This window comes from Gilliamella sp. LMG 34360 (genome assembly GCF_984568995.1).
Window position 1 is genome coordinate 1 of sequence record NZ_OZ474900.1, and the last position, 461,373, is coordinate 461,373.

At 34.5% G+C, this 461,373-nt stretch carries 401 protein-coding genes, 7 tRNA genes, 3 rRNA genes, 1 other RNA gene and 7 pseudogenes (1 of these 419 only partly in view); 179 read left to right on the plus strand and 240 right to left on the minus strand.

Annotated elements, in window-relative coordinates; translation table 11 throughout:
- From dnaA to gyrB, 4 genes are read left to right on the plus strand one after another with little or no spacing between them, the layout of a single operon-like run.
- On the plus strand, positions 1-1,359 hold the full coding sequence (dnaA, locus tag AC5LW9_RS00005) for a chromosomal replication initiator protein DnaA (protein WP_198227548.1): 1,359 nt from the start codon (positions 1-3) through the stop codon (positions 1,357-1,359).
- 16 nt (positions 1,360-1,375) lie between these two features.
- Positions 1,376-2,479 carry a DNA polymerase III subunit beta gene (gene dnaN / locus AC5LW9_RS00010; RefSeq protein WP_493456087.1) on the plus strand — a complete coding sequence of 368 codons (1,104 nt, stop codon included), beginning with the start codon at positions 1,376-1,378 and terminating at the stop codon, positions 2,477-2,479.
- A gap of 49 nt (positions 2,480-2,528) precedes the next feature.
- The gene (gene recF, locus AC5LW9_RS00015; protein ID WP_039125979.1) at positions 2,529-3,602 is read left to right on the plus strand and encodes a DNA replication/repair protein RecF; all 1,074 of its coding nucleotides are present in this window, start codon (positions 2,529-2,531) and stop codon (positions 3,600-3,602) included.
- Positions 3,603-3,644: 42 nt separating this feature from the next.
- Complete coding sequence (gene gyrB, locus AC5LW9_RS00020) at positions 3,645-6,056, plus strand: DNA topoisomerase (ATP-hydrolyzing) subunit B (protein WP_493456088.1); 2,412 nt, start codon at positions 3,645-3,647, stop codon at positions 6,054-6,056.
- A gap of 117 nt (positions 6,057-6,173) precedes the next feature.
- Here gyrB and AC5LW9_RS00025 read toward each other — a convergent pair whose 3' ends face one another.
- The 13 genes from AC5LW9_RS00025 to gss all read right to left on the minus strand — a co-directional run bounded on the left by AC5LW9_RS00025 (position 6,174) and on the right by gss (position 26,403).
- Positions 6,174-7,652 carry a vWA domain-containing protein gene (locus AC5LW9_RS00025; protein WP_493456089.1) on the minus strand — a complete coding sequence of 493 codons (1,479 nt, stop codon included), beginning with the start codon at positions 7,650-7,652 and terminating at the stop codon, positions 6,174-6,176.
- A gap of 118 nt (positions 7,653-7,770) precedes the next feature.
- Positions 7,771-9,105, minus strand: coding sequence for a vWA domain-containing protein (locus tag AC5LW9_RS00030; protein ID WP_493456090.1), 1,335 nt, complete (start codon positions 9,103-9,105; stop codon positions 7,771-7,773).
- A 59-nt stretch (positions 9,106-9,164) separates the two neighbouring features.
- Positions 9,165-9,647 (minus strand): hypothetical protein, encoded by a 483-nt coding sequence (locus tag AC5LW9_RS00035; RefSeq protein ID WP_198227556.1) that lies wholly within the window; start codon positions 9,645-9,647, stop codon positions 9,165-9,167.
- 2 nt (positions 9,648-9,649) lie between these two features.
- A complete protein-coding gene (locus AC5LW9_RS00040) occupies positions 9,650-10,342 on the minus strand; it encodes a hypothetical protein (RefSeq protein WP_493456091.1) in 693 nt (230 codons plus the stop codon).
- Entirely contained in the window at positions 10,342-11,964 is a 1,623-nt protein-coding gene (locus AC5LW9_RS00045; RefSeq protein ID WP_198227558.1) for an SUMF1/EgtB/PvdO family nonheme iron enzyme, read from the minus strand. The genes AC5LW9_RS00040 and AC5LW9_RS00045 overlap by 1 nt, the downstream gene beginning before the upstream one ends.
- Positions 11,921-13,144 (minus strand): ABC transporter permease, encoded by a 1,224-nt coding sequence (locus AC5LW9_RS00050; RefSeq protein WP_493456092.1) that lies wholly within the window; start codon positions 13,142-13,144, stop codon positions 11,921-11,923. The genes AC5LW9_RS00045 and AC5LW9_RS00050 overlap by 44 nt, the downstream gene beginning before the upstream one ends.
- Before the next feature lie 3 nt (positions 13,145-13,147).
- Positions 13,148-13,864: an ABC transporter ATP-binding protein gene (locus tag AC5LW9_RS00055; RefSeq protein WP_198227560.1), complete on the minus strand. Its 717-nt coding sequence runs from the start codon at positions 13,862-13,864 to the stop codon at positions 13,148-13,150.
- A 5-nt stretch (positions 13,865-13,869) separates the two neighbouring features.
- A complete protein-coding gene (locus AC5LW9_RS00060) occupies positions 13,870-15,834 on the minus strand; it encodes a vWA domain-containing protein (protein WP_493456093.1) in 1,965 nt (654 codons plus the stop codon).
- A 12-nt stretch (positions 15,835-15,846) separates the two neighbouring features.
- Complete coding sequence (locus AC5LW9_RS00065; protein WP_493456094.1) at positions 15,847-16,893, minus strand: hypothetical protein; 1,047 nt, start codon at positions 16,891-16,893, stop codon at positions 15,847-15,849.
- Positions 16,894-17,024: 131 nt separating this feature from the next.
- Positions 17,025-19,700: a putative virulence factor gene (locus AC5LW9_RS00070; protein WP_493456095.1), complete on the minus strand. Its 2,676-nt coding sequence runs from the start codon at positions 19,698-19,700 to the stop codon at positions 17,025-17,027.
- Positions 19,697-22,723, minus strand: coding sequence for a virulence factor SrfB (locus AC5LW9_RS00075; protein WP_198227568.1), 3,027 nt, complete (start codon positions 22,721-22,723; stop codon positions 19,697-19,699). Before AC5LW9_RS00075 ends, AC5LW9_RS00070 begins: the two co-directional genes overlap by 4 nt.
- Positions 22,724-22,731: 8 nt before the next feature.
- On the minus strand, positions 22,732-24,243 hold the full coding sequence (locus AC5LW9_RS00080) for an SrfA family protein (protein WP_493456096.1): 1,512 nt from the start codon (positions 24,241-24,243) through the stop codon (positions 22,732-22,734).
- Positions 24,244-24,519: 276 nt separating this feature from the next.
- A complete protein-coding gene (gss, locus tag AC5LW9_RS00085; RefSeq protein WP_493456097.1) occupies positions 24,520-26,403 on the minus strand; it encodes a bifunctional glutathionylspermidine amidase/synthase in 1,884 nt (627 codons plus the stop codon).
- A 208-nt stretch (positions 26,404-26,611) separates the two neighbouring features.
- Between gss and ybeD the strand changes: the two genes are divergently transcribed.
- Together ybeD and AC5LW9_RS00095 are read left to right on the plus strand one after the other, a co-directional pair.
- Positions 26,612-26,878, plus strand: coding sequence for a DUF493 family protein YbeD (gene ybeD, locus AC5LW9_RS00090; protein ID WP_025314454.1), 267 nt, complete (start codon positions 26,612-26,614; stop codon positions 26,876-26,878).
- A 65-nt stretch (positions 26,879-26,943) separates the two neighbouring features.
- A complete protein-coding gene (locus AC5LW9_RS00095) occupies positions 26,944-28,224 on the plus strand; it encodes a bifunctional O-acetylhomoserine aminocarboxypropyltransferase/cysteine synthase (RefSeq protein ID WP_493456098.1) in 1,281 nt (426 codons plus the stop codon).
- A 62-nt stretch (positions 28,225-28,286) separates the two neighbouring features.
- Here the strand turns inward: AC5LW9_RS00095 and adk are convergent, their stop codons facing one another.
- The 11 genes from adk to putP form a co-directional block, all read right to left on the minus strand.
- Positions 28,287-28,931 carry an adenylate kinase gene (gene adk, locus AC5LW9_RS00100; protein WP_039128367.1) on the minus strand — a complete coding sequence of 215 codons (645 nt, stop codon included), beginning with the start codon at positions 28,929-28,931 and terminating at the stop codon, positions 28,287-28,289.
- A 38-nt stretch (positions 28,932-28,969) separates the two neighbouring features.
- Positions 28,970-29,221, minus strand: a complete 252-nt coding sequence (locus AC5LW9_RS00105) for a YfgJ family double zinc ribbon protein (RefSeq protein ID WP_065603304.1) — start codon at positions 29,219-29,221, stop codon at positions 28,970-28,972.
- Positions 29,222-29,224: 3 nt separating this feature from the next.
- Entirely contained in the window at positions 29,225-30,697 is a 1,473-nt protein-coding gene (der, locus tag AC5LW9_RS00110; RefSeq protein ID WP_065603302.1) for a ribosome biogenesis GTPase Der, read from the minus strand.
- An 18-nt stretch (positions 30,698-30,715) separates the two neighbouring features.
- Complete coding sequence (bamB, locus tag AC5LW9_RS00115) at positions 30,716-31,888, minus strand: outer membrane protein assembly factor BamB (protein WP_493456099.1); 1,173 nt, start codon at positions 31,886-31,888, stop codon at positions 30,716-30,718.
- Positions 31,889-31,915: 27 nt separating this feature from the next.
- Positions 31,916-32,629, minus strand: a complete 714-nt coding sequence (locus AC5LW9_RS00120) for a YfgM family protein (protein ID WP_198227575.1) — start codon at positions 32,627-32,629, stop codon at positions 31,916-31,918.
- Between the two features lie 19 nt (positions 32,630-32,648).
- Positions 32,649-33,926 carry a histidine--tRNA ligase gene (gene hisS, locus AC5LW9_RS00125; protein ID WP_334322843.1) on the minus strand — a complete coding sequence of 426 codons (1,278 nt, stop codon included), beginning with the start codon at positions 33,924-33,926 and terminating at the stop codon, positions 32,649-32,651.
- A 23-nt stretch (positions 33,927-33,949) separates the two neighbouring features.
- Positions 33,950-35,059, minus strand: coding sequence for a flavodoxin-dependent (E)-4-hydroxy-3-methylbut-2-enyl-diphosphate synthase (gene ispG / locus AC5LW9_RS00130; RefSeq protein ID WP_065738298.1), 1,110 nt, complete (start codon positions 35,057-35,059; stop codon positions 33,950-33,952).
- Between the two features lie 86 nt (positions 35,060-35,145).
- Positions 35,146-35,580 carry a helix-turn-helix domain-containing protein gene (locus tag AC5LW9_RS00135; RefSeq protein ID WP_334320577.1) on the minus strand — a complete coding sequence of 145 codons (435 nt, stop codon included), beginning with the start codon at positions 35,578-35,580 and terminating at the stop codon, positions 35,146-35,148.
- A gap of 58 nt (positions 35,581-35,638) precedes the next feature.
- A complete protein-coding gene (gene pdxY, locus AC5LW9_RS00140) occupies positions 35,639-36,505 on the minus strand; it encodes a pyridoxal kinase PdxY (protein WP_493456100.1) in 867 nt (288 codons plus the stop codon).
- A 4-nt stretch (positions 36,506-36,509) separates the two neighbouring features.
- A complete protein-coding gene (tyrS, locus tag AC5LW9_RS00145; RefSeq protein WP_216354583.1) occupies positions 36,510-37,781 on the minus strand; it encodes a tyrosine--tRNA ligase in 1,272 nt (423 codons plus the stop codon).
- A gap of 54 nt (positions 37,782-37,835) precedes the next feature.
- Entirely contained in the window at positions 37,836-39,329 is a 1,494-nt protein-coding gene (putP, locus tag AC5LW9_RS00150) for a sodium/proline symporter PutP (protein ID WP_493456632.1), read from the minus strand.
- A gap of 262 nt (positions 39,330-39,591) precedes the next feature.
- Here putP and nth point away from each other — a divergent pair, with 262 nt between their 5' ends.
- Both nth and smrB read left to right on the plus strand, forming a co-directional pair.
- Positions 39,592-40,230 (plus strand): endonuclease III, encoded by a 639-nt coding sequence (gene nth / locus AC5LW9_RS00155; protein WP_065738293.1) that lies wholly within the window; start codon positions 39,592-39,594, stop codon positions 40,228-40,230.
- Positions 40,231-40,237: 7 nt separating this feature from the next.
- Positions 40,238-40,780: an endonuclease SmrB gene (gene smrB, locus AC5LW9_RS00160; RefSeq protein WP_493456101.1), complete on the plus strand. Its 543-nt coding sequence runs from the start codon at positions 40,238-40,240 to the stop codon at positions 40,778-40,780.
- Between the two features lie 615 nt (positions 40,781-41,395).
- Here smrB and cgtA read toward each other — a convergent pair.
- From cgtA to rplU, 4 genes are all read right to left on the minus strand, one after another.
- Entirely contained in the window at positions 41,396-42,559 is a 1,164-nt protein-coding gene (cgtA, locus tag AC5LW9_RS00165) for an Obg family GTPase CgtA (RefSeq protein ID WP_086325933.1), read from the minus strand.
- The gene (locus tag AC5LW9_RS00170; RefSeq protein ID WP_065738290.1) at positions 42,559-43,524 is read right to left on the minus strand and encodes a DMT family transporter; all 966 of its coding nucleotides are present in this window, start codon (positions 43,522-43,524) and stop codon (positions 42,559-42,561) included. The genes cgtA and AC5LW9_RS00170 overlap by 1 nt, the downstream gene beginning before the upstream one ends.
- Positions 43,525-43,610: 86 nt before the next feature.
- The gene (gene rpmA, locus AC5LW9_RS00175; RefSeq protein WP_025314437.1) at positions 43,611-43,871 is read right to left on the minus strand and encodes a 50S ribosomal protein L27; all 261 of its coding nucleotides are present in this window, start codon (positions 43,869-43,871) and stop codon (positions 43,611-43,613) included.
- A 15-nt stretch (positions 43,872-43,886) separates the two neighbouring features.
- Positions 43,887-44,195: a 50S ribosomal protein L21 gene (rplU, locus tag AC5LW9_RS00180; RefSeq protein ID WP_025314436.1), complete on the minus strand. Its 309-nt coding sequence runs from the start codon at positions 44,193-44,195 to the stop codon at positions 43,887-43,889.
- 227 nt (positions 44,196-44,422) lie between these two features.
- On the opposite strand from rplU, the gene narX reads away from it, so the two are divergent.
- Together narX and narL are read left to right on the plus strand one after the other, a co-directional pair.
- Complete coding sequence (gene narX, locus AC5LW9_RS00185; RefSeq protein ID WP_493456102.1) at positions 44,423-46,231, plus strand: nitrate/nitrite two-component system sensor histidine kinase NarX; 1,809 nt, start codon at positions 44,423-44,425, stop codon at positions 46,229-46,231.
- 3 nt (positions 46,232-46,234) lie between these two features.
- Entirely contained in the window at positions 46,235-46,888 is a 654-nt protein-coding gene (narL, locus tag AC5LW9_RS00190; protein WP_144092009.1) for a two-component system response regulator NarL, read from the plus strand.
- Between the two features lie 150 nt (positions 46,889-47,038).
- Here narL and cysG read toward each other — a convergent pair whose 3' ends face one another.
- The 4 genes from cysG to nirB are packed head-to-tail and all read right to left on the minus strand — an operon-like array spanning position 47,039 to position 52,101.
- Positions 47,039-48,412, minus strand: a complete 1,374-nt coding sequence (gene cysG, locus AC5LW9_RS00195; protein WP_144092010.1) for a siroheme synthase CysG — start codon at positions 48,410-48,412, stop codon at positions 47,039-47,041.
- 38 nt (positions 48,413-48,450) lie between these two features.
- The gene (nirC, locus tag AC5LW9_RS00200; RefSeq protein WP_086325929.1) at positions 48,451-49,218 is read right to left on the minus strand and encodes a nitrite transporter NirC; all 768 of its coding nucleotides are present in this window, start codon (positions 49,216-49,218) and stop codon (positions 48,451-48,453) included.
- Between the two features lie 23 nt (positions 49,219-49,241).
- Positions 49,242-49,574, minus strand: a complete 333-nt coding sequence (nirD, locus tag AC5LW9_RS00205) for a nitrite reductase small subunit NirD (RefSeq protein WP_493456103.1) — start codon at positions 49,572-49,574, stop codon at positions 49,242-49,244.
- 1 nt (position 49,575) lies between these two features.
- Complete coding sequence (gene nirB, locus AC5LW9_RS00210) at positions 49,576-52,101, minus strand: nitrite reductase large subunit NirB (RefSeq protein WP_334321798.1); 2,526 nt, start codon at positions 52,099-52,101, stop codon at positions 49,576-49,578.
- A gap of 302 nt (positions 52,102-52,403) precedes the next feature.
- Here nirB and AC5LW9_RS00215 point away from each other — a divergent pair, with 302 nt between their 5' ends.
- The 12 genes from AC5LW9_RS00215 (at position 52,404) to agp (ending at position 63,638) form a co-directional block, all read left to right on the plus strand.
- The gene (locus AC5LW9_RS00215; protein WP_039128907.1) at positions 52,404-52,904 is read left to right on the plus strand and encodes a MarR family winged helix-turn-helix transcriptional regulator; all 501 of its coding nucleotides are present in this window, start codon (positions 52,404-52,406) and stop codon (positions 52,902-52,904) included.
- 73 nt (positions 52,905-52,977) lie between these two features.
- On the plus strand, positions 52,978-54,090 hold the full coding sequence (locus tag AC5LW9_RS00220; protein WP_493456104.1) for an HlyD family secretion protein: 1,113 nt from the start codon (positions 52,978-52,980) through the stop codon (positions 54,088-54,090).
- A complete protein-coding gene (locus tag AC5LW9_RS00225) occupies positions 54,090-55,256 on the plus strand; it encodes an ABC transporter permease (RefSeq protein WP_039128915.1) in 1,167 nt (388 codons plus the stop codon). The genes AC5LW9_RS00220 and AC5LW9_RS00225 overlap by 1 nt, the downstream gene beginning before the upstream one ends.
- A gap of 394 nt (positions 55,257-55,650) precedes the next feature.
- Positions 55,651-56,433, plus strand: coding sequence for a transcriptional repressor AgaR (gene agaR, locus AC5LW9_RS00230; RefSeq protein ID WP_086326018.1), 783 nt, complete (start codon positions 55,651-55,653; stop codon positions 56,431-56,433).
- Positions 56,434-56,482: 49 nt separating this feature from the next.
- Complete coding sequence (locus AC5LW9_RS00235) at positions 56,483-57,646, plus strand: SIS domain-containing protein (RefSeq protein WP_493456105.1); 1,164 nt, start codon at positions 56,483-56,485, stop codon at positions 57,644-57,646.
- A gap of 43 nt (positions 57,647-57,689) precedes the next feature.
- Positions 57,690-58,178, plus strand: a complete 489-nt coding sequence (gene agaV, locus AC5LW9_RS00240) for a PTS N-acetylgalactosamine transporter subunit IIB (RefSeq protein ID WP_039129101.1) — start codon at positions 57,690-57,692, stop codon at positions 58,176-58,178.
- A gap of 14 nt (positions 58,179-58,192) precedes the next feature.
- A complete protein-coding gene (gene agaW, locus AC5LW9_RS00245; protein WP_144092013.1) occupies positions 58,193-58,975 on the plus strand; it encodes a PTS N-acetylgalactosamine transporter subunit IIC in 783 nt (260 codons plus the stop codon).
- Positions 58,965-59,861, plus strand: coding sequence for a PTS system mannose/fructose/sorbose family transporter subunit IID (locus tag AC5LW9_RS00250; protein WP_493456106.1), 897 nt, complete (start codon positions 58,965-58,967; stop codon positions 59,859-59,861). The genes agaW and AC5LW9_RS00250 overlap by 11 nt, the downstream gene beginning before the upstream one ends.
- A 9-nt stretch (positions 59,862-59,870) precedes the next feature.
- Positions 59,871-60,308, plus strand: a complete 438-nt coding sequence (gene agaF, locus AC5LW9_RS00255) for a PTS galactosamine/N-acetylgalactosamine transporter subunit IIA (RefSeq protein ID WP_493456107.1) — start codon at positions 59,871-59,873, stop codon at positions 60,306-60,308.
- The gene (gene nagA / locus AC5LW9_RS00260) at positions 60,298-61,458 is read left to right on the plus strand and encodes an N-acetylglucosamine-6-phosphate deacetylase (protein ID WP_493456108.1); all 1,161 of its coding nucleotides are present in this window, start codon (positions 60,298-60,300) and stop codon (positions 61,456-61,458) included. The genes agaF and nagA (AC5LW9_RS00260) overlap by 11 nt, the downstream gene beginning before the upstream one ends.
- Positions 61,459-61,518: 60 nt before the next feature.
- The gene (locus AC5LW9_RS00265) at positions 61,519-62,349 is read left to right on the plus strand and encodes an endonuclease/exonuclease/phosphatase family protein (RefSeq protein WP_086326021.1); all 831 of its coding nucleotides are present in this window, start codon (positions 61,519-61,521) and stop codon (positions 62,347-62,349) included.
- A 38-nt stretch (positions 62,350-62,387) separates the two neighbouring features.
- Entirely contained in the window at positions 62,388-63,638 is a 1,251-nt protein-coding gene (gene agp, locus AC5LW9_RS00270; protein WP_493456109.1) for a bifunctional glucose-1-phosphatase/inositol phosphatase, read from the plus strand.
- Positions 63,639-63,769: 131 nt separating this feature from the next.
- Here agp and AC5LW9_RS00275 read toward each other — a convergent pair whose 3' ends face one another.
- From AC5LW9_RS00275 to gatA, 8 genes are all read right to left on the minus strand, one after another.
- Entirely contained in the window at positions 63,770-64,426 is a 657-nt protein-coding gene (locus AC5LW9_RS00275; RefSeq protein WP_493456110.1) for an HAD-IA family hydrolase, read from the minus strand.
- Between the two features lies 1 nt (position 64,427).
- Positions 64,428-65,282, minus strand: coding sequence for a tagatose bisphosphate family class II aldolase (locus AC5LW9_RS00280; RefSeq protein WP_086307892.1), 855 nt, complete (start codon positions 65,280-65,282; stop codon positions 64,428-64,430).
- Between the two features lie 19 nt (positions 65,283-65,301).
- Positions 65,302-66,246 carry a hexose kinase gene (locus AC5LW9_RS00285; RefSeq protein ID WP_493456111.1) on the minus strand — a complete coding sequence of 315 codons (945 nt, stop codon included), beginning with the start codon at positions 66,244-66,246 and terminating at the stop codon, positions 65,302-65,304.
- Positions 66,247-66,433: 187 nt separating this feature from the next.
- Positions 66,434-67,207, minus strand: a complete 774-nt coding sequence (locus tag AC5LW9_RS00290; protein WP_065738271.1) for a DeoR/GlpR family DNA-binding transcription regulator — start codon at positions 67,205-67,207, stop codon at positions 66,434-66,436.
- A 93-nt stretch (positions 67,208-67,300) separates the two neighbouring features.
- Positions 67,301-68,344, minus strand: a complete 1,044-nt coding sequence (locus AC5LW9_RS00295; RefSeq protein WP_144092020.1) for an alcohol dehydrogenase catalytic domain-containing protein — start codon at positions 68,342-68,344, stop codon at positions 67,301-67,303.
- A gap of 100 nt (positions 68,345-68,444) precedes the next feature.
- Complete coding sequence (locus AC5LW9_RS00300) at positions 68,445-69,827, minus strand: PTS galactitol transporter subunit IIC (protein WP_198236419.1); 1,383 nt, start codon at positions 69,825-69,827, stop codon at positions 68,445-68,447.
- Positions 69,828-69,831: 4 nt separating this feature from the next.
- A complete protein-coding gene (gatB, locus tag AC5LW9_RS00305) occupies positions 69,832-70,116 on the minus strand; it encodes a PTS galactitol transporter subunit IIB (RefSeq protein ID WP_065603261.1) in 285 nt (94 codons plus the stop codon).
- 20 nt (positions 70,117-70,136) lie between these two features.
- Positions 70,137-70,586, minus strand: a complete 450-nt coding sequence (gatA, locus tag AC5LW9_RS00310) for a PTS galactitol transporter subunit IIA (RefSeq protein ID WP_493456112.1) — start codon at positions 70,584-70,586, stop codon at positions 70,137-70,139.
- A 318-nt stretch (positions 70,587-70,904) separates the two neighbouring features.
- Between gatA and AC5LW9_RS00315 the strand changes: the two genes are divergently transcribed.
- Both AC5LW9_RS00315 and edd read left to right on the plus strand, forming a co-directional pair.
- Complete coding sequence (locus tag AC5LW9_RS00315) at positions 70,905-71,405, plus strand: gluconokinase, GntK/IdnK-type (RefSeq protein WP_065739123.1); 501 nt, start codon at positions 70,905-70,907, stop codon at positions 71,403-71,405.
- 32 nt (positions 71,406-71,437) lie between these two features.
- Entirely contained in the window at positions 71,438-73,243 is a 1,806-nt protein-coding gene (edd, locus tag AC5LW9_RS00320) for a phosphogluconate dehydratase (protein WP_493456113.1), read from the plus strand.
- Positions 73,244-73,349: 106 nt separating this feature from the next.
- Here edd and AC5LW9_RS00325 read toward each other — a convergent pair whose 3' ends face one another.
- Entirely contained in the window at positions 73,350-75,071 is a 1,722-nt protein-coding gene (locus AC5LW9_RS00325; RefSeq protein WP_493456114.1) for a thiamine pyrophosphate-dependent enzyme, read from the minus strand.
- Between the two features lie 250 nt (positions 75,072-75,321).
- On the opposite strand from AC5LW9_RS00325, the gene AC5LW9_RS00330 reads away from it, so the two are divergent.
- The 3 genes from AC5LW9_RS00330 to fmt all read left to right on the plus strand — a co-directional run bounded on the left by AC5LW9_RS00330 (position 75,322) and on the right by fmt (position 78,721).
- Complete coding sequence (locus AC5LW9_RS00330; protein ID WP_493456633.1) at positions 75,322-77,199, plus strand: SLC13 family permease; 1,878 nt, start codon at positions 75,322-75,324, stop codon at positions 77,197-77,199.
- Between the two features lie 113 nt (positions 77,200-77,312).
- Complete coding sequence (locus AC5LW9_RS00335; RefSeq protein ID WP_065738263.1) at positions 77,313-77,615, plus strand: hypothetical protein; 303 nt, start codon at positions 77,313-77,315, stop codon at positions 77,613-77,615.
- A 140-nt stretch (positions 77,616-77,755) separates the two neighbouring features.
- Positions 77,756-78,721: a methionyl-tRNA formyltransferase gene (gene fmt, locus AC5LW9_RS00340; protein ID WP_198227605.1), complete on the plus strand. Its 966-nt coding sequence runs from the start codon at positions 77,756-77,758 to the stop codon at positions 78,719-78,721.
- Positions 78,722-78,764: 43 nt separating this feature from the next.
- Here the strand turns inward: fmt and tehB are convergent, their stop codons facing one another.
- Positions 78,765-79,625, minus strand: a complete 861-nt coding sequence (gene tehB, locus AC5LW9_RS00345) for an SAM-dependent methyltransferase TehB (protein ID WP_493456115.1) — start codon at positions 79,623-79,625, stop codon at positions 78,765-78,767.
- A 193-nt stretch (positions 79,626-79,818) separates the two neighbouring features.
- Here tehB and fabI point away from each other — a divergent pair, with 193 nt between their 5' ends.
- A complete protein-coding gene (gene fabI / locus AC5LW9_RS00350; RefSeq protein ID WP_065738260.1) occupies positions 79,819-80,607 on the plus strand; it encodes an enoyl-ACP reductase FabI in 789 nt (262 codons plus the stop codon).
- A gap of 148 nt (positions 80,608-80,755) precedes the next feature.
- Here fabI and ppnP read toward each other — a convergent pair whose 3' ends face one another.
- The gene (ppnP, locus tag AC5LW9_RS00355; protein WP_039131519.1) at positions 80,756-81,049 is read right to left on the minus strand and encodes a pyrimidine/purine nucleoside phosphorylase; all 294 of its coding nucleotides are present in this window, start codon (positions 81,047-81,049) and stop codon (positions 80,756-80,758) included.
- A 337-nt stretch (positions 81,050-81,386) separates the two neighbouring features.
- Between ppnP and slyD the strand changes: the two genes are divergently transcribed.
- The 3 genes from slyD (at position 81,387) to AC5LW9_RS00370 (ending at position 83,049) form a co-directional block, all read left to right on the plus strand.
- Entirely contained in the window at positions 81,387-81,956 is a 570-nt protein-coding gene (gene slyD / locus AC5LW9_RS00360) for a peptidylprolyl isomerase (protein WP_493456116.1), read from the plus strand.
- 166 nt (positions 81,957-82,122) lie between these two features.
- Positions 82,123-82,794, plus strand: a complete 672-nt coding sequence (gene radC / locus AC5LW9_RS00365) for a RadC family protein (protein WP_065738257.1) — start codon at positions 82,123-82,125, stop codon at positions 82,792-82,794.
- A 51-nt stretch (positions 82,795-82,845) separates the two neighbouring features.
- Positions 82,846-83,049 carry a SlyX family protein gene (locus tag AC5LW9_RS00370; RefSeq protein WP_025314409.1) on the plus strand — a complete coding sequence of 68 codons (204 nt, stop codon included), beginning with the start codon at positions 82,846-82,848 and terminating at the stop codon, positions 83,047-83,049.
- A gap of 168 nt (positions 83,050-83,217) precedes the next feature.
- On the opposite strand, the gene rplQ is transcribed toward AC5LW9_RS00370, so the two are convergent.
- From rplQ to iscR, 35 genes are all read right to left on the minus strand, one after another.
- The gene (gene rplQ / locus AC5LW9_RS00375) at positions 83,218-83,607 is read right to left on the minus strand and encodes a 50S ribosomal protein L17 (protein ID WP_025314408.1); all 390 of its coding nucleotides are present in this window, start codon (positions 83,605-83,607) and stop codon (positions 83,218-83,220) included.
- A gap of 27 nt (positions 83,608-83,634) precedes the next feature.
- Positions 83,635-84,624 carry a DNA-directed RNA polymerase subunit alpha gene (locus AC5LW9_RS00380; RefSeq protein ID WP_065738256.1) on the minus strand — a complete coding sequence of 330 codons (990 nt, stop codon included), beginning with the start codon at positions 84,622-84,624 and terminating at the stop codon, positions 83,635-83,637.
- Between the two features lie 25 nt (positions 84,625-84,649).
- Positions 84,650-85,270, minus strand: a complete 621-nt coding sequence (rpsD, locus tag AC5LW9_RS00385; protein ID WP_025314406.1) for a 30S ribosomal protein S4 — start codon at positions 85,268-85,270, stop codon at positions 84,650-84,652.
- A gap of 42 nt (positions 85,271-85,312) precedes the next feature.
- Positions 85,313-85,702, minus strand: coding sequence for a 30S ribosomal protein S11 (gene rpsK, locus AC5LW9_RS00390; protein WP_025314405.1), 390 nt, complete (start codon positions 85,700-85,702; stop codon positions 85,313-85,315).
- A 15-nt stretch (positions 85,703-85,717) separates the two neighbouring features.
- Positions 85,718-86,074, minus strand: coding sequence for a 30S ribosomal protein S13 (gene rpsM, locus AC5LW9_RS00395; protein WP_025314404.1), 357 nt, complete (start codon positions 86,072-86,074; stop codon positions 85,718-85,720).
- Between the two features lie 169 nt (positions 86,075-86,243).
- Positions 86,244-86,357: a 50S ribosomal protein L36 gene (rpmJ, locus tag AC5LW9_RS00400; RefSeq protein ID WP_025314403.1), complete on the minus strand. Its 114-nt coding sequence runs from the start codon at positions 86,355-86,357 to the stop codon at positions 86,244-86,246.
- 26 nt (positions 86,358-86,383) lie between these two features.
- A complete protein-coding gene (gene secY / locus AC5LW9_RS00405) occupies positions 86,384-87,724 on the minus strand; it encodes a preprotein translocase subunit SecY (RefSeq protein WP_065738255.1) in 1,341 nt (446 codons plus the stop codon).
- An 8-nt stretch (positions 87,725-87,732) separates the two neighbouring features.
- The gene (gene rplO, locus AC5LW9_RS00410; protein ID WP_039127711.1) at positions 87,733-88,167 is read right to left on the minus strand and encodes a 50S ribosomal protein L15; all 435 of its coding nucleotides are present in this window, start codon (positions 88,165-88,167) and stop codon (positions 87,733-87,735) included.
- Positions 88,168-88,172: 5 nt separating this feature from the next.
- On the minus strand, positions 88,173-88,352 hold the full coding sequence (gene rpmD / locus AC5LW9_RS00415) for a 50S ribosomal protein L30 (protein ID WP_025314400.1): 180 nt from the start codon (positions 88,350-88,352) through the stop codon (positions 88,173-88,175).
- 6 nt (positions 88,353-88,358) lie between these two features.
- Positions 88,359-88,859, minus strand: coding sequence for a 30S ribosomal protein S5 (gene rpsE / locus AC5LW9_RS00420; RefSeq protein WP_025314399.1), 501 nt, complete (start codon positions 88,857-88,859; stop codon positions 88,359-88,361).
- A 14-nt stretch (positions 88,860-88,873) separates the two neighbouring features.
- Positions 88,874-89,227, minus strand: coding sequence for a 50S ribosomal protein L18 (rplR, locus tag AC5LW9_RS00425; RefSeq protein WP_025314398.1), 354 nt, complete (start codon positions 89,225-89,227; stop codon positions 88,874-88,876).
- Between the two features lie 9 nt (positions 89,228-89,236).
- Entirely contained in the window at positions 89,237-89,770 is a 534-nt protein-coding gene (rplF, locus tag AC5LW9_RS00430; protein WP_065738254.1) for a 50S ribosomal protein L6, read from the minus strand.
- An 11-nt stretch (positions 89,771-89,781) separates the two neighbouring features.
- Complete coding sequence (gene rpsH, locus AC5LW9_RS00435; protein WP_039129274.1) at positions 89,782-90,174, minus strand: 30S ribosomal protein S8; 393 nt, start codon at positions 90,172-90,174, stop codon at positions 89,782-89,784.
- Positions 90,175-90,191: 17 nt separating this feature from the next.
- The gene (gene rpsN, locus AC5LW9_RS00440; protein WP_025314395.1) at positions 90,192-90,497 is read right to left on the minus strand and encodes a 30S ribosomal protein S14; all 306 of its coding nucleotides are present in this window, start codon (positions 90,495-90,497) and stop codon (positions 90,192-90,194) included.
- Between the two features lie 11 nt (positions 90,498-90,508).
- Positions 90,509-91,048, minus strand: coding sequence for a 50S ribosomal protein L5 (gene rplE, locus AC5LW9_RS00445; RefSeq protein ID WP_025314394.1), 540 nt, complete (start codon positions 91,046-91,048; stop codon positions 90,509-90,511).
- Between the two features lie 17 nt (positions 91,049-91,065).
- Positions 91,066-91,380 (minus strand): 50S ribosomal protein L24, encoded by a 315-nt coding sequence (gene rplX / locus AC5LW9_RS00450; RefSeq protein ID WP_065738253.1) that lies wholly within the window; start codon positions 91,378-91,380, stop codon positions 91,066-91,068.
- Between the two features lie 10 nt (positions 91,381-91,390).
- Positions 91,391-91,762: a 50S ribosomal protein L14 gene (rplN, locus tag AC5LW9_RS00455; RefSeq protein ID WP_025314392.1), complete on the minus strand. Its 372-nt coding sequence runs from the start codon at positions 91,760-91,762 to the stop codon at positions 91,391-91,393.
- 194 nt (positions 91,763-91,956) lie between these two features.
- A complete protein-coding gene (rpsQ, locus tag AC5LW9_RS00460; protein ID WP_025314391.1) occupies positions 91,957-92,217 on the minus strand; it encodes a 30S ribosomal protein S17 in 261 nt (86 codons plus the stop codon).
- Between the two features lies 1 nt (position 92,218).
- The gene (gene rpmC / locus AC5LW9_RS00465; protein WP_025314390.1) at positions 92,219-92,410 is read right to left on the minus strand and encodes a 50S ribosomal protein L29; all 192 of its coding nucleotides are present in this window, start codon (positions 92,408-92,410) and stop codon (positions 92,219-92,221) included.
- Positions 92,411-92,821, minus strand: a complete 411-nt coding sequence (gene rplP, locus AC5LW9_RS00470) for a 50S ribosomal protein L16 (RefSeq protein WP_025314389.1) — start codon at positions 92,819-92,821, stop codon at positions 92,411-92,413.
- Positions 92,822-92,833: 12 nt separating this feature from the next.
- The gene (gene rpsC / locus AC5LW9_RS00475; RefSeq protein ID WP_025314388.1) at positions 92,834-93,571 is read right to left on the minus strand and encodes a 30S ribosomal protein S3; all 738 of its coding nucleotides are present in this window, start codon (positions 93,569-93,571) and stop codon (positions 92,834-92,836) included.
- Between the two features lie 14 nt (positions 93,572-93,585).
- Positions 93,586-93,918, minus strand: a complete 333-nt coding sequence (rplV, locus tag AC5LW9_RS00480; protein WP_025314387.1) for a 50S ribosomal protein L22 — start codon at positions 93,916-93,918, stop codon at positions 93,586-93,588.
- A 13-nt stretch (positions 93,919-93,931) separates the two neighbouring features.
- Entirely contained in the window at positions 93,932-94,210 is a 279-nt protein-coding gene (gene rpsS / locus AC5LW9_RS00485) for a 30S ribosomal protein S19 (protein WP_024496505.1), read from the minus strand.
- Positions 94,211-94,229: 19 nt separating this feature from the next.
- The gene (rplB, locus tag AC5LW9_RS00490) at positions 94,230-95,054 is read right to left on the minus strand and encodes a 50S ribosomal protein L2 (RefSeq protein ID WP_086307902.1); all 825 of its coding nucleotides are present in this window, start codon (positions 95,052-95,054) and stop codon (positions 94,230-94,232) included.
- Between the two features lie 18 nt (positions 95,055-95,072).
- Positions 95,073-95,375 carry a 50S ribosomal protein L23 gene (rplW, locus tag AC5LW9_RS00495; RefSeq protein WP_025314385.1) on the minus strand — a complete coding sequence of 101 codons (303 nt, stop codon included), beginning with the start codon at positions 95,373-95,375 and terminating at the stop codon, positions 95,073-95,075.
- Complete coding sequence (gene rplD, locus AC5LW9_RS00500) at positions 95,372-95,974, minus strand: 50S ribosomal protein L4 (RefSeq protein WP_025314384.1); 603 nt, start codon at positions 95,972-95,974, stop codon at positions 95,372-95,374. Before rplD ends, rplW begins: the two co-directional genes overlap by 4 nt.
- Positions 95,975-95,990: 16 nt before the next feature.
- Positions 95,991-96,617: a 50S ribosomal protein L3 gene (rplC, locus tag AC5LW9_RS00505; protein WP_025314383.1), complete on the minus strand. Its 627-nt coding sequence runs from the start codon at positions 96,615-96,617 to the stop codon at positions 95,991-95,993.
- Between the two features lie 31 nt (positions 96,618-96,648).
- Positions 96,649-96,960 carry a 30S ribosomal protein S10 gene (rpsJ, locus tag AC5LW9_RS00510; protein ID WP_006120582.1) on the minus strand — a complete coding sequence of 104 codons (312 nt, stop codon included), beginning with the start codon at positions 96,958-96,960 and terminating at the stop codon, positions 96,649-96,651.
- A 441-nt stretch (positions 96,961-97,401) separates the two neighbouring features.
- Positions 97,402-97,740, minus strand: a complete 339-nt coding sequence (gene fdx / locus AC5LW9_RS00515; RefSeq protein WP_065562946.1) for an ISC system 2Fe-2S type ferredoxin — start codon at positions 97,738-97,740, stop codon at positions 97,402-97,404.
- A 14-nt stretch (positions 97,741-97,754) separates the two neighbouring features.
- Entirely contained in the window at positions 97,755-99,614 is a 1,860-nt protein-coding gene (hscA, locus tag AC5LW9_RS00520) for a Fe-S protein assembly chaperone HscA (protein WP_493456117.1), read from the minus strand.
- A 36-nt stretch (positions 99,615-99,650) separates the two neighbouring features.
- Entirely contained in the window at positions 99,651-100,169 is a 519-nt protein-coding gene (gene hscB, locus AC5LW9_RS00525; RefSeq protein WP_493456118.1) for a Fe-S protein assembly co-chaperone HscB, read from the minus strand.
- A gap of 14 nt (positions 100,170-100,183) precedes the next feature.
- The gene (gene iscA, locus AC5LW9_RS00530) at positions 100,184-100,507 is read right to left on the minus strand and encodes an iron-sulfur cluster assembly protein IscA (protein WP_025314377.1); all 324 of its coding nucleotides are present in this window, start codon (positions 100,505-100,507) and stop codon (positions 100,184-100,186) included.
- Complete coding sequence (iscU, locus tag AC5LW9_RS00535; RefSeq protein ID WP_025314376.1) at positions 100,507-100,893, minus strand: Fe-S cluster assembly scaffold IscU; 387 nt, start codon at positions 100,891-100,893, stop codon at positions 100,507-100,509. The genes iscA and iscU overlap by 1 nt, the downstream gene beginning before the upstream one ends.
- 15 nt (positions 100,894-100,908) lie before the next feature.
- The gene (locus tag AC5LW9_RS00540; protein ID WP_039127722.1) at positions 100,909-102,123 is read right to left on the minus strand and encodes an IscS subfamily cysteine desulfurase; all 1,215 of its coding nucleotides are present in this window, start codon (positions 102,121-102,123) and stop codon (positions 100,909-100,911) included.
- 36 nt (positions 102,124-102,159) lie between these two features.
- Positions 102,160-102,615 carry a Fe-S cluster assembly transcriptional regulator IscR gene (gene iscR / locus AC5LW9_RS00545; RefSeq protein ID WP_039127725.1) on the minus strand — a complete coding sequence of 152 codons (456 nt, stop codon included), beginning with the start codon at positions 102,613-102,615 and terminating at the stop codon, positions 102,160-102,162.
- Positions 102,616-102,781: 166 nt separating this feature from the next.
- Between iscR and sltY the strand changes: the two genes are divergently transcribed.
- Together sltY and trpR are read left to right on the plus strand one after the other, a co-directional pair.
- The gene (gene sltY, locus AC5LW9_RS00550) at positions 102,782-104,722 is read left to right on the plus strand and encodes a murein transglycosylase (protein WP_493456119.1); all 1,941 of its coding nucleotides are present in this window, start codon (positions 102,782-102,784) and stop codon (positions 104,720-104,722) included.
- A gap of 11 nt (positions 104,723-104,733) precedes the next feature.
- On the plus strand, positions 104,734-105,024 hold the full coding sequence (gene trpR / locus AC5LW9_RS00555; protein ID WP_216355862.1) for a trp operon repressor: 291 nt from the start codon (positions 104,734-104,736) through the stop codon (positions 105,022-105,024).
- Positions 105,025-105,067: 43 nt separating this feature from the next.
- Here the strand turns inward: trpR and robA are convergent, their stop codons facing one another.
- The 3 genes from robA to AC5LW9_RS00570 form a co-directional block, all read right to left on the minus strand.
- The gene (gene robA / locus AC5LW9_RS00560) at positions 105,068-105,985 is read right to left on the minus strand and encodes an MDR efflux pump AcrAB transcriptional activator RobA (protein ID WP_039127734.1); all 918 of its coding nucleotides are present in this window, start codon (positions 105,983-105,985) and stop codon (positions 105,068-105,070) included.
- 96 nt (positions 105,986-106,081) lie between these two features.
- Positions 106,082-106,663 (minus strand): Fe-S biogenesis protein NfuA, encoded by a 582-nt coding sequence (gene nfuA, locus AC5LW9_RS00565; protein WP_172398455.1) that lies wholly within the window; start codon positions 106,661-106,663, stop codon positions 106,082-106,084.
- 71 nt (positions 106,664-106,734) lie between these two features.
- Entirely contained in the window at positions 106,735-107,406 is a 672-nt protein-coding gene (locus AC5LW9_RS00570; RefSeq protein ID WP_039127738.1) for a phosphoribosyltransferase family protein, read from the minus strand.
- Positions 107,407-107,696: 290 nt separating this feature from the next.
- On the opposite strand from AC5LW9_RS00570, the gene AC5LW9_RS00575 reads away from it, so the two are divergent.
- Positions 107,697-108,263, plus strand: coding sequence for a peptidylprolyl isomerase (locus AC5LW9_RS00575; protein WP_144092131.1), 567 nt, complete (start codon positions 107,697-107,699; stop codon positions 108,261-108,263).
- A 72-nt stretch (positions 108,264-108,335) separates the two neighbouring features.
- Here AC5LW9_RS00575 and AC5LW9_RS00580 read toward each other — a convergent pair whose 3' ends face one another.
- Both AC5LW9_RS00580 and pepB read right to left on the minus strand, forming a co-directional pair.
- The gene (locus AC5LW9_RS00580) at positions 108,336-109,385 is read right to left on the minus strand and encodes an SEL1-like repeat protein (protein ID WP_198227616.1); all 1,050 of its coding nucleotides are present in this window, start codon (positions 109,383-109,385) and stop codon (positions 108,336-108,338) included.
- Positions 109,386-109,451: 66 nt separating this feature from the next.
- Positions 109,452-110,732: an aminopeptidase PepB gene (gene pepB, locus AC5LW9_RS00585; protein WP_232352962.1), complete on the minus strand. Its 1,281-nt coding sequence runs from the start codon at positions 110,730-110,732 to the stop codon at positions 109,452-109,454.
- A gap of 101 nt (positions 110,733-110,833) precedes the next feature.
- Here pepB and AC5LW9_RS00590 point away from each other — a divergent pair, with 101 nt between their 5' ends.
- Positions 110,834-111,598 (plus strand): tyrosine-protein phosphatase, encoded by a 765-nt coding sequence (locus tag AC5LW9_RS00590; RefSeq protein WP_198227618.1) that lies wholly within the window; start codon positions 110,834-110,836, stop codon positions 111,596-111,598.
- A 144-nt stretch (positions 111,599-111,742) separates the two neighbouring features.
- Here the strand turns inward: AC5LW9_RS00590 and AC5LW9_RS00595 are convergent, their stop codons facing one another.
- Positions 111,743-112,360, minus strand: a complete 618-nt coding sequence (locus AC5LW9_RS00595) for a 4'-phosphopantetheinyl transferase family protein (protein ID WP_198236404.1) — start codon at positions 112,358-112,360, stop codon at positions 111,743-111,745.
- Positions 112,361-112,458: 98 nt separating this feature from the next.
- Here AC5LW9_RS00595 and metC point away from each other — a divergent pair, with 98 nt between their 5' ends.
- Together metC and tilS are read left to right on the plus strand one after the other, a co-directional pair.
- Positions 112,459-113,676: a cystathionine beta-lyase gene (gene metC, locus AC5LW9_RS00600; protein WP_198236403.1), complete on the plus strand. Its 1,218-nt coding sequence runs from the start codon at positions 112,459-112,461 to the stop codon at positions 113,674-113,676.
- Positions 113,677-113,687: 11 nt separating this feature from the next.
- Positions 113,688-115,001 (plus strand): tRNA lysidine(34) synthetase TilS, encoded by a 1,314-nt coding sequence (tilS, locus tag AC5LW9_RS00605; protein WP_198236402.1) that lies wholly within the window; start codon positions 113,688-113,690, stop codon positions 114,999-115,001.
- Positions 115,002-115,055: 54 nt separating this feature from the next.
- On the opposite strand, the gene AC5LW9_RS00610 is transcribed toward tilS, so the two are convergent.
- On the minus strand, positions 115,056-117,257 hold the full coding sequence (locus AC5LW9_RS00610; protein ID WP_493456120.1) for a heavy metal translocating P-type ATPase: 2,202 nt from the start codon (positions 117,255-117,257) through the stop codon (positions 115,056-115,058).
- Positions 117,244-117,504: a heavy-metal-associated domain-containing protein gene (locus AC5LW9_RS00615; protein WP_301178489.1), complete on the minus strand. Its 261-nt coding sequence runs from the start codon at positions 117,502-117,504 to the stop codon at positions 117,244-117,246. Before AC5LW9_RS00615 ends, AC5LW9_RS00610 begins: the two co-directional genes overlap by 14 nt.
- 356 nt (positions 117,505-117,860) lie before the next feature.
- Here AC5LW9_RS00615 and AC5LW9_RS00620 point away from each other — a divergent pair, with 356 nt between their 5' ends.
- The gene (locus tag AC5LW9_RS00620; protein ID WP_065738234.1) at positions 117,861-118,247 is read left to right on the plus strand and encodes a winged helix-turn-helix transcriptional regulator; all 387 of its coding nucleotides are present in this window, start codon (positions 117,861-117,863) and stop codon (positions 118,245-118,247) included.
- Positions 118,248-118,340: 93 nt separating this feature from the next.
- On the opposite strand, the gene suhB is transcribed toward AC5LW9_RS00620, so the two are convergent.
- On the minus strand, positions 118,341-119,144 hold the full coding sequence (gene suhB / locus AC5LW9_RS00625) for an inositol-1-monophosphatase (protein WP_086325961.1): 804 nt from the start codon (positions 119,142-119,144) through the stop codon (positions 118,341-118,343).
- 385 nt (positions 119,145-119,529) lie between these two features.
- Between suhB and ubiU the strand changes: the two genes are divergently transcribed.
- The 4 genes from ubiU to csdE all read left to right on the plus strand — a co-directional run bounded on the left by ubiU (position 119,530) and on the right by csdE (position 123,203).
- Positions 119,530-120,525: a ubiquinone anaerobic biosynthesis protein UbiU gene (gene ubiU, locus AC5LW9_RS00630; protein ID WP_065603214.1), complete on the plus strand. Its 996-nt coding sequence runs from the start codon at positions 119,530-119,532 to the stop codon at positions 120,523-120,525.
- Between the two features lie 154 nt (positions 120,526-120,679).
- Positions 120,680-121,558 (plus strand): U32 family peptidase, encoded by an 879-nt coding sequence (locus AC5LW9_RS00635; RefSeq protein WP_086325962.1) that lies wholly within the window; start codon positions 120,680-120,682, stop codon positions 121,556-121,558.
- Positions 121,515-122,738: a cysteine desulfurase CsdA gene (csdA, locus tag AC5LW9_RS00640; protein WP_493456121.1), complete on the plus strand. Its 1,224-nt coding sequence runs from the start codon at positions 121,515-121,517 to the stop codon at positions 122,736-122,738. The genes AC5LW9_RS00635 and csdA overlap by 44 nt, the downstream gene beginning before the upstream one ends.
- Positions 122,739-122,807: 69 nt before the next feature.
- Positions 122,808-123,203, plus strand: a complete 396-nt coding sequence (csdE, locus tag AC5LW9_RS00645; RefSeq protein WP_493456122.1) for a cysteine desulfurase sulfur acceptor subunit CsdE — start codon at positions 122,808-122,810, stop codon at positions 123,201-123,203.
- Between the two features lie 61 nt (positions 123,204-123,264).
- Here the strand turns inward: csdE and dolP are convergent, their stop codons facing one another.
- Entirely contained in the window at positions 123,265-123,846 is a 582-nt protein-coding gene (gene dolP / locus AC5LW9_RS00650) for a division/outer membrane stress-associated lipid-binding lipoprotein (protein ID WP_065738229.1), read from the minus strand.
- Between the two features lie 238 nt (positions 123,847-124,084).
- Here dolP and AC5LW9_RS00655 point away from each other — a divergent pair, with 238 nt between their 5' ends.
- A complete protein-coding gene (locus AC5LW9_RS00655; RefSeq protein ID WP_334320530.1) occupies positions 124,085-124,783 on the plus strand; it encodes a DUF1266 domain-containing protein in 699 nt (232 codons plus the stop codon).
- Positions 124,780-127,458 carry a hypothetical protein gene (locus tag AC5LW9_RS00660; RefSeq protein ID WP_493456123.1) on the plus strand — a complete coding sequence of 893 codons (2,679 nt, stop codon included), beginning with the start codon at positions 124,780-124,782 and terminating at the stop codon, positions 127,456-127,458. The genes AC5LW9_RS00655 and AC5LW9_RS00660 overlap by 4 nt, the downstream gene beginning before the upstream one ends.
- A 70-nt stretch (positions 127,459-127,528) precedes the next feature.
- Here the strand turns inward: AC5LW9_RS00660 and AC5LW9_RS00665 are convergent, their stop codons facing one another.
- From AC5LW9_RS00665 to xthA, 3 genes are all read right to left on the minus strand, one after another.
- Positions 127,529-129,199, minus strand: coding sequence for an Hsp70 family protein (locus AC5LW9_RS00665; protein WP_493456124.1), 1,671 nt, complete (start codon positions 129,197-129,199; stop codon positions 127,529-127,531).
- 221 nt (positions 129,200-129,420) lie between these two features.
- A complete protein-coding gene (gene xseA / locus AC5LW9_RS00670) occupies positions 129,421-130,770 on the minus strand; it encodes an exodeoxyribonuclease VII large subunit (protein ID WP_493456125.1) in 1,350 nt (449 codons plus the stop codon).
- 31 nt (positions 130,771-130,801) lie between these two features.
- The gene (gene xthA / locus AC5LW9_RS00675) at positions 130,802-131,608 is read right to left on the minus strand and encodes an exodeoxyribonuclease III (protein WP_144092100.1); all 807 of its coding nucleotides are present in this window, start codon (positions 131,606-131,608) and stop codon (positions 130,802-130,804) included.
- Positions 131,609-131,724: 116 nt separating this feature from the next.
- Here xthA and tyrA point away from each other — a divergent pair, with 116 nt between their 5' ends.
- The 18 genes from tyrA to AC5LW9_RS00765 all read left to right on the plus strand — a co-directional run bounded on the left by tyrA (position 131,725) and on the right by AC5LW9_RS00765 (position 149,897).
- Complete coding sequence (gene tyrA / locus AC5LW9_RS00680) at positions 131,725-132,846, plus strand: bifunctional chorismate mutase/prephenate dehydrogenase (RefSeq protein ID WP_493456126.1); 1,122 nt, start codon at positions 131,725-131,727, stop codon at positions 132,844-132,846.
- Between the two features lie 141 nt (positions 132,847-132,987).
- The gene (gene glmM / locus AC5LW9_RS00685; protein ID WP_493456127.1) at positions 132,988-134,325 is read left to right on the plus strand and encodes a phosphoglucosamine mutase; all 1,338 of its coding nucleotides are present in this window, start codon (positions 132,988-132,990) and stop codon (positions 134,323-134,325) included.
- Between the two features lie 254 nt (positions 134,326-134,579).
- Entirely contained in the window at positions 134,580-135,362 is a 783-nt protein-coding gene (gene atpB, locus AC5LW9_RS00690; protein WP_025314347.1) for a F0F1 ATP synthase subunit A, read from the plus strand.
- 36 nt (positions 135,363-135,398) lie between these two features.
- Positions 135,399-135,629, plus strand: a complete 231-nt coding sequence (gene atpE / locus AC5LW9_RS00695) for a F0F1 ATP synthase subunit C (RefSeq protein WP_034901511.1) — start codon at positions 135,399-135,401, stop codon at positions 135,627-135,629.
- A gap of 24 nt (positions 135,630-135,653) precedes the next feature.
- Positions 135,654-136,124 (plus strand): F0F1 ATP synthase subunit B, encoded by a 471-nt coding sequence (gene atpF / locus AC5LW9_RS00700; protein ID WP_065603189.1) that lies wholly within the window; start codon positions 135,654-135,656, stop codon positions 136,122-136,124.
- A 13-nt stretch (positions 136,125-136,137) separates the two neighbouring features.
- The gene (gene atpH / locus AC5LW9_RS00705; RefSeq protein ID WP_025314344.1) at positions 136,138-136,671 is read left to right on the plus strand and encodes a F0F1 ATP synthase subunit delta; all 534 of its coding nucleotides are present in this window, start codon (positions 136,138-136,140) and stop codon (positions 136,669-136,671) included.
- 11 nt (positions 136,672-136,682) lie between these two features.
- Positions 136,683-138,224: a F0F1 ATP synthase subunit alpha gene (atpA, locus tag AC5LW9_RS00710; protein WP_086325972.1), complete on the plus strand. Its 1,542-nt coding sequence runs from the start codon at positions 136,683-136,685 to the stop codon at positions 138,222-138,224.
- A 14-nt stretch (positions 138,225-138,238) separates the two neighbouring features.
- On the plus strand, positions 138,239-139,108 hold the full coding sequence (gene atpG / locus AC5LW9_RS00715) for a F0F1 ATP synthase subunit gamma (protein ID WP_025314342.1): 870 nt from the start codon (positions 138,239-138,241) through the stop codon (positions 139,106-139,108).
- A gap of 47 nt (positions 139,109-139,155) precedes the next feature.
- Positions 139,156-140,538, plus strand: coding sequence for a F0F1 ATP synthase subunit beta (atpD, locus tag AC5LW9_RS00720; RefSeq protein WP_025314341.1), 1,383 nt, complete (start codon positions 139,156-139,158; stop codon positions 140,536-140,538).
- Positions 140,539-140,564: 26 nt separating this feature from the next.
- Positions 140,565-140,990, plus strand: a complete 426-nt coding sequence (locus AC5LW9_RS00725; protein WP_039128292.1) for a F0F1 ATP synthase subunit epsilon — start codon at positions 140,565-140,567, stop codon at positions 140,988-140,990.
- A gap of 280 nt (positions 140,991-141,270) precedes the next feature.
- Complete coding sequence (recC, locus tag AC5LW9_RS00730; protein ID WP_493456128.1) at positions 141,271-144,471, plus strand: exodeoxyribonuclease V subunit gamma; 3,201 nt, start codon at positions 141,271-141,273, stop codon at positions 144,469-144,471.
- 8 nt (positions 144,472-144,479) lie between these two features.
- Complete coding sequence (locus tag AC5LW9_RS00735) at positions 144,480-145,277, plus strand: TatD family hydrolase (protein WP_411577946.1); 798 nt, start codon at positions 144,480-144,482, stop codon at positions 145,275-145,277.
- Positions 145,278-145,321: 44 nt separating this feature from the next.
- Positions 145,322-146,287 (plus strand): ketopantoate/pantoate/pantothenate transporter PanS, encoded by a 966-nt coding sequence (panS, locus tag AC5LW9_RS00740; RefSeq protein WP_086326245.1) that lies wholly within the window; start codon positions 145,322-145,324, stop codon positions 146,285-146,287.
- A gap of 126 nt (positions 146,288-146,413) precedes the next feature.
- Positions 146,414-147,802 carry an MFS transporter gene (locus AC5LW9_RS00745; protein ID WP_493456129.1) on the plus strand — a complete coding sequence of 463 codons (1,389 nt, stop codon included), beginning with the start codon at positions 146,414-146,416 and terminating at the stop codon, positions 147,800-147,802.
- Between the two features lie 20 nt (positions 147,803-147,822).
- On the plus strand, positions 147,823-148,455 hold the full coding sequence (locus AC5LW9_RS00750; RefSeq protein ID WP_411577943.1) for an MBL fold metallo-hydrolase: 633 nt from the start codon (positions 147,823-147,825) through the stop codon (positions 148,453-148,455).
- A gap of 109 nt (positions 148,456-148,564) precedes the next feature.
- Positions 148,565-149,155 carry a biotin transporter BioY gene (locus tag AC5LW9_RS00755; RefSeq protein WP_086326248.1) on the plus strand — a complete coding sequence of 197 codons (591 nt, stop codon included), beginning with the start codon at positions 148,565-148,567 and terminating at the stop codon, positions 149,153-149,155.
- A complete protein-coding gene (locus tag AC5LW9_RS00760) occupies positions 149,125-149,715 on the plus strand; it encodes a YiiX/YebB-like N1pC/P60 family cysteine hydrolase (protein ID WP_334320518.1) in 591 nt (196 codons plus the stop codon). Before AC5LW9_RS00755 ends, AC5LW9_RS00760 begins: the two co-directional genes overlap by 31 nt.
- 106 nt (positions 149,716-149,821) lie before the next feature.
- A tRNA-Asn gene (locus AC5LW9_RS00765) sits at positions 149,822-149,897 on the plus strand.
- A 368-nt stretch (positions 149,898-150,265) separates the two neighbouring features.
- Here AC5LW9_RS00765 and AC5LW9_RS00770 read toward each other — a convergent pair.
- The 12 genes from AC5LW9_RS00770 to AC5LW9_RS00825 all read right to left on the minus strand — a co-directional run bounded on the left by AC5LW9_RS00770 (position 150,266) and on the right by AC5LW9_RS00825 (position 162,847).
- The gene (locus AC5LW9_RS00770) at positions 150,266-150,400 is read right to left on the minus strand and encodes a hypothetical protein (protein ID WP_276327396.1); all 135 of its coding nucleotides are present in this window, start codon (positions 150,398-150,400) and stop codon (positions 150,266-150,268) included.
- A 52-nt stretch (positions 150,401-150,452) separates the two neighbouring features.
- Entirely contained in the window at positions 150,453-151,265 is an 813-nt protein-coding gene (locus AC5LW9_RS00775) for a DUF6708 domain-containing protein (RefSeq protein WP_493456130.1), read from the minus strand.
- A 76-nt stretch (positions 151,266-151,341) separates the two neighbouring features.
- Positions 151,342-152,154, minus strand: a complete 813-nt coding sequence (locus AC5LW9_RS00780) for a DUF6708 domain-containing protein (RefSeq protein ID WP_493456131.1) — start codon at positions 152,152-152,154, stop codon at positions 151,342-151,344.
- Between the two features lie 52 nt (positions 152,155-152,206).
- Complete coding sequence (locus tag AC5LW9_RS00785; protein WP_493456132.1) at positions 152,207-153,031, minus strand: DUF6708 domain-containing protein; 825 nt, start codon at positions 153,029-153,031, stop codon at positions 152,207-152,209.
- Between the two features lie 52 nt (positions 153,032-153,083).
- The gene (locus AC5LW9_RS00790; RefSeq protein WP_493456133.1) at positions 153,084-153,905 is read right to left on the minus strand and encodes a DUF6708 domain-containing protein; all 822 of its coding nucleotides are present in this window, start codon (positions 153,903-153,905) and stop codon (positions 153,084-153,086) included.
- A 52-nt stretch (positions 153,906-153,957) separates the two neighbouring features.
- Positions 153,958-154,779 (minus strand): DUF6708 domain-containing protein, encoded by an 822-nt coding sequence (locus AC5LW9_RS00795; protein ID WP_493456134.1) that lies wholly within the window; start codon positions 154,777-154,779, stop codon positions 153,958-153,960.
- Between the two features lie 58 nt (positions 154,780-154,837).
- Positions 154,838-155,665 carry a DUF6708 domain-containing protein gene (locus AC5LW9_RS00800; RefSeq protein WP_493456135.1) on the minus strand — a complete coding sequence of 276 codons (828 nt, stop codon included), beginning with the start codon at positions 155,663-155,665 and terminating at the stop codon, positions 154,838-154,840.
- Between the two features lie 70 nt (positions 155,666-155,735).
- Positions 155,736-156,560 carry a DUF6708 domain-containing protein gene (locus AC5LW9_RS00805; protein ID WP_411627072.1) on the minus strand — a complete coding sequence of 275 codons (825 nt, stop codon included), beginning with the start codon at positions 156,558-156,560 and terminating at the stop codon, positions 155,736-155,738.
- A gap of 53 nt (positions 156,561-156,613) precedes the next feature.
- Positions 156,614-157,450, minus strand: a complete 837-nt coding sequence (locus AC5LW9_RS00810; RefSeq protein ID WP_493456136.1) for a DUF6708 domain-containing protein — start codon at positions 157,448-157,450, stop codon at positions 156,614-156,616.
- Positions 157,451-157,465: 15 nt separating this feature from the next.
- Complete coding sequence (locus AC5LW9_RS00815) at positions 157,466-161,494, minus strand: toxin VasX (protein WP_493456137.1); 4,029 nt, start codon at positions 161,492-161,494, stop codon at positions 157,466-157,468.
- A 49-nt stretch (positions 161,495-161,543) separates the two neighbouring features.
- On the minus strand, positions 161,544-162,464 hold the full coding sequence (locus AC5LW9_RS00820) for a hypothetical protein (protein ID WP_493456138.1): 921 nt from the start codon (positions 162,462-162,464) through the stop codon (positions 161,544-161,546).
- A 155-nt stretch (positions 162,465-162,619) separates the two neighbouring features.
- The gene (locus tag AC5LW9_RS00825) at positions 162,620-162,847 is read right to left on the minus strand and encodes a hypothetical protein (protein WP_493456139.1); all 228 of its coding nucleotides are present in this window, start codon (positions 162,845-162,847) and stop codon (positions 162,620-162,622) included.
- A gap of 498 nt (positions 162,848-163,345) precedes the next feature.
- Between AC5LW9_RS00825 and AC5LW9_RS00830 the strand changes: the two genes are divergently transcribed.
- The 5 genes from AC5LW9_RS00830 (at position 163,346) to lysS (ending at position 168,628) form a co-directional block, all read left to right on the plus strand.
- On the plus strand, positions 163,346-164,074 hold the full coding sequence (locus AC5LW9_RS00830) for a type 1 glutamine amidotransferase (protein ID WP_039128322.1): 729 nt from the start codon (positions 163,346-163,348) through the stop codon (positions 164,072-164,074).
- Between the two features lie 27 nt (positions 164,075-164,101).
- On the plus strand, positions 164,102-164,926 hold the full coding sequence (locus AC5LW9_RS00835) for a VanW family protein (protein WP_039128321.1): 825 nt from the start codon (positions 164,102-164,104) through the stop codon (positions 164,924-164,926).
- Between the two features lie 134 nt (positions 164,927-165,060).
- Positions 165,061-165,687 (plus strand): Fe-Mn family superoxide dismutase, encoded by a 627-nt coding sequence (locus AC5LW9_RS00840; RefSeq protein WP_334323441.1) that lies wholly within the window; start codon positions 165,061-165,063, stop codon positions 165,685-165,687.
- A 296-nt stretch (positions 165,688-165,983) separates the two neighbouring features.
- Positions 165,984-167,082 (plus strand): peptide chain release factor 2 gene (prfB, locus tag AC5LW9_RS00845; RefSeq protein WP_143422390.1). Its coding sequence is split into 2 segments (ribosomal slippage): positions 165,984-166,058 and positions 166,060-167,082, totalling 1,098 coding nucleotides; the frame shifts between segments, so codons are not numbered across the junction.
- 31 nt (positions 167,083-167,113) lie between these two features.
- Positions 167,114-168,628 carry a lysine--tRNA ligase gene (gene lysS / locus AC5LW9_RS00850; RefSeq protein WP_493456140.1) on the plus strand — a complete coding sequence of 505 codons (1,515 nt, stop codon included), beginning with the start codon at positions 167,114-167,116 and terminating at the stop codon, positions 168,626-168,628.
- Between the two features lie 556 nt (positions 168,629-169,184).
- On the opposite strand, the gene AC5LW9_RS00855 is transcribed toward lysS, so the two are convergent.
- Positions 169,185-170,369: a uracil-xanthine permease family protein gene (locus tag AC5LW9_RS00855; protein ID WP_493456634.1), complete on the minus strand. Its 1,185-nt coding sequence runs from the start codon at positions 170,367-170,369 to the stop codon at positions 169,185-169,187.
- A gap of 186 nt (positions 170,370-170,555) precedes the next feature.
- Positions 170,556-171,182, minus strand: coding sequence for a uracil phosphoribosyltransferase (gene upp / locus AC5LW9_RS00860; RefSeq protein ID WP_025314320.1), 627 nt, complete (start codon positions 171,180-171,182; stop codon positions 170,556-170,558).
- Between the two features lie 250 nt (positions 171,183-171,432).
- Between upp and AC5LW9_RS00865 the strand changes: the two genes are divergently transcribed.
- Both AC5LW9_RS00865 and AC5LW9_RS00870 read left to right on the plus strand, forming a co-directional pair.
- A complete protein-coding gene (locus AC5LW9_RS00865) occupies positions 171,433-171,780 on the plus strand; it encodes a DUF805 domain-containing protein (protein ID WP_198236385.1) in 348 nt (115 codons plus the stop codon).
- A 620-nt stretch (positions 171,781-172,400) separates the two neighbouring features.
- Positions 172,401-172,748, plus strand: coding sequence for a DUF805 domain-containing protein (locus AC5LW9_RS00870; protein WP_198227666.1), 348 nt, complete (start codon positions 172,401-172,403; stop codon positions 172,746-172,748).
- Between the two features lie 66 nt (positions 172,749-172,814).
- Here AC5LW9_RS00870 and gntR read toward each other — a convergent pair whose 3' ends face one another.
- The 4 genes from gntR to AC5LW9_RS00890 all read right to left on the minus strand — a co-directional run bounded on the left by gntR (position 172,815) and on the right by AC5LW9_RS00890 (position 177,332).
- The gene (gntR, locus tag AC5LW9_RS00875) at positions 172,815-173,810 is read right to left on the minus strand and encodes a gluconate operon transcriptional repressor GntR (RefSeq protein ID WP_334324114.1); all 996 of its coding nucleotides are present in this window, start codon (positions 173,808-173,810) and stop codon (positions 172,815-172,817) included.
- A 19-nt stretch (positions 173,811-173,829) separates the two neighbouring features.
- A complete protein-coding gene (gene ung, locus AC5LW9_RS00880) occupies positions 173,830-174,522 on the minus strand; it encodes a uracil-DNA glycosylase (protein ID WP_493454744.1) in 693 nt (230 codons plus the stop codon).
- A gap of 101 nt (positions 174,523-174,623) precedes the next feature.
- A complete protein-coding gene (gene bglB / locus AC5LW9_RS00885) occupies positions 174,624-175,763 on the minus strand; it encodes a beta-galactosidase BglB (protein ID WP_086326276.1) in 1,140 nt (379 codons plus the stop codon).
- A 48-nt stretch (positions 175,764-175,811) separates the two neighbouring features.
- Complete coding sequence (locus tag AC5LW9_RS00890) at positions 175,812-177,332, minus strand: MFS transporter (RefSeq protein WP_198227670.1); 1,521 nt, start codon at positions 177,330-177,332, stop codon at positions 175,812-175,814.
- Positions 177,333-177,586: 254 nt separating this feature from the next.
- Here AC5LW9_RS00890 and AC5LW9_RS00895 point away from each other — a divergent pair, with 254 nt between their 5' ends.
- Together AC5LW9_RS00895 and grcA are read left to right on the plus strand one after the other, a co-directional pair.
- Positions 177,587-178,150 (plus strand): DJ-1/PfpI family protein, encoded by a 564-nt coding sequence (locus AC5LW9_RS00895; protein ID WP_198236380.1) that lies wholly within the window; start codon positions 177,587-177,589, stop codon positions 178,148-178,150.
- A gap of 251 nt (positions 178,151-178,401) precedes the next feature.
- Positions 178,402-178,785, plus strand: a complete 384-nt coding sequence (gene grcA, locus AC5LW9_RS00900) for an autonomous glycyl radical cofactor GrcA (protein ID WP_493456141.1) — start codon at positions 178,402-178,404, stop codon at positions 178,783-178,785.
- Between the two features lie 226 nt (positions 178,786-179,011).
- On the opposite strand, the gene AC5LW9_RS00905 is transcribed toward grcA, so the two are convergent.
- The 4 genes from AC5LW9_RS00905 to dnaK form a co-directional block, all read right to left on the minus strand.
- Positions 179,012-179,653 (minus strand): peroxiredoxin-like family protein, encoded by a 642-nt coding sequence (locus AC5LW9_RS00905; protein WP_493456142.1) that lies wholly within the window; start codon positions 179,651-179,653, stop codon positions 179,012-179,014.
- Positions 179,653-180,147 carry a MarR family winged helix-turn-helix transcriptional regulator gene (locus tag AC5LW9_RS00910; RefSeq protein WP_493456143.1) on the minus strand — a complete coding sequence of 165 codons (495 nt, stop codon included), beginning with the start codon at positions 180,145-180,147 and terminating at the stop codon, positions 179,653-179,655. The genes AC5LW9_RS00905 and AC5LW9_RS00910 overlap by 1 nt, the downstream gene beginning before the upstream one ends.
- A gap of 187 nt (positions 180,148-180,334) precedes the next feature.
- The gene (gene dnaJ / locus AC5LW9_RS00915) at positions 180,335-181,465 is read right to left on the minus strand and encodes a molecular chaperone DnaJ (protein ID WP_065738194.1); all 1,131 of its coding nucleotides are present in this window, start codon (positions 181,463-181,465) and stop codon (positions 180,335-180,337) included.
- A 128-nt stretch (positions 181,466-181,593) separates the two neighbouring features.
- Positions 181,594-183,513, minus strand: a complete 1,920-nt coding sequence (gene dnaK, locus AC5LW9_RS00920; RefSeq protein ID WP_493456144.1) for a molecular chaperone DnaK — start codon at positions 183,511-183,513, stop codon at positions 181,594-181,596.
- A gap of 233 nt (positions 183,514-183,746) precedes the next feature.
- Here dnaK and satP point away from each other — a divergent pair, with 233 nt between their 5' ends.
- Positions 183,747-184,325 carry an acetate uptake transporter gene (gene satP, locus AC5LW9_RS00925; protein ID WP_334325281.1) on the plus strand — a complete coding sequence of 193 codons (579 nt, stop codon included), beginning with the start codon at positions 183,747-183,749 and terminating at the stop codon, positions 184,323-184,325.
- A gap of 98 nt (positions 184,326-184,423) precedes the next feature.
- Here satP and asnB read toward each other — a convergent pair whose 3' ends face one another.
- From asnB to polA, 6 genes are all read right to left on the minus strand, one after another.
- Entirely contained in the window at positions 184,424-186,097 is a 1,674-nt protein-coding gene (asnB, locus tag AC5LW9_RS00930) for an asparagine synthase B (protein ID WP_493456145.1), read from the minus strand.
- A 221-nt stretch (positions 186,098-186,318) separates the two neighbouring features.
- Complete coding sequence (locus tag AC5LW9_RS00935; RefSeq protein WP_493456146.1) at positions 186,319-186,663, minus strand: YdbL family probable chaperone protein; 345 nt, start codon at positions 186,661-186,663, stop codon at positions 186,319-186,321.
- 134 nt (positions 186,664-186,797) lie between these two features.
- Positions 186,798-186,983: a YnbE family lipoprotein gene (locus AC5LW9_RS00940; protein ID WP_065738189.1), complete on the minus strand. Its 186-nt coding sequence runs from the start codon at positions 186,981-186,983 to the stop codon at positions 186,798-186,800.
- An 11-nt stretch (positions 186,984-186,994) separates the two neighbouring features.
- The gene (locus AC5LW9_RS00945; protein WP_493456147.1) at positions 186,995-188,608 is read right to left on the minus strand and encodes an intermembrane phospholipid transport protein YdbH family protein; all 1,614 of its coding nucleotides are present in this window, start codon (positions 188,606-188,608) and stop codon (positions 186,995-186,997) included.
- A 57-nt stretch (positions 188,609-188,665) separates the two neighbouring features.
- The gene (gltX, locus tag AC5LW9_RS00950) at positions 188,666-190,096 is read right to left on the minus strand and encodes a glutamate--tRNA ligase (RefSeq protein ID WP_493456148.1); all 1,431 of its coding nucleotides are present in this window, start codon (positions 190,094-190,096) and stop codon (positions 188,666-188,668) included.
- A 258-nt stretch (positions 190,097-190,354) separates the two neighbouring features.
- Positions 190,355-193,129, minus strand: coding sequence for a DNA polymerase I (gene polA, locus AC5LW9_RS00955; RefSeq protein ID WP_493456149.1), 2,775 nt, complete (start codon positions 193,127-193,129; stop codon positions 190,355-190,357).
- A gap of 201 nt (positions 193,130-193,330) precedes the next feature.
- Between polA and folE the strand changes: the two genes are divergently transcribed.
- From folE to ispH, 5 genes are all read left to right on the plus strand, one after another.
- Complete coding sequence (gene folE, locus AC5LW9_RS00960; RefSeq protein WP_086326009.1) at positions 193,331-193,990, plus strand: GTP cyclohydrolase I FolE; 660 nt, start codon at positions 193,331-193,333, stop codon at positions 193,988-193,990.
- Positions 193,991-194,289: 299 nt separating this feature from the next.
- The gene (gene ribF, locus AC5LW9_RS00965) at positions 194,290-195,228 is read left to right on the plus strand and encodes a bifunctional riboflavin kinase/FAD synthetase (RefSeq protein WP_065738185.1); all 939 of its coding nucleotides are present in this window, start codon (positions 194,290-194,292) and stop codon (positions 195,226-195,228) included.
- 37 nt (positions 195,229-195,265) lie between these two features.
- On the plus strand, positions 195,266-198,073 hold the full coding sequence (ileS, locus tag AC5LW9_RS00970; RefSeq protein ID WP_493456150.1) for an isoleucine--tRNA ligase: 2,808 nt from the start codon (positions 195,266-195,268) through the stop codon (positions 198,071-198,073).
- Positions 198,074-198,180: 107 nt separating this feature from the next.
- Entirely contained in the window at positions 198,181-198,654 is a 474-nt protein-coding gene (gene lspA, locus AC5LW9_RS00975) for a signal peptidase II (RefSeq protein ID WP_198227692.1), read from the plus strand.
- Position 198,655: 1 nt separating this feature from the next.
- The gene (ispH, locus tag AC5LW9_RS00980; protein WP_198227694.1) at positions 198,656-199,603 is read left to right on the plus strand and encodes a 4-hydroxy-3-methylbut-2-enyl diphosphate reductase; all 948 of its coding nucleotides are present in this window, start codon (positions 198,656-198,658) and stop codon (positions 199,601-199,603) included.
- Between the two features lies 1 nt (position 199,604).
- Here the strand turns inward: ispH and AC5LW9_RS00985 are convergent, their stop codons facing one another.
- The 3 genes from AC5LW9_RS00985 to kdgT all read right to left on the minus strand — a co-directional run bounded on the left by AC5LW9_RS00985 (position 199,605) and on the right by kdgT (position 201,655).
- Complete coding sequence (locus tag AC5LW9_RS00985) at positions 199,605-199,859, minus strand: YfhL family 4Fe-4S dicluster ferredoxin (protein WP_065603157.1); 255 nt, start codon at positions 199,857-199,859, stop codon at positions 199,605-199,607.
- Positions 199,860-200,176: 317 nt separating this feature from the next.
- A complete protein-coding gene (locus AC5LW9_RS00990; protein WP_198227698.1) occupies positions 200,177-200,614 on the minus strand; it encodes a nuclear transport factor 2 family protein in 438 nt (145 codons plus the stop codon).
- Positions 200,615-200,680: 66 nt separating this feature from the next.
- A complete protein-coding gene (gene kdgT, locus AC5LW9_RS00995; RefSeq protein WP_493456151.1) occupies positions 200,681-201,655 on the minus strand; it encodes a 2-keto-3-deoxygluconate transporter in 975 nt (324 codons plus the stop codon).
- Between the two features lie 466 nt (positions 201,656-202,121).
- On the opposite strand from kdgT, the gene AC5LW9_RS01000 reads away from it, so the two are divergent.
- From AC5LW9_RS01000 to kdgK, 5 genes are all read left to right on the plus strand, one after another.
- Positions 202,122-203,066 carry a C-terminal binding protein gene (locus AC5LW9_RS01000; protein WP_198227702.1) on the plus strand — a complete coding sequence of 315 codons (945 nt, stop codon included), beginning with the start codon at positions 202,122-202,124 and terminating at the stop codon, positions 203,064-203,066.
- 22 nt (positions 203,067-203,088) lie between these two features.
- Positions 203,089-204,093: a zinc-dependent alcohol dehydrogenase gene (locus AC5LW9_RS01005; protein WP_334320488.1), complete on the plus strand. Its 1,005-nt coding sequence runs from the start codon at positions 203,089-203,091 to the stop codon at positions 204,091-204,093.
- 29 nt (positions 204,094-204,122) lie between these two features.
- Positions 204,123-204,884 (plus strand): 2-dehydro-3-deoxy-D-gluconate 5-dehydrogenase KduD, encoded by a 762-nt coding sequence (gene kduD / locus AC5LW9_RS01010; protein ID WP_493456152.1) that lies wholly within the window; start codon positions 204,123-204,125, stop codon positions 204,882-204,884.
- An 81-nt stretch (positions 204,885-204,965) separates the two neighbouring features.
- Positions 204,966-205,430, plus strand: coding sequence for a NanQ anomerase/TabA/YiaL family protein (locus AC5LW9_RS01015; RefSeq protein ID WP_065738175.1), 465 nt, complete (start codon positions 204,966-204,968; stop codon positions 205,428-205,430).
- An 83-nt stretch (positions 205,431-205,513) separates the two neighbouring features.
- Positions 205,514-206,452 (plus strand): 2-dehydro-3-deoxygluconokinase, encoded by a 939-nt coding sequence (kdgK, locus tag AC5LW9_RS01020; RefSeq protein WP_334320485.1) that lies wholly within the window; start codon positions 205,514-205,516, stop codon positions 206,450-206,452.
- A 31-nt stretch (positions 206,453-206,483) separates the two neighbouring features.
- Here the strand turns inward: kdgK and AC5LW9_RS01025 are convergent, their stop codons facing one another.
- Both AC5LW9_RS01025 and AC5LW9_RS01030 read right to left on the minus strand, forming a co-directional pair.
- Positions 206,484-207,248 (minus strand): IclR family transcriptional regulator, encoded by a 765-nt coding sequence (locus AC5LW9_RS01025; RefSeq protein ID WP_493456153.1) that lies wholly within the window; start codon positions 207,246-207,248, stop codon positions 206,484-206,486.
- A gap of 51 nt (positions 207,249-207,299) precedes the next feature.
- Positions 207,300-208,061: an IclR family transcriptional regulator gene (locus AC5LW9_RS01030; protein ID WP_086327064.1), complete on the minus strand. Its 762-nt coding sequence runs from the start codon at positions 208,059-208,061 to the stop codon at positions 207,300-207,302.
- A 362-nt stretch (positions 208,062-208,423) separates the two neighbouring features.
- Here AC5LW9_RS01030 and AC5LW9_RS01035 point away from each other — a divergent pair, with 362 nt between their 5' ends.
- Positions 208,424-209,623 carry an efflux RND transporter periplasmic adaptor subunit gene (locus tag AC5LW9_RS01035; protein ID WP_493456154.1) on the plus strand — a complete coding sequence of 400 codons (1,200 nt, stop codon included), beginning with the start codon at positions 208,424-208,426 and terminating at the stop codon, positions 209,621-209,623.
- Between the two features lie 2 nt (positions 209,624-209,625).
- The gene (locus AC5LW9_RS01040; protein ID WP_493456155.1) at positions 209,626-211,596 is read left to right on the plus strand and encodes a MacB family efflux pump subunit; all 1,971 of its coding nucleotides are present in this window, start codon (positions 209,626-209,628) and stop codon (positions 211,594-211,596) included.
- 124 nt (positions 211,597-211,720) lie between these two features.
- On the opposite strand, the gene AC5LW9_RS01045 is transcribed toward AC5LW9_RS01040, so the two are convergent.
- Positions 211,721-212,434, minus strand: a complete 714-nt coding sequence (locus AC5LW9_RS01045; RefSeq protein ID WP_198236366.1) for a DsbA family protein — start codon at positions 212,432-212,434, stop codon at positions 211,721-211,723.
- 14 nt (positions 212,435-212,448) lie between these two features.
- On the minus strand, positions 212,449-212,718 hold the full coding sequence (locus tag AC5LW9_RS01050; protein WP_198227718.1) for a YihD family protein: 270 nt from the start codon (positions 212,716-212,718) through the stop codon (positions 212,449-212,451).
- A gap of 238 nt (positions 212,719-212,956) precedes the next feature.
- Between AC5LW9_RS01050 and mobA the strand changes: the two genes are divergently transcribed.
- Positions 212,957-213,541, plus strand: a complete 585-nt coding sequence (gene mobA, locus AC5LW9_RS01055) for a molybdenum cofactor guanylyltransferase MobA (RefSeq protein WP_198227720.1) — start codon at positions 212,957-212,959, stop codon at positions 213,539-213,541.
- A gap of 190 nt (positions 213,542-213,731) precedes the next feature.
- Here the strand turns inward: mobA and AC5LW9_RS01060 are convergent, their stop codons facing one another.
- Positions 213,732-214,763, minus strand: a complete 1,032-nt coding sequence (locus AC5LW9_RS01060) for a threonine aldolase family protein (RefSeq protein WP_493456156.1) — start codon at positions 214,761-214,763, stop codon at positions 213,732-213,734.
- Positions 214,764-214,835: 72 nt separating this feature from the next.
- On the opposite strand from AC5LW9_RS01060, the gene mobB reads away from it, so the two are divergent.
- Positions 214,836-215,336, plus strand: coding sequence for a molybdopterin-guanine dinucleotide biosynthesis protein B (gene mobB, locus AC5LW9_RS01065; protein WP_198227724.1), 501 nt, complete (start codon positions 214,836-214,838; stop codon positions 215,334-215,336).
- Between the two features lie 1,046 nt (positions 215,337-216,382).
- Complete coding sequence (gene mtgA, locus AC5LW9_RS01070) at positions 216,383-217,075, plus strand: monofunctional biosynthetic peptidoglycan transglycosylase (RefSeq protein WP_198236365.1); 693 nt, start codon at positions 216,383-216,385, stop codon at positions 217,073-217,075.
- Positions 217,076-217,084: 9 nt separating this feature from the next.
- On the opposite strand, the gene cobB is transcribed toward mtgA, so the two are convergent.
- A complete protein-coding gene (gene cobB, locus AC5LW9_RS01075; RefSeq protein WP_144092031.1) occupies positions 217,085-217,771 on the minus strand; it encodes a Sir2 family NAD+-dependent deacetylase in 687 nt (228 codons plus the stop codon).
- A 49-nt stretch (positions 217,772-217,820) separates the two neighbouring features.
- Positions 217,821-218,636 carry a hypothetical protein gene (locus tag AC5LW9_RS01080; RefSeq protein WP_493456157.1) on the minus strand — a complete coding sequence of 272 codons (816 nt, stop codon included), beginning with the start codon at positions 218,634-218,636 and terminating at the stop codon, positions 217,821-217,823.
- A 154-nt stretch (positions 218,637-218,790) separates the two neighbouring features.
- Between AC5LW9_RS01080 and AC5LW9_RS01085 the strand changes: the two genes are divergently transcribed.
- Complete coding sequence (locus tag AC5LW9_RS01085; protein ID WP_493456158.1) at positions 218,791-219,483, plus strand: aspartate/glutamate racemase family protein; 693 nt, start codon at positions 218,791-218,793, stop codon at positions 219,481-219,483.
- Here the strand turns inward: AC5LW9_RS01085 and AC5LW9_RS01090 are convergent.
- The 22 genes and pseudogenes from AC5LW9_RS01090 to tsaE all read right to left on the minus strand — a co-directional run bounded on the left by AC5LW9_RS01090 (position 219,473) and on the right by tsaE (position 241,137).
- Positions 219,473-219,691: a helix-turn-helix domain-containing protein gene (locus AC5LW9_RS01090; RefSeq protein ID WP_065738161.1), complete on the minus strand. Its 219-nt coding sequence runs from the start codon at positions 219,689-219,691 to the stop codon at positions 219,473-219,475. The two genes, AC5LW9_RS01085 and AC5LW9_RS01090, sit on opposite strands and share 11 nt — an antisense overlap.
- A 13-nt stretch (positions 219,692-219,704) precedes the next feature.
- Positions 219,705-220,292 (minus strand): DUF2975 domain-containing protein, encoded by a 588-nt coding sequence (locus tag AC5LW9_RS01095; RefSeq protein WP_493456159.1) that lies wholly within the window; start codon positions 220,290-220,292, stop codon positions 219,705-219,707.
- A gap of 213 nt (positions 220,293-220,505) precedes the next feature.
- On the minus strand, positions 220,506-221,366 hold the full coding sequence (rpoH, locus tag AC5LW9_RS01100) for an RNA polymerase sigma factor RpoH (protein ID WP_065738159.1): 861 nt from the start codon (positions 221,364-221,366) through the stop codon (positions 220,506-220,508).
- A gap of 136 nt (positions 221,367-221,502) precedes the next feature.
- Entirely contained in the window at positions 221,503-222,471 is a 969-nt protein-coding gene (ftsX, locus tag AC5LW9_RS01105; RefSeq protein ID WP_493456160.1) for a permease-like cell division protein FtsX, read from the minus strand.
- A gap of 2 nt (positions 222,472-222,473) precedes the next feature.
- Positions 222,474-223,133, minus strand: coding sequence for a cell division ATP-binding protein FtsE (gene ftsE, locus AC5LW9_RS01110; RefSeq protein WP_065738158.1), 660 nt, complete (start codon positions 223,131-223,133; stop codon positions 222,474-222,476).
- Positions 223,134-223,139: 6 nt separating this feature from the next.
- Positions 223,140-224,063, minus strand: a pseudogene (ftsY, locus tag AC5LW9_RS01115) (signal recognition particle-docking protein FtsY); the annotation flags it as partial.
- A 180-nt stretch (positions 224,064-224,243) separates the two neighbouring features.
- On the minus strand, positions 224,244-224,804 hold the full coding sequence (locus tag AC5LW9_RS01120; RefSeq protein WP_493456161.1) for a pseudouridine synthase: 561 nt from the start codon (positions 224,802-224,804) through the stop codon (positions 224,244-224,246).
- Between the two features lie 163 nt (positions 224,805-224,967).
- Positions 224,968-225,083 (minus strand): 5S ribosomal RNA (gene rrf, locus AC5LW9_RS01125).
- 128 nt (positions 225,084-225,211) lie between these two features.
- Positions 225,212-228,110 (minus strand): 23S ribosomal RNA (locus AC5LW9_RS01130).
- A gap of 215 nt (positions 228,111-228,325) precedes the next feature.
- Positions 228,326-228,401: transfer RNA gene (locus AC5LW9_RS01135), tRNA-Ala, on the minus strand.
- 57 nt (positions 228,402-228,458) lie between these two features.
- A tRNA-Ile gene (locus tag AC5LW9_RS01140) sits at positions 228,459-228,535 on the minus strand.
- Between the two features lie 56 nt (positions 228,536-228,591).
- A 16S ribosomal RNA gene (locus AC5LW9_RS01145) occupies positions 228,592-230,129 on the minus strand.
- Together the 16S, 23S and 5S rRNA genes with 2 tRNA genes alongside form the textbook arrangement of a ribosomal RNA operon.
- 301 nt (positions 230,130-230,430) lie before the next feature.
- On the minus strand, positions 230,431-231,612 hold the full coding sequence (gene purT, locus AC5LW9_RS01150; RefSeq protein ID WP_493456162.1) for a formate-dependent phosphoribosylglycinamide formyltransferase: 1,182 nt from the start codon (positions 231,610-231,612) through the stop codon (positions 230,431-230,433).
- A 91-nt stretch (positions 231,613-231,703) separates the two neighbouring features.
- A complete protein-coding gene (locus tag AC5LW9_RS01155; protein ID WP_065602006.1) occupies positions 231,704-233,002 on the minus strand; it encodes an adenylosuccinate synthase in 1,299 nt (432 codons plus the stop codon).
- A 19-nt stretch (positions 233,003-233,021) separates the two neighbouring features.
- Positions 233,022-233,984: a protease modulator HflC gene (gene hflC / locus AC5LW9_RS01160; RefSeq protein WP_144092665.1), complete on the minus strand. Its 963-nt coding sequence runs from the start codon at positions 233,982-233,984 to the stop codon at positions 233,022-233,024.
- Positions 233,985-234,001: 17 nt separating this feature from the next.
- Entirely contained in the window at positions 234,002-235,219 is a 1,218-nt protein-coding gene (hflK, locus tag AC5LW9_RS01165; RefSeq protein WP_086326191.1) for an FtsH protease activity modulator HflK, read from the minus strand.
- 23 nt (positions 235,220-235,242) lie between these two features.
- Positions 235,243-236,538, minus strand: a complete 1,296-nt coding sequence (hflX, locus tag AC5LW9_RS01170) for a ribosome rescue GTPase HflX (RefSeq protein WP_144092580.1) — start codon at positions 236,536-236,538, stop codon at positions 235,243-235,245.
- Between the two features lie 21 nt (positions 236,539-236,559).
- Complete coding sequence (gene hfq / locus AC5LW9_RS01175) at positions 236,560-236,805, minus strand: RNA chaperone Hfq (RefSeq protein ID WP_065738153.1); 246 nt, start codon at positions 236,803-236,805, stop codon at positions 236,560-236,562.
- Positions 236,806-237,109: 304 nt separating this feature from the next.
- A complete protein-coding gene (miaA, locus tag AC5LW9_RS01180) occupies positions 237,110-238,021 on the minus strand; it encodes a tRNA (adenosine(37)-N6)-dimethylallyltransferase MiaA (protein WP_493456163.1) in 912 nt (303 codons plus the stop codon).
- Positions 238,018-239,877, minus strand: a complete 1,860-nt coding sequence (gene mutL, locus AC5LW9_RS01185) for a DNA mismatch repair endonuclease MutL (protein ID WP_493456164.1) — start codon at positions 239,875-239,877, stop codon at positions 238,018-238,020. Before mutL ends, miaA begins: the two co-directional genes overlap by 4 nt.
- Before the next feature lie 20 nt (positions 239,878-239,897).
- A pseudogene (locus AC5LW9_RS01190) lies at positions 239,898-240,602 on the minus strand (N-acetylmuramoyl-L-alanine amidase); the annotation flags it as partial.
- Between the two features lie 67 nt (positions 240,603-240,669).
- Positions 240,670-241,137 (minus strand): tRNA (adenosine(37)-N6)-threonylcarbamoyltransferase complex ATPase subunit type 1 TsaE, encoded by a 468-nt coding sequence (gene tsaE, locus AC5LW9_RS01195; protein WP_065738149.1) that lies wholly within the window; start codon positions 241,135-241,137, stop codon positions 240,670-240,672.
- A gap of 134 nt (positions 241,138-241,271) precedes the next feature.
- Between tsaE and tusB the strand changes: the two genes are divergently transcribed.
- From tusB to AC5LW9_RS01210, 3 genes are all read left to right on the plus strand, one after another.
- Positions 241,272-241,553 carry a sulfurtransferase complex subunit TusB gene (tusB, locus tag AC5LW9_RS01200; protein WP_493456165.1) on the plus strand — a complete coding sequence of 94 codons (282 nt, stop codon included), beginning with the start codon at positions 241,272-241,274 and terminating at the stop codon, positions 241,551-241,553.
- A 165-nt stretch (positions 241,554-241,718) separates the two neighbouring features.
- A complete protein-coding gene (tsaC, locus tag AC5LW9_RS01205; protein WP_144092584.1) occupies positions 241,719-242,282 on the plus strand; it encodes an L-threonylcarbamoyladenylate synthase type 1 TsaC in 564 nt (187 codons plus the stop codon).
- A 4-nt stretch (positions 242,283-242,286) separates the two neighbouring features.
- On the plus strand, positions 242,287-243,393 hold the full coding sequence (locus AC5LW9_RS01210; protein ID WP_493456166.1) for an anhydro-N-acetylmuramic acid kinase: 1,107 nt from the start codon (positions 242,287-242,289) through the stop codon (positions 243,391-243,393).
- Between the two features lie 6 nt (positions 243,394-243,399).
- On the opposite strand, the gene kdgR is transcribed toward AC5LW9_RS01210, so the two are convergent.
- The 4 genes from kdgR to AC5LW9_RS01230 all read right to left on the minus strand — a co-directional run bounded on the left by kdgR (position 243,400) and on the right by AC5LW9_RS01230 (position 246,745).
- Positions 243,400-244,194 carry a DNA-binding transcriptional regulator KdgR gene (kdgR, locus tag AC5LW9_RS01215; protein WP_086309374.1) on the minus strand — a complete coding sequence of 265 codons (795 nt, stop codon included), beginning with the start codon at positions 244,192-244,194 and terminating at the stop codon, positions 243,400-243,402.
- A gap of 117 nt (positions 244,195-244,311) precedes the next feature.
- The gene (locus tag AC5LW9_RS01220) at positions 244,312-244,632 is read right to left on the minus strand and encodes a cupin domain-containing protein (protein ID WP_065601995.1); all 321 of its coding nucleotides are present in this window, start codon (positions 244,630-244,632) and stop codon (positions 244,312-244,314) included.
- A 96-nt stretch (positions 244,633-244,728) separates the two neighbouring features.
- A complete protein-coding gene (locus tag AC5LW9_RS01225; RefSeq protein ID WP_065739115.1) occupies positions 244,729-245,523 on the minus strand; it encodes a gluconate 5-dehydrogenase in 795 nt (264 codons plus the stop codon).
- Between the two features lie 49 nt (positions 245,524-245,572).
- Positions 245,573-246,745 carry an oligogalacturonate lyase family protein gene (locus tag AC5LW9_RS01230; RefSeq protein WP_065738145.1) on the minus strand — a complete coding sequence of 391 codons (1,173 nt, stop codon included), beginning with the start codon at positions 246,743-246,745 and terminating at the stop codon, positions 245,573-245,575.
- Positions 246,746-246,995: 250 nt separating this feature from the next.
- Here AC5LW9_RS01230 and AC5LW9_RS01235 point away from each other — a divergent pair, with 250 nt between their 5' ends.
- Positions 246,996-247,631 carry an RpiB/LacA/LacB family sugar-phosphate isomerase gene (locus tag AC5LW9_RS01235; RefSeq protein WP_493456167.1) on the plus strand — a complete coding sequence of 212 codons (636 nt, stop codon included), beginning with the start codon at positions 246,996-246,998 and terminating at the stop codon, positions 247,629-247,631.
- A gap of 292 nt (positions 247,632-247,923) precedes the next feature.
- Here AC5LW9_RS01235 and AC5LW9_RS01240 read toward each other — a convergent pair whose 3' ends face one another.
- The 4 genes from AC5LW9_RS01240 to AC5LW9_RS01255 are packed head-to-tail and all read right to left on the minus strand — an operon-like array spanning position 247,924 to position 254,568.
- Positions 247,924-250,167: a right-handed parallel beta-helix repeat-containing protein gene (locus AC5LW9_RS01240; protein ID WP_493456168.1), complete on the minus strand. Its 2,244-nt coding sequence runs from the start codon at positions 250,165-250,167 to the stop codon at positions 247,924-247,926.
- A gap of 30 nt (positions 250,168-250,197) precedes the next feature.
- Positions 250,198-251,364 carry a pectate lyase family protein gene (locus tag AC5LW9_RS01245; protein WP_493456169.1) on the minus strand — a complete coding sequence of 389 codons (1,167 nt, stop codon included), beginning with the start codon at positions 251,362-251,364 and terminating at the stop codon, positions 250,198-250,200.
- Positions 251,365-251,384: 20 nt separating this feature from the next.
- A complete protein-coding gene (locus AC5LW9_RS01250; RefSeq protein WP_086327439.1) occupies positions 251,385-252,950 on the minus strand; it encodes an SGNH/GDSL hydrolase family protein in 1,566 nt (521 codons plus the stop codon).
- A gap of 49 nt (positions 252,951-252,999) precedes the next feature.
- Positions 253,000-254,568 (minus strand): oligogalacturonate-specific porin KdgM family protein, encoded by a 1,569-nt coding sequence (locus AC5LW9_RS01255; protein WP_198227445.1) that lies wholly within the window; start codon positions 254,566-254,568, stop codon positions 253,000-253,002.
- Between the two features lie 287 nt (positions 254,569-254,855).
- On the opposite strand from AC5LW9_RS01255, the gene AC5LW9_RS01260 reads away from it, so the two are divergent.
- Positions 254,856-256,358 carry an MFS transporter gene (locus AC5LW9_RS01260; RefSeq protein WP_198227443.1) on the plus strand — a complete coding sequence of 501 codons (1,503 nt, stop codon included), beginning with the start codon at positions 254,856-254,858 and terminating at the stop codon, positions 256,356-256,358.
- A 73-nt stretch (positions 256,359-256,431) separates the two neighbouring features.
- Here AC5LW9_RS01260 and AC5LW9_RS01265 read toward each other — a convergent pair whose 3' ends face one another.
- On the minus strand, positions 256,432-257,211 hold the full coding sequence (locus AC5LW9_RS01265) for a Cof-type HAD-IIB family hydrolase (RefSeq protein WP_198227441.1): 780 nt from the start codon (positions 257,209-257,211) through the stop codon (positions 256,432-256,434).
- A 1-nt stretch (position 257,212) separates the two neighbouring features.
- A complete protein-coding gene (gene hda, locus AC5LW9_RS01270) occupies positions 257,213-257,896 on the minus strand; it encodes a DnaA inactivator Hda (protein ID WP_065738138.1) in 684 nt (227 codons plus the stop codon).
- 950 nt (positions 257,897-258,846) lie between these two features.
- Between hda and mnmG the strand changes: the two genes are divergently transcribed.
- Together mnmG and rsmG are read left to right on the plus strand one after the other, a co-directional pair.
- Positions 258,847-260,739 (plus strand): tRNA uridine-5-carboxymethylaminomethyl(34) synthesis enzyme MnmG, encoded by a 1,893-nt coding sequence (mnmG, locus tag AC5LW9_RS01275; RefSeq protein WP_086326516.1) that lies wholly within the window; start codon positions 258,847-258,849, stop codon positions 260,737-260,739.
- Positions 260,717-261,316 (plus strand): 16S rRNA (guanine(527)-N(7))-methyltransferase RsmG, encoded by a 600-nt coding sequence (gene rsmG, locus AC5LW9_RS01280; RefSeq protein WP_198227439.1) that lies wholly within the window; start codon positions 260,717-260,719, stop codon positions 261,314-261,316. The genes mnmG and rsmG overlap by 23 nt, the downstream gene beginning before the upstream one ends.
- Before the next feature lie 45 nt (positions 261,317-261,361).
- Here the strand turns inward: rsmG and AC5LW9_RS01285 are convergent, their stop codons facing one another.
- On the minus strand, positions 261,362-262,627 hold the full coding sequence (locus tag AC5LW9_RS01285; protein WP_198227437.1) for an N-acetylmuramoyl-L-alanine amidase: 1,266 nt from the start codon (positions 262,625-262,627) through the stop codon (positions 261,362-261,364).
- 559 nt (positions 262,628-263,186) lie between these two features.
- Here AC5LW9_RS01285 and miaB point away from each other — a divergent pair.
- The 12 genes from miaB to ispC all read left to right on the plus strand — a co-directional run bounded on the left by miaB (position 263,187) and on the right by ispC (position 277,306).
- On the plus strand, positions 263,187-264,614 hold the full coding sequence (gene miaB, locus AC5LW9_RS01290; RefSeq protein ID WP_065738134.1) for a tRNA (N6-isopentenyl adenosine(37)-C2)-methylthiotransferase MiaB: 1,428 nt from the start codon (positions 263,187-263,189) through the stop codon (positions 264,612-264,614).
- Positions 264,615-265,177: 563 nt separating this feature from the next.
- Positions 265,178-266,197 (plus strand): PhoH family protein, encoded by a 1,020-nt coding sequence (locus tag AC5LW9_RS01295; protein WP_493456170.1) that lies wholly within the window; start codon positions 265,178-265,180, stop codon positions 266,195-266,197.
- Positions 266,198-266,215: 18 nt separating this feature from the next.
- Positions 266,216-268,153 (plus strand): penicillin-binding protein 2, encoded by a 1,938-nt coding sequence (gene mrdA, locus AC5LW9_RS01300; RefSeq protein ID WP_198227480.1) that lies wholly within the window; start codon positions 266,216-266,218, stop codon positions 268,151-268,153.
- A 2-nt stretch (positions 268,154-268,155) separates the two neighbouring features.
- Entirely contained in the window at positions 268,156-269,262 is a 1,107-nt protein-coding gene (gene mrdB, locus AC5LW9_RS01305) for a peptidoglycan glycosyltransferase MrdB (RefSeq protein ID WP_198227435.1), read from the plus strand.
- A 13-nt stretch (positions 269,263-269,275) separates the two neighbouring features.
- On the plus strand, positions 269,276-270,457 hold the full coding sequence (locus AC5LW9_RS01310; protein WP_198227433.1) for a serine hydrolase: 1,182 nt from the start codon (positions 269,276-269,278) through the stop codon (positions 270,455-270,457).
- A gap of 813 nt (positions 270,458-271,270) precedes the next feature.
- Positions 271,271-272,008: a 30S ribosomal protein S2 gene (gene rpsB, locus AC5LW9_RS01315; protein ID WP_065738129.1), complete on the plus strand. Its 738-nt coding sequence runs from the start codon at positions 271,271-271,273 to the stop codon at positions 272,006-272,008.
- Between the two features lie 85 nt (positions 272,009-272,093).
- On the plus strand, positions 272,094-272,954 hold the full coding sequence (tsf, locus tag AC5LW9_RS01320; protein ID WP_144092608.1) for a translation elongation factor Ts: 861 nt from the start codon (positions 272,094-272,096) through the stop codon (positions 272,952-272,954).
- 122 nt (positions 272,955-273,076) lie between these two features.
- Positions 273,077-273,811, plus strand: a complete 735-nt coding sequence (gene pyrH, locus AC5LW9_RS01325) for a UMP kinase (RefSeq protein ID WP_025316834.1) — start codon at positions 273,077-273,079, stop codon at positions 273,809-273,811.
- Between the two features lie 30 nt (positions 273,812-273,841).
- Positions 273,842-274,399: a ribosome recycling factor gene (frr, locus tag AC5LW9_RS01330; protein ID WP_086308174.1), complete on the plus strand. Its 558-nt coding sequence runs from the start codon at positions 273,842-273,844 to the stop codon at positions 274,397-274,399.
- Between the two features lie 245 nt (positions 274,400-274,644).
- Positions 274,645-275,310, plus strand: a complete 666-nt coding sequence (deoC, locus tag AC5LW9_RS01335) for a deoxyribose-phosphate aldolase (RefSeq protein WP_065738126.1) — start codon at positions 274,645-274,647, stop codon at positions 275,308-275,310.
- Between the two features lie 53 nt (positions 275,311-275,363).
- Positions 275,364-276,125 carry a DNA-binding transcriptional repressor DeoR gene (deoR, locus tag AC5LW9_RS01340; protein ID WP_198227431.1) on the plus strand — a complete coding sequence of 254 codons (762 nt, stop codon included), beginning with the start codon at positions 275,364-275,366 and terminating at the stop codon, positions 276,123-276,125.
- Between the two features lie 2 nt (positions 276,126-276,127).
- Positions 276,128-277,306 (plus strand): 1-deoxy-D-xylulose-5-phosphate reductoisomerase, encoded by a 1,179-nt coding sequence (gene ispC, locus AC5LW9_RS01345; protein WP_198227429.1) that lies wholly within the window; start codon positions 276,128-276,130, stop codon positions 277,304-277,306.
- 22 nt (positions 277,307-277,328) lie between these two features.
- Here the strand turns inward: ispC and AC5LW9_RS01350 are convergent, their stop codons facing one another.
- Positions 277,329-277,889, minus strand: a complete 561-nt coding sequence (locus AC5LW9_RS01350) for a sugar O-acetyltransferase (RefSeq protein ID WP_198236313.1) — start codon at positions 277,887-277,889, stop codon at positions 277,329-277,331.
- 4 nt (positions 277,890-277,893) lie between these two features.
- The gene (locus AC5LW9_RS01355) at positions 277,894-278,853 is read right to left on the minus strand and encodes a PfkB family carbohydrate kinase (protein ID WP_493456171.1); all 960 of its coding nucleotides are present in this window, start codon (positions 278,851-278,853) and stop codon (positions 277,894-277,896) included.
- A gap of 320 nt (positions 278,854-279,173) precedes the next feature.
- Between AC5LW9_RS01355 and AC5LW9_RS01360 the strand changes: the two genes are divergently transcribed.
- Together AC5LW9_RS01360 and AC5LW9_RS01365 are read left to right on the plus strand one after the other, a co-directional pair.
- Positions 279,174-280,643 (plus strand): glycoside hydrolase family 32 protein, encoded by a 1,470-nt coding sequence (locus AC5LW9_RS01360; RefSeq protein ID WP_493456172.1) that lies wholly within the window; start codon positions 279,174-279,176, stop codon positions 280,641-280,643.
- A gap of 41 nt (positions 280,644-280,684) precedes the next feature.
- Positions 280,685-280,831: a GH32 C-terminal domain-containing protein gene (locus tag AC5LW9_RS01365; protein WP_493456173.1), complete on the plus strand. Its 147-nt coding sequence runs from the start codon at positions 280,685-280,687 to the stop codon at positions 280,829-280,831.
- A 48-nt stretch (positions 280,832-280,879) separates the two neighbouring features.
- On the opposite strand, the gene AC5LW9_RS01370 is transcribed toward AC5LW9_RS01365, so the two are convergent.
- Positions 280,880-281,884 (minus strand): LacI family DNA-binding transcriptional regulator, encoded by a 1,005-nt coding sequence (locus AC5LW9_RS01370; protein WP_493456174.1) that lies wholly within the window; start codon positions 281,882-281,884, stop codon positions 280,880-280,882.
- A gap of 200 nt (positions 281,885-282,084) precedes the next feature.
- On the opposite strand from AC5LW9_RS01370, the gene AC5LW9_RS01375 reads away from it, so the two are divergent.
- Both AC5LW9_RS01375 and cysE read left to right on the plus strand, forming a co-directional pair.
- Positions 282,085-283,320, plus strand: coding sequence for an oligosaccharide MFS transporter (locus AC5LW9_RS01375; protein ID WP_294913438.1), 1,236 nt, complete (start codon positions 282,085-282,087; stop codon positions 283,318-283,320).
- A 171-nt stretch (positions 283,321-283,491) separates the two neighbouring features.
- Positions 283,492-284,271, plus strand: a complete 780-nt coding sequence (gene cysE, locus AC5LW9_RS01380; RefSeq protein ID WP_198227479.1) for a serine O-acetyltransferase — start codon at positions 283,492-283,494, stop codon at positions 284,269-284,271.
- Positions 284,272-284,329: 58 nt separating this feature from the next.
- Here cysE and AC5LW9_RS01385 read toward each other — a convergent pair whose 3' ends face one another.
- The 6 genes from AC5LW9_RS01385 to AC5LW9_RS01410 all read right to left on the minus strand — a co-directional run bounded on the left by AC5LW9_RS01385 (position 284,330) and on the right by AC5LW9_RS01410 (position 290,823).
- Entirely contained in the window at positions 284,330-285,166 is an 837-nt protein-coding gene (locus AC5LW9_RS01385; protein ID WP_198227417.1) for a mechanosensitive ion channel domain-containing protein, read from the minus strand.
- A gap of 60 nt (positions 285,167-285,226) precedes the next feature.
- On the minus strand, positions 285,227-285,760 hold the full coding sequence (slmA, locus tag AC5LW9_RS01390) for a nucleoid occlusion factor SlmA (RefSeq protein ID WP_493456581.1): 534 nt from the start codon (positions 285,758-285,760) through the stop codon (positions 285,227-285,229).
- Between the two features lie 56 nt (positions 285,761-285,816).
- Positions 285,817-286,275, minus strand: a complete 459-nt coding sequence (gene dut, locus AC5LW9_RS01395; RefSeq protein ID WP_025316822.1) for a dUTP diphosphatase — start codon at positions 286,273-286,275, stop codon at positions 285,817-285,819.
- Positions 286,259-287,485: a bifunctional phosphopantothenoylcysteine decarboxylase/phosphopantothenate--cysteine ligase CoaBC gene (coaBC, locus tag AC5LW9_RS01400; RefSeq protein WP_493456175.1), complete on the minus strand. Its 1,227-nt coding sequence runs from the start codon at positions 287,483-287,485 to the stop codon at positions 286,259-286,261. The genes dut and coaBC overlap by 17 nt, the downstream gene beginning before the upstream one ends.
- A 53-nt stretch (positions 287,486-287,538) precedes the next feature.
- A complete protein-coding gene (gene recN, locus AC5LW9_RS01405) occupies positions 287,539-289,200 on the minus strand; it encodes a DNA repair protein RecN (RefSeq protein ID WP_493456176.1) in 1,662 nt (553 codons plus the stop codon).
- 270 nt (positions 289,201-289,470) lie between these two features.
- Positions 289,471-290,823, minus strand: a complete 1,353-nt coding sequence (locus tag AC5LW9_RS01410) for an Nramp family divalent metal transporter (protein ID WP_086325864.1) — start codon at positions 290,821-290,823, stop codon at positions 289,471-289,473.
- Positions 290,824-291,190: 367 nt separating this feature from the next.
- On the opposite strand from AC5LW9_RS01410, the gene AC5LW9_RS01415 reads away from it, so the two are divergent.
- The gene (locus AC5LW9_RS01415) at positions 291,191-291,742 is read left to right on the plus strand and encodes a YagU family protein (RefSeq protein WP_334323303.1); all 552 of its coding nucleotides are present in this window, start codon (positions 291,191-291,193) and stop codon (positions 291,740-291,742) included.
- A gap of 172 nt (positions 291,743-291,914) precedes the next feature.
- On the opposite strand, the gene AC5LW9_RS01420 is transcribed toward AC5LW9_RS01415, so the two are convergent.
- Positions 291,915-292,175, minus strand: a complete 261-nt coding sequence (locus tag AC5LW9_RS01420) for a hypothetical protein (RefSeq protein ID WP_493456177.1) — start codon at positions 292,173-292,175, stop codon at positions 291,915-291,917.
- A gap of 200 nt (positions 292,176-292,375) precedes the next feature.
- On the opposite strand from AC5LW9_RS01420, the gene metE reads away from it, so the two are divergent.
- Together metE and metF are read left to right on the plus strand one after the other, a co-directional pair.
- Positions 292,376-294,649: a 5-methyltetrahydropteroyltriglutamate--homocysteine S-methyltransferase gene (gene metE / locus AC5LW9_RS01425; RefSeq protein ID WP_493456178.1), complete on the plus strand. Its 2,274-nt coding sequence runs from the start codon at positions 292,376-292,378 to the stop codon at positions 294,647-294,649.
- Between the two features lie 112 nt (positions 294,650-294,761).
- Positions 294,762-295,637, plus strand: a complete 876-nt coding sequence (metF, locus tag AC5LW9_RS01430) for a methylenetetrahydrofolate reductase [NAD(P)H] (protein ID WP_086308181.1) — start codon at positions 294,762-294,764, stop codon at positions 295,635-295,637.
- Positions 295,638-295,677: 40 nt separating this feature from the next.
- On the opposite strand, the gene AC5LW9_RS01435 is transcribed toward metF, so the two are convergent.
- Positions 295,678-295,754, minus strand: a tRNA-Met gene (locus AC5LW9_RS01435).
- A gap of 1,123 nt (positions 295,755-296,877) precedes the next feature.
- Here AC5LW9_RS01435 and AC5LW9_RS01440 point away from each other — a divergent pair.
- Complete coding sequence (locus tag AC5LW9_RS01440; RefSeq protein WP_334321753.1) at positions 296,878-297,297, plus strand: GFA family protein; 420 nt, start codon at positions 296,878-296,880, stop codon at positions 297,295-297,297.
- A gap of 59 nt (positions 297,298-297,356) precedes the next feature.
- Here AC5LW9_RS01440 and carB read toward each other — a convergent pair whose 3' ends face one another.
- Together carB and carA are read right to left on the minus strand one after the other, a co-directional pair.
- Positions 297,357-300,572: a carbamoyl-phosphate synthase large subunit gene (gene carB, locus AC5LW9_RS01445; protein WP_493456179.1), complete on the minus strand. Its 3,216-nt coding sequence runs from the start codon at positions 300,570-300,572 to the stop codon at positions 297,357-297,359.
- Position 300,573: 1 nt separating this feature from the next.
- A complete protein-coding gene (gene carA / locus AC5LW9_RS01450; RefSeq protein ID WP_493456180.1) occupies positions 300,574-301,734 on the minus strand; it encodes a glutamine-hydrolyzing carbamoyl-phosphate synthase small subunit in 1,161 nt (386 codons plus the stop codon).
- A gap of 268 nt (positions 301,735-302,002) precedes the next feature.
- On the opposite strand from carA, the gene argF reads away from it, so the two are divergent.
- Together argF and AC5LW9_RS01460 are read left to right on the plus strand one after the other, a co-directional pair.
- Positions 302,003-303,013: an ornithine carbamoyltransferase gene (argF, locus tag AC5LW9_RS01455; RefSeq protein WP_493456181.1), complete on the plus strand. Its 1,011-nt coding sequence runs from the start codon at positions 302,003-302,005 to the stop codon at positions 303,011-303,013.
- A 92-nt stretch (positions 303,014-303,105) separates the two neighbouring features.
- Entirely contained in the window at positions 303,106-303,606 is a 501-nt protein-coding gene (locus tag AC5LW9_RS01460) for a phosphatidylglycerophosphatase A family protein (protein WP_198227393.1), read from the plus strand.
- 99 nt (positions 303,607-303,705) lie between these two features.
- Here AC5LW9_RS01460 and nadK read toward each other — a convergent pair whose 3' ends face one another.
- A complete protein-coding gene (gene nadK / locus AC5LW9_RS01465) occupies positions 303,706-304,581 on the minus strand; it encodes an NAD(+) kinase (RefSeq protein WP_493456182.1) in 876 nt (291 codons plus the stop codon).
- 158 nt (positions 304,582-304,739) lie between these two features.
- On the opposite strand from nadK, the gene grpE reads away from it, so the two are divergent.
- Positions 304,740-305,324, plus strand: a complete 585-nt coding sequence (gene grpE, locus AC5LW9_RS01470) for a nucleotide exchange factor GrpE (RefSeq protein ID WP_065738101.1) — start codon at positions 304,740-304,742, stop codon at positions 305,322-305,324.
- A 56-nt stretch (positions 305,325-305,380) separates the two neighbouring features.
- Here the strand turns inward: grpE and def are convergent, their stop codons facing one another.
- On the minus strand, positions 305,381-305,893 hold the full coding sequence (def, locus tag AC5LW9_RS01475; RefSeq protein WP_086308187.1) for a peptide deformylase: 513 nt from the start codon (positions 305,891-305,893) through the stop codon (positions 305,381-305,383).
- A gap of 155 nt (positions 305,894-306,048) precedes the next feature.
- On the opposite strand from def, the gene dprA reads away from it, so the two are divergent.
- A complete protein-coding gene (dprA, locus tag AC5LW9_RS01480; protein WP_198227387.1) occupies positions 306,049-307,155 on the plus strand; it encodes a DNA-processing protein DprA in 1,107 nt (368 codons plus the stop codon).
- A gap of 86 nt (positions 307,156-307,241) precedes the next feature.
- Here the strand turns inward: dprA and rraA are convergent, their stop codons facing one another.
- The 5 genes from rraA to AC5LW9_RS01505 form a co-directional block, all read right to left on the minus strand.
- Positions 307,242-307,730: a ribonuclease E activity regulator RraA gene (gene rraA, locus AC5LW9_RS01485; protein WP_086308241.1), complete on the minus strand. Its 489-nt coding sequence runs from the start codon at positions 307,728-307,730 to the stop codon at positions 307,242-307,244.
- Between the two features lie 90 nt (positions 307,731-307,820).
- On the minus strand, positions 307,821-308,723 hold the full coding sequence (locus AC5LW9_RS01490) for a 1,4-dihydroxy-2-naphthoate polyprenyltransferase (protein ID WP_493456183.1): 903 nt from the start codon (positions 308,721-308,723) through the stop codon (positions 307,821-307,823).
- A gap of 72 nt (positions 308,724-308,795) precedes the next feature.
- The gene (locus tag AC5LW9_RS01495) at positions 308,796-309,983 is read right to left on the minus strand and encodes an ABC transporter permease (RefSeq protein WP_086325875.1); all 1,188 of its coding nucleotides are present in this window, start codon (positions 309,981-309,983) and stop codon (positions 308,796-308,798) included.
- A gap of 14 nt (positions 309,984-309,997) precedes the next feature.
- Positions 309,998-311,137: an ABC transporter permease gene (locus tag AC5LW9_RS01500; RefSeq protein ID WP_065738095.1), complete on the minus strand. Its 1,140-nt coding sequence runs from the start codon at positions 311,135-311,137 to the stop codon at positions 309,998-310,000.
- Complete coding sequence (locus AC5LW9_RS01505) at positions 311,119-312,090, minus strand: HlyD family secretion protein (RefSeq protein ID WP_144092639.1); 972 nt, start codon at positions 312,088-312,090, stop codon at positions 311,119-311,121. The genes AC5LW9_RS01500 and AC5LW9_RS01505 overlap by 19 nt, the downstream gene beginning before the upstream one ends.
- Before the next feature lie 335 nt (positions 312,091-312,425).
- On the opposite strand from AC5LW9_RS01505, the gene AC5LW9_RS01510 reads away from it, so the two are divergent.
- Together AC5LW9_RS01510 and AC5LW9_RS01515 are read left to right on the plus strand one after the other, a co-directional pair.
- Positions 312,426-313,715: an NAD(P)/FAD-dependent oxidoreductase gene (locus AC5LW9_RS01510; RefSeq protein WP_198227383.1), complete on the plus strand. Its 1,290-nt coding sequence runs from the start codon at positions 312,426-312,428 to the stop codon at positions 313,713-313,715.
- A 92-nt stretch (positions 313,716-313,807) separates the two neighbouring features.
- Positions 313,808-314,407, plus strand: a complete 600-nt coding sequence (locus tag AC5LW9_RS01515; protein ID WP_198227381.1) for a YiiX family permuted papain-like enzyme — start codon at positions 313,808-313,810, stop codon at positions 314,405-314,407.
- A 6-nt stretch (positions 314,408-314,413) separates the two neighbouring features.
- Here the strand turns inward: AC5LW9_RS01515 and rnhB are convergent, their stop codons facing one another.
- Genes rnhB through fabZ form a run of 4 tightly spaced genes read right to left on the minus strand, consistent with a single transcriptional unit; the run spans position 314,414 to position 317,448 of the window.
- Positions 314,414-315,004 (minus strand): ribonuclease HII, encoded by a 591-nt coding sequence (gene rnhB / locus AC5LW9_RS01520; protein WP_198227379.1) that lies wholly within the window; start codon positions 315,002-315,004, stop codon positions 314,414-314,416.
- Positions 315,005-315,039: 35 nt separating this feature from the next.
- Positions 315,040-316,182: a lipid-A-disaccharide synthase gene (gene lpxB, locus AC5LW9_RS01525; RefSeq protein WP_493456184.1), complete on the minus strand. Its 1,143-nt coding sequence runs from the start codon at positions 316,180-316,182 to the stop codon at positions 315,040-315,042.
- Positions 316,179-316,961, minus strand: a complete 783-nt coding sequence (gene lpxA / locus AC5LW9_RS01530; RefSeq protein WP_493456185.1) for an acyl-ACP--UDP-N-acetylglucosamine O-acyltransferase — start codon at positions 316,959-316,961, stop codon at positions 316,179-316,181. The genes lpxB and lpxA overlap by 4 nt, the downstream gene beginning before the upstream one ends.
- A 40-nt stretch (positions 316,962-317,001) precedes the next feature.
- A complete protein-coding gene (gene fabZ / locus AC5LW9_RS01535) occupies positions 317,002-317,448 on the minus strand; it encodes a 3-hydroxyacyl-ACP dehydratase FabZ (RefSeq protein ID WP_086325882.1) in 447 nt (148 codons plus the stop codon).
- Positions 317,449-317,684: 236 nt separating this feature from the next.
- On the opposite strand from fabZ, the gene fkpA reads away from it, so the two are divergent.
- Genes fkpA through tusC form a run of 3 tightly spaced genes read left to right on the plus strand, consistent with a single transcriptional unit; the run spans position 317,685 to position 319,272 of the window.
- On the plus strand, positions 317,685-318,503 hold the full coding sequence (gene fkpA / locus AC5LW9_RS01540; protein WP_198227371.1) for an FKBP-type peptidyl-prolyl cis-trans isomerase: 819 nt from the start codon (positions 317,685-317,687) through the stop codon (positions 318,501-318,503).
- A 50-nt stretch (positions 318,504-318,553) separates the two neighbouring features.
- Positions 318,554-318,889 carry a sulfurtransferase complex subunit TusD gene (gene tusD, locus AC5LW9_RS01545; RefSeq protein WP_493456582.1) on the plus strand — a complete coding sequence of 112 codons (336 nt, stop codon included), beginning with the start codon at positions 318,554-318,556 and terminating at the stop codon, positions 318,887-318,889.
- 29 nt (positions 318,890-318,918) lie between these two features.
- Positions 318,919-319,272 carry a sulfurtransferase complex subunit TusC gene (gene tusC, locus AC5LW9_RS01550; protein WP_198227369.1) on the plus strand — a complete coding sequence of 118 codons (354 nt, stop codon included), beginning with the start codon at positions 318,919-318,921 and terminating at the stop codon, positions 319,270-319,272.
- 191 nt (positions 319,273-319,463) lie between these two features.
- On the opposite strand, the gene nagE is transcribed toward tusC, so the two are convergent.
- Complete coding sequence (nagE, locus tag AC5LW9_RS01555; RefSeq protein ID WP_493456186.1) at positions 319,464-320,957, minus strand: N-acetylglucosamine-specific PTS transporter subunit IIBC; 1,494 nt, start codon at positions 320,955-320,957, stop codon at positions 319,464-319,466.
- Positions 320,958-321,203: 246 nt separating this feature from the next.
- On the opposite strand from nagE, the gene nagB reads away from it, so the two are divergent.
- Genes nagB through AC5LW9_RS01570 form a run of 3 tightly spaced genes read left to right on the plus strand, consistent with a single transcriptional unit; the run spans position 321,204 to position 324,432 of the window.
- Positions 321,204-322,010 carry a glucosamine-6-phosphate deaminase gene (nagB, locus tag AC5LW9_RS01560; protein WP_198227365.1) on the plus strand — a complete coding sequence of 269 codons (807 nt, stop codon included), beginning with the start codon at positions 321,204-321,206 and terminating at the stop codon, positions 322,008-322,010.
- Positions 322,011-322,021: 11 nt separating this feature from the next.
- Positions 322,022-323,164 (plus strand): N-acetylglucosamine-6-phosphate deacetylase, encoded by a 1,143-nt coding sequence (gene nagA, locus AC5LW9_RS01565; protein WP_493456187.1) that lies wholly within the window; start codon positions 322,022-322,024, stop codon positions 323,162-323,164.
- 35 nt (positions 323,165-323,199) lie between these two features.
- Positions 323,200-324,432, plus strand: a complete 1,233-nt coding sequence (locus AC5LW9_RS01570; protein ID WP_493456188.1) for an ROK family protein — start codon at positions 323,200-323,202, stop codon at positions 324,430-324,432.
- 46 nt (positions 324,433-324,478) lie between these two features.
- Here the strand turns inward: AC5LW9_RS01570 and asd are convergent, their stop codons facing one another.
- From asd to AC5LW9_RS01625, 11 genes and pseudogenes are all read right to left on the minus strand, one after another.
- Positions 324,479-325,582 carry an aspartate-semialdehyde dehydrogenase gene (asd, locus tag AC5LW9_RS01575; RefSeq protein WP_025316790.1) on the minus strand — a complete coding sequence of 368 codons (1,104 nt, stop codon included), beginning with the start codon at positions 325,580-325,582 and terminating at the stop codon, positions 324,479-324,481.
- 176 nt (positions 325,583-325,758) lie between these two features.
- Positions 325,759-326,658 (minus strand): prolyl oligopeptidase family serine peptidase, encoded by a 900-nt coding sequence (locus AC5LW9_RS01580; protein WP_493456583.1) that lies wholly within the window; start codon positions 326,656-326,658, stop codon positions 325,759-325,761.
- A pseudogene (locus AC5LW9_RS01585) lies at positions 326,653-327,828 on the minus strand (prolyl oligopeptidase family protein); the annotation flags it as partial. The pseudogene AC5LW9_RS01585 and the gene AC5LW9_RS01580, both read right to left, overlap by 6 nt.
- A 215-nt stretch (positions 327,829-328,043) precedes the next feature.
- Positions 328,044-328,475: a PTS sugar transporter subunit IIA gene (locus AC5LW9_RS01590; RefSeq protein ID WP_065738080.1), complete on the minus strand. Its 432-nt coding sequence runs from the start codon at positions 328,473-328,475 to the stop codon at positions 328,044-328,046.
- Between the two features lie 17 nt (positions 328,476-328,492).
- Positions 328,493-329,491: an SIS domain-containing protein gene (locus tag AC5LW9_RS01595; protein ID WP_065738079.1), complete on the minus strand. Its 999-nt coding sequence runs from the start codon at positions 329,489-329,491 to the stop codon at positions 328,493-328,495.
- A 2-nt stretch (positions 329,492-329,493) separates the two neighbouring features.
- The gene (locus AC5LW9_RS01600) at positions 329,494-330,573 is read right to left on the minus strand and encodes an SIS domain-containing protein (protein ID WP_493456189.1); all 1,080 of its coding nucleotides are present in this window, start codon (positions 330,571-330,573) and stop codon (positions 329,494-329,496) included.
- Positions 330,574-330,585: 12 nt separating this feature from the next.
- Entirely contained in the window at positions 330,586-331,407 is an 822-nt protein-coding gene (locus AC5LW9_RS01605) for a PTS system mannose/fructose/sorbose family transporter subunit IID (protein ID WP_493456190.1), read from the minus strand.
- Positions 331,388-332,221 (minus strand): PTS mannose/fructose/sorbose/N-acetylgalactosamine transporter subunit IIC, encoded by an 834-nt coding sequence (locus AC5LW9_RS01610; RefSeq protein ID WP_086325894.1) that lies wholly within the window; start codon positions 332,219-332,221, stop codon positions 331,388-331,390. Before AC5LW9_RS01610 ends, AC5LW9_RS01605 begins: the two co-directional genes overlap by 20 nt.
- A gap of 17 nt (positions 332,222-332,238) precedes the next feature.
- Complete coding sequence (locus tag AC5LW9_RS01615; protein WP_086308201.1) at positions 332,239-332,706, minus strand: PTS sugar transporter subunit IIB; 468 nt, start codon at positions 332,704-332,706, stop codon at positions 332,239-332,241.
- Between the two features lie 11 nt (positions 332,707-332,717).
- On the minus strand, positions 332,718-333,401 hold the full coding sequence (locus tag AC5LW9_RS01620; protein WP_493456191.1) for a GntR family transcriptional regulator: 684 nt from the start codon (positions 333,399-333,401) through the stop codon (positions 332,718-332,720).
- Complete coding sequence (locus AC5LW9_RS01625) at positions 333,398-334,120, minus strand: GntR family transcriptional regulator (protein WP_198236336.1); 723 nt, start codon at positions 334,118-334,120, stop codon at positions 333,398-333,400. Before AC5LW9_RS01625 ends, AC5LW9_RS01620 begins: the two co-directional genes overlap by 4 nt.
- Before the next feature lie 916 nt (positions 334,121-335,036).
- Between AC5LW9_RS01625 and AC5LW9_RS01630 the strand changes: the two genes are divergently transcribed.
- Positions 335,037-336,257, plus strand: coding sequence for an MFS transporter (locus AC5LW9_RS01630; protein WP_493456192.1), 1,221 nt, complete (start codon positions 335,037-335,039; stop codon positions 336,255-336,257).
- An 8-nt stretch (positions 336,258-336,265) separates the two neighbouring features.
- Here the strand turns inward: AC5LW9_RS01630 and AC5LW9_RS01635 are convergent, their stop codons facing one another.
- Positions 336,266-337,198 carry an AraC family transcriptional regulator gene (locus tag AC5LW9_RS01635; protein ID WP_493456193.1) on the minus strand — a complete coding sequence of 311 codons (933 nt, stop codon included), beginning with the start codon at positions 337,196-337,198 and terminating at the stop codon, positions 336,266-336,268.
- A gap of 147 nt (positions 337,199-337,345) precedes the next feature.
- Here AC5LW9_RS01635 and AC5LW9_RS01640 point away from each other — a divergent pair, with 147 nt between their 5' ends.
- From AC5LW9_RS01640 to AC5LW9_RS01670, 7 genes are read left to right on the plus strand one after another with little or no spacing between them, the layout of a single operon-like run.
- Positions 337,346-339,346, plus strand: coding sequence for a TonB-dependent receptor (locus tag AC5LW9_RS01640; protein WP_493456194.1), 2,001 nt, complete (start codon positions 337,346-337,348; stop codon positions 339,344-339,346).
- A 29-nt stretch (positions 339,347-339,375) separates the two neighbouring features.
- Positions 339,376-341,130, plus strand: a complete 1,755-nt coding sequence (locus tag AC5LW9_RS01645) for an ABC transporter ATP-binding protein (RefSeq protein WP_493456195.1) — start codon at positions 339,376-339,378, stop codon at positions 341,128-341,130.
- Entirely contained in the window at positions 341,120-342,886 is a 1,767-nt protein-coding gene (locus tag AC5LW9_RS01650) for an ABC transporter ATP-binding protein (RefSeq protein WP_493456196.1), read from the plus strand. The genes AC5LW9_RS01645 and AC5LW9_RS01650 overlap by 11 nt, the downstream gene beginning before the upstream one ends.
- A gap of 7 nt (positions 342,887-342,893) precedes the next feature.
- Positions 342,894-349,034, plus strand: coding sequence for an amino acid adenylation domain-containing protein (locus AC5LW9_RS01655; RefSeq protein WP_493456197.1), 6,141 nt, complete (start codon positions 342,894-342,896; stop codon positions 349,032-349,034).
- A 10-nt stretch (positions 349,035-349,044) separates the two neighbouring features.
- Positions 349,045-358,452 (plus strand): beta-ketoacyl synthase N-terminal-like domain-containing protein, encoded by a 9,408-nt coding sequence (locus tag AC5LW9_RS01660; protein ID WP_493456198.1) that lies wholly within the window; start codon positions 349,045-349,047, stop codon positions 358,450-358,452.
- Positions 358,449-359,513: a Gfo/Idh/MocA family oxidoreductase gene (locus AC5LW9_RS01665; RefSeq protein ID WP_493456199.1), complete on the plus strand. Its 1,065-nt coding sequence runs from the start codon at positions 358,449-358,451 to the stop codon at positions 359,511-359,513. The genes AC5LW9_RS01660 and AC5LW9_RS01665 overlap by 4 nt, the downstream gene beginning before the upstream one ends.
- Complete coding sequence (locus AC5LW9_RS01670) at positions 359,510-360,271, plus strand: thioesterase II family protein (protein ID WP_493456200.1); 762 nt, start codon at positions 359,510-359,512, stop codon at positions 360,269-360,271. The genes AC5LW9_RS01665 and AC5LW9_RS01670 overlap by 4 nt, the downstream gene beginning before the upstream one ends.
- A gap of 344 nt (positions 360,272-360,615) precedes the next feature.
- Here the strand turns inward: AC5LW9_RS01670 and AC5LW9_RS01675 are convergent, their stop codons facing one another.
- Positions 360,616-361,020 carry a class I SAM-dependent methyltransferase gene (locus AC5LW9_RS01675; protein WP_493456201.1) on the minus strand — a complete coding sequence of 135 codons (405 nt, stop codon included), beginning with the start codon at positions 361,018-361,020 and terminating at the stop codon, positions 360,616-360,618.
- A gap of 214 nt (positions 361,021-361,234) precedes the next feature.
- On the opposite strand from AC5LW9_RS01675, the gene AC5LW9_RS01680 reads away from it, so the two are divergent.
- On the plus strand, positions 361,235-362,842 hold the full coding sequence (locus AC5LW9_RS01680; protein WP_493456202.1) for a (2,3-dihydroxybenzoyl)adenylate synthase: 1,608 nt from the start codon (positions 361,235-361,237) through the stop codon (positions 362,840-362,842).
- 238 nt (positions 362,843-363,080) lie between these two features.
- Here AC5LW9_RS01680 and AC5LW9_RS01685 read toward each other — a convergent pair.
- The 4 genes from AC5LW9_RS01685 to AC5LW9_RS01700 all read right to left on the minus strand — a co-directional run bounded on the left by AC5LW9_RS01685 (position 363,081) and on the right by AC5LW9_RS01700 (position 364,839).
- Positions 363,081-363,206: non-coding RNA, RtT sRNA (locus tag AC5LW9_RS01685), on the minus strand.
- 39 nt (positions 363,207-363,245) lie between these two features.
- Positions 363,246-363,322 (minus strand) — tRNA-Pro (locus AC5LW9_RS01690).
- 21 nt (positions 363,323-363,343) lie between these two features.
- Positions 363,344-363,419: transfer RNA gene (locus AC5LW9_RS01695), tRNA-His, on the minus strand.
- Between the two features lie 124 nt (positions 363,420-363,543).
- Positions 363,544-364,839: an L-cysteine desulfidase family protein gene (locus tag AC5LW9_RS01700; RefSeq protein WP_198227324.1), complete on the minus strand. Its 1,296-nt coding sequence runs from the start codon at positions 364,837-364,839 to the stop codon at positions 363,544-363,546.
- 284 nt (positions 364,840-365,123) lie between these two features.
- Between AC5LW9_RS01700 and AC5LW9_RS01705 the strand changes: the two genes are divergently transcribed.
- Together AC5LW9_RS01705 and AC5LW9_RS01710 are read left to right on the plus strand one after the other, a co-directional pair.
- Entirely contained in the window at positions 365,124-365,804 is a 681-nt protein-coding gene (locus AC5LW9_RS01705) for a response regulator transcription factor (protein ID WP_370528573.1), read from the plus strand.
- Positions 365,805-365,820: 16 nt separating this feature from the next.
- Positions 365,821-367,152: an ATP-binding protein gene (locus AC5LW9_RS01710; RefSeq protein ID WP_198227320.1), complete on the plus strand. Its 1,332-nt coding sequence runs from the start codon at positions 365,821-365,823 to the stop codon at positions 367,150-367,152.
- Here AC5LW9_RS01710 and AC5LW9_RS01715 read toward each other — a convergent pair.
- Entirely contained in the window at positions 367,133-367,885 is a 753-nt protein-coding gene (locus AC5LW9_RS01715; RefSeq protein WP_493456203.1) for a M15 family metallopeptidase, read from the minus strand. The two genes, AC5LW9_RS01710 and AC5LW9_RS01715, sit on opposite strands and share 20 nt — an antisense overlap.
- A gap of 100 nt (positions 367,886-367,985) precedes the next feature.
- Between AC5LW9_RS01715 and rlmN the strand changes: the two genes are divergently transcribed.
- The 3 genes from rlmN to AC5LW9_RS01730 are packed head-to-tail and all read left to right on the plus strand — an operon-like array spanning position 367,986 to position 370,429.
- Entirely contained in the window at positions 367,986-369,167 is a 1,182-nt protein-coding gene (gene rlmN, locus AC5LW9_RS01720; protein ID WP_039129178.1) for a dual-specificity RNA methyltransferase RlmN, read from the plus strand.
- Positions 369,168-369,193: 26 nt separating this feature from the next.
- The gene (locus AC5LW9_RS01725; protein ID WP_198227316.1) at positions 369,194-369,808 is read left to right on the plus strand and encodes a tetratricopeptide repeat protein; all 615 of its coding nucleotides are present in this window, start codon (positions 369,194-369,196) and stop codon (positions 369,806-369,808) included.
- 45 nt (positions 369,809-369,853) lie between these two features.
- Entirely contained in the window at positions 369,854-370,429 is a 576-nt protein-coding gene (locus tag AC5LW9_RS01730) for a manganese efflux pump MntP (protein ID WP_493456204.1), read from the plus strand.
- A gap of 87 nt (positions 370,430-370,516) precedes the next feature.
- On the opposite strand, the gene groL is transcribed toward AC5LW9_RS01730, so the two are convergent.
- From groL to AC5LW9_RS01745, 3 genes are all read right to left on the minus strand, one after another.
- The gene (gene groL, locus AC5LW9_RS01735) at positions 370,517-372,163 is read right to left on the minus strand and encodes a chaperonin GroEL (protein ID WP_039129166.1); all 1,647 of its coding nucleotides are present in this window, start codon (positions 372,161-372,163) and stop codon (positions 370,517-370,519) included.
- A gap of 47 nt (positions 372,164-372,210) precedes the next feature.
- Positions 372,211-372,504, minus strand: a complete 294-nt coding sequence (locus AC5LW9_RS01740) for a co-chaperone GroES (RefSeq protein ID WP_034884480.1) — start codon at positions 372,502-372,504, stop codon at positions 372,211-372,213.
- 145 nt (positions 372,505-372,649) lie between these two features.
- Complete coding sequence (locus AC5LW9_RS01745; RefSeq protein ID WP_334322987.1) at positions 372,650-373,087, minus strand: FxsA family protein; 438 nt, start codon at positions 373,085-373,087, stop codon at positions 372,650-372,652.
- Positions 373,088-373,246: 159 nt separating this feature from the next.
- Between AC5LW9_RS01745 and AC5LW9_RS01750 the strand changes: the two genes are divergently transcribed.
- A tRNA-Phe gene (locus AC5LW9_RS01750) sits at positions 373,247-373,322 on the plus strand.
- 499 nt (positions 373,323-373,821) lie between these two features.
- Here the strand turns inward: AC5LW9_RS01750 and AC5LW9_RS01755 are convergent.
- Complete coding sequence (locus tag AC5LW9_RS01755) at positions 373,822-375,750, minus strand: BglG family transcription antiterminator (protein ID WP_334321326.1); 1,929 nt, start codon at positions 375,748-375,750, stop codon at positions 373,822-373,824.
- 170 nt (positions 375,751-375,920) lie between these two features.
- Between AC5LW9_RS01755 and AC5LW9_RS01760 the strand changes: the two genes are divergently transcribed.
- The 7 genes from AC5LW9_RS01760 to AC5LW9_RS01790 all read left to right on the plus strand — a co-directional run bounded on the left by AC5LW9_RS01760 (position 375,921) and on the right by AC5LW9_RS01790 (position 382,192).
- Complete coding sequence (locus AC5LW9_RS01760; protein WP_493456205.1) at positions 375,921-376,382, plus strand: PTS sugar transporter subunit IIA; 462 nt, start codon at positions 375,921-375,923, stop codon at positions 376,380-376,382.
- Entirely contained in the window at positions 376,379-376,696 is a 318-nt protein-coding gene (locus AC5LW9_RS01765) for a PTS fructose transporter subunit IIB (RefSeq protein WP_025316764.1), read from the plus strand. Before AC5LW9_RS01760 ends, AC5LW9_RS01765 begins: the two co-directional genes overlap by 4 nt.
- 19 nt (positions 376,697-376,715) lie before the next feature.
- Complete coding sequence (locus AC5LW9_RS01770) at positions 376,716-377,813, plus strand: PTS fructose transporter subunit IIC (protein WP_086288543.1); 1,098 nt, start codon at positions 376,716-376,718, stop codon at positions 377,811-377,813.
- Positions 377,814-377,834: 21 nt separating this feature from the next.
- The gene (mngB, locus tag AC5LW9_RS01775; protein WP_493456584.1) at positions 377,835-380,531 is read left to right on the plus strand and encodes a mannosylglycerate hydrolase; all 2,697 of its coding nucleotides are present in this window, start codon (positions 377,835-377,837) and stop codon (positions 380,529-380,531) included.
- Between the two features lie 127 nt (positions 380,532-380,658).
- Positions 380,659-381,519, plus strand: coding sequence for a fructokinase ScrK (gene scrK / locus AC5LW9_RS01780; RefSeq protein WP_086351327.1), 861 nt, complete (start codon positions 380,659-380,661; stop codon positions 381,517-381,519).
- Positions 381,520-381,713: 194 nt separating this feature from the next.
- Positions 381,714-381,878 carry a carbohydrate porin gene (locus AC5LW9_RS01785; protein WP_493456206.1) on the plus strand — a complete coding sequence of 55 codons (165 nt, stop codon included), beginning with the start codon at positions 381,714-381,716 and terminating at the stop codon, positions 381,876-381,878.
- The gene (locus tag AC5LW9_RS01790; RefSeq protein WP_493456207.1) at positions 381,875-382,192 is read left to right on the plus strand and encodes a carbohydrate porin; all 318 of its coding nucleotides are present in this window, start codon (positions 381,875-381,877) and stop codon (positions 382,190-382,192) included. The genes AC5LW9_RS01785 and AC5LW9_RS01790 overlap by 4 nt, the downstream gene beginning before the upstream one ends.
- 745 nt (positions 382,193-382,937) lie before the next feature.
- Here the strand turns inward: AC5LW9_RS01790 and AC5LW9_RS01795 are convergent.
- Positions 382,938-383,105, minus strand: coding sequence for a hypothetical protein (locus AC5LW9_RS01795; protein ID WP_198227292.1), 168 nt, complete (start codon positions 383,103-383,105; stop codon positions 382,938-382,940).
- 975 nt (positions 383,106-384,080) lie between these two features.
- On the opposite strand from AC5LW9_RS01795, the gene AC5LW9_RS01800 reads away from it, so the two are divergent.
- On the plus strand, positions 384,081-386,009 hold the full coding sequence (locus AC5LW9_RS01800; protein ID WP_198227290.1) for a DUF262 domain-containing protein: 1,929 nt from the start codon (positions 384,081-384,083) through the stop codon (positions 386,007-386,009).
- A 29-nt stretch (positions 386,010-386,038) separates the two neighbouring features.
- A complete protein-coding gene (locus AC5LW9_RS01805) occupies positions 386,039-387,877 on the plus strand; it encodes a DUF262 domain-containing protein (protein WP_198227288.1) in 1,839 nt (612 codons plus the stop codon).
- Positions 387,878-388,941: 1,064 nt separating this feature from the next.
- On the opposite strand, the gene dndE is transcribed toward AC5LW9_RS01805, so the two are convergent.
- The 4 genes from dndE to dndB are packed head-to-tail and all read right to left on the minus strand — an operon-like array spanning position 388,942 to position 393,992.
- The gene (dndE, locus tag AC5LW9_RS01810; RefSeq protein ID WP_198227286.1) at positions 388,942-389,289 is read right to left on the minus strand and encodes a DNA sulfur modification protein DndE; all 348 of its coding nucleotides are present in this window, start codon (positions 389,287-389,289) and stop codon (positions 388,942-388,944) included.
- Positions 389,289-391,280, minus strand: a complete 1,992-nt coding sequence (dndD, locus tag AC5LW9_RS01815) for a DNA sulfur modification protein DndD (protein WP_493456208.1) — start codon at positions 391,278-391,280, stop codon at positions 389,289-389,291. Before dndD ends, dndE begins: the two co-directional genes overlap by 1 nt.
- A gap of 1 nt (position 391,281) precedes the next feature.
- Positions 391,282-392,907, minus strand: coding sequence for a DNA phosphorothioation system sulfurtransferase DndC (dndC, locus tag AC5LW9_RS01820; protein ID WP_493456209.1), 1,626 nt, complete (start codon positions 392,905-392,907; stop codon positions 391,282-391,284).
- A 2-nt stretch (positions 392,908-392,909) separates the two neighbouring features.
- Entirely contained in the window at positions 392,910-393,992 is a 1,083-nt protein-coding gene (gene dndB / locus AC5LW9_RS01825) for a DNA sulfur modification protein DndB (protein WP_493456210.1), read from the minus strand.
- A 720-nt stretch (positions 393,993-394,712) separates the two neighbouring features.
- Here dndB and AC5LW9_RS01830 point away from each other — a divergent pair.
- From AC5LW9_RS01830 to AC5LW9_RS01870, 9 genes are all read left to right on the plus strand, one after another.
- Complete coding sequence (locus AC5LW9_RS01830) at positions 394,713-395,630, plus strand: hypothetical protein (RefSeq protein WP_493456211.1); 918 nt, start codon at positions 394,713-394,715, stop codon at positions 395,628-395,630.
- A gap of 35 nt (positions 395,631-395,665) precedes the next feature.
- Positions 395,666-399,307 (plus strand): toxin VasX, encoded by a 3,642-nt coding sequence (locus AC5LW9_RS01835; protein WP_493456212.1) that lies wholly within the window; start codon positions 395,666-395,668, stop codon positions 399,305-399,307.
- Between the two features lie 13 nt (positions 399,308-399,320).
- The gene (locus AC5LW9_RS01840) at positions 399,321-400,166 is read left to right on the plus strand and encodes a DUF6708 domain-containing protein (RefSeq protein ID WP_493456213.1); all 846 of its coding nucleotides are present in this window, start codon (positions 399,321-399,323) and stop codon (positions 400,164-400,166) included.
- A 34-nt stretch (positions 400,167-400,200) separates the two neighbouring features.
- The gene (locus AC5LW9_RS01845; RefSeq protein WP_493456214.1) at positions 400,201-401,043 is read left to right on the plus strand and encodes a DUF6708 domain-containing protein; all 843 of its coding nucleotides are present in this window, start codon (positions 400,201-400,203) and stop codon (positions 401,041-401,043) included.
- A 34-nt stretch (positions 401,044-401,077) separates the two neighbouring features.
- The gene (locus AC5LW9_RS01850) at positions 401,078-401,920 is read left to right on the plus strand and encodes a DUF6708 domain-containing protein (protein WP_493456215.1); all 843 of its coding nucleotides are present in this window, start codon (positions 401,078-401,080) and stop codon (positions 401,918-401,920) included.
- Positions 401,921-402,576: 656 nt separating this feature from the next.
- A complete protein-coding gene (locus AC5LW9_RS01855; RefSeq protein ID WP_493456216.1) occupies positions 402,577-403,614 on the plus strand; it encodes a sulfate ABC transporter substrate-binding protein in 1,038 nt (345 codons plus the stop codon).
- Positions 403,615-403,705: 91 nt separating this feature from the next.
- Positions 403,706-404,539, plus strand: a complete 834-nt coding sequence (gene cysT, locus AC5LW9_RS01860) for a sulfate ABC transporter permease subunit CysT (protein WP_493456217.1) — start codon at positions 403,706-403,708, stop codon at positions 404,537-404,539.
- Positions 404,540-404,553: 14 nt separating this feature from the next.
- Positions 404,554-405,411, plus strand: a complete 858-nt coding sequence (cysW, locus tag AC5LW9_RS01865) for a sulfate ABC transporter permease subunit CysW (protein WP_493456218.1) — start codon at positions 404,554-404,556, stop codon at positions 405,409-405,411.
- Positions 405,412-405,420: 9 nt separating this feature from the next.
- Positions 405,421-406,500 (plus strand): sulfate/molybdate ABC transporter ATP-binding protein, encoded by a 1,080-nt coding sequence (locus AC5LW9_RS01870; RefSeq protein ID WP_493456219.1) that lies wholly within the window; start codon positions 405,421-405,423, stop codon positions 406,498-406,500.
- Positions 406,501-406,524: 24 nt separating this feature from the next.
- On the opposite strand, the gene AC5LW9_RS01875 is transcribed toward AC5LW9_RS01870, so the two are convergent.
- The 5 genes from AC5LW9_RS01875 to sat form a co-directional block, all read right to left on the minus strand.
- Positions 406,525-407,478 carry a LysR substrate-binding domain-containing protein gene (locus tag AC5LW9_RS01875; RefSeq protein WP_025316708.1) on the minus strand — a complete coding sequence of 318 codons (954 nt, stop codon included), beginning with the start codon at positions 407,476-407,478 and terminating at the stop codon, positions 406,525-406,527.
- 364 nt (positions 407,479-407,842) lie between these two features.
- The gene (gene cysI, locus AC5LW9_RS01880; protein ID WP_493438747.1) at positions 407,843-409,609 is read right to left on the minus strand and encodes an assimilatory sulfite reductase (NADPH) hemoprotein subunit; all 1,767 of its coding nucleotides are present in this window, start codon (positions 409,607-409,609) and stop codon (positions 407,843-407,845) included.
- Between the two features lie 47 nt (positions 409,610-409,656).
- The gene (locus AC5LW9_RS01885) at positions 409,657-411,456 is read right to left on the minus strand and encodes an assimilatory sulfite reductase (NADPH) flavoprotein subunit (protein WP_493456220.1); all 1,800 of its coding nucleotides are present in this window, start codon (positions 411,454-411,456) and stop codon (positions 409,657-409,659) included.
- A gap of 139 nt (positions 411,457-411,595) precedes the next feature.
- Positions 411,596-412,231, minus strand: coding sequence for a phosphoadenosine phosphosulfate reductase domain-containing protein (locus AC5LW9_RS01890; RefSeq protein WP_493438749.1), 636 nt, complete (start codon positions 412,229-412,231; stop codon positions 411,596-411,598).
- Positions 412,232-412,280: 49 nt separating this feature from the next.
- Positions 412,281-413,441 carry a sulfate adenylyltransferase gene (sat, locus tag AC5LW9_RS01895; protein ID WP_493456221.1) on the minus strand — a complete coding sequence of 387 codons (1,161 nt, stop codon included), beginning with the start codon at positions 413,439-413,441 and terminating at the stop codon, positions 412,281-412,283.
- A gap of 267 nt (positions 413,442-413,708) precedes the next feature.
- Between sat and AC5LW9_RS01900 the strand changes: the two genes are divergently transcribed.
- From AC5LW9_RS01900 to AC5LW9_RS01930, 7 genes and pseudogenes are all read left to right on the plus strand, one after another.
- Complete coding sequence (locus AC5LW9_RS01900; RefSeq protein ID WP_493456222.1) at positions 413,709-414,581, plus strand: phosphorothioated DNA-binding restriction endonuclease; 873 nt, start codon at positions 413,709-413,711, stop codon at positions 414,579-414,581.
- Positions 414,582-414,657: 76 nt separating this feature from the next.
- Positions 414,658-414,798: pseudogene (locus AC5LW9_RS01905) on the plus strand (HNH endonuclease); the annotation flags it as partial.
- Positions 414,791-415,192, plus strand: a complete 402-nt coding sequence (locus tag AC5LW9_RS01910; protein WP_493456223.1) for a (deoxy)nucleoside triphosphate pyrophosphohydrolase — start codon at positions 414,791-414,793, stop codon at positions 415,190-415,192. The pseudogene AC5LW9_RS01905 and the gene AC5LW9_RS01910, both read left to right, overlap by 8 nt.
- 107 nt (positions 415,193-415,299) lie before the next feature.
- Positions 415,300-416,289 (plus strand): hypothetical protein, encoded by a 990-nt coding sequence (locus tag AC5LW9_RS01915; protein WP_493456224.1) that lies wholly within the window; start codon positions 415,300-415,302, stop codon positions 416,287-416,289.
- 43 nt (positions 416,290-416,332) lie between these two features.
- Positions 416,333-416,638, plus strand: coding sequence for a hypothetical protein (locus tag AC5LW9_RS01920; protein ID WP_493456225.1), 306 nt, complete (start codon positions 416,333-416,335; stop codon positions 416,636-416,638).
- A gap of 583 nt (positions 416,639-417,221) precedes the next feature.
- A complete protein-coding gene (locus tag AC5LW9_RS01925; RefSeq protein WP_086326591.1) occupies positions 417,222-417,818 on the plus strand; it encodes a GntR family transcriptional regulator in 597 nt (198 codons plus the stop codon).
- A 5-nt stretch (positions 417,819-417,823) separates the two neighbouring features.
- Positions 417,824-418,465 (plus strand): GntR family transcriptional regulator, encoded by a 642-nt coding sequence (locus tag AC5LW9_RS01930; protein WP_086326590.1) that lies wholly within the window; start codon positions 417,824-417,826, stop codon positions 418,463-418,465.
- Positions 418,466-418,507: 42 nt separating this feature from the next.
- On the opposite strand, the gene AC5LW9_RS01935 is transcribed toward AC5LW9_RS01930, so the two are convergent.
- The 11 genes and pseudogenes from AC5LW9_RS01935 to AC5LW9_RS01985 all read right to left on the minus strand — a co-directional run bounded on the left by AC5LW9_RS01935 (position 418,508) and on the right by AC5LW9_RS01985 (position 430,219).
- Positions 418,508-419,350 carry a fumarylacetoacetate hydrolase family protein gene (locus AC5LW9_RS01935; protein WP_493456226.1) on the minus strand — a complete coding sequence of 281 codons (843 nt, stop codon included), beginning with the start codon at positions 419,348-419,350 and terminating at the stop codon, positions 418,508-418,510.
- Between the two features lie 77 nt (positions 419,351-419,427).
- The gene (locus AC5LW9_RS01940; protein ID WP_493456227.1) at positions 419,428-420,711 is read right to left on the minus strand and encodes an MFS transporter; all 1,284 of its coding nucleotides are present in this window, start codon (positions 420,709-420,711) and stop codon (positions 419,428-419,430) included.
- Positions 420,712-420,815: 104 nt separating this feature from the next.
- A complete protein-coding gene (gene ttdB, locus AC5LW9_RS01945) occupies positions 420,816-421,430 on the minus strand; it encodes a L(+)-tartrate dehydratase subunit beta (RefSeq protein ID WP_034884698.1) in 615 nt (204 codons plus the stop codon).
- Positions 421,427-422,329: a L(+)-tartrate dehydratase subunit alpha gene (gene ttdA, locus AC5LW9_RS01950; protein ID WP_086326586.1), complete on the minus strand. Its 903-nt coding sequence runs from the start codon at positions 422,327-422,329 to the stop codon at positions 421,427-421,429. Before ttdA ends, ttdB begins: the two co-directional genes overlap by 4 nt.
- A gap of 469 nt (positions 422,330-422,798) precedes the next feature.
- Positions 422,799-423,542, minus strand: a complete 744-nt coding sequence (dagF, locus tag AC5LW9_RS01955; protein WP_110424564.1) for a 2-dehydro-3-deoxy-phosphogluconate aldolase — start codon at positions 423,540-423,542, stop codon at positions 422,799-422,801.
- A gap of 21 nt (positions 423,543-423,563) precedes the next feature.
- Complete coding sequence (locus tag AC5LW9_RS01960; RefSeq protein ID WP_110434848.1) at positions 423,564-424,673, minus strand: DgaE family pyridoxal phosphate-dependent ammonia lyase; 1,110 nt, start codon at positions 424,671-424,673, stop codon at positions 423,564-423,566.
- 83 nt (positions 424,674-424,756) lie between these two features.
- On the minus strand, positions 424,757-425,629 hold the full coding sequence (locus AC5LW9_RS01965) for a PTS system mannose/fructose/sorbose family transporter subunit IID (protein WP_276895885.1): 873 nt from the start codon (positions 425,627-425,629) through the stop codon (positions 424,757-424,759).
- Position 425,630: 1 nt separating this feature from the next.
- Positions 425,631-426,378 (minus strand): annotated as a pseudogene (locus tag AC5LW9_RS01970) (PTS mannose/fructose/sorbose/N-acetylgalactosamine transporter subunit IIC).
- 25 nt (positions 426,379-426,403) lie between these two features.
- A complete protein-coding gene (locus AC5LW9_RS01975) occupies positions 426,404-426,889 on the minus strand; it encodes a PTS sugar transporter subunit IIB (protein ID WP_034884328.1) in 486 nt (161 codons plus the stop codon).
- Positions 426,890-426,893: 4 nt separating this feature from the next.
- The gene (locus AC5LW9_RS01980) at positions 426,894-427,313 is read right to left on the minus strand and encodes a PTS sugar transporter subunit IIA (RefSeq protein WP_493456228.1); all 420 of its coding nucleotides are present in this window, start codon (positions 427,311-427,313) and stop codon (positions 426,894-426,896) included.
- A gap of 105 nt (positions 427,314-427,418) precedes the next feature.
- A pseudogene (locus tag AC5LW9_RS01985) lies at positions 427,419-430,219 on the minus strand (sigma 54-interacting transcriptional regulator).
- A gap of 514 nt (positions 430,220-430,733) precedes the next feature.
- Here AC5LW9_RS01985 and AC5LW9_RS01990 point away from each other — a divergent pair.
- From AC5LW9_RS01990 to AC5LW9_RS02020, 7 genes and pseudogenes are all read left to right on the plus strand, one after another.
- A complete protein-coding gene (locus tag AC5LW9_RS01990) occupies positions 430,734-431,459 on the plus strand; it encodes a PA3715 family protein (RefSeq protein WP_493456229.1) in 726 nt (241 codons plus the stop codon).
- 226 nt (positions 431,460-431,685) lie between these two features.
- A complete protein-coding gene (locus AC5LW9_RS01995) occupies positions 431,686-432,075 on the plus strand; it encodes a PRD domain-containing protein (protein WP_493456230.1) in 390 nt (129 codons plus the stop codon).
- A gap of 368 nt (positions 432,076-432,443) precedes the next feature.
- Entirely contained in the window at positions 432,444-433,265 is an 822-nt protein-coding gene (locus AC5LW9_RS02000) for a hypothetical protein (RefSeq protein ID WP_198227231.1), read from the plus strand.
- A gap of 15 nt (positions 433,266-433,280) precedes the next feature.
- On the plus strand, positions 433,281-433,964 hold the full coding sequence (locus tag AC5LW9_RS02005; RefSeq protein WP_198227229.1) for a hypothetical protein: 684 nt from the start codon (positions 433,281-433,283) through the stop codon (positions 433,962-433,964).
- A gap of 307 nt (positions 433,965-434,271) precedes the next feature.
- Positions 434,272-435,552, plus strand: coding sequence for an MFS transporter (locus AC5LW9_RS02010; protein ID WP_493456231.1), 1,281 nt, complete (start codon positions 434,272-434,274; stop codon positions 435,550-435,552).
- Between the two features lie 13 nt (positions 435,553-435,565).
- Positions 435,566-436,426 (plus strand): pyridoxal kinase PdxY, encoded by an 861-nt coding sequence (gene pdxY / locus AC5LW9_RS02015; protein WP_493456232.1) that lies wholly within the window; start codon positions 435,566-435,568, stop codon positions 436,424-436,426.
- A 95-nt stretch (positions 436,427-436,521) separates the two neighbouring features.
- Positions 436,522-436,989: pseudogene (locus tag AC5LW9_RS02020) on the plus strand (STY0301 family protein).
- Between the two features lie 219 nt (positions 436,990-437,208).
- Here AC5LW9_RS02020 and AC5LW9_RS02025 read toward each other — a convergent pair.
- Positions 437,209-437,667, minus strand: coding sequence for a hypothetical protein (locus AC5LW9_RS02025; RefSeq protein WP_493456233.1), 459 nt, complete (start codon positions 437,665-437,667; stop codon positions 437,209-437,211).
- Positions 437,668-439,028: 1,361 nt separating this feature from the next.
- On the opposite strand from AC5LW9_RS02025, the gene AC5LW9_RS02030 reads away from it, so the two are divergent.
- Positions 439,029-439,805, plus strand: coding sequence for a putative endonuclease domain-containing protein (locus AC5LW9_RS02030; protein WP_493456234.1), 777 nt, complete (start codon positions 439,029-439,031; stop codon positions 439,803-439,805).
- 483 nt (positions 439,806-440,288) lie between these two features.
- The gene (locus AC5LW9_RS02035) at positions 440,289-441,101 is read left to right on the plus strand and encodes an AraC family transcriptional regulator (RefSeq protein ID WP_493456235.1); all 813 of its coding nucleotides are present in this window, start codon (positions 440,289-440,291) and stop codon (positions 441,099-441,101) included.
- A 383-nt stretch (positions 441,102-441,484) separates the two neighbouring features.
- On the opposite strand, the gene AC5LW9_RS02040 is transcribed toward AC5LW9_RS02035, so the two are convergent.
- The 4 genes from AC5LW9_RS02040 to AC5LW9_RS02055 all read right to left on the minus strand — a co-directional run bounded on the left by AC5LW9_RS02040 (position 441,485) and on the right by AC5LW9_RS02055 (position 449,200).
- Positions 441,485-445,429, minus strand: a complete 3,945-nt coding sequence (locus AC5LW9_RS02040; RefSeq protein WP_493456236.1) for a YobI family P-loop NTPase — start codon at positions 445,427-445,429, stop codon at positions 441,485-441,487.
- Between the two features lie 793 nt (positions 445,430-446,222).
- Positions 446,223-448,004 (minus strand): DUF2326 domain-containing protein, encoded by a 1,782-nt coding sequence (locus tag AC5LW9_RS02045; protein WP_493456237.1) that lies wholly within the window; start codon positions 448,002-448,004, stop codon positions 446,223-446,225.
- A complete protein-coding gene (locus tag AC5LW9_RS02050) occupies positions 447,991-448,239 on the minus strand; it encodes an ABC-three component system middle component 8 (protein ID WP_334326282.1) in 249 nt (82 codons plus the stop codon). Before AC5LW9_RS02050 ends, AC5LW9_RS02045 begins: the two co-directional genes overlap by 14 nt.
- A complete protein-coding gene (locus tag AC5LW9_RS02055; protein WP_493456238.1) occupies positions 448,223-449,200 on the minus strand; it encodes an ABC-three component system protein in 978 nt (325 codons plus the stop codon). Before AC5LW9_RS02055 ends, AC5LW9_RS02050 begins: the two co-directional genes overlap by 17 nt.
- Before the next feature lie 424 nt (positions 449,201-449,624).
- Here AC5LW9_RS02055 and ggt point away from each other — a divergent pair, with 424 nt between their 5' ends.
- Entirely contained in the window at positions 449,625-451,370 is a 1,746-nt protein-coding gene (gene ggt / locus AC5LW9_RS02060; protein ID WP_493456239.1) for a gamma-glutamyltransferase, read from the plus strand.
- 132 nt (positions 451,371-451,502) lie between these two features.
- Here ggt and AC5LW9_RS02065 read toward each other — a convergent pair whose 3' ends face one another.
- Positions 451,503-452,900 carry an RtcB family protein gene (locus tag AC5LW9_RS02065; protein WP_493456240.1) on the minus strand — a complete coding sequence of 466 codons (1,398 nt, stop codon included), beginning with the start codon at positions 452,898-452,900 and terminating at the stop codon, positions 451,503-451,505.
- 146 nt (positions 452,901-453,046) lie between these two features.
- Positions 453,047-454,666 carry an RNA repair transcriptional activator RtcR gene (gene rtcR / locus AC5LW9_RS02070; protein ID WP_493456241.1) on the minus strand — a complete coding sequence of 540 codons (1,620 nt, stop codon included), beginning with the start codon at positions 454,664-454,666 and terminating at the stop codon, positions 453,047-453,049.
- Between the two features lie 404 nt (positions 454,667-455,070).
- Between rtcR and AC5LW9_RS02075 the strand changes: the two genes are divergently transcribed.
- Entirely contained in the window at positions 455,071-456,297 is a 1,227-nt protein-coding gene (locus tag AC5LW9_RS02075; RefSeq protein WP_493456242.1) for an RtcB family protein, read from the plus strand.
- A gap of 998 nt (positions 456,298-457,295) precedes the next feature.
- Here AC5LW9_RS02075 and AC5LW9_RS02080 read toward each other — a convergent pair.
- The gene (locus AC5LW9_RS02080; RefSeq protein WP_039126535.1) at positions 457,296-457,721 is read right to left on the minus strand and encodes a hypothetical protein; all 426 of its coding nucleotides are present in this window, start codon (positions 457,719-457,721) and stop codon (positions 457,296-457,298) included.
- A 631-nt stretch (positions 457,722-458,352) separates the two neighbouring features.
- Here AC5LW9_RS02080 and AC5LW9_RS02085 point away from each other — a divergent pair.
- On the plus strand, positions 458,353-459,057 hold the full coding sequence (locus AC5LW9_RS02085; protein ID WP_039126532.1) for a hypothetical protein: 705 nt from the start codon (positions 458,353-458,355) through the stop codon (positions 459,055-459,057).
- 240 nt (positions 459,058-459,297) lie between these two features.
- Here AC5LW9_RS02085 and treC read toward each other — a convergent pair whose 3' ends face one another.
- The gene (treC, locus tag AC5LW9_RS02090; protein WP_493456243.1) at positions 459,298-460,968 is read right to left on the minus strand and encodes an alpha,alpha-phosphotrehalase; all 1,671 of its coding nucleotides are present in this window, start codon (positions 460,966-460,968) and stop codon (positions 459,298-459,300) included.
- Positions 460,969-461,043: 75 nt separating this feature from the next.
- On the minus strand, positions 461,044-461,373 hold the end of the coding sequence (gene treB / locus AC5LW9_RS02095; protein WP_493456244.1) for a PTS trehalose transporter subunit IIBC. It continues 1,098 nt past the right edge of the window; the window shows 330 of its 1,428 coding nt (coding positions 1,099-1,428); its start codon lies beyond the right edge, outside the window; the stop codon is at positions 461,044-461,046.

Here is a 461,373-nt window from a genome sequence, read left to right on the forward strand (position 1 = left end):
GTGCCTACCGCTATTTGGCAAGATTGTCTTTCTCAATTACAAGAAGAGCTTCCGACAACTGAATTTAATTTATGGATTCGACCATTGCAAGCGGAAATGATTGATAACAAACTCTATATTTATGCCCCTAATAGATTTGTTTTAGATTGGGTCAGGAATAAATATTTAACAACAATATCTCAATTACTAAATAAGCATTTTAATAACGATTCTTTGAAATTACATCTTGAAGTTGGCTCAACTCTTTCGATGGATAAAAAAGTCAAAAATGAACAACCAAAAGCAGAACTTGTTCCTGCTTGGAAAATGACTAAAGAAAGTAATAGTAACCACACTTATCATTCTGGTATTAATCATAAACACACATTTAATAGCTTTGTTGAAGGTAAGTCTAATCAACTTGCTGTTGCCGCTGCCAAACAAGTTGCTCAGAATCCAGGAAAAGCTTATAACCCATTATTTTTATATGGTTCAACTGGATTAGGTAAAACCCATTTATTGCATGCTGTTGGTAATCAAATAATTGAAGAAAAAGACAATGCAAAAGTTGTTTATATGCATTCAGAACGTTTTGTTCAAGATATGGTAAAAGCCTTGCAAAATAATGCGATTGAAGAGTTTAAAAACTATTATCGTTCTGTTGATGCATTACTTATTGATGATATACAATTTTTTGCTAATAAAGAACGTTCACAAGAAGAGTTCTTTCATACTTTTAATTCGTTACTAGAGGGTAATCAACAAATTATATTAACTTCTGATCGCTATCCAAAAGAGATAAATGGCGTAGAAGATCGCTTAAAATCACGTTTCGGCTGGGGATTAACAATAGCAATAGAGCCACCAGAACTTGAAACACGTGTGGCAATTTTAATGAAGAAAGCTGAAGAAAATAATATTAAGCTATTAGAAGAGGTTGCTTTTTTTATTGCTAAACGTCTACGTTCCAATGTACGTGAATTAGAAGGCGCGCTTAATCGCGTTATTGCTAATGCTAATTTTACTGGTAAATCTATTACTATTGATTTTGTAAAAGATGCTCTAAAAGATTTACTTGCTTTGCAAGAAAAACTTGTAACTATTGAAAATATACAAAAAACAGTTGCTGAATATTATAAGATCAAAGTATCTGATTTGTTATCAAAACGTCGTTCAAGATCCGTTGCAAGACCTCGTCAAGTTGCAATGGCATTAGCGAAAGAGTTAACAAACAAAAGTCTTCCTGAAATTGGTGATGGATTTGGAGGGAGAGATCATACAACAGTATTACATGCATGCCGTAAAATCGCAGAATTAAAAGAAGAAAACAATGATATTAAAGAAGATTATTCTAATTTAATTCGAACATTATCAACCTAAAAAAAGAATCAACATTATGAAATTTATTATTGATCGCGAAAAACTTATCAAACCATTGCAACTTGTTAGCGCACCACTCAGTAGTCGTCCGACGCTACCAATTTTAGGTAATTTATTATTACAAGTAAGTGATAATGTTTTATCAATGACAAGTACAGATCTCGAAATTGAAATGATTTCTCATTTACCTTTGATCGAGGCAAATGAGCCTGGTGCAACAACGGTTCCCGCGAAAAAATTTCTCGATATTTGTCGTAATTTGCCTAGTAATGCTCAAATTTCAATAACGGTTGACGATAATCGATTAATCATTCAATCTGGTCGAAGTAAATTTTCTTTAACGACATTACCTGCTAGTGATTTTCCTAATCTTGAAAATTGGCAAAGTGACATTGATCTTTCCATCCCACAAAAAACCATAAAACGACTTATTGATGCAGTTCAATTCTCAATGGCTAATCAAGATGTAAGATATTATTTAAATGGTATGTTATTTGAAATTGAGGATGGTTTATTAAAATCAGTTGCAACTGATGGTCACCGCTTAGCATTTTGTGCTCAACCTATTGGACAAAATATTTCTGCTGCTTGTTCGGTAATTCTTCCAAGAAAAGGGGTAATTGAACTTGCAAAACTTGTTGGTGATAATGAGGAACCGATTAATATACAAATTGGAAATAATAATTTACGTGTTAATCTTGGTGATTTCACTTTTACATCAAAATTGATTGATGGAAGATTTCCAGACTATAAACGAGTACTACCTCGTAATCCGGATAAACCACTAGAAGTATCATGTGATGAATTAAGAAATGCTTTATCTCGGGTAGCAATTTTATCTAATGAAAAATTCCGCGGAATAAGATTGTATGTACATAACAATCAAATAAAAATCACAGCAAATAATCCAGAACAAGAAGAAGCTGAAGAATTAATTGATGTAAAATATAAATCAGCAGAACTTGAAATTGGCTTTAATGTAACCTATTTATTAGATATATTAAACACATTAAAATGCGATAGCGTACAGCTTTTATTAACTGATGCAACATCAAGTGTCCAGATTGAAGATATTAATGATCAATCAGCCATTTATGTTGTTATGCCAATGCGTTTATAATCAAATCTCATCTAGCTTCTGGTAACGACCAGAAGCTTTATTCATTAATATGACAATTTCACAAATCAAAATTCATCATTTCCGTAATATTGATTATGCTGAGTTATCATTATCTCATCATTTCAACTACATTATAGGTGATAACGGTAGTGGCAAAACCAGTCTACTTGAAGCCATTTATATGCTTGGACATGGTCGTGCATTTAGACACATTCAATCCAATCGAATTATACAACATGAACAACCAGAATTAGTTTTATTCAGCCAAATTAAATCAATCAATCAGCAAACCCGAACAATTGGTCTTGCAAAAAATCGTAATAATGATAATAAAATAAAAATTGATGGTGATGATGGTTTCCGATTAACTGATTTAGCAAAACTTTTACCGATCCAATTAATCACACCTGAAGGTTTTGATTTACTGACTGGAGGTCCAAAATATCGACGTTCGTTTATTGATTGGGGCTGCTTTCATCATTATCCCGAATTTGTTCATCTTTGGAACAATTTAAAACGTTTATTAAAACAACGTAATGCTTTACTAAAACAATGTGATAACTATAATCAATTACTACCTTGGGATAAAGAACTTTCCCCTATCGCTGAAAAAATAAGCCAGATTAGAGCAGATTATTCTCAAAATATTTTCCCTGAGATTATTCATACTTGCCAAGATTTTCTACCTGAATATCAAATTAATTGTCAATATTATCAAGGTTGGGAACATGGTATTGAATATTCCGAAATATTACGTAAACAATATGAAAGAGACAAATTCATTAATTACACTTCGGTTGGTCCTCATAAAGCAGATATTCGATTACGTGTCGATAATATTCCTGTTGAAGATCTGTTATCTCGAGGTCAGCTAAAATTATTAATGTGTGCTTTACGTCTTTCTCAAGGTGAGTACTATTCAAAACAAAACTCACAACCTTGTGTTTATTTGATTGATGATTTCGCTTCAGAATTAGATAATACCAAACGAGAATTATTAGCAAAGCGTCTAAAATTAGCTAATTCACAAGTATTTATTACTGCAGTTAGTCAAGATCAGATTACCCATATGATCAATGAAAATGATAAGATTTTTCACATAAAATCTGGTATAATTTCTTAGATATACAGAACGAAATAAACAATCAAACAAGTCGAGAAATTCATGTCTAATTCTTACGATTCTTCTAGTATTAAAGTACTCAAAGGGCTTGATGCTGTCCGAAAACGTCCAGGAATGTATATTGGTGATACAGATGATGGAACAGGACTTCACCATATGGTTTTTGAAGTAGTCGATAATGCCATAGACGAAGCATTAGCTGGTTATTGTCACCATATTGAAGTAACTATTCATCCTGATAACTCTGTTTCTGTGCGAGATGATGGTCGAGGTATTCCAACTGGTATTCATGAAGAAGAAGGAATTTCAGCAGCTGAAGTTATCATGACCGTGTTGCATGCTGGTGGTAAATTTGATGATAATTCTTATAAAGTTTCTGGTGGTTTACATGGTGTAGGTGTTTCGGTTGTTAATGCCTTATCAGACAAATTAGAATTAATTATTTATCGCGATGGGAAGATTCATCGCCAAATTTATAACCTTGGTGTTCCGCAAGAACCACTTAAAGTCATTGGTGAAACAACGGAATCAGGTACTTATGTTCGTTTTTGGCCAAGTCCAGAAACCTTTACCAATATTGAATTTATCTACGAAATTTTAGCTAAACGCTTACGAGAACTCTCATTTTTAAATTCTGGCGTATCGATAAGACTACTTGATGAGCGCACAGGTAAAAGCGAACATTATCATTATGAAGGTGGGATTAAAGCGTTTGTTGAATACTTAAACAAAAATAAAAACCCTATTCATCCTAAAATTTTCTATTTTAGTACTGAAAAAGACGGTATTGGCGTTGAAATAGCATTACAGTGGAACGATGGATATCAGGAAAACATCTATTGTTTTACTAATAATATTCCACAGAGAGATGGTGGCACCCACTTAGCTGGTTTTCGTGGTGCCATGACTAGAACACTTAACAATTACATGGAAACGGAAGGGTACAGTAAAAAAGCGAAAATCAGCGCGACAGGCGATGATGCTCGTGAAGGTCTAATTGCAGTGGTATCTGTAAAAGTTCCAGACCCTAAATTTTCATCACAAACTAAAGATAAGTTGGTTTCATCAGAAGTTAAATCAGCAGTGGAATCTACTATGGGTGAAAAATTAGCTGAATACTTACTTGAAAACCCATCAGATGCCAAAATTGTTGTTGGTAAAATCATTGATGCAGCAAGAGCCCGTGAAGCTGCACGTAAAGCACGCGAAATGACACGTCGTAAAGGCGCCTTAGATTTAGGGGGATTACCTGGCAAACTAGCTGATTGCCAAGAAAAAGATCCTGCTCTTTCAGAACTCTACTTAGTGGAAGGGGATTCTGCTGGTGGCTCGGCTAAACAAGGTCGTAACCGTAAAAATCAAGCTATTTTACCGCTTAAAGGTAAAATTCTAAATGTTGAAAAAGCGCGTTTTGATAAAATGCTGTCCTCCCAAGAAGTAGCGACATTAATTACTGCTCTGGGTTGTGGAATTGGTCGTGACGAATATAATCCTGATAAAATGCGTTATCACAGTATCATTATTATGACCGATGCTGACGTCGATGGTTCACACATTCGTACGTTGCTATTAACGTTCTTTTATCGCCAAATGCCAGAAATTATTGAACGTGGTTATGTTTACATTGCTCAACCACCTTTATATAAAGTAAAAAAAGGCAAACAAGAACAATATATTAAAGATGATGAGGCGATGACTCAATTTCAAATTGCTTTAGCTCTTGAAGATGCATCATTACATGTAAATGATCATGCACCAGCATTAGCTGGGGAAGCATTGGAAAAGCTCATTGCTGAATATCAAAAAGTCGAGAAGTTAATTACTAAAATGGAACGACGATACCCTAAAGCGCTGCTTTCTGAAATGGTTTATCATGAAGTATTAGATGAAAATATACTAAAAGACCAACAGCAAGCGGAAAATTGGGCAAAAACCATTGTAGAAAAATTATCAAGTAAAGAACAACATGGCAGTAGCTATGGTTATTCAGCTCCTTTTAATGAAAAGACACAATTATATGTACCAATCATAAAAGTAAGAACACATGGCGTTGATACTAATTATGCATTAGACCAAGTCTTTATTCATAGTAATGAATATCGCAATATCTGCCACTTAGGAGCACAATTAAAAGATCTACTTGAAGAGAGTGCATTTATTCAACGAGGTGAGCGTAAACAGCCTGTTAATTCTTTTGAAGAAGCTGTTGATTGGCTAATTCGCGAATCTCGTCGAGGACTCACTATTCAGCGCTATAAAGGTCTAGGAGAAATGAATCCGGAACAACTATGGGAAACAACGATGGATCCAACTAGTCGCCGGATGTTACAAGTGACGATCAAAGATGCTATAGAGGCTGATCAACTGTTCACCACATTAATGGGTGATGAAGTTGAACCTCGCCGATTATTTATTGAAGAAAATGCGTTAAAAGCAGCTAATTTAGATTTTTAAAATTGTTTTTTCAATAAAAATAAACTAAAAAACCAGACAACTGTCTGGTTTTTTTAACAATTAATATCATTCTTTTACCACCTTATTCAATCTATTGAATCGATTAAATAAAAGAATTTATTGACACACAGGTCTATCTACTTTCAGATCTGAAACGGCTTTATTCATCTGCTTAATCATATCTTTTGGACTTTGAGCTATATAAACTTTTCCTCCTGTCATATTAGCAACACAATCAATTTTATGTTCGCCTGCAATATCTACAATATTAATTTTTAGCTTTGGTTTTTTTGTAGCAATATAATTTGCTAATGTACAGATATTATTCTTAGAACAGTTATCTTCACCATCACTAATAATTAAAATATAATCTTCACGTTTAACACCATCAAGCATATTACTTGCTTTCTCTAAACCACTATAAAGTGGCGTTCCTCCACCACCAACAGCCGATGGATTAAGTCTATTTATATTATTTTTTAAAATATTACGGCTGGAATAATCATAAAATTGTGTAGCATTTGCTGCTGGACAATGATTTAAAGTTACAAGCGAAATGTCGATATTAGGTTGTATTTTATCAATACTTGATAAAGCTACTTTTTTACTTGTCGACAAACGACTTGGTAAACGAGTCATCTTCTTATAATATTTAATTTTTTCTTGTTCTGACATATAATTTGGATAACCGTAACTTAAATATTGAAAGAACTGCTCTACTTCGGATGGTGATTCAGCTAGCGTTGCAATCATGGATAAAGAGTTATCAAACACAATAATCATTCTTGATGGGTTAGGATTATTCTTTATCTCTTCTTTAGTAATACAATTCGGAGGATTTTTGACTTTTGGCACTGGTTTAGGTGCATTTTCTATCTTGATATCTTTCTTTTTATCTTCAATTGGTAACTCTTTTGGCTCTAAATTTTCAACAAATTTAGGTTCTTCTTTAGAAGATTCAGCAATTGGTTCTGGCTCTGGCTCTGGTTTTTTTACCAATATAGGAGGAATAATGGTAATTTGAGGTATCGTTTCTGCTAGTTTATCCTTGTTAAATGGATAAAAGCAAAACAGCAAAGCACCTAATGCGGCTAATAATAATAAAGATAACAATAACACACGCCACCATCCCCAGAAAGTTTTTGGAGAAATGACTGTTTCTGTAATGGCTGGTTTAGGTAAAACAAGTTCATCAAGACTATAAATTATTACGGGGTCATCATTAATAACAAAAATTTCATTACTTAAACTTTTGATCCGAGGTAACCATAATGAAATTAATTTTTGCTGTTCTTCATCCAATACAATTGTTTTGATAGATGTTTCAACATCATTTATTCGAGTTTGTAACGTTTCTGTTATCTTTTGTTTTAATGACTCATCTGCAATACTATTAATTGGAATAGGTTGACCTTCAAGATTTGTGTTCCAAACTAAATATTGATTATTATCTATTAACTTCGGTACCGCAAAAATCGAAAAAGTACGTTCGGTCAAATAAGGTTTTAGTAACGATAATATTAAATTATATTGATCTAATAAAATGAGTTTTGATGGATTATTGTGATCGACTTTAACTCGAGTTATACGTTGCATTGTTAACCCACGTCCTTATTTCTAATTATTTTCAGACTATCATACAAATCTAGTGTGAAGCCTATTTATGTCATTATTTTTCAATTAATTTCTATATGAAATAATTTTTAGCTTAATATCATTCACAGATAGGTTTAGTAATATTCAAATCAGAAACAGCATTATTCATTTGATTAACAATTTCTGTCGGATTTTGTGCGATATAAACTTTACCACCTGTGCTTTTCGCTACACAGTCAATTTTATGTTGCCCAGCAATATCAACAATATTAATTTTTAAACGAGGCTGTTTAGCTGCAATTTTACTAGCTAATGTACAAATATTACTTTTAGTACAATTATCTTCACCATCACTAATTATTAAAATATAATCATCGCGATTTACACCATCAAGCATTTTACTCGCTTGCTGTACACCACTGTATAATGGCGTAGCACTATTATATTCTAATGGATTGAGTTTATTAATCTTATTTTTTAGTTTTTCGCGGCTGGCATGATCATAAAATGAAGTCGTTTGTGCAACAGGGCAACTGGTTAATGTAACGAGAGCAATATTAATATCTTGTTGTATTTTATCAATAGTCGACAATGCGACTTTTTTACTACTTGATAAACGATTAGGTAACCTTGTCATTCGCGCTTCATAAGCATCAGCTTCTTTTTCTGTCATCATACTGAAATCACTTGCTAAATACTGATTAATAGCTGATTTTGACTCCATTAACGTTAATGTCATTGAAGCCGAATTATCAAATATCATCACCATTTTCGATGCATTATTATTTTTTATCACATCTTCTTTAGGAATACAATTTCTAGCAACAGGAGCCGGTTCTGGTTCGGGTTTCTTAACCAATACTGGCGGTATAATAGTTAATTTAGGTATTTCGTCTACTATATTGGCCTTATTGAAAGGATACAAAAAGTATAACAAGGATCCTAATGCTGCAAATAAAAGAGCTAATATCAGAAAATGCCACCAACGCCAAAATTTTTTCATCGGTATAGTTGAAAGCGCAACAACAGGTGGTGGTAAGATAGGATCTTCAAACGTATTTATAATCACTGGTTCACCATTAACAATATAGATTTGGTTACCTAAACTTTTAATTCTTGGTAACCAAGATGAAACCAACGCTTGTTGATCCTCATTCAACTGCAAAGATTTAATGGTTAATTCAATGTCGCAAATTCGTGTTTGTAATTTTTCTGATATTTGCTTTTTTAATACTTCATCAGCAACACTATTTAGAAAAACAGGTTGACCCTGAAGATCTGTATACCACCCCAAATACTGATTGTCATCAATTAATTTGGGCGTAGCTAAAATTGAAAAGGTTCGTTCAGTTAAATGTGGTTTTAATAACGTTAACAAAGAATTATACTGATCCAATAAAGACATTTTTTGAAAATCATTATGATCAATCTTAATCCTTATTATTCTCTGCATTTGTTATTAATTCCTTACATTTAACTTTTTTATCAATATTTTATTAAGCACAAGTATATTTATATATTTAACGCTTTTTGTAATTTTTGAAGTTTTATATACAATTTGTCGAGTTCAACTTGTTTTTCAATTTCTGACTTATTTGATTGATTAACTTGTTTAAATTGTTGTTGAATGTCATTAACTTGTTTTTGTAAATCATCACGATCTTTAGCTTTTTCTTTAACTTCATTAGTCAATTTCATTAAGTCTTGTTTAAGTTTGTTTTGCTGAGCTTGTTTTTGCTTAAGACTTAAAGTTGTATCATTTTTTTGTTTTTCTATATTGGCATAAATTTCTTTAAACTGCTGGTTAGCTTTTTGCTCATCTTCAAGAATTTTCTTCTTCTGATCAATACGTGTCTGGTAATTGCCAGAATAGTTACAGCTTATTTTATCCATAATACCCAAATTAGTATTTCTTGGATCACATTGTTCAGGAGTTGTTGAACAACCTACGAGAGAAACTAAAGACAAAAGTGAAATAATAGATATTCTTTTCATAATTAACTGACCTTCACAGCTGAACGTTGTTGAGTAACTAGATTAATTTGTTTTTCAAGTGCAGCAATTTGTTTATGTAATTGACTAATTTCTTTATCTAATCTTGTTACATTTACACCTGATTGTTGTTCTTGTACAGAAAGATTAACCCAATCATTTTCAACTTTTTTAATTCTTTTTAATTTATCATTCAGATAAGCAATATTTGCATCAATTTGAGTCAAATCTTTCTGAACTTGCTTTTTATTCACATTATCATTTTTTATTTGTTCATTTAATGTATGAAGTGTGGCTAAATTTTTATCCAAAACATTCTTTGCATTTTGTGTGATTGATTGAACTTCTAGTGTGTTTTGTTGAAGATCTTGAATGTAAGCATCAATACGCATCTCAGCATCAGCAAACTCTTCGCGTTTAGTATCCAAGTAATAGTTTCCTCCCATCATTACACCACAACCAACAGCTGCTGAAGCAAGGCATGTGCGCGCTTTTTCACCTAACAACAAACAGCCAACTCCCATAATACCAACACCTATAGCACAAGCTTGCCAAGCGGATTTACTGAAAAATTGAGCTGTAGTATCTTTAGTTAAAGCAGGATCGGCATTTCTAGTACTTACACCACCTGATGAGGATTGGCAACCAGTTAAAATTATCGATATGCATAAAGCTAATGTTCCTATTACTTTGTTCATTATTTTTTTCCTTTTATCTCATCACAAGACTGTAACCAAGTTGTTCTATCAACCTTTCCTGACACAATGTATTGATTAATATGCTGTAAATAAAGTTTTAAGTAATCACTCATGTTGGCTTTACCACTGTTTTGCAAAATAAATTGTGTGGGTTGAGCTTGCTCATTAATGATATTTTTTTCATAATTTGATGCAGTAGTAACGATAGTATCGGCATAATATTTTAAAATAAAGTCTCTTGCATTTTTTGATTCATTGAGTACCTGTTTTAAATTATTGAGCCTAACTTTTGAACACATATTATCATCAGGCAATGTTTCTGTTTCATCTGGATCGCAAATTTCATTAGTCATTGTATTATACAAGTTATTATTGTATTCAAATTTACTGTTTAAATCTGAAACATTGGCGCACAAAAACGCACCTAATTGTAATGCTGACTGTATAGAACGATTTCGTTGTTCATCTCTAGCTTGATTTGCACTACGTAACAACGTATTGAGTTGATTCAATTCTTTTTTTGTTTTTTCATCATCAACTTGTTTAGTAATTTTCTCAAGTTCATTAACAATGTTACCATTTGCGGAACTTGTTGTTTCATTTCCAAGTTCACTCCATTGTTTATCTAAAACTTTAACAGCCTCACTTGAATTCATGACTGAAGTTGTATAAACCAAACGAAATCCAACATCCTGACTCTTGTAAGCACCTTTATCATCATAATAAGGTTTTTCAGTACGAAATGCTGTAGTTATTGACGACTCAGGAGTTAAATAACTGCCACCACGAACAATCATTCCTCCTTCTTGCCCATGATAACGATCTAACTTATTCATACGAAAAGAGTCAAACATCATTTCATTTGCATTACCCAAAATATCATAAATATCCAGCGGATTAGGCTGTAATCGACCAATAAGTTGTAGTTTACCATTAGCAGATTTTGCTCCAGAAAACCAAGCGTAATTTTCTAAGTTAGCTGTCATTGGAAAGTGGTTTTCACGAAATTCAGATTCAGTTACTTTTGTACCACCTCGTGCCGCATATTCCCATTCAGTATTATTAGGTAAGCGAAAATACCCTTGTGGAATCTTGTTTAATTTAGTTTTTGTCTGATTTTCAATTAACCATCGGTTATATTTATCAGTAAATGCAATAGCATCAAACCAACTAATATTTGTCACTGGAAATATAAGTAAAATTTTTGCTGAAGGACAAGTATCATTCATCACAGATTGATATTGCAATGCTGTTACTTCATACTTACCTATCAGATAATATCGTTCTTTACCGTTATCTGAAAAACTACCCGAAATATAATTTGGAGTTGCATATTCAGCAAAACCAAGCTCTTTTTGGTTGCTACCCAGAATAACTTTGATATCATCTAATGGTTTATTTGTAGGTGTATAGACTTTCTTCATCACCAAGCTACCATCACATGGCATTGGTAAAATAACATCATCGTTCGAGGGTTTAGGATTATAAAAACTAGTATCCCATGGCTCAGCATAGCTGATGAAAGGAAATAAACTCATGCCTATAAATATTAATACACAAAATATATTTTTTTTAGTATTAAACTTCTCGTAAACTTTCAGCTGGCTGGATTTTAATGGCACGTTGACCTCCTATAAACACTACGATACATGTAATAAACATGTTCAACATAAATGCAACAACCAGATGATAAAATTGTAATCGACTTACAATAGGTTGTGAAACTAAATTTTTCCCTAAAACATTGTTAAACGCATGATTTCCTAATAAAAATAGAATAAGAGATACAAAAAATGCCAAGCAACTCAACATTACAGCTTGGTTAATCAAATAAAGCATAATATTTTTTGATTGAAAACCAAGCAAACGCATAAAAGCAATATCTTTACGCTTACGTTCAATGTTAGATAAAAATGAACCAATAAATGATAAAATACAACCAAAACCTGCAGTAAAAGCAATTACACTAAATATAAAACTAAATACCCGATCAATTGCTTTTATATTCTCAATTGCATTAGATTGAGTACGCGTTTCAATCTGCTTTTCTCGTAACTTAAAAGATAGCGGCGCCACATTATCTAGCGAATTCGCATAAATACGTGCTCGTGCAAATGAAGTATGGTTTGGGGGATTAAGTTTACCTGTTTGAGTTGCAAAAAGGTCACTTTGATAACCATCATAAAAATTTTCCATAGCAATCAATAAATTTAATGAAACAAAAGCAGCTGTTCGGCTATAACGATTTTCTGGAATAATGCCAATAACTTCTAATTCAGTTAAACCTTTTTCGAATTTACCATCAAGTTGTCTTGTAATAATTAGTTTTATCCGGCTACCAACAGTAACTTGCATTTTTTCAGCAGATAAAGCACTTAGTAAAACTTTATTTTCATTATCAATTTTAGGAAAATCGTTTGTAAGTGGATCTCCACTAGCTGTTGGTATAATCTCAGTGTTACTCACAAAATGGCTTGAATCTTTCATTAAATCGGCCTGAGTATTAAGTGAACGAGTTAATGGGATGACAAAAGCGGTTTCTGGTTGCTTACTTATCCAATCAAACACTGCATCATCAAGATGTAAATTCCCTACAATTTTAACTTCCAAATTTTGAGGATCATTAAGTAGTTGCTCACGAAGCTGTGAAACAACCCCATACTTTAAACTAAATAATAATAATAACGGTGTAATAACAGATATAACCGATGCAATGATGCAAAATGAAACTTTTTTGTCATACCATAAATCAGCAAACGACAAACGAATAATGAGCAACCATTTAGATATTACTTTAGCCATTTTTTATTGCCTATCATGTAAAGGTAAAAATTCTGATGAATGTGAGGAGACTAACTTAGCGGATAAAGTGAATAAACCTTTCGTAGAAACACGTTGCCAATCATGAGTAACTATTATAGCTGCAATATTATCTTGTTTTGCCTGTTCAATAATTAAATCAAAAAGTAAATTTGCATTATAAGGATCGAGAGCAGAGGTTGGTTCATCTGCAAGCAATAATGCTGGTTTATGGATAATTGAACGAATAAAAGAAGCTCGTTGACGCTCACCAATCGATAATTGTTTAGGATATTTATTTAACAAATGAGAAATGCCTAGTTTATTTATCAAATATTCTAACCGTGAATTATCAACATTTTTTTGTAATAATTTAAGTGGCAATAAAAGATTATCATATATCTTCAAAAATGGCAGTAAACCACCTGTTTGCAGCATAAATCCTAAATATTGAGCACGTATATTGGCTAATTGATTTATATCATTGTTATTAATCAATTTAGCAATATCAAGATCGTTATTGTCTAAAAAAAGTTTAAAGTCATCTATATTATCTGGTTTGAGTATCATACCAATCATTTCAAGCAAAGTGCTTTTTCCCGATCCACTGTCTCCTTGAATCACAACAACATCCCCTGCTCTTAATCTCAATTCAGGTAAACAGACTCTAAAAGAAGAGTTACCCGTTAATCGAGAAATTTCAAGTTGTTTTATTACTAACATTTGCTTTACGGTAACATTTCTAATGGAATAGGATAAACATTATCTCGTGGATCACTTCCTTCAGCTAATGATATCCAACGATCAACATCGGCATTACATTTTTGGTAGTAACGAATTTTGCTATTTAAATTTCGAATAAATTTTTCTTGCTCTAACCCGCTCATACTTTTCCAAGTATCTTGATCAAGAGCTGTGACATCACTTTTGTATGGAATATTATCTAAATATTCACCTAATAAACCTAAATCGGCAATTTTAGTCACTGAATCTGATTTTAATTTATTTGGATCTTGTCCCATAGCTGCAGCAACAGAACGTAACTGGGAAAACATATCATCAGCAGAAATTAACCCATCATTAGCCGCATTAGCTATTTTACTGACAATATCACTTAAATCACTTAATTGAGATTTGGTCAACAAGATACGAGGTTCGGCTGTTGGTATCGTTGGGTTAACAAAATCTTTATCAGCAATCCATCCTTTGAAAACTGAAGGTGCTTTCGTACCATTCGTACCACCTAAATAAGCAAGTTGCATCGCCTTACTTAATAACAATGCATCTTTTAACATATTGGAGCTATCATCTTTAGCGTTAATTGCATTACCTACTGATGCTTCACCTTTATACGCTAGTTTAACTTGTTCTGACAGAGCTTTAGCTAACAAGTCTACTTTACTACCAAATTCATTTACATCACCGGCATTAACAGGATAATAAAGTGATTTATGGATATAATCATTATAAGTTAGATCTGAATACTGAGTTGCCGCAACTTGGTGATCTTTTTCACCACTTGGTGTTTTTAAATGTAATGCATAAATAGCAACACCCTTATGTTGAGCTTCAAGTCTTAACTGCGCAGCATCCATTCCAGTACTGGAAAGTTTATCATCGCCAGGAATAGCACTAGCATCAGTGATCAAAATCATATAACGTGCGCCAAAGCTATTCCAATTAATATCATTTAATGCTTTTGCAATACCAGCATAAGAATCTTCAGCAAAATAAGCAGTAGAAACAGTCGCCTGTTTGAGCGATGAACTTAACTGCATAAAATCTTCTCTATTTTGTACCTTGTTAGGATCAACAAAAATCTTTGTTAAAAACTCTAACTTATCCGATGTTTGTAAACTTGAACGGAATGAAACTAGACCAAATTTTACTTGTTGTTGTAAATTTTCCTTTTCTATATGTCGATATACTTGTTCAACCGCTTCTTTAGTTCTTGAAATATAAGGATCCATTGAAATAGTCGAATCTATAACAAATACTATCGCAGCTTTGAATGGCGCTACCTGATTGATGTCATTATCAGAACTTTGTACATTAGATTGAGCGTTATTATTTTTTACCAAATCATCTTGCTTACTCACTGAAGCAACTTCTAAAATACGCTCATAAAATCCTTTACCATTCATTACTTCTTCACCTTGTAAAATAGGTAATAAATAAAAATTTGATTTAAAATCAACATACTCTTTTGGCTCTTGAGCAATAATTTCAGGGACTGATTTATTGTTTTTAAGTGCCTCTCTAATCGGTTTTAACAAAGTTTCAGGTTGATTTGCATCAACAAAAGTCGTAAGTGAGGCTTTATCTTTAAAAAATAAGAGAGAATCACGATCAACAGGGTTAGTAAAGACTAATGTCATTTGCATATTCCAAGCGATAGCACATGCATTATTAATCCAACCTATGGTTTTTCCATAAGAATCTGGACCAACACTAAGCCATTGTTGATTATTATCCGTTTTACGCTCATAAACATAATAACGAGAAAAGGCAGGCACTGATTGACCAGTAGAATCCTTAATATCTTTTTTTAACTCACAAGTTGGAGTACTAAGAACTCGCTGGTAAAGTGTTGTTTTACCCTCTTGCTTTAATGGTTCTATAGCCGAACTAACCAAAGGTAAACAAGTAAAACTAAATCCGATAATTAATGTTGAAATTACTTTTCTTTTCATACTTGCACCTTATTATTTTTGCAATTCAGCTAGACGCTCTTTAGCCAACGAGTTATTAGGATCATTATTTAATGTAGTTTCATACCAATAAATCGCCGTTTCCTTATCTGTTTTAAAGCACGAGTTGTTATGATAAAATTTTTCATCATATTCTTTGGCATAAAGTAAGGCAATTTTAGCATTTAATAAGGATTGATTCGCATATAACCGCTGAGCAATATTACATTTATTCACTTGTTTTGCTTGATTGATTAACTCAATTAACACATCAGTATTCGGTTTTGACTGTAAACATTGTTGAATAAAGGTTAAATCATCACTTGTTACATTAGCGACATTACACTGACTATTGCCTTGTATTGAAGTATCTGAAGAACTTTTATCTTGAGAAAATAAGAAATACCATGCTAATGCACCAAGCCCACTTAAAATCAGTATTATTATAAAAATTAGGATAAATATCCTCAATTTACTTTTTGATTTAGTCGGTTCTGGAGTAGAGATAACTTCTTGTGTAGTTGCTGGTTCTGGTATGACTTCTATCTCAACCTCAGGCTCTGTTATTGCTTGATTTTCTTCTTTAACAGTTGGTAATTCAGATTGAGGATCTAAAGATTCGATAGTATCTGATTGAACCGAATTCGAATTAATCTCATTTATCTCAATCGTATTTTGTTCAATAACCTGTGGTTGTTCTGTTTGAATATTCAAAGCAGAGGATGGAAATACTGTTTCACCAATATTAACTACTCCACGATCTGTATAACTTTCATTTTGTTTATCACGAATTTGAATAAGAAATCTAACACTGTTTTCTTGAGATAATAAAGAGTCAACTAGCCATTCATCAACATATCCAATTAATTGCTCATTATCTACTGACATATTATTCAATGAATGCCAATTTTTTTCTGGTCCCCATTGATTAAGACCGGATAAATAATAATTATCTTGGTTACGTTGAATCAATATATCAATATCAGCACTGCCATTCCATTTTTGTGCCAAAAATCTAGCAATACCTGGTTTATACCCTTCTAATTCAATTCTTAGTGCCATGATATCCTCTATTTCACAACTAAGAGTTTATCAATATAGATTGATAAACTTTTCATAATCCAAGATAGCTTCATGCTACCTTATTTATTTAATGACGATAAAATGATTGTCACTTAATTTATTTAAAATAACTATTTTATTTGTGATTGTTTAAAGAACATTAAAATCTCACCGAGTCGAGAGTTTTGTTCTTGACTTATTTCACGCCCAGCATGATGCCCAACATTTTCTTGAGTAAGCATAGCAAATGCAATAAACCAATCAAATATAGCAAATTGAGAATAATTTTTAGTCTTATCATCAAGTACTGGTAGTGGATGTGATAATTGACTTGAAAATTGGCTCAATGGTGAAGAAAATATTGGTTTACCTTGATTGACTCGGCTCATTGGTATTTCAATAGATTGTCCTTGAACAAAACCGAGCCATGCAATGAAGTCTGCTAATAAAGTATGTATAGTGCTCACTTGTCTAGACTCTAAATCATCGCGTTTACTACCTGTATTTTCATTTTGCAATATTCGTTCAGTTAAACTTGCTTCAATTTTTAGACGATTTGCTGCAGTAATAAGCTCTTCGACAATAAAAGATAGTGATTTTTGCTCCAAACCAAAAAATTGTAAAATATGTTTATCTAAAACAATATTTCTTAAATACTCTAGCCATGTAGTAAATATTGTTTTAGCCAATTTACATTCAGTAGGTAAAATGGTTACTGGTTTTACATTAGATGAGAAATTATCATCGGAAAATAATTCAAAATCGGTATTCAATCCAAAATCGGTTGATATATCATTACCCATATCATCATGAGCTTCGTTTTTAGATGTATCAGTACTTGTTTCACTAGTATGATAAAGCGCACGAATGGTTTGTTCAGGTAGTTCTAATACTTTAAGTAGTTCACCCAGTAATAAGGCTTTTCCCTGTAGTTCTTTAACGACATCAGCGATAATCTGTTTTTTCTTACCAAGTTCTTCATCATTATCTGCCTGATACCAAGTATCAAAACGCATATTAATAATATAATCAATTTTTTCATTGAGTTGTTCAACAATGCGTTGTTGTTTCATTTCAGTGATAGCAACTTGCTCTAAATATTGGCTAATTCTTCCGATACCACCATCATTCAATTTTAACATGGCATCCCATGCCTGATCTGGATCGTTAACATACTCTTTGATATCAGGATCTTCAACAAATGTATTTTTTAAAATTTGCATTTTTTCCTGATAAGTATCGTTGTAAGATAATTCAAGTTTTGTCTCTGCATCAGTATTTAAAAATGGTACATCAAAACCTGGTTTTCGTACTAAAAAAACATTGTTGAATTTATGTTCATTAAACCAATTTGTTAACCAATCATAGTTACCAAAACGTTCTAAAATGGTTTGTTGTAGTAATCCACCTTTACCCCAACTATTTTTAAGATTATCTTCTGATAAAGTTAGTGAGTTGCTAATACGTTTATCGAACATAGTAATAGCCCATAATAGTCCAGCTTTTTTAGTCGCTCTTTTTTCTGCTGACTCTCCTTGGGTCTTATCTATCCAACGTTCAAGAACGGGACCAACATCGTTAACATCAGATTGTTTATCTGATGGAGTACAAACTACAAGAACATTCATTTCTTGATTATCAGTGTATTTTTCGAAAAGATAAGCAACTTTACCCCGTAATAAAAGTTGAGCAATAGGATTACCTTCTTTAACATCTGAAATAGAAGTTAAATTTAATCGTCCCCGATATCCTGGGAAATCAAGCAAATCAACTTTTTCAAACGTAGGCACACGCGTTTGATTTACTAATGGAAAAGTTAATTCAGCGGTTAAAAAAGCAAGTTGAGCCAGAGAAATCGAGGTTGGTACACCATTTTGAGGAGTAATAGTTACTGATGAGTCTCGGTCAGTATTTAATCGTTCAAGGATGTCGACATTCATAATACTGTCAATTTGCGACTTAGTACCATTATTATCTTTAACTAATACTGAAATTGGTGCATATACTGTACTAACATAATTTAAGCTAGCTAATGTTGTCGCTAATTGTATATAAACAGCCGTAATTTCACTGATACCGCCCCATAAAACTGAAAAAAGTGCACTACGTTCAGAAGTTTTAAGATACGGTAGCAAATACATCGCTTTTTCCCAATAACCACCTTTTAATCCTTCAAGCGAATTACCAAAATTTTCAGTTAGATAATCATATAGATCAACAATATCATCTTCAGTAATACCACCTGTATATTCATCTTGTTTTTTACTTTCAATATTTTGAATCAGCTGATTTAATGAGGAAAATTCGATTTTATTACTAATTCTTTGTTGATCAAAATCTTTAAAATAAGCATTAATTAAAATTTTAACAATTTCAATTTCTTGAAAGAGTTTTAGTTCTAAAGGATAATTTGCAATACCTCCTTTAGCTATTCGGCTAAAACGAGTCACTAGACCCGTTGCCTCTTTACCACTACCGACAGGATTAACATGATCGATAAAATCTAAAATTTCATTATCAACAACAGTTTCAAGTTTACCATTTTGACCTGCTGCCAATGCTGAAATTAGATAAGATTTTCCTGCCTGCGATAAACCAAAAAAACCAACTGCAACAGATTTATTTGATACATCACCTAACTTTTTTGCACTATTACGAAGACGACGAAGATCGAGAATTAAACTATCAGCTTCATTATTCAGACGTTTAGATGAGTTACGCGTTTGATCCACCCATTCAATGGCCTTTGCAGATGCTTGATAAACCTGTTCCCAGGATTTAGGTAGTTGTTCGTTTAAATTTTTCATCGCTTTATTATTCCACTATCAAGCCAATATTGTGTGCTAATTAAACCTGAATTTACCATTGTATTTAAATTTAGCTTTATATCCTTAGTTTTGTTGCAGGCACGTCCATCTGAAGCTTTAACATCTTTAATATAGAAATTCTCAACCGTTTTTTGTTGGTTTTTTATTCCTAATGTTACTTCTAAAACTACACCTTCCGCACTGAGCCTTTTGGCAACATCGCTATTTTCAATCGTTAAGATATAAATTGGTGATGCAGGCCAACGATCAATTTCTAATTGTTTAAAGCCGAGTCTGGTTGTCCCTCGGATCTCAAATGAGATATCAGGAAAATCATAATCAGGATCATCTAAATCAATATCTCGATAATAAATATTTTCATCTTTTATCATATTTAAATTATCAAGCAGACCAATGTATTTAACCGTTGAATATAAATCGATATTTGATGATCTAAAATAAAAATTAGATAGTCTTAAATTCTTACTTAAAAAACAGAGCATTGCCCCAACAGCTGCTGTGGTTTTTGGATCATCAATTCGTTCTTGTTTATGAAACGGATACCACCCTCCCGTATAATAGCCATGTAATGGTAAAACTCTTCCTGAAGGTATTGATAAGCGTGAACGAAAATAACTTTGAACGCCAGGTAGGCGTGATGGACGACCCGTTAGCAACAATACGTCACATTGATAACAACTGATAATTTCAGATAATGCATCAAATGTCTTACAGATATTATAATAATCACCACGAATGAATAAGTAATGAATACGTTTCAAATTAATCTCTATACTGAGATCAAGCACTGAAAATATTGGATTATTTAAAGCTCGTCTAATCGGTTCATTAATAAAATTCAAAACATGATCAGTCATAGATGTATGCTGTAGTAACTCACTGAAAGTTGTGTTATACACATGTTGATCTGCATGAAGTGGATCGTAAAGCTCATATTGCTTTAACACTTGTAATCCAATTGGCGTAAATAACTGTAAGTTGATCTGTTGGCGTAATACAGCGTCTTGAATAGAAAGTTGCTGTGAACCAATAATCGTTGATAAAATTGGATTTGGATCAGTTAAACCTGCTTTCTTTAAACCATTGGTTAATGAGGTCAATACAACATCTTGAATGATATCAAGTAAAATATCATCCCCTGCAACTTTAAATCCATCACGAAAACGTTGAATAGGAACAATATAAGTATTACTACCATTTGTTTGCTTACTGCTACCATAATCAAGCTCGTAGTCATTAATAACTAGGTCAGTTGTACCACCGCCAATATCAACTGTTGCGATTGTTAGTTTTTTCTTATTAACTTTATCAGGACGAACTATTGATGCAATAAATTCTTCACTGCGTCCATTATAATTATTTTGTGTTTCGTTAAACAGATAAACAATTTGACCGCAGGTTGCTTCATCCCATTGAATATAAACTTCAGGAATATTTGGCCAAATACTATTTAATTGATCACTGTTACTAAAATCAATATTACTATCTGAATTATCCCAACCAAGACTTTTCCAAACAAGTCCTATAGCTTGATAAACACAACTTTTAAAAATTGCCTGTTCAGGTTTAGGCATTGCTGGTGGAATAGTTAAAATGATAGAACGCAAATTACGGGGAGTTTTAGCATGTTCAAGTTTATTACGTTGAGCAACACTATTTATTTGCATTAAAGCATGCATTAAAACTTCACATAGCATGAATGTCATTAATGAACTACGCGAGTATTTTGGATGGAACACTGGCATTTTGCGGTCATATTCTTCTTCAATATCATTACTTAAAATGTGTAGTGCTTCACCATATTCATTAATTAAACTTGAAAAGGGTTCCGCTGTCGCAAACGGTTCATGATCACTTTTTACATAATGAGAATTAAAGCGCCAACCTTGTTCATATTTATCTTTATCCCATAAATAACGTTTTGGACTTGAAAGTCCTGTTGCTCCCTCATTACCTTCACGTCGGCTTGCAAGACGGCTAGCCTCTTTACCTACCCGTACGATACTTGGCCAGCGAAAAGTATCTCGCCTTCCACTTTGTAAAGAAAAATGTTCCTTACCAAAGAAAGTTTGAGCAAATTCAACTCGACTTTCAAAAGGTTCATTGTAAATATGTTCTGGTTGGGTAAGATCTCGAATTTCAAGTTCATAACGATGATTTAAACTATCTTTATCTTGAATATGATCCTCGATTAAGATCCCGCAAGTTCGACTGTTTCCAACATCAAGAATCATATCGACAGGAATTGATTTGACAACATCATTTTTATCGTTTGATACTATTTTGATTGTTGGTAGCTGTATTGAATCTGCAAGCAAATTAAGAATGTTCAGATAATGACCATAATAAGCTTTATTACTTATTTGTAATTCAATATCATCTTTGTGTATTTTTAGCCGTTCAGGCTGAGGAGCCAATTCTTGGAACAAGTCAATTAACCAACTTGTTATCCATTTTAGTTCTAGATACCAAGAAACCTGATCTGAACGATGTGCCAAACTGAATACGGAACCTGTTTTTACATCATTTTCAGTAGGTGCTAAGTAAACAACGTCTTGCATGTTTGCAAAGATTTTAGTATCAAATGCAAAAGTTATACGGTGTGTATTGCCATCAGGATCTTCTCCTTCTGGAATGCTAACAATCCTTACACGACTCCAGTTATGAGGTCCTTTATCAAATCTTTCAGGCGGTATTGATCTCAAAACAGGAACAGGCAACCAAATACCATCATACAATTTTAATGATTGGTCAACACTAATCTCTTGTGTAGGGGTTACAGCAAAAGAGAGATTATCTGGTACAAAAAATTTACCATTATTACTATCTTCAATTAATCTAACTAGCGCCCCACTTTCAGAAGGATCAATAAAACTACCATTAATTTTACTGCGCCATTGATTATCTTTCCAATCTATTTTTAGTGCAAAATCAAGAAATTGAATTCCACTATTCATTATCAGTGTAACTTCTTGACCATAGTTGCGTGTTTCTGGAAGCATATACAACCTTATTGTTTTTTCATCGTAATTGGGAACGAAGTTCCGTTATCATAAATTCCCTGGCAATCAGCTTGATTATTGTTGCCTGATTTACACTGAATCTTAGGTAATTGATATTTGCTATTATCACTACAGATAGCTTGGTTATTACCACCAATACTTAAATTAGCATTTTGAATACCACTATCAACTTGACCAACGCATTTAACACCATCACTACGAGTAATAGTAACTTGGCCATTTCCATCCTTAAGTTCATAGCTCAATTGTAATGGTTTACCGGTAGCCTTATCTTGAATTCCTCCACTAACAGACCATTGCCCATCCAAAAATTTAGTAGAGCCTTGCTTTATTTGATCTGGAGATAACGTTAAGTTATCTACCTTATCTGGATTCACATTAGTGTCAGAATTATTATCTTTATTTGATTCTTCAGGTATTTGACCTTTATTGTTTTCATCTTTTGTGCCATCCAAATTATCTTTTTTATCGGCTTCAACTAAATTAGGATCACCTACTTTGTCATCATTACTATTTAAAGCGTCTGGAATTTGATTAATATCACCATTATTTTCAACATTATTAGGTATTGCGTTTGGATCAACAGTATTAAGAGTATCTCCTTGAACTTCAGTGTTAATAGGCACACCATTAGCATCAACTAAATTTTTTGAACTGTTTTTGATGCCATTAATAACATTAATTTGTCTATCAATTACTTGATCTTTCGTTTTTACTTCTTTTACATCTTGTTTTTCATCTGCTGGTAAAAGTTGATTAATATTATTTTCCTTTGCTATTTCATGATTAATCGAAACATCCGAATTTTGTCGACAGCCTCGTAACAAAAATATTGCAAATAATAGCAATAATAAAAGCAACAAACCAAGCAACCACGCCCACCAACGTTTCCACCATGGTTTTTTAATTATCTCAGATTCAGTTACTGTTGATGCTAAAGGGATTGGTTGTTGTATAGATTTCAAACAATTAAATGGTGAATTATTTTGCGGCGTTTGTGGATAAACAAATCCCCAAAAGGTAATCACTGGTTTACCGTTAACAATATAAACAAATTGATTACTAGGAAAACGTATTGCCATCAAATTTGGTTCAGTGCTATCAATATTATTTTTTGGATCATAAATCAGACGGCTAAAAAGTAATTGATCACCCGCTAAATTTGGATTGCTTGCAAGTTGTTTACCCAAATTGATAACTTTGTTTTCGAATTCTTTGAGTAAAATCAATGCTTCTTCTTGCTCTGATTCACTGGCAGAGGTCCAAGGAACAATATCATACTGTCCATCAGATTGAGTTGAATCAAAAGGAATATACCAATCAATAATATTACCTTGATCATTGCGTTGTGGAATAGCTAAATAATCAGCATATTGTTTACCTAACTTTACTCTAAACATTTCACGAATTTGGGCAGCGACTAAATAAGCGGCTTTACCGTCGTGCCCTAGCATTTTGAAATCTTTTATATCACTACTTCGCAGTAAAGTATTTACCATATATTCCTTCTTATTAATTGTATTTATATTGTTATTATTTTTATATAATTGTATTAATTTTAACAAAAAAATTTATTATTGTAATTGTTAAACTCACCGATATTATGTCTTTTATATTTGAATGTTAATTAAAGCTTTATATATTTATTACAAAAAATAATACATTAATAAGTATTAATACAACAAAAATCATAATAACACCACTTAATAGAGTGATTCCCTTTCAATCTTATACTGAAACGTATGCATAACCTGAAACTTTTTTACAAAAGCTCTTTATTGTAATTGTTTTAAAAACTCCTCATCAGTTAAAACACGTAATGGTTGCATATCACTTTCACCTCTTATAACCAAAGAGGGATCAGAACGTAAACATGCCCCGCCATAATGTCCACCTACAGTAAAAGTACATAATTGTAGATAACGATCATCAACCTTTGGCAAACACCAGAGTTCTTGATAAATGTTTTCTTGCTTAGCAAACTGTCCTACTGTTTTATCAAGAATCTGTTCTTGACTGCTAACTAATTGAATATCACTTCCCCGACGACCTGCAACAGGTTTTATGGCATAACCTTTTTTAATTAAGCTGTCATTAAGTTCAAACGTTGATTCTAATAAATAACGGTGATTAGGGAATAAAGACCACAAAACGGGTAAAATAGCTTTATTACTTGGAATAACCGTCCATAAAGGTTCAAAAACTGAAACTTCAGGTCGTAAAAGCACATCAATTAATCTCACAGCATTTTCAGGATGCCAAGTGCGAATTGGTAAGCCGGCAATATGAGCTTCACTTTCTTCTCGTAGTTGCTCTAGAACGGTTTCCCATGCCCATGTTTTCCAAACACATGTGACTTGTCGATCTTCATCATCTACTAATCGACCTCGCTTATCCCATTTTAGCCCATTAAGTCCACGTAGAATCTTGCTACTAAATCCTGCTTGTGTAAGGGCTGTTTGCATAAACAATGCATGATAATTTTCTTCACTATCGTTATCTTGCATGATATGAACAAAAGCTTGTGCATCGCTATGTGTCCAACAATTAGCCAAAGAATTGAGTAAACCACTACTTGGATTGACACCCACATTTAATCCTGCTTGAATTGCCCATTTATCAAGAATGTGTCCGGCTTCAGTATGGCAAGAAGCTGAATCAGCGTTATATTCGTAAACTTTAAAACCTCGTTCATCCATGCAAAAATCTAATCGTCCTGTGATCATTTGATAGCGACGCTGTTGCCATGAGAGTCTAAGCCTTGGCCATAATATTTCTGGTATATTAAAATTAATTAATAAGTTATCATCTTTTAATACTTTATCTGTAGCATGTAAATACATTAAATGTAATTCATTGGTTGCACGAATTAACTCTTGTTCCGCGCTTTCTGAAATGGTGAAATAACGATATTGATCGTCATGGCTGATTGCATGCCCTGTGGCTGATACATAGGCATTTTCGAGCGTATCTAATTCATTTAGCCACTTTTTATCAAATTGGCTTTCATTTTCAATATGAGCACTGTGGATCGCTAACAACGGATTAGGTACATTAGGTTGTGGCAAACTATGTTCTGTATTATCTGTTTGAATCATCCAACCAAGAATCGTTGTATCATCAAACGTGTCATGTAACTGATAACCGCCATCTATCCTTGTCATAGTAAGCTCACGAGTCCATTGCTGACCAATAGGCAAACGTGTATGTCTTACGTTTTGCTCAGCGATCCGAATTTTATCTTCAAATACTTCGGTAATAATAGCGACATGACCGGTACGATCAAAAAATCCTCCATCATCCCAAACTAATAATGCACCTGCTTCAGGTGCACGTTTACTGCCATTGGCAAATGCTTGTAAAGGTAAAATCGCTTCATTAATAACATGCCTTAAAAATCGTAACGAGAATATCTCATGCGCCATACCTACATCGGTAAATACAATACCGTGATTTAAAAATAAAAATCGCCTAGCAAATTCGACACATTGCCATTTATATCCCATATATTCATGACCAGAATAACTGCGAAATGAGGCATCATTAGGGTAAAGGTTGGAATCTAATGTTTCATAATCAGATGAATAAATTGCAACGCCTCCTGGCGCATAACCTAATAATGTACCAAAAGATTCTTTGTTATTAGACAAAGATGACATGCTGTATTAACCTTATATTTATGAACAAAATGCAAGATAGATTTATCAAGCTGTGTTAGAATTTTCCTATCATAGATCAAATTATAAGCTTTAAAAAGCGATGTTTATATTTCATATTACTTGAAGAAGTATAAACTGCCTATATATATTCGTTATTCTTGGTAGTCATACCAATAAAATGAACTAATAAAATGAGAAGTATAAAATTATGCAACAAACAAAATTAAATGAACTATTAGAGTTCCCTTGTTCATTCACCTATAAAGTGATGGGAGAAGCAAAACCAGAGTTGGTTGACAAAGTTGTATCCGTAATTCAACGTCATGCACCTGGTGATTATACTCCATCTATCAAACCAAGTAGTAAAGGTAATTATCATTCTGTATCGATTACGATTAATGCAACACATATTGACCAAATTGAAAATCTTTATAAAGAATTAGGTGAAATTGATATTGTAAGAATGGTTTTATAATTGATTGCTTTTTTTAATATTATTTCGCAAAATAGAGTCTCATATTGCAATAATGAGGCTCTAATATGAAACCAGAAACCATTGCCATCCATACTGGCTATACACCCGAATTAACAACCCACGCTGTTGCTGTACCTATTTATCAAACCACTTCTTATTCTTTTGATGACACACAACATGGCGCAGATCTTTTTGATTTGAAAGTGCCTGGAAATATTTATACAAGAATTACAAATCCAACTAATGCAGTACTTGAAGCAAGAGTTGCGGCCCTTGAAGGCGGAGTTGGAGCCTTAGCTGTAGCATCAGGTATGGCTGCCATTACTTATGCAATTCAAGCAATTACTTTTACTGGTGAAAATATCGTTTCAGTTTCTAAGCTTTATGGTGGAACGTATAATTTATTTGCTCATACATTACCTAACTTTGGTATTACAACTAAGTTTGCTCCTCACGATGATCTTGTCGCTATTGAAAAACAGATAGATAACAAAACTAAAGCCATCTATTGTGAAAGTATAGGTAATCCCGCTGGCAATATTGTTGATATTGCGGCATTAGCGGATATTGCTCATCGTCATGGTATCGTTTTGATTGTCGATAATACTGTTGCGAGCCCTGCACTTTGCCGACCGTTTGAATTTGGAGCAGATATAGTCATTCATTCCCTCACTAAATATATTGGTGGACACGGCAATAGTTTAGGTGGAATGATTGTTGATTCAGGTAAATTTCCTTGGAAAGATCATGCGGATAAATATCCAATGTTAAATCAACCAGACCCATCTTATCATGGCGTTTCATATACTGAAACATTTGATACTGCTGCTTATATAGCTCGCTGTCGTGTTATCCCATTGCGTAATATGGGCGCAGCATTATCTCCATTTAATACTTTTTTACTATTACAAGGACTCGAAACATTATCTTTAAGAGTTGAATGTCACTGCCAAAATACCCTAAAAGTTGCCCAATATTTAGAAGCTCATCCCCAAGTTAGCTGGGTAAATTATGCTGGTTTATCAAATCATCCAGAACACCAATTAGCCATAAAACAGATGGATAATGGTTTACCAGCTGGTATTTTATCGTTTGGTATAAAAGGAGGTAAGCAAGCAGGAGCTAAATTTATTGACGCATTAAAACTGATAATTCGGTTAGTCAATATCGGCGATACTCGTTCACTAGCTTGCCATCCTGCCACCACAACACATAGACAACTTAATAATGAAGAGCTGCAAAAAGCAGGAGTCAGTCAAGAAATGATTCGCTTATCAATTGGTATTGAACATATTGATGATATTATTGCTGATCTAGAGCAAGCCCTTACAGCTGCTTCGAATTGACCTATTATGCTATAAAAAAAGTCAGATAGCTAAAAACTATCTGACTCTTTTACTAAAATCAATTAGCCTAAGATTTTAGCTAATTCTTTTGTAACATCAGCAACCGGCTGGGTTCCATCAATACGGAAATACTGTGTACGACCTTCTTTAGCTTCATGTTGATAATAACTAATCAAAGGTTTAGTTAAATCATGATATTCAACAAGACGCTTACGAACAATTTCTTCGCTATCATCTTTGCGAATAGTTAGCGATTCGCCAGTAACATCATCAATATTTTCAACTTTTGGTGGATTATGACGTATATGATAAACACGACCAGAAGCAGCATGGATTCGTCGTCCACTCATACGATCAATAATCACTTCATCAGGCACATCAAACTCAAGTACATAATCAACATTAATACCAGCAGCTTTCATTGCATCAGCTTGTGGCACTGTACGAGGAAAACCATCTAATAAAAAACCATTAGAGCAATCACTTTGTGCAATACGTTCTTTAACTAGTGCTATTACCAGCTCATCAGTAACAAGTTTTCCTGCATCCATAAGTGATTTTGCTTGTAAACCTAATGGACTACCTGCTTTTACTGCGGCACGTAACATATCCCCAGTTGAGATTTGTGGGATACCATACTTTTGCATAATAAATTGTGCTTGGGTTCCCTTTCCTGCCCCAGGTGCACCTAATAATATAATTCGCATTAAATAACCTCTTATAACTTTAATATAAATAGTTTTTTCTATTCTGGTAAATAATGAAATATCACTTTACTACTTGATATTAAACCATCTGTTTGACAAATATAATTGATCGAGCCGCAGCCTTTAATCATTTGCGCACTATGTTGGCAAATTGGACATATATATTGTTCAATGTAATGTTGTTGGCATTTAGAACAACTAAAATGTTGAGGAGAAACACTACTCATTTTTTCATTACAGTTCGGGCAAATGCCTTCTTGTCCATGATTAACTGCTATTTTTTTGGGCATAATTTATTTTCGACCTCGAACATGTTTCATCAACCGGCGACGTTTACGTTGCTGTGATGCTGTTAAGCTATTTTTTCGACCTTCAAATGGGTTAGCTCCTTCTTTGAATTGTATTCGAATTGGCGAACCCATAATTTTTAATGAACGTCTAAAATAGTTCATTAAATAACGCTTATAAGAGTCAGGTAAATCTTCAACTTGATTACCATGAATAACAACAATTGGTGGATTATAGCCACCAGCATGTGCATATTTTAATTTTACTCGACGACCACACACTAAAGGAGGTTGGTGATCATCTTGTGCCATTTGCATTATTTTTGTTAGTAGTGCCGTATTTACACGACGCGTTGCACAATCATAAGCTTCTTGAATGGAATCAAATAAATTACCAACTCCACTACCATGTAAAGCAGAAATAAAATGTACTCGAGCAAAATCAATAAAATCAAGCCGATCATCAAGAGTCGTCTTGACTTGTTCTTTGATGTCTTGTGATAAACCATCCCATTTATTAACAGCTATTACAAGTGAGCGACCACTATTTATAATAAAACCAAGTAATGATAAATCTTGATCTGACACTCCTTCTCTGGCATCAATAACTAAAATCACAACATTTGCATCTTCAATTGCTTGTAATGTTTTAATGACAGAAAATTTTTCAACGGTTTCGGTTACTTTACCTCTTTTACGAACACCTGCGGTATCAATTAAGACGTATTCACGTTCATCACGTGTCATTGGTATATAAATGCTATCTCGCGTTGTTCCCGGCATATCATATACAACAACACGCTCTTCACCTAATATACGATTAGTTAGTGTTGACTTACCAACATTTGGACGACCAACAATAGCAACCTTGATAGGTTGATTTATCAGTGATTGAGTATCATCATCAAGGACAAGATCATCATATGACTCGGGCAAATCGTTAGATGATTCATCGTTAACAAAATTATTTTGCTGTTCATCTTCGAATTGAAAAATAGGATCTAAAACAGTCTCAATTAATGAACTTACTCCTCGACCATGACTAGCAGCAATTGAATGAATCTCACCTAATCCTAGCCCATAAAAATCAGAAATAGCAATATCAACATCAATACCATCAATTTTATTAGCCACTAAAAATGTAGCTTTCTGCCGGGAACGCAAGTGTTTAGCGATAGCATGATCAGCAGGCATAGCACCTGCTCTAGCATCTACTAAGAAAAGAACAATATCTGCTTCTTCAATTGCTTGTAGGGATTGTTCTGCCATAAAGCTTTCAACCCCATCTTCAGTTCCATCAATACCGCCAGTATCAATGACGATATATTCATGTCCTTTAATTTCGGCTCGTCCATATTTGCGATCACGAGTTAATCCGGGAAAATCAGCAACTAATGCGTCTCTAGTTCGAGTTAACCGATTAAATAAAGTCGACTTTCCAACGTTTGGACGACCAACTAGTGCTATAACTGGTACCATGTATATTCTCTATTTACCTTAATTTTTTGTAAACGCATAAATATCACCATTTTTAGCTTGGACAATTATTTTATTGTCTACTATTAATGGTCGCGATATTAAACCACTACTACTTACTTGTGTTTTAGCAACGATTTCGCCGCTATCTTTATTTAGAAAATACAAATAACCTTCAAAGTCACCTACAATAATATAATCTTGGTAAACAACTGGATCGGTTAATTGACGATGTAAAAGGGCTGATTGAGTCCAATCCAGTGCGCCACCTTTTTTAGTGATAGCTTGAACATTATCATCCTGATCAACAACGAATATCTGTTGGGAATCGACAGCAAAACTGTGAGTTGAACCTAATTGCTTACGCCAAACAACTTGACCATTACTTAGATCCAATGCTGCAACATATCCATTATAACCAACAGAATAAACCAAATTTCCTTCAACAATAGGCGTAGAATCGACATCGTTCAATTTTGCTATTTCAGTTGAACCTGTCGGTTGAGAAATACGTTGTTGCCAAATGAGTTGTCCATCTTTGATATAGTAAGCATTTACTCGCCCATTATCGTCCCCCACAATTGCTGCACCATGAACGACAGTTGGTGTTGAATTGCCTCTTAACGACAAAGAAGGAGTATCAAGTGTTACATCCCATAGCTCTTCACCTGTATTACGGTTTAGTCCTTGTAATATGCCATTAGCAGTATGAATAATCAATTTATCCTGAGAAGATACAGGTCGAGCAAGTACTTCACCGTTTACTTTTTTTTCCCAAACAACTTTACCATTACTACGATCTAAGGCATAAACAACTGCCCGTTCACTTCCAATGTAAACATATTTGTCATCAACGCTTACTCCACCAGAAAACAAAGCTGTTTTGCTACTAAAAAATGTGCTTTGGGATAAATTTACATCCCATATAGTATTACCACTTAATAAATCAATCGCTTTAACCTGTCCACTGCGACTAGCAACATAAACAGTATTATCATAACTAGCTGGACCTAATAATGAGTAAATTTGCGTATTTCCCGATGTACTATTTCGCCATATTTGCTGAATAGGAAATTGGCTTTTCACTGTTGGTGAAGGTGAAATCTGTACAATCTCTTCTTCACCACCAAATAAGGAACATCCTGCAAGTGAGCAAATTAAAACACTGGTAAAAAAATATTTTGTTAACTTCATATTATATGACCCTTATAGCAGGATAAATTAATTTTTACTTTCTTCTGTTGCTGCTTTGTTCGCTTGTGACTCTTGTTCTGCCTTATCTTTTAATGCTTGTTCTTCCTGTTTAGCTTTTAAGTATTGTGCTTCATTTAATTTCATTTTTATATTTGTTTTTAACTCATTAGTTGAGGATGAAGTCAACGCAAGGTTATATGCATCAACAGCATCACTATAACGAGCCATTTTCACAAATATATCACCACGAATATCATTTACAATGGTCATCCAACTTTTTTCAGATACCTTACCTAATGAAGTTAAACTATCTTGATATTGCTCTTGTTGATATTGTAAACGAGCTATTCGAATGTATGCGATTGCTTTAATGGGTTCTGCATCCGTTTTCTTTAGAGAATCCGTTAGTAAAACTTGTGCGCCTGCATAATCTTTTAATACTTCAACATAAAATTTAGCTGCATTAAAACTAGCAAATACACTATAAATAGTGTCGTCCTTTTTAGCAAAGGCGACTAATTCATTGACAGAATCGGGGTTACTATTATCCAATTTCGCTATTAATTGTTCATATCGCTCTGATGACTCAATTGACTTATCTACTTTATAAGATTGCCAGTAACGCCATCCATAAAAAGCTAGTAAACCAATTATGATAACTGCAACCATTATTTTCCATGTTTTTGCAAAAAATTCTTTAATCTCCGAAAATTGTTCCTCAGGCGTTAATTGATGACTCACTTTTTTCTCCTATTATCCTTTATAGTATAGCCAAACAAGTTTGAATAATATTTGTTTGCGCTACTTCAACTTGTTCACCGTTTTGTAAATTTTTAATGGTTACTGTTTGGTTTGCTATTTCATTTTCACCAATAATAACCGCTATTTTAGCACCTAATTTATCAGCCTTGGCAAATTGTTTCTTAAAATTACTGGAACCATAATTGGTGACAATGCGTTTTTCAGGTAATCCATCTCGTAATTGTTCTGCTATGCATTGTGCTGCTGAGATTGTCTTTTCATCACCTGACGAAATCATATAAATATCAATTGAATTATCACAGTTCAATGACGGGTTGACTGCTTGAACTAATAAAACTAAACGCTCAACACCCATAGCAAAACCAACAGCTGGTGTAGGTTGTCCTCCTAGTTGGCTAACAAGACCATCATAACGACCACCACCACAAACGGTACCTTGCGCTCCTAAACTGCTTGTTACCCATTCAAAAACGGTGCGATTATAGTAATCTAATCCACGAACTAACCGTTGGTTAATATTGTATTTGATACCAGCATTATCTAATAAGCGACACAAACCATCAAAGTGCTCTTTAGATTCTTCATCCAAATAATCAAATAATTTTGGTGCTTTATCTAATAAATCTTGTATAACAGGATTTTTTGAGTCAAGAACTCTTAATGGATTAGTATACATTCTACGTAAACAGTCTTCATCCAATTTATCTTTGTGTTGTTCAAGGAAGCTTACTAAAGCATTACGATAATTTGCTCGAGCCTCAAGAGAACCAATTGAATTAAGTTCAAGAGAAGTATGCTGTTCAATACCCAGCGCTTTCCAAAAACGAGCTGTTAATAAAATAAGTTCTGCATCAATATTTGGTCCTTCAAGCCCAAAGACTTCAACACCAAATTGATGAAATTGACGATAACGCCCTTTTTGCGGTTTTTCGTAACGAAAAGCAGGTCCTAAATACCAAAGTCTTTGCTCTTGGTTATAAAAAAGACCATGTTCAATACCGGCACGAACACAACCTGCTGTAATTTCAGGACGCAGAGTAATGCTCTCATTATTACGATCATTGAATGTATACATCTCTTTCTCAACGATATCTGTAACTTCACCTACCGCTCTTTTAAAAAGTGCAGTATCTTCAACAATAGGTGTTCTAATTTCGTTATAACCATAGCTATTTAATACGCCTTTAACGATTTTTTCAATCTGTTGCCAACTTGCACTCTCTGTTGGAAGTAAATCGTTCATTCCACGTATTGATTGAATTTTTTTATCTGTCATTTTTTATTCACTTTCTTTTAAAATTATAATTCAGTTGTTGAAATTTTATTTTTCAATAATAATGCTTTAGCACGGATTTTAGCTTCTAATTCGTCAATCATTTGCTCATTATCAATACGACCTATTCGCACACCATCTTCATAAAAGCCACTTTTATTATGACCGCCGGCAACCCCCATAGTTGAAGCTAATGCTTCACCAGGGCCATTGACCACACAACCAATAATTGAGACATCCATAGGTGTAATAATATCTTCTAATCTTTGTTCCAATATATTTACCGTATTTATCACATCAAATTCTTGACGAGAGCATGTAGGACATGCAATAAAATTAATGCCTCGAGCCCGTATACGCAGTGATTTTAGAATATCAAATCCAACTTTCACTTCTTCTGTAGGGTCAGCAGCTAATGATACACGTAAGGTATCACCAATACCTTCTGATAATAATAATCCCAACCCTATAGCCGATTTAATAGCACCACTACGAACTCCACCAGCTTCAGTAATACCTAAATGCAATGGCTGCTTAATTTGCTTAGCCAACAATCGGTAAGCATCAACTGCTGTAAAAACATCAGAAGCTTTTACACTAACTTTAAACTGATCAAAATTAAGCCGGTCAAGTATATCAACATGACGCATAGCTGACTCTACAATTGCTTGCGGAGTTGGCTCCCCATATTTTTCTTGTATATCTTTTTCCAGTGAGCCTGAATTAACCCCAATGCGAATTGGAATATTTTTATCTTTAGCACAATCAACAACCGCACGTATTCTTGATTCGTTACCTATATTACCAGGATTTATCCTTAAACAGTCTACTCCATACTCAGCAACTTTCAGAGCAATACGATAATCAAAATGAATGTCAGCAATAAGTGGAACTTTTGCTTGCTGTTTAATAAATTTAAAAGCTTCTGCTGCATCCATTGTGGGAATAGAGACACGAACAATATCGACGCCAACACGTTCAAGAGCTTGAATTTGGGCTACGGTTTTTTCAACATCTGTTGTACGAGTATTTGTCATCGATTGAACAGCAATTGGAGCCCCACCACCAATAGGAACATTGCCGACGTAAATTTGGGTAGATTCTCGTCTAATAATAGGTGAATCTTGATGACTCATAACATGCCTAATTATATTACAAAATAACTAGCCAGCAATCTTAACAAGATTTAAAGCAAAAGTCTGTATGAGAATAAGAAAATTTGCTAACTATTAACATGTTTAGATAGTGATGGAGAAATATAGTGACTTACTTCCACAAGATTACTTTTATTTTCTTTATTAACATAATATAGGGTAACACCTAATGTGCATAAAAAAACTAAAAAAATCATAAAAAATATTTTTTTTCCATGTCTTTTTTTATATTTTTGTGAATAATTTTTCATTTCATAGGATTGGTAGTGGTGGGATAACTCATCAAGATAAGGTTGATATTCATCAGCGGGTAAACCTACAAGTTCAGCATAAGAACGGATATACCCTTTAACAAAAACAAAAGAAGTCCGAATCAATTGTTCTTTTTCAATGTCATCAATTATCGTTTTACGGACATGAATCTTATTGGCAATATCATCTTGAGTGAATCCCATTTGCTCTCTTAAATAGGCAAGCTTTCCTCCCAATGAAATGTTATCCATTATCCCCTCATGTATATAATAATCCAGAAAGATATCTCATTTTTACATATTTTGATAATTAATCAATTTTTTTCGCACTAAACCACTGAGTTGGTTTTGCTATTTCATCTTGTGCTGCAACCAATTGTAATTCATATTCATTTTGTTTTAAAGTTTCGAGCATAACAGCATACACCGCAGCAGTAGTATGTTCTAAAGCTTCTACCAATGATTTTCCAAGTAAAATATTAGCTAAAAATAATCCACTGGTCATATCACCAACACCAACCGGTTGTTTTACACCAAAATCAACTAACGGTCTACTTATGTGCCATGCTTCATTTTGAGTCACAAGTAACATTTCAAAACGATCATTATGATATCCTGCGCGGCTTAGATGTTTAACCAAAATAGCTTTTGGTCCTTTTTCACATATGGCTCTGCAAGCTAATACAGCCTCATCAACATTATTGATATGTTGTTTACCGTTAAGTTCTTCAAGCTCAAGTATATTGGGTGCCATTATATCTGCCATAGGTAATGCAGTATTACATAAAAATGCAGATACACCTGGTGCAACAAAGCAGCCTTTTTCAGGATGCCCCATCACTGGGTCACAAAGATAAATAGCATCTGGATTAACAGCTTTTACTTTTTTAACAATCTCAATAATGGCATCACCTTGTTCTGGTGATCCCATATAACCGCTTAGTACCGCATCGCAACGTCTTAATTCATCAATGGCATTAATTCCATCAACAATCTCAATCAGATGAGATGCAGGCATTACCGTTCCAGTCCACTTATGATATTGAGTATGATTAGAAAATTGTACTGTATTTAGAGGCCAAACATCTACGCCTATTCGACGCATAGGAAACACTGCTGCACTATTTCCTGCATGACCAAATACCACATGTGACTGAATCGATAAAATACTTTTCATGGAATTATCTCCAAATTAATAAGCAATAATATTTTTTACCACGACGAAGCAAGGTATAACGATTAAAAAGTTTATCATTATCTGAAAAACGATAATCAGTTGTTGTATTACGTTCACCATTAATTGAAATAGCATTCGATTCAATCATAGTTCTAGCTTGTCCTCGTGATGGCGCAAATTGAGCATTGACAATTGCTTGTTGTAAATCGACATCACTTTCAACATCAAGCGTTGGCATGCCATCTTGCGCAAGCTGTTCTAGATCGGCTTGCGATAAATCACTTAATCGCCCTGAAAATAGACTTTCAGTAATTCGTTTAGCTGCATTTAGTCCTTCTTCACCATGTACGAGACGAGTAACCTCCTCGGCAAGAACATATTGAGCACGGGGTGCAACACCACTATTTTTATCTTCTTCCTCTAATGCATCAATTTCATTTAATGGCATAAATGTAAAGAATTTCAAGAACCGATAAACATCAGCATCAGCAGTATTAATCCAGAATTGATAAAATTTATACGGACTTGTCTTTTTAGGATCAAGCCATACTGCACCACTTTCGGTTTTACCAAATTTAGTTCCATCTGATTTTGTGATCAACGGTACGGTCAAACCATAAACTTGTTTTTGATGTAAACGACGGGTTAAATCTATACCGCCTGTAATATTACCCCACTGGTCAGATCCACCAATTTGTAAAACAACATTATGAGATTTATTTAAGCACGCAAAATCATAGGACTGTAATAGACTATAAGAAAATTCTGTAAACGAGATCCCTACTTCATCGCGATCAATACGTTGCTTGACAGATTCTTTGTTAATCATGGCATTAACCGAGAAGTATTTACCAATATCCCGTAAAAATGTTAGGACGTTCATACTACCAAACCAATCGTAGTTATTGGCAACAATAGCCGATTGTTCACCACAATCAAAATCTAAGAATGGTGAAACTTGTTGTTTTATTTTTTCACTCCATTCAACAACTGTTTCTTGAGTATTAAGTTTGCGTTCAACGGCTTTAAAACTAGGATCACCAATTAATCCTGTCGCGCCACCAACTAAAGCAACAGGTTTATGGCCTGCTAATTGAAAGCGCTTTAAACAAAGTAACGGCACCAAATGCCCTAAATGTAGGCTATCGGCTGTTGGATCAAAACCACAATAAAGCGCAATAGAATTTTGTTCAATTAGTTCTATTAGTGCTTTTTCATCAGTAAGCTGAGCAATAAGTCCTCGCTCTTGCAGTTGTTTGATCACATTTTTTGTCATAATATTCTACCTATTAAATTTTTTTACGATTTATATTTTATCTTAAATAATAATCTATTGTGTCTTGTTATGATAACGTTTATACGCTTGTTTGAAATGATCTTCCACTATTTCATTAGGTTTTTTATCAAAAAGGCTAAAAATAATAATGCCAATAGAAGCAAATAAAAATCCAGGAATAAGCGAATAAAGATTAAACCAATTAAAATTAATCCAAAGTAATACAGTTACTGCACCAATTATCATACCGGCTAATGCTCCGTTACGTGTCATACGTGCCCAAAAAACAGAAAATACAATAATAGGACCAAATGCCGCACCAAAACCAGCCCATGCGTGGCTAACCAAATCAAGTACACTGTTATTTGGATTAATCGCTAATAATATTGCTACAATTGATACAATTAGTACCATTACACGCCCAACCCAAACAAGTTCTTTTTGTTTTGCTTTTGGTCTTAAAAATGCGCGATAAAAATCTTCTGTTAATGCACTTGAACAAACTAACAATTGGCAACTTAGAGTACTCATAACCGCAGCTAAAATAGCAGCCAATAAAACACCTGCAATCCAAGGATTGAAGAGTAATTTTGACAATTCAATAAAAATACGTTCATGTTTACCATCATTGATTAGATAGGCTAAACCAGGATTATGAGCAAAAAAAGCAATACCAAAAAAGCCAACAGTAATTGCGCCTCCTAAGCATAAAATCATCCATGTCATACTAATTCGACGAGCATTTTTCATTACATCATGCGAGTCTGCAGCCATAAATCTTGCTAAAATATGAGGTTGACCAAAATATCCAAGCCCCCATCCCAATAGTGAAATAATGGCAACAAAATCCATATGAGCAAATAAATTAACATAATCAGGATTAAGTGATTCAATATAATTCATTGCATCAGTAAATCCACCAGCGTTCACCATAACCATAATTGGGGTTAAAATAAGTGCAAACATCATCAAACTAGCTTGAATAGTGTCAGTCCAACTTACTGCTAGAAATCCACCGATAAATGTATAAGCTATCGTTGCTCCAGCCCCAGCTAACATTGCCCATCCATAACTCATACCAAATGTACTTTCAAATAACTTAGCTCCTGCAACTACACCTGAAGCGCAATAAATAGTAAAGAAAATAAGAATAATAATGGCTGAAATAATACGGAGTAATGAGCTTTTATCATCAAATCGGCGAGCAAAGTAATCGGGTAATGTTAATGAGTTATGGTTAATTTCAGTAAAAACACGCAGTCTTCCAGCAATCAGTAACCAATTTAGATATGCACCAATTATTAAACCAATTGCAATCCAGCTTTGCGAAATACCAAACAAAAAAACAGCGCCAGGAAGCCCCATTAACAACCAACCACTCATGTCAGAAGCTCCAGCAGAAAGTGCTGTCACAACGCTACCGATACGACGTCCACCTAATATATAATCACCAAAGTTTTGTGTTGCGCGAAACGCAAAAAAACCAATTGCAATCATTCCTAAAATGTACACAGTAAAGGTGACAATCATTGGTAACGACATTTTTATAATATACCCTGTAAAATGAAATTTAAAATAGTTGGCTAGCTTACCATAAAAAACTTATGCTAAAAAGCAGGCGATTTATAGATATCTATGAACAAAAAAACTAAAGATAACCTGATGCTAACATTAAGAATATTTAATTTATATTTTAATAGCGACCTATCTTCATAGGTATAAGCTATTTAAAAACTAAATTTAACCTACAGATAAACCCTAAATTAGGGTATATAATAAATGGCAAATCACTTTTTCATATAATCATTTTGTGAAACAATTAACTCGAATTCAGATTTTAGAAAGACTAAAAGAACATATTAAAGATCCTACAACTGAGCTTGTATACAAAACGCCTTTTGAATTACTCATTGCGGTTGTACTTTCAGCTCAAGCTACTGATATTAGCGTCAATAAAGCAACGAAACCATTGTTTGCTGTTGCCAATACTGCTGAACAAATTTTAGCCCTTGGCGTTGATAAATTAAAAGATTATATTCGCACAATCGGCCTTTATAATAGCAAAGCCGAAAACATTATAAAAACATGTAAAATATTAGTGGATAAGTATCAAGGACAAGTACCAGAAAATTTTGATTCACTTATTGCTTTGCCTGGTGTTGGTCGAAAAACAGCAAATGTGGTACTAAATACTGCTTTTGGTTGGCCAACAATTGCGGTTGATACCCATATCTTTCGCGTCAGTAATAGAACAGGTTTTGCTCCAGGTAAAACAGTCGAAGCTGTTGAAGAAAAATTACTAAAGGTTGTTCCAGAAAAATATAAAATTAATTGCCACCACTGGTTAATTTTACACGGTCGTTATACTTGTATTGCCAGAAAACCCAGATGTGGTTCATGCGTAATCGAAGATCTATGCGAATTTAAAGATAAAATTTACCCTGAGTGAAAAAATAATGCTAAATAAATTCAAATTAACCCACGATGATATCAACTTATTTAAAAATAGCCTTGGAGATACCAAAAAGATAAAACAAGACACAGTGCTCCACAAACCACAAAAGCGCTCACAAAAAGTCATAGAGACCCAAAAACAACAACATGAAAAAGTTAATACTGAGTTTTATTTTTCAGATGATTATCAACCATTATTACAAGAAGATCCCATTCGTTATAGTAGAGAAAATGCAGATCTTAACGAAGTCAAAAAATTACGACGCGGTTTTTATGAACCTGAATTTTTTTTAGATTTACATGGATTGACACAACGAGAAGCAAAAAAAGAGATAGCCGCGCTTATTGCTGCGTGTTTGCGAGAAAAAACACCATGTGCATGCATTATGTATGGACATGGAAAAAACATATTAAAAAAACAAACACCAATGTGGCTTGCTCAGCATCCACAAATTATTTGCTTTCATCAAGCACCGAAAGAATTTGGGGGCAATGCAGCATTACTCATTTTATTTGATATCAATGATCAATCAGCTAATAATTAATGATAACTAATTGAAACATATAAATGTAAATGTGATAGTCTCGCCAAATTTGTATAACTAATACAGGATTTGTAATAATTTGTAGCAGTATAAGTATATTACCAATGAGTAACGAAAATTGTATAGAGATTTAGCATCGATACCAAATGGAAGTTTTTACTATCATTTATTACTACCATTAATCACTTTCATATAATATATGAGTAACATAAAAATGATTAAAAAATAAGTTACTACTTGAATATAAACACTTATTGTCAATATGATTGAGGTTAAATTTTTACGTCTCAATACTCTAAATAGCATGAAAATAAAAAAGCCAGCCTAGGTAAACCAAGCTGGCAAACATTGGAAGCAATGTGAGCAATGTCATACTTCTTAGAAGTCTTTCGACGTTCTAACAAAGTACGAATTGATGATAATGATTCTCATTATTAAAAGCAAGCGTTTTTTTTGACTTTTTTAAAATAAATTTTTCATGAATTGTTTTACGAATTAGATCAATATCTAACCAAATAAAAAAACAAAAGAAACAAGTAGAGGCGGTAGCCTCTACTTGTAATAGATAATTTAATAAAGTAGTTAAGTTCAGTAGAATATAGAATAGAGACTTATTTATTTTTGATAGATGAACTCAACACCCTCTTCATCACTTTCGTCCCAATCATCAAAATCATCATCGTCAAAAGCTTCATCCATTGCTTGTTGGTGATAATCATCCCACATAAATTCTACTTTTTCAGGTGATGATTCTTCTTGTTCAGCTTCACGCGGATGAGCATTCATGTATTCCATCAAATCCCAACACAAAGCTTTTACACCCTCATGATTAACAGCTGAAATTAAATAATATTTGTCTTGCCAATCAAGTGCTTTGGCAATTTCTGCTGCACGCTTAGCGCTCTCTTCGGCACCCAACACATCCATTTTATTAAATACTAACCAACGTGGTTTATTAGCTAATTTTTCACTATACTGATGTAATTCTTGAATAATTACTTTTGCATTTTCAATAGGATCAGTTCCATCAATAGGCGCTATATCAACTAAATGAACTAATACACGACAACGTTCAAGATGTTTTAAAAAACGGATACCAAGACCTGCTCCATCTGATGCACCTTCAATTAAACCAGGAATGTCAGCAACAACAAAGCTTTGTTCATTATCCATTCTTACTACACCCAAACTTGGAACTAAAGTTGTAAATGGATAATCAGCAACTTTTGGTTTAGCAGCAGAAACAGAACGAATAAAGGTTGATTTACCTGCATTCGGTAGACCTAACATACCCACATCTGCAAGTAACAATAATTCTAAAAGCACATCACGCTTTTCACCTGGAGTACCATCGGTTTTTTGTCTTGGGGCACGGTTTACCGATGATTTAAAACGAGCATTACCCAAACCATGGAATCCGCCCTTGGCAACTAATACTTTTTGCTGGTGATGTGTTAAATCACCGATAATTTCGCCTGTGTATTTGTCGGTAATACGTGTTCCAACGGGTACTTTAACGGTAATATCTTTACCACGTTTACCTGTACAATCTGAACCTTGACCATTTTGTCCACGTTCTGCGCGATAATTTTTTTCAAATTGAAAATCAACTAATGTGTTTAAATTTTCATCAGCAATAAAAAATACATCACCACCATCGCCACCGTCTCCACCATCAGGTCCGCCTTTAGGTATATATTTTTCTCGACGAAAACCTACACAACCATTCCCACCATCGCCGGCTTCTACTCGGATTGAAGCTTCATCAACAAATTTCATTACTCTTCCCCTTTTTTCCGGTTAATTAGCCAACCTTTTCTTGGATGCCAAATATGGTGTCCAATAGTCGCAAACATAGCGCCTGCAACAACAGATACTGCACCAATATAACCTAAAATATTTAAATATTGCATAGCAAATTTTTCTGGCCAAATTAACGCAAACAAATCGGAAAATATTAGTGCAAATAAAGGCGTTAAAGTTGTTATAGCACTAACTTGTGCTGCTTGCCAGCGTTCCATAGCCATCACTAATGCACCATAAGCAATAATGGTATTTAAACCACAAAATATGATGGCAAACAATTGGGTACCATCCGCATTAGCTATCATGCTAGGTGATGCAAAAGGCCATAAAAATACAGCACAAATAAGGTAAATTAACCAAAGTAGCTGTTCCGCACGTAATTTTTGCAATAAAACTTTTTGAGCCAGCGCATAACATGCCCATGAAACCGAAGCAAGTAAAGCAAGCCATACACCAATGCCATATGTAGACATATTAGCAAAAAGATCAACAATATTTTTATTAAAAAATAGTCCTAATCCAATCAACAATATTGTTATACCAATGATTTGCGTTGACCTTAACCTTTCTTTAAAAATAAAAGCACTTGAAATCATAAATATTACAATACCCATTTGCCCAACAACTTGAGCTGTTGTGGCACTAAGATACTGTACTGCAGTAGCAAATAATGCAAAATTGCCTAATAATCCAAATCCTGCAACCATCAACAAAATAAAACGACGACGTTTTTTAAAAATTGCTAAATTTGGAAATTGTTTTTTATATGCAAGCCAAATGGTAATACCAATTGCGGAAATAGAAAGTCGCGACCATGCTAAAGTTAGCGGGTCAATAACCACTAACGCATATTTCATTGCAATCGGCACTACGCCCCACATCACCGCAGTTAACATGGCTAATGCAAAACCTAATTTTACATTTTGCTGCTTTATCATATTGCAATTAATTTATGTGAATTTCAAGAAATGAAAAAAGCCCCACAATAACTGTGAGGCTTCTATAACGTCCAAACCGTTTTTAATTAACTGTTAGCAATTACACTAACATAACGACGGTTTTTAGGTCCTTTAACTTCAAATTTTACTTGTCCATCAATTAAGGCAAATAGAGTATGATCACGACCACAACCTACGTTAGTGCCTGGGTGGAATTGAGTTCCACGTTGACGAACTAGAATATTACCTGCAAGAACTTCTTGAGAACCATAACGTTTAACACCTAAACGTTTACTCTGGGAATCACGACCATTACGTGATGAACCACCCGCCTTCTTATGTGCCATTGTTCGATACTCCTATTAAGCGATTGCAGTGATCTTCACATCAGTAAACCACTGACGGTGACCTTGTTGTTTACGATAGTGTTTACGACGACGGAATTTAACAATCTTCACTTTGTCACCACGACCGTGCTCAACAATTTCTGCTTTAATTGTTGCACCTTCAACAAACGGAGCACCAACTTTGATGTCTTCACCATTTGCTACCATTAAAACTTTATCGAAAACAACTTCTGCACCTGTTTCGACTTCAATTTTTTCCAAGCGAACGACTTGTCCTTCGCTAACTCGGTGTTGCTTGCCACCACTTTGGAAAACTGCGTACATACTTAACTCCGCAATAAAAAACAGACGATTACTTGATTGAACATATATGTCTGTATGATTAATCTTATAGGGCGTGAATTTTACGCAAAATTTATGCTTGTTGCAAGCGCTGTTTACTAAAAGATCGCAAAAAGTTACAAAAAAGATCAGAGATATACTGCTTTCACGCTACAATAGTTATAAATTATTATTTATTTAAAATATTTGTAATCCTATAGAGTTTCAATATGTCGGGAAGAAAAGTTCGCTACAATGCCTCTATTACTAGCCGTTTAACACTACTTATGTTCATTTTAGGAGGTATTGCATTAGTAGCATTATCATTATCAATTAGAATCGCCAATGATACCAAAGGCAGTGCTTATATGATTAATCAGTTAGGGTTACTCAGAATGAAAAGTTATCAACTTTTGACAATTATTCCACTATCCCAAAATGATTATAATCATCTTAATATTTTTAAAGAGTTATCATCTTCCAAACAATGTTTGCAATTATTTGAACATTACGGCTTAACCAATGAATTTAATCAATTGCAAAATGAGTGGATAAGCAATATAGCACCAAAAATACAACAAGCAAAAAAAAGTGATGAAGTAAAAAATGATATAGATAATTATGTTGATCTCACTAGTAACTTAGTACACAAAATTGATCAGAAAACAGAAAAACAGATCCATTATATTTTTCAGTTACAACTACTATTTATTGTCATTATCATACTTTCTTTGATTATCCAAATCTCCTATTTACGTCGCTATATTTTAGTTCCATGGCAAAAACTGATTGATATGGCAGAAGCGATCTCAAAGCATAACTTCAATAAACGTTTTAACATTCGGAAAAAAAAGAATGAATTTGATTTACTTGGGTTAGCTTTTAATAAAATGTCAGAACAAATAGAATCACAATATTTATTACTTGAACAACGCGTTGCCGAAAAAACATCTGAATTACAAAAGACCAATCAAATTATTTCTTTTCAATATTATGCAACTAAGCAACTACATACTTCAGAACCATTATGTGAGCGTTTTCTTAAAATATTACGAGAATTAGAAGAATTGGTGCCACTCTCGCAATTTCAAATTCGTTTTTATGAATCAGATAATCCAGAACATTATCAACAGATTGGTTATGATAACCAACAAAAATTACCCTATTGTCTTAATCCCAAATGTAATGCCTGTTTAACTCCCTCAAAAATTGATCAAAAAAATGGGGAGCAACGCCTTTGGTATCTTCAAGAAAATGGCGAAAAATATGGAATTTTATTTGCTATTCAACCCGCTAATGTCACACTCAGCATTGAACAAGAGAATCTAATTACTGGATTAATTGAACAAATGACCACAGCAATTATGCTTGATAGGCAAATTGAACACCAAAAACAATATTTATTAATGAAAGAGCGTTCGGCAATGGCGCGTGAATTACATGATTCGATAGCCCAATCACTATCTTGTTTAAAAATTTATCTCAGTTGCTTACAGATGCAGTCTGATTTGAATTCACCAACCAGCGTTGATTTACTCACTACTATGCGCAAAGAAGTCAATGTTACTTACTCGCAACTAAGAGAGTTAATCACTTCTTTTCGTTTACGCCTAAACCAAACAGGATTTTATGCAAGCTTAGTTGAATTAGTAGAAGAGTTTAATATCAAATTAAAATTCAATATTCAGCTTAAATATCAATTACCTTTAAATATTATCAATAGTAAATATGCCTTTCATTTATTGCAATTTATTCGTGAGGCACTAAATAACGTGTATAAACATGCAAAAGCCTCCAGTGTAATAATAAAATTAGAAATGGATAATAATCAAATTATTACATTGAATATAAAAGACAATGGAATAGGTTTTCAAAGTAAAATTAAACAAGATCACCATTATGGACTTATTATCATGCGAGATAGAATTGAGATATTAAATGGTAATCTAGTCATTGATAGTAAACCCAATAAAGGAACACAAATTGTGGTAACATTTAAAGCGATGGAATCTACTCCACTAAAAATAATAGAAGAGTAACCAATGGAACAAATTAAAAGTTCAATATTACTTATTGACGATCATCCTATGTTAAGAAATGGCGTAAAGCAATTAATTCATACTGTCAATCATTTTGAAATAGTGGGTGAAACAGGTTCAGGAATAGAAGGAATTAAACTAGCTGAAGAGCTCGATCCAGATATTATTTTACTTGATATTAATATACACGATGTCAATGGGTTAGATATTCTTCGAGCTTTACGTGAAAAAAATATCTCTAGTCGTATTATTATGTTTACCGTATCGAATGCAAAAGAAGATATTATTACGGCGCTTAAAATGGGGGCTGATGGTTATCTGTTAAAAGATATGGAACCAGAAGACTTTATCAAAGCATTGCAAGATATCTCAATTGGTAAGGTAATAATGGATGATGCAATTTCGCATATTATTCTCAATTATATGCGTCACGGTGATGAACCGACAACAAAACCGATCCATGATGTCAATCTTCTCACTCCTAGAGAACATGAAATATTTGATCTATTAGTGCAAGGGCTATCCAATAAATTAATAGCTAAAGATTTAGATATTGTTGAAAGTACGGTAAAAGTTCATATCAAAAGCATATTTAAAAAACTTAACTTCAAATCTCGAATGGAAATGACCGTGTGGTATTTACAAAGTAAAGAATAGATCTAGCAATGAAAGACAAATAGTTTTTATCTATTTTATAAAGAATAACAACTATTGAAAATGAATTCTTTAAAGTTTATAAAAACAAGATATGCTATAAATAACAGACAAGTATCTGACTAAAAATTGACATTTACTTGCCTGTTAATATTAATGATTAGAAAACCAATTTAATTTTTCACGCAGTGCAACCACTGGGCCAATAAGAACTAAGCTCGGACTATGCGCTTGCAAAGCCAGATTTGCTAAATTGTCCAACAAACCGGTAATGACTCTTTGCTTAGTACTTGTTCCCTCCTCGATAATAGCAATGGGTGTTTGAGCATTCATACCATGTTTAATCAATTGATTACTGATATTTTCCGCTTGAGAAAGCCCCATATAAAAAACTAACGTTTGTTTTTCTGCTGCTAAGCTTTGCCAATCCAAATGATTACCATTTTTTAAATGTCCTGTAACCAAACGTACACTATGAGCATAATCACGATGTGTTAATGGTATACCACTGTATGCAGAACAACCAGAAGCAGCTGTTATACCGGGCACTACTGAGAAAGGGATATTAGCGTTAAATAATGTTTCTAGTTCCTCTCCACCACGACCAAAAATAAAAGGATCGCCTCCTTTTAAGCGTACTACACGTAATCCTTTTTGAGCCTGTTCTAACAAGATTTGGTTAATTTTTTCTTGTGAAACACAATGATATCCTACTCGTTTACCAACAAAAATACGCTGAGCATCGCGACGAACAAGATTCATAATTTCATCTGATACTAATCGATCATAAACAATAATATCAGCTTGTTGAATTTGTTGTAGTCCTTTTAATGTGAGTAAACCCGCATCGCCTGGTCCAGCACCAACTAAAACAACTTCTCCGCGATCATCAAGTGACATATCAAATAACTCATTAGTCAATAATTCAACGCGTTCTGAATCATTATTTGCAATAGCTTGTGCTAATCTATCATGATTAAAGAGCTTTTCCCAAAATCGACGACGTTCTGTCAATGTTTTATAACTTAGTTTAACTTTATTACGTAAATAACCGGCATATCTCGCTAATTTACCTAAATGTTGCGGTAAAATAGCCTCTAATTTTTCACGTAATAATCGTGCTAAAACGGGAGCATGCCCCGCGGAGGAAACCGCTACCATAATTGGTGAACGGTCGATAATTGAAGGCATAATAAAACTAGCATCTTTTGGAGAATCAACTACATTACAAAAAATACGTCGCTTTTCAGCTTCAATACTTACTAGTTGGTTAGTTTTATCACTATCAGTCGCAGCAATAACAAGCCATTTATCATCTAGTAATTCCGCTTTAAATTCATCTTGGACTAACGTTAATTGTTTTTGATCTTGCCAAACCAAAAATTGTTGGCTAAAAGTGACGGCATTAACAGTGATACTAGCCCCAGCTTCAAGCAACAAACGAGCCTTACGTTCAGCAATTTCACCCCCCCCAACTAATAAACAATGGCGATTTTGTAGTTTACAAAATAGAGGAAAATAATCCATAACACTTTCATTCCTGCACTTTAACTATGTAATTGGCGCTAAGGGCGTTCTGATTTAGGCGTTGCATACCAATATCCTAACCCCATAAAAATAGCCCCAGAAACAATATTACCTAATGAAACCCATAATAAATTATGACCTATGCCAGCTAATGTATAATTATCACTATGGTTACCAAACCAAGACAAAGAAAAAAGTGTCATATTGGCAACCGAATGTTCATAACCACAGGCAATAAAAGCCAGTAAACACCACCAGATAGCAATAAATTTCGCTGAACCTTCAACACGATTAGCCATCCAAATAGCTAAACATACTAACCAGTTACATAATATACCACGAAAAAATAACGCACTAGCGGACGCTGATGTTTTAGCTAACGCAGCGCTATGCACTAAACTAGTATCAGTTGATAGTAACGGAGTTGCAGCATAAAAGTAAATTATTGCAACAAAAATCGAACCTAGCAAATTTCCTAACCAAGTTTGTGGTAATACAAACCACATTTGTTTATGAGTAATACTTTTACATTTCACACCAAAGGTTAAAAACATGGTATGTCCCGTAAATAACTCGGAACCGGCAATCACGACTAATGTTAAAGCAATCCCAAACGTTGCCCCCATTAATAATGGTCTTAAAGCAGGATCAATTAAATTACCAAGCGTAAAAATAAGAATAATACCAAGCCCAACATATGCACCAGCCATAGCTGAACTTAACCAAAATCCTAATGGATTAGATTTTGCAAATTGAACAATGCGTGCCGCATTAGTGGCACATTTATTGATAGTATCGGTATACATAACAAAGTTATCCTTTCAAATTTTTAATCCGCTTTTACTTGTACAGAGCCATCATCATTCACTTTTACTTCATAATGAGGGACAGAATTATTCTCATCATCGTAACAATAACCATCTTTTAAACGAAAACGCTGTTTTTTAAGTGGGCTAGCGACCCATAATTCATCATTATGCTGACCAATAATGCCACGAGACAACACACTAGCATCAGCAAAAGGATCAATGTTACTTATCGCGTAAAGTTCGTTGGAGTGGTAAGGACGAAAGATCGCTACATGTGCTTTCCCAACTAACGCACAAACACCTGTCTCTGGCATAATATCCTCTATTTTACAAACAGTTATCCAATCACTCATATTATTGCTCCTCTGATATTGCATAGCGTTCATGTAAACTTGCTGGGCGATGTTGATTACGCTCAGAAATAAACTGGACATTTTCATCGCGTTTATTACTATTGATGAAGTGAGCAAATCGATGTTGATTTTCAGGATGTTCAATTGTCTGCTTCCATTCACATACAAATAAACTTCGTAAGCGAGTCATTTCTGTTTCTAGTTCATCATTAATACCAAGTTTGTTATCAATAATCACACTGCGTAAGTAATCAATACCCCCTTCCATATTTTCAAGCCAAACAGACGTACGTTGTAATTTATCTGCGGTACGAATATAGAACATAATAAAACGATCGAGATATTGAATTAAGGTATCTTTATCTAAATCAGCTGCCAATAAATCAGCATGACGAGGCTTCATTCCGCCATTACCACAGACATATAAATTCCACCCTTTTTCGGTAGCAATTACCCCAATATCTTTACCTTGTGCCTCAGCACATTCGCGAGTGCAACCTGATACACCTAATTTAAATTTATGAGGTGCACGAATACCTTTATAACGGTTTTCTAACTCAACGCCAAAACCAACACTATCACCTACACCAAAACGACACCATGTGCTACCTACACAGGTTTTAGCCATTCGTAATGCTTTAGCATAAGCATGGCCACTTTCAAACCCTGCATCAATTAATTCTTTCCAAATAGCTGGTAAATCATCTTTTTGTGCACCAAAAAGACCAATACGCTGTGAACCAGTAATTTTAGAGTAAAGGTGATATTTTTGAGCTATTTTTCCTATGGCGATCAATCCTTCAGGGGTAATTTCACCACCAGCACTACGTGGAATAACCGAATAAGTACCATTTTTTTGAATATTGCCGAGGAAGATATCATTACTATCTTGCAGAGGGATTAGATCTTGTCGCAAAATATAATCATTCCAACATGAAGCTAATAACGAAGCAATTGTTGGTTTGCATATTTCACAACCATAACCAATACCATGTTTATCTATCACTTGCTTAAATGTTTTCAATCCTTCAACCCGAATCAGATGATATAATTCTTGGCGAGAATATTTAAAATGCTGGCAAAGGGCGTGACTGACTTCTATACCTTGTTTTGCTAGTTCTGTATTTAAAATTTGTGTAACCAGCGGTATACACCCCCCACAGCCTGTACCGGCTTTGGTTTGAGCTTTAATGGCAGCTACAGTATGGCAACCTGCATGAATGGCATTGATGATTTTTTCTTTAGTGACATCAAAACAGGAGCAGATTTGTGCAGAATCTGGCAATGCCTCCACACCCATTGTTGGCTTAGAACCGGCATGTTCAGGCAAAATCAATGTATCAGGGTGTTCTGGTAGATCCATATTATTGAGCATTAACTGTAATAAATTGCTGTAATCTTTAGTATCTCCTACTAATACCGCACCCAATAATTTTTTATTATCATTAGAAACAACTAATTTTTTGTAAACAGGTATATTTTCATCTAAATATATATAACTACGGCTACCGACCGTTTTGGCTTTGGCATCGCCAATACTACCTACATCAACGCCCATCAGTTTCAGCTTAGCACTCATATCAGCACCATCAAATGGAATATTGCCGCCAAGTAAATGCACAACAGCAATTTGCGCCATTTTATACCCTGGAGCGACTAAGCCAAAGACTTTACCTTGCCAACATGCACATTCGCCAATAGCATATATATCGGGATCAGACGTTTGACAATAATCATTGATGACAATGCCCCCTCGAGCACCAATGTCTAACTGACAATCACGCGCTAACTGATCATTAGCTCGAATGCCAGTGGAAAAAACAATAAAGTCGATTTCTAGTGATGTACCATCAACAAATTGCATTACTTTACCTTGTGGTGTATGCAAAATTTCTTGAGTGTTTTTGCTGGTATGGACACTAACGCCCATTTCTTCAATTTTATGGCGCAATTGTTCGCCACCTATCATGTCAAGCTGCTCAGCCATTAAAACGTTTGCAAACTCAACCACATGGGTTTGTATGCCTAAATTTTTAAGTGCTCCTGCAGCTTCAAGTCCGAGTAAACCACCTCCGACTACGGCACCCGTTTTACAATGGCTTGCACATTGTGCAATAGCGTCTAAATCTTCAATCGTGCGATAGACAAAACAATCAGCACCATCAGCACCTTTAATTGGGGGAACCCAAGCATAAGAACCTGTCGCTATAATTAACTTGTCGTATTCAACAATTCGCCCAGTCTGTGAATGCACCTGTTTAAGTTGACGATTGATCAATATCACACGTTCATTTAGTAAAATATTGATGTGATGTTCTTCATAAAATCCTTCTTGAACAAGCGATAATCCTTCAGCAGTAAAGTCTGAGAAGTAAGAGGAGAGATGAACCCGATCATAAGCGACCCGAGGTTCTTGACAAAAAATAGTAATATTGAACTGATCAGACTGCATTTTGTCGATAATTTCTTCGACAAAACGATGCCCAACCATCCCATTACCAATGATAACGAGATTGGTTTTACTCATACAAAAGCTCCAATTTATTCTAATTTAAATAATCAATTTTGAGACTATTCCCATTGTATGAAACTTTATACAGAATATAACTACTCTCAAGGGTTACTACTAAAGTAGTAATCTTAAACAATATTATTTAATATCATTATGTTATGGTAATTGAACATATAAGTAAAATTAAAAATGTTATAACCATCTTAAAAATGCGCTTATTAATTAATCGTTAACAGATATAAAAAACCAGTGAAAATGATTGCCAATTAATATTAAATTAGTATAATTAGCCGACTAATTAAATTGAGTAATGATAATTGAATTATAAGTCAAGAAAGCTTCCATCTCGTGAGACATTAGCACGAGCACAAAGATTTAATGATGATATCATTGACGTATCTGGTGTTGACCTAGTTTTAAGTTTGATAACAACAGCTGATTTGATCCGTTCAAATATTTATGCACAACTGACTAAAGATTATGATGTTTCTGAAGGTAAGTTTGCTTTGTTAATGTCATTATATTCAGAAGGTGAAACCAGTGCTGGCGATCTCGCACTCCGTATAGGAGTAACTCCGGCAACCGTATCAGTTATGGTTAAGCGGATGTTAACCGTATCAAATCCATTAATATCCATGACAAAAAACGATGAAGATGGTCGTTCACGTTTGATAACTTTGACAGAAGCAGGAATAACACTTATTCAAAATGCATTACCCGATCACCTTAAATCGATTCGTGCTTTTGCGCAGGTACTAAACCCGCAAGAACAAGAATCTTTAATACTTATGTTGCGTAAATTATTACGAAATAGCTGACTTCAATGAAAATTGAAGTCATTCTTTTTAATTAAATAATTAGCTGACTAAATAAATGGAAAATAAGCTGTATATGAAAAAAAATGTCAAAATTCCTGTTATCTTTTTACTTCTTCTATTTTTTGGATCATTTTTAATCTTTTTGGGCTCCCGCAATGATGCTGTAACAGTTGCGAAAAGCATTAAATCAGGAGTGTTAACTGCTGATGAAATTAATGTTGCCTTTCAAAATGTAGGAGGTAAAGTCATTAAGCGATTTGTGGAAGAATCACAAATGGTTAAAAAAGGGGATCCTTTAATGCAATTAGAGGACGTTGATACAAAATTGGCAATTGATCGCTTACAAGCATTAGTTGATAGCCAAAGAGCAGCCGTTAATCAAGAACAAGCTGCAATTGAAATCACTGAAAACGAAACCAATCTTTCTGAACTATCGACTTGGCGTAAAATTGAAGAAGTTAAAGCAAGTTTAGAAGCAGCGAAATCTGCTAGAAATTTGGCTAGTACTGAGTTTGATCGTCAGACACAATTACGTAAAACAGGTGGAAACTCACAATCACAACTTGATAATGCTCGTAATGCTTTTGTTGTAGCCAAAATGCAAGTAATCCAAATTGAAAGCCAATTATCAACATTAATGATTGGTGCTACACCAGAACAAGTCAGTCAATTTGAAAAAACGCAAAATGCTACTGGCATGTCACTACAATCGATTACAATTGCTAGACAAAAGCTTGAAAATCGCCAAAATCAATTAGCACAACTCAAGGCACAGTTAGCTCAAGGTGAAGCTGATTTAAAACAATTGCAAATCAATTACCAAAGACTCACATTAAAAGCACCTGAAGATGGTAAAGTTTTAAAACTGATGTTTGAAGATGGTGAATTGGCACCAACAGGCGCGCCCGCTGTACTGTTAGAAACCGATCGTAAATATATCGACATTTATGTAAATGAAAAAATGGTCAATAACTACCAACCAGGTACAACTGTTACAGCAAATGCGATTGCTTTGGATAAAGAAGTAAAAGGTAAGGTTCGTTTTGCAACAGCAGCACCATCTTTTGCTGATTTACGCATGACTCGAGAACGCGGTCAAGCTGATTTAACATCTTATCAAGTCAGAATATATATGGAATCAATTCCAAAACTATTAACCGGAATGACACTTGAGGTTAAACAATGATGCAAAACATCATTAAATCTATTCAAGAAGAGCTTGATGCAATGTTATCAGGCCACTTTATCCCGTATTACAAAGTTGCTATAGGGTTAGCCGCTATTGTTGCGCTTATTTTCTCTATTGTACTCAGTCATGGTTCGGTATTTGAAGGTAAAATTGCAGTTATAGACCTTGATGGTTCTAATTATTCGACTGAATTAATTAGTAAAATAAATACTTCTTCTTACATTGAAGTTTCTGAAGTCATCAGATCGCCTGTTAATCCTATAACTTTAGTTTCTCATGATCGTAATTTAGGTGTTTTATATATTCCTAAAGGGTTAGAAAAGAGCTTAAAAAGAGGAGACCAGACTGTTCGTTTAGGTTACTTTTCAGATGATACGAATGAAGCCCAAAATGCTAAAGTACTTCAAAATCTCAACGAATATATACCTGAATTAGGTGCAGAACTGAGTGTGGGTAAAGTTTCGTCATTGGGGTTGGGTCGAGAAGGCACTGAAGCCACTTTATCACCTATGCAGCTAAAATCCCGTAATCTATTTAATCCAGCAAGTTCATCAACAATTTCAACCATCATCTATTTTGTTTACTTTTTCTCATCTTTAACATATGGGTTAACATCATTGATGATTATAGGTCGTTTAAAAATTACTGGATTGTGGAATACCGTTTTAGAAAGAGGCTTTGTCGCTTTATTAGCAAGAACAATACCTTATGCATTATTTTATACTACCGGATTAACATTGATTACCGCAGTACTTGTTTTATTCGGACAATTACGTTTTGATGGTAACTACTTCGTGTTTGTACCGAGTATATTTATGACTGGACTCGCATTTGGTTGGTTAGGTTTTTTACTTTCTTGGAAAACCAATAATCCAGGTGAAGGTGCAAGTAAAATGATATTTTTAGTACCTCCAGGTTTTATTATGGGGGGATCAACAATGGCTGTAGGTATTATGCCAATCTGGGCTTATTATGTTAGCCATGCTTTCCCTTTAGTTTGGTTATTCCGTTTTTTCCGTGATATCGCTATGCGTGGTCGTTCACTCATTGATATGATGTCCACATATGGGATGTTTATTATTTATTTAACCGTTATTGCATTTGTTGTAATGATAGTTTTTAACCAAGTTAAAAAACCTGCTGCACAGCCAGAATTGAATTAAAAAATACAAGTTATTGAAACTATAATATGGTTTCAATAACTTCCCATCCTCGATTTTTTATTTAAATAATTTTTCACGTTAAATCTCGCCAAAATTATCATTATTTCAAATCTAATGATCAAATTTGTGATAGACATCACTTTATAAAATGAAATTATATACTTTCATTTCTTATTCAAATAATTTTTCATCTTTTCATTAACCATTTGAATAAAAATAATAATAGTTTTTTATCTAAAATATAATTTTATTTTTATTCTTTCATTTCGTTTCAAATGAAATGATTTTTAGGTTTTTCTATGCATAATCTGTTTTGTGACTTATTTATCATTTTCAATCCCTTACACGTGTTCAAATTTAATAACAAAATGAAAGATTAATAAGTTGTAACTTTATGACTAATGAAATTATGAACACTCTTGAACGTCGAGAAAAAATTATTCATTTACTGGGTAAAGAAAATACCGTGTCTGTGAATAAATTGAGCAAACTTTTTAAAGTCTCTACAGTCACAATTCGTAATGATCTTCGCCATTTAGAGCAAAAAGGCTGTGTATTACGCTCTTATGGAGGAGCAATGATAAATAAAACTTTTGCTTTTGATAGACCTTTATTTGATAAAAGCCGCATTAATTCAATTATAAAAAATAAGATTGCTAAAAAAGCAGCCGAAATGGTAAATGACGGCGATCGAATTATTCTCGATTCAGGTTCAACAACCGCTGCAATGGTGCCACATTTAGGTAAAAAACAGAATTTAGTCGTTTTTACAAATGCGATTAACATTGCTTATGAATTATCAATCAATACAAATATTGAGGTGATTATTGCTGGCGGCAATATTAGAAAAAAAGCTTACTCTATTTCAGGTTCTACTGTTGAGCAACAATTAAAAATGTACCATTTTAATAAATTATTTTTAGGTGTTGATGGATTTGATCTCAATGCAGGTATTACAACTCCAAATTTTGGTGAAGCTTCAGTTAATAGAGTAATGTGCCAAGTCTCTGAACAAATTATTGCAGTAACAGACTCAACAAAATTTGGTCGAAAAAGTTTCTGCACGATAGAAAAAATTAATCTTATTAACACTCTAATCACTGATTCAAAAATATCCAAAGACCATTTAATGCAATTACATTCACTAGGAATTAATGTGGAAATTGCAGATACATAAATGATCTTATTTTTAACCATATCATTATTCAAAAGGCAGGATCGAAATTATGCAACAGTATTTAAATTATTCATTAGATTGGCTAAAAAAACACGGCGCAGAACATACTGCTAAAGAAATCTGTCAACAACCTAAAATTTGGCGTGATTTATTACAATTAATTGAACAAAACAGAGCTCAATTACAAACATTTTTAGAACCTTTACTGGCGGATCCAAATTTAGAAATTATTTTGACTGGGGCTGGATCATCAGCTTTTGGGGGCGTTGCGCTTGCACCTTGGTTAAGAGAGCATACCCATCGAAATGTTCATGCCTATGGTACAACTGAAATTGTTGCTGACCCACTACAATATCTTTCACCAAATAAAAAAACATTAATGGTGTCATTTGCTCGTTCAGGCAATAGTCCTGAAAGTGTGGCAACAGTTAAATTAGCAGATCAATTAGTTTCTGATTGTCATCACTTATTTTTAATATGTAATCCAAACTGTGCTTTAACCGATTATGCGACTAATAACAATTCATCAAACCGTATTCTTCCACTGGTTATGCCAGAAGGTGCTCATGATTTAGGTTTTGCTATGACGTCAAGTATTAGTAGTATGATACTTGCAACATTACTCCTTTTGGGAAATATTGATCATGTAGAAGCACATGAGGCAGTAATGGAAATTGCTAATATTTGTGAACAAAAAATAGAAAGTTGGCAGAAAATAACTAAACAATTAGCACATAAAAATCATGAAAGAGTTATCTATGTCGGTAGTAGTTGTTTTACTGGTATCGCCCAAGAGTCTGCATTAAAAATTCTTGAATTAACAGCGGGTAAAATAGCTTCTCGATTTGATTCTATTTTAGGCTTACGCCATGGTCCTAAATTCATGATTAATTCACAAAGTTTAGTCATCTGTTTCTTCTCTAACGATCATTATATTAATCAATATGACACTGATTTATTAAATGAATTAGTTAATGACCATATCGCAATGGATGTACTTGCGTTAAGCGGAAAAAATAGTACCGATAAACAAAATATACTTGCAGTAAATAGTAATTTTGCGGATTGCTGGCTGATCTTCCCATATCTTGTTTTTGCCCAGATGCTCGCATTTGAGAAATCATTAAATCATGGATTAACGCCTGATAATCCTTGTCCAACAGGTGAAGTTAATCGAGTGGTAAAAGGCGTTACTATTTACCCATTTGACTAAATTTAAAGTATCCCATTATCACAAAACGAAGGATGTAAAACATATGAGCACTCCAAATATTCTTATGACACGCATTGATAATCGCTTAGTTCATGGTCAAGTTGGTGTAACTTGGGTCAATGCACTTGGGGCTAATTTATTATTAGTTGCTAATGATAATGCTGCACAAGATCCTGTTCAACAAAATCTTATGGATATGGTTATCGCAGAAGGAATACAAACCCGTTATTTTACTTTACAAAAAACCATCGACATTATTGGCAAAGCAGCAGAACGACAAAAAATATTTATTGTTTGTAAAACACCACAAGATGTTTTAACTCTCGTTAAAGGAGGCGTACCTATCAAATTTGTTAACGTAGGTAATATGCATTTTTCGGAAGGAAAAAAACAAATTCATAAAACAGTATCTGTTGATAAAGAAGATATCGTTGCTTTTAAAGAACTTGAACGATTAGGTGTAACGTGTGAGATTCGCCGTGTACCAGATGAGGCTGGTGAAAAAATAATAGATCTAATTGATCAATCCTAACCTAGGAGCAAACTATGTTAATCGATGCATTATTAATTGGATTACTAGCAGGTATCGCTGGTGTAGATTTATTCGATGGTCTAACTCATTTACATAGACCTATTGTAATTGGTCCTTTAGTGGGATTGATTTTAGGTGATATAAAAACAGGATTATATGTTGGTGGTTCATTAGAACTTGTTTGGATGGGAATGGTACCATTGGCTGGAGCACAACCACCTAATGTTGTTATTGGTGGCGTAATTGGTACAAGTTTTGCAATTTTAACTCATGCCGATCCTAAAGTTGCCATTGGTATTGCCGTTCCATTTGCTATAGCGGTACAAGGTTGCATCACTATTTTATTTACTATCTATTCACCAATGATGCACAAATGTGATCGCTATGTTGATCAACTTAATTTCAAAGGTATTGAGTGGGTCAATTACCTTGGCATGATTATCCTGTTTTGCTTTTATTTCATTGTCGCATTTTTACCAATTTACTTTGGTGCTGATGTAGCAACAGATTTAGTAAAAAAATCACCACAATGGTTACTTGATGGATTAAGCGTTGCCGGTGGAATGATGCCCGCAATCGGTTTTGCTATGTTAATGAAGATTATGATGAAAAAAACCTATATTGCCTATTTCATTTTAGGTTTCCTTGGCGTGACATACCTTAACTTACCAATATTAGCAATTGCATTAGGCGCTTTAGCAATTGCAATGATTGATTTCTTTAATTATAGCCGAGTTAACAACGACAATAACAAATCAGTACGGGCAAGTTCTGTGGAGGTAGAAGATGGGATTTAATGACGAAAATGATAGCATAATGGCTGCTAAAGCAGAAAAACGCATGGAACAAGCATTAGCAACAAGCAAAGTATCAACCGATACTTATATTGATCAAAGCCAAAATGTAGCATTAACTAAAGTTGACATTAATCGAATGGCATTTCGTTCCTTAGCTCTACAAGCTTCGTTCAATTATGAACGTATGCAAGCTGGTGGTTGGCTTTATACTATTTTACCTGCGCTAAGAAAAATTCATAAAAATTCAGATGACTTAAAAAACTCTATGCATATGCATATGGAGTTTATCAATGTCCATCCTTTCGATGTTACCTTTTTGTCTGGTTTAGTTTTAGCTATGGAAAAAGGCAAAGAAAATATTTCAACAATTCGTTCAGTTAAAGTTGCCTTAATGGGGCCTTTAGGTGGTATTGGTGATGCATTATTTTGGTTAACATTGTTGCCTATTTGTGCTGGAATTGGTGCTTCATTAGCACTAGAAAATAGTTTTTTTGGTCCAATAATTTTTTTATTAATGTTTAATTTAGTCCATTTTGGATTACGTTTTGGTCTTGCTCATTATGGTTATCATGCTGGTACTAGCGCATTACCCTTATTGAAAACCCATACCAAACGCATTTCACATGCAGCATCAATTGTCGGCATGACAGTTATTGGTGCACTTGTAGCCTCTTATGTACATTTATCCACACAATTAGAGATTAATGCAGGTAAGGCTCATATTGCTTTACAAACTGATGTTCTAGATAAACTTATGCCAAATTTATTACCATTAGGATTTACATTAATTGTCTATTATTTAATGAAACGTAATTTCTCACCTGTAAAATTAATTGGTTTAACCGTGGTAATTGGCATATTAGGTAAATTAGTTGGATGCTTATAGAGGTTAGTTATGTTGGGTATCATTTTAACAGGCCATGGTAGCTTTGCTACCGGCCTTTATGAAGCGGTAGTACAAATTATTGGAAAACAAGCACAATTTACTGCTATTAATTTCCCTGATGGGATGAGTAGTGAAGTGTTAGAGCAACAACTGACTGATGCGCTAAAAAAGTGCAATAAAGGTGATGGCGTAATATTTTTTACTGATATTTTAGGTGGTTCTCCATTTCGATTATCTGCAATGTTAAGCTATCAATTTAATAATGTTGAGATAATTAGTGGTACCAATTTACCTATTTTATTAGAAATGTTATTACAACGAGATGAATTAGATGCTGAAAGTTTCCGTCTGAGAGCATTAGATATTGCAAAATCTAGCATAACCAGTTTATGGGATGAAAACATCAAAAAATCAATTGATAAAAAGGAATATTCAGATGGAATTTGAAACAATACATGCTAAGCAAATTCTAACCCCCGTTGGTTGGTTAGAAAATGCAATGGTTACCATTAAAAATGGGAAGATTATAAAAATTGAACAAACAAATAAGATTTTTTCAAATAATATCAAGGTGTTACCTGCACTAATAGATACCCATATTCATGGCGTAATGGGCGCAGATACAATGGATGCAACCCATGAAGCTCTTAATACAATGAGCAGTTTCTTAGCACGACATGGTATTGGTGCTTTTTTAGCTACAACCGTTACAGAAAGTCATGAAAAAATTGAGTCAGCATTAATACAAGTAAAACATAGCATAAAGCAAGGAGTCGCTGGTGCAACTTTATTAGGTTCATATCTAGAAGGACCTTTTTTTAATGCTGTACATAAAGGAGCACATCCAGAAACGCTACTACATGCCCCAGATCGCAACCTTATAGAAAAATGGTTAGATCTTGCTGAGGGCACATTAAAGTGTATAGCTCTTGCTCCAGAGTATCCAAATGCATTAGAAATTATAGAATGGTTACGTTCAATAAATATCAGGGTAATGATTGGACATACCAATGCGGACTATCAAACAACAAAAGCGGCACTACTTGCTGGTGCAAGTGGTGTAGTACATTGTTATAACGGCATGTCAGGTTTGCATCATCGTAATCCTGGCGTAGTTGGTACAGCCCTAACAATAGATAATTGTCAAACTGAAATTATCATAGATGGTCATCATGTACATCCTGCAGCAGTTAATATTGCCCATAAATGTTGTGGGAAAAACTTATTATTAATTAGCGATGCAATGAGAGCAACAGGGATGTCTGATGGTGATTATCAATTGGGTAAATTAAAAGTACATGTACAAGATCATGTTGTACGTACAGAAGATGGGGGATTAGCGGGAAGTACTCTAACGATAAATCGTGCAGTTACCAATCTTGCCGATTATGCGAATATTTCATTTGAACAAGCGTGGTTACATGGTAGTTCTTATCCAGCAAAAGCATTAGGTATAGATCATTACTTGGGTGATATTGCTGTTGGAAAACAAGCTAATCTAGTTCTATTAAATGCGAATAATCAACTAATGGCAACTATTGTAAATGGTAATATTGTTTATCAAACATCAGCAGATCTTACCGATATTTTGATTTAAAAATCCATAAACTTTTTTATCAAAGTAAGAATCAACGGTGTTCCTTTCTTAGGAGTCCAAATGTTTATCAAATCTATTTTTGTAACTTTTATAGTATTATTAGAATGCATAAGTAACATTGCCAGTGCTGAGTTAATCAAAATTATGTCATTTAATATACATCATAGTGAACAACATGATGGAACAATTAGTACTGCAAGTATTGCCGATAAAATAATCACAGAAAGGGCAGATATTATTGTATTGCAAGAAGTCGATGATAAAACCAAAAGAACCAACAATGTTGATCAATTAGCTCAAATTGCCAAATTAGCCAATTTAAAGTATTACAAATTTGGAGCATTTTTCGATTATGATGGAGGGCAATATGGCATGGGAATTATTAGTCGTTACCCTATTATTGATTCATATAATATTCCTTTACCAGATGGTCCTGAACCAAGAACCTCATTAATGACAACAGTTAATATTAATGGCAAAAAACTAAATGTTATAGGAGTACATCTTTATAGATCACTTGAAGAAAGAATATTACAGGCACAAGCCATTGTTGACTATGTTAAGTCATCAACATTACCTCTAATAGTGACAGGTGATTTTAATACTACTCCAAGCAATAGTTCACCAACTAAATACGTTAATTCAACCATAGATCATGGTAAAGATAACACGCTAATGCAATATTTAACTTCACATTGGACTCGATTAGAAAAAATAGGAAATAAAGTCTCATTTCCTTCAGGCAATATGTGGGATGATGATGGAGAAGGACAAGTCGAAATCGATCACACCTTTATCAAAAATTTGGATATTAATAGTGTAAAAGCGCACTACTTAATTAAAGGAATTGTAAGTGATCACCGACCACTTATAACAGAAATATCATGGTGATATTATCTCTTTAAAAGTTAATTAAGAGGTTTTTATTTATGCGAAAATTAAAAATAATATTAGGTCTGTCTTTTGTTTTATCTTTTTCTGCACAAGCAATAGAGACATTAGACAATTATACTTTAGAACAAGTAGCCGTATTTAGTCGACATGGTTTAAGAGCTCCTCTTGCCAGTCCAACAAGCACGCTTGGTAAAATTACACCCAATCAATGGCCACAATGGGATACTCCTGCCAGTTATTTGACTACTCGCGGCGGGGTATTAGAAAGCTATTTTGGTCATTACTTTAGTGAATGGTTGGTTGATAATAAACTTTTAACCGAAAATACCTGCCCAAGTGAAAATGAAGTGTATATTTACACCAACAGTTTACAACGTACTATTGCAACGGGTCAGTACTTTACAGTTGGTGCTTTTCCTGGTTGTATTGTACCAATTATTCATAAGGAAAAATTAGGTACTATGGATCCCGTATTTTTTCCTGTGATTAGTGATGATAATCCTGAATTTAAACAAGCAGCAATCACTTCAATCAACCAAACTGCTCATGCGAAAGGTATTGAAGGGTTAAATCAAAAACTTAATAACACTTATCAAGATCTGTCTAATATCATAAATTATACCCAATCAACTAATTGTTTGGTCGATAAACAGTGTGATTTTACCGATTTACCAACCAAAATTATTATTGAAAAAGGCAAAGAACCCGGCATAACTGGTCCCCTTCGAACAGGGACATCAATCGCTGATGCTTTTATTTTACAATATTATGAAGGCGCTCCATTGCAAGATATTGCTTGGGGAAAAATAAAAAACAATAAACAATTTGAACAATTAGTTGCGATAAAAGAATATTACAATACTATTTTATTTGGTTCACCCGTTATTGCTAAACAGGTTGCCGCAAATTTAATTAACTATATTAATCAAACTTTCTCAGAAAAAAATCATACCAAATTTACTTTTTTAGTCGGTCATGATTCAAATGTAGCATCATTATTTTCAGCACTAAAAATTAAATCTTATACACTACCCGATCAATTTGAAACGACACCAATTGGTGGCAAAATAGTGTTTCAAAAATGGCGTGATAATCATAGTGGTGAAGCGTTGATGAAAATTGAATATTTTTATCAATCAACCGATCAAATCCGAAATTTAACCCAATTAAATCGTAACAATCCACCCCATAAAGTAACGTTAGCAATGGAAAATTGTCCAACTAATACAATGGGTTTTTGTTCATTTTCGACCTTTAAACAAATCATCGGCAATATAAATAAATAATGCATAACTCCATTGATAATATGTTCAAATCAGGCAAGTGTTGAACATATTATCAATAATTACACGGCAAAAATACTTTGGGATTAAACTATTACTTAATTAAAGCAATAAATAAGTTTATCAATTATGTTTTATATATTGCTTTTTAATATTTCAAAATCGTTCTCGTTTAATTTTTTTATTACTAGCTCGTCAAAAGAATCAATATGTATCATACAATTATTATCAAATGAATTAGGACAGTTGACACTAATAATTTGACATTGTGCATTAAATGCAGATTCAATACCTGCTTTAGAATCTTCAAAAACAATACACTGATCAGCAGGTAATCCAAGTAATTTTGCTGCTTGTAAATAACCATCAGGAGCGGGTTTAGTATTAATAACCATTTCACCAGTAATAAAAACTTTTGGTTTAGCTACATTGAGAATACTAAAGCGAGAATTAGCTACTTTTTTTGTACCAGAAGTTACAATTCCCCAAGGGATATTAAGTGAATATAATTGCCGTAAGAAATGACTGGCTCCAGATATTTCATCAATATCTTTTATATCTTGAGTCTCTAATTGTTCCATCCAACGATACTCTTGTTCGATAAAACTTTCTGGTTTATTAGGCAAAAATAGTTTTATATTATCGATAGCTTTACGACCATGAATGGTTTTTAATACATATGAATGATTAAGTTTATGACGATCAGCAAATACTAACCAGCAGCGCTCAACTGCGGGTAATGAATTGACTAATGTTCCATCTAAATCAAATAAAATACCCTTTGCTTGCATACTATAATTTCCCTGCACTACCACAAATACGAATCTTTTCTTCAACAATTTTTTTCATTGCTGATTTAGCTGGTTGCATATAATGCCTAGGATCATTAGCATCAGGATGAATTTTAAAATCTTGTTTTAAAGCATCAGAAAAAGCAATTTTTAATTCTGTTGCGACATTCACTTTACAAATACCCAATGAAATAGATTTTTTCACCATTGTTTCTGGAATACCCGATGCACCATGTAGTACCAAAGGAACTTCAACTTTGTCACGTATTTTCGCTAACCGTTCAAAATCAAGCTTAGGTTCCCCTTTATATAAGCCATGAGCAGATCCAATTGCCACAGCTAAAGAGTCAATTCCTGTACGTTCTACATACTCTTTGGCTGCATCAGGATCGGTAAATGCGCTTTCTTTATCATCAACAACCAAATCGTCTTCCTGTCCTCCTAAACGGCCAAGCTCAGCTTCAACACTTGCGTTATATTTATGGCTAAATGCCACCATTTTACTGACAATATCAATGTTTTCTTCAAATGGATAATGAGAAGCATCAATCATAATTGAACGAATACCTTCCTCGATTTTAGTTTTAATATCACTCAGGTTTTCATGATGATCTAAATGTAACGCAAATGGAAAATGATGGATTTGTGCCGCAGTTTTACAAATATTGATCAAATACTGTGTGCCGGCATAGTTATACGTTGCTGGTGTTGCTGCAAGTATGACAGGCGATTGCATATCTTTTGCTGTATCAATTACAACTTGAATTGTCTCAAGGTTGTGTATATTAAAAGCGGGAACGGCATAATGTTCTCGCTGAGCTTTTTTTAACATCTCTTGACTGGAAATAAGATACATAATTTACTCCTAATTAACCTTATGATTTATATATTTTTTTAACTTTAACTTGTTGATAGTATTGGTCATAGTTACTCATATTGACAAAACCTGTTTGTGATTCCATCGTATTTAACATACCCATCGTCATAGCACGTTTCAGCATACTGTCTACTGATTCTCGTTCGTGTAAACTTACCGCAAGCCCCGCTAATGTGACATCACCTGAACCAACTGGATTAACTACATTAATTTTAGGAATTGTGACTTGATAAAATTGGTCATGACAACGAGCAAACGCACCCTTTTTACCTAACGAAATAATAATGAAAGGAATATCATTTAACAGAGGATGATTAAGTGCTTTAATTAATGAATTGTTATCACTATCATCAATATCCATTTGAATGACTTGTTTTAATTCTTCTTTATTGGGTTTTATTAAATAAGGTTTATGTTCGGAAACGAGTGTTGCATGAAGCATTTTTTCAGAAGCGTCAAGCAAAACAGGGATTTGATGCCTATCGGCTTGTTCAATTAAACTTACATAAAAATCGATGGGAAAACCCTGAGGTAATGATCCGGAAATGGTCACAAGATCTGCTTTTTCAAGCAACGTTTGATAGTGTTTTAAAAAAAGATTAGCGTCCTGAAGCTCTAACACAGGACCTGATTCTAAAATTTCGGTTTGGTTTCCTTCATGTAAAATGGCAATACAGTTTCTTGATTCCTGCTTTGTTATATAAAAATCATAATCAATATTATCTTCATCTAATTGTTTTTGGATATAATTCCCAGTTGTTCCACCAATAATACCAGAGGCTAATACTGATATATTTGAAAATTTAATTCCTCTAGTAACATTAAGCCCTTTACCGCCAGCGGTCTTTTTTACATTAGATACCCGATTAATATCATTAATAATTAATTTACTTAATGGGTATGATATATCCACCGAAGGATTCATCGTAATTGTTAATATCATATTCTCACCTACAAATTAATATTGTTGGGAGAAACAACAATCTTAAATGATCACTTTTTAGATAGAATTCATTTTAAGCAAGTATGGAAACAATTCATAAATTATTAAACTGTAATTCGTTATCTTTTAAAAAACGCTAGATCAATTAAACCTACTTTAATCAGGTACCCTATTATCAATCGAAATATTAAACAGCGATTAAACTAACTCCCTGTTTTCCAAATTCCTGCTTACATTTACCATCAACATTGATATCTGTAATAATAGTATTAAGCTTATTTAGTGGTAAAACCACATTAATGCCATTTCGTCCAAACTTAGATGAATCTAGCACAGCAATTACTTTTTTTGCGGTATTAGCCATCACACTGCTAATTGTGTACCCTTCATTAAAGGTTGTTATTCCTCTTTTTGCATCTATACCATCTGCACCAACAAATAAAATATCAGCAGAGATACCATCTAACGATTGCTCAGCAATTTTTCCGTGAAAAGATCGGGTTTTATGCCTAAGTGTCCCACCACACATAAATAACATTATGTCGCTATTATCAGAGAGTATAAAAGCAGAGGTAAGACTATTTGTTATAACAGTAATGTTTTTTAATTTAACCAGCTCTTCGGCTATTAACATAGTAGTACTACCACTATCTAAAATAACAGTATCGCCTTGTTTAACATGTTTTACTGCTTCAATTGCAATTCGTTTTTTATCTTCAATAAATCGCTGATATCGTTCTTCTAACTGCAACTCTTTAAATGACTTTATATCATTATTATTGATGATTTTTGTTGCGCCACCATGAAATCGTGTTAGCTCACCTTGTTTCTCTAATAGTCGAAGATCTGTTCTGATAGTGACTTCTGAAACCTCATATTGTTCCGATAAATCACTGACTAATACTGTTCCTTTCATATTAAGAAATTCTATTATCTGTTGACGTCTTTCACTTGCATTCATATTATTTCCTTTTTCGAAAATTTTTAAGCAGTGTATAACAAACAAAATCAAAAGATAAGCTTTCATTTTTCATAGTTAATCTACAGCAAACTTTTAACTGCAATTTAATAAAATTTTGCCATTCATTGAATGCCCATTTAAATCGCTAACTTTATGAATAAATGTGTTAAAATCACCAATCACAGCGATTAATTCATTAAGATTTATTTTACCTTCTACAAAAAACTGACTTACCAATATCCATTCTTCACCGGGCCATGGCGCAGAATAGTTCATCCAACTTCCTAAAATTTGTAACTCTTTTCGTAAGATAAGACCGAACGTTTTTTCTGATAAGGTAAAATCATTATGGAGAGTACCAACCAAGCCCACTTTAGATCTAGGGCCAGCAATTTCAATGGCTAATCTGACAGTAATTGGCGAACCAGCTGTTTCTAATACAATTTGATCAAAACGATTGTAAGATAAAGCTTGATAAATTTCATCAGAACTAAGATTTTTAGAGTTATAAGTAGCATCAGCACCTAGTCGTTTTGCAAGATTTAGTCGTTCATCATTAATATCTAAAACGGTAATAGAACTCGCACCCATTGCCTTGGCACAAAGCATGGCAAGCAGACCGATTGTTCCACCGCCAACAATTACGACATGTTTATTTTGGCAGCCACCCGCTAATAATAGTGCGTGCATTCCAACTGTCATCGGCTCAAAAAAGGCGCCTTCAAGAGCACTTACCTGTTTTGGTAATTTAAATGCATTTTTTTTATTTAATACAATATATTCAGCAAAACCTCCTGTTATTCTTGAACCCACAAAAGTATAATTTTTACAAAGTGAATAGTAATGCTTTTGGCACTCATCACATTTAAAACATGGTAACAATGGTACACAAGAAATTAAATCACCAATGTCAAACTCAGTTACATCATCGCCTATTTCAATGACAGTGCCACTAAATTCATGTCCAAGCGTAATAGGGTAAAAATGTGCTCCATGATGGAAGATTCTAGGAATATCGGATCCACATAATCCACAATAAGCAACTTTTACTAAAATTTGATCTGGAGATGTAATTTTGGGTATGTCAATATCTTCTATAGATAGAGATCCCCCTTCATTGACAATAACCGCTTTCATTTTATTTTCCTTAATTAGTAATCAAATTATTTTGAGAGATGACTTTCACTGCTTATTCAGTGAAAGCCTTAAAACTACATTTATTTATACGATTTATGGGCTATTTTTTTATTTCATCTGATTGTGCTATTTGTTGTTCTTTTAAAAATAGCTCATTTCTTTTAGCTCGCTTCCATGTTAAAAATAGGCAGAAGAGGTAAAACAATCCAATAAAAGCAAAGCCAATAGGTTGTTTTAAGTTCACTAGCTGAACCATAATATAGGTAATTGGTGAGCCACCTTGATCCATTGCTCCTACACTAATACTACTACCATCAGTGACAGTACCGGCATTGATTGCTAGTTGAGTTGTCAAAGGAACCATTTGTGTAGCAATCCAAAGCGTGATAGCAATAATGATTGAACCTGAAATAATGATTCTGAACAAATTACCTTGATGAACAGCCACACCCATTGCGATAAAAAAGCCAATAGTAGCTAAATCACCAAATGGTAAAACTTCATTGCCTGGTAAAATAATGGCAATAAAAATACTTAGTGGAATGAAAATTAAACTAGCAGAAACAACTGTTGAATGTCCTAATAATAAGGCAGGATCTAAACCGATGAGAAAATCTTGTCCACCAAATTTTGATTGTAGATGTTTACGAGCTTGTTTAGATATTGGTGTTAAGCCATCCATAATCGGTTTAATTACACGTGGCATTAATAACATTACCGCAGCTGTCTGAATAGCGAGTTGTAATGTTTCTTTCACACCATATCCAGCTAAAAGTCCTAACATAATGCCCATAAATAAACCAACCGTTACTGGTTCACCAAACGCACCAAACCGTTTTTGCATATCTACAGCATTAAAATTAATCTTATTAATCCCTGGTATTTTTTCAATTACAGCATCGACAAACACAGCAATTGGGCCACAATAAGCTGATGTACCATGGGGAACAGCAATCCCTTCAAGTTCAAAAAACTCTTTAGTATCTTTAGAAAACCAATCACCTAATTTATACGCAATAATGGCATGGACAATAACACCTGCAATACCTAACCAGTAGGAACCAGTTGCAATATAAACAAGTGCCCCAGAGAATGTCATATGCCATATATTCCAAATATCGACATTAACGACTCGTGTTAATTTTGCTAATAACATGACAATATTCACTGCGATCGCAATAGGTATCGCAACCAAGGCTATTTGTGATGCCCAAGTCATCGGCGCAGCGCCTGGCCATCCAACATCAACCACATTCAAACTGATATCAAATCTTTCGGCCATAGCTTGAGCAGCTGGACCAACTGAACTTGTTAGTAAACCAACAACTAAACCAATACCAACAAATCCTATACCAATATGAATGCCCGCTTTTAAAGCATCACCCACTTTCATTCTTAATGCTAATGAAAATAGAATAATGACAATGGGTAACATTACTGATGGACCAAGATCCAAAATGTACTGCATAATTTCAGTAAACATAGATTTATCCTTTCAATATAGATAATATTTTATCTTTTAGCTGATCTATCCCAACACCTGAAACAAAAGGCATACCATGTACAATAGGAATGTCACCAAAAGTCTGATCCATTCTTGCTGTAGTACAAATTAAATCGACATCATCAATAAAGGTGTTAATTTCATTAATCCGACATTGAATAAGATCTAATTCGATATTATTTTCTTTACATAAATCTTTTATCTCTTCTGCAGCTAAAGTTGATGTTGCAACTGCACCACCACATGCAACAATAATCTTCTTTTTCATAATGCCTCCTAAATAACTTTTTAATTAAATATCACTTTACTAAAACGCTCTGTAATTTCATCTTGTGGCGCTTTTAATAAGAAGTGATAGAATTCTTTATTTTGTAAATTTGAAAAAAGTGCTTTCAACAAATCAAGTTGATCTTCAGGGGAAGTTACAACTAATGAAATAATGAGGGAAACATCAACAGTACAGTCATCATCAGCTCGATTAAAAGCGACTGGACTTTGAGTGCGAATAATAAAAATTGCGGGTGTATTAGCATGTTCAGCCTCACAATGTGGAATCGCTACAGCATAACCATCAAGGGCAATACCTGTTGGAAATAAAGCTTCTCTTTCAATTAAAGCTTTTAAGTGGCTATTTTTGACAATTTTTTTTTGCTGTAAATGCTCACTAATATAAGTTAATACTTCTTGCTGATTGTCAAATTTGAGCTTGTCTTCGAAAAGAAGCTGACACTTGTTCATATTTAATCTCCATTGTTGTACTTCTATTAAATTCTTTCATTTTACTTTCGAAAACAAAATATATAACGAAAGATTATTTACTTTCGAATTAAAAAGCAAACAGACTTTTATATTTTTGTGATCGAAATCTATTTTTTAAAATAAAGATCAAAACTTAATTTCGTGATTATTTATGTTTATGAGGAAAAATATGATCATGATCACAAAAAGGAGTTTTTTAAATTGAAAAAAAAACCTAATATGTAAAAATGTTACCCGTAACAACATTTCAATTAAGGAGCCACTGTGACGAAAAATAATAAACAAGTTTTTGTATTAATGGGGGTTTCTGGCAGTGGTAAATCCGCAGTTGCCAAACAAGTTTCATACAACCTTGATGCAGCATTTCTTGATGGTGATTTTTTACATCCTAAAGCGAATATCTTAAAAATGCGTAGTGGAACACCATTAAATGACGAAGATCGTTTTCCTTGGCTTAATTTGATTAGTAATGCCGCATTTGCAATGAGCAACGTTAATGATATTTCTATTATCATCTGCTCAGCTTTAAAGCGAAAATATAGAGATATCATCCGTGGCGAAAACGAAAATGTACACTTTATTTATTTAAAAGGTAGTTATGATGTAATCGCTGATCGTTTAGCAAAACGAAAGGGGCATTATCAAAAAACAGGGATGTTGCAATCGCAATTTGACACTCTTGAAGAACCAGCCGCTGATGAAAAAGATGTGTATATCGTCAATATAGAACAACCATTAGAAAGAGTTGTGCATGATACCCAACAAGTCATATGCACAATATGCCAGCGCGATAAATAGAATATAAAATAAAAATTATACAAGAGGTTAATGTGAATCCAACTGTCAAAAATGTAACACAGCGAATTATTGAACGTTCCAAAGCTACTCGCACAGCCTATCTGCAAAAAATAGAAGATGCAACACTTAATAAAGTCACCCGCTCTAAATTACCATGTAGCAATTTAGCACATGGTTTTGCAGCTTGCTGTATTGAAGATAAGAATGATTTAAAAAATATCTTAAAAAGTAATATCGGTATTATTAGTTCTTACAACGATATGCTTTCAGCGCATAAACCTTATGAGCTTTACCCAGAACAAATTCGTAAAGTATTACATGAAGTTGGTGCCGTTGGACAAATGGCAGGGGGAGTACCAGCAATGTGTGATGGAGTAACTCAAGGTGAACCTGGAATGGAGCTGTCATTAATAAGCCGAGATATCATTGCTATGTCAGTTGCTGTTGGTCTTTCACATAATATGTTTGATGGTGCTTTATATCTTGGCATATGCGATAAAATTGTACCGGGTTTATTAGTTGGGGCTCTAACCTATGGTCATCTGCCCGCAATTTTTGTACCCGCAGGACCAATGCCGTCTGGACTATCAAATAAAGAAAAAGTTCGTATTCGTCAACTCTACTCTGAGGGAAAAGCCTCGCGTGAAGATTTATTAGAGTCAGAAGCTGCATCTTATCATTCTAGTGGTACTTGTACTTTTTATGGAACAGCAAACAGTAACCAAATGGTGATTGAATTAATGGGATTACACTTGCCGGGATCTGCATTTGTCAATCCAGAAACAGCTTTACGTTTCGAATTAACCAATGCAGCAGCTAAACAGATTACTCGCCTGACTAAGCAATCAGGTAATTATATGCCTATTGGAAAAATGGTTGATGAAAGAGTCATCGTTAATGGCTTAATTGCATTACTTGCAACGGGTGGTTCAACTAACTTAACAATGCATATAGTGGCAATAGCTAAAGCTGCCGGCATTATTGTTAATTGGGACGATATTTCAGAACTTTCAACAGTCATACCACTTTTATGTCGAATTTATCCAAATGGGCCTGCTGATATTAACTATTTTCAAGCTGCAGGTGGGACTTCATTATTGGTTAGAGAATTACTTGAAGGTGGTTTATTACACGAAGATGTTGAAACGGTTGTGGGACGAGGATTGAGCCATTACATCAAAGAGCCAATTTTAGAAAATGGTAAACTTATTTTCCGAGAGGGTCCAAATCAATCATTAGATGAAAATGTTATTACATCAATAAAAAAACCTTTTAATTCACATGGTGGATTAAAAGTAATGTCAGGCAACATTGGTAGAGCAGTAATGAAAACTTCAGCTATTGCTCCAGAACATCAGATCATTGAAGCTCCTGCCGTTGTCTTTAATAGTCAATATGACTTAGATGATGACTATAAAGCCGGCAAGTTAGATAAAGATTGTGTAGTAGTAGTTCGTTATCAAGGCCCTAAAGCAATCGGTATGCCTGAACTGCATAAATTGATAACACCATTGGGAGTTTTGCAAGATCGAGGATATAAGGTTGCTTTGTTAACCGATGGTAGATTATCAGGGGCATCAGGTAAAGTACCGGCAGCAATACATGTAACACCTGAAGCCTATGATGGTGGCTTATTAAGTAAAATAAAAAATGGAGATATGATAAGAGTTAATGGACAGACTGGCGAAATAACGTTATTAGTAGACGAGACAGAGCTAGCTAAGCGCCAACCTCATCGCTTTGATTTATCAAATTCACATATTGGTTATGGACGAGAACTGTTTACTATTATTCGGGAAAATTTAACTTCTGCTGAAGAAGGTGCAGTAAGTTTCTAAATTAATAGTTCTGCCGCAATATGCGGCAGAAATCAGTAAAAATATACTGAAACGTACCCTTAACCTGAAACTTTTTGACAAAAATTATTAATAATAACTTTATAAATTATTTCTTGATAAAGTTATCAACCAATAAATTCATTACATCACCTATTTTCCCACTCAAAGAAGCTTTCATACTATAAAGTGCCATCCCCATGACTTGCGAAGCCTTTATCTCAGGTGGCATAACAAGTTCATCCGTACTGGTTTTAACGTCCAAAAGCGCTGGACCACTATGGGTTAAAAATGATTGCATTGCAGCTTCAAGTAAATCTGAATCATCAACTCTTATTGAAAATAATCCCATCGATTCCGCTACTTTGGCAAAATTTGGATTCTGTAAATCAGTATAGTGATTAACCAAACCCTCTACTTTTTGTTCTAATTCTACAAAGTTAAGTGAACTATTATTAAGTACAATTATTTTTATCGGTAATTTTTCTTGGATTGTCGTTAATAAATCGCCCAATAACATACTAATACCACCGTCACCTGATAAGGTGATCACTTGACGATTAGGAAACGCTTTTTGAACACCTAAAGCTTGTGGCATAGCATTGGCCATGGTGCCATGTTTTAAACTAATTACAGTTCGTCTTTTGCCATTAGTATTAAAGTGTCGACAAGCCCAAACCATAGCCGAACCAACATCGGCACAAAGCACAGCATCATCGGTTGCATATTTATCAATTAATTCAGTTAAATATTGGGGATGGATAGTAGATTTGGAGGGTAATGCTTTTTTATTCAACTTACTCATAGCACTACTATACAATGTTCGACATGTTTCTAAAAATTTAGTATCATGCTTTTCGTTAACTAAAGGCAACAAAGCAGCTAAAGTTGGTTTACAGCTACCAACAACACCAACATTTACTGAATGACGTCGTCCTAAGTGAGTTGCATCAATATCAATTTGAATAATTGTGGCATTATTTGGATAAAATTGAGGCCATGCAAAATCAGTACCAAGCAGAATAAGAACTTCACACTCTTTAATTGCCATCGTTCCTGATTTAACACCAAACATTCCAGTCATACCGACATTATATGGATTATCATATTCAACAAAATCTTTACCTCTAGAGGTATGTACAATAGGAGATTTTATTTTTTCGGCAAATGTAATAAGCTCATTATGAGCATCATATACACCTTGACCAGCAAAGATGGTCACTTTTTGATTTTTATTTATAATATCTGCAATTTCAGCCAACTCTTTATCTGATGGGCGTATTATTGGTTTAGGATGGTAAATCTTGTGACCACATTTATCTTCTATTTTCTCTAAACTAATATTATAAGGAATCACCAACACCGCAACACCGCGTTGATTAATAGCGGCTTGAATAGCCGCAGTAGTGATTTCTCTTACTTGCGTAGCATCACTAATTTCCCGACAAAATACAGAACAATTTTTATATACTGCTTCAAAATCAACTTCTTGTGGAAAATCGTTTCCTTGTTGCGAAGTAATTAACTGACTCGCTAATAAAATAACGGGTACTCTATTTCTTTGTGCTTCATAAATACCATTAATAAAATGTAGACTACCGGGTCCACAAGAACCAGCACAAGCGGTAATTTGATCGGTAAGATAAGCTTCTGCTCCAGCAGCAAAAGCACCAACTTCTTCATGGCGTACATGAACCCATTCAATATCACTTTTTTTAATAGCGGAGGTAATTTGATTTAATGTGTCGCCTACAATACCATAACAATGTTTAACACCTGCTTCACCTAAAATATCAACTATAATTTGTGCAACTGTTTTCTTTGATGACATATTCTCTCCTAAACAAGGGTTATCGGTTGAATAAGTTAATTTCAGTAAATTACACCTAAGTTTTGTTAAAGCGAATGAGTTATGAAAAAAATAGCAAAAAATGTTAAATAGGTAATAAATGATCAATTATTGTTAAATAAACAGCAATAGAAAATATTCCCTATTACAATAAATCAAGGTATTATGTATAAAATAAAACCTACTTCATTGAGTTATTTTTGTGAAAAACTTGTCATCTGAGCATGGCTTAATGTCATTTACTGCTGCTTTTTTGCCTGATTATTTAACCCAATATTATCCTCTCATCGTTGTTTGTATATTGCTTCTTATTGCCATTATCTTATTTTCACTTAGCAAATTAAGAATGGACATAATTGCACTACTTACCATTACGGCTATCACCATGACAGGTGTGTTAACGCCTGCTGAAGCTCTATCTGGATTTAGTGACCCCAATATTATCTTAATTGCACTACTTTTTGTTATTGGTGAAAGCCTAGTAAGAACGGGTATTTCATACAAGATGAGCGAATATATTCTGAAAATAGCTGGCCAAAATGATATTCGTATTATCACTTGTATCATGTTAGGCGTCGCTTTACTTGGCTCAGTGATGAGCTCAACAGGCGTTGTTGCTATTTTTATTCCTGTTGCTATTAGTATTGCTAATCATACAGGTATTCATGTAAAAAAACTAATGATGCCTCTTTGTATTGCAGCATTAATTAGTGGCATGATGACATTGGTTGCCACCGCCCCCAATCTAGTAGTAAATAGTGAACTAAGTCGTGCCGCACTTGAAGAGTTTGGATTTTTCTCAATTACGCCAATTGGTATTGGTGTTTTAATTGTTGGCGTTATTTATTGTATATTAACACGCAATTGGTTGCTTACTGCAGAACAGGTTACACCAACTAATATTCAACCACAAAGACGAAAAATAACTGATTTAATTCGAGACTATAAATTAATTGGTCGTGCTCACCGCGCACAAATACTGGCCGGTTCGCCTTTTGTAGGACGAACTATTGATGGTTTACACTTGCGTACTAAACATGGTGTTAATGTTATCGGTATTGAACGTTGGCGTAAATTTCATAAAGTATTAATACCAGTAAATGGTTCAACCGAATTTCGTGAAAATGATATCTTATTATTAGATATGTCGCATTCAGAAGCCGATTACCGAACATTTCTGACAACAAATAATCTGGAACCTAAAATTTTACGCGGTGAATATTTTTCTGAACAAGTTAAAGAAGTTGGCATGGCCGAAGTTGCACTACTACCAGAATCAACACTATGTGGTAAAACACTCAATGAAATAGATTTCAGAGGAAAATACTTTCTAACAGTAATTGGTATTTGGCGCAATCACGCTCCAGTTGAAACAAATAACTTATTCCAAGAACGTTTAGAAATGAGTGATACATTATTGGTCTGTGGAGATTGGGGATCAATTCAAAAACTGCAGACACGTACTAATGATTTTGTGGTCTTAGATTACCCTGCAGATATTGACGATATCGCTCCTGCAAGCTCACAAGCCCCCGCAGCTTTAATAAATTTGGCGATAATGATTCTATTGATGGTAACAGATATTGTACCAAATGTCGTTGCTGCACTTATTGCCTGTCTATTAATGGGAGCTACTCGTTGTATTGACATGGCCAATGCTTATAAATCCATTCATTGGCCAACATTGATTTTAATTATTGGGATGATGCCTTTTGCTGTAGCTTTAAATAAAACGGGAGGAATTTCGCTAATATCTGAATGGCTAGAAATTCATCTACGATCTTTTGGTCCATACATAGTATTAACCTTTATCTTTTTATTATGCTCAACAGTAGGGTTATTTATTTCTAATACTGCAACTGCAATTTTGATTGCTCCAATCGCAATTGATTTAGCAGTAAAATTTAATTATTCACCTTATCCTTTTGCCATGACTGTCGCCATTGCAACATCTGCGTCATTTATTACACCTGTTTCTTCGCCAGTTAAAACCATGGTTGTTGCGCCTGGTGGATACAGTTTTATTGATTTTGTTAAAGTTGGCGTACCATTAACATTTTTGGTGATGGTAGTAGACATTGCTCTAGTACCTATATTTTTTCCATTTTAAAAATTAATGATGTTTTGATTGCTTATAACAAACGTTTTGTTAAAATTTATTGGTTGAAAAATATATTATTAAAAATAATTAATTGAATTATAGGAAGATAAAGGTGTTAAAAAATGAGTGATATCATACAAACTATTATGGCTCTTATCGTTGTTGCCGCTATTTTTATCGGTTTAGCAACATTTGTTGGACTTATGAATAAGCTTTATTGCCAAAGAATTATAAAACTTGTTGAATCAGGAGAAATGAGCGATGAGGAATTAACAAAAAACTACAATATGTCCAAAAAAAATCAAGATAATACAATGTGGGCATTTTTTATATTTGGGATCTTTTATCAATATGGTTTAAAATTGCAACATAAAGTTTTCGATACCTATAAAGAAGCAATGATTAAACGTAACCTACCTTTATAATTTTGCTACTAATTTTATATAACACAACCCTATATGATAATAAGGTGCTTTCAGTAATAAATAATGGCACCTTTTTTGTTTAAAGATTCTCAACGAAATTTCAACTATAATCATTATTTTTTATTATGGATATAAAACTTATGCAACAGACAACTAAACCGTTAAATATTATTTTTGCCGGTACACCTGACTTTGCAGCCACTCATTTAAAAGCATTAATTGACTCTAATCATAATGTGATTGCAGTTTTTACACAACCTGACCGTCCTGCTGGCCGTGGCAACAAAGTAACAGCTAGTCCGGTTAAACAATTAGCGTTAGAAAATAATCTTCCGATTTATCAACCGGCAACGCTTAAATCATCAGAAGATCAAAAAATTATTAGTGATCTTAATGCTGATATTATGATTGTTGTAGCTTATGGATTGATTTTGCCACAATCAGTATTAGATACGCCAAAACTTGGCTGCTTAAATGTGCATGGTTCGTTATTACCAAGATGGCGTGGAGCAGCCCCAATTCAACGAGCTTGCTGGGCTGGTGATAAACAAACTGGTATAACCATTATGCAAATGGATGCAGGCCTTGATACTGGTGATATGTTATATAAACTAAACTGTAACATTGAACCAACTGATACAAGCGCTTCATTATACGATAAATTGGCTAAACTTGGTCCAAAGGCCTTACTCAAAACACTAGATTTAATCAGTGAAGGCAATATTCACCCTGAAAAACAAGATCCTTCGCAAGCAACTTATGCTAAAAAACTGTCAAAGCAAGAAGCCAAATTAGATTGGCATCTTTCTGCCCAGCAACTTGAGCGCTGTGTACGAGCCTTTAATCCTTGGCCTGTAAGTTATTTTGAAGTTAATAATGAATTGGTTAAAGTATGGCAAGCACAAGCTATTGCAATTAATCACAATAAACCTGTTGGTACCATTTTGCAGGCTGATAAAACTGGAATTTGTATTGCAACCAGTGAAGGAGCATTAAATATGACACTGCTACAACCTGCGGGTAAAAAACCTATGTCAGCACAAGATCTATTAAATTCTCGTAAAGCTTGGTTTGAGGTTGATAAAAGACTCAATGTAAACGAATAACAATTTAAACATATTAATATTACGGGATGCTATCCTGTAATATTTATCGTTTTTTAGCTAAAAGTGTAGCAAATCTTAATTTAATTCGATTACCATAAATATCCGTTTTGTGTAATTCACCAACATCTTCGTTATACTTTAAAATATCCCAATTTTGATAGTAATGAAGCAATTCTTTCTCTTTAAATGTGAATGAAAATCCAAGCTGACAAGGATAATCTTCAGTAGACATAGCACAAACAATTAAATTATATCCACCTGATTTAGTAACTAATTGCATATTATCAATAATGTCTGCAATTCGGTCTGATTGTAAAAACATCATAACTACAGTAGAAATAATGAAATCATATTCACCTTGTAAATTAGCTTGGTTAATATCATAAACATCAGCATTAATGCGAGGTAAATGCTCACTATTAATAATTTGCTCTAAATTATTTATACTTAATTCGGATTTATCAACTGCATCAACATCAAACCCTAACAGCTGTAAATATAGAGAATTACGTCCAGAACCACAACCAAGATCGAGTGCTTTTCCAACCGGTACAATATGGCAAGCAGATATTACTTCAGAATGTGTTTTTGTCATTTGATACTTTTTATGTGTATAGTCTTCGGGTTGACAATAAAAAGCTAATTGACATTGTAAATCATCAGAAACTCCAGCAATACGATGCCATTGCTGAGGTGCGATAAATGGAGGTTGGTGTTGTATATCGTAATGGTTCCGAGTTAAAACTTCACCTTGTTCAGTTAATAACTCAAAATCTAAATAACCAGCAATGATTGTCAATTTTGCCCATGTTCCAACTTGTGTATTGTGTTGTTCGCAAAAAATTTGTGGCAGTGTTTTAACATTCCAAACGGGTAACGTTTTATAACAAACTAAATTTTCCATAATAATTTCACCATCTACAAACGATAATAGTTTACTATTATAGTCAACTATTAATAAAATTAACAACGCTTGTTTTAAGCTATGGAACTGAAAACAACCACTCAAAAAATGAATTTTTGTGGCGAAGTTAGCTTTATCAACATATAATCATCACTATCCTAAACTATGTAGTAAAAATATTAGAGGAAAAATTATGGGATTTTTAGTAGGTAAGCGCATACTAGTTACTGGTGTTGCCAGTAATCGTTCTATTGCTTATGGTATTGCACAAGCTATGCATCGTGAAGGGGCTGAATTAGCTTTTACTTATCAAAATGATAAATTAAAAACACGCGTTGAAGAGTTTGCAGCGGATTTTGGTTCTAAAATCGTCTTACCATGTGATGTGTCACATGATGAAAGCATCACTGAACTTTTTACTGAATTAGCAAAAACATGGGACAAATTTGATGGATTTGTGCATGCAATCGCTTTTGCTCCTGGTGACCAATTAGATGGTGATTATGTTAATGCGGTTACGCGTCAAGGGTTTGCTATCGCACATGATATTAGTTCTTATAGCTTTGTTGCTATGGCAAAAGCATGTCGATCAATGTTAAATCCAAATTCAGCATTAGTAACACTTTCGTATCTTGGTGCTGAACGCGCAATTCCTAACTATAATGTAATGGGATTAGCTAAAGCTTCACTTGAAGCAAATGTTCGTTATATGGCAAACGCCATGGGACCAGAAGGAGTTCGTGTTAACGCAATTTCAGCAGGCCCAATTCGTACACTTGCCGCATCAGGCATTAAAGACTTCAAAAAGATGTTATCTCACTGCGAATCGGTTACTCCTATTCGTCGTACCGTAACAACTGAAGATGTTGGTAATTCAGCAGCCTTTTTATGTTCAGACCTTGCATCAGGAATTACTGGTGAAGTGGTACACGTCGATGGCGGATTTAGTATCGCAGCAATGAATGAGTTAGAACTTAAATAGTTCCCAATACCGTTATTCTCCCGTGAAATTACGGGAGAATATTTCATAGCAAAATAAAAATCAGCTAAAAAGCGGATAGTCGCTTATATCTATGCCTATCACTAACTAAAACTGATGAATTAAATATTGCAAAAATATTATGGGAAATTTAATATTTTGCTAAATATCGACACAAATAAGCAGTAGGTTCTACAACTACAACATCAAATTGGCTTTCTCCTGCGATATGGAAAACCTGCCCTACTTCAAAAATCTGCCAATCCTTTGCTGTAGGTAATAGTACTTTTAATGAACCAGTAATCACGGTCATTTCTTCTGGTTTGTCGGTGCTAAAAATATACTCACCAGGTAACATTACTCCAATAGAAGCTTGGCCAAGAGAGGCATTTTGAAAACCAATGGACTGCACTTTACCATTAAAATATTGATTTATATTTAACACAATCACTCCTTATCATTTTTAGTTAGTTTCAAATTTTTAATTAATTAAATAAGTTATCTATAAATTATTTAATTACAACAATGAATGATTAATTTCTAAAACAGAATAACTTTAATTTAGCAATGACAGATTTATACAAAACAATATAAAATATTAGTAGACATATTACAAATATTAACCAATTTAAGCATCGCTTTTTAAAAAAATCTTACTGAAGATTCAAAAGAAATCTTCTAATTTTCACCTCAAATTTTTTCAGAAGAAAATAGCATACAGATTAGATTTTTTCCGTTAAAATCTACCTTAATTTGCTCAATAAAAGTTTATTGGAGAAAAAATGAAAATAGCAAAAAATAAAGTTGTCAGTTTAGCTTTTCAAGTTCGAACTAAAGATGGTGTATTGGTTGATGAAGCAACTAAAGTCACACCTTGTGAATATTTGCATGGAGCAGAAAACTTATTACCAGATTTGGAAAAAGCATTAGAAGGTCGTCAAATCGGTGATAAATTTGATGTTGAGCTAATTAATGCTTATGGTGATTTTAATGATGCACTTGTACAAAATGTTCCACGAAATGTTTTTGTTGGTGTAGATGAATTAGAAGTTGGTATGCGCTTTTTTGCTGATACTCAGCATGGACCGCTACCAGTGGAAATAACAGCAATTGATGGAGATAATATCACTATCGATGGCAATCATATGTTAGCAGGTCAAGATTTGAAGTTTACCGGTGAAGTATTAGCTATCCGTGAAGCAACAGAAGAAGAAATTGCTCATGGACATATTCATGGTGAACATGGTCACGATCATGGAGATAGCGGTTGTGGCTGTGGTGGACACGATCACGAAGAAGATGATAATCAAGGTTGTTGTGGTGGTGGCCACGGTGGTTGCGGTTGTCATTGATTTTTTCGATAACGATTATAATATTCTAGAGCGCCATTAGGCGCTTTTTTTGTATGGTGCAAATTTTCTCATTTTTTTGTGAAATAACTCATAATATTTCTACTGATTATTTTATCTTATCTATTATTCCATTAATAATTCAGTTTTGAATAATAGGAATTGTATTATGTCTTCAATACCCACAACATTAATGCCCAGAGAAAAGCTTTTGAAATTTGGAGTAGAAACATTAAGTGATGCTGAATTACTAGCATTATTTTTACGTACTGGTACACGTAACTTACCTGTTTTACAGTTATCGCAAAAATTATTAAGTGAATTTGGTTCTTTGTATAATTTAATTAATGCAAGCCATAGTGAATTTTGTAAAAAAAATGGATTAGGGACAGTAAAATACACACAATTAAAAGCAGTCATTGAACTTTCACACCGATATCTTAAAGTTAAAATGGCAAACGAGAACTTTCTTTCTTCACCATCCTTAACTCATCATTACTTAGCTAGTCGACTAGCAAATAAAGATCGAGAGATTTTTATGGTAGTTTTTTTAAATAATCAAAATCAAGTAATTACATCTGAAGAAATGTTTATTGGTACTTATAATTGTGTCGAAGTACATCCACGAGAAGTTGCTAGACGAGCATTACAACATAACGCTGCAGGTTTAATTTTAGCGCATAATCATCCATCTGGGATGGCTGAACCAAGTCAAGCTGATCGTATATTAACTCAAAAAATAGAGCAAGTTTGTGAATTAATTGATATCCGAATTGTTGATCATCTTGTAATAGGTAAAGGGGAATACGTCTCTTTTGCCGAACGAGGATGGATTTCATAGGTCTTTTTGCTTACAATATGAAAAATTGAATAGAATCCACAAAAACACTTTATGAAACATCAATTAGAATTACTAGAAACAAAAGTTGCATTTCAAGAAATGACCATTGAAGAATTAAATCAAATGGTAGTTAATCTACAATCTGATATCAGTAAACTTAAAGAACAATTAACATTATTGTCGCAAAAACTTCAAGCAACACAAGTATCAAATATTGCTAGCTTGTCTGAAGAGACCCCTCCGCCACATTATTAATGTATGTTGCTGTATCTTATAGGGATTCCCTTTTAATTTACAACTCAAAACTCAATAATAAAATTAATAAGTCATTGCTTAAGAATTAAATCTCTTATAAAACGGAAAATTTATTTTACTAATAAAAAACCGGCATATAGCCGGTTTTTGTACACAATGATTTTATAATTACTCAGCTGCTGCTTCTGCTTCTTCTACCGCAGGGCGATCAACTAATTCAATATAAGCCATTGGAGCATTATCTCCATCACGGAAACCACATTTAAGAATGCGTACATAACCGCCTGGACGGGTAGCAAAACGTGGACCTAAATCTGAAAATAATTTTTTCACTGTATCTTTATCACGGATACGAGCAAATGCCAAACGGCGATTAGCTACGCTATCGCTTTTGGCTAGCGTAATTAACGGTTCAACAACACGACGCAACTCTTTTGCTTTAGGCAATGTAGTTTTGATGATTTCATGTTCAACAAGTGAACTAGTCATGTTACGAAACATTGCTTGACGATGGCTGCTATTTCGGTTCAGTTGACGACCACTTTTACGATGGCGCATAACTTTATCCTTCTTATAAATTTTATCTTAGTCTTCAACAATACTTGCCGGTGGCCAATTCTCAAGACGCATGCCTAAAGATAAACCACGAGATGCGAGCACATCCTTAATTTCAGTAAGTGATTTCTTACCAAGATTAGGAGTTTTAAGCAACTCAACTTCAGTACGTTGCACTAAATCACCAATATAATGAACTGCTTCTGCTTTTAAGCAATTAGCAGACCGAACGGTTAATTCCAAGTCATCTACTGGACGTAAAAGAATTGGATCGAACTCCGGTTTATCTTCTTTAACTTCAGGTTGACGTACATCACGTAGATCAACGAAAGCTTCAAGTTGTTCAGCCAAAATTGTTGATGCACGACGGATAGACTCTTCAGGATCGATAGTACCATTTGTTTCCATATCGATAACAAGTTTGTCTAAATCTGTACGCTGTTCCACACGAGCAGCATCGACAGAATAAGCGATACGCTCAACAGGACTATAACATGCGTCAACTAACAAACGACCAATTGGTCGATCTTCATCTTCTGACTTGACACGAGCAGAAGCAGGGACATAACCACGTCCTCGTTGTACACGAATACGCATACTAATTGAAGCATTGGCATCAGTAAGATGACAAATTACTAAATCAGGATTAACAATTTCAACATCACCATCGTGAGTGATATCAGATGCAGTTACAGCACCAATACCTGATTTATTTAAAGTCAGCATAACATCATCTTTATTATGCACTCGAACCGCTAATTTTTTTAAATTAAGCAAAATATCAAGCACATCTTCTTGAACGCCTTCTTTAGTACTGTACTCATGCAGAACACCGTCAATTTCAACTTCGGTTACTGCATGTCCCGGCATAGATGATAATAAAATGCGGCGTAGTGCATTACCTAAAGTATGACCAAAACCACGCTCAAGTGGCTCTAAAGTCACTTTAGCATGAGTTTGACTGTATTGAACAACATCAACTAGGTGAGGTTTTAAAAACTCTGTTACAGAACCCTGCATTATGTCCTCTCTTAAGTGCTAAACTTTACTTAGAGTAAAGTTCGACGATCAAATGTTCGTTGATGTCAGCAGATAAATCTGAACGTTCTGGTAAGCGTTTAAATACACCTTCCATTTTGCTAGCATCAACTTCTAACCATGTTGGTTTTTCACGTTGTTCAGCTAACTCTAAAGCGGCTTTAATACGTGCTTGTTTTTTTGATTTTTCGCGAACACTAATTACATCTTCTGGTGAAACCTGATAAGAAGCAATGTTCACTACCTGACCATTAACAAGAACAGCTTTATGACTAACTAATTGACGAGCTTCAGCACGAGTTGCACCAAATCCCATACGATAAACAACGTTATCTAAACGACGCTCTAAAAGACCAAGTAGGTTTTCCCCGGTATTGCCTTTAATACGCGCAGCATTTTTGTAATAATTACGGAATTGACGTTCTAAGATTCCATAAATACGTCTAACTTTTTGTTTCTCACGTAACTGAACACCATAATCTGATAAACGCGGTTTACGCGCACCATGTTGTCCAGGAGCTTGTTCTAATTTACATTTACTATCAACCGCTCGGACTCCAGATTTAAGGAATAAATCTGTACCTTCACGACGACTTAATTTGAGCTTTGGTCCCAAATATCTTGCCATTTTATTTCTCCAATAATCCTAAACATTCAATGTTTAACAAAATTAAACACGACGTTTCTTTGGTGGACGACAACCGTTATGAGGAATCGGAGTAACATCAGTAATATTAGTGATGCGATAACCCGCTGCATTTAATGCACGAATTGTTGACTCACGACCAGGACCAGGTCCTTTTACCATAACTTCCAGATTCTTGATTCCGTAATCTTTGACGGCTTCAGCACAACGTTCTGCTGCTACTTGAGCTGCAAAAGGTGTTGACTTACGAGAGCCACGGAAACCAGAACCACCAGCGGTTGCCCAACCCAACGCATTACCTTGACGATCGGTAATAGTTACGATTGTATTGTTAAATGATGCATGAATATGAGCTATACCATCAGAAACTTGCTTTTTAACACGTTTACGTGTACGAACAGGTGTCTTTGCCATTTAATTATACCTCAATTATTTCTTGATTGGCTTACGCGGTCCCTTACGGGTACGAGCGTTAGTCTTAGTGCGTTGACCACGAACCGGAAGTCCACGACGGTGACGCATGCCACGATAACAACCAAGGTCTAATAAACGCTTGATACTCATAGTTACTTCACGACGCAAATCACCTTCAACTGTGAATTTAGCGACTTGTTCACGTAACTTTTCAATCTGATCTTCAGATAGTTCTCTGATCTTAACATGTTCTGGAATACCAGCTTCAGCACAAATTGTCTTAGCGCGGGTATTTCCGATACCATAAATTGCTTGTAATGCAATTACAGCATGTTGCTGATCAGGAATGTTAATGCCTGCTATACGGGCCACTATGCACTCCTTTATTATTAATGTTTAGTAAAATCACTATACTGAAAAGCCCGTTTTCAGGATACTCAAACAGCGATTTTACAAATAAATTTAGGCTGGCTATTCTAGCCAGCTTTACTATACTTTGGCAAGTAAAATATGCAAAAGTTACAACTTCGCGACCAAATAATTAGCCTTGACGTTGTTTATGTTTACCTTCAACGCAAATAACACGAACAATGCCATTACGTTTAATGATTTTACAATTTCTGCATAATTTCTTGACTGAAGCACGAACTTTCATGTTTTTCTCCGTAACTTCTGGCTAACTTATCGGCCGTAGCCTTTAAGATTCGCTTTCTTTAACACTGACTCATAACGATTTGGCATCATTAAAGTCTGTACTTGTGCCATAAAATCCATGATTACAACAACCACAATTAATAAAGAAGTTCCACCAAATTGAACCGGAACTTTCATTGCACTTGTCATAAACATTGGAACCAAACATACAAAAGTAATGTAGATTGCGCCAACCAGCGTTAAACGAGTCATTACTTTGTCGATATATTTAGATGTTTGTTCACCTGGACGGATACCTGGAATAAATGCACCAGATTTTTTTAGCTGATCTGCTGTCTCTCTTGGGTTGAAAACCAACGCCGTATAAAAGAAACAAAAGAAGATAATCGCTGCTGCAAAAAAGATTATATATAATGGTTGATCATGAGAGAAGTATTGTCCGATAAGAACAATGATATATCTCCATCCTTCACCATCTCCTTGAAACCAAGAAGCCATCATTGATGGTAACATAACAATTGTTGAAGCAAATATTGCAGGGATAACGCCTGCCATATTGATTTTTAATGGTAAATGTGTGCTTTGTGCCGCATAAACTCTACGACCTTGTTGACGTTGAGCATAATTGACAACGATACGACGTTGACCACGTTCAACAAATACAACAAAATAAGTCACACCAACCACTAATGCTGCCACGACTAATAATAAAATCGGATGCAATGAACCAGAACGAGCTTGTTCAATCGTTTCATAGATTGCATGAGGAAGACCTGCAACGATACCAGCAAAGATAATGATTGAAATACCATTACCTACACCGCGTTCCGTGATCTGTTCACCCAACCACATAAGAAACATAGTGCCAGTAACTAAGCTAACCGATGCAATAAAATAGAAAGAAAATCCTGGATCAATGACCACTTGACCATAACCAGGAATATTAGGTAAACCAGTCGCAATACCAACAGCTTGTATCATCGCCAAAGCCAATGTGCCGTAACGAGTGTACTGACTAATTTTCTTACGACCTGACTCACCTTCTTTCTTCAATTCTGCAAGTTTAGGGCTAATGGCCGTTAATAATTGCACAATAATTGATGCAGAAATATAAGGCATTATCCCTAAAGCAAAAATCGAAGCACGGCTTAAAGCACCACCAGAGAACATATTGAACATACCTACAATACCATTAGATGATGCTTGTTCTAGTAAGTCCGATAACGCTTTAGTATCAATACCAGGAACCGGAACGTAAGAACCAAGACGGAAAACAATAAGCGCTAAAAGCACAAATAATAAACGTCTTTTAAGCTCGCCGCTACCGCCTCGTGTACTTTGAAAATCTAATCCTGGTTGCTTTGCCATCTTTCTAATTATTCCTCAATTTTTCCGCCAGCAGCTTCAATTGCAGCTTTAGCACCTTTAGTCACTCGAATACCGCGAACAGTTACAGGTTTAGTTACTTCACCAGATAACATAATTTTTGCGTACTCGATTTGTGAATTAATCACATTAGCGACTTTTAAGCTATTTAGGTCAACAATATCACCTTCAACTTTCATTAAATCTGAAAGACGAACTTGAGCTGTAACTTGAGCTTTACGTGAGGTAAAACCAAATTTTGGTAAACGACGATATAAAGGCATTTGACCACCTTCAAAGCCGCGACGTACGCCACCACCTGAACGAGATTTTTGACCTTTAATACCACGAGTACCAGTTTTACCTAATCCAGAACCAATGCCTCGACCTACACGTTTAGGTGCATGCTTTGAACCTTCAGCAGGAGATAAAGTATTTAAACGCATTACTATTACTCCTCAACTTTAACCATGTAATAAACTTGGTTTACCATACCGCGAATCGCAGGAGTATCCTCACGCTCAACAGTATGACCAATACGACGTAATCCTAGACCAACTAACGTTGCTTTATGCTTCGGTAGACGACCAATAGAACTACGAGTTTGTGTAATTTTAATTGTTTTTGCCATGGCTAATTACCCCAAAATTTCTTCGACGGTTTTACCACGTTTAGCAGCAACCATTTCTGGTGATTTCATATTTTCTAAGCCATCAATCGTCGCACGAACCACATTAATTGGGTTAGTTGAACCATATGCTTTAGCTAGAACGTTACGAACTCCTGCAACTTCTAAAACAGCGCGCATTGCACCACCAGCGATGATACCAGTACCTTCTGATGCTGGTTGCATATAAACACGAGACCCAGTATGAGCACCTTTAACTGGATGCTGTAAAGTATCGTTATTTAAAGCAACATTAATCATATTACGACGTGCTTTTTCCATTGCTTTTTGGATTGCTGCAGGCACTTCACGTGCTTTACCATATCCAAAACCTACGCGGCCATTACCGTCACCAACTACTGTTAGTGCAGAAAAACTAAAAATACGACCACCTTTTACGGTTTTAGAAACTCGGTTAACTGCGATTAATTTTTCCTGCAGTTCACCAGCTTGTTTTTCGATGTTTGACATCTTTAACTCCTACCTTAGAACTGTAGGCCAGCTTCGCGAGCAGCATCTGCTAGCGCCTGAACTCGACCATGATATTGGAAACCTGAACGATCAAATGAAACTTCTTTGATATCTTTCGCTAATGCACGTTCTGCAATTGCTTTACCAACTGCTGCCGCTGCATCTTTGTTTCCAGTGTATTTTAAACTTTCACTGATAGCTTTTTCTAACGTAGAAGCTGCTGCCAGTACTTCTGATCCGTTTGGTGCGATAATCTGCGCATAAATATGACGCGGAGTGCGGTGAACCACCAAGCGAGTTGCAAGTAGTTCATGCATCTTGCGACGCGCTTTAGTTGCACGACGGATACGAGCTGATTTCTTATCCATAGTGTTACCTTACTTTTTCTTAGCTTCTTTAGTACGCACAACTTCATCTGCGTAACGAACACCTTTACCTTTATAAGGCTCAGGACGACGATAAGCACGGATATCTGCTGCAACTTGTCCAATTAACTGTTTATCCGCACTTGTTAGTACGATTTCAGTTTGTGAAGGACATTCAGCTTTTACACCAGCTGGTAATTCATGTTCAATTGGATGAGAATATCCAAGAGATAAACCAATCGCATTACCTTTAACTTGTGCACGATAGCCGACACCAACTAACTGAAGTTTTTTAGTAAAACCTTCAGTAACACCAATAACCATTGCGTTAACCAATGCACGTGCAGTTCCAGCTTGAGCCCAAGCATCTGCAAAACCATCACGAGGACCAAATTTAATTTGACCTTCTTCTTGATTAATTACAACAGCATTATTTATTGTGCGAGATAACTCGCCATTTTTACCTTTAATCGTAATTACCTGACCATTGAGTTTTACCTCTACGCCAGCAGGAACAACGACAGGTGCTTTTGCAACACGAGACATTTTTTTCTCCCTTACGCTACGTAGCAGATAATTTCACCACCAAGACCTGCTTGGCGTGCTGCACGATCAGTCATAACACCTTTAGAAGTAGAAACAACTGCGATACCTAGTCCAGCCATAACTTTTGGCAATTCATCTTTACGTTTATAAATACGTAAACCTGGACGGCTAACACGTTTAATACTTTCTACAACAGCTTTACCTTGGAAATATTTTAAAGTAATTTCCAATTCTGGCTTAGTGTCACCAACAATTTTAAAGTCCCCGATATAACCTTCTTCTTTTAGCACATTGGCAATTGCCACTTTTAGCTTAGAGGAAGGCATGGTGACTGCAACTTTATTCGCAGCTTGACCGTTACGAATACGGGTCAACATATCTGCTATAGGATCTTGCATGCTCATCTATAACACTCCCCTGATTACCAACTTGCCTTTTTAAGACCAGGAATCTCACCACGCATGGCTGATTCACGAACCTTAATACGGCTTAAACCAAACTTACGAAGGACGCCATGAGGACGACCAGTTTGACGACAACGACGACGTTGACGTGATGGACTAGAATCACGAGGAAGCGTTTGCAATTTAAGCACTGCATTCCAACGATCTTCATCTGATGCATTAAGATCAGAGATAATCGCTTTTAATTCTTGACGCTTTGCAAAATATTTTTCTGCTAGCTTTACGCGTTTTTTGTCGCGTTCAATCATTGATTGTTTAGCCATTATGCCCTACCTTACTTACGAAATGGGAAGTTAAAGGCAGATAATAAAGCTCGGCCTTCTTCATCTGATTGTGCAGTAGTAGTGATAGTAATATCTAAACCACGAACACGATCAACTTTATCATAATCGATTTCAGGGAAAACGATTTGTTCACGAACACCCATGCTATAGTTACCACGACCATCGAAAGATTTCGCGCTTAAACCACGAAAATCTCGAGTACGAGGAAGAGCAATATAAACTAGACGTTCAAAAAATTCCCACATGCGTTCGCCACGTAAAGTGACTTTACAACCAATAGGATACCCTTGACGGATTTTAAAACCAGCAACTGATTTGCGTGCTTTAGTGACTAGTGGTTTTTGACCACTGATTGCAGCTAAATCTGCAACAGCATTATCTAATAATTTTTTATCAGTAATTGCTTCACCCACACCCATATTCAAGGTGATCTTTTCGATCCGAGGGACTTGCATGACAGATTTGTAGCCAAACTGTTCTTGCAGTTTATTTACTACCTGTGCTTTGTAGTAATCATGCAGTTTCGCCATCGTACACTCCAAATTACTTATTTGATTAATTCATTAGTAGACTTATAAAAACGGACTTTTTTACCGTCTTCAATACGAAAGCCTACGCGATCTGCTTTGCCTGTAGCTGGGTTGAAAATTGCTACGTTAGAAACATTAATAGCTGCTTCTTTCTCAACAATTCCACCATCTTGATTTAATGCAGGTACAGGTTTTTGGTGTTTTTTCACCAAATTAATACCTTCAACAATCACTTTGCCTGTAGACAAAACGCTTTTTACTTTACCGCGTTTACCTTTATCTTTACCAGTTAACACGATAACTTCATCTTCTCGACGGATTTTCGCTGCCATTACCCGCTCCTTACAGTACTTCTGGTGCTAATGAAATGATCTTCATAAACTTCTCAGAACGAAGTTCACGAGTGACCGGTCCAAAAATACGCGTACCAATCGGTTGCTCACTGTTATTATTTAAAATAACACAAGCATTACGATCGAAACGAATGACAGATCCATCAGGGCGACGAACACCTTTTCTAGTACGCACTACCACAGCTTTAAGTACATCACCTTTCTTAACTTTACCACGTGGAATTGCTTCTTTGATAGTAACTTTGATGATATCACCTACCGCTGCATAACGACGGTGCGATCCACCGAGAACCTTGATACACATTACGCTACGTGCGCCAGAGTTATCGGCAACATCTAGCCTAGTCTGTTCTTGGATCATTTTAATGCTCCGTATAAATTAATTATTGTCTAATCTACCTTCATCCACCTCAACTTCCATGGATAAGAATAGACAACCAAAAACCCACTTACGTGAGGGCGCATAGTATAACACCACTCAAATAAAATGGATAGCATAAAATAAACGGCCGTCGAGCCGTTTATTATATTATGTGCAGTTTTTAATCAAATAGATTAACTAACCGCTTTTTCAACGATTCGAACAAGAGTCCAAGATTTGGTTTTTGATAATGGACGACACTCTTTAATTTCTACAGTATCACCAATACCACACTCGTTGTTTTCATCATGTACATGCAATTTAGTCGTACGTTTAATGAACTTACCATATAACGGATGCTTCACTTTACGTTCAATAGCTACAGTAATAGATTTATCCATTTTGTCGCTAATAACACGACCTTGCTGAGTACGAATTTTTACTTCAGTAGTCATATTACGCACCCGCCTTCTCAGTTAATAACGTTTTAACTCGTGCAATATTACGACGCACTTGTTTTAACATATGAGTCTGTTTCAACTGACCCCCAGATAATTGCATACGTAAGTTAAATTGCTCACGTAATAAATTAAGAAGTTCAGTATTTAACTCTTCAACGCTTTTTTCGCGTAGCTCTTTTGCTTTCATTTACATCACCGTCTTAATCACAAAGGTGGTTTTAATTGGCAGTTTTGCAGCTGCCAACGCAAATGCTTCACGAGCAACTTCTTCCGGTACTCCGTCCATTTCATAAAGGACTTTACCGGGTTGAATCTGAGCAACCCAGTATTCAACGTTACCCTTACCTTTACCCATACGCACTTCAAGTGGTTTTTCAGTAATTGGTTTATCAGGGAAAACTCGAATCCAGATTTTACCTTGACGCTTAACTGCACGAGTCATTGCACGACGTGCCGCTTCGATCTGGCGCGCAGTCAAACGACCACGACCCACAGCCTTAAGACCGAATGTACCGAAACTAACGTCAGTACTTACAGCAAGACCACGATTGCGGCCCTTGTGCACTTTACGGAATTTTGTACGCTTTGGTTGTAACATCAGCGACGCTCCTTATTGTTTTCGGCCTTTGCGCTGCTTTTTCGGTTGAGCAGCAGGTTGTTTCTCTGCTTGTTCAACGGCAGCCATACCACCAAGGATCTCACCTTTGAAGATCCACACTTTAACACCAATAATACCATAGGTTGTTAATGCTTCAGACAAACCATAGTCGATGTCAGCACGTAATGTGTGCAAAGGTACTCGACCTTCACGATACCATTCACTACGAGCGATTTCAGCGCCGCCTAAACGACCACTTACTTCAACTTTGATACCTTTAGCACCCGCTTTCATTGCGTTTTGAACCGCACGTTTCATAGCTCGGCGGAACATAACACGGCGTTCTAACTGAGAAGTAATGCTGTCAGCAACTAATTTAGCATCAAGTTCAGGTTTACGAACTTCGGCAATATTAATTTGTACTGCAACATCACGTTTTTCTCTCTTGTCTTTATATTTATTGACAATAGAAGCTACGGCATTACGTAATTTTTCAACGTCCTCACCTTTTTTACCAATCACAATACCTGGACGAGCAGTGTGAATAGTAATGCGAACGTTAGTTTCTGCTGAACGATCGATTACAATCTTAGAGATTGATGCTTGTGCTAATTCTTTGTTCAAGAATTCACGCACTCTAAAATCACTTTCTAAATTATCAGCGAATGTCTTTGTACCCGAATACCATGTAGATGTCCAAGGCTTGACGATGCCTAGTCGGATACCATTTGGATTTACTTTTTGACCCATTGCTATTCTCCAGCCTAGCGATCTGAGACGATCACGGTGATGTGACTCGTACGCTTCAAAATTCGATCTGCACGACCTTTCGCACGAGGCATAATACGCTTCATGGTTGGGCCTTCATCTACGAAAATTTTCGCAACTTTTAGATCATCAATATCAGCACCATCGTTATGCTCTGCATTAGCAATAGCAGATTCTAATACTTTTTTAACAAGTACAGCCGCTTTTTTATTGGTGTACGTTAAAATATCAAGTGCCTGAGACACATTCTTACCGCGAATAAGATCTGCAACTAAGCGAACTTTTTGCGCAGAAGAACGAGCGTGGCGATACTTTGCAATTGTTTCCATCTCTTTCTCCTACTTATTTCTTCTTAGCTTTCTTATCAGCCGCGTGGCCGCGATAAGTACGAGTCGGCGCGAATTCACCCAATTTATGACCAACCATTTCGTCGGAAACATAAACTGGAACGTGCTGACGACCATTATGGACAGCGATGGTCAAACCGATCATATTAGGAAAGATCGTTGAACGACGGGACCAAGTACGAATTGGTTTCTTGTCCCCGCTTTCCACCGCTTTCTCTACCTTCTTCAGCAAGTGTAGGTCAATAAAAGGACCCTTCTTGAGAGAACGTGGCATAGCTAATCCTCTATATTAATTATTTCTTATTGCGACGGCGAACAATATACTTATCAGTACGTTTGTTGCTACGCGTTTTCAATCCTTTGGCTTTTTGACCCCATGGAGACACAGGATGTTTACCAAAGTTACGACCTTCACCACCACCATGTGGATGGTCTACCGGGTTCATTGCTGTACCACGAACAGTAGGACGAACACCACGCCAACGCGCTGCACCCGCTTTACCTAATACGCGAAGCATATGTTCTGAGTTACCAACTTCACCAATGGTGGCACGGCAATCAGATAACACTTTACGCATTTCACCTGAACGTAGACGTAATGTTACATAAGCACCATCACGCGCAACGATTTGAACATAACTACCAGCAGAGCGAGCAAGTTGTCCGCCTTTACCTGGTTTCATTTCAATATTATGCACGGTAGAACCGACTGGAATATTGCGCATCGGTAAACAGTTACCTGTTTTAATTGATGCATCAACACCAGATTGGATCTGATCACCTGCTTTTAAGCCTTTAGGCGCTAAAATATAACGACGTTCACCGTCTTTATATAAAACCAATGCAATATTTGCACTACGGTTTGGATCATATTCCAAACGTTCAACAATTGCTGGAATACCATCTTTATTACGCTTAAAGTCAACAATACGATAATGTTGTTTATGACCACCACCGATATGACGGGTAGTGATACGACCATTATTATTGCGACCACCAGTTTTGCTTTTTGAATCAAGCAACGGTGCATAAGGCTTACCTTTATGCAACTCTGGGTTAACCACTTTAACAACGTGGCGACGACCCGGAGATGTAGGTTTACACTTAACAACTGCCATTGTTCTTACTCCTCCGAATTACTCAGCGACGCCAGCAAGGTCTAAATTTTGACCTTCTGCTAAAGTAACGTAAGCTTTTTTCCAGTCGCTACGGCGACCGATTTGTTGACCACGACGTTTAACTTTGCCTTTAACAACAAGTGTATTAACGCCATCTACTTTAACTTCAAATAGTTGTTCAACTGCGGCTTTAATCTCTCTCTTAGTAGCATCTTTAGCAACTTTCAATACTAATGTATTTGTTTTTTCCATTGAAATAGATGCTTTTTCAGAAATATGTGGTGCTCGCAGGACTTTAAGCAGACGCTCTTCACGAATCATGCTAACATCTCCTCTACTTGTTTAACAGCATCAACAGTGATAACCACTTTGTCAAATGCAATCAAACTAACTGGATCAATACCTGCCACATCACGCACATCAACTTTATGTAAGTTACGTGCTGCTAAGAAAAGATTTTCATCAACATCAGAAGTAATAATAAGAACATCATTAAGGTTCATATCATTTAATTTCTGAGTTAATAATTTAGTCTTAGGTGCTTCAACAGTGAATGTTTCAACCACAACTAAACGTTCTTGACGCACTAATTCAGAGAAAATACTCTTTAATGCACCACGATACATTTTACGGTTAACTTTTTGGCTATGATCTTGTGGTTTTGCTGCAAATGTCACACCACCACTACGCCAGATTGGGCTCTTAATAGAACCTGAACGAGCACGACCTGTGCCTTTTTGACGCCATGGTTTTTTACCTGAACCAGCGATTTCTGCACGAGTTTTTTGTGCGCGAGAGCCTTGACGAGCAGCAGATGCATAAGCAACAACTACTTGGTGAACTAACGCTTCATTAAACTCACGTCCGAAGGTAGTTTCGGAAACAGAAAGCGCTTGCGCGTCTTTTACTACTAATTCCATCTCTATCTCCTCGACGTTAAGCCTTGATTGCCGGTTTAACAATTACGTCACTATTGATTGCGCCTGGAACAGCACCTTTAATTAATAAAAGGTTACGTTCTGCATCAACACGCACAATATCTAAGTTTTGAACAGTTACACGTTCATTACCTAAGTGACCTGCCATTTTACGACCTTTGAACACTTTACCTGGAGTTTGGTTTTGACCGATAGAGCCATGACCACGGTGTGCCAAAGAGTTACCATGAGTTGCATCTTGAGTACGGAAATTCCAGCGTTTAGTTACACCAGCATAACCTTTACCTTTAGATGTTCCAGTAACATCAACTTTTTTAACGTCAGTGAAAATATCAACGTTAATACTTTGACCTACAGTAAATTCGCCTTCTTCAAAACGGAATTCCCATAGACCACGACCAGCTTCAACGCCAGCCTTAGCGAAATGACCTGCTTCAGGTTTATTTACGCGGCTTGCTTTTTTGCTGCCAGTAGTAACCTGAATAGCTTGATAACCATCATTCTCAAGAGTTTTAACTTGAGTAACGCGGTTGCTTTGAACTTCTACTACGGTGACGGGAATAGAAACACCTTCTTCAGTGAAGATTCGTGTCATTCCCACTTTACGACCGATTAAACCAATCATTGTTTCGACCTCTCAATCATTCAGCTTAGGATTAACCTAAACTGATCTGCACATCAACACCGGCAGCAAGATCTAGACGCATTAAGGCATCAACTGTTTTTTCAGTTGGCTCAACAATATCAACTAGACGTTTGTGAGTGCGAATCTCATATTGATCTCGCGCATCTTTATTTACGTGCGGAGAAATCAATACAGTGAAACGCTCTTTGCGTGTCGGTAATGGAATAGGACCACGAACTTGCGCACCTGTGCGCTTCGCAGTTTCTACAATTTCAGCAGTTGATTGATCAATCAAACGATGATCAAACGCTTTTAACCGGATACGGATTCTTTGGTTCGACATGAGACCAGAGCTCCATTATTTAAAAGTTATAACAAAAGACTACTCCTCCTACCCTGTTTCGATTGACAGGAGAGTGTAATCCGTTCTTTTCGTAACCCCCAAATCGGGAGTATTGTTGATATAATTCAATATATTACATATTAACTATATCTTTATACGCATTTGCTGTTGAAAAATCAACAAACAAAGTGCGTCAATTATACGTAAATTATAAATGAATGCAAGGAGTAATTAATAAAGTATGTAGATAATTATTTAACTAACAAACATTTTTTAAATAATAGGTATAATTACGAGTTTTGACGCTTGAAGAGTGAATTTAATTACAATATATCATTCTTCAAACATCCTTTTTAAAATAGATTATTTAAGGAAAGAAAAGCGCTTTGCAGAAATTTAAATCAAATTGTGATAGATAAAACCGCCATTATGGCGGTCTTTTTAATGATCTTCTTTGGCATGATTTAAACTATATCTTGGAATTTCAACTTCAAGATCTTCATCAGTAACTCGAGCTTGGCAACTTAATCGACTATGAGGCTCTACTCCCCAAGCTTTATCAAGCATATCATCTTCTTGCTCATCACTTTCTTCTAGCGAATCAAAACCTTTACGAACAATACAGTGGCACGTTGAACATGCACAAGACATTTCACATGCATGTTCAATTTCAATATCATTACGAAGTGCAACTTCTAAAATAGATTCACCTTCTTCAGCTTCAACTGTTTTGCCTTCAGGACAAAGATCAGCATTAGGTAAAAATGTAATTTTGGGCATAATAATCTCGTTTGTTAAATATCATCAACTTTATGGCCAGTTAAGGCTTGACGAATTGATCTATCCATACGTTTAGCAGCAAACTCTTGTGTCATATTATCAACAATCTTAATATGCTTTTTGATAGCATCACTATCATCTAATTCACTTACTGCTTGTAACTGATGCTTAGCGATTAAAATCTGATTAAGTTGTTGCTCATTTAATAGATCAGCATCTTTATCTAAAGCACTTTGTAAGCTTTCTAGTACTCTAGCCGCTTCAACCTTTTGTTCGGCAAGCATTCTTACTTGTTTATCTTGCTGGGCATAATTGATTGAATCCTGAATCATGTTAGCAATTTCATTATCCGTTAGACCATAAGATGGCTTAACTTGAATCGCAGCTTCAACACCTGTTGATTTTTCCATTGCAGTAACATTTAATAAACCATCAGCATCAACTTGAAAAGTAACACGAATATGCGCTCCGCCAGCAGGCATAGGAGGGATACCTCTTAGCGTAAAACGAGCCAACGATCGGCAATCTGCAACACTTTCACGCTCGCCTTGTAACACATGAATCATCATAGCTGTTTGACCATCTTTAAATGTGGTAAATTCTTGAGCTCTGGCACATGGTATTGTGCTATTACGAGGGATGATTTTTTCCACTAATTCCCCCATTGTCTCTATTCCTAAAGATAAAGGAATGACATCAAGCAATAACATATCTGAATCGGGCTTATTACCAACCAGGATATCAGCTTGTATTGCCGCACCAATAGCAACAACTTTATCAGGATCAATGGAAGTTAAAGGCTCTTTTCTAAAAAAATCACCCACTAATTGTCTGACTAAAGGGACACGAGTTGAGCCACCGACCATGACAACTTCAACCACTTCATCAATATTGATTTCAGCATCTCTTAATGCTCGACGACAGACCGCCAAAGTTCGTTTAACTAAAGGTTCAATTAAGTCTTGAAATTGTTGACGCGTTATAGTTAAAGATTGCCCTTCTATGTTGGCTAAAGCTAAATCTTGCTGACTTAATGCTATTTTTATTTTAACTGTTTCATCGATAATTTTTTGGTTTATATAAGGATCAGTATTATTTTCTAAACCTAATTGATTTTTTAAATAATCAGCAAGCAATCGGTCAAAATCATCACCACCAAGTGCCGAATCACCACCGGTTGCTAAAACTTCAAACACACCTTTGTGTAGACGCAAAATAGAAATATCAAATGTACCGCCACCTAAATCATAAACTGCAATAACGCCTTCTTTGCCAGTATCTAAACCATAAGCGATAGCAGCAGCAGTTGGTTCATTTAATAATCTTAAAACATGCAGCCCAGCTAATTTAGCCGCATCTTTAGTTGCTTGCCGTTGCGCGTCATCAAAATAGGCTGGCACTGTGATTACAGCACCATCAATTTCACCACCTAAACTCTGTTTTGCACGTTGAGCTAAGGCGATCAAAATTTCCGAGGAGACTTGTATTGGGTTAACTTGATTATTAGGCAAATTCAATAATGGAACACCATTATCCGTTTGTGAAAAAGTATAAGGAAAATGTACAGCATCAATATCAGATAAGTTTCTACCCATTAACCGTTTAACAGAACTCACCGTGTTTTGAGGATCATTTACAGCATTAGATTTTGCATGCTTACCAACGGTAATAACAAGATTATCATCAACATCTAAGCCGTAATGAACTACTGAAGGTAATAGAAAATCATTATCCAAATCTGGTAGCACTTCGGTTTGTCCGCTACGCACAGTAGCAACTAGTGAATTAGTTGTCCCCAAATCAATTCCCACAGTTAAACGGCGCTGATGAGGTTCAGGAGTTTGTCCAGGTTCACTAATTTGTAATAATACCATTTGAATTGTCTCTAATTGATATATGCTTAACTAAAATTATAAAGCATATTGTTTTTCTTGTAACTTTTCGATTTGTTCTATCAATCTAGTTAAATAGCGGATTTTAAAGATTTGATTAAGGGCTACTTCCCAATCTTGTTTGTTAATAAATTCTAATAATTGTTTATAAACATCACGTTGACGCGCAAAAACTTCCGAATGAAAGTCATCTAATATAACAAAATCATCCTGACTTTCAATATCTTCTAATTTTTCACGTAAAACAAATTGTTCCATTAAAAAATCAGCATCATGAATAATATTTTGCTCAGTTGCCACATCAAAACCCTTTAGAGACAATAAATGTTCAGCCGCTTTAATGGGATTTTTCAGTGTATGATAACCGTCATTAATCATTGCTGATTTTTGTACCATCACCATTTTATCGTTATCATTAGCAGTGGCAAAATTATCTGGATGATATTGTCTTTGTAATTGTTGATAATTCGCTGTTAGTAACGAAACATCTACTGGTAGCTGAACAGGTAAATCAAATAGTTCAAAGTAGTTAGGCATGTTCATTACCCCAATTACACATTAAAGCTTTCACCGCAGCCACATTCATTCTGCGCATTGGGATTATTAAATTTAAAACCTTCGTTTAATCCTTCTTTAACAAAATCCAGTTCGGTACCATCGATATAAACCAAACTTTTTTTATCAACAATGACTTTAACATTTTTATCTTCAAACACACTATCATCATCGTTAATAATATCAGCAAACTCTAAAACATATGCCATACCAGAGCAACCGGATGTTTTAACGCCTAACCGCAATCCTACCCCTTTTCCACGATTAGCAAGAAAAGCCTGAACACGATTAGCGGCGCTATTTGTTAGTGTAATTGCCATTAACTTTGACCTTTTTTAGTTTTATAGTCATCAATTGCTGCTTTAATTGCGTCTTCCGCTAAAAGCGAACAGTGAATTTTAACAGGTGGTAACTCAAGTTCTTTAGCAATATCTGTATTTTTGATTGCTTGCGCTTCATCCAAAGATTTACCTTTAATCCACTCAGTAACTAAAGAACTTGATGCAATTGCACTACCACAACCATAAGTTTTAAATTTAGCATCTTCAATTATACCGTCATCATTTACTTTGATTTGTAAACGCATAACATCACCACATGCCGGTGCACCAACCATGCCACTACCAACATTAGGATCATTTTGATCAAAAGAACCAACATTACGAGGGTTTTCATAGTGATCAACTACTTTTTCACTGTATGCCATAATTTACTCCTAATTTTAATGGGCTGACCATTTGATTTTGCTTAGATCAACACCATCTTTAAACATTTCCCAAAGTGGAGATAATTCCCTTAATTTACCAATAGAATCTTTAATTAGTTTAATAACATAATCTACTTCTTCTTCAGTACTAAATCGACCAAATGAGAATCGAATTGAGCTATGTGCAAGTTCATCATTAAGACCAAGTGCTCTCAATACATAAGATGGTTCTAAACTTGCAGAAGTACATGCTGAACCGGATGATACGGCTAAATCTTTTAAAGCCATCATAAGTGACTCACCTTCAATATAAGCAAAGCTTACATTTAATATATTAGGGACACTATGTTCTAAAGAACCATTAAGATAAACTTCTTCGATATCTTTTAAGCCATTCCATAAGCGATTTTTTAACGCTAATAAACGTGGCATTTCAGTTGCCATTTCTTCTCTAGCTATACGATATGCTTCGCCCATACCAACGATTTGATGCACTGGCAACGTACCAGAACGCATACCGCGCTCATGACCACCACCATGCATTTGTGCTTCAATACGAACGCGAGGTTTACGTCTAACATAAAGTCCACCAATCCCTTTTGGCCCATAAATTTTATGTCCAGAAAATGACATAAGATCAACTTTTAATTTAGACAGATCAATGGGTAATTTACCGACGCTTTGGGTTGCGTCAACATGAAAAACAATACCTCTTTCACGACACATCTCACCAATTTTTTCGATATCTTGAATGACACCAGTCTCATTATTGACATGCATAATTGATACAACGGTTGTATCACTGCGCATGGCTGCTGCAAGTTTATCTAAATCCAGTATCCCATTAGACTCTGGAGCCAAATAAGTCACTTCATAACCTTCACGTTCAAGTTGACGACAAGTATCAAGTACCGCTTTATGTTCCGTTTTACAAGTAATAATATGTTTACCTTTAGCTTTATTAAAATGCGCTGCACCTTTAATAGCTAAGTTATCAGCTTCCGTTGCTCCTGAAGTAAATACAATTTCGCGGGAATCAGCACCAATAAGATCTGCAATTTGATTTCGAGCAATATCAACCGCTTCTTCGGCTTGCCAACCAAATTTATGAGAACGAGATGCAGGATTACCAAAAATACCATTTGGTGTTAAATACTGCATCATTTTTTCAGCAACTCTAGGATCAACGGGTGTTGTAGCTGCATAATCCATATAAATAGGTAATTTCATTAATTACTCCCAATAACAAATTCTGTATTTTATTTTTTAATTAATGCTGACGTGTCGTATATTACTTTGTCGATTAGCTACGGCTTTAACTTCATTATTATTGACTAATTCGCTAAGTGTAATGCTGGTTAAAAAGTCTTCAATTCGCTCACTTAAATCATTCCATAGTGTATGAGTTAGACATCTAACACCACCTTGACAGCCATCTTGGCCGTGACACTTAGTTGCATGTACCGTCTCATCAACGGCTTTTACAATTGAGCTAATCGCAATTTGATCCATTGACCGACTCAGCACATAACCCCCACCAGGGCCTCTAACGCTGGTTACTAAACCATTTTTTCGTAACCGCGCAAATAATTGTTCAAGATAAGAAAGTGAGATTTCTTGACGTTCTGAAATATCGGCAAGTGATACAGGTCCTGAATCAGAATGTAATGCTACATCCAACATTGCAGTTACCGCGTATCTTCCTTTTGATGTCAATTTCATTAATCATCCCCCTATGTGTTATAATATTTATTGTATATATCCTTTTATTTTAGTCAAGTATTTAGTTGACTATTTTAGTGGGAATTATCCTCTCTTAGTTCATCATCGACGAAACACAATGAAATATGCTAATCTAGTTAGATAAATTCATATGGGAGCTAAAAGGATGAAATTGGTATCACGTTACTTACTGATAATAAGTTTAATATTTACAAGTAACGCTTTCGCAAATAATTCTCAAAACATGTTACGAGAAAATTATCAAAAATGGATTAACTCTTATCAATCGTTAAATTTTCAAGAACAAAAAACATTACTTGCAACCATAAAAAATTATCCATTATATCCTTACGCTGCTGTGCAATTTTTTCAAAAAAATATAAAAGTTGTCTCCCCTGATGTAGTTAGCGATTTTGTAAAGAAAAATCAGGATTTTCCTTTAACAAACTCTTTAACACAATCCTACTTGAAAGAGTTAACAAATCGCCAAGATTGGAGTTCAATAATTTCATTCCCAAAAGATAATTCAATATCTTCTAATTGTCGCTACCAATATGCTTTACTCATGAAAAACGGAGATAAATCAGTTTTTAAAGATGTAGAAACACTTTGGATGACAGGAAAAGATCTTTCTTCTGCATGTGATCCATTACTTAATGCTTGGGCTAAAGCTGGTAAACTAACAAACAATTTAATATTATTACGTATTGAATTGGCAGTTGAAGCGAATAATTTAAAATTAGCTCGATATCTAGCAAATTTATTAGATGAGGATTACAAAACAACTAAAAGTAATTTACTAGCTTTATTTGATAATCCGAGAAAATTAGACGATTTTTCAAAAAATATTAAAGCGAGTTCTTTTACTAAAAAGATTATTTTAGCATCATTTTCTCGTTTAACTAAAGTTGATATAGAATTAGCTGAGACCTTATTACCACAATTCATCAAACAGCAAAAATTAAATGAAAATGAACAAAGTTTATTGCAAAAAAGTTTAGCAAACCGTTACTTTAATGATTCAGCCACTTATGAACAAATTAAATGGCGAGATAATTATATTGCTAAAAGCCATGATTCATCTTTGGTTGAAAAACGTATTCGTTTAGCTATTGATGAAAATAATTACAAGGATATTGCTTATTGGTTAGCACAACTATCACCAGAAGATCAATTAAAAGAAGATTGGCAATATTGGAAAGCACGAGTGTTATTAAAAAATAATCGAAAAAAAGAAGCTAATAGTATTTTACAAACACTCACAGCTAAACGTGGTTTTTATGGGATGATCAGTGCGCAAACGCTGAATCGACATTATTCTCTTAATAATCAATCAAAAAAAATTACTCATACCGAAATTTCAGCATTAAAGTCTAAGTTTGATGATAAACCATTTGTGAAAAGAATTAATGAATTACGTAGTTTAGGAATGTTGCCAGAATCAAGCAGAGAATGGCGATATATGTTAAACAATCAAGTGGATAGTAATGAATATCTAAAATTGGCTCAATATGCTTTACATAAAGGTTGGGGTGATCTAAGTATTCAAGCAACGATTGTAGGCAAATTATGGAATAACTGGAATGAACGCTTGCCCATCATGTACCAAGACTTATACCATGATACCCTAAAAGATAAAGCTATCCCTCTTTCTTATGCTTTAGCTATTTCTCGTCAAGAAAGTGCGCTTGATACCTCGGTACAATCTTCAGCTGGAGCCAGAGGATTAATGCAACTGATGCCTGCAACCGCTAAAGAAACAGCTAAAAAAATGGGCTTACTTACTTATACTTCATCAACACAACTGTTCGATCCTGAAATCAACATACAATTGGGTAGTTACTATTTAAATTCAGTTTATCTACAAAATGGTAATAATCGGATATTATCTTCAGCTGCTTATAATGCTGGACCTAATCGCGTTAAACGATGGTTAAAAGAGAGTGGTGGAAAACTTGATGCCGTTGCTTTTATTGATAGTATTCCATTTACTGAAACACGTAATTACGTGAAAAGTGTTTTAGTTTATGACTATATCTATCAAATAATCTTAGGTAAAAAAAATCCACATATTTTGACTCAGCATGAATTTAATAAACAATATTAATGGTGACTATAATGAAAACTAACGAATGGCAACAAACCGTTAAACTATTACACCAAGCATTTAATGATGGTTATTCAATTGATATATTAAAATTATTAATGACCGCCGATGAGCGTGATGCATTGATAACTCGAGTAAAAATCATACATTCATTACTTGACGGTTCAATCAACCAACGACAACTAAAAGATCAACTAAAAATAGGCATTGCTACAGTAACTCGAGGTTCTAATAGTCTAAAAGAGGCAACACCTGAATTTAAAAAATGGTTAGAGAATATTCTATTAAGCTCAGATAACTAAAACACTAGCTAATATCTATTCGTCACACTTGTAACAATCAGAGTTATAAATTTTGTTGGATATTAACCTCAGTTTCTGTAACAACTGGCACACAGTAATCACATTCCATAGTCTTAATATCTTTAACAGAGGCAACCGTATCATCATGAAGATTATGATGGATTTCGATTAAACAGCTAGAACTACGCAACCGAACTTTTAGAGCTGGCATTGCGGCTAAATGTACTTGAGAAATGAAATCTCTAAAGTTATCTGGTGAACCAATATATTTAAAGCAAAGATATAATCCACCTTCACTGACAACTTCTTCAATATGTTCAAGATTATTATTATGATCTAATGCAATCGTATAAAGTAATTCTTGTTCATTGGTATTATCTTTGCTTTTTAATATGCGACTAAAAGCATAGATTTTATCAGGCAAATCTTCGTTTTTATTTGTACAACGGGATAAATAATTATGAAAAAACTGTGTTCTAAGTCTATTTTCTTCGTCTAATAATTGCCCTAAATTACAATTATTTTTGAAAGAAATTCCCCAAAAAGTCTGTTTCGGCATATCAACAAATTTGGGTTCAGGTAGTGAAAGCTGATTTTTATTAAGCTCAATTGCTGGTGTTAATCCTGCTGGATCCCAAAATTCACCTCGACGATAACTTGCTGGAGTTTCATTGAACTGTTTTTTAAAAGATCGGGTAAATGTTTGTTGCGAATCAAAACGATATTGCATAGCAATGTCTAAAATGGGTTTACTGGTCATACGCAAAGAGAGCGCTGCATAAGTTAAGCGACGATGACGAATATAAGTTCCAAGAACTTGACCCGTCACTTCTTTAAACATACGTTGTAGATGCCACTTTGAATAACCAGACTTTTGCGATACATTATCAATAGACAATGGCTGTTCTAAATTTTTCTCAATCCAAACGATAAGATCTGAAATAATACTAACTTGATTCATAAAACCCCATCATAAAGTGAACAGACACATAACCCTTGATTATGACTTAATCCCAGCAATAAGCAAGTTCTAAATAAAAATTATTTTCCATGCATTTTAACAAAATGAATGTGTACCTGCTTGATGTTCAGTAATATCTTTCACTCCTGCAAGCTCAGGAAATTCGACCATTAATTGCTTTTCGATACCTTCTTTTAAAGTATAATCAACCATTGAACAACCATTACATCCGCCGCCAAATTGTAAGATGACATAGTTATCGTCGGTCAACTCAACTAAATTTACGCGCCCACCATGACTTGCTAACTGAGGGTTAATCTGCGCTTGAATCACATAGTTGACTCGCTCAATTAACGGAGCATCATCAGCAACTTTTTTCATTTTAGAGTTTGGTGCTTTTAATGTTAACTGTGCACCAAATTCATCTGTCACATAATCAATTACGGTTTCTTCCAAAAATGGGGCACTAAATTCATCGATATACACTGAAAAATCCGCATACTTTTCTTCTATATCATTATCTTCAACTGTATCGGCAGGACAATACGAAACTCCGCATTCTGCACTAGGCGTACCCGGATCCATAACAAATACTCTAATTTGTGTGCCTTCTGGTTGATTAGCAAGCAATTTTTTAAAGTGCTGTTGAGCTGATTCAGAAATAGTAATAATAGACATAACTCCTCACTTTAACACCATTTATAATAGTTGACTAACTTTCTTGGTTATTATAAGGACTGTTTAGGATTTTACAATACCGTTCGACATAAACAAATTATCTGAACACGGGTTGCTCCGCATTGTTTTAATTGTTGACTAATAGCATTTATAGTATTACCAGTAGTAACAATATCATCAATAAGCATCACTGATTTATTAGCAACATTTTGGTTACAAACAAAAAGTGTCTCAACATTGCTCATTCTTTGTTTAAGTGATAATTTCTTTTGATCTGTTGCATTTTTCTTTCTTGATAACAGATGAGGATAAAAATCACAATTTAACCATTTAGCAATAGGCTTTGCCAACAATTCGGCTTGATTATAGCCTCGTGACCAATATCGAAGATGATGCAAAGGCACACATGTAACCAAATCTGGTTTAGCTAAACCTTCTGTTTCTCGTCGTTGATACCATGCTAAAAACATTAATCTCGCTAATGCTAGGTTTAATTCAACTTTTTTATAAAATTTTAATTGATGAATTAAGTTTTTCAATGGATGAATATATTCACTAACAGCAATAAGTTCGTCCCAATAAGGTTTATGTTCTCGGCATCGATAGCATACATTCGTTGATAATGAATGGGGTAGACAACATTGGCAACAAATTTTATTGAATTTAGGTAGATTTTTAACACATTGACTGCAAATACCATGATGAGATAAAAATAAAGGCATATTACATAAAATACAACGCATATAGTTTACTTTTTTGTAAAAAAGTTTCAGGTTAACATAACGTTTCAATATAAAAATGGCTTATTCATTTCGCTCAATATCAAAATTAATATGGATACGAATTAAAACGTTATACCAATATCACAATCAAATAAGTTTATTTATATAAATGTTTTATAAAACTTATAATTAACAAAAAATAAAATTGCGATCTATGACACATAATTTCATCGGATTTTACATAAAAATTATTTAAAATAATCAAATATTAGGTATAATCAACCAACTATATCGGATTAAGGAAATAATAAATGAAAAAAATCAAATTATTATTTATATCATTGCTATTAACTCTTTTTACTAGTGTTGCTTTCGCTGACACTAAAGTTTTATTACAAACAAGTCAGGGTGATATTGAAATTGAATTAGATAGCGAACATGCGCCAATAACCACTAAAAACTTTCTTGATTATGTTAACAGTGGATTTTATGAAAATTTAACGTTCCATCGCGTTATACCTGGTTTTATGATTCAAGGTGGTGGTGCCGATGATCAATTAAAATTTAAAGATGGTAATGCTCCGATAAAAAATGAAGCAAATAATGGTTTAAAAAACAATCGAGGCACAATAGCCATGGCAAGAACGAGCGATGTGGATAGTGCAACTAGCCAATTCTTTATCAACACTGTAAACAACGAATTTCTTAATTACCAATCACCTGAAAATTACGGTTATGCCGTTTTTGGTAAAGTGATTAAAGGAATGGATATTGTTGATAAGATTGTAAATGTAGCAACTCACCGTGTAGGACCTCATCAAAATGTACCTGTTGAGCCGGTTTATATTAAAAAGGCAACTGTTATTGAAGAAAAATAATAAATTATTTAAAATGAGATGAAAACCTAAAAAAAACCATCTTAATCATTTAAGATGGTTTTCCTCAAAAATTTAATTATTTTTTAATTTATCACAAGCTTTGTCAAAACCCCGCTCACAGGACTGTTTAAAATACCTATTAGCTAATAATTTGTTTTGCTCAACCCCATCACCTTTATCATACATAATTCCTAACTTGTATTGTACTGATGATACATCTAGTACGGCTGCTTTAGTAAACCAAAATGCTGCTTTTTGTTTATTTTGTTCAACTCCATCACCTTCATCATACATAAGAGCTAAATTATATTGTGCGTTGAAGTTATTTTGTTCTGCAGCTTTTTCATACCAAAATACCGCTTTTTGTTTATCTTGTTCTATTCCATCACCTTTATCATACATAAGTCCTAACTTGTATTGTGCATTTGGTACATCTTGTTCGGCTGCTTTAGTATACCAAAATGCTGCTTTTTGTTTATTTTGTTCAACGCCATCACCTTCATCATACATAAGAGCTAAATTAAATTGTGAGTTGAAGTCATTTTGTTCTGCAGCTTTTTCATACCAAAATATCGCTTTTTGTTTATCTTGTTCTATTCTATCACCTTGATTATACATAACTCCTAACGCGTATTGTGCATCTATATAACCTTGTTCAGCTGATTTTATATACAAAGTTAAAGCTTTTTGTATATTTTGTTCAACGCCATGACCATATTCATACATAATAGCTAAATTATGTTGCGATGGGGGGTCATTTTGTTCTACAGCTTTCTCATACCAAAATAACGCTTTTTGGTAATCTTGTAATTCACTATCACTTTTATGATACAATTCGCCTAGAGCATATTGTGCATCTACATAACCTTGTTCGGCTGATTTTGTAAACCAATAAATAGCCTTTTGATATAGTGCCTCATCTTGCTCAACTCCTGTTGTAGCCTGAAAATATAAGTGACCTAAAAGATACTGCGCTTCTGAACTACCTTTTTCTGCTTCTTGTGTACATTCAATAAGTGCCTTTTCATAATTTTTATTTTCAAATTCTGTTGTACAATCCCCCGCATAAGCAGCAAAAGAAAATAAGATAGGCATAACTAATAGTAATTTTTTTATTTTCATGATATTCCTTATATATTTATATAATTCTTTAAAATTTTATTCAATTAATCATAAAGTTATTAAAAATCATTTTAATACATTTAACAAATTAGCAAGCGTTCTTATCCCAATGCCTGTTGCTCCAGTTGCCCATAAAGTGGTTGCGCTTTTGCGGAATGTAGCTGAACAGTCAATGTGTAGCCAATTTTGTTTATAATTTTTTATAAAATGGGACAGAAATGCGGCGGCAGTGCTTGCACCCGCGGTATTCGGTAATCCAGAATTTGCCATATCAGCAAACGAGGATGGAAATTGAGAACGGTGAAAATCAGCTAATGGTAATCGCCAAAATGCCTCATGTTCAGCTTGGCTACTTGCTAATAACTGATTAGCAAATTTGTCATCAAATGAGAGTAATGATTGATAATCGTTACCTACAGCAATTTTTGCGGCACCAGTAAGCGTTGCGCAATCAATGATATAATGAGGATTATCATTATCTGCACTAATTAATCCATCAGCTAAAACCAAGCGACCCTCGGCGTCGGTATTATCAACTTCAACTGTTTTACCATTACGATAACGAATAATATCACCTAGTTTGAATGCATTACCACTTACCAAATTATCAGCACAGCATAAATAAAGTTTGATGCGATGATTGACTCCGCGAGCAATAGCAAGAGCCAAAGCACCAGTCACCAATGCCGCGCCTCCCATATCCGATCGCATTGATTCCATAAAACTACTTGGTTTTAAACTATAACCTCCAGAATCGAAAGTAATCCCTTTCCCGACTAGGCAAGCAATAATTGGTGTTTTTGGATTTTTAGTCGGATTATAATCAAGCTCGAGTAAGGCTGCTGGTCTGTCAGAACCTTTACCAACTGTGTAGATGCCCATATAATCTTGTTCTTTAAGTGCTTCTCCTGAAATAATGTTATAGGAAATATCAGAGGAATAATTGCTAATTAATTTTGCACTTTGTGTTGCTAATTCTAAAGGACTTAATGTTTCTGCTTGTTGATTAACAATATCTCGACACCAATCAATGATGGCTAAGCGATTTTTTAGTTCTTGCTTATCTTTCTTATTTAATTTTGCCCAACTGACTTTATTATTGTTTTTAGCATTACGATAACCAATCCAAAAATGCCAACATGACTCTAAATCCCAATTGTCACCACTAAGTTTAACTGATTTAATACCTTGATTATCTAATTTTCGTGCAGCTCGCTGAATGGCACCATGTCGATGCTCGGGTTGATAATGAATGGTAACAGCATCTTCTGAAAAACTGAGTAATGCATCTTTACCCCACTTTGATGGAGCAGGTTTTTCCGAAAGTAATATAGATAAAGTCGACATAATAAATTCCTCAAACAATAATAATGCAAAAACGATGAATCAATTCTAATCAGAAACATGTTAATATAGCAAGCAAAGTTAAGCATAAATAAGGACCTATAATGACATCAGTTGTACAAATCAAAAATGGAATCAATTTTCGTGACTTAGGTGGCATTAAAACCAGTGATGGTCGTCAAATCCGCTCAGGAATGTTGTATCGTTCAGGTGAATTTTCACGCCTTAATGATAGTGAAAAAAACTTTTTATCTGATGAGCTTAATTTGCATTATGTATTAGATTATCGAGATCAACATGAAATTGATCGTAATCCCGATAATCTTTGGAATAACAGTCAATATATTAATGTGCCTGCAAACCCATTAAGTGATGAAATTACAGCAAGCCTAACCAGTGATGATATTTTCATTATGAAAAAATACTCACCTTTTGATTTTATGGTTAAACTTTATCAATTATTACCATTTAATAATGTAGCATATAAAAAGCTAATATCGCTGCTACTCAATGCCAACGGTAAACCGTTAGTGCAACACTGTGCAGTAGGTAAAGATAGAACAGGTGTAGGTGTTGCCTTAACCCTATTTGCATTGGGTGTGAGTGAAGAAGTGGTTATGCAAGATTATTTACTCACGGAACGCTATTTAAATGATTATCGTGAAGCCATACTTAGTCAAAATAAAAATAAATTATCACCAGAAGAATTTGAAAAACAAAAAACTATTTTCGCAGCTAAAGAAGAGTTTTTAAGTGCGGCTATTGATGAAATCAAAAAACGATATGACACAATCGACAATTGGTTAATTAAAGAATATCAATTAGATGATAAAAACAGGAAAATTCTTCAAGATATTTACCTAATTTAAATAAAATAAGGGGGTTTACTATCCCCTTATTAACAATCATTTTACCTTTATTATAAGTAAGTTGGGATTACTTATTACAAGTATAGAATAAACTCATTTCATTAATCCTATTACAGGATCAATATCGAACAGCGTATTTATTTACTAAGATTGTAAGATAAATTCGGTGATAGGTTTATTATGATTAACAGCAAGATGAACTGATGCAACTTGCTGATATTGATAATAAAAATGTTGACCAAATGGTGCGCTGATCAACTGCTTTTCAATATCTACTTTTACTGATTTTATTTGCCAGACGCCTTTAGCATATAATTTAAGTGCTGATTCTTTTAAAGTCCAAAGCTGCCAAAAGGCCGTTAAGGTATCCGCTTGTTGCATCATCCACTGATACTCAGCATCTGCAAAAAAGCTTTTGGCTACATCTAAGTAATTTTTACGTGGGCGAGCGACTTCTATATCAACTCCAACTCTACCATCTAACGATATTGCAACCGCTACCCAATCTTGACTATGACTGATATTAAAATCAGGAAGATTGCGATCTAAAAAACAAGGTCGATTATTATCACCTATGACCATAGTTGGCAAAATAGCAATTTGACAATACTGATTAAGCAAGCTAGCTAAGATTGAACGACAGACTAAAAACTGTTTTTTACGTCTGCCATTGAATAATTCAGCATCGTGAATGATCTGTTTTGATAATAGTGAATAGTTGACTTCCACCGTGTCTAAATGGGCAAGTTGGACAATTAACATTTTATATAAGCCATTTTAAACAAAAATTATTTTTTACTATTTTAACAGCATGCTATGCTAACTGTTATCGAAATTTATTAGATCAATAAGGATGCATCATGTCATTACAAACAGAATTAGTTCATGCTGGTCGAAAAAAACGTTATACCCAAGGTGCAGTCAATTCAGTTATTCAGCGAGCATCATCGCTGGTCTTTGACTCATTAGAAGCCAAAAAAGAGGCAATGGAAAATCGAGCTAAAGGAGCGCTATTTTATGGTCGTCGTGGCACACTAACTCATTTTGCCCTGCAAGATGCGATGGCCGAAATTGAAGGTGGCGCAGGCTGTTACCTTTATCCATGTGGTGCGGCAGCCATTGCTAATACCATCTTGGCTTTTGTAAAAAAAGGCGATCATATCCTTGTATCAGAAGCCAGTTACGAACCAACACAAGAATTTTGTGAACATATATTAAAAGATTTTGGGGTTGAAACGGATTATTTTTCACCTTTGATTGGACGGTATATTACCAATCATATTCAACCAAATACGAAAGTCGTGTTTCTTGAATCACCAAGTTCCATTACTATGGAAGTACACGATGTGCCAGCTATAGTTAAAGCGATTCGCAGTGTTAATCCAGAAATTGTTATTATGATGGATAATACATGGGGAGCAGGTGTTTTATTTAAAGCTTTAGAGCATGATGTTGATATTTCTATTCAATCTGGTACAAAATATTTAATTGGGCATTCCGATGCAATGCTAGGCACAGCCGTTGCCAATCAACGTTGTTGGGATACCTTACGTGAACGTTCTTATTTAATGGGACAAATGTGTGATGCAGATACCGCCTATATGGCAGCTCGTGGATTACGAACTCTAGCGGTTAGACTCAAGCAACATCACGAAAGCAGTTTAAAAGTGGCAAACTGGTTAGCCAATCATCCTAAAGTTGCAACCGTTAATCACCCTGCATTAGCAAGTTGTAAAGGGCATGAGTTTTTTAAACGCGATTTTAGCGGTGCTAGTGGCTTATTTTCATTTGTACTTAAAGATCATTTAAGTGATATTCAATTATCTGATTTTTTAGATAATATGACTCACTTTTCAATGGCTTATTCATGGGGTGGATTTGAATCATTAATTTTAGCCAATCAACCTGAAGATCTAGTCAAAATACGACCAGTATCCGGTGTTGATTTCACAGGTACACTAATCCGGTTACATATTGGTCTTGAAGATCCTGATGATTTAATTGCCGATCTTGCTGCTGGCTTAGATAGAATCAAATTACATAAAAACAAAGTTAATGCGTTACAAAGTTTAGTGTAAATGGATAGCGGATGAACCATCAAAACAAAGCTAAGACTAAAAGTATTATAGAACAAACCATTTTACAACACCTAAACGGTCGGCAATCGCTACTCGTTGCTTTTAGTGGTGGCGTTGATTCGACCGTATTAATGCATGCATTAGTCACCCTAAAGCAACAATTGCAAAATTTACAACTTAGAGCCATTTATATTCATCATGGTTTAAGCGAAAACGCTGATAGTTGGGCTGAACATTGCCAGCAACAATGTCATTCTTGGCAAGTTCCTTTGATTATTGAAAAAGTCAAACTTGATAGATCGGCGGGCAATATTGAGGAACAAGCTAGAGAAGCTCGATACCAAGCTATCTATCGACATTTAAAAAATAATGAGTTTTTATGTACAGCCCAGCACCTTGACGATCAATGTGAAACGTTCTTTTTAGCGTTAAAGCGTGGAAGTGGTCCAGCGGGCTTATCCGCTATGCCACTTGAAAATGGTCGGCATCTTAGACCATTACTAACGATATCTCGTCAAGAGATTGAACAGTACGCCAATCAGCACCAATTAAGTTGGATAGAAGATGAAAGTAATCAAGATGACCATTACGATCGCAACTTTTTACGTTTAAATGTTCTACCAACACTTAACCAACGTTGGCCTCATTTTTCACAAATGGTTGCTCGCAGTGCCGAATTATGTCAACAGCAAGAAATACTACTTAACGAGCTACTGTTAGCTGATTTTAAACTCATTACAACACCTGAAGGGCAGTTATGTTTAACACCGTTATATAACTATTCGGACTACAAACGTAATGCTATATTGCGCATGTGGTTTCGATCTAAACAGATTAATATGCCAAGCCAAAAACAGTTATCACTAATTTGGCAAACAGTGGCTTTAGCAAAAGAAGACGCTAATCCACAATTTATTTTGCATAATTGGCAAATTCGCCGATATCAAAACCGGCTCTATTTGTTGCCTTTATATCAAGATATCGAACAGCAAATCTTGCCTTGGGATCTAAGTACATCGCTAACCTTGCCGGATAATTTAGGCGTATTACAGCCCAATTATCAAACCGATTTAACTTGCCGTTTACCGCAAAAAGAGGAAACTGTTTCAGTTCGTTTTCATGCACAAGGTCAATTTCAAATTGTTCAGCGCAAAGGATCTCGATCGATAAAAAAATTGTGGCAAGAGCATCATATTCCACCTTGGATGCGTACCCGTATTCCTTTAATTTATTATAATGAACAATTAATTACTGCCGTTGGGGTATTTGTGACCGAACAAGGTAAGGGTTCACAAGTTGGGTTTAATCTGAGTAATACTCTATAATTTAAAAAATAAGGAGACAATACATCTCCTTAATTTAAATTATAAAATATCAAATTATTTTGACTCAGAACGAGCTTTCCATCGTTTTAACAATAAAGCATTAGTCACCACACTTACACTGCTAAGTGCCATAGCAGCGCCGGCTATCATTGGATTTAAGAAACCTAAGGCAGCCAGTGGAATGCCAATTAAGTTATAGAAAAATGCCCAAAATAAATTCTGTTTAATTTTATTATAGGTTCTTCGAGAGATATCAATAGCATCAGCAATTAAAAACAGATTGCCACGCATTAAAGTAATACTAGCCGCATGCATTGCCACATCGGTTCCCGTACCCATTGCAATACCAATATCAGCCGCAGCTAAAGCTGGCGCATCATTAATACCGTCACCCACCATCGCAACCTTATGATTGCTATCACTATTGTTAGTGTTTTGACTTTCTTTTTGTAATTGATAAATATAATTCGCTTTATCTTGCGGTAAAACCTCAGCAATAACCTTATCTAAATTTAATTGTTGTCCTACATAATTAGCAGCTTGTTGATTATCTCCGGTTAACATTACCGTTTTAACATTTAGCTGATGCAGTGCTGTAATCGCAGTTTTTGCTTCTTCTTTTATGACATCTGAAAAGCCAAATAGAGCTAATATCACAACGTTTGCTTCTAACTGTTGTTTTGCTAAAAATGAAATCGTATAACCTTTATTAGTTAGCTCATTGATTTTATCGTCCATATCCACAAAATGGGCGTTTAATGATTTCATCCAACGCAAACTACCTAAATAATATTCAGTGTTATCAATCGTTGCCATGACACCCGAACCTGTTACAGAAGTAATATTTTGAGCATAACTATGCTGTTTTGCTTTGTTTAGAATTGCTTTTGCTAGTGGGTGCTCACTACCTGCTTGTAACGATGCGGCAATCGCTAATATTTGCTCAGGGGTTTGTGTCCCTATCACATCCATTTCAACCAATTCAGGTTTACCAATGGTTAAAGTTCCTGTTTTATCGAACGCTACGGTATTAACGTTGTGTAATGTTTCAAGGGCTTCGGCATCTTTAATCAAAATACCATGACGAGCCGCAACGCCAGTACCCACCATAATTGCCGTTGGTGTTGCTAGTCCTAAAGCACATGGGCAAGCAATCACTAACACCGCGACAGCATGAAGTAAAGCTTGTTGCCAATCCTGAGAAATCACGCCCCATGCAAGTAATGTAATAAGCGCAATCAATAAAATCACAGGTACAAAAATCGCGCTAATTCGATCTACAATTCGCTGAATGGGTGCTTTTTTAGCTTGAGCAGACTCTACCATGTTAATAATCTTTGATAAGGTAGAATCAGCTTGAATTGCCGTTGTTTTTACCATTAACAATCCTTCACCATTGATAGTACCACCTGTGACAATATCATTGACTGCTTTGTTGACTGGAAAACTTTCACCAGTTAACATCGACTCATCACTACTTGATGCACCTTCAATCACGATACCGTCAACAGGAATACGTTCACCAGGCTTCACTATCACTACATCACCAACAACAACTTGGTTAATGGGCAAACTTATCTCTTGATCGCCCCGCCTAACTAAAGCAACATCAGGTCGTAAGGCAGACAGGGCTTCGATAGCTTGGGTTGTTTGATGTTTCGCTCTTGACTCTAACCATTTACCAATCAAGATTAAGGTAATAATAACAACTGATGACTCAAAATAAAGGTGATCATTATTACCGATCATCCACTGATACAGTGATAAGCCATAAGCAGCACTAGTACCAATAGCGACCAGTAAATCCATATTACCGGACAACGCTTTAGCGGCATTGAAACCGCTGCGATAAAATTTAGCACCTAACCCAAATTGCACAATCGACGCAATTATTAATTGTAACCAAGCGGGCATCATCAAATGTATCCCGAAGGGTTCAAGTAACATAGGCAGAACAAAAGGTATCGCTAATAAAACAGAGATAATAATCGGCCAAAGCGATGCTTGTTTCTCAGCATCCTTAATATGAGTTTGTTGATCGTTAATTTTAACTGCATGATAACCTGCTTTGTCTACTGCCGACATTAATGTTTCTAATTTAACATTGGCATTAGCGTTAACGGTTGCTTTTTCTGTAGCAAGATTAACACTGACGTCAATCACACCATCAATCTTCTTTAGTGCTTTCTCAACTCGACTAACGCATGATGCGCAGCTCATATCCTCAACAAAAAAATTGTATTCAACTGTTTTCATTTGATGCATCCCTTAACTGTCTTTGTTGATCGTTAATTTTAACTGCATGATAACCTGCTTTGTCTACTGCCGACATTAATGTTTCTAATTCAACATTGGCATTAGTGTTAACGGTTGCTTTTTTTGTAGCAAGATTAACACTGACGTCAATCACACCATCAATCTTCTTTAGTGCTTTCTCAACTCGACTAACGCATGATGCGCAGCTCATATCCTCAACAAAAAAATTGTATTCAACTGTTTTCATTTGATGCATCCCTTAACTGCCGATGTTATTTGGATTTAGTATTGGCTGAATATTAAGAAACTATTTTCCAACAAAGTATACTGTTGTTTTAACAAATAGAGACAGGTTACTTTTTGTCTTTATTAAAAAGGCTTGTTATATTAATTGATATCAAATAGCTTATAGGCATTTACAAAAAACTCTTTTTATACCTCATTAATAATAACCATAACTTCAAAGGTTATGCTTCTGTAAGAATAGCAACACAAACGCGACTACTAACCTATTTAATGACTATTCTAATGTTTATCATTCTTTTAGCAAGAATGCACTTTTTTGATATATACTTCCCAAAAAGGTACTATTGAGACATTAAAATGAAGAATAAATCAGATTCTAATGAAGATTATAAACCTACTATCCGCTGCCCTGTTGAGACAACAATAAATATCATTGGAGGAAAATATAAATCTTTAATTTTATGGAAATTGATGACAACAAAAACACTGAGATATTCTCAATTACGTAAAGAGATTCCAAGTGCCACACCTAAAATGCTCACCCAGCAACTACGCGAACTTGAAACAAGTGGCTTAATTCATCGCAGAGTATTTCCAGTTGTCCCACCAAAAGTCGAGTACTCATTAACCGATTTTGGTAAAAGTATTAAACCCGTATTAAAAGCAATGTATAAATGGGGTAACCACTGCTTGGATAGCCAAGGATTAGAGGTTAATTGTTCAATGGTTGAGCTAACAGATTAATTATGAAAATTTAACTCAATAAGTTAGATACATACTCAAAAACTATATGAAAAATAACAGGGTGTGAGTAACCCTGCTATTTTAATCTAAAAATTAGTTACGTAATTTTTCTGGCCAATCGTTTTGAGTTGAAACTAATAGATCTTTAACAATTCTAGGATTTCCAGCTACCACATTACCAGAAACCATATAATTATTATTACCAGCAAAATCGGTCATCACACCGCCAGCTTCACGCAAAATCAATTCACCACCAGCGATATCCCATGGTTTTAAACCAATCTCAAAAAAGCCATCTAATCGACCAGCTGCAACATAAGCCAAATCTAAAGCTGCCGAGCCGCTACGACGAAAATCGCCACATCGAGTAAATAACTTTTGTAAAACCGCAAAATAGCTATCACTATGTTGTTTAGCCTTGAATGGAAATGCCGTAGCGAGTACGCTACCATCTAAATCTTTAGCGTTACTAACACGAATACGATAACCATTAAGCTGAGCACCTTTACCACGCGCAGCAGTAAATAATTCATTACTCATTGGATTATAAACCACAGCAACTTCAGTTTTGCCCTTAACACGAGCAGCAATAGAAACAGCAAAATGCGGAATATTTTTAATAAAATTGGTCGTACCATCAATTGGATCGATTATCCACTGTGTTTCAGCATCATTACCTTTAGCCAAACCACTTTCTTCGGCAATAATCGTATGATCAGGATACGCTTTTTTGATTGTCTCAATAATCAAAGCTTCAGCAGCGCGATCAGCATTAGTAGCAAAATCGTTAGCGCCTTTAGTGTCAATTTCGATTGAACTAGGGTTTTCATAAGCCTTTATGGCCACATTACCTGCTTTACGAGCAGCGCGAATAGCAATATTAAGCATCGGATGCATAAATTTCTTCCAATTGATGATGTTAAAGAACGGATAGTTTTAGTAAAACTTACACAATTATACTAAAATTTACGGCATAGTATAAAGGTTTTACCACTGCATTGCCAGACTATGTTAGGATTAATGGCTAAAATAGCCATATTCTCGTAACGCTAGAATTATTGCTTACCTTATTACTAAATTTATTCCATCTATAATGTTGCATCTAAGTGAAAATTTTATTGGTAACGGTTCAGTTAATTACTGATCAATTAGGGTAAAAAAATGACTAAATCAATCTATCGTAACTTTTTTCATCGCATGATTGGCTTTCCATTCGCAATAAATTAAGAATTATTGCATAATACCTAGCGTATAAAATAGCGAACTTAAGTTAGGAATAATTATGGAACTTCTTTGTCCAGCGGGATCTTTACCATCACTTAAAGTAGCCATCGATAATGGCGCTGATGCTGTTTATATTGGTTTGAAAGATGATACTAATGCCCGTCATTTTGCTGGTTTGAATTTTAACGAGAAGCGCTTAATTGAAGCATCTGACTATGTGCATAAACGCGGTAAAAAACTACATATTGCAATTAATACTTTTGCGCATCCTGAAAACTTCCAGCGTTGGCAATATGCAGTTGATACAGCCGCCAATATTGGTGCTGATGCACTTATTATTGCGGACTTAGCAATGCTAGATTATGCTGCTGAAAAATATCCAAACCTAGAGCGTCATGTCTCAGTGCAAGCATCATCAACCAATGAAGAATCAATTAAGTTCTACTATAACAATTTTCATGTACATCGTATCGTGTTACCACGTGTACTCTCTATGCATCAAGTAAAGCAACTTTCGCAAGTTTCACCAGTTCCACTTGAAGTATTTGCTTTTGGTAGTTTATGTATTATGGCGGAAGGACGTTGTTATTTATCTTCCTATCTTACCGGCGAATCTCCTAATACCGTTGGTGCTTGTTCACCAGCAAAATTTGTTCGCTGGGAAGAAACTGAAAAAGGTCTTGAGTCTCGCTTAAATAACGTGTTAATTGATTGCCATAAAAAAGGTGAAAATGCTGGTTATCCAACCTTGTGTAAAGGTCGTTATTATGTAGGCGATGAGCTTTATCACCCTATTGAAGAACCAACCAGTTTAAACACAATTGAACTACTGCCTGAACTGTTTGCAGCCAATATTGCATCAGTCAAAATTGAAGGCCGTCAGCGTAGCCCTGCCTATGTTGAACAAGTAACTAAAGTATGGCGTCAAGCAATCGATCGCTATAAAGCAAATCCACAATCATTCCAGGCGGAAAAAAGCTGGATGGATACGCTGGGTTCTGTTTCAGAAGGAACACAAACCACGTTAGGTGCTTACCACCGCAAATGGCAATAACATAATACTAAGTCTACTGTTATATTAATTATCAAGAAATATTGATTATAAAAGATATCACATCTTGATTTTGTATGTATTGTACAACTTAGGTTATGCCATTTTTATTAAATGAAATCAAATTTAAGATAAATAAATTATAGTGAGCAAAACTATGAAATATTCATTAGGACCAGTGCTTTATTATTGGCCTAAAACTGAAACCGAAGCCTTTTATCACGCAGCAAAAGAGAGTGAAGCTGACATTATTTATATGGGTGAAACGGTTTGTACCAAACGCCGAGAAATGAAAGTTCCCAATTGGCTAGAATTAGCTAAGGAAATCGCTAAATCTGGCAAACAAGTGGTGCTTTCAACATTGGCTTTGCTTGAAGCTCCGTCAGAATTAAACGATTTACGACAACTAGTCAATAATGGTGACTTTTTAGTGGAAGCCAATGATTTAGCGGCCATCAATATTGCTCAAGAAAATAAATTACCATTCGTTGCTGGTCCTGCTATTAACTGCTATAACGCCTTGACTTTAAAATTATTACAAAAGCAAGGTATGGTACGTTGGTGTATGCCGGTTGAACTTTCACGTGATTGGCTAAATAATGTTCTTAAACAATTTGAGAGTTTAAATATTGAAAAAAACTTTGAAGTGGAAGTCTTTAGTTATGGTTATTTACCTTTAGCTTATTCCGCACGTTGTTTTACCGCTCGTTCAGAAGATAGACCAAAAGATAAATGTGAAACTTGCTGCATCAAATATCCTGTTGGTCGTGAAGTGTTTTCTCAAGAACAGCAAAAAGTTTTTGTACTAAACGGTATCCAAACACAAAGCGGCTATTGTTATAATTTAGGTAATAATTTAAAAGAGATGAAAGGATTAGTTGATATTGTGCGGATATCGCCGTTAGGACTTGAAACACTCGATATTGTAAAACAATTTAAAGCCAATGAAGATGGCTCTAATCCACTGCATATTGAACATAAACGCGACTGTAATGGTTACTGGAATGGTATTGCTGGACTCGAACTTAGCCAATAAATATTTTACACCAAAGCAATTTAGGGCTGATTTTCCAGCACTAAACAGTAATAGTGTATATCTTGATTCCGCGGCAACTGCTCTTAAACCTCAGGTAATGGTGGATGCCACAGTGGCCTATTATGCACACAACACTGCGACCGCCAAACGCAGTTTGCACCACGATGCGTTGCAAGTAACAGTGGCTATCGATAAAGCACGACAACATGTTGCTAATTTGCTTCATGCAAGCAATGACACTGAAATTATCTGGACTCGTGGTGCTACCGAATCAATTAATTTAATTGCCCAAAGTTATGCTCGCTGTGTATTACAACCTAATGATGAGATTATTGTCAGCGAATTAGAGCATCATAGTAATTTAATACCTTGGTTAATTGTGGCTAAACAAACTGGAGCAAAAGTCATTAAATGGTCTGCCAATATAGATGAGTTATCATCACTAATATCATCAAAAACTAAAATCGTAGCAATAACCCATATGTCAAATGTCACTGGATTTTGCCCAAATTTAGCTACAATTGGCCAAATAGTTCATCAATATAATGCTATTTTAGTAGTAGATGGCGCCCAAGGAATTGTCCATCATGATATTGATGTAACAACACTTGATATCGACTTTTATGCTTTTTCAGCTCATAAATTGTATGGTCCTACGGGACTGGGTGTTTTATATGGTAAACAAACCTTACTTGAGCAAATGTCAGTTTGGCATGGCGGTGGAAAAATGCTAAAAAGCACCTCATTTGATGATTTTATTCAAGAAGATACACCTTATAAATTTGAAGCAGGCACACCCAATATAGCTGGCATTGTTGGCTTTAATGCAACACTTGATTGGTTAAACAATTGGGATCTTAAGAAAGCAGAAAATTACACAGAACAATTGGCTCATTATACTAAATCACAGCTAAGCAAACTGTCGAATCTACAATTTTACAGTGTTGAAAACAGCCCAATCATCACATTTAATATTAATGATATTCATCATAATGATGTGGCGATTTTACTGAGCGAGCAAAATATTGCGATTCGTACTGGCGAACTGTGCGCTCAACCTTTAATGAATAAATTGGGTTGTCATGGGGTTATTCGTCTATCATTAATGCCATATAATAATGAGCAAGATATAGATGCTTTTATTTTGGCATTACAAAATGCAATTGAAATTCTAGCCTAATTTTATACTGAAACGTATAGTTAACCTGAAACTTTTTTACAAATAGTTAATTATTTATAGGTCAATATTATGCTATCACAGCAAGACTTAACAAAATTATTTTTACAGCAACATAATTGGCAAGATCGCTACCGACAGTTAATTGTATTAGCAAAACAATTGCCACCAATGCCTGAAGATTTAAAAACGGATGAAAACCAAGTCAATGGTTGTGAAAATCGCGTTTGGCTAACTTATCAAAAGCAAAACGATAATACCTTTATATTTCAAGGTGACAGTGAAGGACGAATTGTGAAAGGATTACTGGCAATTTTAATTATTATTGCTAACCACAAAACAGCAAAAGAAATTGCTGCAATCGATTTTCAATCTTTATTAAACCAGTTAAAAATTACGGATGAGCTAAGTCAATCGCGTTTACAAGGCTTGACTAAACTAATTGAGTGTATTCAATCCATTGTATAAAAAAGGGGGTGTTATCTCCCCCCTATTTACTAAGATTGTTGCTAACTGATAACGTTGTTGATTAATTTTCAATATAGGTAAAAAGTGTGATCACTTTTTTAACGCCATCGACTTTACTAGCAAGCTGTGCAGCAGCTTTACCATCTTCCGGTGTCACAATACCAATCAAAAATACTTCCCTATTTTCAGTTACGACTTTAATGTTGCGTGCTTTGGTTTTCGCATTCAATATTAGCTGAGATTTAACTTTCGTTGTGATCCATGTATCATTGGTGATTGTGCCTGCACTAACGGGTTGACCAACTCGAATTTGATTGTAGACTTTTTTTACACCTTCAACTTCATAAGCTAGGCTTTCGGCCTTTTCAATTTGCTCACGACTGGCTTGACCCGTTAAGATAATATCACCGCTATACGTACTGGAAACGATACGTGCTCCAATAAATTGAGGACCATTATTTTTAATTTTCATCCCCATACGAGAATTTAAGGTAGTATCGTCAACTTGTGTGCCCGCAGTACGAGGATCGGTAGCAACTTTTGCAGTAGCTGTAGCACCTGCGCCAATTACTGCGGCGGTAATACAGCCTTGTAACATTAATGCGCCTGTTATTAACATAGCTATTAAGGCAGCTCTCTTCATTATTACTCCTTACAATTTATAACATTGTAATCAAATACTAAAAATCGCTGTTATTATGCCTTTTTGATAATGATTTGCAAAACAATTTTGTGTTTTACACTATGATAAAAACCAATAACAATAATCGAACATAAATTATTTAAAAATTGTGTTATTTTATCACTAATAACGGTTACTTTTTTTGATACAATCTAATTCATCAATATGGTGGAATATATGGAATTATCGGAATTAAAATATGAATCAAGATAGTATTGATTGGCTATATGGATTGTCCGCGCCAATGGTTGCTTTAAACAAAGATAATGGTGCAAGTTATACTTCAGCATACTTTATTCCCGAACGGGATTTTGTAGATTTGAACGAAAGTTGGGGGATTAATTCTCGCGAAACTCTACTTAATTGTGTCTTTGATATGGTTGATGATGGACATGCAACACTATTATCTCGCTATTATTCAAGATACTGTCGATCTTCCGAAGCTGATTGGCGTAATTACTGCCAAGATCAAAACGATTATCAAAAAGTCCTAATGAAATTTGTTGAACAAACTTTTTGTGTATGCGGTATTGGTGGCATTCGTAGTTGGGATTATGCACGTATGGGATATATACTACGAAATGGCACAACCAACAAATATATTACCGAAGAGGAAGCGTTATGGATTTTTACAAGAATTGCTTCACGTTCTCAATATTTTTATAAATCTTGGCATAACTACTTTGCTGCTTGGTCAGTTGGATTTCAATTTTGGGAATCAATTAACAATAAAGAAGATCTTGAAGCTTTACGTTGTGAATTAACCAGAGCATCGCAAACGCGCACTATGAAAATATTAATTAACGACGAAGATTCACCTTGCAATCGCCTACCTTGGTACATTGATATTGAAGAACTCGAAAAACCGGAATCATTAAGGGAGTATGATTGGTCATGAGTACAAATTTTTGGGAATTATTAGGCATCGAACAAACAACAGATACCGCGCTTATTCGTCAAGCATATCGTGGAAAGCTACCCTCATATCATCCAGAAACGGATCCTGATGGATTTAAAGCATTGCGCGAAGCTTACGAATCAGCAATAAGTTATGCAAAATCGCCTGAAACAGCTGATGATACAACAACTCAACAATCGGAAAAAGAATCAGTACCACAACTAACAGAAGAACAAATTCAAGCAAATGAAATTTACAACGCTTACCAAGCTCTATTAGAAGATCCCCAACGCTGTTATAAAGTAGATGAATGGCAAAAATTTATTGGTTCATTTTATGATTACCCAATGTCGGTTATTGATTCAGTCAAGTGGCGATTACTAACCTTAAGCTATGAAACAACAAATATCTCAGAATCATGTGTCAAAATTCTAGCTGATAATTTACGTTGGCGTCAGCAATTAATGACACAGTTCACTGATGACTTTCAAATATATGATAGTTATTTAAATCATATCGATCATGGTGATTTATTTGATTACACGTGTTTGCCTACAACCAACAAAGCATTACAAAATGCTACCATTGATTATATTTATTCTATTAAATGGGTATATTGGGAACGTAGACCTGACGACGTTTATCTATTCCTATCACAAGATACTGTCTTTTATCTTCCTGATGATAAAAAACTTATGCTTGAATTTGCTTTTTGGCATAGTGAAGCAAATATGAAAAATCAATTTATCTTGGATTATGCTTTAAAATGCATTGCTGAAAATGATCAAGATGAACAAACTATTATCGATTGGAAATATATTGCTGCCATTCAATATACTTTGCTTGAAGACAAACATAATGCATTACAATTTTGGTTAGATCTATATTATTCTGGGCATTATCAAGAAAAAGCAGAAAGTTGGATAGCAGGTTGGTGCGTCTATTTTGAAAAAGATTACTTCCCTTTATTAATTATGGCGTTAAATAACAGCCACTGTATTGACACCGATAAAACAGAAATTTATCTGCACACCATTCCGCAATTAACCACAACCACAACAGCACGATTAGCAGGAATAGATGATATCGACAGCTATCCAAAAGAAATTGTTGATTTTGTCAATTGGAGTCTAAGCGTAAACTGGAGTTACCGACAAGTTCTACCGATATTATTACGCGATGACGGTTCACATCGATTATATCGATTATATCGGCATGCTGTGATGTTGCGCCATGGTAACGAAATTCTGTTACAAGAAATTTTAGATGAGCAAAGTAATGATCCATTTGAACAATTTATTTTGCATCATTTAAAACGCCAAGCACGACAACATCTTACATGGCTTAAACAACTCTCACCAATACAAGAGTTTAAAGCATGGCTATTTGATGATGATAAAAATTCCCTGTTACCAAAAAAATTCGATCCAGATGAAGAAGGTGAGCTGGTTTTATATGGTCGTTTATGGTTAGATAGATTTCAAGAGCTCCCTGAAGTTGCTAAATTACATTTATATCATAGTTTTCATTATTCAAATATGGAAATGTTTGATTGGGCTATGTATTTAGAATTCATGAAATATTACTTGTTACCCGAACCACCAAATGCATCAACAAAAATGAATAATAAAAATGCGTATTGGCAATGGTTTCATCATTGTTTATTAGTTTTAGCTACCGTTAACCAACCGATTAATGTCGCTATATATCTACAGCAAGAAAATAATAATTTTACTATTAAGGATGATGACAAACTTAAACCATTAATAGAAATATTTAAACATGGCAATTGGCAAAATGAAACTGAACTTTACAACCTAATTGATAATGACAGCAAGCTCATTAATTGTATTTTAAACAATTATCCAGATTCCATGGAATGGTTTATTGATGATCCTGACTACATCGATTTTAATGATTTCGAACAAAAAATAGAACAATTATGGACACCCAAATTAGCTAAAAAAAATCCAGTTTATGTGATATTGCTATACCTGATTGTATTAAACAAACCCGAACAAAAAGCCAAATTAGATCAAATGTTACAAAAACTGGTTGGTGATAATAAAGATCTGAAAAAGATAGTAAATGGTTTAAAAGATAATTGGAGTTTTCCTTTATCGGTTAACAAAAGTAGATACCACTATACCAAAAAAGTAGACGAAATCACCTCACTTGCTGAACGCTTATCTAATCAATACAGCGTATGCGATGATGATGAACTAAAAATGTTAGATGAATTTAAAAATGATAGCGATAACGATTTAGTATTACGACTCTGTGCGGCATTACTTTTGGCAAAAAATACTGAAAATCAAAAATGGCTTGAGTCACAATCTCTACCTCAAAATAAATGGTGGCAATTTTGGCGTTGGAATGGACGTACCAATATACAGGGCTTTATAGTACAGTTGATTTTATCAATTACGATGCTTATGTTTTTAGATAAAAATAATTTTGATAATATAACAAATTATGTCATTTTGACATTAGTAGCAATTAATACTCTTTTTGCTATCAAACGACGTATCAACGACACAGATAAAGGACAACCTTTATATTTTATTGCAACAATATTTTTGCTACCACTATTGTTATCACCATGTTGGCTTCCAGAATTAAAAAAAATCAATCGCTATGGACCACCAATAGAAAAAAAGACTAAGGAAAAGTAAACTACACAAAAATCCCCCTTTTGATTCGTATAAAAAGGGGGAAATGTGATCGAATAAAAATCTATAATGGTTAACGATTGAGTTCTTGTAGATTTGCTTCAATTTCACAGCGCATTTCATCAATTTCTTCTGAATTTTGCTGATCTAATACCTCAATAAAAGCTTCAATGTACGACCCAATTAATGCTCTTTCATCACCTAATGATTGTGCCCATGCTCGCTCTAATCTCGCTAATAAAGTCCGATTTGGCATCTCATCACGAGGATGAACTTTGAGTGATTTTAATCGTTCATGGCTCTCTTGTTTTTGTTTATCAGTTAAACCTATTGGACTATGATCAATGACTTTTCCATGTTTAATACCGGTTTCAAGAACAACTACATCAACTTCTAACAAACCATTCAAATCATAACTAAAACGAACATCAATACCTTGTGTTTTCTCCATCGGAGTTACAGGCACTTCAAACTGATCTATCAGCACATTATTTTCTACGCGTGGACTTTCGCCTTGATAAACCGAAATGCCAATAATCTTCTGTTGCGGATGCACCGTATAAAAAGTTTTTACTTTCGAGGTCGGGACAATGGTATTTCGCTCAATAATCGGTGCAAATAATCCACCAACATTACCTGAACTACTTTCAATACCTAACGTATAAGGACATACATCAGTTAAAATAATCTCTTCTATATCAGCATTACGTAACCGACAAGCAGCTTGAACAGCAGCGCCTTGTGCCACAATCGTGGTAGGATTAATATGACGATAAGGCAATTTGCCAAATAATTTCGTTACCAGCTCACGCACCACACCGAGTTGTGATGAGCCACCGACTAACACAATATGTTCAAGCTGGTTAGGCTTTAAGCGCGCATCATTTAAGGCTTGTTCAATAGGCGAACGTAAACGATTAAGAAGTGGTAACCATAGCGTTTTGGCTCGATTTTCATTTAAAGAAAACTCCCACTGCTTATCTTGCCAAAACCAAGTTAATTTGTGTAATTCATCACCGCTTAACTTACACTTTAATTGCTCCGCTAAATCTAATAAACGTGCATAGTCGTCAACGGGTATATCCTGTTGTTTAAGATTCCAATCACTTAAGCAGGCTTTAACCAGTTCATCGGTAAAATCTTCACCACCTAAATAGTTATCTCCGGCAGATGCATGTACTTCAATAATTGGCAAAGCATATTCCAGTACAGTCACATCAAAGGTACCGCCACCTAAGTCAAAAACTAAAGTATTACCTGATTGCTCTTCATGTAATCCATATGCCATAGCGGCTGCAGTTGGTTCATTAATTAAACGTACAGCATTTAAACCAGCTAATTCCGCAGCAAAACGTGTTTGTTTGCGTTGTTCATCATTAAAATAAGCAGGAACAGAAATCACTACATCGTGTATTTCTTGTTTTAAAAACGCTTCGGCATCGGCCTTAAGAGATTTTAACACCATGGCAGAAAGTTCGGTTGGCGTAAATTTCTTGTCACCTAATTCAAATACTTTATTAGAGCCAAGAAATCGTTTGAATGCAGCTGCACTTCGACTTGGATGCGTTGTTAAGCGAGACAATGCAGCACGCCCAACTAAAATAGAATCATCATCATCAACACTTACTACTGATGGAGTGACAACTTCGCCGATTGAGTTGGGGATAAGTATTGGCTTACCATCTTGCCAAACACAAATTAAACTATTAGTAGTACCTAAATCAATTCCTATGGGGTGATGCATAATTGGTTTGTTCTCTTCTTATTATTAAAGTTAATATCAACAATATTATATAGTTAATACTGCTCAAGGTACAATTTTATCAAACACTAAAATATTCAATTTACCTTAACTCATTATTTTATATATGTCTAAAAATTAGACCACCAAAAATTATAATTACTATTTGTATCGATTATTCTCAATAAATAACCATTAAACCAATCGTCATTTAAAAATTGACACTAATAATTATCTTTATTTTGCATATCAATAATTTGACTAATTAACTGACCGTTAGCTAATCTGGTTGTGATAAGCTCACCTACGTTTACTTGTTCAACACGACGTATCACCGTATTTTGTTGATTGGTTGTTACAGAATATCCTCTTTCTAATGTCGCAAGTGGACTAACACTATTAAGTTGCGAGGTTTGTAAAACAAATTGATGTCGTGACTGGGTTATTTTTTGCTGAATTAAATTAATAAGTTGCTGACGTTTCTGGCGAATCATCTGACTCAAGTAGGTAATATTATTTTGTGGAGATAGTCGTAACAGTTGTTTATCTAAAAAGTTATGGCGATTTGACTGTTTAAGTAAATATTGCTGCATATTTTCATATAAAGCATGCTGGTAAGATAGTAACCGATTTAATTTTTTTGCTAGTTTGGCTTGTGGATGTTGGGTTTGCAATTGGTGACGCCACTTATTGAGCATTTCACGACGTCGAGTCAAATAATAATCCATTGCCATAGATAAATGCTGTTCTTGAACTTGAATCCGTCTAATCTGATCTAAGCAATCGCGACTAACTAATTCCGCAGCCGCAGATGGAGTAGCTGCTCTGACATCAGCGACAAAATCGGCTATGGTAAAATCAATTTCATGCCCCACTGCACTGACAATTGGCAATTGGCTAGCAAAAATCGCTCTTGCGACTACTTCTTCATTAAATGACCATAAATCTTCGAGTGAACCACCACCTCGACCAACAATTAACACATCACATTCTTGACGAGCATTGGCAATTTGAATCATTTTAGCGATCTGCGCAGCAGCTTCTGTGCCTTGTACTTGCGTTGGATAGATAATTAAATGCAAACTTGGATCACGACGTTTTAAGATCTGACAAATATCATGTAATGCCGCCCCAGTTGAAGAAGTAATAATGCCAACAGTACGAATATTTTCAGGCAATGATTGTTTATAAGTAGATTCAAATAATCCCTCTTCAAATAATTTTTGCTTTAATTGTTCAAACTTTTGTTGCAACAATCCTGCACCAGCAGGTTGGATTTTATCAATAACAAGTTGATATTCACCCCGTGCTTCATAAAGCGTAACCGTTGCTCTAACCAATACTTGCTGGCCATTTTGTGGTGTAAAACCAGCGCGAAAATTACTATTGCGAAACATGGCACAACGAACTTGAGCTGTATCATCTTTTAAGGTGAAATACCAATGCCCAGAAGCGGGGCGAGAAAAATTAGAAATTTCGCCCATCAGCCAAATTTGACCAATAGCATCAGCAAGAATATCTTTTACCATTTGGTTAAGATCTTTAACCGATAGAATCGAACTATTGTGCTGCATACTATTCCTCTATTATTATACTGTTACCTATTTAAGCTAAATCAAATTGAGCCCAAATTGGCGCATGATCAGACGGTTTTTCCATAGCGCGGATATCATAATCAATGCCAGTTTGTTGGCAATGCGCCATCAACTTTTCACTTGCTAAAATCAAATCAATTCTTAATCCAGTATGGGTATCAAAGCCTTTAGAACGATAATCAAACCAGGAATATTCCTGTTTTGTTGGATGCTCATTACGATAAGTATCAACAAACCCAAGTGACATTAAATTGTTCATCCACTCTCGCTCTTCAGGTAAAAATGAACATTTACCAGTACGCAACCAACGTTTACGGCTGTCGTCCGAAATGCCGATATCTAAATCGGTTGGACTAATATTCATATCGCCCATAATCAAGCAAAGCTGATCACTTAATTGATGTTGCTTTAAATAATCAATCAAATCTTGATAAAATTTACGTTTTGCAGGGTATTTGATTTCATGATGCAAACTTTCACCCTGCGGAAAATAACCATTAATTATGGTTAACTCACCTTGGTTGGTTGGCAACTGAGCGATAATTAATCGGCATTGGGCATCATCACTATCAGTTGGAAAACCACATTGTACTGAAAGTGGCTTTTGCTTAGTTAACAGAGCCACACCATAATGCCCTTTTTGCCCATGATAATTTAAGTAATAACCAAACTGCTCAAGCTCCTCGACTGGAAACTGATCATTATGAACTTTGGTTTCTTGCAGACCTATCACATCTGGTTGGTGCTTATCGATAATGGCGGCTAATTGATGGATTCGAGCCCGAAGACTATTAATATTAAAAGAAATAACTTTCATGATGAATTTATTGTATTGGAATTAAGGTTGTAATAGTCCCATCCTACCAAAAATACGTTATACTGTTAAGCTATTACAGAAACAGTTATCATTTGTGAGAAAAGGAATAACCGAATATGTCTACGGAATTACTTGCCTTGCGCGATAAAATTGATGAAGTCGATAAATCAATTTTATCTTTAATTAATAAACGATTAGCTTTAGTCGCCGAAGTTGGCGATGTTAAAAGCAAACACGGTATTCCTATTTACGATCCTAAACGTGAAGCAGAAATGTTAGCCCAAAGACGAAAAGAGGCTGAAAATATTGGGGTATCATCTGCTTTAATTGAAGATATATTACGCCGTTTAATGCGTGAATCATACATAAGTGAAAATGACAAAGGTTTTAAAAAGGTCTATACCAGTTCAGGTTCTATCGTTATCGTTGGAGGTAATGGACAAATGGGTAGATTGTTTGCTCGTTTGTTCACCCTGTCTGGTTACCATGTTAAAACTTTAGGTTCTAAAACTATGCATCAAGCAGCCGAAATAGTCGCTGATGCAGCGGCTGTGATTGTGACCGTACCGATTAACAAAACTTGCGAAATCATCGATCAATTACCTCCATTGCCTAAGGATTGTATCTTAACCGATTTTACCTCAATAAAAGTCAAACCGCTTGAAGCTATGCTCAAAAAGCATCCTGGCCCTGTCGTTGGACTGCATCCAATGTTTGGTCCTGATGTGCCAAATTTAGCAAAACAGATTATTGTCTATTGTGAAGGGCGTGAGCCAGCTAAATATCAATGGTTAATTGAACAAATGCGTATTTGGGGAGCCAATTTATGTGCAATTGATGCCAAAGAGCATGATAAATGCATGTCATTTATTCAAGCTTTACGCCATTTTACCTCTTTTTCATATGGCGTAAATTTACAGCGAGAACAAGCCGATTTAGAACAACTGATTGCGTTATCATCCCCTATTTACCGACTAGAATTAATGATGGTAGGCAGATTGTTTGCACAAGATCCTGTACTTTATGCCGATATTATTATGGCATCTGATGATAATATTGAATTAATCAAACGTTATTATCAATGTTTTGGAGAAATGGTGAAATTAATTGAGCAACGCGACAAAGTAAAATTTATTGAGAATTTTAATAATGTCACCGAATGGTTTGGTAATTATGCTCAGCGCTTTATTAAAGAAAGTCAGGTTTTACTAAAATTTGCTAATGATAATCGGGAATGATTTTATACTCAAACGTATAGTTAACCTCAAACTTTTTTACAAAAAAGTTTATAAACAATACGTCTAGTTAAAATAATTTTTAAATTACGATTTTATACTTAAGAAGTAGACCAACAATGAAATTTAGTGTGAGGGAATAAAATGTCTAATCGAAAATATTTTGGCACTGATGGGATTCGAGGCAAAGTTGGAGAGTACCCTATCACACCAGATTTTGCGCTTAAGCTAGGGTGGGCAGCAGGTCGTATACTTGCTAAAGATGGGGTAAAAAAAGTATTAATTGGTAAAGATACCCGTATTTCTGGTTATATGCTTGAATCAGCACTTGAAGCGGGATTTGCTTCGGCTGGTGTTGCTACTGCATTTACTGGTCCCATGCCAACTCCAGCTATTGCATATTTAACACGAACATTTAGAGCTGATGCCGGCGTTGTTATTTCAGCATCACATAATCCATTTTATGATAATGGTATTAAATTTTTTTCGACCGAAGGCAAGAAACTCGATGATGCAATCGAATTAGAAATTGAAGCTCAGCTTGAAAAAGAGATCGACTGCGTTGAATCCATACAACTCGGACGTGCAAGCCGAATTACCGATGCGGCAGGTCGTTACATTGAATTCTGTAAAAGCACCTTTGATCATGATTTGAGTTTAGCCAGTTTAAAAATAGTCGTCGATTGTGCTAACGGCGCCACTTATCACATCGCTCCTAAAGTTTTACGTGAACTTGGTGCAGATGTGATAAAGATAGGCTGTGACCCCGATGGCGTTAACATCAATGATAATTGTGGTGCAACAGATATTAGAGCATTGGCCAAATGCGTTATTGATGAAAAAGCCGATTTAGGATTTGCCTTAGATGGCGATGGTGATCGCATTATCATGGTTGATCATAAAGGGCGTAAAATTGATGGTGATTTAATTATTTATATTATTGCTCGTGAAGCATTAAGACAAGGTCAATTAAAAGGTGGCGTTGTTGGCACATTAATGAGTAATATGGGACTTGAAATCGCACTTAAAAATTTGGGTATTCAATTTGTACGCGCTAAAGTTGGTGATCGTTATGTACTTGAAAAAATGCTTGAAAAAAATTGGCGCTTAGGTGCTGAAAACTCTGGTCACGTTTTATTATTAGATAAAACTACCACTGGTGATGGTATTATTGCGGGTTTACAAGTATTAGCCGCAATGGTACGCAATAACATGTCATTAGCTGATTTATGTAGTGGCATGGCCATGATGCCACAAGTATTAATCAATGTTCGATTTGCTGAAAAACACGATCCATTAACAAACCCCGATGTCAAATTAGCTATTGAACAAGCCGAAAAACAACTTGGTATTCATGGACGTGTTTTGATTCGTAAATCAGGAACAGAACCACTTATTCGCGTCATGGTTGAAGGTATTGATGCTGCTGAAGTACAAAAACTGGCAGAACAAATCGCTGAAGCAGTTAAAGCATCAAATTAGCTTATTTTATCCCTATTAATTTGGCGATTAATAGGGGATTATTTCTACTAAAGTGACATTATAAAGTTGCTATTCTTTACACAAATTTAGTAAAAAGTGTCTAAATTCTTAATTTTGTTAATCAAAGGTTGACTTATTATAGGCAATTAGGTTTAAAATAGTAGCTTCGAATTATTACAGCGATTGCTTATATCTTTATTGAAAAGGGATGTAAGCAGTATTTTTAAATTTTAGGAATAAGGTAAGAGGGTTTTATGTCAGTTTCCTCTCCAGCTTCACCACAAGCTTATATCAAGCATCATCTTGAGAACTTGCAAGTAGGTTCTGGTTTTTGGACCTTTAATCTGGACTCGTTGTTCTTTTCAATTGTACTTGGTGTTATCTTTTTATGGATATTTCATCGCGTAGCTAAAAAAGCTACCAGTGGTGTACCAAGTAAATTGCAATGTGCAGTAGAAATGCTCTTTGAATTTGTTAATAACACCGTTAAAGACATGTTCACTGGTCAAAATAAACTCATTGCACCGTTAGCCTTAACTGTGTTTACTTGGGTATTTTTGATGAACTTAATGGATCTCATTCCAGTAGACTTTTTACCTTACGCTGCACAATATTTAGGTCTTTCGCATCTAAGAGTCGTCCCTTCTGCAGATGTCAGTATCACAATGTCAATGTCATTAGGCGTATTTATTCTTATCATAATCTATTCAATTAAATACAAAGGTATTTCTGGATTTATTAAAGAATATACACTTCATCCTTTTAATCATTGGGCATTTGCGCCAATCAATTTAATCCTTGAACTTGTTAGCTTATTGGCTAAACCAGTTTCTTTAGGACTTCGACTTTTCGGTAATATGTATGCTGGTGAACTTATCTTTATCTTAATTGCTGCACTATTACCTTGGTGGTCACAATGGGTACTATCGTTACCTTGGGCCATATTCCATATTTTAATTATTACCTTACAAGCTTTTATTTTTATGGTGTTGACGATCGTCTATTTAGCAATGGCATCGGCAACGGAAGATCACTAATTTCAATATTTTTTTGATAATAAACTGGAGTATATAATGGATAGTATGTTATTTGTAGCCGCGGGCATAATGATGGGATTAGCTGCAATTGGTGGTGCAGTTGGTATTGGATTACTAGGTGGTAAATTCCTAGAAGGTGCCGCTCGTCAACCTGAATTAATGCCTATGTTACGTACCCAATTCTTTATCGTTATGGGCTTAGTTGATGCAATTCCAATGATCTGTGTGGGTATTGCACTTTATGTTATTTTTGCTGTTGCCGGTTAATAAACTTTTAAGAGGAATCGTCTCATGAATATGAACGCAACTCTCCTCGGCCAAGCAATTACATTTGTATTGTTTGTTTGGTTCTGCATGAAGTTTATTTGGCCACCTGTTATTAATGCGATTGAAAAACGCCAAAAAGAGATAGCAGACGGTCTTGCTTCAGCAGAAACAGCAAAAAAAGATTTGGAATTAGCCAAAGCAAATACATCTGACATAATGCAACAGGCTAAGGTAGAGGCTAATGCAATTATTGAGCAAGCAAACAAACGCAAAGCTATCATTCTTGAAGAAGCACAACAAGAAGCGATCCGCGAAAAAGAACGTATTGTTGCTCAAGGACTTGCCGAAGTAGAAGCTGAACGCAAACGCGCTAGAGAAGAGCTTAAACAACAAGTCGCTACACTCGCTATTGCCGGTGCAGAAAAAATTATTGAACGTTCTGTTAATGAAGCCGCAAATAGCGACATCATTGATAAACTCGTAGCTGAATTATAAGGAGAATAGAGCAATGGCTGACTTAATTACAATTGCTCGTCCTTATGCTAAAGCCGCTTTTGATTTTGCGGTAGAAAGAAACAGCATCGAATCATGGCATAAAATGTTGGTATTAACTTCTCAAGTAAGCAAAGATGCACAAGTAAGAAGTATTCTAACATCTGATATGAAAACTGATTCGGTGGCTAATTTACTCATCAACATCTGTAAAGATGTATTAGATGAGTTTAGCACTAATTTTATTAAAGTTATGGCTGAAAACAAACGATTATCACTTCTTCCTGAAGTTTTAACTTTGTTTGAACAATATTGTTTAGATAAAGATGCTCAAGCAGATGTTGATGTCATTTCGGCTAATGAGCTAACTAGCGAACAACTTAATAAAATTTCTATCGCTGTCGAAAAACGTTTATCACGAAAAGTAAAACTAAAATGTCATATAGATAAATCGCTCATTTCTGGTTTTATTATTCGTACGGGCGATATGGTTATTGATAGTAGTATCAGAGGGCGTTTAAATCGTTTAAATGACGCTCTACAGTCTTAAGGGGACTGATAATGCAGCTAAATTCAACTGAAATAAGTGAACTAATTAAAGAGCGGATAGCTCAGTTCAATATTGTGAGTGATGCTCACAATGAAGGAACCATCATCTCAGTAAGTGATGGTATTCTTCGAATTCACGGATTAACCGATGTAATGCAAGGCGAAATGATTGCATTACCTGGTAATCGATATGCAATGGCATTAAACCTAGAACGAGACTCAGTCGGTGCGGTGGTTATGGGACCATACGAAGACTTATCGGAAGGGATGAAAGTACAATGTACTGGCCGTATTTTACAGGTACCCGTTGGTGAAGGCTTATTAGGTCGTGTTATCAATACACTTGGTGAACCTATCGATGGCAAAGGCTCAATTCAACATGATGGATTTTCGCCAGTTGAAGTTGTCGCACCAGGTGTTATCGAGCGTCAATCAGTCGATCAAGCATTACAAACAGGTTATAAAGCCGTCGACTCAATGATTCCAATTGGTCGTGGTCAGCGTGAACTTATTATCGGTGACCGTCAAACAGGTAAAACAGCATTAGCAATCGATGCAATCATTAACCAACGTGATTCGGGTGTAAAATGTATCTATGTAGCAATTGGCCAAAAACAGTCAACTATTGCAAACGTAGTACGTAAACTTGAAGAACATGGTGCATTAAAAAATACTATCGTTGTTGTAGCTTCAGCATCTGAATCAGCTGCATTACAATATTTAGCACCTTACGCGGGTTGTGCCATGGGTGAATACTTCCGCGATCGTGGTCAAGATGCATTAATTGTTTATGATGATCTATCTAAACAAGCGGTTGCTTACCGTCAAATTTCGTTATTACTTCGTCGTCCACCTGGACGTGAAGCATATCCTGGTGATGTATTCTATCTTCATTCTCGTTTACTTGAACGTGCAGCTCGTGTTAACGAAGCTTATGTTGAAGAATTTACTAAAGGCGAAGTAAAAGGTAAAACAGGTTCATTAACGGCATTACCGATTATCGAAACACAAGCTGGTGACGTATCGGCATTCGTACCAACTAACGTAATTTCAATTACTGATGGTCAGATCTTCCTTGAAACTAGCCTATTTAACTCAGGTATTCGCCCTGCGGTTAACCCGGGTATTTCGGTTTCTCGTGTTGGTGGTGCGGCACAAACCAAAATAATGAAAAAATTATCAGGTGGTATTCGTACGGCACTTGCACAATATCGTGAATTAGCTGCGTTCTCACAATTTGCTTCTGACTTAGATGAAGCAACAAGAAACCAATTAAGTCATGGTGAAAAAGTAACTGAATTATTGAAACAAAAGCAATACTCTCCTATGACTGTTGCTGAGCAATCAATTGTACTTTACGCTGCTGAACGTGGTTATCTTGAAGATGTAGAACTCGCTAAAGTATTACCATTTGAAACGGCACTCCTTGCTTATGCCCATAGTCAATATGCTGATTTTGTCAAACAAATCGACGAAACGGGTAATTACAATGATGAGATTGAAAGTAAGTTAAAAGAATTACTTGAAAGCTTTAAATCAACTCAAACTTGGTAAGGGTGAGGTAAAAAATGGCTAATGCAAAAGAGATTAGAACAAAAATTGCCAGTATCCAAAGTACGCAAAAGATCACTAAAGCGATGGAAATGGTTGCCAATTCTAAAATGCGTAAAACGCAAGATAGAATGGCAGCAAGTCGTCCATATGCTGAAATGATTCGTGAAGTAATTGGACATTTAGCGTTAGCTCAGATAGGCGCCAAGCATCCTTATTTAGAAGAAAGAGATGTAAAGCGAGTTGGCTATCTTATCATTTCAACCGATCGTGGTTTATGCGGTGGTTTAAATATCAATCTTTTCAAAACTGTCATTGCTGATATGTCAGCATGGCAGGAAAAAAATGTTGAAGCTGATGTTGCTTTAATTGGTTCTCGGGGTGTTTCATTTTTCTCATCAGTAAAAACAAACATCTTAACACAAGTCACGAATTTAGGTGATGAACCAACTTTATCCGATTTAATTGGACCGGTAAAAACAATGCTTGAGGCATATGACAAAGGTAATATTGATAAATTATATATTGTTACTAATAAATTTATTAATACTATGTCGCAAAAACCAACAATACAGCAATTATTACCATTACCACCATCAGAAGATAAAGCACTTAAAGCTTCATCGTGGGATTATATTTATGAGCCAGATGCTAAATCACTATTAGATGTGATTTTACGTCGTTATATTGAATCACAAGTCTATCAAGCTGTGGTTGACAATCTAGCGAGTGAACAAGCGGCAAGAATGGTGGCCATGAAAGCAGCAACAGATAACGGTGCAAACCTAATTAATGAATTACAAATTGTGTATAACAAAGCACGTCAAGGTGCTATCACAAATGAATTGATTGATATTGTATCCGGTGCAGCCGCTGTTTCAGGTTAGTGCTAAATATTGGCTTATAGTTAAGAAAAAGACGTAGAGGATTAAAAATGGCTACTGGAAAGATTGTCCAGATCATCGGTGCGGTGGTTGATGTCGAATTCCCAGAAGATGCAGTACCGAAGGTATATGATGCATTAGAAGTGGAAACTGGCACTGAAAAATTAGTTCTGGAAGTTCAGCAACAATTAGGTGGTGGCGTTGTCTGTTGTATCGCAATGGGATCATCTGATGGTTTAAGACGTGGACTTAAAGTAGTAAACACAGGTCACGGTATTGAAGTACCCGTAGGTACTAAAACACTTGGTCGTATTATGAACGTACTAGGTGATCCTGTTGATAAAGCAGGTCCAATTGGTGAGGAAGAGCGTTGGGCAATTCATCGCGCAGCACCAACTTATGAAGAACTCGCTAACTCAACTGAGTTACTTGAAACAGGTATCAAAGTTATCGACTTAATTTGTCCATTTGCTAAAGGTGGTAAAGTTGGTCTATTCGGCGGTGCGGGTGTGGGTAAAACCGTTAATATGATGGAATTAATCCGTAACATCGCTATTGAACACTCTGGTTACTCAGTGTTTACTGGGGTGGGTGAACGTACCCGTGAAGGTAATGACTTCTATCATGAGATGAAAGAATCAAACGTACTTGATAAAGTATCGTTAGTATATGGTCAGATGAATGAGCCACCAGGAAACCGTCTACGCGTAGCGTTAACTGGTTTAACCATGGCTGAAAAATTCCGAGACGAAGGTAAAGACGTATTATTATTCATTGATAATATTTACCGTTATACCTTAGCAGGTACTGAAGTATCTGCATTATTAGGTCGTATGCCATCTGCGGTAGGTTACCAACCAACATTAGCAGAAGAGATGGGCTTATTACAAGAACGTATCACTTCAACTAAAACAGGTTCAATCACCTCAATTCAGGCGGTATATGTACCTGCCGATGACTTGACTGACCCATCGCCAGCAACCACCTTTGCTCACTTAGATGCAACAATCGTATTGAGTCGTCAAATCGCCTCATTAGGTATCTATCCTGCGGTGGATCCATTAGATTCAACCAGCCGTCAATTAGATCCACTTGTTGTTGGTCAAGAACACTATGATTGTGCTCGTGGCGTTCAGTCAATTTTACAACGCTATCAAGAATTAAAAGATATTATCGCAATTCTTGGTATGGATGAATTATCAGAAGATGATAAATTAACCGTTGCACGTGCACGTAAAATTCAACGATTCTTATCTCAACCATTCTTCGTTGCAGAAGTATTTACAGGATCTCCTGGTAAATATGTACCATTGAAAGATACCATCAGTGCTTTTAAAGGAATTATGAACGGTGACTATGACCACATTCCTGAACAAGCATTCTATATGGTTGGTTCAATCGACGAAGCAATTGAGAAAGCTAAATCTCTCTAAGAGATTCATTGAACGGAGATAGTATTATGGCACTAACTTCCTATCAATTAGAAGTTGTTAGTGCTGAATCTCACCTGTTTTCGGGTGATGTTCAGCGAATCAGAGTCACAGGTCAAGAAGGTGAACTTGGGATCTATCCAGGTCACACTCCTCTACTTACAATGATTAAACCGGGTATGGTAGGTATTGTAAAAGCGGATGGTGAAGAAGAGTTTATCTACCTTTCTGGTGGCGTCTTAGAAGTTCAACCCAACATCGTCACAATCTTAGCCGATACGGCAATTCGTGGTGAAGACTTAGACGAAGCCAGGGCACAAGAAGCAGTCAGACAAGCAAAAGAACATATTAATCACCCAAGTGATGATATGACATTTGCTCAAGCATCGGCTGAACTATCAAAAGCTTTGGCAAAAATTCGTGTTATTGAATTAACTCGTCGCATGGGTCAATAAAAAATACGTTAATTACTAGATAAACCCATAAAAGGTTACAACTTAATAAATTGTAACCTTTTTAATTTTTACTTAACTGTTTTTTTAACTACTTATTTGAAAAATAATTCTATCTAAAAATCACGATTTTTTATCTCAAAAATATTCTTTAACATTTTTTTAAAATCTATTTGGATTTTATAAAATTATTTAGCTATAAAAATGCACAACCTAATCGTAGCTAGATTTATTTATAACAATCAGCGATAATCTGACTAATTATATTAATATTAATGTAACTATGTTTACTATTTATCATTCAAATCAAGTCGATTTACTCAAGTCCCTAGTCAGTGAATTAATGCGCAGAGACCCCATAGAACAGGTTTTTACGCCCGATATGATAATTGTACAAAGCCAAGGTATGGCACAGTGGTTACAAATTGAATTGGCCAACGATCTTGGTATTCTTGCCAATGTCGATTTTCCTTTTCCCAGTCAATTTATTTGGCAAATATATCAAACCCTTTTACCGGATTCACCAACTGAAAATGACTATGACGTTGAATCAATGAGTTGGCGTTTATACTATTTATTGCCTAAGATCATTGAACGACCTGAATTTGAGACAATCAAACATTATCTAAATATTGATAAAGAAGAACGCAAAAACTATCAATTAGCAACGCGGATAGCACGATTATTTGACCAATATTTGGTATACCGTCCTGATTGGTTAGCAAAATGGGAAGCCAATCAAACCGTAAGTGAATTAAATCATCATCCTGATGAAATTTGGCAAGCAGAATTATGGCGGCAACTTATTTCAATCAGCCTACCCTATCACCGAGCCAATATTTATCAGCAAATATTAGATATTTTGTTAGATAAAGACTTTGATCGTTTACGGTTAAATTCTTTACCTAAACGAGTTTATATTTTTGGGATTACTTCTCTTCCACCTATTTATCTGTCATTACTCTCAGCACTTGGTCAACACATCGATGTGCATTTGATGTTTAACAATCCTTGTAAATGGTACTGGGGCGATATTGTTGAAAAACAACTATCCGATATTTTAAATACTCCCGATAAAATCCCTAATCCATTATTAACTTCGTGGGGAAAATTAGGCCGCGACAATTTATTTTTATTGCAAGAATTTAATAGTAAACAGGATATTGAGGCATTTGTTGATCAAGAACGGACATGTCTATTGCACGCAATTCAGCAAGATATTTTAGAGCTTTATCAAAATGATTTAAACGATAAACAAATTGATGATTCTGATAAATCTATCTCATTCCATGCTTGCCATAGTGAACAACGGGAAGTCGAAGTATTATACGATTATCTATTATCTGTTTTTGATGAAAACCCCGATCTTGAACTACGCGACTGTATTGTTATGGTTTCAGATATTGATCGCTATGTACCTTATATTCGTGCTGTCTTTGGCAATGCCAGTAATGAACGCTATTTACCTTTTACCATTTCTGATCAAAAAGCTCGCAATATTGATCCCATCGTACAAGGTTTTTTTGCTATTTTAAACTTCCCAAACAGTCGATTCACCGCAGAAGAGTTATTTAATTTACTGGAAATTCCAGCCGTAGCTGAAAAATTTTCCATAAATGAATCACAATTAATATTACTGCGAACTTGGATTATTGAGTCTGGTATCCGCTTTGGTCTTGAAAGTGCACACAGCTGGTTATTTGGCCTTGAACGGTTATTGCTGGGTTATACCATGAATAGTGAACAAGGTGGATGGTTACAAATTTTACCTTATGATGGTGCAACAGGATTAGATGCGGAACTTATTGGTCAATTAGCTGAGTTTATTAAAGTTGTCCGTAAATGGTTTACGATTTTAAATGAAGAAAAATCATTGTCTGATTGGCAAGGTTGTTGCCTTGAATTAATTAATGATTTTTTTATGCACAATCAGCAACGCGATGCTATTTTATTAATGATAGAAGATGAATGGCAACAATTAATTAATAGTGGTTTAACAGCTCAGTTTACCGACCTTATTTCAATCACTGTTTTACATGATGCAATGCAGGCACGTTTAGAACAAAATCATTTAGCACACCGTTTTTTAGTGGGTAAAATCAATTTTTGTACTATGATGCCTATGCGATCCATTCCATTTAAAGTAGTTTGTTTGCTAGGTATGAATGATGGTGACTACCCAAGAACGTCACTACCGCTGGATTTTGATTTAATCGCCAAATACCCAAGACGAGGCGATCGTAGCCGTCGAACCGATGATCGCTATCTATTTTTAGAAGCTATTTTATCCACACAATATCAGCTATACATCAGTTATGTCGGGCGGGATATAAAAGATAATAGCGAACGTTACCCATCAGTACTGGTTGATGAACTTTGGGAATATATTGTTCAATATTATGGTAAATCAACCAAAAGTTTAGAAAAAAATCTCAATTTTTTAAGAGTGTTGCATACCAGAACGCCATTTAATCCTCTAAATTTTTTACAAGAGCCGAAAAGTTATGCTGATGAGTGGTTACCGGCTGCATTGAAAAAAGGGGAAAGCCAAACATTTATTAGTCAAATACCCGCTATAAGTGTCGATTATATTAATCTTGATGAATTAAAACGATTCTTTCAGCACTCTATTCGGTTATTTTTACAAAAACGATTTAATTTTTATGTCAGTTACCTTGATGATACTTTACCTGATGCCGAAAACTTTAATCTTGATAGCTTAAAACGTTATCAACTTAATGTGCAAATTTTAAATCATTTAATTACTCAAACCGCCCAAGATTCAGAGGCTCTGTATCAACAATTAAGATTAACGGGTGAATTACCTGATGGCGCTTTTGGTGAGATCATTTATGATGAACAAACTGAAGCAATGCAATCTTTAGCAGATAAAATCCGTCAAGAACGGTTAGAGATGACCAGCGAGGAAGTCAATTTAACAATTGACACAAATAAGCAATATTACCCACTTCAGGGGTGGTTAACACATGTACAAGCCGATGGCATTTTAACTTGGCGCCCATCAAAGCTCTCAATTCGTGATGGTATCTCATTATGGATAGATCATTTGGTTTATTGTATTTTATACCCTGAGAAAGTTGATAACCAAAGCCGTATTTACGGTCGTGATGAACAAGAATGGCGATTTTCGCATTTAGAAGCCAACGAGGCATTAACTTACTTAACCTCATTAGTTGAAGGATTTTTGCAAGGTATCAATCAACCTTTATTAATGCCAATCCAAAGTGCATGGAGTTGGTTAACTTCGGCTTATAATAAAAAAACTGGTGAAATTGTTGCTAGTGATAGAGCTAAAAGTCAGCTTATAAATACTTGGCAAGGTGGAGCTTTTCAATCACCCGAGAGCGACAGTTACTATGAACGTTTGTATCCTGAATTAACCGATGAACTGATAGAACAGATCATCCATTTTGCTAAGCAATTTTTACTACCAATTTTATTACATCAAGTAACAGTAGAATAGGAGGCATTATGTTTATAGATACGCATTGCCATTTCAATTTCCCTGCTTTTGTTACAGATTTAAACAACTCAATAAGTCGTATTCAACAAGCTAAAATTGCCAGTTTAATTATACCTGCTGTATCAGTAGATCATTTCAGCCAAATTCTGAAACTAACTGAACAGTATGATGAACTTTATGCTGCGCTGGGCTTACACCCTATCTATCAACATTCCCATGCTGATCTTGAAAAATTATCGGATATCGTTAGTACTTCTCCTAACAAATTAGTTGCCATTGGCGAAATCGGCTTAGACCGTTATGACATTTCCGTTGATTGGCAACAGCAACTTACTTTTTTTCGAGCTCAACTGGCTTTAGCTAAACGTTATGAATTACCTGTTTTAATTCATTCTCGCAAAACTCATGATGTTATCTATCATGAATTACATCAAGCTAATTTACCTTGTCGTGGGGTGATCCATGGTTTTTCTGGTAGCTATCAACAAGCAATGCAATTTATTAATTTAGGCTATTATATTGGTGTAGGTGGCGTAATAAGTTACGCAAGAGCAAATAAAACTCGCCATACCATTGCAAAGTTACCTCTCGAAAGCCTAGTATTAGAAACCGATGCCCCCGATATGCCTTTAAGTGGTCGACAAGGGCAAATAAATCGACCAGAAAACATTGTCGATATTTTTAATATTCTTTGTCAATTACGTCCTGAAAATTCTAAACAAATCGCTAGAACGATCCTAACAAATACCTTGACGCTATTTAACAGAATTAATAAAATGAAAATCCAAAACCAAATACACTATTAACCATTTAATTATTAATAGTTTAATAAGCCACAAGGTGGTGCTTTATGTCTCAACGTCATAGTCAGCTTTTTGTGCAATCCATCATTTCACTTACTCGATTATTTCCGTTATGGGCAATTCTTTGTGCAATAATCGCCTATTTTTCACCAAATACATTCGTTCCAGTACAACCACATACATCACACTTATTGATGTTTGTAATGTTTACTATGGGGGTAACGTTAAGTATTAATGACTTTAAAAGAGTTGTGACTAAGCCTAAAGCAGTTATAATTTGTACCCTACTGCATTACATTGTTATGCCACTTACCGCTTTAATCTTATCTAAGTTATTTACTATGCGACCAGAGTTATTAGTAGGGATGGTTCTAGTTGGTAGCGTAGCGAGTGGAACTGCCTCCAACGTGATGATTTATCTAGCTAAAGGTGATGTAGCATTGTCAGTGACCATTTCGTCGGTTTCAACCCTTGTTGGTGTAGTGGTTACCCCGATTCTTACGCTTTTACTCGTTGGTACAACTGTTGAAGTTCCTGTTTGGAATATGTTAGTGCATATTATCCAAATTGTTCTAATTCCTATTATTCTAGGCTTGATTGTCCACCACTTCTTACATTCAATTGTAAAAAAATGCGAACGATTTTTACCATTGATGTCAATGATCTGTATTTTATTAATTATCTGTATTGTTGTCGCTGGTAGTCATGATCTAATTGGCCAAGTTGGTATAACAGTTATTTTTGCTGTGATTATTCATAATGGCATTGGTTTACTAGGTGGTTATTGGGGAGGAAAATTATTTGGCTTCGATGAATCAACTTGTCGAACTATGTCATTAGAGGTAGGCATGCAAAACTCCGCATTAGCCGCTACTCTAGGCACTACTTATTTTTCAGCCCTATCAGCACTACCTGCTGCCGTATTTTCTGTTTGGCACAATATTTCAGGTTCGATTTTGGCTGGTTATTGGCAAGGGAAACCCGTTAAAAATAAGAAAAAATCTAACAATTAATCGTGAATATTGTAAAATAGAATTCATTCACTCTCTTACGCATTAATCATGCGTAGGAGAGTATGACCTTAGGATTTACTATGATCCTTCTCTCCCCAGCATATCAATCAATTTTAGGCTGAAAAAATGAATAGCGAATTACAGTTACCGCCCTTTGTTTATCGAATATTACCTTGGATTGCCGCATTTGCATTTTTTATGCAATCACTTGATACCTCAATTTTAAATACTGCTCTGCCAACTATGGCTAAAGACCTTAATGAATCACCTTTGAACATGCAATCAGCAGTAATATGTTATGCGCTAACATTGGCATTATTTATTCCAGTAAGTGGTTTTTTATCGGATAAATTCGGCACACGAAATATTTTTGTGATGGCCGTATCACTTTTTACCTTAGGATCATTGCTTTGTGCTTTGTCCAATTCATTAGTTTTTTTAGATATATCAAGGGTGATTCAAGGTATTGGTGGTTCAATGATGGTACCTGTTTCACGCTTGGTTTTGATTAAAGCATTCAAACGTAATGAGTTCTTAGCAGCGTTAAACACAGCAACAATTCCGGGGTTAATCGGCCCAGTACTAGGGCCGGTTTTAGGTGGCTACCTTGTTGATATGGTTAGTTGGCACTGGATCTTTTTTATTAATTTACCCATTGGTATTATTGGGGTAATGATTAGCTTAAGATATATGCCGAACATAAAAGGCGAACATATACCTTTTGATTCATTTGGATTTATATTTATCGTTATTACTTTTATTAGTGCAACCCTTAGTGTTGAATGTTTAAATCAAGGTCAACAATATTATTTACCTCTGACTCTCGCTGTCATTAGCCTTGCTTTTTTATTTATTTATCGCAACTATGCAAAAAAGAAACAAGCCGCCTTATTTCCACTCTCTTTATTTGATATACGAACATTTAAAATAGGAATTATTGGTAATTTAGTTTGTCGATTAGGTATTTCTGGTGTGCCTTTTCTTATTCCTTTATTTCTACAAGTTGGATTCGGTTATTCGGCAATTTTTGCTGGTATGATGCTAATGCCAATGGCAATCGCATCAATCTGTACAAGGTTCTTTATTACTCGGATTCTTGGTCGTTTAGGCTATCGTTTCGTGCTAATAGCAAATACTATTTTGGCAGGAATTTTAATCCTTTTAATGTCGTTATTAAACTTAAGTACCCCACTTTTGATATTAGGGATTTTGCTATTTTGTATTGGTGGCGTCAATTCAATGCAATTTACTTCAATGAACAGTATAACGCTGGCAAATTTACAAGGAGAAAGCACAAGTAGTGGCAATAGTTTGATGGCCGTCAATCAACAGTTGGCGATCAGTTTTGGTACTGGTTTTGGTGCTTTATTGGTAAGATTATTTGGTTACACAACAACGACTATTCACGCTTTTCAATTAACCTTTGTTATACTGGGTATTGTGACCATGCTATCAAGCATGATTTTTGCTCAATTGAAAAAACAAGATGGTGAGAATTTAACGGCTCGGCATTAAGCGACAAGGAGATAACAATTATGTTTCAATATCAAATCATTCCAGTAACGGATTTTCAAGAAAACTGCAGTATTGTTTGGTGTGATGAAACAAATGAGGCTGCCTTTATTGATCCCGGTGGAGAGCCAGAATTACTCAAAAAAGCAGTTGAAAAACTCGGGGTTAATATCAAACAAATTTTATTAACACACGGGCATTTAGATCATGTTGGCGTAGCTGCTGAATTAGCTAAACACTATGATGTCAAAATCATTGGTCCTAGCCAAGAAGATGAGTTCTTATTTACGGCCTTACCACAACAATCTATGCAATTTGGTTTTCCTTATACCGAAAGTTTTTTACCTGATCGTTGGTTAAAAGAGAACGATAAAATTCAGATTGGCAATATCTCGCTTGATGTCCTGTTTTGCCCTGGTCACACTCCTGGACATATTGTATTTATCAATGTAAAAGATAAAATTGCTTTTGTTGGGGATGTTCTTTTCAAAAACAGTATTGGACGAACAGACTTTCCTCGCGGGAATCATGCCGATCTCATCTCATCAATTACCCATAAACTATTTCCTCTTGGCGATGACTTTATATTTGTTCCCGGTCATGGTCCAATGTCAAGTTTTGGAAATGAAAGAATGACCAATCCTTTCTTAGTTTAATTAAAAATGTTGAAAACAATAATGTAAACTTTTTCTAATCAAAATGGTTTACATTATAAATTTTTGTATTATTATGGCACTACTGTTTATTTTTTAATGGTAGAAAATAATGAAACAACAATTAACAACATATTACCCTACATTCATTAACACGCTGTTTAATTTATCATCTTGGCAACGCAAATTATGTACAACCACCAGTGCAGCACTATTGCTAGGCCTTGCGGCGAATATCAGCATTCCCACTTACCCAGTACCTTTTAGTTTACAATCTTTAGGTGTTTTACTGATTGGTGCTTGTCTAGGTCGTAAACTAGGTGCATTAGCGATTCTCCAATATCTGTTTTTAGGTGCGCTCGGTTTACCAATGTTTGCTAATGGTAGTGGTGGATTTATGGCGCTAGTATCGCCTTCTGCTGGTTACTTATATGGGTATGCATTCAGTGCTTATATCGCCGGATTTGCTGCTGAAAAAGGTTATGATCGTCGCTTTCTTTTAGGATTAATCGCCTTTGCTTGCGCTCATCAATTAATCTTTGTATTTGGTGTAACTTATTTAATGGGTTATTTTCATATTTCACTTACCGAAGCATTACAAGTGGGTTATTTACCTTTCGTTGGTGTTGATGCGCTCAAGTTTATCATTGCGACTTGTGTTATGTTTTCATTATGGCGTTATCACGCGAAAAAACATCAATAAAGATGCAAATTGGCGATATCATTTTTCAATCTCAGAATGAGGAAAGCGAATTTAATAAGGCAATTACTCATTCTGGTTCTCTGCCTAGTTCAAACGATATAATTAATCAAATAAGCCATGTCGGCTTATATATCGGCAATGATCTGGTGATTGAGGCGACCCAAAAGCATGGAGTAATCAAGCAACCACTTAAATCTTTTTTAGACTCCGCCCAATATAATGTGGTTGCAACAATTGGCGATAACCTTGTTATTAAAAATGCATTAATTCGTGTTCAAGACTGTTTAGGATTGCCCTATAACCACAGTTTTCGTTCGGATGCCAAAGGGTTTTACTGTAGTCAACTTATTACTTATGCTTTTAAGTATGAATCAGGTAAAGACTATTTTAAACTCTATCCTATGAATTTTAAGAATTTAACCACTGACCAGATTCTCCCCTATTGGATCAATTATTATCGAGAATTAAAACAACCGATCCCTCAAGGAGAGCTCGGCTCACATCCACAACAGCTATTAAGACAAAAAGAACTATTTAAGACAATCCTGACACTCAAATAATATTAAATAACAATAATAAGTTAAAAATTGAACAAAAAAGAAATTTTAGATAATTAACTATTGACATAACGCCATTAAATCTATAATATGCGCGCTACATTTCGGTTCCTCCATAGTTCAGTCGGTAGAACGGCGGACTGTTAATCCGTATGTCACAGGTTCAAGTCCTGTTGGAGGAGCCAACTTCTCACATCATTTTATCTGCCATAAAAACGCCAAATTTCAATTATCATTTAGTATTATTCTAATTTTACATTATTAATAAATTTCTTAAAAAATCATAAATAAAAATTACTTAACCCATACCATAATTACATTTATTCAATGTTATCTTAAATGAATACAGTGATTGGGAAAGAACGTGTCTTTCAACCTTCTTGAACAAAATACTCGTTAGCTTATAAAAATAACTTCTAATTTGACGTTAAAAAATAGATGGATCTCGATAATTTATGTTTTTATCAGTTTTGTGCTCAATATGGCAATCTTTTTATTTAATCTACCCCAAATACTTTTATTCAGATCACAGAGCAAATCTTAGATATAACCATTACATTTTACGAAGAAAAGCACAATAATTATCGTTGGCATACAGTAAACGATCATCGGCTCCTGAAAGGTAATTCGTACCTTTATCTAAATCATCTATCCAGCCTAATATTTGTGGGCGATATTGTGATGGCATTGTTATTCCTAATTATTCCTTTTGCTTTATTTTTATTTCTTGAGCAATCTAGTTATTGCACATGATATTTTTGCTTAATCTCACTCAGATGCTCGGGCGACAGGGCGTTAAACGCTTCCACCATCCATTCCGGCCAGCCTTGATCTTGGATGATATCCTTTTTAAAAGGCGTTTCTTGCTCCCATGTATATTTTCCGTCATTTAAACTGATTAGATCGTTAAAGCACATAAAATTATTGACCCATCCCCAGACCTGATAACTACCAATACCATTACGTTGTGGATCTAATAGCACATGGTCAATAGTTTTATGCGTGCCCGGCTCACACACCATTAAAATAGTAGTATTGAGTGAATAGGTGGAAAAGTTATGCACCACAACACCATGTAAATCGCCCCAATCATACTCTTTTATTCGTTTTTTATTAGGCTGTAAAAAATGAATCGGATTTTTAAATGAAGTAAAATTAAAGAAATAACTTTCATTAATATACACTTTATTGGTTTTACGATTAAAGATTATTGGACATCCCCGCCGTGTAAAAAGATTTTGGTATAATTCGGGAATCATTACATATAAAATCAGAATAGAACAAACTAAACCAGCTAATAATAAAAAGTAAATAGCCTTATTCTTACAACTTGGAAGTGAATAAGTTAATGATGGTATCAAAAAAAAACTCCCAATTATACAAATTAAGCTTATACATAAATAAAAAATCTGATCAGAAGATGTTTTGCGAAGGAAAGCGCAATAGTTATCGTTAGCATACAGTAAACGATCATCGGCTCCTGAAATATTTTTTGAGCCTTTATCTAAATCCCCTATCCAGCCTAATATTTGTGGACGATATTGTGATGGCATTGTTGCTCCTAATTATTCCTTTTTCTTTTTCTTTTTCTTTTTCTTTTTCTTTATTTTTATTTCTTGAGAAATCTAGTTATTGCACATGATATTTTTGCTTAATTTCAGTAAGGTGTTCGGGCGACAGAGCGTTAAATGCTTCCACCATCCATTCCGGCCAGCCTTGATCTTGGATGATATCCTTTTTAAAAGGTGTTTCTTGCTCCCACGTATATTTTCCGTCATTTAAACTGATTAGATCGTTAAAGCACATAAAATTATTGACCCATCCCCAGACTTGATAACTACCAATACCATAACGCAGTGGATCTAATAGCACATGGTCAATAGTTTTATGTGTGCCCGGCTCACACACCATTAAAATAGTGGTATTGAGTGAATAGGTGGAAAAGTTATGCACCACAATCCCATGTAAATCGGCCCAATCATACTCTTTTATTCGTTTTTTATTAGGCTGTAAAAAATGAATGGGATTTTTAAACGAAGTAAAATTAAAGAAATAACTTTCATTAATATACACTTTATTAGTTTTACGATTAAAGATTATTGGACATCCTCGACGTGTAAAAAAATTTTGATATAGTTCAGGAATCATTAGATATAAAACTAAAATAAAACAAAATAAAAATGTTAATAATAAAAAGTAAACTGTTTTACTATTACAACTTGAAAGCGCATAACTTAACGAGGGTATTAAAAAAATACTTGCAATTGTACAAATAAAACTTATACAAAAATAAAAAACCTGATCAGAAGATGTTTTGCGAAGAAAAGCACAATAATTATCGTTAGCATACAGTAAACGATCATCGGCTCCTGAAATATTTTTTGAACCTTTATCTAAATCCCCTATCCAGCCTAATATTTGTGGGCGATATTGTGATGGCATTGTTATTCCTAATTTTTCCTTTTGCTTTATTTTTATTTCTTGAGCAATCTAGTTATTGCACATGATATTTTTGCTTAATCTCAGTAAGGTGTTCGGGCGACAGGGCGTTAAACGCTTCAACCATCCATTCCGGCCAGCCTTGATCTTGGATGATATCCTTTTTAAAAAGTGTTTCTTGCTCCCATGTATATTTTCCGTCATTTAAACTGATTAGATCGTTAAAGCACATAAAATTATTGACCCATCCCCAGACTTGATAACTACCAATACCATAACGCAGTGGATCTAATAGCACATGGTCAATAGTTTTATGTGTGCCCGGCTCACACACCATTAAAATAGTGGTATTGAGTGAATAGGTGGAAAAGTTATGCACCACAACCCCATGTAAATCGGTCCAATCATACTCTTTTATTCGTTTTTTATTAGGCTGTAAAAAATGAATCGGATTTTTAAACGAAGTAAAATTAAAGAAATAACTTTCATTAATATATACTTTATTGGTTTTACGATTAAAGATTATTGGACATCCTCGTCGTGTAAAGAGGTTTTGATAGAATTCTGAAATAAACGTCAAATACATACCAATTGTATAAATTAGTAAACATGAAGTAATTACTAAAAAGATTTCAATATTTTCTTTTATAATTAGAACATCAAAAAAGTAAATATATATAGCAATAATTAAAAAATAAGAAATTATAACTATTGTAAATATAAATAAATAAAAAACCTGATCAGAAGATGTTTTGCGAAGAAGAGCACAATAGTTATCGTTGGCATACAGTAAGCGATCATCGGCACCTGAAAGGTAATTCGTACCTTTATCTAAATCATCTATCCAGCCTAATAATTGTGGGCGATATTGTGATGGCATTGTTATTCCTAATTATTCCTTTTGCTTTATTTTTATTTCTTGGGAAATCTAGTTATTGCACATGATATTTTTGCTTAATCTCACTCAGATGCTCGGGCGACAGGGCGTTAAACGCTTCAACCATCCATTCCGGCCAGCCTTGATCTTGAATGATATCCTTTTTAAAAGGTGTTTCTTGCTCCCATGTATATTTTCCGTCGTTTAAACTGATTAAATCGTTAAAACACATAAAATTATTGACCCATCCCCAAACCTGATAACTACCAATACCATAACGCAATGGATCTAATAGCACATGGTCAATAGTTTTATGCGTGCCCGGCTCACACACCATTAAAATAGTAGTATTGAGTGAATAGGTGGAAAAGTTATGCACCACAACACCGTGTAAATCAGCCCAATCATACTCTTTTATTCGTTTTTTATTAGGCTGTAAAAAATGAATCGGATTTTTAAACGAAGTAAAATTAAAGAAATAACTTTCATTAATATACACTTTATTGGTTTTACGATTAAAGATTATTGGGCATCCTCGACGTGTAAAAAGATTTTGATAAATTTCGGGTATGGATATATATATAGCAAGAAAGCAAGCAATTTGTGCGATAATAATAATAAGTGACATTAAACTTTCATTTTTATATAGTAAATCAGATAGTAATGAAAAAATTAAATAAATTGTCGGTATTAATCCAATAAAAACTATAGTAAAAATGCATAAATAAAATACCTGATCAGAAGATGTTTTGCGAAGGAAAGCGCAATAGTTATCGTTAGCATACAGTAAACGATCATCGGCTCCTGAAATATTTTTTGAGCCTTTATCTAAATCCCCTATCCAGCCTAATAATTGTGGGCGATATTGTGATGGCATTGTTATTCCTAATTTTTCCTTTTGCTTTGTTTTTATTTCTTGAGCAATCTAGTTATTGCACATGATATTTTTGCTTAATCTCAGTAAGGTGTTCGGGCGACAGGGCGTTAAACGCTTCCACCATCCATTCCGGCCAGCCTTGATCTTGAATGATATCCTTTTTAAAAGGTGTTTCTTGCTCCCATGTATATTTTCCGTCATTTAAACTGATTAGATCGTTAAAACACATAAAATTATTAACCCATCCCCAAACCTGATAACTACCAATACCATAACGCAGAGGATCTAATAGCACATGGTCAATAGTTTTATGCGTGCCCGGCTCACACACCATTAAAATAGTAGTATTGAGTGAATAGGTGGAAAAGTTATGCACCACAACCCCATGTAAATCGGCCCAATCATACTCTTTTATTCGTTTTTTGTTAGGCTGTAAAAAATGAATCGGATTTTTAAACGAAGTAAAATTAAAGAAATAACTTTCATTAATATACACTTTATTGGTTTTACGATTAAAGATTATTGGGCATCCTCGTCGTGTAAAAAGATTTTGATATAATTCAGGAATCATTAGATATATGGCCAGAAAGGAAAAAATTTGTCCAATAATAACAATAAGTAATATAAAATTTTCCTTTTTAGAAATTAAATCAAAAATTAACAAAAAGCATATGTAGATTGCTGGAATTAAACACACAATGATAATTGTAGAAATACATAAATAAAATACCTGATCAGAGGATGTTTTGCGAAGGAAAGCGCAATAGTTATCGTTAGCATACAGTAAACGATCATCGGCTCCTGAAAGATAATTCGTACCTTTATCTAAATCATCTATCCAGCCTAATAATTGTGGGCGATATTGTGATGGCATTATTATTCCTAATTATTCCTTTTTCTTTTTCTTTATTTTTATTTCTTGAGTAATCTAGTTATTGCACATGATATTTTTGCTTAATCTCAGTAAGGTGTTCGGGCGACAGGGCGTTAAACGCTTCTACCATCCATTCCGGCCAACCTTGATCTTGAATGATATCCTTTTTAAAAGGTGTTTCTTGCTCCCACGTATATTTTCCGTCATTTAAACTGATTAAATCGTTAAAGCACATAAAATTATTGACCCATCCCCAGACCTGATAACTACCAATACCATAACGCAGTGGATCTAATAGCACATGGTCAATAGTTTTATGTGTGCCCGGCTCACACACCATTAAAATAGTAGTATTGAGTGAATAGGTGGAAAAGTTATGCACCACAACCCCATGTAAATCGGTCCAATCATACTCTTTTATTCGTTTTTTATTAGGCTGTAAAAAATGAATCGGATTTTTAAACGAAGTAAAATTAAAGAAATAACTTTCATTAATATACACTTTATTGGTTTTACGATTAAAGATTATTGGACTACCTTTTCGTGTAAAAAGATTTTGGTAAATTTCAGGAATAGATAAATATAATCCAACAAAAGAAGCAATTAACATAACAATAAAAGTGATAAATATTAAAGTGTTTTCATCAGAATCTAAATCTAAATCTAAAATTATAGTTATAGATAAATAAATTAAAGGTATTGAAAGAATAAAAGCAATAGTAAAAATACATAAATAAAAAATCTGATCAGATGATGTTTTACGAAGAAAAGCACAATAATTATCGTTAGCATACAGTAAACGATCATCGGCTCCTGAAATATTTTTTGAGCCTTTATCTAAATCCCCTATCCAGCCTAATATTTGTGGACGATATTGTGATGGCATTGTTGCTCCTAATTATTCCTTTTTCTTTTTCTTTTTCTTTTTCTTTATTTTTATTTCTTGAGAAATCTAGTTATTGCACATGATATTTTTGCTTAATCTCAGTAAGGTGTTCGGGCGACAGGGCGTTAAACGCTTCCACCATCCATTCCGGCCAGCCTTGATCTTGGATGATATCCTTTTTAAAAGGTGTTTCTTGCTCCCACGTATATTTTCCGTCGTTTAAACTGATTAAATCGTTAAAGCACATAAAATTATTAACCCATCCCCAGACCTGATAACTACCAATACCATTACGCAGTGGATCTAATAGCACATGGTCAATAGTTTTATGTGTGCCCGGCTCACACACCATTAAAATAGTAGTATTGAGTGAATAGGTGGAAAAGTTATGCACCACAACCCCATGTAAATCGGCCCAATCATACTCTTTTATTCGTTTTTTATTAGGCTGTAAAAAATGAATCGGATTTTTAAACGAAGTAAAATTAAAGAAATAACTTTCATTAATATACACTTTATTGGTTTTACGATTAAAGATTATTGGACTACCTTTTCGTGTAAAAAGATTTTGGTATAATTCGGGAATCATTAAATATAGAGTAATAACAAACAAAATAATAATTAACGGAATCAAAAATATAGCTTTATGACTATTAGAATCTATTTTTATTAGTGTAAGTAAATATATTGATACTGGTATAATGAAAATCAATAAAAATGTAATAATACCACTAATACATAAATAAAAAATCTGATCAGAAGATGTTTTGCGAAGGAAAGCGCAATAGTTATCGTTAGCATACAGTAAACGATCATCGGCACCTGAAATATTTTTTGAGCCTTTATCTAAATCCCCTATCCAGCCTAATATTTGTGGACGATATTGTGATGGCATTGTTATTCCTAATTTTTTTCTTTTGCTTTGTTTTTATTTCTTGAGCAATCTAGTTATTGCACATGATATTTTTGCTTAATCTCAGTAAGGTGTTCGGGCGACAGGGCGTTAAACGCTTCCACCATCCATTCCGGCCAGCCTTGATCTTGGATGATATCCTTTTTAAAAGGTGTTTCTTGCTCCCACGTATATTTTCCGTCGTTTAAACTGATTAGATCGTTAAAGCACATAAAATTATTGACCCATCCCCAAACCTGATAACTACCAATACCATTACGTTGTGGATCTAATAGCACATGGTCAATAGTTTTATGCGTGCCCGGCTCACACACCATTAAAATAGTAGTATTGAGTGAATAGGTGGAAAAGTTATGCACCACAACACCATGTAAATCGACCCAATCATACTCTTTTATTCGTTTTTTATTAGGCTGTAAAAAATGAATCGGATTTTTAAATGAAGTAAAATTAAAGAAATAACTTTCATTAATATACACTTTATTGGTTTTACGATTAAAGATTATTGGGCATCCCCGCCGTGTAAAAAGATTTTGGTATAATTCGGGAATCATTAGATATATAGCAAACAAACTGACAATAACGCCAAATGATAATAAAATATCTATAATTTTTTCATCATTATCAATTGAGATTTCAAAACTAAAACTAAAATTAAATGAAAAATAAAAAATTATATAAAAAGTAAGGGATAATATTGATATTAAGGAAATAAATAAATAAAAAATCTGATCAGATGACGTTTTACGAAGAAAAGCACAGTAGTTATCGTTAGCATACAGTAAACGATCATCGGCACCTGAAATATTTTTTGAGCCTTTATCTAAATCCCCTATCCAGCCTAATATTTGTGGACGATATTGTGATGGCATTGTTGCTCCTTTTCGTTAATTAATTTTGTTAGACTTTTTGGTAATGACTAATGGAACTGCTTCACGGTTATTATACTCAATGATTATATGGTATTTTTTAATACTATTAGCACCAATTGTGCCTGCAATCCATTTATTAATAATTAACCCATCACTGTCAATACTATCACCTTGTTTAACCATAACATTTTTAATATCACTATATTTTGGTTTGCTTTCGATCACTTTTGTTCCATTCTCTAGAGTTTGCGTTAATTGAAATTCAGCTGGTTCATCGATATAACGCTCCCCAATTGAAGAAGGAAACTTGCTTATCAATGACGGCAGTTCATATTTATTGAAAAACATTTTTTTATCGGTGCAAATATATTTGTCGGTTACTGGATCACTTTTAATCTCTAAAACTTCAATACCGTTGGTTGTTACGCGGCATTTTAAATCGATATATTTATCGGTTACAACACTTGATTGGTTATCAAGATGTTCCCAGTTATAAAGATATAAACGAATGGAAGCCGTTAGCGCTTCGTTAGGATTGGCTTTGGCAAAATCGGGAATATCCACATAAAAATAGATGTGACGTTGAAAGATATTGGATGAATCAGGCATTGGTACTACAGGGGCACCATTATAAAGCGATTGCAAACGGATAAAGGTTTGAATGCCATAGATCATAACTGTATAGTCATTGAGCGCTAAACCAAAACCACTGTGTGAATAGCGATCTTCTTCATGATAAGCGTCATAACCTAAATATTCTAATTCTGCTTGATTGCCAAAATAGCAACGATTTAGCCAATGCTGAATAGGCGTGAATTTATCATATTTTTTACTGAATAAAATTAATAAACTACCAATAACCATTGCTACAATACCTATAACTATAGTTACAGGTGTACTAATTAATAATATTAGAGAACCAAATCCCAAAAAAATTGAACCTCCCAATCTAGCTGCAAAATATTTTTTATTTTCCATATCTAACATATCAAACGAACTTTTTAATTCACCAATGGCTTCAAGAACGGTGATTACTGTTGTTACTCTGGAAACTGTTTTATTAATTAGAGTATTTAATTTTAATTGACTACGAATGGCTTGCTTATTGGTATTAATAGCATTTTCTAATTGCTTATTGAGTTTAATATTTTGGTATTGACTGGTTAAATCAACACTCGTTAAAGCTAGTGATACCACATCTTTTATTAGTTGTACTTTTACTTTTTGTTCGCCACTGCCCTCTTTAGCAACTCCCCACTCTTTGAGAGTGTCTTTTATATTCATCAAAGTGACAACACATGATATTGCATCCACAGCCAGATTAATGGCAAAAGTTATTTTTCCAATTTTGATTTCGCTATTAACGCCTTCTAACTCAATTTTATTAATGACTGTTTCTAAATCAATTTTATTTTTGTTTGAAAGATCTCCTATCTTTTCTATTTTTTGGTTGATTTTTGTGGTTTTATTGCTAGTATTTTTGCTACTACCTTGATTTATTTTTTCATTGATTGACGTTTTATTTTTGGTTGCATTCTCAAGCTGTGCTTGAAGATTTTTTTGTTTATAAATTAGCTTAAAATAGTCTTTATACGCATTTTCAATAAATTTTTTTAATTCGTAGGGGTTTAATATCCCATTGGTTTTCTTAATAAACTCGACAAATAAACTTCTTGTTACTTTGTCTGGAAAACAGAGCGTAAATTTAGCTTTTCTGGTTTTAGTTGTACCTGTTTTAGTTACCTTTTCATCAATGTCAAAATTTTGCAAAAATTCCTGTTCGTGTGGATGATAAAGACCTCGATTAAAAAAACTTCGCTGCATTTGAGTAAATAAATTTTGGATTTTAGCGATATTCTCAGGTTTTATCTGTATATTAATTTCAACGGGCATTGCACCGATTCTGGCTAGTTGATCAAAAGCGTTAAGTCGCATCCACTGTGATTTTATAGGTATATGTAATTGGTCTTTAATTAGTACAGCCTGCTTTTTAAGAGCGGTATGATTTAATAAATCATTTCTATTAGCGCTCTGCCCTAAGTTTGACACATTTGGTTGAGCCATTTCTGACATTTGTTGATTAACCTTTTCAAGCTCTTTATTTAATGTTTGAATTTCAGCGTTGTACTTTCTTTTTACCTTTATCAATTCTTGAATTTCAGTTTGATTATGGACTGGAATACTCTTTTTTTTGCTTTCCAGTTGTTCTATTTTTTGCTGATTGATTTTAATTTCAGCTTCTAACTGTGCTTTATTCTGTTCTAATATATATTGTTTTCTTTTTAGTGCGTCTTTGTTTACTTCTTCAATTACTTTATTTACAACAGGTGCAAAACTCAAAACATTTGATATTATATCGCTAGGTTTGAGCAGTCGGTTATCCGTCAGTTCAACATACACTTCTTCATCACGATCAATACCTTTAGGATTATTATAGTCAATAATGTAATAGATACTTTCTGGATTGCTAAGCAGCTCATCCCACAAGGCGCTATCATTGGCAAATTTTATTTCTGAATGGGTTGAATCTAATAGTATTTGCGTAACTTCTGTTACATGCGCCATCAAGGCTGTTTCAACCGAAAAATCAAATTCACGTTGCCAAAAATGGACTAGGTTAAAGTTGCTTGGTTTTGATTCACCATAGTCCGATATAAACTCTTGCTTACCAAACAACCAGCGAACATAAGTATAATAATCTTGTGACCATTCTCGACAATAATTAACGACTTCGTTATAAGCTGACTCTAATTCGCTAGTAAAAATCTGAATTTTACCTTGATCAACACAATCATCAAAATCGTCTAATGCTTGCTTTTTGTCGGATGATAGATTGCCTATTATAGCTCGCATTCCTGCTGATACGGTAATACCGTTATAGACAAGATGATCATTACCAGAATTTACAACTTTTTCAATTTCTTCCTCTACTTTAGCAATTTCACGATCATAAAACGTTACAATTGACTGACGGTACTGAGTCATCAATTCAAATATCATCCGTTTTTTTAACATTCCAGCTTCATAATATTTAAAGCGTTGTTGCAAATCTGGATTGATTGTTTTGAGCATATTTTTGGCACGTTGTTCATAAATTTTGGTTTCTTTATCAATGTCATCCAAATTATCAATACTTTCTTCAGCAAGTTTTAATTCGTCATCGGTCAGCGGTTTTTCATTAAATATATGCAAATGCGAAAGCCGCTGAGAGTTTAGCTCTTCAGCAATACCAAAGGTATCTTCCACAACGACACCACATGAGGAATCTGATAATTGATTGACATGGTAGGCAAATAAACGTTTTTGATTATAAAGACTGACAAATGGATGTGCCGATTTGAAGTTTGTCAAAGGGTCTTTTTTTATTCTAAATTCAAGTACGTTACTGACACTTTCGGTATCATCCGCTTTACCAAAAATATCCGCAAAAGGTACTGCTCGATTGTTAGTTGCTTGATCGGGATCATCTTTCAATTTGGTTATATCAATATAGGTAAAACGAGACAGCGCCAGTTTGTCTTGTTCTTTAATATATTGATTAATTGTTTCGCTAGACCAAGGTTGTGATACATACGCTACCCATGCATTGGTATAGACTCGATCATCTAAATTAATAAATGAAGCTGGAATGGAGTGACAGGCATTGTAACACGCTTTTGATAATGGTCTTGGTTCTGTACCACTTAAACTATAAGCATCTTTTAAACGTAATGCACCATCAATACACTCATAAGCTTCAAGCATTCGTGTATTAATATCATCCCCTTTTTGTTGCATCACATAAACATAACCATTGCGCAGAGTACGCAAAATATAGCCATAATCTTTTAACTGTTCGTCAGGCATGCGATTTTTAAAGTTTATTTTTTGTGCATAATTAGCTAACGATTGATAATCAAGATCACTTTTTGCGCCTTCAAACGGAGCTAATTTAATTACCGCCTGACGCAGTAAAAACACCGGAATCCCTTTCCGCTCACATACAGGACATTTACCAGCCGCTTGTTTTTTATTTTGATTGGCGGTATTTATTTCTTTTTGCATGTTGGCTATTCCTTATTATTTTATTATTTTATTATTTTATTTATCTAATTTACTTAATGTTTGTACTTTCAATAATAATATTGGCATTATTAACTTGTGTTGATAGTGTTCCCGGTGTTTTTTTAGCAAGCTCAGTTAACATTAAAACTTTTGGATTTTGGGTAAAGGCTTGATGGTACCTTAAACCACAAATTCCCCAAAATAAGATATCACCAGCATCAACTAAACCTAATTGCTTGGCTTGCTCAACCAATTGTGTCGCCTCAGTGATAACATCTTTTGATAATGGTAAAGATTGTTGCTCTTCAAATTGTAATCGGTTATTTGCCCAAGCATTAACCAAAGTACGGATTATTCGAATATTTTTAATAGGCAGATTGTCATCAACATCCCAACTCGTTTCTGGTATAGTTTCTTTATTAGCAGTAAATTGAATAAATTTACCATTATGAATTGAAGGATAATAATAGTTGTAAATTTGAGAAAATTGCGCTTTTAACCACGCTTTACTTTGATTTGAGCCCACTTCATCTAAAAATTGCATCCGAAAAGGCTCAAAAAATGGGTAATACGATCCTTTTAAAGTTCGACCAATTGAATTACCAATATCGATTAATTGTTTTGCCAACGCTGACGGTTTTTGGTCACTAACCAGATAAGCACAGATATAACGTTGTGACCAAAAACGCTCTAATGTGGCTTGTCGGCTAATGTCATCAATAATGACATCATCGGTCAATATACTTGGCTCTGCCAATTGAATCAATGTCGGGCAAACACTCGGATCGTAATCTAGATCAGTACGTAATACTGTTGTTAGTTTTTTCTCACCAAAAGCTTTATTTTCGCCAAATTGTTGAGTTAGTTTTTCAAGTGATAACGGATTTGCCCAATGAAGTACAACCCTATTATCAATTAAAAGATAACGATATCGTCTAAAATTATCGTACCGATTTAGTTCATTGAACATTTTTAACCTTTTTTCGTACAGCGTTTATCATTAATTTCACTCATTTTTAGTAAAATAGTTCTTTTTGGTTAACACTCGTTTTTCATCGTATTACATTTTAAGTAGACATTATCGATGATTCTCAACTCAATGACGTTTTCGTTGATTTTAATAAATCAATCATTTAGATCTAACCTTGGGTTGACCGATAATTTTTTGTAGCTGAAAGTGGAAATAATTGAATAATCGCAAGATTGATTTAATTGTTCGTCTATTGCAACTAGAAAAATAGAAATTAATCTATTGGTTATAATATCAATTTCAAGCGAATCACGGTTTTTTAAAACCGTTTTAGAAAGTGCGTTAACACTGGCTGATGTTGTTTTTAAAAAAGATGTTTCCATTACTTCCTTACATATCCTAACAAGCTAAATTTTATTTATTATTTTTTAAAATGAAATATTTCCAATATTAACTTTAATATAAGTACATTTTGTATAAAGGATATAATTTATTTGTATGATTTTCAATCTGTTATTATATTTTTTTTAACTTAATTATGTGTGTTTTTTTATCAAGTTATAGTTAAATAACCATTATTAGCATGATTAAAATTACTCTGTTAGCAAGCTAAATAATGGATACAAAATGTCAATTAACTGTAACACTTATTCATTTAATTTTAATGCTAAAAATTAGCATTTATTTAAAATAATGTGATTAAAGATGACGATAATGGTATTAATTGAATTTATCATTGCAAATGATAATTATTGAAATACAAATATTTTGTTTTTATAACTGTTATTGCTTAATATATTGTTGAGTATTTTTGAGATAATTAATACTAAGTTTATTGTCAATTAATATAATAATTTTAATACATTAGGAATTAGGAACCCATGCATATACATTTTATAGTCCACGAAGAATTTGAAGCACCAGGTGCTTATGAGCAATGGGCGAAAATACATCAACATACTATTAGTTATTCGCGGGTTTATCTTGGTGAAGCGCTACCTGATAATATCAATCACATTGACTTTTTAATTATCATGGGCGGACCACAATCACCAGCAACAACAAAGCAAGAGTGTGCACATTTTGATTCATTAGCTGAACAAGCAGTAATTTTGTCAGCCATTGAAGCAGGGAAAGTCGTTATCGGTGTTTGCTTAGGTTCACAATTGATTGGTGAGGCATTAGGTGCGACTCATGAACACAGCCCAGAAAAAGAAATTGGCAAATTCCCAATTACATTAACCGAAGTTGGAAAACATCACTCTTTATTTACGCATTTTGGTGATGAATTAGCGGTAGGTCATTGGCACAATGATATGCCGGGATTAACAAAAGATGCACAAATAATTGCGTATAGTGAAGGCTGTCCGCGGCAAATTATTGCTTATGGTAAATTGGTTTATGGTTTTCAGTGTCATTTAGAATTAACACATGAAGTCATTGAAAAACTCATTTCTCATTCGTTAAACGATCTGAATCAAGCTGCAAATTATCGTTTTGTTGATACGCCCGATATGTTACGAAAACATGATTATAGCCAAATGAATTTAAAGCTTTTTGTTTTTCTTGATAAGTTAAGCATTAATTATTTATCACTTATAAAAAAATAATCAATTCAGTGGTTAGGATGGAGTTGTATGCAAAACACTGTTGTAGAAAAACCTAAAAAACGCAGTCAGTTAAGATTAAAATTAGGTAAAGAGTATTTTATCGTTAAGCGTAAATTAGATTGGTGGCGCAACCGCCACGCCTATTGCGTAATAGATAAGAATAATAATACTTGCTGCTATTCTCATAAAAAACATCAATCTGTATTGTTAAGACAACTAAAAGATGTTGATATGTATTTGCAATATAACAAAATCACTAATCTTCGCTTAGCGATTGAACAGATTAACGGTTCGATAATTAAGCCCAATCAACGATTTTCAATTTGGCAAAAAGTGGGGCGGCCGTCTAAAGAACGTGGTTTTTTAGAAGGTCTCTCACTACATAATGGTCAAATTGGTAAAGATATTGGTGGTGGTTTATGTCAACTTGGCAATTTAATTTACTGGATTGCACTACACTCTGATTTAACAATTATTGAACGGTGGCGACATAGTTTTGATGTTTTTCCTGATGTTAATCGCACTATTCCATTTGCTTGTGGTGCAACATTATCTTATAACTATATAGATTTACAATTGCTCAATAAAACAAATACAACCTACCGACTTAACCTTTGGTTAGATGATGAATACTTACATGGTGAACTGCTAGCCAATACACCGCTATCTTATCACTATGAAATATTCGAAACTGATCACGTCATTGAGCAACAATGGTGGGGCGGATACACGAGACACAATAAGATATGGCAACGTAAAACGCATTTGCTTGATAAACAGATAGAGGAAAATCTTATTAGTGAAAATCATGCAATTATGATGTATACACCTTATTTAACTCAGCAAAACTAAACGTAAAAATCGTACAGCAATTACATTAATTAGATAGTCATTAACTATCTAAATAATAGTTTGTGGACACTAGTAATAGCTCGTATACTTTTAACATAAAAAGTAAAAAACCAATAAATGAAAGGAGCAATTTCATGGCTTATACATTACCCCCTCTACCTTATGCTTATGATGCTTTAGAGCCTTATATTGATACTGAAACCATGCATCTTCATCATGATAAACATCATCAAACTTATGTAAATAACGCTAACGCATTATTAGAATCATTACCTGCTGAAGTTAAAGACTTTTGTCCTGAAACATTACTAAAAAATCTAGATAAAGTTCCATCAGACAAAGTTACTGGCGTTAAAAATAATGTTGGTGGTCATGTTAATCACACTCTTTTCTGGGAATTGTTAAAAATCGGGACTGAACTTAAAGGTGAGCTGAAAACAGCCATAGAAAAAGATTTTGGTTCGATTGATGCATTTAAAGAGAAATTTTCTGCTGCTGCTGCAACCCGTTTTGGTTCAGGTTGGGCATGGTTAGTGCTTAAAGATGGTAAGCTTGAAGTTGTTTCCACCGCTAACCAAGATTCACCAATTATGGGTGAAAAATTTGCTGGTGTATCTGGCACACCAATTTTGGCTCTTGACGTTTGGGAACATGCTTACTATTTGAAATATCAAAACCGTCGTGCTGACTACATTGGGGCATTTTGGAATGTTATTAATTGGGATAAAGTCGCCGAGTTATACGCAGAAGCTAAAAAATAATTTAAATAACTTTATCCAAACTATCTGATAATGGCGCCTTGTGCGTCATTATCGTTTTAGAGTAATTATTCTTTACCATTGTGGCTATATTACGTTTAATTTATTTTGTAAAATTTGAACCATTTTTTTATCAATGTTCACCTCTTTTTAATAATGTTACTTTATCCCTCACTTTGTTGGATAAAATTATTGAATCACAATGCACCAAGCCTAAATTGGTAATTGCTAAATTATACTTAAATCCGCTACAATGAATGCTTATTTAAAAATCATAAACTGAGCATCCAATTTAAAACATGTTTGAAATTAATCCGGTTAAATCAAAGATCGCAGAACTTACCGAACGCACTGCTGTGATTCGGGGGTATCTTTGACTATGATCTAAAAAAAGAACGACTAGAAGAAGTCAACGCCGAATTAGAGCAATCTGAAGTCTGGGCTGATCCTGAAAAAGCACAAGCTTTAGGTAAAGAACGAGTAGCACTTGAAGATATCATCAATACCATTAATTCATTAGAGCAAGGACTTGACGATGTCGAAGGTTTACTTGAGCTTGCTATTGAAGCCGAAGATCAAGATACCTTTAATGAAACCAATCTAGAACTTGAACAATTAGAAAAAAAATTAGCAGGCCTTGAGTTCCGCCGTATGTTTTCTGGCGATTACGATAGTGCTGACTGTTATTTAGATATTCAATCGGGTTCAGGCGGTACTGAAGCGCAAGATTGGGCAGAAATGCTACTCAGAATGTATTTGCGTTGGGCCGAATCAAAAGGTTTTACCACCGAAGTTATGGAAGTATCAGATGGTGATGTTGCTGGTATAAAATCAGCAACAATTAAAGTATCTGGCGACTATGCTTATGGTTGGTTGCGCACCGAAACAGGAGTTCATAGGTTAGTACGTAAAAGTCCATTTGATTCAGGTAACCGTCGTCATACATCATTTGCATCTGTCTTTGTCTACCCTGAAATTGATGATAATATTGATATCGATATTAACCCTGCCGATCTTCGTATTGATGTTTATCGTGCATCCGGTGCGGGTGGTCAGCATGTTAATAGAACTGAATCAGCGGTACGTATTACCCATATTCCAACAGGCATTGTAACGCAATGTCAAAATAACCGTTCTCAGCACAGTAATAAAGATCAAGCCATGAAGCAGTTGAAAGCTAAATTGTATGAGCTTGAAATGCAGAAAAAGAATGCCGAAAAACAGCAGATGGAAGACAATAAATCCGATATTGGTTGGGGCAGTCAAATTCGTTCGTATGTCCTTGATGACTCAAGGATTAAAGATTTACGTACTGGTGTAGAAACACGCAATACTCAAGCCGTTTTAGACGGTGATTTAGATCAATTTATTGAAGAAAGCTTAAAAGCAGGTTTATAACCCTGCTTGGTGATAAATAAAAGGTAAAATTATGTCAACACAGCAAGAGCAACAAAATCATATTGAAGAGTTAAATAACGAGCTTGCAATACGTCGTGAAAAGCTTGCACATATTCGCGAGCAAGGTATTGCGTTCCCTAATGACTTTCGCCGTGACGCAATTTCTAGCGATCTTCATAAATTATATGACGATAAAACTAACGAAGAGTTAATTCAAAATAAAATTACCGTTACTGTTGCTGGTCGAATGATGATGCGCCGTATTATGGGGAAAGCATCGTTTGTTTCATTACAAGATGTTGCTGGGCAAATCCAACTTTATGTTACTCGTGATGATCTACCTGAAAACTTTTATAATGAACAATTTAAAAAGTGGGATCTTGGGGATATCATTGGAGCTAAAGGGTATTTGTTTAAAACAAAAACTGGTGAACTATCAATTCACTGTGAAGAAATTCGTCTGTTAACTAAAGCGCTACGCCCATTACCTGACAAATTCCATGGTCTTGCTGATCAAGAAATGCGTTATCGTCAACGTTACCTGGATCTTATCACTAACCAAGAATCACGTAATACCTTTATTGCTCGTTCAAAAGTGGTAACAGAAATTCGTAACTTTATGCTTGAAAACCACTTTATGGAAGTTGAAACTCCAATGATGCAAGTGATCCCTGGTGGCGCTTCGGCTAAACCATTTATCACGCACCATAATGCGCTCGATCTTGATATGTATTTGCGTATTGCCCCTGAACTTTATTTAAAACGCTTGGTAGTGGGTGGTTTTGAACGTGTGTTTGAGATTAACCGAAACTTTCGTAATGAAGGGGTATCACCAAGACATAATCCAGAATTCACCATGATGGAAATGTATATGGCTTATGCGGATTATAAAGATCTGATTGTTTTAACTGAATCGTTATTCCGTCGTTTAGCCATTGAGGTAACAGGTAATCCTGTTGTGCAATATGGCGATCATACTTTTGATTTTGGAAAACCTTTCATCAAAATGACCATGCGCGAAGCTATTTGTCATTATCGACCAGAAACCAATAATGCCGATTTAGATGATTTTGATAAAGCGTGTGCTATTGCAAAAGCTGTTGGTATCAAAGTTGAAAAAGGTTGGGGTCTTGGTCGTGTTGTTACAGAAATCTTCGAAGAAGTTGCAGAAGCTAACTTAATTCAACCAACATTTATCACTGAATACCCAGCGGAAGTATCACCACTTGCTCGTCGTAACGATGAAAATCCATTTGTTACCGACCGTTTTGAGTTCTTTATTGGTGGACGAGAAATTGGTAACGGATTCTCAGAACTTAATGATGCTGAAGATCAAGCACAACGTTTTGCTGATCAAGTATCACAAAAAGATGCTGGAGATGATGAAGCGATGTTCTATGATGATGATTATATCACTGCACTTGAACATGGCTTACCGCCAACAGCAGGACTTGGTATTGGTATCGATCGCACGGTAATGTTATTTACTAACAGCCATACCATTCGTGACGTAATTTTATTCCCAACCATGCGTCCAATAAAATAAAATTTCTTACCATAATAAACCTCACTTATTATTAAATAAGTGAGGTTTTATACTCAAACGTATAGTTAACCTCAAACTTTTTTACAATACTTCTTTTATTATAATAAAAAACAATTGATATTAATTTTATTCAGATATTTCTATCTCATTAAAATATTTAAAATAAAATAATTAAGTAAAAATCCTTTATTCATTGCAATTAAATTAAAATACTATCATTCATACCAACTCTAAACTTCACAAAGAACACTTATAGGCTTTCTAAATATTACTCTAAAATCTGATTAGTTAATGGTTAGAGATATAATAATTAGATCGTAATTAATCGGTCTGTTGAGACAACAATAGTTAACTTCCCTAATCAATATTGATTAAGTTTTTTAATGATAATAAAAGAAAAAATTAAGCTAAAACCTTTAGTGAAAACTCAAACTATTGCAAAGAACGTCATCACTCACATCAAGTCACGATGGAATTAACAACATTTATAAAATAGTCAGTTATGAGAATAAGAAACCGTTAATGATATTCATCATTAACGGCTTATTAATTTAGATTAACTAATATTGGTCGGTTTAGTGTGATGAGGTAATATTAAATTTAATACAATAGCTAAAATGCCACACAAGCTAATTCCTTGTAGTGCATAAGAGCCAAAATCAAAAATCATTCCACCAATACCAAACACTAACACCAATGAAACAATACACATATTACGAGAAACGGATAGATCTACTTTATGTTTGACTAGAATATTGATGCCAACCGATGCAATTGACCCAAACAGTAGTACCATAATGCCGCCCATAACTACCGTTGGAATGGAGCTTAAAAAAGCGCCAATCTTTCCGACAAAAGACATTAAAATCGCCCAAATTGCAGCCCACGTCATCACTCTTGTTTTAAAATTACGCGTTAACGTTACTGCACCAATTACTTCAGCGTAAGTAATACAAGGTGGTCCCCCCAAAAGTCCAGCAGTTGAGGTCGCGAGCCCGTCACCTAACAAAGTACGTTGTAAACCAGGTTCACGAGTATAATCTTTACCTGTAACAGAACTAATTGCCATAATATCACCTACATGTTCAATGGTTGGTGCGATAACAATTGGAATCATATATAAAATAGCTTGCCATTGAAATGTTGGAAACGTGAAATCAGGAACTTTAAACCATGGAGCATCAATAACAGATTGAAAATTGACGATACCAAATAAACACGAAAGCGTATATCCTACGATGATCCCAGCAATGATGGGTACTAATTTAAAAAAACCTTTTGCCCAAATCGCCATAGCTAAAGTGGTAATGAGTGATGCCATTGAAATAATAATTAATTGATAGTTTTCAGCTGGTAAACCACTATCTTTACCCATTGCCATGCCGACTGCGACCGGCGCTAGGGATAAACCAATAACCATAATAATGGGCCCCGTCACTACGGGTGGTAAAATTCGGTTAATTATATTATTTCCATTAATTTTTACTAAAAAAGCAAAAAACATAAACACAAAACCTGCGGCAACTAAACCACCTAATGTTGCAGGTATTCCCCACTGCGCTACACCAAATGAAATTGGTGCAATAAAGGCAAAGGAAGAAGCTAAAAATACTGGCACTTTTCCTTTAGTAGTAAGTTGAAACAATAGCGTACCAACACCAGCTGTAAACAGTGCCACATTTGGGTTTAATCCAGTTAATAGAGGAACTAAAACTAATGCACCAAATGCGACAAATAACATTTGAGCTCCGGTAAAAATGTCCTGCCATGAGTGTTTAGACTGGGGGGCTTGATGCTTTACTTCATCTGTTGTGATTTTTGCCACGTTGACAATCTCCTTTTCAACTTAATATGTAGCTCATAAATAATTTGATAATTAATTAACAGGCATAAAAAAACCGGATAAACCGGTCTAAAATTTGAGATTTTATTTAGTGCCAAATATTTTATCGCCAGCATCACCAAGCCCTGGTAAGATGTAGCCTTTATCATTCAGCCTTTCATCAATTGAAGCGGTATAAAGTTCGACATCAGGATGCGCCTGCTCAAGTGTTTTAATGCCTTCTGGAGCTGCAACTAAAACTAATACTTTGATATTTTTACAACCCGCTTTCTTAAGCAGATCAATAGTTGCAACCATTGAACCACCTGTTGCAAGCATTGGATCAACAACCAAAGCCATTCGTTCTTCAATATCAGAAGTTAATTTTTGGAAATAAGGGACTGGTTCTAACGTTTCTTCATTACGATAAAAACCAACAACGCTAATTCTTGCGCTCGGTACATGTTCCAATACTCCATCCATCATACCTAAGCCTGCTCGCAAAATTGGCACTACAGTAATTTTTTTACCTTTAATACGTTCTACTTGAACAGGACCACACCAACCTTCAATGGTTACAGTTTCGGTTGGAAGATTCGCCGTTGCTTCATAAGTTAATAAGCTGCCTACTTCGCTGGCAAGGTCACGGAAATCTTTTGTGCTAATATCATGTTCACGCATTAAACCAATTTTGTGACGTACAAGAGGGTGTTTTACTTCAACAATTTTCATGGGGGGCCTCAGTGTTATTCTTTCAAGACATAATTAGTAGGTATAAATAACCACTGAGCGGTAATTCTAACATAAATCTCATTTTATGAAAACCTGAAATCAATACGAGAACTGTTAGCATAACTATTGAAAATAAAATAAATAAAACAGATTTTAATTCAAAAAATCAGTTTTATTTTGATTTTTTTTTATTAAAATACCTACCACAAAAGGGTATTTTTCTAATTAAATTAAAAAGGAATATTTAAGGATGGATTGGTTTATTGATTGTATTACAAAAAATTATGTAAACTTCAGCGGAAGAGCACGTCGTAAAGAGTATTGGATGTTTAATTTATTTAATATTATTGCTTGCGTTGTTGTAATGCTGCTTGATTCTTTTATGGAACTTAACAATGTATTGATTTTAATATATGTGCTGGCAATATTGATTCCTTCTTACGCTGTTACTGTACGACGCCTACATGATACAGGCAAATCAGGCTGGTGGTTATTGCTGATGTTTGTTCCATTTGGCAATATTATATTACTTATCTTTTGTTTAATAGATTCGACACCAGGACCTAATCAATACGGGGAAAATCCTAAAAGGTTTTAATGTGTGAATGACCTCATTACCAGATGTAATGAGGTTAACTAATTTTCAGTATTATCTAATATGTTATTAAATACTTTCGTCGCCTAAATAATCAACTAGAAAATCAATTTGTTGAAATACATCATTTATCATAATTAATCTTTCACGCAAAATTGGAAATATAGAAATTTTTCTTTCAATTCCGACTATTTACAGAATTACATCAACTTTTAATGATTACAATCTTAAACGAGAAATTTGCACTTGCTTCAGTAGGTAAATGGGTAATCAGCTTAATTAACAAATATCGAAATCTTTTTTGATAATATCATGTTTGCTCATTAAGCTATCTCTATGGTATTTAAAAGGATATTTTACTTAAATAGTTTTCATGGAAACCCTGTGCTATTTTTGAAGATATAATTAGTAGGTATAAATAGCCATTGATCGATAATACGAATATAAATATCGCGATAGAAAAACTCGAAATCAATAAGAGATCTGATAATATAGCCATTGAAAATAAAATAAAAAAATTAATTTTAATGATAAAAATCAGTTTTATTTTAATTTTTTTTTTATTAAAATACCTAGCCCCAAGAGGGTATTTTTCTAATTAAATTAAAAAGGAATATTTAAGGATGAATTGGTTTATTGATTGTATTACAAAAAATTATGTAAATTTCAACGGAAGAGCGCGTCGAAAAGAGTATTGGATGTATACTTTATTTAATGTTATTGCTTGCTTTGTTGTAATGCTGCTTGATTCTTTGTTGGGACTTGAATATGTATTGACTTTAATATATACGTTGGCAATATTACTCCCTTCTTTAGCTGTTACTGTACGACGCTTACATGATACAGGCAAATCAGGCTGGTGGATATTGCTACAATTTGTTCCTTTTGGCAGTATTATATTATTTGTCTTTTGTTTAATAGATTCGACACCTGGACCTAATCAATACGGTGAAAATCCTAAAGGGCTTTAATGTGTCAATGACCTCATTACTAGATGTAATGAGGTTAACTAAATTTTCGTGTTATCTACTAGGTTATTAAATACTTTCGCCGTCTAAAAACTCAACAGGCAAATCAATTACATTCTGATCAATCTGTTCACCATTAATACATTTCAATAACATGTCGGCTGATTTCTGACCGATTTCAATTCTCGGTGTCAAAATAGAAGCTAATTTCGGCGTGACGACTTGCCCAACATCATGTCCATGAAAACCAGCAATAGCTAGTTGTTCAGGTACTTTAATACCTAACCGTTGACATTCAAACAATACCCCAAGTGCTAAATCATCGTTAGTACTAAAAACACCATCAATTTGTGGATACTCTTTCAATGCTTGATGAAGTAAGTACTTACCTAATGAATAAGACGAAGATTCTTTTGTCGCAAAAGTTTTGGTAGACAGTCCTGCGTCTCGCATGGCTTGTTCATAACCTTGCTGGCGAATAATGCTTCTATCATCCTGACGCGCACTAAAATAAGCGATATGTTTATGACCTTTCTTAATCATGCGAATAACCATATTTTTAGTTACTTCATAATTATCAAAACCAACAGCCATATCAATACAAGGCGAAACACTATCCATAATTTCAACTACAGGTACACCTGATATTTCAATCATCTTTCGTGTTGCAGCGGTATGAGTTCGTTCAGTTAGTATCAATCCATCAATATTATAAGCAAGTAACGATCGCAAGCGCATTTCTTCTTTTTCAGGATTATATCCTGTGTGTGCAATCATGGTTTGATAACCATGTTTATCTGTTACAAGTTCGATGCCTTTCAATACATCAGCAAATACCTGATTGGTCAATGATGGTAATAAAACACCAATCGCATTACTTTTTGCATTAGACAGCATATCTGGTGCTTTATTAGGGATATAGCCAAGTTCATCTATTGCTGCTGATATTTGTAACTGAAGTGGTTTTGATACAAGATTAGGATCACGTAAAAAACGGCTTACTGTCATTTTACTAATACCAATAAAATCAGCTATTTCCTGCAAACCTGTGCGACGTTTTTTTATACTAACCATGTTTTTTATACTACTTATTAATATTTTCCAAAAGCACAGGTTGCCAATTTATTGGTATTTTTCCTTGTTGCCGAATAAGATCGTTCGCTTTTGAAAAATGCTTACAACCGAAAAAACCACGATGTGCAGACAATGGCGATGGATGAACAGAAGTTAATACATGATGTTTTTGACGATCAATAAACTGACCTTTTTTCTGCGCAGGCGATCCCCATAACAAAAAAACCACCCCTTCAAGGTATTTATCGATTGCAGCGATTACGTGATCGGTAAATGTTTCCCAACCTATTTTCGCATGTGAATGAGCCTGGCCGGCCTCAACAGTTAATACATTGTTCAACAATAATACGCCTTGTGTTGCCCAAGAGGCAAGGTAACCATGAGTAGGAATTTTAAATCCTTCAATATCAGTTGAGAGTTCTTTATAAATATTTAATAAAGAAGGTGGTGGTTTTATACCTGGTAACACTGAAAATGAAAGACCATGCGCTTGATTAGGGCCATGATAAGGATCTTGCCCTAAAATCACCACTTTAATTTCATTAAATGGAGTAAAACGAAAAGCATTAAAAACATCGTGCTGAGGAGGATAAATAATCTTCCCTTCAGCACGTTGCGATGCGACAAATTGCATTATCTGTTGAAAATAAGGTTTTTCTTTCTCAGATCCAATGACATCATGCCATGTTAATTGATTAGTCATACAATACCTATATTATTTATGGCTCAACAACATTATTTACTGGTTGCAATAATTATACCTAAAAATAATAATAAGCCTATTGCTAATCAATTTTATGCAATTTAAATAAAGACTCTTAAATATTCTGTTAAACATAAAATCGCCATAGATTGTCCGTATGGCATCGATGTTAGTGGAATATTTTTATAATACTCCAGATCGTTACCCATTGCCGTTCCAAATGAAACATTTAAGAGTGTACCTTTATCATTAATGTTTGCCATTACACCTTTAATTGCTTTTTCAGCAATAACTTTGTAATCATCAGATATATAACGTTTTCTTATTGATTTTAATATTCCATAGGCAAAACCTGCAGTTGCTGATGTTTCCAAATACGAGTTAGCATCATCAATAATGGTATGCCATAAACCACTTTCATCTTGATATTTGGCTAATGCTTCCACTTGAGCATTTAAAACTTCAATCAACATTTTACCAATAGGGTCATGTTCCTGAAGATCAAGTAGTTCAATAAATTCAGGAATCACTATGGTTAACCAGCTGTTTCCTCTGGCCCATCTTGCTTTAGCAAAATTATGATTACCTTCAAAAGTCCATCCATGGAACCAAAGACCTGTTTGACGATCCATTAAATATTGAATGTGAATTAATATTTGATAAATTGCTTCTTGAATGTATTGAGGTTTATTGAGTAATTTACCAATTTTGGCAATAGGTAATACGCTCATCATCAATGTATCATCCCAGAGTTGTTGATGATTTTCATTGTTATAAACGATATGTTGTAAACCTTTAAATTTAGTTCGAGGCATCTCATACATTACCCAATCTGCCCAGCGTTCTAAATATGGTAGAAAAACTGGATTTTTAGTTTCTTCATAACGGTAAGCTAATGTTAGAAATGGACATACAGTATTTACATTTTTAGTTGGTGTACCCTCAGATAAACGTCGCTTAAACCAATTATCAATAATGTCTAACGTAGTCTTATCGCCAGTCTGTTGATAAAATTGGTACATACCATAAAGACCAATGCCATGAGTCCATTCCCATCCATCCCAACCTTTAGTATCAATAATTCGTCCATCGTCCAAGCGCAATAAAAATTCACCTGTTTCATCCTTTATATTAATTAAATTATTTATAATGTTGTGAATTAATTCTTGCAACTCAGTTCTAGAAATTAAGTACTCAGGTTTACAGAGCAATTTACTATGTTTTACAGGAAATATTTGCATCTCTTCTCATCCTTTGATTAAATTTATATAAAAACAACTAACACTCATTTATTTAGCTTTATAACCAATATTATTATTGCCCCAAAGTTTGGCAACTGGCATTCCAGTCAACATTTCAACAATAGGTTTACCTTTATCACTAATTCTTTTTTCTGAATTTGTTCCAATTCCTTTTATATTATTAATTTCATCAATTAATATTTTGTGAGTTTTCAAATTAAGTTTAAATTTTAATGAAATCAAAAAACCCAAAGTTAAAACAAAGATAGTTCCAACGACTAATAAGATTAAAATAGTTTGTGATACCGCTGGTGGTTGCTCATTTTGCCCTTTGACAAACCCTGAGTATTGTAAACAAATACCAATTAACATTACCGCTCCTGCTTGAGAAGCTTTCCGTGTAAAAGTCATTACACCGGCAAAAATTCCTTCGCGACGTTTACCAGTAATAATTTCATCCACATCAGATATATAAGTATAGATATTCCAAGGGACATAGTTGATACCTCCGCGTCCCAATCCAGCTATCGCAGATACAGTAACTAATAGTGTATGAATATTACTTAAGTTGTAATACCAAATCACACCATAAGCTAAGCAACTAATACCAAAAATGGTGATAACACCGCGATATGCAGGTGCTGGTCCATATTTAATACATAACGGCATCATTCCTAATACCGCAACAAACTGTGTTATGGACATAGTACCAACTAGCATAGATGCAACTGTTGGTTCTTGTAATAACACAAAAATCACATAGTAAGTAAATACTGCATTAAAAACATCTTGTGCAATATATCCCCCTAAATACATACCTAAATGCTGTCTGAAAATTTTGATTTTAAATGTAGATAGGAGTTCAATAATTAAATGACGAATACTTTCTTTGAATGATAATGAAGCGGCTTCTTGTTCAGCTTGTAAAGCTTCTTTAGATTTAAGTTCTTTTGGTCTTTCCCAAGTAAATAAGTACACCATACAAAGAGCAAAAGAGCATAAAATGGAAAATACTAAACTGGCGTAAAAAAACGATATAGCATTATCTTTCCCAAAATAAGTAAGTAATACGCCTGGTAAAAAACCCGCCAAAATTGCAGACAATTGCGCCATAGATATACGCGCACCAGAAAATTTTGTCTTTTGCTTAAAATCATCGGTCATTTCTGGAACAAGCGTTTCGTAAGGAACAAGAACCATGGTGTAAACCATATCAAAGAAGAGATAAGTTAATAAGTAATAGATATAGCTCATACCTGGAGCCCACATTACGCTATAACTAAAAATGAGAGGGATCCCGAGTAGTATAAAAAATTTACGTCGACCAAAACGCTGACCTAAGCGAGTTCGACCAAAATTATCCGTTAAATATCCCATTAATGGACTAATTACGGCATCAAGTACTCTAGCTGCAGCAAAAATAAATGTTGCTTCAATAGGGGTTAAATCACAGAAATTGGTATAAAAATATAATAACCATACCGCAGTTAATGCAGTCGTTCCTGCACCTAAAAAATCACCGCCACCATAAGCTAAGTAATTTTTTAATCCTATTACTCTATTTTTCATATTTACCCCACACATTTTCCAACTTATCCCAAAAAAGAAGTATCACTTCTAGATTGATCCTAGTTGTAGTCTATGGTGAGAGAATTTCTTAAACTTTAACGTGAATGCCAACTTTTTATAAAAGTGGCAAAAATTTAAAAGTCGGCGTGATTTTTATCACAAATATCTTATTTTCTTCAAAATCTTTTTATTTTTAAAAAAAATTTATGAAACAATAATTTAAATTTTATTTTAATTAAGTTGTGGGTATTTATATGACTGTTCCAAAAGTTGCTATTCTATTAGCAGAGGGTTTTGAGGAAGCTGAAGCAATCATTATTTATAACGCGCTTTGTCGTCTCAAAATTGAAGTTCATTTATTAGCATGCCAAAATCAGATTATAGTCACTAGTTATCATAATATTGAGATGAAAGCACATGCGTTACTTATGGAAAAACAATCAACGCTGTATGATGCTATCATTTTGCCTGGTGGACCTGACGGAACGATCAATTTAGGTAAGAATCCCGATGTAATTCAATTTATTCAATCACACGATGCTGCTGGTAAATGGATCTGTCCAATCTGCTCTGCTGCCGTAAAAGTATTAAATAAAAACAATTTACTCAAAGGCAGAAAGTACGTATGCTCCGGTGATTTGTATAAAAATGCTCATGACGGTGTTTTTGTTGATCAAGATGTCGTTTTAGATAAAAATCTTTTTAGTGGTAAAGGTCTCGGTATGGCATTTAAATTTGCTTTTACACTTGGAGAATTGCTTAATATAGATAAAAAAGAGGTTAAATTTCAAGCTGAACATATTTATATCTCTTATTGATCATATTAATTTTTGGAGTTTTAATTGTTGCTGTATCTTTTAAATTTCCTCAAAAAAGCTCCATCTAAATTACACAATAAATTTTAAAAAATTTAAACAGTTGCTTGTAAGCATTGCAATTACAGCGAAAAAGCTAAACAAAGGTATTACTTATTGAATTGATAGTTCTTTTTGACTTTAATCAAATTTTGAAAGTGCTATATTAACCTATAATTAATAAGGGCAATAAGGCCCGTTAGGAGGATTTAAAAATGATTACAGGTATCCAAATTACTAAAGCTGACAATGCTGCACTACTTAACTCTTTTTGGTTATTAGATAATTCAACAAAAGAAGCTCGTTGTGTAGCTGCTAAATCTGTTTATAAAGAAGATCAAATTATTCCAACTGCTGAATTAGGTCAATTTGAATATCGCGAAGTACCTTTAGATGTAGCACCAACAATCAAAGTTGAAGGTGGTCAACATTTAAATGTGAACGTTCTTCGTCGTGAAACCTTGGAAGATGCAGTAAAACATCCAGAAAAATATCCACAATTAACTATTCGTGTTTCTGGTTATGCTGTACGTTTTAATTCTTTAACAGCAGAACAACAACGTGATGTTATTGCACGTACTTTTACTACAAAAATGTAATTAGTATTAATATTATTTGTGCCTAATAATAATTAACATAAAAAGGATAATGAAAATTATCCTTTTTTTTATTGAAATGATCATTTACTTATACAATTATTAAATAACTTAATAATCCCAGTTTTAAGTCAAAAATAAAAAATCCCCACTATCTGATCAAAGCAAATTGATAAGGTTAAACGCCAAAAATCAAAATTGTTAAAAAATCATTGTAATAAATTATATTTTAATCTAATGAATTAATTAATGCTGATATATCAGCTCGCTCCATATAATTAACATTTACATAAGCAAAATGAATTTTTTTATCCTGACCAATTAAGTAAGTTGCAGGTATAGGTAATTTATAACTATCATCACCATTAAAATCAGGTAAATAAGCCCCCAAACACTTGTATAGTTCTCTAACATTTTCTGGTAATGTAAAAACTAAACCAAATTTATTAGCTACCTGATTTTCAACATCATATAATATATTAATTGATAGCGATTTTTCTTTTTTTAATTGTGCACTAATTTCAGATTTTTGTGGTGAAATGGCAATAAAATGCATATTTTTTTCTTGTTGGATCAATTTTAAATTATTTTCGAAATGTTCTAATTCTTTGACACAAAATGGGCACCAACTACCACGGAAAAAACTAATTACGACTGGTTTATTTTCAAGTAATTTATATAAATTAATCGGCTGATTCTTTGTTGATAGTAATGAAAAATTTGGTGCAATATCTCCATATTGCAAAGCATGACTATCTAATTTTTTACTTAACATATCTGATAATGAACTTTCCATGATATTTAACATATCTTGAGGTAATTGTTCAATCATACCTTGTTTTAATAATTCTAATTCTTCAATTGTTTTCATTAAGTAAGATCCTTTGTTAATACATTTTCATAAATTTGACTCAATACTTTTTTAAATATAGCAACATCATTATCAGATAAATTATTCGTTATTTTTTCTATCCATAAACTGTGCTGTTTCAATGTTTCTGTTAATAAGACAGTACCTGCAGAAGTTAAAGAAACCAAAGTAATTCTTTTATCTTTTTGATCGTTTCTTTTTGATATTAGCTTCTTATTAACTAATGAACTAATGAGAGTAGTTGTAGAAGCTTTAGTTATTCCTAGATATTTTGCAATTTCTTGTAAAGATAATTCTTGATATTCTTGTAATAAAACTAAAATAATTAACCGACTCTCTGAAAGGTGAAATTGTTGCAGACGCTTAGAACATTCAATATCAATCAAACTAGACACTGATAACAAAGTAAAGCATGTCCGAATTTTTTCTAAATTAATAGTATTTTCTTTTTTCAAAATATTACAAAAAGATAAATATCGATTTTCTAGTTGCATATATAAATTTCACAAATTAGTTAGTGCCCTTACTATTTTTGTATGCTAAATAAAGTATGGTTTAATGTCAAACATTTGTTTTAAATATTGGATGTGCAGGAAAGGAAAGAAGATAAAAATTACAATATGAATAAGACAATAACAAAATCGAGCCTTAATGGCTCGATTGCATTATTATTGATTAATATTAACCAAAAAACTTTTTCACTTTATCAAAAAAGCTTTTTTCTTTCGGGCTATGTTTAGAGCTTTTGTCCGCTTTAAAACTTTCACCTAACTCTTTCAGTAGCTCTTTTTGTTTACTGGTTAAATTAACTGGTGTTTCAACTACGACATGACAGTAAAGATCACCAACCGAACTACCACGCAATGATTTAATACCTTTACCGCGTAATCGGAACATTCTGCCTGTTTGCGTTTCGGCTGGAATGGTTAAACTTACTTTTCCGTTAAGGGTTGGAACCTCAACTTCACCACCCAGTGATGCTAAAACAATGTTAATCGGTATTTCGCAATGTAAATTAGTGCCATCACGTTCAAAAATCGCATGCTGTTTGATCTGTACTTGAACATATAAATCACCTGCTGGAGCACCATTTAAACCAGCTTCACCTTCACCAGCAAGTCGAATTCGGTTTCCAGTATCAACACCCGCTGGAATAGTTACTGATAGTGTTTTATTTTTTTGTACACGACCTTCACCATGACACTTCTTACATGGATTTTTAACAACTTTACCACGACCATGACAGGTTGGACATTCTTGTTGTACAGCAAAAAATCCTTGGCGCATTTGTACAACACCAGAACCATGACAGGTATCACAAGTAACGACATCCGATGATTTTTCAGTACCTTGTCCATGACAAGTATCACATGTGACCCAAGTTGGTACTTTAATTTCTTTGCTGACACCGTTAGCCGCTTCTTCTAGCGTTAGCGTAATATTATATTGCAGATCAGCGCCTCGTGATGCCGTTTGACCACGTCCACGCCCTCCACCGAAGAAGTCACTGAATAGATCATCAAATGCACCCCCACCAAAACCACCGAAACCGCCAAAACCACCTGCTCCAGCGCCGCCACCTTGTTCAAATGCTGCATGGCCATATTGATCATAAGCAGCTTTCTTTTGGGCATCGGTCAAAATCTCATATGCTTCTTTGACTTCTTTAAATTTTGCTTCAGCTTCGGCTTTATTATCCTGATTTTTATCAGGATGATATTTCATGGCAAGGCGTTTATAGGCTTTTTTTATTTCACTTTCTGTGGCTGTTTTGCTTACGCCTAATATTTCATAATAGTCTTTCTTCGCCATAATTAACCTTTATTTTTATCATAACATAAACAACTAAACGGGCTTGAGTTACCTCGCGCCCGTTTAATGTGTTACATGTTTAAAACTCGTTGAAATAACTCATTAAAAAACATCTTTATCAATGCTTATTATTTTTTCTCGTCATCAACTTCTTTAAAATCAGCATCAACAACATCATCATCTTGCGCCGCAGAACCGCTGTTAGCTTGGTTTGCAGATTGACCTGCTTGAGCTTGTTGTTGTTCTAATTCAAGTAATTTTTTAGATGCTTCCATCAACGCATTGATTTTTGCTTCAATTTCAGCTTTATCTTCACCGCGAGCAGCAACTTCTAAAGCGCTTACGGCATCTTCAATCGCTTTTTTATCATCTGCTGATAGTTGATCACCAGCTTCTGTCACTTTTTTACGAGTTGAGTGAACAAGATGATCCGCTTGGTTACGCACTTGAGCTAACTCTTCAAACTTACGGTCAGCATCGGCATTTGCTTCAGCATCATTTACCATTTTTTGGATCTCTTCTTCACTTAAACCAGAAGAAGCCTTAATAGTAATGTTTTGTTCACGACCTGTATTTTTGTCTTTCGCTGATACATGTAAAATACCGTCAGCGTCGATATCAAAAGTTACTTCAATTTGTGGCATACCACGAGGTGCAGCTTGAATACCATCAAGGTTAAATTGACCTAATGATTTATTATCACCAGCACGTTTACGTTCACCTTGTAACACGTGGATAGTTACTGCTGATTGGTTATCTTCAGCTGTTGAGAATACTTGACTATGTTTAGTTGGGATAGTTGTATTTTTCTCAATTAAGGTAGTCATTACACCACCCATAGTTTCAATACCAAGTGATAATGGTGTTACGTCAAGTAATAATACATCTTTAACATCACCACCAAGCACACCACCTTGTACTGCTGCACCAACTGCTACTGCTTCATCAGGGTTTACATCTTTACGTGGCTCTTTACCAAAGAAGTCAGCAACCGCTTTTTGCACCATTGGCATACGAGTTTGACCACCGACTAAAATTACATCTTTAATATCAGATACAGAAAGACCAGCATCTTTTAAAGCAGTTTTAACTGGTTCCATTGAACGTTTAACTAAATCTTCTACTAAAGATTCAAGTTTTGCACGTGTTACTTTGATATTTAAATGTTTTGGTCCAGTTGCATCAGCAGTGATATATGGTAAGTTGATATCAGTTTGTTGTGCTGATGATAATTCAATTTTCGCTTTTTCAGCAGCTTCTTTTAAACGTTGCATTGCAAGTGGATCGTTTTTAAGATCGAAACCTTGTTCACGTTTAAATTCATCAACTAAGTAGTTAATTAAACGAGAGTCAAAGTCTTCACCGCCTAAGTGAGTATCACCATTTGTAGCTAATACTTCAAATGTTTTTTCACCATCAACATCATCAATTTCGATAATTGAAATATCAAATGTACCACCACCAAGGTCATATACTGCGATAGTGCGGTTACCCACATCTTTATCTAAACCATAAGCAAGTGCTGCTGCTGTTGGTTCGTTGATGATACGTTTAACATCTAAACCAGCAATACGACCAGCATCTTTTGTTGCTTGACGTTGAGCATCATTAAAATAAGCTGGAACAGTGATAACGGCTTCAGTAACTGGTTCACCAAGATAATCTTCTGCTGTTTTTTTCATTTTCTTTAATACTTCAGCAGAGATTTGTGGTGGAGCAATTTTTTGTCCTTTAACATCAACCCACGCATCGCCGTTATCAGCTTTTACAATTTTGTATGGCATAATACCCACATCACGTTGTACTTCAGCATCTTCAAAACGACGACCAATTAAACGTTTAATAGCAAATAATGTATTTTGTGGATTTGTTACTGCTTGGCGTTTTGCTGGTTGACCAACTAAAATTTCACCATCTTGTGTATAAGCAATAATGGAAGGGGTTGTGCGATCACCTTCTGCATTTTCTAATACTTTTGCTTGACCATTGTCCATCACTGCAACACATGAATTTGTTGTACCTAAATCGATACCAATAATTTTACCCATAATCTTTGTCTCCTCAAAACCTGTATTTTATTTCTTGTATATAAGTCTTAAATTTTAATTTTCAAGCTTTAAATTTATACAAAGTAATATTTTTTGTTTCCAAATAAATGGGAACAATATTGTTAATATCAAGGGGCAATATAAAAATTTTTTAATATATCTTGATTGCTGGGTTCTCTGCACTTATCATTGCCGCTCTTTTTTTATTGTAGAACTTAATTTATAGGATCTTTATGGAACAAACAAAACTTGCAAATCCCGGCCCTTTAGGTTTAATGGGATTTGGTATGACAACAATTTTATTAAATATTCATAATGCAGGATTCTTTCCTGTTATGACTGTAATTGTCTCAATGGGTATTTTTTATGGTGGTCTTGCACAAGTTATTGCTGGTATTTTAGAATTCCGCAAAGGCAATACGTTTGGAACAACAGCATTTACCTCTTATGGTTTCTTTTGGATCGCATTAGTTGGCATTTGGTATTTACCAACTTCACCAGCAACTGCACCATCTGATACAACCTTTGTGGGTATCTTCCTTGCTTTATGGGGAATTTTTACTGGTTTTATGTTTATTGGTACCTTGAAAGGCAATCGAGCATTACAATTTGTTTTTGCTAGCCTAACACTGTTATTTGCTCTATTGGCAATTGGTAATATTTCAGGTGATCATGGCATTATTCATATTGCTGGATTTGAAGGCATTATTTGTGGTGCAAGTGCAATTTATTTGGCTATGGCAGAAGTGATTAACGAACAATTTGGTCGTACTATTTTGCCTATTGGTGCACCTAAAGGCGCAGCGCATTAATAAAATTAAGCAGTCATACAATTGACTTTTTTAAGTGAGCAATGAAAACGGGGAAATATCCCCGTTTTTTTATGTCCAATAAGAGCGATTAAAGTCGATTATTTTTTATAAGCATCATTATGCACACCAACTGCCGCTCGGCCTGATGGATCATTTAAGTTTTTAAATGATTCATCCCATTCAATTGCTTTAGCCGTTGAACACGCAACCGTTGGACCGCCTGGTACACAATGGGCAGCACTTTCAACTGGGAATAATTCATCAAAAATTTCACGATACATGTATGCTTCTTTCGATGCAGGCGTATTGTAAGGGAAGCGGAATTTTGCATTTTCTAGCTGCTGATTAGTAATCTTGCTTTCAGCAATCTCTTTTAATGTATCAATCCAGCTATAACCAACGCCGTCAGAGAATTGTTCTTTTTGACGCCAAACTACCGATGCTGGTAAATAAGATTCAAATGCTTCACGAACAATGTGTTTTTCCATTTTACCGTTGCTGCCACACATTTTATCTTTTGGATTAATGCGCATCGCCACATCTAAGAATTTTTTATCTAAGAATGGTACCCGAGCCTCAACACCCCAAGCAGCCATAGCTTTATTTGCTCGCGCACAGTCGTACATATGTAACGCAGCTAATTTACGTACGGTTTCTTCATGGAACTCTTTTGCATTTGGGGCTTTATGGAAATACAAATAACCACCAAATACTTCATCCGCACCTTCACCAGATAGAACCATTTTTATACCCATTGCTTTGATCTTACGCGCCATTAAATACATTGGCGTTGAAGCACGAATGGTGGTTACATCATAAGTTTCGATGTAATAAATGACATCACGAATCGCATCAATACCTTCTTGAATAGTAAAGTTAATTTCGTGATGAACTGTACCTAAATGGTCAGCAACAGCCTGCGCAGCTTTCAAATCTGGCGCACCTTTTAAACCTACTGCAAATGAGTGTAACTGGGGCCACCAAGCTTCTGATTTTTCATGATCTTCAACACGGCGCGCTGAGAATTTTTTGGTAATTGCAGAGATAACTGAAGAGTCAAGACCGCCAGATAATAACACACCGTAAGGCACATCAGACATAAGATGGCTTTTAACAGACTCTTCTAAAGCAATACGTAACGCATTAATATCGGTCTTGTTATCTTTTACATTCTCGTAGTCCATCCAGTCACGTTGGTAATAAGTTTTAATTTCACCTTCAGTACTAGATAAATAACTTCCAGGAGGGAAAGCTTCAATGGTTTTACAAACGGGTACTAGTGCTTTCATTTCTGAAGCAACATAAAACGTACCATTTTCATCATATCCCATATACATAGGGATAATACCTATGTGATCACGACCAATGAAATAAGTACCTTTATTGATGTCATAAAGGATAAAAGCAAACATACCTTGTAATTCATCAAGACAATGGATACCTTTTTCTTGATAAAGAGCTAAGATTACTTCACAGTCAGAGCCTGTTTGAAATTCATAACGATCTTTGTACTGATTTCGGAGTTCTTGATGATTATAAATTTCGCCATTGACTGCTAAAACTAAAGTTTTATCTTTATTATAAAGTGGCTGAGATCCTGTATTAACATCTACAATTGATAAACGTTCATGAGCTAAAATAGCTTTATCAGAAGCAAAAATACCAGACCAATCAGGACCACGGTGACGTTGTAGACTTGATAGCTCTAATGCTTTTGTTCGTAGTTGTTCTGGATCTGATTTAATATCAAGAATACCTAAAATCGAACACATTGATTTTCTCCATTTAAAATCGCCTAGGCGATACAATTTACAAGTAAAAAACTAACTATCTGTATGAAAATATTCATATCATTTTGTTGTTATTGGTAATTATGCTCTTTTCAAATTAATGAATGTGAGCAAAATTCTAAATAAACAGCATACACATTATTGATACACAATTAAAGTACAATATCGTCATACTTTTCCTATCATTGCAAAAATGATCACAATTATTTTTTTTGCCATTGACCTTGTTGCTTTATATATTGACCTGCTGGCGTTTTGTCTTGTGCTTTACTACCAGCTCGATTTTCCACTTCATTTAATGGAACTTTACTTTCAGCAGAAACTTTTTGGTACTGTGCTTTGCGAGCTTGATTAATTAAATTTGCAATCTCACTGGCATTGCCTTCATTTTTTACTACACCTAAGTAGCCATCTGCTTGTTCTCCTACTAATCCTTGCGCTTTAGCTTGGCTTAGTGAATCGATGGCTTGTTCTAAAGTCAGTGCTGATACAGAAAAAGATAAAACAGCAGTAAATAAAGCTATTGTCACTTTTTTATAGATTCTCATAGCACACTCCTTAATCATACTTTTTATCATTAAATTTAAAAGTAGCAAAAGATTTTTCATGCATAATAATTTGTATTATCAACCATCTTTGCCATTTTCCTACCATAAATCACTCATTAATAAAATTTTACTTTTTAATATAGTCCAGATTTATTGATAATATTGTCTAATGCCTTATCGACTTTAATATTAATCTCATGATCGATTTTTACATTTAAATTAATATTAATAGGTTCGCTTGGCGTTTGCACTTTGACCGTTGGCGAACATCCCATTAACGCACTACCTAATATCATTATTGCAATAACTCGTCGTATCATAAAATGACCTCTTATTTTGCAGATTCCTTTTTTAAATGCGCTTCAATACGTTTACGAATTGGTTCACTAATTTGATCTGATAATTGTAAACTCATGAGCAGCTTGGCGATATTTTCTTCTAATGTTACATTTAAATTGACGGCTTTGCCATCTTCAACATCCAAATTATATCCTTGGATATGAAGCCCTAATTTAGCAACATCATCAGCATAATCAACCGTTCCATCTAGTTTAGTATAATGAAAATTTTTAATAATATCTGTGAGTATTTTCATATTAGGATTACTTTTAGCATAATTTTTTAGAGCTGAATTTTCAAACTGTAAATAGCCTTGATTGGTTGTGGTTAACTGTCCTTTTTTAATTATGGGCTTAAAAGTTACACCTTCTTTTTTATTCATAGATAATAACGTAATAGGTAATAATCCATCAATAGCACCCTCACCAGCCAGTCCTTCAGCAGGATATGCGGCGAAAATATCTTTCAATTGTATCTGCTTTAACCTTAAATTAAATTGTTGGGGTAATTTAGCTAAATTCAATTTACTGGCTTCAAGAAAGATAGAGCCTGAAAAAATAGCCGCTTGTGCCTTTTTCCAAATAATCGTACCTTTGCTTGGTGAATTAAACGATGCGGTATAACTACCAGACAATTTTACCTGTTGCAAAGCGATCCCCATATTTATCTCTTGTATATCGAGTGTTGGCACTGAAACAGTAAATTGCTTATTTTTGATATCAACATTGATATTACCCGCAGCAGATTTTATTTCACTGTTTTTGTAAATACCATTGAACTTATTAAGGGTTAATTTAGCTGTAGCTGATATTCGTTTAGGCTCAACCGGAATGGGAGATTGTACTTTAAAGGTTAATGCTCCATTTAATCGGCTAAATATAGTATCGTCAGATAAATTCGCTTTCTCTATAGTTACTGAAGCATTACCAGAATTAGTGAATTCAAATCGATTATTGGTAATCCAACCCGTGAATGGCAATAATATTTTCCCGTTTTCTATACCAAACTGATTTAAAGTAGTGGTTAAAACACCATTTTGGATATCAATACGCAAATCATTTTGATTGAATAATAATGTGGCCGAAAGATTGGCAACATATTGGTTATTTGCCGATACATCCAAATGAATAGCTTGTTGCTGTTTCGTTGCTGTAATTTTTACATCAAAAAGCTCTTTATTTTGTTCATAAACTCGCAAGGAGTCAATATCGATCGTCGATGGTAGCCAGTAAATAATGGTTGGTATGGATGAATAATCAAACCCCGATTGATTTTGCTTTTCAGATGCCGTTTCAATGATATTTTTGGTATTATCTGTGACGATTTGGCTATCACTTGATTGCCAATTAATATTAAGATTTTGCGCTGATAGTTTTGACAAGGAGATAAATACATCTTTAGCCGTAACCGTAAATTGCGCCTCTTTATTAACCGTTAATTGATCAAATGAAAGACCGGATAGGTTAATATGGGCACCCTGCCAGTTTATTGAGAATCCATACTTTTGTTTAAATTCTTGCCAATAACGCCAACCAAATAGACCAAGTACCGTGATAAATATTAAAATACTGAGTAAAATCCAATAGCGTTTTTTTAAACGAGCCATATTCGTTCTCGACTTAGCTAAAATTATTGCCGGAATCATCCAGCAATAATAGGATGATTATGCGGATGTTTGCTCTCGCTGGTTAATATATGCTAGTGCTTTATCGATTCTTGCTAGCGTGCGTTTTTTACCAACAGCAAATACCGTTGCATCAACAGATGGGGATTGACCAATACCTGTCACCGCAACACGAAGTGGCATACCTACTTTACCCATGCCTATTTCAAGCTCAGCAGCCGTTGCTTCAATAACCTCATGGATTTTATGAATTTCCCAATCAAAATCAGCAATAGCTTCAATTTTTGCTCGGATGTTTTCTAGTGGCTCTTTGGCAACTGGGCGTAGATGTTTTTTTGCAGCATCAGCATCAAAATCAGAAAAATCTTGATAACAATAAGCACATGATTGAGCCATCTCTTTTAGTGTTTTGCAACGTTCACCAAATAACTTAATAATTGTAATCAGATCTGGCCCTTGTGATAAATCATAGCCCTGTTGATTCATATGCCAAACTAAATGCTGAGCAACATAATCAGCATCTAAATGATTAATATAATGGTGATTTAACCAAAGTAATTTTTCAGTATTAAAGGCACTTGCAGACTTACTCACTGCATCTAGTGAGAAGAAATCAACCATTTCTGGCACTGAAAATATCTCTTGATCACCATGGGACCAACCAAGACGAACTAAATAGTTCAGTAATGCCTCTGGCAAATAACCATCATCACGATATTGCATCACGCTCACTGCACCATGACGTTTAGATAATTTTTGTCCATCATCACCTAAAATCATTGATACGTGCCCATATTCAGGCAGTGGTGCTCCCAATGCTTTTAAAATATTAATTTGGCGAGGCGTATTATTGATGTGATCTTCACCACGAATAACATGGGTGATTTCCATATCCCAGTCATCAACAACAACACAAAAGTTATAAGTTGGAGAACCATCAGTACGACGAATAATTAGATCATCAAGCTCTTTATTAGCAATTTCAATTGGACCACGGATCAAATCATTAAAAACAACTACGCCATCTACTGGATTAGCAAAACGGACAACATGCGGTTCAGTATGTGAGTGCTGTTTTTGTACTTCATCACAACGACAATGACCGTCATAGCGAGCTTTTTCACCTTTCGCCATTTGCTCTTCACGTAATTTTTCAAGACGTTCTTTCGAACAGTAACAACGATAAGCCGTACCTTTAGCTAACATTTCATCAATAACTTGATTGTAGCGATCAAAACGTTTAGTTTGATAGTAAGGGCCTTCATCCCATGACAATTTTAACCAATTCATACCTTCCATAATCGCTTCAATCGCTTCTGGTGTTGAACGCTCGAGATCAGTATCTTCAATGCGCAATACAAACGCACCTTTTGCATGACGAGTATAGAGCCAAGAGTAAAGCGCTGTACGTGCACCACCTACATGTAAATAGCCTGTTGGGCTAGGTGCAAAACGGGTTTTAATTTTCATGAAATAATCCTAATAATAACAGAAATGAGCGCCGATACTATAAGGTTATCATTTGCGCTCTTTTTATTTTGACAATATCAATTAATAGAATAACTTTTTGATATACATTCATTTTAGTTGCTTATTCTAACACGCTAAAAGGTTTCGGCAATAGTCATGTTAATGTTAGAAAATTAATAACTAACTTGTAAAAAAGTTTGAGGTTAAGCATACGTTTGAGTATAAAACATTGATACTTAACCTTTGTATTTTGAATAATTAATGCGCCTCATCCCAGTTATTGCCGATACCGACATCAACTTTTAAAGGTACAGATAACTGATAACAATTTTCCATAATCTTTTTAATTTCTGTACAATATTGCTCAACAAACGCATCTTTTACTTCAAATACTAATTCATCGTGTACTTGCATCACCATTTTAATATTATCTGTGGATTGATTTTTTATCCACTCACTCATTTTTATCATGGCGGTTTTGATAATATCGGCCGCGGTACCTTGCATTGGTGCATTAATTGCTGCTCGTTCTGCTCCACGCTTTTCAATACCGTTAGTTGATCTAATTTTAGGTAGATACAAACGGCGACCAGATAAGGTTTCAACATAACCTTGCTCAGCAGCAAGTTGGCGAGTTTGTTCCATATATTGCTGAACACCCGGATAGCGTTCAAAATAACGATCGATGTAAAACTGCGCTTCTTTACGAGGGATATTAATCTGTTTAGATAACCCAAAAGCACTCATACCATAAATTAAACCAAAATTAACCGCTTTAGCGCGTCTTCGTTCTTCATTGGTAACTTCCGATTCAGCTTTACCTAATATTTCACCAGCGGTTACTCGGTGAATATCTTTATCATGAGCAAAAGCATTAAGTAAACTTTTATCTTGCGACAAATGCGCCATGATACGTAACTCAATTTGTGAATAGTCAGCAGAAATGATTTTACAACCTTTCGGCGCAATAAATGCTTGTCGAATACGGCGACCTTCTTCATTACGTACCGGAATATTTTGTAAATTTGGATCGTTGGATGATAATCGACCCGTGATAGTACCGATTTGATTATAGTTAGTATGAATACGCTGATCGATTGGACTAATCATCAATGGTAATTTATCGGTATAAGTATTTTTCAATTTAGCTAATCCACGATAGAACAAAATCATTCGCGGTAATTCGTATTCGTTAGCCAGTTCACTTAATACTTCTTCGCTGGTTGATGGATCACCTTTTGGTGTCTTTTTTAAAACAGGTAAATTATGCTTATCAAATAAAATCGCTTGAATCTGTTTTGGTGAGGCTGGATTAAATTTTTCGCCAGCGAGTGATTGCAGTTGCGCTTCAATTTCAATTAACTGTTTAGCTAACTCAATGGAATAGTCATTTAATTGTTTAGCATCAACTAATACACCGGTTCTTTCCATTTCAGCTAATACAATAGCCAGTGGCATCTCAATATCTGTAAATAGTTTTGTTAATTTTTGGTCTTTTTCAAGTTCTGACCACAATTTTTCATGCAGTTGCAATGTAATATCGGCATCTTCAGCCGCATATTGAGTCGTTTTTTCTACTTCAATAGCATCAATGGTAACTTTCTTTTTATCTACTTTAGTTAGCTCATCATAAGTGATGGTTTTATGATTGAGATAACGATTTGCCATACTATCCATATCATGACGTTCAGTACTATTTAATACATAAGATTCAAGCATGGTATCAAAGGCAATACCACTCACCTTAATGCCATAATTAGCTAATATGCTGTAATCAAATTTAGCATTTTGCGCAATTTTTTTAATCTCTGGATTTTCAAGTACAGGTTTTAATTTGGCTAATACCTCGGTTAAAGGTAATTGCTCTGGTACCCCTAAATACTGATGAGCCAGTGGAATGTAGGCCGCTTGATAAGGTTCAACACTTAGCGATATACCCACTAATTTAGCATGTACATGATCAACATTATCGGTTTCAGTATCAAAAGCAAATTGCTTGCTATTGGTTAACTTGATAACCCAGTCATCAAGCTGTTCATGCGTTAATATACACTGATAATCGGTCTCTTTCTTTTGTGCAGTAACTGAATGTTGTTGATCTGCCAATAACGATAAACTTTCACCTGCGATGCCATTTTTTTGCTGTTTTAGAAACGTACCCGCAATTAACTCTTTTTGCCAACGATGAAAGCCATAATAAGCAAACAATTCAACCAATTTATTGACATCAATATCAGTAATGAGCAGTTGCTCATTAGTAAAATCTAATTTTACATCAGTTTTGATGGTAGCAAGCAAATAGGAAAGTTCAGCTTCATTTTGATTATCAATTAATTTTTGTTTTAAGGATTTTGCACCACGGATCGATAATTTTTCAATATCATCTAAGCGTGCATAAATATCTTTAACACTGGTAAATTCAGTCAATAAGCTTTGTGCCGTTTTTTCACCCACACCCGGCACACCCGGTATATTATCGGAGGAATCACCTCTTAACGCTAAATAATCAATAATTTTTTCGGGCGGAACACCAAATTTATCCATCACACCTTTTGGATCAAGCACAGCATTATTCATTGTATTAATTAGAGTGATTTTATCACTCACCAACTGCGCCATATCTTTATCGCCAGTACTAATTAGCACGTCCAGATTTTCACGTTCAGCTTGTCTGGCTAAGGTACCAATAACGTCATCAGCCTCAACACCTTCAATACATAGTAATGGTAACCCCATCGCTTTCAAAATAGTATGAATCGGTTCAATTTGGGGACGAAGATTTTCAGGCATCGCTTCACGCGTAGCTTTATATTCGCTATAGATCTCATTACGAAATGAGCCCCCTTTCGCATCAAAGACCACCGCAATATGGGTAGGGTTATATTGATTAATCAAACTGCGAATCATATTAATCACACCAAAAATAGCACCAGTTGGCTCACCTTTGGCATTAGTTAATGGAGGGCATGCAAAAAAAGCACGGTAAAGATATGAAGATCCATCAATTAAAATAATTGGTGTGTTATTTGGCATTTCTATTACCCAAATGTTATTCAAGTCAATGGCTGATAGTATAACCTAATTAGCCTTAATATTCTTATTCATAACCATAATATAATGTAAAAAAGTTTCAGGTTAACTATACGTTTCAGTATAAAAAACCAGTAAACAACTGTATATTGTTTAATAAGTGTTATATAATGCTGCTTTTGTTTTCGCCTGAGTATGTAATAGATGACAGAATTAAGTCTTGCTGCGCAAAAAGTCAAAGAAGCTCTCGCCGCTAAAAATCTTGAAACCCCATCAAGTCGTTTAGATATGGATAATAGTGAACGGAAAGCTAAAATTGAAGCACACTTTCGAGAAATTATGAAGCTTATGGAACTTGATTTGAGTGATGATAGCCTCGCTGAAACTCCGCACCGCGTTGCAAAGATGTATGTTGACGAAATCTTTTCTGGACTTAACTATCATAACTTTCCCAAAATCACCCTAATTGAAAATAAAATGCAGGTTGATGAAATGATAACCGTTCGGGATATTACTTTAACGAGTGTGTGTGAACACCATTTTGTCACTATCGATGGTAAAGCTACGGTTTCTTATATCCCAAAAGATAAAGTGATCGGCCTATCGAAAATTAATCGGATTGTTGAGTTTTTTTCACAACGTCCACAAGTACAAGAAAGATTAACCCAACAAATTTTGGTTGCACTGCAAACTCTGTTAGGAACGGTTAATGTTGCCGTTTCAATTGATGCCACACACTATTGCGTAAAAGCTCGCGGAATTAAAGATTCGAACAGTCTAACGACAACAACCGCCTTAGGTGGAGGATTTAAAACCAATCCAAGCACTCGGCAAGAATTTTTAAGGGCATTAAAACACTATTAATAAAATTATAGATATATACCAATACGATGAGTTATTTATCAGTAAAGTAATAAAAGTATAAATAACAAGCTAATGAGCTATTTTGTTGTGAAATTTTATCTAATAATCAATATTAATTTACGCAAACCCAAAATATGCGTTAAGACTTGATATCACAATCAAGTCTTATTTATTCAATAAGCATAATATTCCATATATAACCATAAAAAGCACAGTTGTTATTGCGTGCATCTTCAAGAAAGATTGGTATAATTGGCAACTATTTTAGTTAAAACATAACAATTAATTAACACGCTTTAATGAAGATAATCCGCGGTATTGGCAATTTAAACAATGAATTTACTCAATGTGTACTAACATTGGGCAATTTTGATGGTGTGCATTTAGGACACCAACAATTAATTAATCATTTAATAGAACAAGGTAAAAAATTAAATTTACCCACAGTGGTTATGTTATTTGAACCTCAACCATTAGAGTTTTTTTGCAAGCAACAAGCCCCAGCAAGATTAACTTCATTTAAAGAAAAAGTGATGTTAATTGAAAAGCTCGGTATCGACTATATTATTGCGGTTCCATTCACCCAAACCTTTGCCAATATGTCAGCCAATACTTTTATTCAAGATTGGTTAATTAACAAATTAAAAGCTAAATATATTGCTATTGGTGATGATTTTCGATTTGGTCATGAGCGCAAAGGCGATATTCATCTTTTACAAAATTATGCTCACAACCATCACTTTGTCGTTCAAAGTATGCCAACATTGGTTTGGAATAACTTAAGAATCAGTAGCACTGCGGTGCGAGAAGCGTTATTAAATAGCGACTTTAAATTAGCACATTCCCTTTTAGGGCGTGATTATACTATTGAAGGGCGTGTAATACATGGCAATGCTTTAGCTAGACAGTTAGGGTTTCCCACAGCCAATATTCATCTACATCGCAAAAAACCAGCGCTACAAGGTGTTTATCTGGTTAAAGTCAAAAACTGCTGTAGTAATCAAGATTATCAGGGTATTGCCAACATAGGAATAAGACCCACAATTCAAGGCAAAAAAGCAATATTAGAGGTGAATCTGTTTGACTTTTCAGGTGATATTTATGGACAATATTTAGACGTTACCTTTGTTTATAAATTACGTGATGAGAAAAAATTTGATTCATTGTCAGACTTAAAAGAACAAATAACACAAGATATTTGCACTGCGAAAGAGATCAGTGCAAAATTAACCAATTAAAAAGTAGTATCAACAAAATTAACTGGAATAAATCAGCATGACAGATTATAAAAATACATTGAATTTACCGGAAACTGGGTTTCCAATGCGAGGTGATCTTGCTAAACGTGAACCTGCGATGTTGCAAAATTGGTATGATAAAGAGCTTTATCGTAAAATCCGCCAAGTAAAAAAAGGTAAAAAAGCCTTTATTTTGCATGATGGCCCTCCTTATGCAAACGGTAAACTTCATATTGGTCATGCTGTCAATAAAATTATTAAAGACATTATCATCAAATCAAAAGGGTTAAGTGGTTATGACTCCCCGTATATTCCAGGATGGGATTGTCATGGTTTACCCATTGAGCAAAAGGTTGAAGAACAAGTCGGGAAACCAGGCGTAAAAGTAACACCTGCTGAATTTCGTCAAATTTGTCGTGATTATGCCGCTTCACAAGTTGAACTACAAAAAGCCGACTTTATCCGAATGGGCGTATTAGGTGACTGGCAAAATCCTTATCGCACAATGAATTACGATACTGAAGCGAATATTATTCGTGCATTAGGTAAAGTAATAAAAAATGGGCATTTAGTAAAAGGCGCTAAACCTGTTTATTGGTGTACTGACTGTATGTCTGCATTAGCGGAAGCTGAAGTAGAATATTACGATAAATCATCACCTGCAATTGATGTAAAATTTAAAGCAACCGACAATCAAGCGGTAGCGAATAAATTTGGTATTAATACTGATTTAACGATTAATGCCGTTATCTGGACAACAACACCTTGGACTCTTCCTGCTAGCCGAGGAATCGCACTTAATGAAACAGTAGAATATCAACTAGTACAGATCAATGATAAAGAATGCTTAATTTTGGCAGCAGAATTAGTTGAATCAGTAATGAAACGTGCCGATATCACTGATTGGACAATTTTAGGTTCTTGCCATGGTAAGGATCTTGAATTATTGCGTTTCAAACATCCTTTCCTTGATTTTGATGAACCAATTGTTCTTGGTGAACATGTTACGGTTGATGCGGGTACTGGTGCTGTACATACCGCACCTGGACACGGTGCTGAAGACTTTATTGTCGGTCAAAAATATGGTCTTGAAGTCGCTAATCCTGTTGGAGGAAATGGTTGTTACTTACCAGGAACTGGCGCTGGTTTAGATGGTTTATTTGTTTTTAAAGCCAATAAAGTAGTAGTTGAACTATTAAAAGAACGCAATGCGTTACTACACTTTGAAAATATTGAACATAGCTACCCATGCTGTTGGCGACATAAAACCCCGGTTATCTACCGTGCAACACCACAATGGTTTATCAGCATGGATAAACAAGGTTTACGTGCTCAATCATTAAAAGAGATTAAACAAGTCCGTTGGATCCCAGATTGGGGACAAGCACGCATTGAAACCATGGTAGCAAATCGCCCTGACTGGTGTATTTCTCGCCAACGTACATGGGGCGTACCGATGACGCTATTCGTACATAAAGAGACAGAAGAGCTACATCCAGATACTTTAGAACTTGTTGAAAAAGTAGCTAAATTAGTTGAACAAAATGGGATTCAAGCTTGGTGGGATGCCGATATTAAAGATCTACTTGGCCCTGATGCCGATGATTACCGTAAAGTACCCGACACATTAGATGTATGGTTTGATTCAGGATCAACTTTCTATTCAGTGGTTGGTGTTCGTCCTGAATTTGCAGGACACGAAGCCGATATGTATTTAGAGGGATCCGATCAGCATCGTGGTTGGTTTATGTCATCATTAATGTTATCGACAGCTATTGATAATAAAGCACCTTACAAACAAGTTTTAACTCACGGTTTTGTGGTTGATGGACAAGGTCGTAAGATGTCTAAATCACTCGGTAACATTGTGACTCCTCAAGAAGTTATGAATAAATTAGGTGCCGATATTTTACGTTTATGGATCGCCTCTACCGATTATTCAGGCGAAATGAGCTATTCAGATGAAATCATCAAGCGCGCTGCGGACAGCTATCGTCGTATCCGTAATACTGCACGTTTCTTACTGGCAAACTTAAATGGTTTCGATCCAGTCAAAGATATGATAAAACCTGAAGATATGGTTGTACTTGATCGTTGGGCAGTGAGTATGGCTAAAGAAGCCCAAGAGCAAATTATTCAGGCCTATGAAAACTATGATTTCCACAAAGTGGTACAACGTATTATGCAATTTTGCTCAATCGAAATGGGCTCTTTCTATTTAGATATCATCAAAGATCGTCAATATACGGCTAAAAGTGATAGTGTTGCTCGTCATAGTTGTCAAACTGCGCTATATCATATTGCACAAGCGATGGTACGTTGGATTGCCCCAATTTTATCTTTCACTGCAGATGAAATTTGGCAATATATACCAGCAGCAGAAAAACAGGAATTTGTTTTTGAAGATGAGTGGTATACAAAACTATTTACATTATCAGAAAGTGAAACATTAAATAGTGAATATTGGGCACAAATTTTAGCGATTCGTAGTGAAGTAAATAAAGTGCTTGAGCAAGGTCGTAATGATAAAGTGATAGGTGGGGCTCTTGAAGCTGCGGTAACCCTTTATGCTAATGAAGATATCATGGCAACTTTAGCTAAACTAGAAAACGAATTACGCTTTGTATTACTCACCTCACAAGCGAGTGTTAAGCCATTACAAGCGGCACCAGCAGATGCAGTACAAAGTGATATTGATGGATTAAAAATTGAACTAGCTAAAGCACAAGGCGATAAATGTCCTCGTTGCTGGCACTATACTATCGATAACGATCCAACCACGCATTTATGTAAACGCTGTGAAGAAAATATTAATGGTAAGGGTGAAGTTAGACATTTCGCCTAGTCATTCATAATTTGACATAAAAAAACCGCTATAGAATAAAATCTATAGCAATTCAATATTTTTACCGCCGACACCTGTCGGCGGAAATATAATAATGAGCATACTATATGAAAAAAGATAATGGACTTTACTGGTTACTCGTTACAATTGTGATTTTTGTAATTGATATCGCAAGTAAGTTTTTTATTATTGATAAATTTTCTCTGTTTGAATCAGTAAATCTTTTACCGTTCTTCTCTATTACTTATGTACGTAATATCGGCGCAGCGTTTAGTTTTTTCGAGGGACAACGTGAAATGCTAGTTGCTATTGCCTTGATTATCAGCGTTGTCATTATGCATATGCTCTATCGTAATTCACGCCAAAAAAAATTAGAAAATTTCTCATTATCACTAATTTTAGGTGGAGCATTAGGTAATTTATTCGATCGCCTTTACCATGGTTTTGTGGTTGATTTTTTAGATGTTAATTTTGGTAGTTGGCACTATCCAACTTTTAATATTGCAGATTGCGCTATCTGTATAGGCATTGGATTATTTATTTTTTGTAACTATAAAAAACCTAAACAGACTGCTGAGTAATATGCAAATAATTTTAGCTAATCCTCGTGGATTTTGTGCTGGTGTTGATCGCGCAATTACCATCGTTGAGCGAGCCATTGAACTTTTTGGTGCTCCTGTTTATGTCCGCCATGAAGTGGTGCATAATCGTTATGTAGTTAATCGTCTTAAGCAGTTAGGTGCAATATTCATTGAAGATATTAATGAAGTACCTGATAATACCATTCTTATTTTCTCAGCGCATGGCGTATCTAAAGCGGTTCGAGAAGAAGCCAAACAACGTAAATTGCGCATCTTTGATGCAACTTGTCCATTAGTAACCAAAGTGCATATGGAAGTAGCTCGATCAAGTTATCGAGGTGAAGAGGTCATTTTAATCGGTCATGCTGGTCATATTGAGGTCGATGGTACTATGGGCCAATATAATAATCCCCAAGGTGGTATCTATTTAATCGAATCGATTGAAGATGTAAATAAGTTAAAAATTAAAGATGAAAATCATCTCTGTTTTACCACTCAGACAACCTTATCTGTTGATGATACAGCCGAAATTATTGCCGCGTTAAAACAACGCTTTCCAAATATTCGTAGCCCTCGTAAAAATGATATTTGCTACGCCACAACCAATCGCCAACAAGCGGTTAAACAATTGTCATCTCGTGCAGATATTGTTTTAGTTGTTGGATCTAAAAACTCATCGAATTCAAATCGTTTAGCAGAGCTCGCACGACGAAGCAGCAAAAATGCTTATTTAATCGATTATGCGTCGGATATTCAACAAGAGTGGTTAGTCAACGCACGGACAATTGGAGTAACCGCGGGTGCATCAGCACCAGATATTTTAGTGCAGCAAGTTATCGAGCATTTAAAAGGTTTAGGTTGCACATCACTTATTGAAACCGATGGTATTTTAGAAAATATTACTTTTGAAATTCCTAAAGAACTACGAATAGAAGTTAAAGCTTTTTGATTTAAGATGAGTGCTTAAGTCGTTCAAATTTGGCTAATAGTTCTTCTTGTGTTTCAACATGCTCGGGATCTGCAATAATAGCATTTTGAATTGGGCAAACACGCTGGCATGTGGAGTGATCATAATAGCCAACACATTCTGTACATTTATTGGGATCAATTTCATAGGTATCAAAGCCCATTGAGATTGCCTCATTAGGGCATTCAGGCTCGCACATATCACAATTAATACATTTGTTGGTTATTTTTAACGCCATGCTCTTTACTATCTTTATTAACTGAAAAAAATTGGCGTCATTATAGCGCAATCACCAATAATTCCGAATAAAGATCACATTATCACTGATTAACAAGGTCAATTTTTGTCAAAAAGTTTCAGGTTAACTATATGTTTGAGTATATGTTTGAGTATAAAAACTTAACCAAATTAGTGAGAATAATGTTATAAATGGAATATAACTATTTGTTTAATTAAATAATTGATAATTTTAAGCGCTATTGACCCCCTAAATACTGATCAACAACGCTTCTATTATTTCTTATCGAAATCAAAACATTTTAATATTTTGAATAATTATTGCGGAAGTTGATAGGATTGACGGGCTAATAATTTCCAATCCTCGCCAATTTTTTTAAACACTAGCATCACACCAAGTTTAACTTTAATTTTTTTGCCGCTATTATTCATATCAGAAGAAAATACATGACGAACAATTGCTGTATCACCTTCGGTAATAATGGATTGATCTTGAAATTCAAGTGTAATAAATCCCCAACGACCACTGACAATAGCATCCACAAACTCAGCCTTATCTTCAATAACCGCGTTTGAATGACCATAAGTTAATGAAGGTAAAGCCACATTTTCTAATTGAGTTTTATCGGCATTAAGCATCGCTAAACGCATGGTTTCTACCGCTTGTTCTACAGTAGATTGATTATTTGATGTTGCTGCATAACAGCTGCCAATAGATAGCACCATTAGTAATACTAGACTTAATAGTTTATTCATTTTATTTCTCCTTTGTTAATAAATTAATTCAATTGTTTTATTCGAATTTTTGTTTTAAAAATCAACTTAGATTGTATCATTTTTAACAAAGTTAGGGCTGAATTTTTTTGCCCAGATTGATGTAATAATTGGCACAATAATTGATGTGACAATCACACTGGTTGCAACCATTGCTGTAGCTGCTGAGGCAACAGGCGCGAATTCGGGTACCATTTCAGCGATTAATAAAGGCGTTGCAACTGCTGCGCCTGCCGAGCTTGATGCTGCAACACCTGCCGTACCGTTACCTTTACCTAAGAATTTGTCAGCCAAAATAAGTGGAATACCAGTAATTACGATCACCAGTAAACCCAGTAAAATACCCGCTAATCCTGTTTCAAAAATGACTTGTAGTTTTATGCTGTTACCAAGTGCAAACGCAAAGAATGGAATTAATGTTTGTACGGCACTACCGAATAGTTTACGCAGATCAGAATCTAAATTTCCTAACATAAAACCAATTAAAAATGGTAATACTGCGCCGATAAATAGTCTTGGTTCAAACGAAGCTACACCAGAAGCACCAAGAATAACCATTGTCATAAGTGGTCCAGATTCTAAAGACATTAAAACAAACGCACCGGCCTCTTCTTTTGAGCCATATTGGTTCATTAAGGCGGCATATAATCCTCCATTAGTCATATCCATTGAAGCAACGAGTGCAATAATAGAAAATCCAGCAAATATGCCTCCTTCGACCATGTAACCTTTACTCCAAAAAGTGCCAGCAATTAGCGCAACAACCCAAGCTGTAGCAATTTTAGTTACAACTAATACACCTGATTTTCTTAACATCATGCCTGTTGCTTTTAATTCTATAGATGCACCTATACAAAAAAACCAAACAGCCAAAATAGGTATCGTGCCAGAAATCAAACCATTTGAAAAAGAGCCTAAATATTTACCTCCTCCTGGAAAAAATGTATTACATAATGCCCCCAAAAAAAGAGGGATTAACATTAGTCCTCCAGGTATTTGATCAATAAATTTTTTTATTTTCATTATCTATCCCTTAAAAATAACAACATGATTTAAATTAATTAATTTAGATTATCCAATTAACACAAAGCATAATTAAAATATTCGGAATAACATTCCTTTTTTGAATATATAAAATAATAAAATAAAATCAAATTTGCTTAATAGTTTTGTGATAGACATCACCAAATAAAAAATAATTAATTGAAAATTAATATTATTTTAATTTCTTTTTTTAATAAAAATAAATAAACAAAAAGCAACTAAATAATTTTTATATAGCAAAGAGGATAAAAAAACTTACAGTAAAGAACGACGGAAATAACATATAACTAATTAAAATAATTTAATTTATCTGTATATTGATATTTTTTAATATTAAAGTTTTATGTGATTACGATCACAATAACAATAAAATGGAATATTATTCTTTTAAATTCTTAATTAATATTATTTAGGAATGTTATTCCGATTTAATTAAGGAGAATAGATGAAGATTTATATTACAGATTGTGACCATGAATCCATGGAAATAGAAAAACAAACTTTTACAAAAAATGGTGTCGATTTTGCCATACTAAACATTACGCAACCAGCTGATATTATTAAATATTGTCATGATGCTGATGCTTTAGTTTTACAATATGCAACCATATCGGATGATGTTTTAAGTAATCTAAAAAATTTAAAGGGTGTTGTACGCTACGGCGTTGGTGTCAATACTATTGATATTGAATCTGCAACAAAAAATAATGTCGCAGTTTGCAATGTGCCTGATTATGGTACCAATGAAGTGGCAGATCATGCCTTATCACTCATCATGGCGCTAACAAGAAAATTGCCATTATTTGTTAATGATACAAAAAAGGGGATTTGGGCTTATGAGAAAGCAATTCCAATCTATCGTTTACAAGAACAAACAGCGGGTATTATCGGATTAGGTAGAATTGGCCTTTCATTAGCTAAAAAACTACATGGCATTGGACTTAAAGTCATTGGTTTTGATCCCCTAGCGAAGCAAGAAGATCTTCCCGATTTTATCGAGTGCGTTAACTTTGAAAAATTATTAACTGAGTCAGACATTATTTCACTTAATCTGCCGCTAATTAAACAAACACAAAATTTAATTAGTTATGAGCAATTTTCAGTAATGAAAAAAAATTGCTATTTAGTTAATACCGCAAGAGGAGGCATTGTAAATGAAGAGGCGCTTTATCATGCCTTATTAAATAAGACAATTGCAGGTGCAGCGCTTGATGTATTTATGCATGAACCCCCTACAGATAGAAAGTTATTCGAGTTGGATAATTTTATTGCAACCCCGCATGCAGCTTGGTATTCCGAACAATCCCAAAAAGATTTAAAACGTAAAGCTGCACAAGAAGCTATCCGATTAGCTAAAGGTGAAAAACCTTTATATTGCCTAAACAATTAAAAGTAAATCAAGGAAATAAATAATGAAAGCAATAATTTATAAAGGACCGAATAATGTAGTTTGTGAACAAACATCCAAGCCATCAGTTAATGAAAACGAAGTACTAATTAAAGTAAGTCATGCTGGAATTTGTGGTTCTGATCTCAATATTTATCTTGGTGTACATCCAAGAGCAAAAGCGCCTTTAGTATTAGGTCATGAATTTTCAGGGTATGTCGTCAATGGTGATGAACAATTACCAACAGGAACGAAAGTATGTGTTCGTCCGCTTATTTCCTGCGGTCAATGTTCAGCGTGTCAATCTGGTAATAGCCATGTTTGTAAAACGCTTAAACTGTATGGTATTGATACTGCAGGTGGTATGGCTGAATATGTAAAAGTAGATAAAAGCAAAATACATATACTACCTGATGATTTTCCAATGGATTTAGGTGCCTTTGTTGAACCATTAGCGGTAGGTATTCATGCTGTATCAAGAACGCCATTTAAGGTTGGTGATTCAGTGGTCGTTTTTGGTGCCGGTACCATTGGATTATGTGTTGCCAGTGTACTAAAGCTTGCTGGCGCAAAACAAGTTATTGTTATCGAAACCAATGATTTCCGTATTAATTTAGCCAAAGAACTTGGTTTTATCGTCATTAATCCTAAACAGGAAGATGTTTTAACTGCTGTTTTAAAATTAACCAATCATATAGGCGCTGATATTGTTTATGATTGTGCCGCACATCCATCCGTTGCTTTGCAATTAACTGATTTAGTTAAAGTTCAAGGAACAATCGAAATTGTAGGATCATATAAAAAACCAACAGAATTTAAATTACTCGACATTGAATTTAAAGAACTCACGATTATTGGTACTCGAGTATATGAAGCCAGAGATTTTGAAACTGCAATCAAATTTATACAACAAGATTTTCCATACAAGAAATTACTCACCATATTAACTCCAGAAGAGGCAAAACAAGGGTTTGCTAATGCATTAACGGGTGAGAATGTGATTAAAACATTGTTTAAATTTGCAGATTAATAAAAATATAAAAATTAAGGTATATCATTATGAAAAATAAAAATCCATTTGATTTAACAGGTAAAAATGCAATTGTTACAGGTGCATCACGGGGAATCGGTAAGTCTTTAGCAATCAGTTTAGCCAATGCAGGAGCTAACATCATCATTATTGATGTCACACGAGATGAGCAAACCGAACAAGAAATAAAAAAATATAATGTAACTTGTGAAACCATCACTTTTGATCTATCTCATTTTGAGCAGTATGCCGATCTTATTTCCAGTATTATCCAAAAATACCAGCACATTGATATTTTAATTAATAACGCTGGTATACAACGACGTTATCCCTCTGTGGATTTTCCTAAGCATGATTGGGATCTGGTTATTAATATTAATATGAATGCTGTATTTTTTATGTGCCAACAAGTAGGTAAACATATGCTTGAAAGAGGATACGGGAAAATTGTTAATATTGCTTCATTACTTGCTTTTCAAGGTGGATATACCATTCCCGCTTATACAGCAGCAAAATCAGCAGTGGCAGGGTTTTCAAAATCTTTATCCAATGAATGGGCATCAAAAGGTATCACAATCAACTGTATCGCCCCTGGTTATATCGCAACAGAAATGAATACTGCTTTAATGAATGATGAAATTCGTAATCGCCAGATCCTAGAACGGATCCCTGCCGGGCGTTGGGGTAACCCTGAAGACTTAGAGGGTGCAGCTGTATTTTTATCTTCCTCAGCATCCGATTATATTAATGGATTTACCATTGCGGTAGATGGCGGCTGGTTAGGCAGATAATTCAATATAAATTTACATGTATTTTGGCTTAATTATTGGCTAGCTGTTACAGCCAATAATTAACTTTTCAAGGAGATCACAATGATTATTGGCAATATTGAACATTTGGATTTAACCCCTTATTTACCTCAAAAATTAAAACATGCAATAGAATTAGTAAAACAACAGATAAATGACAATACCGAAAATGGTCGGTATTCAATTGATGGTGATAAAGTTTTTTACATGGTTTCAGAAACGTTATCCCGAACTCAAGAAGAAGGTAAATATGAATATCATGCTAAATACATTGATATTCAAATTGTATTATCCGGTCAAGAAGGCATGGCTGTATCAACTTTACCCCCTCATAGCGAAATAATTGAAGATAAGCTAATCAATGGGGATATTGCCTTTGTGAAAGCGCCAATAGAAGAAACCATGTTTGTATTACAACCAAAAGATTTTGTAATTTTTTACCCATATGAAGTACATAAACCTCTTTGTATTGTCGGTGGGAAAACTGAAAAAATTCGTAAAGTGGTCGTTAAAGTCAGCCTAGATTAGTTGACCATTTATGGTGGAAATAATGCCAAATGGGATCTAATTACTTAATTTCAATTACAAATAATATCTGATAAGGACAAGTAATGACCATAAATATAGCAGTAATTGGTGAGTGCATGATTGAACTCTCAATTAAAGATAAGATAACGACAAGAGGCTTTGGTGGAGATACGTTAAATACTTCAGTTTATTTGTCTCGGTTATTTACTGACAATCAAGCAGCAATTTACTATGTAACGGGTCTTGGCGTTGATCCATTTAGCCAAGAAATGTTGAATCAATGGCAAAAGGAAAACATTAAAACCAATCTTATTCAACAAATGGATAATAAAATGCCTGGATTATATGCCATTGTTACCGATAGCCATGGTGAACGATCTTTCTATTATTGGCGAAACGATGCTGCAGCAAAATTTTGGTTACAGACTGAACAAACACAGCAAATATGTGAAACAATAACTAAATTTGATTACATTTATTTAAGCGGTATTAGTATTGCTATTTTAGATGAATACAGTATAGATAAGCTCATTGAATTGTTAGAAACATTCAAAGCTAACGGTGGTAAAGTTATTTTTGATAATAATTATCGCCCACGATTATGGCGTAGTCAGGAGTACGCTCAAAACGTCTATTCTAAAATTCTATCCTATACCGATATCGCATTTTTAACCCAAGAAGATGAATATCTGCTATGGGGAAATGATAATTATGAAGATAGTATTGTTCGTAGTCGTAAATTGGGCGTAAATGAGATCATTATTAAAAGAGGAAGTGAAAGTTGTATTGTAGCGACAACAAATGATCGTGTAGAAGTTCCAGCAAATATTATTGCTAAGCAAAAAATTGTTGATACAACGGCTGCTGGAGACTCATTTAGTGCAGGGTATTTATCAATTAGGTTACTCGGTGGTTCAATTAAGGCGGCAATTAAGCAAGGACATGATTTAGCAGCAACAGTTATTCAATATCGTGGTGCAATCATACCTTGTGAAGCAATGAGTAATTTAATATCTATTTAATCAGAAATTAAAAATTATTTTAATCTAAATGTTATGTCGAAATATACCCTAGTCGTTTAGAAATCAAATTTGTCGTCTCTTTTAATAAAGAGGCGCATTTTTCAATTTGATTATGCATTCGATGGCTAGGACCAGCAATACTTAAAGCTGCTACAACCTCGTTACTATAATTAAATATGCCAGAAGCAACACAAACAAGACCTTCTTCAACTTCTTCCCAATCATAAGCGATATTTTCACGACGAACTTTAGCTAAAAGTTTATTGAGTTGCTGTGAATCGGTTATGGTTTTTTGTGTATATTGTGGTAATGATGATTGTAAAATGCGTTCAATCTCGTCTTGTGATTGATGAGCAAGTAATATTCTACCTAACCCTGTGCAATATGCCGGTCGCATATGACCTAAATTGGAACTAGTATGAATAGCATTGTTACCTTCACTCTTATATAGATAGACTACATTACCACTATTATAAACCCCTAAAAAACAGGTTTCATTGATTGTATTTGAAAGCGATTTAACATGCGGAATCGCTATATCGACAATATTAACATTGACAAGACTGGATATTCCAAGCTCTAACGATTTAAAACCTAGAGTATATTTACCTGATTTTTCATCTAAAAAAACATATTCACGATCAAGCAATGTGTTTAGAATCTTCTTTATTATAATTTTATTAAGTTTAGTGGCTTCAATTATTTCAGTAATTGTTACACCTGCTGCACAATTACTAATTACATCTAAAACAGCAATGGCTTTATCTATTGCTGAAGTTGTCTCTTTTTGGATCATGGTTTTAAACCTTTAAAAAATAGATAAAATGAATTCAACATTTAGATAAAGTTAATTCTTCTTTTTTAGTTCAACCGATATAGATGATGAGATACTTTTTAATTCACTAATGATAAGTTCTTTTTTCTGAATAATTCTAAAAGAAGATCCAGCAACACTTATTGCCCCTACTACTTTATTTTGCTTAATAAAGATTGGTACAGCAATACACGTTAAGCCTTCTTCAACTTCTTCATCATCCATAGAATAACCATCAATACACACCTTTGCTAAGCTATTATGGATGGCTTCTCGGTCAACAATGGTTTTACTTGTGAATTGAACTAGTGGACGACTTAAAACTTTATTAATTTCAACTAACGGTTGATAAGCTAATAATGATTTACCCAGTCCAGTACAATATACTGGCATTCGACTACCAATATGTGAGTTGGTTTTAACAGCAAGTTCACCTTCGGCTTTATACAAATAGATAACACTGCCATCATGATAGACCGCTAAAAAGCAGGTTTCATTAAGCTTTGCAGCAAGTTTTTTTAAAAAAGGAATTGATATACCCACTAAAGATATATTCATCAATCCTTTGACGCCTAACTCAAAAGCTTTTACATCTAAAAAATATTTTTCAGTGGAGGCATCATAGCAGAGATATTGTCTTTTTTTTAATATGTCTAAAATTCTAAATACTGTTGTTTTTGCCATCCGACTTAGTTTAACGATTTCTGCCAAAGATATTCCAGAAGAATAATGGCTAATTATTTCAAGCAAAGTTAAGGCATTATCTAACGTGGATTGTTGTTTTTGAAAAGACATTTATTGAGCTCCACACAAGGATACTTTTTAAATAGATTGCTATTAATTTATTAATAAAAAACAGTGCAATAGAAAATAAAATACGCATTTTCAAAAAGACTTATGTATACTGTTTTTATCTAATTACATGTATAAATTAGGATTAGTGGCTACATATTACTAGAATAATCTGTTTTTTTCTATAAATTCAATAACATCTTTCTATTATTAATTTTTTAAGAAAAAGATAAACTAGATTACTTTTTATTTTATAGCGTTTTATTTATTTTCATATTCATTACAGTTTATTAGGAATAATTATTAATATCGTTTAAATTATTGCGATAAAATATGTAATACTACAATAATAACAAATTTAAAGGATGAAAAGATTGTTAAAGTTCATTAAAATTAAATATATAGTAATAGCAATCATTATTTTCGTAATTTTCTTTATTGCGAAATTAATTATATTTCCAACAGAAACAACTGTTAATTATATTACTTCTCCCGTTACCAAAGGTAACATTGAAAAATCAGTTCTAGCAGACGGTACAATTAGCGCTTTTAAACAAGTAAGCGTTGGGGCTCAGGTTTCAGGACAAATCAAAAAGCTTTATGTTGAATTAGGCGACGAAGTTAAACAAGGTGATATGATTGCCGAGATTGACGATCTAAAACAAAATAATGATCTAAAGCAATCCGAAGCATCTCTTAATAGTTTTGAAGCGCAACGCAAATCTAAAAAAGCAAAATTGGTAAACTACCAGTTAACCTATGAGCGCCAATTAAAATTGGTTAATAAAGGCGTTGGTATTCAATCAGATTTAGATGCAGCAAAAGCTGATCTTGATGCAATTAAAGCCGATATTGCAGCCCTTGATGCAGATATTGTAAATGCTCAAGTCGCTGTAGATACCGCCAAAGTTAATTTAGGTTATACCAAAATTCGTTCGCCGATTGATGGTGTGATTGTGGCAATTCCCGTTGATCAAGGTCAAACCGTTAACTCAGTACAAAGTGCACCTACCATCGTAAAAGTTGCTCAACTTGATAAAATGACAATTGAAGCTCAAATTTCGGAAGCCGATGTCATTAATGTTAAAAAAGGTATGCCAGTCTATTTTACAATTTTAGGTCTACCCAATAAGCGTTTTGATGGTTTAACATTACGCGCAATTGAACCAGCTCCAGATTCAATTAATACCGAAACGACAACAAGTTCAAGTTCATCAACAACGAAAAGTGCTATCTACTATAATGGGTTATTTGATGTTGATAATCCAGATCGTATTTTACGTATATCCATGACAGCACAAGTCTATATTGTATTATCTTCAGCAAAAGATGTATTGACTATTCCATCTCAAGCTCTCCAAAAAAATCTAGGAGACAATAAAGCCATTGTTTATCTATTAAATAAAAGTAACGAGATTGAAGAACGGGAAGTTATAGTAGGCATTAATAATAATATAAATGTCGAAATAAAATCAGGTATTAAAGAAGGGGATACCGTTATAGTTAGTAGCACTAATGGTGCATCACTAAGTAGTAATGCAAAAGGGCCAAGGATGCGATTCTAATTATGGCAAACAAAAACACACCTCTAATTAAGCTTGAAAATATTGTTCGTGAATTCCCTGCAGGGGATTCAACCATACAAGTTCTTAAAAGTATAAATTTAACAATTAACGCTGGGGAAATGGTGGCAATTATTGGTGCATCGGGTTCCGGTAAATCTACCTTAATGAATATTTTAGGATGCTTAGACAAACCGACTACAGGTACTTATTCTATAAGTGGTCGAATTACCAGTAAATTGTCGCCTGATGAATTGGCTGAACTACGTCGTGAACATTTTGGTTTTATTTTTCAACGCTATCATCTGTTAAATGCATTAACTGCTCAAGGGAATGTTGAAATTCCAGCAATCTATGCTGGTGTCAATGATGAAGAGAGGCAAAAACGTGCTACCGAAATTTTAACTCGTTTAGGGCTAGCGGATAAAATTCACAATAAACCTAATCAGTTATCAGGTGGACAACAGCAACGTGTTAGTATTGGTCGTGCTCTAATTAATGGAGGACAAATCATCTTAGCCGATGAGCCAACTGGTGCACTTGATCGTAAAAGTGGCCTAGAAGTTATGGCGATATTACGCGAACTGCACAGTCAAGGTCATACAGTTATTATTGTCACTCATGATGCAAATATTGCCCAAAGCGCACAGCGAATCATTGAAATTAGTGATGGCAATATTATTTCAGACTCAATCAATCCTAATTATCAATCGGAAATTAACGACAATCGCCAAGTTAAACAAATTGAGCAAGCTAAAACTCAAGATAATTTTCGAGCAAAATATTATCGTTTTCGTGATGCTTTCAAAATGGCAATTTTATCAATGTTTTCGCAGCGATTACGTACCTTTTTAACGATGTTAGGTATTATTATCGGTATCGCTTCTGTAGTTTCAATGGTGGCATTAGGACAAGGAACAAAACAAAAAATCTTATCAAATATTAATTCTATGGGGACAAGTACATTAGAAATTTATGCTGGTAATGGTTTTGGTGATCGTAATGCAGATAAAATTACAACTTTACGCTCATCGGATGCTGATTTTTTAGCTCAGCAAAGTTTTGTCCATAGTACTACTCCTAACCTATCAACCAGTGTTTATTTCAGAATTAATAATCTAGCAGTAACAGGGACTGTTAACGGTGTCGGTGAGCAATTTTTTGCTGTTCGTGGTTATGATATTACACAAGGTGTCTCTTTTAATCAAACTAGCATTGATAATTCGGCACAAGATGCCGTAATCGATGAAAACACAGTAAAGCGATTATTTGCAAATGAAGATCCAATCGGAAAAATTTTAATGGTCGGTCAGCTACCAGTTAAAATTATTGGAGTTGCTACAAGGCAACAGCAAGGATTTGGTAGTAATGAGAGTCTAAATGTTTGGTTACCTTATACGACTGTTATCAATCGTATGGTTGGGCAAACTCCATTAAGAAGCATTACTGTGCGCATTAATGATAATATTGATTTGTCGATTGCAGAGCAAGCCGTTAATCGAATTATGTTACAAAGGCATGGCACTAAAGATTTTTTCATTTTTAATTCAGACAATGTGCGTGAAACAATAAATTCTTCAGCTTGGGTCTTGACGCTATTAGTGTCAACCATTGCATTAATTTCACTTATTGTTGGCGGTATTGGTGTAATGAATATCATGCTCGTTTCAGTCACCGAAAGAACACGAGAGATCGGTGTTCGTATGGCAGTTGGAGCACGCTCAAGTGACATTTTGCAACAGTTCTTAATTGAAGCAGTATTAGTATGTTTAACCGGTGGAATAATAGGCATTTTACTGTCATTTGTTGTTGGATTTATTTTTAATGTGTTAGTTACATCTTTTGCTATGAGTTTTTCATCCATAGCTATTGTTGCGGCATTTAGTTGCTCAAGTATCATTGGTATTATTTTTGGTTATTTTCCTGCCAAACGTGCTGCAAAGCTCGATCCAATTTATGCTTTAGAACGAGAGTAACTTTAATAGTTACAAAAAAGCCTTTACTGAATTTCTTCACGTAAAGGCTTTAAATACTTACTAAAACTTGAGTCTTTTAATAATCTTTTATTCTATATCGACTATTAACACTCATATCCTTTAATTATTTTTTCTTTTTTGCGTCAACTTTAACATTAGGATCTAAACTAGCTAAAAAATTTGCAACTCTAACATAATCAGCTATATAAGCATCATCGTTTGATGTATCTAAACCAGAAGAATTAATATAAAATTTACGATTAACAATAATAGAAGGAATAGATGACGGTTGCATTTCTTTAATAGCGTCAGCTTGTTGAGCCATAAATGCTTTTACTAAGAAACTATTTTTAGTTTTTTCATAAGTTTCCTCATCAACGCCTAATTTTGCAAATACTATCTTAATATCATCAGCCGTTTTTATTGTTCTATCTTTTTGTACTGCATTATAAAGTGCTTCCGATGCTTTATCTTCTATGCCAAGAACGTTAGCTATCGCCCATGCTTCAGATAATTCCATAGCCAGCGATCCAAAGTCCAATAAGTGATAACGTTTAACTTTCATCTCTTCTGGTAAAGCTTTAGCTATAAGGTTCGTACCATGATATTTTGTTTCGAATCGAAAACAACTAGGACAATTAAACGAGAAGAATTCAATGACTTCTTTTTCAGGTGATGGATAAGTTGGTAATACAATATATTGTTTACCCTCTTCAATTGGTGCTTGTGTTGTTGCAGTGATTTGGGATGTATTTGATATTGCATTTGTCGAAGAATCATCCGCAAAACAATTTACCGAAAATAACAATACACCCATAGCAATAAGCGTTTTTTTCATTTAATTCATTCTCCTTATTCTTTAATAATTCCGCGGGCTTTTAACAATGCGGTTTTAAAATCATCTTCATAATCTTTTTTTAACCCAGGTATTGCTTCATTTTTATCTGAGTTACGCATTTTTAAATGATAAATTAGCACTTCATCACTCAAATCTTTTAGGTCACCGTCAAAACCAGCTTCTTTACCCAATTTATCTAAAAGTTGCAATAAATTCAGATCTGAATCTGCTTCCCATGCTGGTTGTAATAACTCTATTAACTCATCTATACGATGACATTTCATAATAACTACCTTATTAAATATTCAACTAAGTTGAAAGTGATAATATAAACCTTTATGTTAATCTTTACTTTACTATCTATATATTAAAAGGTCTCTATTATATACTCGACTTTAAATTTAAATAGTGCATTTAGAAAGATATCATAAACTGCTGATATAGGTTATTTGCGACTAAAAAATAACTTTGCTATATAGTAATGCTATTTTGTTTTTTGGCAATGTAAAAGAGAAATAATTTATGCGAAAACTGTCAATTACTGCAATTATTTTAGCCGGTGGGCAAAGTAACCGTATGAATGGTAAGGATAAAGGTTTAATGTTGTTAGCAGGAAAACCGCTTTATCAACATGTCATTGATCGTATTAAACCTCAAGTCAATTTGGTTATGATTAATTGTAATCGACATGCAGATCTATATAGTTCATTAGGCTATTTTGTTTTTTGTGATGATTTAAAAGGATTTTTAGGACCTTTATCAGGGATTTATAGTGGCTTATTAAGAAGTACAACAGATTGGAATTTATTTGTGAGCTGTGATACGCCTTTTTTACCTGAAGATCTTATCGATCGTTTAGCAAAATTTACAGCAACCCATCAAGCGATTTACCCTTTCGATGGAGAAAATGATCACCCTACTATTTTATTGATCCATAAAAATATCATCCCCCAACTAAAAAAATATTTAGACAACGGAGATCGTAAGCTTATGCTGTTTCTTAAGCAAATTAATGCTATCGCTGTTGATTTTAGTGAAAATCCTTTAGGCTTTACTAATATTAATACTCTAGAAATGCTGGAAAGAGCTAACATTTCATTCAAGTAATTATTATTAAACCATATTTAGTTGGTTTATATAGTGCAAAATTAAACATAATCTTTTATAACTCAAACATAAATTAAAAATCTTAAAAGCTAGAGGTAATTTTCAAACATTAACCTTTTTTTCAGATCGGTTGGCGATATTTTCAATTTATATTATATAGCCGTGCAAATATATTTATAAAAATATATTATTATTTTCTAAGTAGCGCCTTTAACTGTTTAGCAAAATTCTCTATTTCTACTTCTTGTGTTGCCCATGAAGTACAAAAACGTAAGCCAATATGACTTGGATCAGTTTGGCCTAAATTATCTAGGGCATACAGTGAAATAATTTTTTTGGCAAGTTGATTAGGAAAATTAACAAACAGTTGATTGGATTGTGGTTTAGCTGCAAATGTTAATCCTTCATTCTCAAACAAATTTTTGAGTTTTTCAGCCATATCATTGCTATGCTTACCAAGCGAAATATAAAGATTATTTTCCATTAACGCTTTAAACTGTACAGCTATAATCCAACTCTTTGCTAGTATTGCTCCTTTTTGTTTCATATTGAAACGGAAATCATGATTAATTGAAAGATTATTAAATATCAATGCCTCACCCGCAAAGGCGCCAACTTTAGTACCGCCAATATAAAATGCGTCAGTGTATTTAGCCAAATCAGGAAAAGTAATATCGTTATCTTTTGCCGCCAAGGCCATTGCTAGACGAGCACCATCTAAATAAAGATAAAGATGATGTTTTTGACAAAATTGATACAGTTTTTTTAACTCTTGCTTCGTATATAGAGTACCTAATTCGGTAGTGTTTGAAATGTAGACAAGTTTAGGTTGCACCATATGTTCATCACAATGATAATCTAAAACAGGTTTAATTAATTCTGGTGTTAATTTTCCATCTTCAGTTTTGACTGTAACAACTTTGTGCCCTGTCGCTTCAATCGCACCTGTTTCATGAACATTGATATGACCAGTTTCAGCAGCAATAACTGCCTGATAAGGTTTTAAAATATGTGAAATCGTAGTCAAATTGGTAATGGTTCCACCTGCCATAAAATGGACATCGGCATTCGGTGATTTTAATATTTTCTTAATGCTATTTATTGCATCATTACAACATTCATCTAATCCATAACCGCTCAACTTTTTATTATTAATATCAACAAATTCTTTTAATAAATTTGGATGCACGGTTTGATTATAATCATTTAAAAAATCGTACATATCATTACCTTTAATCTTGTATAAAATGATGTAATATTTATCTTTAATATAACATGTTAGAGTTCATAGTCTATGAATGATAAAAAAATAATTGGAATCACAGGGTATAGCGGCAGTGGTAAAACAACACTGTTAACAAAAGTTATTGCACTGCTTGTTGAGCAAGGATTTAAAGTCGCCACGTTAAAACATGCCCATCACGATATTGAATTTGATATACCAGGGAAAGATAGTTATAAATTGCATAAAGCTGGATCATTACAAACTATCGTGGCATGTAATAATCGTTATGCGTTAATTCATGAAACACCTGATAAACCTGTTGATATACAGACATTAATTAATCACTTTTCAGATGTCGATATTATATTAGTTGAGGGATTTAAAGATGAAACTATTCCTAAAATTATGTGCCACCGAAGCGCAAATCAAAAACCTCTTTTTATAGATAATTTTACTGTCGCTATTGCCTGTGATAAACCAATAGAGACTAATTTACCAAAACTTAATATCAATGAACCGAGCCAGATAGCCGAATTTATAAAAAGTTATTTTGAATTAAAATCAAATTAAACAGCCAAGACATAAAGGTATCACCAATTTTGTGCATAATTTACGCAGACTAATGGCTTATACTCATATAAACAATAAACCCAAATGTACTATTTATTATCTATAACATTTGGGCTTTTACAAAACTCTGATTATTTATTTAGTTTTAAAAAATCTAAAAAAGTACATTTCGATTATCAGGCAATAAAATACGATCATTATTTTTTTCTTTATCAAGAATAGCTGGATTTATTTGATAATCTAATAGGTTAGATAACATATATTATTAATTAAGCTACTTAAATAACCATTTGATTCACGAAACAATTCTATAAATTGGCAATCAAATTGTTTATTAGCGGATAACTTGATCAATCCCATTTGCTTAACCGTGGCTAAAGTTAACAATTTCTATATTAAAAATTTTAATTAAAATAATTTTAAATTTCTGAAATTGTTACCCTCTAGAGCGATGCTATCAGTTAGAAAGTTAATCGAAAGTTCATACTATTGTATGAACAAAATTATGATTCTAATTTATAATTTGGGTACATCCTGTTCGAGGAAGTATATCAAGCATTTCATCAATAAAGAGGAAACTTACAACGATATAAAGAAAAATAACAATGCCTGGAACTTTTTTAGGACGTTTATCTCCAAATCCGCCTCTACGGAATGAAGACAAATAAACCAAGCATATACTGAGAAAAATTACATATAAATAATCCAAAATAGCCCCCCTCCTTTAGTTGTTATTTATACTATTTTAGTAGATTTTTTTAACAGTGCAATAATTTATAAGTTTTAATGAATTTTTTAGATGATTCAAACAAATTTTAACAATTTTAAAAAATTAACTATCTTTTTTAGGATCCAAACCCAAGGAAATTAAATCCGAAAAATTTTAATATTCCACACCATAAAATGCTATACCGTAATTATCTCAGCACTATCTTTTTATTTATTCTGCTATTTTCATTAAATAGTTGCGTTTAGAAAAATTTATTTATTTAAATAATAATATATCGTATCTTATTTCACTAATTTTTTATTTTATCTGAATAAGCATGAAATCTTTATTAAAAAGAGTTTTTAACATTACAAAAAAAATGATAATTGGATTTATACTGTTATCTTTTTTAATTGTTCTTTTATTAAGATGGGTTGCTCCTTTTGGTTCTATGTTAATGGTAGAGAGAAAACTCACTCATTGGAATATTACTCAACAACGGACATGGAAAGATTGGAATCAAATATCAGATCATATAAAAATAGCGGTTATCGCTGCTGAAGATCAAAAGTTTGCTAATCATTGGGGATTTGATTTTAAAGCAATTGATCTTGCTCTACAGCATAATCGAAATAATAAAAAAATTCGTGGTGCCAGTACTATTAGTCAACAAGTAGCAAAAAATATTTTTTTATGGCCTTCGCGTAGTTGGATTCGTAAAGGTTTTGAATCCTTGTTTACTCTTGAAATTGAGTTACTCTGGTCTAAACGACGAACGCTTGAAATTTATCTAAACAGTGTTGAGTGGGGAGAGGGAATCTTTGGTATAGAAGCAGCTTCGCAATACTATTTTCAAGTAAGTGCTAACAAGTTAACGCCTTATCAAGCAAGTCTACTCGCTGCTACATTACCTAACCCTAGAAAATGGAATCCAGCTAACCCTAATAATCATATACAAAAAAAAGCGCAATGGATTCGTAATCAAATGAATAACCTTGGCGGTAAAAATTATTTAAAACAGCTAAACTAATTTAATAGTTTATATAAATTTTTTAACAAACTCTGGTACAATTTTACTCGCTGGACCATAAATTTTTGTTTCAAATAAATTTTCCCCTAAACTTGGTTCTAAGTTAAGTTCAACAGTTTTGGCTCCCGCTTGATTAGCTATTTGAACAAATCCTGCAGCTGGATAAACATTACCTGATGTACCAATCGAAATAAAATAGTCTGTTTGTGAAAGTGCGTTATAAATTTCTTCCATTTGTAGTGGAATCTCACCAAACCAAACAATATGTGGGCGAATTAATTTATTTTCATGATAATTCACATCGTAATAGCAATCGATTATCTGTCCTGTTTTTTCATTGCGCACTTTTAATAATTCACCATGCATATGGATAATATTTTTAGAACCAGCTTGTTCATGCAAGTTATCCACATTTTGGGTAACAATTAATACATTATCCGAACCTAACTTTTGTTCTAATTGCGCTAAAGCAAAATGAGCCATATTAGGTTTTACTTCAGGATTTTGTAGTTTTCTACGCAACATATTATAAAAATCATGAACAGCGACCGGATTACGCATATATCCTTCATAAGTCGCGACATCATTAACATCATAACCTTCCCATAAACCATTTTGGGCACGAAATGTCGATAACCCTGATTCAGCAGAAATACCTGCACCGGTTAAGATGACAATTTTTGGTGTTTTCAACATATCTATTCACCTTTTTTATTAATAAATTAAATAAATTACTGAAAAAATATTATTGGCTATATTCTGTGGTAAATATGTGTAAGGCTGGTTTGCTTAACTTTTGATATTGGCTGTAAGCACTTGCTACTTTAAACCTTATTTCATCTTTCGATTCACCATTTAACCAGCTGTTAATCATTGCATGAACACTATAAGCTTCTGGCGCCATTCGATGCAAGGTTAAAATTAATGGTGTAATACCTAAACGGGATAATGGTGGAGTAAAATATTTCTGGCTTTTACAAGCAAATACCGCAGCGTAACGTAATTTTTGTTTTTCTTGCTCTGTTTTTGACAATGTATTCCAACGCCAACTATCAGGTAAATAATCACGCCATGATGATTCCATTAAATAATCATGACCAATATATATAACCAGATCGGCATTTCCGCCTGCCATTACTGTTTTATCATTAAGTCTAATTTGCTGTGTTTTTTTACCAGCCGAATAATCTAAAAAATCATTAACAGTACTATCAATATATTTTCCATTATATGCTTGAGCAATGAGATACACATCCTTATTTCGATGTTTATAAATTATCTCTTCTAATATTTTTCCAGATGTGGGTTTATTAATGTTAATTACTTGCCACTCTTTTTGTTTAGCGAAATAGGTTTTAAAACCATAAGCAGCCCCCCAATAAAGATTATTTTTGGGATCTTGACCATTACCAATTGCCTGTGGAACGGGTACTATTTTTTGATATTTGTTATCACATAAGGCGACTAATACATGAATAGTTTTTGTTTCTGCAAAAGCCTGAAAAGAAAAGATTGAAAAAACTATTGGCATAATACAGAGATAATTAATGATTTTCTTCATTAGCTTTATATTCCTAATCTATATAATAATTCACGAAAAATAATTTTAATAATAAACTATAAAATATATTAAATAATTTAAATTGAATAAAATCATTATAATGTACGATAATGATTTTAGTGGCAAGTAATCATAAAAATAAGGTATGAGTAATATGAAAACAATTGGATTAATTGGAGGGATGAGTTGGGAAAGCACAATAACTTATTATCAAGTCATCAATCAATTTATTAGCAAATCACTTGGTGGTTTACATTCAGCAAAAACACTTTTATACAGTGTTGATTTTCAAGAAATAGAAAGTTGCCAAGCAAATAATGAATGGGATAAAAGCGCGATTATTTTAACTGATGCGGCTAAAAGATTAGAACTAGCTGGCGCTAATTTTATTATTATCTGTACTAATACGATGCATAAGGTTGCTGATCAAATTCAAAAAAATATTACTATTCCGATCATTCATATCGCCGATGTGACCGCCAAATATTTAATCAAAGATAAAATAAAGTCTGTTGCGTTACTTGGTACCAAGTACACCATGGAGCAAAACTTTTATAAATCAAAATTAATCGAAAAAGGTTTAAATGTTTTAATTCCTGATGAACAAGATAGAATAATCATCAATAATATTATTTATGATGAACTTTGCCTTGGGAAAATTAAACCTGAATCTAAGCAAGTTTACCTCAATATTATTGATAAACTCGTTAAGCAAGGTGCTGAAGGGGTGATTTTAGGCTGTACTGAGATCGGTTTATTAATAAATCAACAAGATCACGCCATCCCTTTCTTTGATACAGCCCTATTACATGCTCAAGAAGCAGCATGTTTAGCGATTAATTCGTAACGTCTTCTTTTATATATTCCAATATATCACCAGGTTGGCAATCTAAATAGTTACAGATTGCCTCTAGTGTTGCTAGCCTAAATCCTTTTACTTTACCTTGTTTAAGTAAAGATAAATTTTGTTCAGTAATACCAATGGCAGCCGCTAAATCTTTAGATTTAACTTTACGTTTAGCCAGCATTACATCTAAATTTATTATAATTGGCACTTTTGGCTCCTTGCTAAATAAACTGCTTATTTTCTTCGGCTATTTGACATGCTTTTTTCAATATTTGACCAACTATCATAATACTTATTGACGGAAATAATAACATTAAATCTTCACTGGTGAATGATAGAGAAATGTAACGTTCCGAAAGATCATTATTAAAAGATAAGATTAATGATGATAACGGATCAGTGATTAATTGTATAACTTCCCAAATAACTAATGTTGTACCAAACTTATAACAATAATTAGCCGAACTTACTGAAAAATAGTCCGATTTACTATAATTTAAAAAAAGTAATCTAAGCTGAAAGAAAGCATAAACTAAAATTGCAATAATAATGGTATCAATCAAGGTAACTAAGACGGCTTGCCATGTAGAAAGTTTAGTTGGGTCAATATCAGAGCTATCTGCACTATGAGCAATAAAAAAGGAATATCCACCCGATTCTAAACCAATATTGTGTATATCAAAAAAATAAAATAATAAAGGAGATACCATTCCAATTAATATCGTTATTATAGGAATAAAAGTTAACAATGCCATTAATTTACAGTATTTATTTAGACGTGACTGAGATTGAGAGATATTGGTATTCATTTTTATTTCCTTATGTATAAAAATTAAACACAGCTTATCACTTCCAAAGACATAAAACAACAATAAATTAAAATAAAACGATAATTTTTTATTATTATAAAATAATAAAAACTATTATTATCCTATTTATTAAACAGATAAATTAAATTTAGATTACAAAAAAAGCCCTACTTTTAACCAAAGTAGGGCTTATTTATTATTAATAAAAATCAATTATGCTTCTATAGCAATTCTTAGTTTTTTCATCGCATTTTTTTCAAGTTGGCGAATACGTTCGGCAGAAACGCTGTATTTGTCAGCCAATACTTGCAGTGTTGATTTACTATCATCAGCATCTAACCAACGCGCTTTAATAATATCTTGGCTACGTTCGTCTAATTGAGATAAGGCATCATGTAGCTTATCGGTTGCATCATTCTCCCAATTGTCATTTTCAATTGATTTTGAAAAATCAGAATTACTATCTTCTAAATACAGTGCTGGTGCAACAATTGAATTGTCGTCATCATCATTATCAATATCAAATGACATGTCTTGTGCTGACATGCGCGATTCCATCTCTAGAACATCTTTACGACTTACACCAAGTTCATCAGCAACCATATCCACTTCAGCACTATTAAACCAACCTAAACGTTGTTTATTTTTTCTTAGATTGAAGAATAACTTTCTTTGTGCTTTTGTAGTTGCAACTTTCACAATACGCCAATTTTTTAAGACATATTCATGTATTTCAGCTTTTATCCAATGCACAGCAAATGAAACCAGGCGAACCCCCATTTCAGGGTTAAAGCGACGTACCGCTTTCATTAAACCAATATTACCTTCTTGAATTAAATCAGCTTGAGGTAAACCATAACCAGCATAACCACGAGCAATGTGCGCAACAAAACGTAAATGTGACAAAATTAATTGTTTTGCAGCATCAACATCATCATGATAATAAAGTTTTTCGCCTAATGATTTTTCTTCCTCTGCAGTTAACATTGGATAAGTATTAATCATACGAAGATATGATTCAATATTTCCTTGTGGGATTAAAGCACCTACTTGCATTTTTAAATCAGTACTCATTTAACTCCCTCCTTAATTTAAACTAGTTTTGTCGCTTATTCATAATGGCAACAATATAACTGTAATATTAGACCACTAAAATGTGATTTAGTTCACATTTATTATCAATTTAATAATAAAAACTATACTTAAATAATTAAGCAATGTGCATCGTTTTTAAATATTTCTTAGTCGATACCAGTGCAGAAAACCAACCAAGAATCATAGAGAACAATACAATTAGTATACTTTCGTCCCATGAAAGTCCTTTAAGTATAAATTTTGTACCAAAAATAGCAGAAACACGTAATATAATTGAATCTATTTGAAAAATAAATATTTCTGATAAAATCAACGCAAAAATTGCACTAATAAATCCAATCAATATACCATTATACAAAAATGGACGTAATATAAAACCTTCAGTTGCCCCAATTAATTGCATCACTACAATAACTTGTCTACGAGCAAAAATGTTTAATCGAATACTATTTCCTATGACAAGCGAAACAGCACCAATCATAAATATCGAAATTATCCATACGATGGATTTTACCATATCGGTTAATGCAGTTAATCGAGTAAACCAACTATCGTCAAGTTGAACATCATCAACCCCTTTAATTTCTAGTAATTTGGACTGAAAAGCATGCAATGTAGCGGTTTGTTTTGCTTCTTCTTTTGGAATAATAATTGCTACTGCTGGTAACGGATTTTCATCCAGAAGATCAAGCGCGTTGCCAAATCCAGACCACGTTTTAAACTCTTCTTTTGTTTGATCTCGGGAAAGATATTCAATTTTTTCAACCTCAGGATAAGATTTAAACTTAGAAATTAATTCTGTGGTTTGTGTTGAAGTTAATTCCTTATTTATGTAAACAGTTAAATTTGGCGTTGGATACCACTGATTCGAAGCGTGATTAGCATTTTTCCAAAGTAGATAGCTAATCGTTGGTAATGTTATTGAAATCGCAATAACAAAAACTGTCAGTAATGAAGCAAAAATATGTTGAGTGAAATTATTAAAGGTATTACGCCAAGCATAACCAATTTGCCTTCTCCAATGACAAAAAAAAATATTGCTATCTTTTCCATTGGATTTATTCGGTTTAATATTAGCGCTCATTATTAATTTTTAACCTCTAAATGCCCTTGATTTAAATGCAATATACGATGTTGTTTGTGGCGAATAAGCGTCATATTGTGAGTCGCCATCAAGACAGTTACCCCAGTTTGATTAAACTCCTCAAATAGTTTTAAAATGTCTTTCGAAAGTTTATCATCCAAATTTCCTGTGGGTTCATCAGCAAGTAGGACATTAGGATGATTTACAATTGCTCGAGCAATCCCGACACGTTGTTGCTCACCACCAGATAATTGTATTGGGTAAAATTTCATTTTATTTAACAATCCAACTTTATCCAATGAGGCAGAAACTCGTCGACGAATTTCTTCAGGTGATTTTCCTAAAATAATTAATGGAATAGCAACGTTATCATAAACAGTATGATCCATTAGTAGTTGATGATCTTGAAAAATCATACCAATGGTACGACGTAAAAATGGCATTTCTTGTCGTTTTAAACTTGAAACATCAATACCATTTAATAAAACTTTGCCATCATTCGCTTTTTCTAATCCACAAATTAGTCGCATTAAGGTGCTTTTACCAGCACCAGAATGACCGGTTAAAAATGCCATTTCTCCGGGTAATAAAGTAAAGGTTATATTTTGTAATGCTGGTTTCCCGCCAGAATAAACTTTACTTACACGTTGAAATTGGATCATTATTTTTTACTCTTCTGTTTGATCAAACAGAGCATTAATAAAATCATCGGCAACAAAAGGTCTTAAATCTTCAATTTTTTCACCGACCCCAATATAACGAATAGGTATATTGAACTGATCGGCAATGCTAAAAATAATACCACCTTTTGCTGTTCCATCTAATTTAGTTAATGCCATTCCTGTAACACCAACCGCCTCATTAAATAATTTTGTTTGGCTGATAGCATTTTGTCCTGTACCTGCATCAATCGTTAACATAATTTCATGTGGTGCCGTTTCATCTTGCTTTTTAATTACACGCACTATTTTTTTTAATTCATCCATTAAATGAGATTTATTTTGTAAACGACCTGCTGTATCCGCAATTAATACATCTATTTTTTTGGCTTTTGCTGCTTGTATAGCATCAAAAATGACTGATGCTGAATCCGCATTAGTATGTTGAGCAATAACAGGAATATTATTACGTTCACCCCACACTTGTAATTGTTCTACAGCTGCAGCACGAAAAGTATCGCCAGCAGCCAGCATAACTGATTTGCCTTGTTGTTGAAACTGACGAGCTAATTTACCAATAGTTGTTGTTTTACCAACACCATTAACACCAACCATTAAAATAACAAATGGTTTATGATTATCTATATTAAGTGGTTTATCGACCCCGTCTAAAATAGATTTCATTTCTTGTTTTAAAAGCTCGTGTAATGCATCTGCATCTTTTAGCTCTTTTCTTGAAGCATGTTGAGTTAATGTACTAATAATCTTTTGTGTTGTATCAAAACCTACATCAGCGATAAGCAATTGTTCTTCTAATTCTTCAAATAGTGCATCATCGATCTTTTTTCCTCTAAATAAATTAAGGAATCCAGATCCTATATTCTGTTTTGTTTTAAAAAGTCCTTTTTTCAAACGAGAAAAAAATCCTTCTTTTTTTTGTTCAACCATAAATTGTTTATCCCATGACAATCATAAGTGATCATTTTATATTATTTTAAAATAAAGCCCAATGTATTCAAATAAAAGGAATAACATTATTAATCTATTTTGCTCATTTTATTAAATTATAAAATGAATGATACGTTATCTATAAAGAATAATTAAAAATAATTATCAATAAAGATCCGAAGTTTTAATATGACACCATTCACCTAATGGTAATTGGTGAGTAAATAAATTATATTTGCCAATTTGAACTCTAATTAGTCGTAAACAAGGAAAACCCACTGCTGCACACATTCGCCTAACTTGGCGATTCTTTCCTTCAGTGATAGTAATGCTTATCCATGATGTGGGTATTGTTTTACGTTCGCGAATAGGAGGAACTCTTTTCCATAGGAACAATGGCTCATCTAGAAAATCTACTATAGCTGGCGCTGTATAAAATTCCTTTAACTGAATACCTTTTCTTAGTTCATTTATCGCTTGTTGGTTAATTGAACCTTCAACTTGTACCCAGTAGGTTTTTGGCAATTTAAATTTTGGTGAGCTGATTTTAGCTTGTAATTTACCATCATTTGTTAATAATAACAATCCTTCGCTATCGGTATCTAAACGTCCAGCCGGATAAAATTTTGGTAATTTTATAAAATCTTTTAATGTCTGATACTTTTCATGAGGTGAAAACTGAGTTGTGACATTAAAGGGTTTATTAAAGGCTATTAATGAGTGCATCTCATCCTGCTTTAACTTTAGTTTCAATATCATGCTAAACTTATTATACACTAAATGAATTATTATTTAGCCATATACTAAATTATATAAATTTTAGTCAGTTTTATAATCTCTATATGCAAAAAAGCCCAGCATTCCTGCTGGGCTCTCTCTATATTTAAAAGTCTGGCGGCTCCCTACTCTCACATGGGTAATACCCACACTACCATCGGCACTTCGGCGTTTCACTTCTGAGTTCGGCATGGGGTCAGGTGGGACCACCGCGCTATTACCGCCAGACATATCCTGTCTTCTCTTTCTCTCAATCAGTGCATTATCTCACATCTGCACTCATCTCTCAATCCGGAACAAACTGTTCGATTATCTCATAATCAATTACTCGCGTATCCAAAACAACTCCGAGTTGTAAGGTTAAGACTCTCGGTTCATTAGTATCAGTTAGCTCAATGTATCACTACACTTACACACCTGACCTATCTACGTCTTAGTCTCAAACGGACCTTACTGACTCTCATCAGGGAAAACTCATCTCGAGGCTAGTTTCGTACTTAGATGCTTTCAGCACTTATCTATTCCGCACGTAGCTACCGGGCAATGCAATTGGCATCACAACCCGAACACCAGCGGTGCGTTCACTTCGGTCCTCTCGTACTAGAAGCAAACCCTCTCAATTTTCCTACGCCCATGGCAGATAGGGACCGAACTGTCTCACGACGTTCTAAACCCAGCTCGCGTACCACTTTAAACGGCGAACAGCCGTACCCTTGGGACCTACTTCAGCCCCAGGATGTGATGAGCCGACATCGAGGTGCCAAACACCGCCGTCGATATGAACTCTTGGGCGGTATCAGCCTGTTATCCCCGGAGTACCTTTTATCCGTTGAGCGATGGCCCTTCCATTCAGAACCACCGGATCACTATGACCTACTTTCGTACCTGCTCGAGCCGTCACTCTCGCAGTCAAGCTAGCTTTTGCCATTGCACTAACCTCCTGATGTCCGACCAGGATTAGCTAACCTTCGTGCTCCTCCGTTACTCTTTGGGAGGAGACCGCCCCAGTCAAACTACCCACCAGACAGTGTCCCTTACCTCGATTCAGAAGTATAGGTTAGAACATCAAACATTAAAGGGTGGTATTTCAAGGTCGACTCCATGCATACTGGCGTACACACTTCTTAGTCTCCCACCTATCCTACACATTAAGGCTCAATGTTCACTGTCAAGCTATAGTAAAGGTTCACGGGGTCTTTCCGTCTTGCCACGGGTACACCGCATCTTCACGGCAATTTCAATTTCACTGAGTCTCGGGTGGAGACAGCCTGGCCATCATTACGCCATTCGTGCAGGTCGGAACTTACCCGACAAGGAATTTCGCTACCTTAGGACCGTTATAGTTACGGCCGCCGTTTACTGGGGCTTCGATCAAGAGCTTCTGCTTACGCATAACCCCATCAATTAACCTTCCAGCACCGGGCAGGCGTCACACCGTATACGTCCACTTTCGTGTTTGCACAGTGCTGTGTTTTTATTAAACAGTTGCAGCCAGCTGGTATCTTCGACTGAGTTCACCTCCGTCCGCACGGGACTTCAATTACAATCAGCGTGCCTTCTCCCGAAGTTACGGCACCATTTTGCCTAGTTCCTTCACCCGAGTTCTCTCAAGCGCCTTAGTATTCTCTACCTGACCACCTGTGTCGGTTTCGGGTACGATTAACTATAACCTGAAGCTTAGAGGATTTTCCTGGAAGCAGGGCATCAATTACTTCACTACCTTAGTAGCTCGTCATCACGCCTCAGGGTCTCAGTGACCGGATTTGCCTAATCACACCCCTACACGCTTAACCCACCATCCAATAGGTGGTAAACCTAGCCTTCTTCGTCCCCCCATCGCAGTTATAGCCAGTACGGGAATATTAACCCGTTTCCCATCAGATACGCCCTTCGGCCTCTCCTTAGGGGTCGACTCACCCTGCCCCGATTAACGTTGGACAGGAACCCTTGGTCTTCCGGCGAGCGGGCTTTTCACCCGCTTTATCGTTACTTATGTCAGCATTCGCACTTCTGATACCTCCAGCATACCTCACAATATACCTTCAACGGCTTACAGAACGCTCCCCTACCCAACACACTTGCGTGCGCTGCCGCAGCTTCGGTGCATAGTTTTAGCCCCGTTACATCTTCCGCGCAGGCCGACTCGACTAGTGAGCTATTACGCTTTCTTTAAATGATGGCTGCTTCTAAGCCAACATCCTAGCTGTCTAAGCCTTCCCACTTCGTTTCCCACTTAACTATGACTTCGGGACCTTAGCTGGCGGTCTGGGTTGTTTCCCTCTTCACGACGAACGTTAGCACCCGCCGTGTGTCTCCCATGATTAAACTTGTCAGTATTCGTAGTTTGCATCGGGTTGGTAAGCCGGGATGGCCCCCTAGCCGAAACAGTGCTCTACCCCCAACAGTTACTCATGAGGCGCTACCTAAATAGCTTTCGGGGAGAACCAGCTATCTCCCGGTTTGATTGGCCTTTCACCCCCAGCCACAGGTCATCCGCTAATTTTTCAACATTAGTCGGTTCGGTCCTCCAGTTAGTGTTAACCAACCTTCAACCTGCCCATGGCTAGATCACCGGGTTTCGGGTCTATACCCTGCAACTTAACGCACAGTTAATACTCGGTTTCCCTTCGGCTCCCCTATTCGGTTAACCTCGCTACAGAATATAAGTCGCTGACCCATTATACAAAAGGTACGCAGTCACTATTACCCAACGGTAACAGCTCCCACTGATTGTACGTACACGGTTTCAGGGTCTATTTCACTCCCCTCCCGGGGTTCTTTTCGCCTTTCCCTCACGGTACTGGTTCACTATCGGTCAATCAGGAGTATTTAGCCTTGGAGGATGGTCCCCCCTTCTTCAGACAGGATATCACGTGTCCCGCCCTACTCTATAAGCTTCCACATAACGCATTTTCATGTACGGGACTTTCACCCTCTATCGTGCGACTTTCCAGACGCTTCCATTAATACATCATGCTACCCGCTTGGGCTACTCCCCTTTCGCTCGCCGCTACTCAGGGAATCTCGGTTGATTTCTTTTCCTCGGGGTACTTAGATGTTTCAGTTCTCCCGGTTCGCCTCATCTGACTATGGATTCATCAGATGATAGTGCAGTCGCCTGCACTGGGTTTCCCCATTCGGACATCAACGGGTATAGCGCCTTTTATCGACTCACCGTTGCTTTTCGCAGATTAACACGTCCTTCATCGCCTCTGATTGCCTAGGCATCCACCGTGTACGCTTAATTTCTTAACCTTACAACTCACAGTTGTCTTGGTTTTCATTACGCTTTTTTCTCTTTCTTATACCAAACCAACATATCTTCATACATCAGCTCAACATAAAAACGAGAACTCGTTTCTTTCAGCTTGTTCCTAATTGTTAAAGAGCTTTATACTTCTATTCACTTTCCCATCTCGCGACTTCAAGTAAATACAAACATAATTTAATTCAAAAAGAGACTTCTTTAATGGTGGAGCTAAGCGGGATCGAACCGCTGGCCTCCTGCGTGCAAGGCAGGCGCTCTCCCAGCTGAGCTATAGCCCCATTTTATTTCACTTCTTCAACCCGTTAAAGCCAAAATCAGCAAAAATTAAGTTGAATTGGTGGGTCTGAGTGGACTTGAACCACCGACCTCACCCTTATCAGGGGTGCGCTCTAACCACCTGAGCTACAGACCCAATAAAGTGACTCTTTTCTTAACAAACAATCTGTGTGAACACTTACGAGCGCTTCGTAAGGAGGTGATCCAACCGCAGGTTCCCCTACGGTTACCTTGTTACGACTTCACCCCAGTCATGGACCACACCGTGGTAAACGCCCTCTCGAAAGTTAAGCTATCTACTTCTGGTGCAACCCACTCCCATGGTGTGACGGGCGGTGTGTACAAGGCCCGGGAACGTATTCACCGTGACATTCTGATTCACGATTACTAGCGATTCCGACTTCATGGAGTCGAGTTGCAGACTCCAATCCGGACTTAGACGTACTTTATGAGGTCCGCTTGCTCTCGCGAGGTCGCCTCCCTTTGTATACGCCATTGTAGCACGTGTGTAGCCCTGGTCGTAAGGGCCATGATGACTTGACGTCGTCCCCACCTTCCTCCGCTTTATCAACGGCAGTCTCCTTTGAGTTCCCGGCCGAACCAATGGCAACAAAGGATAAGGGTTGCGCTCGTTGCGGGACTTAACCCAACATTTCACAACACGAGCTGACGACAGCCATGCAGCACCTGTCTCACAGTTCCCGAAGGCACTCTCGCATCTCTGCAAGATTCTGTGGATGTCAAGACCAGGTAAGGTTCTTCGCGTTGCATCGAATTAAACCACATGCTCCACCGCTTGTGCGGGCCCCCGTCAATTCATTTGAGTTTTAACCTTGCGGCCGTACTCCCCAGGCGGTCGATTTATCGCGTTAGCTTCGGAGCCCATCACTCTAGGCAACAAACTCCAAATCGACATCGTTTACAGCGTGGACTACCAGGGTATCTAATCCTGTTTGCTCCCCACGCTTTCGCATCTCAGCGTCAGTATCTGTCCAGAAGGCCGCCTTCGCCACCGGTATTCCTCCACATCTCTACGCATTTCACCGCTACACGTGGAATTCTACCTTCCTCTACAATACTCTAGTTAACCAGTTTTAAGTGCAATTCCTAGGTTGAGCCCAGGGCTTTCACACCTAACTTAATTATCCGCCTACATGCCCTTTACGCCCAGTCATTCCGATTAACGCTCGCACCCTCCGTATTACCGCGGCTGCTGGCACGGAGTTAGCCGGTGCTTCTTCTGTAATTAACGTCAATTGATGCACCTATTAGATACATCACCTTCCTCATCACCGAAAGTACTTTACAACCCGAAGGCCTTCTTCATACACGCGGCATGGCTGCATCAGGGTTCCCCCCATTGTGCAATATTCCCCACTGCTGCCTCCCGTAGGAGTCTGGACCGTGTCTCAGTTCCAGTGTGGCTGGTCATCCTCTCAGACCAGCTAGAGATCGTCGCCTTGGTAAGCCATTACCCTACCAACTAGCTAATCCCATATGGGTTCATCGAATGGCGCATGGCCCGTAAGTCCCACGCTTTGGTCTCTCAACTTTATGCGGTATTAGCAGTCGTTTCCAACTGTTGTCCCCCTCCATTCGGCAGATCCCCATACTTTACTCACCCGTCCGCCACTCGTCATCAAGTGCAAGCACTCATGTTACCGTTCGACTTGCATGTGTTAAGCCTGCCGCCAGCGTTCAATCTGAGCCATGATCAAACTCTTCAATTTAAAGTTTGATGCTCAATAACTGTCTCTGACATATTCAAATGAATCTTCAGTGTCACTTATCAAGACTTAATTTTTTTAGTCCGTAGACTTTTAATCTTTCGTCTCGCAAGTGCCCACACAGATTGTCTGTTTCTTCTTTTTAAAGAGCTGACAGCTTTTTAAGTTAACTAAATGTTTTGTTATTTAGTTTGCTGTCTCAAGGGTTGCGTATGTTACTCACTTCACTTGCACTCGTCAACCCCTATTTTAGAAATTTTGCTATTTTTGAATTGATTGATTGCTTTTTATTCAAAACAGTGCGTTATAGCGTTATTTTGAGTTGTTTAACTGCATTTACTGCTTTATTTACCGCTTCGGAATTCGTTTCGGCTTTCGCCAATGCGACTCCCATTCGTCTTACACCCTCTACTTCAGGTTTACCAAATAAACGTATATCAGTATGTGGTTCTTGTAATGCTTTTTCTAAATTAGCAAATGTAACTTGTTTTGAAGAACCATTTACTAAAATCACTGCTGAAGCTGCAGATCCGTATTGTTCAATATTAGGAATAGGTAATCCCAATATAGCTCTGGCGTGCAATGCAAATTCGGACAAGTTTTGAGATATTAATGTCACCAAACCTGTGTCATGTGGACGAGGGGAAACCTCACTAAACCAAACTTGATCACCTTTTACAAACAATTCCACACCAAATAAACCTCGTCCTCCTAGCGCTTCAGTTATTTTCGTCGCAATTTCTTTTGCTAGATTTAAAGCTTGATTAGACATTTGTTGTGGTTGCCAAGATTCTCGATAATCCCCTTTTTCTTGACGATGACCGATAGGTTCACAGAATGAAATACCATTGATATGTTTTACAGTAAGTAAGGTAATTTCGTAATCAAAATCCACAAAGCCTTCTATTATTACTTTTCCCTCACCAGCTCGACCGCCTTCTTGAGCATAGGTCCATGAGGAATCAATATCGACTTCACTACGTAATAATGATTGACCTTTACCAGAAGAACTCATAATTGGTTTGACAAAACAAGGAAAACCGATCTCTGTTACCGCTTGTTTAAATTCTGTTTTATTTGCAGCGAAACGATAAGGTGAAGTCGGTAACTTTAATTTTTCAGCCGCAAGGCGACGTATGCCTTCACGATTCATTGTTAATTGAGTGGCTTTGGCCGTTGGGATTACAGTAAAACCTTTTTTTTCCATCTCAACTAAGGTATCAGTGGCAATTGCTTCTATTTCAGGAACAATATAATCAGGTTTTTCAGTTTCAATGACGTTTCTTAGTTCATCACCATCTAACATATTGATTATATGATAACGATGTGCAACTTGCATCGCAGGAGCATTAGCATAACGATCAACAGCAATAACTTCGCAACCTAATCGTTGTAATTCAATCACAACTTCTTTAGCTAGTTCTCCAGCGCCACAAAGTAAAACTTTTGTTGCACTAGGTGATAATGGTGTCCCTATTTTTGTCATAATATCCTCTTATAGGTTTAATCATTATACTTTGTTAATTAGCTTAAAATAAAAAATCGGGATAATTATCCCGATTTTTATTAATTTAAAATTATACTGAATATGGATCTCGTAAAATCATGGTTTCACTACGATCCGGACCTGTTGAAATAATATCAACTGGTGTTTCCGTTAATTCTTCAATTCGTTTGATATAGGCTTTTGCAGCTTGTGGTAGTGCATCATAGTTCTTAATTCCAAATGTTGATTCACTCCAACCAGGCATTGATTCATAAACTGGTTTTACTAAACTCCAATCTTCAGCTGCTGCTGGTGCATTTTTTATTACATCACCATTTGGTAATTGATAGCCTACACAAATTTTAACTTCTTTAAGACCATCGAGTACATCCAGTTTTGTTAGACAAAATCCAGAAACAGAATTAAGTTGTACCGCTTTTCGAACAGCAACCGCATCTAACCATCCAGTACGACGACGACGACCTGTTGTTGCACCGAATTCATTCCCTTGTTTACAAAGGTATTCACCCGTTTCATCGAATAATTCTGTAGGGAAAGGTCCTGCCCCAACTCGTGTAGAGTAGGCTTTAACAATCCCTAATACATAACCAACATAACGAGGACCAAAACCAGAACCAGTTGCTACTCCACCCGCGGTTGTATTAGAAGAGGTCACGTAAGGATAAGTACCATGATCAATATCAAGTAATGTACCTTGCGCTCCTTCGAACATAATTTTTTCGCCTTTTTTTCGTGCATCTTCTAAAAGAGCAGGAATATCGGCAATCATAGACACTAAAGTATCGGCAATCGCTAATGTGTCATCAAGAACTTTCTGATAATCAACAGCATCGGCTTTATAGTAATTAACTAATTGAAAGTTGTGGTATTCCATCACTTCTTTTAATTTTTCAGCAAATACCGCTCTATCAAGCAAATCTCCGACACGAAGTCCACGACGCGCAACCTTATCTTCATAAGCAGGTCCAATGCCGCGACCGGTAGTACCAATAGCTTTATTACCACGAGCTTTTTCTCGAGCTTGATCTAATGCAATATGATAAGGCAAAATTAATGGGCACGATTCAGAGATGAGTAGTCTTTCTTTAACGGGGATGCCTCTAGTTTCAAGTTCTTTCATCTCTTTCATTAAAGCATCAGGGCAAAGCACTACGCCATTAGCAATAATACTAATAACATTATTATGCAGAATTCCTGATGGAATTAAGTGTAGTACAGTTTTTTCACCATTAATAACTAATGTGTGACCTGCATTATGTCCGCCTTGATAACGAACAACATATTTTGCTTTTTCAGTAAGTAAATCGACAACTTTACCTTTGCCTTCATCACCCCATTGTGTACCTAACACAACAACATTATTACTCATAGACTGTTTACTCATTCTGTTATTTATTTGATTTCAATTTCATATACTGGAAAAACTCACTATCAGGACTAATGACCATCACATCATTGCCTGTAAAGCTTTGTTCATACGCTTTTAAACTACGAATAAAACTAAAAAACACCATATCTTTGCCAAAGGCATCAGCGTATAGTTTTGCCGCATTAGCATCACCTTCACCGCGGATAATACGAGATTGACGCTCTGCTTCTGATAATATTTTGGTTGCTTCAAGTGTAGCTGTTGCTCTTGTTTCCTCAGCTTTTCTAACACCTTCAAAACGTTTATCACGTGCAATAACTTCACGTTCTGCTCGCATTCTTGCATAAATGGAACCAGAAACCTCAGCAGGGAAGTTAATCTGTTTAATTCGCACATCAATGACTTCAACACCAAATGCTCTTAAGCTGGTTTTATTGCTTTCAGGATCTTTTTGAGTGTCAGCAACCAATTTGTCAATTGGTGCTGAGTCAACTGAGTCTTGATGATTGCCATTTAAAGCATCTTTAACTCGAATCATCAAAGAATTTCGTGATTTAGTATCAGCGTTAGAATCATTAATAATGTCTTTATTGCTTAATTTACCGATTTCAGCTCTTAGACGACCATTTAAACGCGCTAAAAGTAAATCTTCAACATTATTACCACCAGCAACTGTTTCATAATAACGGTTAAAATCAACAATTTTCCACTGAACAAAATAATCAACAATCAATTCTTTCTTTTGTACGTTAAAAAATCGTTGTTCTTTGCTGTTATTAGAACTATTAGTTGTTTGAATTTTTGCATCAATAACTTTGATGCTATCCATACCCGGAACTTTAAAATGTAATCCTGGATTAGATAATCCAATAATTTTATTAAATCTTAAAACAACACCACGTGTCCCTTCTTCTATCACATAAGCGCTGGAAAAGAACATACCAATTAAAATTAAAACAACAGGAATCAATAATTTACGCATATTCATCTTTCTCCTTATTATTGTCCCATAGTTCGCATAGTTCTTGCTGTGTTACCAGTAGAACTACTGTTACTTGTTGTGGCACTTTTTTGTGATTCACTTGCTGTTTGAGGTATACTTTTTATCGCTTCAGAAGAACTTGGCATATTAAAATTATAGTCACTATTTTGATTTACAGTTGGTGTAGATACTTTTTCGCTTTTATTTTTTAATAATTGTTCTAATGGTAACACCATTAAATTACCGCTTTTATCACTAACGATGACTTTATTAGTTTTCTCTAATATTTTTTCCATCGTTTCAATATATAAACGCTCTTTAGTTATTTCAGGAGCTGCTTTATATTGCGGTAAAATTTGTTCAAAACGTGCAACATCACCTGCCGCTTCAAGTTCTACTCGAACTTTATAGGCATTAGCATCAGCTAAAATTCTTGCCGATTTACCTTCAGCTTGCTGAACTAATTGAACTTTATCAGCTTCTGCTTGTTTGATTTCACGCTCACTATCGCCTTGAGCACGAATTGCATCATCATAGGCATCTTGAACCTCATCCGGTGGACGAGCCACTTGGAAGTTTAAATCAACAATATTAATTCCCATATCATAATGGGTTATTACATTAACAAGTTCGTCTCTGGTGCTACTTTCAAGAATTGAACGACCATCGGAAATGATAGCATCAATATTAGAGCTACCCACAGCGGTTCGAAGAGCACTATCTGCAGCTTGGCGTAGGCTATCTTCAACATTAGTAACATTGAATAAATATTTTAATGGGTTGCTGATACGATACTGTACATTCATCTCAACAAAGACAAGGTTTTCACCTGTAGTAACAATAAAGCCTTGAACATTGAAATTTCGAGTACCTTGGGTGTCTACAACATAGACTTTATCGATTAAGGTAGGTTTCCAATTTAATCCAGGTTGAACAATTTCAGGTTGAACTTGACCAAAGCGGGTAATCACCCCTCTCTGACTTTGGTTAATGGTATAAAATCCACTTAGACCCCAGATAAAAATTATAGCAATAAATGCTATAGCAATAATTTTTGATGGACTCATCGGTAATTTAGTTTTTGATGAACCACCATTGTTATTGCCTAAATTACCTTTTTTTAGAAAATCTTTAATTTTATCCAATATATCATTTGTTGAATTGGAAGGTTTTTTGTTATTACTTCCCCATGGATCGTTATCTTGTCCGTTATTTCCGGGCTGATTCCACGCCATATTTTATATGCTCCATTTAACGATTAGTTGTTATTTTGCGTATTAATTAAGTATAACAGATCTGGCTCCTGTTTACAGAGACGATTCCATTCAATAGAAGGCATTCTCACATCTAGTCGAAAACTACCATCATCATTAATAAATTCACGTTCTACTGCATTTAACTGATAAAAACGACTTCTGAGTTTTGCCAAATGAGCGGGTAAATTCAACTGACAAACTTGAATCTGTTTAGCAAGCCTTTCTTTTAATGCTATAAATAATAGATCTAATCCTAAACCATTTTGAGCAGAAATCCAAACACGAATTGGGACTCCTTCTTCATCACGATCAATACTTGGCTGTCTACCTTCAATTAAATCAATTTTATTCATTACTAACAATGTTGGAATATCATGTGCATCAATTTCAAATAGTACTTCTTCTACTGCATGTATATTATCTAACATATTAGGATCCGCCGCATCTATAACATGCAACAATAAAGCGGCTTCTTGCGTTTCTAACAATGTTGCTTTAAAAGCCGCAATCAGATCATGAGGTAAGTGACGAATAAAACCTACGGTATCAGCCAAAACAACTTCGCCTACATCATCGACTGTAATCCTTCTTAAGGTAGGATCAAGTGTAGCAAATAACTGATCAGCCGCATAAACATCGGCATTCGTTAGAACATTAAATAGTGTTGATTTACCTGCATTGGTATATCCAACTAAAGATGCCGTAGATAAATCGGCTTTATTTCTTGACTGACGATTTTGATTACGCTGTTTTTCTACTTTAGCCAATCTTGATAAAATTAATTGAATTCTATGACGAATCAAACGTCTATCGGTTTCTAACTGTGTTTCACCAGGTCCTCGTAAACCAATACCACCTTTTTGTCGTTCTAAATGTGTCCATCCGCGAACTAAACGAGTGGATAAATATTGCAATTGTGCTAATTCAACTTGTAATTTACCTTCATGCGTTCTTGCTCGTTGAGCAAAAATGTCTAAAATCAAACCAGTTCGATCCACAACGCGACATTCACATAGTTTTTCTAGATTCCGTTCTTGAGTAGGCGTCAATGTATGATTAACTAAAATAACTGAAGCTTGTAGTTCTTTAACTTTTTCTGCAATTTCTAGGGCTTTACCCTCACCAATAAAATATTTGGCTTGAGGGGTTTTTCTTGATGTTGTCACAATATCGAGAATCTCTATTTGAGCAGAAGTAACCAATACTTCAAACTCTTTTAGATCCTCGATATCGCTTTCTTGAGGAAGGAAAACATGGACTAATAAGGCAGATTCTCCGCCCTTATATCGCTCAAACAATCAGATTCTCCGCTGATTTAATCAGTTTCCATTTTCCTCTTCTGGCTGAGATACTAATCCAGAAATTGATCTTGATGGTACAACTGTTGAGATAGCATGTTTATAAACCATTTGGCTTACAGTATTTTTTAGTAATATAACAAATTGATCGAATGATTCGATTTGACCTTGTAATTTAATACCATTAACCAAATAAATTGATACAGGAATATGCTCGCGACGAAGCAAATTCAAATAAGGATCTTGTAATGACTGCCCTTTTGACATGAGATTATCCTTTAAAATGAAATAATATGAAGATTGAAATTATATTTTCAAAAATAAATATCTACTGTAATTGCAATTATAGAATATTTACGTAAGTAAATACCAAAATAACATAAAAAACACGGCACTTGAACCGATCAATTGCAATTTATGCACAAATAACTAAAATTTTAATAAATTTACATTAACTAGACAAAAAAATATACGAAACCGCCTCATTAACTTAAAATATTTTAACAAAACTAAATAAACTATCAATAAATAAAAAGACCAAGGAATAAGCAACAAAAATATCTATTTGAAATTAAAAGAGATGATTGAAAATATTTTCCATATTATTTTTATTTAACCACGTTATAGGTTGCTTCCAACCACGAAGCCAAGTAATTTGCCGTTTTGCTAATTGACGAGTCGCGCAAATTCCTTTGAATACCATTTCATCATAACTGGTATCTCCATTTAAGTATTCCCACATTTGGCGATAACCAACACAGCGTATAGAGGGTAAGTTTAAATGTAAATCAGATCGTTGCATAAGCATCTTGACCTCATTTTCAAAACCTTGATCTAACATCTGTAAAAAACGCTGCTCAATACGCTGATGAAGTTCAGCCCTATTATCTGGCATGATAGCAAATTGCATAACATCATATGGCAAAGCTTCACCACTTTCTTGGGTTAGCTCAGTTAAACTTTTACCTGTAATAAGATAAACTTCCAAAGCACGATTTAGGCGCTGTGGATCATTAGGGTGGATACGCTCAGCCGATACTGGATCAACTTTTTGCAATTCTTCATGAATCGCTTGCCACCCCATTTTATTGGCTTTTTCCTCTATTTGTTTACGTATTTCCATGTTAGCAACAGGAAGCGGTGACAGCCCCTCAATTAACGCTTTAAAATATAACATGGTGCCACCGACTAACAATGGAATGCGTCCTTTGCTTAGAGTCTTTTCGATTTCGACAATCGCATCATGCCGAAAATTAGCTGCCGAATAGCTTTGTGCAGGATCGCAAATATCAATCAATTTATGTGGATATTTCTGTAGCTCTGCTTTTGTTGGTTTTGCTGTTCCAATATCCATGCCACGATAAATGAGCGCTGAATCAACACTTATAATATCAACAGGATAACGCTCATAAAGAGCCATAGCAAATGCCGTTTTACCAGATGCAGTCGGCCCCATTAAAGAAATAATTTTTGGTTTGTTCATGATAAAATCGATTGAGTAAATAATTGTATATTAACTGGATATAAAAATGTTTGTTGCTGTAACAGATTAATATCTATCTGTTCTAACTGAGCTAATAACTGAATCACTTTCGCTACGCTCCAACATACTGCATGGCCGTCATCATATTGATTGGCTAACCAATTAGCTATTTGTGTTGGATCTAATACTACTTGTTCTGATTCTGATAAAAAACTAATTAATGCTGGCAAGATTTGTTGCCAATTCATAGTCCGCAACATTTTTGGCACACTTTGTAAATGTAATTTTGCTTTATCTACATAAAAATCAAAACCTAAAAAATTTAATTGTTTTTGATAACTCGTAAAAACTTGCTGTTCTTTATGATCAATTAATATCGTTAAAGGAATTAATAATTTTTCAGATTCTTGAGATAATAATTTAATTGCCGTTACTTTTTGTTGGGCAACCGGTAATTTCATCAACATTAATTTTTGCTGATTATCTTCATACTTTTCAAGCAATGCCACATCAGATTGAATGACCGTTAATACTCGGCCAAATTGCACTAACGATGAACTGTCAAGTTGCTGTTGTAATGATTGTAATGGCACATTTCGTTTAGGAAATAGTGCCTCAATAACTGCCTGTTGTGGTGCGGTTATTGCATCCTTATCTTCTGTCGATTGAAAGGATTGTGGCTGAGTTTTTTCTAATTCAACTTTTGGTTTCGTTTCGACTAACTGACCATAAATTGCATTTTCTTTAATATGATTAATTGGTTTTTTAGGTAACGAGCCAATTGTTGGATAATTTTTCTGCTCAGTTTTGATTTTTTGATTAAAGATGTTTTCACCAGCAGCTTGTCGATTTGGAGCCATTACCATTTTTTCGTTATATGCGAGCTGTTGATTTGATTCTAGTGCCATGACAATTGCTTGATAAACAAAATCATGTACTAATCTCGCCTCATGGAAACGAACTTCGTGTTTTGCTGGATGTACATTAACATCGACTTGCTTAGGATCAATTTGTAAAAATACAACATAACTCTGTTGTTCATGAGTACGGCTATTGTAAGCTTGTCGCAATGCATGATTGAGCAATTTGTCTTTTATGACACGACCATTAACATAAAAGTATTGCAGTTCGCTACTTTCACTACTAGTAACCCAGCCTTGAATCACTAAATCATCGTGTTGCCAATCCAGTTTTACCGCTTTTTGCATAAACGCTCGGCCGCAAACTAATTCCACCCTTTTTTCTAATTTTGATGCTCGATACTGTTTAACCAATTTACCGTTATGTTGCAAATTAAAAGAGACATCAGGACGAGCCAGTGCAATGCGACGTACAAATTCCTCGATATGCATAAATTCGGTTTTTTCTGTTTTTAAAAAACGGCGCCTTGCTGGAGTATTATAAAATAGGTCAAGAACTTCAACTGTTGAGCCAATGGGATGAGCCGCTGGTTTAATAGTTGGCGTCATATCTCGACCTTCCGCATAAACTTGCCATGCTTCAGACTGTTCAGCGGTTCTCGATGTTAATGTTAATCTAGAAACAGAACTAATACTTGCTAATGCCTCGCCACGAAATCCAAGACTAATAATTGCATCTAAATCATCTAACGTACTGATTTTACTGGTTGCATGACGAGCTAAAGCAAGGGCTAATTCATCTTTATTAATTCCACAACCATTATCACGAATACGAATTAATTTACAGCCGCCTTGCTCAAGATCTATATCAATTTGAGTACTGCCCGCATCAAGGCTGTTTTCAACTAATTCTTTAATAACCGATGCGGGGCGCTCTACTACCTCACCTGCTGCAATTTGATTTGCTAATTGGGGAGATAGAATGTGGATTGCCATTAATGTTGTTCTCCAAATTTAGGGTTCTGTTTTACGTAGTTTTTTATACCTTGATAAATGGCTTTAGCAATCTTATCTTGATGGGCATTACTGCTTAACAGACGCTCTTCTTCTTGGTTAGAAATAAAACCAACTTCAATTAAAATCGATGGGATATCAGGTGAACGTAAAACACCTAAACTTGCATGTTCCGGCAGATTTTTATGAAGATTAGTTACACTTTTGATTGATTTTAAAACTTGCGTTGCTAATTCATAACCTACTCGCTGAGAATAAGAAAATTGTAAATCTAACACCGCTTGATTTAAGTGACGATTATTATCGTCAGCGAGAACATCACCAGCCCCGCCTAATAATTGAGATTTTTTTTCATCTTGTTCAAGCCATCGACCAAGCTCAGTATCGGCTCGTTTGGTCGATAAAACCCAAACTGATGCGCCAGTTGCATTACGATTTGGCGCTGCATCAGCATGAATTGAAACTAATAAATTAGCTTTATTTTTTCGAGCAATGTCTGAACGCTGGGGAACCGAGATAAAAGTATCACTGCTCCGGGTTAATACTCCTTTAAAACTAGGATCTTTATTTAACAAATTAGTCAATTTTTTGGCAATTGAAAACGTAACAGTCTTTTCATATAAATTACTTTGACCTATTGCACCAGAATCTTTACCACCATGCCCTGCATCAACGGCGATCACTACTTTAGTTGCATAAGCTGAACTACAAAACACTAATAACATTAAGAAAGTAAGTAATTTTTTCATGATCTTTTACCGTTAATGTTTATTGTTAAAGATTAATAATAGTTCGACCCTTTTCGCTTTTTGCTTGCACACAAGCCGTTCGCTCACAGGCTAAATAAGCCAAATGAATTTCGAGATCAGCACTTGGTAATATACCTTGTGCTTGTTCAGGCCATTCAACTAAACAGATCGAACGCGAAGAAAAATATTCACGAATACCCATAAACTCAAGTTCTTCAGAATCAATTAACCTGTATAAATCAAAATGATAAACAGAGAAATCACTAAACTGATAAGGTTCAACTAAAGTATATGTTGGACTTTTGACATTACCTATATGACCTAATTGTTGTAAAAATCCACGACTAAATGTGGTTTTACCTGCACCAAGGTCACCCATTAAATAAATAACTATCGTATCATCATGTGTGGATAAATAGTTTAAACATTGCTTAGCAAGTTTGCCACCCAATGAAATAGTTGCTTGCTCATCGGCTAAAATAATAGGTTTCATGATGAATTCTTTGCTCAATAAATAGTCCTTATTATATACTAATAACCATTAAAGATGTACCAAACAAGATTAACTTGCTTTTCTGTCAAAAAGTTTCAGGTTAACTATACGTTTCAGTATAAAAAGTGAGAATTATGTTACATACTATTTCAACCGCTAATCAATCAATCGTAGATACACAATTAATATCGCAACAAGATGCCGTTTTATTTTGGCAAAACGGTGTGATTATTGCGCTACAAGATAATCCATTATTGGATAAAATTATCAAGAAAACTACACATTGCTACATTATTGATAATGATATTCAAGCACGTGGTTTACAGCCATTTATTGATCCAAGAGTCAAAATTATCAATATGCAGCAAACAGTTGAATTAACAGCAATCAATTACCCACAAATGAATTGGCAATAATAAGGTTATTTGTAAACCAGCCCAAACTGTCAGTTTTAATTATCTTAATCATTGTGTTTTATTATCGATAATTGTGATGTTTTAAATTAATCTCAGCTAATTTGCAAATCTAAATCCCTAGGTTTAATATAATTTTCAATCGTTTTAATTAACATTTAAATCTTAATGACAAATTTATTAACACTATCAGAATGTAATGATCGTTTAAAAAAGGGTGATGTTATTGCTTACCCGACCGAAGCGGTTTTTGGATTGGGTTGTGATCCTAACAGTGAAGCTGCTGTACTAACCCTACTAAAGTTAAAGCAGCGCTCAATTGATAAAGGGCTAATTTTAATTGCAAGTCATTATCAACAATTACTCCCTTATATTGATGATTCATCCCTTAATAAAGAACAAAAGCAGTTAGCATTTACGAGCTGGCCCGGACCAGTCACTTGGATTTTTCCCAAAAATAGAACAACGCCCTATTTTTTAACGGGTAAATTTGATTCTATCGCGGTGCGAGTCACTGATCATCCTTTAGTTTGTCAGCTTTGTGATCTATTTGGTAAACCTCTCGTTTCGTCAAGTGCTAATCTTTCAGGTCATAATCCCTGTCGAACTGTTTTGGAAGTCAAAAGACAATTTGGGGACGATTTTCCTGTATTAAACGGTGAAACCGGCCATCGCTTACAACCTTCTGAAATTAGAGACATAAGAACAGGTAAAATCATTCGACAAGGATAACATTATGCAAAATTTATATATTGGTGTAATGTCTGGTACCAGTATGGATGGTATTGATATTGCTTTAGTGAATATAACAGAAAAAAAAGTTACATCAATCGCTAGTGATTGTTATCCAATGCCAGCCCATTTAAAACAACTTCTACTGACGTTATGCGAAACCAAACAAACCTCATTGCAAAATTTAGGTGAAATTGATCACATACTTGGGCAGCTTTTTGCTGATAGCATAAATCAATTTTTAAAAGATAATCAGATAAAAAAACACCAAATTACAGCTATAGGATGTCATGGGCAAACCATTTACCATGCACCAAGTGGCGCAAATCCGTTTACCATGCAAATTGGAGATGCCAATATTATTGCAGCCAAAACAGGCATAACCACTATCGCAGATTTTCGCCGTAAAGATATGGCTTATGGTGGTCAAGGCGCACCACTGGTACCAGCTTTTCATAAAGCAGTATTGCAAGATCCACATATCAATCGTGTGATACTTAATATTGGAGGAATAAGTAATATCACTGTTTTAATACCTCAATACCCTGTAATAGGTTATGACACAGGTCCTGGTAATGTATTACTCGATGGATGGATCAAAGAGCAGTTAGGTAAAAACTATGATCAAGATGGATTATGGGCAAAAACGGGGAACATTAACCAAGATTTACTAGATTATCTTTATAAGGAAAATTATTTTCAAATGCCTGCACCTAAAAGTACGGGTCGAGAACTATTTAATTTACCTTGGTTACACAATAAATTAGCAGGTTTCAATTTAGCTGCGCAAGATATCCAAGCAACTTTAGTTGAGTTGACAGCTTTATCTATTTCCAATGAAATAAAGAAATTACCAATAGAAAATGGATTATCTTGTGAGCTGTTAGTGTGTGGAGGTGGCGCAAAAAACCCTCTTCTTATGGCGCGTTTATCTCGATTACTTCCGTCATGGGCAGTATTAACAACAGATACAAAGGGCATAAATGGTGATGATATGGAAGCGATTGCTTTTGCTTGGCTTGCTTATTGTAAAATCAATAATCTTCCATCAAATATTCCAGAAGTAACAGGAGCAAGCCAAGCAGTAAGTTTAGGGGTTATTTATCAATAATTATCGTTAATCTGATGATTTTGACTGTTTATTATAACCAATTAATTCAGATATTTTTGCTGCAGCTTGACTAATTTCACTCACTAGTTTAGCTTCATCTTCCTCAGTACTGCATCTAAAAATTGAGGTTGATAAACTTAAGGCAGCAATAATATTGCCTAAACGATTATAAATGGGTACCGCAAAACAACGTAAACCAAGCTCAGATTCTTCATCATCTTTGCCGTAGCCTAAACGTTTAACTTCATCAAGTTCAGCAAAAAATGCCTCTTTACTTGTAATAGTTTTAGGTGTGTATTGAACAAAATCTATACTATCAACTAAGCTTTTTTTGCTTTCATCATCTAACCAAGCTAATAATACTTTACCTAATCCACTAGCATGCACCGTCGCTTGATTACCTATTTTAGACGTTAAACACAGACTATATTGTTCTGATGCCACTTTATTAATGTAGATAATTTGGTCACCTTCACGAACGGCTAAATGAATCGTTTCTTTTGTTTTATCCCTTAACTTTCTCATCTCTAAATCAGCAATAGCTAAAAAGTTTTGGTGATAAAGCACACGGTTACCTAAATCAAGTAATTTCAAATTAAGAGAATATTTATCTGAATCTTCTTCTTGATTAACATAACCTAATGATTTCATGGTTTGTAAAAATCGATAAGCTGTGCTTTTTGGCATCATTACTTTTTGCGATAATTCTGATATAGCAATGTCTTTAGATTCAGATAAAGCTTCTAAAATTCCGAAAACTTTTAAAACCGAAGCAACCGATTCTGGTGAGCTATCATTCATTATTAGCACATCTCCTTACTAAAAATTAGTCATTATTCTATTATTAAACGATCAACTAGAACAAATAAAAACTATCGAAAGTATATCATAATTAATAATGAGTCGTTACTAGCTATTTTATAAAAAATCTAATCTCTGCGGAGTAAACATATCAAGCAACACACCCGCTTGTTTGCAAACGCAACCATGCTCAATATTAGGCTTTTTATATAACGTATCGCCAGTACGAACAATTTTGGTTTCATCACCAATAGTAAATTCGAATTCACCCGATAAAACATAAGTGAGTTGTTCGTGTGGATGATGATGCATTGCACCAATAGCGCCTGTTTCAAAATGAACTTCAACCGCCATCATATTACCATCATGCGCTAAAACTTTACGTTTAACGCCATTTCCTAAATCAATTAATTCAATATCCGAATTAAAACAAAACATGACATCACTCCTAAATTCATAAAATAAACAAGAGATAATAAAAATATATCTTTATTTTATTATCTCTTAAATTAACTAATTTTTAAGCTTATTTAATTAAGGTTGTTTACCAATATAAGCCAAAATACCACCATCAACATAAAGAATATGACCGTTTACAAAATTTGAAGCTTCAGATGCTAAAAATACGGCTGCACCGGCTAAATCATCAGGAGTCCCCCATCGTCCTGCAGGTGTTTTAGCAATAATAAACTGATCAAATGGGTGACGAGAACCATCTGCTTGTTTTTCACGTAATGGTGCAGTTTGAGGCGTGGCAATATAACCCGGACCAATACCATTACATTGAATATTGGCATGACCAAATTCAGAACAGATGTTTTTAGTTAACATTTTTAAACCACCTTTAGCGGAGGCATAACCAACAACCGTTTCACGGCCAAGCTCACTCATCATTGAACAGATGTTGATAATTTTACCACTGCCTTTTTTGATCATTGAAGGAAGAACCGCTTTTGCCATAATAAATTGACCTGTAAGGTCGATATCAATAATTTTTCGATAATCAGCAGCACTTGTTTCAAGCATTGATTTACGTTGAATAATGCCGGCATTATTCACTAAAATATCAATCACACCATGTTCTTTCTCAATTTGAGCAATGGATTTTTCAACAACCGCTTCATCTGTAATATCAAATAGATAGCCATGTGCATCAATACCAGCCTCTTTATAAGCATCAAGGCCTTTTTGTAAATTTTCAGGTACCACATCATTAAATACGATTTTCGCTCCAGCACTCGCTAATGATTTTGCTATCTCAAAACCTATGCCATAAGACGCGCCCGTTACCAGCGCTATTTTATTGGTGAGTGAAAATTTATTTAAAATCGACATAATTATATTCTCCGTTATCGTTATGATAGACAAAAAGGGGCTATCACATTTCTTCTAATATGTTAGCTGGCACTTTGGTTAAATAAAGTGCGGGTTCATCTTGTGCATCACATGAGTATAAAACGTATTTATTATCAGGTGAAAATGATGGATGAGGATGAGTCACTTGACGATCACCATCTAAAACTCGCCATGTACTATTATGCTTAACCAATTTATGTGCTGTTTTTGTTTTAGGCGCTAAAATATAAAGCCATGGATCATTTTCAATTTTGTAACCACTGGTATCAATTACGTCAACTGGGCTGCCAGTTCCATCTCCAATATACAGCGTACCATCAAAATTACTCATTAAGTGTGAACAAGCTGGCATCTCCATAATTTCTTTATCTTCATTCGTCACAGGATTATAAAGACGGATATATCGTTCTTGTTGTCCTTTCATATAAGACACATAAGCAAGTCCTGATCCATCTGGAACCCAAAATTCATGAGTACAACTCTCACCAGGTAAATTATCATGGGCTTTTCGTTCATTTTTACCATCACGATCGACCAACCAAATTCTTGCATCAACTAAATCATGAGGCCCTTCATGGCAAAATGCGATAGTATTATCATCAAAAGGTCTAAAAATTGGATGTCCTAACCATACATTTTGATCAATTACTGTTTTAGCTACACCCGTTTCAATATTAATCTTGATTAAACGGCAGTGTGGATTTTTATCATAAAATGCTTTAAATATTGTCCAGTCGGTAAGCGGTGTCCAATCTTTTTTATCAATTTCAATACCGACAATTTCATTACAATCACTATTGGCAACCCATGTACCATAACCTACCCATTCATCAGGTACAGTATAAACATTTTTTTCTTCTAAAGTTTCAAGATTAACTTGTTGTAAATTGCGTTCGTTTTTTACATAGTATAAAAATTTATCATCTGGCGATAAAAAACCACCAAAGGTATTATCACCAGGTCCTTCGGTTAGTTGTTTTGCTGTTTGGTTTTCAATATCAAGTAAGTAATAGTTACGATTAGTATCAAACTCACCAGCAAAAAGTAGCTTTTGGCCATCATTAGTAAAGCACTTTTGATAGAAATAATTGCGATGGCATAAAATACCTTCTGGCGTTAACCGAATAATTTCATTTTTTGAATCTTCATCAGTAAATGATGAATATGATAGCTTTACGATATTCCCCTTAGCCATATAAACTCCCTGAATAGAAATACACAAATGTTTAAAAGATATTCATTTATAAATATAGTAATATAAAAAGATTGATGATTTTGTGACTTTCATCACATTGCAATAAATTTATTAAAACATCGTTTTATTTTACTTAAAAAAATTGATATATTTTTTTTCAAGTTTATAATGAAAGTAAAATGTACTAATAACCAATTACAACACTTTGTTATGTAATAAGTTATTATTTCAATCAAAATAGAGGGAAATTATGAAAATAGCACTAATGAACGAATTTAGCCAAGCAGCTAAGAATCCAATTATTTTAAATGAATTAAAAAACGCAACTGAGAAACATGGACATACGGTTTTTAATGTTGGTATGGATGGCGACAATGATAAAAAATTAACTTATGTTCATTTAGGTATTATTAGCGCTATTTTATTAAACAGCAAAGCTGTTGATTTTGTTATCACAGGCTGTGGAACGGGACAAGGCGCATTAATGGCATTAAATGCATTTCCAGGTGTTAACTGTGGTTATTGTATCGAGCCTACTGATGCTTACTTATTTGCACAAGTGAATAATGGTAATGCTTTATCACTTGCTTTTGCTAAAGGCTTTGGTTGGGGCGCAGAACTGAATGCTCGTTATATTTTTGAAAAAGCATTCGATGGCGAAAAAGGATTAGGTTATCCGCCTGAGCGTCGCGAATCTCAAAACGCTAATGCCGTAATTTTAAATGATATGAAAAATGCAGCAGGAAAAAGTTTAATTGAAGCCTTGAAATCGATTGATCAATCATTACTTAAAGATGCAATCAGAGGCGAACGTTTCCAAAAATGTTTATTTGAAAACAGTCAAGATTCTGAGATTACAGATTTTATCAAAAGTTTACTAGCTTAATTTAGAATTAATTATTTACTACATCCTAAAATTTTGTGTCATTTCAACTTAATTGATGAAATGGCACATTTCTCATTACTTCTTATAATCTCTTTATTTAATAGATTCAAATAAAGTGGTATTAAATATCACTATTAAATTTAATTATTTTTTAGCAACAAATCTTAAACACAATTAATTATCATGTAATAAAAATTGAAGAATTAGATTAGAAAAGGAAAATTTGAAGATAAAAAAAGCGCTAAGCCTGATTATTAGACTTAGCGCACTATCTTTTAATTATATTGTTTGATTATTTCGCTTTATTTTTTTCGATTAAGGTTTTTAACTCTTTTGGTAATACAATATTACCGTTTTCATCTCGAGTTATTTTAAATTCAACATCACGTTGCCATAATTCATCACTGGTCACTGATTTAAAATGTTTACTTTTAATCTGAGGTCCAAATGAATCTTTTATTGCTGATTCCCAGCTATCACGAATAGAATAGTTATTTTCAAACGTCACCTTTGGTTTTAAAAACGCATAAGGATTAGCTCGTAAAATATAATTATATCTTGCACTATTAATCGAAATATTATTGTTCATTATATAAGAACCAGTATTAAAGTTATCTGTAAATCCATCCATATTATTGTTTAATGAAATAGAATTGATAATTTTATGATTTACTGGTTGTCCTTCAGCACCTAATTTAAAGCCATTACCAATACTTCCTTTAGCAATGTTTGGTTTAGAGAAAGGAAAACCATTTGAATAAGTGACTGAACTGTCAATTAATACTGGTTCATTTGGACCATCTTCAATTTTATTATAAAGATCAAACCCATCATCGGTATTATTATGCGCAATACATCCTCTAAATACATTTCCTTTACCAACACCTAATTTAGCAGCAAAGCCATCCGCATTTTTACCTGATTTATCCATATTATTATAAGAATCAGAGTTAAGAATTAAGTTATAAGATGGCCAATAAATTCTATTTTCGTTTTTATTTTTGGCTGATATTGCAAGCCCTGTATCACTATTATTACGGGTAATAACTTGATCAATGACATTATGACTACCCGAAATTCTTAAATAGGCTGGCTTATTATCTTTATCATCAATATTTCCATCAAAGATAACGTGTTTAATAGACCAATAGTTGCTGTCTAACTTAAATGTGTTATTGATAAAAATGGCTTTATGTTTATTAATTGCTTGTATCGTTTTTAATTTATCTGGCAATCCGCTTAATTGAGCTGGAAGAGTTATACCGTCGTAATAGCCATCCATCAAATGAATAACACCACCAGGGACAACGCTATTAACGGCTGTTTTAAAATCCACTGGTGATTGCTCAGTACCTTTATTATCTTTTTTACCTTCTGGTGAAACAATAATGTTAGATAAATCTTCAATTGATGATTGATTTAAATCTACTGTAAAGGTTTGTGTATTAGTTTTTCTTTTATCTTTAAACTCTACAGTAAAGACATTACTACCCTCTTTTAGCTGAGTTGGGAACTGTAATAATTTACCCGTTTGCGCCTTTAATTTTTTATTAATTTCTTTAACGGTTACAGTACCTGAAGTATTTGGGAAAAACTGTAATGTATAATTTTTACTAAATACATTTTGTGGTGATGATAAGGTTAAAGTTGGCTTAATATCCACAATAACTTCTGGTTTAACCGGCAATTTATCATAGTTAACTTTTTCATCATTAAGCGTTAATTTAGAATTTTTAAATTCAACTTTTGCATTTCTAGACGCAAAAAAACCAACATAAATATTTTTATTATCTTGTTGATTTAAAAATCCTGAATAATCATTGGTTGCCCACTGTTTCTCTTCACCTGTCGCATTATTTTTCATCGATAAGATAAATTGATTGTCTGTTCTTGTCATTGTTAAATGCATACTTTTCACATTAACATAGTTAACATTTTCAACATAACCAACTTTCTCAATTGATATGCCTTCATTACCCCATGCTTTTTTTACGCCATCACGTACTAAGCCAGTTACTTTTACTAAATTATCATTTTTTTGATTTTGAGTAATTAATGCATTCATAATTACATTTGAAGCATTAGGAAACTCTTCGTAACCCGCTGGTTGCGGTTCACTTCTAGCAACGCCAATGGTATCACGAACAAATAAACCAACCGCTTCTTGAGCAGCAGGAGTTTTACCATCCACTTCAGGTCCGATTTGCTCTAAGGTAACATCACTTTCTAATATAAAAGTTTGGTTAGCCGGTAATTGGGTATAAAACACCACCATTCCATCATGTGAGTTAGCAATTTTACCTCCACGACTTTCTAAATAAAAATCAGCAGGTAACTGATAAGATTGATTTGGAACTAAATAATCGTTTTGACCAGCTATCCAAGCATTATTGGTTCCCACTTTTTCTGGTTTTATAAGCGATGCAAAGTTTAAGTCTGTCGATTGACCAAAGGCTATCGTTTTCCATTCTTGTGCAGAAGCAACGTTAGCATAAAGCGTAGATAGACAAAGTATTGAAGTTAATATTTTTTTCATTATGGGTCCTAACATTTTTTATTACAAATTTTAAAGCTTTCCATTACCGACTAATTGATTGTAGTTATTGCTAAACTGTTTGATATCATCCAAGTTATATTGATAAGGCACAGACCAATTCAAATTATCATCAAAATCACAAGAAGATAATTTCAATTTAGATTCATTAAATAAAGATTTTCTATCTAGTAGGTTGTTACCTTTAAATTGTTTAGCTACTTTGCAGTGATCTTTCAAACCATCAATCATAAATTGGTTATTTTCAGAAATAACACTACCTCTATAACCTAGACCAATTGAATATTGGTAAGGATAGATCGTTTTTGATTTATTAACTGACCCTTTAAAAAGGTTGTTATACATGTGGATTTTGCCAAACCTAACTCGTGGAGCTCGCTGAGTAATATCAGAAAAAACATTATGATGAAGTGTAATATTTAATTTATTTTCATCTTGTTGAGCATTTTTATCGCTGTGCCCAATTAACATGGTTTTATCATGATTTTCAAATAAACAATAAGAAATAGTAATAAAATCGCTACCGCGCTTAATATCTAATAAACCATCATGTTGTACATATTTCCAGCCATCTTTTTCTTGATACATATCATCAGTAAATTTACCGTCAGTAAAAGTGACATGATCAACCCAAACATAACTTGAAGAAATAATATTAATGCCGTCCCATTCAGCATTCCAACCATCACCCTCTTCAAATTTTGGTTCAACATCAATTGGTGCTTCAATTTTTAAATTACGAATAATGACATTCTCAACATCAGATAAAATAATTGAGCCATTGATAAAACCCGCATCTTCACCCACACCAATTAACGTCGTATTACTAGGAATTTTGATCAGGGAACGTGATTTTTGATCTTCAAAATTTTTATAAGGTTTATTTTCACTAACATCAATCACTCCTGAAATTTGAATAATCCGCGGTTGATTTTTGTTGATCTGAATAGCATCAAGAAGATCTTTCTTATTATTCACTAGGAAGATCATCTCTTTTTTCGCTTTAGAACCACCTGTTGTTCCACGCTTTGTTGCGGAATTGAATCCACCAAAGCCATTGTCAGGTGCAACATCAAGTGCTTGTTTAACTTTTATGGGTGCGGGTGATAATGCGTAACTGTTAAAGCTATATGAGTTAATTGCTAATGGAATTAACACAGCGATAAGTCGTTTTTTCATTTTAATTGATACCTTAATTTTTATTGATGAATTTTATTAAGATCAACAACCAAATCTTGTTTTAACTGAGGATCGTTGTTGATAGCTGTCGCGATAATTTTAGCTATCGCTTGTGCACCTTTTTCTTGAAAATGGGTAGCATCAGGATTACTAATCACGCCAGAAGTTTGATTTTTATAGTAGGGGTATTTAGGATCATTAGGATCAATAACTAACCAGTAAGACTGCCAGTCATTTTTATGTTGATTAGCAAAGTCAATACTTAATGATTCTAAATCAATTAAAGTTACTTGATTGACTTTAGCGGTATGTTTAATGGTACTGGAATAATCCCCCCAATAAGCAAAACCGGGTTTATTGGCGGTATAATGCATATGACTAACAGGATCGTTACTCTTATTTTGATAAGCAATTTTATTATTTTTATCTTTAAAACGAGTAACTGGCGTCATTAAAATAGGTGTCATCTCTAACTCTTTTGCCACAACAAGGTAATTTTCCAGAGAAGATTGAAATGACATACTCTCTTGTTTTAATGGATGTTGTTTTTGATTGTTATCGTCATTAGGGTAAGTACATAAATTAGCAACATCTACTTTACCTCGTTTCGGATTGTTACCATCACATTTTTCATCATTATGTCCAAAAGCAATGATCATATAATCGCCTTTTTTCATAAAAGGCTTCATCAAGTGAAACCAACCTTCTGTTTTAAAACTACGGCTTGAACGACCAGATTGTGCGCCATTAATGACAATCGTATCTGCTTTATCATTGATGAACTGATCAAAAACTTGTCCCCACCCCATTCTTGGATAAACTTTTTTATCGTAATTCGAGGCGGTTGAATCTCCCAAAATGAAAATACGTTTTTTAGCGTTTATATTTTCTTTTTTTTGTTTAACCGATTGTTGATAATCAAAAGGTGAATCTTGGCTTATTGGTTTAAAACGCATATCAAGCAATACCGTTTCACTTATTTGACCTGTTGCGGAATGATATCCTCGATTAAATAACATAACATCAAGTAAGTCTTTTATTTTTGGACTATTCGTCGTAATTGGATCAAAAGAGTTATCCTCAATACCTACTTGAAGCAATGCTTTATCAAATAATAGATGAAATTTATTATACGTTTTCTTTAATAAATCATCTTCCACAAGAGAAGGTAACGGATTATCAACAAATTTTTCAGGCCCAATAAGATTAACTTGCTTAGCCAGCTCACTGGTTAAATAATCAGTTAACGGATTAATATTAACCGTATTTTTTTCATCTTGTTGTAAGGTATAAACATATGAAAACAGACAATTACCATTACAAAATTGATCATCATGCGCTTTACGTTCTAGCGAATTTTTGTTCGTAAAAACAATCAGTGGTGGTGTAAGATTTGATACATCTTGCCGATAAAACCCATCATTATTGGTGGTTGTTTGTAAAACTTTATTATTAGCATCACGAATAATCACGGATGCGTCTATGGGTTTATTTGCATAAGCATAACCTTGTATGATTGTATTTGCTGATACTTGATTAATTGAAACGCCAACTAATAAAAGTCCAAAAAAGGTTTTCTTCATCATCTTTTCACCACTAACTTGTTTTTCCTAACTTTTTATTAACTCACTAAAATTAGAATAAATATGATAATCCTAGGGCTAATTTAGTTTCCCTTGAGTCAGAATGGACACTTTTAGCCACATCTTCTGCAGCAAAATTCACTTGCCAAGCTTTCGTTACTTGCCAATTTATATCTAACTCTTGCTGATAATCATGTCGTTTATCATTTTGTAATACATAGTTCCCTTTTAAGTATGAAAAGCGATAACCAATGTTCCAATCAGGAGATAGGTTAATATCGGTTCCAACATCAAAGCGATTACGGGAGCGATTATCGACATAACCTTGAACACTATCTTCGCGTTTGCTTCTTGAAACTTTACGATATTCAAAACGATATTGACTATAAAACGATAAATCATCGCTTTGTAACCAAGTCAATTTTAATGCTGGAGAATATCGAACACCTGGGCGTTGTGAATCACTTACATCACCCAACTGATAATGAGGTAAGTTTTCGACACTTTTCGCTTTATAACCACCGCCAGAATAGAATCTAACTTCGATATTTGGTGTTAGAACCCATTGATCAGCTAAATAGAAGTTGTAACCGCCATAGATTTGATAATGGCTTGAAACAAGATCATCAAATAAAATTCTATTTTTTATTTGGTTATAGGTATTTACACTAAGACCTATATAGCCTTTTTTATTAAAATCTACATATAAACCAAAACTATCGCCATGATAATGAGAACTTAAACCATAATGGTGTGCATATTTAAAATAGGTTTTGTAGGAAAAATCGGAATCTTTACTATTTGATTGACCAAAAGCATAATTGAAACCAACTTTAAACTTAGCTTGCCTTGTATCGGTTGTTTTATTTTTTGATACATCAGAAATAGAAAAATAAGGACGAAATAATTTTGAATAATTGTAGGTTATTTTAAATTCTTGTTCATAATCATTTTTTTTGTTGTTATAAGCGATATATTTATTTTTATCAAATGTCCCTTTAGAAAATTTATAAGAATTATTAGTAAAATCACCAAGGTAATAATTAAAGGTATAAGCAAGATTGAATGCTTTAAATCCAGAATAGTTCAATGCCCAATCAAAGCGGTGTCTACCACTATTACTTGTGGCTTTATATTTAACTTGCTGGCCAGATACTTTTGCTGTTTTGTAGCGTTCAGCTTGGGATATTTTTTTCCATTCATAGCGATAACGTATACTGCTTGACCAATCGCTATTAAATTTATAACTGTATTTTAAACCCGGCTGATATAGAACTAAATCTTTACTAAATCCTAATTCTAATGCTGGAATTATCGATCCCCATCCATTATCAAGAGTGATATTTTTTTGAATAACAACACCACCTGATCCACCGTGCATATCATCATATAAAACATCACGTTTGTTTCCTCCACCTTCAGTAACACCAAATTTGAATTCATATTGCCAATTATTATCTGTTTTATGTATTAGTTTAATCGTGTCTCCATGAATTCTATCCATTGATTTCCAGTTATGTTCATATTGAAAAACGGTTTGACCAGAACCAGCAAAGCTATAGATAGGAAAGGTAGATAGAAACATTAAAAGCGGTATTTTTTTTAATTTATAATTACTCATTATTGTTTTCCTATTTTTTAAAATGCTGTTTTATATTTTTTAACATTTTATTAATGTTTTCTGTTAATAAGATCACAATTTAAAAAAACAGTTCTAAAAAAATAATAAAAACATGATATTTATAATGTTACTTTTTAATACTACACATATAGTAATTTTCACATTAACCAAATTGTTACCAAAATCACATTTCTAAAAAAAAATTTGGAATAAACTTGTATAAATTAAATATTATTTTAATAATATTTTTAAAACAGTATTTCATAATTGTTAAGGAAAATAGATTTATGGCTTATAATCAGAAAAAAATAACCTTACTAACTCGATTTTCGTATGGTAGTGGTAATTTAATAGGAAGTGGTGCATTAGCAATCAGTGCTGCTTGGTTATTATACTTTTATACAACCTTTTGTGGACTTTCGGCATTTCAAGCAACGTTAATTTTTTCAATTGCGACTTATTTAGATGTGATTTTAAATCCATTAATGGGATTTATTACTGACAATTTTAACCATACTAAGCTTGGACGTCGATTTGGCCGTCGTCGATTTTTCATCTTATTTGCCATTCCATGTATGATTATTTACCCATTACTTTGGCTTGATGGAATGAATTTCTGGTACTACTTAACGACCTATATTTTATTTGAATTCATCTATACCATGATTATGATCCCCTATAATACGTTACCAGTAGAGATGACTAAAAACTTTGATCAACGTACTTACTTAGCGGGTTCAAAAGCAATGTTTGGTAAAGTTGCTAACTTCTTAGCTGCTGCTATCCCTGGCGTATTTTTCTATTTATTTGATGGAAAAGACTCTCCATTACCATTTTTATTAACGGGTATAACTTACGCATCTATCATGGCAATTGCACTCATTTTACTTTACTTAAACAGTTGGGAAAAATCAGTTGATGAAATTGAAGATGAAACAACTTCTGGTCTTGGAGAAAGCATTGTTAAATTATTTTCAGATGTCTTTTCAACTTTCCGTTTAAAAACCTTTAGAAACCACTTAGGTATGTATCTATTTGGCTTTGGTGCAGAATGGTTATTTGCTGCAACGTTTACTTATTTCGTTGTATTTAACTTAGGTCAACCAAGAACTTTTGTTTCGCAAATGAACAGTTTAAGTAGTATTTGCCAATTAATTTCAACCGCTTTCTTTATGGCTTGGTGTGTAAAACGCGGATTTAAAAGACCATTTGTCATTGCTATATTAATCGTAATTTCTTCAGTAGTCGGTTATATCGGTGTCTACTACCTTAACATGCCTCATGTTACTTGGATTGTTATTGGTATTACTATTTGGTTCGGTTTAGGAACAGGCGGTGTCTATTATATTCCTTGGAGCGTATACACATTCTTAGCAGATATCGATGAAGTACTAACAGGCAGACGCCGTGAAGGTATTTATGCTGGAGCAATGACCATGGCGGGTAAATTAATGCGTGCAACAATTGTCTTTGTCTTAGGTATTGTATTGAAATACTCTGGTTTTGTATCTGGTGTAGATGCAGTTCAACCACAAAGTGCAATTACTGCAATTAACTTAGTATTAGTCATAGGTGTGTGTGGAATGGCATTATTAGGTATTTTCTTCACATATCGTATGAAATTAGACAAATCAACTCATGCACTTATTATTCAAGAGCTTGATAGATTGAAAAATGGTGGTAAAAAAGAAGATGCAACACCAGAAATAAGAAGCTTAGTTAAAGAGTTAACTGGTTTTGATTATGATAACTGTTTTGGTAACAATAACGTTGGTTTTAAACAACACTAATAAAAATAAATAATAATAATATAATCAATTATAAATCATCTAATCTAACCAATTAGATGATTTTTTTTATATTCTAGATTAAACCAAATTTTTCTAATGCTTTAGCAATACCATCATTATTATTGGTATCTGTTATATATTCAGCTTGGTCTTTTAACCCATCAACCGCATTTCCCATAGCGATTGGATGATCAACAGTAAGAAACATTTCTAAATCATTCATACCATCACCAAAGGCATAAGTTGGCACATCATCAAACCCTTTCATTTTTAAAAGTTCCTTAATACCTCTGCCTTTTGAACCACCATGATTAAAGACATCAACACAATAAGGAGTATTACGAATAAAAGTGAGTTCAGGAAACAACTGACGATAAGCCGATTCACCTTGTTCACAAAGTAATAGCAACATCTGAATAGGTTCTTTTAAATAGATTTCATCATCAACAGGAGGAACATCTTGTTTTAAATAGTGATAAAATTTTTGTGCTGATTGACTATTTTCACTAATTCGCATTGTTTTGTAATTATAAAAAGACAAAGGAATATTTTTCTTTTCTCTAGAAAATTCATATAACCGAGTGATAACGTTTTTATCAATATTATTGGTAAATATCACCTCTTTTTCATAAACAACAACTTGTCCATTCATCCCTATAATCGAGTCTATGTTGGTTTCTTTCATCAAATTAACAACTTCAAGCGGAGTTCTTCCTGTTGCAATCATAGGTATCATATTATTTTGCTTAAGTTTTTTTATTGCATCATAAGAACTCGGCAATAGATCTATATTGCTATTAAATAAAGTACCATCTAAGTCAAAAAATACGATAGCTTCAGGTTTTTTAGTCATATTACAAATCCAAGATATTTTTAATAAAAGGAATAGTTAACTTACGTTGTTGAGCTAATGTTGCTACCTCAAATTTCTCTAATAACGAAAATAAGGTTCGCATATCACGATTTACACGTTTTAATAAAAATAACCCAACTTCTGTTGATAATTCAAACCCACTTAATTGAGCTCTTAGCTGTAAAGCTTTAAGTTTATCATCATCACTTAATTCTTTTAATTGATAAACTTGCCCCCAAGACAATCTAGAAACCAAATCTGGTAAGATAAAAGAGATCTGTTTAGGTGGAGCACTTGCAGTAATTAATAACTTAGTAATGTTCTTTTCTGTTAATCGATTAAATAAATCGAAAATAGCCTCTTCCCAATCCCTATGGCCCGCTATAGCATCAATATCATCTAAACATACTAAATCATAATTATCTAATCCCTGTAAAATTTCTGGTACTAAATGATAATACTGTTTTAAAGGAATATAACTGGCTAACTTATTTTGACTTGATGCATGTAATAGATGAGTACGGCCAGAAACCGTTGCTGACCATATATAAAAGGCATTAAAACTCTCTTTACCCAATAAGGTTTGCAAAGAATCAAACAATAATTGATTATCACCTACATAAAAACTATCAAAAGTTTCATTATTAGGTAATGAAAAAGGTAAAGGTAGCTGTGAAAGAGTAATAAAGAAACCTCACAATAAAAAAACGAATCGTATTAAGTATAAATTTGCTTTTATAAAAATCAATCACTTTTATGGAAAAGTAAATTAGATCCTATAAATGTCTATAAAATATTTAATTTTAAAGCAACAAAATACTTTGTAAACTTTCTAAGTTATAACTTCAAATAATTAAATATACAATTTGTATTGGTATGAAACTAATCACATTATCATTATTTATCAAGAACAAAATAACTTATGTTCAATTACATAAAAATACTTTGAGTCGTTCAAATATCATTACACAATTTTCATCACGCTAATTTTGTTTTTTTATAATAAATAATTTAAGCACAAATACTGTTATATATTATTATAAACGAACTTTAATATATCATAAAATCATTGAATTAACCTGAGCTATATTTTCTGATCTAAAAGTAGTTCCGTTAAGTTAAAAATTTAAAAATATTTTCAAAGATCCTCTTATTAATTTGATCCCTTAATCAATATTATAAAAATAGATCATATTACCAAGTGTAAAAATAACCCAATAAAAAGCTAAAAATTAAGCAAACAAACTTATTTTTTGTGGATAACTCTGTGGTAAAACCGGATCATAAGCTGTGATAAGCATATTAACAACCTAAAAAAATAAATTCGTTGTGGATAAGTAATATATTTATCAACAATCTTAAACAGGAAAAGATCCGATCAATTAACAGAGTTTATTCTTCAATAAGATCTTATAAAATAATTAGAAATAAAAGTTATCAACATAAAGGATCCACACTAATAGTAATAAAAATAAAAAGATCATATAAAAGATCTTATTTAATTTAGATCGCGATCAAAATAGATCATTTGACGTAATAAAAAAGATGAGTAAAATTCCTTACGCTAAATAAAACCAAATCACTTGATCAAAAAAATTGATCACCTATATATAAAATAACAAACGAGGCTTTTTTATGTTTTATCCAGATCTTTTTGATGTCATTATCGTTGGTGGTGGACATGCTGGAACCGAAGCCGCTATGGCATCAGCAAGAATGGGGCGGAAAACACTACTTTTAACCCATAATATCAATACATTAGGACAAATGTCTTGTAATCCAGCCATCGGTGGTATAGGTAAAGGTCATTTGGTAAAAGAAATTGATGCTATGGGAGGATTAATGGCACATGCTATTGATCTAGCAGGGATCCAATTTCGAATATTAAACAGCAGTAAAGGACCAGCTGTAAGAGCAACACGCGCCCAAGCAGATCGATCTTTATATCGGAAGGTAATTAGAACGACACTTGAAAACCAAGAAAATTTGATGTTATTTCAACAATCAGTTGAAGATGTGATCATTGAAAACGATCAGATCACAGGTGTTGTCACTCAAATGGGTGTTTCTTTTAAAGCAAAAGCCGTAGTATTAACCACAGGTACGTTTTTAGACGGTAAGATCCATATAGGACTTGATAATTATAGTGGTGGACGAACAGGCGATCCTGCTGCTATAGGTCTATCTAAAGCATTGCATCAATATCCATTTAGAATGGGACGTTTAAAAACTGGTACTCCACCAAGAATTGATGCCAGAACAATTGATTTTTCACAATTAGGTACACAATATGGTGATGATCCTGTTCCGGTATTTTCATTCTTAGGTAAAGCAAGTGAACATCCTAGACAGATCCCGTGCTATATCACTAGCACCAATGAAACGACACACGAGATCATTCGTAATAGTTTGGATCGCAGCCCTATGTATACAGGTGTTATTGAGGGTGTTGGACCACGATATTGCCCATCAATAGAAGATAAAATTATGCGTTTTGCGGATCGTAATTCGCATCAGATCTATTTAGAACCAGAAGGATTAGACAGTAATGAGATCTATCCAAATGGGATCTCAACAAGTTTACCGTTTGATACTCAACTTGCTTTTGTTAGAAGTATGAAAGGATTAGAGAATGCGAATATTGTCAGACCGGGGTATGCGATCGAATATGATTATTTTGATCCTCGAGATCTCAAACCAACGCTTGAAAGTAAAGTGATCAAAGGATTGTTTTTAGCAGGACAGATCAACGGTACTACGGGTTATGAAGAAGCCGCAGCTCAAGGTATGTTAGCAGGATTAAATGCCGCACGCTTTGTTTATGATCAAGATCAATGGTATCCAACGCGTGATCAAGCTTATTTAGGAGTATTAGTTGACGATCTTTGTACACTTGGTACCAATGAACCTTATCGTATGTTTACTTCACGCGCGGAATATCGTTTAATGCTTCGTGAAGATAATGCAGATATTCGTTTAACGGAAATTGGCCGTAAATTAGGTATGGTTGATGATTATCGTTGGCAACGTTTTAATGAAAAATTTGAAGCTATTGAGCAAGAAAGAGCGCGTTTACGTGATATATGGGTACACCCGCATATTGAAACAATCGATGAAGTAAATGCGGTATTAAGTGCTAATCTAACCAAAGAAGCCAATGGTGAAGAGCTGCTTAAACGTCCTGAAATGAGCTATCAAACCTTAAAATCACTGTCACTTTTTGCGCCTGGACTGTCTGATGAGCAAGCTGCTGAACAAGTTGAAATTCAGGTCAAATATGACGGCTATATCAAATTACAGATAGAAGAGATTGAACGTCAAAAACGTAATGAAGAAACACTTATTCCTGATCATATAGATTATGCAGAAATTTCAGGTTTATCAAACGAAGTTGTTGCCAAATTAAAGCAGCATAAACCTGTATCAATTGGACAAGCTTCACGTATATCAGGTATTACGCCGGCAGCGATCTCAATGCTATTAGTTTATTTAAAAAAGAAGAATTATGTTAAAAAAGAAACTCACTAATCTTATTGATCAAACGGATCTTTCGATCTCTGATCTACAAATTGATCAGCTGGTTAACTATGTTGAAATGCTTAATAAATGGAATAAGGCTTATAATTTAACTGCGGTGCGCGATCCAAACGAGATGCTCATTAAACATATTATGGATAGCTTAGTTGTGTCGCCTTATTTAATGGGTCAATCTTTTATCGATGTGGGAACAGGTCCTGGACTGCCAGGTGTCCCATTAGCCATTATTAATCCTGATAAGCAATTTGATCTGGTTGATAGTTTAGGTAAACGTATTCGTTTTTTAAAACAGGTACAATTTGAATTAAAACTTACCAATATCAATCCAGTGCAAAGCCGGATTGAAGAGTATACCGATAAAAAATTTGATGGTGTTATTAGTCGTGCTTTTGCTTCTTTGCAAGATATGCTTAGTTGGTGTAAACATCTGCCTAATCAACAAGGCGCTTTTTATGCTCTAAAAGGCAGTGATATTGATGCTATTCCTGTCGGTTTTACACTTAAACAACATATTAAGCTTACCGTTCCACAATTAGATGCGGAGAGAAGTTTAGTTATTATTCAATAGTTTTATTACTCAAACGTATAGTTTACCTGAAACTTCTTAACAAACTTATTTTTTACGTTTTTTCAGGTAATCTTTAATACCATTAACAATAGCGGTAGATATTTGGATCTGGAATGCAGCTGTATTTAATTTCTTTTCTTCATCGGCATTACTAATGAAGCCTGTTTCAACTAAAACAGATGGAATATCAGGTGCTTTTAATACTGCAAAACCGGCTTTTTCAATTGATGGTTTATGTAATTTGTTGACACTCTTCATGCGATTTAAAATTGAACTACCTAAAATTACACCATTGCTAAGCGTAGTTTTTTGTACTAAATCTAAAATAGTGTTATCTAAGTACTTATCGCCACTGCGACTTACTCCACCTATTTGGTCGGCTTCATTTTGCGTTTGTGCTAGATAGCTTGCAGCTGAACTACTCGCTCCTTTAGTAGATAGGGCAAAAACAGTTGATCCTTTTACGGATCGATCAACAAAGGCATCAGCATGAATCGAAATAAAAAGATCCGCTTGTAAAGATCGAGCTTTCGCTACTCGCACATTTAAAGGTATAAATACATCTTCATTACGAGTCATATAGACTTTTATATTGGGTTCTTTCTTAAGTAGATCATAAGTGCGTCGAGCTATTTGCAATACGATATCTTTTTCTCGTGTTTTTTTCAAACCAATAGCGCCCGGATCTTCACCACCATGACCAGGATCAAGCACTACTATTACTGGTGGTGTTTTATTTTGTGTGTTTTTCTTCTGTGGTGGTTTCTTTTTATTGTTATCAACTTTGATTTCAGACTGTTTTTTAATAAGCTCACCATCTTTATACTCTTCTAATAGAGCAAGTAAAGGATCATCATCTTCAGTTGAAGCTACTTTGGATGGATAAAGATCGATAACTAAACGATTCTTATATTTTTCAATAGGTGGAAGTGTAAAAGAATTTGGATTAACATCCTGTTTTAAATTGACCATTATTCTTACAGTTTCGTTATTTAGCTTAACAACATCTATCGATTTAATATAAGGATCGTGACTTAACACTTTTGATGATATCTTTTTTAAAGTCGCATCTAAATTAATATCATTAATATCAATAGCTAGTCTTATTGGGTTATTTAGTAAAGAATATTTATATTTTAGACGCGTATTGGTCTCTATTGTAATTCTTGTATAGGTTGATGAAGGCCAAACACGTACTGCAACCACTTTCGCTAATGTAGCAGCAAAGCCAACACGAGTGACAGATAATAAACATGTCGCAATGATGCCTTTAATTAATAGGCGCTTTGTTGGACTGTGTGTATTGGGCATATCTAAACTATTTATTTACTGAGACAATTGACCGCAAATAATAACATAAAATATTTATTTTTTAAAAAGAATGATTATCATCTTCACCTACTTTTTTGATAGAAGATTTATCTATATTTGCTATTTTAGATGAATTGTTATTCTTAATAAATGATTAATTTATTATTATTTTTTTATTAATAGATCCACTTTAATAAATATAATAATGCAAAAAAAATGCTTTAAATTCAACATGAAGTTAATTTTTATGTGATTTGCTCTTAGTATTTTAAATTAAACATTGTTTTAGTTATCTCTTTTCTATATATCGAATTAATCAGAAATAGATAGTTAACCAAATATTAGCGTTTCTGTCGAAATTATGAAAATTTTAACTGGGGTTAATTTATAATCTGCAATATAGCCGTAAATTTTATTAAAAAATATAAAGTATTACCTTGTTTTACCGTTTTTTATTTTATTATAGACCCTACAATCACAAAGGATTACAATATAAGGCGCTAAAATCGCGGATTTAAACCCGTTTTCATTTTAACAATTAATTATAGCTGAGTTATTGATGAGCAAAAAATTACATATAAAAACATGGGGATGCCAAATGAATGAGTATGACTCAACCAAAATGGCTGATCTCCTTGAATCCACCCATGGTTTAACATTGACTGAAAATGCTGAAGAAGCAGATATTCTATTACTTAATACTTGCTCTATTAGAGAAAAAGCCCAAGAAAAAGTATTTCATCAATTAGGACGTTGGAAAAATCTTAAACAGCATAATCCTAATATTATTATTGGAGTTGGTGGTTGCGTGGCTTCTCAAGAAGGTGCTCATATTCGTAAACGAGCCCCTTTTGTCGATATTATTTTTGGACCACAAACGTTTCATCGTTTACCTGAGATGATAGAGCAAGTTCGTAGTGGTAAAGGTCAGCATGTTGTTGATGTTAGTTTTCCTGAAATTGAAAAATTTGACCGTTTGCCTGAACCTCGCAGTGAAGGTCCAACAGCATTTGTCTCTATTATGGAAGGATGTAACAAATATTGTACTTATTGCGTGGTACCTTATACTCGTGGTGAAGAAGTAAGTCGACCTTGTGATGATGTTATTTATGAAATCGCACAACTGGCTGAACAAGGTGTGCGTGAAGTAAATTTACTGGGTCAAAATGTTAATGCTTATCGTGGACCAACTTTTGATGGTGATATTTGTTCATTCGCTGAGTTATTACGTTTAGTGGCTGCCATTGATGGTATTGATCGTATTCGTTTTACCACCAGCCATCCAATTGAATTTACTGATGACATTATTGATGTATACCGTGATACGCCTGAACTGGTTAATTTTTTACATTTACCAGTACAAAGTGGTTCTGATCGAGTATTAAATTTAATGAAACGAACCCATACGGCAATTGAATACAAATCCATTATTCGTAAATTACGTAAAGTACGTCCTGATATTCAAATAAGTTCGGATTTTATTGTCGGTTTTCCTGGTGAAACGCAAGAAGATTTTGAGCAAACCATGAAACTCATTGCTGATGTTAATTTCGATTTAAGTTATAGTTTTGTTTATTCTGCTCGTCCAGGTACGCCTGCTGCAGAAATGGAAGATAACGTATCAGAAGAAGAGAAAAAACAGCGTCTGTATATTCTTCAAGAACGTATTAATCAACAAGCAATGCAATTTAGCCGTCGTATGTTAAATACAGTACAACGTATTTTAGTTGAAGGTCCATCTAAAAAAGATTTGATGGAATTAACTGGTAGAACTGAAAACAATCGTATTGTTAATTTTGAAGGTTATCCTGATATGATTGGAAAATTTGTTGATGTTGAAATTACCGATGTTTATCCAAATTCTTTACGTGGTAAAGTGGTTCGAACCGAAGATGAAATGGATTTACGAGTGAGTCAATCACCAATGTCTGTGATATCTCGAACTCGTAAAGAAAATGATTTAGGGGTGGGAATTTATCATCCATAGTAAAAAGTAGATATTTAATTAACTTATTAATATAAAAATGATTATATAAATAGGGATGAAAGGAAAATAATTAGTTTGTTATATTGTGGACTTTTGGATAGAAAATTAATGATTACAGCGGAAATGTCATTATCCCAGTAGCTGTGCAACGAAAAAATTATTGGTGATGAGAACAACAATATACTTAAATAAAAGTAACCAAATATTTTACCTTTTTTATCCCTATTTTTAGTTATGAAATATTAATAAAACATATAAAATATAATCACTGTAATTCTGATTATAATGAAAAAGTACTATAATATGTAGCTAACATTTGAACAACAAACAGTATGTTATGTTGAAAAAGAATAAAAAAAGCGAAATGCCAATTATAATGTTAGTTAATAAAATAAAAGTGCAAGGTTTAATAAACAGCAATCTAAAAAAAGTCTTTAATAATATTATATTAGGCAATATTGTTGGCATTAACCGTTAAAAATGGATGTTTAAAAGGGGTGGAAAAGTGCTATTTATGTGAATAGCGCCTTAGTGATTAAATTACTATTAAGAGGGACTTAACTTTGGATATTATTACACATGAAATTGTACTTGAACCAGCCGATAATAATAGGCTTAATAGCCTTTGTGGTCCTTATAATGACAATATTAAACAACTTGAAAGTCGATTAGGTATTGAAATTAATCATCGAGGTAATCTATTTGCCATAACCGGTAATGCTGCCTGCGTTAAAGCTGCAGAGGATATTTTGCTGTCTCTTTATAGGCATACCATAAGCAAAAATAAAATTGTAGAAATTGAATCTGAGCAGGTTCATTTAGCCATAAAAGAGTCAGGTATACTTCAAAAAATAAGTGAACATCTACAACAAATATACATCCATAATCAAGCAGTTAAATTGGTTATGATAAAAACTAAACGTGGTGTTATAAAACCGCGAACCCCTAATCAAGCACAATATGTTGCCCATATATTGGATTATGATATTACTTTTGGTATTGGTCCAGCAGGAACGGGTAAAACTTATTTAGCTGTGGCTGCGGCTGTTGATGCGTTAGAAAAACAACAAGTTCGTCGAATTGTATTAACTCGTCCGGCCGTTGAAGCTGGTGAAAAACTTGGCTTTTTACCTGGCGATCTAAGTCAAAAAGTTGATCCTTACTTACGACCTCTTTATGATGCCTTATTTGAAATGCTCGGTTTTGAAAAAGTTGAAAAACTCATTGAGAAAAGCATTATTGAAATTGCACCACTTGCTTATATGCGTGGACGCACACTTAATGATGCTTTCATTATTCTTGATGAAAGTCAAAATACGACTATCGAGCAAATGAAGATGTTTTTAACCCGTATCGGTTTTAATTCCAAAGCGGTAATAACGGGTGATGTTACTCAAATAGATCTCCCTCGCAATCAAAAGTCTGGCTTACGTCATGCTATAGAAGTATTAAGTAAAGTTGACGAAATTAGTTTCAACTTTTTTAATAGTGATGATGTAGTTCGTCATCCAGTCGTTGCCAGAATTGTTAATGCTTATCAAAAATGGGAAGAAGAACAGCAGCAGGCTGCTAAAAGTGTTTAAAGGAGTATTACTATCCCTATCTCAAGTAACAAAAAGAAAGGCAATATTCGTGATCACTCGGCAGAAACCAATTTGTTTTTGCGGCGAGCACTGTTTGCTTTTATTGTAATTATTTTATTATTATTAGTTTTACTTGTTAACTTAGCTGATCTTCAGATTGCTAATTTTAGTTATTACAGTACTAAATCTAATAATAATCGTATTGAAATTATTCCTATTCCACCTAGTCGTGGTATGATTTATGATCGTAATGGTACACCATTAGCCATTAACAATATCACTTATCAACTTAATATTATTCCTGATAAAATCAAAAATCTGAATGAACAATTTAATCAGTTAAAAGCCATTGTTGATTTAACTGATGAAGATATTGAAAATTTTCAAAAGGAACGCCGAAATTATAAAGCGCATCGTCCTGTCCCATTAAAAGATAATTTAACTCAACAACAGATAGCGCATTTTGTTGTTGATCAGCATCGCTTTCCTTATGTTTCTATTGTTGGGATACAGCATCGTTATTATCCATATGAAGCATCATTGACTCATATTATTGGCTATATTTCGAAAATTAATAGCCAAGATAAACAACGTTTAGAGGAGGAAAACAAAAGTAGTAATTATGTCGCTACATTTAATATCGGTAAAATGGGGATTGAAAAATATTATGAAGATGTATTACATGGCATCCCAGGTTATGAAAAAGTAGAGGTTAACAGTCGAGGACGAATCGTAAGTCAACTTAATCAATTCCCACCCCAAGCAGGTGAGGATATCTATTTATCTATCAATCTTAAGTTGCAACTTTATATAGAAAAATTGTTAGCAGGTCGTAAAGCTGCCGTAGTTGCCATTGATCCTAATAATGGTGAAATTTTAGCCTTGGTTTCAAGCCCTACTTACGATTCTAATCCATTTGTAGGAGGAATATCGAGTGATAAATATAAAGCATTACTTAATGATCCTAATAAACCTCTTTATAACCGAGCATTACTTGGTTCATACCCACCAGCTTCTACCGTGAAACCTTATATTGCCATTGCCGCTTTAAGCGAAGGTGTTGTTACATCAAAAAGCGTAGTAAACGATCCCGGATGGTGGCAATTACCAGGAACCGAAAGACGTTATCGAGATTGGTTAAAATGGGGGCATGGGAAAGTTGATGTATTAAGAGCAATTGAAGAATCCGTTGATACCTATTTTTATCAGGTTGCTTATGATATGGGTATTGATCGTTTAAATGCATGGATGACTAAATTTGGCTTTGGTGAAAGAACGGGGATTGATATTTCAACCAATGAAGAGAGTCGTGCTGTCATGCCAAGTCGAGAATGGAAAATACAACGCCATAAAAAATCTTGGCTACAAGGAGATACTATTCCTGTTGGTATTGGTCAAGGTTATTGGACCGCAACCCCAATACAGATGGCAAAAGCATTAACGATATTAATCAACAATGGTAAAACCTATACCCCACACTTTTTATTATATAAAAAGAGCGACATTATAAACTCCAATGAGCAGCAACCGATAATTAATCCAGAAAAATATCTAGAAAATAATAGTTTATCAGATGTTAATCCAAGCTATTGGGCACTTGCTAAAGAAGGTATGTATCGTGTTATGTTTGGTTCGAGAGGAACGGCACGTAAAATTTATGCTGATGCCAAATATCAAGCAGCAGGTAAATCGGGAACTGCACAAGTTTATGGGTTAAAAGTAGATGAAGTTTACAATGCCCAAAATGTTCCTGAACATTTACGTGACCACGCCTTGTTTGTTGCCTATGCACCTTATGACAAACCCAAAATTGCTTTGGCTATTGTTTTAGAAAATGGTGGTGGCGGAAGCTCAAACGGCGGTGCCGTGGCGCGTAAAATTTTAGATTTTTACCTTCTTGGTAATAATTCAACCGAGTTAGATGAATCATCACCAAATACAGGAACTGAAGATTAATTATGAGTAATATCAAAAAATCTTTTTGGCAAAAGATACATATTGATCCGCTATTTTTTCTATTTATTACCTTATTACTTGGTTACAGCCTCTATATTCTTTGGAGTGCAACTGGTCAAGATATCAATATGATTGAAAAACGCGTCATCCAAATCGTATTAGGTTTTATTGTGATGATTGTCTTTGCACAGTTTTCACCTAGAACATATGAAACATGGGCGCCAACACTGTATGTAATTTGTATTATCATATTACTCTTAGTGGATATTTTTGGGTATACCAGTAAAGGGGCACAGCGTTGGTTAGATTTGGGGATTTTACGCTTTCAACCTTCAGAAATAGCTAAAATAGCCGTGCCATTAATGGTGGCAAAATTCATTCATCGTGATGGTTGCCCACCACCACTAAAAACAACTTTACAGACATTGGCTATCATTGGTGTACCTACCTTACTTGTAGCGATGCAACCTGACTTAGGTACGGCTATTTTAATTGTCATGTCTGGTATTTTTATTATTTTTTTAGCTGGAATCGATTGGCGTTTTATTCTGGTTGCTGTTGTTTTAATTGCTGCTTTTTTACCGATTATGTGGTTTTTCTTAATGCATGACTATCAGCGACTTCGGGTTTTAATGTTATTTAATCCTGAACTCGATCCTAGTGGCGCTGGTTATCATATCATCCAATCGAAAATAGCGATTGGTTCGGGAGGGATCTGGGGTAAAGGTTGGCTTAGTGGCACTCAATCACAATTAGAATTTTTACCTGAAAGACATACCGATTTTATTTTTTCGGTTATTGCAGAAGAATTTGGTTTTGTTGGCACAATCGTTCTACTTATTCTATTTTTATGTTTAATTATTCGTGGATTGATTATTGCTTCACAAGCTCAAACAACCTTTGGCAGAATCTTATCGGGTGGGCTAATTTTAGTCTTTTTTGTGTATGTGTTTATTAATATTGGTATGGTCAGTGGCATCTTACCAGTAGTTGGTGTACCATTACCGCTAATAAGTTATGGTGGCTCTTCTTTAGTCGTTTTAATGGCAAGTTTTGGCATTATGATGTCTATTCATACACATCGATACATGTTATCTAAAAACATTTAACGGAATTCAAATAATGAAAAAGAAATTTAAATTATCTTTCGCGTTTTTAGCACTCGCGATTTGTTCAACTGCGTCAGCTGAAATGGCTTTTCCTATTCCTGCTATTCCACAACTAAATGCAGAGGCATATATTTTAATTGATGCCAAATCGGGTGAAATTTTAGCACAATATAATGCGGAACAACAACGCGATCCTGCCAGTTTAACTAAAATGATGACCAGTTACGTTATTGGTCAAGCATTACAATCAGGTCGTATAAAAAATGATGATATGGTTGTTGTAAGCAAAGATGCTTGGGCAACGGGCAATCCTGTACTAAAAGGGTCATCACTCATGTTTTTAGAAGTGGGGAAAACCGTTTCAGTCGATAATCTAAATAAAGGCATTATCATTCAATCTGGTAATGATGCTTGTATTGCCATGGCTGAACATGTTGCTGGTAGTCAAGGTGCTTTTGTTAATTTAATGAATGAATATGCTAAAAAAATTGGATTAGAGCATACCCATTTTGAAACCGTACATGGGCTTGATGCGCCTGGACAATATACAACGGCCAAAGATATGGCATTTTTAGGGCAAGCATTAATTCGTGATCTACCCAATGAATACGCCATCTATAAAGAAAAAGAATTTACTTATAATCTCTCTAAACCGCAATTAAATCGTAACGGTTTACTTTGGGATACGACATTAAATGTTGATGGAATTAAAACAGGGCATACTAATGCGGCCGGTTATAATTTAGTGGCTTCTGCTGTAGATGGAAATACCCGTTTAATTTCAGCGGTATTAGGGGGGCGTACTTTTAAAGGTCGTGAAGAAGAGAGTAAAAAATTATTAGTTTGGGGATTCCGTTTTTTCGAAACGGCCAATCCTGTTAAAGCAGATAGTTCATTAGTGAATCAAACCATTTGGTATGGTGATCAAAATAAAATTTCATTAGGATCAATTGATGGTGCTTACGTTTCTGTACCAAAAGGACGTGCTGCTGATGTACAAGTACAATATACCATTGATAATTATATTTATGCGCCAATCACTAAAGGTACCCGTGTTGGTAAAATGCAATTTATATTAGATGACAAGGTAATTAATGAACAACCACTAGTTGCTTTACAAGATGTACAAGAAAGCGGCTTTTTTGGCACAATCTGTGATTGGATCGCTCTTCAATTCAATAAACTATTTAGTTAATTCTGATTGTTATTTAAAAAAGGGCTTATTAAAGCCCTTTTTTATGATGCTAATTTGTATTTTTATAAATTTTTAATCATCTATTTTCATATATACTTGCTTTTTCTCACTTACTTTAATTCAACCTATCTAGCGAAATTCAACTGGATTTCTGTTACATAAATTACCTGCCATTATCTTCTCACTAGGTAATAGATAAGCTTAATTAGGATAGATAGCCATAACCAAGCTGTTTAGTTGTCTTTGATCTTATAATGAAAGAACGATAAATATCTTGTTAATATTCGAATGATTATTTTTCTAAAACTCATTTATTAGGTTAGTAATCAGATATCTTTTTATAGGTAACTTATTGATATTTTACGATGTTATTTTAAATTTAGTTGATAGCAGATAAACACTTTACTTTCTTTAATATTGACTTAAAACATAAATAAAAGTTGAAACGGTATAGACTCCTGAATAATTTTTACAAAACTTTCTAAATTCTTTTTTGTACAATTAATTTTCAAACCTTTCAAAAGGTAAATTAACAACAAAAATAGAAAGTGGATAGCCAGAATGTAATCTAATCAACATTAGCTTTAAATAAAGCTAGTAATATTTACCTAAATGTGGTATAAAACGCGCGCTACTTTTTGCATTATCTTTTTGAAAAGTTAATGCGAACAAATGGCATTAAATTTAATTATTAATTAACGTTATAACACACACATATCATTACTCTTTGCCGGGGTGCCTTTTGTTTAGTACAAATAGGTCGGATAAAGCGGATATGTGGAGGCATAACCCCAACGTCAAAATGAGGAAATCATGACTACAGTATCAATGCGCGATATGTTACAAGCGGGTGTACACTTTGGACACCAAACTCGTTATTGGAACCCAAAAATGAAACCATTTATTTTTGGTGCTCGTAACAAAGTTCACATCATCAATCTTGAAAAAACAGTTCCTTTATTCAACGAAGCATTAGCTGAATTAAACAAGATTGCCGCTCGTAAAGGTAAAATTTTATTTGTTGGTACAAAGCGCGCAGCTAGCGAAGCGATCAAACAAGCGGCTGAAAGCTGTGGGCAATACTATGTAAATCACCGTTGGTTAGGTGGTATGTTGACTAACTGGAAAACAGTACGTCAATCAATTAAACGTCTAAAAGATTTAGAAACACAAGCTAGTGATGGTACATTTGACAAATTAACCAAAAAAGAAGCATTAATGCGTGCTCGTGAAATGGCTAAATTAGAAAATAGCTTGGGTGGAATTAAAAATATGGGTGGCTTACCCGATGTGATTTTTGTTATTGGTGCAGACCACGAACATATCGCTATCAAAGAAGCTAACAATTTAGGTATTCCAGTCATTGCTGTTGTTGATACTAACTCAGATCCTGATGGTGTTGATTACATCGTTCCTGGTAATGATGATGCGATTCGTGCAATTCAATTATATGCAAATGCAGTAGCTGAAGCAGTACGTTCTGGTCGTGAGCAAAACCAATCTCCAGTATCTGAAGAAAGCTTCGTTGAAGAAGCTCCAGCAGCTGAGTAATAAACTCAAATATTTTCAGGGTCGATAATAAATATCGACCCATTCTAATGACAATCATCACAATGGTTAACTAGAGGATTTAAAAATGGCTGAAATTACCGCTTCTATGGTAAAAGAACTGCGCGAAAGAACTGGCGCAGGTATGATGGAATGTAAAAAAGCATTAGTTGAAGCGAATGGCGATATCGATCTTGCTATCGACAACATGCGTAAATCTGGTCAAGCTAAAGCGGCTAAAAAAGCAGGTCGTGTTGCGGCTGAAGGTGTAATTATTTCTAAAATTGCTGCTGATAAAAAATCAGGTGTAATCTTAGAAATCAACTGTGAAACAGACTTTGTTGCTAAAGACGCTGGTTTCTTAGAATTTAGTGAAAAAGTTGCTACAGCAGCATTAAATGATGGCTTAACTGATCTTGCTGCATTACAAGCAAAATTTGAAGAAGAGCGTACAGCTTTAGTTGCTAAAATCGGTGAAAACATCGGTATTCGTCGTGTTCAAGAAATTGCTGGTGACGTTGTTGGTAGTTATCAACATGGTGCCCGTATTGGCGTTTTAGTTGCTGCAAGCAGTGGCAGTGATGAAGAATTAGTTAAACATATTGCTATGCACATTGCGGCAAGCAAACCAGAATATGTTAGCCCAAGCGATGTTCCTGCTGATGTAGTTGAACATGAACGTAATATCCAAATTGATATCGCTATGCAATCTGGTAAACCACGTGAAATCGCTGAAAAAATGGTTGAAGGCCGTATGCGTAAATTCACTGGTGAAGTTTCACTTACTGGTCAACCATTCGTTATGGATCCAAGCAAAACAGTTGGTGATTTACTAGCAGAGAAAAAAGCGACAGTTGCTAAATTTATCCGCTTTGAAGTGGGTGAAGGCATCGAGAAAGTCGAAGTTGATTTTGCAGCCGAAGTTGCTGCGATGTCGAAACAATCTTAATTGTTTCATAAAAACCGCCGTTAAGGCGGTTTTGTTTATCTACAAAATATTTTAAAATTACTGTTAACAAGTATAGCTTGTCAGGTAATTAAGTATCGAAATAACGAATAGTGAGACTTCATATGGCAACCCCTTTCTACAAACGAATTTTACTTAAACTCAGTGGTGAAGCACTACAAGGCGACGAAGGTTTTGGTATCGATCCTACCGTTCTTGATCGTATGGCACAAGAAATTAAAGAACTGATTGAAATGAATGTTCAAGTTGCGGTCGTTATCGGAGGGGGAAATCTATTCCGAGGTGCGGGTCTTGCTAAAGCGGGAATGAACCGTGTTGTTGGCGATCATATGGGGATGTTGGCAACGGTAATGAATGGTCTTGCTATGCGTGATGCGTTGCACAGAATTGAAGTTAATGCGCGTTTAATGTCAGCCATTCCTTTAAATGGTGTATGTGATGATTATCGTTGGACTGAAGCGATTAGCTTGCTTCGTCATGGTAAAGTGGTTATTCTTTCTGCAGGTACTGGTAATCCATTTTTTACAACTGATTCTGCTGCATGTTTACGTGGTATTGAAATTGAAGCTGACGTAGTTTTAAAAGCGACTAAAGTTGACGGTGTTTACTCAGCCGATCCTGTTAAAGATCCAACGGCGACATTGTATAAAACATTAAATTATGAAAAAGTGTTAGATGACGAATTAAAAGTAATGGACTTAGCAGCCTTTACCCTAGCGCGCGATCATAATTTACCTATTTGTGTATTTAATATGAACAAGCCAGGTGCATTACGTCGAGTCATTTTAGGTGAACAAGAAGGGACATTAATTAATAATCAGGCAACAGTTAGCTGTTAGTCTTTTTTATTTCAATATAAGGTTTTTATTATGTTAAATGAGATTTTAAAAGAAGCGCAAACGCGCATGGAAAAAAGTATTGATGCGTTTCAAACTCATATTTCTAAAGTTAGAACAGGCCGTGCATCGCCAAGTTTATTAGATGGCATTATGGTTGAATATTATGGTAGCCCAACACCACTTCGTCAGTTAGCTAATGTGGTTGCTGAAGATGCCAGAACGTTAGCAATTACTGTTTTTGATAAATCATTAACACCTCTAATTGAGAAAGCAATTTTAACTTCAGACTTAGGACTTAATCCAGCATCAGCAGGTACGGTAATTCGTGTACCATTGCCTCCATTGACTGAAGAACGCCGTCGTGATTTAACTAAAATTGTGCGTAATGAAGCTGAACAAGGTCGTGTATCAATTCGTAATATTCGTCGTGATGCCAATGATCAAATTAAAGCATTGTTAAAAGACAAAGAAATTTCTGAAGATGATGAACGCAAATCACAAGATTTAATTCAAAAAGCAACCGATGCGGCAATTAAGAAATTAGATTCAGTACTTGCTGATAAAGAAAAAGAGCTAATGGAATTTTAATCTCAAATTATAATTTTATTGCTAAGACGCTCAGTTTTTAACTGGGCGTTTTTTTTTGGTATTTTTCAACTAAATTGATCATCTTTAACCATTATCTTGATTTTAAATTATCATAATTTAAGTATATAATGTTACTAAAATAACAATATTTGCCCATGTTTGTTATTTTTATAACATTGTTATTCATTTACATACAACAATATTTATATTAGACATCATTATTAACATAATTTAAGGATCCCATTATGAGTTATGCAAAGTATATTGATCATACTTTACTGGCGATGAATGCGACAGAAGATCAAATTCGTAAACTTTGTGATGAAGCGAAAGAATATCATTTTTATTCTGTTTGCGTTAATTCAGGCTATGTACCTTTAGCTGCAAGCTTATTAAAAGGCAGTGATGTAAAAGTGTGTTCAGTGGTTGGTTTTCCACTTGGCGCAATGTTAACTTCAGCTAAAGCGTTTGAAACTGAAATGGCGGTTAAAGCGGGTGCACAAGAAATTGATATGGTTATCAATGTTGGTTGGTTAAAAAGCAACGATTGGCAAGCCGTTAAAAATGATATTGAAGCTGTGTTTAACGCATGTGGTGATGTACCATTGAAAGTGATTTTAGAAACCTGCTTATTAAGCAAAGACGAAATTGTAAAAGTTTGCAATATCTGTAAAGAGATCGGTGTTGCTTTCGTTAAAACCTCAACAGGTTTTAGTGTGTCGGGTGCAACGGTTGAAGATGTTAAATTGATGCGTGAAACCGTCGGTGATAAAATGGGCGTTAAAGCTTCTGGCGGTATTCGCGATCGTGCAACCGCTGAAAAAATGGTTGAAGCTGGCGCAACACGATTAGGTGCAAGCGCAGGCATCGCTATCGTATCAGGTAACGGAACATCGTCAGGTAACTATTAATTTACCTTTAAGCTACCTTTATTAGGTAGCTTATTGCTGTTTATGGAATAGCAATGCAATCACAACCACAAAAAAGAGTAAATGCACTTATTGAACTCTTAAAAACGATGGATAAAATTCACTTAAAAGATGCTGCGCAATTACTCGCTGTATCTGAAATGACAATTCGTCGTGATCTTAATCATTTATCAACCTCATTGACGGTTCTTGGTGGTTATATTGTTAATCAAGCTCGCCATTCTATCGCCACATATTTTGTATCCGATCAGCAAGATAAACAGGTGAAAGAAAAGCTTCATATTGCAAAACTGGTGAGCCAATTAGTAAGCGAAAATGATACAATCTTTTTCGATTGTGGCACGACTATGCCATTTATCATTGATGCAATTGATGATCAAATATCGTTTACCGCCATTTGTTATTCTTTCAATGCTTTTTTAGCATTACAACATAAGCCTAACTGCAAAATTATTTTATGTGGGGGCAATTATCATATTAATAATGCCATATTTACCAGTATCAATCAGCATAACCAATTAGATACTATCTGCCCTAATAAAGCCTTTATTTCAGCTGCTGGCATTGATTTTACACAAGGTGTTACTTGTTATAATTTTGATGAACTTAGCATGAAGCACAAAGCAATACAAAAATCTTCTACGAATATTTTGATCGCCGACCATACTAAATTTAATCAAGTTAAACCCGCTTTAATTGGCGATCTTAGTTTATTTAATTTAGTTATCACTGATAGAGCGCCAAAATCGCAATATATCTCTTATTTTAAAGAAAATAACATTGGGTTAATGTATTAATTATGAAAAATATCACAATTTTAGGTTCAACGGGATCAATTGGTTGCAGTACTTTAGCTGTTATTCGACAAAATCCGACTTTATATAAGGCTTATGCGTTAGTCGGCGGTAAAAATGTTGTCAAAATGACACAGCAATGCCAAGAATTTAAACCAAAATATGTGGCTATGGCTGATCAACATGCTGCAAATGAACTTAAAGCTAATCTAATTAACTTAAATTTAGATATTGATGTTTTTTCTGGCGATGAAGCGATTTGTGATTTAGCTCAATTACCTGAAGTTGATCAGGTTATGGCTGCAATTGTTGGTGCTGCGGGGCTAAAACCGACGCTTGCTGCTATAAAAAAAGGTAAGTGTATTTTACTAGCCAATAAAGAATCATTAGTCACTTGCGGTCATTTATTTATGCAGGCTGTTAAACGTTATGGTGCTCAGTTATTACCTGTTGATAGTGAACATAATGCCATTTTTCAAAGTTTACCAGCATCAGTTCAACAAGATCTAGGTTTTGCCAATTTAACCGATCATGGTATTACTAAAATTGTATTAACCGGTTCGGGTGGTCCATTTCGAGATTTTCCTATTGATAAGTTGGCATCTGTCACTCCAGAACAAGCGGTTGCACATCCGAACTGGTCAATGGGTAAAAAGATTTCGGTTGATTCTGCAACCATGATGAATAAAGGACTTGAATACATTGAAGCACGCTGGTTATTTAATGCAAATCCTGAAGAAATGGAGATTATTGTTCATCCTCAATCGATTATTCATTCAATGGTTCGTTATCAAGATGGTAGTGTGATTGCTGAATTAGGTGTACCTGATATGTGTACGCCGATTGCTTATTCAATGTCTTATCCTAAACGTATTAATTCGACTGTTCCAGCGTTAGATTTTACTAAAATAGCATCACTTACTTTTAATCAGCCTGATTTTGATCGTTATCCATGCTTAAAATTAGCGATTGATGCTTCTAATCAAGGTCAAGCAGCAACAACAGCATTGAATGCCGCTAATGAAATTGCCGTAGCTGCATTTTTAGAAAATAAAATCGGTTTTATGGACATTGCTAAGCAGGTATCAAAGGTTTTAGAAAAGCTTACTTTTCCAGAGCCAACAACGATTGAAGACGTATTTGCTATTGATCTATGGGCAAGAGAAATCTGCTCAAAATTATAGTAACACGTCAAAAAGTTTAGTGTTAATACTCTTTTAATGTTTTATGTACACGGCAAGGGGAGCCCATTGCAACCACATTACTTGGTATATCGCGATCAACAATGCTCCCTGCTGCAATAACACTGTTATCACCGATTGTTACATTAGGTAATACAATTACATTGCTACCAATCCAAACATTATTGCCAACCGTAATTGGCTTGGCAAATTCTAAGCCACTGTTTCGAGTTTGGCTATCAATTGGATGTCCTGAGGTATAAAAGCCACAATTGGGTGCCACCAGCACATTATCACCAAATGAAATTTTGGCTGCATCTAATATAATGCAGTTAAAATTAGCGAAAAAATTTTCGCCAATTTCGATATTATAGCCATAATCACATTGAAACCCTGGCATAATTGTAAATTGCTGCCCTGTTTTTCCTAATAGTTTTTCAAAAAGACGTTGCCGTTGGTTTTCAGCTAATGGTGATAATTGATTTAATTGAAAACAGATATCTTGCGCATAAAGCCGTTCCTTAGCAAGTAAATTGATACAAGGATCGTATAACAAACCTGCTAACATCTTCTCTTTTTCTGTCATTTTATTATGCCATTTGTTTAGCACATAAAGCGGGATTATCGCTTATAAATGATTGCAAAAATGCGCTATCAGGTAGTGCTGTTAATGCCCCTTTTTTGGTGGTGGCTAAGGCACCACAGGCACTGGCAATGGTCATCATACTTTCTAACATTAATTTATCTTCAGGCATACCAGATGAAGCGATACTACTAAGTAAACCCGCAACGAAAGCATCTCCCGCACCTGTTGTATCAACGCTATTAACATGATATGAATCAAAAGAGAATATTTTGCCTTGCCATAACACAATGCTACCATCCTTGCCTTTAGTGACCAGTTTTAGTGGTGCATTATAGTGTTGTTGTAATTTATTTAAGGCAATATGCCAGTCATTGCTTTCGGTTAGCCAAAACAGCTCTTCATCTGATAATTTGAGTATATCGGCATCATGGCAAAATTGAGTAATAGTTGTGCGCATTTCATCTTTATTTTCCCACATTTGTTCACGAAGGTTAACATCAAAACTGATTAAACCATTTTTAGCAGTAAGATTTTCGATAGCCGTTTTTAATGTTTTTCGACAGGTATGACCGACTAACGCTAAAGAGCAAAAATGTAATATGTCTTGATTGAAACTAGGAATTGCTTGTTCTGATAGAAATTGGTCAGCAGAGGGAGAAACTAAAAAGGTAAAACTTCGCTCACCATTATGCCCTAAATCTACGACCACTGTACTGGTTCTATGATGATCATCTTTTTCAAGACTCTGACAATCAACATTATATTCACGGAACGTCTTTTCCATAAAGTGACCAAATGGATCGTTACCCACACGACCAATAAAAGCGGAAGGTAGCCCCAATTTTGACACACCAATGGCAACGTTAGCTGGTGCACCGCCAGCGCAAGCTTGATAATTCATATCACCAAATGGCAACAAATCGATAACAGCATCTCCAAGAGACCAAACTTTAGTATTATTCATTTTTTTACTCGATTATAGTTAGTTGCTACGGTAATTTAGCTTAGTATAAATATAGGTTTTTGCCAAATTCCGTGAAATTAGCCATCTTTTATCTTGTTAACAAAATAGTTGATGTGCAGTTTATTATGATAATTAATAAAAATCTTTTTTAAAATTAGTTATAGACTAAATCATTTGCCAAAAAATTCATTGTTAACGTTAAAAATGTGTGACTTTCATCACAAATTTTATCTATTTTTTCATTAATAGTTAACGTTAACAATCTATTTGGAGTAGTATTATTAATCATGATATGTAATACTGGATAAGAGAGGGGTTTTATGTCTACAGCCGTTGATAAAGCTAATTTAGCTGTGAAAAAACTAGAGAAAGTGATGAACAAACAATATTATCCACATTTTCATTTAGCGCCACAATCTGGCTGGATGAATGATCCCAATGGTTTGATCTATTTTAAAGGTCAATATCACGCTTTTTACCAACATCATCCTTATGATGAAAATTGGGGTCCAATGCATTGGGGTCATGCTGTTAGCGATGATCTTGTGACATGGCGAAGGTTACCTATTGCTATCGCACCGGGTGATGATTGGGATAAAAATGGCTGTTTTTCTGGTTCGGCTGTCGACAATAATGGCGAGTTATACTTGATCTATACTGGTCATATTTGGTTAGCAGGACAGGATAATGATGAAAAAATTTCTCAATCTCAATGTTTAGCAACCAGTAAAGATGGTATTCATTTTAAAAAACATGGAACCATACTTGTGCCAGAAAGCGGTATTATGCATTTTCGAGATCCTAAGGTTTGGCTACAGGATGATACATGGTGGATGGTTGTTGGACAACGTGATACAAATGATGTTGGACAAATTTTACTTTATCATTCAAAAGATCTTGAAAGTTGGACATTCGACCATGTTGTTGTAAGTGATATCGATCCTAATGTTTATATGCTTGAATGTCCTGACTTTTTCAAGCTTGGTGATAAATGGGTTTTGATGTTTTCACCACAAGGTATGAAAGCTAAAGGCTATCAGTATCGAAATCGTTTTCAATCTGGTTATATTGTTGGTGATTGGCAACCAGGTAAAAAGTTTTCAATAATCAAACCATTTCAAGAAATGGATTTTGGTCATGATTTTTATGCACCACAATCGTTTCTAGCTGCTGATGGGCGACGCATTGTGTTTGCTTGGATGGATATGTGGGAATCGAGTATGCCAAGTAAACAGGATAAATGGATGGGTTCATTTACGCTTCCTCGTGAATTAATATTGGATAACAACAATAATGTACGTAATCGCCCAATTAAAGAGCTGGTAGCGCTGCGTCAACAACCACAATCATTAAGTGAAATAATCCTTAATAATGAACTGAAAAATACCCATATTCAATCGATTAGTTGTGAACTCAATGTTGAGTTTGATTTATCACAAAGTACCGCAGAACGATTTGGTTTGCAGCTATCGGCAACCAAAAATGGTGAACAAGCAACATTGTTATATGTGGATTTACAATCAAAACGTATTGTTCTTGATCGTAGTCTTTCTGGACTTGAGTTAAAAGGCTATCGTAGTGTGCCATTACCAAAAACGAAAAAACTATCATTACATGTTTTTATTGATGCATCATCAGTTGAAGTTTTTGTTAATGATGATTTGTATAGTCTTTCTAGCCGTATCTATCCTAAATTACCAGCAGAACGTCAAATAAATTTATTTGCAGAAAATGGTAGTGCCAAAATTACTCAACTTGACAGTTGGCAACTAAAATCTATTTATGCTTAATTTGTACTTAAATTGACCGCTTGATAGCGGTCAATTTATTTATGTTTGTTAATAATGATTTGTATAGTCTTTCGAGTCGTATCTATCCTAAATTACCAGCAGAACGTAAGATAAATTTATTTGCGGAAAATGGTAGTGCCAAAATTACTCAACTTGACAGTTGGCAACTAAAATCTATTTATGCTTAATGTGTACTTAAATTGACCGCTTGATAGCGGTCAATTTATTTATGTTTGTTACAAAGAATTTCTTTCTAAGTAAGGCGAAGCCACATAACTGATTTCTGTTTCTGTTTGACCATTGATGATATGTAGCGCTGCTTGCTCGCCTATTTCATAATGCGGTAATTGAACCGTTGTAAGCGGTGGGAAAAATAGTTCACCAGTGCCGACCATGTTGTCGTAACCTAATATGGCCACATCTTTGGGTATATGATACCCTTGGCCGAGTAAGTATTGGTAAGCAACAAAAGCAATGCGATCATTACCACAAATTAATACATCAAAATCTGGTGTGTTATTACAATGTTGTTTCAAGATATCAATTGTTGTCATATATTCTTGGGCGATATTATTTTCCAATATCGGCATATGATAACTGGTCATTTTTTTCAAATTTCTACCAGCATCAAGCCAAGCTTGTTCTGCACCCTTACGACGAGTTTTACCAGCTAATGTTTTTTCTGATAAATAGATGCATAACGGTTTTTTATAGCCTTTTTGTATCACTTGTTGCATCGCTTGGTATTGACCTGTGTAGTCATCGGGAATATAGCAAGCCAGTTTTTCACTGTCAGTAACACAATTTGCCAAAACAATATTTTTGCCAAGCAGCTTTTCTGGAAGATCAACTTTCCTAAGTCCCATCGTAGTGTAAATAATACCGTTAGGACGATAGGATAAAAGAGTATTAATTGCATGATCAGGATCTTTATCATCAAATAAATTAACAATAAAAGTATTCCAACCATGATTTTGGGCAGTTTTTTCTATAGCTTGTAATAACTCTACGGAAAATGGTGTCATTGCTGTTTCTAAAGCTAAAACACCAATAGCATAAGGGCCTGAGTTATCACCACGAATTTTTCTGGCTGAGAGATCCGGGACATAATTAAGTTGCTCAATGGCTTGTTTTACGCGTTGATATGTCTGTTTATTTAATTTTTCAGGATTATTAATTGCACGAGAAACTGTCATCAGTGATACTGATGCCAATTTTGCAACATCCTTAAGTGAAGCCATAGTTAGATCCTTTTGCTCAATATACTAAAAATTATTATCAATCATTGCTTAAATGTGATGATACCACAAAAATTAATGATAAAAAGTGTGAGCTAAGTAACAATTATGATAATCGATTGTATCTATTTCGTGCCAAATATGACAATAATGTTAACATTAACATGTTAACGTTAAACTTTAACAATAAAAGAGTAATAAACATGAATATGATGCAAAATAGAAATTATTGGTTCTCGTCAGGTTATCTTATTACCTTCTATGCCGCTTGGTCACTCTGGTGGTCTTTTTATGCTATTTGGTTAAAAAATAAAATAGGTTTATCCGGTGAACAACTTGGTATTGTTTATGCAGCTAATTCTGCTGCTGCTATGTTTTTTATGATTTTTTATGGCATTATTCAAGATAAATTACAGATAGGCAAAGCGGTAATTACCTTTCAAAGTATCGTTATGATACTTATTGGGCCGTTTTTAATTTATGTGTATGAACCGTTACTACGAAATGATTTTTTGTTAGGTGTCTGTATTGGTGCACCAGTGTTAAGTGCGGGTTTTATTTCTGGATGCGCTTTGATTGACTCTTTTATTGAGCGAATTAGTCGATTGTTTGGTTTTGAATTTGGTCCTGCAAGATTTTGGGGATCGTTTGGTTATGCTGCTGCAACTTTTGTAGCGGGTATTTTATTTGGTATCGATCCCCATATTAACTTTTGGATGGCATCTGGCATTGCGGCTATCTATTTCATAATCAATTTAGTTTATAAACCTAACCAAGAGTTTTCCGTAAACAGTGAAACACAAGCAGTCATACAAAAGCCAACCATTCCAACTCTGAGTGAAATTCTTTCCCTATTTGGTATGAAAAAGTTTTGGTTATTTGTCTTTTTTATCATTGGTACCAATAGCTTTTATACTATTTATGATCAGCAACTGTTTCCAAATTTTTATACCAGTTTCTTTGATAAACCAGAGGAAGGCTATCAAGTCTATGGTTATTTAAATTCGCTCCAGGTATTTTTAGAAGCAGCTTGTATGATTTTAGCACCTTTCTTTATTAATAAAATAGGGGCAAAAAAATCATTATTAGTGGCGGCTATGGTGATGATTTGCCGAATTTCATTATCAGCAACCTTAGACAATGTTTATCTGATTTCGTTAGTTAAACTCTTTCATGCAATTGAAACACCACTATTTATCTTAGCTGTGTTCAAATACGTGGTAGGTAATTTTGATGAAAGATTATCATCTACTTTGTATTTAGTCGGCTTTAATATTTCATCAAATGTTGGTGTGATTGTTTTATCATGGTTAGTGGGTAAATTATTTGATAAAACAGGCTATTCAACTACATTTTATGTATTGGCAAGCATTGTGCTATTTATTTTGATAATCGCGATATTTACCTTGAGTGATGATAAAAAAACCAAACAACCATAATATTAAAACGTATGCAATGCTGTGTTATTTAGTATCAAAATGGGAACAGTTGCTTTCCATTTTGATTATTAAATTAGGATAAATGAATACAAAACTTGCTTCCTACATGAGTTTGCGAAACAATGTTAGCAATACTGTTTAATATAGGGACTTGTTGTGAACAATACAAAAATAGTTGTTAAGCCTGAATTATTATGGCAAACCATCCGACAAGAAGCATCCAAATTGGTTGAAAGTGAACCGATGCTTGCTAGTTATTTCCATGCTACTTTACTCAATCATGAAAACCTAGGCAGTGCTTTAAGTTATATTTTAGCGAATAAACTTTCGACGCAGGTTATGCCCGCTATTGAAATTCGTGAAATTGCTCGGCAAGCCTATCAAGCGGATGAGAATATTATTAAGTCGGCGATAAGTGATATTATAGCCGTTTATATTCGTGATCCCGCGACCAATCATTATTCAACCCCACTTCTGTATTATAAAGGTTTTTTATCATTACAAGCTTATCGAATCGCACATTGGCTTTGGCGACAAAATCGCAAATCATTGGCAATTTTTTTGCAAAGTCAGATTGCAATAGTGTTTGGCGTTGATATTCACCCTGCGGCTAAGATTGGCTGTGGGGTAATGTTTGATCATGCAACGGGTATTGTCATTGGTGAAACCGTTGTTATTGAAAATGATGTCTCTATTTTACAATCAGTGACGTTAGGCGGTACGGGCAAAGAAAATGGTGATCGCCATCCTAAAATTCGTGAAGGGGTGATGATTGGTGCTCATTCGACTATTTTAGGTAATATTGAAATTGGAAAAGGGGCTAAAATTGGCGCAGGCTCCGTTGTTTTGGAATCTGTACCGAAACATACCACAGTTGCGGGCGTTCCTGCTAAAATTGTTGGTTGCCCTGACTGCGATAAACCTGCATTAAATATGGATCAAGATATTTAGTTTTATAAGGGGATTTGTATTCCGTTGCTGATTAACAACGGAATACATCAATTGAAGATTATGACTGGGTGTTTAGATTTACATCCATTGTAGGATATGGAATATTAATACCATTTTCGGTTAATCCATTTTTAATATTTTCAAGCAATTCAGCCTTAACTGGCCCATAATTGGTATTTGTTGTCCAAACTAACACATTGAAATTCATTGATGAAGCATCTAATTGATCCAAGCGAATAGTTGGCTCTTTCTTTGTTAAAATGTTGCTGGTTTTATCAACAGCTTGTTTTAACACCTGATAAACTTTTCGAATGTCAGAATCATACCCAACATTTACAACTAAATCTAAACGTCTTTCTGGTAATCTGGTATAGTTAATAATATTGGCACCCACTACCTGACTATTGGGTATTACTACTAATTCGTTGGTTGGCGTAACGATGGATGTTGAAAAAATTTGAATCGAATCAATAACCCCTTTTTGGTTATTAATAATCACGGTTTCACCCACTTTGAACGGACGAAAAATAATTAAAATAACCCCAGCAGCAAAATTAGACAGTGAACCTTGTAGTGCTAAACCAACGGCTAAACCAGCTGCACCAATAATGGCAACAATTGATGCGGTTTGTACACCAAGTTGCCCCAACACCGCCACCAGAGTCATTACAATAATGGCATAATAGGATAGAGAACTTACAAATTTAACTACTGTTGGATCAACATGACGATTGGTTAATATTTTTCTAAGTTGACGAGCGACAAATCTAGCAATGGCTCGTCCAATGATAAAAATAAGAATGGCAAAGCAAAAATGAGCAATATAACTGAGTACTACACCATCATATTTTTCAATAATAGAAATAGCATTATTGATTAGATCTTCAAAATTCATTTAATTATCCTTATCAATCGGTAATAGACATTACGGGAAAATATCTAGTTACAAAACAAATTAAACGAGCTGTTTAGATAATAATGTCCAGCGAGTATCAAAATTAGTTGTAGGTAGATATTTAAAACCCGAACGAGAATAACGCACCATCATACCTTCACAAAATGCAAGTAATTGGCTAGATAAAATGCGTTCATCTGTAGTAAAAGCAACACCTTCACGAATCTTCCTTTCTCGTATAACTTGTTTTATTTGTGTTTCGATTCGCTCAAAGAGTTGACTAATGCGTTCTTGCAACTGTTCTTGCTCAAACATCAATGCGTGGCCTGTCATAATTCTAGTTAATCCTGGATTTTTTTCAGAAAAACCTAGAATTAATGCAAGGATAAGTTTTAATCGAGTCAAGGTATTTGGCTCATCTTGCATGATGATATTAATGCGGGACAGTAAGATATCTTCAATATAGACAATTAAACTTTCAAACATTTTTGTTTTACTCGGAAAATGCCTATACAGCGCCGCTTCAGAAACGCCTACTGTGGCTGCTAATTTGGCGGTAGTAATTCGCTGAGTCCCTTCATTAGATTCAAGCATTGTTGCTAATGCTTGTAAGATATCTTCTTTGCGATTTTTATTTTTGTTATTCACAATCATTTTTTACCCGAATGCCCAAATCCACCTTCACCACGAGCTGATTCCGTAAATTCATCAACAATATTAAATTCTGCTTGCACAACAGGTACGATAATTAGTTGAGCAATACGATCACCTGCTTCAATAACAAAAGGTGTTTGGCTGCGGTTCCAAACAGGAACAAACAATTGGCCTTGATAATCCGAATCGATTAAACCAACTAGATTACCAAGCACAATACCATTTTTTGATCCTAAGCCAGAACGAGGCAGTACCAAAGCTGCCAAGTTCGGATCGGCAATATGCATTGATAAACCGGTTGGGGTTAAAATGGTTTCACCTGGTTTAATTTCAGTCGTTTTATCAAACATGGCACGTAAATCAATACCAGCGGATCCTTCAGTTGCATACGTTGGTAGTGGAAATTCATTACCTAAACGTTTGTCTAATACTTTAATATCAATTTTTCTTTTCATCATGACTCGCTTTATATCGTGTTATCACAGCTTCAAGTAGCTGTGATGCTAGTTGTTGTTTACTGCTTAATGGTAATGTTTGCTCTCCATTTTGCCAATAAAGAGTTAATGCATTTTGTTCAGAATTAAACCCGATTGTTTGGTCTGAAACATCATTAGCACAGATCAAATCTAAGTTTTTTGTCGTTAATTTTTTCAGTGCATAATCTTTGATATTATTGGTTTCAGCGGCAAATCCAACGACAAAAGGTCGATGATTCTTTAATGCCGCTACACTTGCAACAATATCAGGATTTTTAACTAACTTTATAACTAATTCATCATTATCATCAGTTTTTTTGATTTTTTGAGGGGCAATTGTTTTAGCATGATAGTCAGCAACCGCGGCACAAGCGATAAAAATTGTTGATTCTTGGGCATGACTTAATGCTGCTTCATACATCTGTTTAGCACTTTTTACATCAATACGATTGACATTATTTGGTGTATCTAGATGAACAGGACCACTAATTAAGGTCACTTTTGCACCCATTTGAGCTGCAGCTTTGGCAATAGCAAAGCCCATTTTACCTGAGCTGTAGTTGCTAATATAACGTACAGGATCGATTTCTTCAATGGTTGGACCTGCCGTAACCGTTATTGAGATCCCAGTAAGTGTTGATGTTGTGGAAAAATAATTCTCAATTTTTTCCACAATCGTTTGTGGTTCAAGCATACGACCCGGACCAACATCACCACAAGCCTGAAAGCCACTATCAGGCCCTAAAATTAAGGTATTTCTAGATGTTAGTACGGATAAATTATGTTGTGTCGCAGCCGCTTTATACATTTGCTGATTCATGGCTGGCGCGATGACTATTGGGGCGGGGGTTGCTAAACAGAGCGTTGATAATAAATCATCTGCAATGCCGTTAGCCATTTTAGCGATAATATTTGCTGTCGCGGGAGCAATTAATACTAAATCAGCCCATTTTGCCAATTCAATATGACTCATAGACAGTTCTGCCGATGGATCAAATAGATCATTGGATACCCGATTCCCAGAAACCGCTTGCAGTGTCATTGGCGTAACAAAGTGACTTGCCGAATCAGTCAGTACGACATGTACGTGTGCCCCTGCTTTTTTTAAATGACGGACAAGATCAGGACATTTATAAGCAGCAATGCCACCTGTTATTCCTAATAAAATATGTTTACCAGATAGACTCATGATCTTGCTATTCTCCCATCCAAAATTAAAGGCGTTATATTACCATAATTAAATTAGATAATAAGTAACTCTTTCGCATTGGCAAGTGTTGCATCGGTAATTTTATCTCCACCTAATAACCGAGCAAGCTCATTTAAACGTCCATTTTTATCTAATCTTTGCATATCTGTTGTGGTTTGTTTGCCACTCGTTTGTTTACTGACAAAGTAATGCTGATTAGCTTGTCCAGCGACTTGTGGTAAATGTGTTACGGTAATCACTTGTGTTGATTCTCCAAGTTGCCTTAATAGCTGTCCGACTTTAGCGGCAGTCGGTCCACTGATACCCACATCAATTTCATCAAAAATTAACGCTGGAGTATCCATTTTTTGCGCTGTCAGTACCTGAATTGCTAAGGCAATACGTGACAATTCACCACCGGATGCAACTTTAGCCAGCGGTTGTAAAATTTGTCCTGCATTGGTGCTAACTAAAAAGGTGACTTGATCGGCTCCACTTTCATTTAATCGATTTTCGTCAAAAGTGATATCTATACTCAATTGTCCATTTGGCATAGAGAGTTCATGCATAATTGTTGTCACTTTCTTGGCTAATGTTTTGCTTACCGTTACCCGTTTTTGGTGTAATTTAGTGGCAAGTTCTAGGGCAATTTGATGATATTTGCTAATGTCAGCTTTTAACTGTTCGCCTTGTTCATCTTGTTGATTAATCTGTTTAAATTCATTGAGTAAATTTTGATGTAATTCAGGTAATGCCTCTGGTGCAATATGATGTTTGCGTGCTAATGTAATTTGCTTCGATAACCGTTGCTCAAGTTGCATGACGCGCGCCGGATCAATCTCTAAACTTTCACTGTAGTGACGAAGTTCATAACTGGCTTCTTTTATTTGAATGGCTGCTTCTTCCAGCATGTTAAGAATATTATTTAAGGTTGGATCGAGCTCGGATAACTGTTGTACACTGTTTTTAACACTGCTAAGTAAATTGCTAACATTGTATTCATCAGCTTCATCTAATATCATGATTGACTGTTGGCTAAGGTTAATCAACTGCTCACTGTTTGATAGTCGTTTATATTCTTCATCAATCTGTTGGTACTCACCTTCAATCGGCGAAAATTCGTTTAATTCTTTTAATTGATATTGTAAAAGTTGCAGATGTGCTTCACGGTCTTGTCGTGTGGTTTCATATTGCTGATAAGCTTGGCAGGCCGTTTTCCAATCCTTATGAGCTTGGTGCATTTGTGCAAGTAGCGTTGGTTCATTCATATAATGATTCAACAGCAGTTGCTGATAGTCACTGCGTAAAAGCCGTTGAGGTTCATGTTGTCCATGAATTTGAATAAGCATTTGCCCTATATCTTTAAGTTGGGATATGGGCACGGCTCGACCATTAATAAACGCTTTAGAACGACCATCTTGATTAATCACTCGGCGTAAGATGCATTCATTACCCTCATCAAGTTGATTTTCTATTAACCATTCATATGCAGCCGGGGTGTCATCAAGTATAAAACTTGCTGATATATCTACCCGATTTGCCCCATTGCGAATCGCTGAGGCATCAGAACGATTTCCTAAACATAGTCCTAGAGCATCAATGGCAATGGATTTCCCTGCTCCTGTTTCTCCCGTAATTGCGGTCATCCCTGTTGTAAAATCAACTAACAACTGATCGACAATAGCAAAATTATTAATAGTAAGTTGAGTTATCATAATAATTAAATAAATACATGTAGCTGATTAAAATTGAAACGAGTATATCAACAAAAACACTGTAAATAAATACAGTTTTTTAAATAAAATGATGATTTTGTTTTGTTCTACCAGATGGAATGGTTGTGTTACCTAGATTTTATCTTGTTTTCAACGTTTATTTACCTCATTTAATAAATAAGCAAGTAGATAGCAATGAATGACAATTAAGGAGAAAAAATTAAACAAGCCATTGATCAGAAAAATCTCAATGGCTGGTAAGGTAGTTAACTAATACAATGAACTAATCACTTCATAAATTAATTGTAGATTTAAAATAATAAGCGAAATCGTCGCTATCCAACCTAAAATAATGGTTAACTTGCAATTCACAAACTCTTTCATGATTTTTTTATTTGAGGTGACTAAAATTAAAGGAATCATTGAAATTGGTAAAGCAATGCTTAAAAAGACTTGAGTATAGATTAATAAATTTTCAACAATATTTTCTTTATCGCCCCAGATATAAATACATAAAATCACAGGAGTAACCGCTAATCCTCGACTGATTATTCGCCTAGCCCAGAGCGGAATCGATAAATGAATAAATCCTTCCATGACTATTTGCCCAGTCAATGTGCCTGTAATTGTTGCGTTTTGACCCGATGCGAGTAAAGCAACGGCAAATAAAGTTGCCATAATTGAACTTGCCACAGGACCAACCATATGTGGATCTTTCAATGCATCATAAAGTTGGGTAAATCGACCAAGATTGTCGGGATCATTGCCATAAAAAAGCGCAGCCCCAAGAATTAATAATAAACAATTTATGATAAATGAAAACGACAATTGTATATTGGAATCGATCGTTGCATATTTAATTGCATCTTTTAAGCTTGTTCTGTTTTGTCTATCATATTTTCTAGTTTGAACGATAGACGAATGCAGATACAAGTTATGTGGCATAACGGTTGCACCCACAATACCAAGAGCAATCACTAATGCGGAATCATGTCCTTTGATTGAGGCAGTAAAAATATCACTTCTAGGAATAAACCCATTTAAAATATCACTAAGCTCAGGAGAGGCTCTTAAAACTTCATAAGCGAAGATAATAAATATTGTCGCAATTAAACAAAAGACAATGGCTTCTATTTTTCTAAAACCAAACTTCATCAAAATTAAAAGGATAACAACGTCAAAAACGGTTAATAACACACCAATTAATAATGGAATATCAAATAATAGATTTAAAGCTACTGCACTACCAATGACTTCAGCAATTTCTGTGGCAATAATGGCTAATTCAGTCGATATCCATAAACAAAAAGCTACTTTTTTACCGACCATTGATTTTGTGGCTTGGGCAAGATCCATACCCGTTACTACACCTATTTTCACACACATTGCCTGAAGGAGCATTGCAATTAAGCTAGAAATGAGTATTACGGATAGTAATAAATAGCTATAAAGTGCACCACCTTGAATAGACGTGATCCAGTTTCCTGGATCCATATAACCAACAGCAACTAAAGCACCCGGACCAGAAAAAGCCCACAGTTTTCGAAGAAAACTCGCATTAGGATCAGGAATATGAACCGTATTATTAATCTCTTCTAAACTTACTGTGGATATTTTTAACATAATTAAACCTCTAAATTAATATAGTGGTATTATATTTGATAATGAGAATCATTATCAATTAATAAATAATTATTTTGTTTTTTTAAAATTATAATTGCGGTAATGTGTATTATTTAGACTTAAAAGTGTATATTATTTATTCTAATTGAGTTTATATATTGGTATGGCTATACCAGTTATGATTGATTAAATAGATATTGTTTGATTTCTCAAAAATAAGAACAAAAAGCAATCATCTGTTTTAAATAAAAAAATTTCTAAAACGTATCCTGCAAGTCTTAAGTAAAACTTATTTTAACTAATTTATTGTGCATTCTCATTTAAATATCCATTAAATATCTATTAAAAATAGTAAGGAATCACTCAAATGTTTGGAAATAAAATAAATCGTAAAATTATCATTTGGACTACACTCATTGGTGGTTTTATTAGTTCATTAGTTAAATGGGGATCGGAAGTTAATATGCCGCCTCGTGTTCCCGGTGAAATTTCGCCACCAGCAGCACATATTGATGCTTGGCTTGGTTGGTTAGGTATTAATTCGCATTCCCTTGATTATATTTATCAAGGGGCAAATGTTTTAGGTGCTGTGACACTTTATCACTGGCTATTTAGTTTTGCTTTTGCATTTGTTTATGTATTTATTGCCTATTTTTGGAATAAAATTCGACTTTGGTATGGTGCTTTTTATGGGTTGATTATTACAGTTGTTATGCATGGCTTTTTTATTCCATTGTTAGGCTTCCGTCATCCCGCTTATGATCCACAAGGTACCGTTGGCTGGTTATGGAATTTAAATGGTTATGAATTATGGAGTGAAATTTTAGGTCATATTTATTGGGGCGTCTCGATTGAAATCTGTATGATTGCTGTACTTGCCCATTTTTCAAGACCAATTTATGGTCAGTGGCGTAAATAATTGACTTATTTTGCAATCCTTCCATTCTAAAAAATAGAAGGATTGTTAATCTTAATTATATTGATTATTTTTTAAAATTTATTGGTATAAAACGGTTGGATTAACTTTAACTATTCTATCAGCATTTAGGACATTAATTTTTTGTTTAACCCCCCGCTTATCAACGTTCTTTTTATTTAATTGCAATAATAATATTGTTAATGGGTACAAAAAGAATAACTGAAAATAATAATGCAATCACAATATAATCAATGCGTTGCTTGTTGGATTTGAATGCCCAGAAACATAAATTCACAATACAGTTAAAACCAAAAATAATGGTAATAAAAAAGTTGTGAATTATTTGTGAAGATAAAACGACATTTTTGTTATCACCCAACATAGGCAAAATTAAAATGACTTCTAAAATATAAAGGTAATATAAAAATTTCATTTTTGTCATTCCTTTAAAAAACTAGTTTTACATTATACTGTTATCCTTAAAATCTGCTAATGATTATTCGTTATAACGATAAAAAAGCAATTTGATATAGTTAAAAACTATATCAATTAATAAAAAACTAGAATTATTCAATAACATTTTTTTTTGCTATCTTTTTAACCACGCAAGAACCGTGATTAAAGGAAAATAAAATGAATACAGCAGTTATTGGATATCCTCGTGTTGGTAAACTTCGTGAATTGAAATTTGCAACCGAAGCCTACTTTAAAGGTAATAAAACCCAAACCGAATTATTAAGTGAAGCTAAAGCATTACGTGCCGAGCATTTACAACAACAAGCTTCGCAAAAAATTGCATTTATTTCGTCTAATGACTTTTCATTTTATGATGCAGTATTAGATACCGCCTGCTTACTTAATGTTATTCCTAAACGTTACCAAGATTTGGGATTACCAGAACTTGATCGTTATTTTGCTATGGCTCGTGGTTATCAAGGTGAAAAAGGCGATGTGCGTGCGCTAGCAATGAAAAAATGGTTTAACACCAATTATCATTATTTAGTACCTGAAATAGAAGATTCCGTGCAGATCAAAGTAGCTGGTAGCAAACCGTTTGACGAATATCAAGAGGCCAAAGCGTTAGGTATACAAACTAAACCTGTTGTTGTTGGTCCATTAACATTTTTCAAATTAGCACAATATTTAGGTAATAAACAGTTTATTGACTTTAAAGCTGATATTATTAAAGCCTACCAAGAAATTATTCAAAAATTCACAACACTTGGCGCTGATTGGATTCAAATTGATGAACCAATTTTAGTCACAGATCTTAATCAAGAAGATATCGCTTTATTTACAGAGCTCTATCAAGCAATCTTATCCGTTAAAGGTACCACTAAAGTGGTTCTACAAACCTATTTTGGTGATGTACGTGACTGTTACAAAGAGTTAGTGGCTCTGCCGTTCGATGGCATTGGTCTTGACTTTGTCGAAGGTAAACAGTCATTAGCATTGCTTGAAAATAATGGTTTCCCTTCGGATAAAGTATTATTTGCTGGCGTAGTGAATGGTAAAAATATTTGGAAAAATAACTACCAAAAAACGTTAGCATTACTCGGGAAAATTAAGCAAAAAGCAGCTAAAGTTGTAATTAATACTTCGTGTTCATTGTTGCATGTACCTTATACATTACAAAATGAGACTAAATTAACCATTCAACAACGTGCTTACTTTGCTTTTGCACAAGAAAAACTGCAAGAATTAGCAGAGCTTGGTCAGTTATTTAATGAAGCTAACCCAGAAAATAGTGAGACTTATAAAGCGAACCAAACACTGTTTACTCGTGAGCGTGAAGGGGCAAATCAAGAGGTTCGTCAAAAAGTTGCGGCATTAAGTGCTTCTGACTTTACTCGCTTACCTGAATTTTCAGTACGTGAAGCAGAGCAGAAAAAAGCATTTAATTTACCATTGTTACCAACTACAACGATTGGTTCATTCCCACAAACACCAGATGTGCGCTTAAATCGTGCTAAATTCAAAAAAGGTGAAATTTGTTTGAATGAATACACTGAATTTAATAAGAAAAAAATTGCCGAATGTATCAAATTGCAAGAAGAGATCGGTATTGATGTATTGGTGCATGGTGAGTTTGAACGAAATGATATGGTTGAATATTTTGGTGAAAGCCTAAATGGTTTTGTCTTTACTGAAAAAGCATGGGTGCAATCTTATGGTACTCGTTGCGTTAAGCCACCAATTGTATGGGGTGATATTTCACGTTCAAAACCAATTACGGTTGAATATTCAAGATATGCGCAAAGTTTAACAGATAAACCAGTTAAAGGCATGTTAACAGGTCCAGTAACGATTCTTAACTGGTCATTCCCTCGTGAAGACATTTCACAAAAAGAGTCTGTATTCCAAATTGGTTTAGCTATTGGCGATGAGGTGCTCGATCTTGAAGCGGCTGGCATTAAAGTCATTCAGATTGATGAGGCAGCACTTAAAGAAAAATTACCATTGCGTAAGGCAGATTGGAACAGCGAATATCTAGATTGGGCAATTCCAGCATTTAGATTAGTACATAGTAAAGTTCAAGCAGATACGCAAATTCATACTCATATGTGTTATAGCGAATTTGCTGACATCATCAAAGACATTGATGCAATGGATGCGGATGTTATCTCGTTTGAAGCATCACGTTCTAATTTACAGTTGATTGATGTGCTTAAAGCCAATAATTTTAAAACCGAAGTGGGACCGGGTGTTTATGATATCCATTCACCTCGTGTACCGCCTGTGGCTGAAATTAAAGGAACTATTGAGAAATTGCTTGCGAAGATCGATAAACAAAAATTATGGATTAATCCAGATTGTGGTTTAAAAACGCGTGGTGAAAAAGAGGTGGTTGAAAGCTTACAACACTTAGTTCAAGCCACATTAGAAGTAAGAAAAACACTCAAATAATACTGTTTTTCAAAATAATTTAACTTTGTTAAATCTGATATTGCCGCCGCCTCATTAGGCGGCGGAAACGTCAATAAGGAAAAATAGTAATGATAACCAATGGATAATGCAGATGAAAACAAATCTACTTTTTAATCAAAAAACGGTGTTCTCCTTTGAGGTTTTTCCTCCTAAAAAAACATCACCTTTAGAAACAATTTACAGTACCTTGCGCGAACTCGGTTATTTTAAACCTGATTTTATTAGTGTTACCTATGGTGCAGGTGGTAGCTTGAATGGTCAAACTACTATCGATATTGCTCACTCAGTTAAGCATACCTATGGTATCGAAAGTGTTGCTCATTTACCGGGTATCAATTTTGATAAAACCGAGATGAAAAAAATCCTTCACGATCTTAAATGTGCAGGTATTGATAATGTGCTTGCGTTACGAGGTGATATCAATCCAAATGTAAAACCGAAAGATGATTTTCGTTTTGCAAGTGAACTTGTCTCTTTTATTAAAGAAAATGGCGATTTTAACGTAATTGGTGCATGTTATCCTGAAGGACACCTTGAAGCGACAACCATTAAACAAGATTTAATTCATTTGAAAGAAAAAGTGAACGCAGGTACCGATCAACTGATTTCCCAATTGTTTTTTGATAATGATTATTTTTATGCCTTTTTAGATAAAGCGCGTGATATGGGCATTGATGTACCCATTGAAGCGGGAATTATGCCGGTAACGAATAAAAACCAAATTGAACGTATGGTTTCAATGTGTGGTGTTAATCTACCTAAGAAATTTAAGCAAATGATGGAAAAATATGAACATCATCCAGATGCATTCCGTGATGCAGGTATTGCTTATGCTATCGATCAGATTGTTGACCTAGTTTCGCAAAATGTTGACGGTATCCATTTATATACGATGAATAATAGCTATATCGCTCGAAGAATTAGTGAAGCAGTATCAACGTTACTTGCCGTTCCAAAATCAATATAGTTTTATTATTGAGAAAATTTAGAATAGGGTTGGGAGGAATTGGTTGCGGGGGCTGGATTTGAACCAACGACCTTCGGGTTATGAGCCCGACGAGCTACCAAGCTGCTCCACCCCGCGTCAGAGAGGTGAGTTATATTATAGTAATAAAATAATAAAGCAATACTATTCTTTACTGAACGTATTATTTTTACACATTCCTTAACAAATGAGCGTAATTTATATACTAAATGGAATCTGCTTGTGGATATTTTTTACAAAATTCTACTTAACTAAGTTTACTGATTAGCTTAGGTTTAGTGTGATTAAAACGATTAATAAGGCATTATTTATAAATAAAAGTAATTTAAATGCTGAAACGGTATACATTCCTGAATAATTTTTACAAATATTCTGCTTAAATAAGTTTACCGATTAGTTTAGGTTGGGTGTGATTAAAACGATTAATAAGGCATTATTTATAAATAAAAGTAATTTAAATGCTGAAATGGTATACACTCCTGAATAATTTTTACAATCATTCTGCTTAAATGAGTTCACTGATTAACTTGGGTTTAGTGTGATTAGAATGATTAATAAGGCATTATTTATAAATAAAAGTAATTTAAATGCTGAAACGGTATACACTCCTGAATAATTTTTACAATCATTCTGCTTAAATGAGTTGACTGATTAACTTGGGTTTGGTGTGATTAGAATGATTAATAAGGCATTATATATAAATAAAAGTAATTTAAATGCTGAAATGGTATACACTCCTGAATAATTTTTACAAACATTCTGCTTAAATGAGTTTACTGATTCGCTTAGGTTGGGTGTGATTAAAACGATTAATAAGGCATTATTTATAAATAAAAGTAATTTAAATGCTGAAATGGTATACACTCCTGAATATTTTTTACAAAATCACTTTAATTATTTTTAATCCATTGCTCTATTTCTTTAAAATGATTAATTAAAATGTGTTTCTCATTTTCGATATTCACCATAAATTTGTTTTAGATATCAATTCTGTCATGAGTTGATAGATGTTTTATCTGTTGTTCTATCGCGTCTATATTATGTTTGATATTGGTAATGATACGACGTAAAAATTCATCCATATTTAGATTATACTTATTTTTTATTTTACCGTTTTATTAGACTGAATATTTTAACAAAATTCCATTTTATGGTTTAACTACTATTATGCTAACATCATTAAAATTACATAATGTTTATTTAATTGGAAAAGGAAAAAAATATGTCAACTCAATATCATGGATCTTGTTTGTGTGGAAAAGTTAAATTATCTGTTCCATTTGCCAATACGGATTTTAGTGCATGCCATTGCCAAACTTGTCGTAAATGGAGTGCCGGGCCTTTAATGACCTTAGCGCACAGTGGTGATTTAACAATAGAAGGGCAAGAAAACGTTACCCATTTTAACTCATCACAATGGGCGGAAAGAGCATTTTGTAAAGAGTGTGGCTCTCATCTTTATTATCATTTAAAAGGTACGCAAAATTATTATATTGCAGCTTGGATCTTTGACGATATTAAGGAGTTAAAATTCACGGCTGAAGTCTTTATCGATAAAAAACCAACTTGCTATGCGTTTGCTAATCAGACTCACAAATTAACCGAAGCAGATATTTTAGCAATGGCGGAAGGAAAGGCTTAAAAAATAAATTATAACTTGATGTATTTATAAAAAAAGACGAGCATTGCTCGTCTTTTTGGTTATTGATAAAGTGCCTGTAATGGTATCACACTGTGAGCAGGATCGTAATCCAGTGCCGACGTTGTGGCATAAGCAGCATTCATAGTGGTATCGTAATGGACTTTATATTGGATAGCACTACGGCGCAGGATTTTAGAGGCTTCAATAGCAGCTCGCCCTGAGGTTGTGTTAAGAATATAACTGTATTCACCATTTTTGATATGATCATGAATATTTGGTCGACCTTCATTTTCTTTCTTGACAATTTGGCAGGCAATTCCTGCTTGTTGCAATGCTTTTGCTGTGCCAAGTGTGGCATCAATACTAAATCCATGAGCGATTAATCGTTTAGCAACTTCTAATAGACGTGGTTTATCTTGTTCACGAATAGAAAGTAATGCTTTGCCGGATTTTTTCATATTCGACAAGCTGCCAAGCTGTGCTTTGGCAAAGGCTTCTGCAAATGTTTTACCAATTCCCATGACTTCGCCGGTTGAGCGCATTTCTGGTCCTAAAATTGGGTCAACACCGCTAAATTTATTAAATGGTAATACTACCTCTTTAACGGAATAATAAGGCGGAATGACTTCTTGAGTAACATTTTGCTTAGTCAGCGATTGCCCTGTCATGACGCGGGCAGCAATTTTAGCCAGTGGTAAGCCAGTCGCTTTCGAGACAAACGGCACCGTACGGGCTGCACGTGGATTAATTTCAATCAGATAAACTTGATTATCTTTGACCGCAAATTGCCCATTCATTAAACCTTTTACATTAAGTTCAAACGCCAATTGTTTCGCTTGTTTTCGCAGTTCCGCTAAAATTTCAGGGCTTAAGGTATGAGTTGGCAGTGAACAAGCTGAATCGCCCGAGTGGATGCCGGCTTGTTCAATATGTTCCATAATGCCGCCAATAACGATTTGTTCGCCATCTGCAATCACATCAATATCTACCTCAATGGCATCATCTAAAAAGTGGTCAAGCAGTACTGGCGCATTATTGGATTCACTTACTGCGGTTTTAAAGTAGCGTCGTAAATCTTGTTCATTGTATACAATTTCCATTGCTCGTCCGCCTAATACATAAGATGGACGTACCACAAGTGGATAACCGATTTGCTCTGCTTTGATTACCGCTTCATCAATATCGGTTACGGTGGCATTAACAGGCTGTTTTAATTTTAATTTATCGACTACTTCTTGAAAGCGTTTGCGATCTTCAGCTCTATCTATGGCATCAGGTGAAGTGCCAATAATAGGAATTCCAGCAGCTTCAAGGGCTCGCGCCAATTTCAGCGGAGTTTGTCCACCATACTGCACTATCACGCCATCAGGTTTTTCAACGTGGGCAATTTCAAGCACATCTTCAAGGGTAACTGGCTCAAAATAGAGTCGATCGGAAGTATCATAATCGGTTGAAACTGTTTCGGGATTGCAATTTACCATAATGGTTTCAAAGCCATCTTCACGTAAAGCTAAAGCAGCATGTACACAGCAGTAATCAAATTCGATCCCTTGTCCAATACGATTAGGTCCTCCTCCTAAAATCATAATCTTTTTACGATTAAATTGTGGATTGGCCTCACACTCTTGTTCATAGGTTGAGTAAAGATAGGCGGTATCGGTTGAAAACTCGGCTGCACAAGTATCCACACGCTTATAAACTGGGTGAATATCATATTGTACGCGCAGATCTCGCACGGCTTGTTCTTGAGTATTAAGCAGTTTAGCAATACGAAGATCCGAAAAGCCTTTACGTTTAAGTTGCCATAATGTCTCTTGATCAAGATCATTAATGGTTTGTTGCTTTAAGTGGTTTTCTATTTGCACTAATTCTTCTATTTGTACTAAGAACCAGCGATCAATATGAGTTAATAAAAACACTTCATCAACGGTAAAACCCGCTCGAAAAGCATCGGCTATATACCAAATGCGATCGCTACCTGCTTCTTGTAATTCGTAACGAATTTTAGCAAGATTCTTTTCATCGCTAACATCATCGATTTTTTCATCCAATCCGCACGCACCGACTTCTAAACCGCGAAGTGCTTTTTGCATCGATTCTTGGAATGTTCGGCCAATTGCCATCACTTCACCCACTGATTTCATTTGTGTGGTTAAGCGATCATTGCAACCTGCAAATTTTTCAAAATTAAAACGTGGGATTTTAGTCACGACATAATCAATAGACGGTTCGAAAGAAGCAGGAGTTTTACCGCCAGTAATATCATTGGAAAGCTCATCAAGTGTATAACCGACGGCTAATTTAGCTGCAATCTTGGCAATTGGAAAGCCGGTTGCTTTAGAGGCTAACGCCGAAGAGCGTGATACCCTAGGATTCATCTCAATAACAATTAATCGTCCCGTTTGTGGATCAACCGAAAATTGCACGTTCGAACCACCAGTTTCAACACCAATTTCGCGTAATACTGCAATTGAGGCATTACGCATGATTTGATACTCTTTATCTGTCAAAGTTTGTGCCGGTGCAACCGTTATTGAATCACCGGTATGAATGCCCATTGCGTCAAAGTTTTCAATCGAACAAACAATAATACAATTATCGTTTTTATCACGCACAACTTCCATTTCATACTCTTTCCAGCCAATCAGTGATTCGTCGATCAGGAGTTCATTGGTTGGGGATAAATCAAGTCCACGAGTACAGATTTCTTCAAACTCTTCTTGATTATAAGCGATGCCACCGCCTGTTCCGCCCATCGTGAATGATGGACGAATAATACAAGGAAAGCCCACTTGTTCCAGTACCGCATAAGCTTCTTGTAATGAGTGAGCAATGCCTGAACGTGCGGTATCCAGCCCAATTTTTTTCATTGCCTGATCAAAGCGTTTGCGATCTTCAGCTTTATCAATCGCATCTGCGGTAGCGCCGATCATTTCAACATTAAACTCTTTTAATACACCCTGTTTTTCAAGTTCTAATGCGCAATTTAATGCCGTTTGTCCGCCCATTGTTGGTAAAATGGCATCGGGTCGCTCTTTTTCAATAATTTTGCGCACACATGTCCAATGAATTGGCTCAATATAGGTGGCATCCGCCATTTCAGGATCGGTCATAATGGTTGCTGGATTGGAGTTAACTAAAATTACTCGGTATCCTTCTTCACGTAATGCTTTACATGCCTGAGCGCCTGAATAATCAAATTCACAAGCTTGACCAATAACAATTGGGCCTGCGCCAATAATTAGAATACTTTTAATATCTGTTCGCTTAGCCATATTATTGCTCCTGCTTATAAATTTTAATTAATTCGATAAAGTGATCAAAAAGTGGCGCAGCATCGTGTGGACCCGGACTGGCTTCAGGGTGTCCTTGAAAACTAAATGCAGGTTTTTGATTATGATGAATCCCTTGTAATGAACCATCAAATAAGGATTTGTGTGTGGCGCGTAAATGTGCGGGCAAGGTGCTTTCATCGACAGCAAATCCGTGATTTTGTGCGGTAATCATGACACGATTATTTTCTAGATCCTTAACAGGATGATTACCACCATGATGACCAAATTTCATTTTGACGGTTTTCGCACCGCAAGCGAGCGCTAAAAGCTGATGTCCTAAACAGATACCAAAAACTGGAATATTGGTGGTTAAAAACTGCTTAATTGCCTCAATGGCATAAGTGCAAGGAGCGGGATCACCAGGACCATTTGATAAAAATATTCCATCTGGGTTTAATGACAATACCTCGTTTGCGGGGGTTTTTGCGGGTACAACTGTTAATTTACATCCTCGTTCAACTAACATCCGTAATATATTTTGTTTAACGCCAAAATCATAAGCAACCACATGATAAGGCAATTCACTGTCCGCTTTTGGTGTAGGATGCTCTTGTTGTCTTGTCCAAATACCGCAAGTCCATGTGTAACTTTCCTTGCAAGTCACTTCTTTAGCCAAATCTAATCCACTTAACCCTTTATAATTTAGTGCCTCTTGTTTGGCATTTTCGGCTTTATCTAATAAGGTCTGTTTATCATTAGCCGTAATGATCACACCATGTTGTGCCCCTTTTTCACGTAAAATACGGGTTAAACGACGTGTATCAATATCCGCAATTGCAATTACATTATGCTGTTTTAAATAACTGGAAAGATCCATTTCACTTCGGTAGTTGCTCGCCATTAACGGCAGATCGCGAATAATCAGTCCTTTTGCATAAATTTGGTTAGATTCGGCATCCGCATCATTTGTTCCTACATTACCAATGTGGGGATAAGTGAGAGTAACTAATTGTTCCGAATAAGAAGGATCGGTTAGGATTTCTTGATAACCTGTCATTGAAGTATTAAATACTACTTCCCCAACAGTCTGTCCATTAGCACCAATTGATTTGCCAATAAATTGCGAACCATCTTGTAACATAAGGAGGGCATAAGTTTGCATGATTAAAAAGGCCTTTTGAATAAGTTGTCATTATTTTTGAATAAAAATTCAAATTTACTTATCTGTTAAGTTACTGTGATTGGCATTTTATTACACTTTTTTATACAAAAAAAGCAATATTATAAAAATTATTTTAATAATTAAATCTAATTTTTGAGACTTTTTGACGAGTTAATAAAATATAAAGGTTATTTTGATGTTTAACTTGAATTTGCATAATTATTCAAATAGAATCGTGTGAATATTTACGGTTATTAGGAGCCACATTATGCACGGTTTTTATCAACGTCACTTTTTACGCCTACTCGATTTTACCCCTGCCGAAATTAATCAATTAATTAATCTGGCTATTGAATTAAAACAAGCTAAGCAGCAAGGGCTGGAACAAAAGTATTTACTCGGTAAAAATATTGCTCTTATCTTTGAAAAAGATTCAACACGTACGCGCTGTGCATTTGAAGTTGGCGCTTTTGATCAAGGCGCAAACGTTACCTATTTAGGGCCGAGTGGTAGCCAAATTGGGCATAAAGAGTCAATTGCTGATACTGCACGTGTGCTTGGTCGTATGTATGATGGCATTGAATATCGTGGTTATGGGCAAGAAATTGTTGAAACTTTAGCAAAATACGCGGGTGTACCTGTATGGAATGGTTTAACTACTGAAGCCCATCCAACCCAAATTTTAGCTGATTTTATGACCATGAAAGAACATATTGGCGATAGAGCATTAAGCAGTGTTAAATTTGCCTATTTAGGTGATGCACGAAATAATATGGGAAATTCGTTAATGGAAGGGGCGGCATTAATGGGTATGGAAATTCGTTTAGTTGCGCCAAAAGCCTGTCAACCCGAAGCTCAATTGGTACAGAAGTGTCAGGAGATAGCCAAAACGACAGGTGCTAAAATTATTTTAACTGAAGATGTTGCTTCAGGTGTTAAAGATGTTGATTTTCTTTATACAGATGTATGGGTATCAATGGGTGAACCGAAAGAAGTGTGGGATGAGCGTGTAAAATTATTAACGCCCTATCAAGTCAATCAAAATGTCATTAATTTGACTCATAACCCAAATGTCAAATTTATGCACTGTTTACCTGCTTTCCATGATATGAATACCACTATTGGCAAACAAATGGCAGCACAATATGGTTTAAAAAATGGCTTAGAAGTGACTGATGACGTATTTGAATCGAAACACAGTATCGTATTTGATGAAGCTGAAAACCGCCTCCATACGATTAAAGCGGTAATGGTTGCAACGTTAGCGAAAGACGAATAATATAGTTGATAATCATAAATACTTAGCTTTGCTAAGCAACTTTTTTGCCGACTTAAAGTCGGCATTATTTTATCTAAAAGACCTTTAACATAATGACAAAACAAGAGCGAAATAAAGACTTTAAAAAATATGTGCAATTAACCAATCCTATCCATTTACTTGCGGTGGGTTTAGGGTCTGGTATGTCACCTATTATGCCCGGTACGATGGGATCGGCAATGGCAATACCACTTTGGCTGCTATTTAATGGTTTGCAACCGTATTTATATTGGGTGTTAATTGTTGTCGCTTTTATTTTTGGTTGTTTTTTATGTCAAAAAACGTCGGATGATACCCATACTCATGATTCAGGACATATAGTATGGGATGAATTTGTTGGTATGTGGATCACCCTATTTTTTATTCCACAAATCTCTGTTTTATGGATTGCTATGGCTTTTTTTGCTTTTAGAGTCTTTGATATGGCAAAACCTTGGCCGATTCGTTGGTTTGATAAACGAGTACCAGGAGGTTTTGGTATTATGGTTGATGATGTCATTGCGGCTATCTTTTCTTCAGTTACTGTTTATGTGATAGCTTTGCTAATTAAGTAACAACTTTTATTGCTAACATAAATAGGAATTGATTGTAATCAACCGCATCAAAACAGAAGAGTAAAAGCGATTTGTCTTAAGACAGAAACGATACATTAATTAAAACATTTTTTGTGACCAGCCTAATTTACTTGAAAGATTATTAAAATAGTCGTAATCCTTTGAGTGAATTAAATTAAATTCATATGAAGAACGGCGAATAATGACATCGTGTGATGGTTTTACGGGTAAAATTATTTGACTGTCACAGGCAATATTCAAATCCAAGGCTGTTGTTGGGAATTTAAGATGAATAGGATTATCCCCTTTAATCACTAATGGTCTAACCGCTAAAGAATGCGGAAACATTGGTGTAATAATTAAGGCATCTAAATGGGGCGCTAAAATAGGTCCACCAGCCGATAGTGAATACGCTGTTGAGCCAGTCGGAGTAGCAATAATTAACCCGTCAGCACGCTGCGAAAATGCATTGCGTTCATTAATATAGACATCATAATCAATCATATGCGCAACTGTATTTGGGGTTATCACAATTTCGTTTACGGCAAAGCCTGAGTTAACCATTTTACCGTTATCAAATATGGATACTTCTAATAAAAAACGCGGATCATCGACATATTCACCTGCAATAACGGGGCTTAATTGTTCAATTACCTGTTCATGCGAAATATCAGTCAAAAAACCTAGATTACCTCGATTAACCCCAATCACTCTGATTTTATAGTGAGATAAGTATCGTGCTGAGCGTAACATGTTGCCATCTCCGCCAACCACAATAGCCAAATCAGCTTGCTCACCAATTGTTTCCAACGAGGCATAATGGCTAACTGGGAATTGAATATATTCGGCTAATCTATCTTCTACTAATACACGAATACCGAGTTTAACAAGCCAATCATAAAGCACTTGATGGGTTTCAATTGCTTCTAATTTACGTGGAAGTCCAATTAGACCAATGCATTTAAATGGAATCATTATAAAATATCCTTACCTTATTTTTTCATAAACATCTGTATTTTTTGGGTATAAATTAAAAAAAATACATATCAATGTCTCGATAAGCTTGTAATAATAAAAATTGTCCCCATAATAACCGTTATTCATTAAGTTTTCGACTACATTTGGAGTACCTTATGACAGAACAAGATAAAAATATGTCAGAAAATGAAGCTAACATTGACACCCCAGCAGAAGAAACAACAGAACAACAAGCGGCAGCGCAGCCGGATTTAGAAGAGCAATTGAAAGCAAAAGATACTCGTATTGCCGAGCTTGAACAAGCTTTACAATTAGCTAAAAAGAATGAAAGCGAAGCGATGATTCGTGCGCGTGCTGAAATTGATAATGTTCGTAAACGTGTTGAGCAAGATGTCGATAAAGCACGTAAATTTGCGTTAGAAAAGTTTTCAAATGAATTATTACCCGTCATTGATAACTTAGAACGTGCTTTATTATCTACTGATAAAAATAATCCGGAACATCAAGCAACCGTTGAAGGTTTAGAACTGACATTAAAATCGTTCCTAGATACGGTCAAAAAATTTGGTATTGAAGTTGTTAGCACGGAAGATTCCCAATTAAACCCTGATGTGCACCAAGCAATTAGTATGGTTGAATCACCAGAACATCAATCAGGACAAATCGTTAATACCATCCAAAAAGGTTATACTTTAAATGGTCGATTAATTCGCCCAGCGATGGTTATTGTTGCTAAATAATCGTATCGTCGTAAATAGTAGATGGTTTAACCGCCATCTATAAATGGCGGTTAATTTTATTTTTTACGTTGCTCTTCACGCGTCAGTTTTTTCATCTTTTGTTCAATTCGCTGACGTTTTAATGGTGAAAGGTAATCGACAAATAATTTACCTTTTAAATGATCCATTTCGTGTTGTATACAAATAGCAAGTAGGTCGTCGGCATCAATTTCATAAGGATTTCCATCACGATCTAATGCTTTGATTTTAATTTTTTCCGCTCTTGGTACAAACCCTCGACAATCAGGTATTGATAAGCAACCTTCTTCAATTCCTGTCTCGCCTTCTTTACTGATCACTTCAGGATTAATAATCACATAAGGTTGACTTTTGTCTTCGGTTACATCAATTACAATGATCTGCTCATGTATATCCACTTGGGTTGACGCAAGACCAATGCCTTTTTCTGCATACATGGTTTCAATCATGTTATCGATAATGGTTTGTAACTCTGGCGTAAATTGGGTGACGGGTTTAGCAACTTTGCGGAGTCGCTCATCAGGGAAACGTAATACCGGTAAAATAGCCATAAATTCTTCGATCTACTCCTCAAAAATCAGATTAGTTCAGTTTATTACTCATTGTAAACATTTATCATGTCATTGAATAGCCCTTATTGGCTATTGGTAGTATTTATCTTATCTATTCAAAAAATTAAATTTATTTAACATGAGTGCAAAAAGTTATGATGAGTAAATATGAATTCTTATTACGAATTTCAATGCTTGGACAAGGAAAACTTGCAATTTTTAAAAAAATTAGCCAAATTTTTGGTACAGATCTGCCTAATATAATTAATAATGTATCGTTTTTACTTGAGAAATTAGCATTGACTCAAGAGCAACAAGAAAAGTTTTTAGCTACTTCTTATTTTCATTTTGAACCGATACTTGAATGGCTCGATACCCCTTATCCTCAAAAGCATTTGATTGCGTATTGTGATTCAGATTATCCGATTTTGCTTAAGCAAATTAATTCACCACCAATATTTTTATTTGTTATGGGAAATTGTCAGCTACTACACTCTCCACAAATTGCTATGGTTGGCAGCCGTGAATTTAGTGAATATGGCGCTCAATGGGGACGATATTTTGCTGGTGAATTAGCCATTAACGGGTTAACCATTACCAGTGGTTTGGCACTGGGTTTAGATGCGATTTGCCATCGTGGTGCACTTGAGGTAGGCGGTAATACTATTGCCGTTCTCGGTAGCGGATTAGCTAATATAGCACCAAGGTCAAACCTAAATTTAGTGAATGATATTTTAGCGCAACATGGTGCGATAGTATCAGAATTTTTACCTTTTGAAAAAGCAAGAACCGAATATTTTCCTCGGCGTAATCGAATTATCAGTGGGCTAAGTTTAGGGACTTTTGTTATTGAAGCATCAGAAAAAAGTGGTTCGCTAATAACGGCCCGTTATGCACTTGAGCAAAATCGTGATGTGTTTGCATTGCCAGGAGATATTGATAATCAAAACTGTGTTGGAACACATTCTTTAATTAAGCAGGGTGCCTATTTAGTTACTGAGCCAATTGATATTTTAGAGCATTATAGTCGTTATTTATCAACAATAAATCGACAAACAAAAAACGAGGATGACCTCAATAATCATATTTTGTATCCTGAAATTTTTGCTGTCATTCATCATCAACCTATTGCAGTTGATACAATTGCATCATTGGTTAATTTATCGATTCCTGAACTTACCAGTAAATTATTAGATATGGAAATCGCTGGATTAATTATGACGGTAACAGGGGGATATATTCGCAAGCGAACGATCAAATAATAGATAAACTATTATCAAAAAGTTTGAGGTGATGACTGTGTTTCAGTAAAAAACCGCCGATATTTATCGGCGGCAAGAATGATATCTTATTCTTCTATTTCTAAGGCAATTTCAGACAGAATAATACCTGTATTATCTGCATAGACAAAATCACCTGAGAAGAATGTTACGCCACCAAAGTTAACACGAATATCAACTTCACCAACGCCTTGATTTTCAGCGCCTACAGGAATTGCGGTAAGTGCTTGAATACCAATTTCAGCTTCAGCTAAATAGTCAACTTGGCGAACGGCACCATAAACAATAATGCCTTCCCATTGATTTTGCAGTGCAATATCAATTAGTTCTGCATCAATCAACGCACGACGCACTGAACCACCACCATCAATTACTAAAATTTTTCCTGTGCCGTCAGTTTGCAGAGTTTCAAAAAGTAAACCATTGTCCTCGAAACATTTAACTGTCACAATTTGTCCAGAAAATGATGTCACACCACCAAAATTACTAAATATGGGTTCCACTACGTTAACATCTTCTGGGTAGTAATCGCAAAGAATTGAAGTATCAAACTCCATCATCAGGTCTCCTTTTGCTGTCGTATTTTAATACTATATAGTATAACGCTAACATCAAGTAAAACGATATTAAAATTAAATAATCGTGAGCTAGCTCAAAATTATCCCCAAACAATAAAGTAAATTAATCAATAAAGCAAGTTTGACCATTTGTAATAGTAAAGGGAACGCATCTTTTGCTGTTTTAAAATGAAAAACGGCATAGACATGTTCAATTAACAAAGGTAGACCGAGCATAAATAGCCAACCCCAACGAGGATTTAGATAACTATAGGAGAATATGCTAAATGAGCATAATGAGCTTACCAATAATAGAAGGTGGTAAACTCGCCCACGATCTTTGCCCATTAAAACTACCAGTGTTCGTTTGTGATTCATTCTGTCACTGTCTATATCACGAAGATTATTAATATTAAGTACTGCAACGGACAATAATCCACAGCCTAAAGCTGGTAAAATAATTGGTATTGGTAATGTTTTGGTTTGTAAGTAATAGCTTCCTATTACACTAATTAGACCAAAAAAGATAAGAACAGATAGATCTCCAAGACCTATATAACCATAAGGTTTTTTACCTACCGTGTAAGTTATTGCTGCAATAATAGATAATATTCCTAATAGTATAAAAATTAAAATTTCATAAATATTATTACAAGCTAAATAAATTAAAGTCAGTCCAAATACAATACATAAAAAAGTATTAATCCATAATGCTTTTTTTAATTGATTAAGCGTAATTAAACCTAACTGCAAACCCCGTTTATGCCCAGTTAAGTTTTGATCATCACTGCCTTTAATCGCATCACCATAATCATTGGCTAGATTCGATAAAATTTGTAGTAATGATGCGGTAATAATTGATAAGAGCATAATCAGTGGATCAAAAGACCGACCCCAATACGCAAGCGTATTACCCATCAAAATGGCACAAAGTGATAATACTAATGTTTTAGGGCGTAAACTAATAATCCATGGATAATATTTATTGGGCATACAACATATTATTTATTTAAAAAATCATGCATTCATCATATCAGTAATCAATAATATATTCACGTTTTAGTACTAACTAATTGACGGTTTATTATGAATTTTTGGATTTTTAGGCCGTAAAAATTTCTTTAATTTTTTGAAATATCCTCTGACTTTTCCTTCTCGTAGTGCAGCAATAAAAAAGCCTAATGAACCATACATTACACCGAGAAAAAGAATCATAAATATATTAAATAAATTGTCTGACAGACCTAATCCCATCTGATTTACGCCGGCAATCATATTCGTTGCCCATGTTGATGGCAGCATTCTCGATACTGTTTGTACCCATAAAGGCATCGCATCAAGTGGCCATATGGTACCAGATAGGTAAAATACGGGCGTGGTTAAAAAAGCTAAAGTTAAATAGATCATCTCCGCTCGGCGTAAACACTCTGTAAGCAATTTACTTAAGCCCAAAATTCCTAATAATAGAGGAAATGTCATAATAATAATTTCAGGTATACTGGCTAATTGCCGATAACCGAGTAGCCATGGCCATAATCCAAATAGGACTATAGATAAAAATAACCATATTGGAATAATACCGAATAGACTTCCGAATATAACAATCCTTGGTGGCTTACCTTGTGGCAAGGAGTGTAGGGTAATATTGATTCGCGTTGAGGCAATTAAAAAGGAGTGTTGCAACAACATGACTAATAGTCCAGGAAAGGTTATTGCTGCAAAGCTGATACCAGCATTATAAAGTGGCATCGTTTGCCCTTTTATTGGCGATAAAATGATATTAATCTGCTGATCAGAAAACCCGCCATTACGCATTACTCGCATATTATATTCGGTCAATATTTGTTGATATATTCCCTTAATATCAACTTGTATCAAACCATTAGCTAAACGGCTAGAAGCATCGCCATAAGCAGGAATGGTTACATCTTGACCATTTAATAAGCGTTTTTCAAAATCCCTTGGAATGGTAAAAACTGCAAACAATTTACGATTGTTTATATCATCATAAGCTTGTAATGAATTTTCATAGGTTAGGACATTGATTTTAGAACTGGTAGTTAAAGAACGAATCAAACTGCGGCTCGTTGCGGTATGATCTTGATCGACAATAGCAACGGGTAAATTAGTGATAGTACCATTAAGATAAACAAGACTCATTAATGAGACAGACAATAGCATCAATAACCACATTGGTCGCATTAGCATAAAGAAAAACATTTTTACAGCTGAAGAAAAAAATAGCTTAAGCATCCAAATATTGCCTCTTACTGTGAATGTAAACGCTTGACTAAACGTTTTCTAACTAACACTGTAATAATTATTGGATAGATCATCAAAATACTACAGGTTTTTAATACGGATAGATAACTAGAATGCCGTAAAAATAGATCAAACAATTTATTGAGCGCATAAGTTAAAGGCTCAAGTGATGAGATAAACCTAGCTATCCAAGGCATAGATAACTCTGGTACAACCACGCCTGAATAGGTTAATGCAAGCCCTACTAAAACCCCAATATAAGTATATGCATCTAATGTTGTTTTGGTAAACGTGTAAAGCAAAATACCAATACTTTGTGCCGCAATTACATAAAAGAAAACCACCATCATCATAGCAAATGGCGAACCGGATACTCGAGCATCAGAAAATAAAACCAGCATTGCTATTTCAAACATCAATAACATGGTATACCAAATGGTATAAGGGGCTAATTTACCTAATACAAATGGATAATTAGGTCGAGTGCGTTTGGGTAATTGCGACAAAATATAAATAGTTGTCGTAACCACAAATAATTGCAACAAATGTACTACTGCCGAAAATTGTTGGAAGTACATCGAGTTACCGCTTGCATTAAATAGCCCATCATAATTGAAATTAACTTGAGCAAGTTTTGGAACGGGTAAACCAATACTGGTTGCCATGGTAGTCCGATATTGGGTGTTTAATGATGCAATTAACCCTGAATAATCCATTATTGAATATAAACCAGCACTATAATATAGAGCATTATAATAAAGCATTGGTGTTGGCTGGCGGCCAGCTAACACATCCGCTTCAAAATTAGGTGGTATATAAAGAACGGCATAAATCTTGGCTTTTTCTAAATCATGCTCAGCCATTTTTAGCTGATTATCATAATTAATCAAATTGGCATGTGCGCCAGCGTTAAGATCCCGTATTATTTCACGAGATAAAGAGCTTTTATCTTGATCAACATAGCCTACCGGTAGATCAAACAGTACACCTTTGTGAAAGATACTGCTAATTAACACAAAGATAATTAGCGGTAAAATCCACATTAACCAATGGAAAGTAAATCGCTTAAATATAACTGGTATTTCATCGTTAAAAGCGTCTTTAAAGCGATGCCAGAAGTCTAAAACTAGTTGTCTATTTTCCATAATGTACTCATACCTGCGCGTAAGCCTTCTACAGGTTTAGTTGGATAAAGTCTAATTTCAAACGTTTTTAAATCAAAATCACCGGTCGCACGAGTGGCGCGTTTGGTTGCATAATCACCCATTGGTGAAATAAAACGAACTTCCGCTTCAACTTCTTTGTTACCAAGTGCGGGAACTTCTAGCTTAATATGATCACCTTTATGAATATGAGGCATAATATTTTCACGAATATTAAACACAAAATAAGCTTGTGGTAATCGAATAACGGTTAATAGTGGACTATTGGCATTAAATAATTCGCCTACTTCAGCAGGAATCGAACCTACTTCTCCATCTACTGGTGCTTTAACTTGCAAGTCATCAAATTGGATCTGTAATTGCTTAAGTTGTTCTTCAGCTTCTTTTAATTTGGCATCATAAATTTGTCGTTGTTCAACACGATCACCATTTCGTGCTTGATCTAAATTAGCCTGTGCTGATAAAACTTGTTGATAAGCAGCATCACGCGTTTTCAGCGCATTATCTAATATTGATTGTGATACAAAGCCTTTTGCTGAAATTGCTTTATTACGATTGTACTCTTTTGAGGCATTGTCATAAGCTACTTTAGCTTGTTCAAGTAATGCTTCATAATAACGAATACTTTCTTCACGTGTGCCATGTTCAGAAAGTGATACTTGTGCTTGTGCTTGATCTCGTGCTGCTTCGGCCGCTTTAACTTGTGCTAAAAGTTCTGGACTATCAAGCGTAATTAAGACATCATTTAGTTTGACATCATCACCACGATTCACATGAATAACTTGCACTCGCCCCTTTGCTTTAGAGGAAATGCTAACATTAGGCGCATCAACTTCGCCTTGTAAGATAAGTTCGCTATGATGAGCACGAATTAAGATCGTCATCGAAATTAATATAACAATCAATGCTATAACAATAAAAATTTTTTTATTCATAAATTTGTTTTGAATGACAATTGTAAGAAAAGGCCTAAAGAACTAGGATAATTGTACGCAATCAAGAATTAACATACGTCATTAATGATTACTATATCACACGATATAGTGTTTTACTTAAACAAACAAAGCTATATTTTTAAACCAAAATAAAGATTACATGGAATAATTTATAACTTGATTGTTTACATTCTATTTCACCCTTAAATAAATTTCAATAATTCTAAACCACCATTTTAATAGATTTTATTTATGAATATCATCAGTCAAAAGAAATAGATAAAAACCTACTTATTTAGTAAGATATTTTTAATTAAATTAATAAGGCTTTAATTATGCAAAAAATAATTATTATAGGTGGTGGTGCTGGCGGTTTAGAGCTCGCTACTGATCTAGGTGATAAATTAGGCAAAACGGACAAAGCTCAAATTACCTTAGTTGATAAAAATAGTTATCATTTATGGAAACCATTATTACATGAAGTAGCAACGGGTGTCCTTGATGAGCAAGTTGATAATATTTATTATGCATCTCAAGGTCAACAGCATAATTTTGAGTTTACCCAAGGTACATTTACCGATCTTGATCGAGATAGCAAGCGAATTACGGTTATCAACCATAATGATGAATCTATTTCTATTGATTACAATATTCTGGTTATTGCCATTGGTAGTACCTCTAACGATTTTGGTACACCTGGTGTTAAAGAACATTGTATCTTCTTAGATGATCAAAATGCGGCTATTCGTTTGCGAGAAACCTTGATCAATAAATTCACTAGTTTTTGTTCAATCATTGATGATCATCAAAGCACTGATGAAGATAAAATCCGAATTGCAATCGTTGGTGGTGGAGCAACCGGTGTTGAATTAGCTTCTGAATTACCAAATATGGTAGAAAAATTTGGCGCCTGTGGTCGTAACAAAATGTGTTCGGATCTTCTAGATGTGTCAGTTATTGAAGCAACTGATCGTATTTTACCTGCTTTGCCAGAAAAAACAGCGATAAGTATTACTAAAACGCTTGAAAAACAAGGTATTCATGTATTAACAAAAACCATGATTACAAAAGCGGAAAATGATGGATTTTATCCAAAAGATGGCGGTATCATCAAAGCTGATATTATGATTTGGACTGCGGGTGTTAAAGCACCTGATTATTTAAAAGAAATTTCAGGCTTAGAGTCTAGTCGTTCCAATCAATTGGTGGTAAAACCGACATTGCAAACTTCCCGTGATGACAGTATTTTTGTTATTGGTGATTGTGCTTACGCAATGCAAGAGAATGGTCATGCCTCACCACCTACCGCTCAAGCTGCACATCAAATGGCAAAAATATGTTATGAAAATATTATCAATATACTAAATAACAATCCATTGAAATCATTTAAATATACCGATAATGGAACAATCATTTCTTTACATGATACTGCACAAGGTGTGGTCAAAATAGCTGGAAAGAGTGAAATGAGTGTTAAAGGTTGGTTTGCATTAATTATTCATCGATTATTGTATCGAATGCATCAAGCCAGTTTATTGGGTATCTTTAAAACGATTCGTTTTGCTCGTGCTAGTAAATTTATGTACAAAACCAAATCGACTTCCATTTTTTGTAATCGTAATTAATTATTAAAATAACAGCTACTTAAAAGTTTTTTAAGTAGCTTTATTAGATTATACTACTACTTTAATTGATTCGATTTTATAGGTAGTGGTTAATGCGTTTTATTTTCATTTTTGGTTTACTTTTCGCTAGCTATACAGCTTTAGCAAATTATCAACCACAAGATGGTGATATTATTTTCCAATCTTCTCAATCAAACCAAAGTAAAGCCGTTGAGCAGGCAACTAAGTCGCCTTATAGTCATATGGGTATCATTTTTACTAAAAATGGCAAACCTTATGTTTTTGAAGCAGCAAGTAAAGTGGTTTATACACCTTTAGATAATTGGATAAATCGCGGAAAAAATAAAAAATATGTGATAAAACGTTTAAAAGATCATACGTTATCACAAAAAGAAATTACCAATTTAAAACAGGTCGCCAAAACATTTGAAAACAAACCTTACGATATTTGGTTTGGTTGGGATGATAACTATATTTATTGTTCAGAATTAGTTTGGAAAATTTATAATCGGGGACTTAAACTGAAAATTGGTCAATTACAAACCATTAAAGATTTTAATCTGTCATCACCAGCGGTTAAACAAAAATTAAAAGAACGCTATGGTAATAAGATACCTTATCAAGAAACTGTAATTTCACCTGTTGCGATGTTTAATTCACCACTATTAATCACTGTTGATAAGCGCTGGTAGTTGACTTTAGCATTGTAGTAATTTTTTTATTGGTGCAAAGCTTTTACGATATAAATGGTTAATGCCATGTTTTTCTATTGCAATTAAATGATCTTTGGTTGGGTAACCTTTATGTTTAGCAAGACCATATTGGGGATAAAGTTTATCTAACTCGACCATCTCGCGATCTCGTGTGACTTTAGCTAAAATCGATGCAGCACTGATTTCTGCCACTAATAGATCACCTTTAACAACGGATTGGGTTTGAATGCCAAAATTGGGGCAACGATTGCCATCAACTAAGACATAATTGGGTTTGATTTTTAAGCCAGATACTGCTCGCTGCATCGCCAGCATAGTAGCATGTAAAATATTTAGCTCATCAATTTCATCCACCGATGCTCTGGCGACACACCAAGCTAATGCATTGTCTTTTATCACTTCAAATAACTGTTCACGTTTTTTTTCAGTAAGTTTCTTTGAGTCGGTTAAACCAACGATAGGTTTAGTTGGATCTAAAATAACTGCTGCAGTAACAACATCGCCACATAGCGGTCCTCTTCCAACTTCATCGACACCCGCTATTAATGTAGCATCAGGGTAAGTAAATTCTAACAACGATATAAATCCTCTAACAGCGTATTTTTAAAACGCTAATCCTTTAAAACATCTAATACTGCTTGTGCAGCTTGTTCATCAGCATTACAACGAATTTGTTTATGTAAAGTGAGAAAGGTATTTTTAACTTCGGTATTATCTCCTTCTAAAAAAGGGATAATATGATTGGCGATATTTTCTGGTGTGCAATCTTGTTGTAATAGTTCGGGTACAAGTTCTTTTCCCGCTAAAATATTGGGTAAAGAAACATAAGGCGTTTTGATTATTTTTTTAGCTAACCAAAAAGTAAAGGCTTTCATTTTATATCCTACTACCATTGGGCATTTGGCTAACATACACTCTAATGCTGCTGTGCCAGATGCCAAGATAGTGGCATTGCTTGAAATCATCGCTTCACGGGCTTGACCATCTAATAGCTGCACTTCAAGATTAGGGGCGATTTGAGCTTTGATTTGTTCAAACTCTTTACGTCTTTTGGTATTAACTAACGGTACCACAATATGCAAATCAGGGTAACGCTGGCGTAATAATTGTGCGGCTTTTAGAAATGGTTCTGACAGTAAAGAGACTTCTGCGTGACGGCTACCAGGCAATAAGGCCAAACAAAGACAATCAAGAGGGATACCTAATTGCTGACGCATTGCTTTTTGATCTGGATTTAGTGGGATATCATCTGCCATTTTATGTCCAATAAAACGGCAAGGAACATCGAACTTATCATAAAACGCTTTTTCAAAAGGTAAAAACGCTAAAATAAGATTAGTATTGCGTTTAATTTTAAATACTCGTTTTTGCTTCCACGCCCAAACCGAAGGACTCACATAGTGAATGGTTTTAATGCCTGCTTGTTTAAGTTTGCCTTCTAACGAAAGATTAAAATCAGGGGCGTCGATACCAATAAAAATATCAGGTTTTAACTCAATGAGGCGTTTAGTGATGTCGCGACGAATAGCTAAAATACGACGTAATCGACCTAACACCTCTACGATGCCCATAACCGAAAGTTCATCCATTTCATACCAAGCTTTACAGCCTTCAGCTTGCATTTTTGGCCCAGCAATACCGATAAACTCAATATTGGGATAATGATTTTTGAGTGCACGAATTAAACCAACACCAAGAATGTCGCCCGAGGTTTCCCCTGCGACTAACGCAATGGTTAATGGTTTATTTATCATTTACGGATGATGCCACGTGTTGAACGTGAAAAGAAATCAATAAATAATTGGACTTCAGGATACTGTTTCGCTATGGTTTCAATCTCTACTTTGGCATCGTCTAATGTTAAGCCATTTCGATAAAGAACTTTATAACTATTGCGAATCGCTTGCAAAGCCTCTTTACTAAATCCACGGCGTTTTAAACCTTCATAATTTACACCGTGAGGCGTTGCATGATTACCTTGGGCAATAACATAAGGTGGTACATCTTGAGCAACTCCAGAGCACCCACCCACCATAACATGTGAACCAATAACACAAAATTGATGTACGGCTGTCATGCCACCGATAATTACATAATCGTCTAATTGGACATGTCCGCCTAAAGTTGCATTATTAGCTAAAATACAGTGATCACCAATAACACAATCATGAGCAACATGCGCATTAATCATAAATAGATTATCACTGCCAATACGCGTTAATTCACCACCTTGCACGGTGCCACGGTGAATGGTTACGCTTTCGCGAATCATGTTGCGATCGCCGATTTCTGTGCGCGTTGGTTCACCACGATATTTTAAATCTTGGTTAACTTCACCAATTGAAGCAAATTGATAAATTTGATTATCTTTACCAATTTTAGTGTGACCATTGATGACTACATGTGATTTTAAAAAAGTCCCATCACCAATTTCAACATTTTCACCAACAAAGCAAAAAGGCCCAATTTTGACATTATTGCCAATCTTAGCCCCTTTTTCTATTACTGAACTTGGATGTATTTCCGTTGACATAGCATTTCCTTAATACTTTTGGGATATTTCAAAATCAATATTATTTACGTGCACACATCATTTCGGCTTCACAAACCAGATTACCATCAACGGTTGCAACACCATGGAACAATGCAATACCACGACGTTCTTTAATATATTCAACGTCTAATACGAGTTGATCACCAGGCACTACAGGGCGTTTAAAGCGAGCTTTATCAATTGACGCAAAATAATAAAGTTGTCCCGGAGATAACTCTTCAATACTTTTGAAAGCTAAAATTCCAGTTGCTTGAGCCATCGCTTCTAGAATTAAAACGCCAGGAAAAATCGGTTTATTTGGAAAGTGGCCTTGGAAAAATGGTTCATTAAAAGTGACATTTTTAATGGCTTTTAATGTTTTGCCTTTTTCATAGCTAAGTACACGATCAACCATCAAAAATGGATAACGATGAGGCAATAAACTGATGATTTCTTCAATATCAAGGGTATTAAGTTCGGTAGTCAAAATAGCTATCCTTTATATTATTTGCTATAAATTGCACCTATTATAACTGAGGATGTGGCTTTCACTCAAGAATGATTTGAATAGTACTTTTCTTTTATATGAATCTTCTTATGCTATGTTATTATAATTTATTTACATAAATGATTTGTAAAAACTATATTATCTTACATTAAATCATTTATAATAATTCAAATAGTAAAATTGAGCTATAAAAGTTTCTAACTCGGAGAGGTAGTATGAAATCATTGATTAAAATGACATTAGTAAGTAGTGCAATCGTATTAGCATTGGTTGGGTGTGATGATAAAAAAAATACAACCGATAACAACGCCAGTACCAATAAAGTGACCATATCAACTGATGCACAAAAAGAAGCTTATGCATTAGGCTCTTCATTTGCTTCATACATGGCAACAAATTTGGAGCAAAATGAAATTAGTCCAGATAAAGAATATCTAATTAGTGGTTTTAATGAAACATTCCGTGATGCTTCTCAACTTTCAAAAGATGAAGTCAAAGATGTTTTAGAAGCATTTGGTAAACGAATTCAAGAAGAAAGTAAAGCTCGTTTTGAAAAAGAAAAAACGGAAAATACTGCTGCTGGTGATAAATTCCGGGAAGAATTTGCTAAACAAGAAGGTGTTAAACAAACGAAATCTGGATTACTTTATCAAATCATCAATGAAGGTTCAGATCGCCATCCAAAAGCTGATGACACCGTTATTGTTCATTACACAGGCACTTTAACAGATGGTCGTAAATTCGACAGTTCTTATGACCGAGGTGAAACTGCAACTTTCCCTCTTAATGCGGTAATTAAAGGTTGGACTGAAGGAATTCAATTAGTTGGTGTGGGCGGTAAAATCAAACTTGTGGTACCACCAGATTTAGCATATGGTGATCAAAGTTTTCCTGGTCAAGATGATAAAGCAGGTATTCAACCAGCATCAACATTAGTCTTTGAAGTTGAATTACTTGGTATTGATGGTGATAACAATGATAAAACTGAACAATCAACATCTGATCAAAATAAAAACAACAATAGTGCTAAATAAGATTTAGCTGACTAATTTTGACTGATTCATTAAGTTATACACTTGTTGTTATGGGTCCCGCATATGGGACCCAATCTGCTTATTGTGCCTATCAATTTGCACAAACTTTGCTATCCAAAACTTCCCATACAATTAAAAATATCTTTTTTTATGCAGATGGTATCTATAATGGTAATAAGTTTACCGATCCCGCTAGTGATGAATTTGATTTAGTATCGGCATGGCAGGCGTTGGCAAAAGAGTATTGTTTAACGTTAACTATTTGTGTCGCTGCCGCTCAAAGACGAGGTGTTATTGAAACGAATCTTGCTGATTGTTATCAGTTAACTGGGCTTGGTGAATTAAGTGCATCTATTGCAGAAACAGATCGAACTATTCAATTTTAGTATTAAAATTTTAGTATTAAGGCTGGTAAATGAAAAAAGTCGCAATTATTATTAGTTCACCACCTCATGGCAGTGCTAAAGGTCGAGAAGCATTGGATATAGCCTTAGCTGCATCCGCATTTAATCATATTTCTGTTTTTTTTATTGATGATGGTGTATTCCATCTGTTGCCTAATCAATCTCCAGAACACATTTTAATGCGTGATTATATTGCGACATTTAATATGCTTGAACTTTATGATATTGAAGATGTTTATGTATGCGAATCTTCACTTAATACACGAAACCTTGCTAAGGTAACGCAGAATATTGCTTGTAAAGTTATTAATAACCAATCATTAAACCAATTATTAAATATCCAAGATGTAATCTTAACATTCTAATTTTTATACTGAAACGTATAGATAATCTGAAACTTTTTTACAAACAAGATTTATAAAAAGAGACAGCTAATGGATTAGGATTAACGTAATTTTTATGAGATTGGATGAGGCAAAATAAATAATCCACGCTATTTTTTATACTGTATAAATATTGTGGATTATTTTATTAATATAATTTTATTAACTTTTTACTATACTAATTCTTTCATATGATTGGCGATTTTTTCTGCTTGCTGACCAACTACAATTTGTACACCTGTTTTCCCTAATTTAATTACTGCCATAGCGCCAAGAGCTTTTGCCGCTTGTTCATCAATTAGATCTGTGTCTTTTACACTTAAACGTAAACGTGTGATACAAGAATCAATATTGGTTAGATTTTCTTTACCACCAACGATTGCTAAATATTGCAGAGCAAGTGTTGATAAATCACTTGTTGTTGCTTTTTGTTGTGTTTCTTCTACTGTGGTGTCCGCACTATCATCATCCTCACGTCCAGGTGTTTTTAAATTGAATTTAACAATCACAAAACGGAAAACTACATAGTAAACAACAAAGAACACTAAACCTTGAAGGATTAGCATGTACCAATGAACAGCTAATGGGTTGCCTGATTGCAGTAACATGTCGATTAAACCAGCACTGAATGCAAATCCAGATATCCATTGCATAGTTGCAGCAATAAATAGAGAAATACCAGTTAAAATAGCATGAATTAAATAAAGCACTGGCGCTACAAACATAAAGGCAAATTCTAACGGTTCAGTAATACCAGTAAAGAAAGCGGCGAAAGAAGCTGCTAACATAATTGAAGCCGTTTTATCTTTATTCCCTTTTTTCGCTGTATGATACATAGCTAATGCTGCGCCAGGTAAACCAAACATCATAATTGGGAAGAAACCTGCTTGATAACGGCCAGTAATCCCTATCGTTGCCGTACCCGCCGCAAGACTTTTTTCCGGTTGCAAGAAATTACCAATATCATTAATACCTGCTACGTCAAACCAAAATACTGAATTTAGCGCATGGTGTAAACCAACAGGAATTAGTAGACGGTTAAAGAAACCATAAATACCTGCTCCAGCTGAACCTAAATCTTTGATTTGTTCACCAAATGAAGTCAAAATACTAAAAACCATTGGCCAGATAAAATATAAAATAAAGGAAACCAAGAGCATTACAATAGATACAATAATCGGGACTAAACGTTTACCACTGAAAAAAGCTAACGTTTTATGTAATTCGACCGAATTAAATCGATTGTAAATTTCCGCAGAAATAACCCCAACTAATATCCCAATAAATTGATTATTAATTTTGTCATATGCAAGTGGTACTAATTTTTCCCAACCAGCTTGTTCAATATCAATCCCATTAAAAAGGGCATATGACTTAGTTGATAAAAGTGTGGTAATAATTAAAAATCCGACTAATCCCGATAACGCTGCCGCGCCATCTTTGTCTTTAGACATACCGTAAGCCACACCAATTGCAAACAATATTGCCATATTACCGATAATAGCACCACCAGATTGAGTTAAAAATGTTGCAACAATGCTACCGGAGCCCCATGGCATACCATTAATCCAATTCCCTATTCCTATAAGTATTGCAGCAGCAGGCAATACAGCAACTGGCACCATAAGCGAGCGCCCAATACGTTGCATATAAGCTAAAATTCCCATTAGTTTAACCTCATATATTTATTAAAACTATATTTAAAAATGATCTTTTATTATACATTTTCAAATAGTAGTAAACGATCGATCCTATTTCACCTTATATTATTTTACTTCGCAAATTAATTATGCATTTTATGTGATTTATGTCACGATTTTTTTTGATTAATTTGGTTAATATAGTAAAATACAGTCAACATATTTTATTTATAAAAAAAAGTTATTTAATTATATCAAAAGAGGTATTATCGCATGAGGCTTATTCCTTTACAAAATGCACAAGAAGTTGGGGCCTGGGTGGCGCAGCGCATTGTAAAAAAAATCAATGATTTCAAACCGACAGCTGATCGTCCGTTTGTTTTGGGATTACCAACAGGAAGTTCACCATTGGTCATGTATGAACAACTTATTAAACAATATCAAGCAGGCAAGGTAAGTTTTAAACATGTGGTTACGTTTAATATGGATGAATATGTAGGACTTCCAGAGGATCATCCTGAAAGTTATCACACATTTATGTATGAAAATTTCTTTAATCATATTGATATTGATAAAAACAACATCCATATATTAAATGGTAATGCAGCAGATATTGACGAAGAATGTCGTCAGTATGAAGAAAAAATTAAAAGTTATGGTAAGATCAATGTGTTTGTTGGCGGTGTTGGGCAAGATGGACATATTGCCTTTAACGAACCAGGCTCTTCGCTTTGCTCTCGTACTCGCATTAAAACATTAACCGAAGATACACGAATTGCTAACTCCCGTTTTTTTAATAATGATGTTAACCAAGTGCCAAAACATGCATTGACTATTGGTGTTGCAACTTTAATGGATGCACAAGAAGTCATTTTATTAGTTTGTGGTCATAATAAGAGTTTAGCACTGCAAGCAGGAGTTGAAGGTTCGGTTAATCATCTTTGGACTGTGACTGCATTACAAATGCATCCAGCATCGCTTATTGTTTGTGATGAGCCAAGTACTGATGATCTTAAAGTAAAAACCTTAAAATATTTTAAACAAATGGAAGCTGATAATCTAAAAGTGACCGTTTTATAAAGGATAAACCAATGTACGCATTAACAAATTGTCGTATCTATACAGGTTATGAAATTCTTGAAAATCACGCCGTTATTATCGACGGCGATAAGATTGCTAAGATCTGTAAACAAGACGAACTATCTGCAAATATCACTATTGAAGATTTACAAGGTGCTATTGTTGCGCCTGGGTTTATTGATATCCAAGTAAATGGTTGTGGTGGTGTGCAATTTAATGAAACACTTGATGCGTTAAGCGTTGAAACATTAGAAAAAATGCAAGAGACTAATCTTGCTTATGGGTGTACTAGCTATTTACCGACTTTAATCACATCAACAGATGAATTTATGATAAAAGCGGTAAAAGTGATGCGTGAATACTTAGTTAAACATCCTAACCAAGCACTGGGTTTACATCTTGAAGGGCCTTATATCAATCCTGAGAAGAAAGGTATCCATGATGAAAATATCATCCGTCTACCATCTCAAGAAATGATCGACTTCCTTTGTGATAATGCCGATGTGATTAAAATTATTACTTTAGCACCAGAAAAAGTTGAAGCTCATTTTATTAAACAACTGGTTAGTGCTGGTATTCATGTTTCAGTTGGGCACTCCAACGGTCATTATGATGATTGCCGTCGAGGTTTTAATGCTGGTATTCGTTTAGGTACACATTTATTTAATGCTATGCCATATATTACTGGGCGCGAACCAGGTGTAGTTGGTGCAATTTATGATGAACCTGACGTTTATGTTGGTATTATTGCCGATGGACAACATGTTAGCTGGGCAAATATCCGAAACAGCCATAAAATCAAACAAGATCACTTGATATTAATTACTGATGCTATGTTGCTGGCTGGGTCAAATTTAACATCAGCGGTATTTGCAGGTAAAACCATTTATTATAAAGATGGTCGTTGTGTAGATGAAAAAGGTACATTAGGCGGTTCAGCTTTAACCATGATTGATGCAGTAAAAAATGCAGTCGAATATGTTGGTATTGCATTGGACGAAGCATTAAGAATGGCAACCCTTTATCCAGCGAAAGCAATCGGTGTTGATAAAACCCTTGGTAGCGTTAGTGAAGGTAAAATAGCCAACTTAGTTATCTTTGATCGTAACTTTACTGTTACTAAAACGGTTGTTAATGGAGAGATCAACGGCTAGAATGTAAGATAATTAATGAAATATTGAGATATCGTATGACCTTTAATTATCTAAACTTAGTTGGAAATGCTGATCTGATCAAACAATTAAATTATGCCATGATTTATCGTTTGATCGTTCAGCATGCTCCTATTTCTCGTATTCAATTAGCTGAAATCAGCCATTTAGCACCAGCCAGCATTACTAAGATTACTCGCCAACTGATTAAAAAAAAATTGATTAGAGAAGTTGATGCACAACAGTCAACGGGAGGGCGTCCTGCTGTTTCAATTGAAGCTAAATTTAACAATTATCAGACTATTGCTGTTCAGCTCAGTCGTTCACATGTAACAATTGAACTTTATGATATTGGTGGTCGCTGTTTAGCATCGAATGTATATCCATTAACGCATTTTACGCAGGAGCTTGCGCAAAAATATCTGATTAAATTAATTGAGCAATTTATTCAAGAAAATAATAAAAGAATAAAAAATCTTATTGCTATATCAGTCGTACTTCCTGGATTGATTGATTCTTTACATGGTATGATTCGTTATATGCCTCACATTCAAGTTAAAGAATGGCCATTAGCTGAAGAGTTACAAAAACAATTTAATGTTTCAATTTTTTTAGGTAATGATATTCAAAGTTTGGCATTGGCTGAAAGCTATTTTGGTACGACACAGAATGTGGATGATTCTATTTTAATACGTGTCCATCGAGGAGTCGGTTCTGGTGTTATTATTAATCAACAATTACTAACTAATCATAATCAAAGTGCATGTGAAGTTGGTCATATTCAAGTCGATGCGTTAGGTGAACGCTGCCATTGTGGCAATTTTGGTTGTTTAGAAAATCGAGTGGTTAATAATGCGATTGAGCATCGAGCCAAACAGATGATTGAACAAGGCTACCCAACTCAATTATCTCTGGATGAATGCAGTATTGCTAATATTTGTCATTATGCAAATCAAGGTGATGAACTTTCCATCAAGTTAATCAAAGATGCGGGTGAAAATCTAGGTCGTGCAGTTGCTATTATGGTCAATATCTTTAATCCACAACAAATCGTGTTAGCGGGTGAATTAACTAAATCATCAGAAATATTGTTAAATGCGGTAAACTGCGCGTTAAATGCACAAAGCTTAGAAGAGTTAAGAAAAAATCTTACTATCAATTGTTCATCACTCAATGACCGTTCGGCAATTGGTGCATTTGCATTGGTGCAACAAGCTTTATTTAATGGTTCATTATTAATGATATTGCTAGAAAATAATATGCCAGCATAATATATTTATAGCATAAAAAAGCCCGTTAACCGGGCTTTTTTGTTGATTAAGCTAAGATACGAAGCATTCTTCTTAATGGTTCGGCTGCACCCCATAATAACTGATCGCCAACAGTAAAGGCAGATAAATAGTCTTTACCCATATTAAGTTTGCGTAAACGTCCAACAGGTGTAGTTAATGTACCTGTAACAGCAGCAGGAGTGAGTTCTCGCATTGAAAGTTCACGATCATTTGGAACAACTTTAACCCAATCGTTATGCGCAGCAAGTAATTTTTCAACTTCTGGAACACTGATGTCTTTTTTCAACTTAATTGTGAATGATTGGCTATGACAGCGTAATGCACCGATACGCACACAAAGTCCATCAACAGGGATAATTTCGCTAGTACCTAAAATTTTATTCGTTTCAGCTTGACCTTTCCATTCTTCTCTACTTTGACCATTATCTAAAGCTTTATCGATCCAAGGAATTAAACTACCAGCTAATGGAACACCAAAATTATCCGTTGGTAAGCTACCATCTCGCATTTTTTGGGTAACTTTGCGTTCTATATCTAAGATAGAAGAATTAGGATCCTGTAGTTCTTTAGCTACTTCAGCATTAAGCATTCCCATTTGTGTTAATAACTCGCGCATATGACGAGCACCACCACCAGAAGCCGCTTGGTAAGTAGAAACAGATATCCAATCAACTAAATTTTCTGCGAACAATCCACCGAGTGACATTAACATCAAACTTACCGTACAGTTACCACCAACAAAGGTCTTTATTCCTTTGTCTAAAGCGGCATGGATGTTAGCTTTATTTACAGGATCAAGAACAATAATAGCATCATCTTCCATTCGTAGAGTTGATGCGGCATCAATCCAGTAACCTTGCCAGCCTGTTGCACGTAATTTTTTATAAATTTCAGACGTGTAATCACCACCTTGGCAGGTCACAATAATATCTAATGCTTTTAACGCATCAATATTATCTGCACTTTGCAATGTTCCTGTTTTACCGCCAAAAGTAGGCGCAGCTTGACCAGCTTGTGATGTAGAAAAGAAAACAGGGTTGATATAATCAAAATCATGTTCTTCAACCATTCGTTGCATAAGAACAGAACCAACCATTCCTCGCCAACCGACAAAACCAACATTTTTCATAGTTTATTTCCAATAAGTAGATGTTATAGGTAAAGATTATCTACTATTAAAACAAAATATTGTAATAAAACAAGTAAGATAAGAATTATTTTTGTAGTAGCGGATATGATAACGTGGTGTTATATATAATTTTATAGACAAAACTGAATGTTATACAAAAATTAGCACATCATAAGCTAGTCAGTAATATTGGTTTTCCACATAAAAAACACCACTATATTGACAAAATTATTAACAAAATGGCCAGCATCTTCATTAGCAATTACCAAGACCTGTTCGTCTAAAGAGGTGTGATTAATCTCATTAAGTCGAGCTGAAAATTTTGCACTCTGCCAAGGAAATACACGCTCATCTTTCAATCCGACCGAAAGCATAACTGGTGGGTAGTTAACATCTTCACGTAGATTAAGATAAGCATCGATTGTTTGCAGATTATTAAATTCCTGCTTATTAAAAGGTGAACCAAATTCCGGAAAATTTACACTACCAATTGGTATTTGATCTAAACGGCTCATATTCAACATACCTGAGGTGATTGATGCGGCGGCAAAAAGTTCCGGATGTGTTGCTAATGCAATGTCAATTACAATGCCACCAGCACTGGCGCCACTAATGACTAGCTTGGATGAATTTGTGTAACGATGATCAATAAGGTATTTTGCGCATTTGATAAAATCATTGACTGAATTTATTTTATTTTTTCCTTTTCCATCATGATGCCATTTAGGTCCGAGTTCTCCACCACCACGAACGTGGGCAATAGCAATAATTCCACCTTTCTCAAGCCAAATTAAACGGGTGGTATCATAATTATTAGGATAATTACTTTCGCCATAAGCTCCATAAACCGTTAACCAAGTTGGATTATTGCCATCAAGTTTGATTCCTTTTCGATGAATAAGGGTAAGTGGAATGAGTTCGCCATCATTGGATTTAACCCATTTTTGCTCTGATTCATAATCTGCAAATAGTGATGCATCAGTCTTTATTATTTTAGAATCTTCAATTAACTGACTATCAGGATCATATTGCCATATTTTTGGTGGTATATTCCAATTTTGTTGGGTAAATAAAATCTCTTTGTGATCTGAACTAGAAAAAATAGCCGTTACCTCATTACCATTAGTAATCGGAATGGATTTGATAGTATGTATATCGGCGAAAGGAATAGTAACAAATTTAGATGTTCCAGATTCATAATAAGCAAGATAAATAGCATCTTTGCTTGCTGTAAACTCCGTCAATTCCCCTTTTTTCCATTCTATTATTTTTTCTTCTCGCGAATGGATATTATCAAGGTTTAATCGAGAAATGGTATAACCTGAAAAGTTGTTATATTTAGCCAAGTAAAGCCAATTACCTCGCACCAAAAAATTCGTTACATTTTGTTTTCTATCGATGATCTTTTTCCAATGTTTGTTTTCCAAATTAAGAGAAGTAGAGTCGGTTAAATACAAATCTATGGTATCACCGGATATTGAAGATTCCACTGAAGCAACTGCCCAATTGGCAGATAGAGATAAGTAGGTATATTGGTCAGTATTAGCTTGATAATTCACAATATTGGCTTTGCCAAAAATAGCCAAATCCTTTTCAATATTGGTGCCTAAACGATGAAGATAAAGTTCTTCCGTTCCTGACTTTCGATTATCAGAATCAGCAAGATCATTACGATGATAGAAAAAAGATGAATTATTCTGCGTTCATACTAAATTTGGCATAGTAATGCCGGATATGCTATCGGGTAGGTGTGCTCTAGTTTTTACATTAATCACATTGATAGCTGAAATTTCAGAGCCATTTTCAGAAATAGCATAAGCAACATACTTACCATCATTTGATGGGTAGAAATTATATATACCATATCCTACTGGCGGATCGACTAATAATTTTTCTTTGCCCAGACGATCTTTAACAAACAAACGGTTATAAGGATGGTTCTCCGTTTCTTTTAGGTAAAAGCAATTATCGCCAACATATTGAATATTCCATATGACTGGTTGGGAATCATAGGCTGTTAAGGTATTAAATCGTTTTACTACAGAAGCTTTCCAAGGTAGAGCATTAAGTATTTTTTGGGTTTCATGTGACTTTGTTAATAACCATTCATTGGTTCGTGCTTGATCGGTTTCCATCCAACCATAGTTGTCGACTGATGAATAAGAGTTTTTAGATACACAACTAATGCAATTCATTAATGATAAAAAGATGATAATGATATAAAAATATTTTTTGAATAAGAACATTACCGTTTCCCTTTATCATATTTATAAAAAATGAAGCTTAAATAATCACCTATTTCTATCATTTATATCATGATATATCAAACGGTTATTATTATTTATTCGTATTGACTCACAATTTACCAATACTTATAGATTATTATTGCTATTTAAATAATTTATTTTGATAAAAAAAGCCCGATAATTCGGGCTTATTTAAGTTTGGCGAGTTGTCGATTTTAGAAATCTTCATCACTTGATTCATCTACACTCATTGAGGCCATATTATACCGCTCAATACCTTGAGTTCCGGCTTGTATAATATCGGGTAACAATGTTGGCAGATTTACTTCATCACGTTGCATAAAAGTTTCTAACAACATGGGGACATTTACACCAGTGACTATTTCTATATTAGGAAAATCAGCCATCAATCTAACTAAAGTATTAAATGGTGTCCCACCTTTTAAATCAACAAAACATACAATTTCTGAGCCAAAACCTTGTAACTCTTCTAGCTTTTGTTGCAGTTGTTGTTGAAAATCATCTGTTGATTGTCCCATTGCAAACGAAACTGCTTCACACTGAGATTGTTTACCACAAATCATTTCAGTTGTTTCAATTAAACCTTTCGCTGTTGAACCATGTGTACTGACTAATACAGAAATCATCGATTTAAGTTCCTATTTTAGTAATCTAAACAACGATAATAACGACGGATTGACATTGGATGACGATTTAAATGTTCAACATAAGCATCAATACGGTTATTAATAGCACGGAAAACAAATGGTGAAAGGTTTCCACGATATTTTTCTGATATGCCTGGTAACTCATAATCTTTGGTATCGATAATGGTGTAATTACCACAGATCTGAGGTAAGAATTTAGCCACTCTTTCACTTAATGGGCGCTGAGTATCTTCACCAACATAAACAGTGACTGCAGTGTCACGGTCGATAACTTCTAACGTACCATGGAAAAATTCTGCTGATTCAATTGATTTTGAGCGTAACCAATGTTGTTCTTCCCAATAACACATGGCATGAGAGTACGTTGCACCCCATTGATTACCCGCACCAACAAAATAGTGCATTGAGTCGTTATGGTGTTTTTCAGCAACTTCTTGACCAAATTTATCGGCTTTTTTCGCAACAGCAACGATATTTTTGGCAAAATGTTGATCCATTTCTTGATAAAACTCATCATAATCAGGGAATTCACCTGCTAAAAACATTAAACGATCCGCTGTCATAAAGAATTTTAATTGTTCATTCATTGGGTAAACAACTACATGATCTGACATATTTCCTAATGGAGTATCTGCTTTATCCATGAAAGCGAATACAGTTGAACCAACTTCTTTTTTAATTTTATCAATAGCAGCAACAACTTCTTGTGTTGTACCTGTTACAGAAGAAATAATAATCAATGTGTCTTTAGTGATACGTTTGTTGCCTGTGACTAAATATTCAGCAGCATGTTGAACGAAAGTTTCAATGGCTGTTTTTTCTTTCATATGGACAACCGCTTGCATTGATGATGCATAAGTACCACCAATACCTAACCAACAAACATTGCTATAACCACGCTCGTGGATTTTATCGATAAATTCATTAATTTGTGGTCTTAATGCTAAAGCACCATTCATGCTGTCCAATTCTTTCTTTTCATCATATTTTCTCATTTTTAGATCCTCTTAATTTTCGAGCTAGTTATTTCATCAAATTCTGGATAGGTTGATTTTTCAAGGTTATGACCTTTTAATCTTGAAACTTGGTAACTTAATAGATGAATAGGGACAGTCATAAACAATGATGCATATAATTCATCTATATCGACATTAAGGCACAAGTCCTCTTCTTTAAGATTGTTACTATTATTGGCATAAATAGTTGAGACATTTTTAACATATTTGTCTAAAAAAACTTTCAGTAAGTTCGCTCGTTGAGCTAACTGACCGTGGGGTTCAAGAAACACGATATGATCATCCTCATGTAATCCTAAATATGGGCCATGCATGTATTCTTCGAGTTCCTTACCAAAAGCGGTATTACGTACGGTTTCGGTAAATTTTGTTTCGCCTTCTCTGGCAACTCCGTAGGTTGCACCATAACCAATAAATATTACTCTTTTAGCGTGATAAAACTGATGTTGATATTGATTGACCCACATTTGGGATTGTTCAATGACTTTAGGAAGTAAATGAGTTACTTTCTGAAGTTGATCCAGATAACTATTAAATTGTTGATCATTCAAACTCCCCTTTTTTTGAGCAATCACTAAGGAAATCAATATTAAATCAAGAATGGTTACGCTATAACCGGCACTTACATAAGGCATTTCTTCAACTGGAATTCCCATAGATAACACATGATTACTAATTTTATACAGTGGGCTATTGGGATTGCTGGTGAGCGTATAGATGGTTTGGTTATTTTTTATAAATTCTTCAACTAAATGAATCGTTGAATAACTTTCCCCACCTTGTGAAATAGCAAAATACAAAGTATTAGGATCACTGTAATGTAAATAATTAGCAGCGATTGATGGATCCTCAATATAAACAGGTATCTTTAAGATTTTACTCATTAAAGATCTTGCACCATAAGCTGCATTAGAACTTGAACCTGTTGCAAATATGACAATTGAGTCAAGTTGTTTAATTTTACTTAAGTCAATATGTTGGGTGAACAGTGTTTGATAATCATCCAAGATGTTCTGATAATATTCAGGCTCTAATGCAACATAATCAGCGATACTTTTCATTTTTTCCCCTTATTATCCTAATAATCCACTCCAAGCGCCAAAAATACCGATACAAGCTATCAGTAATAAAATCCAAGGTGCTTTAAGGCCTTTTTTATCTAATAAAAAGATAAATAAGGTAAATAACAAAGGTAATATTTGTGGCACAATACCATTAAAAATATCCTGTAATGATGTGGCATCATCGCCAGAACCTATTGTTAATGGCATATTGAGTGTCACCATCGTCGCCACCATGGCCCCAACAACCGATAGCCCCAAGATAGAAGCCCCATAAGATAATTTATCCATCAAACCCGTCTTTTGAACTTTTTCAATAAAAGATGCACCAATGTTATAACCAACGAATAGACCATAATAACGAGCTAAAATAGCAGGAATATTGAAAATTAATAGAAACAGAAGTGGTCCTAAAATATTGCCTTGCATTGCTAATGAAGTACCAATACCTGTGGCAATAACTCGTAAGGTTCCCCAGAAAAATGAATCACCCAAACCACTTAATGGTCCCATTAATGCAACTTTGACATCATTAATTGAACTTTCATCAAAATCATCATTCAGGGCATTTTGCTCTTCCATAGCAATGGAAATACCTAACGGGAAAGTAACTAGCCAAGGTGTAACGTTATAAAATTCTAAATGTCTTTGATAAGCGCTAGTTAATTGTTCTGGTTTTTGACTATAAATTTTTTCTAAAGCGGGACGGATCGCAAAAGAATAACCTAAATTCATTTGTCGTTCATAATTCCATGACCACTCCGCAGTAAAAGAACGCCAAAAGGTTCGCATTAAATCATTTTTAGTTAAAAGTTTAGAATTCTTCATTTTCATAGTCGATCTCCTGTCCTACTAAAGCATTGCCTGAATGATTATTAACTTCTTGATTGTCTGAGGTTGTTAATTTTTTTCCGGTAAATGAAGAATAACCAGTAAGAATTAACGCCATACATGCGCCAAAAATAGCAACACCAGTGACAGGTACTTTCATATATACTGCTACAGCAAAACCAAGAATAAAGAATGTTGCATTGGTTTTTTTGATCATAATTTTCATTAACATAGCAAAACCAAATGCAGGTAATAAGCCTGTTGCGATTCCTAAACCATTAATGACAAAATCTGGAATAACTTCAAGCAAGCCTTTAATTGCTTCACTACCAAATAGATAAGAAAGTCCGACCACTAATCCAATTGGGAGGTTGATGGAAAAGAAACCACCGAAGATATTCATCCTATCAACCCCTTTACCGTTTCCTTCACTCGCATACTTATCTGCTTTATGAACAAAGAAAGGTAAAATAAATAAGAAACATAAGTTTTTAACAATTAGTACCAGAGAAGCAATAGGAATACCTAAAGTTAGAGCAACAGCCGTACTTTTACCGGCTCCAATTGCAAAAGCCGTTCCGAGTACACTCCCTGATATAATTTCTGGCGGGATAGATGCTCCAATGGAAAATGAACCAACAAAGGCTAATTCTAAGGTTGCACCAATAATAATACCTTGGGTGATATCTCCCATTACTAATCCTGCTAAAGTACAGGTAACGAGAGGTCTTGATAACATTGATGAACCTAAAAAGTATTCACCATTAGCTAACATAGCAATCAAGGCCAAAATAATTGCTGTAATAACAATACTCATTTTGTGTTCCTTTTTGTCTATTTTTCAAATTTTTGCTTAGATTCATTTGGTATTTGTTGTATGTAAACTTCAACACCATCTTGTTGTAATCCAGCTAATAGATCTGCTTCTAATTCTGTTAAATTGATCGTTTTAGAGTAATTCTTAGTTCCATCACGAGGTTTAGTTCCTCCTAGGTTAAGACTAGTTATTTTTCCTTGCGTACCTCGGATTAATTTTTCTGCATCTGCAACGGATTCAACGACGATTAGCATTTGATATTTATCCGTTACGCCCGAGTTAATTGCTTCAATACTGTCATCAACAGACTTCATTACTAATTTTGCGTTTTCTGGTTTAGCTAATCGAATTGCTGATTTACGAAGTTCATCACTCGCTACAGCATCATTGGCAACTAAAATAGTATTAGCGCCAACATTTTCAAACCATGAAACAACGACCTGACCGTGAACTAAACGGTGATCAACACGTAATAATTTAATCATTTGGTTACCTCCTAGGTGAAATCGACCACATATTTAGTATTACTAGCAAACTTATATTCAATGGCTATCGGTTCTCTATTAATATCAAAATAGTGATTAGAAATTTTAAATAATGGATCGTTAATTTTGCATCGTAGCTGTTTTGCTAATTCAGCATTTGCCACAATTAGCTGTAAATCTTGCTCTAATTTATCGACCTTTTTTTTGCCTGAGTTAGTGATTTCGAGCGCTGATAAAACTTTGATTATAGATATTTGGAAATCGGGGAAATTATTAAGAGGTAAGAGAAAAATTTCTTTAACTACACTGTTTTTTGCAACTTCTAAAAAACTGATGTAATAGATAAGCTCGGAGGGTTTTATTTTTAATAACTGGTTATAGTAACTTCCGGCTTGCCTTAAATAGGCCTCTTTAATAATTTTTTTATGATTCTGGTAAATATGTGGTTTGATAATTCCTGTCATTTCTAAAATATTTTGGGTAGATAAGGTTGGTGCAACAAATAAACCAACCCCTTTTTTCCTAACCACCATATTTTTATCAACCAGCAAATCAATTGCTTTTCGAACAGTTGTTCTACTGACGGCATAATCCTTTTGCAACTGTCCTTCTGGTGGTAATTCAGATCCAACCCTATAATGTCCAGTATTTATCTCATCCATTAAATGAGAGGCTACTTTTTCAAATAACTTCATTGATGTGTTACCTCATAATTGAAGATATTTTTAGCCGATAAATGATATCGAAATCGATTGCCAATTAAATACTGATCGGTGTGTTCAAATGGTTGGAAATTATTATCAAAACTATAGCTTGATACTTTATAAATTGGTGTACCTTCAGCAACTTGTAAATATTTGGCCTTATCATCAGTAGCTGCCTCATAAGTAATCTCTTCTCTACCGTGGCTTGGTGTAAAATGGTAGTGTTCTTTTAAAAATTCATAAAGAGAAGTACCGTTTAAATCTATTTTATCTAAATTTTTAAATTTTGATGATGGTAAATAAGTAATTTCATAAGAGAGGGGATCTTGGTTTAAAAAGCGTTGTCGAATAATTCTAATTAACTGATCATTTGAACCAAAGAATTCTCTCAAATCAGCAGGCATTTTAATTATCTGGTTGGAAAGTACTTTTATTTTTATTTGAATATCATCTTCTTTTTGAACTTCTTCACTAAATGAAGACATCTTTAGCATATTAATTTCAAAAACTTTATGGAATGGTAAGTTTTTATCATTTTGAAAAACATATCCTTCCATCGCTAAATCATTCAAGGCGTTGCGTACCGTGGTTCGACTGACACCAAAGTATTCGGCAAGTCCTCTTTCTGTCGATTTATCTTTAATTATGTTGAGATTAGCTCTAATTTTTTCTTCAACATCTGTTTTTACAGCGATATCACGATATTCCAAAGGTCACACTCCATTTGTGGGCTTTTTTATCCATTAGATATATCTTAATCCATATAAGATGTTTTAAAAAATAATAAAAAAAATACATGTTGTCAATTTTGAGAACCAAAATTGATATAGAGATCACAATTTTTATCGTAATCTCTTAAAATTATTCAGATAAAATTAATAATGGTGATTAATCTATTTAATTCAGATGATTAGTTTTAATTAATGAAAGTGATTAAATATAAGAAACAATGGACAGATAATAAAAAAGCCCACTCAAATGAGTAAGCTTTTTTATTTAAAATTGGTCGGCGAGAGAGGATTACTCGCATAGCTAACGACAGATTTGCAAAGCCAGAAACCTACTAGCAAAAAATAGGCTCCTTTGTGCTTCAATGGCATATTTCCGATCCAAACCTAGATAGGAATCGAGATAATAAAAGATGACAGCGAGATATTAATTAATATTTTGGGGATTTCTTACAATATGAAGAATAATAATATCAAGTGCCATATGAATGGTGCTCTTTCCGATGAAATATACCTTTTATTACTTTTTTTACTTACTTTCTTATTTCAATTTCTAATAAATAGAAATGAATAATCTATTGGAGGTTTGATGACAAATAAAAGTGAAATAAAAAAAATGAAGTTATTCGAAAAATATATTGCTGAGCCTGATCAATTCGAAAATTGCTACACTCATCACAATAAAGTCTTACCATTTTAATCATTACTATTATAAAAATAACGACTAAAAACAAAGTAATCCTTATCACAACCAAATGATAATAGTTATCATTAAACTTGATTGTACTTTTTTTGAAGATTTTGTACACCAGCATTATCCAATATCTATTTTAGAATGAGTTTTTGGCTCCAAAAAGTAACAGTGGATAATAATTGATGAAAAAAACTTTGTACTTTTGTGGATATTTTTATATTTAATGGTGGCGTTCTTTTGAAACTTATATTTGCAATTGGCTCATTTTATTTTGTTCAAACATTAATCGGTGGTATTGTCTTTCAAGCGATACCTGCCTGGCTACGGAGTCATAATGTGGATTTGTACACGATTGGTTTAGTGTCACTTGCTATGATTCCTTGGACACTTCGGGTTCTTTGGGCGGGGGGGGTTGAGCGTTATAGAGTTACTACATCAGGGAAAGTTCGAAGCAAACAAATTGTCATTGCAGGACAAGTGGCTCTGGCGGTGATATTAATTGGCCTATCATTCATACATGAAAATATGTTCATCACACTAATCTCACTATTAATTTTATTATCATTAGTTTGTTGCACGAGTGAGATTGCTTGTGATGCTTATATGATTGAGAATTTAAATTCAAAATCATACGGTATCGGCAATGGATTACGGATTGGATGTGGTTATTTAGGAATGGCAGTAGGCGGTGGCGGGTTAATCTATCTATGTGATAAATGGGGATGGCAATCCTCCTTACTTGTCTATAGTGCATTACTACTCTTTTTATTGCTACCTTTGTTATTAGCGCCGAGTATCAATCAGCTTCCTGTTACAGAAAAAAGCTATCAGAGACCATCTCTCATTAAAACACTAAAGCAACCAATGATGCTAAAGGCGATCGTTTTAGTCTTTTTCTTTGAGATTAGTGGTCGTTTAATTTCATCTATGCTATCTCCTTTTGCGATTGACGCCGGACTTTCTCTAGAGAATTTAGGCAAAGTAACCAGTTTTGGCGGTGCTGCTTGCGGGATGCTAGGTACTTTATCAGGTATGCTCTTTATCCGGATTATAGGCTATCGCTGGGCACTCTTATTGGCGACCCTATTTAAATGCTTGTCAATCAGCTGCTTTATCATATTAAGTCTTCAACCTGATATAAATCCAATATGGCTTATTATTAGCTATCTGTTTTTTAACTACACTTTTTCCGTGGGCTTAGTTTGTCTTTACTCGTTCCTAACCACACAAGCGTCGTTGAAGCAAGCTGGATTAGATTTTACATTATTTCAATGCGGAGCAGCGCTTGCTGCCGGATGTTCTGGTTATATCGGTGGTATAGTTGCTCATTATATGGGTTACGTTACACTCTTCAATCTCACTTTAGGCTGTGCTTTATTCGTACTTATTTTTTTGTATCGAAGCTCAATTCTAAAAGCAGTATAGATTTTGTATTAATTGCAACGATAAGCATGAGGTGTGATACCAAACACCTCAACAAATCGTCTGGAGAGATGACCGGCACACGTAAAGCCGCATCGAGTTGCAATATCACTGACGGTTAATGTGCTTTCATTCAGTAATTTTGTCACCTGTTGCAAACGATAGTTGATAATGTAGCGGTGTATACCAATATCGAACATCTTTTTAAAGTCTCTATTTAATTTAGACTCACTCACTCCAATAATTTTAGCAATATCCTTTATGATTAAATGAGTGTGAAATTGCTCGTGTATAACTAATTGTGCATTAATTACATTTTTGCGATCTCGACCAGTTAAGCTGCTCCTGAACGGTTCTCCATCTGTCGATGAGGAGTAATTTAATTGCTCTAATGTTAACCACAGTGCGTTAAGGCTTAATCTTTGTATATTGAGTTGTGATAAAGCATCAGAAGATCTTCTGGCTGCTTGCAATCGTTGTGCTATATCTTTGAGCATAGGTGTAAGTGTTAACCGCCAAATACAGAAATTTGGTGAAGAAAATTGCATATTAGCACGATAGCTATTTAGTGAGCGCTCATTGAATATCTCTAATAGATTGTCAGAACAGAATTGTAACAATATTATGTTATAGCAGTAATTAGCAGGGAAAAAATCGGTGCCATATATAGTATCGTGTGAGTAAGATAGATAGACTCTATTGGGTTGATAAGACACGACTGATTGAGAACCATGTATATGATGATGCACTGATCCATTGAGCATAAACACTAATGATAAATGCTTATCAACCTTTGTATCATTTCGAATATCTTGTAACGGAGCCATTTCTACAAAGCCAGCATTAAGTAATCCTTGTATATTAAACCATTCAATGCTTTCAGAGAGTTGCTTGTCTTTTGTTACCAGTTTAGGGGTATTTTTACTATAGCGAATGGTTTTCATCTCTCACCTCTCCATCATTATTAAATGATAATAATTATCATTATCCTTAATTATACTTTTTTTGAAGATTTTGTACACCAGCATTATCCAATTTCTATTTTACAATGAGTTTTTTCTCAAAAAGAAAGTAACAGTGGATAATAATCGATGAAAAAAACCCTTATATATTTGTGTGGTTTAGGTTTGTTATATAATGAGGAATTGCTAGCAGAACAAATATCTAAACAAAGCGATCGAGAAACTAACTTTGATACTATTATTGTAACTGCAAGTAAACAATCTAATAATGCAGCCTCTTCACTGAATGTATCTTCTAATACTATTTCTCAGGCGGAACTCGAAGCCGCGGGGGTAGATGATACTAAAAAACTCTCTCGGGTATTGCCCGGCTTGAATATACAAAACAGTGGTAATTTACTATTTCCTGCGATATCACTAAGAGGTATCTCTTCTGCTCAGGATCTATATACGCCTGCAATCACATTTTATGTTGATGGCGTACCACAATTGTCGACTAATTTAGTTCAGTCTTTGATCGACATAGATCATGTCTCCATGATGAAAGGCCCACAAGCCACTCTTTATGGCCGCAGCGCACAGGGCGGTATAGTTAATATTAGCACTGCAAAGCCTAATAACCTATTTCGTGGTTACATTGATGGTGGTGTTGCTAGCCGAAAAGGTTATCATAGCCGTTTTAATCTCAGTGGCCCTTTGGTAGAGGATTTATTCTATGGAAGCGTCACATTGTTGCGTCAGTCACAACCAGGCGCATTCAATAACCCATCCACTGGTTCACAAAGATTGGGTGGATCAGATGAAAATACGGGTAATATTAAATTCAGGTTAGCTCCAATAGCCGCACCCTGGGAAATCAATTTTAGTGCAACAGAAGATAGAACTCACTCAACTCAGGATACATATTTAGACTTTAAAAATACACACAGTCGCAAACTATTAACGTCTGCGGGTAGTTTAGATCCGCGTATGCATCGTCGTACACATAGTCAGACTCTAAGTGGAAGTTATGATTTCGGCGATTGGTTACTGACGGCTAATAGTGCTTGGCAACAACTGAAATATGAACGTCGTTTTCCTTATGGTCCTTTCTCAGCGCAATCCTCGGAGCATTGGAATCAAAATACACAGGAAATTCGCGCAGCAACACAAGGTGATAACCGCTTATGGGATGGTGTATTGGGGTTATACCGACTGGATATTGATGAAACTCGCAAATCCAGTTCAACAGATTCTTCAGTCTCCTCGCAATCATTAGCCATTTATATGGATGGAACTTGGCATGTTTCCCTATTTGATTTGGGGGCCGGTTTACGCGCTTCTCATGATAAAGCGAAGACGCATTATGGTAAAAATAGCTTCTGGTCCGCCGGGAATAATAGTGATAATCAAGTATTAGGTCAGTTTTCTGCTGGTTATCTTTTAACGCCGAACTGGCGTATTTATACGCGCGTCGCACAAGGATATAAGTCTGCCGGCTTTACTATTACGCCACAAGCTGGTACTCACGCAGAGCCTTTTGTTGCTGAAAAATCGATTAACTATGAGATTGGCTCACGCTATGAAATAGATGATTTTCAGCTTCAAAGCGCCGTCTACTATACCCATACTCGGAATATGCAGCTTTACTCTGGTCCGATGGGTTCTCAAACATTGAAAAATGCAGGTAGTGCAAATGCCTTTGGTATTGAAGCTGATGCAAAATGGTTATTTACAACCGGATGGGTGGCAACACTAAATGGCAATTTAGCCCACTCTAAGTTTGCTAGTAATGTGACTGCTGATGATTATGCTAATAATCGAGTTCCTTTTATTCCTAGGTATGGTGCTGGGTTTAGTGTAGATGGCTTAGTTGCAACGTCAATAGGCGCTGTAATGCCTAGAATAGCTGTGAATGTGACTGGCCCTCTTTACTTTGATGGTAGTAATCAACTACGTCAAGGTAGTTATAGTACAACTGATATTAGTCTTGGCTGGCAAATCAATGAAAGAATTACTATGTCCGGTTATATCAACAATATTTTTGATAAACGCTACCGCACATACGGTTACGCACGAGGTAATAGAGCTTTTGCTCAATTCAACGAAGGCTTAACTGCGGGTGTTAACATAAAAGTTGAGTTATTTTAAGTTTGGTTCATATAAGTTCGGGGAAAGTTATGAACATTTCTGAACCACTGAGTTTTATCCTATTAGTAAAGTTAATGGGTAAGGCTTTTTGGATATCAATACTGACAGCAATCATCTCAACCATTATGACGCTGGTACCCATTTGGATACTTTACATTATGGTGAGAAAACTGACTATTGCCACAATGTCTGTTGAACTTATCTATTCATGCCTGGTTGCGGCATTCATTGCAATGTTGCTTCGCTGGGGATTAATTGTGATTAGCCATGTTAGTGCTCATCATGGCGCATTAAAACTAGCTTATAATTTAAAGTTGCATTTAACTCACAAGCTGGGATTAGTTCCCTTATCATTTTTTAGCACTCATACAGCAAGTGATTTACGTAAAGTAATTAATGATGATATCGCCGCATTAGAAAGTTTTCTAGCTCATTTTTTGCCTGATGTAGCTTCAGCGCTCACTCTGCCGATCGTTGGATTATCATTGTTAATTTACGTAGATGTGTCGATGGCGTTTGCTGCGATTCTATTATTGCCAGTGGCGGTTTGGTGCCAGTGGTTATCTATGCGAGATAGTAACGAACAAGCGCGTCAGTGGGGAGAATTACAGATCAATATAGCCCAAAAGGTGAGTGAATATATCCGTGGCATTGCCGTGATTAAAAGCTTTGGGCTGAGGGCTGATTCGTTTCGTCAACTCAGTCAGACAATTCGTGATGTCGCACCTTGGATAGAAAACTATTGTAAAAAGAATATGTTCGGCTGGAATTGTTTTAGTTGTTTACTTTCAAGCAATTTAGTTCTAGTGGCTCCTATTGGAGCTTGGCGCTGTTTTCAAGGGAATTTAGCACCAGTTGATTGGTTGCTGTGTTTATTGATCGCTCCTGTGATACTTCAGCCGTTTTCACGCCTTGTATTTGCGTTTTCGGAGCAAGCCCAGCGGCAGGGCTCTTTAGATCGTCTTAACCAGATAGTAAATGCATCACAGATGACAGTATCTCAAAAGATTGATAAAGCGAGTTTACCAACGGGAAACCTTGTGCTGTCGTTCTCTCTCGTTTCTTACCGTTACGATCATCAAAAAACAGCCCTTCAAGAAGTAACCTTTAATACATTGCCACATGGATTAACCGCTATTGTTGGACCCAGTGGGTCAGGGAAAACAACGATTGCACGTTTAGCAACACGATTACTTGACTGTGATAACGGTGAAATCACTTTAGGTGGGCTCAATATCCAGCATTGGCCTGTGGAAGAGTTGTTTAAACAGATATCAATGGTATCTCAGAATGTATATCTTTTTAATGGTACAGTTATGGAAAATTTATTACTCGGCCGACCGGATGCTAATAATGAGCAGGTAATTGCAGCAACACAGGCAGCTTGTGCTCATGAATTTATTCTCTCTCTACCACAAGGATATGACACCCAAATTGGTGAAAATGGCGCCCGCTTATCGGGAGGCGAACGCCAACGCCTTTCTATTGCCAGAGCATTATTAAAGGATGCCCCTCTTTTAATTCTGGATGAAGCAACTGCTTATGCAGATAGTGAGAACGAATGGCTTATTCAACAGGCTATCTCTAATCTTTGCAATGGGCGAAGTGTTCTAATGATTGCCCATCGCCTCAAAACGATTATCCATGCAGATCAAATAATCGTTGTCGATCAAGGAAAATTGGTTGGTCAGGGACGCCATGACGAACTGCTTCTGAATTGTCCCTGTTATTACCAACTCTGGCAAGATATCGAGTTGGATGGAGAGAAAATAGATGATCATTAAATTTATTCGCGCCGGTTATCAGTTGGTTGGTTATCAAGATCGTCGGTTAACGAAAGGATTATTTCTGGCGGCACTTGATGGTTGTTTATTGACTGTAAGTTATTACATTGTTGCACAACTTATCTTATCCGTTTTCAATACAACCATTTCATTACAGATAATCCTGCTAAGCACGGTCGGTTTATTGTCCTGCCTGCTGGGGCGAATTTATTTAAGTAATTTGGCGTTAAGCCACGTTTTTGGTGGTACTTATGCCATGATGGCTGAAGCTAGAATTCGAATTATTAACCATCTACACGCTTTACCACTAGGTTGGTTTTCAGCCAAACGAACAGGTGATTTAAGTGTTCGTTTAACATCCGATCTTGAGCTAATCGAATGGCTTTGGACGCATTTTTTAGCTGTCTTTACCAGTACAATAGTCACGATGTTATTACTATTGGCATTTCTATGTTGGATTGATATCTTTTTAGCTTTGCTTGTCATTATAACGATTCCCTTTTCCTTTTGGGTTATGACATTAACGCAGCGAGTCATTAGTCGTTATGATGAAAAAATGTTGGATACTGCCAGTGATGCACAAGCAGAGTTATATGATTATATACAAGGTATTAACGTTATTCGCTGCTTTGGCCAGTTTGGTACAGCCTGGAAGCGTCTTTCTAATGCATTGTTTCAACAATATCAAGCGCAGCTTATGTTGGAAACTAAACCCTCAACATTAGTCGCACTGTTTGGTTTTGTCAGTGAGTTCAGTTTTCTATTATTGCTCGTATCAGGTGGATATTTGTTGTTTCAGGAACATTTAGATATTCAGCACTTTATCCTGATCAATTTTTTTTCACTGATTGTCTATCGGCAGTTACAAACACTTGGCGATGGATTAATAAAACTTCGATTTAGTTCACGAGCCATGGAACGTATCAAAAAACTACTGAGTGAAACACCAGTTGCACCATATAATGATGGGAATTCCTCTGTAATCCCTGAATCCAATGAAATTACTGTGCAACAGGTCAGTTTTACCTATCCTGAGCAATCCTGTCCAGCCTTACAAAATATTCATTGCCACATTCAGAGTAATGCGATAACGGCTATTGTTGGTCCAAGTGGTTCAGGGAAAAGCACTTTGTTACAACTGATTGGTCAAATGTGGATACCAAGCTCCGGTCAGATTCTTTGGGGTGAACATGATACTAAGATAATTTCTAGTGAGATCTTACATCGCAATATTGCCATGGTATTTCAAGATGTTGTTTTGTTTTCTGCATCAGTATTTGACAACATTTTGATGGGTAATCATACCGCTACAGCTGAGCAAGTTATTCAGGCAGCTAAACTAGCTCAAGCTGATGAATTTATTCAGCAGTTGCCCAATGGTTATCAAACAATTCTTGGTGATAATGGTTACTCATTATCAGGCGGAGAACGTCAACGACTTTCAATTGCTAGGGCATTATTAAAAAAAGCCCCTATCATTTTATTGGATGAAGCGACAGCCAGTATTGATGCTTCCACTGAACTGGCAATACATCGAGCATTAGAAAAATTATCTCAGCATTGTACTGTGGTGATTGTTGCTCATCGTTTAAATACAATACAAAAGGCTCAGAAAATACTTGTTATGAACGCTGGATGTTTGGTGGAACAAGGGGATCATGACGCCCTGCTTCGCCAAAATGGTCTTTATGCTCAATTGTGGCAGCGTCAACAGCAATCGCTCTCATGGCAGCTTACCCCATCAAACGAGGAATGATAACGCGATGACTACTTCAACACAGACAAAATTAAACGATTTTACACAATGTGATGTGTTATATCAGGCGGTGATTGAGAAGCTGTCTGATATTCCTGAACACTTCTCTGTCGATAGCCCTTTACTTGATGCCGGATTAGATTCAATGCAAATCATGTTGTGGTTAAGTGAATTTCGGCAACAAGGGTATATTGTTGCATTAAGCCAACTTTATGAAAACCCAACAATCAGGGGCTGGAGCCTGTTATTATCTTCTGTACCCCATAACCAGCAGCTTGATCAGACCAGATCGGATTATCCTGTTATGGTTGATCAACGGCCATTTCCGTTGACTCCTGTGCAACATGCCTACTTTATTGGTCGTCAGTCTCATCAAATTTTAGGCGGAGTAGGTTGCCATCTTTATCAGGAGTTCAACTGTTCTAACATAAATGTAGAACAACTGGAAAGTGCTTGGCGGCAGTTAACCTCCCGTCATCGTATGTTTCATGTTCATTTTACTGATAATGCACAACAGTGCTGGCACGAGGAAGATCGTTGGCGAGGGATTACTGTTCATGACTTACAAAATTTAGATACCAACTCGCAACAACATGAATTGTTTATGATAAGGCAACAACTTAGTCACCGACGACTTAATGTTGAGGAAGGGGAAACGTTTGATGTACAAGTCAGTTTATTATCTAATAAAATGTGCCGGATTCATATTAATTTAGATTTACTGATTGCTGACGCTGCTAGTTTTACTCTGATTTTTGATGAATTAAGTTTGATATTACAAGGTTCTTTACTACCAGAACTTGACCCTCATTACGATTTTTGTAGTTATTTAAGTCAGAAAGCGCAAGAGACTGCACAAAGTTATCAAACAGATAGAGAGTATTGGTTGTCTCTGCTTCATACGTTTCCTGCTGCACCTGCACTACCATTAGCCATTCTACCGGAACAAATAACTTCTGTTAGAATGCATCGGCGTAGCCATACTATTTCTGCCGTTCGTTGGGCTATTTTTCAGCAATATGCCAGTCAATTTGGTATTACGGCTACAATGGCACTTGTAACCTGTTTTGCTGCTGTTTGTGCTCGATGGAGTAATCAGCCCAATTTACTGATCAATTTGACACTGTTTGATCGGCAACCGCTTCATCCTGCTGTTGAATCTATGATTGCCGATTTTACGAATATTCTCTTACTCAATCTAAACGTTGATGAGTCAACATTTGCGCAACAGGCTCAACGTAACCAAATGCTATTTACAGACGCATTTGATCACCGAGGATTTTCTGGTGTAGAAATCCTGCGAGAGCTAAAAAAGCAGCATCAGCATCCTTATGGTGCTCCCTTGGTATTTACTAGCAACTTAGGTAGAAAACAGTATGGTAATAACAATATTTTAGGTGAACCCGGCTGGGGGATATCGCAAACACCGCAGGTTTGGATTGACTCAGTGGTTTTTGAGCAACAAGAGCAGGTTATTTTGCAGTGGGATTCTCATGATGCCCTATTTAATGAGGCTGTTGTTGAAGAGATGTTTAGTGCATATTGCTCTTTGGTAGAAAACCTTATTGAAGAGGAAGCACAATGGCAAATATCGCCAGTTATCGAATTACCTGAATCACAACGCCAGCATCGGGAGTTGATTAACAATACCAGTGCTCCTGTCACTGCTAGTCTATTACATCATGGGATCTTCATACAAGCGGCAACGAACCCGGACGCTATTGCGGTAATTACTGACGATCGAACAATAACCTATGCAGAATTATGTTCATCTGCCGATAGTTTGGCGGGAGTACTCAGTAAACATATTCGCGAACCGGGGCAACGGATCGCAATTTGTATGCGGAAAGGATTAGGACAAATTGTTGCCGTATTGGCCATTTTACGTCTCGGTGGTGTTTATGTACCAATAGCGCCCGAACAGCCTACTGAGCGTATTCAAACAATATTACGTAATGCCGAGGTTGCCGCAGTGATTATTAATCATAGAGAAGAACTGAATGATTACGATATTCTATCTGGTGAAATACCCTTTATTTCATGGTACACGACAAAAGAAATATCACTACCAATAATCATTGATGTCCATCCTGACCAGCCGGCTTATATCATTTATACATCTGGTTCGACTGGGGTTCCTAAAGGTGTTGTTGTTAGCCATCGTTCGGCGTTGAATACATGTCTGGATATCAATCAGCGTTATCAAGTAAAGCCTGCGGACAGAGTACTTGCATTGGCTGCTCTTTATTTTGACTTATCGGTATATGATATTTTCGGCTTACTCAATGCGGGTGGTAGTTTGGTTCTTTTGACAGAAAAACAGGCGCGAGATCCTGAAGCTTGGTGTCAGGCAATTGAGCGATACAATGTGACCATTTGGAATAGTGTGCCAGCCCTGCTCGATATGCTATTAACTTATAGCGAAGGATTTGAACTGACCGCTCCAGCACAATTAAGACTAGTGTTGTTATCTGGCGACTGGATTGGTTTGGATCTACCCGAGCGTTATCACATCTTTCGCCAAGATGGGCGTTTTATTGCCATGGGGGGAGCTACGGAAGCGGCAATTTGGTCTAATGCTTATGAAGTTAGCAAAATAGAGCCTCACTGGCACTCAATTCCTTATGGTTATCCACTCACTAATCAATGTTATCGTGTTGTCGATTCGCGAGGACTGGATTGCCCCGATTGGGTGGCTGGTGAACTCTGGATTGGTGGTGTCGGTGTCGCACAAGGATATTTTGCTGATTCAGAAAGAACGGCTAAACAATTTATCACAGATAATTTGGGGCAACGTTGGTACCGCACCGGCGATATGGGGCGTTATTGGCCTGACGGACGTTTAGAATTTCTAGGACGACAGGACCGACAGGTTAAAATTAATGGTTTCAGGATTGAATTAGGTGAAGTGGAATCGATTATTAATCATCTTCCTTTCGTTAATCAATCTATTGCGATGACAATTGGTGATAAAGAAAAAACATTGATAGCCTTCATCAAACTTGAAGTTGAGGATAAAGCTAACGCTAGTTTGCAGAGCAACGATAGTTCTGACTTTATGATTGATATACTGGGTAAAATGGAAACTGGGTTCGAGGATGATGCCCTCACCTTGGTGTCTCAGTTTTTGAGAAAACATTTTGCTGATAGTGGCATCGAATTCGTTACACCACTTAGTCTGGAACAAATAATTAGTCAATATGGTGCAAAAAAAGATTATCAGCAATTATTACAACAATGGTTAGATGTTTTAGTTGATAGGCAAATGCTGGATTATCAGTGTGGTCAATATGTTCAGGGGCCTTTATATTCTGTTTCTCATACTTTTTCACCTAAGCTGCGGCCTCTTTCAACTGCATTAGTTAATCACTCTAGTCTGTTAAAACAGATTATTTCTGGGCAAGATGATGCGATCACACTACTACTTGATCCCGAGTTAGCGCCGGAAGTGTTACTTGCATACTTACCTGAATCAGACGCAATGGTAGATCAAGTGGTTGAGATGGTGGAAAATCTTGCGGCTAAATTTAATCGACCCGTTAATATGCTAGAGATCGGTGCTGGTATGGGGATTTTTGCCAATAAAATATTGGCAAAGCTAAGTAGCACAAAAGTTCACTATCTGGGGATTGATAATCTTAAAGATCGAGTTCTTCACGCTCAGCAATATTTAAAAAATTATTCTCATGCTACAGTTGATTGGCAACGGCTGGAGCATTTATCACAACAAGATTTTAATGCTGATTTAGTTCTCATCAATAATCAATTGCATCAGCAAACATCTATTAATAATAGTTTGAGCGCAATTTGTCAGGGTATTTCTAAACAGTCAATTATCATTGTTTATGAGTTAGCGCAAGCACCTTGCCTATCTTTATTGTCTGCTGCGGTGCTAGAAAAAATACCGTTATCACATCGATTAGCATCGGAAGAGTTTTGGCTCTCTACATTTAAAAAACAGGGTTTACTTTGCCAAAGTCACGAACAATTTGGTGTAATGCAACGATTTATTCTCTCTCAATCTAATTATTTACAACAAAGCGTTGATACCAACCAGCTAAAAGAATTGCTTGGCAAGCAGTTACCATACTATATGGTGCCTTCCCGATTATTTTTGGTAAATTGCTTCCCGTTAAGTGCAAACGGAAAAATTGATCATAAAGCCTTGCTAGGCCTGATAACAGAAGAAATAGTAAAACCCGAGTATACTCCATTATCGACGGATGCTGAGCGTCTTGTCGCTCAATGTTGGCAAGAGTTATTACCGGAAAGAAACTTTCATCGTCAGAGTGATTTTTTCCAGTTAGGGGGTGATAGCTTACTGGCCACTCGACTTATCAGTTTATTAGCAAATCATGGTTATACCGCTAGTCTCAGTAACTTATTTATTTCACCTAAACTATCTGAATTTGCCGCTACACTGAGCGTTATAAATTCTGATGATATCGCAAGCAATATTATATTTCCTTCCCAAGACGCTCAGGAAGGACAACCTTTTGCGCTCACTCCCGTCCAACGAGCTTACCTTTTGGGACGAGAAAAAGCTTTGGTCCTTGGTGGCGTTGGTTCTCATTTTTTTGCAGAGTTTACTGTATATGATTTAGATGTTTCTCGGTTTGAAAATGCGGTTGATCAACTGGTAGAGCGTCATCCGATGCTACGTACCATCATCGAAGAGGAACAACAAAGAACCTTAGCCTCGGTACTTAACTTTACATTAGAAACGCATTTAGTAACGTCATATGACACAGAACAAGTGCAGGTATTACGTGATTTAATATCTAACCGTGTTCCAATACCAACTCAATACCCTGTTTTTTCTATCATTGCCATTCAAGATGGTAGTCATAAAACGTTACTTTGGTTCAGTTTAGATAACCTATTTTTGGATGGGATGAGTATGCAGACGTTCTTTGTTGATCTGGAAAAACTTTATAAATATCCCGATAAACCATTATCATCGCTTAATATAACATTTCAACGTTATCTTAGCCAAACTGCACAAAATAGTTGTTTACCTGAGTCTGTAGAATATTGGCGAAAATCTTTGCCGTCACTGCCTCTAGCTCCGCAGCTTGAACTTGTTCAATCGCCACAAACAATTACTGAACCTCGGTTTACCCGCCGTCATGCAATGCTGACGGCTGAACGTTGGCAAAATCTTAAAACTTATGCCATGAATAATAACCTTACGCCGTCCATTGTTTTACTTAATTCTTATGCCTTAGTTCTATCAATGTGGAGTCGACAAGCTGAACTTACGATTAATTTGACATTGTTTGATCGCTTACCTATTCATGATGATATTGATCGGGTTATTGGCGATTTTACTACCCTATTATTACTGGCTTGGTATCCAGATAAAACCTGGTTAGAGAGTGCTAAAACCTTACAATATCGTATGGCAAATGATTTAGATCATCGTGATGTCTCTGCAATAACGTTGTTGCATCAACTTTCTGAAATGAAAGGATATCCTGTATCCATGCCTATCGTATTTACCAGTGCAATAGGTTCAGGGAAAGGTAATTTTCTGGCAAGTGAGGGCTGGTTACATTATGAAAGAGGGATATCACAAACACCACAAATATGGCTAGATAATCAAGTCTATGAGTCTGAAAATTGTTTACGCATTCATTGGGATGCCGTCGAAGCACTCTTTCAGCCTCAACAATTACAACTGATGTTTGATCAATACATTGGTATATTGGAAAAATTGAGCGACGATCCAAATGCTTGGTTATTACCTTTAGAATCTTTGCTTGTTAGGCAAATTCCTTTGGTTACGCCTATTGCTGAGCGATTATTCTTACCCAACAAGACTACTAACGGTGATGGGGCTCTGATTGAATTAATTATCCAGACATTTAAGCAAGTTGTAGGATCTTCTATCACAGCTAAACAAAACTTTTTTGATGCCGGTGCTTCATCATTACAACTGGTTAAATTACATATTGAACTGACTTCTCATCATGATATGGATCTGGTTGTTACGGATCTGTTTGTGTATCCGTCACCGCAAAAATTAGCTGAGAAGTTAGTATTTTCGCCACAAACCCAGAGTAATCAACAACAATCCCGCTTAACACTATCTAAACGACGTCAACAACGTCGCTTACAAAAAATACATACCGAGAATGGCAACTAAGGAGAAAATAATGTTTAATATTGAAGATATTTTTGGCAATAGTGATCCAATAGCTGTCATTGGGCTTGCTTGCCGTTTCCCGAATGCAAAAAATGCACACGAATTTTGGCAGAACTTATTAGCTGGGCAAGAGGGCTGTTCTGGTCCTTTTTCTCGTGATGAATTAATTGCTGCTGGTATTCCTATTGAGACCCTTGATGCTCCTAATTATGTTAACCGTTCTGCGGTGATAGAAGGGGCGACACAGTTTGATGCTGCGCTATTTGGTTATTCGCGTCAAGAAGCCGAGTTAATTGATCCGCAACAACGTTTATTCTTACAAACAGCTTGGCACGCTTTAGAAGATGCAGGTTATCCCCCACTAAGTAGCGATAATAAAACAGCAGTATTTGGCGCAGCAAGAATTAGTAGCTATCCTGGTCAGGAAGCTATCAAGATAACTGAACTGGCACAAGTTAACAAGATTCAATCCCTTCTCGGTAATGATAAAGATTACATTGCGACACGAACAGCTTATAAAATGGGTTTGACTGGACCAGCAATCACAGTACAAACCGCTTGTTCAAGTTCACTTGTGGCAGTACATTTAGCGTGTGAAAGCCTGCGTGCTGGAGAGTGTAATATTGCTTTAGCAGGGGGCGCTGCGATCTCGTTTCCTCAATTGGCAGGGTATCTCTATCAGCCCGGCATGATTTTTTCTCCCGATGGCCATTGTCGCCCATTTGATGATGATGCTCAGGGTACTTTTCCTGGCAATGGGGTTGGTATTGTCGTGTTACGTCGTTTGCAAGATGCATTAGATGGTAATGACACTATTTTGGCAGTTATTCGAGGCAGTGCAATTAATAACGACGGTCGGCATAAAGTGGGCTATACGGCCCCATCGGTACAAGGACAGCGAAACGTTATTCAGGACGCATTAAATATGGCCGATATCACACCACAGGATATCGGTATGATTGAGGCCCATGGAACAGGAACCCCTCTTGGGGATCCGATTGAGTTTCAATCATTATGTGAAGCTTTTGGTCATAGTAGTAATAAACAATATTGCGCATTGGGCTCTGTCAAAGGGAATATAGGTCATACGGATACCGCAGCTGGAATTGCCAGTCTGATAAAAACAGTACTATCCGTTTATCATGGTTATATCCCTCCGAACCTGCATTTTAAAAAAGCCAATCAGGCGATTAAACTCGCTGATTCACCATTTTATATTCCGACTCAAATGACGATTTGGTCAGAGACAACGCGCAATGCCGGTATATCAGCCTTTGGTTTTGGTGGGACAAACTGCCATATGATTGTTTCATCAATGCCTGAATTGCCTCAACGTAGCTTGTCAGATACACCTTATGCTAACAATCGGGCGCTATTACTCAGTGCAAATTCGTTGTTTTCATTACGTCAACTTGCTAGAAATTATGCACAGGTTTGGACAAATAAAACTGCTTCTGATCTAGCTTATACAGCCTTACATGGTCGACAGGTGGACTTATCCCATCGTTTAGCAATTCCATTAGATCATCAAACAGTGACTTCCCTGACGGAATTTGCAGAAAATCAACCACTCCACAGTGGATATTATGGCAACAATACTGCTCGTCAAAAACAGGTCTGGTTATTTACGGGGCAAGGAAGTCAGTGGTCTGGGATGGGTAAATCTCTATTTGAACAGTCAACGGTCTTTGCTGATACCTTAAAACGTTGCCAGAAAATTTTATCCAAGCTACTGGAAGAACCGCTGTTAACGGTTATGTTTAGTGATGATCATCCGTTATTACAGCAAATGGAATATGTTCAGCCAGCTATTGTTAGTTATGAATTTGCCTTAGCCAGTCATTGGCTAGCTCAAGGATTACAACCCGAATGTGTGATTGGTCATTCCATCGGTGAATATACCGCGGCATTGGTTGCCGGATACTATACGCCAGAAGATTTATTACCCTTAATTTATTGGCGCGGAAAACTAATGCAGCAGCAAGCTTCTGGCGGAGCTATGCTTGCTGTGATGATTGATGCAGAACAAACTGAAATGTACGCTCATGAGTATCATTTAGATATTGCTGCCTATAACAATGAGCAACGTCATGTTCTTTCTGGTGCAGAAAGCAGTATTGCTCAGCTTATTACTTGTCTGGATGGCAAGAATATTCCTTATCGTCGATTAAATGTTCATGGTGCAGCTCACTCTGTTATGATGGAGCCAATTCTCGCGTCTTTTGCTGAAAAGATGGCAAACCTGCCTTGTCATACCGGTTATTTTAAATTTATTTCAACCCTAACGGCGCAAACCATTACTTTCACGCAAGAACAACAGAGTGACTATTGGTGTCGGCATTTACGGCAACCAGTTAAGTATTATCAAGCAATACTAGAAGCATTAAATCAAGGCGGTACTTTGTTTATTGAAATGGGGGCCGATGCTCAGTTAACTTCATTAGGTAAACCTATCGCTGATAATACAGCTACATGGATTGCTTGTGTTACAAGGCCGGAGCTGGAACCCAATGCTTTGCTCACCACTACCCTACGGCTTTATACTGCAGGTATTGATTTACCTTACCTTAAACAGCTTAATCCACATGGTCGATGTATACCTGCTCCACTTTATCCTTTTGATGAGCAGCATTACTGGCGAGAACCGGTACAGGAAGTACCGCTTTTATCAACGATACCATTAAAATTGATCGAAGGTGATAAAGTTGCCAGAGAAGAGGCTCAGAGATTAGAACTTAAGCGATTAGAGTTATTCTATGATTGCACAAATCAACTACATACTATTGCAGTTAATCGATTACTTAATCAATGTGTTGGTTCTAAGATTGATAAGGGATTAACAATCGCGCAAATCCTTCGTCAAGGGAAAATTTTACCTCGTTACCGGCAGTTGCTACAACGTTTGTTAAATACTGGAGTGAAACAGGGGTATTTAGTTAAAAAAGATGATCTTTATCAGCGAATAGACGAAGTTTCTAGTGTTCGGGAGGTTGTTTTACTTGAAGAGTTAACCGAGTATTGCGAAGGACATGATGCTATAGCAGAAACAATCGGCAGAGCAAGTCAACACCTTACTGAAATGTTACAAGGTAGTATTGACCCCGTGGAGGTAATTTTCCCACAAGGAAGCTCAAGTGGGGTTGAAGTATTATACCAGGAGTTTAGTTTTGGTCGTTATTTTAACCTGATTGCAGCGGGCATTTTAAGAGATCTAATTAGGGTTTATCAGCAGCAGGGACGAACATTAAGAATTCTGGAAGTTGGAGGAGGAACTGGCGGAACAACTGCTTGGTTATTGCCTGTTCTGGTACAAATGGGCACACCGGTTGAATATGTTTTTTCTGATATCACACCACTCTTCACGCGTCGAGCTATGCAAAAATTTGCCGCTTATCCGTTTGTGCGTTATCAGGAATTAGATTTACAACGCGATCTTCTATCCCAAAACATAGAGCCTGAAAGCTTTGATTTAGTGATTGCAGCGAATGTCATTCATGCAACTCAAAATATCGCGCAAACATTACAGAATATTCGTCGTGTACTGAAAGCAGATGGTCACTTATTACTACGAGAGATCACACAGCCTATGCCTTTGTTTGATTTTGTGTTTGGTCCACTGGTGCTACCATTTCATGATGAAGAACTGAGACAGGGGGAACTATTTTTGACGGTCGAAGGCTGGGAAAGTGTCTGCCGAGATAATAATTTTAAACAGTTTCATTGGTTACCAGGACCAAATACTGAAACATCTACCATCAGCGAGCATATTCTTTTAGCCAGTTGCCATGATAAAGGCATTAGGCGAACAGTCTCTGTTGTTGAACCTAATCCAATTAGTCACCCAATTTTGGGCGTTTGTTTAGATACTCGAGGAGTATATCAGGCCAACTGGTCAATGTGTCAGAATGATAAAGCTCAGTTACAGGAATACATTAATCAGACTATTGCTAATCTTATTCAACGACATGGGCGTGAAGTAGCATCGCCATGCCTACATACCTTTAACGGAGATATACCCGCTGATTTAAGTCATATCAGGATATATTGGTCTGCGTACCGGATTGCTGAAGCCAATGTTTTAATAGAAGTACAACAACAAGAGCAATGGTTAACACTTTTTCATGGCTCACCTTATTTCTCTTCCGATCGGATAAAACAGTTTATTGAGCCATTGAGTGCTATAGATAGCCAATATTATTGGCAATGGCAACCCTGTTCTGTGGTTGAACAAGATAGCTCATTTGGTAAATATACGGATACGGATGAACCCGGCGTTATGAGGTTATCGACCCGATTAAATGAAATGAGCACTTCCTCTCTATTAGTTTGTATACCTAATTTAAGCCCTGTACAACAAGCGATCTGGCTCAAAAAAATCCTGCACTCACATCCAAATGAAGACATATTGTTTGTCACTTTGAATGCTTGGTCCATTAGTGGAAATGAAATGGTCAGCCCGGAACAACGTGCTATTTGGGGAATGATTAAAGTGATTGCTGTTGAGCAGTCTCAACAACATATAGCTGTAATTGACCTTGTTCATTTGGACGATCTTACACCAGATATGCTCTCTCAGGTAATTTCAGGTTGCCAAATGGGAGAACGGTGGTTTGCATGGCGAGAAAATAAATTGTTGACCCAGCGACTTATTTTGTCAAATGGCGAAGCCTCGCCGCTACCACTCTCAACTTTTAATCGGTCAGGCTGGCATATTATTACCGGAGCCTTTGGTGGATTAGGCTGGTTTAGTGTGCAATGGCTGTTATCACAAGGGGTTCGTTATATAGTATTACTTGCTCCAAGATTAAGTGAGGAAAAATTTAATGAGCTAAAACAACTGGAAGAAATTTATTCTGCTGATTTACGATGGGTAGAACTGGATTGTAGTGATAATGAATTATTAACTGACTGTTTAATTCAATTACAAAAAGAACGACCTATTAGTGGAGCAATTCATGCTGCTGGCGTTTTGAAAGATGAACTAATCACGCAACTTTCCGATAATACATTAATTGAAACATTCGCAGTAAAAGCAGAGGCTGCTGCGACATTACTCTCACAATTAAGAACATTTCATGCTGATTATCTGTTGTTATTTTCTTCTGCAGCTTCAGTGCTAGGTACATCAGGACAATCAGCCCACGCCTTTGCCTGTGGCTACATTGATGGGCTAGCGGCAAGCCAAAAACAATCATGTCCAGTTACTGTGTCTATCAATTGGGGAGCTTGGTCAGAGATTGGGCTTGCTGCATCAAAAACCGTACAACAACAACTTAAAGCAGGAGGCATGGCAACGATTAATCCTCGTGAAGGTCGTTGGCATTTAGAGCAAGCACTAATGCGGGGTAATACAAACTACGTGGCAATGAGAGTCGAGCCACAACTGTTAATTCAAAGACGATTACAAGAACAATTAATATCAACTAATCCTCTTTCTGTCACTGATAAAATTAGGCCATCGGAATTTATTCAAGCCCCTATATTAACTGGGGATATGCGACAAGATATAGAACATTTAATTCAATGGTTAAAAGCGCTAGTGATTACACAATTGCGTATAGAAAACCCCGAAATCGTTACATCAACGCAAGATTTATTACGTCTGGGTCTGGATTCACTTCTATTCCTTGAGTTAAGCAGCGAGATCAATAAACAATTTGCTATTCGCCTCGATGTACAAAAAGCTTATCAGGATTTAACTTTATCTGGATTGGCCTCGCAGATTTACGAACAGTACCAACAACAATCGGCCTTACCGTTTATAACACACGATGCTGTCCATCGTTATGATGCTTTTCCTTTAACCGCTATTCAACATGCTTATTGGCTTGGCCGTACTGATATGATTGATTATGGCGGGGTTGCCTGCCATGTACTATTTGAGTGGGATTTATTAACAGATAACTTTGATGTGCAGAAATTAGAACAAGCGTGGGATAAAGTAGTAAAAAATCATGATATGTTAAGAATGGTTGTTAATGATGAAGGGCTACAAATTGTATTACCCCAAACTCCTTTCTATCATTTTGTTGATCACGATTTACGTCATTATACAATGGATGAACAGGAGGTGGCATTAACTAAACTCCGAAAGGATTTATCTGAACGGGTGGCAAAAACGGATAAATGGCCATTATTTACCATAGAAGTTAGCCGACTTAGCGAACGGCAGTTCCGTTTACATATGGATCTTGATTTACTCATGTTTGATGTACAGAGTTTCAAGATCATGTTCGATGATTTTATGGCGGCCTATTATGGTAATAATATTATTAGTCCAAGCATTACATTTCGTGATTATGTAATAACTGAGCTAGGTGAAAGATCTGATAAAAATTGGCAAACAAGCTGGCTCTACTGGCAAAATATCTTACCAACACTTCCCCCAGCCCCCAATTTACCTTTAGCCACTGTACATGATAAATCGGCTCATCAAGTGGTGACTCGTCAAGGGCGATTAAATAAGGAGGAATGGCAAAATCTTAAAATCCAATGGCAATCATGGGGGGTGACTCCTTCCGCCGCATTATTAGCATTGTATGCAGTGAGTTTAGCGTCATTTTGTCGCCATCCAGCATTTACGTTAAATTTAACTTTTTTTGACCGCCGTTCTTACCATGATGACGTACAAAAAATTATTGGAGATTTTACCTCAGTACTTTTGATAGATGTTGATCTGAAAAAACCTGTTTTATTGCGTCAGTTTATTGAAAAAACACAAACGTTGCTTTGGCAACGGTTAGCACATAGTCAGGTTAATGGTGTCGAATTACTCCGTGATTGGGGACGATTATTGGGGCTCCCTCACACTCCATTAATGCCGGTTGTTTTTACCAGTATGTTAGGGATGTCACTGAATGGCTTAGAGATTGATCAAGCAATGTCACGCTTTTTTGGCGATCCCGCTTATGTTTTCACTCAAACGCCACAAGTTTGGTTGGATCATCAAGTCATGGAAATAGATGGTGAACTCATTTGGCACTGGTATTGTATGGATGATGTCTTAGGACCCAATATAGCTCAACGCTGTTTTGATGCTTATCAAACCCTATTACACACCGTGGCTAGTGAACCAGAAAAATTAGCAGTCTGGTCGACAAATAATATACCTATATTCAAAGATCTTAAGTTAACCGTCAATGATAATGATAGCCGTTTAATAGAAAGCGTTTTATATCAGCATCCAGCGGTACGTATGGTTGAAGCCAGTGACTCTATTGATGGTTGTTATGTTGTTCGTTGGGTTGCTGAAGATAACTTGCCCGTTGTACCCGATACACCGACATTAACTTATAAGATATTGGATAACGAAACGCAGTTGCTTGATGAAGTTGAACAGTGTTGGTCTTATTTAGATGATAAGGCGCTAATGGGGATTGTCAGTACATTATCACAGTATCAACTTTTTCAACACGTTGGTGACTGCCTATCATTAACTGTGATACAGCAACAATTACAAGTGGTAGACAGTGCTAAAATAGCGCTTAAACAGTGGTTGAATTTACTGTGTGAACGAGGTTGGTTAAAACTGCAAGATCACGTTTATACCGCGCTAAATGCGTTTGTTCACTGCAAAACCCAATTAATCAAACCTCATTTTGAATGGTGTCACATTCTTGACTACTATTTAGATACCAGTGTTCAGCATCACACCGAGCTATTAACCGGCAGATGTAATGCGCTTTCGCTGCTCTTTACTGAAGATGAACGCATCACTCAGGCTCTTTATCGTGATAATCCAATGATGTTCAGCCTGCATCAACAAGCGCTACATCTGGCAAAACAGTTATCTCAAGGGCGTTCTGACTTTAGAATACTTGAAGTCGGTTCCGGTACTGGATCAACGACTGAATATTTATTACCAGAGTTATCTGACTCCCTAGCCGAATATCGTTTTACAGATGTATCGCCTCTATTTTTATCGCGGGCAAAAGAACAATTTTCCCATTACGCTTGTTTCAATACTGGGTTATTAGATATTAATTTACCGGTTGATTTTCAGCAACATCATGCATCAGGTTATGATCTTATTGTCGCAACTAATGTATTACATGATGCCAATCATATTGTTCAGTCACTTATTCGTTTGCGCAGGCTTCTTTCACCTACGGGGAAATTGCTTTTGATCGAAGCCACTGAACGTCATAGCGCATTACAAGCTGCAACGATCAGTTTTATCGAGAGTCTGAATGGCTACCGCGATTTTCGTCTATTTGATGATAAACCGATGTTAGATACGAATAGATGGCATGAAGTGCTGAGTGAAGCCGGGTTTACCACCTTAATACAATGGCCTAATGATCAAACAACTTTACGGCAACATCTATTTATTGCAACACCAACATTAATGGCGAGAACCGATCCACAACTGTTGGCTAACCATCTTTTACAGATATCTCCTGAGTTGGCTCAAATATCTATAGATTGGCAACAAACCGAGCATTTACTGGAAAAACCAAAATTACAAACATCTTTATTGAACCAAAGCCTACCTACTACTGAAATATTAGCGGATCAATTAGTTATTGATGCTGTTTGGCAATGTTGGAAAACATTTTTAGGTGATGGCATTACTCTTAATAGTCACTTTTTCCAGTCGGGAGGAGATAGTTTAATTGCAACACGAATGGTCTCTCGTCTACATAAAATGGGTTATCGAGGTGTTAGCCTACAAAAGCTTTTTGAAAACCCTGTATTACAAAATTTTTGCAAGGGAATAACCTCGCCAAAAGCTGAATTATCGCATTTAGTTCCATTGACAATAACTTCATCACAGCATACTCCTTTGTTTGTCTTTCCCGTATCTGATGGTGATTGCAGTGTTTATCTACCGTTATTGAAAATGCTAAATAATGTTCCTGCTTATGGACTCAATTATGATTTCATGGAAAAAGGCATCTGTTCTTTACCAGATTTAGTTGGGCATTATGTGAGGGTAATCAGGCAGTTTAGACCAGCAGGTCCTTATCATCTTATTGGCTGGTCTTATGGGACATTCTTAGCTGCACATGCCGCGACACTGTTAAGTCAGTCTGGAGAGGATGTTACGTTAATATTGATTGATCCAGTTTGTCGTATTGATTTCGCCGATCGTCCTATGGATGACTTGCTGGTCGAGCTTGCTGATAATATCGCTGAGACTAATCACACTCAAAAACTTAAAGCCGAACGACTACTTTCATTTTTATCTGATTACTCACTTATTCAACCGATAACAGAGATTAACTGTTTATTGTTCGAAGCAAAATATCGACCTGTACAATGGCACTCTCTCGATGAAGAGTGGCAAGGCTGGCTGAAAGAAGCTGATTGTTGTCAGTTTGATTCTGATCACTGGGAATGGATTAATGATGCTCCTGTTTGTTCACTGATCGCCAATAAAATAAACCAATATTTAACGAATAAGGAAAATATATGAAAGTTTTGATTGTAGGGAGTCGATTCGGTGAAGTCTATTTAAATGCTTTTTTTGAACATCAGGAAGGTTTGACTCTGGCCGGTATTCTATCAACCGGAAGTGTAAGTTCACAGCATTTAGCACATGATTTTGCTGTACCGCTGTATACCGATATTAAGCAAGTACCAGCGGATATTGATATTGTCTGTATTATTGTTCGTTCTACGGTGGTTGGCGGTGCAGGGACTTACTTAGCTAAACACTTTTTGCAGCGAGGATGTCATGTTATACAAGAGCATCCCGTTCATCCCGATGATATTTCTGCTCTACAGCATTTAGCATTACAACAAGGTGTTCATTATTGGGTTAATAGCTTTTATCCCTATACGGCTGCTGGGCAGTGTTGGATACAGAATGTGCGCCTCCTTCGTGAACAGTTATTGCAACGCTCCCCTGTTCTCTATCATATGTATACTAGTCGTCAATTACTTTACTCTTCTTTAGCGCTTTTTTTATTATCTAGTCGAGCAATAGATATTCATGTCAGCGTTTTACCCTCTGCTGATCAAAACTTCAATATGGTATTACTCAAGTGGCAAAGTGAGACCGCCATTATTTTTCTGCAAAGTACTCTGGATCAACAGCAACCGGATCTCCATAGTTTTATCATGCATAAACAAATTATTGTTTGGCCGGACGGAACATTGTGTTTGGAATCCAGTTATGGAGCAATAACTTGGCAACCGACATTTTATTTTGAACACAATAATGAGAAAAGCCTATCACAGCGTCGTGACGAAATTGATATTAACGAACCCATTTCTCAGGTATTGATTACTGCACCGCAAAATTGGCGTGATACTTTTGAGCAAGAGGGAGTGCAAGGAATTATTTATGTGTTGCAATCACTACGCTCTGTTATCACCGGAGAAAAAATACCTGTTGATTTACAACCAGAACATCAATTGAAAGTGGCTGAACTATGGCAACGAATATTACAGGCAGTGGGACGAGAAAAAAGTATCACTGGCGTTGCACCAAAACGAGTCAGTAACCAGCTTCTACAACAGGAGGACTTATGAAAAAGAATAATCTATATCCTCTACAGCCAATTTTAGAACACAATGATTATATTTTTATTTTTTGCCCTTTTGCTGGTGCTGTCAGCCATGTATTTCACTCATGGAACAACATCGAAAATAAATGGATGAATATGTATTGTTATCTTTATCCTGGTCATGATTTGCGAATGAAAGAGGCGTATAAAACGGATATCGCATCATTAGCTAATGAATTAGCTGAGACGATTCAATCTACCGAATGGTCACAAAAAAAGATAATACTTGGTGGGCATAGTATGGGCTCTCAGGTCGCATTTGAAACATGCCGAGTATTGGAACAACAAGGCGTAACAGTTTCAGCACTCATTTTGTCGGGATGTCATGCCCCTCACTTAACTGGATTACGTCATTTAACCCATCTTAATGATGCGCAATTTGTTCAGCAATTAATGGAAATTGGTGGGGGGAGCCCGGAAGTTTTACAAGATAAAGACTTACTTGCTCTGTTTATGCCAATGTTAAGAGCGGATTTTATGGCCACGGAACTGTACCAACGACAACAGGCAAATGCGTTTAAAATCATGACTCCTACATTACTTATTCATGCAGATCAAGATAAAGAAGTGTCCCTTGACGATATTCTGGCTTGGAAATCATGGTTAGGCGGTGTCAAGGAACATATTGTGGTCTCTGGAGATCATTTCCACGTCACTCTGAGACCGCAGCAATTTTTAGCCGTTATACAAAATTTTCTGTTTGCACAATTAACAATAAATTAATCAGTAATCTGATAAATCAAAATATTGCAACCTTTGGCAACAGGAGGAAATAGACGAAATACAGAGCGAAATCCCCATCTTTTGGGATGCTGTTTTAATAATGAGATTGTTTTAATGTGCTTTAAGCGAGGACTCCAACTCTTCAATAGTTTGGGATTATCTATGCCCCATTTAAAGTTAGCTCTCATCATGCGAACAGTGTCGTGTTGGTCACAATGTTTAACAATCCAGTTAGTACAACTGTCAAAACAGACCAACACATTGCTAAAGTGAGACATTAGATTATTAAAAAACTGTTTAACTTGTGTTTCTGGAAAATAGATAAGGACACCTTCAATAAAAAATCAAAATGCGTGATCGGGGTATTGTTCAAGGAGTTTATATATCCAATCTGTCTCTAGTATTGAGCCAGAAAATGAAATATTACGCTCATTTTGTGAAGAATATAGTTGATTCCGCCATTCGATAACTTCTGGCAAATCAATTTTAATGTGTATTCCATTACCTGTATCGGTTCTGTTAAATCGATTATCTAGGCCGCAACCAAGATGAACTAAGACCGGGTTTTCTGCCTGATTGAGACATTGACGGGCAATGTTGTCGAATAAACTGACCCGAATAGCCGTATCCGTTTGGCTAATTCTTTTATTTTTGAAAGGAGAAAAATCAAAAGGAAGCTGCTTAATAACATTTTTTGCATCTTTGTCTTCGAATAAACGGTCTGATCTTTGGCTTTCTTCAGCCCTCATAAACAATGGTATGAGTAATGTGTCGGCAATAGGATCGTTAAAAATGAGTTTTTTTGTTTCATGAGTCCCTCCTTATAGGGTAGATCGTTGCTATTGGTAATACTCGGAAGTCAAAACTGAATGAAATTATTAGAACAATTTTGATAAAACACTGACAGATAGTGATTATCATTTTTACTTAAATGTTATTTAAAACATGAAAAGAGGATCATTTATGAACAATCAAGAGGCAAGAGAACAAAAATATGAAGAATTAGGATATTGGCAACCCTATAATTTTGGCGACCGGCTAAGACAATGGGCCACTCGGTTTAGTCACAATAAAGCTATAATCGATAAACAAGGGGTGTTAACTTATCATGAGTTTAATCAGAATGTAGATAACTATGTAAGTCATTTATATCACTTAGGTCTTCGCAAAGGAGATCGTGTTTTAGTTCAACTACCTAATAACAGAACCTTTATTGTAATTTGCTTCGCCTTATTTCGCCTTGGCGTGATCCCTATTTTAACAACTATGGCACATCGACAACATGATTTAGAGTCAATATGTCAACAGGGACAACCTCAAGGCATTATTACAACCAAAACATTTATGGGATTTAATCATGCCAAAATGGCGCAGGATTTAGCGGAGAAACATCAATCTATTCAATTTCTCATTATTGATAGAGTATTGCCTTCTGGGAACAGTTTAGATTCGATCGCAGAGCCCATATCCGCTACGGCTTATTCAGCCCCTAACTATCGCGATATCGCATTTTTATTATTATCAGGTGGTACGACGGGAGCGCCAAAATTAATTCCCCGAACGCATACTGATTATGCTTATTTTTCGATGACCGCTGCAACAGTATGCCGGTTAAATGAAGACAGTGTGTATCTTGCCGTATTACCGGCTTCACATAATTTTACATTAGGTTGTCCGGGGATATTAGGAACGCTTTCTGTTGGTGGTTGTGTTGTATTGGCAGAAACGCCGGATAGCGTGCTCTGTTTTGATCTGATTGAAAAACATCGAGTAACTATCACATCCTTAGTTCCTGCCATTGTTAGTTTTTGGTTAACTGAGCTTAATTACCACCCCCATCATTTTACTTCTCTTTCAGTCCTTCAAATTGGCGGAGCAAGGCTAAATCCCTTAGTTGCAGAGCAAATTCCACGAGCATTTAATTGTAAATTACAGCAGGTGTTTGGTATGGCGGAAGGCTTAGTTTGCCTCACATCGCTTGATGATACTGATGAGGTGATTTATCAATCACAAGGTTATCCCTTATCTATACATGATGAAATTAAGATCGTTGATCCTCAAGGGCAAAATGTAGCAATGGGAGAAATTGGAGAATTGTTAGTCAGAGGTCCTTATACCATTAGACAGTATTATCAGGCGCCAGAGCATACACTGCATAGTTTTACCGATGATGGTTATTACTGTTCCGGTGATTTAGTCCGATTAACACCACAGGGCTATCTGGTGGTAGAGGGACGAATAAAAGAGCAAATCAATCGTGCTGGTGAAAAAATTGCTACAGCGGAAATTGAAGATATCTTATGCAAGGTTCCTCATGTTCATGATGCCGCATTACTTGCTCTCCCTGATGACATATTGGGAGAGCAAAGCTGCGCGATGTTAATCGCTGATCAAAGATTAACTTTAGCAGAACTGCATCAACATTTTAAATTGCAAGGTATTGCACGATACAAATGGCCAGACCGAGTTGAATATATTGCACAATTTCCACTTACGAAAATTGGTAAAGTGGATAAGCAACAACTGGTTCGTATGGTTCTGTGTAATAGAGACACTAATGATAAAGTGTGATTTTAACTTAACATGGTATAACTGTATATTCAACTTATGTTATGAAGGCTGAAAAGCATGGCTATTACTATGCTTTTTTTATTCTAGGTGAGATATTTGTAAAAGTAAAACGTATTCTGAGTTTTTGGCCGGACGATATTGTGCTTAAAGAGCCCTAAATATGGCAGGGTATTCTCACCCTCTCAAAATGCAGATAATAAAAAAGCCTACTCATTGAGTAGGCTATTTTATTTAAAATTGGTCGGCGAGAGAGGATTACTCGCATTTCATGCTCGCCCTACGGGTCGTTGCTAAAGCAACGTTGCCTCACTACGCTCGGCTCGAACCTCCAGTCGGTTCTCATCCTCTCAAAATGCAGATAATAAAAAAGCCCACTCAATGAGTAAGCTCTTTTATTTAAAATTGGTCGGCGAGAGAGGATTCGAACCTCCGACCCACTGGTCCCAAACCAGTTGCGCTACCAAGCTGCGCTACTCGCCGTTAGATTTCTGCTCTATAAAATGGGGTGGCTAATGGGATTCGAACCCACGACAACTGGAATCACAATCCAGGGCTCTACCAACTGAGCTATAGCCACCATAGAAGTAGGACGAAATATTACGCATAAAAAATAACATTGTCCAGTATATTTTTTCAAAAATGTGCTGATTGCTTATATTAAAAGCGTTAAAAGCTCAATATTTTACCATTAGATGATATTTTTAAGCTTTATGTGACATAATATCAATAATTTGCGTGTCAGTTGCTTTCATACTATTGCTAACAATGGCTCCAAGATTATTAATTGAAATTTCAACGCTATCACCAACTATACCTTCTTTACCAGTCACTCGAATACGATTTAATGCCATTAAAACAGCTTTAAAACTCGAAGAGACCGAAGTTGATACTTTCATAGCGCAGCTGTTTGAAGCCCCATCACAAATAATGCCCGATAAATCACCAATCATACTACAAATAGCCATATCAACAGGTTCATATTGGCCTTCACCAAGTAACCATGCCATACCTGCCGCAGATCCCATTGCGGCTGTGGATGCAGCACAAAGTGCTGATAATGGCGGAAATTTACTATGTATATAAATTGCAATAGTATGAGATAAAATAAGTGCTCTAGCTAGTTGCTCTGTTGTTGATTTTAAGTGATCGGCAACTACGACCACAGGCATCGTTGCGGTAATACCTTGATTACCCGAACCTGAATTACTCATCGCTGGTAAAGTTGCACCACCCATTCTGGCATCTGATGCTGCTGTTGTGCGAATAATTATTTTAGATAATAGATCATCAGCTAACAAACCAGTTTTTGTTTGTTCATGTAGGGTAGCCGCAATACTTAAGCCATATTCTCGCCTTAATCCTTCTTGAGATAATGCATCGTTTAATTCAGCAGAATGTAAAATAAATTTGATATCATCAAAATTAGATTGTGTTGCAAACTCATATATCTGTTTAACTGACATACGAGTTATGACTGATTCTTTTTTAGACTCCTTTTGTGTTTTATTATCTGCTTTGAAAATTACTTCACCATTTTTTTCTATTAATATTATGTTGGTGTGTGAGCTTTCAATACATACTCTAACATGATCGTCTTTAGCATAAATATTGGCTTCAGAATAAATTGCCGTATTATTATTAGCAATTTGTACATTCACTTTTTGTTCTTTAAGTAGATCTTTAGCTTGGTTAATTTGTTTCGGTGTAATTTTTTTTAGTACTTCAAGACCTGCTTCGGCATCACCGCCTATTGCGCCAATCGCTGCTGCAATTGGTAATCCCACCATCCCGGTCCCTGGAACAGTAACTGCCATACCATTTTTCATTAAGTTTGGTGAGACATAAGCATCAATGTGGCTGATACTATTTTTATCAATATATTTAGTCGCAACAGCTGACGCTAAAGCAAGAGATATAGGCTCTGTACAGCCTAATGCAGGTAAAACTTCATGTTTCACCAATTGAATTAACTCTTGCCACACTACTTGTTGTTCCATTTTTTATCTCCATATTAGTGCCTATAATAAATAGTGCTGGATGGTGAAACATTTAATAAAAGATAACCATAATATTTAGTTTAAATTTTAATGTTAAGATTGCAAAGTAAATAATTAAATATGTTGCAATTTAATGTTAATCTAAACTTTTTATTTGGTTAAACCGTGAATTAAATAATCAGGAATTGTTCAAAATATGTAATATTTTAGTAAAATTACCTGACTTTTTTTTATTATTGTAATAATGTAATTACTATAAAATTAAATAATAATGGCTATGTATGATAAATATTTTGTTAATTGATGATGATGTCGAATTATCACAAATGCTTAGTGAATATCTAACCAATGAAGGTTTTAATATTAAAAGTGTTTATTTGGGTAAAGATGCTATTGATGAAGCATTATCGGGAAAATATCGTGCTGCAATTCTAGATGTAATGTTACCAGATATTAATGGTATTGACGTTCTTAAAAGTATACGTCAACACTGTAATATGCCCGTTATTATGTTAACCGCTAAAGGTGACAATATCGATCGTGTGTTAGGTTTAGAATTAGGTGCTGATGATTACATCCCTAAACCATGTTATCCTCGTGAATTATTAGCCCGATTACGTGCAGTTCTACGCCGTTTTGATGAACGACCAGTTGAGTTGGTGGATGATAAAAAATACCATTTTAATGGTTTAACATTAGATTTACCACAACGGTTATGTACATGGAATGGGCAGGTTATTGACTTAACATCGACCGAATTCAATTTATTAGTCTTATTGGTAAAAAATAGCGAACGTGTTGTGACTAAAGAAGAATTATCTGAAGTTGGACTTGGCCGCGCTCGAGAACTTTATGATCGTAGTGTTGATGTACATATTAGTAATATTCGTCAGAAATTATTTCAAGTTGCCCAAAATGACGTGACAATTGAAACCATTAGAGCTGTAGGTTACCGCATTCGTTAATAACAATAGGTTTGCTATGAATCGTCGATTATTTTGGAAAATACTTGTTGTATTTTGTGTGATGTTTTTTCTTACCTTTCAATTGACATGGATTGCATTTTCTGTCTATGTAGAAGGAAAAAATAAAAAAATTCTCAATCATATGCCGACTAAAGTCGATATGATTGCGCAATTATTGCATGTAGCAGGTGAAGAAGATACGCTTAATTTTATTGCACATTTACCCGAACGTGAGCGTATATTGTTGTCAATAAAATTGGTCTCTCCTCAAAATGATCAAGTTAATATTCTAAACGATGAATTAGAATCTCCGAATTATATGTACCAACGTTCAGCCGTTGCCCCTGATGGAACACTGTATTCTGTTTCGTTTAAAAAAGAAGAAATAAATACTCAGTTCCAAAATATACTGTTTAATATGCCGATGCCTATTACACTAGCGGGAATTTTTGTTGGGCTTACGTTAAGTCTTACTTTAGCTTGGAATTTAACTAAACCAATGCGATTATTAAGGCAGGCCTTTTTTCAAGTATCACAAGGTAATCTTTCGGTTCGATTGTTTGATAAGCTAGAATATCGGCATGATGAAATAAGTGAAGTGGGTAAAGATTTTGATATGATGGTTGAACAACTCAATATCTTGATCTCAGATCGTCAATCATTGCTGCATGACGTATCACACGAACTTAGAACACCATTGGCACGTTTACAGTTAGCTATTGGGCTTGCCCAGCAAAATAAACAAAATATCGATACTTGTTTAGCAAGAATAGAACTGGAATCTGAACGATTAGATCAGCTAATTGGCGAAATATTAAAATATTCTCGTTCTGAAATGAACAATCGTAATGATGAAGAATATTTTGACTTGAAAGATTTATTAAGTGTGGTGATCAGTGATGCTAATTATGAAGCAAATCACCAACAGATTGATGTACATTTTATCCCTTCAACAATTAATCATTCGATTGTCAAAGGCAATTCGGAACAGATACGTCGTGCAATTGAAAACATTATTCGTAATGCGATTCGTTTTTCTGAAGCAGGGCAGGCTATTGAGGTCTCATTAAAAGAAACCAACAAATACTTACAAATAGAAGTTAAAGATCGCGGACCGGGTGTTGAATGGAATAAATTATCCAGCATTTTTGAACCATTTGTCCGTATTCAGTCACCACAACTTGGCAAAGGTTATGGACTGGGATTAGCGATTGCTCGAAAGACCGTTGTTATGCACAACGGTACTATTAAGGCAGCAAATCGAGAAGGTGGTGGACTTGTTGTTACTATATATTTACCTTATTGGCGTAAATATCAAACACTTGCACCTAGTAACAATCACTATTAACAGATAATACATACTCTTTAACTAATTCTGTTAATTTAATTTTATCATGCCCTGTAAAGTTCAGGGTTTGTATAACTTTATTAGGATCACTGTCTAATATCGCTTTATACTTCGCAATATATTGACTGGCAATAGGTTTGTATGACCAATGCCACTCTTCAGGAAGATATCCACCTTTACGACCTTCGTTAAAAGCCTGACAAAAACCATACTTAGGCATATTTTCTTGTAACCATTTATAAAGAATAATGCCTTTTTTATCTTGCTTAAAAAATTCAGATGACAAGCTAGTAATATCAATGTCTGTTCCCCAATGATGCCTTGACGTGCCAGGCATGGATGAAAATTTTAAAATTTCCGCAGCAACGTTTTGTGGATCATCCATTTTTTGCAACAATGCATCCCATTTGCGTTGCCAAATGCCATTTTGATAAGTGTAATTACGAGTTGCACTGACTACAATAAAAGGAATATCTGGATGTATCTTTTTAAAATCATTATAAGCTTTGATCAGTTGTTCTGCTGGCTCTTTTTGTAGATACATTCCTTTTTTATTAACAGGTAACACTGTCGAATCTAATGCTATAAAATCGCTGTCTTTTTTTTCGTCAAATTGACCGGTAAGTTTACTTAATGGAATTGAATGTGCCATAGTAATTGTCGAGTATAAAAATAGAGTTGATATCAATGCAAAATTGAGAATTACTTTTAATTTTACTGTTTTTATTATCATTTTGAGTTTCTATAATATTCTATTAGCCAGATAATGTGAAAACCAGTATAATCCTTTCCCTAAAAATTGAAATAGCCATAATGTGTAAAAACGAGGCCTTATGTTAAAACCAGCTACATCCAGCACGTCTGTAACTAATTCAGATGCTGCAAATACAATCAATGTTAATTCAACACAAGAAAAAATAAATCTACTTAATTTTACGCGTCAGCAATTGCGTGATTTTTTTATATCGCTTGGGGAAAAACCCTTTAGAGCCGATCAAGTTATGAAATGGATCTACCATTTTGGTATCGATGACTTCGATCAAATGACTGATATTAATAAAAAACTACGTGAACAGTTAAAAACCTTGGCTGAAATTAAAGCGCCTAAAATTGCTATTGAACAGCGTTCATCTGATGGTACCATTAAATGGGCGTTAGATGTGGGAAATAATCAGATGATTGAATCTGTGTATATTCCTGAGCGAGACCGTGCTACATTATGTGTTTCATCACAGGTGGGCTGTGCGCTGGAATGTAAATTCTGTTCAACCGCTCAACAAGGTTTTAATCGCAATTTAACCGTTTCTGAAATTATTGGCCAAGTTTGGCGAGCATCCAATGCTATTGGTGTCACAGGTAAATTAGCTGACAGACCTATCACTAATGTTGTTATGATGGGGATGGGCGAACCTTTATTAAATTTATCTAACGTAGCGCCTGCAATGGAAATTATGTTAGATGATTTTGGCTATGGTTTATCAAAAAGACGAGTAACACTTTCAACCTCTGGTGTAGTACCCGCTTTAGATAAATTGGCAGGAATGATTGATGTTGCATTAGCGATTTCACTTCATGCTCCCAATGATGAGATCCGCAGTGAAATTATGCCAATCAACCAAAAATATAATATGGCAATGCTACGTGATTCAATTTTACGTTACCTTTCAACATCAAATGCCAATCACGGTAAAGTAACTATTGAATATGTTTTACTGAATCAAATTAATGATAGTGTTGAGCATGCCCATGAACTGGCGAAGTTCTTGAAAAATGTGCCAAGTAAAATCAATTTAATTCCATGGAATCCATTCCCTGGAGCACCTTATTCTCGTTGTTCAAATACAAGAATTGATAGATTTATGAAAACATTAATGGGTTATGGTTTCACAGTAATTGTTCGTAAAACACGCGGAGATGATATTGATGCAGCTTGCGGGCAACTTGCTGGTGAAGTAGTTGATCGCACGAAACGAACCCTTTATAAAAAGCAAAATCTTGTTCAGAAAACAGCATAATCTTCTAATATAAAAAGGAAGGATAAATGAAAAAATCGCTAATAGTATTAAGCTGTTTTGCCATGCTAATGTTAGCAGGTTGTCAAACTAGTAACAGAGAAGAGTTTGACCCAGAGACCGCGGCATTAGCAAGAATGCGATTAGGACTAGGCTATTTAGCTAAAGCGAACGAATCGGAAGAAAATGTTAAAGCTGCACATTATAATCTAAAATTAGCGTCTCAATATTCGCCTAACAATCCACAAGTGATGTTAGCAATGGCAATGTTTGATCAACATGTTGGCGAATATGATGAAGCTGAAATGATTTACAAACGTATCACACTAATGCAGCCAGGTAACGGTTTATATCGTGTTCATTATGGCTCTTTTCTGTGTGGTAGAGATCGTTATCAAGAAGCTCAAAAACAATTTGAACAAAGCCTTGAGCTAGACAGACACCGTTGGAAAGCTGATGCCTATGAGCAATATGGTTATTGCGCTATCCAAAATGGAGATAAAAAAATAGCAGATCTTATGTTCAAACAACTTTTTGAATATGATTCTAGTCGTCGAAGTAGTGTAATAAAAACAGCTGAAATTTATGAAAATAAAGGTGATCAAAATATCGCAAACTATCTATTTTTAGTATCAAAAAAATAAATCATAAAAATTAAAATAAATATTTTAGAAGCAAGAGTAAGTGTCATGAGTTTATTGACTATTATGTTATTAGCGCTGGCAATGTCGAGCGATGCCTTTGCTGTCGCTTTGTGTCGTGGTATATCTCTAAAATCCACCCCATTTTTAGGTGCGTTAAAAATTGGTGTCTTATTTGGCATTATTGAGGCGATGACTCCACTACTTGGTTGGTTAATTGGTTATATTGCCTTGCAATATATCGAAAAATGGGATCATTGGGTAGTGTTTGCTATCATGTTGTTTTTAGGTATTAACATGATTTATAGCAGCCTAAAATCATCAGATGAAGACGGTCAAGAAGAACCTATATCATCAAATAGAAAATCCTTTTTCATGTTAATCTTTACCGCTATATCAACGAGCATTGATGCATTTGCCGTTGGGGTAGGTTTAGCAATGGCGAATGTTAATATCTATTTTACTGCGTCAATGATTGGGCTGGCAACTTGTGTGATGGTGACAACAGGTCTGCTATTAGGTAAGAAAATAGGGTGTGTTGTAGGCAAAAAAGCTGAGCTATTTGGAGGATTAGTGCTGATCGCAATCGGTGTAATCACACTTTATCAGCATTTAACAACCTAATTTCAATATTTTATAAAACTGCTTTAGATATAAAAAAAACCACTCACATATTGGAGTGGTTTTTTATTGGATGAATAATAGGGGAAATTACATCATTCCGCCCATTCCTCCCATGCCGCCCATACCACCAGCAGCACCTAAATCAGCTTTATCATCTTTAGGTAAATCAGTAACCATACATTCAGTTGTGATCATAAGACCTGCTACTGATGCAGCATATTGTAATGCGCTACGAGTTACTTTAGTTGGATCTAAAATACCCATGGCAATCATATCACCATACTCTTCAGTTGATGCATTGTAGCCATAGTTACCTTTACCACCTTTAACCGCATTAACAACAACAGAAGCTTCTTCACCACAGTTAGTAACGATTTGACGTAATGGTGCTTCCATCGCGCGAAGAGCTACTTTAATACCAACGTTTTGATCTTCGTTTGCACCTTTAAGATCTAAAATCGCAGAAGCAGCTCTAACTAATGCAACACCACCACCAGCAACAACACCTTCTTCAACGGCTGCGCGAGTCGCATGTAATGCATCTTCTACACGTGCTTTTTTCTCTTTCATTTCAACTTCAGTTGCTGCACCAACTTTAATTACTGCAACACCGCCAGCTAATTTAGCAACACGTTCTTGAAGTTTTTCTTTATCGTAGTCAGAAGTTGATTCTTCAATTTGTTTACGAATTTGTTCAACACGTGCATTAATTAATGATTCTTCACCAACACCATCAATGATAGTTGTGTTATCTTTGTTGATTACAACGCGTTTTGCTTGACCTAAATCTTCAAGTGTTGCTTTTTCAAGCTCTAAACCGATTTCTTCTGAAATAACTGTACCTGAAGTTAAGATAGCAATATCTTGTAACATTGCTTTACGACGATCACCAAAACCAGGCGCTTTAACCGCGGCAACTTTAACAATACCGCGCATAGTATTCACAACTAAAGTCGCTAATGCTTCGCCTTCAACATCTTCAGCGATAATTAATAGTGATTTACCTGCTTTAGCAACCGCTTCTAATACTGGTAATAATTCACGGATGTTAGAGATTTTTTTATCAGCTAATAAAATATATGGGCTGTCTAATTCAACAGTAGCTGTTTCTGGTTTATTGATGAAATATGGTGATAAATAACCACGGTCAAACTGCATACCTTCAACAACATCAAGCTCGTCTTGTAAACCAGTACCATCTTCAACAGTGATAACACCTTCTTTACCTACTCTTTCCATTGCTTGAGCAATTAAAGTACCAACCGTTTCATCAGAGTTTGCTGAAATAGTACCAACTTGCGCAATCGCTTTAGAATCAGCACATGGTGAAGATAATTTTTTAAGCTCTTCAACTGCAGCAACCACAGCTTTATCAATACCACGTTTTAAATCCATTGGATTCATGCCCGCAGCAACAGCTTTTAAACCTTCATTAACGATAGCTTGAGCAAGTACTGTTGCTGTTGTTGTACCGTCACCCGCTGCATCATTTGCTTTTGAAGCAACTTCTTTAACCATTTGTGCACCCATGTTTTCGAATTTATCTTCTAATTCGATTTCACGAGCAACTGACACACCATCTTTAGTAATAGTTGGGGCACCAAATGATTTATCTAATACAACATTACGTCCTTTTGGACCTAAAGTTACTTTAACTGCATCAGCTAATACATTCACACCTTTGAGCATTTTAGCACGAGCGTCATTTCCAAATTTTACATCTTTAGCTGCCATCTTCGTATTTCTCCTAAATTCTGTATATAAGTTAAATTATTTGCCAGTTATGCTTCAACAATGGCTAAAATATCGGTTTCTGATAGGATAAGCACTTCTTCGTTATCGATTTTTTCTGTTTTAACGCCATATCCTTCATTGAAAATTACGATATCACCAACTTTAACATCTAATGGCTGAACTTGACCATTTTCCAAAATGCGACCATTACCAACAGCTAAAACCTCACCACGTGTTGATTTACCAGCAGCTGAACCAGTTAAAACAATACCGCCAGCTGATTTTGATTCTACTTCTTTGCGTTTAATGATCACACGATCATGCAATGGACGAATTTTCATTAGTTATCTCCTAGCACTAATTTTTACTTAAATAATTATTAACAATAAATCATAAAAATATGATATGTATTATATAGTGCACAATACATGGGGATTATTTTAAATTCTTCAAGAGAATAAAATAAAAAAAAATCCAATTGATTATTTATTCATCACCCTTTCGTTCGAATTCCCCTTCAATAACATCATTCATTTGTGTATTGCTGTTAGAATAAAATGAATAAAATTTAGAAGGTAATTTCCCAATAATAAAGCGAACAATATATTCTTGAACCCACGGAATTAACATAATGGCACCAAGAATGTCAGTTAAAAAACCTGGAATAAGTAATAAAAAGCCGGCAAATAATAAAGATACGCTCTTAATAATTTCATCTTTAGGACTTTGTTGATTAGCAATTTTTTGTTGCATAATACTTAGATTTCTTAAACCTTGTTTTTTTATTAATGAAAGCCCAATAATTGAAGTGGCAATAATCCCAATCAAAGCAAGAAAAACACCAATTGAATCAGCAACTGTTATAAAGAAACTCACTTCAAAATAAGCATAAATAAAAAAAATAATAAAACCAAAAACTCGCATATAAAAATTCCTCTAAATATAGAGTGATATTATTCTAACTAAACTATTAATATAGTGGCAATTAGTTAAATTTCAACCAATCAGTATGTATTTTTAAAAATATCTTATAAAAGGGATTGACGGATAATCGAGAATCGTGTTTAATACACCTCCATTGTTGCCCGGATAGCTCAGTCGGTAGAGCAGGGGATTGAAAATCCCCGTGTCCGTGGTTCGATTCCGCGTCCGGGCACCAATTCCAAAAAAGACACCAGCTTAAAGCTGGTTTTTTTATGTCTAAAGCTTTTTCAAAACTACCTTTCAAGGAACTTTCTTTGTCCACTGACGTCAACTGAGATTACCCCATATCAAGTGCAAAATCGGATACAAACCCGGATACAAATATCTTATTGATTCATGATAAATTATTTTATAACAATAGGTTAAAATTTATTATCTATACCGTATACGGGAATAGATAAAATAAAGTATCTCTTAGTATAGAAAACTTCTTTTAAAAAATCAGGGATCTTTTCAGATTGTTTTGCAAGACCATTAAAAATTGCATCACTGATATGTAAAGGGTGATGGTTTGATAATTGAGATTTGATCTGTGAAATAAACACTAGGCATGAGCGATTTAAACTCAATAAACATTCCTCTGGCCAGATTTTCATCTAGTCCAACGTGTTTACCCATCGTAATAAAATGTTGATGGTTACAATAAAGTCCATTTACAATGAATTATAATTAACCTATAAAATACTTAGTAAATTTTTAAATTCATGGAATGTATAAGCTTTTAATAATTGTTTTGTCATGGCTTTATCATCAATTAAATTTAATATTAGATCATATAAATTATCTGTAATTTCATTATCAGTTTTCGATATTGCAAGTAAAAATATAAAATTACATTTTTTATCTTTCTCCCATTGTATCCCATTCGGAAATATAGCAACTGATACTCTTGATCTGTTTGCAATCATTGTCATAGAATGAGGTATAGCAATGACATCATTAATCAATGTTGTCTGTAAGCTCTCTCTTTCTAACACACTAGACACAAAATCCTCTGAGACAATATTTTGTTTTTCTAGATCAACTGCCATTTTTACTAATAAGTCTTTTTTAGATAATTTATCAGTGTCAAAGTAATAAAAATTTTCAGGATTAAAAAGTTGCATAACATTATTATTAATTTGATCATCGGTTAGATAATATTTTAAATCATCAATTGCTTTATCTATATTTGACATATCAATGTAAACAGTGGGAGTATTTTCTTGAGTAAATGGAAGTGTGGTAATTGTTAGATCTATGTCACTTATATTTGATAATTGAAATTCAGCATAGGAGTATGTTTTTTTTATATTAAATTTATTTGGGAATTTTTTATTTATTTTTGATTCTATAATTTTGCTCATTGCAAAGCCACCACCACAGACGATAATCACATTAAGCTGTTGAGTTTTTGCTTTATGTCTTTCAATAGCGCCAGCTATGTGTAGTGCTATATATCCGACTTCATCTTCAGAAAAAAAGATATTGTATTTTTTACCAATTACGCCTAGATGGGTTAAACTTAAACTATAGGCAAATGGGAAAGAATTTATTATTGTACTGAGTATTGGATTTTTTCTTTCTTTATCTATTGAACTAATTTTAATAAAATTCTCAATATGGTTAACTAAATCTTCAAATAAGATCTTATCTTTAGTCCAATTAAGATTAGATGTCTCATATATTGATGTTAATAATTCATCAACGATGATCGACGATTCAGATGGGTGATTTTTAGGGTTTTTGATTAATCTAGGTACATTAATGGATAAAGTTAGAATAAAATAGTTGATTTCATTAATGGGTAATGTGATTGAGAATGAGTTTTCTATTTCTTTAAGAAATAAATATATTGCATCTAATGCATGATCCATTAACTTTGGAACTTCAATGGATATTTCATTAATTGTTAATCCTTCTTTTACTCTAGCTATTGCCAATGCAATAGTCGATATTATATTTTTATGATAAAAATCAGAGTCTAATAATTGTAGAGAATATAAGTGTTTTGATTCTAATGTTTTTAATAAATCTAAATCAATATTTGTCAAAAACAACTTTTCTAAGTCCGTGAATCCAACCAAATAAGATTGTAAATCGTTAATCAAAAATAAATCTAATATAGCTTTTCGTTTATCGTATTCTGTGCCAATAACTTTAAATCCAGTATTTGTATTATTAATTAGTTTTAAATTATAGTTTGATAATGTTTTACGTATATTTTTCAAGTACATATATAATGTATTTTTACTTATACATAAATGTTCCATTAATTCATAAACAGAATAATATTTTAGCTCATTCAATAATAAAGCGAATAAATAATTCTGACGTTCTTTTAAAGAGCCTAATAAACTATAGCCTTCAGTTTTATTAAAATTACCCCACCAGTCGATGATTTTTTTTTCATCTTCACAATCTAAGATATAACCTTTTTGTCTTATTAATTTTATTTTGGCATTTTTATTAATTAAATAATCATTTAGGTTAGAAATATCTGTGCGAATAGTTCGTTCAGACACATTAATTGTGGACGCAATATCTTTAATTAATATGGGCTCTTTTTTAAGTAAAAAAAAATCAAATAAATCATCTAACCGTTGGTACGAAAATTTACTCATAGTAATAAGAGGCCTCATTTAAAAAATCACTACCAATATGATATTACTTCTAGAAAAAAAGATAGTACATTAATTTTCCAAAATAAAATGAAAATGTATGGATATGCTTTTTTATAACATCTCTTATTATATTAATTAATCCATTTTATTTAATTAAAGGTACTAAAGTAATGAATCTTTCAGAAAATAATATTTTTTTAAATTTAAACGTAGAAAGTAGAGATGAGTTATTTGATTTTTTATCAAGTAATGCTTTTAAGCATAATTACGTCAATGATATTAAAAAAACTATGGAAGCATTTATTGATAGAGAAAAAGCATCATCGACAGGATTGATTGATGGGTTTGCAATTCCTCATGCAAAAGATGACTCTGTCATTACTCCAACTGTATTTTTTGCAAAATTAGCTAAACCAATAGAATGGGAAACATTTGATGAGAGTAATGTTCAATATGTTTTTGCTTTATTCGTGCCTAAAAATGAGGCTGGCACTACCCATATTATGATGATAAGTAAACTAGCTACAGCTTTAATGGAAGATGATTTTAAAAATGAAATAAAAGCTTCAACAGATATAAATAAAATTATATCACTAATCAGTAAGGAAATGACAAGAGGGGTATTAGTATGAAAATTGTTGGTATTTCAGCCTGCCCAGCAGGACTAGCGCACACTCCTATGGCTGCTAAAGCATTAGAGAATGCAGGTAAAAAATTAGGTTATGATGTAAAAATTGAGCAACAAGGATCTTTAGGACAAGTTAATAAAATTTCACAAGCTGAAGTTGATGAAGCTGATTTTGTTTTATTAGCAACAGATCAAAAAGTAATAGATATGGATAGATTTAAAGATAAGCCTCAATTAAAAGTTAGTATTGCCACTTGTATTAAGGCTCCTGAAGCAGTTTTAAAAAAATGTGTGAATATCATAGAAAGTAGAAAATAACTAAATAAGAGAAATTAATATGAAAAAAATAATGTTTGAGTTGAAAGGGCATTTGATGAGTGGCATTAGTTTTGTTCTACCATTAATTATCGGAGCTTCTTTAGTAATTGCTATTCCCAAAATGATAGCATTATCTATGGGTATTACTAGTCTAGATATTTTTAAAGATAGTTCTGGTTTTGAGCACTTTCTTTATTTGATAGAACAAGTGGGTTGGGTAGGTATAGCATTAATAAATACAGTATTAGCTGGTTTTATTGCATATTCTATTGGTGATAAGGCTGCAATTGGTGCTGGATTTATTGGTGGAGCTGTTGCTAGTTCAACTAATGCTGGATTTTTAGGTGCGGTGATTGCTGGATTTTTAGCTGGCTATTTAGTTAAATGGGCAAAAAATAAAATTCATCTACCTGCATCATTTTCAGGCGTAATGCCACTGGTTATTCTACCTTTAATTGCTACTTTATCTGTAGCTATCATTATGGGAGCTGTTTTATCTGAACCACTAGCTTTGATTAACACAGGATTAGTTAATTGGATCAGAAGTATGATAGCGAATGATGTCAGCCAACTATTATTAGCTATTATTCTTGGGGGAATGATCGCTTCTGATTTAGGTGGCCCAATAAATAAAGCTGCATGGATGGCAGGAAATGTGTTATTAATTGAACAGATTTATATGCCAGCAATCATGGTTAATATTGCTATTTGTGCTGTTCCTATGGGATATGCTTTTGCAACGTTATTCCATAAGAAAAAATTTAATGCTGAATTATTAGATGCAGGCCGGAATAATTTTGTGATGGGATTTATTGGTATTACCGAAGGTGCAATACCATTTACTTTAGTAAACCCATTAAAGTTAGTACCAATTAATATTATTGGTGGAGCTATAGCATCAGGTTTAGGTGTTTTATTAGGGATGTTTGACAAGATGCCACCTGTTGGCGGTGTTTATGGTTTCTTTACTGTCGGAAATGGCTGGGCATATTTAGTCGGTCTATTTGTTGGTGCTGCTTTCATCGGTTTTTTTGCGCCATTGTTTGTTAACTTTAAAAGAGATGATGAGCAAGAATTAATAGATATTGATGATATTGAGATCAGCATTGAAAATTAAATTTAATTTAAATAGGCCAAAATAATGAAAAAAGTACATGTAGTTCCGCATACTCATTGGGATAGAGAGTGGTATTTCACAACTAGTCGCTCTAAAGTATATTTGATGCATGATTTTAAAAGAGTCATTGAATTATTAGAAGATGAAAATGGATATGATTCATTTTTATTAGATGGTCAAGCATCTCTTTTAGATGATTATCTCAAATGGAGACCGCAAGATAAACATAGAATAGAATCACTAGTAAAAAAGGGTAAGTTAATTATAGGTCCTTGGTATACTCAAACAGATCAGTTGGTGATATCTGGTGAAAGTATTATCAGAAATATGCAATATGGTATAAGAATTTGTAGTGAATTTGGTGGATATATGCCAGTTGGTTATGTTCCAGATTCATTTGGTCAATCGTCAAGCATGCCTCAAATTTACTTAGAATTCGGCATTAAAGATACAATGTTTTGGCGCGGAGTTAGTGATGATGAAGTCAAAAAAACAGAGTATAGATGGAAAGGAGAAGATGGTTCAATTGTAAATGTATTCCAAATTCCTAGTGGTTATTACATTGGCGGAGCTATTCCTGAGGATTCGCAAGAACTAGCAACTTATTTGAAACAAGATCCTTTTAGAAAAACATGGGCAAGAAGTTCAACTAATCATGTTTTTTTCCCTAATGGATTTGATCAAGCTCCACCAAGAGAAAATCTATTAGAATTAATAGCTAGAATGAATGAATTATATAAAGATGAGTTTGAATTAGAAATATCTACTATAGAAAACTATATAAATGCTATAAAAAATGAAAACCCAGACTTAGAAGAAATTAGTGGTGAGTTAATTAATGGAAAATTAATGAGAATTCATAAAACTATTTTTTCTTCGCGATCAGATTTAAAACAGTTAAATACACAAACTCAAAACTATCTTGTTAATATAATGGAACCTATTTTAAGTATTTCTATGTCATTAGGTTTCGAATATCCAGTAGAAACAGTTCGTGAAATATGGAAATTGATGTTTGAAAATGCTGCGCATGATTCGATAGGTTCGTGTGTATCTGATTCTGCTAATGAAGATATCTATATGCGCTACAAACAAATTAGGGATATTTCGGAGAACTTGATAGAGCTTACAATGAGAAATATATCGATGAGAATTGATAATTTTTCTGGTAAAGAAATCACTCTAACTGTATTTAATACTTTTAATAAATCTAGAAGTGGAATTATTGAAGCAGATGTTTATTTACCACAAGAAGATTTTAGAATATTAGATCAACAAGGTATGGAGATTCCCTATACAATTTTAGAATTAGTAGATCAGACACAATATGTTCTTAATCAAGGAAATATTCTTAACCCAAGTAAAAAAATATATATTCCAAAGAAAGTATATAAAGCAAAAATTGCGTTAGAATCATCTAATCTACCTGGCTTAGGTTATAACCAACTAACGCTAGATTTGAATGGCAGTACACATAAAAAAATCAAACAAAAATCTACTAATGTAATTGAAAATAGTTACTATACAATTAATGTTAATAAGAATGGTTCTTTAGACATTTTAGATAAAAAATCAAATGTAACCTATAAAAATCAAGCTATTATAGAAGATAATGGTGATGATGGGGATTCTTTTAATTATTCACCTCCGGTTAACGATTTAGTTGTTTATTCTACAGATTTTTCACCTACGATAACGATAAAAGAATCAGATATCGTTAGTATGGTTTGTATAGATTTTGAAATGTTAGTACCTAAAAATCTACAAGAAAGATCACAAAGAAAATGTACAACTTTATTACCAATCACATTAAATTTAACCATTAAAAAAGATTCTCCTTTAATTGATTTTTCATTACAAGTAGATAATACATTAGTTGATAGCCATCGAGTATGTGTATCTTTTGATACAAGTATTGCATCTAAATTTTCAACGGCAGATCATCAATTTGGTGTAATAAAAAGATCGGTTCTATTTGAAAAAGAAATGAGCTTATGGGAGCAAAATAAAAACTCTTGGAGTGAGCAACCTATAGCAATCGAAACTTGCCAAACTTTTGTAACTTTATCTGATGAAAATAAAGGGGTTGCAGTCGTACCCAAAGGGGTTCGAGAATATGAAATCATTGGCGATGATTACAGTATTATACGATTAACTATATTTAGAACATATGGTTTTATGGGAAAAGAGAATTTAATGTACAGACCAGGACGAGCTTCTGGTGAAACAACTATTAAAACTCCTAATGCCCAGTGTCATAAATATATGACATATTCGTTTTCGGTTTTTTATTATTCTGAATCATTTAACTCTTCAAATGTTGCGGAGTTAGCAAAACAAATATTATCACCAGTTCAAGTTTACCAAATAGCAGATTTTTTAAACTCAAGATTAATATTTACATTATCAGATGTAAATAAAACACTTCCTGTCACTTTTAGTATGATGGAAACCAGCGGAGATTTAATTTTAAGTGTTATAAAGAAAGCTGAAGAGAGACCGGGTTATATTTTAAGATTTTATAATGGTAAATATAAACAGATTAGTCATTCAACAATTAAGTTTAAGCATAAAATTAAACTAGCTGAAAAAGTTAATCTTCAAGAACATTGCTTAGATAATATAGATATATTTAATAATAGTATTGATATTAAAGGTATTGAGCACGCTAAGTTTGTTACGATTTATATCGAATTTGAAAATGAATTAACTCATTAATAAAGCGAATAAAATTTAGCCAATATGGATGATATTGGCTAAATTATTTATAGATATATTATCTAAAATAATATGAATCATAATAAGTTTATTTATGATATTGAATTTATTTTGAAGAGGTTTAAAAATGAATTTATTTGGTAGCATTGAGGCTGGTGGAACGAAATTCCTCTGCGCAGTAGGAAATGAGAAAAATGAGATAATTACGAGTGAAGTTATCCCAACCACAACATATGAACAAACAATTAAACAAGTTAATCACTTTTTCAGTGTGAATAGAGTTTCATCAATTGCAATCGGCAGTTTCGGTCCTATTGATAATAATAAAAATAGTGATAAATACGGATATATTTTAAATACACCTAAACAAGGATGGTCTAATGTTGATTTAGTTTCTCCTATTCAAAAAGAATTAGATATTCCTGTATTTTTTACAACAGATGTTAATTCAAGTGCTTACGGAGAAATGTATTTAAATTCATGTGATAATTTGATTTATTACACAATAGGGACGGGAGTTGGGGGGAGTGTTATTCAAAATGGCCAATTTATAGGTGGCGTAGGGCACCTAGAAATGGGACATCAAATGGTAAAAAAACATCTTTTAGATCAGAACTTTAATGGAGTTTGCCCATTTCACCATGATTGCTTAGAGGGATTGGCATCGGGACCAAGTATTGAAGCTAGAACAGGTATTAAGGGTGAAAATATAACGAGTGATTCATATGTATGGGATGTGCAAGCCTTTTATATAGCTCAAGCAATTTTCAATGCAACATTAATAATACGACCTAAAATGATTATTCTTGGTGGCGGTGTAATGTATCAAGATCATATGTTAGGTAGAGTTAAAGCACACTTTAAACTGCTTATGAATAATTATATTACAATTGAAAATTTGGATGAATATATAAAAACACCATCTATAGAAAATAATTGTAGTGCAACAATTGGTAATTTTTTACTGGCCAAAAAATTACTTTCTTAAATCAACATTATTTTTTAAATGTACACACATTATATTTAATCGTAATTTAAAAAAATTGTAGTTTATTTATGTGATTACATAATACTTTAATCGGAGATCGGGTAATGGAATATTCTAAACTTTTTGTTGCTTTATGCTGTTTATCCAGTTTTCCTACGTTTGCACAAATTGAGTAGCAAACTAGCCAAGGTGATTTGAAATTATATGGTGATGTCGAATTCAATATCGATGCAGCAAGTAAAAAACATAGTTTAACTTCATTAAAAACAACGGCTGATAGTAATGCTAATCGTGATAAACGTTGGGACATTAATGGTCGCATACTCATCGGTTTAGATGGAGTTATGGAGCAACAATGAGTTTTAATACCGTGGGCAATTGGAATCCATCACCAGATAATCTAGTGGTTAACGTGAGCACAGCTTACCTTGATGCTAATCAAGAAAAGGATTTTTCAGCAGGCGTTAATGCAGTATGGCAACGAATTGATTTAGGTTATATTTTTGCAGCGAATGATATTAAACAATACAAACCAACGACTTCAAGCGATAATTTAGACAGTGCAGATAGTTTAGGTAAAGGTAAATATAAGATTCATACTGTTAATGCATCATATTTAATTCCCAATGTAATGGATATGGATAACTTTAATATCTATCTAGGTTCTTACTAATCACATTTATCTCGTGATGAGAATCAGGGCGGTGGCCCTGATAATCGTTATGGTGCGCGCGTAAGATTTAAACAATGTTCTAACTATATAATCTAATTAATATTTTTTATCCTAGCTCGCTAGAGCAGGATAGAAATATTAAATCATTTCAAAATTAGAGCTTTTTACTTATTATATTATTTTAGACATTAATTGATTTAATACTTTTATTTATATAATAACACTTTGAAAAGATGGTGATTCATTTGTATGTTTAGCCGTTAAAAATATTTAAATTCAAGCAAGTTGACTTATGGATATAAAAGTGGATACAAATAGTTTTTATTTGAATTAAAGTTATTTAATATCAATAAATTATAATTTTATTACGATTTCGCGTCCGGGCACCAATTCCGAAAAAAGACACCAGCTTAAAGCTGGTTTTTTTATGTCTAAGGTTTTTTAGATAATTCTTTAAACTTATTTCACTACTTTCCCTAGTTCAACTAAAATCACCCTAAATCAAGAGAAAAAAGAATACATTCAGTTCAATAATGACGTGTATTCATAAAATGACTTTAGAGTTTTTATTTACAATAATTTATAGAGAATTGCTCATTTTTTATTTCAACTATTAAAAAATATTAAATAATTACAAGATAAATCAAGCGTATGGTTGAATATAACAATCTGTAAAGTGACAAACTAAATTAATCCAGATGCGTATTTTTGTATCATATATTTAATGTGAGCTCTGAATATTAATTTATAAATAGATATCAACAATACACAAAAAGAAAGCGCCGTCTGCATCAAGTATTATTTCGGCAAAAATAGGACTAGTCAGACAAGTCATAACAAAAAGGCTTAATTGCAAGCTATAATCTGAAGCTCGATGCTTATATCGAGCAAAATACATTATTAAGCTAAACATAAGAGAAGACATTTCCCCTTTGATTGCTATAGCAACTAAGAAAATATTAGCAATAATCCATATTATATTTAGCTTAACTAACCTCATTAATGTTAAAGTAATAAGTATCAATAATGTATAAAATAAATAAGCAGGAATAGAGTTATCTATACCTAAATATTAAGCAAGCTTTTCCACTTAAAAAACCGAAAAAGACCTAATTATTCTACTCTGTCACTAACAATCCAAGCTACGTTTTGTGCCTCTACGCCTAAATCGATGAGTATGAGTTTAAGATATAACCAGATAGCACCAATTAAATGAAAACTACTCATCTGCAAACAAATCCAAAATTTTGATTTTGGTTGTCGAAAATAACTGACCAAATCCGTTATTACCGAGCATTTATAAGACTAATGCAACAATTCATTATTATATTTATCTTCTTTTAGTAAAAATATAAGTTATAAACCAAATAATAGGCTAATGACCATTATCGCTCCTCAATGCTCTTGAATGATTAATATCCAACTATTGCTACTAATCACACCGATAAACGTAACCTTGGAATGGATACTTCCGATACACATTTGTTCTGCTCAAGGAAACTATTTCACCGCCAACGCATAGAAAGGTATATCACCTAATCTAGTAATTATTTGAATCATATAGATGAAAGATTTAGTAACAATTATGATGGAAATTCGTCCCAAAAAAGTATTTTGTTTTGACAAAGAAAAATGACTTAGATGTTTTAGTTTATATCCAAATAAAGCTCGCTTAGAGTTTTATTTGAATAATTTATAAATGATTTTTTATTTTATCATCGATAATAGTAAAGATTATTATTAATATTATTTTAATAATATTATGTATTCAAACTGTATTTTTTTTGTTAACCGATATAATATAAAAATAGAGGATCAAATAAAACACTAATTTGATGCTATTTATATTTGTGGGCAAATGAAAAGTGGTAATGGAAGAGGTTAATAGATGAATAGTTTAGAAACTATGTTTAGTGGAAGAGTATACAAAATTCCCAAAAACCAGAGAGGCTATAGCTGGACGAAAAAGGAAATACAAGATCTTTTTAGTGATCTGGAATTAATGGGAAATAAAGCTCATTATTTAGGTACGGTAATATATACAAAAATAAATTCCAAAGATGGTGCCTTTTCTGACGAAATAACTCACATGCCCACATTTCGTTATATATTAGAAGATGGTCAGCAAAGATTAACTACTTTTCTATTAATAATTAATGAATTAAGGAGAAGATTCCTTGAATTAGATCAACGAGAAACCGTTGAATCAGAAAAATTAAAAAGTTTAATTATTTATAGCGACGGCTCGGAAAAGCTAAGAATTGAAAATGAAAATAGAATTTTAAATGAATGTTTTAGCCACTATTTATTAGGTTATCCCTCACTTCCTGCAGAAAAAATTTCTCCGATGCGTTGTTTAGAAAATGCAAAAAATCAAATAGCTGAAATAGTAGATTCAATTCAAACAAGAGAAGAATTAATAAAATTAAGAAATAAAGTATGCCATCAAATTCAAATCATTAGTGTCGATCTTGCTGACGCCAGTATTGATAGATACTTAACATTTGATGCTATAAATTCAAGAGGATTACCTTTATCTGAATTTGATAAAATAAAAAACTTTTGCATCTTAATTTGCGAAAAACGGAATATCCATTTATCTCCTGATGAGAATTGGTTTCGTGCTATATCTAACTTGGAAAAGTTTGGCGTTAGTTCAAGAAATAATGAAAACTCTTTCATTTCAGAGTTATTCTCTATTTATCATGGTTATAGCATTCCAACAAATGAAGCTCATAACAATTTTGTGAATGAATATCGGATCCTTTTAGAAGGAGAGAACACACAAAAGGAAATCAGTTTCAAAGGTTTTATAGAACATTGGGTTAATTATTCGGAGGCTTTTGGTTTTATTAATTCTAAATATAAAGAGAAATTTTACGGACAATTATGTTCAAAGGAAGCTGGTGTTTGGTTAGATCGCTTAGATAATATAGGCTTACAAGGTATTACAAGAAAGATTATTACAACTGCTTATCTATTATATGCTAATACATTAAGCAAAAATGATTTTGAAAATATTTGTCGTGCTTGTGAAATATATACGTTTAGAATGCACGGTTTGCTCCGATATAGAGTAGATAAAAATTCAAAAGCGATTTTAGAGTTAGCTAATCAAATTCTGAAAAACAACAAAAGCACTACTTATATTATTTCTCAAATCGGTTATTTACTAAATGAAAGTGCAAATCTTCCTGATTCAGTTTCTAAATTACTATCGGGTGAATTAAATTATAAATCTGGTATCAATTTAGTATATTACTTTTTATATGAATTAGAAATTGGCCTGTCCTCTCGATCTGTTACGCCGATTCCTTGGGCAAGGGCAGATGAAGATAAAAAGGAATCAATAGAACATATTTTACCACAATCACATAGAGATGCTGGTTGGTGGGAAAGTCATTGGCCTGATGGATTAAAGGCTGAGCAATATGTTCATCGTTTGGGTAATTTAGTTATAACCAAAGGTAATCAAGAATTGGGCAGAAAACCCATAAAATTAAAATTAGATGATCCTAATGGTTCTTATTCGTTCAACTACAAAAATGCTACAAATTCAGAGAAAGAAATCAAAAATTATACCGATGGTTCGACATGGAAGGAAAGTAATATTTTAAAAAGAGAATTAGATATGATTCACTTTGCGATAGAACGTTGGTCTATACCGTTTGAAAATGATAATGGAATAATTAATATTCCAGAGTCATATAAAGAATTTGTGCCTAACTGTAAAGATTTTAATGTTAATTTTCAAGATGTTTTAAGTTTAGAATCAGAATGTCATTATGATGATAATTCTTATGAAGAAAAGTATTAATAACTAAGAAATGCCAATTGGAGTAATAAATGTCCACAAAAAAAACCATTGATTCTAATTACACTGAAGTCGGTAGCTTGTTTGGATCACCTATACTTTTTGAAGTTCCTATATACCAACGAGGTTATTCATGGGAAAGAGAGCAAGTAATTGAATTTTGTGATGATATTTTCACATGTCTCGATGATATATCTCAACAAAAGAGTGCTGAACATTTTTTTGGTAGTATTGTCTGTATAGAGAAAGCATTCGAAGAAGTGGGTATAACTAAAAAAATTAATATATTGGTTGATGGTCAGCAACGAATTTCAACCTTCGTATTATTCATGTCGATAGTGATTAAATTGTTAAAAGACTATTGTGAAGAATTAAATGAACAAGAAACGCAAGAATCAATACGAAGATCTATTTCATCACTTGAAAATAAATATATTTATTATGCTGAGTATAAAAGTTTAAAAGAAATTAAGCATGACAAGTTATCTTTAAGTAATAAAGATAATAACTATTTTAAAAAATTGATTATATTCGAAGAATCATCAGGGACTGATATTGAATCAAATCGATTACTTTTGAACGCAAGAGATACTATCTTGCGTAAGATTAAAAATAATCTTAGAAAAAAAGACCTAGTAGAAAAAATTAGTTATTTACAAAATTTAGAAGGTATTTTTAATAGTTGCTGTTTTATATTAAAAATCACTACTAACAATAACGCCCAAGCTTATAAACTTTTTCAAATACTTAATGATAGAGGAAGGGCATTATCTGCAATTGATCTATTAAGAGCTAATTCATTAGGACTATTTAATGGGGCTGATAGTAGGGAGTTTGAATTGCAAGAAAAAACAGCAAAGATTTGGGATCTAATAACTAAAGATTCCACAAAGGATCTTGAAAGCTACTTCTTATATTATTATTCTGCACATGAATATAAAAAAGTAAGAAGAATAAATTTATATGAAAAATTTAACATTGCTTTTTTTGAAAATATCTCTAGTAGTGAATTATATAATCGAATAAAACATTTACATGAAAGTATTATTACTCTTAAAAATTTAGAGTTAGGTCTTTGGCCTTATCCAAGAAGTCAGGCTAGCCAATGGGATAAAAATAAATTAAAAAATTTAATCATTAGGTTATTACATACTGATTGCTTGCCATTATTATTAGTCGCTCATCAATTATTAGATGAAGGAAAGTTTATTGAAATTCTTGATTGTTTAGAGAAATTCTTTTTTAGATACAAAACTATTTGTCGTTGTAGATTTGAACCTGCAGTAAAAATATACCATGAACAAATTGCTAAAATTAATAGTAATCCTAAAACTTATCAAGTCAAATTTTTGAGAAAGGAACTAAATAAATTACTGGAGGGAACAAAAGATAGTGATTTTATTAATAACATTATGGAATTGGAATATAAAGAATATGAAGAAAAAGAAATAGAAAATGGTAATAAAATTATTAAGTATTTATTAATTAAATTAGAAGAAAATTGGAATTGGATTGAAAAACGAGAAGAAAAAGGAGAAAAAGTAAAGCATAAGTGTATAGATAAATCTAAGACTTTTGATTTTTCACAAATAAGTATCGAACATATTTACCCCCAAAAGCCACTGGATAAAGATAAAGATGATTTATTGGAAAAAGAAAAAAATAAATTAGGAAATTTGACCTTATTATCTCGAGATAATAATTCATATCTAGGCAACAAATCTTTTCCAAACAAGAGAAATATTTATGAGAATTCAAGTTATAAAATGAATATTTATTTAAGTAATCATTTTACCAAGTGGGAAATAAATAGTTACAATTTAAGGACTAAACTTATCGAAAAGTATATCTTGGATATCTTCAGTTTTTGATATTACTTAAACTTTATTCAAACAAAAGCTATATCTTGTTTAAATTAGGTATATAGTATCGGGTTTATATAACCCGTTATCAATTGATAATTAGATTATGAAACGAAAAATTCAACAAAAACTAACAAAGATAAAATTTTATGAAAAAATAAATGATTTTAGTTTGGTGAGTTGTTGCTGTGACATTAAATATTAACTCTTTGTAAATGGTTGCAAAATTATCAAAAAAATTGCGTGGAAGGTTTGAATAGCTAAATTAAACGACCATATAATTCATCTAATGCCAAAACAGGGATATTGAAAACATCATTTTAGACATATGTAAGAGTCGAAATTTAGGTAATAGACGATTTAAAAATAAATTATAATATATCTTTATCAATATACATCAATTAATAATTGTATTTGTGATATTATAAGCTGCTTACAGTTGGTGATACATTAAATTTATTGATTGTGTAATTGAAGAAATACCATTTTCAATTCAACGTATTCAAACAGATATAGACCATGAATTTTTTGCTAAAAAGTTAAAAAGAAACAGATACAATTCTGAATTAAATTTACCCCAAATAATTCCGCATTACCTTATTTAAATGGAAATTTTAGTATTCATAACAAATAGTAAAACTGAATTTTATGCTATGATTGATATAAATCATTGGATAGTCAACTAGCCGAATACAAAACTTTTATAATTGATTCAGACCATACTGTGCTCATAATGGGAACCCCTAAAGGAAAAATAGTTTGAATTATATAAAACCTTTTTATTGATAAAGTGTTAAAAGACTATGATTTAGGTAAATAGCGAATTAAAAATGCTAATTATTAACATGATTTAAAGATCACCTGATTGAAAGTACCTATATTAAGTTTTTTCTATCTTTTCCATATTTGGTAAATGTGAAAATTAAAGTAAAAGAAAGAAACGGTGCTGCCAAAAATTGAAGCTAAATACGCCATATCATTAGCATTTAATTTCCAAAAAAGTATATTATTTTTTTGCTAGATCAATGACTAAATCTAGTTCTACACAACACCCTAATTTATATTAATAATAATTAAAGAGATGTTGAAAAACTTATTAAATTCTTATGATTTCTCAAAGCAGCTACACCATCCTCAACATGAGCAGCCCATGCTTTCATCATTTCTTTACTATTTAGTTCTGGATAAGTGAATTTGAGTAGTAATTCAGTAATACCTTCTAATTCTCCAAGCCAAACAGATTTTTCAAGTACTAACAAACCATCTAGTTTTCGTTCATCAATTTGATAACGAAATCCAGATTCAATAGAACGGTAAAAAGCTAAACGAGCAGAAATATTTGGTGTAATCCCCGTCATTGTTTTTAAACGTTTTAATTGCTCTTCCGTTTGACGTGTAAGTTGCATTCTATTTGGTAACATTAGTATACCTCTTTATTTTTATTTAATTCTTTCCAAAAATAACCCTTGGTTATTTCTGAAGAATAAGATTCATTATTGAAGTGTATCTGATAACTATGAGAAATATCATTCTTCAAGTAATCAAAGAAATAATTTTCATCAATCTCAGTATCTGTTGATAAAATAATGACTTGTTCGCTTGCTAATGGGAAATAGTATTTAACTAGCTTATCGCGATGTTTAGAATCTAATCGTCCAAGAGGAGTGTCAATAATAACAGGTAGTTGACGACCTGATGTTTTACCTAGTGCTTCAAGAATAGCAATAGCATAAATCTGTTTTTCACCTGCCGATAAAGATTTACGATATATAAATTGACCTTTATTGTCAATAAGTTCAATATCAAAAGTGTTTGGATTCACCTTAACTGTTAAGTGATCATGTTCTTTACGATTTAAACGTTTATATGCCGTTAAGAATTTTGATTCCAATACTTTAATTCTAGACTGCGTAAGTAAGACTGTATATTCATCTAAAAGATCAAGACTATTTTTTGCATACTGTATTGAATTATTGGAATTATATTGTAAACGTACTTGATCATGAAGTTTCTGGATTTGTTTCGCTTTATCCAATGCTAAAGCTAACATTTTTTTTGCTTCTTCAATAAGATAATTGTGTTCATTAATTTTATTAATTCTCTCATGATCTAACTGCCTGATTTGAGAGAAAAGCTCCAGCCATTGCTCATCTTCTGGTGCTCGTTGAATATTTAATGAAGCTTGTTCTAAATCATTTTCAACCATGTTCAATTTAGTCAGTAATTCTTGAAAGCTCTTTTTTGATTTTTTAGCATCAATTTGAATTATTTTTTGGTAATGACCCAATTCACGCTCGGAAATATCAAGTAATATTTCACCAGAAGGTTTATCGGCTAAATAATTTTCTAATTGATCTTTAATTGCTTCACTAGCTATTTTAGCCGTCGTTGTTGAGCGAAAAGACATATCTGCCTGTAATTTGCTTAAAAATTGGTTTAGTTCAGTAATGAAATTCCGAGTTCGCTTCAATTCTACTTCTTGTTGTAATTGTTTAAATAAACTAGTTAATGCTTTAGGGGCTAATGATAAAGGGAAAGAATTATCAAATTCTTGGCGAATTACTCTTTCTAGAGTCTCTTTTTCTTTGACAAGTGTATTTACCTTTTCTTTTTCTTGTGATTTAGTTAGGGCAAAAGCTCCTCCTTCAGCTGAAAATAACCGTTCTTTTTTTTGAATATTTTCTGTAATCCCCAATATTTGCACATAAATTGCATGGGCAGATGTTCTCAAATGCTCAGCTTCTTTTAGGTAGGTATTTTTTTCCTGTTCTAATTGATTTAATATTTCTTGATATTTTATATCTAGTGTATTGGTTGTATGCCGTTTTAAATAAATAATTAAATCATTTCGTAATTTTTCTATTAGATCCAATCCAAATAATCGTCGAACAGCTGTTTGTAAAATTTTTCCAGACTCATCTTCGGCTAAGGAAGCAATTTTCTCACCATCAAAAAAGAAAAGATCCGCCACTCCATTAGGGATTAACTCATTGAGAAATCCCTGACATTGTTCATAATTCAATTCTTTTAATAGTTTACCATTTTGTGATAGGAATAATTCATCTTGATGCCCCAATGACCAGCTACGCGTAACAGTAAAATCCGATGTGTACCCAGCTTGATTATAAGTAAAGGTTAGTTCAATAGAGGCAAATTTTTCTGATTCATTGGTTTCTGAGTTTTTATAAATAAGGCTTGAAAGTTGGTCAATATAATTCTGTCTAGTTAAAACACTATCAAAAGCCATTTTTCCATAAAGTGCTAATTGTATTGCTGTAAGAATAGATGTTTTCCCAGAGCCATTTAAACCTCCAAATAAAATTATTGGTTTATTATTATTAGGGTATAATTCAATTTCATGTATACCTTGAAAAACTCGAAAGTTTCGTAAAACTAATTTTTTAATAATCATACTAATGACCTTTCCCCAATAATGAAATTGAACTATCTATTTTTATAAATTCGCTATGTAAATTCTTTAGCTCATTTTCAATGCTGGCTATCTCTTCTTGATGTATGTCTTTTTCGTGGCGTTTTTGTAATTCAGCTTGTTTTTTTTCAATTTCTGCTAGGTTTTTACCCCAATCTTGTTTCAGGATATTTTCAATTTTATTAAAAATACCTTGTCGACGACTAATACCTTCTAAACTTACTTCAAGTTCTATCAATTTCATGACCATTTCAGCTTCAATATCATATTTTGGGGCAAGCTGTTGTAAAAGTTGCGCATCCGATTGATCAAAATGAGATTGATCATCAATAATCCAATTTAAATCTTTTCCATACACTTCTTTATAAATTTTAGGTAAAGAATCACTCCAATCTGGTTCATTAGGATCTCTTAACCACTCTTGCCGAATTGCATGTAATTCAGGTTCTGTAATTAACTGAATTTTGTGACCTTCTTGGTTGAATTTCAACTCTATTTCTAAAAGCTGTTTTAACCACTTTTTTCTATAATCTAACCAATAAGGACCAGGAACAATTTTTCTAGCGATAGCAATATCTTCGCCTTCTTTTGCATATTGATAGCTTACTTTACCTGTTCGTCGTTTATAATTTCGATAAATATCTTTCTTTTCTGGCTCTGTAGTTTCTGATAAAAGATCACGAAATTCTAGTAACGGAGACATCCATTCCTCACCATTTTTGATTAAACTCTCCATGGCTCTATCTTTTTTCACAACTGTACATGTCCAACAACCGAAACGAGAATTACCACAAGATGGTGTGCTTTCATCAATGACTAAAGGACATTCCCCCTGATCTGACGAGTCCATATACAGAGTCCAAAGAGGACGATTATTACCCCCCCATGGAGTTTCCCATTCATCAATATCATCAGGAGCATATTTAAACGCACCTCTTAATAGTTTCCAAACATCTTCTACATCCCACGTATCAATAGGTGTATAAATAAAAGCATTTGCTAAGGTCGTATGTCTTGCTAAACGAGAACCATCGATCTTATGTTTGGCTATAACCTGTGCTCGAGAAGCACTTTCACTACTACGAGAACCAAGAACAACAATAACCTCATCAAATTGACTAATTTTATCTTTAATAAAATCACTTACAGGATTAATTTTCATTCTTTCTGTACACCAACGGAAGCTTCTTGTTGGTGCAGGATAACCTTTTCCTAAAAGATTTACCCAGAATGTTTCGCGCGTTTTAGGCACTACTGCATGAGACGTTAAAGGTAAATTATCTCTTTTGGCTCCTTTCTCTATCTGTCCCAATGTTCGGCTAATTAAATCAACAACAACAGGTGTTTCTACTAACGTATCAGATGAAACAACAAAAACTGATTTAGTTCTGTATTTAGGCTCTAAACCTAATAAAGCTAAATAGACAAGCGTAACGACTGCTGAAGAATCTTTTCCCCCACTATAACCTATAACCCAAGGTCGTTTATCTGAGCAATAAATTCTCTGAACTTCTGCTACATATTTAGCTAAAACTCGACCAGAGAATATTTCTTGATTAATAAAATCTTTATAATCATCTAAATCATAACATTGCTTTAAATTTGTCATTGCTAATTCACTTGTTGCTCTAGTTTTTTTTCCTCTTCAGTAAGAGGTAATTTAAACGTTATTTTTAAAAAGTTTGTGGTTAATTGAATTGAAGATGTCGATTTACTCAATTTTCCATGTGACATCGTTCTACGAATCCATTCTGGATTTGTTTTACGCCAATTAATTAATTTTAATTTTGTCAATTCTTCCTTCCAATTTAAAGTGTTATTCTGTAATAAACATTGCCCAAGCATTCCTAAAGCTTGAAGTCCAACACCATGAGAATGAATAAATTCTTGACGGAGCTGTGAAGCAGACACTTCTTTTTCTATTGCCATTTTCCAATCAGGCATATTAAGATATACCTGATACCAATATTCAGTCGCTAATTTTTTTTCTTTATCAGAATAACTATCTTTTGGGCCTTTGGCTAAAAGAGCTCGTGTAGCTTGTTTAATACTACTTAGTGTAAATAATTTATTAGATAGTGTTGAAATACTGGATCTTTCCATTTCAGTTAAACCAATGAATGGTTTTGTTTCGGAGGCTAAGCTCCGAGCAAGGTCTGATGCTTGATCACGGTGATCATAAAGCGTTGCTAATGATGGACTTGGTTTTACAGCGTATTTATTTAAATCGGCAAACATCTGCTGGCTTTTTTCTAATCCTTCATCTACAAAAAATAAAACAGGAATATTATCTTGTCCAAGTTCTGGTTTTTCCCTTATAGCCTCTTCGATTGCTTTTCGTCGGTGCTGACCATCATTAATTAAAATTTGAGCATCCATTGGCACTCGCAACACTCCCAAATTTGGTGAACCAGAATATTCTGTAAATTCTATATCAACAGCAATTGATGCAGTTAATGCAGAGAATACATAATCTTTAGGGTTATCCAATAAATATCTAACCATTTCAGGAATACGGGATTTATTTAACTTTCTTTGTGCTCTTAGTTCAGGAGGAACTTCATCTTCATCGAAACTAAATATTTTTGGAATAATTCGTAGAGGACATGTGGCAATATAGTAAAACCTACCAGCTTGTATTCCGCGCACAGCAGGGAATGAATAGCAATAATTAGAGTCAAGAGGATTATTCATAGTCATTTTACTTAATTTAAAAAAGTTTGATTTCTATAATACGTTATTTTAATACGTAAATATATTTTTACGTAAAAATTTTACGTATATTATTAAGCTAAAGTAAATATATCACATTACATGTATAAACATACAGTTATTTTTTAAATATTTGAATTAAAATATCTTAAGCTTATTTCAAGTGAAAATTTTTAATAGTCATTTTTATAAATAAAATAGCAAATATAATAACTATGATTACTTTAATAATGATACTTAATCCTATTATAGATCTAATTAAAGATAAATTACTCAACTTAACTATCTAATCCTAATAATTACAATATTTAGAACTATCTTTTCAATTCTGCATTCCTGCACCAATTCCAAAAAATACACCAGCCCAAAGCTGGTTTTTTATGTCCAAAGCAATTATTAGAATTACTTTTCCTATTTTTTATCAACTGGCTTCAACTGAAATCAATCCAGATTAGGATAAAAGTGTCTAAACTATGACGCAATGATTAATAATATAATTCTGGTTATATATGAGTTTATTATTTATTCATTTACAATGCATATGTCAGGTGCTTCATATTTAATTTAGAAAGACAACAACACGTTTTTAAAAACATCTTTATTATCAGAAAAGTTGATAATGTTCTTTGCATTATAATAGTCAAACAGATAAACTAAACCGCATAAATAGTTGTTATTGATTTGTTTGTTGAGGTTTTAGTTTTGTCAGTACATCAATTATCAAATGCTTTAAACGAAGATCAAGCGAACTGTTACCGTTATTTACTTGTAGATCCATTAAAACCAGTTAAAATTGTTGAGCCACTCGCGCTGGAAAATATTAAAGATGTCTTTTCTAGCGATGAGCTTAAAGCTATCTTACGCCCTGATTTATCCTATGAACCTACTATTTGTCCTCATCTTATTTTACTGGCGAAACCAGGCGAAGTATTAGAGCCTGAATTATTGGATTTAACGATAACTCGAATCGAAAAAGAGCGCTCCCATTACAAACATTACATTTGTGCGTGGATAAGTAGTGAACTTGATATACAGAATTTAGCCGAAAAGATGATTGATTTAGGTCTACAGCTAGGTCGTTTACTCACGCCTAAACAGCCTACTTTCTTACCTTTCTATGAACATATTCGATTGCAATTATTAAAAGAAAGCCTCTCGGTTGAAAGTTTATTATCAGGATTATTCAATTTTATTCATCGCTATACTTATATGAATTATTATGGCCAATTAATTCAAATTAAAGCAGCCGATAATTTACTGACGAAAGACTTTCTCTTATCCAGTCAGATATTTTTACAAAATGCATTACAGTATCAAAATGAACCCAAAGCTACTTTTGGGTTGGTCAAAATGTGGCAAGATAATATTCAAACATTGCCACCTAATGCGCTATTTTTATCCGCTAAAAAATTGCTTGATGCAAAAAATATTGGATTTACCAACCTTGAAGATAGATTAGTTTATGCACTGTATTGCCTGATTTATCAGGTTGATTTAATTACTATCGAAACGATTTCACCGCATATTTTAGCAGCGATTTTAGCACCAGGTTCACTAAAGAAACGTTTAGAACAATTGGAAAATGATATTAAAGCAAGTATAAATCAAAATAATAATTAATATTACTCGATAGATAGATTTGGATAGAAAAAACTATGGTTAGTGAAAATTCACAAAACGTTGATACTTCTAGCTTATCGGCAATTGTATCATTAACAGACAATGGGCATGCATGTGTAAGGGAAGGATATCCGATTTTACTCTTAAGAAAGTCTGCGGTAAATAAGGTTTGGTCTTCACCATATTCGCAGCTCTTTTCATTCTTCGATTCATCACAATACTCTCTTGATGATCGAGAGCCACAAGAACCGTTACAAGATCATAATGAAGTATTAAGAGTGTTACGAGAAGGCTATGTTTATGTCCTTGCAGGAACCGATAATAAAAAAGACTATATTCGGTATTATGAAGTTTTAGAGGGCGGTATATTAAGGGAAAAAGCACCAGAAGATCTTGAAATCGATAACAAGGATCCCTTTCCAACACGATGTCTAGCTGACAATCATTATGTCCCAGCTTCATTTATCTCGGTTGATATTAGCAATGACGAATTAAGTGACAAACCTTTTTTATGGATTGCCTATAGCCGTTACCCTTGGAATAAACAAACTCGTGATTATTATAAAAATAGCCAAGATTTAGCTCGGTTTACTAAAATTGATTTAACTTCATTTATTCAAGCGCCAGATAACCACCCAAGAGGCATAGATTTAGCAAGCCAACATACTTTTGGTAAAATTTTAGAATTTATACCCTATATGACTGATAAATTGAGTTATTTACCGAATTATCAAGATAAAAGTCAACAACGTGATCCTTTTATTAATTTTATCAATGCCCGAAAGTCTCAATATAAAAAACCAGTTGGGGCGGTTATTTTAGAAGATCCCCTAGGTATGATTGAGGACTTAAATTTTCAACGCCTAGCCGAAGTCAATTATACAGGGGACGCTAAATTACATAATAAAATTGATAATAAAAGCGATATTCCTTATGAATATCATGAGTTTCACACCCCAGAGGGTCAATATAAAAAATTAAATTATGACTTAATTGAGCAATATAAAATTTCAATGAGAAAATATTTTGATGAAAATAGTACAGCTGGTACCGTTTTTGTCTCTAGTTTAGAAAATCTTTTTAGTAGTGATAAATGGCAATATGGTGGCTCGCCGGAAATCGTCGATGAAACAGGTAATTTGCGCTACAACTTATCCCAAGCAGAAAAAGCACATTATGATTTCGACCAATATTGGGCAAAGTTTAATAATCAATTAAAACTTGAAGAGTACAATCGCTTTGCTGATAAAGTAAAACAGTACGAGAAAATTAAAAAGAATAATGGTCGAGATTACACCCTTTATTGTCGCTGGTTATTTTGCGATAAGTTGCCCGCCTCTGATTTTTTTTCAGGTAGAAAACATCAATTTGAAAATAAGGAAGAGATAACCTTCCCTGAACAAAAAATATCCAGTTTTAATACAGTTAAATTTTGGGAGCAGGAGTTCAATTATAATAGCCAAGATATCCATAATGATATATTAGCTGATGCAATTCAGATATTTAGATCGCAAGGTAACAGTTATTATGATATGGGATTATGGGACGAACTCCTATCCAGTGATGAGACTTATTTTCATAAAGTCATTGCAGGAAAAAATCCTTCTTTTTGGAAAGAGGGTGATATCAAATCGCTAGTGGGTAAAGGCAACGATCTCAACAATTTTTTAATTGAACATTGCCTTATTAATCCGATTATGGCTTTAGCACAATCACAGGCAATTCAACCTGAGAGTTCTGGTAAACAATTAGAAAAAATCACTAATGCACAAGGTGTACAAAAAGCGTTATCAGAAGCAGGGCACACGAATGCTAAAAGTAGAACTATTACCTTTAATATCAACACCGTTAAAATAAGTGCTTTGGAGAGTAATAAAAATGTTTCAATTACTTCGCAAACCACCATTGAAGACACCAAAAAAACCACTATCACCTTAACAGTATTTTGTGATGATGATGGTTTTAAAAATATTGAAGATTATGTGAAACGGACTAACAGAGGCAATCGTGCTGCCAATGATGTGAATAAGCTGGCAACGGTAATTGATAATAATGTTGTCATAAATAATACTGACTCAAAAACAGTGAATCCCGATTTAATTACCGATGAGTTTCGTCTAACCTTACCGGAAGAGCGATATAATCAACTTGAGGCTCAGCTCAAAACCAAACATGGTTCCAATTTTAGTGGTTTTGAGATTATTGACAGTAAAGATGGACTGATAACCGCAACATTTAAAGGTCGAGGAACACAAGAGAGTATTAATGAATTAAAAGCCTACTTGCAAAGATATGCCTCAGATACCACAAAAAATCGATTTGCATCCGTAAAAACACTAATAAATAAAATCACCGATAACCATATTGATATTTCAATTCATGCCAATACTATGACCGAAGGCGCCCAAGAGATGGGAAATGTGATTAAAGAAAGCGTACCCTCTATTACCGCTAACGAACCTTCACCCCATCTAAGTAATACGCCGGTTAATCATCCTTCCAATCCTAAATTACGGGTGGCTTATGCAGCAAGTAGCACCTCAATTCTATTTGAATTCCTTTTATTAGCATGGCAAGCAAAATTATTGCTAGATAATAATAAAACTCTGCAAAAAACTAATTTAACACAAGAACAGCGGAGTGAAGCAATGGCAGGACTTATATTTGCTAGCGTATCTATCTCGATTAATACTATAACTTTTATTACTAACTCGGTCGATAAGCTTGCAAAGATGGCGGGTAACTTTAAAAGTAAAATAATGATAAGCGTTACTAATAAAGCTGTGGCACTATCCGAAAAAACCGTAATGAAAGTATTAATTGGTATCTCCCGTCAACTGACAGTAATAGCAAGATTATGGGGAGTTGCTGAAGGAATAAAAGAAATAGGTTTTGGTATAAACAAGGCTGTTGCAGGATTTAGAACTTCAGGAGTATGGCAAGTTGCATCTGGAGCTTTTTTGGCTGTATCAATGTTCTTTGGTGGCTCTGGTATCGGTATCGCATTATCCGTTGTCTGTATTGTATTATCGATATTTTGTGCGTTTATGAGCGAACTGACCTCATTAACGTCTATGGAGCGTTGGTTTGACCGCTGCTACTTTGGTTTAAATCAGCTAACGGGCAATTTATCTCCTTATCCTTTAACCGAAGACGGCATTAAAAAGCTGATTCATGGCTTTTATGGTGCTTCTCGTGGTTACGAACTTTTTCTAACCAAAAAATCGCAAAAAAGTTTCGTTTTTGATTATGGTGATAAACATGATATTTATCTGAATGTAATTTTACCTAATTATAAACCGGACAGCATCCGCTATTATGGATCATTGATTGTTGAAAAAAAAGAGAGCAGTCAAAATGAGCTAATTGGTCATAACTTGACAGGAACGACTTTTAAATCAACGACCTCTCGTGATAGCTCTGCTGGCTCGCTCTCAACGTTAGAGATGAAAGTTGATTTTACAAACCAAGAAAGTCAACACACAAATCAATCATCAGCAAAAAATCAGCTGGTGACCTATAAGCTTGATGAACAAGGTTCATTAATCATCTGTCCAGTGGTCTATGTGGCTGATGACAATATCGATACAAAAATAAGTGTGCTAGGCTTTATTGAAGAGCAAAATAGTAGCGAAGAACCATTCACCATTGAATTAGAAGATTACATTAACATTTGAGTAGGAACAAATAATGGCAGAATTTAAATTAGGGTATAAACATTATCCTAAAGACTCAGCAAAATTTAAACCAGTAGATAAAGACGATGACTTAACTAATCTTCGTTTTGGCAATAATACGCTTATCGAAATAGGTCGCACCCTTGGTCAAATTAATCGTACTTTAGAAATGATTGTAAAACTAACTGGATGTGTGGCGTTTCTTTATGTCCTTTATGCTGGAGTATGGTTTTTCCTCAATATTAGTCCTTATTCTATATATAGCGATATAGCCATTTCTTTAGGATTAATTATTGTTTCTTTGCTTGCATTATTTTTATGTTTAATGCAATTAGCAAAAGTTATTATTTGGCCAGCCGATTACCCGGTACGTTTTAACCGTAAAACCGGCAAAGTCTATGTGTACGAGCCAATGTTAAGTAAACGACTTTATTATTTTCCCTTAAGGGAGATAAGAAAGCTTTATAAACCCGTTATAAAAGTTTATGACTGGCAATCAATTGACGGAATGGTAACGCGTAATGGCTTCTTTTTGCGGCAGGAGATTTTTGCGGCAGTGATCGACCGACAAACCGATACCCTGATAGATTACTTTAGTTTATGGGATAATGCCAATTACGTCCATAAAAGCGAATGGCGCTGGTTATTGTGTTATATGAATGGTATGGAGGGGATGAATTATAAAGGCAAAATCAGGGGACGCTTTTGGCTGGGTCGATTATTTAACTGCTTTGCGCCTGAATTTAACTGGCCAGAGGGTATTGATAAAGCCTCACGAGCTGAATCCCTTGAAGAGCTTGCCAAAATAGAGCAGGCGTATGATTTAGTCGGCAAACCTTTCCCTTACGAACAACCCTAGGAAAAAATAATATTGATATCAAAGTGAATAGATAATGGCAGAATTTAAATTGGGGTATAAACATTATCCTAAAGACTTAGCAAAATTTAAACCAGTAGATAAAGACGATGACTTAACTAATCTTCGTTTTGGCAATAATACGCTTATCGAAATAGGACGCACTGATGACCAATTTGGTCGTACTTTAGAGATGATTGCAAAACTAACTGGATGTGGGGGATTTATTTTCGCTCTTTATGCTGGAATACAGCTTTTTCTCGATATTAATCCTTATTCTATATATAGTGATGTAGCCTTTTCTTTGGGTGTGATTATCTTTTCTTTACTTGCATTATTTTTATTTCTAATGCAATTAGCAAAAGTTATTATTTGGCCTGCCGATTACCCGGTACGTTTTAACCGTAAAACCGGCAAAGTTTATGTGTACGAGCCAATGTTAAGTAAACGCCTTTATTATTTTCCCTTAAGGGAGATAAGAAAGCTTTATAAACCCGTTATAAAAGTCTATGACTGGCAATCAATTGACGGAATGGTTTCACGTCACGGCCTCTTTCAGCAGGAGATTTTTGCGGCAGTGATCGACCGACAAACCGATACCCTAATAGATTACTTTAGTTTATGGTTTAATGCCAATTACGTCCATAAAAGCGAATGGCGCTGGTTATTGTGTTATATGAATGGTATGGAGGGGATGAATTATAAAGGCAAAATCAGGGGGCGCTTTTGGCTGGGTCGATTATTTAACTGCTTTACGCCTGAGTTTAACTGGCCAGAGGGTATTGATAAAGCCTCACGAGCTGAATCCCTTGAAGAGCTTGCCAAAATAGAGCAGGAGTATGATTTAGTCGGCAAATCTTATCCTTACGAACAACCCTAGGAAAAAATAATATTGATATCAAAGTGGACAGATAATGGCAGAATTTAAATTGGGGTATAAACATTATCCTAAAGACTTAGCAAAATTTAAACCAGTAGATAAAGACGATGACTTAACCAATCTTCGTTTTGGCAATAATACGCTTATCGAAATAGGACGCACTGATGACCAATTTGGTCGTACTTTAGAGATGATTGAAAAGCTAACTGGATGTGGAGTGTTTATATTTTTCATTTATCTTGGAATACAGCTTTTTCTCGATATTAGACCTTATCATATATATAGTGATGGAGCCTTTTCTTTGGGTGTAATTATTGTTTCTTTACTTGCATTATTTTTATGTCTAATGCAATTAGCAAAAGTTATTATTTGGCCTACCGACTACCCGGTACGTTTTAACCGTAAAACCGGTAAAGTCTATGTATATGAACCAATGCTAAGTAAACGACTTTATTATTTTCCCTTAAGGGAAATAAAAAAGCTTTATAAACCTGTTATAAAAGTCTATGACTGGCAATCAATTGACGGAATGGTTTCACGTCACGGCTTCTTTCAGCAGGAGATTTTTGCGGCAGTGATTGACCGACAAACCGATACCCTAATAGATTACTTTAGTTTATGGGATAACGCCAACTATGTCCATAAAAGCGAATGGCGCTGGTTATTGTGTTATATGAATGGTATGGAAGGGATGAATTACAAAGGCAAAATTAGGGGGCGCTTTTGGCTGGGTCGATTATTTAACTGCTTTGCGCCTGAATTTAACTGGCCAGAGGGTATTGATAAAGCCTCACGGGCTGAATCCCTTGAAGAGCTTGCCAAAATAGAGCAGGAGTATGATTTAGTCGGCAAATCTTATCCTTACGAACAACCCTAGGAAAAAATAATATTGATATCAAAGTGAATAGATAATGGCAGAATTTAAATTGGGGTATAAACATTACTTTAAATGGAGAAAATAGTAATCAAATAATTGACTGACTGTATTGCGATTTAGATGGTAATAATGCTTTATTACCAAAAACAAAATATGGTGGTATTGAGCCTGATCTTAAGCGATATCGATCACATTTTAATATAATTTTTTAAAATAAAATTAATAGTTATGACATTATTTTGTATAGTTCAAAAAAAGAAACATATAAATAAAGCTATTAAAATAACTGAGGATAAAAGAAGTTATGCCATCGTTGGGGGGGATTACATTTTAATGGGCTTTCTGTATTAAAACTACCATTCGTACTTAAAATGTTAAAAAAAACAAACACAACTAATTTTTAGCTGTCAGTAAATTCCATCCGTGGTTTCTTTTATTAAAATAAATTATTGATGTAATGCAAAGATAAAACCACTCATCCATAAAATCCACATATTATATAATTTTGAATAAGACCCAACCCTAAATTTAAATCTTCTTACTTAGTATATCTATTTTTGTTATAACCTAATGCAAAATAATCGTTTTCGCATCTTTCGATAATTTGGTCTAATCTTGGTATTCCTATCAAAAAAGCTAATGTCTTTAATATTAGTATGAGGTTTCAAGTGAAAAAATTACCTATCGTTCACAAACAATATTGGTTAAGTATTAGCTTAATTTTATTCGCAATATGTACTTTTATGGGGCAAGCCTATTGTGTTGAATTGCTTAATGTCTCTTATGATCCAACTCGTGAGTTTTATAAAGCCTATAATCAGACCTTTATTGAGTATTGGCAACAGCAGACAGGTGAAACGCTGACTATAAAAAATTCGCACGGAGGCTCTGGTAAGCAAGCCCGTTCAGTGATTGATGGTTTGCAAGCAGATGTTGTGACGCTTGCTTTAGCGAGTGATATTGATGCGTTAAATCGTTATCAGACTAATATATCACCTGAATGGCAAAGTCGATTGCCAAATAATAGTGCGCCTTATAATTCAACGATTGTATTTCTAGTCCGCAAAGGTAACCCAAAACAGATTCATGATTGGAGTGATTTAATTAAAGATGATATTGAAGTAATAACACCCAATCCCAAAACGTCAGGCGGGGCGCGTTGGAATTTTTTAGCTGCTTGGGCTTATGCTCAAAGTACTTACGGTAATGATGAACAAGCTCGAACATTTGTAACCAAATTATATCAACATGTACCTGTATTAGACACTGGCGCTAGAGGGGCAACCATCAGTTTTGTGCAGCGAGGTTTAGGTGATGTATTAATTGCTTGGGAAAATGAAGCTTATTTAGCGTTAAAAGAGCAAGGTGGTGATCAGTTAGAAATCATCATGCCGTCATTATCGATTTTAGCTGAGCCAACCGTCGCCTTAGTGGATAAAGTCGTAGACAGCAAAGGCACACGTAAGCAAGCGCAAGCTTATCTGGAATACTTATATAGTGAACCAGCACAACATATTATTGCTCAGCATTTTTATCGACCAGTCAATCCTGAAATCCTTAAACAATATGCTAAGCAGTTTCCTGAAATTAAATTAGTCACCGTTAACGATTACTTTGGAGGTTGGCAAAAAGTACAAAAAGCCTTTTTTAGTGATGGTGCAATCTTTGATGCAATTTATGCTGAGATAAACTAAACATTGCTTATTATGGTTATGTGTTGCTATCACTTAACCCTACCCTATAAAGGTGCAAATTCTAAAAGTATAAGTTCTAAAGGTATAAGTTATGAAAGTGGCAAGCTTTAAACAACAACGCAATATACCCGGATTTAACTTAACGTTGGGTTATACTTTAACCTTTCTTAGTTTGATTGTTCTTATTCCGCTATTAGGCTTGTTTATCTATTCAACTAAATTATCTTTTCATGAATGGGAAAAGTTATTAATCAGTAAACAATTTTTATTAGCGCTAATGCTTTCATTAAGTACCGCATTGATAAGTGCGGGTTTAAACAGTTTTATTGGTTTATTGTTAGCTTGGGTGCTGGTACGTTATCGTTTTTCAGGACGCAAAATAATGGATATCTGTATCGATATTCCATTTGCTTTGCCAACTGCGGTAGCGGGTATTGCTTTAACCGCAATTTATGCTCAAAACGGCCCTATTGGCTATTGGTTTAGTTTTAAAATTGCTTATACGCCAGTTGGTATTACCTTAGCACTACTATTTGTCACACTGCCGTTTGTTGTCCGCACTCTACAACCTGTAATGGCTGACTTACCACGCGAACAGGAAGAGGCAGCCAGTCTGCTTGGCGCATCACCTCGGCAAATTTTTATGCATGTTATTTTACCGGCTATTTTACCTGCTTGGTTAACTGGATTTACCCTCGCTTTTGCTCGTGCTATTGGTGAGTATGGTTCGGTAGTATTTATTGCTGGAAATATTCCATTTAAAACCGAAATATTACCATTATTGATTGTCTCAAAGCTTGACCAATATGCTTATGATGCTGCTGCTGCCATAGGCATAACCATGTTATTGATCGCTTTCATACTATTATTTTTAATGAACACATTACAGCGAAGACTTAACCGTAATATTAATAAAAATAACTGACTATAGGTAAATTTATGCCAATATTGCCAACAAACCCAATAACCGATAAAAAACAAGCACTGACTAGTGTGCAGTTATTATTAATACTATTAGCGATATTATTGTTTTTAATTCTGTTATTTTTACCGCTCTTGGTAGTATTGGCACAAGGACTCGCTAATGGGATAACGGCTTTTTGGCAGGTGATCACTGAATCAGATACCTTAGCTGCATTTAAATTGACACTTATTGCTGTTGGTGTGGCGGTGCCTTTAAATGTCATATTCGGTGTGTGTGCTGCTTGGGTTATCACTAAATACCAGTTTAAAGGCAAACAGATATTAATGACCTTAATTGATTTGCCATTCTCAATATCTCCCATTATTGCGGGTTTAATCTATGTATTACTTTTTGGTGCACAAAGTGCATTTTATCCCTTTTTACAGACATGGAATATCCAAATAATCTATGCCATTCCCGGTATTATCTTAGCAACCATTTTTGTTTCTGTTCCTTTTGTCGCGAGAGAATTGATTCCAATAATGATGGCACAAGGAACCCATGAAGAAGAGGCCGCCAGTGTTCTTGGCGCAAATGGTTGGCAAATTTTTTTCCATATCACATTACCAAATATCAAATGGGCATTGATGCATGGCGTTGTTCTTTGCACTGCTCGCTCACTCGGTGAGTTTGGCGCGGTATCTGTTGTTTCTGGACATATTCGTGGTTACACCAATACGTTACCCTTACATGTAGAGATTTTATACAATGAATACAATATTGTTGCCGCATTTAGTGTTGCGATTTTGCTGTTAATTATGTCGCTTACATTACTATTGATTCGTCAATGGATTGAACGACGCTTAGTTAATGAACTTTATATAGGTCACTAAGGGGTAGCTATGGGTATTACACTACAGAATATTAATAAAAGTTTTAAAAACTTCGATGCCTTAAAAAATATTAACTTTAGTATAAAACAAGGTGAATTAGTTGCACTCTTAGGCCCTTCAGGGTGTGGCAAAACCACATTACTACGTATTATAGCAGGTTTAGAAACAGCCAGCTCAGGTAAAATCTACTTTGCCGATACTGATGTAACACAGCTGAGCGCTAAACAGCGAGATATTGGATTTGTGTTCCAAAATTACGCACTTTTTCGCCATATGAATGTGGCAGAAAATGTGGCATTTGGATTAAAAATGAAACCAAGATCAATACGACTGAGCAAAACCGCGATTGATGAGCGGGTTAATCAGTTACTTGGATTAGTTCAGCTAGAAAATTTTGCTAAACGTTATCCTGACCAACTATCTGGAGGACAACGACAGCGAGTTGCTTTAGCACGGGCTTTGGCATCAAAACCTAATGTTTTGTTGCTGGATGAACCTTTTAGCGCCTTAGATGCTAAAGTTCGTAAAGATTTAAGACGCTGGTTGCGTGATTTTCATCATGAACTGAATGTCACTAGTCTCTTTGTTACGCATGATCAAGAAGAGGCGCTAGAAGTTGCCGATAAAATAATTTTAATGAACCAAGGTCAAATAGAACAAATAGGCACGCCAGCAGAAGTTTATAAACAACCAAAAACAGCATTTGTTGCGCACTTTTTAGGGGACGTCAATCTATTACATGGTTACATTGAAAATAATACCTTAATTATTGATGATTTCCGAAAAGATATGAAAGAGCAAGGTAACTGGGCTGATCAGTCTGCTATCGCTTATGTTCGACCTCATGAAATCAGTATTGCTAAAACGGCCAGAAAGAATGATATCCAAGGGCAAGTAGTACGCATCCACACCGCTGGACCAACGGTTTTTTTAGAAATTGCGGTAGCAGGACAACCAAAGCATATTGATGTTTCGGTAAGTTATCGTCAATATGAACAACAGCAAGTTGAATTGGGCGATAATATCTATTGGCAACCGATACTTGTAAATATCTTTGTACAAGATGAATTGTTTGAGTTTATGATTTAATGCGTATCGTTTTATTAATATAAATTAAATTTGATAATCAGGCATTTTGGAATGAGTCTGATCAAACAGAGCATGATTTTTAATATCTTCCAATGAAAGCTCCTGATTGCATAATTGAATAAAACGCCAAATATAATTACGTTGTAATTTATGACGCTTTAAGCCAAGCCAAGTAACATGTGATTCAAACAGATGTTTTGCATCAAGTTGAACCAAGTTTACATCATATTCAGGGTTATACATTTTATTGCCTAAAATACCAATTCCTAAACCTAATTCAACGTAGGTTTTAATGACATCAGGCTCTTGAACATTCAATGATATATTGGGTGCTAATCCTATCGCTGAAAATGCTTTATCGATGCTTTTGCGAGGAAAGATCCCTTGTCGATAAGTAATTATGGGTAAGGGTTGCAACATATCTAATGTTACTTTGTCGGCTTTAGTTAAAGGATGATCTTTCGGTGTTACAATCGAATAATGCCAACGATAAAAAGGGTAGGTAGCAAGAGAGCTGTTATCAACTCTTTCATTATCAATACCAATATCAGCCTCGCCAGAAAGAAGCTGGGCAATAATCTCACTTGATGAGCCTTGATTGATAATAATATGGACTTTCGGGAAAAGTACTCTAAATGATTTTATAATGTTAGGGAGGATATAACGAGCCTGTGAATGGGTTGTTGCGATTACTAAAGATCCTTCATCCGCATTTGAAAAAATGGTCGATAAACGGTGTATATTATTAATTTCATTTAAAATACGTTCTGCAATCACAACCAGTTCTAATCCTGGTTCAGTCATGTTAATTAGGCGTTTTCCTTGGCGGATAAAAAGATCAATATTGAGTTCTTCTTCTAACTCTTTAATATGTCGACTTACTCCAGATTGGGAGGTGTATAAAGTATTTGCTACTTCGGTTAAATTATAATTACAACGCGCTGCTTCTCGAATAATTCTTAATTGTTGTATGTTCATGATAGCGATCTTCCAAGAAAAAATTACTTTATTCCCATCGATATAATTGTATTGCATTAATTTAAAATAATTTGCTGTATATAATTAATAACATGTACTAAAAAGTGAATTATTTAAAACAACGGATCGCCACCCAGCATAAACACTGTTATCAAACTGGTTATAGGCAGGTTATCTAATTTATAAATTATGTTTATTGTTAATTTTATTAATAAAATTAGATAGTTTAATAACTCACTTAAGTATAAAAGAACATATAAAAAAGACAAATATGATTAAGTAATAACCATATGCCTTATTGCTATATATGTTTTTTATCAGCAAATAAGCACGTCATAAGGTTCTACAAACCTGTATATGATCTTTAATTAACGACCTGATAAAAATCAATCGCTGAGTTTACTACTGGTTTGACAATTTCATGGCGGATAACAAAATCGCCAAAACCTTCGTCTTTATTGCGATGAATTGACCAAGCTTCAATTAATGGTTCTAGCGCTAATAAAATTTCATCAACACTTACGTTTTCTTTATATAAACGTGGAATTCGTGTCCCTTCTCGATTACCACCAAGATATAAATTATAGCGACCGGGAGCCTTACCAACCATGCCTACTTCGGCCAACATCGCTCTTGCACACCCATTAGGACAACCTGTCACTCGTAAAATAATATAATCTTCAGATAAGTGATGCTGAGTTAACATCTGCTCAATTTGAGTGACAAACGTCGGTAAAAAACGTTCGGCTTCGGCCATGGCAAGAGGACAAGTTGGGTAAGAAACACATGCCATGGAATACTTACGTTGTAATGTGACTGTATCGTCAAGCAGTCCATACTCTCTGGCAATTTTTTCAATAGCTTCTTTTTGTTGTTCCGGAACATTAGCAATAATTAGATTTTGATTAGCGGTAATACGCAAATCACCTTGATGAATTTTAGCGATCTCAGCAACACCCGTTTTTAATGGTTTGTTTGGATAATCAAGTAATCGTCCATTTTCAATAAACAGCGTTAAATGCCAGTTATCATCAATACCTTTATACCAACCAAATTGATCACCTCTTTGAGTGAATTTATAAGGTTTACTGGTCAAAAAAGCACTACCTGCGCGTAGCTCTACCTCTTTTTTAAAGTTTTCCACACCGACACGTTCAAGTGTATATTTGGTTTTGGCATTTTTGCGATTATGACGGTTGCCCCAATCGCGCTGCGTGGTAACAACGGCTTCTGCAAAAGTCAGCACTTTTTCTACTGGGATAAAACCAAAATCATCCGCTTTACGAGGATAGGTTGTTTTATCTCCATGAGTCATAGCCAAACCACCGCCAACTAACACATTAAAACCTATCAATTCACCTTTTTCGGCGATAGCGACAAAACTAAGATCATTGGCATGAACATCAACATCATTAATAGGTGGGATAACCACCGTAGTTTTAAATTTACGCGGTAAATAAGTTGAACTTAAAATGGGTTCGCTATCGGGTGTGGGTAATTTTTCACCATCTAACCAGATTTCAATATAAGCATGGGTTTTTGGTAAAAGATGTTCTGAAATTCTGCTTGCCCAGTAGTAAGCTTGTTGATGAACTTTTGATTCTACTGGATTTGAAGTACATAAGACATTACGATTAACATCGCCAGCGGTGGCAATCGAATCAAGTCCTATATTGTGTAATAGTTGATGAGCTGATTTAAGATTGCGTTTAAACAGGCCATGAAACTGAAATGTTTGTCGAGTAGTCAGCCGAATACTGCCATACTTTGTTGCTTCGGTGGCAAATTTATCAATCGTTAACCACTGTTTGGGAGTGATAATCCCTCCCGGTAGGCGGCAGCGTAGCATCATGTTGATCAGTGGCTCAAGTTTTTGTTCTAGGCGTTCTTTACGAATATCTCTGTCATCTTGTTGATACATGCCATGTAAGCGGATGAGCTGAGAATTATCACTATTAAAGCCACCTGTTAAACCATTATTCAAATCGTCAACGATGGTGCCGCGTAAATAATTACTCTCTCGTTTAAATCGTTCAGAATCCGATAATGGTAGATCTGAGACATCATTTTGCGGTGGTGTTAAATTTACCACTTGAGTTAGGGTAACTGTTTTAGGTTTATCATTGCTCATATTACATCACTCAATAAATTAAAATTAGTTGTTATGTCGGTTGTGTGTTAATAAACATCTCGTTGATAGCGTTTTTGACTTCTTAATTCATCCAGATAGTTGATGGCTTGCTCTTGATTGTATTGAGCTTGAGTCATCAGAATTTGTTGTAGTGCTAAATCAACTGCTTTTGCCATGCGCTTCGCATCCCCACAAACATAGATATAGGCACCTTGTTGTAACCATTGCCAAATCTCACTGCCTTGAGCAATTAATTTATCTTGTACATATATTTTCTCGGCTTGATCTCGTGACCACGCAAGATCGATATTCGTTAACAGACCTTCTTTAACATAATTTTGCCACTCCACTTGATACAGAAATTCAGAAATAAAATGCGGATTGCCAAAAAATAACCAATTTTTACCCGTAGCGCATTGAGCACTACGTTGTTGTAAAAAAGCTCTAAATGGTGCAATGCCAGTGCCAGCAGCAATCATGATGATTGGTGTGTTTGTATCATTAGGTAATCTAAAGTTATCATTATGTTCAACAAAAATTTTTACTTGATCTTGGTCGGCAATTTGATTGGCTAAAAAGTTTGATGCACCGCCAGTACGCGTTTTACCTTCGATCTGATAACGCACCACATTTACGGTAAGATGAACTTCGTCTCCAACTTCATCTTGCGCTGATGCAATGGAGTAAAAACGAGGTGTTAGAGGTCGAAGCAATGCAACTAATGTTTGTGCGGTAAGATTGCTTTGATAACGATTAAGCATATCAACAAGTGGTAATGTTTGACTCATTTCAATCAAAGCTTCTCTGTCTTTGATTAAGGTAAGCAGTTCAGGATTTTGAATTGCTTGGGCATATTTCTCAATAATAACGGGTGTATTTTGAGTCAATTCAACATGCTCAATTAGAGCCGTTTTTAAGGTAATTTGTTGACCATTGTGTTCGATAGGCTCATCACCTGTAAGCTGGGTAATATTAAGAAGTTCATCGACAAGCTCATCGCTATTTTGATACCAGACTCCTAACGCATCGCCAGGTTGATAGTTAATATTAGAACCAGTAAGGTCAAATTCAATATGACGGATATCTCGATCCGAATCGCGAGAAGTAATTTTTTGATTCACATTAACGGGTGCAATAAAGGGATTATCGCGGTGATAAAGGCTACTGTTAACAACGACGTTACTTGAAATATTATTTTCTGTTGATGATATTGAGGCTGATTGTTGTAGACTGCTAAGTTTATCAATTACTGCCTGTCGCCAATTGGTACTTACAGTTTGAAAATCCGTATCAGCATCAACGCGTAATAACATACGCTGAGCATCTAATTCAGCTAATCGTTGATCAAAATCTTTAGCTGCTTGACAAAATTTTGGATAAGAAGAGTCACCTAAACCCATGACCGCAAATTGTAGATTTGCCAATTTAGGGGCTTTGGCAGCAAAAAGGTATTTATAGAGTGGTAGTGCTTCTTCTGGTGGTTCGCCCTCACCTTGTGTTGAAGTAATTAAGATTAAAATTTCTTCCTGGCTCAGTTTTTTGGTTTTGTATTCGCCAGCAGGCAGATGAGTAACTTCAATACCTAAACGCTCAATATCTTGAGTTAACTCATTTGCAACTCGACGAGCATTACCTGTTTGTGATGCTGATAAAATCGTAACTTTTTTCGCTTGCTCAGTTTGCGTTACGTCGGTGGTAGTTGTGATATTCGGTAACGCTTGTTCATTTGAACTTTTTTCCGCAATTCCCCATAAATATCCAGACAACCAAGCGAGCTGTTTATCACTGGACTTTTCAATAATTTTTTTTAATTCATCACAATTAAAAGGAAAATGTTGTGTGCTCATGTGATTCCCTTATCTGATAGCTTTTGAGCTATCGGTAAATTGCTAGTGCCTAGCAACCTTAAAATGTTCTGTTAAATCCTAATAATATTGTTTTACTCAACAACTATCAGCAAAGTCCAATGTGTATCTATTTATAAAATCAGAAGGTTATTTTATGTAAGCCACACTCTCTACCTTGCGGTCCTTTAGTCGGATCGACATAATCCATCTCATTAGGTAAATTAAGTTTTTCGATATAGTTCTGCATATCTTGACTTGTCCAATCGAGTAGTGGGGCAATCTTAAATAAATTATCTCCCGCTTTTGTCACAATATTTAACTCCTGCCTTAATGCAGATTGTTCACGACGTAGCGCAGTAAACCACAGCGTTGGTTTGAGTGTGGCTAAAGCACGATTAAACGGCTCAATTTTGACAATTTGGGTAAACTCGGTATGTTCTGGCGTATCTAATTCAGGTAATCCACCGTATCGCACATCTAAATAAGCTGTCGTTCGTTGTGGTACAAAAATATGTAGATTAAGATTAAGTTGCTTTGTAATTTTATTGGCAACACGATAGGTCGCATTTGTTGCATAACCATTATCAACCCAAACAACCTGAATATTTGGGTCAACTTGGGTAACAAGATGAAGTAACACAGCTTCATATGGTCCAAAATGGGTACTAATAATACTTTTGACTGGAATATCTTGTTGCTTCTTTAATGCCCACTCAATAATGGTTAACGGTGACTGATTTTGTAATTTCTGGTTAACGTTGGTTAAATCTAGCATGGTTTTCCTCTTTATCAACTTATCGATGCGTAATTATCTATTTTGCATATTACTGGTTTGCCCATTGGTATAATTCAGCAACGACTTCTGGGCGACTAAATGTTTCAGGTATGGGTTCTTTTGTTTGTAAACGCCGTCTTACCTCGGTACCTGAAATAAGAACACGATCATCACTGTCATGTGGACAAGTTTTGCTTGATGCCATACCTGCACATTTATGGCAATAAAATGTCCAGTCAATTTTGATTGGTTTAATGAGTAAATCTTCATCCCGTAATTGGGTAAAAATCTCTTGTGCAGCAAACGGCGAATAATAATTACCGACACCAGCATGATCGCGACCGACAATAAGATGGCTACAACCATAGTTTTGTCTAAAAAGGGCATGCAGTAACGCTTCTTTGGGACCAGCGTAACGCATATCTAAAGGATACCCAGAATGAACAACGGAATCAGGCACAAAGTAATTATAAATTAGCGTATTAATAGCTTTAAGACGAATATTTGCTGGTACATCACCTGCTTTCAAATTACCAAATAGAGAGTGAATAAGTACTCCATCAAAAAGCTCTAATACTGTTTTGACTAAATATTCATGCGAACGATGCATAGGGTTACGAGTTTGAAAGGCCGCGATTTTATCCCAACCTAATTGATTAAAACGTTCTCTTGTCTCTTGTGGTGTTAATGCATATTGACCAAATTGCGCTTTAAAACCATTATCATGGAAAACACGCACTTTACCGCCTAAATTAACAGGTGGCTGAGCCATAAGCATCGCAACGCCAGGATGATTTTGATCCGTTGTTGTAAACACCTGCATCGCTTCAAATTGTTTATCTGGTCGATAAATACTATCAACATTTAAAATACCAATTATCTGCCCATCGGATGTTTTAAGGGCAATATCATCACCCAATTTTAAGGTATCAGCTTGAGCATCGGTCACTGATACTGTGATAGGAATTGGCCAAAAAACACCATTTGCTAAATGCATATTATCGCAAACACTGCGCCAATCTTCTTCCCGCATAAAACCATACAGTGGCGTAAAACCACCAATTCCTAACATCACTAAATCCCCAGCTTCACGACTTGATAGCGTAATTGCGGGTAGATTTTTTGCATAATGCTGTAATGCCAATCGATCATCGTCTTTAACAAGAAGTGGTTGTAACTGGTCACTGGCGTGAGGAGGGATCAAGGCCATAATGTTTCCTTACCTATCTAGTTTTTATTAAGCTTAATTAAAAACGATTATTGACAAATAAGGAAATATCAATTTTACATACCATTATGCGATTTACGCATATTCATAAATTGGTTTAGGTTTGTAATGGATAAAAATAATTTTTAGATCTAACTATCAAATATTGATTCATTTTTACATACTAACTCAGAATTTTGTGAGGCAGATCACAAAAACAATACAATATTTGTAATATTTTTCTACTTATTACGTTTATTTTGAGTATTAATGGATATTAAAAAATTACAACAAAAAATTACCAAAATCACTATTTGGAAAAAAGGCGATCAGCGAGCTCCACATAAACCTTTATTATTACTTTATGTATTAGCACAATATAAACAAGGTCATGATCGCTTATTTGATTATAAAAAAGAAATTGAAAAACCTTTACACGATTTACTCGCTCGCTTTGGCCCTCAACGTAAACACTATTATCCCAATATGCCTTTTTGGCGTTTGAAAAATGATGGTTTTTGGCAACTGATTAATTTTGAAAACTGCACTAATCCAATTTTGCCAAGTAAAGAACCAACCAGTAAAACTCTTGCTTCACACCAAGTACTCGGTGGCTTTGATGAAAAAACGTATCGACTGATAAAAACAAACCCTACCATTATTGATCAATTAGCAGGACAAATTTTAAGTCAGCATTTTACTGAAAGTGTGCAAGAAAACTTAATTAATCGATTTGGGTTTAATTTAATGGAATCCAATAAATACCGAGATCCTAAATTCAGACAAATTGTATTACGAGCATACAACTATCAATGTGCCATCTGCGGTTACGATTTAAGGCATGACTCAGTATCAATCGGTCTTGAAGCTGCTCACGTAAAATGGAAACAACACGGCGGACCATGCATTGTAAATAATGGTTTAGCACTTTGTTCATTACATCATTCCGCTTTCGATATGGGCGCTATCGGGCTTGATTGTAATCTAAAAATCAAAGTATCAAGTGGAGTAAATGGAAACCACATAGTTGAAAAACTATTTTGGGATTTCGACGGCAAAAACATCTTACTACCTCGAATGAAAAGCGATTATTTACATGACAGATTTATTGAATGGCATGTTAGAGAAGTGTTTAGGGACTGAGGGAAAGAACTCTAATGGACAAAATAAAAAATCTAATGTATGGAGTTATTCTAAATAATAAACAATTCTGAAGGTGGAGGATACAATTGATAATACAGTAGCACTATGTCCTAATTGCCATCGAAAAATGCATATTGTTAAAGATATAGATGATATAAATAAATTGAAAAAAATTGCAAATTTAAGAGGGCGAGAAATCGCTTTAAAGAATGAATAAAATTATTAATGTTGTTGCTGCTGTCATTATTAAAGACAATAAAATTCTTTGTACTCAACGGGGTAACACTAAATATTTAGCGTATAAATGGGAATTTCCTGGTGGAAAAGTTGAACCTGGCGAACAATTAGAAGATGCTCTCATTCGTGAAATAAAAGAAGAATTAGGTTGTAATATCTCGATCAAAAAATATTTACTAACAACAGAACATAATTATGATTTTGGCACAGTTAAAATCAACGCTTTTCTTTGTCAGATAATAGATAATGATCCAAAATGTTTAGAACATAATAAGATTTGTTGGTTAGATAGTAATGAATTAAACGATCTAGATTGGGCGCAGGCTGATTTACCGATTGTTTATTTTTTGACTAAAAAGTATCACGATGTGTAACATAAATTAATTTTTACAAAGAATAGAAGAAAAATAATAAGTTGCTGTAATTTGGACTATTTTAATTGAATTAAATCTGTTAATAAGTAAAGGAAAGACAATTATACATGGCAAAAAAAATATCGGCATATGCTAAAAATAAACAAGGCGAATATATTTTGAATCAGCATAAACCATCTCAACTTAAAAAATTTTATATTTGGAATGTGTTAAAAATGAAACAAGAATCGCCAGAGGAGTATGAAAAGTTAACTTTTTATAGCACTCAAGCAGATAAGCAGTATAGAGCTAGGATGACACCAGTAAAAAATGGTTTTTTTAGGTATATTGAAAATATGAAAGGAGGTAATAATGAAGATGGAGATAATGAGTCAATTTCTCATTCAACTGCAATATCAGTTTTATCGGAACTCAGTGAGATTACATTTGTTATAGGTAAAAAGAGCTACCAATTAAAATTCACGGAATTTTTTATAGAGCCTCGCTTACAATTTGAAAATAGAAATGTTTATTATCCGGATCTAATTGGTTGTTTTTCTTCTAAATGTGATTTAGCTGAAAAATGGAATGGAAAAGTTGCTATCGAAGTTGCTGTTAATCATAAATGTGAACAAACAAAAATAAAAGATTTTTTTGCACATAACATCCCTATCATAGAAGTCACTCTCACAAAAAAAATGATTTTTTTAAAAGAATTTCAAAATGAAAGTTATGATAGTAAAGATGTAGAAAAATATTATAACTTTTTAAAAACAATATTCAAAAATCAAGTATATGGTAAAATTTTGTCAGATCCTATTTCTGCCAATTATTATGTTGAAGAGTTAAAATTAAAACAAATGGAATTAAATAATATTATAAGTATTAACAAAGAATTGAACGAATTGAATGAATCATATAAATTGGAGCTTGATAATAAACAAACATCATTAAATGAATTTACAACTAAAATGAATGATTTAATTAGAGAAAATTACAATTTACATAATTTATTAAAACAAAATGAAGAATCGAATAACAAACTAAAAAATAAAATAGAAATAATTGAATCGATGAGCTTTTGGGAAAAACTAAGATATTTATTTAAGTTAGATTGATTTTAATATAAAAAAACATAAACAAAACCCAGTGAAAACACCAATGAAAAACACCCAAAAATTATTACTACTTATCACTCTTAGCTTTCCTATGGTGAGTAGTGCTGACTGTGAAAAATGGATTGATTATTTACTTGAAAAATACCATTCTTCTCGCGAGAGTGATAAGGCAATTTGTAAGATCTGGCCTGCTGATGAAAGTAAAACAATTGTGGTTTTACCGTTTCCTCATGAGATCGAAGGGACAATTTTTTATGATCTTGATGTGTTGCTTGTGGATACGCAAAGTGTCAATTTATTGCTCATCATTGGCAACCAGTTGCATTTTATTGTGACGCTATTGAATTAACTTTAAAAAAGATACTACTCGTTATCAACTAAATAATGAATCCCTAACTTTTGGTGTTGGTACTAATTTTGCACCTCATTCCAATAATGTTTCTTTTTCTGAACAGCAAATTAATCTTTATGAGCAACAAATTGAAAAAGTTGAAAACCATCAATTATTGAATCTTATAAACTAATAAAATAATTAAATAATAATTAACTAGCTTCTCGAGTAAAAATTATTTGAGGCTAAAATTTTAACATTTCAAATAACTACACTAGCACTTTTAAATTAGTAATAACTTATTATATCTATCTAAAATTCAATATATTAATAACTACTAAATAAACTATTTAACTTATTACTTTATATTTATAAATAACGCCATATATAATAAAAACATATTTGGTTATTTTTTACGTAACTTGAGATTGATTAAGTATTTTTAATAATTTAATTAAATATGATTTTTTAATTATATTTAATTGTAAAAATAATCTTATATTTATACTTTTTAAAAATTATTTTAGAATTTGAAGGCTTGTACTAACAGATAATCTAAGGAATAATCTCTGTTCTAATTTTATTTGAAACCGATAATATAATGGATAATATTTTACCAAAGCTGGATAACACTCAAACCAAAGATCGAATAGCAAAGATATTGCGGCAGGAGATCATATCTGGTAGGTTCAAAAATGGTGAACAACTCACTCAAGAACAGATAGCCCAATATCTTAATACATCTAGGATTCCCGTTAGAGAAGCGTTTCTTATATTAGAATTAGAAGGATTTTTATCGCGATTACCTAATCGACACGTATTAGTAGTAGGTCCGAAGATTGATTTGTTAAAAGATATTTTTGAATTAATCGCATCGGTTGAGATCCAAATTATCAAAATATTATTAAATTCAAAAAAAGATATAAGAAATATACTTGTTGCAGATGCCAAACAATTTCGACAAGTTTTATTAACCGAAATCGACAATTATTTTATTAAAGAAAATTATTCAAGACTATTAGTGGGTTATCCTCAATATGTTTGGGATAATATTGAAAAAAAATCTAGTGATGAAGATTTACATAATAGTTTAATAGCATCAATTCAAACACATGAATTAAAAGCAACAGCCAAATTTGTATACAAATATTATTTTTCATTAGCTGATAGTTTAACAAAAAAGTTAAATAGGAGTTAACCTAGATGAATCAATTGCAACCACTGAAGTTACTACCAATGAGAGAACGAATAGCTTCGGTTTTACGCAAAGCCATTTTAACCAGAGAGATACAAGAAGGCACAATTGTGACGCTTGATGGTGTTGCATCGCAATTGGAAGTTTCAAACACCCCAGTCAGAGAAGCTTTTCAGATTTTGGCTAGAGATGGTTTTATTAAATTACGCCATAATAAAGGGGCAGAAGTTTTAGGAATTACTAAGAAATTTATCAAAGATCACTATGTGACTCGCGCAGTTTTAGAACGTGAAGCTGTCGCAGAAGTTTGCCAAAATAAAGCCGATCTATCCGAAATTATTGATGCTTATCAATGTGGAAAAAATGCTATTGAAAATGATAATTACGTTGATTATACCAATTATAATCAAGCATTTCATATGGCAATTTGGGCCGCATGTGGCAATAATAAAATTAATTCTATCTTATCGGAAATGTGGAATGGATTATCATTAGGTTCGAATATTTCTGAACAAGAATACGCTATTCTTTCATCTAAAGAACACGGTAATATTTTGAATGCAATGATTGAATATGATGCAGAATTGGCAAAAAATCTTATGTATCAGCATATCATTCGCAGCATGGAAGATATGCTAACACGTTTTTAAGTTTTAATTTTTTACATAAGTAAGGAAAAACAGAAGTTTAGGTTAACAGTCCAAAATTTTATTTTTTAATTTACCAATTTGACTAATTTCAACTTCAATAATATCTTCTTCTTTCATAAACAGTGGGGGGGTTCTTTTTTTGCCAACGCCTCCTGGTGAACCAGTTATGATAACATCACCGGCTTCAAGTTTACTGAATCTTGAGATGTACTCAATTAAATAAGAAATAGAGTAGATCATATTTCCTGTAGATTCACTTTGAACTTGGAGTCCATTTAATGAAGTTGTAATGTGCAGTTTTTGCGGATCAGTAATTTCATCAGATGTGACTAGCCAAGGCCCAAACCCCCCCGTTTTTGGCCAATTTTTACCTGAAGTAAACCAAGTATATTGCATATCTCTGACGGAACCATCCATAAAACAGCTATAACCAGCAACATGCTCTAGAGCTATTTCTTTTGAAACGTTACTGGTCGTTTTACCAATAATTACTGCTAATTCACCTTCATAATCAAATTCATTTGTTGAATTGGGTTTATGCATGAATTCATTATGTGCAACAAGCGAATCAGGAAATCGAATAAAAAGTGTTGGGGCATTAGTAGATTGTTCAAATTCCTTTCTTTTTTCTGGATAATTCATTCCCACACAAATTATTTTATTTGGATTATCAATAACAGGTAAGAAATGAATTTCATTTAGCGCATAATCTGGATGCTCCAATTTCAATTGTTTTAATTCACTTAAAATATTGTTAGAAATGGCTGATTTTAGATCTGGATAGTTGTCACCTAACTGTTTTTTCAAGTCATATACATTGTCATTTTTAACACAACCCCATGTTTTTTCATGTGTTAGTGGTGACAAAAAGCTTAATAGCTTCATAATAAATTCCTTTTTCAAATTTAATTGCCACTTCTGACTAAAGTGGCATTTTTATTTAAATTCATATAACAATTTTGTTATTGAGCTTGTCGTTTTTTATTATTGATACCAATAATTAACGTTAAAAAGGCTGAAATCATTAACATTCCGGCAACAAAATAAAGTGCATAAGAAAAATCACCCGTTGCCTGTTTTAACCAACCAATTAATGCCGGTCCAGCAAATCCACCTAAATTACCTATGGCATTTATCGCCGCTAATCCGGCAGCAATAGCTGGTCCATTTAAAAATTGAGATGGAATACTCCACAATGGTGGTTTGCAAGATGATATACCAATATTAGCCATAACTAAGGCAATGGTTGCAATAATTAACGCTGTAGCAAGGCCGGCAATAATGAAACCAACGCACGCAAGTAAACACGCACAAATAACATGCCAGGTTCGTTCATTTGTTTTATCCGAATGTTTCGCCCACAGGATCATCGTGATTGCAGCTAATGCCGGTGGTATGGAATTAATATAACCGACTTGAATTGTGGATAAGCCAAAAGATTTAAAAAACATTGGAGACCAAATATTGATCGAATAAAGTCCAGCAGAAGTACCAAAATAAACAATCGCTAAGGTTAATACCCTAATATCAGTTAATCCTTTCCATATACTGGTTTTTATTACTGCTTTTTCCCCTTGTTTCTCTTTTGCAAGAGTATCGACTAACCATTTAGTTTCGTCTTCTGTTAGCCAGCTATTTTTTTCTGGTTTGTCATTAACATAAAATAATGTAAATATCCCCATTACCGCGGCAGCAATCGAACACATTAAAAACATTAATTGCCATCCTTTAAATCCAAATGCGCCGTGTAAACTCATAATGATTCCGGCTAAAGGTGAACCAATCATGGCTGAAATTGGTGCCGCAGCCATAAAGAACGCTATCATTTGAGCGCGTTTCTTTATTGGAAACCATGTGGATAAATACAATATGATTCCAGAAAAAGAGCCTGCCTCAGCTACTCCCAATAAAAAACGAATAATATAAAAACCAGTAACTGTTTCAACATAAATCATACATGCTGTGATTACAGCCCAACTTAGCAATATTCTAGCTAACCAAATACGAGGTCCCACCTTTTGCAAAATAATATTAGATGGGACATCAGTAATAAAATAACCAAGAAAAAAAAGTCCAGCCCCAAGTCCAAAAACGGCATCAGAAAATCCCAACTCCTGATTCATCGTTAAAGCAGCAAAACCAATATTTATTCTATCGAAAAACCCAATGAAATAGACTAGCATGACATAAGGAATTATTCGTAATGTGATTTTTCTTAATGCTGTTTGCTCTAAATTTTGTTTCATTACATTTCATCCTTCTCACTAAAGACAAATTTTTTGTCTTTTATTAAAACTTCCAACATAACGTTAACCTTTATAATTTTGATGTTACTTATGGATAGTTACCGTTATTTAATAAACCTGACTTGCGGAATAATTTCTTGATAAACTTCTTCCTTGCGTTGATTGAAAATGATTTTGTTATTTTCAAATAAGTTATTCCCTTCGGTATCAATTGATACAATCAAAGGACCTAATTCTTTTACTTTACATACCCACAATGTTTCAGGCATACCAAGATCTCGCCATTTAGCATCAACTATTTTTTCAACTTGTGTTGCAGCAACAACAGCACATCCAGCCGGGAAAACGACATGAATTGCTTTATATTTTTTACAACCCTCTTCAGTATTTGGCCCCATTCCACCTTTACCAACTATTAATTTCACGCCTGTTTGTTCAATAAATTCTTTTTCAAATTTTTCCATTCTCATGGAGGTTGTTGGTCCAATAGATATCATTTGAAATTCATTATCAGATAATGCTTTAACTATTGGTCCTGCATGAAAAATTGCACCACCATTTATATCAACCGGTAAATCTAATCCTTGTTCAATTAATCGACGGTGAGCCACATCACGACAAGTTACAATATAGCCAGTTAGGTAAACGATATCCCCAGCTTTAATTCCTTCTAAATCCTCAGATTTTATTGGGGTGGTTAATATTTTCTTTTGGCTCATAGTGTTACTCCTTTGTGACTTATCGTTTGGTAATTCAACTCTTTATCAAATACAATTGTTCCTCTACGGTGAGACCAACAACCAACATTTACTGCCACACCAATCGCCGATGGATGACGTGCACCATTTTCAACATGGACTCCCATAACTGAATATTTACCAGACATACCTTGAGGACCTAATCCTATTTTATTTATGCCATCTTCAAGCAGCTGTTCAAATTTAGCGGCTTTTTCATTGGCATTTCGAGAACCGATTGGGCGCATAAGCGCTTTTTTGGAAAAAAGTGCTGCTGTTTCTACTGAAGTAGCCACACCAACACCAACAAGTAGCGGAGGACAAGCATTTAATCCATAGCTGGTCATTACATCTAAAACAAATTTAGTTACCCCTTCATAACCAGCACCAGGCATGAGTACCATTGCTTTACCTGGCAAAGTACATCCGCCTCCAGCCATGTAAGTATCAATTTCAACGACATCACTATCAGGAATAATATCCCAAAAAATATAAGGCGCATTTGTACCTATATTTTTGCCAGTGTTTTTTTCATCAAATGTTTCAACACAGTTGTGTCTAAGAGGGGCGGTAATTGTGGCTTGAAATACTGCATTAGTTAAAATGTTTTCTAATTCACCAATAAGAGGAAAATTCGTACCACATCTTACCGAAAACTGTAAAACGCCCGTATCTTGGCAACACGGCCGATTCAATTTCATCGCAAGATTTTGATTTTCCTGCATAGTGCTATAGATGACTTTTGCTAATTGACTTGTCTCCTTTTTGCTTAGATCTTGAAGTTTATTTTCAACATCGTCAGGTAATTTCTTACCTACAAGGGCTACAAACTTGCTCATTATTTCGGTCATATTAGTCACAAGTTTATCTTTATCTGACATAAATTATCTCCTAGTTGATGGTGATAGATTTAGATATTTAGAAAAATATATTCTGAGAAAATTAATTGCCTATCTATGAGGTGTTTTCCTAAAAGAACATGCTTCCATCTAATATTTTTAATCTCCTAACACTAAGTAATATGAGAATTATTGACCCAATTACTTAGTCATTATTAAATTATATAAATTTTATTTTTAATTCAATATATTTAATAATGTATCCAATTATTTGTGAGCAAGTTCTCACCAAATTAGTTTCCGATGGAATTTCAGTTATTAATTTCTAATGCTTAATTTGAGTTTACTTTATTGAATTTATTGGATTTATTATCAGGCTAACATAGCCATAAAACTAAAATTGACAGATTTTGCTATGAGTGATTTTTTATTAAATGAGGTTATTTTATTGAATTTTAGGTTTAAAGTGGACTTAACTTAACAGTCAATACTGTTAAGTTAATTTTAGCATTTATAACAACTCTCTTGTCATATCCATTAATGTTTTTACATCTTGAGGCTTTGTTTTTCCACTGTTTTTATCAATAATTGAGCTATAAATATGAGGAATCACTTTTTTAACCCCAGCATCTAAGGCTATTTTTAAAATGGTTGCATAATTGTTTAAGTCAATTCCGCCAGTCGGTTCAAGAGCAAAATTAAGTTCAGCACAACATTTTGCTACATATTTGAATTCATCAATATATTTTAAACCATCCATTGAAAAGTATTTTACTGAGCTTCCCCCCATATCTTTTAACATTTCAATAGCTGTTTCAACTGGAACTATGCCATCTGGCGCTTTACAACTTAATGGCCCGGTTGAAATTTTAACCAATCCAACTTTACCTGTTGGTGAAACTAAACCATTGATGACGGTATTATCTTGTCCGAGTAATGCTCGACTGGTGGCAACACCCGTAAAAACCTGATTTATATGTTGTGGTTGCAATACACTAGAAATCTCTGAAACCATCTTAGATTGATTAGGATCACCGGCACCTAAACCTATAGAGATAGCGTTATCAATCGCCATTGCATATTTTTTCATTTCAGTTATTGCCAGCTGATTAGTAGGATAATTTTTAGAGAGAACACCAACTACAACATAAGTTTGTGCTGCCTCATACACTTCTTTAGCATTTTCGATGGAATTTGCTAGTACATTTAGACACACTCTATCTTGATAATAATTAGGGATACATTTGTTAGTCATACTTTTATTCCTTTAATACAACTATTGTTGAATAATCATTTTAATTTTTTGATAAATTACATCTAATTGTGCTGCCGATACGCTACGAACATCAGCATCAACTTTCCCTTCATTGACTTTATACTCGCGAAAGTAAATAGCGGTATCACCCTCTTTCATCAGTTTTACTATATCGTTAGCCGTTTTACCGATTGTATTTTTATCAAAACTTATTTCAGCACGCGCTATATCTCGACCAGCACCATCCCATACAACTTTAGCGGATACCCCGTTTAATTTATTTAAGCTGGTAATAAATGGTGTCATCTTTTCAATCATCTGTTGGCCAGTCTCATTAATTGGCTCACTCATATACAATTCGATAGCTTTGGTTAATCCTAAAATACTTTCTTTACCAACTTTCATTGGACGACCAATGCCATTAGATTGTTTTTTTACCCATTCGATTGCTTGATGACGACCAACCACTAAACCACTAGTCGGACCTTCGATTGCTTTAGCACCACTATAAATAACGATATCTGCACCTTGTTGATAATAAGTTTGTAAATCTTCTTCTGCTGCGGCATCGACAATCAAGGGTAGCGCATGCTTTTTCGCCACACTTAATGCTTCAGCAACAGATAACATACTTTTTTGAACACAGTGGTGTGATTTCACATATAAAATGGCTGCCGTATCAGAATTAATCATTGCTTCTATATGTTCTGGCTTACATTCATTGGCATAGCCAGCTTCAACAACAATACCGCCACCCAATGAGACCATTGTTCCAATAGGCGCACCAAAGTTAACATTATGCCCTTTGGGTACAATAATCTCTCTTGGCACATATTTGTTTGATGAGTGAAGATTATATAGAAGATCTTGATCATCTTTGACGATCAGTGCCGCCACCGATTGCACAATTCCGGCCGACGCACATGAAACAACTACCGCATTTTCAGCATTGAGTAATTTAGCAATATATTGACCGGTTTTATCGATCAAATCTTTCATCTCAAAGTATTCATTTAAACCTAGAGTCACTGCTTGAGTAACTTCTTTTCGTGGTGTCGAAACACCTAAAATTGTCATTCGACCAGATGCATTAAGCACTTTTTTTAGATGATATTTTTCATAGATAGACATTTTTATTCACCGATTAATCACAATTCACTATAATTTCAGCACTAAATAAATTGCTAATATTTAGTGCTGATTTTCTAAAAAATTTATAATATTCCGAGTAGGGAACTAACGACGCTAATTACCACAACAGATATAAGAATTGTGGTATAACGAGGTCCTTTTTTGATGAGATAGAAATAGATCGAGAATACGGCAAGCAGAGGTAATAACCCAGGTGCAATTGAATCAATTATTTCTTGTACCACCACTTTCGTGCCTTCTGCGGTACTAAATACTAACGGCGTTGTTAAATTAACATAATTAGCTGAGAGAGCGCCCATCATAATTAGCCCTAATACATTGGCGCCATAAATTAACTGCTTCATTTTACCATCTTGTAATAGCGTAATAATGGAATCACGACCAACGGTATATCCTTTATTAATCAAACCGTAGCTCAAAATTAAGGTAATTGCCGGATATAGAATTAATGGCATAATTCCTCCCATTGCACTACCATTAGCGGCAAAAGGGATAAATAGTGCAATTAAAAGAGGCATAATAGCAGCCCAAATAATAGAATCACCAATACCAGCAAGCGGTCCCATTAATCCTGTTTTGATACCGGTTATTGAACTATCAGATATATTCTCACCCAAACTTTTTTGCTCTTCCATTGCAATAGCAATGCCTTGAATCATTGAGCCAAACGTTGCTTCAGTATTAAAAAAGTTCAAATGACGTTTTAATGCTTCTGCTTGCTCTTCTTTGGTGTGATAGAGTTTTTTAATAATTGGTGTCATCGATGCACAAAATATTAAACTTTGTAAACGTTCATAAGAACTTGATAACTCAGCACCTAAATAGTAGATAAGCCAAGCTTTACGAATATCATTTTTAGTTAAACGACTACTTTGTTTAGCTTTTTCAATCAATTCATTTTGTATAGTATCAGAACTAACTTGATTTCCATTCATCTTATACATCCTCTTTATTTGCGAAACCTTTAATTAAAAATGCTAAGCAGGTTCCAAATATAGCCATAGCCATTACATCAACTTTTAAGTAAAGAACAGCGAAAAAGCCACCAATAAAATAAGGTAATAAACTCTTCTTACCGATAACCATGATGGTGATAGCAAAACCTAACGCAGGTAAAATTCCACCGATAATTTCAAAGGAGTGGGTTAACCATGTCGGCATTAAACTTAAGAATTTTTCTACTACTGGCTGACCAAAGAAATTCGCCGCAAAAACAACAGGAAAGCGAATAACAAACCCAAGAATAGATGGATAAACAAAAGCACAGCGCATGATGCCACCCATATTTGCTTGTTCGGCATGTTTATCAGCCATATGTACCCATATAGCATTTAAAGTACGTCGTAACTGATCAACGAAAACACCAATAACGCCAAATGGAATCGCAAGCGCAATTGCCATATTGGTATCCATACCCGATTGTACGGCAATTGGAATTGCAATACAGGCAGCTAAAGCGGGGTCTGATGGCACATTACCTCCTGGTGTGGAAGTGACCCCCCAAGTAGACTAATTGCATTCCAGCACCGATTATCATTGATGCAGGCATATTACCGGTTAACAATCCAACAAAAATGGCGACAACTATTGGTTGTAGAAGCATTGCTGACAGGGTATAACCGAATCGCAAGCGAGCAAACCAATAATAAAGTCCCATGCAGACTGCAATCATTAAGGTACTCATACATCTCTCCTAATTAAATAAATCATTAATATTTTTTTAAAACATCATCGACTGGTTGAGGTTTATCTTCTGGGATGGTTTGGAAGTAAACATTCACACTCGCTTGCTTAAGTTTTTTGAGTATCTCAACATCAGCATCATCTAGAGTAATATTTTGAAAAACAGCTTTACGATTAGGTCCACCACCTAAGCCACCAACTTGTATTTGATCAATATTGAATCCCATTTCAACAGCTTGACAAACGGTGGTTAAATTAGGGAATAACACTAGTACATTTCCATCGCCAAGTTGATTTTCTAACCATGATTTAACAAAGCTTTGATTACCAAAACAATCTACTTTGACATTCGGAGGAGCTGCCATTAAGTAGATATTTTTCATAAATGGATCGTTTTCCAATTCATCGCTAACCACAGCTATTCGATTGGCTTGAGACTGACCAACCCATTTTGTTACGACTTGGCCATGAATTAAACGACTATCAATTCGACATAACACGATATTTGCCATAGTTTTAGTTCTCCTGAAATTTTTGTTTTATTTCCGCTAGCACATCTTTGCAGCTTTCTTGGCCAACTCCGACTAACTCGTCAACGATATTCATTAGTGGCCCTTCATCTTTTCGATTAATTGCTTCGATCAACAACAAAGCATTAAGTCCTGAAATAACCGCAATAGGGTAATCAAGACTTAGACGTGCTGCGACATTAGAAGTGGTGCCACTTATGAAGTCAGTAAGAATCAGCGAGCCTTTTGGCATGCTAACCACTTGCTGTTTAACTTTTTCATAAAATTCATTGAATGTATCGTTAGCGGTTAACGCGATATCAAATACTCCCTCGATTTTGCCAAGGATCATGCTTAAACTTTCTTTAAGCTGTTTTCCCCAATCGCCATGAGTGAGTAATAAAATTTGAGATGATGAGTTATTCAACTTTTTGCTCCTTATTACTATTAACTTACAATAACAGGAGCAAAAAACGTGCCAACAAATTTGTCAGCAACCAAGGAAGATAATTTATTGCTTAATAATCAATAATTAAGAGTATAATAATTCATAGATATATAAAAATTCTGCATCAGAGAGGCGAATAGTGTAACTCTTTTCAATAGGTAAAAAAGCTTCTTTGATGACAGATATCGCGTAATTAGAATGAATTGTCTGATTATCAATTGCCATCTGTAATGGTTTGCGACTAATTACAATACGTTCTACCATACAACAGCAGTGAATTAAAAAGCGAAGTGTCACTTGTTTGGATGGATGCAGATCAAGTTTTTGACAAATATACTGATAAAGATCTTCCATTTCCCGCAAGATACGCTGTGGATTTAATACAGAGATCTGGTTAATGATACTTTCTAATGTTAACGCACCGATGAATTTCATGGTGCTTTTTTCAATAATTAACCGGCGTTCATTCTCACTCATATCAGGTTTTAGTAAGCTGATCACCAATTCCGGACCCTGCTCGGAGAAAAGTTCTTCTAATGAGATAAATGGAATATCGGGGAGTTCTGGATGAAAAGTACCAATAATACCTACTACACGCTCTTGTGTATTCAATATATTACGTAATCGTTCCGGACTACGAATATCATTATAATCAACAATCAATATGCGAGTATTAATCAGTAATTCTTTAAAGCTTTCTTCAATCACATTTTTAATTTTAACCGCAGTACCCATACCGGTAATACAAGATATCATTAATACTTGTTCGTGATCATCATCGACTTGATCACACAACTTATAATCAATATTTTTATCTTGGATTAAATTAATTATTTCAGCAAAATCTTTGGCTGCATAAGTTATATCTAAACTAAAATCTAATAGTGCTGAAAGTGTAATATTGTGCAAAAGTAACACATTAATATTGAATAATTGGTGAATAACATTACCAAAATGAACTAATGAACCGGTATCGACAATTAGAATCAATTGTTGGCATTCGTATTGCTTAATTTTTTCAATTAAAATAGCTAATGTGTCATGCACTGATTGCTCAAATGGCATATTAATCGGTGTGATTAGTTGATATTCTAAAATTCGATTAACATAATTAGCCATACTGGTTGCGGTAGTGTCACCATGAGCAATAAATATAACTTTATAATTGTCAGGCGCTGATTTTTTTAAGCGATTTAAACGGCATTCTTTTAAAAATAAACACCAATACACTATTTCCGTTGACGGGCATTGGATATAAAAAATAGCTTCTATACGCTTACAAACTAATACCGCATTTTCATACTCATCTTTACAGTGGTCTAAAATCAAATTAGATGAATACAAATTGGGAATTAATCCTTTTTGTATATAAGCTAATAAGGTTAAAAAGTGTTTATGTAATAAACTTTTAAGATGATCTTGTAAAACAAATCCCAAAATTTCTTCAATATATTCTGTCAGGCTACTAATTCGTTTTTCTAACTGTTCACTATGTAAATATTGACTATGCCCACTATTTTTTGATTGATGCCATAATCAAAAATATTTCGCAGTTTCTTTTTTAAGATCGATAGTGTTTCTTGTGGCGATACATGACTATTACGTAAATTCACATATTCTTGGGTAATAAAGGTATAAAAAAGATCACTATCTTCTTTGGCGGATAATAATGATAAGGTATTTTTCAATTGCAATTTATCTGTGGTAGATATCTCAATCTGGGCATCATTTTTGAATAAAGCATTAATTAGTGTGGTCACTTCTGGAGTCGGCGCACAGGGTTCTTCAATAAAACGCTTATCAAGCAATAAGGTTGAGGATAGTTGATTAAGATCTGCCGCCCATCCTTGAGCACATAAAAACTGAATATCACTTTTTAATTGTCCGATATTACCTTTTAACGGTTTACTTAATAGATAAATTAAAGCAATTTTATCAATAGCAATCGTACGTTTTATCTTTCTGCTTTCAAGTAATATAAAATGGAAAATAAGTTCAGCACGCTCTTCTAAACTACGTTGCTCAATTGAAGGGAGCGTAATATAAACTTGAATACGTCTTAAAAAAGTACGCAGTAAACTTGATTGGATATTTTCTGTGGTAGCGCAAATTAAACGAATATTAACTTTTATTGGTTTATCACTTGAACCTAAAGGATGAAACTCTCCTTTATCAATTATTAAAAATAATTTTTCCTGACTTTCATTACTCAATCGATGTACTTCATCTAATAATAATAAGCCACCATTAGCTTGTTCAATTAGGCCGACTTTATTGTGCGAAGCGCCAGTAAAAGCGCCTTGTTTATGACCAAATAGATGTGAAGAAAGTAACTCTTGATTGTTAAAGTATTCAGCACAATTAAAATAGATAAAAGGGACCGGTTGCTTATTTTGTTGTTCTCTAAGTTGATGCATTAACTCTGCAAAATAAGTTTTTCCAACACCAGAATCCCCCGTTAATAATACATGTAAACCATCAGGATAAAGTACCGCTGCACGCCCTTTTTCTACAGCCGTTTTCAAACTGCGATCATAACCAATCAATTGGCTAAATGGATCTATTATCGGTTCAGCAACTTTCGGTAATAACTGATATTGGGTACTTTCATCATAAACGTTTACTGTTAATTGCCGTTGAATCAACTCTTCGTAGGATTTTTTATCTAAAAAATAGACGGGGCGAGATTTGATTTTTAAAACTAAACCATCCAAAGTTAGTTGATTTAATTCTTTGCTTACAGAATTTCGCGCTATACCTAAATTATGTCCAATCGTATTGGCATCAAAACCCAAAACTTTAGTCAAGTCGGTAGTAAATTTATCCCTCAAAGTATTAGTAAGACGAATAAGTTCATGATGAATTATCTGTTTGCGTTTAGTCATAAACAGTAATTTTTATAAATAAATCAATAACAATAATATAACATAGTTTTATTGGATTAAGTCAAATTAACATTTTGGTTATGTGTGATAGGGTAATTATCACCGATAGACCCGCAAATCTAACCGAGAAAAAAACAAAAATTATAATTCAACAATCTCAATACTAAATGATGATAAGACAGTGGAACATCAAGTGTTGCTTAACAAGCTAATGGATGCTAATAATTGAGAGTTTAATCAAAGTTAATAATGAAAAACAACCGTAAAGCAATTCGAATTGATATTGCGAATAAAGTGGGTAATAATATTTTTTAACTGGATTTTATTTTCAATTTTCACAATAAGATAGCTACAAATAATATAGAAATCTACAGTGATTTTATAGTAAATGATAATATTATAGAAATAAAATACAGTATTGCGGTACACGTAGCCATTCGCAAACTTCTTGATAAAAATAAAGGTTAATGGAATAACTTAAAATCAGTTGATATAAAATTAAGGATCCCCGCCAATGAAAAACATAAAAAAATTACTACTACTGATTACACTTTGTTTGCCTATGGTAAGTAGTGCTGATTGTGAAAAATGGATTGATCAATTACTTGAAAAATACCACTCTTCTCGTGAAAGTGATATGCCGGTTTGTAAAATATGGCCTGCTGATGAAAGTAAAACGATTGTGGTTTTACCGTTTCCTAATGATATTAAAGGGACAATTTATTATGATCTTGATGTATTGCTTGTTGATACTCAAAGTGGTGAATTAATTGCTCATAATTGGCAACAGGATGCGTTTGTTAGTGATGCTATTGAATTAAATAATTTTGAAATCGATACGGCTCGTTATCAACTTAATAATGAATCTCGAGCTTTTGGTGTTCGTGCCAATTCTGCAAATCGTTCTCGTTATGTTCCTATTTCTCAACAAGTAATTAATCTTTATGTGCAACAAAATGAAAAATTGAATCTCGTTGTTAACAACTTAATGCTAAATAACTCTGGTGGTGAATGGTATGATTGTGATGGTGAATACAATAGCCGTAATGCTGTTTTACTATTAGGGAACAATACGACCAATAATTATAAAGATCTGATTGTCTCATATAATGAACAAAAAGAAATTGGTAAAAAAAATAGCGAAGGGGAATGTATTGAAGAGATAACTAAATCAGCAAAAAGAAAATACACATTACATTATAATGGTGTTGAATATCCTTTACCCAAACCAGTATATTAATATCTAAGTAACCAAGATTCTCTACTCACATCAAAACGTAAAATGGACAGATTCTATTTTTAATATTCTGTCCTTTATTTTTAATTTCATAATTGATTCTTTTAGAATTTATTTACTTCATATCTTAATAAATTAAAACAATTAGTTAACTTAACAGTTATTCTGTGATGGCGATTGAGATCTAGTTCACAATTCTTCTAAATCAAAATTGACTCAATATGCCAAAATGATAAATTCAATAGTGAATTTGGTGAAATATTCTGTTGGTGTGCCAATAGATACCTCATCAATTCACTATACCCGTTTTATTACTCATATTAAATTTTTTGTAGAACGATTTTATGCCAATAATCAATTACAAGAAGATAATAACGATCTTTATGAACAAATATCCTCACTTTATCCTTATGCAATGCATATTGCAGAGAAAGTAAAACAATACATCGATCAAACTTATCATAGCTCAATATCCGATGATGAGATGGTCTATTTGGGGATTCACATTAATAGACTAATACGCAATACCAAACAATATATATCACTTAGTTACGTAACGTTGAGATCTAAATTTTTTACTAAAAAGTTGCTTTTGCTATTATTAGCTTTACCGATATGAATAGGTGATTTTAAAACAGGATATATTCATAAATTGCCATCTAAATAAGGTAGTTATCTTAATGAAATAACGTTATTAAAAAATGTAAACAGTTAAGATGCATTGACTCCTCTAAAGTCATTATTAGTCATGGATACAGTTAGATCAACCCTAGCTCAAGTTCCCCCCGTAAAATCATTTATATAAATCTAAATTAAACAAATCAATCTTTTAATATTATTATTCTACATAATACAATGTATAATCGTTTTAATTAAAATTGATATTATTAATACTCTGATATTTAACATTAATTTATCTAACGGTGTTACTAATTAATTTAAGGAAAGACTATTATTGATAGTTTGATAATATTAAGGAGTTGGAAAGTGTTACATGCAGTTATTAAGAAAAAATGCCATTATCTTTTAAAAGAGCAAAATAATATTAGAATACCTCGAGAAGACATCATTACCTCCACAATATTTGGTCCACTACGTTATTTTGAAGCTAAAGAAATTTATTTTTTCATTACATCTATCGCTGGCATTAAAACTAATTTAATTGATGATAGCAATTTACAGATAAAAGCTAATATTGATTTTTGGCCATCTAAAATAGATACTTTTAATAATGAGCGTAGAAGAACTGAACCTGATATTGTGTTCAATTTCGACGTGAATGACAAAAAGGAAACTTATATATTTGAGTTAAAATGGGGCACTTATTCTTTTTCAGAAGATCAAATTGAAAGAGAGTGGCAGTTTTTTAAATCGCCACAAGAGGGTGGAACATCTTATTTAATCTATTTAGCTAATTATGTCGATACGTTTAATGCTATTAAAGCCAGTAAAAATAAGAATTGGAAAAGTTTAACGTGGTTAAATTTTTTACATAAAATAAAAGAAATTAAGGATCAAAGTAATAATCAAAAATTACAGTATTATTTAGATGATTTAATCAGCTTTTTGGATTGTTTAGATTTTAGAGCATTTAATTCTTTCACTCATCTAAACCTCAAAATAAATTCTGACTTAAAAATTAATTATCATTTTCGAAATATTGGGGATGATTTAATCAGCTTTTTGGATTGTTTAGATCTCACAACATTTAACGCTTTCACCAATCTAAACCTCAAAATAGATCCTGACTTAAAAATTAATTATCATTTTCGAAATATTGGAACTGATGTATCTTCATCTAACATTTAATTGGAGTGGTCAACAATGGAAAATAATATTACGCGCACACAAGGTATAGCAATTACGAATGCATTAAATGAGTACAAAAAATTCACTGAAGAAGTCGAGGTGTTAAAAAGTACTATTTCAGATAAAATCAAAGCCTATTTTGACAAAAATGCTAAGCAATACAAAATAGATTCGACAAAATACACAACAAAAAAGTCTAACAACGGTTGGTTTTGTGAGTGGACTAGCTTAAGTGTTCCGATTTCAAAGATAAATGCCAAAACAGGAACAGAACCTTATGGCTATTTGAACTTTCAATTATGTTTTAGTGGCGAAACGGTTTTTGATAAATCAATAAGTGAAAAGCCTTTTCCATTAATTCATATTATTTTTTGGGAAAGTATGGTACATCGAGATTCATATTTTAGATACCCAGTAAGTGAAAGTGAATATTTTGAAGAAGATCATGGTAAATTTATTTTTATTGATGATGAAAATAAATGTGTCTTATCTCTTCTTTACGATGAGCTTCCTAACAATTGTTGGACTTATAGTGTTGAGCTTATGAAAATCAATTCCAAGAATATTGAAGATATATTATTTAAACCAGCTATTGAATTATTGGAAAAAAACCAACTTATCCGAAGTAACAATAAGGCATTAGATGGTGTTATTATAGAATATCCACCTTTAGAAGAATTTATTATTGAACAAATATAATGAACAAGTAAATTAATAGTAATGAGCTAATTTTTAATTAATAAAACATAGCCATTGCTATTAATAACTAGCCTAAAAGTTGTAATTAATAAAGTTTAATACCCTTTTGTATTTGGAATCGTAAAATATAAAATATTACTGTTTTACCGAAATATTTTTATAAGATTTATATTACGTCTTAATACCTCTCTTTTTTAGATAAGTTTTCTCCTTTATCTGATAACAAATTGTGATATTGATGGTTTTGTGTTAGTTTCTTTGTCATTACCTACTTATCTTTAGTCATTGACTTATCCAAGGTCTGTTTATGCCCAATTCATCTGCTAAAAAAGTCGCTTTTGCTGCTTTTATTGGTACCACAATTGAGTGGTATGATTTTTATATCTATGCGTTAGCATCAGTATTAATTTTTGGTCAGCTTTTTTTTCCGTCTGATAATCAATTTGTGCAAGTTTTAGGGACATTTGCCACCTTTGCAGTTGGTTTTTTATCACGCCCTTTAGGTGCAATTCTTTTTGGTCATATTGGTGATCGTTTAGGGCGCAAAAAATCGTTAATTATTACTTTACTGTTAATGGGAATTGCGACAACGTGCGTTGGTTTATTACCGTCTTATCAAGAAGCGGGAATCATTGCGCCGATACTGTTAGTTGCATTACGAATTTTACAAGGTGTTGCTGTTGGTGGTGAATGGGGCGGAGCCGTATTAATGGCGAATGAACATGCGCCAAAAGGGCTAAAAAACTTTTTTTCATCGTTTGCCCAGTGGGGTAGCCCTGCGGGTAATATTTTAGCATTGTTGGTTTTTTCTTATATTATTGGTTTACCGATTGATCAGCTAATTAATAATGGCTATTGGCGCATTCCTTTTTTAGCCAGTTTTATTTTGTTAATTGTTGGTCTTATTGCTAGGGTTACCTTAACCGAATCACCGGTATTTATCGAATCATGTAAAAAACAAGCAAGCCTAAAAGAAAAAGAATCCGCACCAATTATTGATGTGTTTAAACAAGCAACTCCAATATTGGTATTAGCCATTTGTGCCAATGTGCTGTCATTTAGTGGCATATTTTCTAATACACTAATGATTGGTTATACAACTATGGCTCTCGGTGTTGAAAAAAAGACTATCGTTGATGCATTATTTTGGATAGCAGTCGTGCACTTTATTGCTCAGCCGTTTATCTCTTATTTTTCAGAAAAGTTTTCAGCAACGCGCTTTTTAATTGTGTCAGCCATTTTGGCCATGGCATCAGTCTTTTTGTTATTCCCGATTATTCAGTCAGGAACTAAAATCAGCTTTATTATTGGTATTTCGTTAAATGTGATTTGCTACAGTGGCTTTTATGGTGTGATAGCGGGTTATTTAAGCCGAATTTTTCCAACCAGAATTCGCTATACTGGTCTATCGATGAGCTATCAAGGTTGCGCTGCCATATTTGGTAGTCTAATCCCAATGATAGGGGCATACATTATTTATACCTATAAAACTTACTGGTTACCACTCGCCTTATTTTATTGTGGTTTAGCATTGCTATCGATTATAAGCATCTATCTTTTAAGCAAGTATCACTATTATGATGAGTAAAAGGCAACTATCTATGAAAACCATTTTATCAATTCAATCTAATGTCGTGTATGGTTATGCGGGTAACAAAGTTGCTACATTAGCCATGCAATTACAAGGCGTTGAAGTCATGCCCATCCACACAGTGCAACTATCGAGTAATACGGTTTATCCCGATTATGATGGTATTGTACTGGGTGCTCAGCAAATTACTCGAATAGTAAACAGCTTAGAAAAAATCGGCGTTCTAAACTCAATTGATGCCATCATATCAGGATATATCGGCCTTGCCGAACAGGGTGAAGAGATCCTCGAAGCGGTAAAAAAAATAAAATACTATAATCCAAATGCCATCTATGTGTGCGATCCTGTAATGGGAGGAGACATTAATAAAGGCAGTTCGCTACCGCAAAATATAATTGATTTCTTTACTAAGCAGGCTATCAAACACGCAGACTATATCACGCCCAATTTATTAGAATTGCAATTATTGTCGAATATCGAAATTAAGACGTTTGACGATGTACAAATGGCAATCAAAAAGCTACAAAACAAACCTATCCAAGCCGTATTAGTCAAAAACTTAGTTCATGCAGGCAAAACTACAGAATTGTTTGAAATGATTTTAGCTACACCATCACAAAGCTATCATCTTGCCCGACCACTATACGATTTTCCTTATCGTCCATTAGGTGTTGGGGATTTAATTTGCAGTTTGTTCACTGCCCATTTAGTTAATGGCAAATCACAACTAAACGCCTTTGAATTGGCCGCTAACGCTGCAAATCATGTATTAGCTGTGACAAAACAAAAAGATGCACGAGAACTGGCAATCATTGATGCTCAAGAGTGGATTAAACAGCCCGATTTACAGTACCGTGCAATAATGTTATAAAAAACAACTTCCAATTAAAATTATATTTAAGTTATCAATATAATTAATTGAAAATTAAAAAATTTATTAATTATGATTTAAGAATGGTTGATAATATGAAAGGAAAAATAGTCAGTATAAGTTTAATTGCAATCGCTTGGTTAGGAGCGGCCAGTACCGCCAATGGTTACGAAATTGATTGCCCAGCTAAAATCAACATCAAATTTGATCATCCCGAGCTTGAAAATATTCCTGAGGGCTGGCAAGTTTCGGATAAAAAAGATCGTAGTCTTGCGCTCAGTAGTCTTGGTGTTTATTCTGATGAACCCGTTAAATTATTTCAGTTAAAGCCTGAAATTGGAATTATTGATGGCAAAAAACATAATATCACTTGGCAAGTCAACTCGGTCTATGATGAAGGTGGCAACTAAGTTAGTTGTAGCTATAATGGCGATGAAGTCCAATTGGTCAAAAAAATCGATTCATCGATGAAAAGCTGCTGGGCGGATTATTCAAATGATAAAAACCAAGCCATAAAAGCCAAACTTATCTGTAGTACGAGTGAATTGCAAAAGGTAAAATAAATCTGTTTTTTTTATTTTAAATGCTTTGAATTTAAGTATCTTCAATAGTGTTTGTTATGCTTAGTCAGTTTGATATTCATCTTATCGTTTTATAAAATCGGAAAATTATTTAGCATATTTTAATAACATTTAGCTGTAGTTAATTAAGCCGATAATTTGGGTTGACCAGCTTTATTAGATCTATGTGTTAAGGGAATCAATAACATAAACTCTAATCTATTATTGATCAATTCGCCCACTTTGTTGTTCTTGTGTTGGATTATGTGACCTACATTTTCCGTATATTATTGATTCAAATATTTTTCCACGATCATCAATTAGTCTACCTGTAATCACATAAGGATCACCAATAGGATATTTAATCTTTTTGTGATGCTTTGTATAAAGACCAAAATCAATTGTAATTATTGCACTTTGCAAACAATTCAAATTCATTTTTTTCTTATTTAATAAGCGGTCAAGTTTTGAGTGATATTCAGATATAATTTGATAAAAATTTGCTTCTTCAGGTTCAATAATCTGATTTAATAAATCAAATTTTAATGATTGAACATTGTTATATTTTACAAATCGATATAATACACCTAATGCCCAGTATCCCTGTAAATCATTATTTCGGCTGTTAAAGCTATTTAATATTCCTAGTATTACATCAATAAGTTCTTTATGATGCCCCATATTAATTTATCTTCTTTTGGTAAAACATTAAGCCGTTGTAACACTAATTGTTTAAAGGTTTGATTGAAAAAGTCATCTAATTGATTAATCTAATAACAATTTTAGTGATTCAATTCCTATCCTTTAAAATAGCATAAAGGAATAATGCAATAATATACTTTTTATTAATATATTAAGTTATATATCCTGTCATCATCTACAAAACAATGTCTAATACTTTTATTTTCTTTGAATAGAAATTTATCTATTAATAAAAATAATATGATTTTTGGGTACTGTGTTTTTCTTATATTTAAAGTGGATGGATTTCTCTAATTTTGTAAAAATTATTCAGGAGTCTATACCGTTTCATCTTAAATCGTTAACATAATTTAAAACAAAAAATTTTTATATTTGATTTTATTGTTTATTATTCAATTATTTGTCTTATCAAGCCTCGATCCAATTTTAATAAATTTTGCTCATTTAAATATTATTAACTAAATAGAATATTCAGCACTAATTCAGCTAGTTTATTCAAGATTTTCTTATTTTTCCGTTTTATACTGTGGACTTTGATTTGATTTTGTATCAATCAATACGTCAAAAGAAATTACTATTTTTAACATGTGTATTTATTTGGTATTGGAAATTTTTCTGTAAAATGATGTGATTGCTAACTTGGAATCTGTTGATGCGGGAAATAATTTTAGCTATACAAACAATTGTTTAGCTAAAACAAGATTTGCAACGTAGAGAAGGTCTTTGGTCACACAAAATGATTTCACAAGAAGAAATTGACCATGCACGGTAAGACGTTGCCATTGCAACAACAAATGATTTAGATATTGTTAAGAATAAATTGGCATTAACAATGCATTGCTTATAGAAACTCCACTACTTGAACAACCCAGCGTTCAACAAGCTATCTATAAATTAAAAAACAGATTGAAAGCTTAGGATTGTATGTTGATATTAATAAAAACACCTATATACCATTTATCCGTTAATTAAATAAAATGCGAGATATCATGGATCATTTTCAACAATTTGAATTAAAACAAATAGAAAATGACCTTGTCCTTGAAATAGGTGATATAAGATACTTCACTACAATTTTTCTGAAAACTTAGCGTTTATATTGATAATAAAATAAATAACAGAAATCAATCAGCTTACGAAAATTTAATGGCAATAGAAGATGAAATTAATAATTAATTTCTATATGTTATTTACTACAATTTATGTTGTTGATTTTTTAACATTTTATAACTAAAATTTTTCGGCGTATATTTCATTATCAATATAAATTAAATTTTAGATTGATATTTATGACTAAACACTATTTGAGTAATAATGAACAAAAGTATCTTAATACTTTTATGAAAAAAATTCCTGGACGATGTACAGAAGCGGTAATTAACTTAAAAAAAACGAAGAAAGCTTCATTTGAAGAAGTGTATTTTTTAGTTCGTATAATGACGATTTTTGACTATATAAGCTTAGTTGAGGAAAAAGGAAAGACTAGGAATGATATTAGGTTTAAAACTTTTTATAAAGGTCATGCAGTTTATATAAGGCCTCACTATAAAGTTGAAAATATAAATCCTAAAAGTCAAGATTGGTCTATTGATTTTGTATTAACGATTCACCGAATTATTAATAATAAGGAAATATTTATAGACTCATTGGGAATTGAATATGATGGGCATCCTTCTCATTTCACGCCAGATAGACTACTTTCTGATAGAAAAAGAGATATTCAAATATTAATTAAAGAGCATGTTAATTTATTGCGGATAACAAAAGATATTGTGACAGAATCTTTTATTGAAATAGAAAAAGCAATTTTTAGTTTTTTTGATAGAAAAATTTCTATTATTGATGAAGTTCAATCTAAAACGTTATCGTATGTTAATTCTCTTGAAGATATCCCAACATTAACGACATGCCAACTTTGTAATGGTATTGGACGTTTAAACTTTCAAGATTGCCCTATATGCCATAATATGGGGAGCACTCCTGAGAATCAAAAAATAGAACTATCTGAATTTGAAATTTTTACTTGCGGAAAATGTGGCGGAATAACCTCTAATGATTGCGAGTTCTGTGCTGGTGAAGGTAAGGTGACAAGGGAAATTGCTTTAAGTATGACATGATTAAAGATTACTCTTAAATAGATATCGATATAACTCGTTTTTCCAGCATTTAGGTTATAGTCACGATATAACTTATTTAAAGCAATTTTTGTTTCATATTTTGTAATACTTTTTTCACATTTAAAAATCTAAATCCTCCTAAAATTGAGATATATCCCGTAATTATCTCTGCACTTCTATATTATTTATAATGTTTTTTCAATTTGCATTAGTTTGGCCTTTATACTGCATATTGATACGCTAGTTATTCAACCTCAGTTATTACAACGAGCATTTGGTTATACGGTATCATCTTTGTATGTTTAATCAGGCTTGCGTGGTTTGTGAGTTCATCAATTAAAAATAATTAAATTAACGTAAACGATTTTTTCTGGTATTGTGTTGGTAATTTATACAAAATATTGATAAATATACGTCAAATTTACAATGAGTGAATTTTTTATAAACAGTATTTAAGTCAAGTTATTTAAGGGAGTATTTAATTTGTTACCTGATAATTCATTGATTAAATTATATGAGCAAAGTACAGCAAATTTGTATTTCTTTTACAACATCGTAACTGATAAACATAGCCATCCTTCTTTACAATTGACCATAGCATTACATGATATTCTAATCACCCTTGAAACCGATGATGAAAATCATCATGGATTTGGTTTTATTATTCGATCTAATATTCCTCATAAATTGAATACCAACAAAACTTGCGTTCTCAATTTTTTAGTTGAGCCTGAAGCACCATTTTTTAATTTATTATCTGACTTTACTAAAGTTAACCCTGTTTATCTGATATCTAAAAAACAATCTTTAATTCTTGCACAATATTTTATTCATTCTGTCAAAAATAAATGCTTATTCGATATTCAGCATATTGCTAATTTGTTGCACGGCTCTAAAACAGATTGTCGTTATCAACAAGATAATCGAATTGTTAAGGCAACATCGATAATTTCCACACTACCGATTAAACTTATTTCTTCAAAAGAACTGGCTGCAAAAGTTAATCTTTCCGAAAGTCATTTTTTACACATATTTCGCGCTAAGTTAGGCATTAATTTTCGGGGTTATCTTTTATGGAAAAGACTACGAGATGCCACTAATAGTCTTGAGTCAAAATCAAACCTAACAACATTGGCTAATGATAAGGGGTTTGCCGACGTTGCACATTTCAGCCGAACTTGCTTATCAAGTTTTGGATTAAGACCGTCAGAACTTAAACGGGCGTTAATGTCTGAAGACAAAAGTAATGAGATAACATCAATAAATTGCTTTAACAATGATCACTTTCAAGAATAGTTTAAAATTATACTAATATCAGGATAACTCTTTGTTTAAGATGAAAAGAATAAGATTCTAATTACATACATTAAACATCTATCTTTTAATCAAAATTTTTGTAAAAATTATTCAGGAGTCTATACCATTTCATTTTAAATCGTTAACACAATTTAAAACGAAAGCTTTTAAGAATACGTTTGAACAAACATCCGCTTTTTTGATTAACTATTATTAATAATCTTATGACTAATTAATCTAAATCCATAAATAAACAATTTTCCCACCTTGTGGTATTAGTGGTAGGTTATTGCAAAGTGTATTTATCCAAATAGTAATAAATCAAAAATTTTTTAAATTAGTTAGTTTTTTTATGTATAAATTTAGATTGTTAATAATTAAATTTAATTTTCAATTAACTTCTGTCCATAACCCATAATTTTATCTTCTTTTATTTCATATTTTAATTTCCATTTTTGATTCAGTTCTTCCATTATTTTTTGATTTAAGGTGGTATTATCAAAATATTGGTCTTTGCCTATAAATAAATTTGAAAAAAGATTTTTGTTTTTTGGAGCTTGTTCTAGAATTTTAAATGCTTGATAAGTTTTTTTAATATCTAACTGATTTATTTGGTTACATAACAAAATATATTTATCGTTCCGTGAAAACCCTTTAATTTTTAGTAATTCGAATAATAATTCATAATAAATTTGTTTATATTTTAAAACTTCTGTTTGATGTTTAATGCACAAATGTATGATTATTTGTTTTATTTCATCAGTAGTAGAATTATAAAATTGCTTATTGGTTATATAATTTAGATCTTTAACATCAAAGTTATTTTTTAAAATATCTTTTTTTAATTCTGTTGAATAATTTTTATTTTTAATCAAAATTGGCTTACTTGTTAAAGGTAATAATGAAAGCTTTTCATCCAAACTTAGGTCTTCCGATAATAGACTGATGATCTCGCCTTGATCGACTAATAAAGGATTGTTTTTTAGTTTGTTAATATAGTCATTAAAATTATGGATAATCAATTCTTGAATATTCTCAGGGTAATTTTTTCTTATAAAATCTAAATCTTGTTCCTCTCCTAGACTAATAGTTTTAAGCTGAATCAGCATTGATACTTTCTCTTTACTAACGCCTGTATCATTAAAGTTTGAACAACATTTACCATTAAACCATGCAATTAACATACTATATTTATCAGGCTTTAAGACAGGATTTAGGATTATTTGTCTAAAGAATAAATTTAAATCATCTTCATCTGATATTAATTTTTCTAAATCAGCCTGTTGCGGTGATATATTTTTGTTATCATTATTAATAAAATCGGCTAGTTGATCATTGATTTTTCTAAACTCATATCTTTCTTTCAATTTATAATTAAAGAAATAGTGGACAATATTATTGGCTGAATATTCTACTTTTTGCTTTTCAAGTAGTATATCCCAAATACCTTTATTGGTTACTTTTTTCAATAATTTAATGGTTAATGAAATTTTATTTATATAAGCTGTTTTAATAGTTGGAATTATATCCCAATGATTTAAAATGAATAATACAGTGTCTTCACCATCATCGATTATTGAGATATCTGATTTAGCAATAGATAGGACTAGTGGTTCAGGATTTCTTTTAAAATATACTTTAATTGGCGCATCATCACTTAATGACAATATAGTTTGTATAATGTGAGAATCGAAATTGGTTAAATTATATTTATTTTCTAATATATATTTTACATTAACATAGTTTAGCTCATAGTAATTGTTTGCTTCAACTAATGCTAAGAGTTCTGGAGTTGAATGCTCAATTTGTTTGAATTGAATATTCATTATTGCAAAAGCATCTGTTATTTTGCTTAAATGATTTTTTGTTTCATCAATTAGTTGAAAAATCCTATTCCATTCTTCATCAATATACAGAAAATCAGTTGAGTGTTTTTCAATAAAATGTTTTAGATCTCCGTTTTCATTCATTTTTATTAATTCTTCTCGTTCATTATGAATTAGTGAAAGATAAACATAAAGTTTTTGGTCAAACGTATCCATCCATTCCCATATATCATGTAATTGAGTATTTATTTGTTTCACAAATAAACATAGATATTTAGGTTGATATTTTGAGTTGTTACCTATTAATAATGTATAGTATCTTGCCAAATATTGTTCAATAAAATCAAAATCAATTTCAGGATGTAACTTTAATAAATTGATAAATTTAGATAAATCACTTGTTTCGTTTGTTGATAGAATATGATCTAATAAAGAGTAATTTAATACAGCTGGTTCATTAAATTTACTTGAATTATCGGAATTCAATCTTTTTAGTACTATCTCAGGTTTTTTTAATTCAAGCTGCCAGTCATTTTCTATTCGCTCATTAATATTACGCAAAAAAAGCGTATCATTTTGCGGTAACCCTTGTTCATCATAGAAGCTCGTATAATCATTATAATTCTCATCAATATAGCCTTGAATAATGAGTATGCGTAAAAGCGGGAAATAACATGAAGCAGATAATTTTTCATATTCAGATTTATATTGTCCATGCTCTATTTTTTTGTCATTGTCGCCTGACTTAATGTAAATATGATCTTTAAACAAAGTATCTATAGTAGTATTATTATCCTGCTTAAGCTTAATTATTTCAGAAATTTTCTTAGGTGATTTTAATTGTAATTTTTCTTTTTCTAATTCTCTAATTTCTGCTAAAAGTGTGGATTTTTTATTTTGTAGAATAATTTCACGCTTTTCTTTCTTGTTTTCATATTCGCTATTTTGCTCAAGATCATTAAAATATTGTCTGCAATCAATTTCCTCATAATGATAATCATCCTTTGGATATCCATTATTGATTTTATAGTTATTTTTTTTCAAATAAAGCATCAATTCTTCTTTATTTAAAGAAGAAATTGTTGTCCCATCGTCAAATTGATAGCCATTGGAATAAATGTAGAATGGTAATTGAGCATATGAACTCTTTAACTTCTCAAGATTTTCCAAATGATTGGTTTCTAATTTTTTAATTTTCTCTTTTTTTAACAGAATTAGCTTATCAAGTGGCTCATAAAGAGTATTTTTTTGTTTTATTAATGATTCAATAATTCGATGAACAACGCCTTGTCCTAAACCCAAGCGCGTTAAGGAATAATCTTCTGGAAATATATTTTTATAAACAATAATGGCTAATAGGTTTTCTTTTTTAAACCAACTGATTTGGTGGGGTAATTTTTTCTTATAAATGATATATTCATTACAAATATTTTTAATGAGTCTAATATCATCTAAATATAAGGATAAAGTGTCCAAAAATGTTATTGAAAAATCACTATAAATATTTTTACTTTTAAATAGATCTTCCATTTTTCCTAATGAATTGGAGTTATCCATAACGGGGACGATAGGTAAAATATAATCAAAAAACTTAGTACGTTCCTTTGAATCAAAAATTTCATCTTTAATTAGATAGATAAATTTGATTGATTTTCCCTTTTGTTCTTTCTTGTGATTTTTCTGTCTTTTATTATAAATATAATTTAATTCTCTTAATTTACTGAGTATCAAATTATCATCATAGCGGTCGATATCTTCAAAAACGATAAAATCTAATTGCGATTTATCTAAGATATAAATAATTTCATCCAAATATTTATCAAAGTAAGAAACATCACATTCTGATGATGAAATATCAATCTCATTCTGAAAAATTTTTAGTTTTCTAATAAGATTTTTTCTATGTTGGAGATCGATAATTTTATAAGAAACAAAAGTTATCAGAGCAAATAACAACCCAATAAATGTTAAAGTTAATTTAGTATGCTCTTCTAACCATTTATTTAGTAATATTTTATCAATATAAATAAAACAATATAAAAATAAAGAAATAATGCTAGCCCAGAATATTTTAATTGACGTTTCTGACTCAGCTTTAACTTTAAAATCTGTGTATGGAATTTGCTTTGGATCGATTTGATGAATAAGTTGGTTAATGATCTTTCTTTCTAACATTAATTCATCACTAAAAGTGAATTCATCATCTGCGTTTTTGTTTTTTATTTTTGACTTTAGATTAGGTGAAAAATAAGAAAGTGAAATATGAATACCATTAAGTTCTTCATGCTTTTCTTCATAAGTCTTAAATACACTGCTTTTTCCTGAGGCATAAGGCCCACTAATAGCAATGTTCAGCAAATCCTCTTCTTTGAATATAAAATCGAGCGCTTCGTTATAACCTATCATTTCATCAGGCGAAAGAGTCGTTGGCGTGAGTTTTTCAAAGGTGATATTTTCTTGTGCTTGAGCTAATTGCTTTGCTCCATTTTGATTATCTTCCATTCTCCATTCCTTGCAATGATTTTTTTAATTCAATCATTTCATTTATAAAACGTATTTTAAGTTAACAATATTCAATTATTTTAGTTTTAACATCTTATAAAATCACTCAAAAAGCAATATAACATATTTTTATTTATACTGAGCAGTGATTAACCAAAACCGATAATATTACTGATATTTTTTATTTGCGCATCTTTTAGTTATTATAAATTCTAGCAATAATCATTTAACCTTTTGTTTGGTTTAGTATGATTTTCATCTTTAAACTCAAATCTTCTCTCTTTTACTATTTAAACTCCACAATTTGTAAAAATTATTCAGTAGTCTATACTGTTTCATTTTAAATTGTTAAAACAGTTCAAAATTAAAGTTTTTTAAGAATACGTTTGAACAAATATCCACTTTTTTAATTAACTATTATTAATAATCTTATGACTAATTAATCTAAATCCATAAATAAACAAGTTTCTTACTTTGTGGTATCGGTGGTGGGCTATTGCAAAGTGTATTTATGTAGATAGTAATGAATCAATACTAGAATCAAACGTTGTTGGATTATTAAGACTCTTTCGATATATCGGTATTATTGCAAAAACAACTCTTTCTCTATTCTTACTAGAAACAAATACACCGATAGTTATTTTTGTTTTTTTTATATTGGTGTATCATTAACTTAGTGAGAATAATTTTGGGAGATGCTTATTCTCTGGTGTGTTTTAAGATATAAAAACATCAAGTAAGCCAAATTAGTTGAATTACAAATATTTTCTAGTGTTATAATCAAATTATTTAATTACCAAGAAGGTAATTTAAATAACCTTCCCTGCATCCCTTCATCATGTAATACCAATACGATGTCGTTGTTATCAAAAAAGATATCATTATCAAGTGGAATATCTGAATCAATCACAGTAATAATTTGTTGGATGCCAAAATCAGAATATTGCCTTATCACATTAAGAAGATTAACCTTTTTTCTATCATCTAAAGATTCAAATATTCCATCATGATAAACAAAACGAGGGAAATTATCTTTAAGATGAGCACGCAATATAGCTAAATCAAAAGCTACACATAATAACTTTTTATAAGTATGACCATCATCAGCACTTGTTGAGCGACCGGCTTCATCTAAAATATCAGCACTAAAGTCTAGGTGACCTTCTTGATTAATTTTGACATTAAGTAATGCTTTTCGAGAAATAACATCTTCAACAATACGACTAAAATACAGCCTTACTTCTGAAAACAAACTTGTCTCTTTTTTATTCTGCTCTTCTAAATCTCTTTCTATATCAATTTGAATATTTTGATATTGTTCTCTTATTTGCCTAATTTCAGTCCTCAAGACTTGCAACTTATTAATAAATTCTCTTTGTCTTTCTAAAAAGCTAATATCAGCTTTCAAAGTAATTAACTCATTAGATATTTGTTTATATTTATCAAAAATATCTGTTTCACATAAAAATGATAAAGTTTGTATTCTTTCCTCTCCTAATTGCAATAAGGTCTGATTAATGTTTTTTAACTCATTTTTTATGGATGATAGTTCTTCTTTTAAATATTTATTTCGTTCTTCTGTAATAGCGCGGTTAAATGTGATAAGTTGATCAAAATCTTTTTTTAATTGCTGTGGAAAAAGTATACCCGCTTCTCTATATAAATTTTCAGCTTCATTAGGATCAAATAATATCTGTTGTTTTTTTAAAGATAATTCTATTTTTTTTCGATTGAACTCTAATGAATATCGGTTTTTATTCAATGTAGCTATTTCTAAATCTAATTCATCAATTATTTTTTTTGTTTTTGCTTGATCAACTGAGTGAAAATCAAACTTATCTAATAGTCGTTGTCGCTCATTAACATCTTGTTGTTTTAATAATAAAAGCCCATCAATCTGACTAATATCTTCAATTGAGCCTCCCAATTCTTGTTCTACTAATTTTTCTCTATTTTGTGCATCGTTAAGTTGAGATTCGAGTTCATAATGTTTTTCTATTAAATCAGAATTAAAACCAAGAATATGAGCAAGAATGGGTTTCCAGTGTTTATGTTTAGATGCAAATTTTTTTAATTGAAAAACATCACGATAATCATCCTGAGACCGTAATAAATAACCTAAAATATTGCGATAATGCCACGGTTTTAAACAATAAAAATTCAGTATACTATCTAAAATCTCTTTCGCTTTTTCGAATGGCAAATTTTCGTGATCCCAATGAGTTGATTGAGTAAAATCTTGATGTGAATCGTTATGTTTCTTTATATTAATACGAGTTGCATCTGTGACGCTTCGCCGAATAGTAATATAAGATCTATCTTCTAATTCCAATTCTAAAAAAAACACAAACTGTTTAAACAACTGTTCGTGTTTAAATAAAAAGAATTTTGCATTTTTTTTAGATAAAAAACAAAAATCAAGTAATTTACCTAATATCGACTTACCAAGATTATGAGTATCTTTTCTCTTATTTTCAGGTAAACGAATCTCGCCTTGAATGACATTCAAGCCTGATGAAAAAAAAATTGTTTCAAACAAATCGGGTTTATTTGAATATAATTTAGATAGTTTCATTTATCCCCACATACTCAATTGAATCAGTTTTGGCATGATACTCAACTAAGCCCAATAGAAAAAGAAGATTAAGAGCTGGCAAAAATAAAAAGTGACCACCTTCAATAGATTTCTTCGCATATTCCAATAAACTATCATACTTTTCTAGTCTCTTTTTCTTAATATAAGAAAGCAGCAAAAAAGACATATTAACGATAGTTTTATCTGGGTGCGTATGTTTATTTGGTCTCAACATCTTCATTCTCACCGATATCACAACTCCAATACATAAAAAATAACATAGTATTAACTAATCGTTTGTGTTTAGTTTGCTTTAAGATTGGATCTCTATCAACTAAAAGTTTTGATAAATAAACTATTACCTCATCAAAAGTTTGATAATGTTTTCTTTTTGCAATAATATTTAAACAAAATTCTTCTGCAGCTAAATTATAACGCTCACGTAATTCACTATTTTCAGGTGCAGATAGAAAAGATTCAATTTCATCAACATCTTTTAGGTAACGCCGTTTTAGTTCATTAGAATACGCCTCAGTCATATTATTTAGTTCATTTTTTCTAGCATAAGCAGTACGTTTAATATCTTTATCAGAAATTTTTTTTATTACAGAACTAGCTTGATTAGCAAAAGCTTGTATAACCTCAGCTAAATCATCAGGACTAACAATTAAAGGACTATCGATAGGATCCAGATCAGCAACTTTAACTATTTCTGGGTACCATTTCAGGTAAAGTTCAATCTGATTAATATCTATAATTTTTACCGAAGCAATATTAACATTAATATATTCTGAAATCGTTTTACATATTTCACTTTCTGCATTCCCTGTTAAACGACGGTTAGTAAATAAAGCATAATTATCTAGCTCATTATTATCTCTTAGCTTCTTAATACGAATAAGTTCAGCACCAATAACCGAGTTTGGATTAGTTTTATTTTCTTTATTATAAAAATCAGATTCAGAGCAATTACGATTATAGCCATTGGTGTGCTTAGCTTGAATAATTGTTATTCCATCCCAAGGAGAACTTTGGCTAGGAAACAAGTCAGCTTTCCCAATAAATTTAGCATCTCGGCCTCCATCAGGACCTTTGGCAAATCCTTGCGCAGATTTACCAAAAATACATTGGCAAATAACAACAACTAATTTTTCAAATTGATCATCACTCATATCTTCATAACTATATACTGCCATGTACATATTCCTTTATGCTAAAATTTCAAACATTATAGCTGTGTTTATATACATAACAATAGTAAGTTAACTATGTTAAGATCTATCTCACAAATTTACAAAATTAATTTTCTTTAATTTTAGGCACTTTTTCCTTAATTAATTTCTCTATATTTTTGATTGAAATTACAATACTTTTTCTCCATCTCCTATAAAAATTATTCAGGAGTCTATACCATTTCATTGCAATTTTTTTTAATAGTTTCCGTGTTATTAGGCTGTTTTTAGTTAAGTTAGTTAATATTTATTGTCCTTGAAGATAGATCTCACGTCTTTGGTGCTGAATTGATATGTCATGGTAATTTTTTTAATAATTTTGGGTTTATCATTTTTGGCATAAAAAATGCATTCCTTAGTTATCATTAATAGATGAGGAATGGTTAAAATGGAAAAGAAATATAAAGTTAAACTGTTATTGGCTATGTTGCTCGTGAGTAGTTTGTCTCAGGCGGAACCGTTGCCTTTTTCTGAAACAGGTAAATATTGTGAGACGCCTTCTCGATGTCTTAATCCAATCACTACCCATGTTATGGTGACTTCGCCAAATTATTTAGCAACTCAAGCAGGTCTTGATGTGTTACATCAAGGTGGTAATGCGGTTGATGCTGCTATTGCGGTTGCATCGACATTAGCGGTTGTTTATCCACAAATGAATACTATTGGCGGTGATAATTTTTGGATAATTTATAACTCAAAAACCAAGGAAATTAAGGGATTAAACGCAAGCGGGCGATCGGGTAGTCTGGCGACGATTGCATTTTATAAGCAACAAGGGTTAGATAAAATTCCGTCGCGTGGTTATTTAGCTGCAAATACCGTCCCTGGCGTGATTTCTGGTTGGGATGAAGCTTATCAATATGCGTCAAAAAGCATGAATAACTCTTTACCGTGGAATAAGTTGTTTGATTCGGCAATCAATTATGCTGAACATGGATTTGCCGTTTCACCGAGTTTAAATTATTGGTCTACAGTCAATATTGATACTAAGGATAAAGAGTTTCGCGATCTTAAGCGTTTTGATGAGTTTAAAAAAGTATTTTTAAAAAACGATGGTGAGGTCTATCAAATCGGCGAAATTCTCAAACAACCTGATTTAGCAACTTCATTAAAGTCTATTGCCAATGACGGTGCAACGGTATTTTATCGTGGCAATATTGCTCAGAAAATTGTTGATGATTTAAAGCATCATGGCGGTGTGTTGACTTTAGATGATTTTGCTAACCATAAAGCAACATGGGTTTCCCCTATTCATGTTAACTATCGGCAGTATACGGCTTATAATTTGCCTCCTAATACACAAGGAATGGCTTCTTTAGAGATTCTTAATATATTAAATAATTTTGATGTTAAATCATTAGGCGAAGGCAGTGCGGATTATTATCATTTAATCATTGAGGCGACCAAGCAAGCGTTTGCCGATCGTGATAAATATTTGACGGATCCTGATTTTAACCCTATCCCGCTTGAGTTTTTATTATCCTCTCAGCATGGTCAACAGCAAGCTAAACAGATTGATATGCAAACTGCACGTATCGATATTAAACCCTTAGATCCAAAAGGGGATACAGTTTGGTTTGGCGTTGTTGATGCACAAGGGAATGCGGTTTCTATCATTCAGAGTATTTATCATGATTTTGGTTCAGGAATTGTCGCCAAAGATACCGGAATTTTACTGCAAAACAGAGGGAGCTTTTTTTCACTCGATCCTAATCATATTAATCGTTTAGAGCCGAATAAACGAACCTTTCATACCTTAAATCCAGCCATGTTATTTAAAGAGGGTGCACCGTATCTGGTTTATGGCACTATGGGAGGAGAAGGGCAACCACAAACTCAAGCGTCCATCGTCACGCGAATTGTCGATTTTAATTTGTCTCCTCAAGATGCCATTAATGCACCAAGATGGTTACATGGGCGAACTTGGGGAGCATCATCCAATGATCTTAAAATAGAAGGGCGAGTCGCTAAGAATATAACCGATGCTCTTAAATCGCGTGGACATAATGTGAAAGTCGTTGATGATTATACCGATACCATGGGGCATGCAGGTGCAATTTTAATTGATGCCGATAATCATAGATTAATGGGCGCAACCGATCCTCGTGGTGATGGTTTAGCTGCGGGTTATTGATGATTGATTAAAATAGTAGATCAAATCAGAAGTGCTAGAACTAAAATAATAAAGATAATGACATTAGCCATTATCTTTATTTACTCTCTATAGAGATCCCAATTTTTTAAAGAAACTGAAATCTTTTTTATATCATACTTTAAACGTTATCCAAGGTTTAAGTTTAACGGTGGTTTGAATCAAACCAGCGTTTTCTTGCGCTTGAATGACGGGGGTAATAGGTTTATATGCAGCAGGCGCTTCTTCAAATAGTCGCTCTTGTTTTAAAATTACGCATTGCCATGGCAATAAAGAGTTATCTGAAGCCAATTTCTTACTGCGCATCGTCTGCCTTTTTTCTGCTCGTCCTGCGCCATGCGAGCAAGACCATAACCAATCAGGATGACCTTTTCCGATTGCAACATAAGAATAATCACCCATAGATCCAGGTATTAAAGCGATTTCACCTAAATGTGCGGGTGTTGCGCCTTTACGATGAATATTCATGCCATTTTCAGGAAAAATAACATTGTGTGATATATCCACCAATAATTGACTTGCATCCTGCTTAAAGAGTGTGTTAAAGGTTTTACGCACCAGCTCTGTGATCACAATGCGATTTATCCAAGCATAACGAGCAGCAACACCCATTGCTTGCAAATACTCTTGCGCATGATTGTCAGTTAAAGCAAATAAACCTGATTTAGGATATTTTTGATCAGCAGGCCATAATGCTTTGGCTTTATCTTGCCAACGTTTGCCAATATAAAAACCGACATCACGTGATCCAGTATGGATCATAACCACAATAGCATCTTTCTTTAAACCTAATTGATAAGCGACATGGCGATCAATAATTTCATCAACAATTTGTAATTCAACAAAATGGTTACCTGAACCTACTGTGCCTAAACTTGCCGGACGAATAATTGCTCGTTTTTCAAAAAAGGCTTCGGGAGCATACTGGCTATCGGCTGAAAGTAGATCATTGCCAGAAATTTTGCTAATCTCATGCCTTAGTCGATCAAAATTTACACTATTCCATAAACCTTGTTGTGGTAAAGCATTCAACCAAGCGGTAAGGCCTTCATCAAAGAGTGCCTGAAAAGATGTGGGTGTAACCGGAACATCGCGCTCATCATGCAATAACACCTGTTTTAATTGCTCAATGAGACTTGATTTTTGTTCATCCACCTCATTAAGACTTAAACCTGTAGTAAATAGGCGCATACCACAATTAATATCTGTGCCTATCGCCGCAGGAATAATTAAATTAGGAGTAGTGGCAACAATACTTCCAACAGGTGCAACCGCACCGGGATGAAAGTCCGGCGTAGCCCTTGCAGCACAAACTTTGCCGTCACTATTGGGCATAGTTACCGATGCAAAATCAAGTAATTGCTCAACTGCTTTTTCTTCTAAAGGTAACGGATTGGGTAACAGTACTTGTGCTGTAATATCTTGTTTATTAAATGTATAGATATCATTATTAAAATGAGTTTCAATCCCACATCGGGATAAACGTTTTTGTAAACGGGTAAATGTAGACATAATAGCCACCTAGAAAACAATAAAATACTGTCCTCTCAATTTGAGAGGATAATTACTGTTTCCTGCAGCAGCACTATTCAGGAAAGTGGGCGTATTCTAGACCAAAGTTTATTAAAATGTAAACTGATAAATTATTTTTTATTAGATTATCCGTTCTTACTGTGTATTCTTTCCCAACTCAGACCAAATTTAGCTAAATATTTTTTTAAGCGATCAGCATCGTTACTGCGTTGTTTTTTGGTTCGGGATATGGCAAATAATTGTCGGCCTGCTTCTGATAAACTACTACTTTTTTGGCAGATTTCGATCACTTTTTCCAGTTGATAACGGTCAAATTCATCAATTTCATTAGGTATCAGGTCATCATAACTATTTTGTGCAGAAGTCCAATTTTGACTTAGGCGTTTAATTTCTTGTTCGACCTGTTCAATGGTAATGTTCGCTTGCGGTGCTAAGGTTGCCATGCGAATAATTGAGCTGTTTAATTCACGAAAGTTACCTTGCCATAAGGCTTGTGGTGAGGTAGCGAATTTAAGATAAGCTTGGCGTGACTGTTGATTAAAGCGTGGCATAATGCCATATTCTTTGGCATAGCGCGCCAATTCAAAATCAATATTGGGTTCAATATCTTCTTTTCTATCTACTAAGCCCGGCAGTTGATAACTCCACAAATTGATTCGAGCAAACAGATCTTCACGAAATTCACCATTGGCAATGGCTGATTTAAGATCTTTATTGGTACCGGCGATTAATTGAAAATCACTGTGTATCGGTTTGTCGCTACCAAACGGGTAAAATTGTTTTTCTTCAATGGCTTTTAATAACATCGCTTGCTCATCAAGTCCCAGCTCGCCAATTTCATCTAAAAACAGTAAGCCACCATCGGCATTTTTAAGTAATCCAGTGCGCGCAAGATTTGCTCCCGTAAAGGCGCCTTTAACATGACCAAACAAGGTTGACATTGCACTATCACCGCGTAGCGTGGCGCAATTGATTTCAACAAATTGTCCTTTGATTTGATGATTGGTTTGTTTGAGCAAATAAATCTGTTTTGCCAAAAATGATTTACCCGCGCCCGTTGGTCCACATAATAAAATAGGCGCATGAGAACGGCTCGCCACTTGTTCGATTTCGGCAATAAGCTGATTAAATTGTCGGTTACGAGTTGCGATGCCCGATTTTAACAGCTCGGTCGCTTGCTGAGCATATTGCTGAAAACGGGTTAGGATTTTATCGTAACGATTTAAATTTAAATCAATAATACTCATTATCCCGCAAGGGGTAAGCGCAATCAGATCGTCTTGCTCAATTTCATTATTTTCGGTCAGTGGCTCTTTTTTCGGAGGAGACATTTGTAATAATTTAGCCGGAAAATAGCAGGATTCTGCCAGTAAAAACCAACAAATCTGCGCAACATGGGTACCTGTTGTAATATGCAAATAATACTCTTCTTGTTCTGAATTAAATGTGTAGTTTTTCGAAATATCAAAAAGGAATGTATAAACTTGTTCAAAATCCCATGGATCATTAATGTTTACCTCAATGGGGTTTACTTCAATATGAGGCGATAAAATATTAATATCTTTAACGATTGTACAAAGTAGATCATAATCGTTCGGATAATAGAGCAGTTCTAATCGAGTAACTGGCATATCCGGTTGATGACATAAATCAATAGTCGGTCGCCAATTCTTCCAACGCCGTTTTCCTTTACCACGTTGATCTAATACATTCCCTAAAAATCCAAATACGACATTCTTTTTCATGGTTTTATATATTTTTATAAATCAATATATAAAATTATAAAAAATGTGTATTAAAAATACTATGATAATTTTTATCTTTATTTAAAAAAATTATTTATTTTGTTTAAAAACAGATAATTAAAAAATAACTGTTATGGTTTTTCATTTATTGGCACGCTTTTCGCAATATTAATCATACCTAAGCAAGCATATTCAGATATGTTGAGATGGTTTAAATTTAATAATTAAGTCACTTTGTGGTGATAAAAGATAGCAGCACTAAAGCGCTCATAGCGCAATGTAGCAATAGAATTTTGGTCATAAACGAACGGATAAACGGTTACATGGTTTAGTGCGATCTAACCAATATAAAGATATTACCACTGGCGGAGTGCATTTTACCCAGATTTAAAAGGAAGATAAAAATGATTCAATATGAAGTAATAAAAAATGAAAATTCAAGACCAGTAAAAATGTGGACTAAAGGCGTGCCAGTCGAGCAAGAAGCCAAAGAACAATTACTAAAAACAGCACAATTGCCATTTATATTTAAACACATTGCCGTAATGCCTGATGTTCATGTGGGTAAAGGATCAACAATCGGGAGTGTTATTCCTACTCTGGGCGCTGTTATTCCAGCAGCAGTTGGGGTGGATATTGGTTGTGGAATGATGGCTGTGCAAACATCACTAACTGCGTCTGATTTACCTGATGATCTCGCGCCTTTACGTTTAGCGATTGAAAAAAACGTGCCACATGGTTCAACGCCTAAAAATATGGGTCAAGATCAGGGAAGTTGGCAAGATGCGCCAGCAATTGTCGATCAATATTGGCAACAACTTTTACCGGGATTTGAGAAATTAACCGAAAAATATCCGTGTTTCTTAAAAACAAATAATTACTGTCATTTAGGAACACTAGGAACCGGTAATCACTTTATTGAAGTGTGTTTAGATGAAAATCAACAAGTGTGGATTATGTTACATAGTGGTTCACGTGGGGTCGGTAATGCTATCGGTGAATTTTTTATTAAACTAGCCAAAAAAGATATGGAAACTTACTTTATCGATAAATATTTACCAAATAATGATCTAGCTTACTTTGTTGAAGGGACTGAACATTTTGAGGATTATCTTATGGCGGTAAATTGGGCGCAAGAGTTTGCTCGTTTAAATCGTGAAATTATGATGCATAACACTATTATGGCGATTAGAAATACGTTAAATATTGAGTTCACCAGTTATATACAATCCGTAAATTGTCATCATAACTATGTGCAAAAAGAGCATCATTTTGGGCAAAATGTGTTTGTGACGCGTAAAGGGGCGGTATCGGCCCGTAAAGGGGAATTAGGGATTATTCCTGGATCGATGGGTGCGAAAAGCTACATTGTTCGCGGATTAGGGAATGAAGAGAGTTTTTGCTCTTGTTCTCATGGGGCAGGGCGAGTGATGAGCCGATCTGCAGCCAAAAGAATGTTCACTATTGAAGACCAAATGAAAGCCACTGCGCACGTTGAATGTCGAAAAGATGCTGATGTGATCGACGAAATCCCAATGGCCTATAAAGATATTGATGCGGTGATGACCGCTCAAAGTGAACTGGTTGAAATTATGCATCAACTACGACAAGTGGTGTGTGTGAAAGGATAAATCCGATCGAGGAGTTTATCCTCGATAGTCATGATAAAAATAGTAGGGTAATGATTGATTATATCAATCATTACTTTGTTTCTAATAAATTTAACTCAATGTTATTTATTGCAAATTTAAACGTTTCTATTTTTAGCCATTTTTTCAATACACCGAAACGAGTAATGGCAACATAATAAAGTTACTGGATAGATAATAAAATTGAGGGTGATAAGTGAAGTTATAAACAAATATGGTAAAAAAACCTTAATATTTAGAGCCAATCCTTGATAAATACCTAAAATAAAATGTGCAACTATCCATGAGATAAAAGTAACGACAATCCCAATAATTACGCCGATACTTATCAATCCAAAAGTTTTTTTTATTTTATTTAATATCCAGATTGAAATAAGAATAAGGCAGAAATAACACACACCATAAAATACTAAATAATATAATTCTGGCGTGCTGTATTTTCTGATAAATAATCGATAACACCACGAGTAACTCAGTAATCCTCCGATAAAATTAAACAAAACTATAATAAATAGATTAATGGTTTTCATTGATTAATTTTTCTCTTAAGTCTTTTCAACTCTTTTTTCAATCCATAAAAACGAGTAATGACAACATAATAAAATTACTGGATAGATAATAAAATTCAGGGTTATAAGTGATGACATAAATAAATCATAGAGATCGAATTCTAAATATTGGCGCGCATTAACAAATAAAATGAATGGATTAACAATCCATGAAATAAAACTAATTAAGACAGCGATGAGAACACCTGAAACCAATAATATAACAGGCCGATTAACTTTATTTAATATAAAAAATGCAATTAGTATAAAACTGAAATAACACATTCCATAAAATATTAAATACAGCGATTCAGGCGTGCTGTATTTTCTAATAAATAATCGATAACACCACTGGTAACTCAGTAATCCTCCGATAAAATTAAACAATACTATAATAAATAGATTAATGGTTTTCATTGATTAATTTTTCCCTTAAGTCTTTTTAACTCTTTTTTCAATCCATAAAAACGAGTAATGGCAACATAATAAAGTTACTGGATAGATAATAAAATTGAGGGTCATAAGTGAGGTTATAAACAAATATCCAAAAAAAGCCTCAATATTTAGAGCCGATCCTTGATAATTACCTAAAATAAAAGGTGTAATCATCCATGAGATAAAAGTAATTACAATCCCAATAATTGCGCCGATACTTAACAATCCAAAAGGTTTTTTTATTTTATTTAATATCCAGATTGAAATAAGAATAAGGCAGAAATAACACACACCATAAAATACTAAATAATTTAATTCTGGCGTGCTGTATTTTCTAATAAATAGTCGATAACACCACGAGTAACTCAGTAATCCTCCGATAAGATTAAATAACACTATGATAAATAGATTAATGGTTTTCATTGGATAATCCTTTTTCTCTTCAATTTCTTTAACCGCATCTTCTAAAGAGCCAGGAAAAAAATAAAGCTCGTCTAATCCATATTCATCTAATACTGATGAAACCGCCCATGCACAATATGGGAGAGTTCGAGTCGCATAATCTCCATTAATTACTCGTTGTTCAATATTAATGGCTTGCTGACGTGTTAAGCATAATCACCAATGCAAGCTATACTTTGATTTCCATTAAAACTGTCCTCGGAGCCTGAAATAATTCTGCCTCCAGTGGTGGTCATATCACCAATAATCGCTATTTGCTTACTCATTACTACGCCTTTGTTGCTTATTTGAACAGTTCTATTATAATTATATGAAACAGATATAAAAAAACAACCTTAAACTTGTGAAAATTTATTAATAAAATAAGTAAGTTAGCTTTACTAGTAATTAAGTGTCTATTTCATATAATCAGGTTATTTTCATAATAATTGTTATTTGAAAAAACTGGTTAAACGGTTCTAATTTAATTCCATCGCTTGATAATGGTAAATTAGCCCATAAATATTAGTATAAAAAATACCAACTGTTCATTTTTTAGATTATATTATTTATAAAATCTATACAGGAGTTTGTCCGTTATAAGGAGGTAACGATGTATCGAGAAATTTTACCTGTTAAGCAGCATTCTGTCGCTAATCGATTTTTGAGGCAGTTACCAGAATTAATTGCAAGTAGTCCGTTATGCCAACGCCTTAAGCCTTTTTCATTGTTTATTGACATTGCACCATGGACGTTAATTGCTCAGCCTCATAGTTTGATTGCCAATGAGCTTGGTCTTTCGCCCCGAGTTGTACTTAGGCGAAATAATGTGATTAGGCAATTGCTCGCATTACATGAACCATCCCTTTATCAAACAATACTTAATCTTGAAAAGACTGTACCTAAAGGTGTGATCCGACAAGCTCAGGCCTTTAAGTCATGGATCACGGATCTACTTAATACCTCTGTTATGCCTTGTGCCCATTGTACATCGATGAACACCGTTCGTATCGGTCACCGCCTTAATTTTCGGTGTCGATCATGTCGACGTACGTTTAATCCATTAAAAGCACATCATCTTAATAAGTTATCTCATTGTCATTTGTGGTTGCCTTGTATTGATCTATTGATGGAAGGTGAATCTTGCAAAACGATTCATCAGAAGTTAGGTATTAGTGTTGATACTGCAGCTAAGTGGCAACTCTACTTTATTTGGCTAATGGCGCATCAAGGATTTGCGGCATTGGCAAACTACTGCCAAGTCAAGCGTCGCCAACGTTACCGTCAAACATGGTTAGAGGTTAAAACCGACGGATAGCATTTTAGCTTAAATAGAGTTAATGATTCATACTGCTTGTAAAAAATATTCAGGAGTCTATACCGTTTCATTGTGAATTCTATTCTAAATTTAACTTTTAAGAGTGTTTACAGTGTGGGGTTAGATGTGAACGGAATTTTATCAGTTGGATGTTGGCAAAATAATGATATTAAAAAGCGTGATCTTTTGTGGATCACGCTTTTATAACTCTCTATTGTTAAAAATTGGATGATTGGTTAATCATTCCTTTTTTAATAGATACATCGCTTCATAAGGTCTTAATGTTATTTCAGATGCAAGTGTGGTTTTATTTGCATAATTACTTAGCAGTGGTTGCCATTTAAGTGTCAGTAACTCTTTTGGCAATGGCCATTTAACCTGTTTATCGGTCAAATTCACTATCACCAATAATTTCTGATTATTCCAACTACGCACATAGCACCAATAATCGGTAATATTTGCGGTCAAATCTTGGTAATCACCAAAAATGAATATAGGGTGTTCTTGGCGTAATTTAATTAATGCTTGGTAGCAATAAAAGATAGAATCGGGATCTTCAAGTGCGGCTTTGACATTGATTTGTTGATAATTACTTGCCACTTCGATCCATGGTTGACCCTTAGTGAAACCGGCATTTAAGCTATTATCCCACTGCATTGGCGTTCGGCTGTTGTCGCGTGATTTGCTCGCTAATATTGCTAAAATTTCTGCTTCATCCATACCTTCGGCTATTTTTTCGTGGTAGATATTTAGACTTTCAACATCACGATATTGATCAATATTATTAAAATGCGGATTGGTCATGCCGATCTCTTCACCTTGATAAAGATACGGCGTACCTTGTAATCCATATAGCAACATGGCAAGCATTTTGGCAGATTCTCTGTGATATTGGCTTTCATTGCCTAAACGCGACACAATTCGCGGTTGGTCGTGATTACACCAGAAAATGGCATTCCAAGCTTTATCATGCATCCCTTTTTGCCACTCGCCCATAATATTTTTTAACTCGAGCAGATCAGGTTTGGCTAATCCCCATTTATAACCATTTGGATAATCGACTTTTAAATGGTGGAAATTAAATGTCATGGTTAGCTCTTTTCCGTCTAACGAGGCATATTTTAAGCAGTTTCCTAATGTAGTCGAAGACATTTCACCCACGGTTTTAAGATCATTAGGTTGAAAGGCATCACGGCTCATTTCTTGTAAGAATTCGTGGATTTTAGGCCCATCCGTGTAGAAGCAGCGACCATCTCCGTTTTTATCATCGGCAAAATCTTGCTGTTTGGAGACTAAATTAATCACATCTAGCCTTAAAGCATCCACGCCTTTATCTGACCAAAACTGACACACTTTTTTAATTTCAAAGCGAACTTGAGGATTTTCCCAATTAAGGTCAGCCTGCTCTTTGGCAAATAAGTGTAAATAATACTGCCCTGATTGTTCATGCCATTGCCACGCTTTACCGCCAAATTTGGAGCGCCAGTTATTGGGTTCACTGCCGTCAGCTTTAGCATCTTTCCAGATATAAAATGAGCGATAAGGGCTGGATTTATCTAAGGCTGATTTAAACCATGGATGCTCGGTCGAGGTATGGTTAAACACCATATCCATCATAATACGGATCCCGCGCTCATGCGCCTGTTTGACTAATAACTCAAAATCCGCCATTGAGCCATAAGCTGGATCAATATCGTAATAATCGGCAACATCATAACCATTATCAATTTGTGGTGATGGGTAAATTGGCGTTAACCAAATTGCGCTAATGCCGAGTTTTTTTAGATAATCTAATCGGCTGATGATACCTAACAGATCGCCTGTAGAACTGTCTTGGCTGGCTTGAAAGCTTTTTGGATAGATTTGGTAAATGGTGCCGTTTTGCCACCAAGGGATATCAATTTTATTCATTGTCTGCTCTTCATGGTTAATTTAAGATTTTATTTAACCGTTCTGTTGTAAGAACGGTTAACGTTTAATGGATAATTACCGAATATCTAATGTGCCTTTTTTGAGTTTTATTTTATAAACGGTTGCCGTTAACAAGATTGGCACGACAATCGCTACAAGCATTGCTAAGGCATAAATTGACCAATATATCGGTTTTATTGATAAAATACCCGGTAAGCCACCGACACCGATACCATTAGATAACACCCCGAATAAACCACAAATCAATCCAGACAAAGCCGCGCCAATCATGGCACATAACATCGGGAATTTATAGCGTAAGTTAATACCATACATTGCCGGTTCAGTTACCCCTAAATAAGCGGAAATCGCCGCTGGAACTGAAACTTCCCGTTCGTTATGTTT

Bases quoted from the DNA above. Each gene is read 5' to 3' on its own strand.
- AC5LW9_RS01875 (WP_025316708.1), bottom strand. From the start codon at position 407,478: ATGAACATACAACAATTAAGAATTATTCGAGAAGCAGCGCGTTGTAAT.
- AC5LW9_RS00770 (WP_276327396.1), bottom strand. From the start codon at position 150,400: ATGCCATCACAATATCGCCCACAAATATTAGGCTGGATAGATGATTTA.
- AC5LW9_RS02050 (WP_334326282.1), bottom strand. From the start codon at position 448,239: ATGTTGAGACCAAATAAACATACGCACCCAGATAAAACTATCGTTAAT.
- agaR (WP_086326018.1), top strand. From the start codon at position 55,651: ATGACTAATGAAATTATGAACACTCTTGAACGTCGAGAAAAAATTATT.
- AC5LW9_RS01680 (WP_493456202.1), top strand. From the start codon at position 361,235: ATGAACAATCAAGAGGCAAGAGAACAAAAATATGAAGAATTAGGATAT.
- coaBC (WP_493456175.1), bottom strand. From the start codon at position 287,485: ATGAGTCTATCTGGTAAACATATTTTATTAGGAATAACAGGTGGCATT.
- AC5LW9_RS00835 (WP_039128321.1), top strand. From the start codon at position 164,102: ATGCAAAACACTGTTGTAGAAAAACCTAAAAAACGCAGTCAGTTAAGA.
- rlmN (WP_039129178.1), top strand. From the start codon at position 367,986: ATGTTAAAACCAGCTACATCCAGCACGTCTGTAACTAATTCAGATGCT.
- AC5LW9_RS01230 (WP_065738145.1), bottom strand. From the start codon at position 246,745: ATGGCTAAGGGGAATATCGTAAAGCTATCATATTCATCATTTACTGAT.
- suhB (WP_086325961.1), bottom strand. From the start codon at position 119,144: ATGCATCCGATGCTTAATATTGCTATTCGCGCTGCTCGTAAAGCAGGT.
- AC5LW9_RS01605 (WP_493456190.1), bottom strand. From the start codon at position 331,407: ATGAAAATGAAGAATTCTAAACTTTTAACTAAAAATGATTTAATGCGA.
- tusD (WP_493456582.1), top strand. From the start codon at position 318,554: ATGGGTCCCGCATATGGGACCCAATCTGCTTATTGTGCCTATCAATTT.
- AC5LW9_RS00330 (WP_493456633.1), top strand. From the start codon at position 75,322: ATGTCATTTACTGCTGCTTTTTTGCCTGATTATTTAACCCAATATTAT.
- AC5LW9_RS02010 (WP_493456231.1), top strand. From the start codon at position 434,272: ATGCCCAATTCATCTGCTAAAAAAGTCGCTTTTGCTGCTTTTATTGGT.
- dagF (WP_110424564.1), bottom strand. From the start codon at position 423,542: ATGACTAACAAATGTATCCCTAATTATTATCAAGATAGAGTGTGTCTA.
- dolP (WP_065738229.1), bottom strand. From the start codon at position 123,846: ATGAAGAGAGCTGCCTTAATAGCTATGTTAATAACAGGCGCATTAATG.
- AC5LW9_RS01620 (WP_493456191.1), bottom strand. From the start codon at position 333,401: ATGAAGTTATTTGAAAAAGTAGCCTCTCATTTAATGGATGAGATAAAT.
- nadK (WP_493456182.1), bottom strand. From the start codon at position 304,581: ATGATTCCATTTAAATGCATTGGTCTAATTGGACTTCCACGTAAATTA.
- AC5LW9_RS01570 (WP_493456188.1), top strand. From the start codon at position 323,200: ATGACCTTTAATTATCTAAACTTAGTTGGAAATGCTGATCTGATCAAA.
- AC5LW9_RS01840 (WP_493456213.1), top strand. From the start codon at position 399,321: ATGGCAGAATTTAAATTAGGGTATAAACATTATCCTAAAGACTCAGCA.
- AC5LW9_RS01285 (WP_198227437.1), bottom strand. From the start codon at position 262,627: ATGCCCAATACACACAGTCCAACAAAGCGCCTATTAATTAAAGGCATC.
- def (WP_086308187.1), bottom strand. From the start codon at position 305,893: ATGGCTATTTTACCGGTATTACGTTTCCCTGATGAGCGACTCCGCAAA.
- cysW (WP_493456218.1), top strand. From the start codon at position 404,554: ATGCCAATATTGCCAACAAACCCAATAACCGATAAAAAACAAGCACTG.
- AC5LW9_RS00890 (WP_198227670.1), bottom strand. From the start codon at position 177,332: ATGAAAAATAGAGTAATAGGATTAAAAAATTACTTAGCTTATGGTGGC.
- purT (WP_493456162.1), bottom strand. From the start codon at position 231,612: ATGACAAAAATAGGGACACCATTATCACCTAGTGCAACAAAAGTTTTA.
- AC5LW9_RS00990 (WP_198227698.1), bottom strand. From the start codon at position 200,614: ATGAATAAACTATTAAGTCTAGTATTACTAATGGTGCTATCTATTGGC.
- AC5LW9_RS00805 (WP_411627072.1), bottom strand. From the start codon at position 156,560: ATGCCATCACAATATCGTCCACAAATATTAGGCTGGATAGGGGATTTA.
- tusC (WP_198227369.1), top strand. From the start codon at position 318,919: ATGAAAAAAGTCGCAATTATTATTAGTTCACCACCTCATGGCAGTGCT.
- AC5LW9_RS00735 (WP_411577946.1), top strand. From the start codon at position 144,480: ATGTTTATAGATACGCATTGCCATTTCAATTTCCCTGCTTTTGTTACA.
- AC5LW9_RS00660 (WP_493456123.1), top strand. From the start codon at position 124,780: ATGAGTACAAATTTTTGGGAATTATTAGGCATCGAACAAACAACAGAT.
- AC5LW9_RS00815 (WP_493456137.1), bottom strand. From the start codon at position 161,494: ATGCAAAAAGAAATAAATACCGCCAATCAAAATAAAAAACAAGCGGCT.
- AC5LW9_RS01740 (WP_034884480.1), bottom strand. From the start codon at position 372,504: ATGAAAATTCGTCCATTGCATGATCGTGTGATCATTAAACGCAAAGAA.
- AC5LW9_RS01760 (WP_493456205.1), top strand. From the start codon at position 375,921: ATGAATCTTTCAGAAAATAATATTTTTTTAAATTTAAACGTAGAAAGT.
- AC5LW9_RS01765 (WP_025316764.1), top strand. From the start codon at position 376,379: ATGAAAATTGTTGGTATTTCAGCCTGCCCAGCAGGACTAGCGCACACT.
- radC (WP_065738257.1), top strand. From the start codon at position 82,123: ATGTCTTCAATACCCACAACATTAATGCCCAGAGAAAAGCTTTTGAAA.
- agp (WP_493456109.1), top strand. From the start codon at position 62,388: ATGCGAAAATTAAAAATAATATTAGGTCTGTCTTTTGTTTTATCTTTT.
- AC5LW9_RS01155 (WP_065602006.1), bottom strand. From the start codon at position 233,002: ATGAGTAATAATGTTGTTGTGTTAGGTACACAATGGGGTGATGAAGGC.
- AC5LW9_RS00810 (WP_493456136.1), bottom strand. From the start codon at position 157,450: ATGCCATCACAATATCGTCCACAAATATTAGGCTGGATAGGGGATTTA.
- cysG (WP_144092010.1), bottom strand. From the start codon at position 48,412: ATGGATTATTTTCCTCTATTTTGTAAACTACAAAATCGCCATTGTTTA.
- kdgK (WP_334320485.1), top strand. From the start codon at position 205,514: ATGACCATAAATATAGCAGTAATTGGTGAGTGCATGATTGAACTCTCA.
- rraA (WP_086308241.1), bottom strand. From the start codon at position 307,730: ATGGAGTTTGATACTTCAATTCTTTGCGATTACTACCCAGAAGATGTT.
- AC5LW9_RS00780 (WP_493456131.1), bottom strand. From the start codon at position 152,154: ATGCCATCACAATATCGCCCACAAATATTAGGCTGGATAGGGGATTTA.
- panS (WP_086326245.1), top strand. From the start codon at position 145,322: ATGTCTCAACGTCATAGTCAGCTTTTTGTGCAATCCATCATTTCACTT.
- adk (WP_039128367.1), bottom strand. From the start codon at position 28,931: ATGCGAATTATATTATTAGGTGCACCTGGGGCAGGAAAGGGAACCCAA.
- AC5LW9_RS01590 (WP_065738080.1), bottom strand. From the start codon at position 328,475: ATGATTTCTGTATTAGTCAGTACACATGGTTCAACAGCGAAAGGTTTA.
- rplU (WP_025314436.1), bottom strand. From the start codon at position 44,195: ATGTACGCAGTTTTCCAAAGTGGTGGCAAGCAACACCGAGTTAGCGAA.
- tsaE (WP_065738149.1), bottom strand. From the start codon at position 241,137: ATGAAACCTATTATTTTAGCCGATGAGCAAGCAACTATTTCATTGGGT.
- AC5LW9_RS01245 (WP_493456169.1), bottom strand. From the start codon at position 251,364: ATGAAAAAACGACTTATCGCTGTGTTAATTCCATTAGCAATTAACTCA.
- AC5LW9_RS00075 (WP_198227568.1), bottom strand. From the start codon at position 22,723: ATGCTTCCAGAAACACGCAACTATGGTCAAGAAGTTACACTGATAATG.
- AC5LW9_RS01615 (WP_086308201.1), bottom strand. From the start codon at position 332,706: ATGATTAAATTATTACGTGTTGATCACCGTTTAGTTCACGGTCAGGTC.
- AC5LW9_RS01730 (WP_493456204.1), top strand. From the start codon at position 369,854: ATGAGTTTATTGACTATTATGTTATTAGCGCTGGCAATGTCGAGCGAT.
- AC5LW9_RS01030 (WP_086327064.1), bottom strand. From the start codon at position 208,061: ATGTCTTTTCAAAAACAACAATCCACGTTAGATAATGCCTTAACTTTG.
- rplX (WP_065738253.1), bottom strand. From the start codon at position 91,380: ATGGCAGCGAAAATCCGTCGAGAAGATGAAGTTATCGTGTTAACTGGT.
- rpsS (WP_024496505.1), bottom strand. From the start codon at position 94,210: ATGCCACGTTCTCTCAAGAAGGGTCCTTTTATTGACCTACACTTGCTG.
- nirD (WP_493456103.1), bottom strand. From the start codon at position 49,574: ATGAGTGATTGGATAACTGTTTGTAAAATAGAGGATATTATGCCAGAG.
- hisS (WP_334322843.1), bottom strand. From the start codon at position 33,926: ATGACAGATAAAAAAATTCAATCAATACGTGGAATGAACGATTTACTT.
- kdgT (WP_493456151.1), bottom strand. From the start codon at position 201,655: ATGAAAATAAAAAAATTTATTGATCAAATACCTGGAGGACTAATGTTA.
- AC5LW9_RS00825 (WP_493456139.1), bottom strand. From the start codon at position 162,847: ATGGAAACATCTTTTTTAAAAACAACATCAGCCAGTGTTAACGCACTT.
- treC (WP_493456243.1), bottom strand. From the start codon at position 460,968: ATGAATAAAATTGATATCCCTTGGTGGCAAAACGGCACCATTTACCAA.
- gatA (WP_493456112.1), bottom strand. From the start codon at position 70,586: ATGAACAAGTGTCAGCTTCTTTTCGAAGACAAGCTCAAATTTGACAAT.
- gatB (WP_065603261.1), bottom strand. From the start codon at position 70,116: ATGAAAAAGAAGATTATTGTTGCATGTGGTGGTGCAGTTGCAACATCA.
- AC5LW9_RS01890 (WP_493438749.1), bottom strand. From the start codon at position 412,231: ATGCTAGATTTAACCAACGTTAACCAGAAATTACAAAATCAGTCACCG.
- upp (WP_025314320.1), bottom strand. From the start codon at position 171,182: ATGAAAATTGTTGAAGTAAAACACCCTCTTGTACGTCACAAAATTGGT.
- AC5LW9_RS02045 (WP_493456237.1), bottom strand. From the start codon at position 448,004: ATGAAACTATCTAAATTATATTCAAATAAACCCGATTTGTTTGAAACA.
- rplE (WP_025314394.1), bottom strand. From the start codon at position 91,048: ATGGCGAAACTGCATGATTACTACAAAGCACAGGTAGTAAATAAACTG.
- ttdA (WP_086326586.1), bottom strand. From the start codon at position 422,329: ATGTCAGATAAAGATAAACTTGTGACTAATATGACCGAAATAATGAGC.
- AC5LW9_RS00865 (WP_198236385.1), top strand. From the start codon at position 171,433: ATGGATTGGTTTATTGATTGTATTACAAAAAATTATGTAAACTTCAGC.
- rpsE (WP_025314399.1), bottom strand. From the start codon at position 88,859: ATGTCAAACATCGAAAAACAAGCTGGTGAACTGCAGGAAAAATTAATC.
- agaV (WP_039129101.1), top strand. From the start codon at position 57,690: ATGAGCACTCCAAATATTCTTATGACACGCATTGATAATCGCTTAGTT.
- AC5LW9_RS00590 (WP_198227618.1), top strand. From the start codon at position 110,834: ATGACATCAGTTGTACAAATCAAAAATGGAATCAATTTTCGTGACTTA.
- dndC (WP_493456209.1), bottom strand. From the start codon at position 392,907: ATGACAAATTTAAAGCAATGTTATGATTTAGATGATTATAAAGATTTT.
- AC5LW9_RS01725 (WP_198227316.1), top strand. From the start codon at position 369,194: ATGAAAAAATCGCTAATAGTATTAAGCTGTTTTGCCATGCTAATGTTA.
- dnaN (WP_493456087.1), top strand. From the start codon at position 1,376: ATGAAATTTATTATTGATCGCGAAAAACTTATCAAACCATTGCAACTT.
- AC5LW9_RS00940 (WP_065738189.1), bottom strand. From the start codon at position 186,983: ATGATACGACGAGTTATTGCAATAATGATATTAGGTAGTGCGTTAATG.
- rplN (WP_025314392.1), bottom strand. From the start codon at position 91,762: ATGATCCAAGAACAGACTAGGCTAGATGTTGCCGATAACTCTGGCGCA.
- rpsK (WP_025314405.1), bottom strand. From the start codon at position 85,702: ATGGCAAAGACACCTGTTCGTACACGTAAACGTGTTAAAAAGCAAGTT.
- AC5LW9_RS01790 (WP_493456207.1), top strand. From the start codon at position 381,875: ATGAGTTTTAATACCGTGGGCAATTGGAATCCATCACCAGATAATCTA.
- AC5LW9_RS00800 (WP_493456135.1), bottom strand. From the start codon at position 155,665: ATGCCATCACAATATCGTCCACAAATATTAGGCTGGATAGGGGATTTA.
- AC5LW9_RS00095 (WP_493456098.1), top strand. From the start codon at position 26,944: ATGAAACCAGAAACCATTGCCATCCATACTGGCTATACACCCGAATTA.
- AC5LW9_RS00620 (WP_065738234.1), top strand. From the start codon at position 117,861: ATGAAGAATAAATCAGATTCTAATGAAGATTATAAACCTACTATCCGC.
- dndD (WP_493456208.1), bottom strand. From the start codon at position 391,280: ATGATTATTAAAAAATTAGTTTTACGAAACTTTCGAGTTTTTCAAGGT.
- ggt (WP_493456239.1), top strand. From the start codon at position 449,625: ATGGAAAAGAAATATAAAGTTAAACTGTTATTGGCTATGTTGCTCGTG.
- ftsE (WP_065738158.1), bottom strand. From the start codon at position 223,133: ATGATCCAATTTCAACGTGTAAGTAAAGTTTATTCTGGCGGGAAACCA.
- AC5LW9_RS00265 (WP_086326021.1), top strand. From the start codon at position 61,519: ATGTTTATCAAATCTATTTTTGTAACTTTTATAGTATTATTAGAATGC.
- AC5LW9_RS00060 (WP_493456093.1), bottom strand. From the start codon at position 15,834: ATGAAAAGAAAAGTAATTTCAACATTAATTATCGGATTTAGTTTTACT.
- rpoH (WP_065738159.1), bottom strand. From the start codon at position 221,366: ATGAGTACTGATTTAAAAATGCAAGTAGGTGCTTTAATCCCACAAGGA.
- rplW (WP_025314385.1), bottom strand. From the start codon at position 95,375: ATGATTCGTGAAGAGCGTCTGCTTAAAGTCCTGCGAGCACCACATATT.
- asd (WP_025316790.1), bottom strand. From the start codon at position 325,582: ATGAAAAATGTTGGTTTTGTCGGTTGGCGAGGAATGGTTGGTTCTGTT.
- ung (WP_493454744.1), bottom strand. From the start codon at position 174,522: ATGACTAATCAATTAACATGGCATGATGTCATTGGATCTGAGAAAGAA.
- AC5LW9_RS01960 (WP_110434848.1), bottom strand. From the start codon at position 424,673: ATGTCTATCTATGAAAAATATCATCTAAAAAAAGTGCTTAATGCATCT.
- AC5LW9_RS00905 (WP_493456142.1), bottom strand. From the start codon at position 179,653: ATGAAAACAATTGAAGAATTAGAATTATTAAAACAAGGTATGATTGAA.
- AC5LW9_RS01595 (WP_065738079.1), bottom strand. From the start codon at position 329,491: ATGAGAAAATATGATGAAAAGAAAGAATTGGACAGCATGAATGGTGCT.
- AC5LW9_RS01665 (WP_493456199.1), top strand. From the start codon at position 358,449: ATGAAAGTTTTGATTGTAGGGAGTCGATTCGGTGAAGTCTATTTAAAT.
- dprA (WP_198227387.1), top strand. From the start codon at position 306,049: ATGATGAGTAAATATGAATTCTTATTACGAATTTCAATGCTTGGACAA.
- agaW (WP_144092013.1), top strand. From the start codon at position 58,193: ATGTTAATCGATGCATTATTAATTGGATTACTAGCAGGTATCGCTGGT.
- AC5LW9_RS02030 (WP_493456234.1), top strand. From the start codon at position 439,029: ATGAAAAAAATTCCTGGACGATGTACAGAAGCGGTAATTAACTTAAAA.
- AC5LW9_RS01490 (WP_493456183.1), bottom strand. From the start codon at position 308,723: ATGCCCAATAAATATTATCCATGGATTATTAGTTTACGCCCTAAAACA.
- AC5LW9_RS00615 (WP_301178489.1), bottom strand. From the start codon at position 117,504: ATGAAAACAGTTGAATACAATTTTTTTGTTGAGGATATGAGCTGCGCA.
- gltX (WP_493456148.1), bottom strand. From the start codon at position 190,096: ATGAAAATTAAAACCCGTTTTGCACCTAGCCCAACAGGCTATTTACAT.
- AC5LW9_RS01600 (WP_493456189.1), bottom strand. From the start codon at position 330,573: ATGAAAAGTATCGCTGATTATGTTGCATTAGAGCCTGAATATTATCAG.
- AC5LW9_RS01995 (WP_493456230.1), top strand. From the start codon at position 431,686: ATGATAAATTCAATAGTGAATTTGGTGAAATATTCTGTTGGTGTGCCA.
- AC5LW9_RS02085 (WP_039126532.1), top strand. From the start codon at position 458,353: ATGTATCGAGAAATTTTACCTGTTAAGCAGCATTCTGTCGCTAATCGA.
- ttdB (WP_034884698.1), bottom strand. From the start codon at position 421,430: ATGAGCCAAAAGAAAATATTAACCACCCCAATAAAATCTGAGGATTTA.
- rpsQ (WP_025314391.1), bottom strand. From the start codon at position 92,217: ATGACTACTGAAGTAAAAATTCGTACTCAGCAAGGTCGTGTTATTAGC.
- AC5LW9_RS00610 (WP_493456120.1), bottom strand. From the start codon at position 117,257: ATGAAAACAGTTGAATACAATTTTTTTGTTGAGGATATGAGCTGCGCA.
- rsmG (WP_198227439.1), top strand. From the start codon at position 260,717: ATGTTAAAAAAGAAACTCACTAATCTTATTGATCAAACGGATCTTTCG.
- rplC (WP_025314383.1), bottom strand. From the start codon at position 96,617: ATGATTGGTTTAATCGGTCGTAAAGTGGGAATGACACGAATCTTCACT.
- AC5LW9_RS00575 (WP_144092131.1), top strand. From the start codon at position 107,697: ATGAAAAAAATCAAATTATTATTTATATCATTGCTATTAACTCTTTTT.
- recC (WP_493456128.1), top strand. From the start codon at position 141,271: ATGTTTACTATTTATCATTCAAATCAAGTCGATTTACTCAAGTCCCTA.
- trpR (WP_216355862.1), top strand. From the start codon at position 104,734: ATGAAAACTAACGAATGGCAACAAACCGTTAAACTATTACACCAAGCA.
- atpH (WP_025314344.1), top strand. From the start codon at position 136,138: ATGGCTGACTTAATTACAATTGCTCGTCCTTATGCTAAAGCCGCTTTT.
- mrdB (WP_198227435.1), top strand. From the start codon at position 268,156: ATGAGTAATATCAAAAAATCTTTTTGGCAAAAGATACATATTGATCCG.
- gss (WP_493456097.1), bottom strand. From the start codon at position 26,403: ATGTCATCTTTGTCTAATAACAAAGAATCTTTTGGTACATTATTAGGT.
- AC5LW9_RS01080 (WP_493456157.1), bottom strand. From the start codon at position 218,636: ATGAAGAAAATCATTAATTATCTCTGTATTATGCCAATAGTTTTTTCA.
- AC5LW9_RS00540 (WP_039127722.1), bottom strand. From the start codon at position 102,123: ATGAAATTACCTATTTATATGGATTATGCAGCTACAACACCCGTTGAT.
- dndE (WP_198227286.1), bottom strand. From the start codon at position 389,289: ATGTTACCAAATAGAATGCAACTTACACGTCAAACGGAAGAGCAATTA.
- tilS (WP_198236402.1), top strand. From the start codon at position 113,688: ATGAACCATCAAAACAAAGCTAAGACTAAAAGTATTATAGAACAAACC.
- AC5LW9_RS01900 (WP_493456222.1), top strand. From the start codon at position 413,709: ATGGATATTAAAAAATTACAACAAAAAATTACCAAAATCACTATTTGG.
- rplD (WP_025314384.1), bottom strand. From the start codon at position 95,974: ATGGAATTAGTAGTAAAAGACGCGCAAGCGCTTTCTGTTTCCGAAACT.
- ispG (WP_065738298.1), bottom strand. From the start codon at position 35,059: ATGAGTCATCAAGATTCACCTATTATTAGACGAGAATCTACCCAAATT.
- AC5LW9_RS00040 (WP_493456091.1), bottom strand. From the start codon at position 10,342: ATGAACAAAGTAATAGGAACATTAGCTTTATGCATATCGATAATTTTA.
- metE (WP_493456178.1), top strand. From the start codon at position 292,376: ATGAATACAGCAGTTATTGGATATCCTCGTGTTGGTAAACTTCGTGAA.
- AC5LW9_RS01795 (WP_198227292.1), bottom strand. From the start codon at position 383,105: ATGTTTAGCTTAATAATGTATTTTGCTCGATATAAGCATCGAGCTTCA.
- rplR (WP_025314398.1), bottom strand. From the start codon at position 89,227: ATGGATAAGAAATCAGCTCGTATCCGTCGTGCAACTAAAGCGCGTCGC.
- polA (WP_493456149.1), bottom strand. From the start codon at position 193,129: ATGCCAAATAACACACCAATTATTTTAATTGATGGATCTTCATATCTT.
- sat (WP_493456221.1), bottom strand. From the start codon at position 413,441: ATGGCCTTGATCCCTCCTCACGCCAGTGACCAGTTACAACCACTTCTT.
- AC5LW9_RS01770 (WP_086288543.1), top strand. From the start codon at position 376,716: ATGAAAAAAATAATGTTTGAGTTGAAAGGGCATTTGATGAGTGGCATT.
- carB (WP_493456179.1), bottom strand. From the start codon at position 300,572: ATGGCTAAGCGAACAGATATTAAAAGTATTCTAATTATTGGCGCAGGC.
- miaB (WP_065738134.1), top strand. From the start codon at position 263,187: ATGAGCAAAAAATTACATATAAAAACATGGGGATGCCAAATGAATGAG.
- AC5LW9_RS01940 (WP_493456227.1), bottom strand. From the start codon at position 420,711: ATGAAACAAAATTTAGAGCAAACAGCATTAAGAAAAATCACATTACGA.
- mobA (WP_198227720.1), top strand. From the start codon at position 212,957: ATGCGAAAACTGTCAATTACTGCAATTATTTTAGCCGGTGGGCAAAGT.
- AC5LW9_RS00870 (WP_198227666.1), top strand. From the start codon at position 172,401: ATGAATTGGTTTATTGATTGTATTACAAAAAATTATGTAAATTTCAAC.
- AC5LW9_RS00370 (WP_025314409.1), top strand. From the start codon at position 82,846: ATGAAACATCAATTAGAATTACTAGAAACAAAAGTTGCATTTCAAGAA.
- cysT (WP_493456217.1), top strand. From the start codon at position 403,706: ATGAAAGTGGCAAGCTTTAAACAACAACGCAATATACCCGGATTTAAC.
- iscR (WP_039127725.1), bottom strand. From the start codon at position 102,615: ATGAAATTGACATCAAAAGGAAGATACGCGGTAACTGCAATGTTGGAT.
- AC5LW9_RS01850 (WP_493456215.1), top strand. From the start codon at position 401,078: ATGGCAGAATTTAAATTGGGGTATAAACATTATCCTAAAGACTTAGCA.
- AC5LW9_RS01410 (WP_086325864.1), bottom strand. From the start codon at position 290,823: ATGTTAAAAATATCCACAGTAAGTTTAGAAGAGATTAATAATACGGTT.
- AC5LW9_RS01495 (WP_086325875.1), bottom strand. From the start codon at position 309,983: ATGCTTAAGCTATTTTTTTCTTCAGCTGTAAAAATGTTTTTCTTTATG.
- hfq (WP_065738153.1), bottom strand. From the start codon at position 236,805: ATGTCAAAAGGGCAGTCATTACAAGATCCTTATTTGAATTTGCTTCGT.
- AC5LW9_RS01610 (WP_086325894.1), bottom strand. From the start codon at position 332,221: ATGAGTATTGTTATTACAGCAATTATTTTGGCCTTGATTGCTATGTTA.
- AC5LW9_RS00820 (WP_493456138.1), bottom strand. From the start codon at position 162,464: ATGTTCAATGAACTAAATCGGTACGATAATTTTAGACGATATCGTTAT.
- AC5LW9_RS00250 (WP_493456106.1), top strand. From the start codon at position 58,965: ATGGGATTTAATGACGAAAATGATAGCATAATGGCTGCTAAAGCAGAA.
- xseA (WP_493456125.1), bottom strand. From the start codon at position 130,770: ATGCAGCACAATAGTTCGATTCTATCGGTTAAAGATCTTAACCAAATG.
- rplV (WP_025314387.1), bottom strand. From the start codon at position 93,918: ATGGAAACAATTGCAAAGTATCGCCACGCTCGTTCTTCTGCGCAAAAA.
- argF (WP_493456181.1), top strand. From the start codon at position 302,003: ATGCACGGTTTTTATCAACGTCACTTTTTACGCCTACTCGATTTTACC.
- AC5LW9_RS02080 (WP_039126535.1), bottom strand. From the start codon at position 457,721: ATGAAAACCATTAATCTATTTATCATAGTGTTATTTAATCTTATCGGA.
- atpB (WP_025314347.1), top strand. From the start codon at position 134,580: ATGTCAGTTTCCTCTCCAGCTTCACCACAAGCTTATATCAAGCATCAT.
- secY (WP_065738255.1), bottom strand. From the start codon at position 87,724: ATGGCAAAGCAACCAGGATTAGATTTTCAAAGTACACGAGGCGGTAGC.
- AC5LW9_RS01370 (WP_493456174.1), bottom strand. From the start codon at position 281,884: ATGGCTTCACTTAAGGATGTTGCAAAATTGGCATCAGTATCACTGATG.
- hflC (WP_144092665.1), bottom strand. From the start codon at position 233,984: ATGCGTAAATTATTGATTCCTGTTGTTTTAATTTTAATTGGTATGTTC.
- rtcR (WP_493456241.1), bottom strand. From the start codon at position 454,666: ATGAAAAAGAATGTCGTATTTGGATTTTTAGGGAATGTATTAGATCAA.
- AC5LW9_RS00840 (WP_334323441.1), top strand. From the start codon at position 165,061: ATGGCTTATACATTACCCCCTCTACCTTATGCTTATGATGCTTTAGAG.
- iscU (WP_025314376.1), bottom strand. From the start codon at position 100,893: ATGGCATACAGTGAAAAAGTAGTTGATCACTATGAAAACCCTCGTAAT.
- recN (WP_493456176.1), bottom strand. From the start codon at position 289,200: ATGATAACTCAACTTACTATTAATAATTTTGCTATTGTCGATCAGTTG.
- AC5LW9_RS01910 (WP_493456223.1), top strand. From the start codon at position 414,791: ATGAATAAAATTATTAATGTTGTTGCTGCTGTCATTATTAAAGACAAT.
- AC5LW9_RS02040 (WP_493456236.1), bottom strand. From the start codon at position 445,429: ATGGAAGATAATCAAAATGGAGCAAAGCAATTAGCTCAAGCACAAGAA.
- nagA (WP_493456108.1), top strand. From the start codon at position 60,298: ATGGAATTTGAAACAATACATGCTAAGCAAATTCTAACCCCCGTTGGT.
- pepB (WP_232352962.1), bottom strand. From the start codon at position 110,732: ATGTCGACTTTATCTATATTACTTTCGGAAAAACCTGCTCCATCAAAG.
- nagE (WP_493456186.1), bottom strand. From the start codon at position 320,957: ATGGGAATTTTAGCTTATATGCAACGTATTGGGCGCTCGCTTATGGTG.
- rpmJ (WP_025314403.1), bottom strand. From the start codon at position 86,357: ATGAAAGTTCGTGCTTCAGTCAAGAAATTATGCAGAAATTGTAAAATC.
- AC5LW9_RS00755 (WP_086326248.1), top strand. From the start codon at position 148,565: ATGAAACAACAATTAACAACATATTACCCTACATTCATTAACACGCTG.
- AC5LW9_RS00225 (WP_039128915.1), top strand. From the start codon at position 54,090: ATGCAAAACATCATTAAATCTATTCAAGAAGAGCTTGATGCAATGTTA.
- AC5LW9_RS01265 (WP_198227441.1), bottom strand. From the start codon at position 257,211: ATGACTAAAAAACCTGAAGCTATCGTATTTTTTGACTTAGATGGTACT.
- AC5LW9_RS01920 (WP_493456225.1), top strand. From the start codon at position 416,333: ATGAAAAACACCCAAAAATTATTACTACTTATCACTCTTAGCTTTCCT.
- AC5LW9_RS00945 (WP_493456147.1), bottom strand. From the start codon at position 188,608: ATGGCTCGTTTAAAAAAACGCTATTGGATTTTACTCAGTATTTTAATA.
- satP (WP_334325281.1), top strand. From the start codon at position 183,747: ATGGAACAAACAAAACTTGCAAATCCCGGCCCTTTAGGTTTAATGGGA.
- AC5LW9_RS01990 (WP_493456229.1), top strand. From the start codon at position 430,734: ATGAAAAACATAAAAAAATTACTACTACTGATTACACTTTGTTTGCCT.
- nagB (WP_198227365.1), top strand. From the start codon at position 321,204: ATGAGGCTTATTCCTTTACAAAATGCACAAGAAGTTGGGGCCTGGGTG.
- AC5LW9_RS00750 (WP_411577943.1), top strand. From the start codon at position 147,823: ATGTTTCAATATCAAATCATTCCAGTAACGGATTTTCAAGAAAACTGC.
- AC5LW9_RS01040 (WP_493456155.1), top strand. From the start codon at position 209,626: ATGGCAAACAAAAACACACCTCTAATTAAGCTTGAAAATATTGTTCGT.
- rpsD (WP_025314406.1), bottom strand. From the start codon at position 85,270: ATGGCAAGATATTTGGGACCAAAGCTCAAATTAAGTCGTCGTGAAGGT.
- AC5LW9_RS02065 (WP_493456240.1), bottom strand. From the start codon at position 452,900: ATGTCTACATTTACCCGTTTACAAAAACGTTTATCCCGATGTGGGATT.
- AC5LW9_RS01515 (WP_198227381.1), top strand. From the start codon at position 313,808: ATGCGTTTTATTTTCATTTTTGGTTTACTTTTCGCTAGCTATACAGCT.
- AC5LW9_RS00595 (WP_198236404.1), bottom strand. From the start codon at position 112,360: ATGTTAATTGTCCAACTTGCCCATTTAGACACGGTGGAAGTCAACTAT.
- AC5LW9_RS00655 (WP_334320530.1), top strand. From the start codon at position 124,085: ATGAATCAAGATAGTATTGATTGGCTATATGGATTGTCCGCGCCAATG.
- rpsC (WP_025314388.1), bottom strand. From the start codon at position 93,571: ATGGGTCAAAAAGTAAATCCAAATGGTATCCGACTAGGCATCGTCAAG.
- AC5LW9_RS01310 (WP_198227433.1), top strand. From the start codon at position 269,276: ATGAAAAAGAAATTTAAATTATCTTTCGCGTTTTTAGCACTCGCGATT.
- AC5LW9_RS00030 (WP_493456090.1), bottom strand. From the start codon at position 9,105: ATGCAGAGAATAATAAGGATTAAGATTGATCATAATGATTTTCAAAAA.
- miaA (WP_493456163.1), bottom strand. From the start codon at position 238,021: ATGAACAAACCAAAAATTATTTCTTTAATGGGGCCGACTGCATCTGGT.
- recF (WP_039125979.1), top strand. From the start codon at position 2,529: ATGACAATTTCACAAATCAAAATTCATCATTTCCGTAATATTGATTAT.
- rpsH (WP_039129274.1), bottom strand. From the start codon at position 90,174: ATGAGCATGCAAGATCCTATAGCAGATATGTTGACCCGTATTCGTAAC.
- AC5LW9_RS01845 (WP_493456214.1), top strand. From the start codon at position 400,201: ATGGCAGAATTTAAATTGGGGTATAAACATTATCCTAAAGACTTAGCA.
- scrK (WP_086351327.1), top strand. From the start codon at position 380,659: ATGAATTTATTTGGTAGCATTGAGGCTGGTGGAACGAAATTCCTCTGC.
- dnaJ (WP_065738194.1), bottom strand. From the start codon at position 181,465: ATGGCGAAGAAAGACTATTATGAAATATTAGGCGTAAGCAAAACAGCC.
- fkpA (WP_198227371.1), top strand. From the start codon at position 317,685: ATGAAATCATTGATTAAAATGACATTAGTAAGTAGTGCAATCGTATTA.
- tsf (WP_144092608.1), top strand. From the start codon at position 272,094: ATGGCTGAAATTACCGCTTCTATGGTAAAAGAACTGCGCGAAAGAACT.
- gyrB (WP_493456088.1), top strand. From the start codon at position 3,645: ATGTCTAATTCTTACGATTCTTCTAGTATTAAAGTACTCAAAGGGCTT.
- AC5LW9_RS00295 (WP_144092020.1), bottom strand. From the start codon at position 68,344: ATGAAAGCGGTTATTGTCAATGAAGGGGGATCTCTATCTATAGAAGAT.
- ftsX (WP_493456160.1), bottom strand. From the start codon at position 222,471: ATGAGCGCTAATATTAAACCGAATAAATCCAATGGAAAAGATAGCAAT.
- atpE (WP_034901511.1), top strand. From the start codon at position 135,399: ATGGATAGTATGTTATTTGTAGCCGCGGGCATAATGATGGGATTAGCT.
- glmM (WP_493456127.1), top strand. From the start codon at position 132,988: ATGTCTAATCGAAAATATTTTGGCACTGATGGGATTCGAGGCAAAGTT.
- AC5LW9_RS01420 (WP_493456177.1), bottom strand. From the start codon at position 292,175: ATGAAATTTTTATATTACCTTTATATTTTAGAAGTCATTTTAATTTTG.
- AC5LW9_RS00290 (WP_065738271.1), bottom strand. From the start codon at position 67,207: ATGAATGCAAGTGAAAGACGTCAACAGATAATAGAATTTCTTAATATG.
- AC5LW9_RS00785 (WP_493456132.1), bottom strand. From the start codon at position 153,031: ATGCCATCACAATATCGCCCACAATTATTAGGCTGGATAGATGATTTA.
- slyD (WP_493456116.1), top strand. From the start codon at position 81,387: ATGAAAATAGCAAAAAATAAAGTTGTCAGTTTAGCTTTTCAAGTTCGA.
- AC5LW9_RS00300 (WP_198236419.1), bottom strand. From the start codon at position 69,827: ATGTTTACTGAAATTATGCAGTACATTTTGGATCTTGGTCCATCAGTA.
- mobB (WP_198227724.1), top strand. From the start codon at position 214,836: ATGAATGATAAAAAAATAATTGGAATCACAGGGTATAGCGGCAGTGGT.
- frr (WP_086308174.1), top strand. From the start codon at position 273,842: ATGTTAAATGAGATTTTAAAAGAAGCGCAAACGCGCATGGAAAAAAGT.
- rpsB (WP_065738129.1), top strand. From the start codon at position 271,271: ATGACTACAGTATCAATGCGCGATATGTTACAAGCGGGTGTACACTTT.
- narX (WP_493456102.1), top strand. From the start codon at position 44,423: ATGTCGGGAAGAAAAGTTCGCTACAATGCCTCTATTACTAGCCGTTTA.
- AC5LW9_RS00235 (WP_493456105.1), top strand. From the start codon at position 56,483: ATGCAACAGTATTTAAATTATTCATTAGATTGGCTAAAAAAACACGGC.
- AC5LW9_RS00335 (WP_065738263.1), top strand. From the start codon at position 77,313: ATGAGTGATATCATACAAACTATTATGGCTCTTATCGTTGTTGCCGCT.
- AC5LW9_RS00790 (WP_493456133.1), bottom strand. From the start codon at position 153,905: ATGCCATCACAATATCGCCCACAATTATTAGGCTGGATAGGGGATTTA.
- AC5LW9_RS01505 (WP_144092639.1), bottom strand. From the start codon at position 312,090: ATGAATAAAAAAATTTTTATTGTTATAGCATTGATTGTTATATTAATT.
- rplP (WP_025314389.1), bottom strand. From the start codon at position 92,821: ATGTTACAACCAAAGCGTACAAAATTCCGTAAAGTGCACAAGGGCCGC.
- AC5LW9_RS02025 (WP_493456233.1), bottom strand. From the start codon at position 437,667: ATGGGGCATCATAAAGAACTTATTGATGTAATACTAGGAATATTAAAT.
- dndB (WP_493456210.1), bottom strand. From the start codon at position 393,992: ATGAATAATCCTCTTGACTCTAATTATTGCTATTCATTCCCTGCTGTG.
- nagA (WP_493456187.1), top strand. From the start codon at position 322,022: ATGTACGCATTAACAAATTGTCGTATCTATACAGGTTATGAAATTCTT.
- AC5LW9_RS01710 (WP_198227320.1), top strand. From the start codon at position 365,821: ATGAATCGTCGATTATTTTGGAAAATACTTGTTGTATTTTGTGTGATG.
- nfuA (WP_172398455.1), bottom strand. From the start codon at position 106,663: ATGTCTATTATTACTATTTCTGAATCAGCTCAACAGCACTTTAAAAAA.
- AC5LW9_RS01915 (WP_493456224.1), top strand. From the start codon at position 415,300: ATGGCAAAAAAAATATCGGCATATGCTAAAAATAAACAAGGCGAATAT.
- AC5LW9_RS00080 (WP_493456096.1), bottom strand. From the start codon at position 24,243: ATGGTAAATACTTTACTGCGAAGTAGTGATATAAAAGATTTCAAAATG.
- fmt (WP_198227605.1), top strand. From the start codon at position 77,756: ATGCAACAGACAACTAAACCGTTAAATATTATTTTTGCCGGTACACCT.
- smrB (WP_493456101.1), top strand. From the start codon at position 40,238: ATGCTAAATAAATTCAAATTAACCCACGATGATATCAACTTATTTAAA.
- AC5LW9_RS01210 (WP_493456166.1), top strand. From the start codon at position 242,287: ATGCAAAATTTATATATTGGTGTAATGTCTGGTACCAGTATGGATGGT.
- AC5LW9_RS00065 (WP_493456094.1), bottom strand. From the start codon at position 16,893: ATGGCACTAAGAATTGAATTAGAAGGGTATAAACCAGGTATTGCTAGA.
- rpmA (WP_025314437.1), bottom strand. From the start codon at position 43,871: ATGGCACATAAGAAGGCGGGTGGTTCATCACGTAATGGTCGTGATTCC.
- AC5LW9_RS00315 (WP_065739123.1), top strand. From the start codon at position 70,905: ATGGGGGTTTCTGGCAGTGGTAAATCCGCAGTTGCCAAACAAGTTTCA.
- metC (WP_198236403.1), top strand. From the start codon at position 112,459: ATGTCATTACAAACAGAATTAGTTCATGCTGGTCGAAAAAAACGTTAT.
- AC5LW9_RS00795 (WP_493456134.1), bottom strand. From the start codon at position 154,779: ATGCCATCACAATATCGCCCACAATTATTAGGCTGGATAGATGATTTA.
- csdE (WP_493456122.1), top strand. From the start codon at position 122,808: ATGCTATCACAGCAAGACTTAACAAAATTATTTTTACAGCAACATAAT.
- ispH (WP_198227694.1), top strand. From the start codon at position 198,656: ATGCAAATAATTTTAGCTAATCCTCGTGGATTTTGTGCTGGTGTTGAT.
- AC5LW9_RS00105 (WP_065603304.1), bottom strand. From the start codon at position 29,221: ATGCCCAAAAAAATAGCAGTTAATCATGGACAAGAAGGCATTTGCCCG.
- AC5LW9_RS01015 (WP_065738175.1), top strand. From the start codon at position 204,966: ATGATTATTGGCAATATTGAACATTTGGATTTAACCCCTTATTTACCT.
- AC5LW9_RS01385 (WP_198227417.1), bottom strand. From the start codon at position 285,166: ATGAATTTTGAAGATCTAATCAATAATGCTATTTCTATTATTGAAAAA.
- AC5LW9_RS02005 (WP_198227229.1), top strand. From the start codon at position 433,281: ATGGAAAATAATATTACGCGCACACAAGGTATAGCAATTACGAATGCA.
- AC5LW9_RS00665 (WP_493456124.1), bottom strand. From the start codon at position 129,199: ATGCATCACCCCATAGGAATTGATTTAGGTACTACTAATAGTTTAATT.
- deoC (WP_065738126.1), top strand. From the start codon at position 274,645: ATGAGTTATGCAAAGTATATTGATCATACTTTACTGGCGATGAATGCG.
- AC5LW9_RS01260 (WP_198227443.1), top strand. From the start codon at position 254,856: ATGGCTTATAATCAGAAAAAAATAACCTTACTAACTCGATTTTCGTAT.
- dut (WP_025316822.1), bottom strand. From the start codon at position 286,275: ATGAAAAGAAAAATTGATATTAAAGTATTAGACAAACGTTTAGGTAAT.
- deoR (WP_198227431.1), top strand. From the start codon at position 275,364: ATGCAATCACAACCACAAAAAAGAGTAAATGCACTTATTGAACTCTTA.
- tehB (WP_493456115.1), bottom strand. From the start codon at position 79,625: ATGGAAAATTTAGTTTGTTATAAAACGTTACCCGTTTGGAATGTTAAA.
- groL (WP_039129166.1), bottom strand. From the start codon at position 372,163: ATGGCAGCTAAAGATGTAAAATTTGGAAATGACGCTCGTGCTAAAATG.
- bglB (WP_086326276.1), bottom strand. From the start codon at position 175,763: ATGCAAATATTTCCTGTAAAACATAGTAAATTGCTCTGTAAACCTGAG.
- AC5LW9_RS01745 (WP_334322987.1), bottom strand. From the start codon at position 373,087: ATGCGAGTTTTTGGTTTTATTATTTTTTTTATTTATGCTTATTTTGAA.
- kdgR (WP_086309374.1), bottom strand. From the start codon at position 244,194: ATGAATGATAGCTCACCAGAATCGGTTGCTTCGGTTTTAAAAGTTTTC.
- mnmG (WP_086326516.1), top strand. From the start codon at position 258,847: ATGTTTTATCCAGATCTTTTTGATGTCATTATCGTTGGTGGTGGACAT.
- AC5LW9_RS01925 (WP_086326591.1), top strand. From the start codon at position 417,222: ATGGATAATATTTTACCAAAGCTGGATAACACTCAAACCAAAGATCGA.
- der (WP_065603302.1), bottom strand. From the start codon at position 30,697: ATGGTACCAGTTATAGCACTAGTTGGTCGTCCAAACGTTGGAAAGTCG.
- AC5LW9_RS01255 (WP_198227445.1), bottom strand. From the start codon at position 254,568: ATGAGTAATTATAAATTAAAAAAAATACCGCTTTTAATGTTTCTATCT.
- atpA (WP_086325972.1), top strand. From the start codon at position 136,683: ATGCAGCTAAATTCAACTGAAATAAGTGAACTAATTAAAGAGCGGATA.
- AC5LW9_RS00725 (WP_039128292.1), top strand. From the start codon at position 140,565: ATGGCACTAACTTCCTATCAATTAGAAGTTGTTAGTGCTGAATCTCAC.
- asnB (WP_493456145.1), bottom strand. From the start codon at position 186,097: ATGTGTTCGATTTTAGGTATTCTTGATATTAAATCAGATCCAGAACAA.
- AC5LW9_RS00050 (WP_493456092.1), bottom strand. From the start codon at position 13,144: ATGGCTAAAGTAATATCTAAATGGTTGCTCATTATTCGTTTGTCGTTT.
- mutL (WP_493456164.1), bottom strand. From the start codon at position 239,877: ATGGCAATCCACATTCTATCTCCCCAATTAGCAAATCAAATTGCAGCA.
- ispC (WP_198227429.1), top strand. From the start codon at position 276,128: ATGAAAAATATCACAATTTTAGGTTCAACGGGATCAATTGGTTGCAGT.
- AC5LW9_RS01060 (WP_493456156.1), bottom strand. From the start codon at position 214,763: ATGTACGATTTTTTAAATGATTATAATCAAACCGTGCATCCAAATTTA.
- metF (WP_086308181.1), top strand. From the start codon at position 294,762: ATGAAAACAAATCTACTTTTTAATCAAAAAACGGTGTTCTCCTTTGAG.
- AC5LW9_RS01935 (WP_493456226.1), bottom strand. From the start codon at position 419,350: ATGAAGCTATTAAGCTTTTTGTCACCACTAACACATGAAAAAACATGG.
- folE (WP_086326009.1), top strand. From the start codon at position 193,331: ATGACAGAATTAAGTCTTGCTGCGCAAAAAGTCAAAGAAGCTCTCGCC.
- AC5LW9_RS00285 (WP_493456111.1), bottom strand. From the start codon at position 66,246: ATGATATTAACAATTACGATGAATCCTTCGGTGGATATATCATACCCA.
- rpmC (WP_025314390.1), bottom strand. From the start codon at position 92,410: ATGAAAGCAAAAGAGCTACGCGAAAAAAGCGTTGAAGAGTTAAATACT.
- AC5LW9_RS01975 (WP_034884328.1), bottom strand. From the start codon at position 426,889: ATGGCAAATATCGTGTTATGTCGAATTGATAGTCGTTTAATTCATGGC.
- AC5LW9_RS01930 (WP_086326590.1), top strand. From the start codon at position 417,824: ATGAATCAATTGCAACCACTGAAGTTACTACCAATGAGAGAACGAATA.
- AC5LW9_RS01870 (WP_493456219.1), top strand. From the start codon at position 405,421: ATGGGTATTACACTACAGAATATTAATAAAAGTTTTAAAAACTTCGAT.
- AC5LW9_RS01415 (WP_334323303.1), top strand. From the start codon at position 291,191: ATGTTTGGAAATAAAATAAATCGTAAAATTATCATTTGGACTACACTC.
- cysI (WP_493438747.1), bottom strand. From the start codon at position 409,609: ATGAGCAATGATAAACCTAAAACAGTTACCCTAACTCAAGTGGTAAAT.
- rplB (WP_086307902.1), bottom strand. From the start codon at position 95,054: ATGGCAGTTGTTAAGTGTAAACCTACATCTCCGGGTCGTCGCCACGTT.
- grpE (WP_065738101.1), top strand. From the start codon at position 304,740: ATGACAGAACAAGATAAAAATATGTCAGAAAATGAAGCTAACATTGAC.
- lysS (WP_493456140.1), top strand. From the start codon at position 167,114: ATGTCAACACAGCAAGAGCAACAAAATCATATTGAAGAGTTAAATAAC.
- cgtA (WP_086325933.1), bottom strand. From the start codon at position 42,559: ATGAAATTTGTTGATGAAGCTTCAATCCGAGTAGAAGCCGGCGATGGT.
- mtgA (WP_198236365.1), top strand. From the start codon at position 216,383: ATGAAATCTTTATTAAAAAGAGTTTTTAACATTACAAAAAAAATGATA.
- ybeD (WP_025314454.1), top strand. From the start codon at position 26,612: ATGCAACAAACAAAATTAAATGAACTATTAGAGTTCCCTTGTTCATTC.
- AC5LW9_RS01250 (WP_086327439.1), bottom strand. From the start codon at position 252,950: ATGATGAAGAAAACCTTTTTTGGACTTTTATTAGTTGGCGTTTCAATT.
- AC5LW9_RS01635 (WP_493456193.1), bottom strand. From the start codon at position 337,198: ATGAAAACCATTCGCTATAGTAAAAATACCCCTAAACTGGTAACAAAA.
- fdx (WP_065562946.1), bottom strand. From the start codon at position 97,740: ATGCCCAAAATTACATTTTTACCTAATGCTGATCTTTGTCCTGAAGGC.
- hscA (WP_493456117.1), bottom strand. From the start codon at position 99,614: ATGGTATTATTACAAATTAGTGAACCTGGACAAACTCCTGAACCTCAT.
- AC5LW9_RS01120 (WP_493456161.1), bottom strand. From the start codon at position 224,804: ATGCACTCATTAATAGCCTTTAATAAACCCTTTAATGTCACAACTCAG.
- tusB (WP_493456165.1), top strand. From the start codon at position 241,272: ATGTTACATACTATTTCAACCGCTAATCAATCAATCGTAGATACACAA.
- AC5LW9_RS00380 (WP_065738256.1), bottom strand. From the start codon at position 84,624: ATGCAGGGTTCTGTAACAGAGTTTTTAAAACCTCACCTAGTTGATGTT.
- AC5LW9_RS00570 (WP_039127738.1), bottom strand. From the start codon at position 107,406: ATGCGTTGTATTTTATGTAATATGCCTTTATTTTTATCTCATCATGGT.
- carA (WP_493456180.1), bottom strand. From the start codon at position 301,734: ATGCAAACTTATGCCCTCCTTATGTTACAAGATGGTTCGCAATTTATT.
- rplO (WP_039127711.1), bottom strand. From the start codon at position 88,167: ATGCGTTTAAATACTTTATCTCCTGCTGAAGGTTCAAAGCATGCACCT.
- AC5LW9_RS00220 (WP_493456104.1), top strand. From the start codon at position 52,978: ATGAAAAAAAATGTCAAAATTCCTGTTATCTTTTTACTTCTTCTATTT.
- tsaC (WP_144092584.1), top strand. From the start codon at position 241,719: ATGACAAATTTATTAACACTATCAGAATGTAATGATCGTTTAAAAAAG.
- AC5LW9_RS02055 (WP_493456238.1), bottom strand. From the start codon at position 449,200: ATGGCAGTATATAGTTATGAAGATATGAGTGATGATCAATTTGAAAAA.
- iscA (WP_025314377.1), bottom strand. From the start codon at position 100,507: ATGGCAATTACACTAACAAATAGCGCCGCTAATCGTGTTCAGGCTTTT.
- AC5LW9_RS01095 (WP_493456159.1), bottom strand. From the start codon at position 220,292: ATGAATACCAATATCTCTCAATCTCAGTCACGTCTAAATAAATACTGT.
- AC5LW9_RS00325 (WP_493456114.1), bottom strand. From the start codon at position 75,071: ATGTCATCAAAGAAAACAGTTGCACAAATTATAGTTGATATTTTAGGT.
- grcA (WP_493456141.1), top strand. From the start codon at position 178,402: ATGATTACAGGTATCCAAATTACTAAAGCTGACAATGCTGCACTACTT.
- AC5LW9_RS00985 (WP_065603157.1), bottom strand. From the start codon at position 199,859: ATGGCGTTAAAAATAACCAACAAATGTATTAATTGTGATATGTGCGAG.
- AC5LW9_RS00775 (WP_493456130.1), bottom strand. From the start codon at position 151,265: ATGCCATCACAATATCGTCCACAAATATTAGGCTGGATAGGGGATTTA.
- slmA (WP_493456581.1), bottom strand. From the start codon at position 285,760: ATGCTTGAATCTAATGAAGGGACTCAGCGAATTACTACCGCCAAATTA.
- AC5LW9_RS01000 (WP_198227702.1), top strand. From the start codon at position 202,122: ATGAAGATTTATATTACAGATTGTGACCATGAATCCATGGAAATAGAA.
- AC5LW9_RS01800 (WP_198227290.1), top strand. From the start codon at position 384,081: ATGAATAGTTTAGAAACTATGTTTAGTGGAAGAGTATACAAAATTCCC.
- agaF (WP_493456107.1), top strand. From the start codon at position 59,871: ATGTTGGGTATCATTTTAACAGGCCATGGTAGCTTTGCTACCGGCCTT.
- AC5LW9_RS01365 (WP_493456173.1), top strand. From the start codon at position 280,685: ATGTTTGTTAATAATGATTTGTATAGTCTTTCGAGTCGTATCTATCCT.
- csdA (WP_493456121.1), top strand. From the start codon at position 121,515: ATGGTTACTGGAATGGTATTGCTGGACTCGAACTTAGCCAATAAATAT.
- pdxY (WP_493456100.1), bottom strand. From the start codon at position 36,505: ATGAAAAGTATTTTATCGATTCAGTCACATGTGGTATTTGGTCATGCA.
- AC5LW9_RS01050 (WP_198227718.1), bottom strand. From the start codon at position 212,718: ATGAAATGTCATCGTATAGATGAGTTAATAGAGTTATTACAACCAGCA.
- tyrA (WP_493456126.1), top strand. From the start codon at position 131,725: ATGTCTACGGAATTACTTGCCTTGCGCGATAAAATTGATGAAGTCGAT.
- AC5LW9_RS02075 (WP_493456242.1), top strand. From the start codon at position 455,071: ATGATTCAATATGAAGTAATAAAAAATGAAAATTCAAGACCAGTAAAA.
- AC5LW9_RS01220 (WP_065601995.1), bottom strand. From the start codon at position 244,632: ATGTTTTGTTTTAATTCGGATATTGAATTAATTGATTTAGGAAATGGC.
- AC5LW9_RS01035 (WP_493456154.1), top strand. From the start codon at position 208,424: ATGAAAAGATTGTTAAAGTTCATTAAAATTAAATATATAGTAATAGCA.
- AC5LW9_RS00070 (WP_493456095.1), bottom strand. From the start codon at position 19,700: ATGAAAAATTTAAACGAACAACTACCTAAATCCTGGGAACAGGTTTAT.
- AC5LW9_RS01715 (WP_493456203.1), bottom strand. From the start codon at position 367,885: ATGATAATAAAAACAGTAAAATTAAAAGTAATTCTCAATTTTGCATTG.
- AC5LW9_RS01235 (WP_493456167.1), top strand. From the start codon at position 246,996: ATGAAAATAGCACTAATGAACGAATTTAGCCAAGCAGCTAAGAATCCA.
- atpF (WP_065603189.1), top strand. From the start codon at position 135,654: ATGAATATGAACGCAACTCTCCTCGGCCAAGCAATTACATTTGTATTG.
- AC5LW9_RS01965 (WP_276895885.1), bottom strand. From the start codon at position 425,629: ATGAATGGAAATCAAGTTAGTTCTGATACTATACAAAATGAATTGATT.
- pdxY (WP_493456232.1), top strand. From the start codon at position 435,566: ATGAAAACCATTTTATCAATTCAATCTAATGTCGTGTATGGTTATGCG.
- nirC (WP_086325929.1), bottom strand. From the start codon at position 49,218: ATGTATACCGATACTATCAATAAATGTGCCACTAATGCGGCACGCATT.
- fabI (WP_065738260.1), top strand. From the start codon at position 79,819: ATGGGATTTTTAGTAGGTAAGCGCATACTAGTTACTGGTGTTGCCAGT.
- lpxB (WP_493456184.1), bottom strand. From the start codon at position 316,182: ATGATAAATAAACCATTAACCATTGCGTTAGTCGCAGGGGAAACCTCG.
- AC5LW9_RS01375 (WP_294913438.1), top strand. From the start codon at position 282,085: ATGAATATGATGCAAAATAGAAATTATTGGTTCTCGTCAGGTTATCTT.
- AC5LW9_RS00135 (WP_334320577.1), bottom strand. From the start codon at position 35,580: ATGGATAACATTTCATTGGGAGGAAAGCTTGCCTATTTAAGAGAGCAA.
- AC5LW9_RS01645 (WP_493456195.1), top strand. From the start codon at position 339,376: ATGAACATTTCTGAACCACTGAGTTTTATCCTATTAGTAAAGTTAATG.
- rplF (WP_065738254.1), bottom strand. From the start codon at position 89,770: ATGTCTCGTGTTGCAAAAGCACCTGTCGTTGTTCCTGCTGGCGTAGAG.
- AC5LW9_RS01500 (WP_065738095.1), bottom strand. From the start codon at position 311,137: ATGGAAAATAGACAACTAGTTTTAGACTTCTGGCATCGCTTTAAAGAC.
- AC5LW9_RS00055 (WP_198227560.1), bottom strand. From the start codon at position 13,864: ATGTTAGTAATAAAACAACTTGAAATTTCTCGATTAACGGGTAACTCT.
- AC5LW9_RS01510 (WP_198227383.1), top strand. From the start codon at position 312,426: ATGCAAAAAATAATTATTATAGGTGGTGGTGCTGGCGGTTTAGAGCTC.
- atpG (WP_025314342.1), top strand. From the start codon at position 138,239: ATGGCTAATGCAAAAGAGATTAGAACAAAAATTGCCAGTATCCAAAGT.
- robA (WP_039127734.1), bottom strand. From the start codon at position 105,985: ATGAATCAAGTTAGTATTATTTCAGATCTTATCGTTTGGATTGAGAAA.
- AC5LW9_RS01045 (WP_198236366.1), bottom strand. From the start codon at position 212,434: ATGAAAAAAACGCTTATTGCTATGGGTGTATTGTTATTTTCGGTAAAT.
- AC5LW9_RS01350 (WP_198236313.1), bottom strand. From the start codon at position 277,889: ATGACAGAAAAAGAGAAGATGTTAGCAGGTTTGTTATACGATCCTTGT.
- AC5LW9_RS01655 (WP_493456197.1), top strand. From the start codon at position 342,894: ATGACTACTTCAACACAGACAAAATTAAACGATTTTACACAATGTGAT.
- AC5LW9_RS01675 (WP_493456201.1), bottom strand. From the start codon at position 361,020: ATGAGGGCTGAAGAAAGCCAAAGATCAGACCGTTTATTCGAAGACAAA.
- AC5LW9_RS01660 (WP_493456198.1), top strand. From the start codon at position 349,045: ATGTTTAATATTGAAGATATTTTTGGCAATAGTGATCCAATAGCTGTC.
- AC5LW9_RS00025 (WP_493456089.1), bottom strand. From the start codon at position 7,652: ATGCAACGTATAACTCGAGTTAAAGTCGATCACAATAATCCATCAAAA.
- AC5LW9_RS00280 (WP_086307892.1), bottom strand. From the start codon at position 65,282: ATGTATCTTATTTCCAGTCAAGAGATGTTAAAAAAAGCTCAGCGAGAA.
- bamB (WP_493456099.1), bottom strand. From the start codon at position 31,888: ATGAAGTTAACAAAATATTTTTTTACCAGTGTTTTAATTTGCTCACTT.
- tyrS (WP_216354583.1), bottom strand. From the start codon at position 37,781: ATGACAAAAAATGTGATCAAACAACTGCAAGAGCGAGGACTTATTGCT.
- AC5LW9_RS00830 (WP_039128322.1), top strand. From the start codon at position 163,346: ATGCATATACATTTTATAGTCCACGAAGAATTTGAAGCACCAGGTGCT.
- AC5LW9_RS01355 (WP_493456171.1), bottom strand. From the start codon at position 278,853: ATGAATAATACTAAAGTTTGGTCTCTTGGAGATGCTGTTATCGATTTG.
- nirB (WP_334321798.1), bottom strand. From the start codon at position 52,101: ATGAGTAAAACCAATCTCGTTATCATTGGTAATGGGATGGTTGGGCAT.
- AC5LW9_RS01755 (WP_334321326.1), bottom strand. From the start codon at position 375,750: ATGAGTAAATTTTCGTACCAACGGTTAGATGATTTATTTGATTTTTTT.
- AC5LW9_RS01700 (WP_198227324.1), bottom strand. From the start codon at position 364,839: ATGGAACAACAAGTAGTGTGGCAAGAGTTAATTCAATTGGTGAAACAT.
- AC5LW9_RS00635 (WP_086325962.1), top strand. From the start codon at position 120,680: ATGAAATATTCATTAGGACCAGTGCTTTATTATTGGCCTAAAACTGAA.
- AC5LW9_RS00745 (WP_493456129.1), top strand. From the start codon at position 146,414: ATGAATAGCGAATTACAGTTACCGCCCTTTGTTTATCGAATATTACCT.
- AC5LW9_RS01025 (WP_493456153.1), bottom strand. From the start codon at position 207,248: ATGATCCAAAAAGAGACAACTTCAGCAATAGATAAAGCCATTGCTGTT.
- lspA (WP_198227692.1), top strand. From the start codon at position 198,181: ATGAAAAAAGATAATGGACTTTACTGGTTACTCGTTACAATTGTGATT.
- cobB (WP_144092031.1), bottom strand. From the start codon at position 217,771: ATGTTGAAAACACCAAAAATTGTCATCTTAACCGGTGCAGGTATTTCT.
- AC5LW9_RS01855 (WP_493456216.1), top strand. From the start codon at position 402,577: ATGAGGTTTCAAGTGAAAAAATTACCTATCGTTCACAAACAATATTGG.
- AC5LW9_RS00580 (WP_198227616.1), bottom strand. From the start codon at position 109,385: ATGAAAATAAAAAAATTACTATTAGTTATGCCTATCTTATTTTCTTTT.
- hscB (WP_493456118.1), bottom strand. From the start codon at position 100,169: ATGCCTAACTACTTTGAACTATTTGATTTACCTGTTCAGCTACCAGTA.
- rplQ (WP_025314408.1), bottom strand. From the start codon at position 83,607: ATGCGCCATCGTAAAAGTGGTCGTCAACTGAACCGAAATAGCAGCCAT.
- AC5LW9_RS00855 (WP_493456634.1), bottom strand. From the start codon at position 170,369: ATGTTATTTGTCGCATTTGGTGCATTAGTTTTAGTTCCTCTATTAACT.
- rpsJ (WP_006120582.1), bottom strand. From the start codon at position 96,960: ATGTCGAACCAAAGAATCCGTATCCGGTTAAAAGCGTTTGATCATCGT.
- sltY (WP_493456119.1), top strand. From the start codon at position 102,782: ATGAAATTGGTATCACGTTACTTACTGATAATAAGTTTAATATTTACA.
- AC5LW9_RS00760 (WP_334320518.1), top strand. From the start codon at position 149,125: ATGGCGTTATCACGCGAAAAAACATCAATAAAGATGCAAATTGGCGAT.
- narL (WP_144092009.1), top strand. From the start codon at position 46,235: ATGGAACAAATTAAAAGTTCAATATTACTTATTGACGATCATCCTATG.
- AC5LW9_RS01460 (WP_198227393.1), top strand. From the start codon at position 303,106: ATGACAAAACAAGAGCGAAATAAAGACTTTAAAAAATATGTGCAATTA.
- AC5LW9_RS00895 (WP_198236380.1), top strand. From the start codon at position 177,587: ATGACTGTTCCAAAAGTTGCTATTCTATTAGCAGAGGGTTTTGAGGAA.
- kduD (WP_493456152.1), top strand. From the start codon at position 204,123: ATGAAAAATAAAAATCCATTTGATTTAACAGGTAAAAATGCAATTGTT.
- hflK (WP_086326191.1), bottom strand. From the start codon at position 235,219: ATGGCGTGGAATCAGCCCGGAAATAACGGACAAGATAACGATCCATGG.
- AC5LW9_RS00035 (WP_198227556.1), bottom strand. From the start codon at position 9,647: ATGAAAAGAATATCTATTATTTCACTTTTGTCTTTAGTTTCTCTCGTA.
- AC5LW9_RS01360 (WP_493456172.1), top strand. From the start codon at position 279,174: ATGTCTACAGCCGTTGATAAAGCTAATTTAGCTGTGAAAAAACTAGAG.
- AC5LW9_RS01240 (WP_493456168.1), bottom strand. From the start codon at position 250,167: ATGAAAAAAATATTAACTTCAATACTTTGTCTATCTACGCTTTATGCT.
- AC5LW9_RS01650 (WP_493456196.1), top strand. From the start codon at position 341,120: ATGATCATTAAATTTATTCGCGCCGGTTATCAGTTGGTTGGTTATCAA.
- AC5LW9_RS01835 (WP_493456212.1), top strand. From the start codon at position 395,666: ATGGTTAGTGAAAATTCACAAAACGTTGATACTTCTAGCTTATCGGCA.
- xthA (WP_144092100.1), bottom strand. From the start codon at position 131,608: ATGAAAGTTATTTCTTTTAATATTAATAGTCTTCGGGCTCGAATCCAT.
- AC5LW9_RS00275 (WP_493456110.1), bottom strand. From the start codon at position 64,426: ATGCAAGCAAAGGGTATTTTATTTGATTTAGATGGAACATTAGTCAAT.
- AC5LW9_RS01805 (WP_198227288.1), top strand. From the start codon at position 386,039: ATGTCCACAAAAAAAACCATTGATTCTAATTACACTGAAGTCGGTAGC.
- AC5LW9_RS01670 (WP_493456200.1), top strand. From the start codon at position 359,510: ATGAAAAAGAATAATCTATATCCTCTACAGCCAATTTTAGAACACAAT.
- AC5LW9_RS01885 (WP_493456220.1), bottom strand. From the start codon at position 411,456: ATGAGCACACAACATTTTCCTTTTAATTGTGATGAATTAAAAAAAATT.
- AC5LW9_RS00935 (WP_493456146.1), bottom strand. From the start codon at position 186,663: ATGAGAATCTATAAAAAAGTGACAATAGCTTTATTTACTGCTGTTTTA.
- lpxA (WP_493456185.1), bottom strand. From the start codon at position 316,961: ATGTCAACGGAAATACATCCAAGTTCAGTAATAGAAAAAGGGGCTAAG.
- AC5LW9_RS00170 (WP_065738290.1), bottom strand. From the start codon at position 43,524: ATGATAAAGCAGCAAAATGTAAAATTAGGTTTTGCATTAGCCATGTTA.
- AC5LW9_RS00910 (WP_493456143.1), bottom strand. From the start codon at position 180,147: ATGCAACTAGAAAATCGATATTTATCTTTTTGTAATATTTTGAAAAAA.
- dnaK (WP_493456144.1), bottom strand. From the start codon at position 183,513: ATGGGTAAAATTATTGGTATCGATTTAGGTACAACAAATTCATGTGTT.
- ileS (WP_493456150.1), top strand. From the start codon at position 195,266: ATGACAGATTATAAAAATACATTGAATTTACCGGAAACTGGGTTTCCA.
- rpmD (WP_025314400.1), bottom strand. From the start codon at position 88,352: ATGGCAAAAACAATTAAAATTACACAAACTCGTAGTTCTATTGGTCGT.
- atpD (WP_025314341.1), top strand. From the start codon at position 139,156: ATGGCTACTGGAAAGATTGTCCAGATCATCGGTGCGGTGGTTGATGTC.
- rpsN (WP_025314395.1), bottom strand. From the start codon at position 90,497: ATGGCTAAACAATCAATGATTGAACGCGACAAAAAACGCGTAAAGCTA.
- AC5LW9_RS01005 (WP_334320488.1), top strand. From the start codon at position 203,089: ATGAAAGCAATAATTTATAAAGGACCGAATAATGTAGTTTGTGAACAA.
- AC5LW9_RS01640 (WP_493456194.1), top strand. From the start codon at position 337,346: ATGAAAAAAACCCTTATATATTTGTGTGGTTTAGGTTTGTTATATAAT.
- AC5LW9_RS01085 (WP_493456158.1), top strand. From the start codon at position 218,791: ATGAAAACAATTGGATTAATTGGAGGGATGAGTTGGGAAAGCACAATA.
- pyrH (WP_025316834.1), top strand. From the start codon at position 273,077: ATGGCAACCCCTTTCTACAAACGAATTTTACTTAAACTCAGTGGTGAA.
- ribF (WP_065738185.1), top strand. From the start codon at position 194,290: ATGAAGATAATCCGCGGTATTGGCAATTTAAACAATGAATTTACTCAA.
- ubiU (WP_065603214.1), top strand. From the start codon at position 119,530: ATGGAACTTCTTTGTCCAGCGGGATCTTTACCATCACTTAAAGTAGCC.
- AC5LW9_RS01440 (WP_334321753.1), top strand. From the start codon at position 296,878: ATGTCAACTCAATATCATGGATCTTGTTTGTGTGGAAAAGTTAAATTA.